The sequence below is a fragment of the Micromonospora sp. CA-240977 genome (assembly GCF_050942285.1).
GTDB lineage: Bacteria > Actinomycetota > Actinomycetes > Mycobacteriales > Micromonosporaceae > Micromonospora.
Genome location: NZ_CP192055.1, coordinates 790,216 through 1,244,882, shown reverse-complemented (window position 1 = coordinate 1,244,882; position 454,667 = coordinate 790,216). Strand labels below are relative to the sequence as shown.

Here is a 454,667-nt window from a genome sequence, read left to right as displayed (position 1 = left end):
CTTTTCGGATGCATGGCCGTCAGGGGCTGCGGGAGTTTCAGGTGTCGGGCTCGGCGAGCACCGCGAGCACCCGCCGACTGTCGTCATCGAATGGCGGCATGCCCCGCCTGCTGAAGATGTCGTTGATGCGCTTGCTCACCGCCTTCTCCGTGACGGACAGCCGTCCCGCGATCGCCGCGTTCGCCGCCGGCCACTTGACGTAGCGCCTCGATGAGCTGGCCGACGTTGGACACCCGGTCCTTGAGCAGGTAGCCGACTCCCCCGCTGCGGTCGGCGAGGAGTTCCCGGGCGTACAGCTGCTCGACGTGTTGGGACAGCAGAAGATCGGCGGCCCGGGCAACTGCATCCGGGCCGCGAGGGCGGCTTGCAGGCCTTGTGGTCACGACGGTGGGCCCGCCGGGCGGACTGGTCACGCTCATCGGTCATCGAGGGCTGCCAGACGGCGTCGTACGCCCGCCAGGCCGGTCCCCGCGTCCGGCGTGGCGCCGCCGCGACCGTCGTCGCCGACCTCCGTGCGCAGCACACCGTCCCGGTGCGCCAGGGAGACCCAGGCGCACCGGGCGTCGTGTGCTTGGCCACGTTGGTGAGCAGCTCGGCCACCGCGAAATACGCTGCAGACTCAACCGCGCTGGTCTCCTGCGCCTCGCTGAGCAGTCGCGCGGCCCGCGTACGGACGTGGCCGCTGCCGCGGCTTGTGTCAGTGGCGGTGGTCAGTTGCCGCTGCGGTACCGGCCGGCGACGTAGACGAGCGCGTCACCGACGGCCCGCTCGCTACCGCTCGGGTGGCTGACCAGTGCCCCGGCGGCGGCCATCGCCGTGGACCCACCGCCATCGAGGTTGATCGCGTCGGACATGCCGAGCGCCTGGGCGACCGCGGCCGTCTCGTCCAGGGTGGTGCCGACGCTGGTGGTCTGCCGCCCGTCGATGGTGGCGAGCACGATCTTCCCGTCCCGCGTGGTGCCGGCAATGGTGCGCGGGTTGCGGGCGAAGAAGCTGTCACCGGGGGCACCGTCCGGCACCACGATCTGACCCTCCGCCGTCAGCGGGTACCGGCCGTTGACGCCGAAGAGCCCGGGCCGCAGTTCGAGCTTCCGGCCCTGCTGGTCGGTGAGCGTCGAGTCCCGGTCCACGCACCCCTTACCGGCGACGCCGAGCAGAGCGACGGAGTCCTTGCCGGTCGCCTGCAACGAGGTCTGGCCTGCGGCAAGGGTGGCGCCCCGGGTGGTCGCGGTGCGGACCACACAGCCCAGCCGGTTGAGGATGACCTCCACGCCAGCGCCGGCCGGGGTGGCCGCGCCGAACTCGGGGGTGAACTGCGCGACGTCGCCGGGCACACCGCACTGGGTCTGGTCGACGATGGCGGCGCAGTCGACGGGGATCACCGGCGGGTGGTTGATGAACTCCAGCGGCAGGGTGGCGCTGGTCCGCCGGTTCCGTACGCTGCCCGACCAGGTCAGCTTCCCGGTGAGGGCCCGGTTGCTGTTGGCGTCGACGACGAAGTTGACCTCGGCCGGGTCGGTGGTCGGCTCACTGAGCAGCTTCCCGCCGTAGAGCCCCAGCCCCACCGGGTCACCTGGGTATTGCTGGCTGGCCGTGAAGGTGAAGAACGAGGCGTTGACGCCGGCCAGGGCGCCGGAGGCGCGTACCAGATCGGTGGTCTTCTCGACCTGGCTGAGGTTCGGGCCGTACGTCGCCTTCAGGTGCCCCCGCGCGCCGCGCGGGTCGATGGTGAGCACGTTGACCACCCACGGGCCGCGCATGGTCGTGTTGATCTGGTCGGCGGGGGCCGGCTCGGTGCCACGCACGATCCGGGTCAGGGTGACACCGGCGGCCAGGGTGCTGCTGGTACGGACCTCGGTCAGGTCGGCGTCACCGATCGGCAGGGTGCTGACGGCGGCCTCGGCTTGACCCCCCGGAACGACACCGAGAGTGACCGCGGCCAGCGCGGCGGCGGCGAGCGCCCCGGCGCGGCGGAAGCCGGCGAGGCCAGAGTGGGAAACAGTCATGCCCGTGAGCCTGGCGGCGCAACGGAACGACATACCCGACTTCGCCTGACTCCGAGTCGAACTGTGGCGTAAGGATCGGCCCACCGGCTGACGACCGCACTCGAAGGCTCTGCCGGACAACTCGGTCAGGAGAAGTGCGTCTTCGGTCGGCTGAGCCGCTCGCCGTCGACGACCAGATCGACCTTCTCGTTGTAGAAGGCGATCAGGCCGGCGATCGGCAGGAGCGCCGCGGTGGGGAAGGCGTACGACCAGGCCAGGTCCGGATGGACGGTGCCGTCGACACGGACGGACCAGTAGTCGCTGGTCCGGCCCTTGTACGGGCACGCGGTCGTCGTCGCGGACGGCACGAGGTGGCTGACGTTGACCTCGGTGCGGTTGAGGTAGTAGCGCGTCGGAAGACCGGTCTCGACAACCAGCACAGGCGACGTCGACTCGGCCAGGGCGACCCCGTCCAGTTCCACCCGAACGCTGCGGGTCGAACGCAGCGCGTCCACCCGGGCATACGGGTTGCGGGGGTGTACGAAGACCTCCTCATCCTCCTCGAACCAGCTGTCCATGGCAGCCCAGTCGAACCGGATCATGTCCGCCAGCCCAGGCAGCGCGTCGTCGCCGTACCACGACCCGCACGAACGACGGACCGTCTCGCCGACTCGCAGCCCGTGCAGCCGCGCAGTGCCGCGCCGCGACTCCTCCGTGCGCTGCTCATCAATCAGCAGGCTGCGATTCACGTCGGCGATCGGGATGTAGTACTGGGGGTAGAAGGGCCATTCCCATACGTACTGCGCCCGCGTGGTGTCCAGCACCCGCTCCCCAGCGAGGAAGGCACGGATCCGGCGCGGCACCGGCTCAATGCGGTCGACCAGGGCAATCGCCTTCGGATAATCCGACACCGCGTCCTCCTGTGCTGCCACCCAGATCGGGTACCGGTTCAACGATCAGCGCGGCCGCAGCGGAACGCGAGGCGCCAAATCGGCCTCGGCAGAGCGCACGGCGGAGCGGTGGACTAGGTCGCGCAGCTCGATCCGAAATGGGGCGTGACGGCCCGGAGTGTGCAGGTCTGCGACAGCAGGGTGTAGCCGCGGGGGAACTCCGGGGCCGGAGTGGCCCTGGCGGCCGGGGCTGGCGGCGGGGCGGCGGACGAACTGCCCTGCGCTGCCGCCGGTCGGCGCGGTCTCGGCGTGGGCGAGGCGGCCACGGACCGGTTGCTCGGCGATGGTGTCGCCGCCGCACTCGTCGTCCCCGCCGCGGCACTCGCCGTCGCCGCGGCGGTGGGCGCCGGGGTGTCCCAGACGGCGCCGGCTCCGGCCGCACCAGGTCGGGCGCAGCCGGCACGGCCGGTGGCGAGCAGCAGCAGCGTCAGCGCGCCGCGGCGGACGAGCGGACCGCGGCACCCGACCGGTGCGCTCACCGCTGCAGCACCGCCGATGCGTAGCCGTCCGGGTAGAACTGGTAGTAGTCGCGGTACCGGACCGTGAAGGTGGTGGTGCCGCGAGGCAGCGAGTAGGTGAGGGTGTATCTGCCGCTGGCGTCCAGTTTGCTGCGCCAGAACTCCCGCTCGGCCCCGCCGTTGGTCGACGCGGTGATCCACCAGTAGTTGTCGTCACCGATGGGCGAGCTCCAGGTCACGGTGAGCTGCGCGATTTGCTTGTCCTTGCCGGCTCCGACCTGGGCGGTGACAGCCAGGTCGGTGACCGGCGGCGTCGGGGGGTGCGCCGGCCCGAAGGAGTGCAGCAGTTGAGTCTCCTGGTAGGGGTCGGTCGAGGTGACCGCCCAGGCCCGGGTGCCGTCCCGGTTCACCAGCAGCGTGCCCTCCCAGAGGCTGTCGCCACTGCGGAAGTCGACGGCGTACGTCGGGACCGTGCTGCCCTTGGCGTAGAGGTAGACATCGGCGTCACCGGTGGAGGTCGAGGCACGGCCGATAGCGACGGTCGAGCCATTCCCGGACCAGGCGGCGTCCTGCGGATAGACGCCGCTCGGATAGACGTTGGCGTCGGCGAGATCCGGCAGCCGGTACGAGTGGTGCTCGTACGGGCTGCCCACCGTCTCCACCACTTCGGTGCCGTCCGGGCTCACGGCGTAGTCGATGAGGTTGCTGCCGGTGTAGTCCCGCTGGGCGACGATCGTCGGGCTGTCACCGGAGACGTCGATGACGTAGGTGGTGACGGGCGAATACCCGGTGTCGCCGGCGACGAGGAGACCGGGCGCGCCGGGGCTGGCGTCGATGATCGGGTGGTAGTTGGGGCCCGCGGTGTAGACCACCGGCGGGGTTCCGGGCGCCGACCAGACCAGCAGACCGCCGGAGCCGATGCCGGCGTCGATGAACCCGCCGACGACCTTCTCGCCGGTCGGTTCGACCGTGTACAGGTGGGCGCCGACGGGTGCGGGATAGCTGGCGATGATGGTGAGCGTGGCGGCGTCCAACGCGATGATCCGGTTGAAGCCCTGGGCCGCGTACAGGATGCGTCCGTCGTCGCTGAGGACGAGGTCGGAGATGTCAGCGACGGCAGTGACCCGGGACAGCAGGCGGCCGTCGAGGTCGGTCACCACCAGCGGCAGTGCGCCACCAACCCCCTGTGCGACGTACAGGCGGCCGCGCGCCTCGTCGAGCTCGATCGCCCGCAGGTCGTTCACCGGCAGTTGGACGCCGACGCTCTTCAGCAGGGCCACCTCGGCGGCGGCCGGCGCTGCTCTCAACAGCTCCCCGGCGCTGAGCCCGATCGCCGCGAACATCCCGGACGCCAGCAGTTGGCGACGCCGCATGACACCTCCCCGTGTCGGCCAGCCGCGTGCCGACGGCCAGGCGAGATCTTAGTGCCGGACACTCTGCCGACGCTGTACCTCAGCGCCCGGCCCGCGCTCCCGCAGTCGTTCACTGTGGGCGGTGGGGTGTACGAGCCCTATGCACGCGTCGGCCGTCCTGCCCAGATCCAGTACGTCGACGGGGTCCACGAATTCGGCGACACCTACGTGTGATGCGGTCAGCCGTCGCGCCGGTTTGAGCCACCGTGGCGTCGACGACGGCCGGCAAGGACAACAGCGGCACCGAGCACGACGCCGACAGCAAGTGCGGTCGCCTGTCCCGCCGGCCGGGCCTCTCGCGCGGGCACCGTGTCGGGACTTGTCGTTACTGGCGTCTCGACCGGCTCATTCCCGGCCGGCCCTGCGGCTACCGCTGCCAGGTAACGGCGGTCGACGGTCGCCGTGAAACGTCGGGCGCGTCGTGACGTTTCGGCTGTCATCCGCGGCGCGCGTGCCTCAGCCCAGAATCGACGACCAACGTGCCCCTTGAAGAACTGGTCCGCGAGCACCTCCAGGTGCCGCGCGGTAAGAACATCCACCTCCCACATCAGCTGCCAGTGCGACACGATGAGGTTCGCGTAAACGTGCTTGCGGAACCATTGGAGGTCGGTGGCACCTTCGATCGGCCCCCAGCATTCGAGAAGCGCGGGATCGTCGATGGCCATCTTGAGCAGGTCGGTATGCAGGGCGCGCAGCGCCTGCTCACGGGCCGCCTTGGCCTCCCGTGCCTGTAGCGCCAGCGACGACACCACGCCGATGAGCGCGAGAGCCGCGAGGATCGCCGAGGCAGCACCGTACGTCTGACCGACGTTGCCCAACAGCGGCCAGTCGTACCCGGGTCGCCTGCCGATCCAGAGCAGGACAGCGGGCGAAAGCAGGACGGCCGCCAGCATGGCCAGGACGGCAAGGAGCAGGATCGTTGGCGTGGCGGATCGACGGGCCAGATCGGAGACTGTCCGGAGTCGGGGCACACTGCCTCCACGCTCGCTGGTGGAGGCAGGCTACTACAGCTGTGGCAGTCCCGGCCTTGTCCCGTCGACCTCTCGACGGAAGAAGGATTCGAAGGGTTCGGCCTGCTCAAGCAGCGACAGCACACGACTTCGACAGCCCGCCACCACGGCCGGTTCAACTGTCTTTTCCGCACCCACAGGGACGCCGGACGCGTCGTAGAGAACCTCGTAGACAGCCTGACCACCGACCACCATCAACTCCGGAACAGGCCCGGCTGTCGCCTCCCACTCTCTGACCACTCGCGCGTCCAGCACGCGAATCTGCTCACCGGCTTCCGCCCGGTAGCGCAAGAAATTCAGCTCCCAGACCAGGTATGGCGTCAGCGGCAGTTCGACGATTCGCAGACGCCTGAGGCCGGAACCGAGCTGGTCAAGGTGCTCGAAGAAGGCCACCAGCTCCGGGTTCGGCTCGGCGGCGATCCGAAGAGCCTCCTCCCACCGACCATCGGCGTACGCCTCCCAACTGGGGCTGCCCGGCTCACGGAACGTCTGCATCCGCTCGGTTTTGAGGACGGGGCCATCGGTCGACTCGACGGTCGTGTAGAAGTCGGCGTCGTACTCGCCGAGGCTCAGCCGCTGCCGGCCGACCGCATCCAACAGATCACGCATCCGGGATGTCCGGCTTGGCGGCAACGATCATGCTTCGCGGGATGACGACGACCCTTTCGTCTGCACCGACACTCACACCCTCGGGTAGCCGGGTGGCAAGAACCTCGGTCAGATCGCGCCCGATGATCGCGACATCGCCGTTCGACAGCTCCCAGACATCGGGACAGGTTGTGGTTCCCCCGCTCTCACCCAGCTCTGCGGCCGACTTGCCGAGTCTGCGCGAGAAGCGTGCAGTGTGGTCTGCTTCCCAATGTCCGGTCATATTCATCTCCCACGATTGTGGATTGACGGTCAGGCTAACAAGACGGAGTGCGGAGCCCGGCCTGATTTTCTTCATCTTTTCGGATAGGGGTAAGCGAATCTGCCAACCTCGCAGGCGCACGTCAGATTGTGTCGACTGACGTTCGGCAGTCAGCGGGTGAAGGTGACCGGCGTGTGGATACGGGCGGCAGGGATACCGAGGGCCAGCAGCCGCGACCGGGCACCGGCCAGCATCGCGGGCGGGCCGCACACGTAGATGTCCTGGCCGGGTCGGTGGTGGTCGAGGGCGATGGTGACGGCGTCACCCTGCTCGGCCGCCTCGGCGCAGGGGCTCGTCGGAGAACGCCGGCACTATCGTCAGCCAGTCATGCCTGCATTGCAGCTTGTCGAGGGCGATCGCGTCGTACAGGTCGACGAATGCGCGGACGCCGACGACAAGGGTCACCCGCCGACCGCCCGGTGCGGCGGCGACCTGTTCGACCAGGGCGCGCAGTGGCGCGAGACCGGTGCCACCGGCGACGAGCAGCAGATCGCCGGCACCCGTCGGGTCCAACCGCAGGCCGGTGTTGCCGGGTGGGCCGAGCCAGATCAACTCACCGGGGCGTACCTCATGGACCAGGCGGTGGGAGACGGCGCCGGCGGGTACGGCGCGGACGTGCAGCTCGACGGTGCCGTCGGCGCGTGGGGCATCCGCCGGTGAGAGCCAGCGCCAGCGGCCGGGCAGACGTGGTGTGCAGACGGGGACGGCCTGGCCGGGCTGGTGGGGCAGCCGCCGCCAGTGACGTACCGTCAGGATGGCGATGCCTGGCGACGGCCGTTCGTGGCCGATCACCTGGGCGGGCTACCAGGCCGGGCCGTCGCCGACGCGGGCGGCGGCGCAACGAAGGGCGTGCGTGGCGCGGTCCACGGCCATCATCCATAGTGGATTCGTATCGTGACGAGGGATGGTGGCGAGCAGTGCGTCGCCGACGGTGGTGGCATGTGGGAGCAGGTCGTAGCCGGCGATCATCGAGGGTGCACCAGAAGTCGGAGGCCGCCCGCTCGTCGACCGACGCCCACGCTGCGGCGAGGCTCACGCGCCCACCTCGAACGCCCTGCGCATCTGAGTGACCTGCTCGTGCGGCACCCCTACGAGGTAGTCGACGATCCGGCGGTGCTGCGCCTCCGACAACCCCAGGCCGCGCCATTGGCCGGCTTCGCCGTTCATCCGGGAGACCCGGATCGCCGACCGTGACCTGGGTGCGCCGCCCTATCTGTACGCCGGCACCAGGACGTACGACTCGCACACCGGGGAGCGGCCCATGCGCATCCTGTGGCAGCTCCACCACGCCCTGCCCGCCGACGTGTACGCGACCGCCCGGGCGATCGCCGCTTGAGCCTTCCGCGGCACACCCGCGGAGAGTCGCTGAACCAGAGGCGCCGAACGCGCCCGGCCCGATGAAGCATCGAGCCGGGCGCGTCGAGTTGGCGCTATGCGACGAAGCGTGCCCGGCGTCGGCGTCCGATCACGTAGACCGCGCCGCCGAGGAGCAGCAGCGCACCGCCAATGCCGACCATGGTCGCGGTTTGGGCACCGGTCACCGGCAGTCCGCCACCGTCGCCGCCGGCCGCGCCAGCGGTGGTGGAGGAGGCAGGGGTCGGTACGACGGTCGTCGTGACGCTGGGCGTGGCGCTCGGCGTCGTGGTGGGCTGAGCCGTCGGGGTCGCCGTCGGCTGAGACGCGCAGTCCAGCGCGCGTGCGGCGTACAGGCCGTCGTTAAGGTAAGCCAGGTAGGCATCGAGGGTTTCCGCGTCGAGGGCCTTCTGCGCGGCTGCCTTCACGTTGGGACCACCGCCCGCCATCGTCTGGTTTACCGTGACCCGCAGATCCGTCGCCCAGACTTTCTGAAAATCCGGGGCGCCGTTTCCGTCCTGACCGACGAGCGTCTTGAGGTACCCGCGGAGCTCATTCGGGGTGCCCCCCCTCACCCGCTGCTGAAGGATGGCCGGCAGGACGGGCAGCTTCTCTTCGAGAGTCTCGTCCCGGAGGACGACAACCAACGCCCGCATCTCTTGATCCGTGGCGGTGTCCAAGTCGATGGTGACAAGCTCGCGAAGATCCTTGTAAACCTTGCGCTCGACCGTTTGGCAGGCCGCGTTCAGCCCGGGCGATTGGGCTTGAGCCACCGCCGGTGCCGCCGGAACCAAGAAGGCCAGTGCCACTAGGGCACCGGCCGGAATCTTCCATCGCATGCGCTTCTTCCTCCCCGTCGAGATCAAAACATGGGGATGTTACAGGTAGCGGGCAGAAAAGCAGCCACCACTTAGAGCATTTGTGGGGTTCGTACAGAAAGATGCTGACAGCAGCGGCGAACTCTGCTCGAGCATCGTGATGCACAACGTGACCTGCTGGCAGCTCGACAAGCTGCGCCTGGCCGGGACCATCTCCCGAGCATGGGCGGCCGTCAGTTCACCACTGCGTGTTTCACGGATCAGCAGGGTGGACAGGTCACCGCCGGCCAGTCCTCGCAGTGATCGTCGCTCTGCAGGTAGGGAGCCGCCGTACCCAGGGCCGAGGCCAGCGTCTCGCGGGAGGACGCCCGGCGAGGAAGGGTGGTGGTGAACGACCAGTCGCACTCCACGACTCCTCCGAGGTGGCCTGGGATGTCAGGCCAACGACGGGGCTCTCCGAGCCGCAGCTCGCACCTCCACTGTCGTGAGCCCGCCGTCACCTCACGAGCGATATACCTGTGCGGCATGGAAATGACTTACAGGTATATCGCTCGCAAGGACAGGACCCCCTCGGGCGCGACACGCGACCCGCCCCAGACTGCCAACGCGACGACGGGGCCGAGGCGTTCACGCCCTCGGGCTGGCTATGGACTTGTGCAGGTCGGTGACGCGGTGGATGGCGTACCGGAGCCGAGGAAGCCGAAGCTCGTCGTGCCGCCGGGGGCGAGCGTGCCGTTGTAGGAGACGTTGCGGACCGTCGCGGTGGAGCCGCTGGTGCTGAGAGTGCCGTTCCAGACCTGGCTGATGCTCTGGCCGTTGCCCAGGTCCCACCTGACGGTCCAGCCGTTGATGGCGGCGGTGCCGGCGGTCACTGTCACTTCCCCCTGGAAGCCGCCAGACCACGAGTTGACTGTGCGGTACGTCGCGGTGCAGGGGGCGCCGGAGGGTGGTGGGGTGGTCGGCGGCGGGGTCGTCGGCGCACCAGTAGTTGGTGGAGCGGACGTGGGCGGTGGCGTCGGCTCACCCGGTGGCACCAGGGGGCAGGTGGCGCTGTACCGGGATACGCCTGTGCTGTTGGCGAGTGGGCAGAGGAACTGGGTGTAGCGGGTGTCGTTGTCCAGGAACGTCTTGAGCCAGGGGATCAGGAGTCGCATCTCGGTGGGGTTCGACCTGGTGAACGAGAGGTGGTCGTTGCCGGCCAACTCCGCCCAGGCGTGTTCCACGCTGGCGGGCAGCGTGTTGTAGATGCCCTGCACGTACGAGGGCGTGACAGTGCCGTCGTTCTGTCCCGACAGGAGCAGGGTGGGCACCTGGGTGGTGGACATGTTCAGGTTGTTGCCGGGCGTACCGGGTGCGAGGCCGACCGCCGCCTTCAGGGTCGGCCGGCGGAGGGCGGCGAGGAGGGTTCCGGCTCCGCCCGCCGAGTGGCCCATGACGCCCAGCCGGTTGGGATCGACCCGGTCGCGGACCGGGCTGGTTCGGGTGAGGTAGTCCAGCGCGGCGAGCAGCTGGGTGGCGCGGGCGTCGGCGCCGTCGGTGCGGCTGTTGGTTTCGATGCCGATCACCACGAACCCGAAGGACGCCAGCCAGGGGCCCATCCAGGCTTCCTCGTTGGCGAACAGGGCGGAGTAGCCGGGAACGATAGCGACCGCACCCCAGGTGCCAAGGCTGGTGTCGGTCGGGTAGTAGACGTACCCACCGTTGAAGCCGTTGCCGGCGGGCACTGTCGCCTGCGTGGTGGCGAACGGGCCGCGGGTGGCGGCGACGCTGGCCGCTGTCGGATCCGGACCGCGCTGGTACGGGCTGTCCGCGACGGCCGCGTCCCGCGTCGTTATCGCCAGGGCCAGGCCGAGGACCGCCGCGAGCCCCGCCGTCAGCCATCTGGCGGTGCTTGGCCGTTTCACCGACGGCTCCACTGCTGGTTGGCCTGGCCGGTGCAGGTCCAGAGGACGAGCTTCGTGCCGTTGGCGGTGCCCTGGTTGTACGGGTCCAGGCAGAGGCCGGACTGCACTCCGGTGATGGTGCCGTTCACGTTGACGTTCCACTGCTGGTTCGTCCCGCCGTGGCAGTCGTAGATGGTGACCTGGGTGCCCGCGGCGGTGCTGTTACCGGCGGCGTCGAGGCACTTGTTGCCGTAGACGGTCAGTGCCTTGCTGGACGTGTAGGTCCACTGTTGGTTCGTGCCGCCGTGGCAGTCCCACAACTGCACCTGGGTGCTGTTGGTGGTGGAGTAGCCGGGGACGTCGACGCACCTACCGGACCGGGTGCCCACGATCGTGGCGGTCTGCCCGCCGCCGCTGCCCGGGTTGCCGATGCTGCCGGGCACCGACTGCAACGCGCTGTACCAGCGGGCGGCCATCTTGTCGTAGCCGCCGGCCGTGGGGTGGACGCCGTCGATCAGGTCGGCGGTGGTGAGCGCGCTGTGCATGTCGACGAGGTGCACCCGCTTGCCGGCGTTGACCTTGCTCTGGACGATGCCGGGGATCGCCGCGTTGAAGGTGCGGGCGGCCGCGTCCTGGCCGCTGTTGGAGATCGGGATGATCTGCGCCACGAACACCTCGGCGGTGGGCGCGGTGTTGGTGATCTTGTCGATCAGCGTGGAGAGCCGGTTCGGGGCGGTGCTCACGTTGTAGTTCTGCAGGATGTCGTTGGTGCCGATGTGCAACAGAACGGTCTGCGGCCGCTGGGTGTTCAGCCAGCCGACGATGTTCGCGTCGATCTGGTCGATGCGCCAGCCGGGATGCCCCTGGTGGTCGTGGTCGCCGAGGCTGGCCGGCCCGTTGAACTGCGATCCGACGAAGTCCACTGTGTACCGGTTGGTGGCGAGGCGCTGCCAGAGTCCGATGCGGTACCCGCCGGGCACCTGGGTGCCCTCGGTGATGGAGTCGCCGAGCGGCATCACCCGCACCCCACCGTTGGACTCCGCGTTGGCCGGACCGGTGGGTGTCACCACTCCGGCGACCACGACACCGAGCGCGGCGAGCGTCGCGAGCCATCGTGCCCTTGTTCGCATAGCTTCTCCCCTGGGTTGGTCGAGCTGGCCCAGGGCATGGCCGGCCGGTGGGGCCACCAGGGGCAGCCGGCGGGCGCCGATCGTCACATCGGCATGGCGTTACTGCCTCAGCACTGGGACGAGTGTGAGCGCTAACAGAGAAGAGTGTAGATTCCTCGGATTGATCTGGTCTACCGGCAACTCTGTCGGAGTCGTCTGCCGCGCCCCCGATTGATCGCGCGTTAGGTTACGAGGATGGAGCAGCGGATAAGTCTGATCACCCTCGGCGTCTCGGACCTGGCGCGGGCCAAGGCCTTCTACGCGCACCTCGGCTGGCGCGGCCAGGAGGTCGAGGACACTGTCTTCCTCCAGGCCGGCGGCCTGGCCCTGGTGCTGTGGAGCCGGGACAAGCTGGCCGCCGACGCGGGCGTCCCCAACCCGGACACCGGCGGCTTCGGCGGCATGGCCCTGGCCCAGAACGTCCGCTCCCGGGCGGAGGTCGACGAGGTGATGGCCACCGCGGACAAGGCCGGCGCCGAGGTGACCCAACCGGCGCGGGAGACGTTCTACGGCGGCTACGCCGGCTACTTCGCCGACCCGGACGGCCACGTCTGGGAGATCGCCTGGAACCCCGGCTTCACCCTCGGCCCGGACGGCGCCCTCACCCTCCCCGACTTCGGCGCCACGACCTGACCCGACGGCAACGGCGAAGGCACCACAGACCGAGCCAACCGCAGCAGCAGCGGAGACGACGAAGGCCGAGCCGCGGACACGAGACGGCAACGGCCCGGGATCACGGCCCGGTCGGCGGGCAGAGCAGCCGGTCCACAAGCGGCAGCAGGAGGTCCAGGCACACCGTCACCAGCGCGGGGTCGGACGTCGTGGTCGCGGTCGGCGAGGGTGACGGCAAGCCCTGCCGGGCCGCCGTGGGCGGGTCGGTCGGCGTCGGAGTGGGCGCCGGCGTCGCGCTTGCCGACGGGGCGGGAGCATCGGAGGGCACCGGCTCGGTGAACGGCACCGGAGCGGTGGTTGGCACCGGAACGGTGGCGGGGCCCGCGGCAGTCGCCACAGCGGTGGACGCGTCAGGTGCGGCGGGCAACAGCGGACCGGCCGCCGGAGGCCGTGCCGGCGCGGTCGGACGGGTGGGCGTGCTCGGGTTCGGCGGTGCCACCAGGGCGGAGGGCGCCCGCAGCGAGGCGATCGCAGCGGTGTGCCGGACGGTCGGCTCGACCGTCGCGATGGTCGCCGCCTCCGCCCGTCGCATCGGACCGGCCTGCTGGGGTCCCACCGCGCCGGGGCCCAGCGTCGCGAACACCACTGTCGCGACGGCGGCGACGGCGAGGGCCCGGCGGTCGGGGCGTACGGCCGACAGCGGCGCGTCGGCCGGCACGGCCGTCGGCAGCGGCGCCGGCGGGGTGGCCCGGTGCGCGGCCAGCAGGGCGTCGACCTGCCCGGTGACGGCGGCGCGATCCCCGGTGGCGGCCAGGGTGAGGTAGAACCGGAAGTTCACGGCGGCACCGGCCGGCACCAGCAGCCCCGCGAGTCGACAGGTGTCGTGCAGCAGGGTGACCGGCACGTCGGGGTGGTGGGCGACGCCGAGCAGGTCCGCGTACCGCCACTCGCGTCGGCGCCCACCGCCGGCGAAGGCCACGCGGTGGCTGGTCACGACGGCCATCCCGGTGCCGACGGCCCGCAGGCCCGCCGGCAGCGCCTCGTCGACAGTGTCGGCGAAGTCGCACGGACCCGGGGTGGGCAGGCCGGGAACGTGCCGCGCCTCGGCCTCGACGAGCGTGGCGACGGGGAGGACGCGGAAGACGAGTTCGTCGTCGTGGAGGTCGACAGGCAGGCCGGTGCGGGGCTGCGTACACCCGAGGAAGCTCGCCGCTTCGATGCGGAGCCGGACCAGGTGGTCGTCGCGGTGCCGCCAGGCGTCGAAGGCGTCGCGGTAGGCACGCTGCCGGCGCTCGTTCTCGCGCTCGGCCCAGGCGATCCGCCAGGGGGCGCAGGCCACATAGGTCACGGTCACACGCGGTACAACCGCTCACGTACGTGACAGGCAACGCTCGCGGGATCGATGCATCCCTTTGCACCCGAAAGGAGAGAATTGACAGGCCGCGCGGCGGCTGCCCCGGCGAGGACACCGGAACAGCCGCCGTTTAGCACAGCGACTACTGGCGCAGCGAGGTGAAGAACTGCCTCATCTCGGCGGCCAACAGGTCCGGCTCCTCCAGCGGCATGAAGTGCCCGCCCCGGCCGGGTTCACTCCAGTGCCGGATGTCGGTGCAGGCCCGCTCGGCGATCGAGCGGGGGAAGTTGGTCTGCGAGGGTTCGGTGCTCACCGTGAACGCGGCGGGCACGGTGATCATCGGTCGTGTGGTGTTGTGGTCGAAGTCGGCGTACTGCCGGAACGACGAGCCGATCGAGTCGGTCACCCAATAGAGCGTGATGATGGTGAGCAGGGTGTCCCGATCGATGCTGTTCGCCAGGTCACCGTGGTTGTCACTCCAGTCGCGGTACTTGTCGACAAGCCAGGCGGCCAACCCGGCGGGCGAGTCGGCGAGCGCCGCCGCGAGGGTGTCCGGGCGGGTGCCCATGATGGCGCTGTAGCCGCCGTCGGTCTCGTCGTACGCGGCCTCGGCGTCCAGGTACGCCTGCTCGGCCGCCGACAGTGGACGGGCGTCGAAGTTCGCCGGAAATGGTGGATGGATCATGTGGATGCCCGCCACCTGCTCCGGGTAGAGGGCACCGAGCCAGCCGGTGACCACACCTCCGACGTCACCGCCGAAGGCGCCGTAACGCTCGTAGCCGAGCACGTCGGTCATCAGTTCGTGCAGTGTCCGAGCCAGCAGAGCCCGGGTCACCGGCTCGTCCGGGACCTCCGAGAAGCCGAAGCCCGGCAGCGAGGGCACCACCACGTCGAACGCGCCGCCGGGTCGATCCGGATCGGTCAGGCGGTCGACAAGCGGCAGCATCTCGACGAAGCTGCTGGGCCAGCCGTGGCTCAGCAGCAACGGCAACGGCGTGGGCGTACCGGCCGGACGTGCGGCCCGGACGTGCAGGAAGTGCAGCTTCCGGCCGCCGACGAGGGCCAGGTGCTGGGGGTACGCGTTCAGCTCGGCTTCGCGCGCACGCCAGTCGAAGCCGTCCCGCCAGTAGGACACCAGGTCCCGCAGATAGTCGGGGTCGACGCCGCCCTGCCACGGCTGGTGGCCACTGCGGTCGGTGAAGCGGGTACGGGCCAGGCGGGCCCGCAGGTCGTCGAGGACCGCATCGGACACGTCGATGCGGAACGGGGAGTTGGACATTGGTCCTCCGAAACAGGAGGGCGCTCCCCGACGCGACAGGTCAGCTGAGGGGGACGGCCGAGAAGAGCGCCCAGGAATGACGACGGGTGGTCACCGGGCTCACCTCCTCTCATGGCTGACGAAGATCACTCTACCCTCCCGGGGGCGGGCGTGAGCGTCCGGACCGCAGACCCGGGATCGCGCCGCCGCCCGGGGTGACCCGGGCGGCGGCGCGACGAGGGTCAGCCCGGCTGGCCCGCCTCGGGAGCCTCGTAGACCCGGCGGATGTCCACCTCCACGTCACCGAACGTCTCGGTGAAGACGTCGACGAACCGCCGCCCCCACTCCACGGCCTCCTCGTGGGAGCGCACGTCCACAAGCGCGAACCCGGCGATCAGTTCCTTGGTCTCGGTGAACGGCCCGTCGGTGACGGTGGTCGTGCCGCCGCTCACGGTGATCCGGGTGGCGTCCGTGACGGTCGGGCAGAGCCCCTCGGCGGCGACCAGGATCCCGGCCTGCGCGACCTCCTTCATGAAACCTTCCATCCGGGCCACGAACTCCGGGCTCGGGTTGAACACTCCCGGCAGGTTCTCGTCGAGCTTGTGCATCATCATGTAGCGCATCGGTGCAGTCCTCTCGTGATCGTTGAGTACGGGTCAGCGGATGAACCGTCGCGTGCAGAGCGCGGTGAGCCAGCCGAAGGTGACGACACAGGCCAGCGCCATCCGGACGCTCAGACTGCCCTGGTCGGGCCAGGCCAGGATCACGACGACGGCCACGGCACTGCCCAGCGAGAAGACGGCCCAACCACGCTGCCCGGCCCGCCACCACGTGCGGGCGAAGACCAGGCAGGCGATGGGCAGCGAGCCGAAGGCCAGTCCCGCGCCGACACCGTGACCGACGGCGTGCCAGCTCAGCGTGTCGGGCGCGCCCTGCGGCGCACCGGCCGGCCAGCCCATGCTGGGGTCGGAGACCAGCACCCCGCCGATGACCAGACCGAGGCCGTGCACAGCGATCAGCGTCGGCCCCCACGTTCCACCCGGCTCACCCCGCAGCGTCCGGCGCAGCCCGACCGCGCCGGCCAGGGCCAGCAGCCCGGTCAGCACGAAGTTGGCGATCTGGATCCACCCCAGGTCGCCCAGGGCCAGCAGGCTGAGGGGCTGCCGGCTCAGGTCGAACCCGTCGCGGGTGAGCACCTGGGCGGCGGCCACCACCAGGAACAGCGGGCCGGCGGCGGCTCCGCCGGCCAACAGCGCCCTGGTCGTCGTACGCCGGGAGTCGACGCCCGCCACCGCGGACCCCGCGCTCGTCACGTTCGCCGTCGTCGTCATGCCGCTCTCCTTGTCTCTGCCGGCCGGTCGCCGGTCCCGCGTGCCGGTGCGAGCCGGCCTTCGCTGACGCGTCGAGCGGCCGGGTCGGGATACGACATGACAGTCCAAGAATTTTTCAGCGGGTTGGCGTGATCCCACGGGCGCAGTCGGCCGCACGGGCGCGCAGCAGCGCGCGTTCGCGTTCGTTGCCGGTCAGTTCGGCGGCCCGTTCGAACTCGGCGCGCGCCTCGTCGTGGCGGCCCAGTTTGGCCAGCAGGTCACCGAGCACGCTCGGCAGCAGGTGGTAGCCGGCCAGCGCCGGCTCGTCGGCGAGCGCCCGCGCCAGTTCCAGACCGGCGGCCGGGCCGTGCGCGAAGGAGACCGCGACGGCCCGGTTCAGCTCCACGACCGGCGACGGTACGACCCGGGCCAGCTCCGCGTAGCCGGCGGCGATGCGCGCCCAGTCGGTCTGCTGGGAGGTGAGCGCCCGCGCATGGCAGGCCGCGATCTCCGCCTGGAGGGTGTACGGGCCGGGCGGGCCGTCCGCCGCTCTCGCCCGATCCAGCGCGGTGAGGCCGCGGCGGATCAGCAGCCGGTCCCAGCGCCCCCGGTCCTGTTCGAGCAGCAGAATCGGCTCACCGTCGGCGTCGACCCGGGCGGCGGTACGCGACGCCTGGATCTCCAGCAACGCGGCCAGCCCGTGCACCTCCGGCTCCTCGGGCATCAACTCCTGCACGAGGCGGGCCAGTCGCAGCGCGTCCGCGCAGAGCGCCGGGCGCATCCAGTCGTCGCCGGCCGTCGCGGAGTAACCCTCGTTGAAGATCAGGTAGATGACCTCCAGCACGGAGGCGAGCCGTTCGCCGCGCTCGGCCACGCCGGGCACTTCGAACGGCACCTTCGCCTCGGCGAGCGTCTTCTTGGCCCGGGTGATGCGCTGCGCGACGGTGGTCTCCGACACCAGGAACGCCCGAGCGATCTCCTCGGTCCTCAGCCCGTCCAGCACCCGCAGGGTCAGTGCCGCCCGCGACTGCGGTGAGAGCAGCGGATGACAGGCGGTGAACACCAGCCGCAGCAGGTCGTCCTCGATAGGTTGCTCGAACACGGCATCGAAGTCGGGGGTGAACTGCTCGTCGTCGAGGTCGCGCCCGAGGTCGGCCACCCGGCGTTCCAGCAGGCTCCGCCGGCGCAGCGCGTCGATCGCCCGCCGTTTGCCGACGGTGGTCAGCCACGCGCCCGGGTTGGCCGGTACACCGTCTCGCGGCCACTGCTCCAGCGCGGCGACCAGGGCATCCTGGGCCAACTCCTCAGCCCAGCCGACGTCGCGTACCAGCCCGGCCAGGGCGGCGACGACCCGCCCGGACTCGATGCGCCACACCGCCTCGACAGTGCGGTGGACCTGCTCGACCCCCATGACCGCACATCAGAGCAGGGCGACACGCGCTCCACAAGGACCGTGCGCGCTGGACCGTTCAGCCGGCGCGGCGCGGGTGGTGCACCGACCGGGGCTCCTCGGCGGGGAACCTCGACCGGGTACGCGGCGGGTACGCCGCACAGTGCTCGGCCCACTGCTCGGCGGCGGCGGCGAGGGCGTCCGCCGAGACGGTGAGGATCAACGGGTAGATCGCGCCGGACGGGCGGCGCATCCACGGCGGCAGCGACTCGGCGGAGAACTCCACGATCAGCTCCAGCCGGCGGCGGCGGAGCACCCGGGAGCGTAGGGCCAGGTTGGGTTCGGTGAAGCTGACCATGGCCGGTTGCGCGTTCGGTTCGAGCGCCGAGGTGGCCTGCCCGTGCAGCCAACCGCCGAGCGCTCGGGCCTCCTCGACCATCAGGCTCGGGTAGTGGTGCGACCAGGTCTGACCGTCGGCGGTGCGGGCGTCCACCTCGATGAGCAGCCAGTCGTGCCAGCCGGGTGCGGCCCGGTCGGGGTCGTCGGGCGGGTCGATGCCAGGCTGGTAGCCGACGGGGCGTATCCGCACCCGCGCGCCATCGTCAGACCGGATCTCCACCCGGCCCATTGTGGTCGACCGAAGCGGACCTTAATCACCAAATCGGTCACTTTGTGATTGTTCGCCGCACGCCGCGGTGCGCGGCGCAGGCCTTGGCGCTGCCGCCGGCGAGGCTTACCGAACCGTCGCGGCACTGCACGAGGTAACCCCGTCCGGCCCAGAACTGCGGCACGCAGTCGAACCAGTCGCACACCTCGGCGGCGGGCCGACGGATCCGGGTGCCGCCGCAGAAGCCGTACCCCAGCGGGTTGTCCGGCGCCCCGCAGCGGGGGTCGCCGGTCCTGCCGGGCGCCGGGCGTGGTGACGTCGTCGGCTTCGCCGGTGGGGTGGCGCGGGTGAGCGCCGGGGCCACCGGGCGGACCAGGACGGGCTCGCCGCTGGGGGTGGCGGCGGCGGCGACCTCCGGGCCGCCGGTCGGGTCGGACGGATCCGACTCGATGAGCGCCGCCGGCACCAGCAGCGCCAGGGCGGCGGCCACCGCGATGCTCCGGCGACCACCGGGCACGAACGACGTCAGCCGGGCCTGCCCCGGGGTGGCCACGGCCGGCCGGAACGGCTTGAGCTGGGCGTGCTCGGCGATCAGCTCGTCGAGCTGGGCGAGCACCGCGGCGCGCTGTTCGATCGCGTCGGCGAAGGCCAGGGTCAGCTTGAACCGGAAGTCCGGCGCCGCGTCGGTGGGCAGCAGCAACCCGGCGGTCGGCCGCCGGTCGAGCACCTGGATCAGCGTGACCGGCGACGCGGGGTCGTGGGCCAGACCGGTCATCCGGCCGTACGCCCAGTCGCGCCGGCCGCGTCCGCCGAGCAGCACCAGGCGTCGGCTGGTGATGACGGCCATGCCGGCGTCGGTGACGCGTACCCCGTCCGGGCGGCGCGGGCGCAGCGGTCCGGTCGACGGGGCGACAGTGAGATCCGGGGCGGGCAGCACCGGGGTGTGCCGCACCTCGACCAGTTGCGCGGCGGGCAGCACCCAGAGCACCACCTCGTCGGCGGCCAACTCCAGGGGCAGGCCGTCGCCGGCGGCGGCGGAGCCCTGGAAGTCGGCGGCGAGAGCGCGCAGCCGCCGCAACTCGTCGTCGCGTCGCCGCCAGGCCGTCTCGGCGCCCCGGTACGTGCTGACCCGCCGCACGTTCTGCCGGTGCGCCCACCGGTAGCGCCATGTGGAACCCGTTGAATCAGTCTTTGCCACGCCGACTCCTTCGCCGCGTAGGCCACCAATCTGGGTGTCTCCTCGTTCAACAGGCGCGGCGTGGCACCCGGACACGCCGGAACGGGCAAAATGCCCGATCGGTGGGTGAATCCGCACGATTGGCCGATACTGCCGCGTCGACGGTTCTCCTGTGCGCGTGTCGTGCGGGGCGGTCGCTGTCTCGGTAACGTCAGCCGCAGCCGGGTGGCATTGCCGCCGCACCGCCGTCCGAAGGGGGTGAGCGTCATGCCGCAGGACACCCGGCACGGCGTGGTCATCGGCGTCGACATCGGCACCACAAGCACCAAGGCCGTCGCGTACGACACCGACGGGCGGCAGCTCGGCAGCCACTCGGTCGGCTACCCCCTGAACGACCCGCAACCCGGGTACGCCGAGCAGGACCCGCAGCTCATCCTCGACGCGGTGCTCAAGTCGGTGAGCGTGGTCGTTGCCGAGCTGGTCCAGCCGGTGGACGGCCTGTCGTTCAGCTCCGCCATGCACAGCCTGATCGGCCTCGACCCGGACGGCAACCCGCTCACCCCGTCGGTGACCTGGGCCGACTCGCGCGCCACCCAGCAGGCCGAACGGTTACGGGCGGTCCCGTCCGGGCTGGCCCTGCACCGGCGCACCGGCACGCCGATGCATCCGATGTCGCCGCTGCCCAAGCTGCTCTGGTTCGCCGAACAGGAGCCGAAGCTCTTCGAGCGCGTCGCGCACTGGGTGGGCATCAAGGACTGGGTGCTGCTGCGACTCTGCGACGCCCTGGTCACCGACCACTCGATCGCCTCGGCCACCGGCCTGCTGGACATCCACCGCCTGGAGTGGGACGGCGAGGCGCTGGGCATCGCCGGCATCACCGAGGAGCAACTGCCCCAACTGGTCGCCACCACCGCCGTGCTGCCCGGCCTCACCCCAGCGGCCGCGGCCACCACCGGCCTGCCGGAGCGCACCCCGGTGGTGGTCGGCGCCGGCGACGGGCCCCTCGCCAACCTGGGTCTCGGGGCGGTGCACCCCGGCATGGTGGCCTGCTCGATCGGCACCAGCGGCGCGATGCGCGTGATGGTGGAGCGGCCCGGCGTGGACCCGCTCGGCGGCGTGTTCTGCTACGCGCTCACCGAATACCGCTGGGTGGTCGGCGGTGCGATAAACAACGGTGGCATCGTCCTCAAGTGGGCCGGCGAGGCCCTCGCCCCGGATCTGGGCGAGCACTCCGAGGAGGACCTGGTCGCTCTGGCGGCCCGCGCGCCGGCCGGCTCGGGCGGGCTCATCATGCTGCCGTACCTGCACAGCGAGCGGGCACCACACTGGAGCGCGCTGCCGCGCGGCGCGTACGTGGGGTTGACCCACAGCCACCGCCGCGAGCACCTGATCCGTGCCGCGCTGGAGGGGGTCTGCCAGCAGCTCGCGCTGGTGCTCAGCTCGGTACGGGCGGCCGGCAACGAGGTCCGCGAGATCCGTGCCGGTGGCGGCTTCGCCCGCAGCGGCCTGTGGCGGCAGATGCTCGCCGACGTGCTCGGCCTGCCGGTGAGTTTCCCGGCCGCGCACGAGGGCTCCAGCTTCGGCGCGGCGCTGCTCGGCATGCAGGCGCTCGGGCTGATCCCCAGCATCGACGTCGCCGCCGACCTCGTTCAGATCGAGGAGACGATCCGCCCCGACCCGGCCGCTGCCGCCACGTACGCGGCGCTGCTGCCGCTCTTCGCCGAGCTGTACGACGCGCTGACGCCCACCTTCTCCTCGATCCGTCGGCTGGCGCCCGGCCTGCCCGCGGAAATCGAGCCCGCAACAGGACCCCCGATGTGACCCTTCGGCCGGCCCACCTCGGGTCGACCCCTCTCCGAAGGTCGTGATTCCCGTGCCACCACCCCCCGCCCTGGCCGACCCACTGACCGTCCTCGCCGCACCGGCCGAACCGGTGACCACCGCCGGTGACACCCAGCTCGTCATCGCCGCCCTGCTCGGCATCGCCGCCGTGGTGCTGCTTATCGCCTGGGCGAAGGTGCACCCGTTCCTGTCGCTGATCCTCGGCGCGGCGGTGCTCGGCGTGACCGCCAGCGTCGCGCCCGACAAGATGATCACCTCGTTCACCGCCGGGGTGGGCTCCACCGCCGGCGGTGTCGGGCTGTTGATCGCCCTCGGCGCGATGATCGGCGGTCTGCTCGCCGAGTCCGGCGGCGCCGACGGCATCGTCAACCGGACCGTCGGCCGGGTCTCCGGCCGCACGTTGCCGTGGGCGATGGCCGCGGTGGCGGCGCTTATCGGGTTGCCGCTCTTCTTCGAGGTCGGCGTGGTGCTGCTGGTGCCGATCGTGCTGCTCGTCTCGATGCGGACCGACGTGCCGCTGATGAAGATCGGCATTCCGGCGCTGGCCGGCCTGTCGGTGCTGCACGGCCTCGTCCCGCCGCATCCCGGGCCGCTGGTGGCGATCTCCTCGCTCAACGCCGATCTGGGATTGACGCTCGGGCTGGGCCTGTTGGTGGCGATCCCCACGGTGATCATCTCCGGGCCGGTGTTCGGCACCTTCATCGCCCGGTACGTGCCGGCGACGGCGCCCGCCGCGCTGCTGCCGACCCGCCGGGAACCGGGCCGGACCACCGAGGCGGCGGCAGAGCGCGACGTGGACGGTGATCTCCTCACCGACGACGACCTGGTCAACCCGGGCGGCGGACGACCGGGTGAGCCGGTGGACGACAGCGGCACGGAGACCTCCCGACGGACCCCGGCGTTCTGGCCGGCGGTGATCACCGTGCTGCTGCCTGTGGTGCTGATGCTGCTGCGCGCGATCGGCGAGCTGACCCTGGACGAGGGCACCGCCGGCCGCAAGACGCTCGACATCGTCGGCACGCCGATCGTGGCGCTGCTCGCCGGGGTGATCCTGGCGATGTTCACGCTGGGCTACCAGGCCGGGTTCAGCCGATCCCAGGTCTCCTCGGTGATCGGCGGTTCGCTGCCGCCGATCGCCGGCATCCTGCTGATCGTGGCGGCCGGCGGCGGGTTCAAGCAGGTGCTTGTGGACGCCGGGGTGGGCAACCTGGTCGCCGACGCGGCCAAGGACGCGAACCTCTCGCCGCTGTTGCTGGGCTGGCTCGTCGCGGTCGGCATCCGCGTCGCGACCGGCTCGGCGACAGTCGCGACCATCACGGCGGCGGGCATCGTGGCACCCCTCGCGGCGAGCCTGGACAAGCCGGAGGTGGCCCTGCTGGCGCTGGCGATCGGCTGCGGGTCGCTGTTCCTGTCGCACGTCAACGACGCCGGGTTCTGGCTCGTGAAGGAGTACTTCGGACTGACCGTCGGGCAGACCCTCAAGAGCTGGTCGTTGATGGAGACGATCATCTCCGTGGTCGGCTTCCTCGGCGTGCTCCTGCTCGACCTGCTGCTGTAGCGACCGGGTCAGGGCGCCTCGACGCCGGAGATCAGGTAGCGCCGCACGTCGGCGTCGAGGATGGCCGCCTCCTGCCCGTCACTCGGCCCGGCGCCCCGGAACGCCGCCAGTTGCTCCGCCGACTCCCAGCGTTCGTAGACGTGGATCCGGCCGGGCTCCAGCGGGTCGGCCGCGAGGAGGAAGTCGAGGCAGCCGGCGGCGGCGCGGGCCTGCGTGATGACCTCCTCGCAGCCGGACAGGTACGCCTCGCGGTCGGCCGGTTCCACCTGCAAACTGCCTGCGATGATCAACATGGGGCCTCCGGGGTCGGTGTGTTTGATGAGCCTGATGCCGGTGATTCATTTTGATACCTGTGAGTCGGCGTGCTCGCGGGGACATCCCCGCCCGGACGGGTGACGCCGGTCCCGCTTGTCTCACCGGCCCCCGGCGCTTCATATCGTGCAAACGTGAGAAAAAGCGACAAGAAGCCCTCATCTTCCCCACTGGCGATGTCTGTCCGCGTACCTCGGAAAGTGCTGGCGGCGGCGGTCGCGCTCGCCGTGCTGGCCACCAGCGGGCCGGCCACCGCCGACGGCCCCGGGCCCGGCGCGGACCCGGCGCGGCGGGCCGAGCCGACGCACGGGGTCGAACCGGGCGGCGGGCAGGGCCATGAGCCCGGTGTCGAGCCGACGCCGGAGCGGGCGCCGACCAGCGAGGTGTCCTGGTTGTCGTTTCCCGGCGGGGTCTTCGCGGTCGACTCGCTCGGGCACACGGTGCGCTACCGGGCCTGCGACGGTGACACCGGTCGGGTCGCCGACCCGGGCATGCTGGTCGCCGCCGGGGTGGCCAGCGGCGCGGTCGTCGTCGGGGGCACGGCCTACCGCTACCGGGTGCCGTTGACCGGCCGCAGCGAGGGGACGCTGGAGGTGATCCAACGGCACCGTCCGCCGGTCGAGCTGACCGGAGTGGTGGTCACCAGCCCGCAGCCGCCCACCGACCCGGTCGCGGGAGCCCGGCTGTTCCCGCTCAGCGGGCAGCTCGCCCGGGTGGTCGCCGACGCGAGCCTCAACCCGGCCGGAGTCACCGTCCGCGATCTGTCCGGCCGGTACGGCGACCAGCAGATCGCCGTCAACGGCGCGCTGCGCCCCAAGGCCGCCAGCGTGATCAAACTGTGGATCCTCGTCGAGCTGCTCCGCTGGGTCGACTGTGGACAGGTGTCGCTCGACGACGGCGTGCTGGTCACCCCGGAGGACGTGGTCGGCGGCACCGGTCAACTCCAGTTCGAGACGTTCCCGCAGGTGGTCACACTGCATCGGCTCGCCCAGTACCTGATCAAATACAGCGACAATGTCGCCGCGAACGTGCTGATCACCTACCTCGGCGGGTTCGCCCCGGTCAACGCGCTGATCGACTCGATGAACCAGCGATCCACCATCCTGGCCCGCCGGATGCTCGACAGCGCGGCGGCGCAACGCGGTGAGGAGAACTACACAAGCCCGGACGACGTGGTGTCCCTACTCGGCGCGGTCTGGGACGGCGAGATCCTCACCCCCGCATCACGCGACCTGATGATCGGCTTCATGCGGGAGCAGACCCTCAACACCAAGATCCCGGCGGCGCTGCCACCCGGGGTGCCGGTGGCCCACAAGACCGGCGACCTGCCGGACGCCTCCCACGACGTCGGCTACTACCTGATCCCCGGCACCGAGACCGCCGTCGCGTTCCTCACCGCCGGGCCGATGGCCAGCGGCGACGAGACGGTCCGCCGGATGGCCCGGACCGTCTACGACTTCCTTGTCGCCCCGGTCGCCGGCGCGGTCGAGGAGTGAGCCGGCGGTCAGGCCCCGGGGATGTTCGCCGGAGGGTCCTCGCGGACCAGGTCGGCCGCCGGCGGCTCGGCCGACACCGACAACCCGAAGTCCGAGTACGTCAGGTCGAGCTGGGCGGTCTCCGACTGCTCGCTTGCCAACTCGATGCGGTAGTGGACCAGCCGGCCCTGCTCGTCGACCGCCGCGGTGAACGGCACCGCCCCGGCCCGCTCACCGAGCACACCGCCGACCCCGTCGCCCAGCACCGCGCCGCTCTCGCGCAGGTCCAGCGTGCCGGCGTACGCCAGTGCCCCGGTCTGCCGGACGGCCGTCGCCGCGCCGAGCGTGCCGGCCAGCTTGGTGTTGTCCAGGCCCTGTTGGGCGGGCGGCGAACCCGGCGCGCCGACATGCCACCAGGTCTTGCCGTCCCAGACCGGAACACGGCGGTCCGGGGCGCTGATCCGCACGTAGACGTCCGGCCCGGTGGTGAGCCGTTCGATCTTCACCTCGCCGGTGGGCACCTTGAGCGAGGTGGTCTCCAGGCCACGCTTCGCCGTCGGGTCCCAGAGCACCACCGTGCCGTCCCCGCCCGCCGTCCCGCCGCTGCTCACCGTCAGCTTGTAGGTCTGCGTGTCGACCCTCGCGGCGGCGGCCGTCAGCACACCGGCCGGATCGGTCGGGCCGGCCGACGCCGCCGGGCGACCCGCGTCGGGTTCGTCGCCGGTGGCCACCAGTGCCCACGCCCCGGCGGCGACCGCCACCGCGAGGATGGCGCCGGCGACGATCAGTTTCGGCTTCTGCACTGTCATCTCCCCGGGGCGGTGCGGTCCGGCCAGACTAGCCGGACCGCCCGCGCCGCTGTTCCGGGTCGGCCTCCCGATCAGGCGCGGCTGATCGCGTTGGCGTGGATCGCCTCGTGCAGGTACGCGGCCAGCCCCGGGGCGATGTTCTCGTAGTACGCGGTGAACCGCTCGTCGGCCAGGTACATGTCGGCCAACCCGGTCTGCATCTCGTACGAGCACTCGTAGAACCAGCGGCTGATGAGCTGCCGGTGCTCCTCGGCCAACTCCATCGCCTCCGGGCTGTCCGCCGGCGCGCCCGAGGCCAGCACCGCGACGATCCGCCGACCCCAGTCCTCGTTCTCCGCCTTGTTCCGGAGCCAGTCGTCCTTGGTGTACCGGGCGACCCGCCGGTTCGACTCCCGGTACGCGACGGTGTCACCCCACCGCTGCTCCGCCTCGGCCTCGTGATCCTCGGGGTTGAAGTCGCCGAAGACCTCGAACCGCTCCTCCGGGGTGAGTTGGATGTTCATCTTGCTCGCCTCCATCGCGAACTCGATCGCCGCGACCATCTCCTGCAACCGCCGCACCCGTCCCGTCAGCAACTCGTGCTGGCGGCGCAGGTGTGCGGCCGGATCGGCCGCCGGGTCGTCGATGATCGCGGTGATCTCCTCAAGCGGGAAACCCAGCTCCCGGTAGTACAGGACGAGTTGCAGCCGTTGCAGGTCCGCGTCGTCGTAGCGGCGGTAACCCGCCGGGGTTCGCCCGCTGGGCGAGAGCAACCCGATCTCGTCGTAGTGGTGCAACGTCCGCACCGTCACGCCGGCGACCCTCGCCACCTGACCCACCGTGTACGCCATGGTTCCCCTCCCTTCCGGGAACCAGGCTCCCGCCTGCCGCTACGTGAGGGTCAAGCCCGATTCTGGCCCACCATTGCGGGGGCGTCCGGCCGCCCGTACAGATAGCCCTGACCGCGCGGGCAACCGATCGCGGCGACCGCCTCGTGCTGACACTCGGTCTCCACCCCCTCCGCGACGACAGTCAGGTCGAACGCGCCGGCCAGTCGGGTAACCATCTCCACCGTGGCGTACGCGCGGTCGTCCGACCCCAGCCGGGTCACGAACGACCTGTCGATCTTCAGCTCGGTCGCCGGGATGCGGTGCAGGTAGCTCAACGACGAGTACCCCGTACCGAAGTCGTCGATGGCGATCTTGATGCCCAACTCGCGCAGCTGGTGCAGCCGTTCCAGCACCGCTTCGGTGCCCTCGATCAGCGCCGACTCGGTCAACTCCAGGGTCAACGCCCGCGGCGCCAGCCCGGCGGCGCTGGTGGCAGCGGTGACAGTGGCGATCAGGTCGGGACGGCGCAGGTGCGCCGCGGCGATGTTCACCGCCACTGTCGCGTCCGGCGCCCGGTCCCGCCAGGTCGCCGCCGCCCGGCACGCCTCGTGGATCACCCACCGGTCGATCGGCAGGATCAACCCGGTCTCCTCGGCCAGCGGCAGGAACCTCGCCGGCGGCAGCAACCCGAGCCGGGGGTGCCGCCACCGCACCAACGCCTCGGCGCTGCGCACCGCGCCGCTGGCCAGGTCGACGATCGGCTGGAACTGCAGCCGCAGTTGACCCTCGTCGACCGCGCGGCGCAGGTCGGCGATCAGCTCGGCACGCGAGACGGCCGACTCGCGCAGCGCCGGGGTGCACGTCCGGTACGCGGACTTCCCCGCCGCCTTGGCCGCGTACATGGCGATGTCGGCGTCGCGCAGCAGATCGGTGTGCGAGGCGTGCTGCGGGCCGAGCTCGGCGATGCCGATGCTCGCCGACGGGTGCACCCCGACGTCATCATCACCGTCGGAGGGCCGCAGCGCGTCCAGCAGTCGCTCGGCGATCCGCTCGGGTGAGACCTGTCGGTCGCCGTCGACAAGCACCGCGAACTCGTCCCCGCCGAGCCGGGCGATGATGCCGTCGTCGGCGACGACAGCCCGCATCCGGGCCGCCAGTCCGGTCAGCAGGGTGTCGCCGGTGGCATGCCCGAAACGGTCGTTCACCTGCTTGAACCCGTCCAGGTCGAGCAGCAGCACGGCCGCCGGTCGGCCGTCGCGCAGGGCCAGCCGCAGCCGCCGGTTGAACGACAGCCGGTTGGGCAGCCCGGTGAGCTGGTCTCCGTACGCGAGCCGGCGCAACCGGACCACCAGCCGCAGGTTCTCGTTGGCGGCCAACCCCTGCCGCACGGCGAGAGCCCCGAGCAGGGCCATCATGGTCACGAAGATCAGGTGCGGGGTCTGCCCGGTGGGTTGGCGGGCCAGCACCACCGCGACGATCGCTCCGCCCACCGGCAGGTACGGCAACGCCACCCGCCACCAGGGCGGCGGCGACGACTCGGCGGTGTCGTCGGTGCCGTCGCAGTCCGGCGGCGGCGGCTTGCGGGTGGCCAGGCCGATCAGCAGGTAACTCACCGGCCAGCACAGGTCGATCGGGTGACCGGCGGCGTAGTCGGCCCGCGCGACAAGCGAGACGTAGACGACGTCGGCGGCGACGCGCAGGGTGAGGCTCGCCGCGAGCAGGCTCATCGGCCGCCACATCGGCCGGGCCGGCCCGGCCACCGCGACCAGGATGGTGAGCTGCATCAGGTCGAACATCGGGTAGAGCAGCCCCAGCGTGCGTGCCGGATCGGCCAACTCGGCGGCGGCCACCCCGCGAAACACCAGCACCCAGGCGATCGGCACCAGGGCCAGGGCGACGATCACGCCGTCCAGCAACGTGCGGGCCCGCCCCACCGCGGTCCGTGGCGCGGACGGCGAACTGAGCAGCGCGGCCGTGCCGGTGAGGATGCCGGCGGTGAAGACCACCCCGACCGCCGGCGTGTGCGGCAGGTCGCCGCCGACGAGACGCTGCACCGTCCAGATGACCCGGCCCAGCGCGGCGAGCGCCATGGTGACGGCGAGCAGCACCCAGAACCTGCGCAGCGGGGCCGGATGTCGACGGGCCACGCCCGCACACGCGCCGGTCGCCCAACCGGCCACCAGCAGCGCGCCGACGTCACTGACCAGCGCGGCGCCGGGCAGGGCGGCGACGAGCCAGCACGCCTCCACGAGGATGACCCCGGCCGCGAGGATCGCACCGGTGGGGTTGAGCTTCCCCACAGCCTGCTTCACGTCCTGACGGGACACGGTCGCTCCGGCTTCGTCGTGCGTGCACCCTCGGGAGGACCGGTCCACGGCAAACCCCGAAAGCCTAACCAGCGCCCAAGTACGCCGCCAGAGCCGAACGCCCGCGCTGGTCGAGCCACGCCGGGCCCGGCAAACCCCGGGCCTGGGCTGGGGCTGCGGCCCGGGCCTCCCTCATATGCCCCCCTGTAGACCTGCCCCACAGGTGGGGCAGGCAGGCACGCGGCCCCGAGCCGGGACGCTTCCGAGCCGACCCTCCACGCGGCGCCAGACCGGTGCCCCACACCTGGGGCAGCTCTACAGGGGCCGAGAGTGGTGGCACCACCCCGACGACGGCCACCTCGACCCGGATCAACAGCGACCGCCGGAGCGGTTCCAGGGTGAGCGGGGCAGTGCGGTGCCGGCCAGCGGGCGGCGAGCGCGTCGGCGTTTGCGTCGCCCAGGGGTGCAGGGCGGACGGGCGACGGTGTGTACCGCCACGTCGGCCGGGGGCACCGGTCGGCCGATCAACCAGAACAGGAGGCGGTCCATCCCGGGTCAGCCGACCGGGAGGCGCTCGGCGTCGGACTTGGAAATCTCGTACTGGGCCGCACAGAACGTGCACTGCTGCGCGTACCGGGTGCGGATCGGTATGAGGGGGATGAAGAAGAGGGTGAATTTCGTCGACCGGCGGGTGATCACCTGAGCGGCGTGGTTGCCGCAGTGGCGGCAGACCTGCTGCACGACCCCGGACCGGTCGACCTTGGTACGCAGACCAAAGATGAAGAACATCGCCCGCCAGTACCCACTCAACCCCGAAAAGTCACCCCGCAGCGCCGACGAACGCGCCGCGAGCGCCGGCCTCTGCTGGGTCGGCGCTCGCGGCGGGGTGTCAGTGACTCAGTTGGCGGGCTGGGGGTCCAGGCCGGGGATCTCGGCGGGGAGCCAGATCGGCTGCCAGTCCGGCACCTCGTGGAAGCGGCGCAGCTCGAACAGCCCGGCAACCGATCCGCTCCAGGCCCCGTACGGCGGGTTGGCCTCGTCGAAGCCGCTCTGCACGAAGGTGAGCGTGGTTCGGCCGTTGGACTCGGCCAGCTCCCAGTTCGTCACGCCGGTCGGTCCCCAGTCGACGGACATCCGCCGGCCGGGCTCCAGGTCGACGATCTTGGCCGCGTAGCCGTTCTCGAAGCCGCCCATGGCGTACCGGCCGCCGACCCAGGGCTCGATGCCGATCGGGTAGCCGAACCAGGCGCTGGCCTGCTCGGAGTCGGTCAGCGACTCCCACACCTTGTCGGCGGGGGCGGCGATGACCAGCTCACCCCGCAGGTCGGCGGAGGTGAAGTCGGTGCGGGGCAGCAGTGGCTTGCCCTCCAGGTGGGCGGCCAGGTTGGCGATGGACAGCGCCCAGTACGTCTGGAGCACGCCCCGGATGCTGGAGCCGCTCATCGCCTCGGCGAAGTCGAAGTGGCTCTGGATCAGCGTGAGCACTGTGCTGTCCGGGCCCTCGGCGGTGAGCTGGAACTCGGTGGTGGTCTCCACCCCGTCGAGCAGCCAGCTGAAGCGCAGCGTGTCGTCGTCGGCGTGCAGCAGCCGCTGGTGCGGGGCGTCGCCCTCGGGCGTGTAGCGACCCCAGAACTCGTACCGCTGGGGCAGCTCGACCTCGACGTGCTCGGCCAGCCAGAGACGCAGCTCGGCCGGGTCGGTCAGGGCCTGGCGGACGCGCCCGACGGGCGCGGAGAGACGGGCCTGCACCTTCATCGGTTCACTCATTGTCGTTCCCTTTCGGATAGCAGGCGACGGCCAGCTTGAAGGCATCGCCTTCGCTGCCGCCGTAGCGGGTGAACAGGTCCTGAAGTGCGGTCTGCAGGTCGTGCAGGAACTGCTGGCGCTGCTCGGCCGGCACCCGGATCTCGCCGGAGACCCCGATCGAGGGCAGCTCGGGCGCTGCCCGGTCCAGACCGGCGATGTCGGCCTGGACCTCCTCCATCAGGTCGAGCAGGTAGCCCAGGCTCAGCTCGTCGCGGGCCCGGCGCAGACCGATCCGGCCGACGAGCCGGGGGGACAGCCAGTACGACCGGGCGGCGGCCTGGTAGATCCCCTCGGTGATCCCACGAACCTTGCGTTCCTTGACCAGCTCGACGAGGCCGGCGGCGACGAGCTGCTTGACGTGGTAGTAGACGCGCTGTGGCGTCTGGTCGAGTCGAGCCGCGACCTCGGTGCAGGTACGCGGTTCGGCGAGTTGCCGCAGCACCTCGACGCGCTGCGGCTTGAGCAGGACTTCGGCCTGCTCGATCTGCTCCAGGTACAGGACATCTCTCATGGCAAAATCAGTTTGTACGTACAAAACTTGTTTGTCAATCGGTTCGCGAGAAGCCGCGCCGACTTTCTCGACGCGGCTTCAGGCAGCGCTCAGCAGGTGATCAGGGCAACCAGTCCGGTCGCAGCGGGTAGCCGTTCACCCCGTCCGGGCCGTTGTGCGTGGCAAGCACCTGGTGCAGCTGGATGCCGTTGCGCTCGAACGCCATCCGCGACCCGGCCATGTACAGCCCCCACACCCGGGCGGTGCCCGCACCCACCTCCGAGACGCAGAAGTCCCAGTGCTCCACCAGGTTGCGGCACCAGGCGGCCAGCGTCAGCGCGTAGTGCTGGCGCAGATTCTCCTCGTGGTGCACCTCCAACCCGGCGTCGTGCACCTCGCTGATCAGCCGACCCGGGCCGGCCAACTCGCCGTCCGGGAAGACGTACCTGTCGATGAACGCGCCGGAGCGGTGCGGCGCCCGATTGTCCGCGCGCGTGATGGTGTGGTTGAGGAGCCGACCCCCCGCCCGCAGCCGGGACCGCAACGCCCCGAAATAGGTCGGGTAGTTGCGCACCCCGATGTGCTCGGTCAACCCGATCGACGAGATGGCGTCGAACTGCTCCGCCGGGGCGTCCCGGTAGTCCAGGTGCCGCACCTCGGCCAGCCCGGTCAGCCCCTCCCGCTCGATCGCCGCCTGCGCCCACTGCGCCTGCGCCTTCGACAGGGTCACCCCGAGCGCCTTCACGCCGTACTCGCGGGCCGCGTGCCGGACCATGCCACCCCAGCCGCAGCCCACATCCAGCAGCCGCATGCCCTTCTTGAGCGCCAACTTGCCGGCGACCAGGTCGTACTTCGCCGCCTGGGCCTGCTCCAGCGTGTCGTCCGGAGACCGGAAGACCGCACAGGTGTACGTCATCGACGGGCCGAGCACCTTCTCGTAGAAGGCGTTGGAGACGTCGTAGTGGTGCGAGATCGCCGTGCTGTCGCGCACCCGCGAGTGCCGCAGCCCGTTCACCACCCGCTTCCACCGCGGCTGCGCCTCCTGCGGCGGAGCCGGCGGCGGCATCAGCCGCTCCCAGCCCAGCCCCCGGACCAGCGCCAGCCCCTCGGCCAGCGACGGTGGGCGCAGCCGCAACTCGTCCTTGAGCACCCGCAACGCCTCGTACGGGTCGCCCGGGTGCACCCCCTGCAACGCCAGGTCCCCACTGACGTAGGCCCGCGCCATGCCCAGGTCGCCGGGAGCGGTGAGCAGGTACGACAAACCCCGCTCGGAACGGATCGCCAGGGTGATACCGGCATCGGACGGGCCGACGGCACTGCCGTCGTACCCGGTGATCCGCACCGGAAGCGGGCCCGTGGTGACCGCGCGGATGACATCCGCCACGGTCGGACCCGTGTGCCGGCCCCCCGCCGGCGGGGTGGCGGGGACGCTCGCCGCCCCCTGATCTCTGTCGGTCAGGCTCATGCTCGTGCTACCGCCTTTTCGTACAGTCCCGTCAGCCGGTGGTCCGGGTCGTAGCGGTCTTTCACCGCCCGCCACGTGTCGCCGCCGTACAGGCGATCGAAGGCGTCCCGGTCGTAGTACGCGTCGGAGTAGAGCGACTTGTGCCCGCCCGACTCCGACACCCTGCGTTCGATCGTGCGGTTGACGTCGCCGTCGGCGGCGCCCGGCGCGATCGGCACGCTCCCCCAGAACCCAATGTTGACGTAGTCCTGCCCTGGCCGGAGTGGATACAGCGGCCACGACCGCGCCGAACCGGCGCCCGCCGGCTCGCGCAACCGCAACGGACACAGCCACACCGGGTTCATCCCCACCGCGCCGGCGAACCAGCGCAGGAAGTCGGCGGTACGGTCCAGCGGGATCTCCACGTCCTGCACGACCCGCTCCCGGGCCGGCTGGCCGCGCAGCCGGTCGATCCGGGCCGCCACCTGGTGTCGGTGTTCGAGACGGACCAGCCGGTGGTAGAAGTCGCTGCGCCGGTAGCGCGCCGGCCAGAGCCGCCGCACGACCGGGTGCTGGGCGCCGAACGCCGAAGAGCACCAGAACCAGTCGGTGTCCCAGCGCCAGAGATAGTCGTGCGCGGTGAGCACGTCCCGGGTGCGCTGGCGCAGCGACCGGTAGTAGATCGCCTGACCGGTGTAGTCGCTGGGCGGGTCGGCGGCGTCGGTGAACGTGGCGAACACCAGGTACGCCTCGCCGGGGCTGAACATCACCCCGTCCATCGCGTCGACCGGCTGCCCGGCCCACGACCGGGTCGCGGTCACCTCCGCGATCGCGTCGGTGAGCGCCTCCAGCTGGGTGAACCGGACGTTGCGCAACGCCACGTACCGGCCGACCGGTTGCAGCTCGATGCGCAGCCGGGTCGCGTACCCGAGGCTGCCCAGCGAGTTGGGGAACGCGGCGAACAGGTCGGCGTGCTCCCCGTCGGGACGGGCGGTGACGATCTCGCCGGAGCCGGTGAGCACGTCCATCTCCCGCACCGACTCGTGCGGCAGGCCGTTGCGGAACGAGGTGGACTCGATCCCGAGGCCGGTCACCGCGCCACCCAACGTGATGGTGCGCAACTGCGGCACCACAAGCGGCATCAGCCCGTGCGGCAGCGTCGCGTCGACCAGGTCCTCGTAGGTGCACATGCCCTGCACGTCGGCGGTGCGCCCGGTCGGGTCGACCGACAACACGCCGTTCAGGCCGCTCACGTCGAGGCCCGGAGTCCGAGGTGCGGACCGGGGGCGGAACAGGTTGGACGTGCGTTTGGCCAGCCGGACAGGCTCGCCCGTGGGCACCGCGGCGTACGACCGTCGCAGCGTGTCCACCGCTTGATCATGGTCAATGGGGTGATCCACACGCTCAGCGCGCATGTGATCACCTTACGCTCGTACCTGGAAAACCGTGGGATGTGGGCCGTGGCAGTTTCCCGTCCGGCGGCAGGCCAGACGGTTACCGTGGCGGGCATGCCATCGCCCGCGATCACCGCCCTGGACACCGCCGGACTGACGTATCGGCTGGTCAGCCATGGTGCGGTCGGCAGTCTCGCGGAGGCCGCCGCGGCCCGGGGCGTGGCCGTCCCCGACGTCGTCAAGACGATCGTGGTGCGCCGGAGTGCTGACGATCACCTTTTCGTGCTCACCCCCGGCGACCGGGTCATCTCCTGGCCCAAGCTGCGCGCCCTGCTCGGGGTGCACCGGCTCTCCATGCCGGACGCCGCCGGCGCCCTGGCCGCGACCGGCTACGAGCGCGGCACCATCACCCCGTTCGGCGCGAGCACGGCGTGGCCGGTGATCGCCGACGAGCGACTGCGCGGCCGGGAGATCACGTTGGGCGCCGGGGAGCGTGGCCTCGCCGTCGCGGTCGACGCCGACGCCGCGATCGCGGCCCTCGACGCCACAGTGGCCGACGTCACCGACCCGCAGCCCACCCGCTGAGCGCGGTCGCCGTCGGGCCGGGCCGTCGGCCGGGGAACCGATTGGCCGCCGCCGGCGGCGGTGGGTGAGGATGGCGCCTATGTCCGCGCCCGAGGAACGCCCCGATCCCACCGGCACCGTCTACGGCGGAGGCCGACGGGCAGCACGATCCGGTCCACTGGCCGATCCGCTGCTGCGGGTGGCGCTGGCTGTCGGCCTGGTCGGCGTACTCCTCGGGGTGGTCTTCTCCATCGGGCTGCTCGACGGTGACGACGCGCCGAGCGTGCCGGCCAGCGTTGGCACGTCGTCCACCGACGCGCAGCCCACCGGCGCGCAGCCCACCGGCGCGCCGGCCGAGCCGAGCCCGAGCCCGAGCACGGCCGCCGAGCCGGTGACCGGGCCCCGGGTGTTCAAGGCCGACTCAGGCCTGTGCCTGGGGCTCTACGGCGACGGCACGCAGGCGAAGGCGCACTTGGCGGTCTGCACCGGCGGCCCGGAGCAGGATTGGGTGATCACCCCGGTCGGTCCGGAGGCGGCGACGGTGGCCAACGCCGCGACCGGGCAGTGTCTCGACGTCGAGGGTGGCGCCCAGGACGACGGCACGCCGCTGATGCAGTTTCCCTGCCACGGTGGGGCCAACCAGCAGTGGCGGCTGAACCCCATCGGCGGCGGCCCGGTGCTGCTGGTCGCGGTGCACAGCGGCAAGTGCGCCCAGGCCGACAACGACGGCGTCGAGGCCGGCGACGACATCCGGCAGCAGCCCTGCGACGAACGGCCGGCCCAGCAGTGGACCATGGGCTGACCCCTCAACCGGGCCGGCTCAGCCCTGGAACCGCCAGGCCTTCGGCGCTGTCGCGGCGGCCAGCACGGCCTCCGGCACCGGTCGGCCCGGCCGGCGACCCAGCAGCAACGACAGCCCGGCCGCGCCGATCGACAGCGCGCCGGCCACGTACCAGGCCATCGCGTAGTCGCCGAGTCGGTCCCGCACCAGCCCCGCACCGGTCGCGGCGACCGCCGCGCCGAACTGGTGGGCGGCGAACACCCAGCCGAACACCACCGCACCAGCGCCGCCGAAGTACTCCCGGCACAGCGCCACCGTCGGCGGCACTGTCGCCACCCAGTCCAGGCCGTAGAAGATGATGAACACCAGCATGCTCGGCTTGGCGCTGCCGCTGAACAGGCTCGGCAGAACCAGCAGGGACGCCCCCCGCAGCGCGTAGTACATGCCGAGCAGCAACCGGCTGTCCACCCGGTCGGTGAGCCAGCCGGAGGCGATGGTCCCGACGATGTCGAAGAGCCCGACCAGGGCGAGCAGCCCGGCCGCGGTGGTCTGGGCCATCCCGTGGTCGTGCGCGGCCGGCACGAAGTGCGTACCGACGAGGCCGTTGGTGGTCGCACCGCAGATCGCGAACCCGCCGGCCAGCAGCCAGAACGGCCGGGTCCGGGCCGCCGTCGCCAGCGCGCCGAGCGCCCGGGCCGCCGCGCCGCCGGTGGCCGGCGGCGCCGCGACGACCTCGGTCGCCCCGTAGGCGGGCAGCCCGAGATCCGCCGGGTGCTCGCGCAGCAACCACACCACAAGGGGTACGACCGCCAGCGCGGCTCCGGCCACGACGAGCGCTGCGGTACGCCAGCCGTGATCGCGGACCAGGATGGCGATCAGTGGCAGGAACACCAGCTGTCCGGCCGCCCCACCGGCGGTCAGCACTCCGGTGACGAGACCCCTGCGGCGCACGAACCAGCGCCCGGTGATGGTGGCCACGAACGCCAGCGCCATCGAGCCGGTGCCCAGGCCGACCAGCACACCCCAGCAGAGCAGCAGTTGCCAGCTGGCGCTCATGAAGACCGTCAACCCACTGCCGGCGGCGACCAGCAGCAGCGCCACCGAGACGACCCGGCGGATGCCGAACCGGTCCATCAGGGCGGCGGCGAACGGCGCGGTGAGCCCGTAGAGCAGCAGGTTGACCGAGACGGCGGCGGAGATGGTGGCCAGTGGCCAGCCGAACTCCTCGTGCAGGGGGTGCAGCAGCACCGACGGGGTGGCGCGGAAGCCGGCCGCGCCGACCAGCGCCACGAAAGCGACGGCGGCGACCAGCCAGGCGGGATGCAGGAGGCGGTTCTTTGTCACGGGACCAGTCTGGGCGGGGCCGTGCACCGCGACGAGTGGCCGGAAAGCCATCATGCGCAATAATCGGGCCATGACTCGCCCGCACCGGATCGCCGTACTCGCCCTGGACCAGGTGGTCGGCCTGGACCTCGGCACCCCGTCGCAGGTCTTCAGCACCGCCCGCAGCGCCGACGACACGCACCTCTACGACGTACGGGTGTGCACCCCGGGCGGGCGGCCGGTGCGGAGCACCGCCGGTTTCCAGGTGCTTCCCGACCATGGTCTGGAGTTGCTCGACACCGCCGACACGGTGATCGTCCCCGGCATCCACGCCGGCAGCGCGTTGACCTCGGGCACCGTCGAGCCGGAGGCGACCGAGGCGTTACGGGCGGCGTACGAGCGGGGCGCCCGGATCATGTCGATCTGCACCGGGGCGTTCGTGCTGGCCGCCGCCGGGCTGCTCGACGGGCGTCGGGCGACCACCCACTGGGCGTACACGGAGCAGTTCCGTCGCCTGCACGGCGAGGCGGTGGACCTCGACCCGGGCGTGCTCTTCATCGTCGACGACCGGGTGCTCACCTCGGCCGGAGTCGCCGCCGGCATCGACCTCTGCCTGCACGTCATCCGCCTCGACCACGGCAGCGAGGTGGCCAACCGGGCGGCCCGCCGTTGCGTGATGCCGCCGTGGCGGGACGGCGGCCAGGCGCAGTACATCGAGCGGCCGGTGCCGAAGGCCACCGACACCAGCACCGCGGGCGTCCGGGAGTGGGCGCGGCAGCGGCTGCACGAGCCGATCGCCCTGCGGGACCTGGCCGAGCAGGCGCGGATGAGCGTGCGGACCTTCACCCGGCGCTTCCGGTCGGAGACCGGGCTGAGCCCGGCGCAGTGGCTGCTGCAACAGCGCACCGACCACGCCCGACTGCTGCTGGAGACGACCGACCTCACCGTCGACCAGATCGCTCACCGCGCGGGTTTCGGCACCACCGCCGCCCTGCGTCAGCAACTCCACCAACGCATCGGCGTGGCGCCCTCGACCTACCGCCGCACCTTCCACCCCCGCCCCGAGCTGATCGACACCTGAGCCACCCGCAGCCGCCGGGTCGACTCAGGCGCGGAGCATCTGGAGCTGGGCCTGGTGCTTGGGCAGGTGGACCCGGGTGTGCAGGTCCAGCGTGCGGGACCAGGGCAGCGGTTCGTCCACGATGAGGTCGAAGCCCTCCCGCAGGTGGGTCTCGACCGGGGTCTCCGCCGCCAGGCCCAGCTGGTCGACGAGCCCGCACAGCCGGTCGCTGGTGCCGTGCAGCAGAGCGGTAAGCCCCCGCAGACCGCCCTGCTCGGCGGCCAGCGCGTCGAGCTGTGGACGGTGGATGTCCTCCTCCAGCTCGTAGTAGGCGAACGGCGACCCGGCCAGCAGCGCCTCGGTGGCCTGGATCATCAGCTCGTCGTTGGCGACCAGGTGGGCGACGATCTGCTCGGCGCTGAGCTGCCCCGCCGGAGCGGTCCCGAACTTGCCCGCGTCAAGCTCGACGAACACCCCGTCATAGGCCCGCCGCAGCCCTCCACTCTCCATGCCCCCAGTCAACCTGCCCGGCGGGACGTTAGCGGCGGGATTGGCGGGAGCGGAGGTAGTCGCTGACCACGTACTCGCCCAGGTCGTCGGTGTCGGGCGTGAACATGCGGCCACGGCTGCGGCGGGCCACCGCGTCGACGAAGCGCCGCAGGCCCGGATCGTCGCCGAGCATGAACAGGTTGAGCGTGGCGCCGTAGCGACTCAGCCGGTCCACCTCCCGGACCGTCGCCTCGATCGTCTCCGGCAGCGGCGGCCAGTGGAACAGCGCCTCCCCGTCGTCCGGGTCCAGGTGGGCCGTGGGCTCCCCGTCGGTGACCACCAGGACCACCGGTTCGGCGTCCGGGTGTCGGCGCAGGTGCCGACCGGCCAACCGCAGCGCGTGCTGGAGGTTGGTGCCCTGCTCACCGTCCGGCTCGACGGCGGCCAACTCCTGCTGGGTGAGCGCCATCGCCTCCCGGCCGAAGCCCACGATCTGCAGGGCGTCCTGCGGGAAACGGGTCTCCATGAGGTGCGCCAGCGCCAGCGCCGTCTGCTTCATCGGCCCCCAACGACCCTGCGAGATCATCGAGTACGACAGGTCGACGCAGAGCACCACCGCCGCCGAGGCCCGCTTCTCGGTCTCCACCACCTCGAAGTCGTCCACCGTGAGCTGCACCGGAACCGTCGGCCCGGCCCGGCGGACCGCCCGGGTCAGCGTCCGGACCACGTCCAGCGGTTGCTCGTCGCCGTACTCCCAGGGTCTGGACCCACCGCTGACCTCGCCGGCGGCCCCCGCCGAGCGCAGGTCGTGCTGCCCGCGCGGGCCGGCCGTCAGGTCGGCGAAGACCCGTCGCAGCGCGGTCCCGCCGAGCCGGCGCAGCGCCTTCGGGCTCAACGTGAGCCCCTCCGCGTCCCGGCCCACCCAGCCCTGCCGGCGTAGCTCCCGCTCCAGATCCCGCAGCCGGCGCACGTCGTCGGCCGCCTCCCGGCCCAGCGTGCGGGCGACCGCGTCGACATCCACGTCGTCCAGCGTGGCTCCCGGATGTTCCTGGTCGAGCTGGTCCAGCAGGTCGTCCAGCTCGCCGATCTCACCCAGCGCGCCGGCCGCGTCGGCGTAGTCCAGCGGCTGGTCGCCCCGGACCCGCTCGCCGCGCCCCCAGCGCAGATCCGGGCGCAGCGCCCGCAGGTTGGCGTCCAGCGCGGACAACTCCCCCGCGAGACGGTCACCGAGCGACTGCTGCATCAGACCGGCCAGCTCGGCGCGCTGCCGGTCGGAGAGCGAGTTCATCAGCCGCTCGCCGGCCGCCGAGCGACGCGCGAGCACGTCGATCAGCTCGTCGACGGTCTCCGGCTGCTCCGGGAAGAAGTCGCCGTGCCGGCGCATGAACTCGGCGAACGCGTCGGTGGTGTCCTCCGCGCGGCCGTGCCGGGCCAACAGGTCGTTCAGGTCGCCCATCATCTCGGCCAGCCGCTGTTGGGCGGCCGGGTCGGCGGATGCCCGCACCGCGTCGCGCAACCCCGCGAAGCGCTGACCGAGCACGTCGTCCCGGAGCTGGTCGAGGATCTGCTGGTACGACCGGCGGGCCTCCTCGCTGGCCCACTGGTAGCCGGACAGCTCCTCCACCGCCCGCGCGGTCGAGCGGGGCAGGTTGTCCAGCACCGACTCGGCGAACCGCGCGCCGTCGTCGTCCCGGCCGCGCAATTCGTCCCGCTCGGCGGCGAGAGCCTGGTCGAGCAGGGCCCGCGCCCTGGTCACCGCGCCGTCCAGGTCGCCCCGGCGGAGCGCCTCCCGACGCAGCCGCCGAGCGCGGGCGGCCAGGTCGTCCAGCCCGCCCCGCCCCTGCGGACCACGCCGCAGCAGGTCCCGCAGCGCCTCCCGCAGGCTGCCGCCGGCCAGCACCTCGGCGCCGACCAGGTCGACCGCTTCACGTACGTCGTACGGGGGTGCCAGCGGGTCGGGCCCGCCGGTCCACTGCCCGTACCGGAACCGGTTGCCGGCCATGGTCAGCCCCGGCCGCCGTAGACGGTGCGCCCCGAGTCGGTGACGTCCTTGCCCAGCCGGCGGGTCAGATGCAGCCCCTCCAGCACGAACTCGACGGCAGCCGCCGCTTCCTCCGGGGTGGGCGCGTCGCCCAGGCCGAGCCGGTCGAGGACCTTCGCCAGCCCGGGTACGGTGCCGACCTGGCGCAGCAGCTCGGCGGCGCTGACCAGCTCGCCGGTCTCGATGGCCGCGCCGTCCTCGACAAGGGCGGTGAAGCCGGACAGGTCCAGCCCGGCCAGGTGCGCCCGGAACGTCTCGGCGGTCGCGGTCCGCAGCAGGTGGGCGAGGATCTCGATCTCCCGCCCCTCCTCGCCGGACTCGAACTCCACCTTGCCGCGCAGGGTGCTGGTCACCGACACGGCGTCGCCGACCCGGGCCACCGCCGCCTCGGGGCGGTCCTGCGGGCTGCCGGTCGCGGCGAGCAGCCCGGCGCGGCGCAGCGCGGCACCGGCGACCGTCTCGGCGGCGGCGATGGCGAACCGGGCGGAGACACCCGAACGCGGGTCCACCGAGGGCGACTCCCGGACCGCGCGGGCGAAACGGGCCAGCACCTCCAGGACGTGCTCCGGCACGGCGGCGACCAGGTCGGCCTCCTGCCGGATCAACGCCAGCTCCAACTCCAGGTCCACCGGGTAGTGGGTGCGGATCTCCGCGCCGAACCGGTCCTTGAGCGGGGTGATGATCCGGCCCCGGTTGGTGTAGTCGTCCGGGTTGGCGCTGGCCACCAGGAGCAGGTCCAGCGGCAGCCGCAGCTGGTAGCCACGGACCTGGATGTCCCGCTCCTCCAGCACGTTGAGCAGTGCCACCTGGATGCGTTCGGCCAGGTCGGGCAGCTCGTTGACGGCGAAGATGCCCCGGTTGGTGCGCGGCACCAACCCGAAGTGGATGGTCTCCGGGTCGCCGAGGGTGCGGCCCTGGGCGATCCGGATCGGGTCGACGTCACCGATCAGGTCGCCGACGCTGGTGTCCGGGGTGGCGAGCTTCTCGCCGTAGCGCATGGAGCGGTGCAACCAGCCGATCGGCAGGTCGTCGCCGGCCTCGGCGACCTGGGCACGGGACGCCGGGGTGAGCGGGTGCATCGGGTGCTCGTTGAGCACCGAGCCCACGATGACCGGCGTCCACTCGTCGAGCAGCGCGCCCAGCGAGCGGATCAGTCGGGTCTTGCCCTGGCCGCGCTCGCCGAGCAGCACCATGTCGTGGCCGGCGAGCAGGGCCCGCTCGACCTCGGGCAGCACGCTGTCGTCGTAGCCGACGATGCCGGGGAAACGGGTCTCGCCGGAGCGCATCCGGGCGAGGAGGTTGTCGCGGAGTTCCTGCTTGACGGTGCGGTACTGGTGACCGGCCGCCCGCAGCGCGCCGAGCGTGCCGGGCAGGTCGGCCGGTGGAACCGGGATTACCGGGTTAGGCGCAGTCACCCGCCCCACGCTAGCTCACATTCGCCGGGGTGCCCCGGGCATCGGGGGGCACCCCCACTCCCACCCTCAACCCCGGCCACAGCGTCGGCAGGTTCCGCGGCGGCGCAGGTGGTACGCGTACGTGGCCGCGCCGAGCGCCACGCCCCACAGCGGCCAGAGCAGCATCGGCGCCCCGGTCAGGCTGACCCCGCCGCCGGTGAGCTCCCAGAACCTGGGGTTGCTCAGCAGCCCCAGGCTGGCGGCGGTCACCGCGATGGCGACCAGGGTGGCCGGCACCACCGCCAGCTTCACCGGCACCCGGCGACCGGCGAGCCCGACCATCCAACTCGGGAAGCGCTCGCCCCAGCGCTGCACCAGGCCGAGGGTGAGGACCGCGCCGACGGTGGCGAACGCGGCCAACCCGAACCCGGCCCACACCATCCCGCTGACCTGCATCTCGGTCAGGAACTCCCGGGAGATGCCGACCGGGATGCCGGCCGCCCAGGCGAACCGGGTCAGCGCGTACGTCAGCGGGATGACGGCGGCGATGCCGGCGGCCCACCGGCCCCAGCGCGCGGCGGCGGCCGCTGTGGTCCAACCCCGGTCGGTGTCCCCGCGACCGCAGCCGACGCAGGCCGCAGCGGTGCGGCGCTGCCAGGCGAGCACCGCCCCGGCGAGCAGCAACCCGCCGGCCAGCGCGGCGAACCGGGCGAACAGCGCCCAGGTGAAGATGTCGGAGTAGTCGACCGGCGGCCAGCCGAACGGCGCTCCGACGATCAGTATCGGCAGGTAGCCGAGGACGATCAGCACCCGGACGTCCGGCACGACCACGGCCAGGACGAAGGCCACCGCCCAGCCGTAGCCGGCGAGCAGCGCCCGCAGCGGGCCGGGTGGGCGTACCGCCGGGCGGCTCATGGCCAGTACGGCCACCGCGGCGGTCAGCAGCGTGCCGGCGAAGAGCGGGACGGCCAGCTCCACCGGCACCAGGCGCAGCAGGCTGACCTCGCCGCCGTTCCCGTCGTTCGGGCCGAGCGGGTAGCCCGCGCCGGTGAGCACGCTGAGCAGGGCGAGTACGCCCCACAGGCCGAGCCAGCCGGCGGCCAGTGGGCCGAGCCGATCGGGCCAGCGGGAGTCGGTACGGGCCGGGGAGGCAGTGATCGTTGTCATGGTCTCAGCCTCGCCGGACACCCGCCTGGTTCCCTCCCGGCCGGCGGTGAAGCCGCTCCCCCGGTCGAGGGACCGATCAGCCGGACGGGGTGACGAACCCGGACTCGTAGGCGGCGATCACCGCCTGGGTGCGGTCGCGGGCACCCAGTTTGGCGAGCACGTTGCCGACGTGCGTCTTGACGGTCTCCACCCCGACCACCAGGTGGGCGGCGATCTCCGGGTTGGACCGGCCGGTGGTCATCAACCGCAGCACCTCGGCCTCCCGCTCGGTGAGTCGGGCGGCGCGCAGCTGATCGCCGCCCACCGGTCCGTACGCCCCGACGAGCTGACGGATCGCGGCCGGGAAGAGCAGCGACTCTCCCGCCGCGACCACCCGGACCGCCTCCACCACCTCGGCGGGTCGGGCCCGTTTGAGCAGGAAACCCGAGGCTCCCGCGCGCAACGCCTCGTAGACGTACTCGTCGTTGGCGAACGTGGTGACCACCAGCACCCGGGGCGGGTTGGCGGAGGTGGCGAGCAGGTGCCGGGTGGCCTGGATGCCGTCGATGCTGGGCATCCGCACATCCATCAGCACCACGTCCGGCCGGTGCCGGGCGACAAGCGGCGGCACCTCGGCGCCGTCGGCGGCTTCGGCGAGCACCCGCAGGTCGGGTTGGGCGTCGATGATGGCTCGCAGCCCCACCCGGATCAACTCGTCGTCGTCGACGATCAGCACCCCGGTGGTCATGTCTCCTCCTCGTACGGCAGACGGGCCCGGATCAGCCAGCGGTCGCCGTCGGGGCCCACGGTGATCCGGCCGCCGAGCAGCAGCACCCGTTCCCGCATCCCGTCGATTCCTCGGCCGCACCGACCCGGGTCGGCCCGTCCGGGGCGGCCCACAGCGTTGACCAGCTCCAGTTCCAGCGCTCCCGGGTGCAGGTCGAGCCGCAGCGTCACCGGCCCGTGGCCGTACCGGGCGGCGTTGGTCAGGCCCTCCTGGACGATCCGGTAGCCCTCCCGGGAGACCACCGCGGGCACCCGCGCCGGGTCGCCGCCGCGGTGTGCGTGCACCGCCAGCCCGGCCGCGCGGGCGTCGCTGACCAATCGGTCCAGGTCGGCGAGGGTACGCTGCGGCGCCACCACCGGGCGGGTGGTGCCGGTTTCCCGGAGCAGCCCGAGCACGTGGTCCAGCTCGTCCATCGCGGTTCGCCCGGTCTCCTCGATGGCGCTGAGCGCCCGTCGGACGAACTCCCGGTCGGTGTCGAGTACCTCGCGGGCCGCCCCGGCCTGGAGGGTGGCCACTGTCAACGCGTGCCCGATCGAGTCGTGCAGCTCCCGGGCCAGCCGGTTGCGTTCGGCGAGCCGGGTGGCCTGCGCCTCCAGGGCGGCGATCCGCTCCGCCTGCGCGGGACCGAGCAGCACCGGCGCCATCGAGCCGGCCAGCGCGCCGAGCCCCGCGACGGCGTAGCCGAGACCGACGAGCATCGCCACCCCGGTCACTGTCAGCCAGCCGCTGTCCCGCCCGTCCAGTGGTCCGAACCGTTCCCGGCTGGTCAGCTCGACGCCGATGCCGAACTGCTGGGCGATGAAGGCCAGCGCCATCGGCAGGGCGCTGAACAGCGTGATCATCACCAGCGCCCCGACGATGAGGTGGGTGGAGATCCAGAGCGCGCTGCGCAGTCGGGTTTCCCGGTCGCCGCGATGCCCCAGCGCCGGCTCGGGCAGGTCGACGCCGAGCAACCCCCGCACGGCGGCGATCTCCAGGGCCCGGCTGCCGTCCAGCAGCAGCGGCACCACGGCGATCAACGCCGCAATCACCAGCAGCGCGTACGTCAGGGAGCGGGGGATCTCCGAGTCGCCGAGCAGTTGGGCGAAGGTCACCGCGAGCAGCCCGTACGGCAGCGCCAGCACTCCGCCGAGCAGCAGGAACACGCCGCGTCGCCAGGTGCTGCCGGCGACCAGCGGGGCCAGCGCGGCTCGGAGGGTCACCTCGTCATTCTGCGGGCGGAATCGGGCGCCGCGAATCCCCCGTGCCGGGGAGATCTCAGCGGTGGTCGGCGACGTACTGCTGTGGGTCCTTGTCGCGGAACGGAAGGTTGCGGCCGTTCTTGTGCTCGCCGTAGAAGGTGAGCCAGCGTTGGCCCAGCTCGGCGCGGAGTTCGGTGCTGGCGTGCCGACGGAAGTCGGGCAGCGCCTCGTCCTCTTCCTCGGCGAGGTGTTCGCTGTTCTCCCGGCGGGCCGTGCCGACCGCCGCCCACCACTGTTCCGAGCCGACCGGGTGCAGCTTCGCCTCGGCGACGGCGTCGCGGATCTTGTTGTGGTCGCCGATCGCGTCGGCGGTCTCGTCCTCGCCGTCGTCGCCGTGCTTGACCAGGTGCGGGTAGAGGATCGCCTCCTCCGCCTCGGCGTGGATGTCCAGGTGCAGGGCGAGGGCGTCCCAGATGGCGAGCAGCTCCTGCTCGTCGCGGGCGTCGTCGAGGCGGGCGAAGCCGCGCCGGAAGGCGGCGTGGTCGTCCAGGATCAGTGCGGTGATGTCGTCCACTGTGCTCACTTTCCTGTCGGGCCGGCGAACCGGGCACGCAGCATGCGGGGCATCGCGGCGAGTCCGGTGACCGGTCGGAAGCGTTTCGCGGCCTCGGCCAGCGCCGCGTACTCGTCGTCGGCGAGGTCGATGTCCGCGGCTGCGGCGTTGCGTTCCATCTGCTCCACCCCGGACGCTCCGGGGATGGCGAGCACGTTCGGGTGGTGCAGCAGGTAGGCGAGCGCGATCTGGCTGGGGGTGGCGTCGTGGGCGTCGGCCACCTGGCGCAGGGTGTCGATCAGGACCGCGCCACGTGCCAGGTTCTCCGGCAGGAAGTACGGGTTGGCCCGCCGCACCGCGCCGCTCGGCGGGTGCTGCGCGTCGTACCGGCCGGAGAGGAAGCCCTGCGCCAGCGGGCTGTACGCGATGACCACCCGCCCGGCCTGCCGCGCGTACGGCAGCAGGTCCTGTTCGGGGGCGCGGTCCAGCATGCTGTAGCGGACCTGGTTGCTGAGCACCCGCCGGCCGAGCGCGGCCTCGGCGACCTGCCAGCGACGCAGCCCGTAGTTGCTCACCCCGACCTCGCCGACCAGCCCGACGTCCTGCAACACCCGCATGCCCCGCATCGTGGTGTGGTCGGCGACGAGCGGGTGGGGTTGGTGCACCTGGTAGAGGTCGATGCTGGTGACCCCGAGCCGGGCCGCCGAGGCGACCGCCCGTTGCTGCACCACCGCCGCCACCGGCAGGACCGGCAGGATCTTGCTGGCGACCACGACCTTGGCCCGGTCGTCGCCGAGCGCCGCGCCGAGGATCCGCTCGCTGCGCCCGAAGCCGTAGATCTCCGCGGTGTCGAAGACTGTCACGCCCAGCTCGACGGCCCGCCGGACGATCTGCGCCGCCCGCTGCTCGAAGCCCGGGCCGTAGCCCCACTCGCGGGAGCCGAACTGCCAGGTGCCCAACCCGATCCTGGACAACGGTTTGGGCGTGTCGAGGGCGATGAACCGCATGGCGTCGAAACTACCCCGCTGTCCTGATTCGCACGCCTGATCCGGGGTACCGCCGGCCGGAGCTAGGCTCATGATCGTGACCTACCTCGCCGCGGATGACCGCTACGACACAATGACCTACCGGCGCAGCGGACGCAGTGGCCTGCGACTGCCCGCCGTCTCCCTCGGCCTGTGGCACAACTTCGGCCCGGACCGCCCGTTCGACAGGCAGCGCGACATCGTCCGGCGCGCCTTCGACCTGGGGGTCACCCACTTCGACCTGGCCAACAACTACGGGCCGCCGCCCGGCTCCGCGGAGGAGAACTTCGGCCGGCTGCTCGCCACCGACCTGCGGGCGTACCGGGACGAGCTCGTCATCTCCAGCAAGGCCGGCTACCTGATGTGGCCCGGCCCGTACGGCGAGTGGGGCTCGCGGAAGAACCTGATCTCGTCGCTGGACCAGTCGCTGGGCCGGATGGGACTCGACTACGTCGACATCTTCTACTCGCACCGGTTCGACCCGGACACCCCGCTGGAGGAGACGATGGGCGCGCTGGACGCCGTCGTCCGCTCCGGCAAGGCGCTCTACGTGGGCATCTCGAACTACAACTCCGAGCAGACCGCACGGGCCGCCGCGATCCTGCGCGACCTGGGCACACCGCTGCTGATCAACCAGCCGTCGTACTCGATGCTCAACCGGTGGACCGAGTCCGACGGCCTGCTCGACACGCTGGAGCAGGTCGGGGCGGGTTGCATCGCGTACAGCCCGCTGGCCCAGGGCCTGCTTACCGACCGCTACCTGGGCGGCATCCCGGCCGACTCGCGGGTACGCACGAGTGTCTTCCTCAACGAGAGCGACCTCAGCGAGGAGAAGATGGCCACCATCCGCGGGCTCGGCGCGGTCGCCGAGCGGCGCGGCCAGTCCCTCGCCCAGCTCGCGCTCGCCTGGGCGCTGCGGGACCCGCGGATGACCAGCCTGATCATCGGGGCGAGCAGCGTCGCGCAGTTGGAGACGAACATCGCCGCGCTCGACAACCTCGACTTCACCGCCGACGAGCTGGCCGAGATCGACGGCCTGCTGGGCTGACCGGAACGGGCGGGCCGGGTCACCAGATCCGGCGCCGCCCGGCCCGGTGGTTGCGTACCTCGCACTGACGGCCCACCGGGGCCGCTGCCGTGCGGTGTCGCCGGCCCGCGCCGACAAGCAGCACCAGGAGCAGCACGACGGCGGCGCCGGCCAGCACCGGCCACCGCCCGCCGAGGTCGGTCACCGACGCCACCGGCACGCCCGGGTCGGCCGCCGCCGCCACTGCCGCGCCGCTTGTCGCCGGCGCACTCGCAGCGGTACGCGGCGCGCTCTTCGTCGCGGCGACCTTCGACGGGGTGGCGGTGGCCTTGGCGCCACGGAACACCACGTCCGAGCAGGAGTAGTAGGTGTCCGGGGTGCTGGAGTTCTGCCAGATCGTGTAGATCAGGTGTCGGCCCGTACGGCCCGCCGGCAGCCGGCCCGCCAACTGGTACGCCCCGGCCCGCACCGGCGGGTCGGTGAGCGTCAGAAACGGGCGTGTCTCCAGGTCCGACCAGGTCAACGGCGCTTTCGGGTCGTACCCGGGCCTGGTGACGTAGAGCCGGAAGGCGCCCCGGTGCTCGATGGTGGTCCGGTACCGGAAGGTGAACGTCGCGCCCGCCGTCAGGTCGGTGGCCGGCCAGTCGGTGCGGGGCAGGTCAAGTCCCCGGTACGCGGACAGCCCACCGCTGCACAACTCACCGTCCGGGATCCGCTCCCGGTCCCGCCCGTTGATCGCGGCGACCCGCACGTTGTCCCATTCCCGGACGGCCGCGCCCGCTTCGACGGCGGCCCGGCAGGCGGCGGTGGCCGCGTACCGGCCCTCGGGCCCGCAGGCAGCCGCCCGGCTGACGGGGTCGGTGGGGGCGCCGTGGGCGGCGGCGGGCGTGGCTGCCAACGGCACGGTCGCGGCGACGACAAGCACCAGGGCGAAGAGCCGGCGTACGGGCATGAGGATGACCTCCACCCACTGGTACGGCGGACGGGCGGCAAAGGTTCGACGTCCGCTCCGGTCATCGTTCCCGGTCGACGGCGGCCGCGGCGCGATCGGCGGGTTCACGGAGCTGTGCGAGTTGGGTCTTGTCCGGTTTGCCGCTCGGCGCGAGCGGGACCCGATCGATGACCGTGACGGTTCGCGGCACCGCGTGATCGTTCACCCGGACGGCCACCAGCGTGCGCAACACGTCCGGGTCGGGCGTTCTCCCGGCCACCGGCACCACGAAGGCGTGCACGGCCTCGCCGGTCACCTCGTCCGGACGCCCGACGACGTACGCCTCGGCGACCGCGGCATCGGCGGCGAGCGCCCGTTCCACCGGCCCGGCGTAAACCAGCTGCGCGTTGACGATGATCACGTCCCGCACGCGCCCGAGCAGCCGCAGGTATCCGTCGGCGTCGAGCTCCCCCAGGTCACGGGTACGCACCCAGCCGTCCACGAACACCTCGGCCGACTCGTCCGGGTCCTGCCAGTAAGCGGATGCCTGCGCGGGGGTGCGGACGTAGATCTCCCCGTCGCGAAGGGAGACGTCCACGGCCGGACGACCGACAGTGGCGAGCGTGGCCGCGTCGGCCACCATCTCGGCGGGGGTCACCATGGAGATCATCGACGTCTCGGTCTGCCCGTACCCGTGGAAGAGCACCGGACCCAGCACGTCGAGCGCCTCCGCCAGCCGGCCCGGCGCGAGTGGCGACCCGGAGACCATCAGCGCCCGCAGGTGACGCAGGTCCACCGGGTGGGAGCGCTGGTCCCGGATCAGCTGGTGCAGCTTGCCGACGGTGATCACGCTCGCCGTGGCCCGCTGGTCGACAAGGGCATCCGGGAAGACCGGCCGGGGCGCCACGACGAGGGTGCCGCCCGCCGCGAGGGCGAGGACGCCGTACTCCAGCATCACCTGACTGGCCAGTGAGCCGAAGACCAGGTAGCGCTGCATCCGGGTGGCCAGGTCGGTGATGGCCGGAGGCCACCGGTCCGGGTACGCGACCCAGGCCGCCGACATTGCCGCATAGGTCTGCACCACCCCCTTCGGTGTTCCCGTGCTCCCGCTGGTCCAGACGATCCGCGCGGGGTCCGCGGCCCGTCCCGCCGCGACAAGTGGCAACCCGTCGTCGGGATGCTCGACGAGCGAGGCCAACCGAGTCGAGTCGACAAGGAGGGAGCCGGCCAGCTGTGCCGGGCTCAGATCGGCACGCCACCCGGACACCCGCGCTCCGACGGCGAAGGCGGCCATCGTGGCGGCGAAGGCGGCGGCGGTGACCGGCAGTTCGAGCGTGACACCCACTCCCGGCCCCGCGCCGGACGAGCGCAGCCCGGCCGCGACGCGCCGGATCAGACCCGCCATCGCCGATGCGGTAGTGACGGTCGGTCCGTCCTCGAAGACCGGTCGGTCCCCGCCGGCGGCCAGGAGGTCGAGGACGGGCTGCGGCCAGAGGTCAGCGGGCATCGGCGAGGATGCCCTTGACGAAGACCTCCAGGGGCTGCCGGTGCACGGTCGGCAGGTCCCACTGGTTCTCCAGGTTCTCCGCGAGGTGGTGCTCGGCGACGACCTGCCCGTCGCGCAGCACCCGCACGACGGGGTGGAGATAGCTGGCGTCGTGCGCGGCGTTCGCGTCGTTCTCGGCCGGACGCGGCACCGTGATGTCGAACGGGTCGACCTGGTCGTGGTCGGGGCCGTACTCCAGGGTGATCAGGAACGCGAACACGTCCGGCTCCGCCTCCCGCAGATAGGCGACCGGCACCTCCTCGCGGTAGTGGGCGGCTTCGCCCTCGACAGTGATGACATCGCCGAGCACCGAGAACTGCTGCCACAGCGCCGAGGTCACGTTGATCCGGGCGATGATCGAGTCGGCGATCGCCTCCGGCGTCGAGGCGATCCGCCGGGACGGCCAGGGCTGCCCGTGGTGCCGCTCGCGGAGGATGTGGTGCAGCGCGCGGGTGGCATAGCGGAAGCCGTGGATGAAGCCGTTCGTGGACTTCTTGAAATCACGCTGCTGGCTGAGGGTGCCCGCGAAGTAGAGACCGGGGACGTTCACCGACTCAAAGGCCGGCGTCTGCGCCGGGAACCGATCCCGGATGGCCAGCTCCGGCCGGGCCGACTCGGCGAAGATGGACGCGTCGAAGCGGAATCCGGTGCAGAGGATGACCCTGTCGTACTCAAGCTCGCGCAGATTCTCGACCGTCCGGGCGTACCGGAAAAGCACCCGGAACCCGCCGCCCTCCCGCCGGCTGATCTGCTCCACAGTGCCGTCCAGGACGGCGTTCTGTGACTTCAGCTGATAGGTGTCCAGGAAGTTGTTGTTCACCGCGCGCAGGTGCCCGACGTAATGGGACTGCCAGGCCAGCTTGATGGAGTGCGGCCCGGCGACGTGAATCGTGGCCGCGGTCTCGATGAGCGCGTCAGCGGTCTCGAAGGCCGAATTGCCCTTGCCGATGATCAACACACGCTGATTGACGAAGTCGACGGGTTCGACGCTGACCGTGTCGTAGCGCTCGGCCAGGTCCGCGCCCTCGATCGGCGGCACGTAGAGCTGGGAGACGCCGGTGGCGACGACGACTCTCCGTGCCGCCCAGCTGTGGTCGTCGGCCTGCACGGTGAACACGTCGCCGGTCTTCGACACCGAGGTCACCCGGGTGTCGTAAACGACGTTCAGACCCCGGGCAAAGTCGGCGAGATAACGCACGAGGTCGTCCGCGACCGGGAAGTAACGCGTGCTGTAGTACTTGAAGAGCAGCGCCGGATCGTCGGTCAGCAACGAGTTCCAGTCCGACCGCAGATTGAACTCCGGATCCCCGGACCCGGTCCACACCTTGTTGATCGAGATCAGCTGGCGATGCCGCGGATAGGTCTCGAAGAATGTGCCAGCCCGTGGGCCGCTCTCCAGCACCACGTAGTCGTGACCGTCGCGCTCGAGCAGGGCCGCGAGCTGCAGGCCGGCCGGCCCGGCTCCAATGATCAGGCAATCGTGCGTCATGCGCCGCAATTTACTGAGGCGATTTCAGAGCGCTCTGAGAAAGCGCCTCTAGCATCCGCTCCCATGACGATTGAGGTGGATCTGGCAGCACCCCTGCGCCTCGCCGACCTGCGCGTCGCGGCGGGCCCGGTCACTGTCGTGATCGGCGACGAGGTGCGGAACCGGGTGGCGACCGGCCGCACGTTCCTCGGCAAGGCGCTCGGCGACGACCGGGCGATCTACGGCGCCACCACCGGCTTCGGGGCGCTGGTCGGCTACGCGGGCCGAGCCGACCAGCGCGACCAGGCCGACAACACCCTCGCCCACCTCGGGGCGGGCCAGGGCCCGGACCTCGCTCCGGATGTCGTGCGCGCGACGCTGCTGGTCCGTGCCTGGTCCCTGGCCCAGGGCGCGTCGGGGGTCTCGCCGCACGTGATCGACGCGCTCGCGGCAATGCTCGGCACGACGTTCACCCCGGCGATGCCCCGGCTCGGCTCGGTGGGAGCCAGCGGTGACCTGATCCCGCTCGGCGCCGCCGCCCAGGCGCTGCGCGGCCGCGGACACGCCTACGTGGACGGCGTCCGGATGCCCGCCGGGGATGCCCTGACGAAGGCCGGCCTGGAGCCGATGCCGCTCGACGGCCGGGATGCGCTCGCCCTGGTCAACGGCACGTCGCTCACCACGGCGGCGCTGGCCCTCGCCCTGGGCCGGGTGCGCGCCTCGCACCGCGTGGTGCAGACGCTGAGCTGCCTGCTCGCCGACCTGCTCGGCAGCGATCCGCAGTTCCTCGATCCCGCCCTCCTCGCCGCCTACGGCCACCCGGGCGCCGTCGTGGTCGGCGCCGCGATGCGGGCGGCCTCCGCCGGCCTGCGACAGTCCGGCACGAGACCCCTGCAGGAGCCCTACAGCATCCGCTGCGCGCCGCAGTTACTCGGCGCGGCCGAGGACGCCCTGCGCTACGTCGACGGCGTCGTGGCGGCGGACCTCGGCGGGGTGAGCGACAACCCGCTGTTCTTCCCGGCCGACGACAAGGTCGTGCACGGCGGCAACTTCTTCGGCCAACCCGCCGCGTTCGCCGCCGACGTCCTGTCCATGGTGATCGCCCAGGTCGGCAACCTCGCCGAGCGCCAACTCGACCTGCTCGTGGATCCCGGGCGCAACGGCGGACTGCCGCCGATGCTCGCGGCGGGACCAGGTCAGCAGCACGGGCTGCAGGGCGTACAGCTCGCGTCGACGGCGCTCATCGCCGAGATCAGGCGCGACTGCGTGCCGGCAAGCATGCAGAGCCTCCCCACCAACCTGCACAACCAGGACGTCATCCCGCTCGGCACGCAGGCCGCTCTCCGCGCCCTGGACCAGGCGGAGCTGCTGCGCCTGATCACCGGTTCGCTCGGGCTCGGGCTGCGCCAGGCAGTGCACGTGGGGGCGCGCCGGCCCACGGCGGTGGGCTGTGACCGCACCCTGCGAGCCTTGGAGGAGATCCCCCCGATCGACCCGGACCGGCCGCTCGACGGAGACGTGCGAAGGGCAGCCGCAATTCTGGAAGAGCTTGAAATCTCTCTGATTTCCGGCTCGTACGGTGAGCGCCGTGACGCTTGATTACCTGATCATCGGGGCCGGTCCGGCCGGTCTTCAACTCGCAGCCCTACTCGAGGCCGAGGGCAGGCGTGACTATCTGGTGCTGGAGGGCGCCGACGGGCCGGGGGCGTTCTTCGCCACCTATCCGCGGCACCGCCAACTCATCTCGATCAACAAACCGCACACGGGCACCGACGACCCCGAGCTGAATCTGCGGCTCGACTGGAATTCCCTGCTCACCGACGACCCGGCGCTGCTGTTCACCCAGTACACCGAGCGGTACTTCCCCGACGCCGACGTGATGGTGCGATACCTCGCGGACTTCGCGGCGAAGACCGGCGTCAGGGTCAGGTACGGCACGCGGGTGACCCGGGTGTCCACGCACGACGGCGTGTTCACCGTCGAGGCCGGCGACAAGCGCTGGGAGGCCCGCGCGGTGATCGTCGCCACCGGCGTGTCGAAGACCTACGAGCCGGACATCCCCGGATTCGAGCTGGCCGAGGGGTACGACGTGATGAGCGTCGAGCCACGTGACTATCTCGACCAGAAGGTGCTGATCATCGGCAAGGGCAACTCGGCCTTCGAGACCGCCGAGAACCTCATGGAGACCACGACACTGATCCACGTCGCGGGGCCCAGCTCGGTCCGGATGGCGTGGCGCACCCACTACGTCGGGCACCTGCGCGCGGTGAACAACAACTTCCTCGACACCTATCAGCTCAAGTCGGCGAACGCGATCCTCGACGGCACGGTCCAGAGCATCGAGCGCGACGGCACGGGCTACAAGGTCGCGTTCAGCTTCTCGCGGGCGAACGAGGTGGTGAAGGAACTGCACTACGACCGGGTGCTGGCGTGTACGGGATTCCGTTTCGACGACTCGATCTTCGACGCCTCGGCCCGGCCCCAGCTCGCCATCAGGGACCGGTTCCCGGCACAGACCGAAGCATGGGAGTCGGTGAACGTCCCGGGGCTGTTCTTCGCCGGGACGATCTCCCAGGAGCGCGACTTCAGGAAGTCCACGAGCGGTTTCGTGCACGGCTTCCGCTACTCCGTGCGCGCACTGCACCGGATCCTCTCCCGCCGCTACGACGCCACGGCCTGGCCGTCGGTCCCGCTCGCCGTCGAGCCGGCGGCCCTGACCGCTGCCGTCATCGGGCGGATCAACCGCACCTCGGCCCTGTGGCAGCAGTTCGGGTTCCTCGCCGACGTGCTCACCGTCGCCGGACCCGAGGCCCGCTACCACGAGGAGGTGCCGGTGGACTACTTCGTGTCGACCGGCCTGCGCACCGCCGAGCACGACTACGACCGGGCGTTCGTGATCACTCTGGAGTACGGCCCGGACCACGACCAGGTCGACCCGTTCGACGTCACTGTGACCCGCGTGGCCCAGGACGTCGTGGGGCAGGCGCACGACGCGGCGTACCTGCACCCGGTCGTCCGTTTCCATCGCGACGGCACGCTGATCAGCACGCACCACCTCGCCGAGAACCTGGAGAACCAGTGGGACCGGCCCGAGGTCCACGTGCGGCCGCTGGAGGAGTTCCTGGGTCGCTGCCTCTCCGGCGCCGAGGGCTGACATGGACGCGGTTCACCAGGACTTCTTCGAGGGCGGGGCCGGGCGGGAGCGCACAGTGACCGCCAACGAGCGGGCCTTCGAGCGACGGTGGATCGTGCCCCGGGTGCTGCGGGCGACCGGCGAGCGGGACCTGCGGGCCACCGTGGCCGGCACGTCGCTGGCCGCGCCGGTCCTTGTCGCTCCGACGGCCTTTCATCGGCTCGCGCACCCGGAGGGCGAGGTGGCCACCGCGCGGGGGGCCGCGGCGGCCGGGACGGCGATGGTGGTCAGCATGGCCGCCACCCAGCCGGTCGAGGAGATCGCGGTGGCGGGCGGGACGCTGTGGTTCCAGCTGTACCCGCAACCCGACCTCGACTTCACGCAGTACGTGGTCAAGCGCGCCGAGTCGGCGGGCTGCCGGGCGCTCGTGGTGACTGTGGACTCCCCGGTGTTCGGACGGCGCGAGCGGGACCTGCGCAACGGCTTCACGGACCTGCCGCCCGGCTACGCCTGCGAGAACATGCGCGACACGACCGGTCGGGTGCGCCCGATCGCGATGGACGCGACGGCCGGCTGGGATCGGATCGCCTGGCTGCGCGGTGTCACGGGACTACCGATCCTGCTCAAGGGCATCCTGCACCCCGCGGATGCCCGCCTCGCCGTCGAGCACGGCGTCGCCGGCGTGATCGTGTCCAACCACGGTGGACGACAGCTCGACGGGACGATTCCCACGCTCGACGCGCTGCCCGCGGTCGTGGCAGCAGTGGGTGGGCAGATCCCCGTGCTGCTCGACGGGGGTGTGCGCTGCGGCGCCGACGTGGTGGTCGCGCTGGCGCTCGGGGCGGGGGCGGTGCTGGTGGGGCGTCCGGTGGTGCGGGGGCTCGCGGCGGGCGGGGCGGCCGGCGTACGGGAAGCCCTGGAGCGACTCACCACGGAGCTGGACGAGGCCCTCGCCCTGGCCGGGGCGCGGCGGCCGGCCGATCTGACGCCCGACCAGGTGGCGACCCGGTGAAGGCCGTTGTCGACCTCCGCGAGTGGATCTTCGCGCGGGTGAACGGGACGGAGGGCATTCCCGTGCCCGGGCCGCTTGTGGGGCCGGAGGACTTCCTTCGGGTCTACCGCGATCCGGCCGCCGACGGGCGCAGCCGCGGGGCCGGCCTGTCGGACCTCTTCTGGTACTGGCTCGCGCCCGGTCCGCAGATGCATCAGGAGCACCTCGAGCCCGGCGAGCGGTACCGGACGGTCGCGCGGACGACCCGGCAGGTGCTCGCCATCCCGCACGCGCGCTCCGACGAGCTGGCGACGGCGGCGACCCGGCGGATCCTCGACGCGCTCCCGGCGGGCCGGACCAGCCACGTGCGGCTACGTGACCTGATGATGCCGATCTGGGCCGAGGTCTCGTACGAGCTGGTGTTCGGCGCGGCCTGCCCGCGCGACGTCCGCGATCTCATCGTGGCCAACGCGGACGACGTGGTGACCGCGCTGAAGGGAATGGGTCTGCGGCACATGTCCCGGCGGGTTCGGTTGACCCGCTACCTGCTGGACCGGATCGGTGCGGGGACGTGCCCGGTGGTGCTGCCACCGCCCTTCACGGCCCTGGAGACCGCCTGGTACCTCCAGGGCGCGTTCTTCAACACGGCTGTGGTGCAGATGTCGGAGGCCATGGCGCACATCCTGCTGTGCGCCGGGTCCGTCACCGACACGTCGGACGGGTCGCTCGACCGGATCGTCGACGAGACGCTCCGCGTGCACCCGCTCTTCGGCATCGCGCACCGGATCACCTCCGGACCCATCACCGTGGGCGATCACGTCCTCCCCACCGGATCCGTGCTGCTCTTCAACTACCGGGCCTTCCAGCGCACGGGTCCCGCCGCGGACGACGAGTTCAACCCGGACCGCTGGCTGACGTTGCGCCCGCAGGATGCCCACTTCATCCCGTACGGCGTGACCGCCAACCGGGCCTGTCCGGCGCGGGGCTCGGCTCCCGTCCAGCTACGCGCGGCGACCCGGGAGGTGCTGCGGCGCTTCTCGGTCAGCTCGTCGGCGGCGCACACCCGCTCGCTGCCGAGTCGCGGTCCCGCGTACCTGACGCCCCGGGGTCTTCCTGGTCCCGGCCGCACCCGGCTCAGCCTGATGCGGCAGCGCGACCGGATCTTCGACGTGGGGCGCTCGGTCAAGCAGCTCGTCTGCGGCACCTGGATGGTCGTCGACGCCCGACGACAGAGGTTGTGCACCCGATTCTTCGAGGAGGCCAGCGCGTGACCCCCACCGAACTCGCCCCGCGGTTCTTCATCGCGGTAGCTGTCATTCTGCTCTTCTGCAAGCTGGTCTCCTGGCTGCTCGGCAAGGCGGGTCAGCCGCCCGTGGTGAGCGAGATGCTCGCCGGGGTGCTGCTCGGCCCGTCGCTGCTCGGCCTGTTCTGGCCGGGCGCGCAGGCCGCCCTCTTTCCCGCGCCGCTGCTGCCGATCCTGTACGTGGTCGGCCAGGTCGGCCTTGTGTTGTTCATGTTCCAGGCCGGGTACGCCTTCACCTCGCACCGGGTGACCGGGCTCGCGGGCACGGCGGGCACGGTGTCGCTCGCGGGTGTCACGGTTCCGCTGGTGCTGGGGTTCCTGCTGGTCCTGGGCATGGCGGGCTTCGTCCCGATCCGCGCGGAGGGCGTGTCGCTCGGGGTGTCAGCGGCGTTCGTCGGTGTGGCGCTGGCGATCACGGCCTTCCCGATGCTTGCCCGGATCATCACCGAGCGCGGCCTCGCCGGCACCCGCTTCGGGTTGCTCGCCCTGGCCAGCGGCGCGATCGACGACGCTGTCGCGTGGATCCTGCTGGCCGTGGTGTTGGCGTTCGCCTCGGGCTCCGTCGGCCCGGCGCTGGTCTGCGCGGGTGGCGCGGTGCTGTTCGGGCTGGCGCTGTGGCTGGGTGGGCGGCGGGTGACCGGCTACGTGATGGGGCTCTCGGGTGATCGCGCACGCCTGCTGGGCGTTGTGGCGCTGCTCTTCCTGGTGGCCTGGTACACCGACGAGATCGGGCTCTACGCGGTCTTCGGTGCTTTCGCGGTCGGCGTGGTCATGCCGCACTCCGCGCAGACCGACCGGGTGGTCGACACGCTGACGCCGGTCGCGGCGACGGTGTTTCTGCCGCTGTTCTTCACCTTCTCCGGGCTGCGCACCGAGTTCGCGTTGCTGAGCAACCCGGCCGTGCTCGGTTTCGCCGTCGCGTGCGTGGCCGTGGCGATCGTCGGCAAGTTCGGCGCCTGCTGGGGTGCGGCCCGGTTGATGGGCGAGCCGAACCCGGTGGCGCTGCGCGTCGGCGCCCTGATGAACGCCCGGGGCCTGATGCAGCTGATCGCCCTGAACGTGGGGCTGGAGGCGGGCGTCGTGAATTCGTCGCTCTTCACCGTGCTGGTGCTGGTCGCGCTCGTCACGACAATCATGACGACACCCCTGCTGAGCTGGATCGAGCGGCGCGAGGCACGGGTGCCCGCTTCTACACCGTCGCTCGTACCCGCCGGAACCCCGTAGATTGATTGTTTGAGGAGACAAGTTTCACACCACATAGATGTGTTTCTATGTCACTATCTGTACATGACCCGCCTCCTGCTCGTCGAGGACGACTCGGAGCTACGCGACATGGTGGCCGAGACACTGACCGGCGAGGGATACGTCGTCGACCAGGCCCCCGACGGCCAGCGTGGCCTACACCTGGGGCTCACCCGCCCGTACGACGTGATGGTGATCGACAGGCGTCTCCCCGCCCTCGACGGGCTGGACCTGGTCGTCCGGCTGCGCTCCCGCGCGGTGGTCGCCCGGGCGCTGCTGCTGACCGCCCTCGGCACCGTCGAGGACCGGGTCGCCGGCCTCGACGCGGGCGCCGACGACTACCTGACGAAGCCCTTCGACCTGGACGAGTTGAGCGCCCGCATCCGGGCCCTGTGCCGCCGGACACATGACGCCACGGAGGTGCTGCGGCTCGGGTCGGGCCAGCTCGACCTCTCCGTGCGCGACGCCGTCCTGCCCGACGGCACCCGGATCGCCCTGTCCGCACGCGAGTTCGAGCTGCTGCGGGTCCTCGCGGCCCGGCCGCACACCGTCCACTCCCGCTCCGAGCTGCGCAGCCGGGTCTTCGACGAAGCGGCCGCGGCGTCCCTGGTCGACACCTACGTCTACTACCTGCGCCGCAAGCTCGGGCGCTCGGTGATCCGGACCGTGCACGGCCTCGGCTACCGGCTGGGAACCCTGTGAGCTTCGAGGACACCATGCTGCGCCGGGCCCGGGCGCGGGTCAGTCTGCTGGTCGGACTCACCATGACGGCGCTGCTCGCCCTGGGCGCCGCCATCTCCTATGCCGCACTGCTGCGCAACCAGCACGAACAGATCGAACGGGAGCTCGACTACGGCGCGGTCCACGGCACCATCGCGGGGCCGCCGGGCTGCAGCTGGATCATCCTGTACGACGGCAGCCGCACCGACTCGGGCCGGAACCCGCCCCCGCCGGGCTTCCCGCTGCGGTCCGCCATCGACGCGGTGGCCCTCGACCACCAGGTCCGCAGCGACAAGGTCGACCGCAACGGCACCACCTACTACGTCCGCACCCAGCCGCGCGGCACCGGTGTCGTGCAAGCGGTGTTCGACGCGCGCTTCCAGCTCTCCGACCGGCGTCACCTGCTCGCCGCCTTCTTCCTCGCCGCGATGGTCGGCCTCGCCGCTGCGGCGTTCACTGGCATCGCCGTGGGCCGCCGAGCCGTGGCGCCGCTCGCCGAGGCGCTCGGCCGGCAGCGCCGCTTCGTCGCCGACGCCAGCCACGAGTTGCGCACCCCCATCGCCCAGGTCCACACCCGCGCCCAGATCCTGGCCCGCCGCGCCGGCGCCGACCGCGCCGACTACGACCACCTGATCGAGACCACCCGCCGCCTCGGCGAGATCGTCGACGAGCTCCTGCTCTCCGCCCGCCTCGCCGCCACCCCGGCCGACCGGCACCCCTCCGAGCCCGTCAACCTGGCCCTCCTCACCGCCCAGGCCGTCGACTGCGAGGCCGACCGCGCCGCGGAGCAGGGCGTCCAACTGCACCTGACCGTCCCGGACACTCCGGTCCTCGTCCCCGGCATCGCCTCGGCCCTGCGCCGCATGGTCGGCGAACTGCTCGCCAACGCCCTCACCCACACCCCGACCGGCGGCCGCATCGACGTCGCCCTGCGCACCTCCCGCCGCGGCGCGGACCTGGTGGTCACGGACAGCGGAGCCGGCTTCGACCCCGCCGACGCCGAACACCTCTTCGACCGCTTCCACCGTGGCGCCGGGGCCAAGGACCGGCGCTTCGGTCTGGGCCTGGCCCTCCTGCGCGAGGTGGTGACAAGCCACGGCGGGACGATCTCCACCGACAGCCGCCCCGGCGCCGGGGCGACCTTCACCGTTCGGCTACCGACGATGCCGCCCCGGGCCTCCACAGGCGCGACCCCATCGGGCTGACCGCGCGTAGGCCGTCACAACCGCCCCGAACACCACTCCCGCACCTCCCCTGGCCTGGCTGCCGACCGGCCAGGGCGGCGGGAATCCCCGGGGTGGGTACGGCGTTTCGATACTCGGAACCGCTGGAACCGAGGAGGCAGACATGAAGGTACGTAGCTCGTTGCGTGCGCTGAAGCAGAAGCCGGGTTCGGTGGTGGTCCGCCGTCGTGGCCGGGTGGTCGTGGTGAACCGCGCGAACCCGCAGTGGAAGAGCCGCCAGGGCTGATAACCCCCTTATCGGACATAGTGCAGTGCACGCCCCGACCGGGTCACTCCCGGTCGGGGCGTTTTTGCGTTCACTGTCGCGCTAGGGTGCCCGGAAACCGCCCTGACGAGGAGGAATCCGTGTTCATCTTGGAGCTGTCCTTCGGCGACGAACCCGACCGGCTCGCCGCTCGGCCCGCGCACCGGGAACGTCTCCAGGCGCTGCGTCAGGAGGGGCGGCTGGCCATGGCCGGGCCGTTCGCCGACGACTCCGGCGCGCTCCTGATCTTCGACGTCCCGGACGCCGGGGCGTTCGCCGCGATCGTCGCCGAGGGCCCCTATTACCGCACCCCCGGGGTGACGATCGTCAGGCAGCGGGAGTGGTCACCGATCGTCCGCTAGGCCGTCCTGAGCAACCGCACCGACTCCGCCACCACGAGCGGGCGTGGACGACAGACAGCGGCCCGGTTGATGATCATCAACCGGGCCGCTGCCCTACATTCGCAAGGTGGAGCCGAGGGGACTCGAACCCCTGACCCCCACACTGCCAGTGTGGTGCGCTACCAGCTGCGCCACGGCCCCTTGCTGTCGTCCCGGTCCCCCGGGCACTGGGAAACTATACACAGACCGGCCGGCATGGTCATCTCGCGGGGTCCCCGGCCGGGACGGGTCAGTTGAGCGCGACGTCCGGCGGGAAGTGGGCGACCGCGGCCATCATCCCGCCCTGCCGGCGCAACACCATCGGCCACAGATCGTCGGGCCGGTCGACGAACGCGTCACCGGGCAGCCCGTCCAGCACGAACCAGGAGCCGTCGGCGATCTCCTGCTCCAGCTGGCCGCTGCCCCAGCCGGAGTAGCCGGCGAAGACACGGATGCCGCCGATGCTCTCCCGCAGCCGCTCCGGGTCGACCGAGAGGTCGATCGTGCCGACCGCTCCGGAGACCTGGTGGAAGCCCTTCAGCCGGCGCATCGGGTGCCGCATGCGGGCCAGGCAGATGGCCGAGTCAGGCTGCACCGGCCCGCCCTCGAAGAGCACCGCCGGATAGCGGGCCAGATCGCTCCAGTCGCCGAGCACCTCGGCCACCGGCACCTCGGTGGCCCGGTTCAGGACCACGCCGAGCGCGCCGCCCGGCTCGTGGGCGACGAGCAGCACCACCGTACGGTCGAAGTTCGGGTCCTTGAGCGCCGGAGTCGCGACCAGTAGCCGCCCGGTCATCGACTCCATCGCTCGTCCGCCGATCGCCTGACCCTCTCCCTGCATCCCACACACCCGTCAACCGTGAGCCCGCGCCGGGGATCGGTCATCTGCCGGATCCGCCCGGTGCATCGAGATCAGCCGTGCTGTCAACGCCATGCCTGGCACCATAGCCTGCGTCCCGGGTGCTGGCTAAGAGCTGACCGGCAGGTGATCACACAGTTAAGACAGCTCCCTGTTCGTTCCGATGCCCTGACCAGGCACGGGCGCGGCCGGCTGGATGAGCCAGCGGGAAACACCCGAAAGGTCCGTCACATCCCGATAGATTCGGCTGATCGGGAGGGACGACTACTGTCGTCCCTCCCGCGACACGAAGGCGGGTGGCGATGGCAACGGTCCGGGACGCGACGTACGACGTGCTCCGCACCCTCGGCATGACCACTGTCTTCGGTAACCCCGGCTCGACGGAGGAGCCGTTCCTCCAGGACTTCCCCTCCGACTTCCACTACGTCCACGCGCTCCAGGAAGCGACGGCGGTCGCGATGGCCGACGGCTACGCCCAGGCCAGCGGGACGGCCGCCCACGTCAACCTGCACACCGCCCCGGGCACCGGCAACGGCATGGGCAACCTGGTGACCGCCTGGCACAACAAGACCCCGCTGATCGTCACGGCCGGCCAGCAGACCCGGGAGATGCTGCTGCTCGAACCTCGACTGGCCAGCCGAAGGCCCACCGAGCTTCCGCAGCCGTACGTCAAGTGGGCCTACGAGCCGGCCCGGGCGCAGGACATCCCCGGGGCGGTGCTACGGGCGTACGCGACGGCGGTGCAGCCACCGGCCGGGCCGGTCTTCCTCTCCCTGCCGATGGACGACTGGGCCCAGCCGGCCGATCCGCTGCCCGCACCGCGAACGGTGGCCACCCGGTTCGCGCCGGACCCACAACGGCTCGACGAGTTCGCCCGGGTCCTGGCCGGCAGCGACAACCCGGTGCTGGTGTACGGGCCGGGGGTGGACCGCGCCGGCAGCTGGCCGACCGCTGTCGCGCTCGCCGAGCGGCTGGCCGCACCGGTCTGGTCGGCCCCCGCGCCCGAACGCGCCGTGTTCCCGGAGGACCACCCGCACTTCCGCGGGGTGCTGCCGTACGCGATCGGTCCGCTCGCCGAGGCGCTGCGCGGACACGACACGGTGCTTGTCGTCGGTGCTCCGGTGTTCCGCTACTACCCGTACGTGCCGGGCGGGCACCTACCGGACGGCGCCCGGCTGCTGCACGTCACCGACGACCCCGACGAGGCCGCGCGCGCCCCGGTTGGGGACAGCCTGCTCGGCGACCCGGGGCTGACGCTGACCGCGCTGCTGGACCGGGTGCCGCCGGCCGACCGGCCACCGCCCGCGCCCCGGGACGCGCCGACTCCGCCGGAGATCACCTCCCCGGTGAGCGCCGACGCCCTGTTCGCCGGGCTGGCCGCGCACTGGCCGGCGGACGGCGTGCTGGTGCAGGAGTCACCGTCCAATCTGTCCGCACTGCGTCGGCGGCTGCGGATCAGCCGCCCGGCGTCGTACTTCACGATGGCCAGCGGCGGTCTCGGCTACGGCCTGCCGGCCGCGATCGGGGTGGCACTCGCCGAGCGGGACACCGGGCGCGGCCGTCCGGTGGTGGCGGTCATCGGCGACGGCTCGTTCCACTACTCGGTGCAGGCCCTGTGGACCGCCGCACGTCTCGCCCTGCCGGTGGTGGTGGTCGTCCCGGTCAATCAGCAGTACGCGATCCTCAAGGCGTTCGCCGAGCTGAAGCACACTCCCGGGGTGCCCGGCCTGGACCTGCCGGGGTTGGACATCGTCGCGATCGCGGCCGGCTACGGCTGCGCCACCGAGGTGGTCCAGACGCCCGACCAGCTCGGCGCGGCGCTCGCCACCGGGCTGCGTGCCGACCGGCCGACAGTGCTGCCGGTGCCGATCAGCACCGACGTGCCAAGCATCCTCTGAACCAACCCGTCGGCTCCGGTGCCAGCCCCGTCATCGTGGGGCGATCGACAGGGGGGCGCCGGTGGCGACGTCCAGGACCGGCCGGGCGCCCAGCGGCGCCGCGAGGGTGACGGCGACCGGTTCCAGCTTGAGCACGGCGTCGCACATGCCGGTGGCCCGGGTGATGCTGCCACCGACCACCACGACGTCCGGCCGTTCCCACACCAACGGCGTGATGCCGGTGTCACACGCGCCGACGCCGAGCCGCACTGTCATCCGGACGCCGTCGACAGCCGTCAGATCCTGGGCGCCCACCAGGCCGTCGCCCAGCGGACGGGCCGGCGTGGAGGGTTCGGGAACGGGCCGCACCGCGGTCGGCGCGACGGCGAGCTGGGCCACCGGCGTGGCCAGCTCCTTGATGGTGAACAGCCAGGCCGGGACCTGCGCCTCGCCCCGGCTCGTGCGGACCGGCACGGCACCGAACGTGACACCGGTGACGGTGAGCGGGAGACAGGCCGTCTGCGCCGTGCTGGTGGCCCACCCGTCCGGCCCGGGTTCGACGGTGGGGCCGCCGGGGGTCGGCCGGCCGGGCCGCTTCGGCCGCCCCGGGCAGGGCAGCGGATCGCCCTGGTCCAACTGCCGGTACGCCTCGGCGGCGCTGACCAGCGGCAGCGTCAGCCGGCCGTCCGGGAACCGGATCTCGCCGCCGACCCGGGTGGGCGGTATCGCGACCTGCGCCCGGTACCACCCGGCCCGGAAGGCCGCCTCGGTGTCCGGGGTGAAGCGCGGGTCGCCGGTGAGCACCGTGGGCCCCTCCAGCGGGACGTACCCGGCACGCCAGTCGGGGCTGGGCCGCCACGCCTCGGCGACCTCGGCGGCCCGCTCGTCGAACGTCTCCGCGCGGTGTGCCGGGCTGCGGGGCCCGCCGGCCGGTTCCGCGCCGGTCGGGGCGCAGCCCGTCAGGAGCAGCAACGGGAGTACGAGCAGCAGGGCTGGTCGACGCATGTCCGGTTCGACGCCGCCGTCGACCCCCCGGTTCCCGTCGACTGCTCAGGTTTCGCCACCCAGGTCCGTCTGGTACGCCTCCCAGAGCAGATCGGCGCCGCGCCGCCGGTGCCGGGCCAACCTCCGCAGCAGGTGCCCGGCCCGGTGCCGCAGCTCGTCGGGGTCGGCCTCGGGCTGCTCGGCGATCCGCTGCACGGCAAGGATCGCCGCGATGATCCCGGCGTGCTCCCGGGTCAGCAACCGCACCCCGTGGTGCAGCCGTGGCGACTGGGTGAGCAACTCCCGATAGAGCCCGGCCGGGCCCTCGGTGGCGTGGACGTGCTCGGCGAACCCCCGCCCCACCGGGCGCAGCCGGAGCAGGACCTGTTCCCGCCAGCGCGGCTCGGTGGGGGGCGCGGTGACGGCCCGGCCGAACGCGTGGACGTCTCCGGCCAGCCCGGCCGGGCGTGGCTCACCGGGCAACCCGCTGGGATGGTGCGGTGCGGCGGACGGTCGGGCGACGAGCGACGACTGCTGGACCGGACCGGTGACCATGGCACCTCCCGCGCTGTGCTGCTACCCCATACCGCGATGGTGAGCCCGCCCGACCCGGCCTGTAAAGGCCTCAAAGGATGCTCATCCGTCCCATTCGTCCCAGGGGTCCCGCAGGTCCCACGGGAAACGGACACCGCCGCTCAGCCGAGCTGGGGGTGCTCCGCCAGGCGGCGCAGTTGGCGGGCCACGGCGTGCGCGTCGCCGTCCCGACCGTCGACGGGCCGGCCCGTCGTTATCGCGTCGGCAAGCGCGCGCAACTCGGACGGGGGCAGGGTGGCCAGCCCCATGCCGTGCAACGCGACGGTGACCCGCCGTCCGTCCGCGGGGTCGGTAGCGATGATGGCGGGCGTCCGCCGCCCACCCGGGACGTCGTCTTCCGCCTCGCGATACGACAGCGGCGCGGCGTCGATCCGGGCGGTGGCGAGGTCGACGGTGCGCGTCCGAAACGCGCCCCGGACCCGCGCGTGGCTGCCCTCCAGCCACGCGGCCGTGCGGAGCACCCGCAGCACCAGGTAGATGCTGAGCAGGACGAACGGCAGGCCGCAGAGCCCGATGAACGGGCTCAGCCCGGCCTGTGACGCGCCACCGTCGGCGTCCCGCAGCGCGGGTGGCAGCATCCCGGGCGGTACGTCGCGAGCCTCCTCATAGGAGGAGAACGGGTCACCCGGGCCGGACAGCCGGCCCAGCACCCCGCCGGCGATCACCGGCAGCACCACGAATGCCGCACCGACGGCCGCGACGAAGACGCCCACCACCACCGCCCACGTGCGCTGGGCGGCTGAGGCGCCCACCGACAGGCGCAGCCCCTGGTTCATCACAGGGGCAGCGTAGGGGCAGTCGGCCCGCACACGACGAAGCGCCCCGGCCGGTGGGCCGGGGCGCTTCGCTCGAGGTGGTGGAGGTGCCGGGAATCGAACCCGGGTCCTTCGCCGGTTTGTCAGGGCTTCTCCGAGCGCAGCTCGCTGTGCCTCTACTCGGCCCCACCGCTCACGCGAGCAAGTTGGTGTGACGGGCCCAGTCGCTGATTAATCTCGCCGCACGGACCCCGCGACCGGGTCCGGTTGGCCAGCCTCCTAGCTGATGCCGGCTACTGGGACGAAGGCGTTCCCAGACCGACAGACTTAGCTACTCGCCTCAGGCGGCGAGAGCGAAGTCAGCGCGTTGGTTATTGGCGCTTATAAGTTTCCGACGACCGATTCTCGAGACGACGTCGGCTTCCTCGGCTCGCTTCCCCTGTCGCTGCGTACGAAGTCGAAACCAGTCACCCCCTCGACAGGCCACCGATGTGGTGGCACTGACAAGCCTAACGCCTGCCGCAACGGCTTTCATCCCGAGGCCCCGGGCCGGCGTGCCGACCCGGACAAACGGGACTATCTACTCGTCCATCCCCTTGCCGCGCCGACCGGACACCCGGGCGATCTCCCGGTCCGCGTCCCGCTTGGCGAGGTCCTGACGCTTGTCGTACGACTTCTTACCCTTGGCCAGGGCGATCTCGACCTTGGCCCAGCCGTCGGAGAAGTAGACCTGCAACGGAACGATCGTCAGACCGCCCTCGCGGGTCTTGCCGACGAGCTTGTCGATCTCGCCCCGGTTGAGCAGCAGCTTGCGGGTACGTCGGGGCTCGTGGTTGGTCCACGTGCCCTGGGTGTACTCCGGGATGTGCATGGCGTGCAGAAACAGCTCGCCGTCACGTTCCTGGGCGAACGCGTCGACAAGCGACGCCCGCCCGGCCCGCAGCGACTTGACCTCGGTACCGGTCAGCGCCATGCCGGCCTCGTACGTGTCGAGGATGGCGTAGTCGTGGCGTGCCTTCTTGTTGGAGGCGACCACCTTGCGCCCCTTTTCCCGTGGCATCGGTGCCACCCCCTCTCCCGCGTCGCCCGCGGCCGGGATCACCCCGGCCGGACAACCGATCATGCTACCCGAATAACAAGGACCCTCCCGCGCCGTTTATTTCCGGCGGCGGGAGGGTCCTCGGGAGACGGGACGACCCGTCCGGTGCCTAGACCCGCAGGTAGAAGCGCAGGGTGATCCAGGCGGTGCCCGCGCTGATCAGGCCACCGACGCCGGCCATCAACGGGAAGACGACAAGGATGTCGCCCCAGGAGATCGGCGAGAGCAGGCCCTGCAACGCGCTCAACGAGCGGTCGAAGAGCAGGTACTTGGCCGCGACAAGGGCCACCAGACCGAGCAGCGAGCCGATCAGGCCGGCCACCACGGCCTCCAGCACGAACGGCGCCTGGATGAACCAGTTTGATGCGCCGACCAGCTTCATGACGGCGACCTCACGCCGCTTGCTGTACGCGGCCACCTGGATGGTGTTCGCGACAAGCAGCAGGGCGGCGATCGCCATCACGATGGCGGCGGCCAGGGCGATGTTCTGGATCGAGGTGAGGATGTTGAAGATCTTGTCGAGCAGTCGACTCTGGTCGATGATCTCGTCAACACCCGCGCTGTTCTTGTACTGCTCGTAGATGTCCTTGTACTGCTCCGGGTTGTTCAGCTTGAGCCGGAACGACTCGGGCAGCTGGTCTGGCTTGACCACGTTCACCAGGTCGGGGGCGTCCTGGTACATGACCTTGAACTTCTTGTACGCCTCGTCCTTGTTGACGTAGAAGACCTCCTTGACCAGGGGGTCGCTGTCGAGCTTGGCGTTGAGGTCGGTGCGCTCCTGCTCGCTCACCTCCTGCTTCAAGAAGATCGAGACTTCGATGTTCTTGTAGTAGGTGACCTTCATGTCGTCGACCTGGCGGTACATGAGACCGCTGGCGCCGAGCATGGTCAGCGAGACCGCCATCGTGATGATCATCGCGATGGACATGGTCACGTTGCGCCACAGTCCGACCAGTACCTCGGACAGGACGTATTTCACGCGCATCGGGATTTCCTCCGGGTCTCCGGCATGAAGTGTTCGTCGTCAGGCTGCGCAGGGGTGGAGAGCCGGCTCACCCGTAGACGCCGCGGGCCTGGTCACGCACGATACGACCGCTCTCGATCTCGACGACGCGGCGGCGCATCTGGTTGACGATGTTGGAGTCGTGGGTGACCATCACGACGGTCGTGCCGGTGCGGTTGATCCGGTCCAGCAGGCGCATGATCTCGATCGAGGTGTCCGGGTCCAGGTTTCCGGTGGGCTCGTCCGCCAGCAGGATCAGCGGACGGTTCACGAACGCCCGGGCGACGGCGACCCGCTGCTGCTCACCACCGGAGAGCTCGTGCGGGTAGCGGTGCTCCTTGCCACCGAGCCCGACCAGCTCCAGCACCTCCGGCACGACCCGGCGGGCAACCGCCTTGGTCTTGCCGATCACCTCGAGGGCGAACGCCACGTTCTCGTACGCGGTGCGGTTCGGCAGCAGCCGGAAGTCCTGGAAGACACAGCCGATCGAGCGCCGGAAGTGGGGTCGCTTCCAGGAACGCATCGACGTGACGTCCTTGCCGTTGACGACGACGCGGCCCTTGTTGGGGGCGACCTCGTGCAGCAGCATCTTGATGATTGTGGACTTGCCGGAGCCGGATGGACCGATGAAGAAGACGAACTCGCCCTTCTCGATCGAGACGGACACGTTGTCGAGCGAAGGCCGGGACGCCTTCGGGTACGTCTTCGTCACTTGCTCAAGCTGAATCACGGGTGGTGAGTCTACGCGGTGTAACAACTGAGCCAAGCCCCACGCCCCGCCGATCCGGCACGAGTCGTCGAATCAGGCCCCCACCTGGAGATCGACGACGCGTTCCGCCCGCGTGTCGTTACGCTCCGTCGCCGGCGAGTTGCCGCTGCTTACGCCAACGGATCCCCGCCTCGATGAAACCGTCCAGATCGCCGTCGAACACCGCGCTCGGATTGCCGGTCTCCTGCTCGGTTCGGAGATCCTTCACCATCTGATACGGGTGCAGGACGTAGGAGCGCATCTGGTCGCCCCACGAACCGGCGGCGTTCTCCTTGAGCCCCTCCAGCTTGGCCTGCTCCTCCTGGCGCTTGCGCTCCAGCAGTCGGGCCTGGAGCACCCGCAACGCGGAGGCCTTGTTCTGCAGTTGGGACTTCTCGTTCTGACAGGTGACAACGATGCCGGTCGGGATGTGGGTCAACCGGACCGCCGAGTCGGTGGTGTTGACGCTCTGCCCACCGGGGCCGGAGGAGCGGTAGACGTCGACGCGTACCTCGTTCTCCGGGATGTCGATGTGGTCGGTCTGCTCGGTGACCGGCAGGACCTCGACGCCCGCGAAGCTTGTCTGCCGGCGGCCCTGGTTGTCGAACGGGCTGATCCGGACCAACCGGTGGGTGCCCGACTCGACACTGAGCGTGCCGTACGCGTAGGGCACCTTGACCGCGAAGGTGGCCGACTTCAGACCCGCCTCCTCGGCGTAGGAGGTCTCGTAGACCTCGGTCGGGTAGCCGTGCCGCTCCGCCCAGCGCAGGTACATCCGCAGCAGCATCTCGGCGAAGTCCGCCGCGTCCACGCCACCGGCGCCCGCGCGGATGGCGATCAGCGCCTCCCGGGAGTCGTACTCGCCGGAGAGCAGGGTGCGGACCTCCATCTCCTGGATGGCCTTCGTCAACCCGGTGATCTCCGACTCGACCTCGGTCAGCACGCCCGGGTCGGCCTCGGCCTCGGCCAGCTCCAACAACACCTGGGCGTCGTCAAGGCTGGACCGGAGGCTGCCCAGCTTGCTGATCTCGCCGTTGACGTACGACAGCTGCGAGGTCACCTGCTGAGCCTTGGCCTGGTCGTCCCACAGGTCGGGGGCGGAAGCCTCCTGCTCAAGGCGGGCCTTGTCCTCGTGGAGTCGGTCGAGGTTGAGGACGGCCTCGATGTTTCGCAGGGTCGCGTCGAGTTCCTTGAGCTGTTCGGCGTAATCGGCAGCGGTCACGACAGGTAAGCGTACTGCGCGGGCGACGATTGAGCTTGCGAGCCCCGCGGTCCCGCGCAAAAGCGGCACCGCGCCGCCCTACGCTGAGCAGCTCGTTCCCGCCGGGCGAATCCGCCGGAGGTCACCCGACCGGTGCGGACTTCAACCAGGACAGGGCAGCCCGGTGATAGGCGACGGCGAACTCCAGCGCGCTGGCGTCGTACGTCTCCCCATCCCGTTTGGCGTTCTTCACCTGCTCCCGGACCTGGGCGAGGGCCTCGGTGTGGTACTCGTTCGCCGAGGCGTACAGGCCCTTCAACTGGCTGGCGGAGTGCAGGTTGCCGAAGGCCATCCGCAGCGCGATCGGGTTGCGGATGGTGTCCCGCCCCGGGTTCTCCGCCAGCCAGCGGGAAAATGTCCGTTTCCCGCTGGCGGTGAGCGCGTACGGCTGACTCATCCGCGGCCCCGGCTTCCCGAGCCGCACGAAACCCCGCTCGGCCAGCACCGGCAACTCGCGGTAGACCTGACTGCGCGTCATCGACCAGTACGGCGCCAGACGGCGCTCAGCAGCGGCCATCAACTGACCACCTGTCATCGGGCCCTCATGGAGGAGGCCGAGCAGGGCCGCCGCCGTAGGGTTGACTCCGGAATCCGCCATGCCGCCTACGCTGCCACTTTGCGCACCCGGCGTCCAGGATTTGCCGGTTTGCCACCCAACAGGACTTCCTAAGTGCACTGTCGGCGACAGACTGTCCGTTGAGGACCATCGATGGATCACGACCCCGGGTCGACCCGCCGGCGGCACCGCGCGCCGCCGGCGGGTCGTCGCCGCAGGTCAGCCCATGTGGGGGTACGTGTGGTCGGTCGGCGGCACGAAGGTCTCCTTGATCGTCCGCGGCGACACCCAGCGGACCAGGTTGAGCCAGGAGCCCGCCTTGTCGTTGGTGCCGCTGGCCCGCGCGCCACCGAACGGCTGCTGCCCGACCACCGCGCCGGTCGGCTTGTCGTTGATGTAGAAGTTGCCCGCCGCGTAGCGCATGCGCTCGGCGACCGCGTCGACCACCCGGCGGTCGGTGGCGAACACCGAGCCGGTCAGCGCGTACGGGGCGATCGACTCGGCCTGCGCGACCACGTCGTCGAAGCGGGCGTCGTCGAACACGTGCACGCCCAGGATCGGCCCGAAGTACTCGGTGGTGAAGGTCTCGTGGGCGGCATCGCCGCACTCGAAGAGCGTCGGCCGGACGAAGTAGCCGACCGAGTCGTCGGCGGTGCCACCGGCCAGCACCCGGCAGGAGTCGTCACCGCCGATCAGCTCCAGCGCGGCGGTGTGCCGGGCGAACGCCTTGTCGTCGATCACCGCGCCGCCGAAGTTGCCGAAGTCGGCCACGTCCCCGTAGGTCAGCGAGTCCGCGGTGGCGGCCAGCCGGTCCCGCAGCCCACCCTCCCAGATCGAGCGCGGCACGTACGCCCGCGAGGCCGCCGAGCACTTCTGCCCCTGGTACTCGTACGCGCCGCGGATCAGCGCGGTGTGCAGGGCGTCCACGTCGGCGCTTGTGTGCGCGACCACGAAGTCCTTGCCGCCGGTCTCGCCGACGAGGCGTGGGTAACCCCGGTAACGGGCGATGTTGTCGCCGACGGTCCGCCACAACTGCTGGAAGACCTTTGTCGAGCCGGTGAAGTGGATGCCGGCCAGGTCCGGGTCGGCGAGCACCACGTCCGAGACCTCCTCGCCCCGGCCGGTGACCATGTTGATCACGCCGGGCGGCAGGCCGGCGGCCTCGAACAGCCGCATCGTGAAGTGCGCGGCGAACTGCTGGGTCGGGCCCGGCTTCCAGATCACCGTGTTGCCCAGCAGGGCCGGCGCCGACGGCAGGTTGCCGGCGATGGCGGTGAAGTTGAACGGGGTGACCGCGTAGACGAAACCCTCCAGCGGGCGGTGGTCGAAGCGGTTCCAGACGCCGGGAGAGGACGCCGGCTGCTCCTCCAGCAGACGCCGCGCGAAGTGCACGTTGAACCGGAGGAAGTCGATGAACTCACACGCCGAGTCGATCTCCGCCTGGATCGCGGTCTTCGACTGGCCGAGCATGGTGGCGGCGTTGAGGGTGTCGCGCCACGGGCCGGCGAGCAGCTCGGCGGCGCGCAGGAAGATCGCGGCCCGCTCCTCGAAGGGCAGCGCCCGCCACATCGGAGCGGCGTCCTTGGCCGCCTTGATCGCGGCGCGCGCGTCATCGTGGGTGGCGTGCGCGGTCACGCCCAGCACGTGCGCGTGCCGGTGCGGCTGCACCACGTCGATCGACTCACCGGCGGCCATCCGCTGCTCACCGCCGATTGTCATCGGCAGGTCGATGCGCTCGGCGGCGAGCTCGGTCAGCCGCCGCTGGAGCCGGTCCCGGTCGGGGCTGCCCGGCTCGTAGTTGCGAACCGGCTCGTTGCGCGGCTCGGGAACGGAGAACACGGCATCCATCAAGGCTCCTGGCGATCTCGACAGCAGTGGCGAAACCGGACCCGCGGGCACCGACCGGGCGGTCGGACACCGGTCGCCGCACGGGAGGGCCGAGCAGCGGCGGGACCTCCCGTAATTCTCCCACGAAGGGCTGCACACCCTGCCTCCGCCATCGCCTTCCACCAAGGACCGGCCCACCCCTCCTCTCCTTACCGACCAGGTTCGATCCGACGATCCGACGGCGTCCCGGTCGTCTGCGGCGGCGGGGGGCCCAGCGGGCCCGCGTACCCTGAATGGTCGGTGACCTGCCGCCTCGAAGGGGAGACGATGACCAAGCAGCCCGGCCGCGTCCCGGCCGCGGAGTCGCACGAGCCGGCGGCCGACGCGGCGAGCCCCAGCAGCCGGCCGCTGCCCGCGCCCGGCGCGGCGGTGCTCGCACTGCTGGCCCTCGGCTGGCTGGCCGCCATGCTCTGGTCCACCCGGGAGGCCATCACCTCGGCGGCGGCCGGGGTGACAGCGATCAGTCTCTCCGCGTTCGCTCTGCCCGGCGTGATCTCGGCCGCGCTGGTCTGCGGGGCCGCCGTCGCGCTGGCCGGCGGCAACCTGCTGGCCCGCCGGTACGGCGACTGGGCCACCCTGCGCTTCGCCGGGGCGATCGGCGGCGGACTGCTTGTCGGGCTGGCGTCCGCGCTGGCCATCAACCTCACCTACTTCGACACCTCGACCACCAACGTGATCGCCGGCACCACCGCGGCCGCGGCGATCATCGGTGGCGCGGTGGCCGCCGCGCGGACCGCCCCGGCGGTCGGTGCGGTGGTGACCGCCGCACTGGGCACGCTGGTCTTCGTTGTCGCGTTCAGCCAGGCCCGGGACCCGCTGTTCGACCTCTTCGGCGCGGGCGACAGCCAACAGTCGGTGGTCGACGCGGCCAAGTGGGTGTCCCGCACCGAGTCGCTCGTCGCGGGGTTGCTCGCCGGGCTGCTCGCCTTCGGCTATCTGACCTGGGCGCGACGCCGGACGCTTCGTCGCGATCCCGCCGCTCCGGCGCTGCGCTGGCCCGCGTACCTGCTCGCCGGCGCCGGACCGGGGCTGCTCCTGCTGCTCGCCGAGGTGATCATCCGGGTCGGTGGCCGGTCGCTGCTCGATCTGGCCAGCGCGCTCAGCGAGGCGGACGCGGTGGCACAGACCTCACTGGGCACCTCGCGGGTGGACAACGGGATCTGGGTGCTCTTCGTGGGGGCGCTGACCGCGCTCGTCGCGTTCGGCCGCACGCTCGGCCCGGCCCACGCCGACGACGAGCCGGCCGACAGCCCGGAGGCGGTCGCGGACCGGGTCGACCCGGAGGACGACGAGCCGGACCCGGCCGAGACGTTCGACGCGGACCCGGCCAGGGCGAATCCGGCCCGCTGACAGCCGGCGTTCTGGCTGCCGGTCTCCTGGCGCCCGGTGTTCTGGCGGCCGGCGTTCTGGCGGCCGGCTCAGCTGGCCGCGTGTAGCAGCAGGTCCAGCTCCGTCACGTCGTACCACTCCAGTTCGTGGTCCTCCGCGCTGTCGACGGTGAACTGGGCGTCGGGATCGCCGGCGGCCGCCTCGGCCACCACCTCGGCCGCCGCGGCAACCTCCTCGACCGCGTCCGCGCCGTCCACGTGGAGGGCCGCGACGGCACCCACCGGGACGACCTCGGCCAACGTCACAGTGCTGGAACCCAACTCACCGTCGCCCCGCCCGAGGGCGCTGGGCGGCAGGTCGACCGAGACGACGACGCGGCGGCGGGGAGCGGTCGGGTCGGCCCGGAGCAGGTGCAGCGCCTCCTGGGCGGCCCGGGTGAACGCGACGTACTCCAACTCCTCCTCGTCACCTTCGGCGTACCACTCGCGAAGCGTCGGGGTCACCGCGTGCGCCTGGTCGGCGGTCAGCCCGTCCGCGCGCAGTCGGGCCAACATCGGTACGGTCGCCGGCACGTACACCCGGACAAGCTCCTCGTTCACCAATCGTCTCCCCCGCTTCGTCCTCCACCGGCGTCCGCCGGCACGGGCGCAGATCATGCCGCACGCCGTGACCGTCATACACCCCGACTCCGGCCGGTGGAAGCTCCTGCCCGGTGTGTCCCGTGCGGTCGACCTCCCGGCCGAGCGGCTAGGTGCTGGGCGGCCTGGGCCGTCGATGGCAAACTGAGCCAAACGACATCAACCCCGGGAGTTCCTGTGGAGCCAAGGTTCCTGTTGCTCTCCGACGTCGCCACCGAGCTGAACGTGTCGGACTCGCAGGTCTACCACATGGTGCGCAGCGGTGAACTGCCGGCGATCAAGATCGGTGGACGCGGCCAGTGGCGTGTCGAGCGCGCACGCCTGGAAGAGTACATAACCCGTAAATACCACGAAACCGCCGACTGGGTGCAGAGCAACCCGCTCGTCGACCGCGATCCGGAGTAGCCGCCGCCCCGCCCGCGCCGGCTCGCCCGACTGTGATCAACTCCGGATCGCGAAACCGGCGGTGTTGCGGCCGCTTGGACGCCACGTTATTGGCAAGCCCGAGTGGATCAGGCTGCGCGACGAACGAGTGAAGCCCCCGAGCCATTGACCGACGGCGGTCCATCGTCCAAACTCGATGGCGTCGAAGGCAAACGAAGGCAAACGCAAGATCATGGGGGCACGATGAGCGAGGCGCGACCCGGACCTTCCCGGCCAGCCGTGCGACTGCGCCCTGTTCCGCCAGTCGATCCGCCATACCTCGACGAGATCGACGGGTCGTACTGGCCGGCGCCGACCCACGGTCAGCTCGTCCTCGACCTGTTCGCCTCGACCCGCCCCGACCCGGTCCGGTCGCCACAACGCCGCGCCGACCTCCGCGCCGTGCCCGGCCGGTCAACCACCCACCCGGTCACGCCAGCGCCGCCGACGACCGCCCCGGAAGCCACCCGAGCAGCCCATCGGTTCGTCGGCAGTTGTCTCGAAGTGATAAATGGCTACCGTTCGCCGGCGCAGGTGCGGGCACTGCTCGACCCCGCCCGAGCAGGCGACCTGCTGACCGAGTTGGTCCGCGCGGGTGAGTCGCTCACCGAGTTGGTCCGTGCGTCCGGGCGGGCCGGGTCACCTCGCCGCCGCGCCGGCCGGCCAGCGGTCCGGTTGCTCCGCATGCGTGTCTGCGAACCCCGCGAGGCAGCGGTCGAGGCGGCGGCTGTCCTCGCCGGCGCGGGCGGGCGGAGTTGGGCGATGGCGCTCCGGCTGGAGCATCGCCGGGGCCGCTGGCTCTGCACCGCGTTGCACGTCCTCTGACCGCAGACGGCCAGGAGGACCGGTCAGTGGCGCCGCATACGCCGGCCGGTCCTACTCGCGGCCGCCGATCGCGTCGATCGGCGCCGGTCGGATCGCGAACCGGGTGGCCATCGTGATCGCGCCCCGGCAGAGCGCGACGGTGAGCGCCACGATCGCGATCACCCCGGTGAGGGAGATGCTGGGTGTGGGCGACCGCGTCAGCCCGAGGCTGAAGCCGATCAGCGGCGGGATCGTCGCCAGCGCACCGAACAGCAGCGACCCGAGGACCACGATCCTGGCCTCGCCGTTCATCATCGCTCGAACCTGGTTCCGGCTGGCGCCGATGAGTCGCAGCATCGCGAACTCGCGCACCCGCGCCGCCGTGGACATCACAAGGGTGTTCACCACGGCTATGGCGATGTAGCCCAGCAGCACGGTCTGGAACAGCAGGTTGAGTATCCAGTCACCCGAGCGGCCGGCCCCGGGCGCGGCCAGGAACGCCTCCCGGTCGCCCACCTGGACCGTCGGATAGGGCCGGACGGCGGCGCGCAGTGCGTTGCCGAGCGCCTCCTGATCGGTCCCGGCCGCCGACCTGATCAGCACCGCGCTGTGCACCCGCGCGGTGGTGTGGGCGACGACGAGGTCGTTGGGCAGGGTGACGTCGCCGAAGCCCAGGCCGTTCTCGTAGATCGCCACCACCCGTGGCCTGATCGTCGTACCGTCGCCGAGGTGGAGCTCGGTCGTCCCGCCGACTCTCGCGCTGACGGTCTCCGCGACGACCCGGCTCAGTGCCACCGTCTCGCCGCGCAGCTCCGCGGTGTCTCCCTGGACAACAGCGAGTTCCATGGTGTCGGCGAGCCGCTCGGGCGAAACCCCCTGGGCGGCGAAGACAGTGGTCGCGGTGCTGTCCTCGGAAGGGAACGTCAACAACACCCGCATCCGTGCCACCGGCGTCGCCACGGCGACCCCCGGCACACGGCGTACGGCGTCCACGACCTGCGGGGAGATCCCGACGCCGGACGACGCGGTCAGCGCGTGATCGGCCCGCAGTCCGTCCTCCAGCTGGTGCCGCGCCGCCGCGATCGTGGTGGAGGCGCCGAACACCTGCACGGCGGCCAACGTCACGCCCATCGCCAGCGGTGTGGTGGCCGCACTGAGCCGCCGCCAGTTGGCCCGCGCGTTGGCCTGGGCAAGAAAGCCGTCGGCAGTGGACCGCCGGTTCACAAGCCGGCCGAACAGCACCAGGGCGCCGTTGAGCAGCACGGGTCCGAGACACCCGAGCGCCACGACGAACAGGAGAACCGCGCTCGCCGCGGTGTCGGCGACCGAATCTCCCGGCGCTGCCACACTGCCCAGCGTCAGCAGCAGCCCGAGCGGGATGAGCAGGACGCCGATGACCAGTCGGACCCGGCCGAGTTTCTTGGGCTCGATCGCGGCGTCCCCGAGCGCCTCGACCGGGCTGACGTTGGCCACCCGCCGCGCCACAAGCCAGCCGGCGAACCGGGCGCTGATCATGCACAACACCAGTGCGGCGAGGATGGGCAGCACGCCCACCTGCATCGGGAAGTCCGGCGGCATCGCGCCCGCGAGGACGAACACGCCGCGCATCACGAACGCGAGCGCCACGCCGGGAATCGCGCCGACAAGCGCGCCAGTCAACGACACAAGCGTCATCTCGGCGTTGATCATCCAGTGGATCTGCTTGGGCGTCGCGCCGATGGCCCGCAGCACTGCCAGTTCGCGCCTGCGCTGCCGCACCGACAGCGCCAGGGTGCTCGCCACCACGAACACCACGATCAGCACCATGGTGCCGCCGAACGACGCTGCCGTCTCCACCACCACGCTGCGGGCGTCGCCCACATCCAGAAACTCCACGTCACCGCGTTTCGCGCCGGTGTGAACCACCACGTCCGGCACGGCGGCCCTGATCCGCCCGGCCAGTTGCTCCGGGGTGATGCCGGGTGCGGCGAGCAGGCCGATGGCGTCGACCCGGTCCGGACGGCCGGACAGCTTGGTCGCCTGGTCGTCGCTGAAGAACACCGCGGACTGCCGATTCAACCCGTCCGGTGCGGTGGCGATGCCCACCACGCGGTAGGAAGCCGGGATCGAGCCAACCGAGATCCGCACCGTCGCGTCGAGCGCCACGTCGCCGCGCGCGGCCAGCCCGGCGTCCAGCACGACGTCACCGGGCGTCGCGGGCGGCCGGCCCCTGCTCACCGTGAACGGCGTGAGCGCCGCCGCGGACCAGCCGTGTCCGAGCACCGGAAAGCCGCGCGGGCCGCTCACCACGTCGCCGTCCGGGCTCAGCATGCTGAGTTGCACGTTCACGTCGCCGACAGCGGACCGGACGCCGGGCACCGCGGCGACGGCGGCGACAGTGTCCGCAGGCAGTGTGACGCGCTCGCTGTAGCGGACCTCGGAACTCTCGTCGAGCCGGAACGACTGCGGCGCGCTCAGGACCACCGCGGCGCCCGAGTAACGCTCGGGGGTGACGCCGTTGCCCAGCCCGGACAGCAGCAGGATCCCGCAGGCGGTGATCACCGCCGAGCCCGCGACGATCGCGATGAAGGAGCCGCCGAAACCACCCCTGTTCCCCTTGATCGTGCTCCACGCCAGTTTCAGGTCGCTGGGCAACGGCACCACGAGGCGGACCAGCCGCCGAATGAGGCGGATCACCACTCGCCCAGATGGGTCATCCGCGCCGCGACCTGATCCGGGGTGGGCCGGGTCAGCTCACCCGCGAGCCGGCCGTCGGCCAGAAACAGGACCGAATCGGCGTACGAGGCGGCGACCGGGTCGTGGGTGACAAGCAGCACCGTCTGCCCCATGTCGTCGACGATCTGCCGCAGCAGTTCCAGGACCTGCTTGCCGGACCGGGTGTCCAGCGCGCCGGTCGGCTCGTCCGCGACCACCACGTCCGGGTGATTGATCAGCGCCCGGGCGATCGCGACCCGTTGCTGCTGACCGCCGGACAGTTCGCTGGGCCGCCGTTTGCGGAACTCGCCGAGGCCGACCGCGGTGAGCACCTCCAGCAGGAACCCTCTGTCGATCCTCTTGTCCGCGAGTCGCAGCGGCAGCGTGACGTTGTCCTCCACGTTCAGCGCGCTCAGCAGGTTGTAGGCCTGGAAGATGAAGCCGATCCGCTGTCGCCGCACCTCGGTGAGCGCGACCTCGTCGAGGCGCGACAACTCGACGTCGCCCAGCCAGACCGAGCCCGAGGTGGGCCGGTCCAGACCGGCCGCGCAGTTGAGAAACGTGCTCTTGCCCGAGCCGGAAGGCCCCATCACCGCGGTGAACGTGCCGCGCGGGAACCCGGCGCTCACCGCGTCAAGAGCGCGCAGCGCGGTCTTTCCCGACCGGTACTCCTTCGACACCGAATCCAAGCGCACCGCAGGAGGCGTTGTTCCGAGCGTCGGCACGACAGGGGCGTGCGGAGTGTCGGCAGCGATGAACTCGGTCTGCGCGATGCGCCGCCTCAACGGATTCCTCGTCCAGCTCATGGCGTCTGACGTTAGGTTCTGCGACAGCCTGGAGCGCTACCCCGCACTACCGGATATGAGCTACAGCTGGCTGTAGTGACGTGGGCGGCGTCCACCGGGCAGACTCGACGCCGTGTCGGAAACGCCAGCTCCCCGGGGCGCAACGGAAGGACATCCGCTGAGGTCGGGGCAACGGTGGGTACAGACGTGGCGTGGCGGCGCGTACCTCCTGGGCTCCCTGGCCTCTGGCGCCGCCACGGTGCTCGCCCTGCCACTGCTGTGCGTACCGCGGCTCGCCCGGCTCTGGGCGAGCTGGCATCGTGAACGCGCGCGACGGCTGCTCGGTACGCCGTTGGCGTCGTCTCCCGCTCAGCCTGGGCCGAGACGCCGAGCAGGGGACAACAGTGCCACCGGCCGCACGTCACGCGCCCTACTCTGGCTGCCGGTGAACGCCGTGAGCGGGGTGGCGCTCGGCCTGCTCGCCCTGTTGTGCGTGGGCAACATCGTGGTCGCCGCGATCGCCACACCACTCTGGTGGGCGTTCAGCCCGGGAACCGGCCCGCGGCTGTTCATCGACGTACCGGTGGACGGTTGGACGACTGCTCTGATCCTCGGCCCACTGCAGATCCTCCTGCTCACCGCCCTGGCGTACCTGTGCTTCGCACCGCTCGCCCAGGCACACGCCCGGATCTGTCTCGCGGTGCTGGCGTCCCAACCAACTGACGAACAGCTTGCCGAGCGGGTCGTCGAACTGACCCGCACCCGTGCGGACGTGCTCGACGCACACGGTGCGGAACTGCGGAGGATCGAACGCGACCTGCACGACGGCACCCAGGCCCGGCTGGTGGCCATCGCGATGCGGCTGGCCCTGGCTCGGCAGGCGATTGCTGACAGTCCGCGGGACGAGCAGTTTGTGGAAGGACTCCTCCGGGACGCGCACGAAGGCGCCGAAGAGGCGATGAGTGAGTTGCGGGAGGTGATCCAGTCCGTCTATCCGCCGATTCTCGCCGACCGGGGCCTGGACGGAGCGCTGACCGCCGTCACCGCCCGCTGCCCGGTGCCCACCCGGCTGCGCATCGGTGACGTCGGACGGGTGCCGGCGGCCGTGGAGACCATCGTCTACTTCGCCGTCACCGAGGCGCTCACCAACGTCGCCAAACACAGCCAGGGGACTGCGGCAGCGGTGCGGGTCGACCGCCTGGCCGACCGGCTGTCGGTGGTGATCAGCGACAACGGCATCGGCGGGGCTGATGATCGGCGGGGAACCGGCATCGCCGGGATCCGTCGCCGGGTGCTCGCGATCGACGGTACGGTCGACGTCGAGAGTCCGGCCGGTGGGCCGACGACCATCACAGTGGAGCTGCCGTGCGGGTCGTGATCGCCGAGGACAACGTGTTGCTCTCCACTGGTCTGGAACTGCTGCTGGGCCGCGCCGGATTCGATATCGCGGCCATCGCCGACGACGCGGCGGGTTTCCTGACCGCCGTCCGGGAACACCGTCCCGACGTCACCATCGTCGACGTCCGGCTGCCGCCATCGTTTCGCGACGAAGGAATCCGGGCCGCCCTTCAGGCCCGGCAGGAACAGCCGGGCCTGCCGGTCCTGGTGCTGTCGCAGTACGTCGAGCAGCAGTACGCCGCCGAACTGCTCGCCACCGCCGGTGGTGGCGTCGGCTATCTCCTCAAGGACCGGGTCAGCCGGGTGGACGCGTTCATCGACGCGCTGCGCCGCGTCGCCGCGGGTGGCACCGCCATGGACCCCGAGGTCATCGCCCAGCTCGTCCAACGCGCCGGCGACCCGATCGCCGCACTCACCGTCCGCGAGCGCGAGGTGCTCGCACTGATGGCACAGGGACTCGACAACACCGCCATCGCTCAGCACCTCACCATCACCGACAACGCCGTCCACAAGCACATCGGCAACATCTTCGCGAAACTCGGACTCGCTGTGACAGACAGCGGCCACCGCCGCGTCCTCGCCGTCCTCACCTACCTCAACAACGCGGGCTGGACGAGCGGGCCGTGACCTGATCGCGGGCCGTCGCGTCTGATGCCGAACGGGTCCCGGCCTGGTCGGCCGGGACCCGTTGGTCAGGTGCTGTCGTGTCGGTCAGTTGCCGCCGTTGGGCGCGCCGTGGCAGCGCTTGTACTTGCGGCCCGAGCCGCACGGGCACGGCGCGTTGCGGGACGGGCCGTTGCTCGCCTCCGCCTGGTTCGCTGCCGGCCGACGGGAGGCGACCGACGGAACCGCCGGGCCACGCAGACCGGCGGCCGGACGCTGCGGGGCGGACGGGGCGGTTCGACCCGGTGCCGCCGGAGCGCCCGGGGCCGGGCGGCCCACGCCGAGCGCCGGAGCCTGCTGCTCGGCCTGCTCGATGACGGGTGCGCCAGGGCTGGCCTCGCCGTCGATGGTGGGAGCCGAGTATTGCAGGCCCTGCCGCCGCGGCGCCTGGTTGAGGCCCTTGGCCCGGATCTCCACCGGCTTGTCGAGCAGCGTGACCTCTTCCGAGCCCGCCTCCGGCTCCGGTTCGGTCACCTGGACGTCGACGTTGTAGAGGAAGCCGACCGTCTCCTCCTTGATGCCATCCATCATGGTGGCGAACATGTCGAAGCCCTCGCGCTGGTATTCCACCACCGGGTCGCGCTGGGCGTACGCCCGAAGGTTGATGCCCTCCTGGAGGTAGTCCATCTCGTAGAGGTGCTCGCGCCACTTGCGGTCGATGACCTGGAGCAGCACCATCCGCTCGAGCTGGCGCACCCCCTCGGGGCCGAGTTGCTCCTCACGCCTGTCGTACGCGGCGTTGGCGTCGTCCCTGAGGCGGGCGACCAGGAAGTCGGCGTCCATGCCGGCCCGCGAGCCGCCGGCCTCCTCCTCCAACTCCTCGATCGTCACGCCGACCGGGTAGAGCTGCTTCAGGCTGGACCAGAGCTGCTCAAGGTCCCAGTCCTCGCCGTAGCCGTCGGAGGTGGCCCCCCGCACGTACGCCTCGACGGTGTCGTCGATCATGTTGCGGACCTGGTCGGAGAGGTCCTCACCGTTGAGCACGCGGAGCCGCTCGGCGTAGACGACCTGGCGCTGCTTGTTGAGCACCTCGTCGTACTTCAGCACGTTCTTGCGGATCTCGGCGTTCTGGCCCTCGATCTGAGCCTGGGCGCTCTTGATCTGCCGGGTGACCATCTTCGACTCGATGGGCACGTCCTCCGGGATGTTGAAGCGCTCCATCACCGCCTCGACCGCCCCGGCCCGGAACCGCCGCATCAGCTCGTCCTGGAGCGACAGGTAGAAACGGGACTCGCCCGGGTCACCCTGCCGGCCGGCGCGACCGCGCAGCTGGTTGTCGATCCGCCGGGACTCGTGCCGCTCGGTGCCCAGCACGTAGAGGCCGCCGGCGGCCGCGACCTCGTCCGCCTCGGCGTCGCAGGCCTGCTTCCACGTGGGCAGGACCTCCTCCATCGCCTTGGCGTACTCCTCCTCGTTTTCCAGCGGGTCGAGACCGCGCTGGCGCAGCTCGTTCGCGGCGAGGAACTCGGCGTTGCCGCCGAGCAGGATGTCGGTGCCGCGGCCGGCCATGTTGGTGGCCACGGTGACCGCGCCCTTACGCCCGGCCTGGGCGACGATCTCGGCCTCCCGGGCGTGGAACTTGGCGTTCAGCACGTTGTGCGGGATGCCCCGTCGGCGCAGCAACTGGGAGAGGATCTCCGAGTTTTCCACCGAGACGGTGCCGACCAGCACCGGCTGGCCCAGCTGGTGCCGCTCGGCGATGTCCTCGATGACGGCGTTGAACTTGGCCTTCTCGGTCTTGTAGATCACGTCCGGCCGGTCCTCGCGGACCATCGGGCGGTGGGTCGGGATCGTCACGACGCCGACCTTGTAGACCTTGTTGAACTCGCTCGCCTCGGTCTGCGCCGTACCGGTCATGCCGGACAGCTTCTCGTAGAGGCGGAAGTAGTTCTGCAGGGTGATGGTGGCAAGAGTCTGGTTCTCCTGCTTGATCTCCACCCCCTCCTTGGCCTCGATCGCCTGGTGCATGCCCTCGTTGTAGCGACGGCCGTGCAGGATGCGACCGGTGAACTCGTCGACGATCAGGACCTCACCGTCGCTGACGATGTAGTCCTTGTCGCGCTTGTAGAGCTCCTTGGCCTTGATGGCGTTGTTGAGGTAGCCGACAAGCGGGGTGTTCACCGACTCGTACAGGTTGTCGATGCCGAGCCGGTCCTCGACCTTGGCGACACCCCGCTCGGTCACCGCGATGGTGCGCTTGGAGTGGTCGACCTCGTAGTCGCCCTCGCCGTCGGTGCCGGGCTGGAGCCGGGCCACCACTCCGGCGAACTCGCCGTACCAGCGGGCCGAGTGCTCGGCCGGGCCGGAGATGATCAGCGGGGTGCGGGCCTCGTCGATCAGGATGGAGTCGACCTCGTCGACCACTGCGAAGTTGTGGCCGCGCTGCACCAGCTCGTCCTTCGACCAGGCCATGTTGTCGCGCAGGTAGTCGAAGCCGAACTCGTTGTTGGTGCCGTAGGTGATGTCGCACTCGTAGGCGGCCTTGTGCTCGGTGGCCGGCCGGTTGGGCAGCACCACGCCGACGGTCAGCCCGAGGAACTCGTGCACCCGACCCATCCACGCCGCGTCACGCTGGGCGAGGTAGTCGTTGACCGTGATCACGTGCACGCCCTTGCCGGACAGCGCGTTGAGGTAGACGGCCATGACCGAGGTCAGCGTCTTGCCTTCACCGGTCTTCATCTCGGCGATGTTGCCGAAGTGCAGCGCCGCGCCGCCCATCACCTGGACGTCGTACGGGCGCTGGCCGAGCACCCGGGCGGCCGCCTCGCGGGCCACCGCGAACGCCTCCGGCAGCAGGTCGTCGAGGGTTTCCCCATCGGCGAGCCGCTCCCGGAACTGTTCGGTCATGCCGGCCAGTTCCTCGTCGGTGAGGTTGACGTAGTCGTCCTCGATCGAGGTGACGGCGGCGGCGATGGCCTTGAGCCGGCGCACCATGCGGCCCTCGCCCGCGTTAAGGACCTTTTCCAGAATCGACACGGATCAACGCTCCCCTAGACAGTCTCGAACCATCGTAGGCGCTCCATCGGCGCAATGGTCACTGGTGGCGGGGGTCGACCCCGCCGAACCCGACATAATTCGCGTCCTGCGCACCTCTCGAACGTTATCCGGTTACGCCGTCGGCGAACGGTGCGGCACCATGCACGGATGGAGCCCGTGGAGATCATCGAGGACGGCGTGCTGCTGCGGCCCTGGCGCGACACCGACGCCGACGCCGTACACCAGGCGTGCCAGGACCCGGACATTCAGCGCTGGACCAGCGTGCCACGCCCATATCTGCCCGAACACGCCCTCGGCTTCGTGACCGAGCTGACCGGGGCGGCCTGGGCGGCGGGCACCGGAGCGCCGTTCGCGGTCTGCGATCCGGCGACCGGTGAGCTGCTCGGCTCGTGCGGGTTGATCTCCATCGACCGGGACGGCACCGGTGAGGTCGGTTACTGGACCGCCCCCTGGGCGCGCGGCCGGGGCGTGATGGTCCGGGCCACCCGGGCGGTGGCCCGCTGGTCCCTCGACACCCTCGGGCTGCGCCGGCTGATCTGGCAGGCCGAGGTGGGCAACCACGCCTCCCGACTTGTCGCCCTCCGGGCCGGTTTCCGGATCGACGGCCGGCTGCGGCGGGCCAACCCGACGACGCGGTCCGCCGCGGACGGCTGGATCGGCACCCTGCTCCCCGGCGAGGTGCCCGCGCCCGGGGAGACCGGGCCGGCCGGCCCCGGCACCCTCGCCGCCCGGCGCGCCGCGGTCTTCGGCCGCCCGCAGCCCACCCTGTTCGCCACCGCCAAGGCCGGGGAGCTGCGCCTGCGGCCGATGGAGGAGCAGGACCTGGATGCCGTGACGCAGACCTGCCGGGACCCGGAGACCATCCGCTGGACGACAGTGCCGGACCCGTACCAGCAGGCCGACGCGCAGGAGTACCAGGTCTACGGTCGGGACGCCTGGGCTCGGGGGCAGTCCGCCTGCTTCGTGGTCGCCGACCCGGACGACAGGTACGTGGGCACCATCGACCTGCGGCTCTCCCCCGCCGACGCGCTGCTTGCCGACGTGGGCTTCATGACCGCCCCGGCGGCCCGAGGTCGGGGCTACATGCCGGCCGCGCTCGTCGCGCTCAGCACCTGGGGCTGCGCCACGCTGGGCCTGGCCCGGATCGAGTGGAAGGCGAACGTGGGCAACACCGCCTCCCGCCGGGTGGCGGAGAAGGCGGGCTTCACGATCGAGGGGACCGCCCGGGGCGGGGTACAGCACCGGGGCGAGCGGGTCGACGCCTGGGTGGCCGCGCTGCTCGCCAAGGACCTGACGTGAGCCTCGATCCGGTCGTCGAGGCGTACGGGGTGCGCCTGCGGCCGTTCCGCTCCGAGGACACCGCCGACGTGGTCGACGGCTGCGCGGACCCGCTGACCCAACGGTTCGTCTCGAACCTGCCCACCCCGTACACCCGGACCGACGCCGGGTGGTGGATCGACGTCGGCGCTCCGGCGGTCTGGACCGGCGGCGGCGCGGCGTACGCCGTCGCGGACCCGGCCACCGACCGGCTGCTCGGCGCGGTGGGGCTGAGCAACCCGGTGCCCGCGCGTGGCCAGGCCGAGATCGGCTACTGGTTGCGGCCGACGGCCCGCGGACGAGGCCTGGCCACCGCGGCGACCCGCGCGCTCGCCGAGCACGCGTTCGCCGCCGGAACGGCTCGGCTCGAGCTGCTCACCGACGCGGAGAACGGCCCGAGCCAGCGGGTCGCGCTGGCCGCCGGCTTCCGCTACGAGGGTTCGCGCCGGTCCGCCGGTAGCGCCCGGGACGGGGGGCGGCACGACCTGCTGGCCTGGGTACGCCTCGCCGACGACCCGCCCGGCCCGGCCGCCCGCCTGCTGCCCGACCTGCCGGACGGGGTGCTCACCGACCGGGTGGTCACACTGCGCCGACTCGCGCCGGACGACGCCGACCTGATGTACCGGCTGCACAGTCGGCCCGAGGTGGTGGCGAACCAGGCGCCACCCGTGCCGCCGACGCGGGAGGCGATCGGGCGACGGTGCCGTCTCGCGGAGAGCGGCTGGCTGACCGGTGAGATCGCCCGACTGCTGATCACGGACGTGGCGAGCGGCGAGCCGGCGGGTAGCTGCGGGCTGTCGTACACCGACGTGGCGGCCGGCGAGGCGTCGGTCGGCTACGCGTTGCTGCCCGACTGGCGCGGCCGGGGGTACGCGACCCGGGCGGTCCGACTGCTTGCGGACTGGGCGTTCGGGACGGCGGGGATCGCCCGGCTGACCGCCGGCACGGTGCCGGACAACACCGCGTCGCACCGCGTGCTGGAGCGGGTCGGGTTCCGGCGCGAGGCCGTGCAGCGCGGCCGGCTGCCCGGGTTGGCCGGCGCCCGCCTGGACGACCTGACCTTCGCGTTGCTTCCCAGCGAACGCCGCTGACTCCGCCCCCGCCGGGGATCACGGGGTGGTGCCGGGCGCACCCGGCACCACCCCGTGATCGCGGGTCGGCTCGTGGTCAGGTGGCGAGGGAGATGATGCCGTAGTCGTACGCGTGGCGCCGGTAGACGACGCTCGGGCGGCCGGACTCCTTGTCCTGGAACAGGTAGAAGTCGTGGCCGACCAGTTCCATCTCGAACAGCGCGTCGTCGATCGTCATCGGCTCCGCCGGGTGCACCTTCTCCCGGGCGATGTGCCACGGCTGGTCGTCGTACTCCTCCTCGACCCGCTCCGCGACGGCGGTGCCGGCGCGGGCACCGTCGAGCGGCGCGTTCAGCGTGCTGGTCCCCAGATCGGCGACCGGCAGGCCCGCGGTGGCTTCGGCGACGGAGATCGGCGCGTGCCGACCCCGGTGTACGCGACGGCGGTCGGCCGCTCGGCGCAGCCGGGTGTCGAGCTTCGCGATGGCCGCGTCGAGTGCGCTGTAGAAGTCGTTCGTGCAGGCCTCGGCCCGCATCACCGGGCCCCTGGACACGCAGGTGATCTCCACCCGCTGGCAGTGCTCGGCCTGGCGCGGATTGCGCTCGTGGAACAGCTCCACATCGACACGAATCAGCTTGTGGTCGTATCGTTCGATCTTTGCGAGTTTCTCGGCTACGTGTACCCGGTAATGGTCCGGCACTTCGACGTTTCGGCCCTTGACCACGATGTCCACGTGACCTCCCTTGTTCGGACGGTCTTCGATCCGGCAACCCGGTCGCGCGCCGTGGGGGGGACCCGCTGGCGTCGACCGGTTGGTACGGCTACGCCTCCTCTCACCGCCGAGGGTGGGTGGAACGACCTCCTACCCCCGACAGCGAAACGCTAACTCCTGTTCGCTCGGCAGTCACCCCAAGTTGCCAAGACTGCCCAGGATTTTTCGCAGCTCATACACCAACGGGTGAAACGGAAACACAGTCGGTTACGAGAGGTGTCTTTTCTGGGTCGCCGCGAGTACCGCGGCGACACTCGGCACCCATCCGGTCGCACTCAGCACCCTGGCCGCGGCGGCCAGTGTCACGCCGGTGGTGACGATGTCGTCGAGCAGCACCACGACCGGCGTCGCGCCGGCGACACGACCCGGACCCGCCGTGGCGCGCGGCCGGAAGGCGGCCTCGGCCGCCGCCGCGCGCCCGGCGCTGTCCAGGCTTACCGAGTCGGGCCGGGGCAGCGCTCGCAGCGGGCGGTACACCCGCGCCGTCCAGCCGCCCTGGTGGAGCCGGGCCGCGCAGTGCCGGGCCAACCGGTCCAGGTGGTCCCCGTACCGGGACCGGGCCGCCGCCGCCGTGTCCGGCACCGGAACCAGCGCCACGGGACGAGCCACCCCGACCGCCGCCGCGACAACCTCGGCGAGCAACGCGCCGAGCGGGCGGGCCAGACCGTGCCGGCCGTGTTCCTTGTACGCCAGCAGGGCCTCGCGCAGCGGGCCGGCGTAGGGGCCGAGGGCGACGCAGGACGGCAGGCCCGGCGGCGCGGGCGTCGGACGGACCGACAGTGGGCGCAGCGCGCCCAGCGCCGCCACGCAGGCCGGGCAGACCCCGTGCCGCAGGCCGGGCCGGCGCTCCCGACAACCCGCGCAGTCGGCGGGCAACACCAGGTCGGCGAGGTCCGCCCAGAGGCCGGTCACCACGTCACCCGCTCAGTAGAGGAAGAACGGCGCCGACGGGTTGCTCGGGCGGACACCGGTCGGGACCGGGGGGATGTCCCGTACGCGGTCCGGCTCGATCCGTTCGAAGGGGCTGCTGCGGTAGGCCACCCCGTTCGCCTCGTACATGTAGGCCCCGCTGGGCACCCGCACCGTGCGATTGGTCGGGTACGCGGTCAGATGGTTGACCTTGGCACCGAGGTCGGTCCGCAGCGGCGTCTCCAGCGCGCCGTCGACGCTGATCTCGTAGATCGCCGGCTGACGGACGGACCCCGCCACCACCAGTTGGTCCTCGCTGCCCCAGTCGACAGCGGTGAGGGCGGTCAGCGAGGTGGCCACCTGCCGGGGTGGGCCGATGGAGACGCCGCCGCCGTCCGGGTTCACCGCGGCGACGTAGAGCCGGCCACCGGCGATCAACGCGACCCGCTGGCCGTCCAGCGCGGCAGCCACCGCTGTGACGTCGGCGGGCAGGTTGAGGGGCACCTGGTACATCCGCGCCGCCTCGTCGAACCGGTACAGCTGCCCGTCGGCGACGACCAGGCCACGGCCGGGGCGCGCGTCGACGGTACGCAACCAGACCGGACGGCTCATCGAGGAGTATTCGGACGTGCTGCGGTTGAGGGCGGAGACCGGTACGGCGCCCGTGCCCACCGCGAGGCGGTGCCGGCCGTCGCTGCTGCCGGTGACGACCATCGCGGCGAGGACCCGCTGTTCCTTGGCCACCGCCAGGTCGGCGGAGACGATGGCCCGGTTGACCTCGGGCGCCAGCGGAACGGTGCCGCTGAGTTCGCTGCCGAAGTCGAGCGGATGGATGGCGCCCTCGTACAGGCCGAACCGCTGCGGGCTCTCGGCGTTCGGGTAGAGCTGGTGGGAGTTCCGTCGCTCGCTCAGGTCCTCCACGGGCAGCGAGTTGTTGCGGATCTTCAACTCCAGCTCACCCGGCAGGTCCCCCAACGACCAGGCGATCTGTGTGATCAACTGGTCGATCCCGTTCTGGTCGTCGCCGGACATGTCCAGGTTGACCTCCCACCGGCCGTTGCCACCGGTGGCGTTGTTGATCAGCTCGGTGCGGTCGGGCAGCCCGACGACGCCCGGGCGCAACCAGTCGGAGGGACCACCGACCAGCCACTTCACCACCTCGTTGACCCGGCGCTCATCCGGCACGGCGAGCGGCCGGTAGCGCTGGTCGGGCACGAGGCGGGTGCGGTCCGAACTCCAGAAGTAGATCGACTCGTCCTGGTAGTAGCGACGAAGGGCGACGTCGCTGAGCAGCAGCACGTTCGGCGGATCGAAGATGTACAACCCGGCACGCTCGTCGTTGATGCCACTGTTGAACGCCGCGCTGCGGATCCCGAACTCGTACTCCGTCTCGGTCGCCACCGGCGGCGCCAGGGTGCCGTTGGCCCGCAGCACCCCGATCTGCTGCACGGTGATCTTCACGGTGGTGGTCGAGTCGCTGTTGAGCGTGTAGACCGCCTCCCGCAGCCGGACCACGTTCAGCGCGACCTCGCTGCCCTTCTTCTCCTGGAGGCGGGCCTTGTTCTCCGGGGCGATGAACGCCTTGACCCGCTCGTACGCCCGATCCGGCTCCCCGGCGGCGGCGGACAGGAAGTTGCGGACGAACGCCTCGTTGACGCTGCCGCTCGCCGTTCGCGTCGGCGGCTCACTGCCGGGACCGTTGACCACGCCGGCCCCCGTCGCGGCCCCGCCCTTGCCGTCCACCCGCACGTCGGACGCCGCCGGGATGCCGCAGCCAGCGCCCAGCAGCACCACCACGCCGAGCGCCGCGACCAGAGCCGGCCGTCTCATGAGCGCACCTCCGCCCGCTGTCCGTCCCCGGTCGGCGCCGGGTCGATCGCCAGTGCCCCGCCGGTGCCGGGCCCGATGGCCAGCGGACCACCGTCGCGGGGGCCGCCGAACGGCAGCGCGGCGTCGGCCGGCACCAGTCGCAGCGGCGAGGTGGTGAGCCGGTCACCGGCACGGGCCGGCAGCGTGAGCCGGAACTGCGCGCCCTGCCCGGGAGCACCCCACGCCTCCAGCCAGCCGCCGTGCAGCCGGGCGTCCTCCAGGCTGATCGACAGGCCGAGGCCGGTGCCGCCGGTCTGCCGGGCCCGGGACGGGTCCGCCCGCCAGAACCTGTTGAACACCAGCTTCTCCTCGCCCACCTTGAGCCCCACGCCACGGTCGCGGACGGTGATCGCCACGGCGGTCTCGTCCACCCCGAGGGTGATCAGCACCGGCTTGGCCTCGCCGTGTTCGACGGCGTTGCCGACCAGGTTGCGCAACACGCGCTCGACCCGGCGCGGGTCGACCTCGGCGATCACCGGCGTGCCCGGCAGGTCGAGTTCGATGGGTACGCCCACCCGCTCGGCCAGGCCAGCCAGCCGGTCGACCACCCGGTGCACCACCGGCACCAGGTCGGTCGGCTCGGAGTCCAGCATGGCGAAGCCAGCGTCGAAGCGGCTGATCTCCAACAGGTCGGTGAGCAACTCCTCGAAGCGGTCCAGCTCGGCCTGGAGCAGCTCGGCGCTGCGGGCCACCGCCGGGTCGAACTCGTCGCGCTCGGCGAAGATCAGGTCAGCGGCCATCCGCACCGTGGTCAGCGGGGTACGCAGCTCGTGCGAGACGTCGGAGGTGAACCGGCGTTGCAGTCGGGACATCTCCTCCAGGCGCAGGATCTGCCGTTGCAGGTTGGTGGCCATCTGGTTGAAGGAGGCGGCGAGCAGGGCGAGGTCGTCCTCGCCGTTGACCACCATCCGCTGGTCGAGCAGGCCGGCGGAGAGTCGCTGGGCGGTCCGTGCGGCGACCCGGACCGGGGTGACGACCAACCGGGTGACAAGCGCCGCCAGCAGCCCGAGCAGGATCACCAGGGCGACCCCGGTGGCCACGACGGTGGCGCGGGCGTCGGCGGCGGTGACGTCCTGCCGGGTCAACGGGACCAGGTAGTAGAGCTCGATCTGGCCGAAGCGGGTGGGCACCGGCGAGCCGTAGACCAGGTATTTGGTGGACTCGCCGGTGAGCCGCCCGGTGCGGATCTGGCTGGCCACCTTGCCGTCGGCGATCGTGGCCCGCAGCTCCGGGCTGATCAGCGACTGGACGTTCGCCGACGGCGCGGTGCGGGTCTGGATGTCGTTGCGGTACCCGTCGGCGGTGATCGCCACCACCACCCCGCTGGTCTGCTGGGGGTCACCGCCGGCCAGGTAGTTGACGGTGCCGTCGATGGTCTCCTGGAGCTGCGCCTCCTGCGGCTGACCGTAGAGGGAGACCTGCTTGGCCGTGTAGCTGGCGCCGCTGATCACCCGCTGTCGGACGTCGCTGCGGGCGTTGTCGAGCAGGATGGTCGTGATCTTGTCGGCGATCAGGAACGCGAACCCGCCGACAAGCAGGCTGGACGCGACAAGCGTGATGGTCACGACCCGGACCTGTAGTGAGCGGCGCCAGGTCTGGTGCGCCCGGGCCACCACCCGGGCGACCCGGCCGCTCACCGCGCGCCAGATCTCCCCACCGGCGCTGGGCCGGCGGGCAGACGTGCTCGGGGGGTGTGGGAGCGGCGAGGTCGACACAGTGCGACCAGGCTATCCGGTCCCCGCCTTGTATCCCACGCCCCGCACGGTGAGGATGATTTCCGGTCGCTCCGGGTCCGGCTCGATCTTGGCGCGCAACCGCTGGACGTGCACGTTGACCAGGCGGGTGTCGGCCGCGTGCCGGTAGCCCCAGACCTGCTCCAGCAGCACCTCGCGGGTGAAGACCTGACGCGGCTTGCGGGCGAGCGCGACGAGCAGGTCGAACTCCAGCGGAGTCAGCTTCACCTCCTCGTCGTTGCGGCTGACGGTATGCGCGGGCACGTCGATGGTGATCTGGTTGTCGGGTGGCCCGATGGTCAGCATCTCGGGGGCCACGTCCTCGCCTCGGCGCAGGCGGGCCCGCATCCGGGCGACCAGCTCCTTGGGCTTGAACGGCTTGACCACGTAGTCGTCGGCGCCGGACTCCAGGCCGAGCACGACGTCCACGGTGTCGCTCTTGGCGGTCAGCATGACGATCGGCACGCCGGACTCCGCCCGGATCGACCGGGCGACGTCGATACCGCTCATACCAGGCAGCATCAGGTCGAGCAGCACGATATCGGGACGGCTGTCACGAAAGGCGGCCAACGCCCGCTCGCCGTCCGCCACAAACGAGGGCTGGAAGCCCTCGCTGCGCAGCACGATGCCGAGCATCTCGGCGAGCGCGGGGTCGTCGTCGACCACCAGTACGCGGGCTCTCATGGGATTAATATTGCATCCTCATTCAGTTCGGTGGGACCGGCGTCCGCCGGTAACGCAGGGTGCCGCCGAAGAAGCGCTCGTCGCAACCCGCGGCGGCGGCGCCACGTGCTGCGGTGTCTGGCGCACGGATGACCCTCCGGCCCAGGCTGTCACCATGATCCCCCTTCGACGCCGCCCCGCGCCACCGCAGCCCGCGCCGGTGCCGCTGTCGCCAACCCGACCCGGGTCAGCCGAAGAGCGCGCGCCCCCAGTGGTCCCCGCCGTCGCGTACCCCGGGAGGGCAGGCGAACACCCCGCTGGAGACGTGCCGCAGGTATTCGTTCATCACGTCGTGCCGCGCCAGCTGGGTCTGGATCGGCACGAACTGGCGGCGCGGATCGCGCTGGTAGGCGATGAAGAAGAGGCCCGCGTCGAGCCGGCCGAGGCCGTCCGAGCCATCGACGAAGTTGTAGCCCCGGCGCAGCAGCTGGGCGCCGTTGTTCCGGCTCGGGTGGGCCAGCGTCACGTGCGCGTGCTCGGCGATCACCGGCTTGCCGTCCGCGCCGCGCGCGGCGAAGTCCGGCTCGTCGAACTCGCCGGTCCGGCCGAGGGGGGCGCCGCTGCCCTTGGTCCGGCCGACGATCTCCTCCTGCTCGGCCAGGGAGGTCCGGTCCCAGGTCTCCACCAGCATCCGGATCTTGCGGGTGACCAGGTACGAGCCGCCCGTCATCCAGTCCGGCCCGTCACCCGGCTGCACCCACAACTGGTCGCGCAGCAACTCGGTGTCCTCGGCCTTGAGGTTGGCCGTACCGTCCTTGAACCCGAACAGGTTGCGGGCGGTGGCCTGGTCACGGGAGGTCGACGAGGTACGCCCGAAGCCGAGCTGCGACCAGCGGACGCTCACCACACCCATGCCGAGCCGGGCCAGGTTGCGGATCGCGTGCACCGCTACCTGCGGATCGTTGGCGCACGCCTGCACGCAGAGATCACCGCCGGAGAGCTGCGGTTGCAGGGCGTCGCCGGGGAACTTCGGCAGCTCGGCCAGGGCGGCGGGCCGCCGGTCGGCAATGCCGAAGCGGTCCCGGCCGTCGGCGTCGCGGAACAACGTCGGCCCGAAGCCGATCGTCAGGGTGAGCTGCGACGGGGGCAGGCCGAGCGCCTCGCCGGTGTCGTCCGGTGGGGCCTCCGGCATTCCGCCCACCGCGCCGAGCACCCCGGCGTCCCGCCCCGCGGTCATCCGGGCGGCGGCGGCCGTCCACTCCTCGAGCAGCTCGACCAGCCGGGCCCGGTCCTTCGTGATCACGTCGAAGGCGACGAAGTGCAGCCGGTCCTGCGCCGGGGTGACGATGCCGGCCTGGTGCTCGCCGTGGAACGGCACCGCGCCGGCCGGGTGGTCGCTCGCCGCGGCCGGGCCACGGGAGCCGTTGACAAGCGCCGTGGCGCCGACCGACATCCCGGCGACCCCGGCCACGCCGGCGCCGGCGAGCGTGATCGCCCGCCGCCGGGTCAACCTGCTCCCGCTCATCACTCCCCCTGACGTCCGGTCACTTCGCGACGGCCGCGGCGACCTTGCTGATGGGCTCGGCGAGCGCGTTGATCCCGTCGGAGAGATCCTTGAGCTCGGCCTTGCTCAGCGCGGTGTGCAGCTTCCACCCGTCGCCGTCGCGGTGCTTGCCGAGCAACGCCTCGACGTTGGCGAACTCGGTGTCCAACTGCGTGACCAGCTCCGGCGAGCGCTGCTGGAGGGCCGGCCGCAGGGCGGACACGGCGGCCTTGGAACCTTCGAGGTTGGCGGCGAAGTCCCACAGGTCGGTGTGCGAGTAGCGGTCCTCCTCGCCGGTGATCTTGCCGCTGGCCACCTCGTCCAGCAGTTCCTTGGCACCGTTGGCGAGCTGGAGCGGGGAGAGCTTCTCGGCGTTGGCCTTGGCCACGATCTCCTTGACGTCCACCAGCAGGCGGTCGGCGATCGGGCCGTCCTTGCTGATGTCGCCCGACTGCCAGAGGTCCTTCTCGATCCGGTGGAAGCCGGTGAACTCCATCCCCTCCTCGATGACCTCCTCGCGGCCATCGATCTTGGGGTCGAGGTCGCCGAAGATCTCGGCCACCGGCTCGATCCGCTCCCAGTAGGTGCGGGCGACCGGGTAGAGCGCCTTGGACTTCGCCACGTCGCCGGCCTTGACCGCGGTGACGAACTCCTCGGTCTTGTCCAGCAGGGCGTCGGTCTGGCTCTTGACGTAGCGCTGGTAGTTCTCGGCCGCGCCGGCCAGCGCGGCGTCGGCGGTGAGCGGCTGCGCCGACCCGCTGACCTTGAGCGCGCCCCGGATGCCCTTGCCGCTCATCCCGGGCTTGCAGGCCGTCTGGTAGGTGCCGGCCGGCAACTCCACGTGCAGCTCACGGCTCAGTCCCGGGGCGATGTTCTCCACCTCGCCCATGACCCGGTCGCCGTCGGCGTACACGTAGAACTCGGTCACCTTGGCACCGGAGTTGGTGATCTTGAAGGTGGCGGTGCCGGCGCCCAGGTCCGTGGTGCCGACCTCACAGGCGGTGTCCGTCGCCTTGACCGCGATCGGGCCGCCGGCCGCGGCCGGGTCGTCCTTGTCGGCACCGGAGCAGGCGGTCACACCGGCCGTCGCCAGCACACCGACGGCGGCCAGCGCGAAAAATCGGGTGGTACGCATCTGAGCTGTCTCTCCTCGTGGGGTCAGGCACGCTGCGGCGTGGCTGCCGCCTCGGCCTCGGCGCCGGTGTCGGCTCCGCGCTCGGTGACTGTGGTTTTCGCGGCGGGTGCCGGCTTACGGCGGGCCGGCCGCAGGAAGAGCAGAAGGACCGGCACGGCGTACCCGATCCAGGCGATCGTTTCCAGCACGGAGGGCGCGGGCGTCACGTTGAACATGCCCGCGAGCAGGGCCGCGTACCAGGTGGTCGGGTCGAGCGCGCCGGTGATGTCGAAGGCCAGGTCGTTCAGGCCGGGCAGGACACCGGCCTCCTGGAAGTCGTGGACGCCGTACTTGAGGATGCCGGCGGCGACCAGGATCAGCAGCGCGCCGGTCCAGGTGAAGAACTTGCTGAGGTTGATCCGCAGGGCGCTGGCGTAGAGCAGCACGCCGAGCACCACGGCGGTGACGATGCCGCCGATCAACGCGAGCAGCGGCCCGCTGTCACCGGCCGCGCCCTGGGCGGCCGAGTAGAAGATCAGCGCGGTTTCCAGGCCCTCCCGGATCACCGCGAGAAAGGCCATGCCGGCGACCGCGAACGAGCCGACGGCGAGCGCCTCGGTCAACTTCCCCCGCAGCTCGCCGGCGATGGTCCGGGCCGCTCGACGCATCCAGAAGATCATCCAGGTGACGAAGACCACGGCGGCGACGGAGGTGATCGCCTCGAACAACTCCCGGTCCTCGTAGCGGGAGAAGAGCGAGGTCGACGTGTACTCGATCAGCCAGCCGAAGAGCACCGACAGCACCACGGCCAGGCCGACGCCCGCCCAGACCTGAGGCAGCCGGTCCCGGCGCTGCGACTTCACCAGGAAGGCGACCAGGATGCTGACGACCAGGGTGGCTTCCAGGCCTTCCCGCAGGCCGATCAGGTAGGTGGCGAACATCCGGGCTCCGAGTTCATTAGGTACGCCTCAACTAACTTAGGGCAGGCATACCTTGCTCTCTGCTCAGGAGCCTCGTCAAGTCGTTCACGACAAGCTCACTCGACCTCACGCTCACGGCTCGGCCGACCGGCGACGGGACTCCACCGTTCGGCTGTGGAAGGATCCCCGCCGTGAAGGGATTCCTGCCGTGGTTGGCGGTGCTGGCCCTGGTCGTCCTGCTCAGCGCGCTGCGCCTGCGGGCGCTGGCCACCGTCGTGTCGCTCGGTTGGCTGGTCTGGTGCGTCTGGACGTGGTTCCGCCCCACCCGCCGCGACTCCCGTTCGGGCTGACCCCGCCGGCTCCGGGCGGACACGACGAACCGGGCCGGCTGCGCACAGCCGACCCGGTCCGGAAGAGCGTCGATCAGTAGCGGTAGTGGTCCGGCTTGAACGGACCCTCGGTGGAGACACCCAGGTACGCGGCCTGCTCCTTGGTCAGCGTGCTCAGCTTGGCGCCGAGCGCTCCCAGGTGCAGCCGGGCCACCTTCTCGTCCAGGTGCTTGGGCAGCACGTAGACGCCGATCGGGTACTCCTCGGTCTTCGTGAACAGCTCGATCTGCGCGATCGTCTGGTTGGCGAACGAGTTCGACATCACGAAGCTCGGGTGCCCGGTCGCGTTGCCGAGGTTCAGCAGGCGACCCTCGGACAGCACGATGATGGCGTGCCCGTCGGCGAAGCGCCACAGGTCGACCTGCGGCTTGATGTTGACCCGCTCGACGTCGGAACGCTTGGCCAGACCGGCCATGTCGATCTCGTTGTCGAAGTGGCCGATGTTGCCGACGATGGCCTGGTGCTTCATCCGGGCCATGTGCTCGTTGGTGATGACGTCGAAGCAACCGGTGGCGGTGATGAAGATGTCCGCCTGCTCGACAACGTCGTCCAGGGTGGCGACCTGGTAGCCGTCCATCGCGGCCTGCAACGCGCAGATCGGGTCCACCTCGGTCACCACGACCCGGGCGCCCTGGCCGCGCAGCGACTCGGCGCACCCCTTGCCCACGTCGCCATAGCCCATCACCACTGCCATCTTGCCGCCGATCAGCACGTCGGTGGCCCGGTTGATGCCGTCGATGAGCGAGTGCCGACAGCCGTACTTGTTGTCGAACTTGCTCTTGGTCACCGAGTCGTTGACGTTGATGGCCGGGAAGAGCAGGGTGCCCGCGCGGTGCATCTCGTAGAGCCGGTGCACGCCGGTGGTGGTCTCCTCGGTCACGCCCTTGATGCCGGCGGAGATCCGGGTCCAGCGCTGGCCGTCCTCGGCGAGCGAACGGTGCAGCAGTTCGAGGATGACCGCGTACTCCTCGGAGTCGGCGGACTCGACCGGCGGCACCGCCCCGACCTTCTCGAACTCGGCGCCCTTGTGGACGAGCAGGGTGGCGTCGCCACCGTCGTCGAGGATCATGTTGGGGCCCTGCCCGTCCGGCCAGGCGAGCACCTGCTCGGTGCACCACCAGTATTCCGGAAGGGTCTCGCCCTTCCACGCGTACACCGGGACGCCGGCGGGAGCGTCGGCGGTGCCGTTCGGGCCGACGACGATCGCGGCGGCGGCGTGGTCCTGGGTGGAGAAGATGTTGCAGGACGCCCAGCGCACCTGTGCGCCGAGGGCGACCAGCGTCTCGATCAGGACGGCGGTCTGGATGGTCATGTGCAGCGAGCCGGTGATCCGCGCGCCGGCCAGCGGCTGCGCCTCGGCGAACTCGCGGCGGATCGCCATCAGGCCGGGCATCTCGTGCTCGGCGAGCTGGATCTCCTTGCGCCCGAACTCGGCGAGCGACAGATCCGCCACCTTGAAGTCGCCTTCGGCGAGGGTGCTTGGCCGGGCCTCGGACGGCGTACCGCTGGGGGACGCCGGGAGGGTGCTGGTCATGAAAGCTCCTGTCGAACGATGTCTGCGCCGACCTTCCACCTTACGCGCGCCGTCGACTGGTGTCGGGGACGGTCCGTAGACAGCGCACGGGGCGGTCGGTGATGAACGGCCTTCGCCGCCCACGTCCCGCCCGCCCCGTGCATCCCCCCGGTTTGGTTCCCCGCACGTTCTCGGACCGTCGTCGCGATAACGCTGCGTACTCATAGAGTCACACTCGGGCAACTCGTCGTCAAGCTATTCCGGAAAAGTCGGACTTGTGTCGTCGCTGGCGCTGACGGGTCACCGCAGTCCGGAGGTCGCCACGTACGCCTCGCCGTCACCGCTGATCCGCAGCGGCTCACCGGCCGCGGTGCCGATCGCCGCCTCACCGGACACCAGCGTCACCGCACCGACGCCGTCGTCCACGGTGACCGCGCCACCGGCGCAGAGCACCACCCGGGGACCGGGCAACGGCAGCGCCACCGAGGGCACCGCCGCGCCCACCCGCACCCGGTGCAGCGCGAAATCGTCAACCGGCACTGGCCACCAGTCCACGCCCGGCCCGACCGGCAGCGCGGCCCGCACCGGCTCGTCGAGCACCTCGAAGCGGAGGACCCGCAGCAGCTCGTCGACGTCCACCCGTTTCGGGGTCAGCCCACCCCGCAGCACGTTGTCGCTGGCCGCCATGATCTCCACACCGCAGCCGCTCAGGTAGGCGTGCAGGTTGCCGGCGGGCATCCAGATCGCCTCCCCCGGCACCAGCCGCACGTGGTGCAGCAGCAACGCCACAAGCACCCCGGGATCCGCCGGGTACGCCTCGGCCAGCCGGCGGGCCAACTCCGCGTCCGGTCCGTCGACCGGGGCCGCCAGCACGGAATTCAGCAACCCGTCGCGCTCGGCGACCGGCCAGCCGAGCAGCGTCCGCACCGCCGTACGCAGCCCCGCCGGCCCGGCCCGCAACGCGGCGACCACCGGCGTCAACTCCGGTACGCCGAACGCGGCGATCGCCTCGGCCGACTCCGCCGGATCCCGGAAACCGCACAGTGCCTCGAACGGAGTGAGCGCGACGAGCAACTCCGGTTTGTGGTGCGGGTCGGAATAGTTGCGCTGCCCCTCGGGGAGCCCCGCCTCCGCCGCGTAGCCCGCCCGCGCCTGTTCCGCGTCCGGGTGTGCCTGCAGGCTCAGCGGCGCGTCGGCAGCGAGCACCTTGAGCAGGAACGGCAGCCGGCTGCCGAACCGCTCGGACACCCGTTGGCCGAGCCACTGCCCCGGCTCGTCCCGCACCAGGTCACAGAGGCTCACCCGCTGGCCGGCACGGTCGACTCTGGCCGGAGCGCCCGGGTGGGCGCCCAACCACAGCTCCGCCTCCGGACCCGCGCTGGGCGCCACCCGGCCCTGGAGGAGAGCGAGGGCCGAGCGGGAGCCCCAGGCGTAGTCGCGGATCGGTCCGTAGAGTGGCTCCACAGGTCAGCCCCCGGGCCGCCCGGCCGCCTCGCCCGACGCGTCCTGCGGCACGGCGGTGTCGGCCGCCGCGCCGGTGCCGGCCTCGGCGGCGGCGACGCTGTAGACGTCCGGCTCCAGGTAGATCACCCGGGCGATCGGCACCGCGGCGCGGATCCGCGCCTCCACAGCGTTGATGCCACGGGCCAGGTCGTGAGCGCTCTCCCACGCCGGCACGGCGATCTTCGCGGCCACCATCAGCTCTTCCGGCCCCAGGTAGAGCGTCTTCATGTGGATGATCCGCTCCACCTCGGGGCCGTCGGTGACAGCCCGCTCGATGACGGCCAGGTCGGACGCCTCGGCGCCCTCACCGAGCAGCAGGCTCTTCGTCTCGATGGCCAGCACGATCGCGATGACCACCAGCAACACACCGATCATGGCGGTGCCGGCGGCGTCCCACTCACCGTCGCCGGTGATCAACGTCATGCTGACGCCGAACAACGCGAACACCAGACCGACGAGCGCGCCGAAGTCCTCCAGCAGCACGACCGGCAGCTCGGGCGCCTTGGCCCGGCGGATGAAGCGCACCCAGGACTGGTTGCCGCGGATGTGGTTGGACTCCTTGATGGCGGTCCGGAAGGAGAACCCCTCCATCACGATCGCGGCCAGCAGCACGACCACCGGCACCCACTGCCAGGAGTCGATGCCATGCGGGTCGTGCCACTTGTGGTACGCCTCGTAGAGCGCGAACAGGCCACCGATGCTGAACAGCACGATCGACACGATGAACGCGTAGATGTAGCGCTCCCGGCCGTACCCGAACGGGTGTTCCGGGGTGGCCGCCCGCTTCGCCCGCTTGCCGCCGAGCAGCAGCAGACCCTGGTTGCCGGAGTCGGCGACCGAGTGGATCGACTCCGCCAGCATCGACGACGAGCCGGTCAGCAGGAAGGCGACGAACTTCGTGACGGCGATGCCGACGTTGGCCAGCAGGGCCGCGACAATCGCCTTCGTCCCGCCGTTCGCGCTCATGCCACCACTCCGCTGCCGGTAGTGGTGGCGTGGGACGCCACGCTGCTGAGCCAGCCGACTGGCTCGCCGCGCCGAACGAAGCTGCTCGATCCGCGCATGCCGCGCCGCCCCCTACGGTCGTTCACTGGTTCGACAGCTCCTTCATCTCGGTGATGGCCGGCACGGCCATCGGGTCCAGCCCATGGGCCAGGGCAAGGTAGATCGAGGCGAAATCCGGGACCGCGATCAGCGAGGCCAACCGCTCCAGCGCGGAGCCACCCTCGGCGGTCACCACGTCACACCGCACGCCGCGACGCTCGGCGAGGGTCTGCACCGCGTCCGCGCGGCGCTCCTCGACGGCGAGGGGCTCGTCGGTGTCGTCCTCGGCGTTGAGCCCGCCGTCGCGCAGCAGCACGAGCCGGAGCCGGGTGCCTTCGCCGTCGTCCTCCGCCGGATCGGCGAAGATGTCCCGCTCGCCCTCGGCCAGGCCACCGAAGACGCCGTCGAGCAGCCCGACCCGACCCCGGCCGGCCTCACCGAGCGCTCCGGTGACCACCGGGTAGCGGGCGTTCGCCGACAGGGTGTCGCCGAACCGGCGGGCGGCCACGGTGGCCAGCGGGGACGAGCCCCAGACGATCGGGATCGAGCCGGCCAGGCCTAGGGCCAGTGACTTCGCCGGGTTGACGAAGGACTCCGCGGCGGAGCGGCAGCGGTCCGCGTCGGCGTCGAGCCGGGCCGCGGTCTCCGCCAGATCCGCCTCGTTGACCTTCACGAGCCCGAGCGAACGGGCCGCGAGCAGGACCGGCACGGTGAGCGCCCAGAGGCTGGCTCGGGCCGGGGCACGCCGGGGCACCGGAATGAACGGCGCCCGGGCCTGCTCGGCGATCGACTGCAACTGCGAGTCGGGGGCGCCCACGGCGACCAGCCGGGCACCCCGCCGGTGCGCCGCCTCGGCGGCACCGAGTGCCTCCGGACTACGACCGGACGCGCTCACCGCGATCACCACGTCCGCCGCGCCCACCCAACCGGGTACGCCCGCGCTGCGGTGCCCGATGATCGGGACCGGGCAGCGCGGACCGGCGACAGTGGCCAGCACATCCCCGGTACGCCCCGCGGTGCCGATGCCGGCGATCACGACGGCTCGGGGACGCCCGTCGTCGGCGAGCACCGCCAGGTTCGCCTCCGCGGCCAGGGCCGCGCTCTCGCGAACCTGCGCACCGGCCGACGCCGTGTGTCGGAGCATGCCGCCCGGGTCGTGCTCGGCCAGCGCCTCCGGGTTGTCGAGCAGGGCCTCGTCGGCGTCGCGACGACCGCTGACCCCGGCCGTACCGTCGATCATGAGGACTGCCCCGGGCCGCCGCGCGCCTCGTCGAGCAGCAGCACCGGCACGTCGTCGCGGACCTCGAAGATCCGGCCACACTCCGTGCAGGTCAGCGTCTGCGCCTCGGCGTCGTAGGTGAGCGGGGCGTGGTGCGTGTCCGGACAGGCGAGAATCTCGAGCAACTGCGGATCCAGGGCCATGGCACGGCTCCTTCCACGTGTGCGGCTTGACCGGCGGCGGTGCCGACCGGCGCAGGCGATCTTATCGGCGAACGCGGTCGAGCACGTCGTCCCGGAGCGAGACCATCCGCTCGCGGGTAGGCGCCTCGACGTTGAGCCGCAGCAGCGGCTCGGTGTTGGAGGCGCGCAGGTTGAACCAGGCGCCGTCGGGGAATCGCAGGGTGAGCCCGTCCATCTCGTCGGCCACCGCGTCGGGGTACGCGGCCCGCACCTCGGCCACCGCCGCCGCCTGGTCGGCCACCGTCGAGTTGATCTCGCCGGAGGCGATGTAGCGCTCGTACTCGCCGGCCAGCACGGACAGCGGCAGCGACTGCTCGCCCAGCGCGGCCAGGGTGTGCATCGCCGCGAGCATCCCGGTGTCGGCGAACCAGAAGTCCCGGAAGTAGTAGTGCGCGGAGTGCTCGCCGCCGAAGACAGCATTGGTCCGGGCCATCTCCGCCTTGATGAAGGAGTGCCCGACCCGGGCGACGACCGGCTTGCCACCGTGCTCACGGATGATCTCCGCGACCGCGCTGGAGGTGATCAGGCCGTGGATCACCGTGGAACCGGGGTGCTTGGCCAGCTCTCGCGCGGCGACGAGGGCGGTGATCGCCGACGGCGAGACCGGCTCGCCGCGCTCGTCCACCACGAAACACCGGTCGGCGTCGCCGTCGAAGGCCAGCCCGATGTCGGCCCCGTGCTCCACCACCGCGCGCTGGAGGTCGACAAGGTTCGCCGGGTCCAGTGGGTTGGCCTCGTGGTTGGGGAAGGTGCCGTCCAACTCGAAGTAGAGCGGCACGATCTCCAACGGCAGCGGCGACAGGGCGGCGTCGCCCAGCACGGTGGGGACGGTGAAGCCGCCCATCCCGTTGCCGGCGTCGACGACGACCTTCAACGGCCGGATGCCCGAGAGGTCGACGAGCTTGCGCAGGTAGCCGGCGTAGTCGGGAAGCAGGTCGCGCCGCTCGGCCGGACTGGTCGGCGGACCGGCCGGCCGGGCGTCGCCCGAGTCCAGCATCGCCTGGGCCCGCTCCCGGATCTCCGCCAGACCGCTCTCCTGGCCGATCGGGCGAGCGCCAGAGCGGCACATCTTGATGCCGTTGTACTGGGCGGGGTTGTGGCTGGCGGTGAACATCGCGCCGGGCAGGTCGAGCGAGCCGGAGGCGAAGTAGAGCAGGTCGGTGGAGGCGAGCCCGATCTCGATCACCGAGCGACCCTCGGCCCGTACGCCGGCCGCGAACGCGGCGGCCAACCCGGGCGAGGTGGCCCGCATGTCGTACCCGACGACCACCGCGTCGCCCGGCTCGTCGGTGGAGTTGAGCAGCTGGGTGAACGCGGCTCCCAGCGCCTCGGCGACCCGTTCGTCCCACTGGTCCGGCACCGTCCCTCGGACGTCGTACGCCTTCACAATCTGGGACAGATCAGACACGTGTTCCACTCCTTGGCCGCAGGTTAGACACCGAGCCTGAGCCTAACGGAGGGCCCGGGTCGAGCCCCGCTCAGCCGGGGAGCCGGGGCATGATCACGGTGCGACCGCCGTCGTCGGGGGGCTGATCCCCGGGCAGCGGTCGGGTTTCGGGCGCTCCCGGCATCGGCTGCGTCGCCTCCGGGGGAGCACCGGCGGCGGGCCGCGCACCGTAGACGCCGCCGGTGGCAGGGCGTGGGGGCGGCACGACGCCCGGACCGGCGACCGGAGGCGGGAACGGCGCAGCACCCGCACCGGCGGGCGGAGGCGGGAACGGCACAGCACCCGGACCGGCGGGCTGCTGCTGGCCGTACACCTGGCCGGGGCGACCGGGCGCGGCCGGTGGCCCACCGGCGGCCCGGTAGGTGGTGCCGCCGGGGTTGCCCGGCAGCGCGCCGACCGGCTCGTCGGACGGCCGGCGATCCTGACGCGAGCGGCGGAACAGCAGCACGATGAGCAGCAACCCGATCGCCACCATGACGATGCCGAAGATCATCACCGGCGAGGTGCCGCCGGACGAGGCCGCAGCCGCCGTGGTGTCCGGCGCACCTGAGACGCCGCCCAGCGCCGCCGGAGTCGCCGCGTCGTCGGCGGTCGCGACGTCGGTCGGGCTCGGGGTGGGTGTCGGCTTCTTCGACGGTGTCGGCGACGGGGTGACCCGCGCGCCGGTCACCCGCGACGTGTCGCTGCCCCGGCCGACCTCCTGACCGGCCGCGGTGACACCAGTGCCGGTCACGACGAGCCGGCCACCCGGGGCGCCCGCGCCGAAGGTCACCCGGTACCGCACCGTGATGCTCTTGCCCTTGCAGAGGGTTGGCCTCGACGGCGACGTCTGCGCGGTCCCCACGGCGCCGCCACCGCCGGTGACGGCCACCGGGAACCAGCGCCCGCCCGCGTTGACCTCGACCTTCAACTGGTGCGGCTGGAGCTCCTCGAGGTTGAGGAACAGCGCGGTACGCAGCAGGACGCAGCCGTCGGTGCGCTTGCGCACCGCCACGTTCACCCCCTGCGCGGAACCACCAGCGGCGAAGCTGCTGGCCGCACCCACCCGGACCGAGTCGTCGTCGGCCAGCGCGGGCGACGCGCCGAGCATCACCAGGCCGCCCACCAGACCGCAGACCGCCACGAGCCGTGCCGCGCGTCGACGCACCGTCATGATCACCTCGCCGTTCTCCCCGGGTGGGGTCCGCGGGTCAGGCTACTACCGCCCCATCCACCCCGCCGGTCATAGAGCGGCCCGGATGTGTGCCTCGTTACGGTTTACGACCGGCCCGTCGACCTGCGGTTCGTCAGACTAACCAGCCAATCAGTCGGCCGGATCAGTCGACCGGCCGGCCTGCTGCGCCTCGGCGAGGGCGTCGCGGCAGAGCCGGTCGGCGGTGCGGGTGCTCTCCGGCAGTCGGAACCGCGGGGCCAGCGCGAGCACCTGCGCTGTCGCGTTCTCCAGACTCATCCGATGCCCGACGCTGACGAAGACCGGCTTCACGCCGTCCTGGGTCCGGAGCACCCGGCCGACGACGTCACCGCCGTCGCGCAGCGGCGACCAGGCACCCCGCTCGGCGGCCGGCGGATCCCACGTCCCGACCAGCGGTGTCTTGCCCACCCCGATCGAGGGCAACCCGGTGACCACCCCGAGGTGGCAGGCGAGCCCGAACCGGCGCGGATGCGCCAGACCGTGCCCGTCGCACACCAGCAGATCCGGGACCGTGGCCAGGCTTTCCAACGCGGTGAGCAGCGCGGGCAACTCCCGGAAGGCGAACAGCCCCGGCACGTAGCCAAAGGCCGGCCGCCCCACCCCGACCGCCGAGTCCACCACGACCAACGTCCGGGGATCCAGCACCGTCACGGCCGCCGCCAGCAGGTCACCATCCTGGGAGTACGCGACGTCCAGGCCGGCCACCGTCTCCGGCGCGCTCGGCCCCGGCCCGACCAGGTCGACAAGAGGCCGCAACTCCTCCTGTACGGCCACCGCCTCCGCAACACTGCCCGGCCCCACCATCGCCACCGCCCCCGCCGCCGCCGTCCCCCCATGATCCACTCGGCTTCAATGAAGTCGGGCTATCCCACGGCCTCCGATGCCCCGACATCACCAAACCCGAGTCGATCACCCTGGCTGGGGGCCGGCACCGTCTCCGGCGGCACCACCGTCCGGGTCACCCTTCGCAGGGTCGCCGTCGGTCCGCCCCTTCGTCGCGCCGAAGGCGACCGCGAAGGCGACGCCCAGGGCCACACCGAAGGCGACGCCGCCGGTCGAGCCGAACAGGGGGATGCCGATCGCCAGGCCGATCAGAATGCCGACCGGCCATGCCCAAAGGTTGGACCTGCCACTCTGCGTGTCGGAACTCGCCATCCGTCGATGCTATTCGACCCGGCCAACAACTCCTGCGCCGCGTCAATCCTCATCGATCACCAGATGGATCAGCGGCCACGGGGGGCACCGGTCGGCCCACGTCATGACCGGCAGCGCCGTTGGCGAGCATCAGGTGGAAGGTCTCCTCGTCCGGCAGCGCCGGAGATCCCGTCACGACCACGGCAATCCGTTCCGCTTCCGCCCGATCGACGGTGTCGTAGCGGTCGACGTTGCGGTGGTCGTTCAGAAAGCGCATGACGAGGCCCGGATCGAAGGCCCACGATCCACACCGGTGATCCCAGAGCAGCGCCCGACCGTATCCCACCTCGAGCACAAACAGCCCCGCCGGAACCCGGCTGTCGTCACTCCGGTAGATCGCGTAGTAGGTCAACGTGCGGTCCACCTGATTGCCACCATCCCGGGTGTGCACCCGAGTCGACTGCTTCAACCTGACGTTACCGACGATGGATGATCGAAGCGAGATCTACGCCCGCCACCATAACGCGACCGGCGGCCTGCGCTCCAAAACAATGGTGCCGCAGCGCGCACGACAGCGTCAACTCATCCCCCATCGCGGTGCCCAACTCTCGAGCCCGAGTAAAGGGGGCTCAGCGGTCGCCTGATCCCGCCGAATCACCTGGTGGACAGCGCCCACCCAGAGGCCATGTGAGCCGTTTCTCCAACTCGACGAACGTCCGCTGCCGAATTGCACGAGGTGCTGCTCTCGTGGCGCCAGACCTCATGAATGCGCGGCCAATCTCAGCGATCACTTTCGCCGCCATCCCTAAACATCGCACGAATTGAACTCTCGTCAGGCAACTTCTCGCCCCCAGTGACTGCCTCGACCACTGCCTCAACTGCTGGACGGCTGACGTTTTTATAGCGGTCCATATTCCGGTAGTCATCGAGAAAACGCACAACAAGGTTTGGGTCATAGGCCCATGCGCGAGCGCGATGATCCCAAAGAACGGCCTGGCCGGTTCCCGCATCCATGACAAATATTCCAGCCGGCCTCTCCTGCTCATCAGTCCGGTAGATCACGTAGTAACTCAACAATCTCCCGCTCCAACTCTTTTGCAACATTGGGCGCTACTGGAAAGTCCCGAGACGCTAGCCCAAGATCCTGTACAACCTGCGCGAGGCTTGTCCCGTGCCGGATCAACCATGCATGATACTGGCGCCAAACGTCAATATTCTGGCTAATCCATTTGGCAAAGGTGGCGTCCTTGGCAGGGAATCGTAGATCCAGCCCGCCCGGCAGGGAGTCAGGGAGGCCACGTTCGCGGTTCTTCGCGATCATCCGCAGCAGCGCCTCAAGTCGCCGTTCGGGACGGTTCGACGGCCGCCGCAATATCTCATAATCTTCGTGAGTAGCCATCCACACGTCCCGCGATGCGGGGGTGTGCAGCTGAAGCTCGACCAGCATCCCTTCGGGTAAACGAAGGGTGCAGTTCAAGCCATAAAATCGATTGCCCTCCCGCCAAAAGTTCTTGCAATCTGACGTCGATACTGAGAACCCAGCTTCAATCAGGCCAGCAAGAACCAGATCGACCGCTTTGGTGTAGTGCTCACCGGGTGGTATCTCAAAGCAGAATCTTAGGACGTCATTGACGCTCGACACGAACTCCGTAACGTCGATCTGGGCGACGCGCCCCTCGTCGAGGTACTTCCGTGCCAACGATTTAAGCCCTTTGACGCGAAAATCGCGATCCCGTAGTCGGATCTGATCACTCAGGCCGAGCGCGTCGGTCACGTCCTGCCCAACCTGAGTCAAAGCATCCTCAACCCGGTCAGCGGCGCCCAGGGCGCGCTCGCGAAGGTCTGTCAGCGCCGCCAACTCCGAGGTCGTTAGCTGAGCGAGATCAGACTCTGGCTGACTGGGATTGCTTGGGTTCGCTGCGCCGTCGCCCACATCCGCCGAGCCCGGACCGTCCAGCAGGAGGTACATCCGGTTGATGTACGGGTCACCGTGGCCGCCGTCGTCGTCCGCCGAAGGGTGGTCCGGCAGGTCGGGCCGCTCGCTGAACCGGCCGCGGGGTAGCCCACCGAGCGGCATGGGCCGGCCGTCCCCGCTCAGCACCAGCGCGTCGATGCCGACCACGTCGGGGTACAGCGGCCGGTCCCGGACCACGCCGTTCTGCGGGTCCACGTAGAGCACCGTGCCGTTCTGGTTGAGCGCCACCCACGCGTGCGAACCGCCGTGCGGCCACTCGGTGACCAGGAACGCGTAGCTGCCGTGGCCGCCCAGCAACAGTTGGTCGTGCAGGTTCCGGTAGCCCCGGTCGGCGGCCTGCCGCGCCTGCTCGGCGTACGGGCGTTGTCCGGACGGCGGGGCGAGGAGTTGCTGGAAGCGCCCGCCGGTCACGTCCTCCACCCGGCCCGGGCCGCCCGCCTCGCCACGGATCGGGCGTCGGATGTCCCCGTCCAGGTAGCCGTCGAAGGTGCGCGGCGCCGACACTCGCGGCCGCCCGTGCACCCAGGTTTCGAACATCGACAGGGTGCAGTCCAGGCAGTTGATGCCCCGGGTGGCGTCGGCCCTGGGTCCTCCGTCGTTCAGCAGCCGGAACCAGCCGCCCTGGCGGGGATCGGCGGTGCGGGTGACGGTGCCGTCCAACTCGCGGGGCATCTGCCGTTCGACGTCCACCTGGTGCAGGGCGAGCGGTGGGCGCAGTCCTCCTGGCCGCCCGTACGGCCGGGAGTCGTCGATCGGTGGGGGTATGTCGTCGCCGGTGAGCCGGGACGGACCGGAGGTCTCCACCGCGCCGAGCGCGAGCGCGCCGACGTCGCTGTTGGCGTGCTCGAAGGCGGCAGCGCCGATGTCCACGACCGACGGCGCCGTGGTGCCGGCCAGCACCGCGTCCGCCAGGTCACGCCACTGGGCGTACGCGCGTGTCTCGTCGTTCGCGGCCCGCTGCCAGCCGTCGGCCCACTGCCGGTGGCCAGCCTGGTGCAGTTGTCGGGCGTAGCTGGCGTACTCGACGGCCCGGCGATCGTGCTCGGCGGCCCGGGCGCGCAGTCGGGTGGCCTCGGCCTGTCGGCGATTGCGCTCGAACCCGGTCCGCTGCGTTTGGTAGTGGCCCTGGTAGCGCCGCCGCTCGGCGGCTTCCGCCTCGGCTGCCCACTGCGCCGCGTACGCGTCGATGGTCTCGGTCGCGGGCGCCACCGGATCGCCGAACGCCATGACGTCGACGGGGACTGACGCCCTGCCCCGGGCCGGATGGTCGGGTACGCGCGGCTCCCGCGTCGGGGCATGCGATCGCGCCACCCTCGGGGTGGCGAAGGTGACCGGCGGTGTCGGGCCGGTGGTGGTCGCCGGCGGTGTCGTGCCGCTGGTGGTGGTGGGCACTGGCGTGCCGGTCGACGGCGACCAGGCGACCGGACCGGAGGTGGTGGGGCGCGGCGAGTCGCCGAGGTGGCCCGGCGCGGAGCCGGTGGCCGGTCCGCTGGTCGACCCGAGGGTCCCGGCCCCGGGCGCGGCCACCGGCGCGAGCCCAGGCGTGGCCACCGACGAGACCCCGGGAGCAACCATCGGAGCGAGCCCAGGCGCGACCCCCGACGGCAACCCCGGAGCGACCCCCGACGGCAGCCCCGGAGCAGCCACCGGCAAGGCTCCGGGCGCGACCGCCGACGACACCCCCGGGGCGACCGGCGGCCCGGGAGCAGCCACCGACGACACCCCGGGAGCGGCCGGCGGCAGCGTCGGATCGGCCGCGACCGGAGGTGTGGCGCTGGCCTCCCGCAGGAGAGGTCCGTCCGCGGACAGGACCGGCTCGGTCGGGTGCGGCGAGCGGCCACCGACATCCACATCGGACAGAGCGCCGACCGACGGTGGAGTCGACACGTGGGCGTCGAGGGCGGTGGAGGGCGGCGGTGCCGACGCCTGAGCCACGGCGGCGCCCGGCAGATCGGCGCGCGGCGGCGCCACGGGATCCGGTGGGGACGTGGCCACGGGCGTCGCCTGCGCCGGAACGCCCGGAGCCGGGACCAGGCCACTCGAACCCGCCGCACCGGCGGCCACCGCGGACGTACCCGATCCGACCGAAGCCGCCTCGGCGGACGAGAACGCTCCCGAGGCCGACGAGGAAACCCCGGAAGCGGAGGGATCGCCGACGACCGGTGCCACGGGAGGCAGGGAAGGGCCGGCGAACGACGCCCCGGCGAGGGCGTTGGCCTGCGCGTCGAGCCGGGCTCGCAGCGCGTGGTCGGTCTGGCCGGTCGCCGAACCGGTGGCCCCGGACGCGGCGGCGCGGGCCACGTCCTCCACGGAGGTCAGGCCCTGACCGGTGGCCAGGCTGGCGGCGCTCTCGGCGAGCACCTCACCGGTCATCTCCCGCCCCAGGTGCTCCCCGACTCGCGCCACCGGCCCGGTCGCGCGCCGGCCCAGGCCGGCCAGGGGCGCCACCGCCCCGCCGGCGAGGCCACCGACCGCCGACGCGCCGAGGTCGGTCAGGTCCAGGCCGTGCGCCCGCCCGGTGGAGTTCTGGTACGCCTGGGTGGCCAGGGTGACCCCGGCCTCCTCGGCGGCTTCCTCCAGCCCCTCCCGGGCGGCCCGCCTGGTGAGACCGCGCACGCCACCCCGGGCGACCTCCTTGGCCGCCCGCTCGCCGGCCTCCTTGAGCCCGTGTTTGAGGGTCTTGCCTGCCAGTTGACCCATCAGGCGCTTGAAGATCTGTTGGACCAGCAGCCGGGTCGCGGTGATGGCCGCGCCGGCCGCCGGGGTTGCCGCACCGGCGGTGAGCACCGCCACGACCGCCACCGAGAGCAGCTCGACGACCAGGATGCCCAGCTCGATCCAGACTTCCAGCTTGGCGCCCTCGATGTCGCAGCCGCACTCCTCGACGAGTCGGCCCAGATCGGCGGTGACCGCGAGCAGCACGGGCAGCGGGGCGTCGGCACTCTCGGCGATCCGCCGCCAGGCCGCCTCGAACGCCGCGTCGACGGCTCCGACACCGCCGTACCCGTTGTGCACCTCGGCGGCGGCCGCGGCGGCATCGGTGTACGGGCCGGAAAGGACGCCGGCAACCGCGTACCACTGGTCGGCGACGTCCCAGACGGCCCGCTCGTTGCCCTCCGGCCACTGCACACCGACCACCCAGTCGAGGGCCTCGTAGATCCAGCCCGGCACGTCCCAGGGCGCGTGGTCCAGCGGGTGCGGAATGGGGCTCGGCAGCACGCTCATCTCGGTGGCCGGCCGTCAGCGCTGGTCGGCGGCCCGACCGAGCCGGGCGGCGCTGTCCCCGTCGGTCTGCACGCTCGCATCGACGGCACGGACCACGTCGCTGCCCAACTCGGTGAGCCGGTGCCCGACGCCCGCCCAGGCCCGCAGCACGGTCTGCTCGAACCCGCGGTAGTTGCGCTCGAACGCGGCGCCGATGTCGTCGCTACCCCACGGCCGGGCACCGCTGGCGGCCTCGATCGCACCGCCGTCCGCCGTTCGGCGGGCCGTCACCGCCTCGCCGGCGAGGGCCAGGTCGGCACCGCCACGGCGGGTCCGGGACGGATCGAGCCAGAGCTGCCCGTCGGTCATGGCTGCCCCGCACCTCTGCCGAACACGGTGTCGGCCCGGCCGAGCAGCGTGGCGTAATCCCCGGTGCGCAGGAAGTCCGCCGACCCGGAGCCGGCCGGCATGACCTCGGCGACAAGGTCGCGGGTGGCGTCGGCGGCGGCGGTCGCGGCGGCCCGGATCGTTTCGGTAATTTTCCGGCCGAGCGCCCCGGCGTCCCGCTCGCGGTAGACGGCCGGCGTCAGCTCGACCTCGATCAACTGGCCTTGGGCGCCCACGGTGGCCGTCACCTGACCGTCGACCGACCGCCGGGTCACCCGCAGCTCGGCGAGGCGCGTCTGGAGGGTGTCCAAACCGGACCTGAGCTGCTGGTACTGCCCGTACACGTCATCGAATCGGGCCCGTAGCTCGCGGTTGGCGTGCCGATCCACGTGTTCGCTCACCGCCGCCCCTTCCGTCACCGTCGGTAGAGCAGCACCATACCGGCTGCCATCGATCCGCGTAATCCGGTAGTTTCACTGCGTGATCGACCGTCAACAGGCCGAGCAGCTCGCGGCCACCTGGGCCCGCCGCGACTCGCAGCGCCTCGGCCACGAGTGCACAGCGATGGTCGACGAGTTCGACCTCGGCTTCGTCATCACGTCCGTCGTGCCCACCGAGGTGCGTACGGTCCCCGGGGATCTGCCGACGACAGTCATCGACAAGCAGACCGGCACTGTCACCACCTGGCCGCGGGTGCCGAGCGAGGTGGTGGCGGATCTCTACCGACGCAGCCAGCCCACCGGGCCGACCGCTCCCCGCACCGTGGACCCGTCGAGCCTGCTGGTCCGGGAGATCCATCGGATCGCCACTCCGAACACCAGCGCGCACCTGACCCTCGAAGGCCGGATCTGGACGGCCGAGGGCACCAGGGCGGACGTCCCGCTGAACCATCATCCGCTGGTCCGCACCTACCTCGACCAGTTGCCCCCGGGTGATCTGGTCCGCGGCGGCGACGCCCACGCCGAGCTGATCGTGGTCTCCGACGTGCTGCACGAGTACGACCACCGCCGGGCCGCCGAGGGCATCGCGCCGATGGGCCGGGCCGAGGCGGCGGCGCTGCTGGCCGACGCCCGGTTCGAGATCTTCCGGATCCGGGAGCCGGGTGACCCGGCTGGCGGCCCCGCCGAGCTGCCCTGCGATTCGTGCATCACGTTCCTGGTGCGCGCCAACGTCCTGCCGGAAGCCGCTCGGGCGTACACCGAGACGTGGCGTGCGCCGGCGGAGCCCGACCCTGATCCTGGCCGCTTTCCGGCGGAGGTCGCCAACGCGCTGGTCGCGGCCGGCTGGCGTCCGCACATCGGGGACCAGATCATGGCTGCCGCCGCCGTGCGGGACGTCACCGCGGTGCGGGGGGTGAACCACCAGCACGCGGTCTTCCCCGCCGCCGTCGAGGCGCTGACCGCGTTTCCCAGCCTGGTCGGCGCCCGACGCGGTCGCGGCGAGCAGGTCTGGATCTCCCGTTTCGACATTCGCCCGCACACCATCGCGCACACCGCCGACACCCTCGCGGACTTCGGGGAGGTGCTCGGCGTACGACTCTTCCCGATCGGCACCGAGCAACAGGACAGCATCCTGGCGGTGGACGAACGCGGCCGGGTCTTCGCCCTCGATCAGGCCGGCGAGTGGTTCCTCGGCGACACCATCGACGCGGCGTTGACCACGCTGCTGCTCGGCCGCGCCCCCGCCCGGGTCGGCGACGACGGCACCTGGCAGTCCGACTGAGGCGGCCGCGTCAGCGGAGCACCTCGACGGTGTTGCGGCGGACCAGGTTCTTGCCGGGTTCGCGGATCTGGTCCATCGCGGCGGAGTTGAGCAGCACACAACTGCCCGACGGCCCGGTCACCGTGACAGTGGTCGCCCGGTTGTTGTCCAGGTTGGTCACCCGCAGCCGGGTGCCCACCGGGAACTGCCCGCTGGTCGCCGCCGGCCCGCCACCCTCGGCGAAGAAGGTGATCGACCCGGAGCAGGCCGATCGGGGAGCCGCGCCCGGCGCACCGGGGGACGCCGCACCGGGGCGGATCGTGCCGGCTGTCGACTGCCCGGCCGGCGGTGCGCCACCGTCCAACCGCTCCACCACGTTGCGGCGGATCACGTTCTTGCCCGGCTCCCGGACCAGCTCCATGGCGGCGGCGTTGAGCAGCACACAACTGCCCGACGGGCCGGTAACCGTCACGGTGGCCGCCCGGTTGTTGTCCAGATTCGTGATCCGCAGCCGGGTGCCCACCGGGAAACGGTCGCTGGACGCCGCCGGCGCGCCGCCCTCCGCCGAGAAGGTGACCGAGCCGGGGCAGACGGTCGACCGTGCCGGGGCGGTGTCGGCGAAGCCGAAGGTGGTCCCCACCGCCACACCCGCCGCGGCGAGCACCGCCACTGTCGCTGCCAGCACGTGCCTGCGCTGCACCCTCATCGACGTCACTCCCGTCCTCGGTGGTGGCTTCCCTCCCCTGGTACGGACGGGAGCGCCCTACCGTTCAGCCGGGACGGGCACCGATCGGGCGGCGGCCAGGTCCACCGGCCCGTACCGGGTGTGCGGCGCCCCGGTCATCAGCGCCCAGTAGCGGTCGCCGTACGACCAGTGCCACCACTCGGTCGGGTAGTTCACCATCCCCGCGCCGCCGAGAGCGTCCACCATGATCTGCCGGTGCCGTCGGGCGGTCGCGGAGATCGTGGGTGCGTCGGTGAAACAGGCGTCGTCGCTGTCCTCCGGGGTGGCGTCGATGGCCGTTCCGAGGTCGAGTTCCACACCGTCGTCGGTGCAGAGCGTCAGGTCCACCGCCCCGCCCGTGCTGTGGGGGGCAACCTCGACCGGCGAGACGAACTTGGTGGTCTCCCGGTGCAGACGCTGCGGGGACCAGTCCGGGTGCCGTCGGCGCAGCTCGTCCCGGTAGCCGGTGAAGATGGCCAGCTGCGCCTGGTACGGCCGGTATCCCTCGACCACCAGCAGGCGCATCCCGGCCGGCAGGGCACGCTGCGCGGCCAGCAGGCGGTCCACGACCGCGGCGCGCAGCCGGGCGTACGCCCCGGCGGGGTCGGCCGCGCGGCCGTCGAGCCGCAGTTCCGGCAGCTCACGCAGGTCCAGCAGGGGGTCGCCGTCGTCGGCGCTGGGCACCGCCGCCACCCGGGGATCGGAGAGCAGGATCATCGGACGGTCCCCCCGGTGATCGCGGTCCGTTCCGCATGCCGGGTCCGGGCCAGCTCGACGAGCCGGTCCACCACCTCGCGATAGCCGACACCGGCAGCCGCCCACACCTTCGGATACATCGAGTGCGCGGTGAACCCGGGCATGGTGTTCAGTTCGTTGACGTACAACTCGCCGCTCGTCTCGTCGTAGAAGAAGTCGACCCGGGCCAGACCCCAGCCGCCGATCGCGGCGAACGCGCGCAGCGACAGCTCGCGGACCCGCGCGGTCACCTCGTCCGGCAGCACGGCGGGGACGATCATCGGGTCGGCGTCGCCGAAGTACTTCTGTTGGTAGTCGAACCACCCGCCGGCCACCCGCACCTCGCCCACCGCCGACGCCTCGGGGCGCCAGCCGCCGAGCACCGCGCACTCCAGCTCCCGGCCGGTGACCCCCTGCTCGACAATGACGAGCTGGTCGTGGCGAAGCGCCTCCTCCACGGCGGCGGCCAGGTCGTCGCCCTCGCCGACGCGGGAGATGCCGATCGAGGAACCCATGCTCGCCGGTTTCACGAAGAGCGGCCGGCGCAGCCCGACGACCAGCTTCTCCGGGTCGTCGGCGGCCCGGTAGGTGTGCGCGTCGAAGGCGACGTCCGGGGTGACGGGAATGCCCTCGGCGCGCAGCGCCCGCTTCATCGCCACCTTGTTCATGCCCACCGCGGAGGCGAGGATGCCGCACCCGACGTACGGCACGTCGAGGGACTCCAGCAGCCCCTGCACCACACCGTCCTCGCCGAACGGGCCGTGCAGCACCGGGAAGACCACGTCCAGCTCGGCGTGCACCGCGCCGGGGGCGTTGCCCGCGGACACCTGCACGACGCCCGGACGCGGACCGGCCCGCAACTCGACGGCCGGGCCGGTCACCAGCAGCCGGTCGTCGATGGCCCGCTCGCCCGCCGGCCGGTCCCGCAACTCGGCAAGCAGCGCGTCGGGCATCAGCCGGAAGCCGCCGCTGCGGGTGACGCCGATGGCGAGCGTGCGGTAACCGCCGCCGCCGAGCGCCCGAGCCACCCCGAGCGCGGACGCGCAGGACACCTCGTGCTCCGCCGACGGTCCACCGAACAGGATTCCGATCCGCGTCGGCGCGCTCACGCCGCCACCGCTTCCCCGGTCGGCACCTCGGCGGGTGGCGGGACCAGCAACCGGGCCACCAGCGCCGGCTCCACGTTGCCGCCGGTCAGCACCACCCCGACGGTCCGTCGCCGACCGGCCTCGGGGGTGAGCCGGAGCGCGCCGGCCAGGCCGGCCGCCCCGGACGGCTCGGCGAGCACCTTCAGCTCCGTCAGGATCAGCCGGAACGCCGCCCCGATCTCGTCGTCGTCGACCCGGACGACCCCGCGCAGCGCGTTCCGCACTATCGCGAACGGCAGCTCACCCACGCAGGACGGCCGCAGCCCGTCCGCGATGGTGGGCGCCGGCGCGACCGGGACCCGCTCACCGGCCGCCAGGCTGCGGGCCAGCGAGTCACAGCCGACCGGCTCCACGCCGTACACCTCGATGCCCGTGCCGGCGGCGGCCAGGCAGGCGCCCGCGACCCCGCCACCACCACCCACCGGTACGACAAGCGTGTCCAGCGGTGTGCCGGCGCGCTCGGCCTCCTCGATCAGTTCGAGGCTGGCGGTGCCCTGCCCGGCGATGACGTCCGGGTGGTCGTACGCGTCGACGACGGGGTGGCCGCTCTCCTCGGTCAGCCCGTTGGCCACCGCCACCCGCTCCTCGACGCCGGTGCCGGCGAACACCACCCGCGCCCCCGCCGCGCGGGCCCGGTCGACCTTCGTCGGCGCCGCGTCGACGGGCAGCACCACTGTCGCCGCGATCCCGTGCTGCCGGGCTGCCAACGCCACCGCCACCGCGTGGTTTCCGGTGCTCTGCGCGACCACCCCGGTGTGGCCGGCCGCGGCGAGCCGGCCCACCGCCCGCAGCGCGCCCCGCATCTTGTACGAGCCGCCGTCCTGGAGGTTCTCCGCCTTGAGCAGGACGCGCGCCCCGGCCAGTTCGTCGATCACCGGGGACCGCAGCACTGGGGTGCGGACCACGCGGCCGGCGAGCCAGCGGGCGGCCTCCTCCACATCGACCCCGACCTGGGCAACGGTGCGTGACATCGGTTTCTCCTCTCGGGCACACCACGGGTCGGGTCCGCCGGTACGCGGACCCGGGAAACGGTGGTGAAGCGCTAGGTCACATGGGGTAGTTGGACGTCGACCCGCAGGCCCCCGTGCTCGGCTGGCCGGGCCGCGATGATCCCGTCGTGCGCCTGGGTGATCGAGCGGGCGATGGCCAGGCCGAGACCGGCGCCCCCGCCCTGCGAGGTGCGGTCCCGGGCGAGCCGGCGGAACGGCTCGAAGAGACCGGCCACCGCCTCGGCCGGCACGGGCTGACCGGTGTTGACCACGGACAGCGCGGGCACCCCGCTCACCGCGACGGTCAGCGAGCCGCCCCGCCGGTTGTACTTGATCCCGTTCTCCACCAGGTTGCTGACCAGGCGCTCCAGCAGCACCCGCTCGCCGACGACCATCCGGGGCGCGAGATGGGTGTCGATGGTGACAGCGGCCTCCCGGGCGCGGTCCTGGTATCCGGCAAGCACCGCCTCGACTATCGCGTCGAGGCGCTGCGGTATCCGCGAGCGCAGGCCCTGGTCACTCTCGCTGAGCGCGAGCAGACCCTCGATCAGCCGTTCGTTGCGCTCGTTGGTCTCCAGCAGTTGGGCGGTCAACAGCTCCAACTGCTCACCGGAGAGCGCCCGTGCCATGCCGACCTCGATGAGCGTCCGCTGCACCGCCAGCGGGGTACGCAGCTCGTGCGAGGCGTTCGCGGCGAACCGCCGTTGCCCCTCGTACCCGGCGGAGATGCGTTCCATCATCTCGTCGATCGCCCGGGACAGCCGGGCCAGTTCGTCGCCACCCCGCGGGCGGATCCGGTGACCGAGGTTCTGCGGGCCGACGTGCCCGATCGGCCCGGCCAGGTCACGGACCGGGCGCAGGCACCACACCGCGCCGAACCAGAGGGCCACCAGGGCCGCCACGGTGACGAGCAGGACGGCCACCAGGGGCAGCACGAACGCCCCCGGCCGCACCTCGGCGCAGATCGTGTTGAGCCCGGGTAGGGGGAAGTCGCAGAACTGCTGCCCCCAGGTCCAGGTCACCCCGGTCAGCCGTTTGCCCATCGTCGGCAGCACCGGCCCGGCCAGCAGTGCCAGCAGGCCCAGGAGCAGCACCCGACGTCGGGGCGTCCAGCTCACGCCGTACCGCCGATCCGGTAGCCGGCCTTGTGCACGGTGTGGATGATCGTCGGATCGCCGAGCTTCTTGCGGAGAGTCATCACGGTGACCCGGACCGCGTTGGTGAACGGGTCGGCGAACTCGTCCCAGGCCTGCTCCAGCAGCTCCTCGGCGCTGACCACCTGCCCTTCGGCCCGCAGCAGCACGTGCAGCACCGCGAACTCCTTCGGGCTCAGGGTGAGCGGCCGACCGTCCCGGGTGACCACGTGCCGGCCCACGTCCAGCGTCAGGCCGTCCTGGCTGAGCACCGGTGGCAGCGCCGGGGTGGACCGTCGACCGAGTGCCTGCACCCGGGCCACCAACTCGGCGAAGGAGAACGGCTTGGTGAGGTAGTCGTCCGCACCGAGCCCGAGCCCCTCCACCCGGTCCCGGATGCCGGCCGCCGCGGTGAGCAGCAGCACCCGGGTGCCGACCTGGGAGTCGGCGATGCTGCGGCACACCTCGTCGCCGGTGTGTCCGGGCATGTCCCGGTCCAGCACCGCGACGTCGTAGCGGTGCACCCCGATCCGCTCCAGCGCGCCGTCGCCGTCGTAGCAGACGTCGACGGCCATCGACAGGCGGCGCAGGCCTTCGGCCACCGTGTCCGCCAACAACCGCTCGTCGTCCGCCACCAACACCCGCACGTTTCCCGCTCCCCCGAGTTCGGCCTGCCCGGCATACCGTCGCAGGCCCGGGTTAAGGGTTCTGTAAGGACCCTTGAACGCCATCCTCCACGGCGTCGCCCCGGGGACAAGTCACCACGACCTGGGGGCCGTCGGGTTCATGCCGGCCGCTTACCACCTGCGCCATCTGTCCCAAAGGACCCGGCGGTCGGCAATCGAGAGTGAGCTGCGTCACCGGGCGGTGGAGTCGCTCGGCCCAACAAGCGATATACCTCTGGGTCATAGATATGACTCAGAGGTATATCGCTCGCTGCCCTGCCCTCCTCCGGGGAGGTGACGCTGCGTGAGCACGGGCCGGCGGCGGCTCAGTCGCAGCCGTAGCCGTCCTTGTCGTTGTCGAGACGGTAGATGTCCGCGCCGATGACCTTGACAGGGCCGCGAACGTAGCCGGGCCCGTCGCCGCTGCCGGGAAGGCAGTCGACGTCGCTGGCGATCGGAACACAGCCGCTGTAGTTCGGGTCGCACGTCGAAGACTGCGGCTTCTTGGTGCCGACGGCGACGACCTGGGCCACCGCCTGCTTCGTCACTGTGGATCTGACCAGCTTCCTGGACGTCCGCACCCCGTTCGTGGTGGTCACCTCGTACGTCAGGGTTCGTACTCCGTTGACGCCCTTGGTCCGGACGACCCGCTTGCCCTCGGCCAGGGACGAGTCCTTGACGGTCTTCTCGCCGTACCGGACGGTGATCTGCTCCGTCTCGGTCGTCACCTTGACGACCGGCGGGGACGCGACCTCCGACGGGGTCGGCGAGGCGGGCACCGCGGGCTCGGTCGTGTCGGCCGCAGCAGCTGGCGTGGCGGCCGGGGCGGAAGCCTCCTCGGTCGGCTCGGCGGGCGCTGCCACGATGGGCTGCTGCGCCTGCTCGGCGGCCGTGCCGGTCCTGGTCGGCTCCGGCTCGCCGGCCAGCGCGCCGATGATGGCGGTGCCGGTGCAGCAGAGCAGCAGGACCGACAGGGTCACCGAGCCGAGGATCACTGCGGTCCGCCGGGCGGGACTGGCCCGACGGAACCAGCTCGGGCGGGGCGCCGGCCCGAACGACGACGGGTACGGCGGCTCCGGATTGTGCGGTGGTTGCATCGTCACGGCGATGAGTGTCGTCGCAAACACCGTGCGCAATATCCTCCGTCGTGCTCGTCACCTGCGCCGTTCGCTGCGCACCGATGATCCATGGGCACTGCCTCGGACATCGAGACGACACCTGCGGCACACCTCCAGGCCGGCTGGCCAGGGCCGATCGTTCGGCTGCATTTGTCAACAAGAGCCGCAAACCGGCACGTAGCGCGCCCTCGCGCGGCCACTCGTCGACGGACGACAGGTGAGGTGTCGCGATGCCGTCAGCGGGCGGGCTCAGCGCGCTGCCCGCGTCGACCCGACCCGCGACGCGGACCGACGAGCCCGTCGACCGCGCAACGGACGGAGCCCGAAAGGACCCAGCAGCCGATTGATGCCGTCACCCGTCGGTGTCCACACTGGCGCCATGCCCAAACCGTCAACGCGGAGTTTGCGGACCATGGCCCTCTGGGCGTCGGCCCTCACCCTCGGCGGAGTCGCGGTCGCCTGGAAGCTCCATCGCATCGAGGTGCTGAGCTGGCTCGCCGGCATCGGAAGCTTCGTATTGGCCGCCGTGACACTCCTCAGCGCCGGCAACTCCGGTGGCAGCCCACAGCGCACCTTCCTGGCCCGGCTCGGTGGGCGGATCAGGCGGGTCTTCCTCTCCGGGGAGGACGGGAACACCACAATGCGCGCGACGACCGGCGCGACAATCGAGGACATCACGGTGAGCGGGCCGCCACCAACGGCCACCCCGACACCCAGAGAGTCACCGACGGACCAGCTCACCCCGGCCATTCCGGCAGACCGGGCGGGCGAGGGCAGGTGGGGCTCCGCACCGGCTGCCGCACCTGCCCGGCCCGTGACGCCGGAGGCAACACAACCGCACTCTGCCGTGCCGGTTCTGGTGGTGAACGGTCTCGTCAGCCGCACGGACCAACTGGATCGGGTGCTGGACGGCATCCGGCGCAACCTCAACGGCACTGTCACGGTGCTCGCGGCGAAGGGAATGGGCAAGACCTCGTTCCTCGGGCTGCTGCGGACGGCCATCCAACGTGACTTCCCGGACGTCGTGATCATGCCCATTCGCGCGAACATGACAGCGGAGCCCTACGGGCTCAGTGACGTCTATCGGGGCGAGTACGGACCGGACACCACAACCGTCGTCTCCGCCCTCCTGTTGGAGAAGTCGACACAGTTTCTCGGGGATCTGGCGCAGGCGGTGGCCCGGCAGTTTCCGGGTTTCATGATCGCGGCGGAGGCAACCCGTAGCGCGGCGAACACCGTCACCGTCAACAACACGTTCACCGCCAAGTCGTGGGGGAGGCTGTCCAACACCGCGCTGGAGATGAACGTCGCAGGCGAGAGCCCGATCGAGCGGATACGCCAGGCTCAGCGACGCGTCGACGAGGCGTTCATCGCCGACTGGCGCACCTTCATCGCGGGTCAGCGGGCGGTCCTGGTCATCGACGGCTTCGAAACCCTCATCGACGACGCGGTCGGCCAGTGGCTCGTCCGACTCGCCGCCCGGCTACCGAACACCACGGTGGTGCTGTCGCTCGTGCCACGCGAGTTCGCCGAGCACGGCCAGCAGGTGTTGGATCCGGCCCTCGTTCAGGAACTGCCCCGGTTCACCGCCGCCGAGACCCGCGCCTACCTGTCGCACCATCTCGCTGACCAGGTCGGTGCACGCCTGACCAGCCTGGTGTACGACTTCACCGGCGGCCACCCGTACGGGCTCAGCCTCGTCGTGAAGTTCATGCAGGCCCACCGCGAGGAGGCGCTGGACCCGGACCGCCTGCAGGACCTGCTGTCCCGGCTCTCGCAGGGCGACCGCCAGGTGGACGATCTGGTCCGGGCGGTGATTCGACCGGAGCGCAATCCGGACGTGTGGCGGGTGGCCGAGGTCGCCTCGCTGCTGAACAGTTTCGACGTACCGATGCTCGTCTCCATCCTTGCCGGCGAGGAGCTGGCGACCGCCCCGGAACGGGTGGGCGACGCGGTGCGGCGGATCGAGCACCTCGGTCTGATCGATCCGCTGCCGGTGGTCGGGCGGTTCCGTCTGCACGACTTCATCCGGCCGTCGATGTCCGAGGCGCTCCGGGAGTTCCAACCCGAACGGTGGGCGCACATCCATCGGCGCGCGGCCACGTACTACTACGAGCGCATCATGTCGTTGGAAGACAAGACATCGACGGTGTACGGCTCCTGGTTCAAGTACGAGAACGTGGTGTGGCAGATGTACGAGGCCGAGTGGTTGTCCCACTCCGCCCGGCTCGTCGACGAACGGGAGGTCGTCCGCGCCCAGTTCATCGTCCTCTTCCTGGAGGCGTTCTGGTGGTGGGCGCTCTACGTCGACTTCTCCTTCTGCCACCAACTGCTTGACAGTTGGCAGCGGGCGACCCGCGACGACCTGGACCGCGACCTGGTCAAGGAGCTGCGGCGCTTCCACGAGAACTATCCGACGGGGCCGGACAAGCCGGCCGGCGCGCACTGGACCGAGGTACGCCACGCGTTACGCACGATCGGCCAACTGTGCGGCGTTCACCACGGGTGGCAGGATGCGCGCTATTCGGCAGAGGTCCAAGAGATCCGCCGCAAGGCCTGGCTCTATCTCGGCATCTTCTCCGCCCACTCGTACTGGTACGACAGGCAGTTCGCTACTGCCGACGCCGCGTACCGGAAACTTGAGCCGGAGTTCATCGAGTACGACGATGAGTGGCTGCTCGCCTGGATCTACTTCGAGTGGGCCGAGGTGGCGCTCGGCGCCGGTGATCACCCGTCCGCCGCCGCGCGGTGCCGGGAGTCGAGCGCTTGGGTCCGCAAGCTCGCCGAGGCCGGGGAAACCGAGTCGGAACTGCTTGCCAATCTGCACCGGCTGCTCGGTGACCTCTTCTCCGACACGGACCGCACCATCGCCGCCGAGCAGTACGGCCAGGCGGTGAAGCGGGCCTTCGTGTTCCACCTGACGGACGACCCGCTCGGCCCGGCGGTCACCGGACCGGACGAGTACACCAGCCAGTTCTACGCCGAGATGACGTCCCGAGCGGCCGCCCGGCTCGCCGACTGGTGGCCGGATCCTCGCCGGGAAGCCATCCTGACGGCTCTGGTCGAGCCCACCGCCGGTCGGGTGCCGCTGACCGGCGAGACGGACCTCGACGCGGGCGCCGGGTCCCCGGAAACCAGGAGACAGCTTGTCGAGCGGTTGTTGCCGCGCGGGCCCCGCGACGATGAGCTGTACCGCCGTTCGGGAACCTTCATCGACCACTGGGGGGACGTCGTCGAGCACCTCGACCTGGACATCACGGCCGAGCTGGAACGCGTCGACGAGCTGGCCGCCAGGGTGATGGGCGGCTCAGCCGACTGACGTGTCCAGTTCGAGCCGGTCGACAAGCCAGCCCGTCTGCCACCGTCGCTCCGCCTCGTACCGGTCTTCGGCGGGATCCGGCCGACGGGCCTGGGCCGCCCGCGCGGCCACGTAGCCGAGGGCCGGGACCGGATAGGTCTGGGCCATCTCGACAGCATCGGCCAGGTAGCCGCAGAGTCGCGCGGCGGCTTCCCGGCCGGACTCCGCCGCCGTCCGCTGAAGTCGCACTGCCAGCTCGCCCACCCCGGCGAAGGGGTCGGCTCCGGTGCGACGGTTGCCCGACGCCAGTAGCTGCTCCGCCACCTCGGTCAACAGGTGGCCACCCGCGTCGCCGTACTCGGCAGCGGCGTGGGCGGCCGTCCGCCCCACGCACGCACGCGTGAAGGCGGCGCCAGCGTCGGCGTCCCACTGCGGGACCGGCTTCGCCAGCCGCCCCCGTTGGGCGACGACCTTGTGGCCCGCCACGGTGACCGGGCCTTCCAACTCGACCGACCACAGCTCGTCGTGCAGCCAGTAGGGCAGGTCCTCGACGCGACACGCGTGCAGCCCGCGTTCGCAGGGAACGATCGCGGTTGCCTGTAGCCACTCGGTCGTCCAGGTCTGGCCGGAGAAGGGCGCCACCTGGCCAGCGGCCAGAAACTTGTAGTAATTCACGGCGAGGTGCGTTCGGCCGGATCGATGTCGACTGTCGGCGCGGTGGCACCGGCGGCGGCGTTCCCGGTGGCCAGGGCGAGCAGATGCTCCGGCGCCGGCCGACCCGGCAGGCTGGAAAGGCTCGCCCGGAGGTCTCGCACCTTGCCCACGTGGCTCAGACAGGCGGGGCAGACCAGCAGGTGCAACTCGACCAACTCCCGCCGGTCGGCGGCGACAGCGCCGTCGGTCAGGCGCGCGGTCAACGAGACCGCGGTGTCACATCGCAGGAAGGTGTCCACCGCTCTCCTCCTTGTCGAGGTCCCGATCGATGAGGGCGACCACCTCGGTCCGGGCCGCGCCAAGAAGCTCGAGGTACGCCTGCTCGTCGGTGCCGACGAGAGCCGCCGCCTCGGCCGGCGCGACGCCGAGCACATCGGAGAGGATCACAGCAACCCTCGGCAGCGGGGGCAACCGCCGGACGGTCAGCGCGACCAACGGACGCGGTGGGACCGCCCCAGCCCAGCTCGGTGGATCCTTGCGCCACCACCCCGCCCACGGATCATCCTCGCCGAGGAACCACCACCGGAGCACGTCCGCGTCGACCGGGTCCGACGAGACGAAGAGCAACCCGGCATCTGACAGCGCGTCGAGCAGCGCGGCCACCACGACGACCCCCGGCCGGGGTAGGCGCTCCCCGGCGACCAGCCTGGCCAGCACCCCCGCCCAGACGTCATCGAGCACCGGCCCGGCACGACCATCGGTGGCCAGCAGATCCAGGGCGCTGGCTGTCGTCGGGTAGTCCCGCCGCAGCAGTTCGGCCGCCACGTCCAACGGGGGGACCGTGGAATGCTGATCGAGGGCCAGCGGGGTCAGCTCGGGCCCCTGGCGGTCGACGACGGCGACCAGGGCGTTGAACTCGGGATCATCGTGCACCTCGGGCCCTTCCGCTGACTCGAAGTACTCGATGAGGAAGGCCGTCACCAGGTCTTTCGGCACCGCCGCGTCGCAGGGCTGAACGGCCAGGAGCATGCCAGGCTCCCGCGGCGCGTCCGGCCGAAGCCGAGGCTGGGCGAAGGGGACCGGCAGCACGCCGAAACCCGCCCGTTGGTAGAAACGCAGCCGCGCGGCGGGATCACCGAACTCACCGGCCGGATGCAACCGCGGATCCTCGACCTCGGCGAGGACCACGTCGGCGCCCGAGCGCTCCCGCCACGCCGGCAACAGGCGGCCCACCAACAGACCGCCAATGCCACCACTGCGGGTCCCCGGTCGCACCGCGAGGTAGCTCAGCAGCAGAACTCCGCCGATGGGTTCGGCCACGATCACGCCGACGGGCGCGCCGTCGTGCACCGCCACACCGACGAACGTCTCGCTCGATCCCGCCAGGACGTCGAGGTCGTCCAACTGGTGCGCCGGGAAGCTGGGCACCAGGATGTCGTCGTAGGCCCGCCGCAACAGATCAGGGTCGGGCTGGTCGTGCAGATCACGAAGCTCGATGCGCCCGATGGCCGTGTCAACCGTCGATGGCGTCATCCCACCATCCTCGGTTCTGGGTGCTGGCCGCCGCAAGTGGCGTGGCACCTGGCCTCGCGCCGACCTCCCACGGCTGATCCACTCGACTTCATCGAAATCGCGGCATCAACCCGCCCCCGACACCGCGCTATCAGCAATCTGGAGTGGATCAAGCAGCCGTGACCCGACGAAGGCCGAGCCGGAGGGTCAGTGGTTGGGCGGGATGACCCGGAGGTGACCTCGACGGCCGGTCTGGTGGGGGTTCTCGTGGTGCTGGTCCGGGTCCGGCGGGCGGGGGGCGGGGCGGGCGGCCTCGCGGACCGCCTCGGCGAGCGCCACCAGGTCGTCGGTGGTGGGCGGCGGGGGCTCGAACTCGCCCTCGTGCCGGACCACGTCCCAGCCGCGCGGCGCGGTCAGGCTGCGGGCGTGCGGCTCACACAGGTCGTACGTGTGTGGCTCGGCGAACGCCGCCAGCGGCCCCACCACCGCTGTCGACTCGTTGTAGACATAGGTCAATGTGGCGACCGCTTGCCGGGGGCAGCCGTTACGGGAGCAGCGCCGTGGTGACCTCACGTGCGGCAGGGTATCTCCATTACCGGGTCCGGCGCATCGCTTCGCGTTGCGACACGCCCGTCGCGGTGATCACAGTTCGCCGTTCTGGGCGCGCCGCGCCACGGGAGCGGCGGTGCCGCTGGCCAGCGCCGCGCGGGCGCTACCCTTTGCCTCATGACGAGCCCGGAACACCGCCGCCCCGGCCCTGGCCGGCGCGTGCACCGTGACCGGCACGGTCGCGGCCTGCGCGGGCGGTTGGTGCCGGCCACCGTGCCGCTGGCGCGGACCAAGGCCGAGGTCTTCGACGACCTGGTCCTGGACACCGTGGAGACGCTGGAGCGTCGGTTCGCCAAGGAGTTGGCCGGGGTCGAGTTCGCGGTCGAGGACGTCCCACCGGACCTGAACGTGTACGACTCCGACGTGCTGGAGGACGGCGAGGTCCCGCTGGCCCGGTTGCTGCCCGGCCGTCCGGGCCGACAGGAGGTGCCGCCGCGGATCGTGCTGTACCGGCGGCCCCTGGAGTTCCGGGCGATGGACCGCGAGGACCTCGCCGACCTCGTACATGACGTGATCATCGAACAGGTGGCGAACCTGCTCGGGGTCGACCCCGACGAGCTGGCCTGAGCCAGGCCCCGCACGGGTGGGTCGGGCGGCCCCCACCGCCCCGACCTCGCACCGCTCAGGCGGCCCGCCGCTTCAACTTGCGCCGCTCCCGCTCGGAGAGCCCACCCCAGATGCCGAACCGCTCGTCGTGACCGAGAGCGTATTCGAGGCATTCCGTCTTGACCTCGCACCGCGAGCAGATCCGCTTCGCCTCGCGGGTTGAGCCGCCCTTCTCGGGGAAGAACGCTTCGGGGTCGGTCTGCGAGCACAACGCCCGCTCCTGCCACTCCGGCGCGTTTCCGAGCAGGTCGGCCACCTCAAGCTGGCCGTCCATCAAATGCCTCCTTGTCGCGCACCGGCGTCATCGCCGCTGCAACCCCCCACGCGAAAGGCGTGCTTGTCCGTCCGGTCCCGTTTTGTTGCGTTCCGTGCGAACAACCCCATTCAAATTACACGCGTGTAATGCGTGCGCCGTCAAGCCAAACTTGATAATGGAGTCGCCCTCCCGACACCCCCGGCCGGCCACTCGGGCCGTCCAGCCTCGCAACCTGCCCTATCGATTCAGACCCCGGCCGAGTAACGCCCTCTCCGGCGAGTTGCCCGACTTTTCTGCCGTGGCGCTCCCCCGACGAGTCGCCGCCGGGACACCGCCAGACACCCACACCCCCAAAGCTGATCTTGGTGGGAGACAGGTTAACGCGGCGCGGCGCAGACCGCCCGTCGAGTTGGGGACAGCACGTGCGCCCCGCCCACGATGTGGGCGGGGCGCGGCGTGAAGCCGGTGCGGTACGGTCAGCTGGCGACCCCGAAACCGCTGGTGGGCCAGACGAATTCGGCGATACCTCCACCGTGGACAGAAACCGTCCCCACGGGCGTGCTGTCGTCCCACCAGACGGTATAGATCCCGCCGGGAAGATCCGGATAGACCGCACTGTGGAACGAGCCGTCCTGCACCCGGCGCTCCCGCACGGCGGAGTGGACCCGCCGATCGTCGTCCCGGCTGATCTCGATCTCCCGGCCGTGCAGGTCCCGGCTCGTGTAGACGATCAGCGCCCCGGTGTCGCCGCCGAGATCGAGGACGACGCTCCCCGTCTCCGACGGCCCGTACGCGTGCTCGTGCATTCCTTCCCCCCGCCGGTCAGGACGCCGCCGGCGGGTTGTTGAACCCGTCGTACGGCGTACCCAGGTAGGGGAAGTTTCCGAGGAACGGCGCTGTCACGTCGGCGGCGCTGAGACCGGGGGTGACCGCGGCGGCCGCCGCGTCGGGGCGGAACGTCTTGTCCACAAGCGGCACCGTCACCCCGGCGATCGCCCGCAGCGCGATGCTGACCACGTCGTCGCCGACCCGCCGCCCGTTCGGGAAACCGGCCAGGTCACCACCGAGCACCCCGAACCGGTCCGGCTGCCGGGTCGGCGGAATCGCGGTGTTCAGCCGCAGCATGTCGGCCTGCACGTCGCCGGTGGCGTTTGTGAAACCGTCGATCAGACCGGCGGGTACGCCGGTGAGCAGGATCGCCACCAGGTCGGCGCGGGCCTTCTTCGCCTTGGTGAGCTTGTCCAGATTCGGGAAGACGTCCGGGTAGAGCGCCGGCAGCAGAGCGGCCAACTCCGGCTGCTCCACGAACTTCGCGAACCGCTTGTCCTCCGAGGGCGGCAGCGAGTTCCACAGGTCCTTCTTGGCCATCGGCACGATGACCTCGTTGAACAACGGATTGCCCAGCCGGGAGACCTGCGTGAACGGCCCGGTCGCGGTGTCCGCGCCGCCCCGGTCGCCGAGCACCCGCACCTGCCGGCGCGACGCCGACGTCCACACCCCGATCACCGACGCCGGGTCAGCGGCGCCGTAGCGGTTGGCGCGGCGGCGCACCTGCTTCAGCGGCACCTGCACGGCGATGCTGTGCACGTTCATCCGGTCCGTGGCGTTGACCGGCTCACCCTCGGCCTTGAAGATCTTCTTTCCGGCGACGTGCAGCTGCTGGAACGGCCGCAACGTGCCGAGGTCGAAGATCGCGCCCAGGTCGACGAAGAAGCCGTCCGCGCGCTGCCCGGCGAAGACCCGCTCCCCGGTGGAGAGCGAGTAGGTCGCCTGCCGCACCAGCTCGGCGTACTTCGGGGTGGACAGCGGGCCGACGTTGCACGGCGGGCACTGCAACTTGTGCGCCAACCGGTGCTCCCGGCCGTCGGCCACCCGGGTCAGGCTGTAGAACTGCCGCCGGTTCCAGTTCTTGCTGTCCAGCGACTCGATCGTGCCGGTGTTGTAGAGAAAGCTGTTCGGATTGGTGATCTCGGTGGTGAATTCGAACCGGTAGGTGACATCCGGACGGCCGTCGCCGTCGTTGTCGATATGGATCTCGTAGCGCACGTCGTCACCGAACTCGAAGAAGTTCGGGCCCCCGGAGGGCAGCTGCAACGGAACGTAGTTGGCGATCAACGTCACAGTGTCGGGCTTGTCGGGGCTGACGAACGCGTACAGGTCGGAGCTGTCGGCGACCGGATCCTTGGCTATCTCCGGGGCCTCGCGGTGGGAAGACATGGCGGACCAACCTCACTGGGCGGGGACAGGACGGCAGTGCGGGGAGTCGGGTCAGCGCCGGGCGGCGCGCCGCAGCCGGTCCGCCAGGCCGCGGTCGCGTACCTCGATCCGTGTCTCACCGACGAAGACGTCCATCGTTCCGGATCGAGCATCGCGCAGGTGCACGACGATCGGTTCGTCGGCACGTCCGGCCGCGCCGGGGGCGTTCTGCGCGGCCGACAGGCCCGGCACGGTGAGCGCGGCGGCGCCGAGAGTGGCGCTGGCCGCGGCGGTCAGTGTCTGCCGGCGGGTCAGTCGCGGCCACTGCCGCTTCCGCTGATCACTGGTCATGGGCAACCTTTCCGGCGGCGGCGCGAACGCGCCAGCGGGGACGGACGGGTCCGACGCCGTCCATCGACGCCGCCGGGCCCCCGAGGGGACACCGGCGGTGGTCGTGGCCGCGACCGCCGCCGGCATCGCGTGGTACGGCCGGCGGCGGGGAAAGGTTCGACGTCAGGGCCGGGCGTGACCGTACGCAGTCGACCGCTTGCGCGCCGGCCGGCCGGCGGCCTCGGCGATGGCCCGCAACTGCTCCTCGGTACGCGCCGACCCGTTGTCGGAGCCGGCCATCCGGGAGATGGTCTCCTCCATCAGCGTGCCGCCCAGGTCGTTGCAGCCACCCTGGAGCATCGCCACCGTGCCCTCGTCGCCGAGCTTCACCCAGGAGCACTGGATGTTGTCGATCCGGCCGTGCAGCAGCAGCCGGGACATGGCGTGCACCGCCCGGTTCTCCCGCCAGGTCGGCCCGGGGCGGGCGATGCCGGCCAGGTAGATCGGGGCGTTGGTGTGCACGAACGGCAGCGCCACGAACTCGGTGAACCCGCCGGTGCGGTCCTGCACGCCGGCCAGCACCCGGAAGTGTGCAAGCCACTGCCCGGGGTGGTCGACGTGGCCGTACATCATCGTGGAGCTGGACCGGATGCCCAGCTCGTGGGCGGTGCTGACCACGTCGACCCAGGCGGCGGCCGGGAGCTTGCCCTTTGTCAGCACCCAGCGCACGTCGTCGTCGAGGATCTCCGCGGCGGTGCCGGGGATGGTGTCCAGCCCGGCCTCGCGCAGCTGCGTCAACCACTCGCGCACCGGCACGCCCGCCTTCGCGGCGGCGGTGACGATCTCCATTGGCGAGAACGCGTGCACGTGCATCTCCGGCACCCGGGCCTTGATCGCGCGCACGATGTCGGCGTACCCGGTGACCGGCATCTTCGGGTCGATGCCGCCCTGGAGGCACACCTCGCTGGCACCGGCGGCCCACGCCTGCTCGGCCCGGTCGGCGACCTGGTCGACGGAGAGCCGGTACGCGTCGGCGTCCCGCTCACGCTGGGCGAAGGCGCAGAACCGGCAGCCCACGTAGCAGACGTTGCTGAAGTTGATGTTGCGGTTGACCACGTAGGTGACGTCGTCGCCGACGGCGTCGCGGCGGACGTCGTCGGCGAGCCGGCACAACGCGTCGAGCGCCGGCCCGTCCGCGCCGAACAGCGCCAGCGCGGCGTCGGTGTGCCGGGGATCGAGCAGCGCCGCCGGGTCGTCGGCGGCCAGCCGCAACCCGGCCGCCAGGTCACGGTCCGCGCCGCTCCCGGCCGGCGCCGCGGGTACGCCCGCCCGGCGCGCGGCCGCCTCGGGGGTGACCTTGCCGGCGACCTCGGACCAGTCGCCGTAGACGCTGTCGAAGTCACCGCGCCGGTCGTCGGTGCGGCCGGTGGTGTCGATGGTGGCGTGCAGGTCGGTGCGCCCGCCGAACACCTCCTCCGGCTCCTGCCAGGGACGACCCTGCGGTCGGGCCGACTCGACCGCCATGCCGGTCGCCGGGTCGGCGAGGGCGTTCACGTGCGGCAGCAGCCGCGGGTCCAGCCACGGGTCACCGGCGCGCACGTACTCCGGGTAGATGGTCAGCCGCTCCCGCAGCGCGAACCCGGCCAGCTCGGTGTGCCGGGCCAGCTCCTCGATCTGCGGCCACGGGCGTTCCGGGTTGACATGGTCCGGGGTGAGTGGCGAGACACCGCCCCAGTCGTCGATCCCGGCGCGCAGCAGCAGGTCGTACTCGCCCGCGATGAGGTTCGGCGGGGCCTGGATGCGCGCCTTCGGGCCGAGCAGCAGCCGGGCCACCGCCACAGTGGCGGCCAGGTCGTGCAGCTCCGCGTCGGGCATGCCGCGCATCGCCGTGTCCGGCTTGGCGCGGAAGTTCTGCACGATCACCTCCTGGAGGTGGCCGTACTCCCGGTGGGCGCGGCGGATCGCGAAGAGCGCGTCCACCCGCTCGGCCGGCGTCTCGCCGATGCCGATCAGGATGCCGGTGGTGAAGGGCACCCCGACCCGGCCGGCGTCGTCGAGCACGCGTAGCCGGACCGCCGGCTCCTTGTCCGGTGAGCCGTAGTGCGGGCCGCCCGGCTCGGACCAGAGGCGGGTCGCGGTCGTCTCCAGCATCATGCCCATGCTCGGGGCCACCGGCTTGAGCCGTTGCAGCTCCGACCAGGACAGCACGCCCGGATTGAGGTGCGGCAGCAGGCCGGTCTCCTCCAGCACGGCCACCGCGCAGGCCCGCAGGTAGTCCAGTGTGGAGTCGTAGCCCCGCTCGTCGAGCCAGCTCCGGGCCGCCGGCCAGCGCTCCTCCGGCCGGTCACCGAGCGTGAAGAGGGCCTCCTTGCAGCCCTGGGCGGCACCGGCGCGCGCGATGGCCAGCACCTCGTCGCGGTCCAGGAACGGCGCGGGCAGCCGGTGCGGCACCGTGGCGAACGTGCAGTAGTGGCAGCGGTCCCGGCAGAGCCGGGTCAACGGAATGAAGACCTTCTTCGAGTACGTGACCACACCCGGCCGCCCGGCGTCGCGCAGCCCGGCGTCGCGGATCCCACCGGCGATCCGGAGCAGTTCGTCGAGGGCGTCTCCGCGGGCGGACAGCAGCGCTGTCGCCTCGTCGACATCCAGCGCCCGCCCCGTCGCGGCCCGGCCCAGGGCCCGCCGCACGCTAGCGTCGCTCGGGCCAGATTGGATGCGATCAACCATCCGCTCAGCCTATGCGCAGCGCGAGCCCGCCCCGCCAGTCCCAGCCCGCACCGTGAGAAACGGCCCACCTGGTTCGCACCGGCGGGGCTACCGGCGATCTCGCCGCGCCAGCCACCGGCGATCCGGCAACACGGTGATCAGGTGATGAGGAGTAGGTGCCAGGAGCGCTGCCGACCTACTTCTCATCACCTGATCATGGAGTCCCTCAGCGGGGCTGGTCGGGGTGCTCGCCCGGCTTGATGTACTGGGTGCGGTCGTCGTCCGGATCGGCCGGGCGGGTGATGGCCTGCGTCGGGTCGGCGGCGGCCGGGTCGGCGGGGCGAGGGATGGCCTGCGTCGGGTCGGCGGCGGCCGATTCGGTGGGCTGACGCGGGATGGTCTGCGTGGGATCGGCCGAGGACGGCTGTCCGAACGGCGGCGCGGCCGGGGACGGCGGCGCGGAGTTGACCGGCGGGGCGGACTGCGGGAACGGCGGAGCCGACTGCGGGGCGGCCTGGAACGGCGGGGCCGACTGCGGGTGCGGCGGGGCCGACTGCGGGGCCTGGAACGGCGGCGACGGCTGGGCGTACGGGCTGGCGAACTGACCCGGCTGGTAACCGCCCGGCTGGCCGGGAGCGGGCCACCCGCCCTGCGGCTGACCACCGGGCTGCCCCGGTGTCGGCCAGCCACCCTGCTGCTGCGGCCAGCCCGGCTGCGGTTGGCCGTAGACGCCCGGCTGGGGCTTGGGCCGCGGCACGTAGTAGTGGGTCCGCCAGATGGTGTAGACCGCCCAGGCGGCGACCGCGAAGATCACCATCCAGGCGAACCGGGTGAGCACACCGAGGAGCGCGTCCAGCACCTCGGCATCGGCCAGCCGCCCCACCGTCCAGATCAGCAGGGTCAGCGTGCCGAACAGCGCGCTGACCCCGTACTCGCCGAGGGCCACCTGCGTGATCAGCTTGGCCTTCGGCACCACCGGCGAGATGTGCGTGGCCAGCAGCACGGCCAGCAACGGCAGGCCCACCGCCTCCACCCCGACGAACGTGCCGAAGGCGTCGCCCGCCTGATCGATGGAGGAGCCGTCCGGAGCGATCAGCCGGAGCAGGCCCACGAAGAGGAACACGGCGTTGGCGCCGAGCAACGCGAGCGCGGCGAGTTCGCGTAGTGGCTTGGTCAGCTGACGGGCCTGCGCCGCGTCGGCGGACGCGGGCTCGGCGGGGCTGGTCACGAACTCCCCCTCGGGGCATGAGCGGACAGGGCGCACGTGAGCCTAGTCTCCCGGGCCAGCAGCGGACCGGAGGCGTCACGTGCGCGAGGATGGTCGTCATGCACATCGTGGTACTGACCGGCGGCATCGGCGGCGCCCGGTTCCTGCTCGGCGTCCGGGCGTACGCCCGCGAGGTCGGCGCGGAGGTGACCGCCGTGGTCAACGTCGGCGACGACCTGTGGATGCACGGGTTGAAGATCTGCCCCGACCTGGACAGCGTCATGTACACGCTCGGCGGCGGCGCGGACCCCGAGCGGGGCTGGGGTCGGGTCGGCGAGAGCTGGACGGTGAAGGGCGAGTTGGCCGCGTACGGGGCACAGCCGGACTGGTTCGGCCTCGGCGACAAGGACATCGCCACCCACCTGGTACGCACCACCATGCTCAACGGCGGTTACCCGTTGAGCGCGGTCACCGAGGCGCTGTCCACCCGCTGGCAGCCGGGCGTACGCCTGCTGCCGGCGACCGACGACCGCCTGGAGACCCACGCGGTGGTGGAGGACGAGCAGGGTCAGCGGGCGATCCACTTCCAGGAGTGGTGGGTACGGCACCGGGCCGACATCCGCACCCACCGCTTCGTCTTCGTCGGTGCGGAGACGGCGAAGCCGGCAGCCGGGGTGCTTGACGCGATCGGCTCCGCCGACCTGGTGCTGATCGCCCCGAGCAACCCGGTGGTGAGCGTCGCGCCGGTGCTTGCCGTACCGGGGCTGCGGGACGCGGTGGCGGGCGGCCCGGCACCGGTGGTGGGCGTCGCGCCGATCATCGGCGGCGCTCCGGTGCGGGGGATGGCCGACCGGTGTCTCGCCGTGTTGGGTGTCGAGTGCAGCGCCGCCGGGGTGGGCCGCCTCTACGGGGGCCGGTCGGAGGGCGGCCTGCTGGACGGCTGGTTGGTGGCCGAGGAGGATGCCGGCACTGTGGTGCCGGGGGTGACGGTCCGCGCGATGCCGCTGCGGATGACCGACGAGGCGGCGACGGCGGCCATGGTCCGCGCCGCGGTGGAGTTGACGTGAGGCTGGAGATCCTGCCGGTGCTCGGCATCGGCCACGTGACCGAGGGTGACGACCTGGCGGCGATGATCGCGACCGCTGCGCCGTGGCTGCGGAACGGGGACGTGCTGGTGGTGACCAGCAAGATCGTCTCCAAGTCGGAGGGGCGGCTGGTCGACGTCCCGGCGGACGGGCCCGAGCGGCTGGTCGCACGGGACGAGATCCTGGCCGGGGAGACCGCCCGGGTGGTCGCCAGTCGGGGGCCGACCCGGATCGTGCAGACCCATCACGGTTTCGTGATGGCCTCCGCGGGCATCGACGCGTCGAACGTGGACAAGACCCAACTGGTGCTGCTGCCGGTCGACCCGGACGCGTCGGCACGGGCGCTCCGCGACGCGCTGCGGGAGCGCTACGACCTGGACGTGGCCGTGATCGTCAGCGACACCATGGGCCGCCCCTGGCGCAACGGGCTCACCGACGTGGCGCTGGGCGTGGCCGGGATGCCGGCCATCCGCGACCACCGGGGCGAGGTGGATCCGTACGGCAACGAGCTTCAGCTGACCCAGATGGCCGTGGTGGACGAGCTGGCCGCCGCCGGTGAGCTGATCAAGGGCAAGTGCGATCAGGTCCCCGTCGCGGTCGTGCGGGGCTACCTCTCCGCCACCACCCCGGACGACGCCGGTGGCGCGCGGGCGCTGATCCGCGACGCGGCACAGGACCTCTTCGCGCTCGGCACCGCCGAAGCCCGCGCCGCCGGGCTCGCCGACGCCGCCACCCTCGCCGATGGTCACGGCCCCACGCCGGCCGACCTGACAGCGGTACGACGGGCGATCGACGCGGTCGCCGGCGTGGTCGCCCCCGGCACGGTCTTCACACTTGTCGACGAGGCCGAGGTACGCGCCGGTCTGGTCGCCGAGATGCCCGGCTGGCCGGACGGGGCCACCCTGGTGCTCGGCTCGGCCCCCACCCCGGTCGACCCGATCGGCCTGGTTCGCTTCGGCGCCGACCTGCACCGACTGCGCGCCGCCCTGGCCGCCCAGGGCGTCGGGTCGACACTGTTGCCGCCACCGCCCGGCAGCCCGGCGAGCGCCGCGCTCGCGCTGTGAAGTGACGGCCGGGCCGTCCGTGCAAGCAGCCTGGCGCGCTGCGGGCGGTGAGTGACGGCCCGGTCATCCGTGCGAGCAGCCCGGCGCTGCGGGCGGTGACCGTTGCTGGGTCAGGCGTCCAGCATGGCCCGGCCGAGCGGGGTCAACGTGTGCAGCACACTGTTGCGGTCCCGGTGGCTGACCAGCAGGCCGGCGTTGCGCAGCACAGTGGCGTGTTGGCTCGCCGCCGCCGGTGAGATGTTGAGCCGGCGGGCGACCTCGCCGGTGGTGCAGCCCTCGTCGCTGGCCTGCAACACCGCCGCCCTGGTGCGGCCGAGCAGCGCGGCGAGCGAGTCGCGGGCGGCAGTGGACCGGGCCGCCCCGGTGCCGTCGACCGACGCCAGGCCGCCCAGCCGGTCCACCCGGTAGACAAGCACCGGCGGCAGGGCCGGGTCGAGCAGGGCGACCGGCGTGTCCGCGCAGAAGAAGGACGGCACCAGCAGCAGCCCCCGGCCGTCCAGGTGCAGCTCCCGGCTGTGCGGGTAGTTGCGGACCTCGAGCACCCCACCGTCCCAGCGCATGGCCGGCCGGAGGCTGGTGAGCAGGCCCTCGACACCGCCGTCGAGCAGCGCCCTGGCCCGGTGCGCCCGGTCCGCCGCGACGGCCGACTGGATCCGGCTCCAGTACGGGTTGATCGCCAACGACCGGTACTGGTTCATCGAATCGGCGAGGTGGTGCAGCACCTCCACCTCACCCCGGGCCAGCGCGGCTGCCGAGGGCGGCAACTGGTTCTCGGCGGCGAGCACGCTCAGGTCCCGCCGCAGCATTCCGGTCGGGGTGCTGCGGAGCGCGTCCAGCCCGGCCTCGAAGCCGTCGACGCTGGCGTACGGGGTGAGGAAGTCCGGGAAGTAGCCGCGCGGCGGGCTCAACGCGAAGAGCAACCGGAGCTGCTCGGAGGCGACGTCCTGACGCAGCCCTCGGGACACGGTGCGCCGCCAGTTCGCCGTCAACGGGTCGCGGTTGCGGCTCTGCAAGGCGTGCACGCTGAGGACCAGCTCCCAGACCGGGTCCGCCGCCGGCGCCACCCGGGTCCGGAGGATGTCCTCCCCGGAAAAGTGGATCTTCAGCATGGAGTGCTCCAGTGTCGCCAGCAGAGGGATGCCGGGTGACCGTTCGACTCTACCCGGCCGGCACTAATCTCCATCTTTAAGCCTGGACTGAAAAACCTCGACGTCGCCGGAGCGGTTCGACATGCTTCCAATGCCCGAACAGGGTGCCGGTGCGTCCTCGACGCCCCGGCGCCAGGGCATCGGGTCTGGGGAGGCCCCGGTGATCGGGCGGCACCACGAGGGTCTGCGGCCCTTGCTCCGCAGAGGTGCCGTCCGGTCATCCAGCCCCCACCGCATCACCCACTCGCTCAACCAACCCAGAGCGCGACCCGGTGATCCTCGTCCGTGACGTAGAACGGTCGCCCGTCCAGCTCGGCCACCCCCTCCACGTGGTGGAACGGCGCCAGGTCCCGCACCGGCTCGCCGACCAGCCGGCACACGTCGTCCGACCCGCCGGCCGGGAGTTGGAAGCGGACGTGCCGAGACGTGACGTCACCGCCGCCCGGGTGGTCGTCGAGCAGCACCGAGCCCTTGCCGAGCGCGTCGATCGAGCCGATCACGGCCGCGTACCCGCCGTCCGACGTCGGGGTGATCGCACGGAAGCCGGTCAGCTTCCCCGGCGGGGTCACCCCGGTCAACGCGTACGCGCGCAACGCCCCCGGCCACGCCGGCTCCGCCGCGAACATGCCCGGCACACCGGCCACCTCCACCAGGATCGGCTCACCGGCATCCGTCACCGGGAACCGCAGCCCGAGCAGCACCGTCCCGCCCGGCGTGAAGGCGGCCGCCTCCACGTTCAACGGCAGGTCGTCCGGGGCCAGCCGGCTCACCCAGCGCTTCTCCCGGGCGGTCCCCCGCGCCAGCGTCTCCACGATGAACCGCTCCCGCACCCGTTCCCCCGGCGGCAACACTGTCAACGGCGACCCGGCGAGGGCGTCGTTCACCGCCCGGTGCAGCCGGAACGAATTGCGCACCACGTGCACCGGTACCGGCCCGTCCGCCGCGTCGTCCTCCCGGAAACGGGCCACGAAGGCGCGCCGGGGCCGCAGCGGGCCGGCCTTCGAGCCGAAGTGGGAGCCGAAGACGTACACCCAGCCGTCGTGATGGGCGAGCGCCTCGCCGTCCTCGGTCCGCCCGTTCTCCACACCGGCGTCCGCAAGCACGTGCCGGGCCGTCCACTCGCCGTCGTCCCGCTCCAGCAGCAACGCCAGGCAGCTCTCCACCGGCCCCTCGTCCAGCACCGTCCAGAAGCCCCGCCGCGCACCGTACGCGCGCAGCAGCGCCATCGACCGCACCGGCAGCAGATCGCTGGCCTCGTTGCCGGCCACCACGAATTCGACGAGTCGCAGGGTCACCGCGCCAGCGTACGGAGCACCCGCTCGTACAGTGGCGGGGTGTCCGACACCTCGATCACCGCCCAGCCAACCGACCCCGCAGCGTACGCGCCGCTGCACGCCGACGCCGTCGCGCTGCTCGACGGCTGGCAGCCGACCAGCCCGGCCGCCTCCACCGCACGGGACCGGACCCTCGCCCTGCTCGCGGACGGGCCGATCGCGATGAGCCGGCAACACCGCCCCGGGCACGTCACCGCGAGCACACTGGTGCTGGACGCCACCGGCACACGGGTGCTGCTCTGCCTGCACGTCAAGTTCGGTCGTTGGGTGCAGCTCGGCGGGCACTGCGAGCCGGTCGACCAGACCCTGGTGGCCGCCGCGCTTCGCGAGGCTACCGAGGAGTCCGGGATCGCCGGCCTGCGCATCGACCCGGTGCCTATCGACATCGACGTGCACGAGGTGCTCTGCCAGGGCGGCTCACGCCACTACGACGTCCGGTTCGTCGTGGTCGCGCCGCCCGGTGCGATGGAGCAGGTCAGCGACGAGGCCGAGGAGTTGGGCTGGTTCCCGCCGGACCAACTGCCCGAGCCGCTGGCCGGCGGGACCGTACAACTTGTCGCGCCGGCTCTCGCGGCCGTCAGACGTAACTCTCTTCTCCGCGCGCCTTGAGCTCGTCGACCAGGGCCTTGACGCCCTGGGCCCTGTCGCGCGGGCAGACCAGCACCGCGTCCGGGGTGTCCACCACGATCAGGTCGCGCAGCCCGAGGACGGCCACCAACCGACCGGACTGCGGCACCACCACCAGGTTGGCGCTGTCCCGCAGGAGCACCCCCGGCTTGGCGTCGGTGCCGAGCACCACGTTGCCCGCCTCGTCGGCCGGCAGCACCTCACCCAGGGTGTGGAAGTCGCCGACGTCGTTCCAACCGAAGTCGCCAGGCACCGTCGCGACCCGACCCGCGGTGGCCGCGCCCTCCATCACCGCGTAGTCGACGGAGATCTTCGGCAGGGTCGGCCAGATCGCGCCGAGCACCTCGTCCTGCTCGGGGGTGCCCCAGGCGGCGGCGATCGCGGCGACGCCAGCGTGCAACGCCGGCTGCTGGCGGGCCAGCTCGGCGAGGAAGACATCCACCCGCCACACGAACATGCTCGCGTTCCACAGGTGCCGGCCGGACCGGACGTACGCCTCGGCGACTTCGGCGTCCGGCTTCTCCTTGAACTCGCTCACCGGCCGCCACGGGGCGTCGGTGGCCTCCTCGGCGGTCTCCAGGTAGCCGTAGCCGGTCTCGGCCCGGGTGGGGGTGATCCCGACGGTCATCAGCATTCCCTGCTCGGCCCCCCGGACCGCCTCCTGGACCGTGCGGACCCAGCTGTCCGGGTCACCGATCAGGTGGTCGGCCGCGAAGCTGCCCATCACCGCGTCCGGGTCGCGTACCGCGATCACCGCGGCGGCCAGGGCGATCGCCGCGCAGGAATCCCGGGGGGACGGCTCGACCAGGATGTTCTCCTCGGGCAGACCGGTCAGCTGCCGGGCCACCGCCGCGACGTGCGCGGCACCGGTGACCACCAGGGTCCGATCCGGTGTGGTCAGCGGCGCGAGCCGCTCCACTGTCGCCTGGAGCAGCGAGGAACTGGTGCCGGTCAGCGGGTGGAGGAACTTGGGGTGGCCGGCGCGGGACAACGGCCACAACCTTGTGCCGCTGCCACCTGCCGGAATAACCGCATAAAGCATCCGCACATCATGCCCGACGCACCTGCTGGCAGTGGCACGGGTCACCACCAGGGGACCCGGGGGGTCACGAACGGGCGCGACTCCAGGCGGCGATGTGCACCTCGGCGCTGGACTCCCAGGTGAACTCCTTGGCCCGGTCGAACCCCGCCTTCGCCAGCGACAGCCGCCGCTGCTCGTCGTCGAGCAGCGCGGCCAGGTCGGTGCCGATCTGCTCCGGGTCCTCCGAGGTGTACGCGACAGCGTCGCCGCCCACCTCGGGCAGCGAGAGCCGGGGCGTGGTCAGCACCGGGGCGGCGCACGCCATGGCCTCCAGGATCGGCAGCCCGAACCCCTCGCCGTAGGACGGGTAGGCGGCGACCAGTGCGCCGCCGAGGAAACCGGGCAGGTCGGCGTAGCGCAGGTAGCCGGGGCGCAGCAGGCGCAGGTGCGACGGGACCTCGGCCACCGCGCGGTCGATGTCGTCGTCGTGCCCCTGCCCACCGGCGATCACCAGGGCCGGCGGCTCGGCCCGGTCGGCCACCGCGTGCGCCCAACCACGGATCAGGTTGGGCACGTTCTTGCGCGGCTCCTTGGCGCCGAGGAAGGCGACGTAGCTGCTGTTGCCCAGCCCCAGCCGGGCCCGGACGCGGGCCTTCTCCTCCTCGGTGGGGGCGTGGAAGGCCGCCTGGTCGACACCGTGGTAGGCCACGTCGATCCGGGTCGGGTCGGCGTCGAGCAGCCGGATCAGCTCGTCCCTGGTGGCCTTGCTGGGCACGATCACCCGGTCGGCGCGGCGCAGCGAGGTCTTGATGGCGCTGCGGAAGAACGTGCGGCGGGATTTGTCGTAGTGCTCCGGCTCGGTGAAGAACGTCGCGTCGTGCACGGTGACCGTGACCGGACACCCGGCCCGCAGCGGGCAGGTGTAGAAGGGCGAGTGCAGCACGTCGGCGCTCACCTGCTGGGCGAGCAGCGGCAGGCCGGTCTGCTCCCAGGCGAGCCGGGCCGGGCGGTGCGCCACGGCGGCCGGAGCGGGGATGATCTCCGCGCCGGGCAGCATCCGGGTGTAACGCTCCAGGTCGGTGCGGAGGCTGACCACCGCCAGCTCCACCCCCGACCCGCACACCTTGCCGAGGGCACCGAGCAGACCATCGACGTATCGACCGACGCCACCACGGTCGGCGGGGACACTCGTGGCGTCGATGAGCACGCGGGGCGGGCGACCGGCGGTCACGGGGCGACTCCTTGCACTGGCGGGTCTGTGGGGAACAACACTCCGGGTGTCAAGCCTACGCCGGAGCGCGGGGCCGACGCTGACTGCGACCCGACGGTACGCCGAGTTGTCATCGTCATCGAGTACGGCCCGCAGGGGCGTATCGTTCGCGCCGATGGCCGACAACATTGCCCGGGTGTTCGCCGACGCGATCGCGAGCGACCCGACCCGACCGCTTCTCACCTGGTACGACGATGCCAGCGGTGACCGCACCGAGCTCTCCGGCGCCACACTGGCGAACTGGGTGGCGAAGACCGCCAACCTGCTCGTCGACGAGGTCGGGCTCGCCCCGGGCACCCCGGCCGGGGTGCTGCTGCCGCCGCACTGGCAGACCGCGGCGGTCCTGCTGGGCTGCTGGTCGGCCAAGTTGAGCGTCATGGACACGCCGGGCGACGTCGACGTGCTGTTCGCCGCCGCCGACCGGCTCGACGAGGCGCAGTCCTGGCCGGCCGACGAGCGGTACGCCCTCGGGTTGGCTCCGCTCGCCGCCCCGCTCCGGCAGGTGCCGCCCGGGTTCGCCGACTACGTGGTCGAGGTACGTCGGCACGGCGACCACTTCCACCCGCAGCCGGGGCCGGGCCCCACCGACGAGCACCTGCTGGCCCGGGCCGAGGCCCGCGCCACGGAGCTGGGCATCGAGGCCGGCGCCCGCGTCCTCGTCGACGCCGCCCGCTACCCGGACCCGGTCGACTGGCTGCTGGCCCCGCTCACCCGGGCCGCCACCGTCGTGCTCTGCGCCAACCAGGACCCCACCCGCGTGGCCGCCAGGCTGACCACGGAGAGAGTCACGCACCCCCTCCGGTAGTCCGGTCGCCGTGCCCCGGGGGGCGCCCGAGCCCAGCGCTGGAGGTCTCAGACCGGCCGTGCGGTCGGAGGGCGGCGTTGGGCCAGGGCGGCGAAGGCGGCCAGGGACTCGGGGTTGGCCAGGGCGCCCGTGGCGGCGGCCCGGTCGACCGGAGTGCCGGTCAGGATCTTCTTGACCGGCACCTCCAGCTTCTTCGCCGACAGGGTGCGGGGCACCGAACGCACCTGGTGGATCTCGTCGGGCACGTGCCGGGGCGACAGGGCCGTCCGCAGCTCACGGCAGATCTTCTTCCGCAGGTCGTCGTCCAGCTCCAGACCCTCGGTGAGCACCACGAAGAGCAGCAGCTCACCGGCGCCGCCCTCGTCGTCCTCCAGGTGCACGACGACCGAGTCGACCACCTCGTCCATTCCCTCGACGACCGAGTAGAACTCGGCGGTGCCCAACCGCACCCCGCCCCGGTTCAGGGTGGCGTCGGAGCGGCCGGTGATCACGCAACCGCCGCGCTCGTTGATGGTGATCCAGTCCCCGTGCCGCCAGACGCCCGGGTAGACGTCGAAGTACGCCTCGGAGTAACGGACGCCGTCCGGGTCGTTCCAGAAACCCACAGGCATGCTCGGCATCGGCTCGGTGATCACCAGCTCGCCCAGCTCGCCGAGCACCGGGGTGCCGTCGGCCGACAGTGCCTCCACCTTCGCGCCCAACGCCCGGCAGGCGATCTCACCGGCGTACACGGGCAGGAGCGGCACCCCGCCCACGAAGCCGGTGCACACGTCGGTGCCGCCGGAGAGCGACTGGAGCTGCACCCGGTCGCTGACCGTCTCGTACACCCAGTGGAAGCCCTCGGCGGGCAGCGGTGCACCGGTCGAGCCCACGCCGCGCAGCGCGGACAGGTCGGCGACCTCGCGGGGCACCAGCTGAGCCTTGCGGCAGGCCAGCAGGAACGGCGCGGAGGTGCCGAAGTACGTGGTGCCGGTCTCCGCCGCCAGCCGCCACAGCCCACCGAGGTCGGGGTGGGCCGGATTGCCGTCGAAGAGCACGATGCTCGCGCCCACCGCCGGGCCGGAGATCAGGAAGTTCCACATCATCCAGCCGGTGGTGGTGAACCAGAAGAACCGGTCGGCCGGGCCCAGGTCGTGGTGCAGGGCGAGCATCTTCAGGTGCTCCAGCAGGATGCCGCCGTGACCGTGCACGATCGGCTTGGGCAGCCCGGTGGTGCCCGAGGAGTACAGCACGTACAGCGGGTGGTCGAACGGCACCGGCGTGAACGCCAACGGCTCGTCGGTGGGCGCGGCCAGCTCGTCCCAGCCCAGCGCGTCCGGCGGCACGGGACCCGCCGGGTCCAGGTAGCCGATGCCGACGGTGTGCCGCAGCGACGGCAGGGCGGCCCGGATCGCGGCGACCTCCGCGCGTCGGTCCACCGCCTTGTCGCCGTACCGGTAGCCGTCCACGGCGACGAGCACCGTCGGTTCGATCTGCTGCCAGCGGTCGGTGACGCTGCGGGTGCCGAACTCCGGCGCGCAGGACGAGAAGATCGCGCCCAGGCTGGCGGTGGCCAGCAGGAGGACGTACGTCTCGGGGATGTTCGGGGCGTACGCCGCCACCCGGTCACCGGCGGTGACGCCGAGCCGGCGCAGCCCGGCCGACACCCGGCGGACCTGCTCGCGCAACTCCCCGGCGGTCAGCGTGACCGGCGCGCGGGTCTGCCCGTGCGCGATCACCACCGGGTCGTCGTCGGCGCGCCCCGGCATCCGCAGGACGTTCTCCGCGTAGTTGAGCGTCGCGTCGGGGAACCACCGGGCGCCGGGCATGCTCCGCTCGGCCAGGGTGGCGGTCGGCGGGGTGTGCGCGACGACCTCGAAATGATCCCAGATCGAGCGCCAGAACCCGTCCAGGTCGGTGGTCGACCAGCGCCACAGCGCGTCGTAGTCGGCGAAGTCCAACCCGCGGTGCTCCCGCAACCAGCGCAGGTAGCCGCCGATCCGGGACCGCTCGCGTACGTCCGCCGGCGGCGTCCACAGCATGTCAGCCACTGCTCCACCCTCCCCTGGCCCGGTACGACACTGTGCCGGGGCCGTGGCGCCATCTTGCCCTACCTCGAAGCGCCATTCTGCGCACCGGGTACGGCATCCGATGCGTGCCCACCCCACACTCCGGCCGGTCACTCCATGTGGAAGACCTGGCGGGGTTCCCGGCGGTGACCGGGAGCCCCGCCGCTCCTCTCAGCCGGCGCGGTGGGCCTGGATGGCGCGGCGACGGGCGAGGCGGTGCGCGCGACGGATCTCGGCCTCCTTGTACCGGCGCTCGTCCTCCGCCGTCTCCGGCAGCACCGGACGGACCGCCCGGGGGGCCCCGCCCACGTCCACGCCGACGAAGACCAGGTACGCGGTGGCCACCCGGACCGGCGCGTCCTCGGCCGAGTCCCACCGCTCGGCGACCACCCGTACGCCCACCTCCATCGAGGTCTGGCCGGTCCAGTTCACCTGCGCGTGCGCGTGCACGAGGTCGCCGACCCGGACCGCCTCGGAGAAGACGATCTCGTCGATCGCGGCGGTAACGGCCGTCCCGCCGCTGTGCCGGGCAGCAGCGGCGCCCGCCACGTCGTCGACGAACTTCATCAGAACCCCGCCGTGCACGGTGCCGTACAGGTTCACGTCCACGGCAGTCATGATCTTGCTCAGCGTGACGCGCGAGTACGACGTCGGCTTGCCGATCGGTGCGGCGGAGAGGTGCTCAGTCATGTCGAAAACGGTACGGTGCGCGGATGCGACATCTCTGGAGCTTCCTCGCCGGGCTGGTGGTGGCGCCCATCACCTGGGTGCTCGTCACACTGGGGCAGGACGGGTCGAGCCGGACGGTCGACCGCTGGGTGGAGACCGGCACGTTCAACACCGCCAACCTGATCGAGCCAGCCGTGTACCTCGGTGTCGGCGGCGTCCTGCTGGGCCTGCTCGGCACGTTGCGCTTCTCGCCGCTCGGTCCGCTGGCGGCCGGGTTACTGCTGGTCACCCCGTACATCGGGATGTTCGTGGCGCCCTTCGCGGTACGGGACGCGATCCCGCACGGGTGGAAGGTGGCAGGCGATCCGTTGCCGCTGCGACTGCCCGTGGAGAACGGCACACTCTTCCTGATCGGCCTGCTGCTGCTGATGGCGACCCTCAGCCTGCAGCGCTGGCGGCAGTGGCCGCACCCGGCCACCGAGCCGGCCGTGGCACCGGCGTCCACGCCGGGCACCGGTCCCGGCAACGACGACTTCACGCTCACCGACTGGCCGACCCCCACGCCCGCGGAGCGCGACACCGCGCCGCTCACTCTGGGTTACCCGGCCGATCCGACACCCACCGATCCGCTGCCGCGCCGGGTGGGTGGCGAGTCGCCCTGGTCCGCCCCACCGCGCGGCCAGCCGCGCCCGGAGGACACCACGGAGATTCGCTGATCGTCGGGCGGGCCGGGCAACCGGCCCGCCCTTTTCTAGTGCAGGGCGACCGCCAGGTCCGGGTCGACAGCGCCGAGGCCGGCGCGGGGCACGACGAGGAGCATGACGATCAACGCGGCGGCCATGCCGCCCGCGATGACGACCGCCATCGGTACGCTGCCGCTCCCGAACAGGCCCGCCAGCGGTGCCGAGAGCGCGCCCACCCCGAACTGCACGGCGCCGAGCAGCGCCGCGGCGGTGCCAGCGGCCTCACTGTGCCGGCTCATGGCCAGCGCCGGAGCGTTCGGCAGGGCCAGGCCCGCCGCGGCCAGGACCAGCCACAGGGACGCGAGCAGGGTGCCCAGGCCACCGAAGCCGGTGGCCGCGAACACGACAAGCAGCAGGCCGGCCGCCGTTCCCGCGACGAGCGCGCTGACCAGGATCTGCTGCGGGGTGTAGCGGCGCAGCAGCCGGACGTTGAACTGGGTGGCCCCGATCAGGCCGACGGCGCCGGCCCCGAACGCCAGGCCGAACTGCTGCTCGTCGAGGCCGTACTCCCGCTGGAGCACGAACGACGACCCCGCGACGTACGCGAACAGGGCCGCCATCGCCAGCCCGGCCACAAGCACCAGCCCGACGAACGCCCGGTCGTTGAGCAGCCCCCGGTAGTCGCGCACCGTGGCACCGACCCCGCCGTGCCGCCGACGCGCCACCGGAAGGGTCTCCGGGAGCCGGAGCGCCGCCACGACGATCAGCAACGCGCCCAACACCGCAAGCGCCGCGAAGACGCCCCGCCAGTCGGTCCAGCTCAGCAGGCCGCTGCCCAGGGTCGGCGCGAGAATCGGCGCCAGGCCCATGACGAGCATCAGGCGGGAGAAGATCCGGGCGAACGAGGCGCCGCTGAACAGGTCGCGGACGACGGCGGTCGCGACCACTGTGGCGGCCGCGACGCCCAACCCCTGGAGGACACGCAGCGCGCCGAGCACTGCGATGTTGGGCGCGAAGACGCACAGCACGGAGGCCACGATGTGCGCGGCCAGCCCGGCCAGCAGCGGCACCCGCCGGCCGACCACGTCGGAGAGCGGCCCGATCAGCAACTGGCCCAGCGCCAGGCCGACAAGCGTGCCGGTCAGTGTCAACTGCACGGCGGTCTCGGTGGTCTGCAACCCGGCCGTGATGGCGGGCAGCGCGGGCAGGTACATGTCGATTGTCAACGGCCCGATGGCGATCAGCGCACCCAGCACGAGGACGAGTTGCGCCCGCTGCCGGTTGGTCATCAGGTCACCGGGCAGCACCTCGCCGGTCGTACCCGGGTCTGCCGGGCGGGTGCCCGGTGCGGTCTTGTCCACCAACTGCCTCATCATCTCGATCTCTCTGCGGAAGCTTGTGCGTCGTCACGGGGTCGGCGGGGCGTGGTGTCCCGTGCCCGACGTTGGACGACGAGAGAGTGACGAGGCAGGGGTCGTGGTGGGGTGGCCGGACGAGGGGATCATCGGTGGTGATCCTGTCGCTCGCCAACGTCCGGAAGCCGTACGACCTTCCCGCTGTGGGCGGAGTCACGCCTTCGCGACGTCGCCCACGACGAGCGGCGGGCAGGGACAGCTGCCGGTCCCCGCCCGCCGCCCCGGCTCACCGCAGGCCGAAGGCCCGGGTGATGCTCTGCTCGACGCTGTTCCCCCGGGCGTCCCGGGCCGTGGTGCGCAGGGTGACGAAACCTGCGGTACGCGGGGCGTCGATCCGCGTACGCCAACCGTCGCCCCGGTGCTGGAGCCTGGCGTGGTGCCAGCTGACGCCGTCGTCGTAGGACACGTCGAGCGTCACCCTACGGATGGCGGACGCCTCGGTCGCCGTCGGCAGGTGTAGCGCGGTGACGGTGATGTCGGCGTTGCGCTTCGCCCTGCCGTCGACATCGATGTCGACGGCGTAGTCGAGCTGGATCAGGGACGGGTTCCACCACAGGGTTCCCGGGCTGATCCGGCCGGAGGTGAAGCCCCACTCCGTCCTGGTGGCGGTGGAGTACGGCCCGGCCCAGGCGTCCCGCCGGTTCTCCGAGACGAGCCGGTACGGCAGCGGCTCCGGGCTGAGGGTGCGGCTCGCCATCATCGGCTGGTAACGGTTGGCCTCGCCGACGAGCGTGTCGCCCTGGTAGAGCCGCAGGGTGTTGTCGACGGCCTGGCTGCCGAGGGTGTCGCCCTCGTGTGCGGTGCCGGAGTCACCCCAGCCGGGAATCAGGGCGGAGATCGCGTCGCCGTCGCCCCGGAAGACGGTGCTTGTCGTCAGCAGCCGGGGCCGTTGCACCGGGCCGAACCACCGCTCCTCCTGGACCGAGCGAGCCCGGTAGGCGGTGAGGGCCGTCCGCTGGCTCTGCTCGTCGGGCAGCGTGACGTTCGTGGTCCAGGACGTCCCGGCGCTGACCCAGTCGGTGCGTTCGCTGCGCGCCGGAACCTCGTGGAAGTCGAGGCCGCCAAGTGATCCGGACACGGTGACACCCTCCCGCCGCTCCACCGCCCGGCCGGACCATGTGGATAGACGTAGGTGTCACCGCCTTCCCGGGACGAGGTGAACCCGGTCAGCCGACCCTCGGTGTCTCGTACCTGTGGGCTGAGGCTTCCGTCGGCCGACCTGGTGGCGGTGACCTTCTCCCCGGTGACCAGGGTGACGGTGGGGGTGGTCGCGGGCGCCGGGGGTGGGGCGGACGCGAGGGCGGATGACGCCGAGGGGGCAGCGGAGCCGGGTGCGGCCAGGGCGGGCGACGGGGCGAGCACCGCGAGCGCGGTGCACAGCGCTATCGACCCTCGTCCGCGCAGACGTGGAGGTAGCAACACGATTCCTCAAGTTGATCAGCACAAGAAAGGCAGATGCTAATCTCCCGGCCGCTTGTTTCAGCAGTGGATCTTGGCTGTTTCGGGACGGGTGGACGACTGTCGTCTCCCGCGGCTCACGTGGCCGGCGAGGGGCGTACGAGTTCCGTGGTCGCTGCCGCGCTCCACCTCGCCTGGAGGACCATCGACGAGGACGTCAGCAGCATCCGCACCAGGCTCGGCTGCCCCCGTCCGATGACGACTCACCGGCGTGTCCTCGCCGTCCTGGCGCATTTCAACAACCGGTCAAGGTTGTCCCACGCATCGCACGCCCCCTCGTTCATCGACCAGTCCGCTGGTCGGCGCCGTCGTTCGGGTCTCCCACGCCGACCAACCACTCCCCCTTGCCGGTCGGAAGAAGAATCGCCGACTGCCCATGCCGAATCCTTCCCGTATTCTTCCCAACGCCGGAACGCGTCAGATCGACAGCCATGGGCATCGGGAAGGTCGTGGTGGAGCTTCGGGTCCTGGGCCCGGTCGAGGTGTGGAACCGTGGGGTTCCGCTCCAGTTCGCTCGGCGTCAGCAGCGGGTGCTCCTGGGGATCCTCGCGCTGGAGGCGAACCAACTGGTCACCGGTGACCGACTGATCGATCTCCTGTGGGGCGAGCTACCACCCAAGCGGGCACGGGCGGTGCTCCAGACCCGGGTGTCCGAGATCCGGGCGATCCTCGACCTGGCCGAGGAGCCCGATCCAGCGGTCCTGCTGGACACCACCGGTGGTGGGTACCGGCTGCGGGTGTCACCCGAGCAGGTCGATGCCCAACTGTTCCGCAACCTGGTAAGCGATCAGCGGACGCGGGGCTCCGACGACGAGGCACGGTCGATCCTGCGGTCGGCGTTGGCCCTCTGGCGCGGACCGGTCCTCGGCGGATGGCTGCCGGCGGAGGGGCAGGCGGACCTGGCCCAGGGCCTGGAAGCGTTGCGCCTGACCGCGAGCGAGGACCTCTTCGACGTCGAGCTCCGGCTCGGCAACCACCGGGACATCGTCGACGACGTCGTCGAGTTGGCCGGCAAGCACCCGACCCGGGAGCGGCTGGTCGGTCAGATGATGCGGGCCCTCGCCCGGTCCGGACGGGGCCCCGAGGCGCTGACGTCGTTCGACCGCTGGCGGCGGTGGTTGCGAAACGAACTGGGCACCGACCCGTCGGCCGAGATCCAGGCGATCCATCTCGCCGTGCTGCGGGGCGCCGACGACCAGTCGGACGCCGACGGCAACCGGACGGCGGGCGTCTCCGCCCCGCCGCCGCACCCGTCGGACGGGCAGCGACGAAGCTCCGCGGCCGGGTTCCAACTCAGCACCCCGCGTAACCTTCCCGCCGACATCGCCGACTTCTCCGGGCGGCAGACGGAGCTGGCCAGGATCGAGAAGATCCTGCTCCGTCCGGGCGCCGGCGCCCGGATCGCGGTGGTCTCCGGGCCCGCCGGGGTCGGTAAGACCGCGTTCTCCATCCACGTCGCGCATCGACTGGCCAGCTCCTTTCCGGACGGGCAGCTCTACGTCAACCTGCGCGGCGTGGACAGCGACCGGGGCCTGTCCCCGTTCGAGGTGCTGGGTCGGTTCCTGCGCGCGCTCGGCGTCGACGGGCTGCACCTGCCCGCGACCCTTGACGAGCGGATGGACCTCTACCGGGATCTGCTCGCGGACCGACGGCTGCTGCTCCTGTTGGACAATGCCGCCGCCGACGACCAACTGTCGGCCCTCATCCCCGGCAGCACGTCGTGCGGAGTCCTTGTCACCAGCCGCGCCCGGCTGGGTGCCATCCTCGGCGCCCAGACCGTGGCGCTCACCGTGATGGACGCGGCGGACTCCATGCTCCTGCTGACCCGGATCGCCGGCCCGGGCACGATGCTCGACGAGGCGTCCGCCGCCGCCCTGATCAGCCGCTGCGCCTACCTGCCGCTGGCGATCCGGATCGTCGGCGCGAAACTGGCCGCGAAGCCACACTGGACGATCGACAGGCTCGTCCAGATGCTCGACGACGAGCGCAGCCGGTTGGACCGTCTCTCACATGGTCACCTCGACGTCCGCGCCAGCCTCGCACTCAGCTACCAGGTGCTGAGCCCGGCGGCGCGGACGCTGCTGCGCCGACTCGGTGACATCGAGATCGCCGAGGTCAGCGACTGGCTCGCCGCCGCGCTGCTCGACACCACCGCCGATCGGGCGCAGGAGCTGCTGGAGCAGCTCATCGATGCCCAACTGCTCGACTTCTCCGGCCACTATCCGTCCGGTCAGCCGCGCTACCGCCTGCACGACCTCGTACGCCTCTTCGGCCGGGAGCGGGCGCTACCGGAAGCCGTCCCCGGGGAGCTGAACGCGGCACGTGGCCGGGCCTTCGGTGCCGCCCTGAGCATCATCGAGCACCTCATCCACGCGCTGTGGGGTGGGCTCAGCCTCACCATGCGGGGCGGCACTCCACGCTGGGAGGTCGACGAGCTACTCGTCGGGTCGTCGGCGACCGACCTGCTCGGATGGTTCGACGTGGAACGTCCCACCATCGTGTCAATCATCAAACGAGCGGCCCGGGACGGGCTCGGCGAAACAGCCTGGGATCTCGCCTGCACGGCGTCCCCACTGTTCCCGTTGCGCCGGCAGTACGACGACTGGCAGCACGTCCTCGACATCGCCTGGGAGAGCGCGCTGGCGGGCAACGACATCCGGGGGCAGGCGGCGATCTCCTACCGGCTGGGGATGTTGAGCCTCGACCGCCAGAAACTCGACCAGGCCGACGAACACCTCAAGCGAGCCAGCCGACTGTTCGACGACATCGGCGACCTCCACGGCGTGGCGGTGGTGGACGCGTACCTCGCCATGGTGTTGCGTTTCCGGGGCCAGCCGGCCGCGGCGCTGGAGCGGTACTCGTCGGCGCTGGCGGGTCTGCGGGACACCGACGTGGGCGGAGCCGCCTTCGTCCTGCGGGGCATGGGGCAGGCCCACCTGGATCTCGGCGACCAGGATGGCGCGAGGGCGCACCTCGACGAATCCCTCGCGCTGTACGACACGATCGGCTCCGCGCCGATGGGACGCGGGCAAGCGCTGTTCTGGCAGGGTATGCGCCTTCTGGCGGCGGGCGGCCACGATCAGGCTGCCCCACTGTTCGACCACGTCCTGCGGATCACCGCAGTCCTCGGAGACCGGCACGGGCAGGCGCAGGCGCTGCGCGGACTGGGCATCTGCCACCACCGGGCGGGTCGGATCCCGCAGGCGCGGGCGGCGCTCGACGAGGCGCTGCGGCTGGTCCAGCAACCGACGCCCTCGATCGTGGAATCGTTTGTGCAGCGGACCGTTCACGATCTCTTCGGCGACGATTGTTGACCTGGCCGGCGTCGATGGATCCCACGGCCGGAGACATAGACGCTAGGATCCAGCCATCCATCGAAACATCGACATGGGAGACAAGTCTTGAGGAAGTACATCGCTGCCGTGGCAGCTGTTCTCGCCGTGGCTCTGTCCGTCTCCGCTCCGCAATTGGCCTCACCGTCGTCGTCGGAAACGAAGTCCACCATGGTCGGCTCGGGGGCCTGCGACTGGTGCGCGCCAGAGCGCTGAGCAGCTTCACCCAGGCCCAGTGAGCCTCCGCATGTCGGCCAGTCTGAGCACGTGGTCGAGGGCCATGTCGGATGACCCGGTCGGCCGACGGTCGCGCCGCACCCGCGGGCGCGACCGTCGGCCGAGCAGGCCGGTGTCAGTCACCGAGATGCTTGACCAGAAACTCGCCCGCGTCCGCGAACGCCTTGGCCTGGTTGTCCCGGCGGAGCAGGCCGTGCCCCTCATCCTCGAAGATCTCGTACCGCACCTCCACCCCGCGCGACCGCAGCCGCTGCACGATCTGATCGCTCTCGCGCTGGGGCACCCGGGGATCGTTGGCCCCCTGGATGACAAGCAACGGGGCTCGGATCTGGTCCGCGTGGGTGACCGGTGAGCGGGCCATCAACCTGTCCGCATCCGCTTCCGGGTCACCGATCACCGCGGCCACCAGTGAACGCCACGTCGGAGGCGAGGCCTTCGCCAGGGTGACGAGGTTGCTCGGCCCGTACAGGTCGACGCCGGCGGCCCAGTCCAGCTCCGGCAGCCGACTGAGGCAGGACAGGACCGCGAAGCCGCCGTACGACGCGCCCATGATCCCGATCCGGGCCGGATCGACCCACTCCTGGCTGCGCAGGAAGGCCACCGCGTCGGCGAGGTCCGTCAGATCTCCGCCGCCCCAGTCACGGTTCACCAGGTCCGAGTAGGCGCGGCCATAGCCGAGAGAGCCGCGGATGTTCGGGGCGAAGACGCCGACCCCGTGCGCGAGCAGGTACTGGTAGAAGCCGTCGTACATGTAGACCGGCAGTTCCTGCCAGGCCGGACCACCGTGCACCGAGATCAGGACGCCGGCGGACGCCCGATGCTCGGGACGGTAGAGGTAGCCGGGAATCTGGCGGCCGTCGCCGGCCGGATAGCGGACCAGCGTCGGCTCGACGAAGGTGGCAGGGTCGGCCGCGACCGGCCGGGCGTCGCTGAGCCACCTGAGTTTGCCGGTGTCGAGTTCGATCAGGAGAATGTTCCACGGCTGGGTCGCCGTCGAGAATCGCAGCACGACAAAGCGCCCGTCGGCAGAGACGGTGAGGCCGGTCGCCGCACCGGCGGGCAGTTCCGGCATCCGGATGTCGACGCCGGTGCCGAGGTCACGACCGCGCAACTGACTGAAGCCGTCGACGTTGACCTTCCAGACCAGCACCCGCCCGTCACCGGAGAGGGCGACCTCCTCCACCTCCCAGTCCGGGATGTCCAGCCAGGTGAGGGCGCCGGTGTCCGCGTCCATCACGGCCAGACCGGTGAACTCCCGTCCGGCGTTCGACAGGACCAGGAAGCCGCTGCCGTCGGGCAGCCACGGGCCCAACCAGTAGGTCGCCACCTCGTCGCGTGGCGTCAGCGAACGCGGCTCGGCGCCGTCCCGGGACGCGACGTACACAAGGTGGTCGCTGTTTGTGGTCCGCCACTCGGCGACGGTGAGCCTCGTCCCGTCGGGGGACCAGTAGCCGGGGTAGATCCGGCCGCCGTCGGCGTACACCCGGCGCACCTCGCCGGACGTCAGGTCGAGGACCAGCACGTCCTGGTCGGCGGGTGTCCGGTCGTTGCCGCAGTACGCGACGAACCTGCCGTCGGGGGAGAACGGATCGCCTTCGGCAGCGGAGAACTGCACGTCCGGCACGTCGGTCAGCCGCACCGGGTCCCCGCCGTCGGCGGCGATCCGGTGTAGTTGCGTGTTCTCGTTCCCGTTGTCATCGGCCAGGTACAACAGCCACTCACCACCGGGGTGCCAGGCAACCCGGCGGACTGTCGAGTCGGTGCTGGCGGTCAACCGACGCGTGCCGCCATCCGACAACGACTGCGTGACCAGGTTGAACTGGCCGTTCCGGTCGTCAACGTAGGCGATCTGGCTGCCGTCGGGGGCGATGACCAGCGTCGGCAGGAATCTCAGGCCTGACTGAAAGTCGCGGTATCCGGGCATGAAGGAAATCCTAGACACTCGATGTCCTCGGGCGTTCAATCGATGGCCTGCTGTCGATCCCATCCTGAGCACTGCCTGGATAGGATGCCTTCGATGAAGATCCTCAATTGGATTTCGGCCACCCTGGACGATGCGGTGCCGCTGGCGGCCCTCTTTCGACGGGCCGAGGCGAGCGCGCCCGTCGGCCTTGATCAACGCCCCGAGAGCGTCCACCTGCGGCTGGCGACTCTCGGGCCCGACCTTGCTCGGCACACCCTCGTCGGCGTAGCTGACGACGGAGCCGTCGCCGCGTATGCGGAGGTCGCTGACATGGGGGAGGCCGATGGCGTACGCCGGCACCGGCTGACCGCCGTGGCCCACCCCGAACTGTCGGACGACGTCCGCGTGGAGCTGCACCGGTGGCTCATCGAACGGGCGGAGCAGTTGCGGCGGGCCGACGGAACGGCACCGGCGGCCGTCCTCGGCACCCGGTGCGCCGAGAACGACGAGGCCTGGCGACGGCTGCTGATCGAGGACGGCTTCTCGCTGGTCCGGCACGAACGCGACCTCGTCCTGGCGGCGCCGGAGTTGTCGCCCGCCGTGGGGTTGCCGCCCGGTCTGGTGCTGGAGCCCGTCGACGAGCGTTACGAGGAACTCGCCCGGCTGGCCCACAACGAGGCCTACGCGGAAAGCCAGGCGGCGGTCCGGCCGGACCAGCGCACGTGGCCGCAACACGCCATCGCACACCCGCGATTCCTGCCCGACCTCTCCTGCCTGCTGCTCGCCGAGGTGGACCGAGCCGACAACCCGGTCGCGGCCTTCCTCTTCGCGCTTGCCGACGAGAGCGCGGACGAGCCGACCGCGGTGTTGCACTGCCTCGGCACCCGGCCGCCCTGGCGCCGCCGTGGCCTGGCCACCGCGATGATCGTGCGGGCCCTGCACCAGGCCCGATCATCGGGCTTCCGCCGGGTACGACTCCAGGTGAGCGACACCAACCACCCGGCTCTGGCGCTGTACCGGGGGCTCGGCTTCGCCGAATCGGGACGCGGGTACGCGGTGCTGATGCGACAGCTCGCCGCCGGGTGACGACGAGGGCGTGCTCCGGTCGAGACCCCGGCCGTGGGGGCCGCTACCGGGCCTGTGCGTGCGCCTCCAGGGCCGAGTGCACCCACGAAGTGACAAACGGGTCGCCAGGTAGGTCCGTGAGGTCGGCTGCTGTCCAGCGGGCCTCGGCGATCTCGCCGTTCGGCGACACCTCCTCCGAGACGGCGTGCAGGCGGACGATCTTCAGGTGGCCCGGTTTGCCGCCGCTGGTGGTCAGGTGCTCCTCCAGCACGAGGGCGAGCGGCGTCAGCTCGACGCCCAGCTCCTCGACGCACTCCCGCCTGGCCGCCTGCTCCGGGGTCTCCCGGGCCGGTCGGTATCCGCCGCCCGGCAGGCGCCACCGGGACTGGTCGCCGTAGCTGTGCCGGACGAGAAGCACTCGGTCGGAGTCGACCGGGTGGATGATCAACGCCTGCACGCCATGGGTGGTCGGCTTGACGATCCGCCAGTACGCCCTGCGGAGGTGATAAAGCAGTCTGAACCCGAGCGGTGGAATTCTCCGCGGAATCATGGCTTCTCCCCCTCGGGCCGCACGCTGCGCGGACACCGCCGCTCAGTCCTTCAGCAGCTGCCTCGCCATGACGATCCGCTGCACCTGGTTCGTGCCCTCGTAGATCTGGGTGATCTTGGCGTCGCGCATCATCCGCTCGACGGGGTAGTCCCGCGTGTAGCCGTAACCGCCGAGCAGCTGCACCGCGTCCGTGGTGATCTCCATGGCGGCGTCCGAGGCGAAGCACTTGGCCGCCGCGCCGAAGTAGGTGAGATCGGCGTCGCCGCGCTCCGACTTTCCGGCAGCCGCGTACGTGAGCTGCCGGGCCGCCTCCAGCTTCATGCCCATGTCGGCGAGCATGAACTGGATGCCCTGGAACTCCGCGACCGCCTTGCCGAACTGGCGGCGCTCGGCCACGTACCCCTTGGCGTAGTCGAGCGCGCCCTGCGCGATCCCGACGGCCTGGGCGGCGATGGTGACCCGGGTGTGGTCCAGGGTCTTCATCGCGGTGGCGAAGCCGGTGCCCTCCGCGCCGATCATCCGGTCGGCGGGGATCCGCACGTTGTCGAGGTAGACCTCGCGGGTCGGCGAGCCCTTGATGCCGAGCTTCTTCTCCGGTGCGCCGAAGCTCACCCCGGCGTCGGCCTTCTCCACAACGAAGGCGGAGATGCCCCGGGAGCGGGCAGCCGGGTCGGTGACGGCGAAGACGGTGTAGAACTCGGAGACGCCCGCGTTGGTGATCCACCGCTTCACGCCGTTGAGCACCCAGTGATCCCCGTCACGCACGGCCCGGGTGGTCATCGACGCGGCGTCGCTGCCCGCCTCCGGCTCGGAGAGGCAGTACGAGAACATGGCGTCACCGGCCGCGACCGGCGTCAGGTAGCGGCGCTTGAGGTCCTCGGAACCGGACAACAACAGCGGCATCGTGCCGAGCTTGTTCACCGCCGGGATCAGCGAGGAGGACGCGCAGGCACGGGCCACCTCCTCGATCACGATGGCGGTGGCCAGCGCGTCCGCGCCCGCGCCGCCGTACTCCTCGGGGATGTGCGGGGCGTGGAAGTCGGCGGCCCGCAGCGCGTCGTAGGACGCCTTGGGGAACTCGCCGGTCTCGTCGGCCTCGGCGGCGTTCGGGGCGACCTTCGCCGCGCAGACCGCACGCACCGCCTCCCGGATCGCCTCGTGCTCGTCGGGCAACCGGTAGACGTCGAACAACTCGCCTGCGGCCATGTTGGGCCCCTCCCCTTCACCGCTATCATGCGCAGTCTGTGACGACTCCTGACCGCCGACCGCGCAGACTGAAGACTAGCGACTGCAGTTCAGGTGATGTTACCGGCGCGTAGGTATGGGCATGAGGGTGCACCCACGCCGCTGGGCAATGATGGAGGACAACAGTGAGCCACCCCTCCGGTGCCCCGCCAGGCGCCGCAGCAGAATGCGACGCGACGACGCGCCGCCAGTGCGAGCGGAGAAGACAGGCGTGACGATCCCCTACCCCACCATCCAGCCGACCCCCGCCATCGCCGCGGTGACCCCGCCCTCGGGCGCGCCTCGGCCGCGGGTGACGTTCCTGGGGACTGGTTACCTCGGTGCGACGTACGCCATCTGCTACGCCGAACTGGGCTACGACGTGCTCGGATTCGACGTCGACGCCGACAAGATCGCGATGCTGAACGCCGGTCAGGTGCCGATCCACGAGCCCGGCCTGGACGAGCTGCTGCGGCGCAACCTCGCCGCCGGCCGCCTCCGGTTCAGCACCGACATCGCCGAGGCCGCCGATTTCGGTGACGTGCACTTCATCTGCGTCGGCACCCCGCAGCGGGCCGACGGGATGGGCGCCGACCTGTCGTACGTCGAGGCGTCGGTCACCAGCCTCGCGCAGCACCTCACCCGCAAGGCGCTGATCGTCGGCAAGTCCACCGTGCCGGTCGGCACCGCCGACTGGGTGGAGCAGTTGGTGGGCAAGCACACCCCCCACGACCTGGGCGTCGAGGTGGCGTGGAGCCCCGAGTTCCTCCAGGAGGGCTTCGCCGTCGACGACGTCCTGCGCCCCAACCGGATCGTGGTCGGCGTGAAGAGCGAGTGGGCCAACGGCATGCTCTACGCCGCGCACAAGGGCGTGTTCGACCTGGCCGCCACCGAGGACCGCGAGGTGCCCCTGGTGGTCACCGACTTCGCCACCGCCGAGCTGGTCAAGGTCGCCGCGAACGCCTTCCTGGCCACCAAGATCTCCTTCATCAACGCGATGGCCGAGGTCTGCGAGGCCTCCGGTGGCGACGTCACCCAACTCGCCCGCGCGATCGGCTACGACCCACGGATCGGCAACCGGTTCCTCCAGGCCGGCCTCGGCTTCGGCGGCGCCTGCCTGCCGAAGGACATCCGGGCCTTCCAGGCCCGCGCCCAGGAGCTGGGCGCCGGCGAGGCGCTGCGCTTCCTGCACGAGGTCGACCTGATCAACCTGCGCCGTCGTACCCGGGTGCTGCACCTCGCCTCGGACCTGCTCGGCCGCCGCTCCGGTCCGGCCGGCCCGGACTTCTCCGGCACCCGGATCGCCGTGCTCGGCGCGACCTTCAAGCCCAACACCGACGACGTCCGCGACGCTCCGGCGCTCGCCGTCGCCGCGCTGCTGCACAAGGCCGGCGCCGAGGTGCACGTGTACGACCCGCAGGGCACCGAGAACGCCCGCCGCGCGGTGCCCGAGCTGACCTACGAGACCGGCATCAACGAGGCGGTCACCGGCGCCGACCTGGTCTGCGTCCTCACCGAGTGGGCCGACTTCCGCAACGCCGACCCGGTCGCGCTCGGCGAGTTGGTCAACGGTCGCAAGGTAGTCGACGGTCGGAACTGCCTCGACTCGGCGCTCTGGACCCAGGCCGGCTGGGAGTACCGGGGCATGGGCCGCCCCTGATCGGACCACCCCGCCGGCCGGTCATCGAGCTTCTCGATGGCCGGCCGGTGTCGTTGTTTGCCCCGGACCCGCCGACAAGAGTCGAAATCCGGGCCAGCTTTGGGCATGCTGCGACAGTGGGAGTCCACAGTGCGGGTGGAGGGGTGTCGTGGCGAACTTTCAATGCTCCTCGTGCGGCCGGGAGATCAAGCCGGCCGTCCACTGCCCACACTGCGGGGCGGACCAGCCGCAGTGGGTCGAGCACCTGGCGGACATCGAGCGTTCGATCGCGGAGATGAAGGCGCGCGACGCCGCCATCGCCCGCGAGCAGCGGCAGATCGCCGCGAAGATGCAGGCCGCGCTCTTCCAGCGGGACATCCTCGCCCACGCCGGTGAGGAGCGACTCAAGCAGGCCACCCGGCCCCGCCGGGTGCTGCGCCGCCGCCCCGGCCGGCGGCCACCGACCGCCACCGCCTCAGCGCCGCCCCAGGTCCCCCGCCAGGGCACCCCGTTCACCCCCGACGACCCGCCGCCACCCCCGCCGGGGCCAAGCTGGCTGGACGCGGACGACCCGGCGCACCCGCCGGAGGCCTCGTCGCGGGAGGTGCAGAACATCCCGCTCGGGCTGGGCGCGCTGCTGCTCGCGGTGGCCGCCGTGGTCTTCGCCGCCGTCGCCACCAGCTCGATGGACGCACTGGCCCGGCTCGGCATCCTGCTCCTGGCCACGGCGCTGATGCTGCTCGCCCCACCGGCGCTGGCCCGGCGAGGGCTCACCTCCACCGCCGAGACCATCGCCGCGGTCGGCCTGCTGCTGGTGCCGCTCGCCGGCAACGCCCTCTGGGCCGTGGACCGGATCGGCGCCGGCGGCATCTCCGGCACTGTCTTCGCCGGGGTGCTCTTCGCGGTCACCGCCGCTGTCGCATTCGGGTACGCCGGCTGGACCGGTCTGCGCGCACCCCGCTTCGCCACAGTGCTCGCCGCGCAGCCGGTGCTGCCGCTGTTGGCGTACGACCAGATCACCGGACCGGGCGGCTGGGCGCTGGTGCTGGCCCTGGTCGCCCTTCTCGACCTCTGGCTGGCCCGCTCCGGCGTGGCCCTGGAACGCCCCGTCCGGCAGGACGTGCCACCGCCGGGCACCACGTCAACGCCCCGCCAGCGCGGCGCCGAGGCCCGACCGGAGGGCGACCCGGAGGAGGCCGCCGAGCTGATCGACGCCAGCGCGGGTTCCGCCGACACCCGGCCGGCCCGTCCGGTTCCCGGGCTGGGCGAGCTGACCTGGCTGCTGCACGCGGTGGCGGTCGCGCTCGCCCTGGCGTACGCGGTCACCGCCCTGCTCCGGGCGCAGACCGTGCCGACCGCGACCGGCGCCGGGGTGGTGCTGCTGCTGGCCGCCGCGATCGGGCTGGCCGGCGCGCTGGTGCTGCGCCGCCCGCCGCTGCCCGACGTCGCGGCCGGCATCGTCACGCTGTCCGTGATCGGGGCGCTGAGTCGCATCGCCTCGGTGGCCTTCCCGGGCCGGGCGCTGCTGCTGATCGCGGCGGTCATCACTGTCACCGGGCTGGCCGTGCGCGCGGTTCCCGAGGCGGCCCGACGTGGCCCGCAGCTTGCCTCGGCGGTGGCGCTGACCGTCAGCGGGCTGGTGGTCGCCGGCGGCGCGCTGCGCGCCGGGGTGGCGCCGGTCCGGGCGGCACTGCCCGCCTGGGGCGCCGACCTCGACCGGTACCCGGCCGAACTGGCCGCCGCGGTCGGCCCGACCACCTGGCAGCTCGCGGCTGCCGCCTTCCTGCTCACCATCGCGGCGGTGCTGGCCCTGCCCACCGAGATCCGCCGGGAGTTCGCTGTCGCCGGCGCGGCGTTGACCGCGCTCGCCGTACCGGCCTCGCTCGGTCTCGGTTGGGCCGCGGCGCCCTGGCCGATGGTGATCACGGCGATCGGCATCGGGGTCATCGGGCTCTCCGCCCGCACCGACCGAGCCGCTGCGGCGCACGCCATCGGGGCGGCCGTGGTCGGCCTGCTCGGCGCCGGTGCCAGCCTGTCGCGGCCCACACTCACCGCCGCGGTCCTGCTCGCCCTGTTCACGGCCGGCACGCTTGTCGCGCTGGCGCCCCGGATCCGGATCGCCTCGGCCGCCTCCGACACGGTCACCGCCTGGGCCGCCGGAGGTGCGGCGTTCGCGCTGCCCGGGGCGGTGGCCGCGTTCGTGGCCGCCACCGTGCCCACCGACCCGACCCCCACCCCGGCCAGCCTCCGGGAGGTGACGGTTCCGGTCCTGGCGGCCAGCTTCCTGGCGGTCTGCGTGACCCTCGGCTACGCCGCCGTCGTGCAGGTCTCCCAGCGCCGCATCCCCGCACCGCTGTCGGTCGGCACCGGGCTGGGCGCGCTGCTTGTCACCGCCGCCGCGTTCGGAGCGCCCGGCGCGACAGTCGCCGACGCCTGGGTGGGCGCGTTACTGCTCGTCGCCGCGGTGCTGCTGTTCCTGGCCCCCTCCATCGACGCCGGCCGGCGCGCCGACCTCACCCTCGACGGCTCGGACCTGGCCGCCGCAGCGGTCACCACCGCCCTCATCGCCACGCTTGTGCGGATCGGGGCGGTGCTCGCCCCGGGCGGGCAGTTGGCGATGGCCGCCGCCCTGGTCCTGGTGGTCGCCGTGGGAGCACGCACCATGCCCGAGGAGTGGCGACGCGGACCGATCCTCGGCCTCGCCGCCGGCGGTCTCCTCATCGGCGTCCTCGCCGGCTGGTCGGCGGTACGCGGTGGGGTCGGCGTGCTGGCCACCCCCGGCCCGATCTGGCAGGGCGACCTGAGCGGCTGGCCGGCCTCACCCGTCGGTGGGGCCACCTGGCAGGCGCCGGTCGCGCTGGCGCTGTTGGCCCTCGCCGCCGGCATCCTGCTCCCGCCGCCCTGGCGGTGGGACGTGGCCGGCGGGGCCGTGGTGCTCGCCACGATCGGCGCGCCGGCCGCGTTCGATCTGGCCTGGTGGTCGCCGGTCCTGGTCGGCGGAATGGTCGCCACCGTGTTCGGCATGGCCGCGGTGGCCAGCGAGGAGGCGCGCGCCGGGTTGTCCCGGGCGACAGTGGCCGGGGTCGTCGCGCTGCACGCCGCCGGAGCCGGCCTGGTCCGGCCCTGGACGACGGCGCTGGCCCTGGGCAGCATCGCGCTGATCGGCGTGGTGGTGGCGGCGCTGGCACGCGTCCTGGCCGGCCCGCAGGTGACCGACATCGAGACCGAGGGGATGCCACCGCACCTGGTGCAGATCGGTGGCGCGGCGATCGGCGCCGCGCTGCTGGCCCTCCCCGGCGCGGTGGCGGCACTGGCCGCCGAATTCGAGAACTCGGCGCAGGTGGTGCTGACCGCCGCGCTGGCCGCGTCCAGCCTCGGCCTGGCCGCCGTGGCGGCGGTCCGCCGGCAGGTGCCGCAATATCTGCCCTGGGTCAGCGTCGCGGTGGTCGGCGGGGCCAGCATCAGCGCCCTCGCCGCCATCCCCACCGGCCTCCCGGCGGGCGTCTACGCGGCCGCCGCCGCCCTGCTCGGCGTGCTGGCCGAGCTGATCCGAGCGGCCACCGTTCCGCCCACCGGCTCGGCCCAGCCGGTCCGGCGCTGGGCGGTACGCCTCGACGGCGCGCTCCGACGACTCCCGGACGACCCGGAACGACGCCGGTGGCGGGTCAACCCGGCCGCGGGCGCACTGGCCGCGGCGGCCCTACCGACCGCCCTGGCCCTCGCCTCGATCGCACCGGCGCTGGTCGCGGCACTTGTCGAGCCGCACCGCACCCTGACCCGGATCTGGCAAGGCCCGCCGCCGGAGCTGCTCAACCCGCCGTCGGACGTGGTCAATCCGACGCACGTGCTGACGGCGCTGCTGCTCACCGCGACCGCCGCGCTGGCCGCCACCGGGTTCAGCGGCGGGCGGCGCTCCCGGGCCGTGCCGGTGGTGCTGCCCGGGGCGGCCGTCACCCTGCTGATCGCACCCATCGCGTTGGGCTGGGGCTGGCCCGCCAGCACCGCCGCCGCGCTCGCCGTCTTCACCATCGCGATGCTCGGGCTCGCGCTGACCCCACCGCCGCCGCTTGCCGAACGGGCCCGCTCGCTGCGGCTGGCCCGGGTGCTGGTGTTCGCCATCGGTCTGGCCGGTGGCAGCGCCGGGCTCGCCGGCAGCCTCGCCGACCGGCAGCTGACCCTGTTCACCCTGGGCAGCGGTGTCGGGGTGGGCGCGGTGGCGGCGCTGTTCGGCACCACCCAGCGGGCGCGCATCCTCGGCTGGCTCTTCGCCTCACTCATGGCGCAGCTCTTCGTTCTCACCGCCGGCCTGGTCGCCGGGCTGGCCGCGGTCTGGTCCGCGTTCGGGGTGCTCGCGGTCGGGGCGGTCCTCCAGGTGCTCGCCGCGACCCTGCCCCGTCTGCGCCGTCCCGAGGCGCAACGGGAAGCGTCCACAGTGGAATGGACCGGATACGCCGCCGCGTTGATCGCCCTCGCCCTCGCCTTCGACTCGCCCCGACACATCGCCGCCCTGCTGGCCGCCTGGGGCGCGGTCCTCGGCGTGGCGGCGACCCGGCCCGGCCGCCGGCCGGTGGAACGCCGGATCCTGTTCTGGGCCGTGGTGGTCTGCGAGATCACCGCCTGGTGGATCCTGATGCGGGTCGCCGACGTGGCGCTGCCCGAGGCGTACACGCTGCCGTTCGCCGCGCTGGCCCTACTCGTCGGGGTCCTGGAGCTGCGCCACCGACCGGACCTGAGCAGTTGGGTGGCGTACGGGCCGGCGCTTGTCACCGCCTTCGTGCCGACCCTGGCCATCGTGCTGGCCACCGAGTCCAGCACGGTGCGGCAGATGCTGCTGCTACTCGGCGCGGTCGCAGTGTTGATCTTCGGCTCGTCCAGTCGGCAGCAGGCCCCGGTGATCGTCGGCGCGTCGGTCACCGCGATCGCCGCGATCCACGCGCTGGTCAGCCTCGGCCCGTGGCTGGCGCTCATCCCGGTGGGCATCCTGCTCCTCGTGCTCGGTGCGAGCAACGAACGCCGACGCCGGGCTCAGGAACGCCTACAGACCGCACTACGCGGCATGAGATGAGACCTACCTGCTCCGCATCGCTGAACCGGCACCCTCCTGTGCCGGGATGCTGGGTAGGGTCCGCCGAGTGATCTTCGAGAAAACATCTGACCGACGAGACCTACCGTGAGATCGACGTCGCGGTGGCCTCTGCTCGCACCGGCAGCAGCGGCCGGGCTGCTGGCACTCGCCCTCACGGTCAACGCTGCGACGATCATCTATGACCTGACGAACTACGACACGGTGTACTACGTGCGCCCGGACGAGGCCGCCAACCAGAACGGCCTGGCAGACCTCGGCATCCAAGTCGTCAACCAGGTGGCCTTGACGGCGTCCGCCCTGACCGTGGCTGGCTTGCTCCTGTCCATTGTGGGGCTCCTCTGGGGCCGCACGTGGGCACATGTGACGACCTGCATCCTGGCCGCTCCGCTCGCGCTCTGCTGCGGTCTGACGTTCGTCAACGATCCGGGCCCCTTCACCGGGCCGCCGCAGCACGCATCGGCGCCGGCCTGGGTTCGCGTTGCAGACGCGCTGGGGCCACCCCTGCTCGTCGGTGCGGCGATAGTCACTCTGGTTCTGCTGTTCGTCCCGGTGGTGCACCGGCGCTTCCACCCGCCCCACAAACCGGAGCAGCGCCCCTAGACGAGTAGGCGCCGTCACCCAGGACGGGGCTGCGGACGCGGCGAACGGCGCTCGCCCATCCGATGTGGCAGTCCGCCATCTCGATCTGCTGGTGAGCGGTATACCTCAGAGGTATGAATATGACTCTCAGGTATATCGCTGACTACCGCATCCGCCCCTCGCAGAGGTGACCGACGGTCACCGCCGTGCGCCGGGCACAGCTCAAGCCAGGATGGGTAACTACCCGAACCGGTGCGTTACCGGAGGTTTGCCTGGAGGGCGGCTTCCTTCTCTGCCACAAGCTTCTCCAGGTCCCGCTGATAGGCCGCCATCCTGGCGCGCAACCCCTCGTCGGAGGCGCCGAGGATCCGCACGGCGAGCAGGCCCGCGTTGCGGGCGTTGCCGATCGACACGGTGGCGACCGGGACCCCGGCCGGCATCTGCACGATGGACAGCAACGAGTCCATGCCGTCGAGGTGCTTCAGCGGCACCGGCACACCGATCACCGGCAGCGGCGTCACCGAGGCGACCATGCCCGGCAGCGCGGCGGCGCCACCAGCCCCGGCGATGATCACCTTGAGGCCCCGGTCGGCGGCGGCGCGACCGTACTCGATCATGGCGACCGGAGTGCGGTGCGCCGAGATGACCCGCACCTCGTACGCCACGCCGAAGTCGTCAAGCGCCTCGGCGGCGGCCCGCATGGTCGGCCAGTCCGAGTCGCTGCCCATGATCAACCCGACAGTGCTCACCGGGGTCTCCTTCTCGCCCGAGGGGGTCACTCGTGCCCCTCGCGCAGCCAGCGGGCAGCCCGCGCGGCGCGCGCCCGTACGTCGTCCAGGTCGTCGCCGAGCACCGTGACGTGCCCGACCTTCCGGCCGGGCCGCACCTGCTTGCCGTAGAGGTGCACCTTGGCGCCTGGCTCGGCGGCGAAGAGGTGGTGCAGCCGCTCGTCGACCGAGATGCCGCCCGGCTCGCCGCCCAGCACGTTCGCCATGACCACCACCGGCGCGGTGAGCGAGGTGTCGCCCATCGGGTAGTCCAGCACCGCCCGCAGGTGCTGCTCGAACTGTGAGGTGCGGGAACCCTCGATGGTCCAGTGCCCGGAGTTGTGCGGGCGCATCGCCAGCTCGTTGACCACGATCGCCGGCCGGCCCGCCCCATCGCGTACCTCGAACAGCTCCACCGCCAGCAGACCGATCACCCCGAGCGCGGTGGCCAGGTCGATGGCGAGTTGCTGGGCGGAGACCGCCAGCTCCTCGTCCAGACCGGGCGCCGGGGCCAGCACCTCCACGTTGATGCCGTCGCGCTGCACCGTCTCCACCACCGGGTACGCGGCCACCTGACCGAACGGCGACCGGGCGACCTGCACGGCCAGCTCCCGGCGCAACGGCACCCGCTCCTCGACGATCAGCCGGGTGCCGCCGGCGAGCAGCGTGGCTGCCAGTTCGGTGGCCTGGGTGGCGTCGTCGACCATCCAGACGCCCCGGCCGTCGTAGCCGCCGCGCGCCGCCTTGAGCACCACCGGCCAGCCGACCTGCTCGCCGAAACCAACAAGGTCGGCGGGCTCGCCGACGGGACGCCACAGCGGATTGGGCGCGCCCAGCTCGGTCAGGCGTTCCCGCATGACCTGCTTGTCCTGGGCGTGCAGCAGCGCGTCCGCCGGCGGGTAGAGGGTCACCCCTTCCGCCGCCAGCGTGCGGATGTGCTCCGAGGGCACATGCTCGTGGTCGAAGGTGACGACGTCGCAGCCCTTGGCGAAGGTGCGCAGGGCGGCCAGGTCGGTGTGGTCGCCGTACTGGACGTCGGCGGCGACAAGCGCCGCGCCGTCGTCCGGGGCGGTCGCGAGCACACGCAGTGACTGGCCGAGGGCGATCGCGGCCTGGTGGGTCATCCGGGCCAACTGGCCACCACCCACCATGCCGACAACAGGCAGACCGGTACGGGAATCCATAGCGCGGCCAGCCTATCCGGGCCGCCGACCGGCCCACCCGGAGGGCCGGCGACCCTGCCACCGCCGGCCGGGCCACGCCCGACGCCCGCAGCGCGGGCGACTACCGGGCGTGGCCGTGCGCTCAGCCCAGCTCGGCGACCAGCTCCTCGACGGAGGTGACCGGCCGCTGGCAGACGAACCCCCGGCAGACGTACGCGGCGGACGCCCCGTCGACAAGCGGACGGTCCGCGAGCAGCGGCACCCCGGGCTGGTCCGGTTGTCCGGCGACGACCACCGCGCCGGGCGGGGCGTGCCGTCGGGCCGCGGCCACCAGGGGATCGCCCGCCGGGTCGTCGGTCACCACGGCGATCTCGTACGGCCCGGAGAGCAACGCCTCACCGACCATTGCCGCGTACCCGGTGAACCGGGGGTGCTGCCCGACGATCGGCGCGACAGTGGCGAGCGCCGCCTCGGCGGCCTCCCGGTAGCGCGTCTCCCCGGTCAGCGCCGAGTACGCCACCAGAGCGGCGACCAACGCCGACCGGCCGGACGGGGTGGCGTTGTCGGTCGGGTCAGCGGGTCGGGCCACCAGCCGTTCGGCGTCGTCGGCGGTGTCGTAGAAGGCGCCACCGGGCGCGGCGAAGCGCGCCAACGCGGTGTCCAGCAGCTCGCCGGCCAGCGTCAGCCAGCGACCCTCGCCGGTGAGCTGGTGCAGCGCGCAGAACGCCTCGGCCACACAGCCGTAGTCCTCCAGGACGCCGGCCGGCTCGCCGACCCTGCCGTCCCGGGAGACCCGGCGCAGCCGGCCGTCGACCAGGTGCACTGTGGCCAGGTGCTCGGCGGCGTCGCGCATCGCACCGTCGGCGACGATGGTCACGCCCTCCATCAGGTTGGCGTCCTCGTCCTGCGGAGCCGCGTACAACGCGGCCACCTGGAGGAACTCGACGATGGCGGTGATCGCCAGGCCGTTCCAGGCGGCCACCACCTTGTCGTCGCGGGCCGGCTGGGGGCGGGTGTCCCGGGCGGTGAGCAGTCGCCCGACCACCTGCTGCCAGCGGGCCCGGACCTCGGGGGCGGCGTCGTCGACGTCCCGGGCCAGCCTGAGCACGCTCATGCCGTGCTCAAAGGTGCCCTCGTCGGTCACCGTGAACAGGTCGGCGGCGAACCTGCCGTCCTCCTCGCCCAGCGCCTCCAGGAGCTGTGCGGGTGTCCAGGCGTAGGTGAGCCCCTCGACGCCCTCGGTGTCGGCGTCCAGCGCGGACGCGAAGCCCTCCCCCGGCCGGTGCAGCTCGTCGGCGAGGAAGCGGGCGGTGTCGCGCGCCACCCGCCGGGCCAGCGGGTCACCGGTGAGCCGCCACAGCTGGGTGTAGAGCCGCAGCAGCAACGCGTTGTCGTAGAGCATCTTCTCGAAGTGCGGCACCGTCCAGTGCGCGTCCACCGAGTAGCGGGCGAAGCCGCCGGCGAGCTGGTCGTAGATGCCACCACGGGCCATCGCCTCGGCGGTGTGCCGGGTGATCTCCAGGCTGCGCGGGTCGCCGGTGCGCTGGTGGTGGCGCAGCAGGAAGAGCAGGTTCATGTGCGGTGGGAACTTCGGGGCGCCGCCGAAGCCGCCGTTCGTCGCGTCGTACTCGCTGGCCAGCCTGCCGGCCGCGGCGTCGAGCAGCGGCACGTCCAGCGGGGCGGTGGCACCGCCCACGGCCTGCGCGCCACCGATCGCCTCGACCACCGCGGCGCCCTGGCGCATCACCTCCTCGCGCTGGTCCCGCCACGCGGTGGTGACCGACTGGAGCAGCTGGAGGAAGTTCGGTCGCGGGAAGTAGGTGCCGCAGAAGAACGGGGTGCCGTCCGGGGCGGCGAAGACGGTCATCGGCCAGCCGCCCTGGCCGGTCATCGCCTGGGTCGCCGTCATGTAGACCGCGTCCACGTCCGGGCGCTCCTCGCGATCCACCTTGATCGACACGAAGTTGTCGTTCAACAGGGCGGCGACCTGCTCGTTCTCGAACGACTCGTGGGCCATCACGTGACACCAGTGACAGGCCGCGTAGCCCACCGAGATGAGCACCGGGACGTCCCGTCGCTTCGCCTCGGCGAACGCCTCCTCGGTCCAGGGCCACCAGTCGACCGGGTTGTCGGCGTGCTGGAGCAGGTACGGGCTGGTGGCGTCGACGAGTCGGTTCACGCACACGACCATAACCAGCCCCGGCGCGGACCGCGCGGGCTCCACCGGACGGTCCGCTGCCCGGTGGCCGGCGACACGGCAGCGTCGGGGACCGCCGGGCCGGGAACGGTCAGGAGGCGCCGTCGGCGCGAAGCCGGAACACGTTCGACTCCGCCGAGTCGCGCAGCGACCCGAGCACCGCGCCGATCTTGTCGGCCGGCATCGGCTTGAAGAAGTGGTAGCCCTGCGCGGAGGTGCAACCCAACTCGGCCAGGGCCAGCCGCTGCTCGGCGGTCTCCACCCCTTCGGCGACCACGCGCAGCCCCAACTCGTGGGCGAGCCCCACTGTCGTCCGGACGATCGCGGCGGCCTCCGGCGAGTCCGCCATCCGGATCACGAAGGAGCGGTCCACCTTCAGCTCGTCCACAGCGATCCGGGTGAGGAACGTCAGCGACGAGAAGCCGGTGCCGAAGTCGTCGACGGCGAGCTGCACGCCCATCGACCGGAGGTTGGCCAGCACCTCGTCGATGATCTCCAGCTCACTCATCACCACCGTCTCGGTGATCTCCAGGACGAGCCGGCGCGGTGGCACCTGATGGCGGCGCAGCGCCTCGGCGATCTCCGCCGGCAACCGCGGGTCGAGCAGGCTGCGCGCCGACAGGTTGACCGAGATCGGGACGTCGAGCCCCTCCCGGGCCCAACCGGCGGCCACGCCGAGGGCCTTGTCCAGCACGTAGCGGGTGAAGGTGCCGAGCTGCTCGCTGTTTTCCACAGGACGGATGAAGTCGGCCGGGCTCAGCCACCCACGCCGGGGATGCTGCCAGCGGATCAGCGCCTCCACCCCGGTCGGCGCGCCGGTGGCCAGGTCGACAGCCGGTTGCAACGCCAGCACCAGCTGGTCGTCGACCTTCAGCGCCTCGCGCAGCTCGGCCAGCAGGGCCAGCTGATCGGTGCTGGCCGCGTCCCGGGTGCCGTCGTACGCGGCGACGTTGCCGCCGCCCTCCTTGGCCTGGTACATGGCGATGTCGGCCCGGCGCAGCAACTCGGTCAGGTCGGCGGTGCCGGCGTCGGCCACCACCACCCCGACGGAGACCTCGATCGACATCCGGACGCCGGCCACCTCGGTCGGCGCGGCCAGTCGTTCGGCGATCTCGCGGGCCTGACGCAGGGCGTGGGCCATCGGGGCGGCCCGGTCGCCGAGCACGGGCACCGCGGTGAGCAGCAGCGCGAACTCGTCGCCGCCGAGACGGCCGAGCAGGTCGCCGGGGCGGGCCAGCGCGCTGAGCCGGTTCGCGGTCAGTCGCAGCAGCTGGTCGCCGGCGGCGTGACCGAGGGTGTCGTTGACTTCCTTGAACTGGTTGATGTCCAGCAGCAGCAGCGCCACCGGGTGATCGTGCGCGAGTTGGCGCAGCGACTGGTCGCCCTTGTCGAGCATCGCCGCCCGGTTCGCCAGCCCCGTGAGCGGGTCGTGCACCGCCTCGTACGACGAACGGGCGGTGACCAGCCGCAGCTCCCGGTGGGTCGCGGCGTCGTGCAGCGCGGCGGCCAGAGCGTCACCGAACGCGGCCACCGCGTCGCGTTCCCGGGCGTTCGGTGGGGCGGAGCGGGGGAACCGGACCCGCAGCCGGCCGACCGGGGCGGCACCGACCGACAGTGCCCGGCTCAGCTCGTGCTCGTCCGGCTCGGACCGGTCGGGTGGGTCCGTCTCCCGGTCGATGAACTGGCCGGTGGCGTCTCCCCGGTACCGGTGCCACCGGCCGTCGGTCCGCGCCACGTCGACGTCCACAAGTTCGGCGTTGAACAGCGTCAGCGCCCCGGTGACCGCCGCGCTGGCCACACCCCGTTCGTCGAGCTGGTTGAGGGCCGCTGTGGCTTCGGCGAACGCTCGCCAGGTGCGGTGCTCCTGGTCGGAGCGCAGCCGGTAGCGGTAGGTCTGTTGCAGCAGCCACAGCAGCGGCGGGAGCAACAGCAACCACCGTGGGTCGAGTTTCAGCAGGGCGACGACCACGAGGCCGACCGCGACGTTGCCGACGAACATCAGCAGCTTGCCGCGCAGCGCGGCGAACAGCGGCGGCCCGATCGGCAGCCCGTGCCGCAGGCCCAACGTCACCCCGCCCAGCCAGGCGGTCACCAGGAGGTAGGTCACCGACCCGGCGATCACGGCCAACGCCAGCATCGGGGTGGGCGGGGCGAGCAACGGCCGCCCGAGCGCGGTGGCCACGGAGACGGCAAGTGCCGTCGCGGCGGCCAGCGACGCGGCGATCCGGACGATCTCCAGGGCGGGACGGCGGTCGGTGTGCAGTGAGAGCATCGTCCAGGCGATACCGGTGCCGAGCAGCGTGGCGGACGGCAGCCAGCCGGCTGGCGTCAGATGGAGGCAGACGATCAACGCCGCCTCGCCCCAGGTGATGCTGACCATGCCCGGGGCCGACCGGAACCGCAGCCGGGCGAGCTGGGCGAGAGCGAGGACGGCGACCGCGATGCCGAATCGGGCCGGCCCGCCGAGGGGATCGTCGGCCGGCAGCCTGGCGGGAAGGGTCAACCCGACCGCGGAGGCGACCAGGGCGGTCAGGGTGACGGCGGCGGTGAGCACGAGCAGGCGGCCCGGTGTGCCCCGCACCCCGAGCCGGTCGAACGAGTCGCCGGCCGGACCGGAGGTCATCGACCTCCCCCGTCAGCCGACCGACCGACGATACGGCGGGCGGCCGGTGCTGTGCTGGTCATCGGCGCCCCCTTCCGCACACGGCTCGGAGACTTTTGGTCCCCCGGCGGAAGGCTAAGCCAAACCGGGTGGTCGCAACAGGGGGCGACCACCCGGTTCGGCGTGATTCACGCGCTGGCTACCCGTTCCGGTGCTGCTGGTGCCCATTGGGGCCGGCAGTGGATGAATCATGCCCCCCGGTCCCGTCTGTCGGATCGACGACTGAAGCGTCGGCCCTGGTCGGGTCGGTCGGCCTCGCCTGCTGCGGGAACCGGTCCGGCAGGCGGCGCAGCCGCGCGTTCATGTTGCGGATCAGCAGGATGGTCGCGGCGGCCAGCAGCAGGATGAGGAAGAGGCCCATCGGCCCGGCCAGACCACCCGTGCGGGTGTCTCCGAAGTTGTTCTCCGCGAGCACCTGGGCAGCGGTCAGCATGGCGTTCCTCCGATGTGCGGTTGGTAACCAGGGTAGCCCCGCCCGGAATCAGCGTGCGTGCGCCGTCTCCCGCACCCCCGCGAAGAGATCGGACTCGGGCAGCGGGCTGTCGACCATCGACCGGGCCAGCTCGAAGTCCTCCGTCGGCCAGGCGCGGCGCTGCATCTCCATCGGCACGTGGAACCAGAAGCCGTCCGGGTCGACCTGGGTGGCGTGCGCGCGCAGCGCGTCGTCGCGGACGGGGAAGAACTCGGAGCACTCCACCCGGGTGGTGATCCGTGGGCCCTTGTCGGGCCGGTCCTCCCAGCGCGTGAGCCACTCCTCGTAGGGCGACTCCTTGCCCGCGGCCAGCATGCCCTCGTGCAGCGCCATGATCTTGGCCTTGGAGAAGCCGATGTCGTAGTACAGCTTCAGCGGCTGCCAGGGCGCACCCAGCTCCGGGTAGCGCTCCGGGTCACCGGCGGCCTCGAACGCGGCCACGCTCACCTTGTGGCACATGATGTGGTCGGGGTGCGGGTAGCCGCCCTCCTCGTCGTACGTGGTCACCACGTGCGGACGGAACTCGCGCATCAGCCGCACCAGTGGGCCGGCGGCCACCTCGACGTCCTGCAGGGCGAAACAGCCCTCCGGCAGCGGCGGCAGCGGGTCGCCCTCGGGCAGCCCGGAGTCGACGAAGCCGAGCCAGGCCTGCTCGACGCCGAGGATCGCCCGGGCGGCGTCCATCTCGGCGCGGCGGATCTCGCCGATGTTGGCCCAGACGTCGGGACGGTCGAGCTTGGGGTTGAGCACGCTGCCGCGCTCCCCGCCGGTGCACGTCACGACCAGGACGTCAACGCCCTCGGCGACGTACTTGGCCATGGTCGCCGCACCCTTGCTCGACTCGTCGTCCGGGTGCGCGTGCACGGCCATGAGTCGCAGCTGCTCTGCCAACTTCGGCACTCCTCGTCTGTGCCGGCCGGTGGACCCGACCGGGCTCGACCGGCAGTCCTGCCGGGATCGTTGCTCACCGCACCCTGTCGCCGGCCAGCACCGCAGAGCATGACCTGCCATTCCTGCCGCTGGACCGGGTGGGAGGATGGACTCTGTCATTCTTGCCGATGCCGCCGACAACAACGCCAGGAGATACCCGCCGGTGACCGAGACGCACGCCACAATTTCACCCGGCGCTCCGGTTTTTCCCGCCGGACGCTACGGCCGTCGGCGAACGCCGGGCGGCGAACGCCGTCGCAACCTGCTCGCGGCGCTGGTGCTGCTGGCGCTCGTGGCGACGCTGACCGTGATCTCGGTGCGGCTCTACCGCCAGTACGGCGACCCGGTCTACGACGCCCAGGTCATCACTTACACCGACATCACGGACAACCAGGTGCTTGTCGACTTTCGGGTGACAGTGCCGGCGGGCGGCTCGGCGGTCTGCGTGCTGCGTGCCCGGGACCGCGCGGGCGCCGAGGTGGCCCGGGACCAGATCACCGTCACCGCCCGGCCGGGCGACCGGCACGTCACGAGCCGGCACCGCCTGACCACCACCGCGCGGCCGTTCATCGGCGAGGTTCTGCGCTGCCGACCCCCGGCCTGAGCTGCCACAACAGCCTCACCGGCAAGCCTCGGGGGGCGCCTACCCGGGGTGTCGGATCCGGACACCCGCGGTAATGGCCGACACGCTGTGTCGTACCGCACTGGTAACTTGGTAACTCACCTGTCAGCCAGCCACGCACAACTGAGGAGAACGCCTGTGTCCACTGGCAACGAGGCGCCCGCCACCTGGCTGTCCCAGGACGCGTACGACCGCCTCCAGGCCGAGCTCGACGAGCACATCGCCAACCGTCCGGCGATCGCCGCCGAGATCAACGCTCGGCGCGAGGAGGGCGACCTGCGCGAGAACGGCGGCTACCACGCCGCCCGCGAGGAGCAGGGCAAGGCCGAGGGCCGCATCCGCTACCTGCAGGAGCTGCTGCGCACCGCGAAGGTCGGCGAGGCGCCCACCGCGGACGCGGTGTCGCCCGGCATGGTCGTGACGATCTACTTCGACGACGACACCGCCGACACCGAGACCTTCCTGCTCGGCTCGCGGGAGATCGCGGCCACCACCGACCTGACCGTCTACAGCCCCGAGTCCGCGCTCGGCAAGGCGATCCTCGGCGGCCGGCCCGGGCAGACCTGCACCTACACGGCCCCCAGCGGCGCCGACATCAAGGTGACAGTGGTCAGCTTCGAGCCCTTCTCCGGCTGACGTCGCCGACTCCACCGCAGGCCCAGACGCACCGCCCCGAGGCGTGGCACCCACCCGGTGTCACGCCTCGGCGGCGAAGACCACCTGGTAGCCGCTGGCCCGCAGTGCGCTGATCAGCGTGTCCGAGTGCTCCACGCCCCGGGTCTCCACCGACAGCGCCACCTCCACCTCGCCGAGGCTGAGGTGCGGGTTGGCGCGCTGGTGCTCCACGTCCACCACGTTGGCCCGGTGCTCGGCGATCTGACTGAGCAGCGACGCGAGTTGTCCCGGCCGGTCCGAGCAGCGCACCGTCACCCGCAGGTAGCGGCCCGCGGCGGCCAGACCGTGCTCGATCACCCGGAGCATCAGCAGCGGGTCGATGTTGCCGCCGGAGAGCACCGCGACCACCGGGGTCTCCACCTCGACCACGCCGGCCAGCAGCGCGGCGACGCCGACCGCCCCGGCCGGCTCGACCACCTGCTTGCCGCGCTCCAGCAGCATCAACAGGGCCCGGGAGATGTCCTCCTCGGAGACCGTGACGATCTCGTCGACGAGCTTGCGCACGTGGTTGAAGGTGATCTCGCCGGGCCGACCGACAGCGATGCCGTCGGCGATGGTGAAGAACGCCGGCAGACGGACCGGCTCCCCGGCCACCAGCGAGGGCGGAAACGCCGCCGCACCGGCCGCCTGGACGCCGATGATCCGGACGTCCGGTCGCAGCGCCTTCGCGGCGACCGCCATGCCCGAGATGAGGCCGCCGCCACCGACCCCGGTGATGATCGTCTTCACGTCCGGACACTGTTCGAGGATCTCCAACGCCACAGTGCCCTGGCCGGCGATCACGTCCGGGTGGTCGAACGGGTGGATCAGCACCGCTCCGGTGCGCTCGGCGTAGGTGTGCGCGGCGATCAGTGACTCGTCGACGGTGTTGCCGGCGAACTCGACCTGCGCGCCGTACCCCTTGGTGGCGGCCACCTTCGGCAGCGGCGCGTTGACCGGCATGAAGACGGTGGCGTGCGTGCCGACCAGGCCCGCGGCGAGGGCCACGCCCTGCGCGTGGTTGCCCGCGCTCGCCGCGACCACGCCCCGCTCCCGCTCCGCCGCCGACAACCGGGAGATCCGCACGTACGCGCCGCGCACCTTGTACGAGCCGGCACGCTGCACGTTCTCGCACTTGAGCCAGGTCGGCCCGCCCAGCGCCGCGCTGAGCGGACGGGAGGGCTCCAGCGGGGTCGTCCGGATGACACCGGCGAGCAGTTCCCGTGCAGCCCGCACGTCGTCGAGACCGACCAGTTCCGTCATGCCCCGATCGTGCCACCCGTCCCCGGAGCCTTCCGCGGCGACACCGGCGTGGACGACGTTGATCGACTCGACATCTCTGATACCGGGGCATCAACTGCGCCTCGACAGCGCGTCTTCAAGGAACCGGGGGTGGATCAGCCTCGGGACTGGACCTCCGGGGCCCCGAGACCGACCCGCGGGTAACCGGGGGCATGCCGCGCCCACGGTGCGGCCATCTCGAACTGGCCGGCCACACCGAGCAGCAGCAGCTCCGAGCCGGGCGGGCCGACGATCTGCACGGCGACCGGCAGACCGTCCGGACGACGGCCGACCGGCACCACGATCGCCGGCAGACCGGCGATGTTCCACGGCGCGGCGTACGGGGCGTACCGGATGTTGGCTGTCATGTTCGCCCGCCAGGACCGGTCGGACCAGCGTGCCGCCTCCGGTGGCGCGCTGGCCAGCGCCGGGGTGAGCAGCAGGTCGACCGAGTGGTCGGTGAAGAAGTCGACGGACCGTTGCCGCCACGCGGCCCGGTCCGCCTCCCGCACGTAGCCGCGACGGTGCGCCCACTCGCCCAACGCGACGTGCCGGCGGGTGCGCCGTTGCAGGCCCCGGCGGTCCAACCCGGCGGCCCGCACGTCGGTGGCGGCGGCGGCGAGCCAGGTGGCGATGCCCTGTAGGCCCAGCGCGGTGGGGTAGACCGGATCGGCCGGCACCGTGTCGTGCCCGGCGGCGGCGAGGAGCCGACCGGCGGCGGCGACCGCGTCCCGGTTGGGCGCGTCCGGCGCGACGCCCCGCACCGGCGAGCGCAGCGAGACACCCACCCGCAACCGTTGCGGCGGAACCAGCTTCTCGGGACGCCGGCCGGCGAGCACCGAGAAGCCCACCGCCGCGTCGGCGACGGTGCTCGTCAACATGCCGTGCTCGGTGAGGCCGAACCAGTCGTCCGCGCCGAGCTGGCAGGGGACCACGCCCCGACCCGGCTTGAGCCCGACCAGCCCGCAACAGGCCGCCGGGATCCGGATCGAGCCGAGGCCGTCGTTGGCGTGCGCGATCGGCACCAGCCCGGCGGCCACCGCGGCGGCCGCGCCACCGGAGGACCCGCCGGGGGTACGCGTGGTGTCCCACGGATTGCGGGTCACTGCGTTGTCGTCGTCGGTGACCGCCCACAGCCCCAACTCCGGCATCCGGGTCACACCGAGGATCACCGCGCCGGCGCCGCGTAACCGGCGCACCACCTCGTGGTCGGCCTCCGCGACGTCGCTGCGTGCCGCCGCCGACCCGTTCCAGGTGGGCAGACCGGCGACCGGAGTGTTCTCCTTGACCGCCACCGGCACCCCGGCCAGTGGCAGGTTGGCGAGGTCCTCCTGCTCATCGACCTTCTCCGCCTCGGTGATCGCCTCGCCGCCGCGGACGGCGCGGAACGCGGCCAGCTCACGGTCGGCCACGGAGATGTACTCAAGGTGGTCGGCGACGACCTGAGTGGCCGACACGTCACCCCGGCGTACGCCCCGGGCGATCTGCTTGGCGGTCGCCCCGACCCAGGTCGCCATGATGTCCTGCACGGCCATCCTCCCCAGCGGTCAGCCCAGCGCCTGCTCCAGATCGGCGAGTAGGTCGTCGACCGTCTCGATGCCGACAGACAGTCGCACGAGATCGCCGGGAACTTCAAGCGGCGAGCCGGCAGCACTTGCGTGTGTCATCCGACCCGGGTGCTCGATCAGGGATTCCACGCCACCCAGCGACTCGGCGAGCACGAAGAGCTTGGCGCGGTTGCAGATGTCCACCGCGTGCTCCTCACCACCGGCGGCCCGGAACGAGATCATGCCGCCGAACCGGCGCATCTGCTTGGCGGCGACCTCGTGACCGGGGTGCGACGGCAGCCCGGGGTAGATCACCTGGGCCACCTTGGCGTGCCCGTCGAGGTACGCGGCGAGCCGCTCGGCGTTGTCGCAGTGCCGGTCCATGCGTACCCCGAGGGTCTTGATGCCGCGCAGGGTGAGCCAGGCGTCGAAGGGGCCGTTGATCGCGCCCATCGCGTTCTGGTGGTAGCGCAACTCCTCGCCGAGCGCGGCGTCCGCTACGACAAGCGCACCACCCACCACGTCGGAGTGCCCGCCGATGTACTTGGTGGTGGAGTGCACCACCACGTCCGCGCCGAACGCGATCGGCTGTTGCAGGTACGGCGAGGCGAAGGTGTTGTCCACCACCAGCAGCGCGCCCGCGTCGTGTGCCACGGCGGCCAGGGCGGCGATGTCGGCGATGCCCAGCAGCGGGTTGGTCGGCGTCTCCAGCCAGACGATCTTCGTGCGGCCGGGTTGCACGGCCGCCCGGATCGCTGCCGGGTCGGAGACCTTGGCCGGGGTGAACTCCAGGCCCCAGCGCTGGGCGACCCGGGCGAACAGCCGGTACGTGCCCCCGTACGCGTCGTCCGGGATCACCACGTGGTCGCCCGGCTGGCAGACGGCCCGCAGCAGGGCGTCCTCCGCGGCCAGACCACTGGCGAAGGCAAGCCCGACCGGCCCACCCTCCAGCGCCGCCAGGCACTCCTGGAGCGCGTCCCGGGTCGGGTTGCCGGAGCGGCTGTACTCGTAGCCGAGCCGGGGCGCGCCGACGGCGTCCTGGGCGTACGTGCTGGTCTGGTAGATCGGTGGGATCACCGCGCCGGTCCGCGCCTCAGGGTCCTGACCGGCGTGAATGGCGAGCGTCTCGAAGCCGTGGGTCATTCTGGTGAGGCTAGTGCCCCGACGGAGTCGGCTGGAACGGAACCCGCGCTGCCGGGCGGGGCCGGACCGTCCGGCCCGGCCCCGCGCGCGCCGACGGTCCGTCGCCGGGCCGGTCAGCCGGCCGGAACGGGCAGGACGTGCAGGGTGACCGGGCGGGCGCCGGTCCAGTCGTAGGAGACCGCGTAGACCCGGGCCCCGTTGGGCGCCCAGGCCAGCGCGCCCGGGCTGAGCTCGTCACCCAGCTCGAAGTGGGCCAGCTCGGTGCCGTCGGGGCGGAAGACGAACACGTCCGGGTCGTAGGAGGCGTCCGCTCCGCCGGCGATCCGGGTGCCGTCGCGGGACACCTCGACCGCGTTCGGGTACGCACCGGTGGGATAGGTCGCCGACGGGGTGCTGATGTCGGAGAACGGGAACGCCTGCACCTCGTACGGGGCGCCGGAGGCGGTGAAGACGGTGGCGCCGGTGGGGTCGAGCGCGACGTCCCGCAGGTTGCTGCCGACCGCCATGAAGGCGTTGGCCCTGGGCGCGCCCAGTGCGCCCCCGGCGCCGATCTCGTAGGCGTACACCGACGCGGGGCTCAACCCGGGCTGCCCGGCCAGCAGCACCGCACGGTTCTGACTGGCGGCGGCCAGCAGCGGGGCGTCGTAGAAGTCCTGACCGGTGGCCACGCCCGTGGTCACCTGGGCGGGTTGGCGTCCCAGATCGATCCGGCCGATGTTGCCTCCCCACTGGTCGCAGCCGTAGCCGAACCACAGATACCGCCCGGTCAACGCGAGCGACGACGGGCACTCCCCCGCGCCGGTGTCGTACCGGGCCGACTCGGCCAGCGAGCCGGTGTTGAAGGCGGCGATGGCGTTGGCGCTGGGCAGCGCCACGTAGAGCGTCTGCCGGTCGGCGCTGAGCAGCAGATCGGTGGGGCCGGGCAGCCCGGACAGGGTGCCGACCACGGCGCCCGTCGCGCTGGTCACCACGACCTCGGTCGAGGAGCGGCCACCGCTGACGAAGACCCGGTCACCGGCCGACACCACATCGGCCGCGCCCGGCAGCGCCAGCGGGGTGGCCGTCTGCGCGGGGGCCGCCTGGGCGGGGGCGGAGATCGCGGCGGTCAGCAGCCCGACGGTCAGGGCGGCCAGCGCCAGGGTCGGGCCTCTTCTGATGAGCAAGGTGCGTCCTTTCGGAGTGTCGACGGGCGACCCCGACGGCCGGGCTCGCCAGGTCGAAGCGAGGTGTCTGGTCGTCGTGAGGGGGCCGTCCAGGCGGCAGCGCGCCTCGGCCGACCGGCCGGGCGTCGCTGGCGCGACAGCACGTTGCCCCCGTGTAGTTATCCAGACTCGTCTATGACTATCACAGTCGATGGGTACGTGGGGGGCACCGCGAACCGTCGGTCCGCCGGCATAGCCTGAGCCGATGAGCGGGTGCGTGTTCTGCGGAATCGTGGCGGGCGAGGTGCCGGCGTTCCGGGTCGCCGACACCCCGGACGGGGTGGCGTTCCTGGACACCCGGCCGGTGTTCAAGGGGCACGTGCTGGTGGTGCCCCGAGTCCACCTGGTGACCCTGGCCGAGTTGCCGGCGGACCTGCTGCCCGGCTACTTCGCGCTGGTCCAGACCCTGGCGGTGGCCGTGGAGACCGCTCTGGGCGCCGGTGGGACGTTCGTGGCGATGAACAACAAGGTGTCCCAGTCCGTCCCGCACCTGCACACCCACGTGGTTCCGCGGACCAGGGGCGACGGGCTGCGCGGCTTCTTCTGGCCACGGACCCGCTACCAGGACGACGCCGAGGCCCGGACCTACGCGGACCGCGTTGCCGCCGCACTCCCGGGCGGGGCCTGACTCACACCGGCGCGGGTAAGGAAGGTGGACCCACCGGTGTTACACGCTGGGAGAGGTACGAGAGGAGATCCCCACGTGTTTTTGCGCCGTATGAACGCTGAGATGGTTTCGCCCGATCAGGCCCTACCCGGCCGTCCGATCGCCATGCCGGTCGCCGACCGCCACGAGGTTCTGGGCACCCCGCTGAAGGGCCCGTTCCCGGAGGGTCTACAGGTCGCGGTCTTCGGCATGGGTTGCTTCTGGGGAGCCGAGCGACTGTTCTGGACGCTGCCGGGGGTCTACACCACCTCTGCCGGTTACGCGGGTGGCATCACCAAGAACCCGACGTACGAGGAGACGTGTTCCGGCCGGACCGGGCACGCCGAGGTCGTCCAGGTGGTGTACGACCCCAGCAAGATCAATTATGAGGACCTGCTGAAGGTCTTCTGGGAGAACCACGACCCGACCCAGGGCATGCGCCAGGGCAACGACGTGGGCACCCAGTACCGGTCGGCGATCTACACGACCACCGACGAGCAGCGGACCATCGCGGAGTCGTCCCGGGACGCGTTCCAGCCGATCGTGAAGCGGGCCGGCAAGGGTGAGATCACCACCGAGATCGCTCCACTCGGCAACTATTATTTCGCTGAGGACTATCACCAGCAGTACCTCGCGCCAACCAAGAACCCGAACGGGTACTGCAACCACGGCCCCAACGGGCTGAGCTGCCCGGTCGGCGTGGCCCGTGTCGCCGGCTGAATTCAGGCGTTAGCCTGATTCGGACCTAAGGAGGGCACGATGAGCGGCGACAGCGCCAGCCGTCCGCACGGTTACGCCAAGCCGATTGTCGTGCCCGAAACCCTCGACCAGCTCCGCGGGCCCACTTCCGGGGTAGTGGATCTACCACGCCATCTCAAGTGGTCCGGCAACCCTCGTTACGACCTCACGCAGCCCGGACGCATCGGCGACCTGTACCGGACGGTCCTCAACGAGGCTGCCAGTCCGGCCGACCTCTACACCTACGTCAGCCGCGATTCCCTGATCCGGCTCTGGCCGTCGATGTGGCTGCCCCAAGCCCTGCGCCGCGCATGGGAGGAACGATTCCCTGAACTGCGCTGCGCCCCCCGCCGCGCTGCCTGACACGATGCTGCCGAGTCACGTCAAGATCACCAGAGTCGCTCTCGCGGCGGCCGGACGGTTCGGCTTCGCCTTGGCAGGCGGATACGCGGTGAGCGCGCACGGCATGGGCAGTCGGCTCAGCGGCGACGTGGATCTTTTCACTTCCTGGCATCTGCGTGCCTCGTTCCCGGAAGCGGTCGACAATGTCATCAAGGCCCTGGAAGAGCACAGGTACACAGTCACCGTGCTCATTCGGAATGAGACGTTCGCCCGCCTACTCATCGCCGGCCAGGATGATCCAGGTGCGGAGCCGGACAAGCTGGAGATGTCGGCGGATTGGCGAGCGCACGCCCCGGTGATGTCCGCCGTCGGCCCCGTCTTACACCCCGACGACGCCGTCGCCAACAAGATGTGTGCGCTCTTCGGCCGCGCCGAGGCCCGAGACTTCCTCGACGTGGACGCCGCCCTCATGAGCGGCCGCTACACCAGGCAACGCCTGCTCGAACTAGCCGCGGCAGCAGATCCGGGTTTCGAGCCGCACGCCTTCGCTGACGCGCTCGGCGTGTTGACGCAGATCACCGATGCGGACTTCGACTGCTACGGGTTACCGGCCGCTGAGCTGCCCGCCGTCCGCAATCGTTTCGCTCAGTGGCGACGCGAGCTCACCGACACCCCGTAGGCGCAGCAGCTGCGACAACACCGCCAGCGGAGACGCCTCGCCCGAGCGCCAAGAAGGTGGCCGGGCATTCCCGTTCGGCCCTGTGATCGAAATCCGTTGCCGAGCCCACCGAGGACTCGATAACGTGGCCGTACACGTGAAAGGAGGTGGTCCAGACTTGTATAGCAATCGGACTCGTGAGGTGGCTGTCAGCTAGCCGCTGTCCTCGACAGTGATCGGTCCGCCGCGAGGCGGGCACCAGCACCATCGTCGAGACCGTGTGGCAGCGGTGCGGCGAATCCACGACAGCCACCCGACCCCCGGGGTGCCGGCCAAGTCCAGCCGGCCCGCGCACCAGCGCGGAGCGCCCCGGGGGTCGCTCCATCTCCGGGGGAGCGGCCATGTCCATGCGCGAGTTGGTGATCCTCGGAACGGCCAGCCAGGCGCCGACCCGTCAGCGCAACCACAACGGGTACGTGCTGCGCTGGGACGACGAGGTGATCCTCTTCGACCCGGGCGAGGGCAGTCAGCGCCAGCTCCTGCACACCACTGTCACGGCCACCGACCTGACCCGCATCTGTGTCACCCACTTCCACGGTGACCACTGCCTCGGCCTGCCCGGCACCATCCAGCGGCTCTCCCTGGACCGGGTGCCGCACCCGGTCGCCGTGCACTTCCCGGCCGGCGGCGCCGAGTACTTCGCCCGACTCCGGCACGCCACCTCCTTCTACGAGACCGCCGAGTTGCGGGTCACCCCCATCCAGGAGGACGGGCAGCGGATCGCCCTGAGCTGCGGCACGCTGGAGGCGCGCCGGCTGCGGCATCCCATCGAGACGTACGGCTACCGGCTGGTCGAGCCGGACGGTCACCGGATGCTGCCGGAGCAACTGGCCGCGTACGGAATCGGCGGGCCGGCCGTCGGCGAACTGATCCGCGTCGGGCACCTGGACCTCGACGGGCGTCGCGTCACCCGCGCCGAGGTGAGCGTCCCCCGGCCGGGTCAGCGGTTCGCGTTCGTGATGGACACCGGCCTCTGCGACGGGGTGTACGCCCTCGCCGAGCACGCCGACCTGCTGGTCATCGAGTCGACCTTCCTGGAGTCGGAGGCCGCGCTGGCCGCCGAGGTCGGCCACCTGACCGCGGCGCAGGCCGCCCGGGTGGCGACCGAGTCCGGGGTACGCCGGCTCGTGCTCACCCACTTCTCCCAGCGCTACTCCGACCCGCGCCGGTTCCACGACGAGGCCCGCGCGCACTTCGACGGTGACCTGATCATCGCCGAGGATCTGACCACCGTGCAGCTTCCACCCCGCCGGGTAGCCTCGGCCGGGTGACCGTCACGCTCCGCCCCGCGACCGCTGCCGACATGATGGCGGTGGGGGCCCTGCACCAGCGCTCCCGGGTTGCCGCCTACTCCGCCTTCCTGCCGGCCGAGGCGTTGGCCGACCCGACGCCGGAGGCGATGGGGCGGTACTGGGCGGAACGGTGGCGCTGGGAGCGGGACACTCACCGGCTGACCGTGGCCGAACGGGCCGGCGCGCTTGTCGGGTTCAGCTACCTGGGTCCGGACGACGAGGACGACCCGGAGACCGGGCTGCTGAACGCGATTCACCTCGACCCGACCGAGCAGGGCCGGGGCGTCGGCCGGACGCTCATGGTGGACACCCTGGAGGCCATGCGGGTCCGTGGCTGGCGACGCGCCGTGCTCTGGGTGCTGCGGGACAACGCGCACGCCCGCGCCTTCTACGAGCGCGGCGGCTGGACATCGACTGGCGTGGAGCGCGAGGAGCACATCGGCACGGCCCTCACCCCACAGGTCCGCTACACCCGCCCCCTCTAGGGCGCGCCATCGCTGTGGCTGGCCCGCCAGGCCCATGTGCTGTCGAGCGGTATACCTCAGGGGTATGAATATGACTCTGAGGTATACCGCTCACCACCGCATCCGCCTCCCGCGGAGGTGACCGACGGTCACCGCCGGCCGCACCCAGGGGTCCGGACGCAATCGTCTAGTGGGCGCCCAGGTGGGCCAGGAGGTCCTGCCGGGTGAGGACGCCCTTCGGCTTTCCGTCGACAAGCACCAGGGCGGCGTCGGACTTCTCCAGCAGGCCCACCGCCTCGCTCACCGGCTGACCGCCACCGATCATCGGCAGCGGGTCGCCCATGTGCCGCTCGATGGTGTCGTGCAGGTGGGCCTGGCCGGTGAAGAGCGCGTCGAGCAGGTCCCGCTCGGCGATCGAGCCGGCCACCTCACCGGTCACCACCGGCGGCTCGGCCTTGAGCACCGGCAACTGCGAGACGCCGTACTCGCGCATGTAGTCGATGGCGTCGCGGACCGTCTCGGTGGGGTGCACGTGCACCAGCTCGGGCAGGCCGCCCGGCTTGCTGGCCAGCGCGTCGGCCACCGTCGGCTCGGCGCCCGAGTTGTCGAGGAAGCCGTACCGGGCCATCCACGAGTCGTTGAAGATCTTCGAGAGGTAGCCCCGGCCGCCGTCCGGCAGCAGCACCACCACCACGTCGTCCGGGCCGGCCTTGCGGGCGACCTCCAGCGCGGCGACCACGGCCATCCCGCAGGAGCCGCCGACCAGCAGCCCCTCCTCGCGGGCCAACCGCCGGGTCATCTCGAAGGACGCCTTGTCGGAGACCTCGACGATCTCGTCGGCGACACCCTGGTCGTACGTCTCCGGCCAGAAGTCCTCGCCGACGCCCTCCACCAGGTAGGGACGGCCGGTGCCGCCGGAGTAGACCGAACCCTCGGGGTCGGCCCCGATGATGCGCACCCGCCCCTCGGAAACCTCCTTGAGGTACCGGCCGATGCCGGAGATGGTGCCGCCGGTGCCGACACCCGTCACGAAGTGGGTGAGCCCGCCCTCGGTCTGCTTCCACAGCTCCGGACCGGTGGTCTCGTAGTGCGAGCGCGGGTTGGCCGGGTTGCTGTACTGGTTGGGCTTCCACGCACCGGGGATCTCCCGGGTCAGCCGGTCGGAGACGTTGTAGTACGACCGCGGGTCCTCCGGGGCGACAGCGGTCGGGCAGACCACCACCTCGGCGCCGTACGCCCGGAGCACGTCCTGCTTGTCCTGGCTGACCTTGTCCGGGCAGACGAACACGCACTTGTAGCCCTTGAGCTGGGCAACCAGGGCCAGCCCGACACCGGTGTTGCCGCTTGTCGGCTCGACGATGGTGCCGCCGGGCCGGAGCAGGCCGGCGGCCTCCGCGTCCTCCACCATCCGCAGCGCGATCCGGTCCTTGACCGAGCCGCCCGGGTTGACGTACTCCACCTTTGCCAGCACGGTGGCCTGGATGCCCGCTGTGACGTTACGCAGACGCACCAGCGGGGTGTTGCCGATCATGTCGACGACGTTGTCGTAGAACTGCACGGTGTGCCCTTCGTTGCGGCGCCGGCGACGGCGGCCGGGCAGACGTTTCCTCGTCGCCCAGCGTACGTGCCGTCAGGGCACCAGCCCCCCGGGGATGACCGAGCTGCGCGCGGCCTCCCACTGAAGGAAGCGCTCTGTTTCGGCGAGCACGCTGCCGGCCAACCACGTGACCATGACGGCGTCGTCGGCCAGCCCGAAGATCGCCAGCGGGATCTCCGGGAGCAGGTCGATCGGCGAGACGATGTACGCCGTCGCCGCCGTCATCAGGGCCAGCCGTAGCCCGCCGTCGTACTGCCCCCTGGTGGTGGCCCGGATCATCCGGGGCAGGGCGGCCAGCCGGGTGCCCAGCGACGGCCCTCCGCGTGCCCCGGACGTCAGTGCCCGCGCCAGGGCCGCGAACGCCGCGCTGCGCTTCAGTGTCTTCCCCATCGTCGCGCTCCTCTCCGCCGGATCAGCGTGGCGGGTCGGCGCAAGTCGACCGGCCTCTGCCGTACCGATACCCCGTCGCGTCGATTTCCAGGCACTCGGGTGCCGGCACGACGACAGCGGCATGTCGGGGCGGCGCGATAATGTCGTGGTATGGGGGTGGCTGATTCCGTCGTACCCGGTGAGCGCTGGCGGCAGACCCGGCGGTTCGCCCGCCTGGCGGCGATCGGGACGGGTGCCACCGCGGCGGCCGCGGTGGCGACCGGCGGAGTGCTGCTCGGCCAGGCCCGACAGGCCCGACGCACCATCCCGATGGCCGAGGCGCCGCCACCACGCTGCGACGGGATCTACGGCGCGAAGTTCCCCGGCCCGGCGCTCACCATGGTCGTGCTCGGTGACTCGTCGGCCGCCGGCTACGGGGTGCACCGCCGTCGGGAGACGCCCGGCGCGCTGCTCGCCACCGGCCTGTCCCGTCGACTGCACCGTCCGGTGCGACTGCACCGCTTCGCGGTGGTCGGTGCCATCTCCGCGGCGCTCCGCCACCAGGTGGAGGCGGCGCTGGAGTGCCGGCCCGACATCGCGGTGATCCTCATCGGCGGCAATGACATCACCAACCGGACCCCACGTGGGCTGGCGGTGCGCTATCTCGTCGAGGCGGTGCACACGCTGCGGGACGCCGGCTGCGAGGTGGTCGTCGGCACCTGCCCCGACCTGGGCGCGATCCGCCCGATCCAGCCCCCGCTGCGGTGGCTGGCGCACCGGTGGAGCCGCCAACTCGCCGCCGCGCAGACGGTCGCGGTGGTGGAGGCCGGCGGTTGGACGGTCTCCCTCGGTGATCTCCTCGGCCCCCGGTTCGCGGCGGAGCCGACCCGGATGTTCGCGTGGGACCGGTTCCACCCCTCCGCCGAGGGGTACGCGATGGCCGCCGCCGCGCTCCTGCCGACGATGCTGTCCGCGCTCGGCACCGGGCCGGAACGACGGGTCACACCGACGTGGGCAGAGGGCGTACGGTCGCTGCCGGAGGCCGCGCAGGAGGCGGCCCGGCACGCCGGCACCGAGGTCAGCGGCGTCCAGGTCCGGGGCCGCGACCGGGGGCCGGCCGGCCGGTGGGCGCAGTTGCGTCGCCGGGCGTTCTTCGGTGTCGGCGCGGTGCCGCAGCACGGATCCGCTCCGGACGCCTCGACAGTGGAGGGACTGGCATGAACGAACGCAGCGAGCGGGGCGTGACCGCCGGCCTCGCCGGCCGACTGGGTCGGGCGGCGGCGTTCTCGCTGCTCGCCGGCACCGTGGGCGGCGCTGCCGTCCTGGCCGGTGAGGCGTTCGTCGCCCGGCACCGACGCTACGCCCAACCGGAGCTGGGGCTGGCCCTGCGGGCCACGATCGGCCGGGCGGGCGCTCCGCCGCTGCGGCTGGTGCTGCTCGGCGACTCGTCGGCGCTCGGCGTGGGTGTCGAGCGTCTCGACGACACCATCGGCGGGCAGTTGGCCAACCTCCTCGCCGAGGGCCCGACCGGCCGACGCGTGCACCTGTCCAGCGTCGGCGTCTCGGGTTCCCGCTCGACGGACCTGGCCACCCAGGTGGCCCGGGCCCTGCTCGGTGAACGGCCCGACGTGGCGCTGATCCTGATCGGCGCGAACGACGCCACCGGGCTGCGCCGCCCCTCCGACGCGGCGGCCTATCTCGCCGCCGCGGTGCACCGGCTGCGGGAGGCGCGGGTCGAGGTGGTGGTGGGCACCTGCCCCGACCTCGGCGCGGTGCGTGCCATCGCGCCGCCGCTGCGCCAGGTGGTCGGCTGGTCGGGGCGTCGGATGGCCCGCGCGCAGACCGCCGCCGTGCTGGACGCGGGCGGCTCGGTTGTCGACCTCGCCACCGAGACCGGGCCGGTGTTCCGGGCCGACGCGGGCACGCTCTGCCACGACGGCTTCCACCCCTCCGCCGACGGCTACCGGGTGTGGGCACACGCGCTGCTGCCGGCCATCGTCGCCGCCGCGGCGGCCACCACCCGGCGCTAGATCGTCCCGGCCACTGGTGACATTTCCCGCCGCGCCCGCTCCTTCCGCGCCATGTTACCGACGGGTTAACGTTGGCTCATGCCGATTGAGTCGTCCCGCGACGCCGTCATCGTCGCCACCGCCCGCTCCCCCATCGGCCGGGCGCACAAGGGGTCCCTGCGCGACGTCCGCTCCGACGACCTCGCCGCGACCATCGTCCAGGCGGCCCTGGACAAGATCCCCCAACTCGACCCGACCACGATCGACGACCTCTACCTCGGGTGCGGCCTCCCCGGGGGCGAGCAGGGCTTCAACATGGCCCGGGTGGTGTCCACCCTCCTCGGTCTGGACACTGTGCCCGGCGCGACCCTGACCCGCTACTGCGCCTCGTCGCTGCAGACCACCCGGATGGCGATGCACGCGATCCGGGCCGGCGAGGGCGACGTGTTCGTCTCCGCCGGCGTGGAGATGGTGTCCCGCTACGCCCGGGGCAGCTCCGACGGGCTACCGCCGGAGGCGCAGGCGCTGGTCGGCGGCGGTTGGGAGAACCCCCGCTTCGGGGCGGCCGGCGAGCGCTCGAAGCGCCGCGCGCAGGGCGGCGCCGAGGTCTGGACCGACCCGCGTGAGGCCGGTGAGCTGCCCGACATCTACCTGACCATGGGGCAGACCGCGGAGAACCTGGCCCAGGTGTACGACGTGACCCGCGCCGACATGGACGAGTTCGGCGTACGCAGCCAGAACCTCGCCGAGAAGGCCATCGCCGACGGCTTCTGGGCCCGGGAGATCACCCTGGTCACCACGCCGGACGGCACAGTGGTGAGCACCGACGACGGTCCCCGTGCCGGCGTCACACTGGACGCGGTCGCCGGCCTGAAGCCGGTGTTCCGTCCGGATGGTCGGATCACCGCGGGCAACTGCTGCCCGCTCAACGACGGCGCGGCCGCCGTGGTGGTGATGAGCGCCCAGCGGGCCGAGGAGTTGGGGCTGACCCCGTTGGCCCGGATCGTCTCCACCGGTGTGACCGCCCTGTCACCGGAGATCATGGGCCTCGGGCCGGTCGAGGCATCCCGGCAGGCGCTGCGCCGGGCCGGCATGACCATCGACGACGTCGACCTCGTCGAGATCAACGAGGCGTTCGCGGCGCAGGTCATCCCCTCCTACCGCCAGCTGGGCATCCCGGAGGAGAAGCTGAACGTGATGGGCGGGGCGATCGCGGTCGGTCACCCGTTCGGCATGACCGGCGCCCGGATCACCGGCACCCTGCTCAACGCGCTGGAGTGGCACGACAAGACCATCGGTCTGGAGACCATGTGTGTGGGCGGCGGCCAGGGCATGGCCATGGTGCTCGAACGGCTGAGCTGAGCTGACGCCGGCCCGCTCCCGCAGGTCGCGGAGTGGGCCTCAGAGCGCGCTGCGGGTCGCCGTCACCTCGGCGGCGGCCCGTGCCAGCACCTCGTCGGCGGCGCCGGCGGCCCGCAGGTCGGCCGTCACCACCCGCAACTGATCGGGCAGCGCCAGGTCGTTGTCCAGCCGGGGCACGGTCCGGCGCGGTTCGCCCTCGGCGTCGGCGGCCAGGTTGGCGAGCTCCTGCACCAACCGGTGCACCAGGTCGGCGCGGGGCACGTTGCCGGTGGTCGCGACCGCCGCCCAGCGCGGCTGCTCCCAGTGCCCGACCTGACGGACCAGCAACGTCACGGCCTTGTCCAACTCCGCTGCGCTCATCGACACCGAGTCTACGGCCGGCCGCCGTCACGCCGAGATCGACTCGGCCTCCGGGAAAACGGGGCATCACCGCGCCCGGACACCCCGCCTTCCACGAAACCGAGTCGATCATGCCGATGCGACAGGTCAGCGGCGCAGGTAGCTGATCAGCCGCAGCAGCTGCCAGTAGAGGAAGACCAGACCGGTGAGCAGGCCGAACGCGCTCAGCCACGCGTACCGGCGGGGTCGACCGTCGCGCACCGAGCGCTCGACGAGGTCGAAGTCCAGGATGAAACTGAACGCCCCGGCGATGATGGCCACCACCGAGAAGGCGTACGGCAGCCAGCCCACCTGCCCACTGACGCTGTAGACCGCCAGACCCGGCCGGCCGGAGATCAGGTACGACACCAGGTTGATGACGCTGAGCACGGCGATCCCGAGCAACGTCCCGATCACCAGGCGGGCCAGCCGGGGCGTCGCCCGGATCACCCGGGCCCGGTAGAGCGCCGCCATGCCGAGGAAGACGCCGAACGTGCCGGCCACCGCCTGCACCACGATGCCCGGGTAGACCTGCTCGAAGGTGCGACTCGCCACCCCGAGCAGCAGGCCCTGGAGCACGGCGTAGCCGACGATCGGCACCGGGTTGGTGATGGCCTTCAACGAGATGACCAGGACCAGCGCGATCGAGGCGAGCGCGCTGCCGGCCAGCGCGGCGGCGAGCCAGTCCGCGTCCGGGATCACCGCCCAGGACACCGCCGCCACCACACCGGTGACCAGCAACAACCCGACGGTACGGAGCACCACGTCGTCGACAGTCATCGGCTCGACGTCGCGGGCGCCGAGCACCCGGGCCTCCACCCGGCCGGTCTCGTCCAGCCGGTTGAGCACCGGATTGTTGCTGCGCACCGCCGCCTCCTTCGCCCGCGTGCCGGCGGGGCACGGGTCGAAGCCCCCGGCCGGCCTGGGCACATGCCCTCGCAGTCACTCTGCCCCGGACGGAGCGGCGACGGCGGAGAAACGGCGCTGACGACGGCGCCCGCCCCCGCCGAAGCGGGAGCGGGCGCCGGTCGGCAGTGCGGACGAGGTCAGTCGTCGCCCTGGAAGTAGCTCAGCAGGCGCAGGATCTCGATGTAGAGCCAGACCAGGCTGACCAGGATGCCGAACGCGGCCACCCAGGAGTAGCGCTGCGGCAGGCCCATCCGGACGCCGTCCTCGATCTCCTTGAAGCTGAGCACGAAGCTCAGCGAGGCGACCACGATGCAGACCAGGCTGAAGCCGATAGCCAGCGGGCTGCCGTCGCGCAGGCCCGTGTTGACGCCGAACAGCGCCAGCACCAGGTTGATCATCATGACCGCGAAGAGGCCGGTCATCACCGCGATCATGCCCTTGACGAAGGCCGGGGTGGCCCGGATGACCTTCGCCTTGTAGAGCATCGCCATCAGGAAGAAGATGCCGAAGCTGGCCGCGGCGGCCTGGAGCACGATGCCGTCGTAGGCCGTCTCGAACGCCTTGCTGACCATGCCGACGAAGACACCCTCGACGACCGCGTACGCGATCACCAGCGCCGGGTTGGCCATCCGGGAGAACGAAATGATCATGCCGAGGACCAGGCCGACCACCGCCGCACCGATCCAGGCGGTACCGACCAGCGCGTCGGGCACGAGCACCCAGGCGGCTGCGGCGGTGATGCCCAGGATGCCGAGCAGGGCGACCGTCTTGACGACCACGTCGTCGACGGTCATGGGCGCCACGGTCGGCGGCGCGGCCGGGTAGCCGGCCTGGGACGGGTACTGCTGGGGAATGCCGGGCTGTCCGTACGGCCCGGCCGGGGCGTACCCGGCGGAGCGCTCCCGCTCGGCCGCTTGGCCGAGCCGGGCGAGCACCGGGTTCGAGGTCTTCACTGTCTGGCCTCCCTCAGGGGGTCGTTTGCACGTGAACGTGCCCTTCAAGAGTAAACGGCGCGGCCAAGTACTGGTGATCACGAATGAGAATGCGTCGAGCTGGTGGGTGCCCGGGGCGGGGGTCGAACCCGCACGCCTTGCGGCAGCCGCTTTTAAGGCGGCCGTGTCTGCCTTTCCACCACCCGGGCGGGTGGCACCGGCGCGTCGACACGCGCGGTGCAGTGTCACCGTAACCGGTTAGCGGCGACCCGACGTACCCAGCAGGGCTCGCCACATTAGGGTCGGTGCCGTGAGCAGCGCAGCCCCCACGGCCCCCGACGCCGCCCCTGAGCAGGCCTTCCGCCTCGCCCTTCGGGTCGACCGCCGGCCTCGGGCCGCACGCCTGCTGACCGCCGTCCACCGGCACCGGGCGGATCTGCTCGTCGCTCTGCTCTGGGTGGTGCTCGCCGGCTGGCTCACCCACGGGCTGTGGCCCGATCCGGCCGGCCGCACCCTGGCGCTCAACCCGGAGGACCAGACCCTCTACGAGTGGTTCCTGGCGGTCGACGCCCGCGCGCTGCTCGGGGACTTCGGCCTGCTCACCGACCGGCTCAACGCGCCCGACGGCGTCAACCTGATGGCCAACACGACGGTGATCGCGCTCGGCATCGTCTTCGCGCCGGTCACCCTGCTGCTTGGCGCACCGGTCAGCTTCGCGCTGCTCGCCGCCGCCAACCTCGCCGGCACCGCTGTCGCCTGGTACCTGCTGTGGCACCGGATGCTGCGCGCCCGCCGACTCGCTGCCGCGCTCGGCGCGGGACTGTGCGGCTTCGGCCCCGGCATGGTCTCGCAGACCAACAGCCACCTGCACATGACCGCCCAGTGGCTGGTGCCGGTGATCGTCTGGCTGGTGGTCCGGTTGCTGCGGGCGTCCGACCCGGGGCCGGCGACACCCGACGGGACCGGCCGGACCCGGCCCGGCGGGCCGGATCGCCGACGGATGTTCACCTCGGCGGCCGGGCTGGCCGCCGCGGTCAGCGCGCAGGTCTTCATCGGCGAGGAGGTGCTCTTCCTCGCCGCCGTCACGCTGCTGGTGATGGCGATCGGCTACGCCGTGGCGGACCGGGACCTGGCGCGGCGGGCGCTGCCCGGCTTCGCCGGTGGGCTGGCGATCGCCGCCGGGCTCGCTCTGCTGGTGCTCGGCTATCCGCTGTGGTTCCAGTTCGCCGGCCCGCAGGGGGTCGCCGACGGCATGTTCACCCCGGCCTACTTCTCCGCCGACCTGAGCAGCTGGTGGGCGGTCTCCCCGCTGTCGGTGGCCGGCAGCGACGAGGCGGCCCGGCTGACCACCGGTCCGGCCGAGTACAACACGTTCCTCGGCTGGCCCCTCCTGCTGGTCACCGTGGCCTGCGCGATCTGGGCCGGGCGACGTCGACTGGTCTTCGCCTGCGTCGTGGCGGGCCTGGTGATGGGTGCGCTCTCGCTCGGCCCCGAGGTGGTGCTCGACGGCACCAAAACCGCGCTTCCCGGCCCGTACGCCCTGATCGGCGGGCTACCGGTGGTGGATGGCGCGTTGCCGATGCGGTTCGCGCTGGCCCTGCTGCCGATCGTCGCGACACTGCTCGTGCTGGCGGTCGACCGGGCCCTGCGCGGCACCGGTCGGGCCCGACGGCTGGTGCCGCTGGCCGTCGGCGCGGCGTTGCTGCCGATCTTTCCGACCCCCCTGCCGACCGCCGCCCGGCCCGCCGTGCCGGAGTTCGTCACCGGCGGCCACTGGCGGCAGTGCGTACCCTCCGGCGGGGTGCTGGTTCCGGTGCCGCTGCCGACCCCCAAGGAACCGGGGTCGATGCGCTGGGCCACCGCCGCCGACGCCGCCTTCAGCCTGCCCGAGGGGTTCTTCATCGGCCCGTACGGGCGGGGCGGCACCGCGGCGATGGGCACCTTCAAGCAGCCCACCTCCGCGCTGCTGGCGGACGTCGCCCGACGCGGTGACCAACCGGCCATCGGCGACGAACAGCGCCGCCAGGCCGCCCGGGACGCGGACTTCTGGGGCGCCTCGTGCGTGGCGCTGGCCGACGACGCGCCGCACGCGGAGAGCCTGCGGAGCACCCTGGAGCAGCTCTACGGCCCCGCGACCCGGGTGGCCGACGCCTGGATCTGGCGCGTCTGACGCACCCGAGCCGAGCACCGAGAAGGGCCCCTTCCCACCGGAAACGGTGGGAAGAGGCCCTTCCGTGCCTCGCTGGGTCAGACGCGCGGTGCGCCGACCGGCTGGGACGCCTCGGAGAACTCCTCGCGCGGGTCGTGCAACTGCCCCAGGGCGACCACCTCACGCTTGAGGAAGAACGCCAGCGACCAGTCCACCACCACCCGGACCTTGCGGTTGAACGACGGGATCCGGCTCATGTGGTACGTCCGGTGCATGACCCACGCCGGCCAGCCGGTCATCTTGATCCCGTACACCTGGGCGACGCCCTTGTGCAGACCAAGGCTCGCGACGCTACCGACGTGCTTGTGCTTGTAGTTGACCGGCTCGCGGCCCCGGATCACGGCAGTGATGTTGTCGGCCATCCGGGCAGCCTGGCGCACCGCGTGCTGCGCGCTCGGCGAGCAGAAGTTGCCCGGCTCCTTGGTGAGGTCCGGCACGGCGGCGCAGTCGCCGGCGCTCCACGCGCCCTCGACCACCTGGTCACCGTCGACCACCTGGAGCGTGGGCAGGCAGGTGATCCGGCGACGGTCGTCGCGCGGGAAGTCGGTCGCGTCGAGCATCGGCGACGGCTTCACGCCGGCGGTCCAGACGATCGTGTCGGACCGGAAGCTGTCCCCGTCGGAGAGCTTGACCACCCCGTCGACGCAGGACTCGAGCCGGGTGTCCAGCCGGATGTCCATGTTGCGCTTCGTCAGCTGCTGGACGGTGTAGGCGCCCATGTCCCTGTCGACCTCGGGCAGCACCCGCTGGGTCGCCTCGACAAGCACCCAGCGAACCTCGTCCTGGTTCAGCTCCGGGTAGTAGCGCAGGGCGTCGCGAGCCATGTCCTCCATCTCGGCGAGCGCCTCGATGCCGGCGTACCCACCGCCGACGAAGGTGAAGGTCAGCGCCGAACGGCGGACGTCCGGGTCGGCCGTGGCGGCCGCCACGTCGAGCCGGTCCAGGACGTGGTTGCGCAGGTAGATCGCCTCGCCGATGGTCTTGAACCCGATGCCCTGCTCGTGCAGGCCGGGGATCGGCAGGGTGCGGGAGACCGACCCCGGGGCCACGACCACGTGGTCGTACGTGATCTCCCGGGCCGGGCCGCTGATCGGCTGCACGGTGGCCACCTTGCGGTCGTGCTCGATCCGCGTGACGGTGCCGGCCACCATCTTGCACCGCTTCAACTCCCGGCGCAGCGGCACCACGGAGTGCCGGGGGGAGATGTTGCCCGCCGCGGCCTCGGGCAGGAACGGCTGATAGGTCATGTGCGGTTGGGGGTCCACCACCATGACCTCAGCCTCACGGGAGCTGAGCTTCTTCGACAGGCGCAGCGCCGCGTACAGACCGACGTGCCCGGCACCCACCACAAGGATCCGCTTCGGATTCACGTTGTCTATCTTTCCCCGGCCGGCTCAGGTAATGCCGCTCGCGGCCCCCATCTGTGACGGAGCACAACCCATGTGACCTGCGTAACCCTCAGGTCGCAGGGGTCACCGCCGTCGCAGCAGCCAGCCCAGCAACGCCGCGGTGCCCACGGCCAGCAGCAGCCCCAGCACTGTCACCCACTGGTATCCGGCCTCCCCACCCATGCCCGCGGCCTGCAACAACAGCACCCCCAACACCGCGGTGCCCAGCAGGACACCGCCCGCCCGCAGCAACCACCTGGTGATCAGCGCGGGGTCCACCACCGCGTCGTAGGGCAACAGTGCGGCAAGCGCGCAGAGGGTGTGCGCCAGGTAGAGCAGGGCGGCCACGGCGAGCAGCCGCCAGAGGGCCACCGGGCGGCCGTACCCGTCGGTGGCGAGCAACCAGCCGCCGACCGTGACCAACGCCGTGAAGACCGCCCAGACCCGGCGCGGACCGAACGCGGGAAACAGCGCGGCGACAGCCAGGAACAGGAGTGGCCGGCCGGAAAGCACCTCGGCGGGGAAGGCGAGGGCGAACCCGGCAAGCACGACGACGAAGATCCCGGCCCGGACCAGCAGCGGGGCGGCGCTGATGCGGGCCACCGCGTACTGGGCGGCCCGAACCCGCCCGGTCACCGCGTCGATCATCTGCCACCAACCCTCGGAGCCGTCGCCAACCGGGCCACGTCCCGCAGCACCTGGTCCAGACTGCCGGCACCGGCCCAGCGCACCACCGGTACGCCGTGCTCCCGGAGCTGTCCGATCATGACGTCCCGATCCAGGCGCCACAGCCGGTACGCCACCTCGGCCCAGCCCTGGTTCTTCGGCGACGACAGGTCGGTCGGCAGCGTGTCGACGGCCACCACGAACCGGCCGGCGCGGGCCAGTCGGGCGAGCATCTGCGCCGACCGTTCGTCGAGCAGCGGAGTCAACACCACCACCAGCGCGTCCGAGGAGAGCAGTTGCGGGCCGAACACCTGGTCGTACGGCTCGTGCGAGGACGGGTGGACGTGCACGTCGAGCAGCCACTCCAGCACTGTCAGGTACTGCCGACGCCCGGCGGCCGGGCGCAGTCGGCGAGCCGCCGGCCCGTACTCCAGCAGGGAGACCCGGTCGCCGCGGTGCAGGTAGTGCTCGGCGATCGCGGCCGTGGCCCGGACGGTGGTGTCCAGCACCGAGGCCGCGCCGCTCACCCCGCCGGAGCGACCGGCCTCGGCCAGCACGTCGAGCAGCACCACCACCTCCGCGTCGCGGTCGGAGAGCGTGGCTGCCACGTGCAACTGCCGGGCGCGCAACGACACCCGCCAGTCGATGCGGCGCAGCCGGTCCCCCGGGGCGAAGATCCGTACCCCGGCCAGCTCGCCGCCCTCGCCGGGCCGGCGGGAGTGGTGCGCCCCGACCAGCCCGGCGGCGCGGGGCATCGCCTCGACGGCCTCGAACGGCTCGGTACGCGGGTACACCCGCACCCGGACCGGCTCGGTGAGCACCGCCCGGGAGACCAGCAGGCCGCCCGCCGTGGCGACCCGGGCACCGGCCGGTCCCACCGGGTGCCGACCCCAGCGCAGGGCGTGCCCGGCCAGTTCCAGATCCGCCACCGTCGCGGTGGGCACCGACGTCACGAACGGCCGGTCGGCGATGGAACGGCCCCGGCCGCCGGCCGGCGCCCCACCGCCGGTCGGTGTCGTGGCGGCGGGCGGCGCGTCGTCGACGATCCCGTCCAGGGCGAAGCCGGCCCGGTCGATGCGCAGCCACGGCGACACGCGGGAACGCACCACCACGAGGTCGTAGTCCACAGTGTCCGGATTGCCGACGCTCACCGCCGCCGTCACGTCGCCGCCCTCGACAAGCGGCCCGTCCTCGCCCTGCGTGATCCACACCTGCGGCAGCGCCGTCGGCCGTCGGCGCAGCGCGTACGCGGTGCCCAGCGCGAACGGGGCGGCCAGCACGATCAGGTCGACCCGCCCCAGCAGCACCCCCGCCACCAGCAGCAGACCGGCGAGCAGCACCGCCCGGCCGAGCGCCCGGGTGGGCGCCCAGCCGGCAGCCGGTTCCGGCTCGGTGGCCATCGGCACTGTCGGTCCGGTCATCAGCGCCGAGGCCCGCCCGCGGCGTAGCTGGGCAGCGCGCCACTCGCCGGGGCGGGGGTGGCCTCCAGCACCTCGCCGACAACGAACGCCGGGTCGACCCGGCGCAACCACATCTCCGGGCGCAGGGTGATCCGGTGGGCCAGGGCGGGAGCCGCCACCTCCTTGACGTCCTCCGGCACCACGTAGTCCCGTCCGCCGAACACCGCGCGGACCCGGGCCAGCAGCAGCAGCGCCAACGAACCACGAGGCGACGCGCCGACCAGCACCGACGGGTGCTCCCGGGTCGCCGCGGTGAGGGAGACGATGTAGCGGCCGATGGAGTCCTCCACCACCACGTCCTCCAGGGCGGCCTGCATGGCCCGCAGCGTGGCGGCGTCGACCACCGGCTTGATGTCCGCCTCCTCCCGACGGCGGCTCATCCGGCGGCGGAGCACCTCCCACTCCTCCTCGTGCTCCGGGTAACCGAAGGAGACCCGCAGCAGGAACCGGTCCAGCTGGGCCTCGGGCAGCGGGTACGTGCCCTCGTACTCGATCGGGTTGGCGGTGGCCAGCACGTGGAACGGCTCGTCCAGCTTGTAGGTCACCCCCTCCACCGAGACCTGCTTCTCCTGCATCGCCTCCAGCAGCGCGGACTGGGTCTTCGGCGGCGTCCGGTTGATCTCGTCGGCGAGCAGCAGGTTGGTGAAGACCGGCCCGGCCCGGAAGGTGAAGTCGCCGTTGCGCTGGTCGTAGAGGAACGAGCCGGTGACGTCGGCGGGGAGCAGGTCGGGGGTGAACTGCAACCGGCGGAAGTCCAGGCCCAGCGCCTGGGCGAACGAGCGTGCGGTGAGCGTCTTGCCCAGCCCCGGCAGATCCTCGAGCAGCACGTGACCGCCCGCCAGGATGCCGGCGAGGACCAGCTCCAACGCGTCCCGCTTGCCGACCACGACGGTGCCGACCGCGTCCAGGACGGCCCGAGCCAGGTGGCCGACCTCGGCGGGGGCAATGCTCCGGTCCACGTCGTTCATCAGATCTTCTCCAGTTCGGCGACGATCACCGCGAGGTCGCGTGGCGACGGGGTGCGGCGAGGCGGGGTCTCCAGGAACGTCCACAGCCGGTCACCCAGCAGGACACGGGCGCGGGCCGGATCCGACTCGCGGGTGACGCCGTGCTTCAGGCGCATCCGCTCGTCGGCCAGTTCACCGATCCGGGGCAGGACCACCCCGGTGAAACGTTCGGGTCGGGTCGTGGACCAGTCCAACGGCCATTCCCAGCGGTTGATCGCGGTGCGCAACGCGTCCCGGGCACCCCAGTTGTAGTTGCCGTCCTCCTCGCCCGTCCCGCCCCGGCCACCCGTCGGCAGCGAGGGTGGCGGCGCGAGCAGGGCGGTGACCCGGCGAACCGCCAGCACGGCGAGCACCCCGGCGACGAGTACGGGCAGCGAGACCTGGAGGCCAACCGCGCGGAGGCCGACGAGCAGCACCGCGACGACCGCGGCGGCCCACGCGAGGGCGCGCAGCACCGGGCCGGTCCGGGAGCGGGGCGCCTCCGGGCCTCTCGGCGCGGCCTCCTCCTCGAACGCAAGCAGGTCGTCGATGCTGGTGCTACTCATGGGTCACCGCCGTGAGCTCTCCACGCAGCCGACGAAGTGCGGCGCGGGCCTGGTCGCGGGTGCGTTCGTCGACCGGGCGGGTCGCGTAACGGGCCTCCCGGTAGACGTGCGCGAACTCGGCGAGCACGTCGGTGCTGACGATCGCCGGAACGCCGGCCGCCGGGTCACCGCGCAGCAGCCGGCTGACCAGGTCGGTGGGGGTGTCCCCGGCGAGCCGTGGCACGCCGGCCGCCGCGGCGGCCTCCTCCAGGCGCACCCAGCAGGCGATCACCGCCACCCGGGGGTCGGTGTCCCGGTCGTCGAGCTCCAACAGGCCGGCGTCGAGGGCGGCCACCACCTCGTTGGCGGTGCCCTCGGCGGTACGCCGGGCCCGCTGCGCCGGCAGGGCCCGGGTGGTGCGTCGCAGAGCGCCCCGGATCAGAATCCAGGACAGGTAACCGATGGCGGCGAGAATGGCCAGGCCGAGCAGCACCACCGCCACGGTGGCGATCCACTGCGGGATGTGCGCCTGGGTGGCCTCACCGGCCGTACGCGGCTCGACCGGAATGGACGGCGACGGCTCGGCGGTCGGGTACTCGGGTACCCACGGGACGTTGTCCGCAGCCGGCGGGATCCGGCTGGCCCCGATCGACGAGTGCGCGGACGCCAGCGCGGCACCGGCGAGCAGTGCGGCGACCGCGGCGACCGGCCACCACCGGCGAAGCAGGCCGAGCGCCGGGCGCAACACCCCCGGCTCGGCAGCCCGCAACGGGGTGGGAGGGCGTGTTCCGTCTGTCATCGCCACCACCCCACGCGCGTCTCAGTCCACCCCGGCCAGCTGCTTAGCCTGGTCGAAGACGTCGTCCAGCATCTTTGGTGTCAGCCGCCCGGTGAAGGTGTTCTGCTGGCTGACGTGGTAGCAGCCCAGCAAGTCCGGAGCGGCTGTGCCGGACCAGTGTGCCCCATGACCGAACGCCGGTCGCGGGCTGGGCGGGCGCTGCCCGTACACCTGGCGAAGCACCGGCCACCACGAGGCCCAGGCGAACGCGCCGAGCGCGACGACGACACGCAGCGTGGGCTGGATCAGCGTGACCTCGCGGTGCAGCCAGGGCGCGCAGTTGTCCCGTTCCTGCGGGGTCGGCTTGTTGTCCGGAGGCGCACACCGGACAGCCGAGAAGATCCGCAGGTCCCGCAGGGCGAGCCCGTCGTCGGCGGCGACGCTGGTCGGCTGGTTGGCCAGCCCGGCCCGGTGCAGCGCGGCGAACAACACGTCACCGGACCGGTCACCGGTGAAGATCCGGCCCGTGCGGTTGCCGCCGTGCGCGGCGGGTGCCAGCCCGAGAATGGCGATCCGCGCGTCGCCGGTGCCGAAGCCCGGCACCGGGCGGCCCCAGTACTCCTGGTCGCGGAAGGCGGCCCGGCGGGTGCGAGCGACCTCCTCCCGCCATTGGACCAAGCGGGGGCAGGCGAAACAGTCGCTCACCGCCGCGTCCAGGTCGGCCAGGTCGGTCGCCCGCGCCGCGCGGGCGACCACCTGCTCGGGGGTACGCGACTCAGCCAAGCTTGGCCCGGAAGAGTTCCAGGGTGCGGGCCCAGGCGCTGGCGGCGGCGCGCTGGTCGAACGCCTCCGGTCGGTCGTCGTTGAAGAAGGCGTGCGAGGTGCCCGGATAGTCGTAGAGGTGGCAGTCGCCGCCGGCCTCCTCGATGGCCCGGCGGGCGGTCTGCACGCCGTCGGCGGCCGAGGTGCCGTCCTCTTCGGAGCAGTGGATGACAGCGGCCTTGCCGGCGTAGTCGGCCCAGTCGGGGCGCATCGACTCCCACGGCAGCACCGGGTAGAAACCGGCGGTCGCGACGATCCGCTCGGAGACGGTGGCCGACCAGAGGGCGAGGCTGCCACCGGCGCAGAAGCCCACGGCACCGACCTTACCGGTGACCTCGGGCCGCTCGGCGAGATAGTCGGCCGCGCCGGCGATGTCCTTCGCCGCCTCGTCCATCCGCATCGCCATCAGCAGCCGCTGCGCCTCGTCCGGCTCGCTCGTCGTCTCACCGTGGTAGAAGTCCGGAGCGAGAGCGACGAAACCGGCCTCGGCGAACCGCTCCGCGACCGACCTGATGTGCGGAACCAGGCCCCACCACTCCTGGATGACGATGACGGCGGGGCTGGCCATGCCACTGGCGGGTATCGCGAGATACCCCTCGCTCGTACCCCCGTTGCTGCGGTAGGTCACCATTTCGCCCATGGGCCGTCCTCCTAGCGGTCAGTCATCGTTGGCTGGTCGCCCAGTGGTCCTAGTGCCGAAAGCCTGCCATGCCGCGCCGCCGCCGGGAAGACGCCGGAACAGTGGCATTCACCTCCCGTTCGCCCGCCGGTGACTCCGGGTACGCCGACGGCGGCGGGGTGGACTCCCGCCGCCGTCGATGCTGATCTACCGCTGTGTTCAGGCCTTCTTGGTCAGGCAGAGCACGTAACCCGTCTTGCCGGGCATGATGCTGGAGTAGATGTAGCCCTCCTCGTCCGGCTTGAAGTACTGCTCACAGGCGGTGTCGGCCCTGGCCTGGGCCTCGGTCTGGTCTTCGACCCGACCGACCACGTTGTACGCCGCCTCGGTGGAGGAGCACTCGACGATCCGGGCGTCCGTGACCTTCTCCTGCTTGGTGCCGGTGACCTCGGGCAGCTTGGCGATGCAGTCGCCGGCCTTGGCGGAAGCCGTCTCGTCCTTATTGACGACGTTGCCGATCGCCGAGACGACACCGAACTTCAGGCCGGCGACGACGACGACCGCGAGGATCGCGCCGGCGATGCCGAGCGCCTTCTTCGCACCGGACTTCTTCGCCTCCGGCTCGGCCGACTCCAGCTCGGCCGACTCCAGCTCGGCCGACTTCGGCTCGGCCGACTCCGACCCGGCCGACTCCGACCCGGCCGGCTCCGACCCGGCCGACTGCGGCTCTGCCGGACGCGACTTGGTCGACTCCGGCCCGGTCGACTCCGGCCCGACCGACTCCGGCTCGGCCGACTTCGGCTCGGCCGGACGCGACTCGGCCGACTTCGGCTCGGCCGACTTCGGCTCGGCCGACTTCGGCTCGGCTTGCTTCGGCTCGGCTTGCTTCGGCTCGGCCAGCTCCGGCTCGGTCGGCTGCGGCCCTGCCGGACGCGACTCGGTCGACTCCGGCCCGGCCGACTCCGACTCGGCCGGACGTGACACCGCAGCCTGCGGCTCGGAAGGCTGCGGCGTCTGGACGGCCGGCTCAGCTGGTGCGGCGTCGGACGCGGGGGGCGTTGCGACCTGGTCTGGCACGGGGGTTCCTTCCGAGGGGTTGATGAGCAGACGACACCGTAACGATCATTGATTTCCGGTGTCGTCCCGCTCGCCTCGTCCGTTCAGTTATTTCCCAGCCTCGCTCGCATGATCCAATTCACACCGCGACTCAGCTCGTCGGGGTGGGGCTCGGTGTCGCGGTCGGCTCCACCGAGGGCTCGCCGGTCGTCGGTCCGCCCCCCGTCGGCGTGCTGGTCGGTCCGGCCCCCGTCGTTCTGGTCGGCCCGGCCCCCGGCGTGCTGGTCGGCTCCGCTGGCAGCGTGCTGGGCGCGGGCGGCGCCACGGTGGGGTTGGACCCGGCCGGACCGCGAGGGCCGAAGGGCGCCCGGCCCACGCAGTACGGGTACGGCCGCAGCAGCGGGTTGCCGTACTCGTCGACCCGACCTTCGCAGTCCGGGTAGCCGAGGCGGATCGGATTGCCGTCCTGGTCGAAGAGCCGGGCGTTCTCCACCAGCCGACCCTCACTGTCGTAGACGAAGACGTCCCGGATCTGGCTGTACTGGCTGTCGACCGAGGTCTGGTCGTAGTAGTAGCCGCGGTCGAGCCGGCCCTCGAGATTCACCAGGGCGGAGAGCGCGAAGATCACAAGCACCGCGCTGCCGACCTGAAGCGCCGACCGCGGCCAGCGGGTCAGCTGGGCGGAGCGGCGACCGAGCCAGATGGAGGCGAGCACGAGGCCGCCCAGCATGAGCATGCCGGCGAGCAACTCGCCACCAAACCGGGGCAGCAGACCGTAGGAGTCACCGCCGGTGGTGATCGCGGTGAGCAGCATCGCAGCCAGATAGCCACGCAGCACCCACCAGGCCGGGCGCAGCAGGCGGAGGAAGTCGCTGGCGTTCGCGTACCCCAGGGGTGGACCGAGCCGGGTGTCGACAGCGCCCAGCCGGCTGCGGAGCCGGACCATCGCGGTGGCGACCCGCTGGTCGAGGTTGCGCCCACCGCCCGGGGTGGCGCCGGCCGCGGCGCGCAGCTCCGCCGCGTACGTCTCGGGCTCGCCCAGCCGCTCGACGAGAGTGCCCTCGGCCTCGGCGGCCACCTCGCTGAGGTGGTCGGCGAGATCCTCGATCAGCTCGTCGCGTTGCGTGGTCGGTAGGTCGGCCAGAGCGGCCCGGACCCGCGCCACATAGTCGGTGATCTCCTGCTCCGCGACGGTCATGCCGCCATCCCCCGATCGTCGAGCAGACTGTCCATTGTGGTGGCGAACGAGCGCCAGAGCTTGCCGGAGCGGGTCAACTGGTCACGCCCCGCGGCGTTGAGTGAGTAGTACTTGCGGTGCGGCCCGGATTCGCTCGGCACGACGTAGGTGGTGAGCAGGCCGGCGGCGAAGAGCCGGCGCAGCGTCCCGTAGACCGAGGCGTCGCCGACCTCTTCCAGGCCGGCCTCGCGCAACCGGCGCAGGATGTCGTAACCGTAACCGTCCTCCTCCCGGAGGACGGCCAGGACGGCCATGTCGAGCACGCCCTTCAGCAACTGTGTGGTGTCCACGCAATGCACACTACTGCGCAATGCGAAGTAGCGTCAACGCTTTCCCCCCTGACACGCGCTGGGGCTGGCGCTGGCAAGATCCACTCGGATTCCCGGAAGTCGGCGCATCCAGGTGACCCGGACACCCCGACTTCCTCGAAGCCGAGTCGATCAGGTTCGTCAGCGCGTGGCTGGCTGGAGGCTCCAGGCGATGCCGTCGAGAATGTCGTGCTCCGAGGCGACCACCGACGGCATCCCGGCCCGCTCCATGATCACGCGGAGCACCAGCGCACCCGCGCCGATCACGTCGGCCCGGCCCGGATGCATCACCGGGATCGCCAACCGCTGCTCACGGGTCTGGCCCAGCAGGTCCGCTGTCACCTGGGCGACCGCCTCGTACGACACCCGGGCGTGGTGGATGCGCTCCGGGTCGTACTCCCGCAGGCCCTGCGCGATCGCGACCACTGTGGTGACCGACCCGGCGAGGCCGACCAGGGTGGCCGCCTCGCGGCCGGGCACCACGGCGAGCGCCCGGTCCACCGCGGCCGCGATGTCGGCCTCTGCCGCCGCGACCTGCTCGGGCGTCGGCGGGTCGCCGGGCAGGTGCCGCTCGGTCATCCGGACACAGCCGATGTCCACCGAGATCGCCGCGCGCACCCCAGCGGCCCGGTCACCGACCACGAACTCGGTCGAACCACCGCCGATGTCGACGACAAGGAACGGCTCCTTCGCGTCGGCCGGCAGGCCGCGCACCGCGCCGGTGAACGACAGCCGGGCCTCCTCGTCGCCGGTGACCACCTCCGGCGCGACGCCGAGGGTGCCCCGCACCATCTCGGTGAAGTCGTCGGCGTTGGCGGCATCCCGGGAGGCCGAGGTGGCGCACATGCGCACCCGCTCCGCGCCCAGCTTCTCGATGTCCGCCGCGTACGACGCCAGCGCCACCCGGGTCCGTTCGATCGCCTCCGGGGCCAACCGGCCGGTGCGGTCGACGCCCTGGCCGAGCCGGACGATCTCCATCCGCCGGGTCAGGTCGACGAGCGGCGCCGACGACCCGGTGGACCCCTCGGGCAGGTCGGCGACAAGCAGTCGGATCGAGTTGGTCCCGCAGTCGATGGCCGCCACACGCGTCGTCACGGCAGCAACCTTACGGCAGGACGGGCGGCTGACCCGCGGCTTGGCCGGGCGTCCGCCTCCCGGCCGAGTCGCCGGACGAGCCCCTCGACAACTCCGGGCCGAGCGCGGTCAGGTGATGCCGAACCGCCCCGCCCTCCCGGTCGCTGGCCACCCGACCGGCGGACCGCAGCGCGGTGGCGTGCTCCGCGGGGGGCCGGACTACAGGCGCAGCAGCATCCGGGTGTTACCCAGCGTGTTCGGCTTGACCCGCTCCAGGTCCAGGAACTCCGCGACACCCTCGTCGTACGAGCGCAGCAACTGCTCGTACACCGGTTGCGGCACCGGCGCGCCGTCGATCTCCTGGAAACCGAACGCGCCGAAGAACCGCGTCTCGAAGGTGAGCACGAAGATCCGGGCCACCCCCAACTCGCGGGCCGCGCTGATCAGCTCGTCCACCAGCCGGTGCCCGATCCGCCGGCCCCGACAGACCGGGTCCACCGCGACCGTACGGATCTCGGCCAGGTCCTCCCACATGACGTGCAGCGCGCCGCAACCCACCACTGCGCCGTCGGCGGGGCGGACCGCCACCCGGAACTCCTGCACCTGCTCGTAGAGGGTGACTGTCGCCTTGCTCAACAGCCGCCGGTCGTTGGTGTAGGTGTCGACAAGCCGCCGGATGCCGCGCACGTCACCGGTGCGGGCCCGCCGCACCAGGATCTGACTCTCGGGCGCCGACGACCCGGTCTGGACGTTCACTCGCCCGCCGGCACGTCCACGCACGGGCCGGCGGTCCACCAGGGCTCGACCAGCTGCAACGTCTCGTCACCGAACGGGTTCACCCCGGGGCCGGCGCCCAGCGCGTGCCCCAGGTGCACGTGCAGGCACTTCACCCGGCCCGGCATCCCACCCGCCGAGATGCCGGCGATCTCCGGCACCTCGCCGATCGCCTCCCGGCGGGTGAGGTAGTCCTCGTGCGCGGCACGGTAGTGGGCGGCCAACTCGGGATCCGTCGTCAACCGGTCGGCCATGTCCTTCATCAGCCCCGCCGACTCCAGTCGGCTGCACGCCGCTGTGGCACGGGGGCAGGTCAGGTAGTAGAGAGTGGGGAACGGAGTGCCGTCGGCGAGACGGGGAGTCGTCTCCACCACGTCCGGGAGGCCGCACGGGCAACGGTGCGCCACCGCCCGGGTGCCCCGGGGCGTCCGGCCGAGCTGCGCGCCCACCGCGGCCAGGTCAGCCTCGGTGGCCGGCTCACGCTGCGGCGGGGGTACGGAATCCGCCGCCGGCTCCGACGGTGGTACGACAGTCACGGTGCCATCTCTCCTGGTGTGCTGGTCGGTGGATCATTTGCCCGGCTGCTGGCTGTCCGCCGCCTGCACGCTCGACCAGAGCGTGTCGTACCAGGTCGACGGCCCGGCCGGGGCGGCCGAACCGGCCGACTTCCCGGCGTCCCGGGCAGCGCCCTCCGGGTCGTGCAGCACCACCATCATCTTCTCGCCCGGCGGGCCCATGAAGAACCGCTCCCGAGCCTGCGTCTTGATGTAGGCCGGGTCTTTCCAGTTTTCGGCCTCGGCGGCCAGCTTGGCGATCTCCGCCTCCTGCACCGCCTGGGCCGCCTCCATCCGCTCGATGTCGGCCTGCTGGTCCAGGTAGACGCGGACCGGGTAGGTGTAGGCCAGCGCGAGCGCGATCAGGACCGCGAACAGCACGGTGGCCCGACCGGTGAAGCGACGGGGGTGGGGTGCGGTGAGCCGCTTGACGGCGCCACCGGCGGCGGTACGCCGAGCGGCGGCCGGACGATTCGCGGAGCGGACGCCCTCGGCGCCCCGGGCCCCGCCCGGAGCCCGACCAGCGGTGCCGCGCGGCTCGGCGCGTACGCCGGTCTCGCGGACCGATCCCCGGGTGGCCCGGCCACCGCCCGGCCGACCGGACTGACCCGGCCGGCGGGCGGGACGCTGACCACCCGGTGTGCGGCGCTGCTGCATCGTCACACCCCTCCCCCGAGGCTTCGCGCGTCTCAGGCCGAACGGTAGCGCGGGAACGCGCCAGCGCCGGCGTAGCGCGCCGCGTCGGCCAGCTCCTCCTCGATCCGGAGCAACTGGTTGTACTTCGCGACGCGGTCCGAGCGGGCCGGCGCGCCGGTCTTGATCTGGCCGCAGCCGGTGGCCACCGCCAGGTCGGCGATTGTGGTGTCCTCGGTCTCGCCGGAACGGTGGCTCATCATGCACTTGAAACCGGCCCGGTGGGCCAGGTCCACGGCGTCCAGGGTCTCGGTCAGCGAACCGATCTGGTTGACCTTGACCAGGACCGCGTTTGCCGACTTCTCGGCGATGCCGCGGGCGATGCGCTGCGGGTTGGTGACGAACAGGTCGTCACCGACGATCTGCACCCGGTCGCCGATCGAGGCGGTCAGCGTCTGCCAGCCACTCCAGTCGTCCTCGGCCAGCGGGTCCTCGATCGACACGATCGGGTAGTCACCGGCCAGCTTCGTGTAGTAGTTGCTCATCTCCTCGGCGGACTTCGCGGCACCCTCGAAGGTGTAGGTGCCGTTGTCGAAGAACTCAGTGGCCGCCACGTCGAGCGCGAACACGATGTCGGTGCCGAGCCGGTAGCCGGCCTTCTCGACCGCCTCGGCGATCAGGTCCAGGGCCGCCGCGTTCGTCGGCAGGTTCGGCGCGAAGCCACCCTCGTCGCCGAGCCCGGTCGACAGGCCCTTCTTCTTCAGCACCGACTTCAGCGCGTGGTAGACCTCCGCGCCCGAGCGCAGCGCCTCCCGGAAGGTCGGCGCGCCGATCGGCGCGACCATGAACTCCTGGATGTCGACGTTCGAGTCGGCGTGCGCGCCACCGTTGAGGATGTTCATCATCGGCACGGGCAGGAGGTGGGCGTTCGGGCCGCCCAGGTAACGGAAGAGGCTCAGCTCGGCGCTGCCGGCAGCGGCCTTCGCCACCGCCAGGGAGACCCCGAGGATGGCGTTCGCGCCCAGCTCCGACTTGCTGTCGGTGCCGTCGATGTCGAGCATCTTCTGGTCGATCAGCCGCTGCTCGCTGGCCTCGTACCCGATGATCTGGTCGACGATCTTGTCTTCGACGTTGGAGACCGCCTTCTCCACGCCCTTGCCCTGGTAGCGGTCGGCGTCACCGTCGCGCAGCTCGATCGCCTCGAAGGCGCCGGTGGAGGCGCCGGAGGGCACGGCGGCGCGGGCGACCGTGCCGTCGTCCAGGCCGACCTCGACCTCGACCGTCGGGTTGCCCCGCGAGTCGAGAATCTCCCGGGCGACGATTCCCTCGATGGTTGCCACTAAGTCGCTCCTCGTTGTTGTGATCCGGTCCGTGGGTGGGCCGCGACGGTGCGGCTGAGGCAGGTGTTGAACGCAGCGTATCGGGCCGCGCGAACGGGCACGGCGTCGCCCGCGCACCCGAGTCGCCCCACGGTGACGGACATTCCCGGATTTCCGGGCGTCAACCGGCAACGGGTTTGCGCTGCGCGGACCAGATCCACCAGGCTTGTCGTCATGCCCGCCGCCTCGACCACCCTCCGCATGCTCGCCGTGTCGGTCATCGCGTCGCTCACGGTCACCGGCTGTCAGACATTCGAGGACGCCGGAGTCGCCATGGGTCGCTCGGAACTCGTCAACGACCTCGCCGCCCGGCTCGACCGGGCGCTGGAGCTGACCTACTCGGCCGACTACCAGCTCCCGGGCGGCCAGAGCGCCGCGATCGTGCAGGCGCAGGATCCGGCCCGGTCCGCGTACACCTACCCGGGCGGGCGACTCACCGTCACCCCGGAGGCCATCACCAGGTGCACGACGACCGGCGCCCGCCCCGAGTGCACGCTTGTCGACCCACCCACCCCGGGCAGCAAGCCCACCGTGATGCTCTTCGGCGAGGCCAACCGGCAGGGCCTCGCCACCCCACCCGTTGTGGTCGGGCTGCTGACCGCCGCCGCGCTCGACCCGCAGGTGGTCATCAAGCAGAGCGACACCACCGTCGCCGGGCACCACGCCGCCTGCGTCGAGGTGCAGGGGTCGCCGTCCGGCGACTTCACCGCCTGCGTGACCACCGAGGGCGTGCTCGGCAGCTTCACCGGGCCGGTCGACGGCAAGCCCATGGAGCTCGCGCTGAGCCGCTACACCGAAAGGGTGGACGACAGCGCGTTCGACGTGCCGGCCGGGGCCGGGGTGGTCGACCGCCGGCCGGGCGGCGCGTGACCGGGCCGGCCGTCGGGTCCGCGTCCGCCGCAGCACACGGCGGGCCCGCGTCCGCCACGCCATCCGGCGGGTTCCGGTCCGCCACGCCACCCGGCGGGTTCCTGCCGGGGGCCGACCGGAGCCGGCCGCCCGCCGCCGGTGACCTGGCCCTGCCGGTGACCGGCGCGAAGCTGCTGACCAGCTCCGCCGGCGGGCTGCTGCGGGTCGCTGACCTGCCCGCCGACACCGACTGGGTGCCGCTGGGCACCCTCGACGGGGAGCCCGTCTGGGCCACCGAGCTGCCCCCCGGCGAGCAGGTTCCCGACCGACTGCGCGGCTGGGCCTCGCTGGCGGCCGAGGTGCCCGAACCGCTCGCCACCCTGGCCGGCCGGGCGTTGGCCGTGGTCACCTGGCGGCGTACCCACCGGTGGTGCGGGGCCTGCCGGGCCGAGCTGGCCGACGTCCCCGGCGAGTCGTCCCGGCGCTGCCCCGCCTGCGGCCTGTACGTGCCGATGCAGCTCTCCGCCGCGGTGCTTGTCGCGATCACCCGGCCCGGTCCGGCCGGCCACCCCGACGAGTTGTTGCTGGTGCGGCACGCCACCGGACCGACCGGGCTGTGGGCGCTGGTCGCCGGCTTCGTCGAGACGGGCGAGACGCTGGAGGCCGCGGCGCACCGCGAGGTCCGCGAGGAGGTCGGGCTGAGCCTCGACCCACCGACCTACTTCGGCAGCCAACCGTGGGCCATCTCCGGCCCCGGCGTGCTGCTCGCCGGTTTCACCGCCACCGCCGCCGACCCGCACGCCGAGCCGGTGGTAGACGGGCGGGAGCTGACCGAGGCCCGCTGGTTCGGCCTGGACGCGCTGCCGGCGGAGCTGCCGCCCGCGTACTCCATCTCGCGCTGGCTGATCGACGCGACGGTGACCGCCTCGCGGCGTTGACGGCGTCCTGAACCCGCCGGTCCATCAGGGACAGATTGCGGCTGAACCGGATCCGGTCGGGCCCCGTGTGGATGTCGAACCGCTTCCGGACGTCCTGGAACCGGGTAGACACCGTGGAGAACCCGACATGATGCGCAAGCACCTCGCGCCCTTCGTCCTCCTGTTGGCAGCCGGCCTGACCACGCTCACCGCGTGCGGCTCGACCCCGGAGGCGCCGCAGCCGGCGCGCGCCGAGGCGACCACCAGCCCGGCCGCGCCAGCCGCAGCCGGAGCCGATGCCCTGTCGCTGCTTTCCGGCACCGCGAAGTCCAACAACTCGCCGGCCGGCACCGGTGACTGGGCCGTGCCGAACGGCGGCGTCGCGCCCGAGGCCGTACGCCAGACGGCGCAGAAATGGGTCCAGCTGACCGCGAGCCGGGCCGGTGACCTCAACCCCGTGGTGGTCAACGGGGCCGGGCTGACGCTGTACCGCTTCGACAAGGACAGCAACAACCCGCCCACCTCGAACTGCTCCGGTGACTGCGCGTCGACCTGGCCGCCGGTGACCGTCACCCCGGGCGGCAAGATCTTCATCGCGGGCATCAAGAAGGCGGCCGTCGGCACCGTCCAGCGCGCCGATGGCACCCGTCAGGTCACCATCAACGGCTGGCCCGTCTACCGCTTCGCCAAGGACGCCAAGCGCGGCGACACCCTCGGGCAGGGCGTCGGCGGCACCTGGTTCGGCGTGACCCCGACCGGCGGCAAGGCCGGCGTACCGGCCGACGACCAGACCACGCCGGACGCCGGCGGATCGACGGCTCCCCCCGCCACCAGCGCCGTCCTCTTCGACGACGCCAACTTCAGCGACAACGGCGCCTCCCAGGGTGCCGCCGGCAGCGGTTGCAAGAACCTGAGCCGTCCCGGCGTCGCCTCGTCCGTCGCGGCGCCCGGCTCGCTGAAGCTCTGGACCGGACCGGACTGCAGCGGTCGCTCGATGGTGATCAACGGTGACATCGCCGACCTGGCCACGATCGGCTTCGACGACGCCGTGGCGTCGGTGCGCTTCAACTGACCGATCGTCCCCACCACGGGTGTGCCGGTCCGGCTTCGCGCCGGGCCGGCACACCCGTCGTCGTACGCGCCGCGCCGGTGGCCCGGCCGGCGGTCACCAGGAGCGAGAGGTACGGGTGCATGACGATGCGTCGGAGGCGGACGGCGAGCCTCATCGGGTCGGCCCTCGTGGCGGCTGCCCTGCTGAGCGGCTGCGCACGGTCGGTGAACGGGACCGGTGCGGCCGAGCGGTGGAACGCCACAACGGTCGCCGGTCTGGAGATCACCGACGGCACGAGCGGGCCCCGGTCCGGGGTGCCGGACTCTCCCCTGGCGGTCGTTGGCGGTGATGGCGGCGAGCTGGACCGGCTCGCCCGCAACGCCGTCGACGACGTGCAGCGGTACTGGAGGGACGAGTTGCCGGCGACCTTCGGACGACGGTTCGAGCCCATCGTCCGACTGATCTCGTACGACTCCACGGGCCCGGACACGACCGTCTGCGGCACCGGCACCGCGGGGGTGGTCAACGCCTTCTACTGCCGCGCCGACGACTCGGTGGCCTGGGACCGGGGGCAACTGCTGCCCATCCTCGACGACTCCTTCGGGCCGATGGCGGTGGTGGCCGTGCTCGCCCACGAGGTGGGGCACGCCGTGCAGTCCCGGCTCGCCACGGCCGACGGTCGGACCAGCTCGATCGTCAGCGAGCAGCAGGCTGACTGCTACGCGGGCGCCGTCTTCCGCTGGGTCGCCGAGGGCAACGCGCCCCACTTCCAGCTCGCCACGGGACCTGGGCTCAACCAGATCCTCGCCACGCTCTTCTTCATCCGCGACACGGCCGGCACCGGCTTCGACGCGCAGGGCGCCCACGGCAACGCGTTCGACCGGGTCTCGGCGTTCCAGTTCGGCTTCGGCGAGGGCCCGGCCCGGTGCGCCCGGATGGACGAGGCGGAGGTCCGGCGGCGGATCACCCAACCTGCCAGCGGCCAGGCGTCGTCGCTGGACGCGGGCGGCGGGGACCTGCGGGTCGACGACCGGAACGCCCTGCGGGCGCTCGAGCAGACGCTGCGTGCCGCCTTCGACCGGCCCGGAGCCGCAGCGCCGACTGTCGACCCGAGCCCACCGCCGTGCGCCGAGGTGCGGGGCACCGCCCCCGCCTCGTACTGCCCGGGGACGAACACGGTGGGACTCGACGTGGCCGAGCTGGCCCGCATCGGCACTCCGCCCGAGCAGGGGACGGGCGGCGGGCTCGGGGACTTCGCGGCGTTCGCCGAGGTCGCCTCCCGGTACGCGCTGGCCGTCCAGCACGCGGCCGGCTATCCCCTCACCGGTCTGGCCACGGCGCAGCGTACGGCGTGTCTGACCGGGGCCTGGGCGGCGACGATCGTGGCGGGCCGGGGCGCCGTCCTGCAACTGTCGCCAGGTGATCTGGACGAGGCGGTGGCGGAGATGCTGCGGCCGCGGAGCCTGATCGCCGCGGACGTCAACGGCGCCGGCATCCCCTCCGGCTTCGCTCGGGTGGAGGCGTTCCGGGACGGCTTCACCGGCGACGGAACCACGCAGTGCCTCCAGAAGTACCGGTAGGGACCGGGGCGGACCCCGTCCCCGACCGGCAGGCTGCCGGGGCGCCTAGATCTTCGCGGTGGCGTACGCCTTGCCGTCGGTGGTCTCGACCCGCACGGCGTCGACCTGAGCGGGGTCGATCAGGGCGCTGCCGTCGAGCGTGGTGCCGTCGGTCGCTCCCTTCGGGGACACGATCCAGCTACCTGCCTGCACGGTGCTGCCGTCCTTGCCGATCACCATGAGTCGGCAGCGTTCCCCGGCGGGAACGCCGGAGACGGCGGCGTTGACACGTATCCAGCCGGCGGCGGGCGTGACAGCCACGGTGATCCGGGCGCCGGTGGTCGCGTCGGTGGTGCTGGCGTACCGGGTCGCCGGGTCGGCGGAGGTCGTGGTCGTCGACGGCGCGGGCTGGGCGGTGCTCTCGGGGGACGCGCCGGTCGTGCGGCCCAGCAGGACGCCGCCCGAGATGGCGGCCGCGACGACCACGGCAGCCGCGCTGCTCAGCAGCAGCCTCCGGCGCTGGCGCTGGCCGGACGATTCGCCGCGGATCTGGCGCAGGGTCCGCTGCAACATCAGGTCGCCGCCCTCGGGTGGGCCGTCAAGGAGCATGGCCTCCGGTACCGCTTCGAGTGCCGCCTTCCACCCCTGCAGCGACTCGACCTCGGCCCGGCACTCCGCGCAGCCCGCCAGGTGTTCCTCTACCTGCTGGACCTGCTCCTGGTCGAGCTCGCCCATCAGGTAGCCGCCGATGTCCACGTGGTCACTGGCCGGCGTCGAGCTGTCGGATTTCATGAGGCAGACCGTTCCACCCCGGCTGGGCGACCTGCGATGTCGCGGAGCGCCCGGAGTGCGTAGTAGGAGCGTGACTTGACCGTGCCCGGCGGGATACCCAGCGCCTTCGCGGTCTCCGCGACTGTACTCCCCAGTAGGTATACCTGTTCCAGCACCTCACGGTGCTCGCGGGACAGGCGGTTGAGCGCGTCCACCACCACCACCGAGGCCACCACCTGCTCGGCGTGGTCGCGTTGGACGGCGACGTCCGTGGGGCTCTCCGGCACCTCGGCGGGCCGTGCCCGGCGGGCGCGGACCGTGTCGGTGACGATGTTGCGCACCACGGTGAGCAGCCATCCCCGGACCGAGCCCTTGCCGTTGACCAGACTGTCCGGGTGGCGCCAGGCCCGCACCAGCGCTTCCTGGACGACGTCCTCCGCCGCCGCGCGGTCCCTGGTCAACTGCGTCGCGTACGCGAGCATCGCGCGACCGTGCTCCTCGTACAGGGATCGGACCAAGGCTTCATCCGCGACCTCTTGCCGCCGAACGGGTTTTGAACCCGCCATACCTACCACCCTCTGCTGGCCCACGATGCCGATCTTGATCGGTGCCCAGACAGGATGCGGGAGTGCTCTTCGTGCGCGGAAGATCACATACGAATGTGTATCTTCCGTCACTTGTTTGCGATGTCAACTATCTTGGCCCGCCGGCGCGGCCGCCTTGCTGCCGTCCGGTGCCACCACGAACCATGCCCCGTCGACGCCCTGCCCGGAGACCTGGCCGGGCACCTGGTCCGCGGCGAAGCGGTACACCGGCCAGCCGCCCACCGTCACCTGCTGGGTGCCGTCCGGCCGGGCCACCGCCCCGAGCTTGGCGGGGTCCAGGTTGGCGAACTTAATCTTCTCGCTGACCAGCACCGGCAGCCACTGCAGGAGACAGCCCTCGGTGCAGGTCGACCGCGACGGCGCGGAGCTGTCGCGGTCGAACCGGTAGAGGGTGAAGCCCTGCCCGTCGAGCACCACAGGTCCCAGCTCCGGGTTGTCGCCGAGCTGCAGCGACGCCGGCCAGTAGCCGCCGTCGGAGCTACGCCGCCCGAGGTCGCCCTGCGCCGCTTCCGGGTTCGGCTGCTGGACCGTCCCGCTGTCGGGCCGCGGCACGGCGACCGGATCGGTCACCGTGGTCGTGCACCCGGTCACCAGCAGCGCCACGGCGAGCGCCACGGAGCCGACCAGCGGACGAGGGATGAGTACCTTCATCGCCAAACCACTCCTTGGACAGTCGGAGACAGGAGACACGGCCTCAGTCCCGGGAGACCGAGGTGACGCCGCCGCGTGGGCCGGGGCGGTCGAGGTCGAGCCCGAGCACCCCCACGTCGAGGGAGCCGTCGGAGCCGGCCTCGAAGCGCCAGGCCGCATTCGGCGGATCGCCGACGACCAGCACGGCAGCCGAGTTGCCCGAGACCGCCGCCAGCGCACCCAGCCGTTCCAACTCGGCTGGCGGGATCGCGGCGGTGACCAGCACGAGGTGGTCGCGCAGTCCGCCCGACGGGGAAGCGTCCGCCGAGCCGCCGGCCGGCGGCACCGCGTCCGCCACGTCGAGGGTGACGCGGATCCGCCCGGGAACAGCCCAGGGCGCCGGTGGCGGGCCGACGACGGTGATCGCCACGGTCGCCGCGGCCGGGTCGCGACTGAGGTCGTCGAGGAAGGCGCCCGCGAAGCGCAGCGCTGTCGTCCGGTCCCCGCTGAGCGCCACGATCCCCGGCGCACGCCCCAGGTTGACGACGGCCAGCTCGCCGCCGACAGTGCCCACGGTGGCGAGCAGCGGCAGACCGGACCGCTCGTCGCCGCCCTGGTCGAGCTGCCAGCTCGGCGCCTCCCAGATGGCGCCCCGCTGCCGGGCCTGCCACGGGGGCGGGGCCTCCGGCAGCGCGGGCGCCAGTCGCAACGCGACCCGGTCGGGACCGATCAGTGCCGCGTACACCTGGGCGTGGTTGGACTGGGTGGCCAGCTGCCGCAACGCGCGGTCCAGGACCGCCCGGGAGCCGGGCGGCGCCGACGGCGGCGCCACGGTGGCCGGACGACGCCGGCGCAGCAGGAACGGCACCAGCGCGGCGGCGGCCAGCACCAGCAGTACGCCCACACCGAGCAGCGCGGCCGCCGCCGGGTGCAGGCCGAGGATCCGGGACGCGCCACGGTCCTCCGTCGCGGTCGGCTGAGCCGCCGGCCCCGGCTGACCGGCCACCGGGGCGCTCGCCTGCTGACCGGCCGACGGCGGAGCCGGTTGCTGGTCACCGGGCGGCGGGTCCGGCCGCTGGTTGGCCGGCGGTGCGGCCGTCGGCGGGGCGCCGATCTGGATCTCACCGGAGGCCGCGCCCTCGGGGAGGACGAAGACCCAGCCCGCCCTGATCTCCTGCGCGGGCTCGGTCAGCACCAACCCGTCCGGCTGCACTCGGTCCTTGTTGAGCTTGTAGAGCTCCGGCCAGCGGTGACTGTCGCCGAGGACGCGTTCGGCCACGCCGGGCAGGGTCAGATCGCTGGGAGTGCCCGGCTCGCCGGGGACCACCCAGTACGGCACCGCCGGCTCCACGGCTCCGGCCGCGCCCGGCGTCAGCGGCAGCAGCAGAACCACGAGTACGGCGGCGGCGAGCATCCGGCCCGGCCGGGACGGGCGCCGTAAGGCGGCACGGAGCAGCCTGCGCATCAACTACCTCACTCAGAGCGTTGTCGTGACCCGTACGGGTGGGCCGGCGATGCAGCGCGGCTCCACCCGAACACGTAGCCGGGGCCGATCGGGTTCACCGCGACATGCGCCAGGGCAGGCCCTCCCGTCAGGCGAGGTCGGCCGCGGGAAGCCGCAGCTCCAGCTCGCTGCCCGGGTTGAGCACCAGATACCGGTCGCCCATGGCCGCGACAAGTTCCGGGATCGGCCGCCGCTCCCAGTACTGCCAGTCCATCGGAGCGGGCAGGTACCGGTCCGAGGTGAACGCGTGCACCACCGGCCGGTCGAGACCCGCGTCCAGGTCGGCGATGCCGACCCCGGGCACGTGCGGCACGAAGACCGTCGCCGCGCGCAGCGCGTCGCGGACCTGGTCGTCGCCGCCCAGGCCGGTGACCGCCAACTGCAGGGCGTTCTCCACCTCGTTCGCGGGAGTGGGGAACCCGAGTGCGACAGGGCTCGGCTGGTAGTTCGGGTTCCGCTGGAACTCGTCGCTGATCTCGCCCTGCTCGTCCACCCGGAACGCGCCGACGACCGCCCAGCCGGGCACGTCCGCGGCACCCTCGAACGCCGGATCGACCGCGTAGATCCAACTGTCCGGGGCCTGCTTCGCCCGTCGGCGCAGGTCGTCGGTCACCGTCGGCGGTGGCGGCGTCGTCACCATTGATGTCATCTCCTCGCCCTGGTCCTGCTCGCTCTGCCGGTGCCCGCCGCCGGGGGCCCGCCCCGTCGGTGCGGTCTCGTCCCCCGGCGGCCTGTTGTCGTCAGCCTTCATCCGCGTCACACCTTCACGGCTTGTACTGGGGGTTCAGCACGTCCTCCTTCAGGAACGGGCCGAACTTCGGATCCTGCGGGACCTGGATCTTCACACCCTTCACCAGCTTGTTCGGATCGGTAGGGTCCTTCACCGGCAGGGCCGACGTGTTGTAGTGGCCGTCGATGCGGGTGGCCGAGATGATCCGATCCGGTGGGATGTTGTTGTAAGCCGACCATTCATCCTGGTATTTCATGTTTTCGATGTGCGGGTTCTGCGTCGGCGCGTGGAGCATCGGGTCCTTCCTCCCGTCGATGGTGTAGAGCCACCCATGTCGCTCGTGGTAGAGCACCCCGTCCTGGCCCTTCTTGCCGAGAAGCCCGAGCTTGGGGTCCGCCGGGGGGCGGATGAAGGACAGCGCCACGTCAAGGTTGCCGGTGGTGGAAACGAAGCCGCTCCCCTCGGGGTTGTGCTGATGCTTCCCCAGGTCGTAGTGCGGTGTCGTGCCGTCGAGCGTGGCGTTGGACTTCAATCCGCCCTTGAAGATGACGTCGGGCCCGATCGTCGAACCGTGATACACGTACTTGGGCGCGGGCGGGTTGGGATTCCGCGGGATTCCGTACTGGTCGACAGTGGGGGCAATGTCCTGCTGACCGATGTCGCCGAGGTCGGCGTCGTCGGCCCCCAGGTCGTCCGGGCGCTTGCCGCTGCCCCCCTTCGACGAACCGGCCGTGTCGGGCAGGCTCCGCACATCGGTGCCACCGCCCGGAGAGGCCGGGGCCTTGCCCGACGAGCCGGCGGTGCAGGCCAGGCCGAGCGGGTCGGCCGCGGCGTACGGGTTGGGTACGTAGCCAGCCGGATCCGGTGCCGGCGCGAGGCCGAGCGGGTCCTGGCTGACGTACCGGCCGCTGATCGGGTCGTAGTAGCGGTAGACGTTGTAGTGCAGGCCGGACTCCTCGTCCAGGTACTGGCCGGGGAAGCGCAGCGGGATGACGCCCTGGTCGTCGCCACCCGGGACGGCGCCCCACAGGCTCGCCTCGTTGCGCCACACCAGCGCGCCGTCGGCGTCGACGAGGTCGGTGGGTGTGCCGACCAGGTCGGTGACGATCGCGTAGAAGCGCTCCTCGACCTGGTCACTGTCGTCGCGGACGGTCTGGGCCACCGGACGCTGCTCGTCCGGGTGGTACTCCCAGGTGGTCACCCGGGTGCGGCCGTGCTCGTCGGTGTGCGCCTGCTCGACCAGCAGGGATCCGTCCCAGACGAATTCCACCTGCTCGACCGGGGTCGCGTCGCCGGCGGCGGTGTACCGCTGCTTGACGATCCGGCGGCCCAACGGGTCGTAGCGGTACCGCCAACGATCACCCTCCGGCGTCAACACCCCGACCAGCCGGTCGTGGGCGTCCCACTCGAAGTGCCACGCGCGGTCCCCGCCGGACGGGTCGGCCAGCGTCCGGCGCACCATCCGACCCTGCGCGTCGTACCGGTAACGGACCCCGCCCGCCTCGGTGACCAGGTTGCCGTCGTAGCGCAGCTCTCCGCCGTACGGCAGGCCGGACACGTGGGCCGACACCAGACTGCCTGTCGCGTCGTACCGGTAGTCCTCGGCCCGGCCGGCGCCACGGACCTCGACCACCCGGCCGGCCGGGTCCAGCGCGAAGTCGACCCGGCCGGTCACGTCGTCGTCGATGCCGGCGAGCAGGCCGTCGGCCCGGTAGTCGAACCGGCGCTGCCGCAGGCCGGGCAGCACCTGTGCGGCCAACTGCCGGTCGGTGTCGAAGATCTGCTCGAGCACCGGCCGGCCGTCGATGCTGCGTCGCAGCTCCCGCCCCCGCCAGTCGTGCCGGAAGCCGAGCGTGTGCCCCGCGGTGACGAGCGACTCCAGGTTGCCGAACGGGTCGTACGCCCAGACGCTCTCCGCCCCGGCCGGCGTCCGGCGGTGCCGGGCCCCGGTGTTGTCGTCGTAGCGGAAGGCGAGGGTACGGCCGTTCGTGGTGTGCGCCACCACCCGACCCCGCTCGTCGCGCTCGATCAGCAGCCGGGCATCGGCGTTCTCGGCAGCCACCAGCCGGCCCAGCACGTCGTAGCGGTACCGGGTGGCGCCGGACTCGGTCCGCCGCTCCACCACGTTGCCGAGCGGGTCGTGAACGTACCCGGTGGTCTCGCCGAGTCCGTTCGTGGAGCCGATCAGCTGGCCCGCCGCGTCGTAGGCGTACCGCCGGACCCGGCCGTTGAAGTCGGTCTCCTCGACCAGCCGACCAGCGGGGTCGTAGGTGTAGCGCCAGACCAGCCCGCGCGGGTCGGTGACGGCGGTGAGCCGCAGCTCGGTGTCGTACTCGTAGCTGGTCCGGGCGCCGGTGGCGTCCACAGTGGCCAGCACGAGGTCGAAGGGCCCGTACTCGGTGCGGATGCGGTGGCCCGCGGCGTCGACCCGCTCGACCGGGTTGCCTTCGTCGTCGTAGCGCACCCGTTCCGTACTGCCGAACGGGCCGGTCCGGCGCGTCCGGCTGCCGGCGAGGCTCGCGTCCCGCACCGGGTCGTCCGCCCGCAGCCGGTCGTAGTCGAACGGCTCGGCCACCCCGAGCTGGCTGACCGTGGGGTCCGGGGCGGGGTCGTAGGTGCGGCGCATCGTCCGGTCCCCGGCTCGTACGTCGACGGTCAGGACAACGCCACTGGCCGTCACCCGCGCCTCGGTGCCGTCCGGCCGGACGACAGTGTGCAGGCGGCCGTCGGCGTCGTACCCGTAGCGGGTGGTCCGGCCCAGCGGATCGGTCCGTGTCAGCAGCTGGTTGAACCGGCCCCACTCGAACCGGGTCGTGTTGCCCAGCGGATCGGTCTCGCTGACCGGGTGGTGGGCGTCGTCGAACCGGTAGACGGTGACGTTGCCCAGGGAGTCGGTGTACGTGGTGGTCCGGTTCTCGACGTCGTACGCCAGGGCGCCGTTGAGGAATCCGTCCGCGCCCTCGGTGTGCACGCAGCGGCCGTCGGCGTCGTACCCGTACCGGTAGTCCACCCCGTTGCGGTCGCGCCAACCGGTGACTCGGCCGGCGTCGTCGTAGGTGAACCGCATCGGCCGACCGGACGCGTTGTCCACCTCCACGAGCCGGCCCTGTTCGTCGTAGCGGTAGCCGGCGACCAGGGTGGTACGCCGTCCCGCCGAATCGGTCCGGTGCAGGGCGGTGACCCGGTTGTCGGAGGTGGTCACCGCGATCAACTGCCCGTCCCCGGTCCGCAGCGCGACCGGCGCGTGGCGGTCGTCCCGCGCCACCTCCAGCTGGCCACCGTCGCCCTCGGCGACCACCGCGAGCCGGCCGACCGCCCCGGAGAGCAGGAAGAGGACGCTCCGGCCGGCCACCGGGTCGGTCACGACGGCCGTGCCGTCACCGCGGACCGTGAGCGGCCAGCGCGGTCCCTCCTCGGGCAGGACCGTCGCGCCGGCCGGTGCCGGCGGGTAGACGAGGATCATGCCGTCCGGGCCGAAGTAGCAGACCCCCTGTCCGTCGAACTCCAACCGCTGGTCGAGCGTCGAGGCCCAGGACGGGCCGAACCAGCCGCCCGCGCGGTAGGTGGACAGGTGGGTCCGCTCCAGCACCGGCTGTCGGCGATCGGGCAGCTCCAGGTCGATCTGGGCGAGGACCATTTCGCCGGTGGCCACGTCGACCGGGTCGGTGACGCACTTGCGTACGTCGATCGACAGCGACGTGTCCTTCGGCACGGGTGGCCGGTTGGCGCCGGCACCCTTACCGGCCAGCCCGCCCCCGATCGTCTTCCCGCCGCCGCCCTCCAGGCCCCGGGTGGCGCCCTCGACGCCGCCCTTGACCAGCCCGGGCGCGCCCTTCGCCGCGAACTTCATCAGCCGCGCGGCGATCCGACCGCCGGGGATGAGGCCCAGGGCCATGCCGCCGGCGGCCATCCCGATCTCGGCCGGGTCTCCGCCGAGCACCGCTCCGGCGAGGTCGATCGCGCCGGAGAGCAGACCGATGGCTTCACCGAGTGGCGGGAAGATGAACGACGCGATCACCGAGAGCGCGTCCAGCACCAGGGTGATCCACTGGATCACCGTGCTCCGCAAGAACTCGATGAACGCGTGGAACGCCTCGGCGATCTTCTCCCAGAGCGAGCGCTGAGGAGCGTCCTTCGCGAGCTGCCGTAGCGTCTCGGCGGCGGATCGGGCGGCCTGGTCACGCAGCGCGGTCGCCTGCCCGAGCAGCGACTTGGCCTGGTCGAGCGCCTGCCGGGCATCGTCCGCGCGGCGCTGGGCGGCGGTGACGTCGTCGTCGGCCTTGTCCTTCGCGGTCTTGGCGGCCGCCGCGTCACCGCTGAGCGCGGTGAGCGCCGCCTGCGCCGACGACATGGCCGCCTGCGCTGCCCCCTGGTCGCCGGAGGCCTGCCGGGCCTGGTCCAGCGCGCGCAGTGACATGGTCTGCGCCTCCTCCAGGGAGGGCAGGTAGCGCAGGTACGCGTCGGCCGCAGTGGCGTACGAGTGGGCCATCGTGTCCAGCCGGGGCGGCAGCTTGCCGATCAGGTCCTTGAAGGCCTCCATCGCCTTGCCCTGCCCGACGTCGATCTGACCGCCGGTGGCGAGCAGATCGTGCGCCTCCTGGGTGGTCCTCGCCAACTCCTGGTAGGCCCGCGTGATCTCCTCGAAGGACTCCGGATCCCCTGGCACCGGGTCGGAGTCCAGTTCCAACACCGACCACTCGGCGTCCCCCGGACGCGCCATGACCAACCTCCCCTATCGCGCCATCTGGTCCCCCCACAACCACGCCGGGTGCCGGGAGCCGACTCGCACACGTAGGCGATCGAGAATCGGTTCACGCTGAACCGCAACGGCACGGCGTCCGTGTACGGCGCGGAGTTGCTGTGACGGCCCCGGAGGGAACCGGAGATGAGCGAGCGAACCGGCAGGCTCGGCGCGGCGGTGCCGGCATGAGCGTGATCGACGTACCGGGTGCGGAACTGGAGCGGGCGCACGACCTGCTGCAGCGCACCAAGGATCTGATGGACAGTGCCCCGATCAAGTCCATGGGGCACGTCGTCGACACGCTCGGCCAGCGTGACCTGCAGAAGGCTGCCCACGAGTTCGAGAAGCGGTGGGGTGACGGTCGCCACGTCGTGGCGAAGGACCTCGAAGGGGTACGCGACGCCGCGAAGGCGGTCGCCGACGCGTTCCGGGAGACGGACGAGCAGACCGTCAACGCCCTCACCAACCCGGACGACGGAGGGAAGAAGTGACAGGCGCGACAGCCTCGACCCCGACCGGCTTCCTGCTGCGCACGCCGGAGGACTGGGTGGACTACTCGGTCGCCGACGAGGCGAGCGAGAACCGGATGGCGCAGGAGGTGTGGACCCGCGCCCGCGAGGGCGGCCTTCCCGAGGAGTACGCCGGTCAGTACGCCGAGCAGCTTCGCCGGTCGGTGCGCGAGGCCCGCCGCGCCGGCGCGGTGCACGCCGCCGGCGTCTTCCAGCTGTACGAGGACGGCCCGCTCACCGCGACGGTGCTGGTCTCGGTGGTCACCCCGCCCGCGACGGGCGACATCATCGGGGCGCTCACCGCGGTCGGGCAGTCCGGTCGGGCGGACGGCACCTGGCGTCGGGTGAGCACGGCGCAGATCTCCGGGATCGGCACGGTCGGCCGGGTGCACGGCATCCAGAACGTGACCCAGGACGGCGCGACGATGCGCTGCGCCGTCATGCACACTGTCGTACCGCTGCCGGGCTCCTCGAACGTCGTGGTGGTCACCGGGTCGAGCCCGAACCTCGCCGAGGCGGAGGAACTGTTCGAGTTGTTCGCCAAGATCACCGGAACCTTGACATTCACCTGGGGGGACGGAGGCCCGGCGCTCGCGACGCCGCAGGCTTCCGTGGGGGAGTCGGCGACCATGGGGTGAGTCGCCGACGCACGTCAGGGGGACACCGGAAGGTGTCCCCCTGACGTGTTTTCCACACCCGACTCACCGCTTTCGACGCCCGGCTCACGGCGCCCGCCGTCACGCTCCCCGCGGGGCGGTCGCCGAGGGCGGCTCGGGGCGGAGCACCGCCCGCAGTGCGGCGAGATCGGCGCGGGGCACCTGCACGAGGTGCAGTCGGCCGTCGCCGAAGTGGGCCAGCGCCCGGCCGGGCCGGCCGCCGGCCAGTTGCCCCCGGGAGAGCTTGGCGCCGATCAGCTCACCGTCGCCGAGTCCCTGGGGGCTGAGCAGCGCGCCCTGCCGGTTGCGCCGGGCGTCGACGTGCCAGCCCCCGAAGCCTCCGGAGAGGCCGTCGATCGTGCCCGCCATGACCAGGCCACGACCGGTCTCCGCCCCGGTCCGCGCGATCTCGCCGAAGTCGCTGCCGGCGTCGCACTTGAGCAGCTGCTCCGCGTCGTCCAGGACGACCACGACCGGGCCGTCGCGCCCGTCGAGGGCCGCGGCGAGCCGCGCCGAGGTGAAGTCCTCGCCCGCCACGACGTCGAGCACGCCGGGCACGCCGGCCAGTTCCCGCAGCGGCGACCGGCGCGGCGCGCCGATCACCACGGGCGTCCCGTGCGCGAGCAGGCCCGTCACCATCGCCAGCAGCGCCGTGCTCCGGCCGGAACGCGGCGGCCCGCCGAGGACGAAGGTGGGAATCTCCGCCAGGTCAGGCCCGATACCGGTGAGCTCGTCGCCGCCGACGCCGAGCAGCGTCCACAGCGGACCGGATGGTCGGGCCAGGGCGTGCGACTCCGCCAGCGTCAGCTCGTCCGGCAGGACGTCGATCCGGAACGGGCGGGCGGCGCGGGGCAGGGCCTCGTCCCGCGACCGGGCCGCCGCACCGATCTCCGCGAGCGCCCGGGCCTGCCCCTGACCGGAGCTGTCCTCGGCGAGGAGCGCGATCTGCGCCTCCGCGCTGTCGGCCGCCCGGATGGCCCGGCCCGACTCGATCTCCTCGGGCAGCTGCCGGTAGTTGATCCCGACCATGCTGTAGTCGCTGCGCTCGCTGAGCCGCAACACCAGCTTGTCGTCGGTGGTCGACGAGATCCGGGTGGAGAACATGCTCCGGTCGCCGGCCAGCACCACGTGGATCCCGGCCCCGGCACCCTCGCGCAGCAGGGTGAGCAGCGCGGCCATCACCGTGCCGTTGTCGTAGTCGGCGAAGGTCTTGTCGAAGACCTCGAACCGGTCCAGCAGCACGAGGATGTGCGGCGGGCGGTCCTGGGTGGCCGCGTGGGACCGGTACTCCACGAGGCTCGCCGAGCCGCTCGACGCGAGCAGCTGCTGCCGCCGTCCCAGCTCGGCGAGGAGACGGCCGAAAAGCCGGCCGAGCCGTTCGGCCTCCGTCCGCTGCACCACCGCGCCGCAGTGCGGCAGGTCGTTGAGTGCCAGCAGGGCGCCGTTGCCGCAGTCGACGCCGTAGAGGTGGACGTCGGCCGTGGAGTGGGCGCGGGCCAGCGTGCCGGCGATCGTCCGCAGCGTCTGCGACCGGCCGCTGCGCGAGGAACCGATGACGTGCAGGTGCCCCAGCGTCGCCAGGTCCAGCTCCAGCGGTGTCTGCTCCTGCTGGGCCGGCAGGTCGACAAGCCCGTACGCGACGGCCGGCAGGTAGCCGCTGCCCCGAGCGGCGGGCAGCGCGTCGACAGTCAGGGTGGTCGGCAACGCCGGCAGCCACGGGCTGTGCTGCGGCGCGATGGCGAGCTGCTCGTTGGCGCCCCGGATCGCCTCCACCAGCACGGCGAGGTCGGTCAGCTCTGCGGCGGGCTCCACGCTGCCGCCACCGGGGCGGGTCGGCGCCGGACGGCCGAGGTCGGGCCAGGAGAGCGGCGCCAGCCACGGGGCCCGCCGGGTGGTGGTCCGGGCGCCCGGACGGAACCCGCCCACCCGGCCCGCCTGGAACGGCACCAGCGACGACTGGGCGAGGCGCACGTACGCCCGCCCGGGGGTGGACTTGGAGATCGAGGCGGCGTCCGGCGCGTTCAACACGTCCTGGCTCTCGCTGCTGTCGGTCACCCGCAGCGCGATCCGCAGGTTGGTGTTGGCGCGGATCTCCGGCGAGACCACACCACCCGGACGCTGGGTCGCGAGCACCAGGTGGATGCCGAGGGACCGGCCGCGCTGCGCGATGTTGACCAGACCGGCCACGAAGTCGGGCAGGTCCCGGATCATCGAGGCGAACTCGTCGATCACGATGAGCAGCCGGGGCATCGACGTCCGGGTCGGCTCGCGGCGCAGCAGGTCGACGTAGTCGTCGATGTCCTTGGCCCCCGCCTCGGCGAGGATGTGCTCCCGGCGCCGCAGCTCGGCCGAGAGCGAGGTGAGGGCCCGGCTCACCAGGTGGGTGTCCAGGTCGGTCACCATGCCGACGGTGTGCGGCAGCAGGACGCAGTCCTTGAACGCGCTGCCGCCCTTGTAGTCGACAAGCACGAACGTCATGGCGTCCGGCCGGTTGGCCACGGCGAGCGAGGCGACAAGGGTCTGCAACAGCTCCGACTTGCCCGAGCCGGTGGTGCCGGCCACCAGGGCGTGCGGCCCGTCCCGCTTGAGGTCCAGGGCGAACGGCCCGTCCAGGGAGACGCCGAGCACCGCCTCGGTGGTGCGACCCCCGGTGGTCCAGCGCGCCGCCACGGCGTCCGGCTCCGGCGGCTCCATGCCGAGTACGTCGAGCAGTCGGCTCGCGTCGGGCAGCGCACCACCCTCGTCCGTGCCGCCGGTGTCCCGCAGCGGCGCCAACGCCCGGGCCACCGTCCGCAGCCAGGCCGACGGGACCAGGTCCGCGTGGACGCCGGCGATCGGCTCGGTCAGCGTCCTGGTGACCAGCAGCGTCCCGTCGGTCTGCTGCGCGACGACGGCCTGGCACTCCTCCGGCAGCAGCCGCTCCTCGGCGTCCACGCAGAGCGCGTAGACGCCGACCGACGGCCCCTCCCGCAGGATCTGCGTCACCCCCGGCAGGGACCGCAGCCGGCGCGCCCCGTCGAGCACCACGAGGATGTCGCGGAACGCGCCGTCCTGCCGTTGCGCGGAGCGGGCCGAGATGACGGCGACCAGTTCGGCCACGCGACGGCCCAGCGTCTGGGTGTCGGCGCCGACGGTGGCGAGGGTGTCCTGGCCGTCGCGCGGTGCCGCGTGCGGCAGCCAGCGGGTCCACGACCAGCCCTCCTCGTCGGCCGCGCCGGCGAGCAGGTAGATCTGCAGGTCCTCGGGGCTGTGCAGGGTGGCCGCCTGCGCCACCATCCAGCGGGCGGTGGTACGGGCCACGGGGCCACCGGCGACACCGACGACGCCGTGCTTGCGGACCGGCACGACGGCCGGCACGTCGAGCGCGCTCCACCGGACCTCCCGCCGGTGCTCGTCCTGGCTCGGGTCGGTGAGCACCACCTCCGAGGGGAGGTCCGCGGTGCCCGTGCGCAGTTCCAGGAAGTCGGGGTCGGTGCGGCGCCGCTCCCAGAGCCGACGCTGCGGTCCGACCGCCATCAACCGCACCGCCGCGGGATCGGGATGGCTGTCCCGGCGGGCCAACCGCTCGGCGGTCAGCGCCTCCTGCGCCTCGGCGGCGATCCGCTCCTTCTTGGCCTCGTACTCCGCCATCCGCACGCGGTGGCTGGCCCGTCCCTGCCGCCGGGCGGCGATCTGGTTCACGATCAGCGCCACCGGCGACAGGACGGCGAAGAGCAGGGTCAGCGGGTTCCGAGTGGCGAGGTACATGCCCCCGGAGACCAGCAGCGGCGCCAGCACGGTGATCAGCGTGATCGGCCGCCGCTCGGGTGGCGACGGGCGCGCCGGGAGCGCGAACCGGGTGGCCCGGGCGGCGGGAAGCAGCCGCGGCGGGCGGTTGTAGTCCAGGCCGGTCCGGTCCTCGGACACCTGCAGCGCCGCCTCCGCACGGAACGGGTGGCGCAGTTCCAGCAGGGAGGAACCGACGGCGAGCTGCCCGCCGGGCGGCCACACCTGCTCAGCGGAGATCTCGACGCGGTCGAGCAGCAGCCCCGGCTGGAGCGGGCGTAGCCGGCACTCGCCGTCCGGGGTGATCCGCACCCGCGCCGTCACGGCGGCGAGCGCCGGGTCGGAGAGGCGGACCCGGCTGGTGCTGGCGGCCCCGATCGTGTGCTCGCCGATGTCGAGCTGGTGGACGTCGCCGGCGTCCGTGCCGCTGACCACCCGTACCTCGATCAGGCCTGGCGGTGGTGCGGGCGCCTCGGGCGCCGGGCGGTCCAGGCCGAGAAGCGTGCCCTGGCGTACCGGGGCCTCGGCGAGGGTCAGCCGCGGATCCAGGGGCGCGCCGGCGACGAAGATCGTCGGCGGCGTGTCCGCCGCGGACGGACGGCGGGCGGCCAGCGCCGCGGCGAGTTCCCCGACTGTGGTGTCGAGGTCCGCCTCCACCTGGTAGTCGGTGACTGCGGTGGAGGGATCCGCAACGGTGAGCAGCAGGCGCACGGGTTTCTCCTGGTCGGGTGGTCCGTCGGAAGCAAACGGTCAGGGCCGCGTGGTGATCTGCTCACCACGCGGCCCCCGGGCCGTTCGTTCGTCAGCGGCCGAGGCTGCTGGCGGTCTGGCTGTCGGTATCGGAGAAGGCGTCGCTGACCTGCGTGAGGTACTGGCTGATGCCCTCCATGCCGTGCAGGGTCTGGTCCACGCTGCCCTTGTACTCCTCGAAGTACGGGCCGAACTGCTGCTGAGCGCCCGGGGTGTTGTAGCCACCCTGGATCAGGGTGTCGATCTTGCTCTTGGCCTGGGTCATCCCGTCCAGCAGCGTCTGCATGTTCTGCTGCAGCCAGCTCGCCGACTCCTGGATGTCCTCGCTGACGATGTGGTAAGTGGCCACGTTCCCGCTCCCTCGTTTCGTGGGTCTTTCCGGCGGCGCGGCGGTCATCGTGTGAACCGCCTTCCGCCGTTGCCGCCATCCACACGGATGGCGCTCCGGAACGGTTCAGTGGGATGTTCCGGTTCGGGGCGGGGAAGCTTCCCGTCCTCGCGGTGAACCACATCGCGCGTCCGGCCGTGTGGGTGCCGACCGGGCGTACGGGCACGGTCGCACCGAGCACGAGGTGGAGCACTGATGTTGTTGACCAGCCGGATCGCGCGTACCGCGATCGCACTGACCAGCGTGGCGGCCCTGGCCGCGTGCGGCGACAAGGCGCCCGGCGCCGCGACGCCCGCCGCTCCCACGACCGCGGCGCCCAGCCCTGCCGTCTCCGTGGCTCCGAGCCCGGGCCAGACGCCCGAGGTGGTCGAGGCGCCGGCGACGCCGGTGGCCACGCCCACCGTGGCCAAGACCCAGCGTCGCGTGCAGATCTACAGTGGTCCGGCCGCCGGCCCGCTCTCGCCCCCACCCGACCAGGGGCGCGGCAGCACCATCGTGCAGCTGAACGGCACCGCCTCCGCCGACATCGGCACGTACGTCGCCGACGGGCAGGGCCGGACGCTCTACCGGTTCGACAAGGACAGCGCCAAGCCGCCGAGGTCCACCTGCAACGGCGACTGCGCGAAGACCTGGCCGCCGCTGCTGATCCACTCGCCTGGCCAGATCTACCCGAGCGGCATCAACCCGCAGCTCGTCGGCTACGTGGAGCGCGCCGACGGCACCTGCCAGGTGACCATCGGCGGCTGGCCGGTCTACCGGTTCGCCGGGGACAAGGCCCGAGGTGACATCAAGGGCCAGGGGGTCGGCGGCACCTGGTTCGCGATCAACCCGACCGGCGGCAGGACGAAGCCGCTGCCCGAGGTGGTCGCCGTGCCGACCGCCGCGGCTCGCTGAGGACCCGGAGCAACGACGATGACCAACCCGTACGGAAGCCTCGACGCCTCCGCCACGCCGCCGGCCGCGGCTCCCCGCTGGGCCCCTGCGCCGCCGCCGCAGTTCGGCCCGGCCGCCCCGGGTTCGGAGACCGGCCGCGCGCCGAGACGCGGCGTCTCCCCGAAGCTCGTGGCAGCGATCGGTGGGCCGGTCGTGCTCGCGGTCGCTGTCGTGTTGGTGCTCGGCCTGCTCTGGCCCGGCTTCCTCAACCGCAGGGTCTTCGACACGGCGGGGCTCCAGCGCGGGGTGCTGACCGTGCTGCGCGAGAACTACCAGCTCGACGCGGACGAGGTCGCCTGTCCGGTCGCGCCACCGGTCCAGGTGAACAGCCGGTTCTCCTGCTCGGTGCGGATCGCCGGTGAGCCGAAGACGGTCACTGTGACTGTCACGTCCTCCGCCGGCCGGTTCGAGGTCGGCCGCCCGGACTGACCCGGTTGCGGCAGTGGCGGTCCCCGCGGTCCGTCGCGGCCCTCAGCCGTCGTGGCAGGTCTGGCCGGCGTTGAGACAGGCCACCACCGTGGCCGTCACCGTCTCCGGCATGAGGTTGAGGAAGAACGCGTGATCGGTGAGGGGGCTGTTGTGCTGGCCGTCGAACGCGTCGATCTGGAACCGGACGCCGGGCGAGAGGTCGTACGCGAGCGTCATCCGCAGCCGCGGCACCGGGAACGTGTTGTGGGGGCAGGCGCCGTCCTGGTTGGGAGCGAGGAGGTGCGCGTCGTGGGTCGGGCTGTCGAGCCGCCGGCCGTCCCAGCAGCTGGGGAAGTCAAAGATCCGCAGCACACGGTCCCCGACGGGGCAGGCGGGGTAGGCGGTGGTCCGGCGATCCGGTGTGCTGGAACAGGTCCACGTCGCCGCCGCGCGGGCGCCGCCGCTCGTGACGGCCGCTGCGTCTCCCACGGTCCCCGCGAGCCCTACCGGCATGGGCACCACCTGTCCGCGCGGGTTGCCCAGGAACGTGAGGGTGACGGCGGCCGGCACCTGGATCTCGCCGTCGTGCCCCGGGTGCCCGGCGCCGCCCTCCCCGGCCGGTACGGTCCGCAGCACCGGCCAGAAGTAGGTGGAGCGGTCGCCGTTGCGACAGGTGGTCGGGGCGGTGGCGAGACTCCGGGGGGTCGAGCCGACAGCGGTGGAGACGTTGCCCACGTAGTCGTGCACGTGGTGCGCCTGCCCCGGGTAGCCGGGCGCCGTCACGATGTTGGCGGTGTTGCGGTGACCGGTCTCGTTGCGGCCACAGTCCCAGGTGTAACTGCCGGCGCCCGCCGGGGGTCGCGCCGCGGACTGGGCGGCGCCGGAGCGTACGGAACTGATGTCCACGAAGTCGGGGCCGAGCAGGCTGGCGAGCGGTCTCTGCGGGGGGTGTCCCGGGCCGGCGCCCTCGATCCCCCGTACCGTGCCGATGCCGAGCCCGATCAGCAACAGCTCCACCGCCAGCATGACGGCGAAGCTCCGCCGTCGGGCCATCGCCGACTCGCTCATGACCCGAAGGTTATGCGGGACGCCATCGCACCCGTCCCGGTGGGCATCCCCCTGTCGGGCCTGGGACCAGCGGTAACAGCCGGCCGTGAGCGTGCCGTCCGACGGCGGTGTGACGCGGATCAACGGATCGTCGGCCCTTCTCACCCGCTGGCCGGAAGCCCGGTCGCGTCGCCTCCGACGGGAACGAGATCCGGGTCACTTGAGGACGGCCGGTCGAACCGGAAGCCGTTCGCGCCACGTGGGAGCGGTGACCACGTTTCATGCGCCTTGATGACCGGAGGACGGCCGACATGCCCATCCAGATCCTGAGGACCCTCGCCACCGTTCTGACCGGCCGGGGAGCGCGCACCGCCGCCGGCGCGGCGCTGGTCACCGACGGGCTCGTCGGAATCGACGTTCCCTGGGGACGCAGGCGCCCCGGCATCGTCGGATCCCTCGTGGTGCTGGCAGTCGGCCTCCTGTTCGTCGGTCTCGGCTGGTGGTGGCATGGCCAGCATCAGCCCTACCCGGGTGGAACGTCGGCGACCGCCACCGTCACGGGGATCACGAACTCCCGGGACAGCGACGGCCGCACGATGTACTCGCGGGTCCTGACCTTCACCGCGTCGGACAACCGGCGGGTGGAGTTCACCGAGCCGGAGCAGAGCAGCAAACGGCCGGCGGTGGGTTCCACCGCCACGGTCTCCTACCTGCCGCAGGACCCCGGGTCGGCGCGCGTCATTCCGGAGACCGACTGGCTCCCGTACGGCATCATCGCCATGGGCGCGCTGGCCGCGGCCGTGGGAGGAATGATCTTCCTCATCCGTCTGGTCACCCTCATCGCTGGCATCTCTCTGCTGGCCAGCGCGGCCCGGCGCAAGGTCCACCAATGACCGTCGACACCCGTCCAGTCGAACGGGTCTAGAGGTCGAGCAGCGTGCGCAGGTGGCGTGGCGGCGGGCAGTCGTGGGCCAGCATCGCGTCGTGCCAGTCGCGGACCGACACGCCGGCCGGGCGGGCGGCGGCGATCTCGGCCATCTCGCTGTAGCCGACGAAGTAGGTGGAGAGCTGGGTGGAGGTGAGCAGCGCCCGACGCCACTTGCCGGCCGCCTCGCCCTCCTCCTGGAAGCCGCGTTCGGTCATCAACGCCATCGCCTCGGCCTCGGGCAGGCCCTCGGCGTGCACCAGCTGGTCGAGCAGCGCGTTGATGGTCATCCGGAGCTGCATCTTGAGTTGCTGCAACCGCACCGGGAGGCCGCCGAAGCCGAGCCCCGTCATCACCTCCTCGGCGTAGACCGCCCAGCCCTCGATGAACGGGCCGGACTCGGCCAGGGCCCGGACCCGGGTGTCACCGACGTAACGGCGGGCATGGGCGAGCTGGAGGAAGTGCCCCGGCATCGCCTCGTGCACCGTCAGGTTGCGGATCATGTGGTCGTTGTACTCGCGGTAGAACGACTCCACCCGCTGCGCCGACCAGTCCGAGGGGGTCGGGGCGATGCAGTAGAACGTGGGCACGGCAGCGGTCTCCAGCGGGCCGGGCGCGTCGCAGTAGGCCACCGCGACACCCCTGGCGAACTCCGGCATCTCCTGGATCACGCACCGGTCGTCGACGAGGGTGACCAGGTCGTGCGCGCGGACGAAGTCGGTCGCCTCGTCCAGCGTGACGCCGGCCAGCTCGACGATTGTCGCGTCGCCCGGGTGCTCGGCGGCGAGCAGGTCCAGTGCCCGGCGGACGGCCGCGTCGTCGGCCGGGCCGCCGACCAGCTCCACGGCCGCCTCGCGGATCTCCGCGGTGACCCGGTCCAGGTTGGCCCAGGCCCGGCGCTGGATCTCGGCGGCGCCCAACTCGGTGTCCAGGGTGTGCCAGAGGCGGGCCTCCCAGCGGCGTCGGCCCAGCCGCGGGTCACGGCCGGGGCCGGCGTCGGCGGCCAGACCGGCACGCAGCCACGCGACGAACTCCTCAAGCGCGGCGATCGCCGCGGTGGCCGCCGGCTCGACCCGGTCGAGGGTGCTCGGCGCCTGGGCGAGCAGCGCCGGCAGCTCGTCGCGGATCAGCGCGGCCGTGCCGGTGAACTGCCCGACCGCCGTCTCGGCGTGGATCCGCGGCATGTCCCGCAGCGTCGCGCGGGCGGTGGCGAGGGCGTCCGGTACGGCGGCGAGCCGGCCGGCGAGGCTGGTCAGCCGGACGTCTGCGGGAGCGAACGGGCGGGCGAGGAGGGCGTGCAGCAGCGGGCCGGGATTGTGCGTCAGCGGGTCCCATTCGTGGGCCCGCATCTCGGTCGACTCGAACAACTCCCGGTCCACAAGTGAGCTGAGCAGCGCGTGGTCGACCTGCTCCGCGAGGTCCAGAGCAGCTGGATCGATATCGGAGAGCGCGTCGGCGGCCTCCTTGAGCATCGCCCGGTCGGCGGCGACCGCGTCGGCGGAGAGGTCCGGCAGTCGGTCGTCGTAACGGTGGTCGCCCGCCGAGGTGGCGAGGCCAGGCCGGCTCTCCAACACCGCGTCGACGATCCGCTCAGCCAGTGGCACGAAGGACTCCATGCCCCGACCCTAGACGGCACCCCTGACCCGACCTGCCGCACCAACCCCTGGCACGCCGCTGCCGGTCCAGGGCAGGGAGCCCCTGCGGTCAGTCGGCCTCGGCGGCGCGGACAGCCTCGGCGTAGGCGAGGGTGGCGCGGCGAAGGGCCGCTTCCGGGTCGATCCCCGCCTCGCGGGCTGCCGCGACAGTGGCCAGGAGGCTGGCGCCCAGCCGCGCCTCCGGGTCCACCTGGGTGTCGGCAAGTGGCGGCGGGACCGCTCTGCCGGCGCGGGCGGCGCGGGCCAGGATCTGCGCGGCCAGGGCCAGCGCGGGCTGGCTCAGGGCAACCCCGTCCAGCACCGAACTCCGGGCCTTCTCCGCCCGCTTGATCCGCTCCCAGTTCTCGGTGATCTCCTCCAGCGTGCCCACCTCCGCCCCGGCGAAGACGTGCGGATTGCGCCGGATCATCTTGTCGACGAGGCCACCCGCCACGTCGTCGATGGTCCACCGCTCATCCTCGGGCAGCTCCTCGGCGAGCCGCGCGTGCAGGACCACCTGCAACAGGACGTCGCCCAACTCCTCACGCAGCGCGTCGGTGTCGTCGGCGCTTATCGCGTCGTACGCCTCGTAGCTCTCCTCCAGCAGATAACCCGCGAGGCTGCGGTGTGTCTGCGCCCTCTTCCACGGGTCGCCGCCCGGCGAGGCAAGTCGGTCCAGCACGGCCACCGCGTCGAGCAGTCGGGCGCCCGGCGGGTCCCACGAGCCGTACATCAACTCCATCTCGGCCAACCCCGGCTGCCGGGCCAGCCGCAGACCCAACTCCCGGGCCAGCGCCTCGTCGCCCGCCGGGCCGGCCAGCCACACCACGGTGCCGTGCGTCGCCACCGCGTCCAGCAACGGCTGCGTCGCCGGACCGTCCACCACCGTCACCGCGCCGCCCGCCTGGCGCACGGCCGTGGCCAGCTCGCTCTCCGCGCCGGTCAACACCGGGTGCTGGCGTACGACGTCCCAGGCCGCGGAGGTCAACAGGCCGGCCGGCAGCCGGGGCGAGGTGACCAGGAGGACGATCCGTGCCGTCATGCTCAGCTGGCCGTGCCCTGGTCCGGCGCTGGGCCCTCGGCACTCGGGGAACCGGTCGACGGCACCGCCTCCGGGGTGGAGATGTCGGTGACCGGGCCGTCCTCGTTGATGTACGGCAGCGAGTAAAGGACAGGCGTCTGGCCCTTGTTCACCAACGACGGCACCCCGACCGCCCGGAAGCGTGGGTTGACCGAGACGTCGACCTGGCTCGCCTCCTCCCCCAGCGCGGAGCCGAGGGCGGTGGCGCTGCGGACGAAACCGCCGTCGCCGAACGCCCGACGGACGTCCGCCAGCGACATTCCGGCGTCGATCGCCCCGACCTTCACCAGAGCGTCGTAGACGGCCATCAGCGAGTCGTCGCTCAGATCGGCCGGCGGAAGCTGCTGGTTGAGCACCGCGGACAGGTCGGCCCACTCACCCCAGAGCTTGGCGTACTCGGTGGTGGCCGGCACCCGCAGGTTCTGTTCGAGCTGCTGCGGGGTGATCTCGTCGGGCACCTGCATGTTCTTCGCCGCCACCACCCGCTTGCCCAGATCCAGGCTGACGAGCAGGTCGACAACATCCTGACGGGTCACCGCCGAGCGCAACTGCTCCGGCGACGGCGTGGCACCCGCCCGGGCCGCCTCCTGCCGGACCACGTCGCCGTATTTCGTCTGCACCTCGGCGTAAATCGCGTCGACCCGTTCCACCGAATAGGTGGTGTCACCCACGTACGCGGCGACGTCCGGCGCGGACCTGCCGCAGGCGGCGAGCGAAAGGACACCCAGGGCCGCGACGCTGGCGGCGGCGATCACACGGCGAGCACGCATGCCCGTCACTCTCTCATGCCCTCGTCCGCGCTGTGACGGCCCCCACCTCACCCGGGCGCCCCCACCTCACCCCGCCGCGACGGCGAGCGGGGCGGGGGCACCGAGCACATCGGAGAGCAACTGCGCGCACCACTGGAGCAGCGCCTGGTCCCGCAACGGCTCACCGCCGACCCGGCGGGTGGACGGGCGAGGCACGCTTACCTGGTCGGTGGCCAGCTTGTAGACGGCGTCCGGGTGGTAGCGCTTGAGCCGCAGCTGCTTCGAATCCGGCAGCGGCAGCGGACCGAACCGGACGTGCTTGCCCTGCATCGACACGTCGGTGAGGCCGTACCGGCGGGCCAGCAGGCGGAACCGGGCCACCTCCACCAGGTTCTGCACCGGAGCCGGCGGCTCGCCGTACCGGTCGGTCATCTCGGCGACCACCTCGCCCAGCCGCTCCTCGTCGCGTGCCTCGGCGAGCTTGCGGTACATCTCCAGGCGCAGCCGTTCCACGCTCACGTAGTCGTGCGGCAGGTGCGCGTCGATCGGCAGGTCGATCTTGACGTCGGGTTCGTCCTCCGCCCGCTCACCCTTGAACGCGGAGACCGCCTCGCCGACCATCCGCACGTACAGGTCGAAGCCGACACCCTCGATGTGCCCGGACTGCTCGCCGCCGAGCAGGTTGCCGGCGCCCCGGATCTCCAGGTCCTTCATCGCCACGTACATGCCGGCGCCCAGCTCGGTGTGCTGGGCGATCGTCGCCAACCGCTCGTGGGCGTGCTCGGTGAGCGGCTTCTCCGGCGGGTAGAGGAAGTACGCGTACGCCCGCTCGCGGCCCCGGCCCACCCGGCCCCGGATCTGGTGCAGCTGGGCCAGGCCGAGCAGGTCGGCCCGCTCCACGATCAGCGTGTTGGCGTTCGGGATGTCGATGCCCGACTCGACGATCGTGGTGCAGACCAGGACGTCGAACTCCTTCTCCCAGAAGCCGACCATGACCTTCTCCAGGGCGTCCTCGCCCATCTGGCCGTGCGCCACCGCGACCCGCGCCTCGGGCACCAGCTCCCGCAGCCGCCGCGCCGCCCGGTCGATCGACTCGACCCGGTTGTGCAGGTAGAAGACCTGCCCGTCGCGCAGCAACTCGCGGTGGATGGACGCCGCCACCTGCCTGTCGTCCTGCGCGCCCACGAAGGTGAGCACCGGGTGCCGCTCCTCCGGCGGGGTGGCGATGGTGGACATCTCCCGGATGCCGGTGATCGCCATCTCCAGGGTCCGCGGGATCGGGGTGGCCGACATGCTCAGCACGTCGACCGAGGCGCGTAGCGTCTTCAGGTGTTCCTTGTGCTCGACACCGAAGCGCTGCTCCTCGTCGACGATCACCAGCCCGAGCTGCTTGAACCGGGTGGCCGTCTGCAACAGCCGGTGGGTGCCGATGACGATGTCGACGGTGCCGTCGGCGACCATCTCCAACGTCCGCTCGGTCTCCTTCGGGGTCTGGAACCTCGACAGCTGCCGGATCTGCACCGGGAACTGGCTCATCCGCTCGGCGAAGGTGTTGTAGTGCTGCTGCACCAGCAGCGTCGTCGGCACCAGCACCGCCACCTGCTTGCCGTCCTGCACCGCCTTGAACGCCGCCCGTACCGCGATCTCGGTCTTGCCGTAGCCGACGTCGCCGCAGATCAGCCGGTCCATCGGGACGGTCTGCTCCATGTCCCGCTTGACCTCGTCGATGGCGGCGAGTTGGTCCGGCGTCTCCTGCCAGGGGAAGGCGTCCTCCAGTTCGCGCTGCCACGGCGTGTCCGGGCCGAACGAGTGGCCCTTGGACGCCTTGCGGGCGGCGTACAGCTGGATGAGCTGCGCGGCGATCTCCCGGACTGCCTTGCGGGCCCGAGCCTTGGACTTCTGCCAGTCCGAGCCGCCCATCTTGTGCAGGGTCGGCTGCTCCCCGCCGACGTAGCGGGAGAGCTGGTCGAGCTGGTCGGTGGGCACGAACAGGCGGTCGCCGGGCTGGCCCCGCTTGCTGGCCGCGTACTCGATCACCAGGTATTCGCGGCTGGCGCCGTTGACGGTGCGCTGCACCAGCTCGACGTAGCGGCCGATGCCGTGCTGCTCGTGCACCACGTGGTCGCCGGCCTTCAACTCCAGCGGGTCGATGGTGTTGCGCCGCCGGCTCGGCATCTTGCGCATGTCCCGCGTCGAGGTGCCGCGACCACCGGTGACGTCATTGCCGGTGAGCAGCACGAAACGGGACGCCTCGTCGACGAACCCGCTGCCCAGCGCGCCACAGGTGACGACCAGCTCGCCGGGGACGGGCGCGGTGGGCACCTCCTCGGTCAACCGTGCGCCGAGGCCGGCGTCGCGCAGCACCTCCACCGCGCGCTGGGCGGGGCCGTGCCCCTCGAAGACCAGCGCGATCGACCAGCCCTCGCCAGCCCAGCGCTTGAGGTCCTCGACCAGCCGCGTGGTCTCACCGTGGTAGAGCGGGGCCGGCTGGGCGGCGAGAGTCACAGCGATGGCGTCGTCCGGGGTGACGACTGCCTGCTCCGGCGCGTCCTCCCAGGGCTGCCGCGTCTCGGTAGCCGTCTCCGCCTCGACGAGACCGAACGGGGACAGCGTCCACCAGGGCTGGCCGAGCTCGCCGGCGGTGGCGCGCACCTCGCCGAGGGTGCGGAAGGCTGCGGCGCCGACGTCCACCGGGGCCTGGCCGCCGACCGCGGCGGCGGCCCAACTGGCCTGTAGGAACTCCTCAGAGGTACGCACCAGGTCGTGCGCGCGCGTGCGGATGCGCTCCGGGTCACACAGCAGGACGTGGGTGCCGGCCGGCATGGCGTCCAGCAGCAGCTCCAGCGAGTCGGGGCCGACAAGCACCGGGGCCAGCGACTCCATCCCCTCCACCGGGATGCCCTCGGCCAGCTTGTCCAGGATCTCGGCCAGCTCCGGGTGCTGCTCGGCGAGCGCGGCGGCCCGCTCGCGGACCGCCGGGGTGAGCAGCAGCTCACGGCAGGGCGGCGCCCAGAGCAGCGGAACCTGCTCGATGGTCCGCTGGTCGGCGACCGCGAAGGTGCGGATCTCCTCCACCTCGTCGCCCCAGAACTCGACCCGGGACGGGTGCTCGTCGGTCGGCGGGAAGACGTCCAGGATGCCGCCGCGTACCGCGAACTCGCCGCGCTTGGTGACCAGGTCGACGCGCGCGTACGCCATGTCGACCAGGCGGTGGGCAACCTCCTCGAGGTCCGCCTCCTCGCCCGCGGCGAGCTGCACCGGCTCCAGGTCGCCGAGCCCCTTGAGCTGCGGCTGGAGCAGCGAACGGACCGGGGCCACGACCACCCGCAGCGGCCCGGTGCCGCCGTGCGCGTCGGTCGACTCCGGGTGCGCCAACCGGCGCAGCACGGCCAGCCGCCGGCCCACCGTGTCCGAGCGTGGGGAGAGCCGTTCGTGCGGCAGCGTCTCCCAGGAGGGGAAGACCACCACCTGATCCGCCGGCAGCAACCCGCCCAACGCGGCAGCCAGGTCGTCGGCCTCGCGGGTGGTGGCGGTCACCGCGAGGACCGGCTTACCCGCGCCCTCGCCGTCGGAGGCGACCGCCGCGACAGCGAACGGGCGCAGTGCCGACGGGGCGGTCAGGTCGAGGCCGTCGACCTGCGCCGCACCGGTACGCGCCAGGTCACGGACCCGGGCGAGGGCCGGGTCGGCGAGGGCTGCGGAGAACAGGCCGGTGAGCATGCGTCATCACTTCCAGGGCGTTCGGCACACGACAGATGCCCCTCGTCCGGCCGGGACGGGGGGTGTACGCCCACCAGCCTATCCCCCGCCGGGACCCCCGTGCCCCATGCTCGCTACCCGCGCCGAGGGTGGCTCACCGCGGCGGCAGGTGACCCTCCGGCGGCGGTGGGACCTGCCCCGGCGGTGGCGCCCAACCGGGGGGCGCCGGCTGGCCCACCGCGGGATGACCGCCCGTCGCCGGTTGGTACGGCGGTGCCCATCCGGGCGGGAGCCCGGCTACCCCGGGAACGGGGCGTCGCCGACGCGACCGGGTCAGCAGGACCACCAGGAGCACGATGCCCACCAGGACGGCGACGAGCACGCCGACGACGATCGCCAGCCGGTCGTAGCGCATGTTCGAGCCGGTGGACTTCGACTTCCAGGGGTCCTGGGGCACCCCCAGCGGGTTGGCGGTGACCGGCGGCACCTCGGCGGTCAGGGCCGCCACCGGGTCGATCACGCCGAAGCCGAGCTGCGGGTCGCGGCCGGGAGCGCCGCGATCGTCGGCGGTCCGGATCAACCGGTTGATCACGCCGTTGGCGTCGAGATCCGGGTAGCGGGCACGGATCAGGGCGACCACCCCGCTGACGATGGCGGCGGCGGAGCTGGTGCCGCCGTCATCGAGCATCCCGTAGCCGCTCTTCAGGAGCGGGTCGGCCACCAGGATGTCCTGCTGCGGCGCGGCGATCACCATCTCGGGTCCCTGGACCGAACCGGTGAAGAAGTCTCCGCCTCGGCTCGTGCCGCCGACCGCGACGGCACCCGCCACGTTGGCTGGCGCCCGCACCGTGACGTGACCGTCGCGGGTGTTCCCCGCCGAGGACACCACCACCGCGTCATGGTCGAGCGCGTACTTGACGGCGCTGTAGTGCTCAAAGGTCATCTCCGCGCCGCTGGCCGAGATGTTGACCACCTTCGCGCCGTTGTCGACGGCCCACCGCACGGCGAACTGCATCGTCCCGTCGGTGAGGTCGCTACCCATCGCGGCCGGATAGATCTTCGCCCCCGGCGCGATGCCGAGATAGCCGCCGGGCGCCTTGCCGGTGCCCACGATCAGCCCCGCCATCGCGGTGCCGTGGGCCTTCTTCCGGTCGGGGTCGGTCCGGCCGTCGGCGGCGGCGTCGTTGCCGACACCGTGACCGGGCAGGATCTGCCCGCGCAGGGCGGGATGGGTGGCGTCAACGCCGGTGTCGACCAGACCGACGATGACTCCCTCGCCAGTGGTGATCCGGTGGGCCTGCGCAATCCGCAGGGTGTCCAGATACCACTGCTGTTTACGCGGCTGCGGTGCGGCGGCGGCCGGCGTCGGCACCGCGACCACGCCGAGTGCCGGCAGCAGGACGGCGCAGAGCAGCCGCGTCAGTCGGTGCGCGGCGGACGGCCGATGGTTGCCACGTTCCATGTGAATCTCCCCCGTTCGATGCGTGACGGGCAGGATGTTCCCACACAGTCACCACCTCGTAGGGCCCCGTCGGAACGCGCCGGCGACCACGAGGTGGGGGACGTTCGTCAGTAGCGGACCGCGATCCGGCGGTCGACGGCGTCGACCAGAATCTCCCCGCCGTACGGGATGATCAACTGCGGGTCGGTGTGACCGAGGTCGACGTCGAAGACCACCACCGCGTCCGGGTTGTACGGGGCCAGGGCCCGGATGATCGCCTCCCGCTGGGCCGCACCCCACGCTGACCGCTCGGGCACCGACAGCGGCGTGTCGAAGTCCCACGCCTTGGGCCGACCGACGATGACGGCCGGGAAGGCGGCGAGCAGCCCCCGCTCCCCCATGTTCCGCACGATCCGGAAGACCTCCTGCGCGCCGGGCATCTCCTGCGAGGTCTCGACGACCAGCACGGACCCGGCCAGCTCGTCGACTGTCGGCACCCGGTCGGTGGCCATCAGCCAGTGCAGGATCTCCAGGTTGCCGCCCCAGGTGCGCCCCCGCACCACCCGTTCCGGTCCCCGCCAGCGCCAGCCCTCGCCGGGCAGCATCTCCGGCTCGTACGCCAGCGTCTCGGGCTCGGTCCACGGGTTCGGCCGGTCACCCCAGGTGGGCGCGGGCGTCAGCGGGTACCAGTCGGAGCTGAACAGGGCGGCGCGCAGCGAGTCGAAGGTCAGCGGGTGTGGGGCGCCCGGCCGGCCGAGGTGCACCAGCACCGACCCGCCGTGGTAGGCGACGATGCCCAGGCGGTAGAGGTGGTTGAGCACGTTTGTGTTGTCGGAGTAGCCGAAGTAGGGCTTCGGGTTGGCCCGCACCACGTCGTCGTCGAGGTGCGGGGTGACCGTGATCAGGTCGCTGCCGCCGACGGTGGCGAGCACGGCGGTGATGCTCGGGTCGGCGAAGGCGGCGGTCAGGTCCCGGGCCCGGTCGCGCGGGTCCGCCCCCATGACCCGGGTGGTCGGATACTCCACCGGCTCCAGTGCGAACTCCTCGCGCAGCCGACGCAGCCCCAACTCGTACACGTGGGGGAAGATCGCCGGCAGGCCGGCGGACGGCGAGACGACGGCGACCCGGTCGCCCGGCCGCGGTTTGGGCGGGTAGCGCAGCGACACCATGATCAGAAGCTAGCCGACCAGCCAAGGGGTTTCCGCCCGGTGGACGGCGAACCGGACCATACGCTGACAACATGGACGAAAACCCGCAGGGCCGAGCCCGGGACTGGGCACCGCGCAGCATCGGGCTGCTCCTCGGCACCCTCGCGCTGGCCACCGCGTTCATCGCCGCCTACGTCGGCGCACTGCACCAACCCACCCCGCGCGACCTGCCGGTCGGCGTCGCCCTCGGCGACCAGCGCGCCCAGGCGACGCTCGCCGCCATCCGAGGCCAGACCACCACCATCACACCGATCCGGTACGACGACGCGCGCGCCGCCGAGGACGGCCTGCTCAGCCGGGCGGTGTACGCGGTGCTCAGCACCGGGCCCGACAACGGCCTGCTCCTCACCGTCGCCAGCGCCTCCGGCCCCTCCGCCACCAGCGCGATCCGGGACGTGCTGACAACCGCCGCCACCCGCAGCGGCACCCCGCTCCAGATCGTGGACGAGGTGCCTGTCACCTCCGCCGACCCGCGCGGGGTGGTGCCCTTCTACCTGAACGTCGGGTACGTGCTCGGCGGCTACCTCGCCTCGACGGTGCTCGGGTTGTCCGTCGGCACCACCCCACGTACGGCACGGCGGGCCGGGCTGCGCATCGCCGCCCTGGCCGTCTACAGCGTGCTGCTCGGCATCGCCGGCGCGGTAGTGGTCGGACCGGTGCTGGACATCTGGCACCACGACGTACCGACGATCGCCGCCATCGGCGCGCTGGCCGTGTTCGCCGCCGCGATGTTCGCCAGCGCCATCCAGGGCTGGCTCGGCGTCGCGGGGACCGCGCTGGTCATCCTGCTCCTGGTGGTGCTCGGCAACCCCGGCTCCGGCGGCATCTACGCGCCCGAGTTCCTGCCCGGCCTGCTGCGCGGCATGCACCGGTGGAACATTCCCGGGCTCGCCAACGACCTGACCAAGGCCGCTGTCTACTTCGGGTGGCGATCGGCGGGCTGGCCGGCGATCGCCCTCACCCTCTGGGCGGTGCTCGGCGCGCTCGGCCTGGTCAGCGCGAGCCTGGTTCGGGGTCGCCGGGCCGCCACCACCGGCCCCGGGTCGGCCCGCCCCGGTCCCGGGGCAGCCTCCGGCGGCCCCGGATCAGCCCGCGACGGTGGCTGAGATCACGCCCGAAAACACCGCCTCGGGGACAGTGGATCACCAGGGGGCCCACCAGACACCCGGTGCGCGCGGATACCATCCAGTAAGTCGGACAGCGCTGTCCTTCGTATCCACGTGAGGGAGCGCACCGTGACTGACCAGCACGACCACGACGGCCCCGACGCCGCACTGCGTGCCGACATCCGCCGGCTCGGCACCCTGCTCGGGCAGACGCTGGCCCGCCAGGAGGGTCGGCCGCTGCTCGACCTCGTCGAGGAGATCCGCGCCCAGGTCCGCACCGACGCTCCGGCGGCCGCCCAACGCCTCGGCGGGCTCGACGTGACCACCGGCACCAAGCTGGCCCGCGCCTTCTCCACCTACTTCCACCTGGCCAACATCACCGAGCAGGTGCACCGGGCACGGGATCTGCGCCGCCGTCGCGCGGTGCAGGGCGGCTGGCTGGACCAGGCCGCCAAGATGATCGCCGAGCGCGGCGTGCCGGCCGAGGAGATCGCCAACGCGGCCCGTCGGCTGGCGGTGCGCCCGGTCTTCACCGCCCACCCGACCGAGGCGGCCCGCCGCTCGATCCTGTCCAAGCTGCGGGCGATCGCCGACGAGTTGGACACCGAGACCGCCAACGCGATCCTCTACGGCGCCAGCGACGAGGGCCCGGCCAACCGCCGGCTGGCCGAGCTGCTGGATCTGATGTGGCAGACCGACGAGCTGCGCCTCGACCGGCCGGACCCGACCGACGAGGCCCGCAACGCCATCTACTACCTGCGTGACCTGTACGCCGAGGCCGCCCCGCAGGTGCTCGACGACCTGGCCGACACGCTGCGCACCCTCGGCGTGGAGACCTCGCCGACGGCCCGGCCGCTGAGCTTCGGCACCTGGATCGGCGGCGACCGCGACGGCAACCCGTTCGTCACCCCGGCGGTCACCCGCGAGGTGCTGACCATCCAGCACGAGCACGGCATCGCGGCCACCGAGAAGGCGATGGACCACCTGATCAACGAGGTCTCGGTCTCCCGCCGGCTGCGCGGGGTGTCGCTGGACCTCTCCGCCAGCCTCGCCGCCGACCTGGACGCCCTGCCCGAGGTGGCGACGCGGTTCCGCCGGGTCAACGCCGAGGAGCCGTACCGGCTCAAGGCGCGCTGCGTGAAGGCGAAGCTCGCCAACACCCGCCAGCGGTTGCGCCAGGGCACCGCGCACGTGCCCGGCCGGGACTACCGGGGCTCCGCCGAGCTGATCGCCGACCTGGACCTGCTGCGCGCCTCGCTGGCCCGCAACTCCGGGCAGCTCACCGCCGTCGGCCGGCTGGCCTCCACCATCCGTACCGTCTCCGCGTTCGGCCTGCACCTGGCCACCATGGACGTCCGGGAGCACGCCGAGGCGCACCACGCGGTGCTCGCCCAGCTCTACGAGGCCGTCGGCGAGGTCTCCGACTATCCGGCGCTGACCCGGCTGGAACGCACCAAGCTGCTTGCCGACGAGCTGACCGGCCGCCGCCCGCTGTCCACGCTCGACACCCCGCTCTCCGAGCCCACCCGCAAGACCTTCGACGTGTTCAGCACGATCCGGGAGGCCCAGGACCGGTTCGGCAACGAGGTGATCGAGTCGTACATCATCTCGATGACAATGGGTGTCGACGACGTGCTGGCCGCTGTGGTGCTGGCCCGCGAGGCCGGCCTCGTGGACGTGCACAGCGGGCGGGCCCGGATCGGGTTCGTGCCGCTGCTGGAGACCCCGGCCGAGCTGAACGCCGGCGGCGAACTCCTCGACGAACTGCTGTCGCTGCCCGCGTACCGGGCCCTGGTGAGCGCCCGAGGCGACGTGCAGGAGGTCATGCTCGGCTACTCCGACTCGAACAAGGAGGCCGGGATCACCACCAGCCAGTGGTCGATCCACCGGGCGCAGCGCGCGCTGCGCGACGTGGCCGCCCGGCACGGGGTGCACCTGCGGCTGTTCCACGGCCGGGGCGGCACGGTCGGGCGCGGCGGCGGGCCGACGCACGAGGCGATCCTGGCTCAGCCGTACGGCACGCTGGACGGCGCGATCAAGGTGACCGAGCAGGGCGAGGTGATCTCCGACAAGTACACCCTGCCGTCCCTGGCCCGGGAGAACCTCGAACTCACCCTCGCCGCGGTGCTCCAGGCCACCCTGCTGCACACCGCGCCACGGCAGCCGGCCGAGATGTTGGAACGCTGGGACGCCACGATGGATGTGGTCTCCGAGTCGGCGTACCGGTCCTACCGCTCGCTCGTCGAGGACCCGGACCTGCCGGCGTACTTCTGGGCGTCCACCCCCACCGAGCTGCTCGGCGCGCTGAACATCGGCTCCCGGCCGGCGAAGCGCCCGAACACCGGCGCGGGCCTGTCCGGCCTGCGGGCCATCCCGTGGGTGTTCGGGTGGACGCAGACGCGGCAGATCGTGCCGGGTTGGTTCGGCGTGGGCTCCGGGCTGGCCGCCGCCCGCGAGGCCGGGCTGGCGGACGTGCTCGCCGAGATGCACCGCAACTGGCACTTCTTCCGCACGTTCCTGTCGAACGTCGAGATGATGGTGACCAAGACCGACCTGAGCATCGCCCGCCGATACGTCGAGACCCTGGTCCCGAAGAAGCTGCACCCGATCTTCGAACAGATCGAGCAGGAGTACGAGCTGACGAAGCGGGAGGTGCTGGCGGTGACCGCCTCGCCCGCCCTGCTGGAAAACTCGCCGGTGCTCCAGCGCACCCTCGCCGTACGGGACACCTACCTGGAGCCGCTGCACCATCTCCAGGTGGCGCTGCTGCGGCAGTACCGGGAGTCCGGCGCGGCCGGACGGGCGGTGGCCACCGCGCCGGGCGGCCGACGCGCGCCGAGCGACGGCACCGCCCTGGAGCGGGCACTGCTCACCACTGTGAACGGCATCGCCGCCGGGATGCGCAACACCGGCTGATCAGGCGGAACGCACCAGGCCCCGGTCGCTGCGACCGGGGCCTGGTGCGTCAGAGCGCGGAACGACTGTCAGAAGTCGCCGCCACCGAAATCGCCGCCACCGAAGTCCCCACCGCCGAAATCGCCGCCGCCGAAGCCACCCCCGCCGAAATCGCCGCCGCCGAAATCGCCTCCGGCGTAGTCGCCACCGGCGTAGTCCCCGCCGCCGAAGTCCCCACCCTGGTCACCGCCACCGAAGTCCTGGTCGCCACCGTCGCCGCCCTGGTCGCCGCCGTCAGCGCCCTGGTCGACGCCGTCACCGAAGCCCTCCTGGTAGCCGGCGTCATAGCCGTACCCGGGGTCGGCGAAGGCCGGCGAGAACAGCGCGTCGGCGATCAGGATGCCGCCGAGCACACCGGCGCCGGCGCCCAGCGCCGTCTTCCACCACGGCGTCGAATACCAACCGGCCGGCACCGGCCGACCCTGATAACGCCCACCGGGGTAGTAGTAGGGCGTTTCCCGACCGGGTTGCGGGCCGGCCCGGAAGGTCTGCCCCTGCACGTCGACCTCGCGCTCCTTGGTGAGCTGCCCAACGCCGCGCGCGGCGGCGAGCGTCGGCACCTCCGGGCCCGGGTCGATGCCCAGCGCGGTACGCGCCGCCCGGATGTACGCCAGCCCCTCCAGCGCGGTCTCCCGGGCCAGCCCGAACTGGTGCGGCGTACGCGCCTGCTCCAACTGGGAGCCGGCCGCGTTGTACCGCTCACCGGCGTCGGCCAGCGCCTGGCGTACCGCTGGGTCGTCGCCGTGCAGGTTCAGCAACTGGCCGCCGAGGCGCTCGTACCACCGCTGCGCCTCGGCGCGGGCGTCGCCGAGCGCGGTGCGTTGGCGGGCACCGGCCTGGGCGCGGACGAGCGCCGCGGCGCCCAACGCGCCGACCACCACGACGGCGAGGCAGAGCACAAGTTCCATGACAACGAACGTACCCCCGGCCCGCACGTCGTACCGGTCTGGCAAGCTCCGGTGATGGACGTCTCGACGCTGCTCGTCGTGATCGTGTGCCTCGGCGCCGGCGGGGCGGTGGGGTGGCTCGCGGCCCGGTCCCGCTCGGCGGCCGACATCGCCCGCCTCGATGCCACCCTGGCCGCCACCCGGGAGGGCGAGGGCCGGCTGGAGCAGTCGATGCGGGCGTTGAGTTACGAGGCCACCGCGCAGTCCCAGGAGGCGGTGGCCCGCGCGGTCGCGCCGCTGCACGACAGCCTGCGCCGCTACGAGCAGCGGGTGGCCGAGCTGGAGCACGACCGGGTCGACGCGTACGCCGAGCTGCGCGAGCAGGTCCGGTCGATGAACGCGGTCTCCGGTGAGCTGCGCACCGAGACCAAGCAACTGGTGGCCGCGCTGCGGGCGCCGCAGGTGCGGGGCCGGTGGGGCGAGCACCAGTTGCGCCGGATCGTCGAGGCGGCCGGGATGTTGGAGCACTGCGACTTCGCCGAGCAGGTCACCGCCGCCACCGACCACCAGGTCGTCCGACCGGATCTGGTGGTCCGGCTGCACGGCGGGCGATCGGTGGTGGTGGACGCCAAGGCGCCGTTCGACGCGTACCTGACGGCCATGGAGGCCCGCGACGAACGTGGTCGCGACACCCACCTCGACGCGCACGCCCGGCACCTGCGGGGGCATGTCGACGCGCTGGCGGCCAAGTCGTACTGGTCGGCGTTCGACAACTCACCGGAGTTCGTGGTGCTGTTCGTTCCCGCCGATCCGTTCCTCGACGTCGCGCTCCAGCGTGACCCGACCCTGCTGGAGCACGCCTTCACCCGCAACGTGGTGCTGGCCACGCCGGCAACGCTCGTCGCTCTGCTCCGCACCGTCGCCTACTCGTGGCGGCAGGAGGCGCTGGCCCGCAACGCGCTGGCGGTGCACACCCTCGCCCGCGAGCTGTACGGCCGGCTCTCCACCCTGGGCGACCACGTGGGCAAGCTCGGGTCGTCGCTGGCCGGGGCGGTGACCGCGTACAACCGGGCGGTCGGCTCGTTGGAGGCCCGGGTGCTGGTCAGCGCGCGCAAGCTCGCCGAGTTGGGCGTGTCGGACGACGAGTTGGCCACGCCCCCGCAGGTCGAGTTGACGCCCCGACAGCCGCAGGCGCCCGAGCTGGCCGATCCGGCCGACGACGAGGTAGCGGCCCGCTAGCGCGGGTGGTCAGGACCGGTTGGCGTTCGACACGACGAACGGGGTGCCCTGCTGGCAGGTGGTCATCATGCCGGGCTCGGCCCGGCCGGTGACCTCCACCCGCGTACCCGGGGTCAGCACGTCCCGCGGGCCCCCGAGCAGCAGGTAACCGTCGAGCAGTACGCAGTTGGGTTCCACACCGCCCTGCACCGTGCCGGTCAGGGTGGTGGCGCGGACCCCCGGGGGCGTGCTCGGGCCGCCCGGCTTCGGGCTCGACGGCCGGGTGGTCGGTGCGGGGTCGACGATCGACGGCGAGCTGGTCGGGTCGGGTGCGGGCGGGCTGGTCGCCGGCTGCGTTTCCGTCGGCGTCGACGTGGGGGTGCCGCCCGGGGCGGCCTCGCCGCCGCAGGCGCTCAACGCCACGCAGACGGTCAGCGCGGTGACGGCGAGCCGAAAGGTCCTCATGCCGGATCTGACGTACGCCGGGTCGGGTTCGTTCCCGTGCTCAGCCGCGCGCCGCCGCGGCCTTCATGTCCCGCTTCAGCTCCTGCGGGAGGGAGAACGTGAGCCGCTCGTTCGCGGTGGTGATCTCCTCGACGTCGGCGAAGCCCCGCGCGGCGAGGTACGCCAGCACCTCCTGGACCAGGTCGTCCGGGACGCTCGCGCCGGAGGTCAGGCCGACCGTGTTGGCCCCCTCCAGCCAGGCGTCGTCGATCTCGTGGGCGAAGTCGACGAGGTGGCCGGCGCGCGCGCCCGCGTCCAGGGCGACCTCGACCAGGCGGACCGAGTTGGAGGAGTTCGTCGAGCCGACCACGATCACCACGTCGCAGTCGGCGGCGATCTCCTTGACCACGTGCTGCCGGTTGGAGGTGGCGTAGCAGATGTCGTCGCTGGGCGGGGACTGCAACAGCGGCAGTCGCTGCTTGAGCCGGGCCACCGTCTCCAGCGTCTCGTCGACCGAGAGCGTGGTCTGGGAGAGCCAGACGACCTTCTCCGGATCACGGACGGTGATCTTGTCGGCGCCGTCCGGCCCGTCGACCAGTTGGATGTGCGCGGGGGCCTCACCGGCGGTGCCGATGACCTCTTCGTGCCCCTCGTGGCCGATGAGCAGAATGTCGTAGTCCTCGGCGGCGAACCGCTTCGCCTCGTGGTGCACCTTGGTGACCAGCGGGCAGGTCGCGTCGATCGCCTTCAGCGAGCGCTGCCGGGCCTGCTCGTAGACCTCGGGAGCGACGCCGTGCGCGGAGAAGATGACGGTGGACCCCTCCGGCACCTCCTCGTTCTCCTCCACGAAGATCGCGCCCTGGGCCTCCAGGGTCTGCACGACGTGCTTGTTGTGCACGATCTGCTTGCGCACGTAGATCGGGGCGCCGTAGAGCTTCAGTGCTTCCTCGACGGTCTGCACCGCGCGGTCGACACCTGCGCAGTAGCCGCGGGGCTTCGCCAGGAGCACGCGCTTGCCGGTCCGGGGAGTCGCCTCAGCCTCAGTCACCCACCCATCGTACGTGCCTCCGGTCGGGGCGGGTGAGCACGAGGTTCGGGTCCGGAACGCGCCGGAGGCGGACGCAAACGCCGTGCGCACCGGGACGGTCCGTAGGGTGGGCGGGTGACCGAGGGGGCGCGGAGCAGCGCGGAGGAGCCCTGGCCGGTGCGGGTGGTCAGCCAGAAGGTGGGGGCATGGATCGCCAAGCTCGGCTGGGTGTGGGTGGACGGGCAGGTGGCGCAGATCAGCCGCCGCCCCGGGGCCAGCACTGTCTTCCTCACCCTGCGTGACCCGTCGGCCGACCTGAGCCTGACCGTCACCACCAACCGGGACGTGCTGGACGCCGGGGCGCCGGAGTTGCGCGAGGGCGCCCGGGTGGTGCTGCACGCCAAGCCGGAGTTCTACGCCGCCCGGGGCACGTTGAGCCTGCGGGCCGACGAGATCCGCCAGGTGGGGCTCGGCGAGCTGCTGGCCCGACTGGAGAAGCTCAAGAAACTGCTCGCCGCCGAAGGGCTCTTCGACCGCGCCCGCAAGCGCCGACTGCCGTTCCTGCCCGGCCGGATCGGGCTCATCACCGGGCGCGCGTCGGCGGCGGAGCGGGACGTGCTGACAAATGCCCGGCGACGCTGGCCGGCGGTGGAGTTCCGCACTGTGAACGTGGCGGTGCAGGGCCCGTCCGCGGTGCCGCAGATCGTCGACGCGCTCAAGGTGCTGGACGCCGACCCGAGCATCGACGTGATCATCATTGCCCGGGGTGGCGGCGGCATCGAGGACCTGCTGCCCTTCTCCGACGAGGCGCTCTGCCGCGCCGTGTTCGGCTGCCGCACCCCGGTGGTCAGCGCGATCGGTCACGAGACGGACGCGCCGCTGATCGACTACGTCGCCGACCTCCGCGCCTCCACCCCTACCGACGCGGCCAAGCGGGTCGTCCCCGACCTCACCGAGGAGGTACGCCTCATCGGTCAGGCCCGGCACCGCCTCGAACGGGCGGTGCGCAACCTGGTCGATCGGGAGACGCACCGGCTCGACGGGTTGCGGTCCCGGCCGGTGCTGGCCCGACCGCAGGTGATGGTGGAGCACCGGGCGACCGAGCTGACCGCGTTGCGCCAGCGGGCCGGCCGCTGCCTGGAACACCGGCTCGTCGCCGCCGACGACGACCTGCGCCACACCCTCGCCCGGCTGCGCGCGCTGTCCCCCGCCGCCACCCTGGACCGGGGGTACGCGATCGTGCAGCGCGCGGACGGCCACGTGGTGCGTGCGGCGGCGGAGGTCGGCAAGGGCGACCCGTTGCGGGTACGGCTGGCCGACGGTGAGCTGGCCGCCACTGTCGACGGCTGAGTGCGACGCGGTGACCTGGCGAGTGGTGTGCTGAGATGGGTGCGATGACTGACGACACGAAGGCCGGGCCGGACGAACGGCTCAGTTACGAGCAGGCCCGCGCCGAGCTGGCCTCGGTGGTCGAGCGGCTGGAGGCCGGCGGCACGTCGCTGGAGGAGTCGCTGGCGCTGTGGGAGCGCGGCGAGGCGCTGGCGGTGATCTGTCAACGCTGGCTGGACGGGGCGCGGGCGCGGATCGACGCCGCCCGGCAGGACCCCGCTTCCTGACCGACGGCCGGTGGGGCGGCCGGAGCCGCCCCACGCGGATACGTCAGTTGAACAGGCTGTACAGCTCGGCCGGCGCTTCGACGACCTGATCCGCCGGCGGCTTCTGCGCGGCGGTGGCGGCGCCGTAGTCGGAGTACGTCATCTTGATCTCCTGGGCGGCGGTCTGCCCGGCGGCCGGCAACTGCAGCACCAGCTCACTGAGCCGGCCCTGCGGGTCGACCTTCGCGGTGAAGGGGACCGTCTTCGCCTGGGTGCCCAGCGCGGCGATCGTGGCGGCGTTCAGCGAGCCCGCCTCGGCCGCCTTTGTCACGTCGATGGTGCCCGCGTAGGCGCCGGTGCCGGTGCTGCGGACCTCGGTGATGCCCTGGGTCAGCACCGCGCTGCCGGCCGGGTCGACCTTGTCGAAGTCGAAGCCGAGGTTGCGGTTGCCCTTGATCCGGGCCTGGTCCAGGTGCTGGTACTTGCCGAGGTTGAGCTGCTTGATGGCGGGCAGGCTGTCGGCGGTGGGGCCGGTCAGCTCCAGTTTCACCCAGCTGTCCGGCTTGAAGTGGATCACGTCGAGCTTCATCGCGAGGTCGGACGAGGGGCCGCCGATGGCGAACTTCATCGCCGCGCTCTGGCTCGGTTGGTGCACCTGGCCCTCGGCCGTCGAGCCGGCCCCCGCCAGGGTGAAGCGGAAGTTGCCGCCGCTGATCTCCTTGGTGGAGTCGAGCAGGGCCTGCTTGGCGTCGCCCGCCACCGGGGCGCCGGACGCGCTCGCCGTGCCGGACGCGCTCACCGTCGGGGTCGCTGTCGATCCGGCGGTGCCGGTGCCACCGTTGGCACAGGCGGCCAGCGCGGGCGTGATCAGGGCGGCGGCTACCAGGCCGGCGCCGAGTCGTCGGACAGTCATACGTGTCTCCCAAGAGGGTCACCCGACGACCGGTACGGCGTCGGAAACCGGGCGACGCGGCAGCACCGTCGGCCGCGTCGCGCGATCCGAGCCGAGCAGCGCGCCCGGATCACTCCCTCTCTGTTCCCTGTCGAAGGGTCGGACAATCGCCCTTCTGTCCGTTCAGTGCAGCGAACCGGCCAACTCGCGTAGTTCGTTGTCCCGGGCGTCGCCGACGACGATCACCGTGCGGGTCGGTTCCAGCAGGACCAGCGCCTGCTGGTTGCCCCGGGCCGCGTAGAGCTGCCAGGTCCGCCCGGCCAGCTCGGTCGGGCCCTGCGGCTGGCCCTGGTCGGTCAGCTCGGCGGGAAGCAGCCGCTCGGCCGGCACACTGCTCTGGATGAGTTGGACGCCCCGCCCCTCGGGTGTGAGATAGCCGATACGCAGGTTCGCGCCGTCCTCGACGGTCTGGTAGCGGGCGCTGACCGTCGACCAGCCGGAGCCGAGCCCCTCCGGCTGGCTCACCGGAAACACGTTCGCCGCCCGGGCCTGCTCGATGGCCGGGGCCGGATCGACAGTCGTGGCCTGGTCACCACCGAGAAAGCCCCGGTAGAACGCCAGCAGCAGCGCGATCGGGATGAGCAGCACCAGCAACGAGATCGCCATGTCCTTCGGCGACCGCTCGGATTTGGCGGGCTGCACCCTCGGCGGTGGCGTCGGGTCATCGCCGGCGGGCTCACCACCGTCTGCGACGGGGACGTCGACCGGCGGCTGACCGTCGGGGGGCGTGCGGTCGGCGGGTACGCGGTCGGCTGGCTGTGCGGGTTCCACCCCCTTATCTTCGCAGCCGCCCGACCGGCGGTATCCAGGCCATCACCGCCCCGCGCCAACGCCCGGTCGGCGATCGTGTGAGGATCAGCGACAGAGCCGGCAGTGGGGACCGCCCCGCCGCCGGTCGTCCCCGCACCGTCGCGAGGAGGAGCAGCCGTCATGACCAACACCAGGACGCGGATCCCACAGGATCTCGACCGAAACCTCGCCCTCGACCTGGTCCGGGTCACCGAGGCCGCCGCGATGGCGGCCGGTCGGTGGGTGGGCCGGGGCGACAAGGAGGGCGGCGACGGCGCGGCTGTCGACGCCATGCGCAAGCTGATCAACTCGATCCAGATGCGTGGCGTTGTGGTGATCGGCGAGGGCGAGAAGGACAACGCCCCGATGCTCTTCAACGGCGAACACGTCGGCGACGGCACCGGCCCGGAGGTGGACGTCGCCGTCGACCCGGTCGACGGCACCACCCTGATGAGCAAGGGCATGCCGAACGCCGTCGCGGTGCTCGCCGTCTCCGAGCGGGGTGCGATGTTCGACCCGAGCGCCGTCTTCTACATGGAGAAGCTCGCCGTCGGGCCGGCGTACGCCGACGTGGTGGACATCAACGCCGGGGTGGCCGAGAACCTGCGCCGGATCGCCAAGGTCAAGGGCACCGACGTCTCCGAGGTGACGGTCTGTGTGCTGGACCGGAGCCGCCACGACGACCTTGTCGCACAGATCCGCCGGACCGGGGCGGGTATCCGGTTCATCTCCGACGGCGACATCGCCGGCTCCATCGCGGCCGCGCGGGGCGAGTCGGAGGTCGACGTGCTGATGGGCATCGGGGGCACCCCGGAGGGCATCATCTCCGCGTGCGCCCTGAAGTGCATGGGCGGCGCGATGCAGGCCAAGCTCTGGCCGCGCGACGAGCAGGAACGGGAGAAGGCGCTCGCCGCCGGGCACGACCTGGACCGGGTGCTGGGCACCGATGATCTGGTCACCGGGGACAACTGCTTCTTCGTGGCGACCGGCGTCACCTCCGGAGACCTGCTGCGCGGCGTGCGGTACCGGGCCGGCGGCGCGTACACCCAGTCGATCGTGATGCGGTCGAAGAGCGGCACCATCCGGGTCATCGACTCGTACCACCGGCTGGAGAAGCTGGCGCTCTACTCCGCTGTCGACTTCGACGGTCGTCCGCTGGCCGAGCAGGAGTGACAGTCCCCATCCCGGAAACCCCGCAGGCCCTGTCGGCCGCCCGCCGGATCACCGGCGTCGCGCTGGCGTCCGTCTCCGGGGTCGCGGTGGCGCTGCAGTCCCGCATCAACGGCGAGCTGGGGGTACGCCTGGCCGACGGCTTCGCCGCCGCGGTCGTCTCGTTCGGCATCGGCCTTCTGGTGCTCCTGGTGCTGGTGCCCGCCACCGCGACCGGGCGGCGGGGCCTGGTCGGGGTGCGGCGCGCGCTGGCGACGGGCACGCTGCGACCGTGGCAGTGCCTCGGTGGCATGTGCGGGGCGTTCCTGGTGGCCTCCCAGGGCCTCACCATCGGCACGTTGGGCGTCGCCGTCTTCACCGTGGCAGTGGTCGCCGGCCAGTCCGGCAGCAGCCTCGCCGTGGACCGGGCCGGCATCGGTCCGACCGGCCGACAGCCGGTGACCCGGCAACGACTCGCCGGCGCGGTGCTCACCGTGCTCGCTGTCGGCCTGGCGGTCGGCGACCGGCTCGGTACTCCGGGCACGCTGGCGCTGGCACTGCTGCCGCTGGTCGCCGGGGTGGGCACCGCCTGGCAGCAGGCGGTCAACGGGCGGGTCCGGGCGGCGGCCGACAGCGCGTTGACCGCCACACTCGTCAACTTCGCCGTCGGCACCGTCACCCTGCTCGTCGCGTTCGCCATCGACATCGCGGTACGCGGTTGGCCGACCGGTCACCTGCCGACCGAGCCGTGGCTCTACCTGGGCGGCCCGATCGGCATCGTGTTCATCGCGATCGCCGCCGCGATCGTGCGGTTCACCGGGGTGCTGCTGCTCGGCCTGGCCACCATCGCCGGCCAGATCGTGGGGGCGGTCCTGTTGGACCTGGTGCTGCCCACGGCGGCCTCCCACCCGGGCCTGAACACCCTGCTCGGCGCCGCGCTGACCATGGTGGCGGTGCTGATCGCCGCGTTGGCGCCCCCGGCCCGCGCGCGGACCGGTCCGCGCGCCGAGCAACCCACGCGCTGACCGACCCCCCCGCGCTCACTGTGGCGGGCGTTGCGACGGGTACGGCGGGTCGGGCACCGCCCGAGGGCCCGGCGGGTAGGGACCGGGCGGATAGGGCGGATAGGGCGGGCGCGGCGGGTACCGGTTCCTGAACGCGCGGGCCGGGTCGACAAGCCCGGCGATCCGGATGGCCAACGCCACGCCCGGCAGCGTGCCCAACAGGGCGAGCGGCACCGCGAACCGGGTCTGCGGCGGGGCGCCGTACAGCCAACCGACGAGCGGCAGCGCGGCCAGGAGGGCGGTGAGCAGGAGCCCGGCCAGCGCCCGTCCGATCCACCGGGGCAGTGCCCCCTGGTAGGAGGCTCGGACGATCACTGTCACCGCCGTCGCGGCGCACGCCGGCAGGACGAGGAACAGCACTGCGTTGAACGTCGAGAAGTCGTCGCTGCGCTCCCAGGCCAAGGCCAGCACGATCCCCGCGGCCAGCATCACCCCGCCGCCGGCGACTCCCCACCCGCGTGGACCTCCGCCGCGGCGGATCGCCAGGTGGGCAGCGAGCACAGCGACAGCGACACCGAGGTAGAGCGCGAGCGCGAAGGCGAGCAACACGTCGGTCTGGCGGTCGCCGGGGTCGGCGGGGTCGCCGGGATCGCCGGGGTCGCCCCGATCCAGCACATCCGGATCGTCCCAGCGGGCGTCCGGTATGTCCCGCTGGCTGGGGAAACCGGCCCGCCGCCACACGCCGTCCGAGCCTCGGCGCAGAAAGCCGTCCCGGCCGTTGGCGACGAGCACCTCGTGGCCGCCGTCGGCCACGGGACAGACGACCAGATCCCGGGAAGCGAAGTGCCGGCGAACGTCGCCCGGACTGTCGAACCGGCGGGCGAACGCCTCGCGGCGCGCGTCCGACACCTCCCAGGCCATCCGCCACGTCGCACCGGCGTCGTCACTCTGCTCCACCCGCAGGTGACCGGGGACCACCCGGTAGCACCGCTGCGGCTGGGCCGGCACGCACGCCTGCCGCTGCCCCGCCTCCGGACGGCCCGGACGGGACAACAGCTCTTCCTCGGCCGCCTCGGCGGGTCGCCAGGTGCTCCCCCCATCCGTACTGACCGACCAGTGGCCGTCGGCTGGCTCGGCCGGCCAGGTCCGGCTGTCGTAGCCCGAGCCGATCGAGACCGCCGGCTGGCCGTCGAGCAGCGCGGTGCCCACGGCGTACGGGTAGTGCACGACGCTTGTCGCCGTCACCGCCAGCACCGCCGGCGGCAGCACCACAAGCAGTCGGACCAACCGGGCGGTCCGTTGGCGCACCGGGCGGCGGCGCGACCGGCGCCAACTCCACAGGGCCAGGCCGAGCGCCGGCAGGGTCAGCAGATCGGTCCAGTCGGCCCGGACCAGCGACGGCCCAGCCAGCACGGTCCAGGCCGACGAGGCCAGCTCGGCGGCGTACCCACTGATTTTGACGAGCGCGAACCCGGCGCCCACGGCGGCCAGACCGGCCAGCGCGGCAGCCCGGGCCGGCAGCCGCGGGATCAGGAGGGTCAGCAGCACCGCGACCAGCGGCGGGGCGAGCACCAGACCGGCGACGTCACTCAGCTTGCCGGTCAGCGGGCCGGGAAAGGCCGGCTTCAGCACGTGGTCGTTGACAAGCAGCAGGACCAGGGCGAGCAGGGTGGTCGGGTGGCAGAGCCAGGAGAGGGTCGTCGGTGCGCCGTCGTGCCGTGCCTCGGGGCCCGTCATCCTCTCAGGGTCCGACCGAGGTGTCTCGATCCGGACACGGGTCGGTTCGAGTCCGATACCGACGATCAGCCGGCGTCGGAGGAGTGCCCCGGGAAGAGGTGTGCGCTCGGGTCGATGGCCACTGCCGCGTTGTTGACCGCCGTCGCCGCCTCGCCGAAGCCGGTGGCGATCAGCCGCACCTTGCCCGGATATTCGGTGATGTCGCCCGCGGCGAAGACCCGGGGCAGGTTGGTGGCCATCGCGCTGTCCACCAGGATGTGCCGGCGGTCCAGACGCAGCCCCCACTCGGCGAGCGGGCCCAGGTCGGCGGTGAAGCCCAGCGCGGCGACCACGGTGTCCACCGGCAGCATCTCGGTGGCGCCACCGCGCACCGTCACCTCGGCGGCGGTCACCGCGCCCTCCCCGATCAGCCGGCTGACCTCGGCGTTGACAAGCACCCGCACCGGCAGGGACAGCACGCGGGCGACAGTCGAGGCGTGGGCCCGGAACTTTTCCCGGCGGTGCACCAGGGTCACCGAACGGGCAATTGGTTGCAGCGCCAACGCCCAGTCGAAGGCGGAGTCGCCACCACCGACGATCAGCACGTCGCGGTCGGCCAGCTCGGCCGGCTCGGTGACGAAGTAGACGATCCCGGTGCCGGGAGCCCCGTCGGCGCAGGGCAGCGGCCGCGGACTGAAGCTGCCGAGCCCACCGGTGACCACGACCGCCCCGCAGGCGAGCTGCTCGCCCCCGGCCAGGCCGAGCACCGGGCGGTCGTCGGCGTACGAGAGTTTCTCGGCACGGGTGTTGAGCAGGTACTGGGGTGCGAACGGAGCGGCCTGTGCCACGAGGTTGGCCACCAGGTCCCGGCCCTTGACAGCGGGGAAGCCGGCCACGTCGAGGATCAACTTTTCCGGGTACATGGCGGTGACCTGACCGCCGGGCTCGGGCAGCGCGTCGATCACCGCCACCGACAGACCCCGGAACCCGGCGTAGTACGCGGCGAAGAGACCGGCCGGACCGGCCCCGATCACGGCGACATCGACCTCACGCATGGCGTACCGTCGCTTTCCGCTTACGGATCAACGCTTGCTGATCTCGACCGTAGGCGGGTGGGGGCGGTCCGGCAAGCACGTCTCAGGGGCGCGCCGGGGAATTGGTCAGGGCAGGCTGAGCGTGGACCCGAAGTGGTCCGGCCCGTCCACCGTCGGGCGTCGGCGACGGAACAGGATCGCCGCCACCACCCCGCCGAGCAGGCCGAACAGGTGGCCCTGCCAGGAGATCCGCTCGTCGGTGGGGAGGATGCCGACCAGTTGCCAGCCGTAGAGCAGGCCGACCAACAGGAAGACGGCGAAGTTCCACCAGCTGCGCTCGACGATGCCCCGGGTGAGCAGGATGCCCAGGTAGCCGAAGATGACGCCGCTGGCGCCGACCACCACCGAGTTGGGCGAGCCGGTGAACCAGACGCCGAGCCCGCTGACCAGGATGATGACCAGGGTCGACCAGAGGAAGCGGCGGGCGCCGGCCGCCAGGACGAACGTGCCCAGCAGGATCAGCGGGATGCTGTTGCTGTAGAGGTGGTCGAAGCCGTGGTGCAGGAACGGGGAGAAGAAGACCCCGTCCAACCCTTCGATGCGCTGCGGGATGATGCCGGCGTTGGCGTCCAGGCCGAACGCGAGCCCCTGGTCGACGGCCTCGATGAGGAAGAGGAACGGGACCACCGCGCACATGGCGACGAACGCCCGGCCGAGCGCGGCGTAGAACGCCTCGGTGCCGAACCGGTAGGGGTCGCCGCTTGACGGGTGCAGGCTCACGTGACAACTGCTATCAGCAAAAGCGGCCGGCCGCCACTCGCGTCCCGTCCGAGCCGACCGGCGTACGGGCGACGGCGGGGCGGATGGTCGCCCACCCGACCCGCCGTCGACGTCGTCAGTAGTGGCCGTGGCTCTGGAAGTAACCCCAGGCGCCACAGGGCGAGTTGTACTTGCCCTTGATGTAGCCCAACCCCCAAATGATCTGGGTCGCCGGGTTCGTCCGCCAGTCGGAGGCGACACTGCCCATCTTGCTGCCGGGCAGGGCCTGCGGGATCCCGTACGCGCCGGATGACGAGTTGGCGGCCTTGTGGTTCCAGCCGCTCTCCTTGGTCCAGAGCTTCTCCAGGCAGGGGAACTCGGCGATGCCGAAGCCCTTGCCGATCATCAGGGCGCAACCGGTCTTGCGGTTGCCGCTGAACTCCTCGCAGGACGCCGGGATCGGCCCGTCGTACGGCTTGGCGGGCGCGTTGGCGGCGGCGCGCTCGCGCTTGCGGGACGCCGCTGCGGCCTCGGCCCGGCGGGCTCGTTCGGCGGCTTCCTTCGCGGCCTGCGCCGCCCGCAGCTTGGCCTGGTATTCGGCGGCCCGCTGCTTGGAGAACTGCACCTGGTGGGCGGCCTGCCGCTCGCGCTGGTACGCGAGGTCGGCCTGGTCGACCTCCCGGCTGACCTGCTCGGTCAGCCCCTGTTGCTGGGTTTCCCGGTTCTCGCCCAGGTAGAAGCCACCGGCAACGCCCACGGAGAGCAGCGCGACAGCAGCCGTACGGGCGCCCAACCGGCTCCACAGCCGACTCACGAAGTGGTCCCTTCGTCGGGGGCATGGACGCGGCGCGGCGCGGCCACAGGTGCACCGTCAACCGTGCCACGAGCGCCCCGACCGTCTGCCGGTCGCGCCGACGCACCGACCGCCGCCGATGTCGTCCGTCTCGGGACGAACGATCACCAACGATCCTCGTGGTGCGTGGACGCTCGTGGGACACGATTGCGCACAGTGAGGCTGATGGGAAACCAACCGCACTCTTTGTGATTTGGGCCACACTAAATATGCGGACAAAAGCCCGCAAAAGCACCCGTCAGATCGGGATGTCCTCCAGGAGATCGGTGACCATCGCGGCGATCGGCGACCGTTCCGACCGGCTGAGTGTGACGTGGGCGAAGAGCGGATGGCCCTTGAGCGCCTCGATGACAGCTGTCACCCCGTCGTGCCGGCCGACCCGCAGGTTGTCCCGCTGGGCCACGTCGTGCGTGAGCACCACCCGGGAGCCCTGCCCGATCCGGGACAGCACTGTCAACAGCACCCCGCGCTCCAGCGACTGGGCCTCGTCCACGATCACGTAGGCGTCGTGCAGGCTGCGCCCCCGGATGTGGGTCAGCGGCAGCACCTCCAGGATGCCCCGCGACGTGACCTCCTCCAACACGTTCTCGTGCACCACCGCGCCGAGCGTGTCGAAGACCGCCTGGGCCCACGGCGACATCTTCTCCGACTCCGACCCGGGCAGGTAGCCCAACTCCTGGCCGCCGACGGCGTACAGCGGACGGAACACGATCACCTTCTTGTGCCGGCGGCGCTCCATCACCGCCTCCAGCCCGGCGCAGAGCGCCAACGCCGACTTGCCGGTGCCGGCCCGGCCGCCCAGCGAGACGATCCCGATCGACTCGTCGAGCAGCAGGTCGAGGGCGATGCGCTGCTCGGCGGAGCGGCCGTGCAGACCGAACGCCTCGCGGTCGCCCCGCACCAGCCGAACCGACTTGTCCGGCAGCACCCGACCGAGCGCGGAGCCCCGCCCCGAGTGCAGCACCAGGCCGGTGTGGCAGGGCAGACCGGCCGCCTCATCGACGTCGAGCGTCTCGCCGCCGTACAGCCGACCGATCTGCTCGTCGCTCAGCTCCAGCTCGGACATGCCCGTCCAGGTCGGGTCGCTGGCCTGGCCGTGGCGGTACTCGTCGGCGCGCAGGCCCACCGAGGCCGCCTTGACCCGCAGCGGCATGTCCTTGCTGACCAGGGTCACCTCCCGCCCCTCGGCGGCGAGGTTGAGCGCGACGGAGAGGATCCGGGCGTCGTTGCTCTCGGTCCGGAAACCAGGTGGCAGCACGCCGTCGTCGGTGTGGTTGAGCTCCACCCGCAGGGTGCCGCCGGCGTCGTTGGCGGGCACCGGACGGTCGAGTCGGCCATGCCGGACCCGCAGGTCGTCCAACATCCGCAACGACTGCCTGGCGAACCAGCCCAGCTCCGGATGGTGCCGCTTGCCTTCCAGCTCGGTGATGACCACCAGAGGCAGCACCACCTCGTGCTCCGCGAACCGGTGGAATGCCGCCGGATCGGAGAGCAGCACGGAAGTGTCCAGGACAAAGGCCTGGCCGGCTGGTCGCGGCTCCTTCGGGTCGGCCGGCGCGGCGGCCGCCGTACGGCGGCTCCTGGTGGCGCGGCGGGTCGTGGCAGTCGCGGCCGGGGTCTGGTCGGCACCGGCGGTGGTACGGCGAGTCGTCACAGGCCTGCTCCGACGGATGGGCACCCGCCACCCGTGTTCCGCCTCCTCCGGTGCCCGGGGACACGGGGTCGGATGCGGAACCCCATGCGCGAGGTCGCAGATCCGGGCGGACCGGCTGGCTCGGGAGAACCCCGTGCCATGCCTAGACGCTAGCCCCGCCGGACCCTTCCGGCTAGAGGTCGGACGTGGATCTCCCAAGTCGGGTGTCCGCACACCCGTTCGCCGGGGCCCGCACCAGCGCGGATGCCGGCGGCGGGCGCGGCGGAACCGGCCGGGATGCATGCCCCCTGCGCGCACCCCGGCCGGTTGGGGTCACCGTCACCGGTCTGACGTGACCCCGACGGTGCGTGTCCGCCGCGGACGACGCACCGCGTCGGTGGTGCCGGTCGGCGGACCCACGCCCGCCGACCGACCTCAACCGGTACGTCGAACGAGCGTGCCGGTCGGGTGCCGCCCGGTGATCGGGGCGGCCGGCGCGCTGAACGACGAGCCGGTGTACGTGGTGCCGGGGCGGGCGACGGTGCTGGCCGAGCGGACGACGCCCGCCGGGGAGACCGACAGGGCGGAGGCGATCGCGGCCTGGGCGTCGCGGCGACGCCGGTTCCAGGCGCCCCGGTCGCCGTCGAAGTAGCCCTGCCGGTAGCCGAAGCGGTAACCGATGCGGTAGCTGAGCTGCCCGTGCAACCGGCCGGCCGCGTAGCTGGTCGCGCCGAGCACCAGGACGAGGAACACCGCGAGGAACGGGCTCATCGGGCGACCCCGCCCCGGCCCGGACGCCCGGTCATCGCTCCTCCGGCTCGATCGTCGTGGGATCCGCGACGAGCAGCCGGTCCAGGTCGTCGGTGCTGACCTCCTCGACCAGCTCGACGCTGATCCGGCAGCCGTCCAGCACGATCTCGGCCACCGAGGAGCGGCGGATCTCCCCGCCGGCGTCGTAGACCCGGACGCTCAGCTCCGGGCAGCCGAGATGGGTACGCCAGGCGTTCCACTCGGCGCGGTCGCCGACGCTCAGCGACAGGTAGCGGCAGCCTCGGGCGAGGTAGAGGCGCCAGGGGGCGGTCAGCCCCGCGGCCACCCCCTCGGCGATCAGCCCGAAGGCCTGGGCGCGGGTGGCGAGCTCGGTCACCACACCCCCTCGGAACCGGGGGCGTGACGCATGTGAGCACCAATCGTCTCATGCACGTGACACACCGTAGATTGTCCCATGGGCGTGACAGTATCAGCTTTTCGTCCGCTTACGCTCGCCACTACGGGCATCTATTCTGCCCGCGTGACACCCCTCAACAGTGGCGCTGAATCGTTTACCGGAAATCCGAAGATCCCGTCACGTATGCGTGACAGTGGCGAGCCGGGGCACGCGCTCGCCGCCGGCTGGCCGTACCGTCACGGGGTGACCGAGACGGCCAATGCGCGGAAGATCGCCTTCGCCACCTTCGTTCGCCGCGCCCTGGACGAGGCACGGGCGACCCGGGCCTGGAGTGGCACCGAGGTGTCCCGGCGCACCGGCGTCTCCCGGCAGACCATCAACCGGTGGGTCCGCGGCGACTGGGCCAGCGACCCGGAGGCCGAACGGGTGGTCGCCTTCTGCGAGGGCCTGGGGCTGAATCCCGCGGCCGCCTTCGCCGCGCTCGGCTGGGACCGCACCGCGGCCGGCCCCCGCGGCGGCCAGCCCGCCCCTCCGATGGACCCGGACGTGGAGGCTCTGCTGCGCCGTCTGGTCGATCCGAACGTCTCGGACGCGGAGAAGTTCCACATCCGCGAAACCATCAGATATCTCGCATACCGCCCAACGTTGCCGGTCGATGTCCGAAATAGAGGCAATCAAGCAGGGTAGTTCCTCAGATGGCGAAAGAACGCCCGGTCGGGTTTATTCGTTTGCCTCCGGGGCCGGAACGGGCACGCTAGCGTCCCTATTCGTACTGCTTGGGCTCGTCATCGGCGGGGGGACGGGACAAGGCCGAACCCAGCCCTGCGGGACAAAAGGAGGGGTCTGTCCATGACCCTGAAGTGGTTGGCAGTCGTGGTCGCGACGGTGTCGATAACACTGTGGGCGACCGGCAACGCGGTGACCCTCGCGGTCAACGGCGGGCAGCTTCCGCTGCTCGTCAACCTCTTTGTGCTCATCACCGCCGGCACCGCGGTCATCCTGGCCGTCGTCGCCGAGCTGCACGAGCGAATGAACGACCGGATCAGCGCGCTCACCGAGTTCCTGGTGGCACGGCTCAACGAGATCGAGAACCACACCGGCGATCGCAACACCGGGTTCGTGGAGGGCTACCTGTTGAGCCACGGCCAGGACGCCGCGGTGGTGCCGTTCGGTCGGCGTGGACGAGGAGCCGCCGAACGCTGATCGCCTACCCCGCGACGGGTCCACTCGGCCAGGAATGAGCCTCCATCGCCGGGGTACGCTGACGCGCGTGCCGCCGTTGAATCTGGGCAATCACCAGCCGAGAACCCCGTTGAACGCCGACCAGGCCTGGCGGACCACCGCCAGCCGGGCGGCCGGGACCGTGCTCTTCTTCGACTTCGACGGCACGCTAGCGCCCGTCGACGACGATCCGACCGCGGTACGCCCGGCGCCCAAGGCGTTGGCCGCGATCGAGGCGCTGGCCCCGGTCGTGCAGCGGGTCGCGATCGTCTCCGCCCGGCCCGTCGAGTTCCTTCGGGATCAGCTCGGCGGGCTCACCGGCGTGGACCTCTACGGCCTCTACGGGCTGGAGCACAGCCACTCCGGCGGGGAGACCGTCACCGAGCCGGCCGCGCTGCCCTGGGTGCCGACCATGGCGGAGCTGGCCGACCTCGCCCGAGCGGAGCTGCCGCCCGGCACGCTCGTGGAATACAAGCGGCTCTCCGTCGCACTGCACTGGCGTACCGCCCCACAGCTCGGCTCGACTGTGCAGCAGTGGGGGCAGGCGCAGGCCGACCGGCTGGGGCTGCGCGTCCAGGCCGGGCGGATGGTGCTGGAGCTCAAACCGCCTGTCGACAGGGACAAGGGCATGGTGATCGGCGAGGCGATCAAGGGCGCCACCGGCGCCTGGTACTTCGGTGACGACGTCTCGGACATCAAGGCCTTCGCCGCGCTGCGCGCCCGCGCCGCCGCCGACCCGGACTTCCTCGGCGTCTGCGTGGCCGTGGCCAACCCGGAGACCGGCCACGAGGTGGCCAACGCCGCCGACCTGACGATCGAGTCCCCGGCCGCCCTGGGCGACTTCCTCACCCAGGCGCTGACCCACCTGCCCTGACGACCGGCCGCGCGGGCGACAGACTCGTCGCCCGCCGCCGGCTCAGGCGCCGTAGCGGCGTTGCCTGGTCGCGTACGAGCGCAGTGCGCGCAGGAAGTCGATGTGCCGGAAATCCGGCCAGTTGAGCTCGCAGAAGTAGAACTCCGAGTGCGCGGACTGCCAGAGCATGAAGCCGGACAGCCGCTGCTCCCCGCTGGTGCGGATGACCAGGTCGGGATCGGGCTGGCCACGGGTGTAGAGGTGCTCGGCGATGTGCTCGACGTCCAGCACCTCGGCCAACTCCTCGATCGTGCCGCCGGAGGCGGCGTGCTCCAACAGCAGCGAGCGGACCGCGTCGGTGATCTCCCGGCGACCGCCGTAGCCCACCGCGATGTTGACCTCCGCGCCGCCGCTGCGCTCGCGGGTGCGTTCCTCGGCGCCCTTGAGCGCCGCAGCGGTCTGCGCCGGCAGCAGGTCGAGAGCCCCGACGATGCGCAACCGCCAGGGGTTGCCCTCCTCGGCCAGCTCCACCACCAGATCCTCAATGATCTGGAGGAGAGGGTCCAGCTCACTGGCCGGTCGGCGCAGGTTGTCGGTGGCCAGCAGGTAGAGGGTCACATGCCCGATGCCGGCCTGGTCACACCAGCCGAGGACATGCTTGATCTTGGCCGCGCCGACCCGGTGCCCGTCGTTCGGGTCGACGAAGCCCATCTCCCTCGCCCAGCGGCGGTTGCCGTCGCACATCACCCCGACGTGCCGGGGCACCGGCTTACCCGCGAGCTTCGCCGTGAGCCGGCGCTCGTACACGGAGTAGATAAGGTCCCGCAGCGTCATCACCTAGCAGCGTAGCGACCCTTCGACCAGATCACCGCCTCGGAGCCCCATCCCCGCCCGGCAGACCGATGCCGATCATCGCCAGCGTACGGGCGGTGAGACGTCCGTCACCCAGTCCGAGCTCCACCACGTCGTAGAACACCCGGTCGTCGCGCCGGGCAGCCCGGACCGCTGCGTCCACCACTCGACGACGCCGCGCCAACCAGGCCGCGACCGAGCTGTGCCGCAGGTGGGTGCCGAGGCGGCGGCGCAACCCGTGCGCGTACCGGCCGGCTGCCGCATCGGGGGCCTGGGCCGCCGCCGCACCGGCGAGCGCACCGGAGAGCAACGCGTAGAAGATGCCCTCCCCGGTGAACGGATTGATCAGTGACAGGGCGTCCCCGGCCAGCAACGTGCGGCCACGTCCCGGTGTCGGCCGGTGGGTGGACAGCGGCAGGTGATGGGCCCGCAACGCGGTCACCGTTCCCAGGTCGGTGCCGGGCAGCAGCGCGGCCAGCCGGTCCAGCAGGTACGCGCGGCTCAGCGGCTCACCGCGCAGCACCTCCCCGTACCCGACGTTCGCCCGTCCGTCGCCGATCGGGAACGACCAGGCGTACGCCGGCCAGCGGGCCTTCGAGGTGACGATGAGCTGCTCGGACGGGCCGGGCAGCGCCGGCGCGTACCCCCGGATGGCCAGCGCCAGATGCCGGTCGGGATTCTGCGGGTGGCCGAGCGCCCGACGCACCACCGAACCGGCGCCGTCGGCGCCCACCACCACCCGGCCGGACAACTCCCCGTCGAGCACCACCCGGTCGGCGCGCGGCTCGACCCGGCGCACGGTGTGCCGGCGCAACTGCGCGCCGGCCGCCACCGCGGCCGCCACCAGCCGCGCGTCGAAGACCTCTCGGGGCACGGTGTACGCGGGTCGGGGCAGCGCCCGGGCCACGGCCCCGCCGCCCGGCGCGATCATGCGCAACGCGGGCAGCGGCGCGTAGCCCGCCACCGCCTCGGTCACCCCCAGCTCGGACAGCACGTCCACCGAGTGCGCGGCGATCCCGTCGCCACACGCCTTGTCCCGGGGAAAGTCGGCCCGGTCCAGCAGCAGCACGCTGGCGCCCGCCCGGCGGGCCGTCAACGCGGCGGCCGCCCCGGCCGGACCCGCTCCCACCACCACCACGTCGAACTCGTCGCTCACCGCGCCTCCCTCCGACAAACGCGGCGCGGCCCTGCCGTTCCCGCACCGCCCCGACGACCCACCTGCGGCCGCCGTCCACGCCGACCGCTGTGACCGACGCCACCCGCCATCCTGCCCGTTGTCCGCCCGCGCAGGCCGCTCCCGCACGGCACCGCTTTCGGTCTTCGGCAAAGAGCACCGGCTAGCCACGGACCGGCACGCCTGTCCGCGCGCCTGTAGACCTGCCCCATATCCGGGGCGCCGACCCTCCCCGGAAGCGACCGACACCACGCCGGGACGCGCCCACCACCCGGACGCGCCCACCACCCCGGAGCGACCACCCGGGGCGGCCACTCCGGCCGGTCCTCTGGAGCGCGTCCGCATGATCGCGCTCGAACCAGGAAGTAGTGGTGTCGGCATATCGATGAGGCCACTACTTCCCGGTTCGAGCACGATCGTGGCGCGGCGCGGCGCGGCGCGGGGCAGCGCGGGACGGCGCGCGGCGCGGGGCAGCGCGGGGCGCGGCGCGGCGCGGCGCGCGGACGTGGGACGCACGGGCGTGGGACGCACGGGCGTGGGACGCACGGGCGTGGGACGCACGAACGTGGGGTGGCGCGGGCGTGGGGTGGCGCGGGCGTGGGGTGGGGTGGCGCGGATCTGGGACGCACGGGCGCTGGCGCGGCGCAGGCGTGGGACGCACGAACGTGGGATGGGGTGGCGCGGACCTGGGACGCACGGGCGCCGGCGCGGCGCGGGACGCACGGACGTGGGGCGGCGCGGACGTAGGGCGGCCAGGGACGCACGGGCGCGGGCCGCGACGTACGCCGCGGCCCATATCTGGGGCAGCTCTACAGCGTGCGGCTACCTGGTGGTGGCCCCAGGCCGCGAGACGGTCGACCGAGACGGCCGACCGGTGGGGCTGGGGGTTTGTGCCGCGGTCAGGTCGAAACGGCGTCGGGGGCGCGGGACGCGCGGCGTAGGCCGTAGAGCGTCAGCGCCGCGGCGGCGAGTAGCGGGGCGCCGTCCCGGACCAGGCCGTCCACTCCCAGCAGCCACCAGCACAGCGGCAGGTCCACGGCGAGCACGACCAGGGTGACGCCGAGCAGCAGACCCCGCGCCCAGTCCTTGCCGCGCATCAGGAACGCGGTGCAGAACAGCACCGCGTAGCTGGCCGCGATGCCGGCACCGAACCAGAACAGCACGGCCGGTAACGCGGTCAGCCGACCGTCCAGGATGGAGCCACCGGCCACCAGGGCCGGCACCAGCATCAGTGGGCTGTAGGTGAACGCCGCCACTCGACTGGTCAACAGCCAGGCGTTCGCCTCCGGCCGGCGCGGCGGGGTTTCCCGCCAGGAGAAACCAGCCCGGTCGATGACCAGCCGGGGCCGGTGCCGGACGAGATGCCCGGCCAGCGCCGACGAGCGGTACAGCAGCCAGACCACCGCCACGCAGAGCGCGGTCAGCACGGCGAAGCCGAGAAGGCCGGGCAGCGGCGGCACCCCCTGCCGGGGCACGATCAACCGGCCGACCGCGAAGACCGTGGTGACCGCGAGGATCAGCCCGAACGGGCGCGCCGCCGTCCGACCCCGGCGTACGTGCCCGATCAGCAGCAGGAAGCCGAACGAGCGCAGCATCGCCCAGCCGGTGCGCACCGCCAGACCGAAGCCCTGCTCCGGGGCGTACCACCAGTTGAGCAGCTCGACCGCGACGGTGGCCCCCGCCGTCGTCGCGAGCAGGATGGTGAGCACCCGGACGGCGGACGGCCGCCGGACCTCGGTCTCGGCGGCCGTCCTCATGGAATCCGATGTTGCCCGCGAAGGCTCTCGTTCACACCTACCGCTGCGGCTGCGCGGCGTCCAGGCGGGCGCGCAGCGCGTCCAACTCGGCCCAGAGCACGCCCGGCAGCTTGTCACCGAACTTCTCGAACCACTCGGTGATCATCGGCAGCTCGTTGCGCCACTCGTCCGGGTCGACCTTGAGCGCGATCCGGACGTCCTCCGGGGTCATGTCCAGGCCCTCGACGTCCAGGGCGTCCGGCGCGGGGACCATGCCCACCGGGGTCTCGACCGCGTCGGCGGTGCCCTCGATCCGCTCGACGACCCACTTGAGCACCCGGGAGTTCTCCCCGAAGCCCGGCCAGAGGAACGAGCCGTCCGGGTCCTTGCGGAACCAGTTGACGTAGTAGATCTTCGGCAGCTTCGCCTCGTCGCCGTCGGTGCCCTTGCCCATCTCGATCCAGTGCCGGAAGTAGTCGCCCGCGTGGTAGCCGATGAACGGCAGCATCGCCATCGGGTCCCGCCGGACCACGCCGACCGCGCCGGACGCGGCAGCCGTCGTCTCCGACGACAGCGTCGCACCCATGTAGACGCCGTGCACCCAGTCGCGGGCCTCGGTCACCAGCGGAATGGTGTCCTTGCGGCGACCACCGAAGAGGATCGCGTCGATCGGCACGCCGTTGGGGTCGAAGTACTCGTCGGCGAGGATCGGGCACTGGGTGATCGGGGTGCAGAACCGGCTGTTCGCGTGCGAGGAGAGACCCTCGCTCTCCGGCGTCCAGTCGTTGCCCTTCCAGTCGATCAGGTGCGCCGGCGGCTCACCCATGCCCTCCCACCAGATGTCACCGTCGTCGGTGAGGCCCACGTTGGTGAAGATGGAGTTGCCCCGGTCCAGCGTGCGCATGGCGTTGGCATTGGTCTTCCAGTCGGTGCCGGGCGCGACACCGAACAGGCCGTACTCCGGGTTGACCGCGTAGAGGCGGCCGTCCGGGCCGAACCGCATCCAGGCGATGTCGTCGCCGATGGTCTCGACCTTCCAACCGGGGATGGTCGGCTCCACCATGGCCAGGTTGGTCTTGCCGCAGGCCGAGGGGAACGCGCCGGCGATGTGGTGGACCTTCCCCTCCGGAGAGGTGATCTTGAGGATCAGCATGTGCTCGGCGAGCCAGCCCTCGTCGCGACCCATCACGCTGGCGATCCGCAGGGAGTAGCACTTCTTGCCGAGCAGCGAGTTGCCGCCGTAACCGGAGCCGTACGACCAGATCTCCCGGCTCTCCGGGAAGTGCGAGATGTACTTGGTGTCGTTGCACGGCCAGGAGACGTCCTGCTGGCCGGGGGCGAGCGGAGCGCCGATCGAGTGCAACGCGTGCACGAAGTCCGCGTCGTCGCCCATCGCCTCGAGAACACGGGTGCCCATCCGCGTCATGATGCGCATCGAGGCGACCACGTACGGGCTGTCCGTGATCTCGACGCCGAACATCGGGGACTCGGCCTCGACCGGGCCCATGACGAACGGGATGACGTACATGGTCCGGCCCCGCATCGAGCCGCGGTACAGCTCGGTCATCGTCCGCTTCATCTCCGCCGGCGCCATCCAGTTGTTGGTGGGGCCGGCGTCCGCCTCGTCGACGGAGCAGATGAAGGTGCGTTCCTCGACCCGGGCGACGTCCGTCGGGTCGGTACGCGCGTAGAACGAGTTGGGCTTCTTCTCCGGGTTCAGCCGGATCAGTGTGCCGGCCTCGACCAGCTCGTCGGTGAGCCGGCGCCACTCCTCGTCGGACCCGTCCACCCAGACGACCCGGTCGGGGGTGGTCAGTTCCGCGACCTCACGGACCCAGGCGAGCAGTTTCGGATGGGACGTCGGGGCTTGATCAATACCCCGCACAACAGCCGGAGCAACCATGACACATCTCCTTGTGGTCGACGCTGACCGATCTATGGGATGCACGAGACTCAGCGGCGCGATGCGTCGCCTTCGTGGAAACCTGGGATTGGCCTCAGCGTAAACCGGGCAGCCTTCCGAGTCAGTGGGACTGGTTGTGAAGAACTGCACAAGCTACGGCCACGCTGCGGCATCACGATCTGATACCCGCTTTCCTGCGCAGTTTCACGCAAATCTTGTTGTGCACCCCGGCGGACGCTTGTCGCGGTCGGGCCGTGGACCTGCCCCGCCGACCGGTGCGTGGATTCCCGTTCCGAGGCACGTCAGTCCTCCCAATTGGTTACGCTGCGTACAACGATTTCGCACACGGTGATCAGCTGCGTCGGGCGACCACGCCCGCTTGCCGTAGCTACCCCGCTGACTGGCCCCGAGCCGGTAGGCTCGCTCCGTGGCCGCCACGATGACCGGGGAGCAACCGGGTCCCCGGCAGACCCGACAGGGTCTGGTTGGCAAGCTGCTGGACCGCTTCGGTCACCTTGTCCGCGAGATGAGCAAGTTCGCCACAGTGGGTGGCGTCGCCTTCCTCGTCGACTTCGCGCTCTTCAACTATCTGACGAGCACACGCGACGTCGAGGAGTTGACGGCGAAAACGATCTCCACCATCATCGCGGCCACCGTCGCCTTCGTGGGCAACCGATTCTGGACCTGGCGGCACCGCCAGCGCAGCAATCCGGCCCGCGAGTACGCGCTGTTCTTCTTCTTCAACGTCGTCGGCCTCGGCATCGCGGTGGCCTGCCTCGCGATCAGCCGGTACGGGCTCGGCAGCGTCTGGCCGACCGTCTTCGAGACGCGCCTGGCCGACAACGTCGCCAGCTACATCGTCGGCACCGGCCTCGGCACGCTGTTCCGATTCTGGTCGTACCGGCGGTTCGTCTTCGTCGAAGCGGGAACCCCGACCCTTCCGCAGGTAAGACCCGACCCCGATCGCAGGGCGTGACCTGCCGCTCACCCCGTTTGGCCGGTGATCGCCGGCCACACCGACTGCCCTAAGGTGTTTCGCATGCGTCTTGTCCGTCTGCTGCCTGAGCGCTGGCAGAAGTTCATCCACGAGGCGCTCAAGTTCGGCATCGTCGGTGGCATCAACACCGTCATCAATTACGCGGTGTTCAATGCCCTTGCACTGACCGTTTTCGTCAATGGTCAGCTGAAGGCGACGGTGATTGCGACAGTCGTCGCCACGATCACGTCGTACCTCATGAATCGGCACTGGACGTACCGGGATCGCCCGAAGTCGGCGCTGCGCCGGGAGTACGTCCTGTTCTTCCTGTTCAACGGGGCTGGCCTGCTCATCGAGCTGGGCGCCGTGGCGGCGGCCAAGTACGGCCTCGGGGTCCACGGCCTGCTGGCGCTGAACGTGGCCAAGACCGCCGGTGTCCTGCTGGCCACGCTGTTCCGGTTCTGGTCGTACCGGACCTTCGTCTTCCAGCCCGTCACCGTCGACGACGAGACGAAGCCCGAGCCCAGCTGGCACGACATCCCGCGCGACGAGTGGGACACCATGGCGGGGATGGACCCGGTCGCCGAGCTGGCCGAATCCGTCTCGGAGCTGGAAGAGTCGGAGTCCGCGCGAAGCGCCGAAGCACCGCCCGGCGCGCCCGCCCAGGGCCGCCCCCGGTTGAGCGTCAGCCCCGCCGCCGACCTGGACGCGGAACTCGCCGCGGAGTTGCACGTCAGCACTCGCCGCGCGCCCCGCCGGTGACGACACCCGACGCCCGCTCCGGCACCGGGCAACCCGCCGAGCTGTTCTTCGAGGATCTTGTCCCAGGGCTCACCGTCGACCTCGGTGTGGTGACCGTGGATGGCGACGAGATGGTCGCCTTCGCCCGCCGCTTCGACCCGCAGTGGTACCACGTCGATGCCGACCTGGCCGGGGCCAGCCGGCACGGTGGGCTGATCGCCAGCGGCTTCTACACGGTCAGTCTGTTCATGCGCGCGTACGTCGACCACCTGCTGTCCCGGGCGGCCGCGGACGCGTCCCCCGGCCTGGAGGAGCTGCGCTGGCTCGCCCCCGTGCGCGCCGGCGACCGGCTCGCCGTTCGGGTCGACGTGATGGGCGCCCGACCGTCGACCGCCCGCCCGGGGCTCGGCACCGTCAGCCTCACCGGCACCATGCTGCGTCTCGGTCCGGACGCCCGGCCCGAGCAGGAGGTGCTGCGGACCCGCTTCCGTGGCTGGTTCGCCGTCCGCCCGGCCGAGGCCGATCCCACCGAGGCCGATCCGACCGGGACCGACCTGATCGAGGCCGCCCCGACCGGGATGGACCCGACCGGGACCGAACCCACCGAGGGCGAGCCGGCCGGGAGCGGACCGTCCGACGGCGGCCCGTCGGCGAGTGGGCCGGCCGAGGCGGGCCCGTCCGAGGTCGGCCCCGAACGGCCCAAAAACGCCCCACCGCGGGCCGAACCACCCGGCTGACCCGCCCCGACACACCGCGGCCGGGGCGGGCCTCGACCGCTGTCGACCGGATCAGGTAGTGGTGTCCCGCAGCGGCTTGCCGTCCTGCATGTCGGCGAGGATGTCGCGCATCTCCCCGTCACCGAGCGAGTGCCTGTCGTGCTGTGCCTCGACCAGCTCGTACAGGGTGGTCTGCACCTTCCCGACATTCGGCACGTCGGCGAGCACCGACTGCCCGCGTTCACCGGCCGACTCGATGGTGAGCGTGCCGCAGCCGAGCAGGCGCTCGACGAACCGCTGGTTCATCGAGTGGTCGTTGACCCGGGTGAGCGGAAGGTCCCGCCGGTCACGGGAGAAGACACCCTGCTGGATCAGCACCCGCTCGTTGGTGAACAGGTAGTGCGTGGTGCGCCAGACCAGGAACGGCCACAGCCCGAGCCAGAGGACCCCGACCAGGGCGATCACTCCGATCACGGCCAGCGCTACCGAACCGCCACCACTCTCGGGCAGCAGGAGCACACCGACCACCACCGCGGCGATGGCCAGCACCAGCACCACGATCGGCCGAATCAGCGCCTTCCAGTGCGGGTGCAGATGGAGCACGACATGCTCGTCTTCGGTGAGCACGTCTTCAGGGAACGCCACGACAACCTCCATCGCCATTTTTCCGACGCGCAGACCGTAAACCCCCAGGCCCCACCACAACATCCGCCACGCGGCCCCACCCGAGTCTTCACGATCTTGCGCTCCGGTCGCCGCTCGGTGGCCTCCACCCGTTCGACCCGGGCCCGCGCCCCCGGGACCCGGATCGGCTGGTCAGCGCAGGTGCAGGACGTCGCCGGCCGCGAGCGTACGGGCGCCCGTCGCGGTGGTGAGCTGGAGTTGGCCGTCCGGGTCCACTCCGGTGGCGGTGCCGGTCACTGTCGTGCCGTCGGGGAGCAGGACGCGTACCTCACGGCCGACCGTCGCGCACGCCGCCAGGTAGGCGTCGCGCAGGCCGCTGGCCACCGCGTCGCCACCGGCCGAGCGCCAGCGGTCGTACCAGTCGGCGACCGACCGCAGCAGTGCCCGCAGCAGCGGGTCCCGGTCGGTCGCCGCCGCGCCGGCCAACTGCAACGAGGTGGCCGGCAGCCCGGTCGGGTTCACCGGCAGCTCGTCGGCGCGCAGCGTCACGTTGAGCCCGATGCCGAGCACGATCGCCGGCGGTTGGTCCGGTGCCCGACCGGGCACCGCCTCGGCCAACACCCCCGCGCACTTCGCGCCGTCGATAAGCAGGTCGTTTGGCCACTTCAGGGTGGCGTCCAGCTCGGCCAGCAGGGCCACCGCCTCGACCAGCGCCACGCCGGCCAGCAACGGCAGCCACCCGTACCCGGTGGGTGGCACGGGCAGCCAGTCGCGGTCCGGCACGGCCGCGCCGGGCCGCAGCAGCACGCTTGTCGCGATGCCGGCCCGGGGTGGCGACTGCCAGACCCGACCGCGCCGGCCACGCCCGGCGGTCTGCCGCTCGGCCACCACGACCAGGCCCTCGGGTTCGCCGGCCCGGGCCGCCTCGGCCACGTCGGCGTTTGTGGAGCCGGTCTCGGCGCGCAGCTCCAGTCGGGCCCACGGCCCGTTGGGCGCGACAAGCGCGCGGCGCAGCCGGGCCGCCGACAGCGGAGGGCGGTCCAGATCGGTGTACGGGGAGCCCGACATTCCGCCAGCCTACGGCGGTGGTGGCGCCGACACTGAGGGGTACTGCACAGCGGCACCGACCTGAACCATCGTTATATTCCCCTGGTGACTACCGAGACCGGGACCAACATCCACAGCACCGCGGGCAAGCTGGCGGACCTGGAGCGCCGGGTCGACGAGGCGGTGCACGCCGGGTCGGCCCGCGCGGTCGAGAAGCAGCACGCGCGCGGCAAGAAGACCGCCCGCGAGCGGATCGCGATGCTGCTCGACGAGGGCTCCTTCGTCGAACTCGACGAGCTGGCCCGGCACCGGTCCACGGCCTTCGGGCTGGAGCGCAACCGCCCGTACGGCGACGGTGTGGTCACCGGCTACGGCACTGTCGACGGCCGGCAGGTGTGCGTGTTCGCGCAGGACTTCACTGTCTTCGGTGGTTCGCTCGGCGAGGTCTTCGGCGAGAAGATCGTCAAGGTGATGGACCTGGCCATGAAGATCGGTTGCCCGGTGGTCGGCATCAACGACTCCGGCGGCGCCCGCATCCAGGAGGGTGTGGTCTCGCTCGGCCTGTACGGCGAGATCTTCTTCCGTAACGTGCGGGCCTCCGGCGTCATCCCGCAGATCTCCCTGGTGGTGGGGCCCTGCGCGGGCGGCGCGGTCTACTCCCCGGCGGTCACCGACTTCACAGTGATGGTCGACCAGACGTCGCACATGTTCATCACCGGCCCGGACGTGATCAAGACGGTGACCGGCGAGGACGTCGGCATGGAGGAGCTGGGCGGGGCCCGCACGCACAACACGCGCAGCGGCAACGCGCACTACCTCGCCACCGACGAGGACGACGCTGTCGACTACGTCAAGGCGCTGCTGTCGTACCTGCCGTCGAACAACCTCGACGAGCCGGTGGTCTTCGACGCGCCGGCCGACCTGGCGATCAGCGACGAGGACCGGGAGCTGGACACGCTCATCCCGGACTCGGCCAACCAGCCGTACGACATCCACACGGTCATCGAGCACGTCCTCGACGACGGGGAGTTCCTGGAGGTCCAGCCGCTCTACGCGCAGAACATCGTGGTCGGCTACGGCCGGGTGGAGGGCCGCCCGGTGGGCGTCGTCGCCAACCAGCCGATGCACTTCGCCGGCACCCTGGACATCGCCGCCTCGGAGAAGGCCGCACGGTTCGTGCGCACCTGCGACGCGTTCAACATCCCGGTGCTGACCTTCGTGGACGTGCCCGGTTTCCTGCCCGGCACCGGCCAGGAGTGGGACGGCATCATCCGCCGGGGCGCCAAGCTCATCTACGCGTACGCCGAGGCCACCGTCCCCAAGGTCACCGTGATCACCCGCAAGGCGTACGGCGGGGCGTACGACGTGATGGGTTCCAAGCACCTCGGCGCGGACCTGAACTTCGCGTGGCCGACCGCCCAGATCGCGGTGATGGGCGCACAGGGCGCGGTGAACATCCTCTACCGCTCCGAGCTGGCCGGCGCGGAGGACCCGGCGGCGGTTCGCGCCGAGAAGGTCGCCGAGTACGAGGACACCCTGGCCAACCCGTACGTTGCGGCCGAGCGCGGCTACGTCGACTCGGTGATCGCGCCGCACGAGACGCGTACCCAGATCGTCCGGGCGCTGCGCGTGCTGCGCACCAAGCGGGAGACGTTGCCGCCCAAGAAGCACGGCAACATCCCGCTCTGACCGGCGCCGCGGCCGGGGTCAGCAGGCCGGGTTGGCGGCGACGCACATCCGGCGGGCGGCGACCTCCGCCAGTTGGCGCAGTTCCAGCTCGGTGCCGGCCTGCCCCAGACTGAGCACGGTGATCAGGTCGCCCACCCGGACCACAGCCGTGGTGGTCGGCGGGGGGGCCGCGCCGATGGGCTCGCCCGTCCTCTGATCGACGGGCGGCGACCCGGTGTGCCGCAGCAGCGCAGCCCCGTCGCCGGCGAAACCCCGCTGGACCACCGTCCAGCGGTGCGTCGCCGCTCCGGTGCCCGTCGCGCCCCCCACCTTGTACCCTCCAACGCTCGTCCACTCGGCGCACGGGGCGACCACGTCGTCCAGGGTGGCGAGAAGCTGAACTGCCGCGTCGGGGGTCAGCCGGAAGAGATCCTGCGTGACCAGACCGTCCGCCTCGGTGAGGATCGCCGAAGCTCGCTTCGGCACCAGGGTCTGCGAACGGGACAGGATTGACACCTGCCAGCCATCCGAGTGCCCCTGACTCGCCCGGCAGGCGGCGAGCAGGTGATCCAGCAGGACCGGCTCACCCAGCCCCGATTGGCTGAGCCGCACATCGACCTGCTGTGGCAGGTCGGCCGGCTGGAGCAGGGCGTCGGTGGTGATCTCGTGCCGGGTCGGCGCGGCGGAGGCGACCGGCTGAACCGGTGGCGGGGACTGCCGCGGGTTGGCGACCGCCACTGCGGAAACCCCGGCGAGGGCCAGCACCACTGTGGTCACGACGATCCTGCGCTGGCTGCGGCGGCGGGCCCGGGAGCGAATCTCCTCCGGGTCGAGCCAGCGCACGTCCCTGAGGTCCCGCTGGAGCCGTTCGACGAACGTCGGGTCGTCACGCATCGGTGGCCTCCTCCAGGTCAGAGACGGCGAGCAGGCCGGCGAGCGCGGCGCGCCCCCGGGAGAGACGGGCCTTGACGGTGCCCACCGGGGCCGCGGTCTCCCGCGCCACGTCGGCTACCGGCATGCCGACCAGGTAGTAGAGGGCGAGGGCGACGCGCTGCTCCTCGGGCAGCCGGCGCAGGGCGGCGACCACCTCGACGGTGTCCGTGCCGGGTCCGGGAACGGTTTCGGTGGCCCCGTGCCGCAGGTACGCGCGGGCACGGCTGCGCAGGCTGCGCCACCGGCTGACCGCGACCCGGCTGGCCACCACCCGCACCCACGCCTCCGGGTCGTCGTACCCACGGACCGTCGACCAGCGCTGCCACGCCCGGATGTACGCCTCCTGCACGGCGTCCTGAGCCTCGACCCGGTCACCGGTCAGGGCGTAGACGAACCCGAGCAGCCGTTGCCGGCTCCCCCGGTAGAACTCGTCGAACTCGTCGACGTCTGGCACCCGCTGCCTCCCCGTGTCGGTCGCAGGGAACACGCGCCGGGCCGGGCCGTCGGTTGCCCCGATCAGGAGATCATCTTGTCCAGTTCGGCGAGCGGGAACGCCCCGGCCGCGATCCGCTCCCGGACCGCCCGGCGGACGGCCCGCTGGACGGCGACGTTCGCCGGCGTCGGTACGCCGTGCAGCCGGCCGAGCAGCGCGATCTCACCGTTGAGGTGGTCGACCTCGGTCGAGCCGGTGCCCCGGGCCAGACTCTGCCAGGTGGAGCCGCCCGAGCGGGCCGCACCGTCGACCGGGCGCTGCTGCACCAGGTCACCGCGTTCGGCCTTCTCCTCCGCCGGCGAGGTGTGCGCGATCCCGGCGGCGGCGAGCACGGCGACTCCTTCGGCGCGTACCCGCTCGGCCAACACGTCCGGGATGTCCCGCCCGAGCAGCGCCTGGAGGCCGTTGCCGAGGTTGCTGAGCAGCTTGCCGTACTTCCAGCGCAGCACGTCCTCGCGGACCGGCGCGACGAACCCGGCGGCGCTCAGGTCGGCGGCGATCGCCCGGTCGGTGTCGTCGGCGCCCTCGGGGTAACGCCCGATGTGGAGCATCCCCGGGTGCGGGTGGCCGTTGGCCACCACCACGCCCGGATCAAGGTGGGTGGCCGGGAGCCAGACGCAGACCGGGTGCACGTCGGCGAAGAGCCGCAGCGCGGCCCGCTCGTTCGCCACCCCGTTCTGGGCGGTCACCAGGGGCAGCCGCTCACCCGCGGTGCCACCACCGACCACCGGCGCGTCCACCCAGGCGGCCAGCGCGCCGGCGGTGTCCTGCGACTTGACGGTGAGGATCAACACCGTGTCCGCCGGCAGCGGCTGGTCGCCGGGCCCGTCCAGGGCGGCGAGCCGGGCGGTGACCTCGCCGTCGGGCTGCCGCAGGGTCAACCCGCGCGCCCGGATCGCGTCCAGGTGGGCGCCACGGGCCACCACTGTCACGTCCCGGTCGGCCTGGGCCAGCCGTACGCCGATGGTCCCGCCGACCGCACCCGCCCCGATGATCACGTATCGCATTGCCTCATTCTGCCCGTCGGGTCAGACCGTCAGGCCGGCGCTGGTGAGGATGGGGCCGGCCAGCAGGAGCGCGCCGGCGACCAGGGCGAACAGGTTGACCAGGGCGAAGACGGACACCCAGAAGAGCGGCGGGAACGGGGTGAGGCCGGCGAGCTGGTCGGCGTCGGAGGCGGGCATCCGGCCGCGCGACCGTAGCCGTTGCAGCTCCACCACCGGTCGCAGCCCGCCGAGCAGCAGGAACCACACCCCGGTGTACGCGAACGCGGCCTGGACCTGCGGTGTGGCGTACCACGAGACGGCGAACACCAGCGCGCCGGTGACCAGCAGCGACACCACCCCGAAGACGTTGCGGATCATGACGAGCATGGCCAGCAGCAGCGCCACCGCCACCCAGAGCAGCAGGGTGATCCGGTTGCCGCCGAGTAGCCAGGCGCCGGCCAGCCCGACGAGCGGCGGGGCGACGTATCCGGCGAGCAGGGTGAGGATCATGCCCGGCCCGGTGGGGCGGCCGGCGGAGAGCGTCAGCCCCGACGTGTCCGAGTGCAGCCGGATGCCGCGCAGCTTGCGGCCGGTGAGCAGGGCGACGAGCGCGTGGCCGCCCTCGTGCGCGATGGTGATGGCGTTGCGGGCGATCCGCCACGGCAGCCGGGTCGACACCACCACCAGCGCGACGGCAGCGGTGATCAGCACCAGCAGCGGGGGCGGGTCCGGCTGAGCGCCGAACAGCAGGTCCCACTTCTCGCCCAGCCCGTCGATCGACATCATGGGGCGCGAGCCTACCGGCGGCGTTCCGGGTCGCTTCCGGAGCACCGGCTCGTCTTCTGGGAGACTGATCGGGTGGCGAGTGAGGCGGGAGGTGAGCGCCGGTGAGTGCGGAACCCCTGGAACATCACGTCGGGCTCTGGACCGAGGCCGACTATTTCGCCCTGGGCGAGACGCCGGACCGCAGGACGGCGACGGCCATTCGTTGCGGCTGTTCCGGCTGGACGGTGAGCACTACGTCGAGGACCAGGTGGCCAAGGCGGGCGAGACGTTGACGGTGGTCGAGCCGTTCCGTTGGCAGCTCGACCCGGCCGCCCTGCGCTGATTCGTTCCGCTCCGGTCACCGGGGCGACCGACGCCCGTCGATGAAGCTTTTTTCAGCCACCCTTGTGATCTAGGGCACTTACCTCCAAAGATGGTTGTCGATAGAGCGTCGTCCTTGGAGGCATTCATGGCCCGTACCTCGTCATCGCTGCGCCGCGCACTCGCGGCCGGCCTCACCGTCCTCGCCACCGCGGCGGCGGCTTTGGTCGCGACCGCCGGACCGGCGGCCGCCGCCACCACAGCCGGCGTCGACGTGTCCCGCTATCAGGGCACCATCAACTGGACAAGCGTCCGCAACGCGGGCATCGAGTTCGCCTTCATCAAGGCAACCGAGGGCACCACCTACAAGGACCCGAACTTCAACGCCAACTACGTCAACGCGTACAACGCCGGGGTGATCCGCGGGGCGTACCACTTCGCCCGGCCCAACATCTCCGCCGGCTCCACCCAGGCCAACTACCTGGCCTCCAACGGCGGCGCCTGGTCGGCGGACAGCCGCACCCTGCCGGCGGCGCTGGACATCGAGGCCAACCCGTACAGCGGCGGCTACTGCTACGGGCTCAGCACGACCGGAATGCGCAACTGGGTGCAGGACTTCCTGAACACCTACCGCTCCCGCACCGGCCGGTACGCCGTCATCTACACCACCACGAGCTGGTGGAACCAGTGCACCGGCAGCTGGACCGGCCCGTGGGCGAACCACCCGCTCTGGCTGGCCCGCTGGTCGAGCACGCCCGGCGCCCTGCCGGCCGGAGCGCCGGTGTGGAGCTTCTGGCAGTACACGAGCAGCGGCGTCGTCTCGGGAATCAGCGGCAACGTGGACCGCAACTACTGGAACGGTGACCGCAGCCGACTTATCGCGTTGGCCAACAACACCTGATCGGACCGTTGGCGGCAGCGGGATCGACGGTCACCACACGGTTGACAATCGGTCCGGCTGCCGCCACACCATTCGAGTACGGGTCAGGCCCGCCGTCGGCTCAACGCCGGCACCACGGCTTCCTCGCGGGCCAGCTCGCCCCGGCGGGTCAGCCGCCAGGCAGCCACCCCGGAACCAACAACCAGCACCACACTGAACAGTGCGATGAGCGCCGGAATCCCCATCGTGACAAGCAGCAGGATCGCGTCGCCGAGCGCCACGAGCATCCACAGCGCCAGCCGAGGCCGGGTGTCCCTCCGTCGGTAACCCATGTCGTGCCTCCTTCCGTCGTCGAAGGTCAATTACCCAGGACGACGGAGGGTCATGCGAATGAGTTTCAGTCCTGACGGTCGGGCACGAAACCCTTGGCGATCCGGTCGAAGTCCGGCAGCTTGGCCTGCCAGTCCCTCTCCGCGATCTCCCACCGCATGGCGTAGCCCCGGTTACTTGCCGTCACGAACCCGCGGTTACGGACGTGGATGCGCGTCCCGTCCCGGGTCTCCAGCCACTCCCAGTCGGCGCAGGTCTTCCAGAAGTTGCAGCGCTCGATGCCGAGCTTCTGGTAGTTCTTGACGATATCCTTGCGGTCCGGCTCGATGCTCAGCCAGTCCTTGTAGGCGTCTTCCTTCGGCGTTGGTGTCCACTGCACGAGCAGCTCACCCGGCCCGTTGGACTCGTCGAAGACGACAGTGTCGCTGCTTACCTGCCGGCGCACCCAACCGTCGGGGATCGGCAGGGCGAAGCCGGCCGGGTCCTTGTGCAGCTTCCAACCCGCCGGCAACGCGTTCGGGTCGACCGAGGGCGAGGCCGAAGGTGTCGGACTCGGTGCGCCACTTGTGGGTGGGGGCACCGCCGCGGCGGAGGTCGGCGCCGCTGCCGACGTCGCGCCAGCCCCGGTCGGGTCGGCCTGCGGGGTCTCGTCGTCGCCCCTGGTGAGCAGCGGCACGACCACCACGAGGCCGATCAACAGCAGCGCGACAACGGCCCCGATCAGCAGGTTGCGTCGGGTGTTGCTCGGCTTCGTACCGCCAAACGCCGGCACCGCCGCGCGCCCGGCCGGACTCACCGGCGGCATGAGGGACGTGGGCGTCGTCGGCTTGCGCTGCTCCGGAGCCACCGGCGGGCCGTCGACGACCGTCGGCTCGTCGTCGTCGTTCGTCGTGCCGTCGCCGGTGTGCGTCGTACCGTCGTCGCTCGTGTCGCCCGGGGCCGGCACCATCGCGGTCGGGTCGGCGTCGGACGGACTGTCGATCGTCGCGGTCGGCTCGGCCGGCACCGCAGCGGTCGGGTCGGCTGGTACCGGTGCGGTCGGGTCGCCGTGCGCGCCGGAGGGCACGACTGTCGTCGGCGTGGCATCGGTGGCCGAGGTCGTGGCGGCAGCAGCAGCCGCCGGCGGTGCTGGCGGGGACACCGGCCGTTCGACACTCTCGGCCGGTCGCGGTGCGGGGACCAGCGGCGGGCGCGGCTCGCGCGGGCCGTTCGGCCCCGGCCGGCGTACGCCATCCAGCAGTGAGATCCCACGCGCACGCTTGCCACCGGCGCGGCGCAGCAGGCGCTCCGCCACCTCGGCGGTGATCCGCTCGTTCGGATCCTTACGCAGCAGCCCGTTGAGCACGGCCTTCAGCGGACCGGCGTTCTTCGGCGGCGGAATCGGCTCGGTCGCCAGCGCCGCGAGCGTGCCGATCGCCGACGGCCGGGCGTAGGGCGACTTGCCCTCGACCGCCGCGTAGAGCGTCGCGCCCAACGACCACAGGTCGGCCTCCGGGCCGGCGGTGCCGTCGCGGGCCCGCTCCGGCGAGATGTACGCGGGTGAGCCGAGCACCATCCCGGTACGGGTCACGTTCGGGTCGCCCGGAATCGTGGCGAGACCGAAATCGGTGAGCACCACCCGGCCATCCTCGCCCAGCAGCACGTTGCCGGGCTTGACGTCCCGGTGCATGACGCCCGCTTTGTGCGCGGCACTGAGCGCACCCAGCACGCCGAGGCCGATCTCCACAGTGCGGGCCACCGACACGGGGCCATCTTCGGCGAGAGTGTCCTGCAACGACCTCGACGCCACGTACTCCATGACGATCCACGGATCACCATCGGTGCGCAGCACGTCAAAGATGCGGACGACGTTCGCGTGGTTGAGGCGGGCGATGGCCCGCGCCTCCCGCAACGAGCGCTCGCGCATCTCGCGGCGCTCCTCGTCGGTGAGACCCGGCGGCGGCACCAACTCCTTGATGGCGACGTCCCGGTGCAGCACCTCGTCGCGCGCCTTCCACACCCGGCCCATGCCGCCCTGGCCGAGCGGCGACAAGAGCCGGTATCGGTCAGCGACAAGTTGGGGAAGCGCGTTCGACATCGCTGAGACGGTACCCGGACCCGCCGACGCTCACACCGCCGGCACGCCACTGTCTGCTTCCCGTAACTTCGCGCCGCGTACCCTGGCGTCATGTCTGCCGAAGAGCCCCTGTTCCGGGTCGTTCGGGGCGTGCCCACCGCGGAGGAGTTGGCCGCCCTGGTGGGGGCGATCATCGTGCGATCCCGCCCAGTCGCCACGGCCACGCCGACGACCGCGTCCGCCTGGGCGCGCAGCGGTCGGCCGGCCAGCTCCGGCGGGTGGCGCAGCGCCGGCCAGCCTCGCTGACCCGACCGCCGGGCGGGGGCTGCCAGGGGTGCGCGCAGCCGTTACCCTCACTCAGGGAGACGGTGTCGTGACAGCTAGGGAGGGCCCGTGATCCCTGAAGAGGACCGGCCAGCGCCCTGGCTGCGCGGTTACGGCGGCATCGAAGCCGACATCAGCCAGCTCCGAGAGTTCGCCGACCGGCTCGCCGCCGAGGTCGAGAGCAACTACGCGCCGCACCTTCCGTACATCGCCGAAGACATGTCCGCGCGACTGCCCAACCCGTGCGACGCCTTCATCGAGTTGGTCACGTTCCTGCACGCGCACCACGAGACGCAACAGGCCACCGCCGACATGGTCTACGCCGTCCGCGGCGCCACCGGCCACCTGGCCGCCGCCGCCGACCAGGTCGCCACCCGGTACGCCGACAGCGACGCCTTCACCGCCGCGCGAGTGGTGGACGTGCGACAGGCCCTCGCCGACCCGACCAGCATGCTGCCCGGCGGCCCGACACCCATGCTGACCGACCCGACCGGCGCCGGCGCCGACACCGAAGGACCGGTGGTGCTGCCATGATCGAACGGGGCACCGGCCGCACCTCCGGCCTGACCGACTGGCACCTGATGGACGTCAACAGCATGTGGGCCTGCCTACAGGACCACGAGACCGACAACCACTGGAAGCAGGTCGCCGGCTGGCGCAAGGTCTGCGACCTGGCGCAAATCCACCTCAGCCGCCTCCAGGAATACCGGCGCGGGCTCGCCGAGGCGTGGCCACCCGAAACCAGCGCCGCCTCCCGCACCTACCTGGCCGAACTCGACGAGCTGATCGACAAGGTGCAGCGCACCCACAACGCCGCCGCCGCCAACTACACCGCGCTCTCCGCGGCCACCCAGGCCATCGGCACCACCCGGGCCGCGCTCCGCAAAATCCACGAGGAGTACGCGACCAAGTCCCAACAGAAGCAGGCGTTCGAGTCGATGGCCGCCGACCCGAAGGCGGTGATGGGCAACCGGGTCACCGAAGCGCCGGTCACCGATGCGGACCTGGAACGGCTCAACGTTCAGGCACGAGCGGCGATGTTCAACCTCAGCGGCGAACTCCAACAGGCCCAAGCAACCCTGCAAAAACCACCACCACCACCGCGCCGACCCGGCCATCAACCAAATGATCCCGACGTATATGGAACCGGCACCCAGAGCCCGATCATTCCTCCGGTTGTCGCTGTACCGATGGCACCCGCAGCACGGTTGCAAACCTCCAAACCAGCTTCCGTGGGCCCAACCCCTCTCCAGACCACTTCGGGCGTCGGGCCAATCCTGGGTGGAATAGGTTCAGGATCAACCCCGACCACGGCTAACCTAAACCTGCCTGGGTTTACTAATCCCTCCCCAGCACCCCCCGGCGCTCCGGCGGGCCTGCCGTCCAACATCCCAATTCGGCCCGTTGGTGGAATTTCACCACACCCTCAGGCAGGGTCAGTCGGCACTCCACTTGGCGGGAATGAGAAACCTCCCCAGCGACCGAGGCCACCGACTACACCTCACCCCATGCCGCCCGGAGGCCTGATTGGAGGCTCACCAGGAATTGGCCTAAATCAGCCGGGAGCAGGATCGGGCTCACCCCGCCGCGTCAATCCGATCGGTGGCGTTATTGGAGGCGGCGGAGCCGGTACTGCACCTAGCGGCGGAGCAGGTTCTCGACCTGGCGTGGGCCGCGGCTTCTCAGCAGCCCAAAGTTTCCCACCATTGGGCGGTGCTCCCGGACTGGCAGGTCCCGCTGGTGCACAGCCAAATCCTGTTCGGCCAAGCGGACGGAAGCAGCCCGAGAACAGCTCACCGTATTGGGACCCCGATAATCCATGGGAGACTGATGAGGGGGTCGCGCCAGTCGTGCGGCCGGCCGACGATGAGGGAAACATTGATCCTGGTCCGGCTATCGGCTTCACGCGGTAATGACATTTAGAGCCAAATTCGCACTAATCGCGTTGACCTTACCCGTGGCGGCCATAAGCCTGCCAGCAACCGCCGGCCCTCATACCATATACCGCACCCCACAATCCAACGAGGCCGAGCGCATTCGGGACGACCAGTGGCACCTTCGTTACCTGAATGTCGGAAGAGCGCACGCCATCAGCCAAGGCGACGGGGTCATCGTTGCGGTGCCCGATACCGGTGTAGATCCACACCCTGACCTTAGCAACAACCTACTTCAGGGAATCGACACTGTCTCGGGAGAATCGGGGAATGGCCAGACCGACCCGAACAGCCATGGCACAAGCATGGCAGGGCTTATCGCGGCGCACGGCAGAGGCGGAAATAATGGCGCGCTCGGCATTGCACCGAGAGCCAAGATCCTTCCAATAAAGGCGGCTGCGGCAGACAATCTCGGTGAAGCTGACGAACTCGCTGCTGCCGTGGAGTACGCCACGGCTAAAAGGGTTCAAGTAATCAGCATTTCAAGCGGTGGCGCATCGACTGATCGACTCATTCGAGCAGTCCAAGCTGCGCTCGCAGCGGACATTATCGTCGTGGCAGCGGTAGGTAATTTGCCCTACGGGTCGTTTGGATATCCGGCAAGCGAAGAAGGCGTAATTGCCGTTGGCGGCGTCGGTCGTGATGGACTGCACGCCGCCGTCTCCGTGACCGGCCCGAAGATCGACGTGGTCGCTCCCGCTGTCGACATTTACAGCACCAGCTACGGCGGAAAGTACTCGAAGGGCACTGGCACATCGAGTGCCACGGCGATTGTGGCGGGGGCGGCGGCGTTGATTCGGTCCAAGTACCCGTACCTGCCGGCGCGGGAGGTGGCGCATCGGCTCACGGCGACGGCGATCGACAAGGGTGCGCCTGGGCGTGACGACGAGTACGGCTATGGCGTGATCGATCTGGTGGCGGCGCTGACGGCGGACGTACCGCCGCTGGGGTTTGAATCTGTGAGCGCGTCGGCTGGTGCTGGCTCGACCACGGCGGCTGGTGCTCAGCCGGGTGACGACGAGGGTGGCGCGACGGTGCGTGGCCTGGCCACGCTTGGGGTGATCTTGGCTGCGGGGGTCGGCTGGGCGGTGGTGGCGCGGCGGCGGCGGCGCGGTGATGATCCGCCGCCCAGGATTAGTCGCTGATTTGGTCGGCGGCGTGGCGATCGACTCGGGTTCCTTGATTCTGCGGCGTCCGGGCGGTGGGATGCCGCGATATCAGCAAAGGCGAGTTGATCACGGCCTCAAGCCGGCGGCGGGTGGCTGCGTGGCGGGAGGGCGTTGTGGGGGTGGTTAGCCGGTAACGTCGGGTGGGTGTCTGAAACTCTGCCGCTCCGCCTCGTGCTCGCCTCGGCGAGCCCTGCTCGTCGCAAGCTTCTCCAGGCTGCCGGGATTGAGCCAGACGTGCTGGTCAGCGGGGTGGACGAGTCGTTGGTGGTGACCGATCGGGCTGAGGAGTTGTGCCTGGAGTTGGCTCGACTCAAGGCTCAGGCGGTGTTGACGCGGCTCAGCCCCGGTGCCGGCCAGCGGACTCTGGTGATCGGCTGCGACTCCGTGCTGGCGTTCGACGGGGAGATCCTCGGCAAGCCGGCGGACCCGGCGGACGCCACCGAGCGGTGGCTGCGGATGCGGGGGCGCAGCGGCGTTCTGCACAGCGGGCACTGCCTCATCGACGTTTCCGCCGGGCGGCGCGCGGAGGCGGTCGGCTCCACCATTGTCCACTTCGCGGATATCAGCGACGACGAGATCGCCGCGTACGTGGCCAGTGGTGAGCCGCTGGCGGTGGCCGGCGCGTTCACCATCGACGGGTTGGGCGGGCCGTTCGTGGAGCGGATCGAGGGTGACCCGGGGACCGTGGTCGGGCTGTCGATGCCGCTGCTGCGTCGACTCCTCGCGGAACTCGACCTACGGATCACGGACCTGTGGACAAAGGTCGCGCCCGGAGGCCAGTCGGTCGAGCCGCTCGGTAACGTCCGGTCATGACCACCAAGTCGATTCCGCTGACCGACGAGCTGCACTCCTACCTGGTCGCCCACGGCTCCCCGCCCGACGAGATCATTCGGGACCTGGCCGCGGAGACCCGGTCGGTGCTGCCGGAACACGCCACCATGCAGGTGGCACCGGAGCAGGCCGCCTTCCTGACGTTCCTCACCCGGCTGCTCGACGTACGGCAGGCCGTCGAGGTTGGCACGTTCACCGGGCTCTCGTCGCTGGCGATCGCCCGCGGGTTGCCCGAGGGCGGGCGGCTGACCTGCTTCGACATCTCCGAGGAGTTCACCGGCATCGCCCGGCGCTACTGGGCTCGCGCCGGCGTGCAGGACCGGATCGAGCTGCGCATCGGCCCGGCCGGGGAGACGTTGCGGGAGTTGCCGCACGAGCGCTACCTGGACTTCGCGTTCATCGACGCCGACAAGACGGGCTACCCGGTCTACTGGGCGGAGTTGGTGCCCCGGATGCGGCCCGGTGGAGTGATCGCGGTCGACAACGTCCTGCGCGGCGGACGGATCGTCGCGCCGCAGAACGAGGGTGACCGGGCGATCGCCGCCTTCAACGACGAGGTGCTGGCCGACGTACGGGTGGACCCGGTGATGCTGCCGATCGCGGACGGCCTCACCCTCGCCCGGGTGCGCTGAGCGGCGACGCCCGGCCGCTTTGATCGCCTCGAGATCCTGGAAGTCGCGGCATCCCACCCGGTAGGACACCCCGACTTCCGGGAAACCGAGTCGATCAGAGCGGCCGGGCCGCCGAGGCCGATCACGCCGCGCGGCTGGTCGGGTCAGCGGACGCTGCGGGCGAACTGGCGGGCGGCCCAGTAGACGCCCAGCGCGGCGAGCACAGCGGTGATGCCGAGGCCCTGCCACACCTTGTCGCTGGCCAGGTCACCGGCGAAGAGCGCCCGGGTGCCGTCGACCGCCCAGGAGAACGGGTTCCAGTTGGCGATGCCCTGCAACCAGCCGGGGGCGAAGGTGAGCGGCAGCAGGATGCCGGACAGCAACAGCACCGGCTGCGCCACAGTGTTCATCAGGGGAGCCAGCGCGTCCTCGCTCTTGACCTTGAGGGCGACACCGTAGGAGACGGCCGAGGTCATGAGGGCGATCAGGGCGAGCATCAGGTACGCCAGCAGCAGGTCCCCGATGAACACCCGCAGGTCGAACAGGAGCGCCAGCAGGGTGATGATGACCGCCTGCACGATGAGCGACACGACGTCGCGCAGCGAGCGACCGAGCAGCAGGGCGAGCCGGCTGATCGGGGTGACCCGGGAGCGTTCGATGACGCCGGCGCGCAGCTCGGCGATCAGGCCGAAGCCCTGGAACAGCCCGCCGAAGATCGCCAGCAGCACCAGCAGGCCGGGTACGAAGATCTTGTAGGCGGCGGCCTGGGTGGGCGCGTTCAGTGCCGGCTTGAGCAGCGGGGCGAAGAGCAGCAGGTACATGACCGGCTGGAACACCCCGACGAAGACCCAGACCGGGTTGCGCAGCAGGAGTTGGGTCTGGCGCTGGAAGATCAGCCACGTGTCACGGGCGAATTTCATGAGTTGTCTCCGGTGGTCAGGACTCGCGCAGCGAGCGGCCGGTCTTGGTGAGGAAGACGTCGTCCAGGCTGGGTCGGTGCAGCTCGATCGAGCGCAGCTCCAGCCCGGCGTGGTCAAGCCGGCGCAGCACCTGCGGGATGGCGATCGCGCCCTCGTCGACGTAGAGGCGTAGGCCGCCCTCGTCGACGGTTTCCAGCTTGTTGACGTACGGCTCGCCGTCGAGGACCTCGGCGGCCTGCGGGGTGGCGGCCAGGTCGAGACCGACAAGCACCACGTCGCCGGAGATCTCGCGCTTGAGCTCGCCCGGCGTGCCCTCGGCCACGACCTCGCCGTTGTCCATGATCGCGATCCGGTCGCACAGGGCGTCGGCCTCGTCCAGGTAGTGCGTGGTGATGAAGACGGTCATCCCGTCGCCGCGTAGCCGCCGGATCTCGTCCCACATGTGCGCGCGACTCTGCGGGTCGAGGCCGGTGGTCGGCTCGTCCAGGAAGACGATCTTCGGCTCGTGGATGATGCCCAACGCGATCTCGACCCGCCGACGTTGACCGCCGGAGTAGGTCTTGCACTTGCGGTCCGCGTACTCGGTGAGCTGGAAGGCGTCCAGGGCGCGGGCGGCGCGCCGTTGGGCGTCGGCCTTGCCGATGCCATACATGCGGGCGTGCAGCACCAGCTCCTCGCGGGCGGTGGACTCGTCCCAGGTGCTGCCGCCCTGCGGGACATAGCCGATGCGGCGACGCACCTCGGCCGGGTCCTTGCGCAGGTCGGCGCCCGCGATGGTGGCGTCGCCACCGTCCGGCTCGATAAGCGTGGCGAGCATCCGCAGCGTGGTGGTCTTGCCGGCGCCGTTGGGGCCGAGGAAGCCGAAGATCTCGCCCTCGGCGACCTTGAGGTCGACGCCCCGCACGGCGTCCACCGTCTTCGTCTCTCGACCCGCGCGGGAGCGGAACGACTTCCGCAGCCCCCTGGTCTCGATCATTTCTGCTCCTGGTCGTTCGGGCCGGTAGGGCCGGGGCCGTCGGGTGGGACGGCGCCGGTGGGGCCGGCAGTCGAGTGGGACGACGCCGGACGGCGCACTCCCCCGCTGTGCCGTCAGCAGGCTAACGCGATATAGCTTTTCTAGTCAACGTTGATTATTCCGCGTTCGAAGCGGGCGGCAGTCCGCCCTCCCTCCAGGCCGACCAGCCCTCCGCGTGCTCCAGCTCAGCAGGTAGGTACGACACACCCGACTCGATCCGTTCCGCGATCTGCTCGCACCAGCTCAGTTCCGCCTCCGCCCGCGCCGACCAGAGCTCGAACATCCAACTGACGTGCACCGGCTTGGTGTTACGGATCCAGTCGGACTCCAACGAGGCCCGCATCGAGGCGACACTGGCGCGCAGCAGGTTGGCCCGGTTCCGCAGGGCCGCCGCCGCCTCGCTGCGCGGCAGCGCCGGCAGGAAGCCGAACGCGGCGGAGAACGGGTCCAGCGGCTCGGACAGGCCCCACCAGAAGCCGCGCAGCAGCGTCTGGAACTCGTCCTCCCCCACCGACGTCACCTCGTACGTCGTACGCGCCGGGCGGGCGCCGACCTGCTCGGTGGCGACGGCCCTGAGCAGCCCCTCCTCGGTGAGCTTGCGCAGGGCGTGGTAGATCGAGCCGGGCTGCACGTTCGCCCACTTGTCGGCACCCCAGCTCAGCAGCTCCCGGCGCACGTCGTAGCCGTGCACCGGCTGCATCCACCGCACCAGACCGAGGATCATCATTCGAGTCGAAGACACCCGATAAGCGTAATAGCCAAGTTTGACTAAGTGGCACGGGCGCAGTGCGGCATTCCACACTGAGCGATCGTTAGGGTGACCGGGGCGGCCGATACACTCCCCGTCAGTAACCTGCCGGGGAGGAGCCACGAAGGTGCGCAAGGTACTCATCGCCAACCGCGGCGAGATCGCCGTCCGGGTGATCCGCGCGTGCCGCGACGCCGGCCTGGGCAGCGTCGCCGTGTACGCGGACTCCGACCGCGAGGCCCTGCACGCCACCCTCGCGGACGAGGCGTACGCGCTCGGCGGGGACAGCGCGACCGAGACGTACCTGCGCATCGACAAGCTGCTCGACGTCGCCGCGCGGGCCGGCGCCGACGCCGTGCACCCCGGCTACGGCTTCCTGTCCGAGAACGCCGACTTCGCCCAGGCGGTCATCGACGCCGGGCTCACCTGGATCGGCCCCACCCCGCAGGCGATCCGCGACCTGGGTGACAAGGTGACCGCCCGGCACATCGCCCAGCGCGCCGGCGCTCCGCTGGTCCCCGGCACTCCGGACCCGGTGGCCAACCCGGACGAGGTGATGGCGTTCGCCGTCGACCACGGCCTGCCGGTCGCCATCAAGGCCGCCTTCGGCGGTGGCGGGCGCGGCCTCAAGGTCGCCCGGACGATGGAGGAGATCCCCCAGCTCTTCGAGTCGGCCACCCGGGAGGCGGTCGCGGCGTTCGGCCGGGGCGAGTGCTTCGTGGAGCGCTACCTGGACCAGCCTCGCCACGTCGAGGCGCAGGTCCTCGCCGACCAGCACGGCAACGTGATCGTGGTGGGCACCCGGGACTGCTCGCTGCAACGTCGGCACCAGAAGCTCGTGGAGGAGGCCCCCGCGCCGTTCCTCACCGACGCCCAGCGGGCCCAGATCCACGACAGCGCCAAGGCGATCTGTCGGGAGGCCGGCTACCACGGCGCCGGCACCGTCGAATACCTGGTCGGCAGGGACGGCACCATCTCCTTCCTGGAGGTCAACACCCGGCTCCAGGTCGAGCACCCGGTCACCGAGGAGACCGCCGGCATCGACCTGGTCCGCGAGCAGTTCCGGATCGCCGACGGCGAGAAGCTGCGGAGCACCGAGGACCCGACGCCGCGCGGGCACGCCATCGAATTCCGGATCAACGGCGAGGACCCGGGCCGCAACTTCCTGCCCGCCCCGGGCACGGTCACCGCGCTGCGGCTGCCCACCGGCCCCGGCGTCCGGGTGGACACCGGCATCTCGGCCGGCGACGTGATCGGCGGCAACTTCGACTCACTGCTGGCCAAGGTGATCATCACGGGTGAGACGCGGACCGAGGCGCTGGAGCGCGCCCGCCGCGCGCTCGACGAGATGGTGGTCGACGGCATGGCCACCGCGCTGCCGTTCCACCGGCTGGTGGTGCGGGACGAGGCGTTCACCGCCGAGCCGTTCACCGTGCACACCCGGTGGATCGAGACGGAGTTCCACAACACCGTGCCGCCGTTCGCCGCCGCCGCCGGCGCCGCCGAGGCGCCGGCCGAACGCGACACCGTCGTGGTCGAGGTGGGCGGCAAGCGCCTCGAGGTCAGCCTCCCCGCCGGCTTCGGCGGGAGTACGACCACCGCGGCGCCCGCCACCCGTAAGCCGGGACGACGCGGCGGCGCGGCCAAGGCGGGCGCGCCGGTCAGCGGCGACGCGCTCACGTCCCCCATGCAGGGCACCATCGTCAAGATCGCGGTAGCGGACGGCGACACGGTGGCCGAGGGTGACCTGGTGGTGGTGCTGGAGGCGATGAAGATGGAGCAGCCGCTGCACGCCCACAAGGCGGGCACGGTCAGCGGGCTCACCGCCGAGGTCGGCGCCGTGATCACCGCCGGCGCTCCCATCTGCACCATCGCGTGACGCGACGGCACCTCGTGCGGAGGGGTCCTTCCTGACCACAGGTCGCGCGGCGGGAGTGGTTTGCGGCACCGGGACCAGCACCGGCGGCCGCGAGCGGCAATGATGGTCGGGTGCGGTTCCTTCACGGCGCGGCCCCCGCGCACGACCTGACCTATACCGACGTCTTCATGGCGCCGGCCCGCTCCGACCTGGGTTCCCGGCTCGACGTCGACCTGTCCACCGGTGACGGCACCGGCACCACCATCCCGCTCGTGGTGTCCAACATGACAGCGGTCTCCGGTCGGCGGATGGCCGAGACGGTGGCCCGCCGGGGCGCGATCGCGGTGATCCCGCAGGACATCCCGATCGAGGTGGTGGCGAATGTCGTCGCCTGGGTCAAGCGGCGGCACCTGGTCTACGACACGCCCATCACCCTGGGCCCGACGGAGACCGTTGGCGACGCCATCCACCTACTGCCCAAGCGCTCGCACGCCGCGGTGATCGTGGTCGACGACGACGGCCGGCCGCTGGGCGTGGTCACCGAGGCGGACACCACGGGAGTGGACCGGTTCGCCCAGCTACGTCACGTGATGTCCACCGAGCTGCACACCGTCCCGGCGGACGCCGACCCACGGACCGGTTTCGACCTTCTCTCCGCGGGCCGTCGCCGGCTCGCTCCGGTGGTGGACGCCGACGGTCGGCTGGTCGGGGTGCTGACCCGCCAGGGCGCGCTGCGCGCCACCCTCTACACGCCGGCCGTGGACGACCGGGGCCGGCTGCGCATCGCGGCGGCCGTCGGGATCAACGGCGACGTGACAGGCAAGGCCGCCGCGCTGCTGGAGGCGGGGGTGGACACGCTGGTGGTGGACACCGCACACGGCCACCAGGCGCGCATGATCTCCGCGCTCCAGGCGGTCCGCAAGCTGGACCCGGGGGTGCCCGTCGCGGCCGGCAACGTGGTCACCGCCGAGGGAGTACGCGACCTCGTCGAGGCGGGGGCGGACATCATCAAGGTCGGCGTCGGGCCGGGCGCGATGTGCACCACCCGGATGATGACCGGCGTCGGCCGGCCGCAGTTCTCCGCAGTCCTCGACTGCGCGACCGCGGCCCGGCAACTGGGCCGGCACGTGTGGGCCGACGGCGGGGTGCGGCACCCACGGGACGTGGCGCTCGCGCTCGCCGCCGGGGCGTCGAACGTCATGATCGGCTCGTGGTTCGCCGGCACCTACGAGTCCCCCGGTGACCTGTACGCCGACGCGGACGGCCGGCGGTACAAGGAGAGCTTCGGGATGGCCTCGGCTCGGGCGGTCAGCGCCCGTACCGCGGACGACAGCCCCTACGACCGGGCCCGCAAGGCGGTGTTCGAGGAGGGCATCTCCTCGGCGCGGATGTATCTGGACCCGGTCCGACCTGGCGTCGAGGACCTGATCGACGAGATCATCGCCGGGGTGCGCAGCGCCTTCACCTACGCCGGCGCGCGGGACCTGACGCAGTTCCACGAGCGGGCGATCGTCGGCGTGCAGAGCGCCGCCGGCTTCACCGAGGGAATGCCGCTGCCCACGAGCTGGTGACCCGCCGGGGTTGACCCGGTGCCGGCGCGCCCACCCGTCAGGTGGCCAGCCGGCGCAGGACCACGCGGGCTGCCGCACGGGGGTCGTCGCCGACCCGCTCCGGCAGCGCGCCCGCCAGCCACAGGGTCGCGAAGCCGTGCGCGATCGACCAGGCGGCGAGCGCGTCCCGGTCGGTGTCGGCGGGAGCGCCGTCGGAGGGCAGGGCCGCCACCTGGGAACGCAGCGCGGCCCTGGCGCGCTCCCGTGCGGCGATCAGCTCGGGGTCGTCGGCCCGGTACAGCTCCGGCCGGAACATCACCTCGAAGTGTGCGCGGTGTCGGACGGCGAAGTCGACGTACGCGACCCCGGCGGCCAGCAGGTCGTCGCCCGCCGCCGCCAACTCCTGGGCCAGCAGGTCGAAGCCCTGGGTGGCAAGCGCGGTGCGCAGACCGGCCTTGTCGCCGAAGTGGTGCGCGGGCGCGGCGTGCGAGACACCGGCCCGACGGGCCAGGTCACGCAGGCTCAGCGCGGCATGCCCGTCCTCCTCGATCGCGTCGAGCGCGGCGGCGAGCAGGGCGCGACGGAGGTCGCCGTGGTGGTAGCCGCGCGTCTCGGTCATGCCGGAACTCTATCTTGTCGTTGACAAGATGCCACCTCGACGGGCAATCTTGCCACTGACAAGATTTCTCAAGGAGGTTTCCGATGGCACCCCTGATCGCTCTGATCGTCGGCACCGCGCTGGCTCGGCTGGCCGGCCTCGCCGGCAGCACCGCACTCGACGGCTGGCACCCCGCACTCCGGGTCGGGTTGGCCCTGCTGTTCGTGCTGACCGGCGTCGCGCACTTCGCCGGTCAGCGCCGCGCCGACCTGATCGCGATGGTCCCGCCACGACTACCCCGCCCGGATCTGCTTGTCACCCTCACCGGCGTCCTCGAACTGGCCGGGGCCGTCGGGCTGCTGATCCCGGCGACCGCCCGCCCGGCCGCGGCCGGGCTCGCCCTGCTCATGCTCGCGATGTTCCCCGCCAACATCTCGGCGGCCCGCCGGAAGCTGACCCTCGCCGGGCGTCCGGTGACCCCGCTCCCCCAGCGCACGGTCCTGCAGATCCTGTTCGTCGCCACCGCCGTGGTAATTTCGTTTGGCTCCTGACTATCAGGGAGCTAATCTGCCCACGTGAAACTCGTGACCCTCCAGGACGTGCCGCTCGGCCGGCTGCTGATGGTGGCCGGGCACCTCGTCGAACAGCGGTGGAACCGCTACCTCGCCGAGGAGCACGGCCTCACCCACGCCGGCATGGTGACTCTGATGACACTCGCCCGACACGGCGAGCTGCCCCACCGGGAGGTCGCCGAGAAGGGCTTCGTCCGCCCCGCCACCCTGACCGGCATCGTCGACACCCTCGAACGCGACGGTCTGGTCGAGCGGCAGCGCGACGACAGCGACCGGCGCAGCGTGCGCATCGTCCTCACTCCCGCCGGGCGGGAACGGGTGGCAGCGCTCAGCACGCTGATGCAATCCGGACGCCCGATCACCTCGGTCGACGCCGACCCGGCGAAGGCACAGGTGATCCGGGAGTTCCTGCTAGAGGTCATCGGCAGCGGGGACGACCCGCGGATGACCAGCCGCCCTACCGATCCGAAGGACCCGGCGTGCTGATCCGACTGTTGCGCAACCAACTGCGCACCTACCAACGACCGTTGCTGGCGGTGGTGCTGCTCCAGTTCGTGGGCACCATGGCCTCGCTCTACCTGCCCAGCCTCAACGCCGACATCATCGACAAGGGCGTGGCGCGCGGCGACACCGACTACATCGTGCACACCGGCGGCTGGATGCTGCTGGTCAGCCTGATCCAGATCGTCTGTTCGATCGCCGCCGTCTATCTCGGCGCGCGGATCGCGATGGGCTTCGGCCGAGACGTCCGGGCCACGCTGTTCGGGCACGTCAACCGCTTCTCCGCCCGCGAGGTGGCCCGGTTCGGGGCGCCCTCGCTGATCACCCGCAACACCAACGACGTCCAACAGGTGCAGATGCTCGTGCTGATGAGCTGCACCATGCTGGTCGCCGCACCGATCATGAGCGTCGGCGGCGTGGTGATGGCGCTGCGCGAGGACGTCGGGCTCTCCTGGCTGATGCTTGTCAGCGTGCCGGTCCTGGCCGTCACGCTGGGCGCGATCATCCGTCGGATGGTGCCGGGCTTCCGGCTGATGCAGACCCGCATCGACACTGTCAACCGGGTGCTGCGCGAGCAGATCACCGGCATCCGGGTCGTCCGCGCGTTCGTGCGCGAGCCGTACGAGACGAACCGTTTCGGCGTCGCCAACGCCGACCTGACCGCCACCGCGCTGCGTACCGGCCGGTTGCTGGCGCTGATCTTCCCGGTGGTCATGCTGGTCCTGAACGTCTCCAGCGTGGCGGTGCTCTGGTTCGGCGCGCAGCGGGTGGATGCCAACGCCATCCAGATCGGCGCGCTCACCGCCTTCCTGGCGTACCTGATGCAGATCCTGATGGCCGTGATGATGGCCACCTTCATGCTGATGATGGTGCCCCGGGCCGCGGTCTGCGCCGAGCGGATCGTCGAGGTGCTGGACACCGACTCCTCGGTGGTCCCCGCCGCCGAGCCGGTCAGCGAGCTGGCCACCCGGGCCGAGTTGGAGCTGCGCGGGGTGCGCTTCCAGTACCCCGGCGCCGTCGAGCCGGTGCTGCGGGACATCTCCTTCCGGGCCACCCCGGGCACCACCACGGCGATCATCGGCAGCACCGGCGCCGGCAAGACGACCCTGCTGTCGCTGATCCCCCGCCTGGTCGACGTCACCGCCGGCGCGGTGCTCGTCGACGGGGTGGACGTGCGCGAGCTGGCGCCGGACGAGCTGTGGCGGCGGATCGGCCTGGTGCCGCAGCGGCCGTACCTGTTCACCGGGACGGTCGCCAGCAACCTGCGCTACGGCAACCCGAACGCCACCGACGAGGAGCTGTGGGCGGCACTGGAGATCGCCCAGGCCCGGGACTTCGTGGCCCAGATGCCCGGCGGCCTGGAGGCACCGATCGCCCAGGGCGGCACGACCGTCTCCGGTGGGCAGCGGCAACGCCTGGCCATCGCGCGGGCGCTGGTCCGACAACCGGAGATCTACCTCTTCGACGACTCGTTCTCGGCGCTCGACCTGGGCACCGACGCGCGGCTCAGGGCCGCCCTGCGGCCGATCACCGCGCAGTCCGCTGTGGTGATCGTGGCCCAGCGGGTCTCCACGATCATCGACGCCGACCAGATCATCGTTCTCGAGAACGGAGGGGTCGTCGGAGTGGGACGACACGCGGAACTGTTGGAGACCTGCCCGACGTACGCCGAGATCGTGGCGTCCCAGCAGACGACGGAGGTGGCGGCGTGAGCGAGCGCGACGAGCCGCGCACCGCGGCCGTACCCAGTCAGAAGCCCGGCGGCGAGACCGGGCAGCAACCCGGCGGCGGCGCGGCGACGCCGAAGCGGCTGCCGCCCGGCCGTCAGGGCGGCGGCCCACCGTGGATGAGCGCCGGAATGCCCGCCGAGAAGTCGATGAACTTCGGGCCGTCGGCCCGACGGTTGCTCGGCCGGCTGCGATCACACCGAGTGCACCTGGCCGCGATCATCACGTTGGCCGTGGTGAGCGTCGGCTTCAGCGTGGCCGGCCCGAAGATCCTGGGCCACGCCACCGATCTGATCTTCACCGGGGTGATCGGCCGGGACCTGCCCGCCGGCACCACCGCCGACCAGGCCGTCGCCGCGGCGCGGGCCAGCGGCAACGACAGCTTCGCCGACATGCTGGCCCGGATGGACGTGGTGCCCGGCGTGGGCATCGACTTCACCGCGTTGGGGCGGGTGCTGCTGCTGGCGCTCGGGCTCTACCTGGCCGCGAGCGTGCTGTCGTGGTGGCAGGGCTGGCTGCTCAACGGGGTGGTCCAGCGCACCGTGCTGCGGCTGCGCGCCGAGGTGGAGGAGAAGCTCAACCGGCTGCCACTGCCGTACTTCGACAGGCAGCCCCGCGGCGAGCTGCTCAGCCGGGTCACAAACGACATCGACAACATCTCGACAAGCCTCCAGCAGACGCTGAGCCAGCTGCTCACCTCGCTGCTGACCGTCGTCGGCGTGCTGGCCGTGATGTTCTGGATCTCACCGCTGCTGGCCCTGGTGGCCCTGGTCGCGGTGCCGCTGTCGGTGCTCGTCACCCAGCGCATCGCCAAGCGCTCCCAGAAGCAGTTCATCGCCCAGTGGACACACACCGGCGAGTTGAACGGCCAGATCGAGGAGGCGTACACCGGTCATGAGCTGGTGAAGGTCTTCGGCCGGCAGGGTGAGGTGGAGGCCGCGTTCCACGCGAAGAACGAGGAGTTGTTCCGGGCGAGCTTCGGGGCGCAGTTCATCTCTGGGATCATCATGCCGTCGATGATGTTCATCGGAAACCTGAGCTACGTGGCGATCGCCGTGGTCGGCGGGCTGCGGGTCGCCTCCGGGACGATGAGCCTGGGCGACGTGCAGGCGTTCATCCAGTACTCCCGCCAGTTCACCCAGCCGCTCACCCAGCTCGCGTCGATGGCCAACCTGCTCCAGTCCGGGGTGGCGTCGGCCGAGCGGGTCTTCGCGGTGCTCGACGCCGAGGAGCAGACCCCCGACCCGGTCGAGCCGGCCCGGGTCACCGACCCGCACGGGCGGGTCGAGTTCGAGCACGTCTCGTTCCGCTACGAGCCGGACAAGCCGCTGATCGACGACCTGTCGCTGGTCGCCGAGCCGGGGCACACGGTGGCCATCGTCGGCCCGACCGGCGCCGGCAAGACCACACTTGTCAACCTGGTCATGCGCTTCTACGAGCTGGACGCCGGCCGGATCACGCTCGACGGGGTGGATATCACCGCGTTGCGCCGCGACGACCTGCGCGGCCGGATCGGCATGGTCCTCCAGGACACCTGGCTCTTCGGCGGCACCATCCGCGACAACATCGCCTACGGGCGGCCGGACGCCACCGAGGAGGAGATCCTCGCCGCGGCGCGGGCCACCTTCGTGGACCGGTTCGTGCGCAGCCTGCCGGACGGCTACGACACTGTCATCGACGAGGAGGGCAGCAACGTCAGCGCCGGCGAGAAGCAACTCATCACCATCGCCCGCGCGTTCCTCGCCGAGCCGTCGCTGCTGATCCTGGACGAGGCCACCAGCTCGGTGGACACCCGTACCGAGGTGCTGCTGCAACGGGCGATGGCCGCGCTGCGTTCGGATCGGACCAGCTTCGTCATCGCGCACCGGCTCTCCACCATCCGCGACGCCGACCTGATCCTGATGATGGAGGACGGCCGGATCGTCGAGCAGGGCACCCATGAGCAGTTGCTCGCCGCCCACGGCGCGTACCACCGGCTCTACCGCTCCCAGTTCACGGGCGCGGTGGCCGACGAGGAACCGGCCGTCCCCGCCGCCCAGCCGGCGTCGGTCTGAGGGGCGGGTCGCCGCCGTGCGCGCCACGCGACCGACGGCGACCCACCCCGGATCGGCGGGTGGGTCAGCCCGCCGGGAGCAGCTCCCCGGCGCGGGCGGCGACCTGCCCGCCGATCAGGGCCAGCGCCGCGTCGGCGGGCATCGGGTCCAGGGCCCGGCCGCCGCGCAGGCGCAGCGCGAGACGCCCGTCGGCCGCCTCCCGGGCGCCCAACACCCCGAGGTACGGGACGCGGCGGCGGGCCGCGTCCCGGATCCGGGCACCCAGCGAGCCGGTGCCGTCCACCTCGACCCGCAGGCCGGCCTCGACGGCGCGACGGGCCAGGTCGGCCGCCGCGTCGGCCTGCCCGTCGTCGATAGGCAGCAGCACCAGTTGGACCGGCGCGTACCAGGCCGGGAAGGCGCCCTCGTGCACCTCGATCAGGTACGCGAAGAGCCGCTCCATGCTGCCGACCAGGCTGCGGTGCACCATGACCGGTCGACGCCGGCTGCCGTCCGAGTCGGTGTACGACAGGTCGAACCGCTCCGGCTTGTCGAAGTCGAGCTGGATGGTGGAGATGGTCGACTCCCGGCCGGCCGCGTCGACGATCTGAATGTCGATCTTCGGGCCGTAGAAGGCGGCCTCGCCGGGCGCCTCGACGTACTCCACCCCGGCCAGCGCCCCTCGGAGCAACTCCTCCGCGTGGGCCCACTGCGCGTCGTCGCCGACGTACTTCTCCCCCGGTCCGCGCAACGAGAGCCGGAAGCCGGCCGGGCGGACGCCGAGCGCGGCGTGCGCGGCGCGGATCAGCCGGAGGATCTCGACGACCTCCCCGCCCACCTGCTCGGGGGCGCAGAAGGTGTGCGCGTCGTTGAGCGAGATGGCCCGTACCCGGGCCAGCCCGCCGAGCACCCCCGAACGCTCCGAGCGGTACATCCCGCCCAGCTCCGCGATCCGCAACGGCAGCTCTCGATAGGAGCGGCCCCGGGCGCGGAAGACCAGGGCGTGGTGCGGGCAGAGCGCGGGCCGGAGCACGAACTCATCGTCGGCGCTCAGCCGCATCGGCGGAAACATGTCGTCGGCGAAGTAACCCAGGTGCCCGGAGAGTTCGAAGAGTTCGCGTTTGCCCAGCGGGGGCGAGTAGACGTGCTGGTGGCCGGAGCGGCGCTCCAACTCCCGGACGTACTCCTCGACGGCGTGCCGGGCAGCGGCGCCGGCGGGCAGCCAGATCGGCAGGCCGGCGCCGGCCAGTGGATCGGAGACGAAGAGGTCCAGCTCGCGGCCGAGCCTGCGGTGGTCGATCATGTCGGGCTCCTGGATCGGGTACGACCCGGAGGCGACCTGGGCTCCGAACGGCGCGCGGCCCTCGGGGGCGGATCGCCCCGGGGCCTTGTCGACGGTGGTTACGTCAGAGCGGCGCGCCGGGGATTCCCGGCGTCGTGGTCACCACTACCGCGCTGCGCATACGGCGACCGTACTCGGCGGGCAACCGGGGCCGCACCCGGATTTGCGGCGGCGAGCGAGGAGGTGGGCCGCCGGCGCGGGACCCGCCGGCGGCCCTGGCGGCCCGAAATCGTCAGGAACGGGGGACCCGACGGGCGTGGGCCGCGCCCGTCAACGGTACGCCGACGTACGCCGATCCGCCGACCGGTACCGGACGGGTGGGACGGGCAGGGAACCCGTCACCCGAGACCGGTTGGCCTCGTTGCACCTGAGTGGCCCCTGTCGTGTCGACCGTCACGACGGGCCGGGCCTGTCCTCGGTGACGCCGGACACGCAGTCAGGCTCAAGACACCCAATCGGCCGCATCCGGCGAGGTGGCAGGCGTGCCCGAACTTCTGACTGACGTCGCATCGCCGACGTGGGCGTACCTGGTGCTGCTCGCTCTGCTGATCGCGGACGCCTTCGTTCCGGTGATACCCACCCAGATCATCATGATCACCAGTGGTGCGCTCACCGTCTACGGCGGGCTCAACCTGCCGGTCACCATCGCCGTCGGCGCACTCGGTGTCTTCGCTGGTGACCTGGCCTGCTACCTGCTCGGGCGGGTCGCGCCGGACCGGCGGTCGCCCCGGCACGCCGAGCCGAGCCGGGCCCGTCGGATGGCCAGCCGGGTCACCCAGGGGCTCCGACAACCCGGACCGCTTGTCATCCTGCTCTGCCGGTTCGTTCCCGGCGGCCGGATGGCGGCCTGCTTCTCGGCCGGCCGCAGCCGTTACCCGTACCGGCTGTTCGTGCTCTACGAGGCAGTGGCCGCGCTGGGCTGGGCCACCTACGGCGCGCTGGTCGGGCACCTCGGCGGCACCGCGCTCACCGAGTCGGCGTGGCGACTGGTCATCATCGCCAGCGCCGCCGCTGCCGGCTTCGCCGCGGCGGGATGGGCGATGACGGTGGTCAGCGCCCGCCACGCCCGCGCCGCCGCCGCCGTAGTCGACATCCCCATCGACTGAGTGTCGCCGCCTCCGCGACTGGCGTACCTCTAGGGGTGGTTTTTCGGGGCGATGTCGGTGGGCTTCCCCGATTCGGCTCGGGTCCGCACGGCGACAGGCTGAGACATGTCTGGAACCCGGAACACCGGTCTGCTGGCCCTCGGCGGGATCGCCCTGGCGGCGCTGCTCACCGTTATCGGTCACCTGGAAGTCAACGACGACCTCAACCCGTGGGCGTTGACCATCAGCGACTTCGCGGTCTCCGACCGGGGCGGGGTCATCGACGTCGCGATGGTGGTGCTGGCGCTCGCCACTGTGGCGCTGCTCTACGGGCTGCGTCGCGCCGCACCGGCGCGGCCCGGCCGTGCGGCCGAGCTGCTGCTCGGCGCGTGGGCGACCGGGCTGCTGCTGGCCGCGGTGGTGCCGACGAACGAGCCGGGTACCGCCATGACCACGGCGGCCTATGTGCACCGGTACGCCTCGGTGGTCGCCTTTCTGGCACTGCCGGCGGCCGGTTGGCTGCTCGCCCGCCGGCCCGATCTGGAGCCGGCCGCCCGCATGCTCCGCACCCTCGTCCTGCTGAGCCTGAGCCTGGCGACGGCGATGGTCTGGTCCGCCTACCCCGGCGACCGGGTGCTGATCGGCCTGGCCGAACGGTTACTCATCCTCACCGAGGTGGCAGTGCTGGCAATCGTCGCGCTGACCCAGACCCGCGCCGTAGCCGATCATGGAGTGGTGGTGCCCCACGAGAAGGGCGTCACGGCGTGAGCCGCCCACCACAACTCCATGATCGACGAGGAAGGGGCGGTCACTCCAGCTCGTGCAGCATCAGCTGGCGGGCCGCTTCGGTGATCGAGCCGGAGAGGCTCGGGTAGATGGTGATGGTCTGCGCCAACTCGTTGACTGTGAGGTTGTTCTCCACCGCCATGGTGATGGGCAGGATCAGCTCGCTGGCCTTCGGCGCGACCACCACCCCGCCGATCACCTGACCGCTGGCCGGCCGGCAGAACAACTTCACGAAGCCGTCGGAGAGATCGTCCATCTTCGCCCGGGCGTTGCCGGAGAGCGGCAGCATCACCTGCCGGGCCGGCACCTTGCCCGCGTCCACCTCGTCCTGCGAGACACCCACGGTGGCCAGTTCCGGATCGGTGAAGACGTTCGCCGCCACGGTACGCAGCCGCAGCGGGCGCACCGCCTCGCCGAGCGCGTGCCACATGGCGATCCGACCCTGCATGGCGGCGACGCTGGCCAGCAGCAGCACCCCGGTGCAGTCACCGGCGGCGTAGATGCCCGGCACGTTGGTCCGGGACACCCGGTCGACAGTCACGTAGCCGCCCCGGCCCAGCTCTACGCCGTACTCGGTAAGGCCCAGGTTCGCCGTGTTCGGGATCGATCCGACAGTGATCAGCGCGTGCGAGCCGGTGACCCGGCGGCCGTCGGAAAGCTCCACCTCGACGCCGTCGGCGGTACGCCGGACCGCGTCGGCCCGGGAGTTGTTGAGGATCTCCATGCCCCGGTTGCGGAACACCCGCTCGATGGCGGACGCGGCGTCGGCGTCCTCGTGCGGCATCACCCGGTCCCGGCTGGACACCAGGGTGACCTGGACCCCCATGGCCAGGTACGCGCTGGCGAACTCCGCGCCGGTGACACCGGAGCCGACAACGATCAGGTGCTCGGGCAGCTCCGGCAGGTCGTACACCTGACGCCAGGTCAGGATGCGCTCACCGTCCGGTACGGCGGTGGGCAACTGGCGGGGTGTCGAGCCGGTGGCCACCAGCACTGTGGTCGCCGCGATGGAGTATTCCTCGCCGCCGTCCGCGGGGGTCACGACGACCCGGTGGGTGTGCCCGAGGGCGTCCTCGCCGAGCCGGGCGGTGCCGGCCACGACGGTTACCCCGGCCTTGAGCAGCTTGGCGTGGATGTCGGCGGACTGCGCCAACGCCAGCCGCTTGACCCGCTCGTGCACGGCCCGCGCGTCGACGGTGACCGCCTCCAGGCCGTCCGAGTGCACCCCGAACTCCTCGGTGTCCCGGTAACCGGTGACCACCCCGGAGCTGGCGATGAAGGTCTTCGACGGTACGCAGTCGGAGAGCACGCAGGCCCCACCGGCGCCGTCGGCCTCCACCACCGTGACATCGGCGTCCAGCTGGGCGGCGACCAGCGCCGCCTCGTACCCGGCCGGCCCCCCACCGATGATCACGATCCGGCTCACAGCGTTCGCCCTTCGTCAGTGCTCACAGTGACTTTGTTCTCCCGAGCGCATTCGACACGCACTGTCGTATTCTCCCTCACCCGTCAGCCGGGCTATCGTCATCGCCGTGCGTCATCACGCCGCCTACGGCTCAAATCTCGACCCTGCCCGGATGCGTGCCTACTGTCCGCATTCGCCGATGGTGGGCACCGGCTGGCTGGAAGGCTGGCGGCTGACCTTCGCCGGGGCCGACGTGATCGGCTGGGAGGGCGCGGTGAGCACCCTTGTCGAGTCGCCCGGCGACCGGGTCTTCGTGGCGCTCTACGACATCCACCCGTACGACGCGGGCCAGCTCGACGAGATCGAGGGAGTGACCGCCGGCACGTACCGCAAGCTGCACGTCCGGGTCTCCACCCTCGACGGCGACGTGACCGCGTGGATCTACGTCTTCAACGGGTACGAGGGCGGCCTGCCGACGTCCTGGTATCTCTCCGAGATCGCCAACGCCGCCGAGAAGGCGGGCGCCCCGGACGACTACGTCACCGAGTTGCGGGCCCGCCCCACCGGCACCGCGTCGGCGTAGCAGCGCGTATCGCACCTCCCCAGTGTGCTACCGCCGCCGACCGGACCACGGATCGGGTGCGAGCCGGGTCGTCAATCACACACCGGCGGCGAGGTCGGCCCGGGTGCGGTGCAGCAACTCGACAAGCTCGGCGCCGGCAGCCGGGCCGAGGGCCGTGAACGCCGGCGCGACGAGACGGTTGGTCACCGCCTCCGCCCAGAGTCGCCGGCGCACCAACGGCCCGATCGGCGAATAGGGCGGCGGCCAACCGCAGGCCACCGCCCCGGCCTCCCCCTCCGGCCCGGCCAGCACGGCCTCCAGCGGGGTCATTCCGGCGGCGCGTACCGCAAGCAGGTAGGCGCCGGTGAAGTGTTCCCGGAGCAGTCGCAGCCCGGCGGCGGTGCGGGCCCCCGGCGAGAGATCCGGCAGCGGCATTGCCCGCCACGCGGCGAAGAGCGGCATGGCGCTGGCGTCCGCCGCCACCACCGCCTGCTCGACGAGCACCGCCAGGCGCTCGGTGGCGGGCCGGGCGTCAAGCTGCTGCGCGCCCCAACGGCAGCACTCGGCGAGGCTCGCTGCCGCCACCTCGACCGGCGGGACGACCCGGGCGGCGGCGTCCCACCCGTCGGCGACCGCGTCCGGGGCGATGAACCCGAGCGCCGCGGCGGCCGTCTCGGCCCGCACGTCGCCGAGCGCCCCAGCCCGGCCACTGATGTAGAACGCCCAGCCGGAGATGCCGAGCAGCCGGGCACGGCGCAACGTGGCCGGGTCCCGGGCGAACGCGTCGCCGAGGTCGAGCACTACCGGCTTGCTGGCGGCAGCGACCTGCTCCGGTGTCATCCGAGCGACCCGCTCGGGCAGCCCGATCCGTCGACCACGACGAGGCCCCGATCCGGGATCACCCGCCCTGGACGGCCCGCGCACTCGTCGTCGTCCATCGATTGTCAGTCTGCCGCGCCACCGCCCGCGTCCGCATCCCCCTCTTCGGCCGCCAACGCCTCGACCGCGGCCTCCACCTCGCCCGCGCGCCGCCGTGCCACGGTGACCGCCCGCTCGGCGGCCCGCCGAGCGAGCTTGGCCCGGCTGAGATCCTGCTCGGCGACCGCCCGCCGTCGCTCCAGCTCGGCCAGTTCGGCCTCGATTCCATCGAGTACTGCGGCACCGTCGCGCTCCTGCCCGGCCGCCTCGGTCAGCTCGGCCTCCGCGCGCTGCTGATCGGTCCGGGCCTTGGCCAGCTCCCGGTCCAGGGCGCGGCGCTGCCGGGCCCGCTCGGCACGGGCGGCCCGCTGCGCGGCCTGCTCGGCGCGCTCCGCGGCCCGGTCCGGGCGGGAGGTTGCCCGGTCCGTGCGGGAGGTTGCCTCGGGACGCCCCCGCTGGGCAGCCGGTCGGCGGGCCGGGCGTGCCTCCTCCGGCTCCTCCTCGTCGCCGGTGACCAGCCTCAGCTGCGGCCGGGGCACCTCGCCGAAGCCGGCGTAGCTGGCCGCCCGGAGCAGGCGGCCCGCCCGGACCTGCTCGGCGACGTCGACGTCGGAGAACGCCGCGTTCAGTGTCGACTCCACCTCGGCCAGGGGCAGCCGACCGGCCGGTGGCGCGTCCGGCTCCGCCGCCGCGAGCTTGCGGACCTCGGCGACCAGGGCGCCGACCACCGCCCGCCGCTGCGCTGACAACTCCCGCAGCCGGGGGCCGCGCAGCTCCCGCTGGGCCGTCCGCAGCGCGTCGGCGAGCTGGACCAGGTCGGCGACCAGCTCCGGGCGTTGGATGGCGAGCAGGTTCACCAGCCAGGCCGCCACCGTCGGGCGACGGAGCCGGGCCAACTGCCGGGCGGTGGCCTGGTCGCCGGCACGGCGGGCGTCGGCCACGGCGGCGTCCCGGGCGGCCACGAACCGGTCCGGTGGGATGCGGTAGAGCTGCTGCACCAGCTCCGCTGAGGGGCCGGGCATCGGGTCAGACGTCCACCCGGCTACCGGGCTCCAGCCGCTGGTACTCGGTGCCGGACATGGCGGCGTACTGCCCGTTCAGCACGCCCAGACCGTTGTCGTTGAGCAGGCCGTCGTGCATTGCGTACGCCCGCCGGGGCGCGACCGCGCGGATGAAGTCGAGCACCTCGGAGAACTTCGACCAGGGGGCGTGGATCGGGGCGAAGAGCGTGTCGACGGGTGTCTCGTCGGGCACCACCAGGGAGTCACCCGGGTGATAGACCACGTCGTTGATCAGGTACCCGAGGTTGTCCACCACCGGGATGTCGGGGTGGATCACCGCGTGTTGCCCCCCGTACGCCCGGACGGCGACCCCGGCGGCGGTGAACGACTCACCGGGGGTGACCGGGTGCAACACCTCGGCCGCGTCGTCCAGGGTCTCGGCGAGCGAGGCGGGCCCGTGGATGGCGAACGGCTGCCGGTCGAGCTGCCGGCGCACCGCGGCCAGGTCGAGGTGATCGGGGTGCTTGTGGGTGATGAGCACCGCGTCCGCGCCGTCCAACGCCGTCGCGGAGTCGCTGAACACACCGGGATCGACGACGAGCACTCCCCCGTCGTGTTCCACCCGGAGGCAGGAGTGGGCGTACTTGGTGAGCCGCATCGTGACTCCTCGATTATCGAATCGTGATGTCCTCAGCGCAGTCTGCCGGAACCAGCCGACGTGTGCGCCGCGTCCGAGCTATCGCCACACCGGACGACAACGAGGAGCGGGGATGGACGGACAGGTGGTACGACGCCGCGGCAGACTGCTGGCGGTGACGGCACTGGCGGCGGCGCTCGCGCTGACCGGCTGCGGGGGCAGCGACAGCGGGTCGGCGGACACGGCGGCCGAAGCCCCGGCGGCGAACGGCGACGCCGCGCGGGACAACGCGAAAGGCGTACCCGAGGCGGCCAAGGCCGGGGAACCGCAGCAGGGCGGGGCCGGGGCGCCCCAGGAGGCCGGCACCGGCGCGCCGGACCTGCGCGTCGACCAGCGGGCCATCATCTACACCGGCTCGATGCGGGTGCAGGTGGGCGATGTGGACGCCGCCGCCCGCGACGTGAGCGCGCTTGCCACCCGCTCCGGTGGCTTCATCGGTGGAGATCAGCGGCGCAGTGCCGGTGCCGACGCGGTGGCCGAGTTGCAGTTGCGGGTGCCGGCCGCGAAGTTCACCGGCGTGGTGGACGAGATCGCGAAGCTCGGCGTTCAGCAGAGTCGGGAGATCAGCACCGAGGACGCCACCGAGGCGATCGTCGACCTCGACGCGCGGATCACCACTCAGCAGGCCAGGGTGGAGAGTGCCCGACGGTTGCTGGCCCGCGCCACCTCGATCACCGACCTGGTGTCGTTGGAGAACGAACTGGGGCGCCGCGAGGCCGACCTGGCGTCGTTGGAGGCCAAGAAACGGCGACTTGCCGATCTGACCGCGCTCTCCACGATCACCGTGGCTCTGGTCGGGCCGGCGGCCAAGGTCGTCGAGCCGAAGGCCGAGACCGGCTTCCTGGTCGGGCTCAGGGGCGGGTGGAAGGCGTTCGTCGCCTCGTTGACCGTCCTGCTCACCGTGCTGGGGGCGCTGCTGCCGTGGCTTGTGGCACTCGGCGTACCGGCGGCGGCGCTGCTGCTCGTGCTGCGCCGACGGAAGAGGACCCCGATCCCGACCGCTCCGGTCAGCGCGCCGCCGCCAGTGCCCGCAGCGCGGTCTGCACCATGACGCGGACGCCGGCGGGGATGGCCCGCTCGTCCACGTCGAAGCTCGCCCGGTGCAGGTCGACGTTGGGACCCGAGCGGCCCACGCCGAGCCGGGCGAGGGCGCCGGGGACGTACTCCAGGTACCAGGAGAAGTCCTCGCCGCCCATGCTCTGCGGTGTCTCGGCGATCCCCTCCGGACCGAGCGCGGCGGCGGTGGCCGCCGTCAACACCTGGATGGCCCGGGAGTCGTTGCACACCGGCGGCCGGCCGCGCAGGTATTCCAGGTCGACGGTGGCGCCGGTCGGCGCGATCACGTCCCGGACCACCTGAGCGACGATCTTGGGCGCCTGCTCCCACGTGTCGCGGTCCATCACCCGCAGGGTGCCGGAGGCGCTCGCCTCGGAGGGGATGACGTTGTAGCGGGTGCCGGCCGAGGCGTGGCCGAAGACCAGCAGCAGGCCACTGTTGGCCGGCACCCGGCGGCTGACCAGGGCGGGCACCTCGGTGACCAACCGGCCGAGCGCGTCGACCAGGTCGACGGTCAGGTGCGGTCGGGCGGTGTGCCCTCCCGGGCCGGACAGCCGGACGGTGACGTTGTCGGCGGCCGCGGTGATCGGGCCGACCCGCAGGCCGACCTGCCCCACCGGCAGGTTCGGGTCGCAGTGCAGCGCGAAGATCTGCACGACGTCGTCCAGGCCGCCGGCCTCGATGACCTCCAGCGAGCCGCAGGGCAGGATCTCCTCGGCCGGCTGGAAGATGAGCCGGACCCGCCCGTCCAGCTCACCGAGGTCGGCGAGTTGGGCCAGCAGCATGCCGACGCCGAGCAGGATCGAGGTGTGCACGTCGTGCCCGCAGGCGTGGCAGACGCCCTCCACCGTCGACCGGTAGGGCACGTCCTTGGGGTCGTCGAGGGGCAGGGCGTCGATGTCGGCCCGCAGCGCGACCACGGGGCCGTCCGGCCGGCCGTTGACGTCGCAGATCACGCCGTTGCCCTTGGGCAGCAGGCGCGGGTTGAGCCCGGCCAGCGAGAGCTCCCGGGCGATCAGGGCGGCCGTCTCGAACTCGGTGCCGGACAGCTCAGGGTGCGAGTGGAGGTGACGGCGCGTAGCGATCAGCCCCGGTACCCGGAGGGCGAGGAGGTGGTCCAGTTCGCGGGGCAGCGGCTGGGAGCCTGGCGGCGTCTCCAGCCAGGACGACGCCAGCTGGCCACCCGTGGGCAGCGTCAACGCACTCGTCACGTCGAATTCTCGATCACTAGAAGTGGATGGATCATCGGGGACAGCAGACAGCCTAGACCTCCGACGGTGACGCTGCGCAACCTCGTTACGGTAATGATCAGACCGCGCAGCGTCAGGTATGCCCTGTTCGGAGCGCTCGGAGATGTGTGGGACAGCAGGTAGATCGCTATCGAACGCCGACATCCGCCCCTCACCTCCTACAACGCGTAACCGATCGCGGCGGCTCCGAATCCCGCGGAACGCGCGCGGATCCTGGTGCAAATTGTCGCATTAGTCGGGGTGATGAACTGACACTCCGACAATTAGCCGACCACACTCCGCAACGAGCCGGATAGGGACGCTCACATGGCGCCGTCCGCCACGGGCGCACACCGTGTGCGTCCGCGCTCCTCGGATCCGGTACCCGCCCGGCGCGACGGACACCGCGTTCGCGAGCGGGACGCTCAGAAGCGATCGGTGGGCCGGTACAGCCCCCACACCTCGCGCAGCGTCCCGCAGACCTCACCCACTGTGGCCCGGGCCCGCAGCGCCTCCTTCATCGGGTAGAGCACGTTGTCCGAGCCCTCCGCGGCGGCCCGCAGATCGGCGAGGGCCCGCGTCACGGCCGCACCGTCCCGCTCGGAGCGCAACCGCGCCAGCCGCTCGGCCTGAGCCGCCTCGATCGTCGGGTCGACGCGCAGCGGCTCGTACGGCTCCTCCTCGTCCACCGTGAACCGGTTGAGCCCGACCACCACCCGCTCGCCCGAGTCGATCTCCTGCGCGATCCGGTACGCGGACTGCTCGATCTCCCGCTTCTGGAACCCGGCCTCGATCGCGTCCACCGCCGAGCCGTGATCGGCCACCCGCTCCATCAACTCGAGCGCGGCGGCCTCGATCTCGGCGGTCATCGCCTCCACCACGTACGACCCGGCGAACGGGTCGACGGTGGCGGTCAGGTCGGTCTCGTACGCCAGCACCTGCTGGGTACGCAGCGCGAGCCGGGCCGCCTTCTCGGTGGGCAGCGCGATCGCCTCGTCGAAGCTGTTGGTGTGCAGCGACTGCGTGCCGCCGAGCACCGCGCCCAGCCCCTGCACCGCCACCCGGACCAGGTTCACCTCGGGCTGCTGCGCGGTGAGCTGCACGCCCGCGGTCTGGGTGTGGAACCGCAGCATCATCGACTTCGGATCCTTCGCGCCGAAGTCGTCGTGCATCAGTCGGGCCCAGATCCGGCGGGCGGCGCGGAACTTCGCGACCTCCTCCAGCAGTGTGGTGCGGGCTACGAAGAAGAACGACAGCCGGGGCGCGAAGTCGTCCACCGCGAGCCCGGCGGCCAGTGCCGCCCGCACGTACTCGACGCCGTTGGCCAGGGTGAACGCGATCTCCTGCGCGGGCGTCGCGCCGGCCTCGGCCATGTGGTAGCCGGAGATGGAAATGGTGTTCCACTTCGGCACCTCCTTGCGGCAGTACGCGAACGTGTCGGCGACCAGTCGCAGCGACGGCTTCGGCGGGAAGATGTACGTGCCCCGGGCGATGTACTCCTTGAGGATGTCGTTCTGGATCGTGCCGTTGAGCGCCGCGCCGGGCACCCCGTTCTCCTCGGCGACGAGTTGGTAGAGCAGCAGCAGCACCGAGCCGGGCGCGTTGATGGTCATCGAGGTGGAGACCTTGTCCAGCGGGATGTCGGCGAAGAGCAGCCGCATGTCCTCGATGGAGTCGATGGCGACGCCCACCTTGCCGACCTCGCCGTGCGCGATCGGCTCGTCGGAGTCGTAGCCCATCTGGGTCGGCAGGTCGAACGCGACCGAGAGGCCCATCGTGCCAGCCCGCAACAACTGGTGGTACCGCGCGTTGGACTCGGTGGCGGTGCCGAAGCCGGCGTACTGGCGCATGGTCCACGGACGGGAGGTGTACATGGTGGGGTACACCCCCCGGGTGTACGGAAACTCGCCGGGGGCGCCCAGCCGGGAGTCCAGATCCTCCGGAAGGTCCGCGCCCGTGTAGACGCCCTTGATCGGAAAACCGGACTCGCTTGACCGCCGTTCGTTCATCCCCGGATGGTAGGACGCCTGGGCATGTCGTCGGGTGAGGGATACCGCACAGCCCGTCCCGAGCCGTCGACAGGAGGTGAACGACGGGGCACTTTCTGTCGACTTCGATAAACGTCCGTCGCGTCGGCTTTCGCATCGGGCGTCGGAACCAGCAAGATAGGGGGGTTGTGTCCCAGCCCCCCTCGATTTCCCCCGGTGGCTTTTCTGTGACTCAGATCCCGACGTGGAGCGGCGGACCCGTCAGTCCCGCCAACGGCCGCGCAGCACCCGGCACCACCATCGGTGACCGGTACTCGCTGCGGTCCTCGGTGGGCAACGGCGGCATGGGCACGGTGTGGCGTGCCACAGACACCCTGCTGCGCCGCGACGTGGCGGTGAAGGAGGTCGTCCTGCCTCCGGGGCTGGCCCCCAGCGACCGTGACGCCATGTACGAACGCACCCTGCGCGAGGCGCGGGCCGCCGCCGCCATCCAGCACCCGGCGGTGGTGCAGGTGTACGACGTGGTCACCGAGGCCGGTCGGCCGTGGATCGTGATGGAGCTGCTGGACGCCCGCAGCCTCGCCGACATGGTGATCGAGGACGGGCCGGTCGCGCCCCGCGCCGTCGCCAAGATCGGCATAGCGCTGCTCGGCGCGCTGGAGGTGGCGCACGCGATCGGCGTGCTGCACCGCGACGTCAAACCGGCAAACGTGCTGATCTGCACCGACGGGCGGTGCGTGCTCACCGACTTCGGGGTCGCCCGGATGCCCACCGACGTGCAGCTCACCACCCCCGGCATGGTGCTGGGCTCGCCGCACTTCATCTCGCCCGAGCGGGCCATGGGCCAGGAGTTCGGTCCGCCGAGCGACCTCTTCTCGCTGGGTGTGACGCTCTACACGGCGGTGGAGGGGCGACCCCCGTTCGACAAGGGTGACCCGATCGAGACCATGCACGCCGTGGTCGAGGACCCCCCGGCCCCGCCGCAGCGCAGCGGCCCGCTGACCCGCGTGCTGATGGGCCTGCTGGAGAAGGACCCGGCGCGCCGGCTGGACGTGCACACCTCCCGGGCCATGTTGCGCGAGTTGCTCGCCGGCCCGCTCGGCAGCACCGCGACCGCTGTGCACTCGGTCACCGACCCGTACGCGGTGGTGCCGGTGCAGCAACGCCCGGTGCCCGTCCTCCCGCCGCCCCCGCCGGAGCCGAAGCCGGACAACCAGATCGGTGGCAAGGCGATGCTGGCCCCGGGCGAGTCCCTGACCGACCGGCTGGCCGCGCTGCGCCGCGGCGAGCGCCCCCAGCCGGCAGCCCCGGCCAGTGCCACCGGGTTCGACGAGACCAGCGCCGACGCGTTGTCCGGCCCACTGCACACGCCCACCGGCGCGATGCCCGGCCCCGGCCAACCGCAATCCGGGCGCACCTACGGTGGCAGCGCCGACACCACTCAGCGGGTGGACGCCGGCGCGCACCCGGACGCCACCCAGCGGGTCAGCTACGGCAGCCCGGCCGATGCCACCCAGCAGGTCGGATACGGGGGCGCGCCGGAGGCCACCCAGCGCATCGGCGGCACCTACGGGGGCGGCAACCAGTGGTCGGTGCCCGGCACCGGCCAGCCCTGGGCCACCTCGCCCGCCGCCGCGGGCGGCGGCGGCGCTCTCGGCAAGGTCCGCGCCACCGGTGGTCAGCTCGTCAGCACGGTCAAGGGCTGGCCCCGCAGGATGCAGCTCGCCGCCGCCGGCGGGTTGGCGGTCGTGCTGCTGCTCACCGTGGTGGCCCTGTCCAGCGGCGACGACCCGCCGCCGAACACCCCGGCGGCGCAGCCCACCGCGTCCGCCCCGGCGGCTCCCACCGTCGAGATGCAGGAGCACGCGGCCCGCGGCATCCAGGTCATGGTGCCGAAGGGCTGGAAGAAGGCCACCGGCGGCTCGTACACCGACTACATCGACCCGGAGGACAGCGGCCGCAAGGTCCGCATCATCACCGAGAAGTGGTCAAGCGACTCCAACCGCTGGGCGGAGACGGCGGAGAACGGTCTCAAGACCAGGAGCACCTCCTGCGTCAAGCCGTACCAGCAGGTGAACGCCGCCCAGACCGAGCTGGCCAGCAAGCCGGCCGCCGAATTCGAATACACCTGCGGCGAGGGCGACGTCATGCGGCACGGCGTCTGGCGTGGCGTGGCCGAGGGCGGCAAGGCGTACTCGTTCTACCTCACCGCGACGGACGCCAAGTTCGCGGAGAGCAAGCCGATCTTCGACGAGATGGTCAGGACGTTCCAGCTCACCGGTGAAGGCTGAGCCGAGGGAACCGACAGCGGTGATCCGCCGCCGTGCTATCAAGGGGCATGGCGGCGGACACCACTGACATCGACGACATTCGCGAGCAAGCCCGGCGTTGGCTGGCCGACGACCCCGACCCGGCCAGCCGGGACGAGCTGACGGCGGTGCTCGACCAACTGCCGGCGAGCGCCCCGGAGCTTGCCGACCGGTTCGCCGGCCCGCTGACCTTCGGCACGGCGGGCCTGCGCGGCCCGCTGCGCGCCGGCCCGAACGGCATGAACCTCGCAGTGGTCACGCAGGCCGCTGCCGGCCTGGTCGGCTGGCTCGCGGCCCAGGGCGGCACCGGCCCCCTGGTGATCGGGTACGACGCTCGGCACGGCTCCCGGCAGTTCGCCGAGCGCACCGCCCAGGTGGCCACCGGCGCGGGCCGGCCGGCGCTGCTGCTGCCCCGCCCACTGCCCACCCCGGTGCTGGCGTACGCGGTGCGCCACCTCGGCGGGGTTGCCGGAGTGATGGTCACCGCCAGCCACAACCCGCCCCAGGACAACGGCTACAAGGTCTACCTCGGCGCGGAGCTGGGCGGTGAGCTGGGTGCCGGCGCGCAGATCGTCCCGCCCGCCGACGCCGGCATCGAGGCGGCCATCCGGGCGGTCGGCCCGCTGACCCAGGTGCCGCTGGGCCCACCCGGGCAGGTGCTCGGTGACGACCTGGTCGCCTCGTACGTGGAACGGGCCACCGCCGTGATCGACCCGGACGGGCCGCGGGACCTGACCGTGGCGTACACCCCGCTGCACGGGGTGGGCGCCGCGGTGCTCACCGCCGCCTTCGCCAACGCCGGTTTCCCGGTGCCCGGCGTGGTGCCCGACCAGGCCGAGCCGGACCCGGCGTTTCCGACCGTGTCGTTCCCCAACCCGGAGGAGCCGGGGGCGGTGGACCGGTTGATCGCGCTTGCCGACTCCACAGGCGCGGACCTCGCCATCGCCAACGACCCGGACGCCGACCGGTGCGCGGTGGTCGTCCGGGAACGCGCGGGCGACGGCGGGCAGACCTGGCGGATGCTGCGCGGCGACGAGGTGGGCGTCCTGCTCGCCGACCACCTGATGCGCCGTGGGGTGACCGGGCTCTACGCCACCACCATCGTCTCGTCGTCACTGCTGCGCGCGATGTGCGCGGCCCGGGGCCTGCCCTACGACGAGACGCTCACCGGCTTCAAGTGGATCGTGCGGGCCGGCGGTGGCAGCGCGCCGCTGGTCTTCGGCTACGAGGAGGCGCTCGGCTACTGCGTCGCCCCGGAGCACGTCCGGGACAAGGACGGCATCACCGCCGCGCTGACAGTGGCCGAGCTGGCCGCCGGGCTCCAGACGCAGGGTCGTACGTTGATCGACCGGCTGGACGAGTTGGCCGCCGAGTTCGGCGTGCACCACACCGACCAGCTCTCCGCCCGGGTGGACGACCTGCGGGTGATCACCGACGCGATGGCCCGGATCCGGGCGGCCACCCCGACCACCCTGCTCGGGCAGCCGGTCGACAGCGTCCGGGACCTGCTGCCCGAGGCGGACGTGGTGATCCTGCGGACCGCTGTGGCCCGGGTGGTGATCCGCCCGTCCGGGACCGAGCCGAAGCTCAAGGCGTACCTCGAGGTGGTGGAGCCGGTGGTGGACGGTGACGTCCCCACAGCCCGCGGCCGGGCGGCGCAGGCTGTCGCCGCCCTGCGCGACGAGATCGCCGTGGCTCTGGGGCTCTGACCGGCGGGCCGCTCGGGGGCGGGCCGCCGGGGAGCCCCGGCGGCCCGCCCCTCGGGGAAGAGCGCGGCGCGGGGTCAGCGACGAGGACCGAGGGCCTGGTCGACGGCCCGGCCCAGGGCGGCCACGACCAGGCCGACCGAGGGACGGACCACCGAGTCGTCGGTGCTCACCTCGCCGGAGAAGCCGGCGCCGGTGGCGATCTCCGTCAGCCGGCGACGCGCGTCGGCGGCGGTCTCACCGCTGACCCCGAGCGCGGACTCCATCCGCAGCACCGCGACCAGGGTGGCCAGCGCGGCGGTCCGCTCGTCCGGGGCCGCCGCGCCGGTCAGCGCCTCGGCCAGCCGCTGCCGGGTCTCCGCCTCCACCGAGGCGTCGACGACCGGGTAGCGGTGCACGTGGATGAAGCCCAACTCGGTCTCGTCGACGTCGCGGACCACGCCCTGGCTGCACAGGTCGCCGAGAATCCGGTCCCGCAGGCCGTGCCGCAGGCGCTGCACCCAGGAAGCCGGGCTGTGCGGGGTGTCGGCCGCGACCCGGCCCAACACCTCGTCGGCGACCGGCTCCCCGGTGGGCGTCGGGTCGATAACCGCCAACGATCCGTTGTCGTACGCGATCCGGCCGGCCAGGGCGAGCTCGACCAGCACCGCGGCGGCCATGCCCAGGTCCAGGCTGATTCGCGGCATCGTCGCCTTGCCGGTCGTGTCGTCGTAGGCGAGGAGCAGCAGCTCCTCGGCGAGCGCAACACCAGTCATGGCCGGAGACGGTAGCGGGTCCGGCACCAACGCGCACGGACCCGCCCGACCCGGCGCCGACCGGGTGCCGCCCTCAGAACCGGGGCATCCCGCCGAACTGGCGGTCGCCGGCGTCCCCGAGCCCGGGGACGATGAACATGCGGTCGTTGAGCCCCTCGTCGATCGAGGCCGTGACCAGGCGCAGCGGCAGACCGGAGCGTTCCAGCCGCTCGATGCCGACCGGCGCGGCGAGCACGCAGAGCACCGTGATGTCGGTGCAGCCACGGTCGGCCAGCAGTCGACAGGAGTGCTCCAGCGAGCCACCGGTGGCCAGCATCGGGTCCAGCACCAGCACCGGCAGCCCGGCCAGATCGCGGGGCAACGACTCCATGTACGCGCGTGGCTCGTAGGTCTCCTCGTCGCGGGCCAGGCCGACGAAGCCCATCGAGGACTCCGGCAGCAGGCCGAGCGCGGCGTTCGCCATGCCCAGGCCGGCTCGCAGCACCGGGACCAGCAGCGGCGGGTTGGCCAGCCGGGTGCCCTCGGTGCCGGTGACCGGCGTCTGCACCGGGTACCGCTCGACGGGGAAGGTGCGCGCCGCCTCGTACACCAGCATGGTGGTCAGTTCGTGCAGCGCGGCCCGGAACGTCGAGGAATCGGTGCGCGCGTCCCGCATGGCGGTCAGTCTCGACTGGGCCAGCGGGTGGTCAATGACGTGTACGTCCACGATCGCTCAACCTACCGGTCCGTACGGCGGGCCGGTGCGGGTGCGGTCGGACCAGCGACACCGCTCACGTCCGCCGGCCCGCTGTGCGCAAGATCACGTGGCCTTCCGGTGCGTAGACTTCCGGGCATGACGGCGACAACGACGTCGGCCCGGTCGGAGCTCTCCGAGCTGGGACGATCCGAGACCGCTCTGCGGACCTTCCTGCACGGCCTACCGGGCGTGGACCAGGTCGGCGCGGAGCAACGGGCGGCACAGCTCGGCACCCGATCCATCAAGACCACCGCCAAGGCCCAGGCGATCGACCTGGCGATCCGGATGGTCGACCTGACCACCCTGGAGGGGGCGGACACCCCGGGCAAGGTACGCGCGCTCGCCGCGAAGGCGCTGCGCCCCGACCCGGCCGACCCGTCCTGCCCGCACGTCGGCGCGGTCTGCGTCTACCCGGCGATGGTCCCGTACGTCGCCGAGGTGCTGCGCGGATCCTCCGTCCACCTGGCCAGCGTGGCGACCGCCTTCCCGTCGGGCCAGGCGCCGCTGGAGATCAAACTCGCCGACACCCGGGCCGCCGTGGCCGCCGGCGCCGACGAGATCGACATGGTGATCAACCGGGGCGCGTTCCTGGCCGGGCGGTACAAGGAGGTCTACGACGAGATCGTGGCCACCAAGGAAGCCTCTGGGGACGCCCACCTCAAGGTGATCCTGGAGACCGGCGAGCTGGCCACCTACGACAACGTCCGGCGGGCCTCCTGGCTGGCCATGCTGGCCGGCGGCGACTTCATCAAGACCTCCACCGGCAAGGTCCCGATCGCGGCGACGATGCCGGTGAGCCTGGTGATGCTGGAAGCGGTCCGCGACTTCCGCGAGGCGACCGGGCGGCAGGTGGGCGTGAAGCCCGCCGGTGGCATCAAGACCACCAAGGACGCCATCAAGTACCTGGTGATGGTCAACGAGACCGTCGGCCCGGACTGGCTCGACCCGGACTGGTTCCGCTTCGGCGCGTCCAGCCTGCTCAACGACCTGCTGATGCAGCGCACCAAGCTGACGACCGGCACCTACTCCGGTCCCGACTACTTCACCCTGGACTGATAGCCGATGTTCGAATACGCCCCCGCCCCCGAGTCCCGCTCGGTGGTGGACCTCAAGCCCTCGTACGGGCTGTTCATCGACGGCACGTTCGTCGACCCGACCGACGGCGGCAGCTTCAAGTCGATCAACCCCGCCTCCGAGGAGGTGCTGGCCGAGATCGCCGAGGCCGGCGCGGCCGACGTGGAGCGCGCGGTGCGCGCCGCCCGCACGGCGTACGACAAGGTCTGGGGTCCGATGTCGGGCCGGGACCGGGCCAAGTACCTGTACCGGATCGCCCGGCTCATCCAGGAACGCTCCCGCGAGCTGGCCGTCCTCGAATCCCTCGACAACGGCAAGCCGATCCGCGAGTCCCGCGACGTCGACCTGCCGCTGGTCGCCGCGCACTTCTTCTACTACGCCGGCTGGGCCGACAAGCTGGAGCACGCCGGTTTCGGTGCCAACCCGCGGCCGATCGGCGTCGCCGCGCAGGTCATCCCGTGGAACTTCCCGCTGCTCATGCTGGCATGGAAGATCGCCCCGGCGCTCGCCGCGGGCAACACGGTGGTGCTGAAGCCGGCCGAGACCACCCCGCTGACCGCGCTGCTCTTCGCCGAGATCTGCCAGCAGGCCGACCTGCCGGCCGGCGTTGTCAACATCGTCACCGGGGCCGGCGACACCGGCCGCGCCCTGGTCGAGCACCCCGGCGTCGACAAGGTCGCCTTCACCGGCTCCACCGAGGTCGGCCGGGCCATCGCCCGGTCCGTCGCCGGCACCCCCAAGAAGCTCACCCTGGAGCTAGGTGGCAAGGCTGCCAACATCGTCTTCGACGACGCCCCCATCGACCAGGCCGTCGAGGGCATCGTCAACGGCATCTTCTTCAACCAGGGGCACGTCTGCTGCGCCGGCTCCCGGCTGCTGGTCCAGGAGAACGTGGCCGACCGCGTACTGGAGTCGCTGAAGCGGCGGATGGCCCAACTCCGGGTCGGCGACCCACTGGACAAGAACACCGACGTCGGCGCGATCAACTCCGCCGCCCAGCTGGAGCGGATCCGCGAGCTGTCCGACGCCGGCTCCGCCGAAGGCGCCGAACGCTGGTCACCGCCGTGCGACCTGCCCGACCGCGGCTTCTGGTTCGCGCCGACGATCTTCACCGGCGTCACCCAGGCACACCGCATCGCCCGCGAGGAGATCTTCGGCCCGGTGCTGTCGGTGCTCACCTTCCGCACCCCGGCCGAGGCCGTGGAAAAGGCCAACAACACGCCGTACGGGCTGTCGGCGGGGATCTGGACCGACAAGGGCTCCCGGATCCTGTGGATGGCCGACCGGCTGCGCGCCGGCGTGGTGTGGGCCAACACGTTCAACAAGTTCGACCCCACCTCGCCGTTCGGTGGCTACAAGGAGTCGGGTTACGGTCGCGAGGGCGGCCGGCACGGGCTGGAGGGCTACCTCAATGTCTGAGCGGGTCGCGGTACGCAAGACGTACAAGCTCTTCATCGGCGGGAAGTTCCCGCGCAGCGAGTCGGGACGGTCGTATCTCGTGCAGTCCTCGAATGTGTCACTGGCCTCCCGCAAGGACGCCCGGGACGCGGTGGTCGCCGCCCGCGCCGCCGTGAAGGGCTGGGCCGGCGCGACAGCGTACAACCGGGGTCAGATCCTCTACCGGGCCGCCGAGATGCTGGAGGGCCGCCGCGAACAGTTCGTCGCCCTGGGCATCCCCGGCGACGAGGTGGACGCCGCGGTGGACCGCTGGGTCTGGTACGCCGGCTGGGCCGACAAACTCGCCCAGGTGTACGGCGGCGCCAACCCGGTCGCCGGCCCGTACTTCAACCTCTCCGCCCCGGAGCCGACCGGCGTGGTCGCCGTGGTCGCCCCGGAACGACCGGCGCTGCTCGGCCTGGTCAGCGTCATCGCACCGGCGATCGTCAGCGGCAACACGGTGGTGGTGGCGGCGTCGCCCTCGGAGCCACTGGCGGCGGTGACGCTGGCCGAGGTGCTGGCCACCTCCGACCTGCCCGGCGGGGTGGTCAACATCCTCACCGGCGCGATCACCGAGACGGCGCCGACGCTGGCTGCCCACATGGACGTCAACGCCATCGACCTGACCGGGGTGACCGACACCGCACTCGCCACCGACCTCGAGGTCAAGGCCGCGGAGAACCTCAAGCGGGTGCTCCGCCCCGCCCCGGCCGACCACGACTGGTCGGCCGACCCGGGTCTGGCCCGGATGACCGTCCTGCTGGAGACGAAGACGGTCTGGCACCCCAAGGGGGTGTGATCGCGTTTCTCGGCCTCTTGGTTTTCCGGGGGAGCCCGGCCACTCCGGGCGGTCAGGCTTGATCCCTGCGTGGGCGGGCTCCCCCGGAAAACCTGACGTGGGCCGGGATCGTCGGGTGGGTCAACTTGCGGGTCCTGCCCGACGCCGAGTCGCCGGTCAGCGATGCGATCGGCGGGGCCGGCGGCGCGGCCTAGATCTGCGCAACTTCTCGGATGTTGCTGCCTCCGGAGCGCCGGAGGCAGCAACATCCCTGTTCTTGTGCGGATCTTGCGTCGCCAAGGCGCCGGTGATCATGAGCTTGGCGGGAGGATCGGTCTCTTCGGGGGCGGTCAACCTCATGATCGACCTGGTGGGGTGGGGTGGGGTCTACTACCGGGGGTAGGATTGGGCGGTGACTCGGTTGGGCGATCTTGAGCGTGCGGTGATGGACGTGTTGTGGGACGTGGTTCCCGGCACGTCGGATGGTGTGACCGTGCGGGAGGTGGCCGACGCGCTCGATGGCCGCGAGCTGGCGTACACGACGGTGATGACAGTGCTGGACCGACTCGCCGGCAAGGGCATGGTGCAGCGCGAGCGCGAAGGTCGGGCCTGGCGTTACCGGCCGGCGGCCAGCCGCGAGGCGCACATCGCCCAGCTCATGCTCGACGCCCTCGACCTGGGCGGCAGCCGGGACGCCGCGCTTGTGCGCTTCGCCCGCTCGGTCACCGGCACCGAGGCCGAGGTGCTGCGCGCGGCGCTCGGCAGCGAGGCCGGCCTGACCGGGCCGGACACCACCGCCGGTGGCACGGGTGCCGCCAGGCCAGGCGGGCCGAGCCGGGCCGGGTCGGGCGCCGAACTGACCGATCAGGTGGACGGGCCGACAGGCCGGCGGCCTGCCGGCGAGGCAGCGGAGCGGTAGGGCGCGCCATGGCCTACGCCGTGCACTTCGCCGCCACCATGCTGGCCTGCTATCTGACGGCCCAGGTGCTGGCCCGCTCCACCTGGACGTGGCGCAGCCCCCGAGTGGCGATCATCTGCTGGCAGGCCGTCGGGTTGGCGCTGGGCCTCTCCGCGATGGGCCTGCCGATGGCGCTCGGGTTGAGCACGTACGCCCTGCCGACCGGAAGTGCGCTGCTCGCCCTCGCCAACGACCTCGGCCACGGCACCCTGCCGGCCGGGATGAGCACCTTCCACCTCGCCGGCGTCGGAGTGGGCTTCGGCATCGGCGCGGTGCTGGTCACCACGACCGTGCGCAGCATCCACGGCACCGTACGCGCCCAGCGCCGGCACCGGGACCTGCTCTCCCTTGTCGCCCGGGACGATCCGGCCGCGCCCGGCGCGCTGGTGCTGGATCATCCGAGCGCCGCCGCGTACTGCCTGCCGGGGGTGAAGCCGCAGGTGGTGGTCAGCGCCGGCACGCTGAGTCTGCTGGATCGGGCCGAACTGGCCGCCGTGCTCAGCCACGAGCGCGCGCATGCCCACGAGCGGCACGACCTGGTGCTGTTGCCCTTCACCGCGCTGTGCCGCGCACTGCCGTGGTTCGCCTGGGTCCGCGACGCCCACGAGCGGGTCGCCCTGCTGGTCGAGATGCGGGCCGACGACAAGGCCCGTGAGCTGCACGCCGAGGCGCCGTTGGCGGGAGCGCTACGCCGATTCGCCGCCGCTGGTCACCGCATCACCCCGGCGGGCGCGCTGGGCATGGGCGACCGCGATCTTGACGTACGGGTCCAGCGTCTCCTGGTCAGCGACCGGCCGCCGCGCGTGCTCGGCGCCACCGCCCTCGCTGTCGCCACCACGCTGCTCGCCCTCCCGGTCACCCTCTTCCTGAGCTGACCCGGACGCCCCCACCGCGGCCCGCGCAACGCCCGACTCCCGGACGCGCACCCGTGCGCGCCACGTCCGCCTCCCGATCTCAAGATCGTGCTCGATCCAGGATCAAGTGGCATCCCACCGCTGGCGAGGCCACTACATCCAGGATCGAGCGCGATCTTGCGCTGTCAGCGCGACCTGCGCGCCCAGCGCGGCCTGCGCGACCCCCGCCACACCCGCAACTACTACGCACTGTCGTAGACTTCTTTACGACAGTGCGTAGTAGTCAGACATGTAGAGAAACTACGTGTAGGGTGGCTACGACAAGGGAGCCAACACTACGGAGAGCCGGCCATGGACACGCTGCTCCTCGCCCGCCTGCAGTTCGCCACCACCACCTCGATCCACTTCTTGTTCGTGGTCGTCACGCTCGGGCTGGTCACCCTGCTGGTCGGGATGCAGACCGCCTGGGTGCTGACCGGCAATCCGAAGTGGGAGCGGCTGACCCGTTACTGGGGCCAGCTCTACGTGATCAATTACGTGCTCGGGATCGCCACCGGCATCGTGATGGAGTTCCAGTTCGGGCTGAACTGGAGTGGCCTGTCGCGCTACGTCGGCAACGTCTTCGGCGCGCCGCTGGCGATCGAGACGCTCGTGGCGTTCTTCCTGGAGTCCACGTTCCTCGGGATGTGGATCTTCGGCTGGCACCGGCTCGGCAAGGGTGTCCACCTGGCGCTGCTGTGGGGCGTGGCGATCACCGCGTACGCCTCGGCGTTCTGGATCATGGTGGCGAACTCCTGGTTGCAGAACCCGGTCGGATACGAGGTCCGCGACGGGATCGCCCACCTCACCGACTTCGGCGCGCTCCTCACCAACCCCACCCTCGGGATGGCGTTCGGGCACGTGGTGTCGGCCGCGTTGCTGATCGGCGGGATGCTGATGGCGGCGGTCAGCGCGTGGCACCTGATCCGGCGTACCCCTGACTTCGCGCTCTTCCGCACCTCGCTGCGGATCGGCCTGGTCACCTCGGCGGTGGCGATCAGCCTGGTGCAGGGCTTCGGTTTCGCCCAGTTCGGCCCGGTCGGGAGCGTGCAGCCGACCAAGTTCGGCGGCGGGGGCCCGGAGGCCCAGGCGCTGATCACCGAGTGGACGACACGGTTCGGCCCCGGCGACTACACCCCGCCGGTGCTGGCCAGCGTCGGGCTCGGCTTCATGATCCTCACCGGTCTCACTCTCGGCTGCGTCTGGTTGCTGCTGCCCCTGCTCTTCCGCGACTGGATCATCCGGTTGCGCTTCCCGCTCTGGCTGGTCCTGCTGGCCCTGCCGCTGCCGTTCGTCGCGGTGATCCTCGGCTGGATCTCCCGGGAGGTCGGCCGGCAACCCTGGGTGGCGTACGGGCTGCTCCCCACCGAGCAGGCGATCTCCCCGGTCGGTGCCCCGGTGATGCTGGCCTCGCTTGTCGGCTTCAGCCTACTGCTGGGCGCCCTCGCCGTCACCAACTGGACGCTGCTCGCGCGGCACGCGAAACGTGGCGCGCTCGACCCGGCGCTCGGCCGCCCGCCGACGCCACCCGACGAGCCGGCCCGTCCCGAACCCGCGCTCGTCTGAGGATCTGAGGAGAAGACAGTGGATCTCGCCTGGTACGCCCTGCTCGGCCTCTTCTTCGCCAGCTACCTGGTGCTCGCCGGTTACGACTACGGCGTCGGACTGCTGCTGGCGCGGGCCGGAAGCCCGGCCGGGCGGCGGGCCTCGCTCACCGCGCTCGGCCCGTTCTTCCTCGGCAACGAGGTCTGGCTGGTGGCTGCCGTGGGCATCCTGTTCGGCGCGTTTCCGCTGCTGGAGGGTGAGCTGCTCGCCGGCTGCTATCCGGCGGTCGCCGGCGCCCTGGTCGGCGTCATCCTGGTCACCGCCGGGGTGCAACTGCGCAGCCGGCACGCCGACGAGCGGATCCGCGCCCGCTGGGACCGCGTCGTGACGATCGGCAGCGCCCTCGCCGCACTGGGCTGGGGTGTGGTGCTCGCCGCCCTGCTCCAGGGCGTACCCCGTCAGGCCGACGGCCACGTCGCCGGGGTGTCGCACCTGGCCACCCCGTTCGCGGCTGCCGCCGGGCTGGCCATGGTCGCTCTGGTCGCGGTGCACGGTGCGACCTTCCTCACCCTGCGACTGCCGACCGCCGAGGCCGCCGTGGCAGGCGGCACGGCCCGCCGGCTGGTGCCGGTGGCACTCACCGCGGTCGCGCTGGCCACCGTCGTGGGCCTGCTCTCCGCCCGGGTACGCGACGCGGTCCAGCGGCCGACGGTGGCCGTACTCCTGCCGGTGTTCCTGGTGGTGGCGCTGCTGGCGGCCCGCGCGGCGCTGGCGCGGCGGCGGCCGGGGTGGGCCCTGGTCGCCACCGGCGCGGCCCTGGCGCTGCCGGTGGCGCTTGTCGGGGCCGCCCTCTGGCCCTACGTGCTGGTGTCCACGACCGACCCGGACGCCTCGCTGACGGTGGCCGACGCCGCCGCCAGCGCACCAACTCTGCGGCTGCTGGGCTGGGTGGCGCTACCGCTTCTTCCGGCCCTACTAGGCTTCCAGGCGATGTGCTGGTGGGTTTTCCGAGGACGGACCGACGGCAGGGCACCGGTGTACTGGTGAACCGCCGTCCATTCGACCCGCGTCTGCTGCGCCGGGTCCCCGCGGCCCGACGCGACCTCGCCGTGCTCGCGCTCCTCGGGGTGCTGGCCGCCGGGTTGATCGTGGCCCAGGCCACCGCGCTCGCGGCGGTGCTGGCCACCGCCGTCGACGGTCGGCTCGATCGGCCGGCGTTGGCCGGCTTCGTGATCGCGGTCGCCGCCCGCTCGGCGCTGGTCTGGGCGCAGGGCACGGTCGCCGCGCGGGTGGCCGCCACGGTCAAGGCCACGCTGCGGGCCGACCTGCTCGGCGCGGTGGGCCGGCACGGCCCCGGCTGGGTGGCCGGGCAGCGGGCCGGTGAGATCGCCACCCTGGCCGGGCGCGGGTTGGACGCGCTGGACGCCTACTTCACCGGGTACCTGCCGCAGCTGGTGCTCAGCGTGACGGTGCCGCTGGCGGTACTGGCCCGGGTCGTCTTCGCCGACTGGAGCTCGGCGGTGATCATCGCGCTGACCCTGCCGCTGATCCCGGTCTTCGGCGCACTGCTCGGGTGGCAGGCGCAGGCCGCCACCGAACGGCAGTGGCGGCGGCTGTCGCTGCTCGGCGGTCACTTCCTGGACATGGTCGCCGGGCTGCCCACACTGCGCGCGTTCGGGCGGGCCCGCGCGCAGACCGACGTGGTGCGCCGGATGGCCGACGGACACCGCGTCGCCACAATGAAGACGTTGCGCATCGCGTTCCTCTCCGCGCTCGTGCTGGAGTTGGTCGCCACCCTCTCGGTGGCCCTGGTGGCGGTGCCGGTCGGCATCCGGCTGCTCGGCGGCGGGCTGGCCCTGCAGACCGCGCTGCTGGTGCTGCTGCTCACCCCCGAGGCGTACCTGCCGCTGCGGTCCGCCGGCAGCCGCTTCCACGCCAGCATGGAGGGGCTCGCCGCGCTGGACGAGGCACTGACCATCTCGGCCGCGCCCGTCGCACCCCGCGCCGCCGAGGGCGCCACCACCCCGGACGCGCGACGCGAGATCCGGTTCGAGGGGGTGACGGTGGCGTACGAGCGGACCACCGCGCTGCGGGACGTGACACTGACCATCCGGCCCGGTGAACGGATCGCCGTCATCGGTCCCAGCGGCGCCGGCAAGAGCACCCTGCTCGGTCTGCTGCTCGGCTTCGTGACCCCGACCAGTGGCCGGGTCACCGTGGACGGGGTCGACCTCGCCACCGCCGACCCGGACGCCTGGCGCCGGCAGCTCGCCTGGGTGCCGCAGCGGGCCCACCTCTTCGCCGCCTCGCTTGCCGACAACATCCGGCTCGGCGCACCGGACACCCCGCCCGACGTCCTGGCCGCGGCGGTGCACGACGCCGCCCTGGACGACGTGGTCGCCGGCCTGCCGGACGGCCTGGACACCCTGCTCGGCGAACGGGGGCACGGGCTGTCCAGTGGGCAGCGGCAGCGGGTCGCGCTGGCGCGGGCCTTCCTGCGGGCCGCGCCGGTGGTGCTGCTCGACGAACCCACCGCCCGCCTGGACACGGCCGCCGAGGCGGTGGTGCTCGACGCCACCCGCCGCCTGGTCGCCGGCCGGACCGCGCTGCTTGTCGCACACCGACCGGCGCTGCTCGCCGACGCCGACCGGATCCTGCGGGTCGAGGACGGTCGGGTCACCGAACTGACACCCGAACCGACCGGAAGGGCGCCCCGATGAGCGCGGCACCCGGACCGGACCCGGCAGACGTGACCGCGGCAGCCGGCGCCGCGCCGCTCGGACCGGCAAGCGCCGCCACGACACCGCTCGGACCGGTTGGCACCGCCACGACACCGCCCGGGCCGGCCACCGCCCCCACCTCGCCGCTCGGGCGGGCCAGCGCCGAACGGGCCGTGTTGCGACTGGCCCGGCCCTACCTGGGCCGCCTCGTCGGTGCCGGGCTGCTCGCCGCCGGCACCGAGTTCGCCGGGCTGGCCCTGATGGCCACTGCCACCTGGCTGTTGATGAGCGCCGCCGGTCAACCCCCGCTGGACCGGCTCACCGTGGCGATCGTCGCCGTCCGGGCGCTGGCCATCGGTCGGGGCGTGCTGCGCTACACCGAACGGCTCGCCGGGCACGACGCGGTGCTCCGCATGATCACCGACGTACGGGCCCAGGTCTTCGCCACCCTCGCGGCCCGGCGCGACGCCGTACACCGCTCGGGAGATGTGCTGAGCCGGCTGGTCTCCGACGTCGAGGCGGTCCAGGACCTGCTGCTGCGGGTGCTGGTCCCGGGCTCGGCGGCGGCCCTGGTCGGTGTGCTGGCGGTCGCCGGGGCCGCGCTGATCTCCCCGCCGGCCGCCGGAGCGCTCGCCGTCGGGCTGCTGGTTGCCGGCGTGGCGCTGCCCGCGCTGGCCACCGCTGTCACCCGCCGCAGCGCGGCCGAGGTGGCCCCGCTGCGCGGTGCACTGGCCACCGACGCGATCGACCTCACCCACGGCGCTGCCGACCTGGCCGCGTTCGGGGCGACCGACGGTGCGGTGCACGCCGCCGAAGAGCGCGCCCGCCGGCTGGCCCGGCTGGAACGCCGGCTGGCCGCCACCGGGTTCGCAGTGGACGCGGCCGGGGTGCTGACCGCCGGGTTGACCGCCGCGGCGGTGGTGCTGGCCGCGCTGGCCGCCGACGTGCGCGGGGTGCTTGTGGGCGTGCTGGCCGTCGGGGCGCTGGCCGCCGTCGAGGTGACCCTGGCGCTTGTCGCGGCGGCCCGACAGTGGACCCAACTGCGACCCGGCCTGGCCCGGGTGGCCACCCTGCTCGACGCCGGCCCGCCGACCCACCCGGCCGCCGAGGACGCCGGCACGGACCTGACCGGCCCGCCCGAGCTGCGCTTCGACGACGTGACGGTGCGGTACCGGAACGGCGCGGCACCCGCCCTGGACGGCATCGACCTGGACCTGCCGGCCGGGCGGAGGATCGCGGTGGTCGGCCCGAGCGGCGCCGGCAAGAGCACGATGGCCGCCGTGCTGACCGGCACCGTCCGGCCGGTGTCCGGCCGGGTCACCCTCAACGGTCGGGACCTGTCGGCGTACGCCGAGGAGGCGCTGCCCCGCGCGGTCGGCGGGCTGCTCGCCGAGGCGTACGTCTTCCATGCCACGGTGCGGGAGAACCTGCTGCTCGGACGGGCCGGGGCCGGCGAGGAGGAGCTGACCGCGGCGACCGCGGCGGCCGGCCTGTTGGAGTGGGTACGCGCCCAGCCGGCCGGCTGGGACACGCTCGTCGGCGAGGAGGGCGGGCAGCTCTCCGGCGGCCAACGGCAGCGGCTGGCGCTCGCTCGGGCGCTGCTCTCCGCGCCGCCGGTGCTGGTGCTCGACGAGCCCACCGAGGGGCTGGACCCGACCGCCGCCGACGCGGTGCTCGCGTCCGCCCTCGCCGCCACCCCCGCCGGGCACTCGGTGCTGCTGATCACCCACCGGCTCAGCGGGCTCGCCGAGCTGGACGAGATCGTCGTCCTCGACGGTGGTCGGGTGATCCAGCGCGGTCGGCACACCGAGCTGGTCGCCACCGACGGCTGGTACCGGGACCAGTGGCTGCTCCAGGCGGCCGCCGAACGGGGTTACCTGGCGCTCGCCCCCTGACCGGGTTCGGGGACGGACCAGGGTTCTCCCCGACGTGGGTGCTCCGGAGTCCGTGGCAGGGTGGTGGCATGCCGCGCTGTGAGGATGTGTTTGTCGACGAGCACCTGCGGGACCTGGCCGCCCGGTTGCAGGGCCCGGCGCGACTCAAGTCCGAGCTGCTGACCGAGGCCCGGCACGGGCTGCTGGACGCCGTCGAGGCGTACCAGGAGAGCGGTGTGCCGCCCACGGAGGCGCAGCGCCGGGCGGTGGTCGAGTTCGGCTCACCGGCGCAGCTGCTCCCCTCCTGGCAGGCCGAGCTTGCGGTGGGCGCGCTGCGGGGCCTCTCCCTGCGGATGCTGGCCGTCGCCGGGGTGGGGATGGCCGCCGGCGACCTGACCTGGCGTGGGGCGAGCTGGAGCGAGGGGCCTCGGCCGCCGGCCGGCTACCTGCTGCTCTCCCACTCGGTCGACTGGATCTGGATGAGCACGCTGCTGCTCGCGGTGGCCGGCCTGCTGGTGGTCGCGGCGAGCGCCCGGTCGACCCGACCGGGCCTGGTGGTGGCGCAACGCGCGGTGGGCGCCGGCCTGACCGGCCTGCTGGCTCTCGCCATGCTGACCGGCTGCGCCCTCTTCACCTGGTCCGTCAACCTGTGGGACGCGGCGCTGCTCTGGCCACCGATGATCATCGGCGCGGTGTTGGTGGGCGGGGCGTACTTCTCGCTGACCCGCGCGACGCGCGGCTGGCTGCTGGCCGTCGCCCGCTGACGCGTACGCCGGACCACTGCGTCCCCGCGCCCGCTCTCGGCCGCTGGCGGGGCCGGGCCCGCTCGACGGCAGGGTCAGGCCGGGGTGGCGGGTGGGCTGCCGGGATCGAGGAACCGGCCGACTGTCAGTTGGAACTCGTGCCAACCGGCGCGCTCTCCGGCCAGCGCCCGGCGGCCGGAGTCGGTGAGCTGGTACGTCCGCCGCTCCCGACCGTTGACGGTGCTCCAGGTGCTCGCCACGTGCCCGGCGCGTTCCAGGCGACGCAGCGCCGGATAGATGGTGCCGGTGGGCAGATCCAGGCTGCCGTCACTGCGGTCGCGCAGCGCCTCGATGATGGCGTAGCCGTGCAGCTCGCCCTGCTCCAGCACGGCGAGCAGCAGGGCGTCGAGATGGCCGTGCAACGACTGGGCCTTCATGCGTAGCTACGCTACTTGTCGAGCGGCCCGTTCGCCAGCGCCGGCCACCAGCAGGTCGAACCCGTGCGCCAGCCGGCCACCGGGGTGCGGGCATCGGTCACCCGGGGCTGCCGACTAGGGTATGTGCCCAGAGTCACTCGTCGGACAGAGACCCCGGCGGGTGGGCAACCCGAAGCACACGGAGGTCAGCGTGGCCCGCCAGTCGCCCCAACGGCCCGACGCCGACGAGCCCGAGCTCGACGACACCACGAGCGCGGCCGAGCCAGATGAGGCCGAGGAGACCGACGGTCCGTCGGCTTCGGTCGACCGCTCGCTCTGGGACGAGCTGCGCATCGATCCGGTGGAGATCGCCCTGCCCGCCGGCACCGGCTTCACGCTGCGCGCGTACCGGCCGGCCAGCTCGCTGACCCCGACCGACGTGACCGAACGCGACCAGGACGACCCGTTCCTCGCCCGCCGTCAGGTCGTCGAGGAGGAGGACGACGAGACCGTCGTCATCCTCGACGAGGACCTGGCCGAGGAGTTCGCCGACAGCGACGAGGACGACTCGACGCGCCGCCGTGCCGCCAAGGCCGAGGACGAGACCGAGGACGAGACCGAGGACGACGAGGCGGACGAGGACGTCGCGGACGAGGCGGACGACGAGGAGGTGCCGGTCTTCCTCAGCAACCAGGGCAAGCTGCTGCTGTTCAAGACCCCCGAGTCGCTTGTCAGTTTTATCCGGTCCGGTGCGCCGAACGATCTGTCCCAACTGGACAGCTGGAATGAATTGGCCGAACGGGTGGAGCCGGCCGATGTCGCTCCCCTCGACGAGGACACCTACGAGCTCGACCTGGTCGTGGAGAATCTGCGCGGCGGTCACGACACCTGGGATTCGACCCTGCTGATCGAGGCCGGCGAGATCGCACGTGACATCTCGTACGCATTGCGGCTGCCTGCGGTCCTGGACATGCTCTCCGCCGGCTCCAGCCTCGACGACCTGGACGAGGCGCTGCGGGCCACCGCCAACGGTGGGATCGGCGCTTTCATGGGTCGGCGGCGGCTGAAGAAGATCGGAGCACAGACCGCGAGTTTGGGTTGGCGCACCATTGTCGGCAAGATCTCTGCGGTGGTGGACTGGCGCGACTGACCCGTACCGGGGAGCATCAGTTGCTGGCAGAGGAAAGACCTGTCCCGGGAGGAGGACGACGCCGTGGCGCTCGTGCGCGTTTACTGCGGTCTGGCCTCGGCGGATCCGGCTGACCGACCGGCCTCCGCCGGTTCGACGCTGACGTCCGCTGTGGTCGACGACGCAGGCCGTCTGCTGCATGTCTGCGAGATCAGCGACGACGCCGCTGGCTACGCCCAGCTCGTCGCGCTGCTCGTGGAGCGGTCGGGCGGGCCGAGCGGTGCGGCCATCGCCGCCGACAGCGACGACCACACCGTCACCTCGCTGCTGAGCGCGGCGGGTCGACCTTTGGCCATCGCCGACGACGACTCGGTGGACGACTTCGCCGAGCGGTTCGCCGATGACGACTCGCTGGAGGAGATGCAGTCGCCTCCGGCCGAACGACAGGCCGTCGGCCTGGCCCGCGCGTTGCAGGCGGGCGCGCTCTCCGCGGTCACCCTGCCGGCGCCCCGGGACCTCGCTGGCTACAAGCAGGTGCTCGCCGCACACGCCGCTCTGGCCAGCGGTCGACACTCCGCCGCCGTGGCGCTGCGTGAGGTGCTGCGTGAGCTCTACCCGGCGGCCCTGCGGGCGTACCCGGACCCGGCCGAGCCGGTCTCGCTGGCGGTGCTGGACGCGCTGCCCGAGCCGGGCATGCTCGGCGGCACCGTCGCCCGGGGCCGCGAGGTGTCGGTAGCGGCGGATGCCATCGCCGCGCACCTCGCCGCCGACGGGGTCGCCGACGCTGAGGAGATCAACGAGGCGGTCACCGCACTGCGGGTGGCCATCTCCGAGACGCCGCGCCGCGCCGCTGTCAACCGGGCGCTCACGTCCGCGGTGGCCGAGACGGTCCGTCAGGCCGTCGCCTCCGTGCGGGCCTGCGACGCGGGCTGTGAGGCGCTGGTCAGCGCGCTCAGCTCCCGGGTGAGCACGCCCGCCCAGGCCCCTGGGCGTCGTGCCGCTGCCCGCCGCGGCGAGTCGGTCGGCGAGTTGACCGGCCTGGCCGGCACCGGCGCCGGTCTGCGGTCGGTCCGACCCACCCCGCCCGCTGTCGACCCCGCACCCGCCGTCGGGCGGCGCAGCCGTCCCGAGCCGATTCCCGGTAACGCGCCGCTGGCGTCACCCCGCCCCCTCGGGCCGCCACCGGTCGCGCCGCCGCCGGTCATGCCGCCGCCTGTCGCGCCCGCGCCGATGGCCCCGGCAGCGATGGCTGGTCCGCCGGCGTCCACGCTGCCCGGGCGCACCGAGCAACTCCCCAACCGGATCGACGGTCCGACCAACCGACCGGTCTCGTCGCCGCCTCCGCCGCCGCCCGGGATCACCCCGATCGCACCGGCGCAGCGGGGCCAGGTGCCGCCGGCCGAGGCCGGCGAGCCGTTCCGGCCCACGCTGACCACCGCCGCGATCAACAACGCGCGCGCGGAACGGCAGCGGACGGTCATCCCGCCCCGTCCGAAGACCAACGGCGAGCCCCGGCCGAGCCACCTGCAACGCCCTGTCGACGAGCCACCGACGGGCGGGTTCAGCGCCACCGATCTGAGCATCCCGGTGCCGACCCCCCGGCCTGGTCAGGAGTCCGCACCGCCCGGCTCCCGGGCCAACTGGCCGCTCGTCAACAACCCGGAGGACCCGGCCGACAGCTCACCGAACAACCCGGCGGCCTACTCCTACGGCGGCAGCCGCGGCATCGACGCTCCGACCGACCCGGGTCGCGCCGACGGTCGGGTCACCCCGCCCTGGTTGGCGGACGACCTGCCGCAGGAACCCCCCATGCTGCGGCTGGTGGAGCCACCGCCACTCGCTGACCGGGCGCTGCGTGAGGGTCTCAACCCGCCGGCGGACCCGCACCTGGAGACGCCGCCGCTGCGGTTGGTCGACCGGGAGCAGGCCGCCCGGAACGGCCGGGCAGCCGCCCGCACCGACCGCGCCGCCGAGCACCGGCCGCCACCCCCGGTGGAGCACCGGCCACCTCCGTTGGAGCGCCGGACGCCCCCGGTCGAGCACCGGCCACCACCGGTCGCCGACGAGGGCGACGGCGACCTGCTGATCTTCGCGCAGGCCAAGTCGGCCTGGTTCGTGGGGCAGGCCGAGGAGACCGACCTGGACTGGTCGACAACGGCCGACACCGGCTGGCAGGCCGCCGAGCAGGCAGCCCGCCCCGCGGTGGGCGCCGAGACCAACGCCGGGCTACCCAAGCGCGTGCCGCAGGCCAACCTGGTCCCTGGTTCCCCGCTGCGCGAGGAGCGTCCGTTGCGGATAGTGCGTGATGCGGCGAGCCTCGCGGAGAACACCACCGGCTACTTCCGCGGTTGGCGTCGCGGGCAGGAGATCGGCGGTTTCGCGGTAGGTGGACGGCCCGGTCGCGAGGCAGCAGGCGGCTGGGACTTCAGCCGCGACCACGGCGACCGCGACGACGACCGGGAGTACGAGTACCGCTCCGCCGGTTACCAGTCCTGACCGGTCACCCCTCTGGCAGTAACGATCGCGCCCCCAGTCGACTGACTGGGGGCGCGATCGTGTCAGCGGGATGAGGTGTTGACGACACGAAAACGCCGCCTCCGGAAGACCTCGGAAGCGATCCCCCCACGGGCGGGGCGGTCAACGTCCAGGTCTCCGGAAGGCGGCGCGGAACGCCCGCCGGCCCGAGCAGCGCGACAGGCAGGGCGAAACGCCCGGTGGCGGCCGGAGCCACCACCGGGCCTGCGGTGCCCGATCAGGCCGGGGCCACCGCGCGCGTACGGCGCATGGTGAGCACGTACTCGACGAGCGAGATCAGCACGTGCTTCGTCGACTCCCGGTTACGGGCGTCGCACGCCACCACCGGCACGTCGCTCGAGATCGCCAAGGCGTCCCGAACGTCCTGCGGGTCGTGGTACTGCATCCCGTCGAAGCAGTTGATCGCCACCAGGTACGGGAGGCGTCGGTGCTCGAAGAAGTCGATCGCCGCGAAGCAGTCGGCCAGCCGGCGGGTGTCCACCAGCACGACCGCACCGATGGCGCCCCGAACCAACTCGTCCCACATGAACCAGAACCGGGTCTGACCCGGCGTACCGAACAGGTACAGAATCAGGTCACGGTCGATCGAGATCCGGCCGAAGTCCATAGCCACCGTGGTCGTCGTCTTACCCGGCACCTGCCGGGTGTCGTCGACGCCCACGCCGGCGGAGGTCATGATGGCCTCGGTGGTCAGCGGCGTGATCTCCGAGACCGAGCCGACCAGCGTCGTCTTGCCGACGCCGAATCCACCGGCGATAACGATCTTCGCCGACGTCACGCGCCCACTCGGGTTCGGTGGGCGGTGCGACATGTCAGAGCCTGCGAAGTCCACTCAGCACCCTCTCCAGCAGTTCAGTGCCCACCGCGTCGTCGGAGTCGTCCAAAATGGTCGGCTCGTGGACCGCGACCAGGCCGTCCGTCGCCATGTCGGCGATGAGCACCCGGGCCACACCGAGCGGGAGCTGCATCCGCGCCGCGATCTCTGCGAGCGATTGCACGCGTCCGTCACACAGCGCGGCGATGTACTGGTGTTCGCGGCCCTGGCCGCCATTGCCATTGGCAAGGGCGCGGCCGCGCACCGTCGTCTCGACGAGCGCCTCCAGCGCGATGTCGAGCCGGGGACGGGTACGACCACGGGTCACGGCGTATGGACGGACCAACGCTCCGGTTGGTTCGTCACGATCGGCCATCTCGCCGCTCACCTCCTTCGCACCCGCTACCGGCTCCCACCGGTGAAACCCGTCGTTGTCGTCGTTGCAGTCGTGCCGACCTCACGATCGGCGAGGCGTCAGCCCAGCATGCCCGCAGCCGCACGCGGCTGCGGGGTCAGCGCGTCGCCCACCCGGTCGACAAGCAGCGCCATCTCGTAGCCGACCTGGCCCACGTCGGAGCTGCGGGCAGCCAGCACGGCGAAGGACGAACCGTCCGAGATGGACATCAGGAACAGGAAGCCATTGTCCATCTCCACGACGGTCTGCAACACCGCCCCTCCCTCGAAGCAGCGGGCTGCACCCTGGGTCAGGCTGACCAGACCCGATGAGATCGCGGCAAGCTGATCCGCCCGGTCGCGCGGCAGATCCCGTGACGACGCGAGGAGTAGGCCGTCCGCCGAGACGGCGACCGCATGCGCGACGCCGGGCACCCGGTCGGCGAAGTTGGCAAGCAGCCAACCAAGATCCTGCGTAGTTGTCATCCTTCTTGCTCCTTCTGCCCGCTCCCGGCCACCGGGCCTGAGCCAGACTGCGAGGATTTCCCTCCCGGAGTCGCCTCCGGGCTGGTCGGGTTGTCCGAGGTGCTACGCCCTCGCTGCACGCCCCGGTGGTATGCGGAGAGCAGACCACGGACCGCCTCCGGGGAACGGCGCTGGACCGAGGTGGCGGGCTTTTCCACCGCACCCGGCACGAGCTGCGCCATCGGCTTGCGCTTCGGCAGGCCGGTGGTGGTGGTCTCGCTCACCGGTACGGCACCAGCCGCCGCAGAGGCGGCACGCCAGCCATCGTCAGCAGCGGTCTGCCAGCCGTTGCTCTGCGGTGGTTGGGGCCGGCGGTTCGGCAGGCTCTCCGCGAGGCCCGGGCGGGCGCCCTCGTTCGCTGTGGAGCCGTTGTCCCGCGGCGCTCCTCCGGCCGTCGGAGTGTCTGCCATCGGTGCGTTACCTGTCGTCCCGGGTGGTGTCTTGTGGACTGTCCGACCGGTGGCCTCGACCGTGGCAAACTGCTGGGTCGCGGTGTCGCCGTTCGTGCTCGGCTGGGCGCCAGCCGTGGACTCCTCCGAGCCCGGACGGCGGGTGCGGAACCAGGCCGACTCCAGCTCCCGGAAGATCGGCAGCTCCATCGTCTCGTCCGCGTACCGCTGCCGGTTCTGCGCCTGCGGCTGCTGTGGCGCCGACCGAGCCTGCGGAGCAGGAGCAGGAGCCGGTGCCGGTGCTGGCATCGGAGCCGGAGGCTGGGCCGCGGCGGCCGGCTGCTCGCCGGGTCGCGGCACGCGCGGCAGCTCCGTCGTCATGTCCAGGGCGGCGGCGAGCCGCTCCGGCACCGGCGGGGTCGCCGCGTCCCGGTCGCCACCCGGTACCGGCGGCCAGGCCGGCGGTGCGGGGACGCTGGGCGCCTGCGCGGGTGGCGCGGATCGGGGTGCGAACCCGCTGAACGACTGGTTGGAGGCCGGTGGCACCGAGTACGGCTGACCCGAATACGGCTGACCGGAGGCCGGCGACGCGGACACCGGCGGACCGGCGTACGGCTGACCGGAGGCCGGGGCGGCGGACACCGGCGGACCGCCGTACGGCGCACCCGAGTAGGGCTGACCGGAGTACGGCTGGCCCGAGGCCGGCGAGGCGGAGACCGGCGCGCCGGAGTAGGGCTGCGCGGAGACCGGCGGCGCCGAGTACGGATGCGTCTCGGGGCTGCTCGGCAACTGCCGGGGAATGGACGGCTGCTGACCGGTGGTCGGGGTGTCGTCCCCGGAGCGGCGCTGCGGCAGCGGATCGATCGGCTGGCCGTTGGCCGGCCGCGGGGTGAACCCGTCGCCGCCGTTGACGCCGTTCGTCCCGGCCGCACCGGTCAGGTCCGACCAGGCCGGCATCGAGCCGTACGCACCAGCGTTGGCGGGGGTGCCGGCACCGTTGCGCGAGGCGGGGTCGAACGGGCGACCGCCGAGGGTGACCTGGTTGCCGGACTCGCTGGAGCGCGGGTGGTTGCCCAGCGCGGGCAGCGCGCCGAAGGTCGGCGTGGGGCCATTCTGCTGGGGGCCGCCGGCCGCGGGCAGGGCCGGTGGCTGCTGCACCCGGCCGGAGAGCGCCCGGGGCACCAGCACCGAGGTGGGCAGGGTCACGTCGGCGACCGTGCCGCGGTCGGAGCCGGGGCGCAGTTCGACCCGGACACCGTGCCGGGACGCCAGCCGGGCGACCACGACGAGGCCCATCATCCGGGACACCGCCACGTCCACCTGCGGCGGCGTCGCGAGCCGCTCGTTGAGGTCGTGCAGCTGCTCGGCGCTGATGCCGATGCCGCGGTCCTCGACGTAGAGCGAGGAGCGGTCGCCGACCCGGCGGGCCTCGACCATCACCTGTGAGTCGGGCGGCGAGAACGCTGTGGCGTTGTCGAACAGCTCGGCGACGAGGTGCACCAGGTCGTTCACCGCGTGCGCGGCGACCTCGATGTCGCGGTCGATGACACCGAACTCGATGCGGGTGTAGTGCTCGACCTCGGACTGCGCGGCGCGCAGCACGTCGATGAGCGCGGCCGGCTCCCGCTGGACGCGGGTGGAGTCGGCGCCGGCGAGCACCAGCAGGTTTTCGTCGTTGCGGCGCATCCGGGTGGCCAGGTGGTCGAGCTGGAACAGCTCTGCCAGCCGGTCCGGGTCCTCCTCGCCGCGCTCCAGCCGGTCGAGGTGCCCGATGAGGCGGTCGACCAGGATCTGGGAACGGCGGGCCAGGTTGACGAACATTGTCGCGACGGAGGCGCGCAGTGCCGCCTGCTCGGCGGCCGTCCGGACGGCTTCCAGGTGGACGGCGTTGAACGCCTCGGTCACCTGACCGAACTCGTCCTTGCTGCGGACCGGCAACGGCTCGGCGATCTGGTTGGCCAACTGCACCGGGGAGAGTTGCCCGACGACCTGTGGGTCGCGCAGCCGGGCCACCGCCTGGGGTAGGCCGTACTGGGCGACGGAGAGGGCGCCCTGCCGCAGCTCACGGAGCGAGCGGGCCATGGATCGGGCGACCAGGTACGCGAAGAGGATGGCCAGCAGCAGCATGCTGAGCAGCAGGCCGGTTTCCAGGAACACCTGACGCTGGACGTCGGAGCGGAGGTTGTCGGCCTCGGCGACCACTTCGCTGTCGAGCTTCCGCTCGACGGTGCGGATCAGCCGGGCGTTGGCCGTCATGGCGGCTTCCCACTGGTCCGGCTTGAACGGCGCGCCGCGCATGTCGCCGGTGGTGTTGCCGTCGATCCAGCCGGTGTAGTTCTGCGCCTCCCGACGGTCGCCGCCCGCGACCGTCTGGTCGTGGAACTTCGCGTCGTCCGGGGTGGCGACTGCCTTGAAGCTCTGCAGCGCCTGCTGCTGGCCGGTGCCGCTGGCGATGTAGTCGGTGCGCAGCGCGGGGGTCAGCCGCTGGCCACCCTTCACGCCCAGCGCGCGGTGGACCACGACCCGCCGGGCGGCGAGGAACTCCTTCTCCCGGGCGACCGCCGCGGCGGCGCGCATCCGGTCGCTCAGGTCGTTGTTGCCGGCGAGCTGCGTGGCCGAGTCACGGATGGCGAGCAGGTCGCTGATCAGACCCTCGTACGCCTGGACGGTCTCGGTGAGCGCGAGCTTGCCGTTGAACACCTGGCTGCGGACGCCGGACAGGTCCTGCAGGTTCTGGTCGATGCCGTCGAGCAGCGCCTCGAGGCTGCCCGGCAGGTCCTCGAGCTCTGCCCGCTGCTGCCGGTAGGGGCCCGCGTCCTGGTCCACCCGGGCGTTCACCCGGTTGTAGGCCTCCTGGTACTGCGCCGTCGGCTGCGTCCCGTCCGCGCCCAGCAGCAGCACGGCGGAGGTCCGCTCGTCCTGCAGGCTGTCGACCAGGTCACCTGAATAGCTCGACAGGTTCGCCAGGTCGCCGGCTCGGTTGGCATTGTTGAGCGTCTCCACGTGGTCGACAAGACCACTGGTGCCCACCACGACCGTGGCGATGGTCGGCACGATCATGATGAGACCGAGCTTGGACCAGATCGGCATGTCCCGGAGCCGACTGGCCGGCCGGCGCAGCCGCGACAGGAAGGAGCCCGCCGTCTTTGGCCGTTTGCTCACGTCACCGCCCTCGCGATTACAGCTTGAAGCGTTGCCTCCGGGCAACGCCCAGCGACCGACCCGGCGGGTCGGACCCCCGAGATTCCATCACGCCGGTCGACAAGAAGAAAGCCCAGGTTGTCACCTACCGAAGGTGTGATGAGATGTTGATGCGATTTGATAGCAGTCCGTCTGGCCGGAGTAACTGAAGGTAATGGAACATCCGCACCGCGTTGTCCTGCTCGCAGGCCCTTCTGGGTCCGGAAAGTCGTACATAGCGCAGCAAACCGGCCTGCCGGTGCTCTGCTTGGACGACTTCTACAAAGACGGCGATGACCCTACGTTGCCGCGACGAAACGACCAGGTCGATTGGGAATCGCCGCAGTCCTGGGATGCTCCAAGTGCGGTGGAAATCATTGCTCGACTAGCTCGTGAGGGTCGAGCCGATGTGCCGGTTTATGCGATCGGCGCAGATCGACGGGTGGCCACCCGGTCATTTGATCTCGCCGGATCGCCACTTTTCGTGGCCGAAGGGATCTTCGCCGCCGAGATTGTGGAGGAGTGTCGGCGCCGCGGGCTGCTCGCCGGGGCGTACGCGCTGCGCCGGCCGCGCGGCGCGACCTTCCTGCGCCGGCTGGCCCGTGACCTGTCCGAGCAGCGCAAGGCACCCCGGGTGCTGGTCCGGCGCGGCGTGGCGCTGCTGCGGGCCGAGCCCGCGGTGCTGCGTCGGCAGACCGGGTTGGGCGCGGAGGCGGCCCGCGCCCGGGAGGTGCTGCGTCGGGTGGCCGGCCTGCTCGCTGGCCACCCGCACGGCTGAGCGCTGTCAGGCAAGCAGTTCGGCGTACGCCGGCTTGATCACCTCATCGATGATCCGCAGTCGCTCGTCGAACGGGATGAAGGCGCTCTTCATCGCGTTGATGGTGAACCACTGCAACTCCTTCCAGCCGTAGCCGAACGTCTCCACGAGCAGCGACATCTCCCGCGACATCGAGGTGCCGCTCATCAGCCGGTTGTCGGTGTTGACGGTGGCCCGGAACCGCAGGTCCCGCAGCAGGCCGATCGGGTGGTCGGCGATCGAGGCCACCGCGCCGGTCTGCACGTTCGACGAGGGGCACAGCTCCAGGGGGATCCGCTTGTCCCGCACGTACGCGGCCAGCCGGCCCAGCGAGCCGTCCGAGGCGATGTCGTCGACGATCCGGACGCCGTGACCGAGCCGGTCCGCCCCGCACCACTGGATCGCCTGCCAGATCGACGGCAGCCCGAACGCCTCGCCCGCGTGGATGGTGAAGTGGAAGTTCTCCCGTTGCAGGTACTCGAAGGCGTCCAGGTGCCGGGTGGGCGGGAAGCCCGCCTCGGCCCCGGCGATGTCGAAGCCGACCACCCCGGCGTCCCGGTGCCGCACGGCCAGCTCCGCGATCTCCTGTGAGCGGGCGGCGTGGCGCATCGCGGTGAGCAGGGTGCCCACCCGGATGGACAGGCCCGCCTCGACGGCCTGGGCGGTGCCCTCGGCGAACCCGGCCAGCACCGCCTCGACGACCTCGTCCAGGCTCAGATCCTGCTCCAGGTGCTGTTCCGGGGCGAAGCGCACCTCGGCGTAGACCACCCCGTCGGCGGCCAGGTCCAGTGCGCACTCGCGGGCCACCCGACGCAGCGCGGACGGGGTCTGCATGACCGCCACTGTGTGCGCGAACGTTTCCAGGTAACGCTCCAGGGAACCGGAGTTGGCCGCGTCCGCGAACCAGCGTCCGAGCGCCTCGGGATCGGTGGTGGGCAGCTCGTGGCCCACCTCCGCGGCCAGGTCGACGATCGTCGCCGGCCGCAGCCCGCCGTCGAGGTGGTCGTGCAGCAGCGCCTTCGGAACCTTGACAATGTCCTCGTACCGGATAGTTGCGACCATGCTCAGACCCTAGTCAGCGACGCACCTGAGCGGGTGTGGGAGGTCGCCCCCGGTCCCTAGTCCGGCCCGGATCGGCCCGAACTAGGCTGAACGGCATGGAAGCACCGCGGTGAGGGACCGCCCGCGACACCGCTCGGCGGTGGCCTGAGATGGACCCCCACATCCTCGACCGGCTGCGCTGCCCGGTCTGCGGCGAACCCCTGGAGCCGGCCACCGACACGAGCGCGCTGCGCTGCCCACGACGGCACAGCTTCGACATCGCGCGGCAGGGCTACGTCAACCTGCTCACCGGTCGGGCACCGCACGTCGGCGACACCGCCGACATGGTCGCGGCCCGCGCGGACTTCCAGGCCGCCGGCCACTACGACCTCATCTCGGCCGCCCTCGCCGCCGCCGCGACGGAGGCCGTCGCCCGGCTCCGCGCGTCGGCCGCGACGCCCACGGCAGGCAGGGCAGCAGACCCGACGACGGGGGTACGCGTCGACCCACCGGAGCCCGACGTCGGGGCGTACCCCCTGGTGGTGGACGCCGGCGCCGGCACGGGCCGGTACCTCGGCGCGGTGCTGGCGGCGCTGCCGGACGCCGTGGGTCTGGCCCTGGACGTGTCCAAGCCGGCGCTGCGCCGCGCGGCCCGCGCGCATCCCCGGGCCGCGGCGGCGCTCGCCGACACCTGGCAGCGGCTGCCGCTCGCGGACGCCTCGACCGCCGTGCTGCTGAACGTCTTCGCCCCGCGCAACGGCCCCGAGTTCCACCGGGTGCTCGACCCGGCGGGCACCCTGTTGGTGGTCACCCCCGACACCGACCACCTCACCGAGCTGGTGGATGCCCTGGGCCTGCTGCGGGTGGACCCGGCCAAGGCCGATCGGGTGACCGGCAGCCTGGGCGGGCACTTCGCCCCGGTCAGCTCGGCGGCGCACCGGGCGGAGCTGGCCCTGACCCGGCCGGAGGTCGCCACAGTGGTGGGGATGGGCCCGAACGCGTGGCACATTGACCCCGAAGCGCTCGCCGCCCGGTTGGCCGCGCTGCCCGAGCCGGTCCGGGTGACAGTGGCGGTCCGGGTGGACGCGTACCGACCCCGCTGAGCTCAGGTGGAGAGGTCGACCTCTTCCCAGCCGGGCGGCTCGTCGTGGTACGGCCCGCGCAGGATCACCGCCCACTCCAACGCCCAGCGGCGTTGCCCGATCGCGTTCGCGTCGATCAGGCCGGGCGCCCGCTGACCGGCGCGCTCGGTCTCCAGGTACGCCCAGTCCAGGCAGTAGTGCAGGTCGAGCAGGGCGGCCGCGTCGGCCGGGTGCTGCGGCGCCGTGAGGATCCGGGACCGCCAGTGCGGGAAGGTCTCTCCCTCGGCGATGTGCGGCAACTGCTCGACCAGCCGCTCGTCGACGGCCAGCGTCGGGTCGAGCTGCTTGCTCAGCCCGAGCACCCAGGCCAGCGCGAAGAGCGCGTCGTGGTGCAGCACGAACGAGCGGTGGTCGCCCTTGCCGCCCATCACGAACTGCCACTCCGGCGGGGTGACCATCTCGACCAGGTGCGAGCCGAGCAGCCAGCTCATCGCCGCCTCCGGGGGCATCCCGAAGCAGCGCGCCAGGATCAGGTGCAGCACGGCGATCCGCGCCTCGATCTCCACAGTGGGACGCAGGTCGATCTCGTCACCCGGCTCCCACACGAGCGGGAACTGGGCCGGCGGCAACGGCAGACCGAGCCGGGACAGCTCGTCCAGGCTCGCCTCGCGCACCTCACGTGGGTCGGGGGCAGCAACGGTCACAGCGGGTCTTCCTGTCTGCTCGCGCCGGCTCAAGGCCGGTTGTCCCCCCTTGGCCTGCGACAATAGCGCTCCCAGGTGACCGGCACCATGGCACCCCGACCCCCGCTTCGGTCAGCCGATGCGCTCGATGACAAGCGGCGTCACCGCAGCGGCGGTCGACGCGACGCGCACCGCGCCGGCGGCCTCGGCCAGCGCCGCCGGAATCCGCGCCGGATCCTCGGCGCGCAGCTCGTAGAGGGGGTCACCGGCCCGTACCGGGTCACCCGGCCGCTTGTGCAACACCACACCGGCCGGCACGCTGACCGGGTCCTCCTTCCGGGCCCGACCCGCGCCGAGCCGCCACGCCGCAACACCCATGGCGTACGCGTCGACGGCCGCGACGTACCCGTCGCGCTCGGCGCGGACCACCTCGACCTCGTTGGCGGTCGGCATCGGCGCGTCCGGGTCGCCGCCCTGCGCCCGGATCATCGCCCGCCAGGAGTCCATCGCCCGGCCGTCCCGCAGCGCCGCCGCCGGGTCGGCGTCCGGCAGGCCGGCCGCGTCGAGCATCTCCCGGGCCAGGGCCAGCGTCAGCTCCACCACGTCGGCCGGTCCACCACCGGCCAGCACCTCGACCGACTCGGTCACCTCCACCGCGTTGCCGATCGCCAGGCCGAGCGGGGTGGACATGTCGGTGAGCAGGGCGACCGTCCGGACGCCGTGCGCACCACCCAACTCGACCATGGTGCGGGCCAGCTCGCGGGCCTGGTCGACGGACTTCATGAAGGCACCCGAGCCGACCTTGACGTCGAGGACCAGCGCGCCGGTGCCCTCGGCGATCTTCTTGCTCATGATCGAGCTGGCGATCAGCGGGATCGCCTCCACGGTGCCTGTCACGTCGCGCAGCGCGTACAGCTTGCGGTCGGCGGGGGCCAGCCCGGCGCCGGCCGCGCAGATCACCGCGCCGACCTCGTCCAGTTGGGCGATGAACTCGTCGTTGCTCACCGTGGCCCGCCAGCCCGGAATGGACTCCAACTTGTCAAGTGTCCCGCCGGTGTGCCCGAGGCCACGGCCGCTCAGCTGCGGCACGGCCGCCCCGCACGCCGCCACCAGCGGGGTGAGCGGCAGCGTGATCTTGTCGCCGACGCCGCCGGTGGAGTGCTTGTCGACAGTCGGTCGGCGTGCCGCCGAGAGGTCCAGCCGCTCACCGCTGGCGATCATCGCGGCGGTCCACCGGGCGATCTCCGGCCCGGTCATGCCGTTGAGCAGGATCGCCATCGCGAGCGCCGACATCTGCTCGTCGGCGACCACCCCCCGGGTGTACGCGTCGACCACCCAGTCGATCTGCGCGTCCGACAGCACGCCCCCGTCCCGCTTCACCCGAATGACGTCAACAGCAGCAAAACTCATCAAAAGATCTTCCCTAGTCTGTCGCAGATCCCGTTCGACGGCCGGTGACCACGTCAGGGCCGGGGCCGACAGTGCCCGGCGGAGGGATCAAGCCTGACCGCCCGGAGCCGGGCACTGTCGGCCCCGGCCCCAAACCGCAACCACAATCAACCCCAGCGAACCGGGATCTCCGCAGGCGGCTCACCCTCGCCGGCCCAGAAGATGGTGCCGGTCGCGTCGACCACCACCACCCGCGGTGTCCGGGCCAGGCCCCAGGTGATCGCCTCGGCCGGGTCGTCCCAGCTCGGGGCCTCCTCCAGCACGCCGGTCTCGGCGCCGATGTCGTCTCCGGCCGACCGCTCCCAGTACGCGGTCCAGACCTGCTGACCGGCGGACATGTCCGGGTGCACGAAGACGGTGCCGCGTCCCCGCCAGGCGGCCAGCCGCTCCGGCACCACCGGCACCGGCGTCTCCCCGGTGACGGCTTCCAGGTCCTCCACCCCGAAGGCGTGCGGCAGCAGCTCGGCCATCCGCAGCGGGCGGGTCTTGCTCTCGATCAGGCACTCCGGCCCGCCGTGCTCCCAGAGCAGCTGCCGGCAGCGACCACACGGCATCAGCGGCTCACCGGTGGCGTCGACGCAGGACAGCGCGACGAGGCGGCCACCGCCGGTGGCGTGCAGGTTGGAGACCACCCCGCACTCGGCGCAGAGCGTCACCCCGTACGCGGCGTTCTCCACGTTGCAGCCGACCACCACGCGGCCGTCGTCGACCAGCGCGGCCGCGCCGACCGGGAACGTCGAGTACGGCGCGTACGCGTGCCGCATCGCGTCGGTGGCGGCGGCCCGCAGCCGCGCCCAGTCAATGTCGGTCATGTCACCCATTCTGCCGAAGTAGCCCAGGTCACGGCCCGGCGGGCACGGCTCCGGGCGTCAGCCCTTGATGTACGGCTTTCCGTCGGCGGCCGGCGCCCGGACCCGGCCGACCAGGCCGGCGACGGCCAGAATGGTCGCCAGGTAGGGCAGCATGGCCAGGAACTGGCTGGGGATCGAGCTGCTGATCGCGCCCAGGTAGGTGGCGAGCTGGTCGGCGAACCCGAAGAAGAGCGCGGCGAGCAGCGCGCCGGTCGGGTTCCACCGGCCGAAGATCAGTGCCGCCAGCGCGATGAAGCCCTTCCCGCCGATCATGTTCTTGGTGAACGAGTAGAGCGCCAGCGTGTAGGACGCGCCGCCGATGCCGGCGACGACCCCGGCCAGCAGCACGTTGCGGTAGCGCACCCGCAGCACCTTGACGCCGAGCGTGTCGGCGGCGATCGGGTGTTCGCCGACCGAGCGGGTCCGCAGCCCCCACCGGGTGCGGAACAACCCGATGTGGATCACCAGGACCAGGAGCAGGCCGAGGTAGAGGAAGATGTTGCCGCGGAACAGCGCCGGCCCGAGCACCGGAATGTCCTTCAGCAGTGGGATCTCCCAGTTGCTGAAGCGGGGCGCGCTGTTGTACTTCGGGGCGTCCGTCTGCATCAGCCGCTCGTAGAGGAAGCCGGTGACACCGACCGCCAGCAGGTTCAGCACGATGCCCATGACGACCTGGTCGACCAGGTAGCGGATGGCGAAGACGGCAAGCAGCAGCGAGATGAACGCGCCGCCGAGAGCGGCGGCGACCAGACCCACCCAGACGCTGCCGGAGATGCTGCCGAACAGCGCGCCGCTGAAGGCGCCCATCAGCAACTGACCCTCGATGGCCACGTTGACCACGCCGGATCGTTCGCAGAGGACGCCGGCGAGCGCGCCGAAGATCAGCGGCAGGGCCAGGATGAACGTGCCCCGGATGATGTTGACCAGCGGCATGAAGTTCTGCCCGGCCGGCGCGGCGGAGACCTGCCAGCACAGGAACGAGAGCACGAAGCCGGCGAGCCCGACGCCGAGCACGGGGAGGAACCACCGCTTGGGCACCCCGGCGAGCAGCGCCGCGCCGGCGGCGATCGCGATGATCCCGAACAGGATCGCCCCGATCGTGCCGTTGATCTCCAGTGCGGCGCCCGCCGCGTCGTCGCTGAGCGTGAACCGAGCCTGCTGGTTGGTGGCGAGCGCGCCGAAGAGCACCGCGGCCAGCAGGCCGAGCCCCAGCAGCGAGAGGCCGACCTTGCGGCTACGGGTCCAGAAGCCCTCGTCGACCGGGGCGACCGCGATGTCGGGGACAGCCATGGTGGACATGAGTTACCAGCCCTTCGCCAGGCTCGTCTGCAACCGGGCGGCACGTGCGGCCCGGAGCTGGAAGATCGCCTTCACCAGGGCCGGCGCGGCGATGAAGATGACGATCAGCGCCTGGAGCACTGTCACCAGCTCCAGCGAGATCCCGGAGTACGACTGCATCCGGTTGCCGCCGGCCTGCAACGCACCGAACAGCAACGCGGCAAGCAGCACTCCCCAGGGCTTCACCCGCCCGAGCAGCGCCACCAGGATGCCGTCGAAGCCGATCTGCGCGACCACCAGCGGGGTCAGGGCGCTGGCGGTCGAGCCCAGCACCATGTTCGAGCCGCCGAGGCCCGCCAGGATGCCGGCGAAGACCATGATCAGGATGTACGTCCGCGTGACGCTGATGCCGGCGGTGCGGGCGGCGTCCGGGTTGGCGCCGACCGCGCGCAGCTCGAAGCCGAGCGTCGAGCGGTTCAGCAGCCAGGCGACTGCCCAGGTCGCCAGCACGGCGAGCAGGATGCCGGCGTGCACCCGCAGGTTGTCACCGAGCAGTCGGGGCAGTTGGGCGGAGGTGTCCACCGCCTTGCTGATCGCGTCGGTACGGGTCGGGTCCTGTACGCCGTCCTGCACGATCAACCAGGTGAGCAGGTACGTGGCGACGTAGTTGAGCATGATCGTGGTGATCACCTCGTGCGCGCCGGCGCGGGCCTTGAGGATGCCGGGGATGAAACCCCAGATCGCCCCGCCCAGGGCGCCGGCCAGCACCGCCACCAGCAGGTGCAGGCCGGGCGGCAGGGGCAGCAGGAAGCCGGCCAGCGCCGCCAGGATCACGCCGATGGTGGCCTGACCCTGGGCGCCGATGTTGAACAGGCCGCCACGGAAGGCCAGCGCCACCGACAGGCCCGTGAAGACCAGCGGCGCCGCGTAGGTGAGCGTCTCGGAGATCGGCGCGAGCACGGCCTGCCAGCTACCGGTGCCGTTCACCCAGCCGGAGAACGCCTCGGGGTCGAAGACCGAGCCCTTGAACAGGTTCGCGTACGCCTCGCTGACCAGGGTCCAACTGGAGTTGATCGCGTCGGAGGGCCGGGAGGTGATGTACGAGTAGGTGGACAGCACCGTCGGATCAGAAATGATCATCAGCACCGCGCCGACCACGATCGCCAGCACCAACGACAGCAGGGTCACAGTGAAGGTGTTGGCCGCCCAGAGGTTGTCCACGAACAGCCGGCCCAGGCTGGGCTCGGGCCGCTGGTCCGGCGCTGACGTCGCCGTCGAACGGTCCGGCTCGGTCGCCGACTCGGCCCGTTCGGTGTTGCTGAGCGCGTCCTGCGCGGCCTGCGCCTCGCTCGTCGGCTCCTTGTCCGGCGAACCGGACTGCGGGGTGGGGTCGCTCATGCCTCGTCCTCGTTCGCGGGGCCGGCGTCGCGCGCCGGGCCTCCGTCGGCCGCAGCGGGCTCGTCGGCGGCGGTTGTCGCGACGGCGTCGTGGGCCTCGTCTGGGCTGATGCCGGCCATCAGCAGGCCGATCTCCTCACGCGGGGTGTCCGGGCCGACGATGCCGATGATGCGACCGCGGTACATCACCGCGATCCGGTCGGCCAGGCCGATCACCTCGTCGAGTTCGCTGGAGACCACCACGACGGCGGTGCCGATGTCCCGCTCGTGGACGATCTGGCTGTGGATGAACTCGATCGAACCGACGTCGACGCCACGGGTCGGCTGGGCGGCGATGAGGAGCTTCAGCGGCCGGGACAGCTCCCGGGCCACGATCACCTTCTGCTGGTTGCCGCCGGAGAGGGTGCCCACCGACGCCTCGGCCGATGACGTACGGACGTCGAACTGCTCGATCCGCTCCTTCGCCGAGGCCGCGATCGCGTCCGGCTTGAGCGCGAGCCCGGCACCGAACGGCGGTCGGTCGTAGATGTCCAGCACCAGGTTCTCCGCGACGCTGAACTCCTTGATCAGGCCGTCCACGCTGCGGTCCTCGGGCACGTAGCCGACGCCCGCGCGGAGCACCTTCTTGGGCTTCCAGCCGTCGATCCGGTCGCCGACCAGGCTGACCGAGCCGGCGAGCACCGGCCGCAGGCCCATGATCGCCTCGATCAGCTCGGTCTGACCGTTGCCCTGCACGCCCGCCACGCCGAGCACCTCGCCCGCGCGCACGGTCAGGTCGACCCCGTCGACCGCGCGGATCTGCCGGTCGTCGTCGACGACCAGCCCGGTCACCTCCAGCACGGGTTCACCGGGAGTGGCCGGGGCCTTGTCGACGGTGAGCCGGACGTTGCGCCCGACCATCAGGGCCGCCAACTCGTCCCGGCTGGCCTCCGGCGACGCGGTGCCCACGGTCTTCCCGCGTCGGATCACCGTGATCCGGTCCGCGATGGCCTTGACCTCGCCCAGTTTGTGGGTGATGAAGACGATCGACTTGCCGGCCGCCTTGAGCGACCGCATGACCGTCAACAGCTCCTCGGTCTCCTGCGGGGTGAGCACGGCGGTCGGCTCGTCCAGGATGAGCAGGTCGACGTCGCGGGTGAGCGCCTTGACGATCTCGACGCGCTGCTGGATGCCGACCGGCAGGTCCTCGATCACCGCGTCCGGGTCGACCCGCAGGTTGTAGCGCTCGGACACCTCGGTGACCTCACGCCGGGCGCGACGCCGGTCCAGGAAGCCGGCGATGCCGCCCCGGGTCTGCTCGGCGCCGAGCATGATGTTCTCGGCGACGGTGAAGACCGGCACCAGCATGAAGTGCTGGTGCACCATGCCGATCCCGGCGCCGATCGCGTCGGACGGGCCCTTCAGCTTCAACGGCTTGCCGTCGACCAGGATCTCGCCCTCGTCGGGCTGGTAGAGCCCGTAGAGCACGTTCATCAGTGTCGACTTGCCCGCGCCGTTCTCGCCGAGCAGGGCGTGAATCTCTCCAGGCTCCACCGTCAGGTCGATGTGGTCGTTGGCGACCAGATCACCGAACCGCTTGGTGATGCCGCGCAGTTCGAGTCTCAGCGCAACCTCCTGGAGTGCGAGCGATGGTGCAGCCTAGCTGCCGTCAACCCGACCGGAGCGGCCCGGCTGACGTGGTGCGCGATCGGCCGCTCCGACTCCACGGTCACCCGCAGGGCCGAAGCGGCCGATCGGTCGTACCTGTCCCCCGCCGGCCTCCCGATGATCTCACCGGAGGGGCCGGCCGGTTGTCACTTGGTCGGCTGGGCCTTCGAGGTGACGGTGATGGTGCCGGCGGCGATGTCCGCCTTGATCTTGTCGATATCCGCCTTCAGCTCGGCCGGAACCTTGCTGTCGAAGTCGTGGTACGGGGCGAGCGAGACACCGTTGTTGGCCAGGGTGCCGACGAAGCCCGGCTTGGCCGGCAGCTTGTCGCCGGCAGCGGCCTTGACCACTGCCTCCTTGACGGCCTCCGGGATGTTCTTGACCACGGTGGTGATGATGGCCGCGCAGTCCGGGGTGCTCTGGCAGCCGTCGACGTCCACCCAGATGGTGTTGTACTTGCCGCCCGAGGCCTTGGCCGCGGCGGTGGTGCCGAGGCCGGAGCCGCCGGCGACCGGCATGATGATGTCCGCGCCCTGGGCGACCAGCGCGTCGGAGACCTTCTTGCCCTCGTCCTGCTTGGCGAAGTCGTTGGTGAAGGAGCCCTTCTGGGTCTCCTTGTTCCAACCCAGCGCCTGGACGTTCTTCTTCTTCGTGGTGTTGTAGTACGCCACGCCGTCGACGAAGCCGTCCATGAAGATCGTCACCGGCGGGATCGGCAGGGCGCCGTAGGTGGCGACCTTGCCGCTCTTTGTCATTCCGGCGGCCAGGTAGCCGGCCTGGAACGCGGCCTGCGCCGTGTCGAACTGCATCGGGTAGACGTTGGCGTCACCCGGGTTCGCGTCGACGATGCCGAACTCCTGGTTCGGGTTCGCCTTGGCGATCTTCGAGGTGGCGTTCTGCATCAGGCCGCCGACCGCCAGGATGAAGTTGCACTTCTGGTTGACGAACTGCGTCAGGTTCGGCTCGTAGTCGGCCTCGGCCTTCGACGCGACGAACTTGATGTCGATGTTGTCGTTGGCGGCCTTGGCGTCCTTCAGACCCTGCCAGGCCGAGGCGTTGAACGACTTGTCGTCGATGCCGCCGACGTCGGTCACCATGCAGGCGCTGAACTTCTTGGCGCCACTACCGCCGTTGTTGTCATCCTTGGGGGCCTCGCCACAAGCGGCGGCGGTGAGCGCGAGCCCACCCACCGCGACGATCGAGGCGATCCGCATCCCACGCACCGAGCGCAAGACGTCTCCTTCCCATTGCTCACCGCGCCTAGTGCGGTGGCAGCCCATCAGCCGACCTGCGGTGTGCCGCCGGCTGTCCCACGTTACGGACGGGAGCGTACGCCCGCGCCCACCCACCGGCCGACAATCGTGCACGACTGTTGAGCGCCTGTTACCCGGGTGTAACCCTTGCGTGGGGCAGGTCACTCCTGGTGCTGGTAACGGCGTGTCGAGGCGTCCGTAACGTCCGTTTTCCTGGGGCTGCGGCCCCCCTCGGACGTTACCGCCAAAAGACCGCGACCGCCGCGTTGACCAGGGTCAGACCGACTATGGCGAGGAAATGACCACGGTTCACCACGTCCCGCTTCCGCGAGAAGAAGACCATGACGAAGATCAGCAACGCGATGACCAACTTCGTCACAAGTTTCGCGGGCGCCGGCTCGTCGCCGTCGCGCAGCGGAGCGGAGAGGCCGAGCCCGGTCAGCAACTGGATCACCGCCCCCCAGAGCATGGCGGGGTTGATCCGCAGCCGGCCACTGATGTATTGGGCGATCGAGCCGCCGAGCAGCAGGGCGAAGCCGATCAGATGGACATAGAGGAGAATGAGTCGCAGCGCTTCCACGTCGCTCATCCTCCCCCATCAACGACAGTTTGTAGTAGGGGGTCCGGCCGGCCGGCGCGTCGGCGGGCCGGGCACCCGGGCCGCCGCCGATGGCCGGCAAGTTCTTGCCGGCTGCGCAACGGCTTGCAGGGCACCCCGCAAGAACTTGCCGGTGGGCTAAAGTGCCGCCATGCGCGCTCGACTGTCCGACATCGCCCAGCAGGCCGAAGTCAGCGAGGCCACGGTGTCGCGGGTGCTCAACGACCGCCCCGGCGTGGCCCCGGAGACCCGGCAGGCCGTCCTCACCGCACTGGACGTGCTCGGCTACGAGCGCCCCGCCCGGCTGCGCAAGCGCAGCGCCGGGCTGGTCGGCCTCGTGGTGCCGGAGCTGGACAACCCGATCTTCCCCGCCTTCGCCCAGGTCATCGAGTCGACACTGGCGCAGAGCGGGTTCACCCCGGTGCTCTGCACCCAGACCGCCGGCGGCGTGACCGAGGACGAGTACGTGGAGATGCTGCTGGACCGGCAGGTCTCCGGAATCGTCTTCGTCTCCGGTCTGCACGCCGACACCGCCGCCAATCACGACCGCTACCGGGCGCTGCTCGCCCGCCCGCTGCCGGTCGTGATGATCAACGGGCACGTGCCGGACATCGGCGCCCCCTTCGTCTCCTGTGACGACCGGGAGGCCGCCGAGCTGGCCGTCGCCCACCTGGTCGCGCTCGGGCACCGACGGATCGGCCTGATCACCGGCCCGGACCGGTTCGTTCCGGTGCGGCGCAAGGTGTCCGGCTGGCGCTCCGCGATGACCCGACTCGCCGGTGTCGCGGAGGCCAACCTCGGCCCACTGGCCGAGCTGTCGCTGTTCGGGGTGGAGGGTGGCGAGGCGGCGGCCGGCCGGCTGCTCGACCGCGGTGTCACGGGAGTGGTCTGCGGTTCCGACCTGATGGCGCTCGGCGCGATTCGAGCGGCCCGCCAACGCGGCCTCCGCGTGCCCGACGACGTCTCCGTCGTCGGCTACGACGACTCGCCGCTGATGGCCTTCACCGACCCGCCGCTGACCACCATGCGGCAGCCGGTCACCGCGATGGCGGTGGCCGCCGTCCGGGCCCTGGTGGACGAGATCAACGGGTACGGCGCTCCGCACTCGGAATACCTGTTCCGCCCGGAGCTGGTAGTGCGCGGCTCCACCGCTGTCGTGCCGAGCGCCGCGCGGCTGCCTTACGCAAGAACTGCTTGACTCTTGCAGCTTCCGGGCGGCATATTGCTCCGATGATCAGCACCGCCACCCCGCCCCACACCGATGATGACAACTGGTGGCGCTCCGCGGTCGTCTACCAGGTGTACGTCCGCAGCTTCGCCGACAGCGACGGCGACGGCACCGGTGATCTCCAGGGCATCCGGCAACGCCTGCCGTACCTGCGTGACCTCGGGGTGGACGCGCTCTGGCTGACCCCCTTCTACACCTCCCCGATGATCGACGGCGGCTACGACGTCGCCGACTACCGGGACGTCGACCCGATGTTCGGCACCCTCGCCGACTTCGACGCGATGATCACCGACGCGCACGCCCTCGGTCTGCGGATCATCGTCGACCTGGTGCCCAACCACACCTCCCACGCACACCGGTGGTTCACCGCCGCTCTCGCCGCCGGCCCCGGCTCGCCGGAGCGGGCCCGCTACCTCTTCGCCGAGGGCCGGGGCGCACACGGTGAGCTGCCCCCGAACGACTGGGAGAGCATCTTCGGCGGCCCCGCCTGGACCCGGGTCGCGGACGGCCAGTGGTACCTACACCTGTTCGACCCCGCCCAGCCGGACCTGAACTGGCGTCACCGGGAGGTCCGCGCCGAGTTCGAGGACGTGCTGCGGTTCTGGCTGGACCGGGGCGTGGACGGATTCCGCATCGACGTGGCGCACGGCATGATCAAGGCCGAGGGGCTGCCGGACGTCGGTTTCGGCACGACGACCACCGGCCAGCGCCAGGTCGAGCTGCTCGGCAAGGGCCGGCTCCCCTACTTCGACCAGGACGAGGTGCACGAGATCTACCGGGCCTGGCGGCCCATCCTGGACAGCTACCCCGGGGGGCGGATGGCGGTCGCCGAGGCGTGGGCCGAGACGCCCCAACGCCTGGCCCGCTACATCGGCCCGGACGAGCTGCACCAGGCGTTCAGCTTCGACTTCCTCGACGCCACCTGGTCGACCGACTCGTTCCGCAAGGTGATCGACACGGCACTGGCCGAGGCGAGCATCGTCGGTGCGCCGACCACCTGGGTGCTGTCCAACCACGACAAGCAGCGGCACGTCACCCGCTACGGCGACGGCGTCGAAGGGCTGCGCCGGGCCCGCGCCGCCAGCCTGCTGATGCTCGCCCTGCCCGGCTCCGCCTACCTCTACCAGGGCGAGGAACTGGGCCTGCCGGAGGTCCTCGACCTTCCGGACGAGCTACGCCAGGACCCGGCGTTCCCGCGCACCGGCGAGAGCCGTGACGGCTGCCGGGTGCCCATCCCGTGGAGCGGCGAGCTGGCCCCGTACGGCTTCGGGCCGGCCGGCAGCGAACTGAGCTGGCTGCCGGCCCCGACAACCTGGCAGGCCCTGTCCGTCACCGCGCAGACCGGGGTGCCCGGCTCGACGTTGGAGCTGTACCGGGCCGCGCTGCGGATCCGCCACCAACACCCGGCGCTGGCCGGCGAGGCCGACGGGATCACCTGGCTGGAGAGCGAGCCGGGAGTGTTGGCCTTCGCCCGCACCGCCGGCGACACCGCACTGGTCTGCGTGGTCAACCTCGGCGGCGCACCGGTCCGGATCGACGGGTACGGCCAGCCGCTCGTCGCCAGCGACGCGCTCACCGGGCCGGACGCCGGCCACCTGCTGCCCGTCGACGCGGCTGTCTGGTTACAACGGCGCTGAACGGGTAACACGTTCTCGACCTGGTCGTTCGTCGTGCCCCGCGCCGACGGGCGACTGGGCTACCGGCCCCTTGTGGTGGGGGGTGAGGTGTCACCGGCGCCACGCGGACTTCGCTCCGCGTGGTGCCGGTGTCCGTCTGCCGCCGTTGGTGTAGCCGGCCACCGTCGCGGGTACCGCATCGGGCACCGTCGCTACGGAGGTGAACCCATTGTGGTACGGATCGCGCAGTGCACGCTCGACGTCGAGGACCTGGACCTGATGGTCGCGTTCTGGTCCGCGGCGCTCGGCTACGAGGTCGAGCAGGGCGACGACGGCAGCGCCAAGCTCTGGCCGCCGGGGCGGTCGCCGACCGCCGCGCCCACCGTGTGGTTGCAGGGCTCGGGCACCGCCAAGCGGGGCAAGAACCGGCTGCACCTCGACCTGGTCGCGGACGTCGACCCGGAGGCCGAGGTACGGCGACTGCTGAGCCTCGGTGCGCGGCACGTCGACGTCGGGCAGACCGGGACCGAAGGGTTCACGGTGCTCGCCGACCCCGAGGGCAACGAGTTCTGCGTGCTGGACGGCCCACCGACCCGCTGAGGCCCTCCGCTGTCACTTCGCGGTGAGCAGCGCCGCGATCCGGGTGAAGCCGGCGCGTACCTCGGCCTCGTCCGGCGGCTCGGCGGGCTCACCGTGACCAGCCTCGTCGGCCGCGGCGTCCAACTCCTCGTCGATCACGTCCTCGAAGTCGCCGTACAGATCGGCCCCCTCGACCTGACTCGCCTCGTCCTCGGCGGCGACCTGCGCGGCGGCGATCTCACTGCGGATCTCGTCGGCGGACAGCGCCGGCAGCAACGGCTCCACCACCGCCATCAGTTGCTCCTCGGCCACCACCGCCTCGGCCAGCGCCAACGCGTGCGGACGCTCGTACGGCCCGCAGACCACCGGCTCCCACTCGTCGAGATCACCGAGCGGGCCGAAGGTGATGATCCAAGGCAGCCCGAGCAGCGGCGAGTCGGCCGGCAGGTCCAGTGTCATGAGTGCGCCCACCGGCTCATCATGGTCCGCGAACGCGAGCGCCGACGGCTTTCGGCTCAGTTTCCGCCCGTCCGGTGGGCGGTCGGCGGCGGTCAGCCGGGGCGGACGGCATCCAGGGCGGCGCGGACCAGGGCGAGTGCGGTGGCCGGCGGCACGCCGAGCCGGGCCGCCTCGGCCGCATAGCCGGCCGCCGCCCGTTGCAGCCGGTCGACGGCGTCGTCCCGGCCGGGGGCGACGAAGGTGCCGTTGCGCCCCCGGGTCTCCAGCAGCCCGGCCGCCTCCAACTCCCGGTACGCACGGGCCACCGTGTTCGCGGCCAACCTGAGGTCGGCGGCGAGTTGCCGGACGGTGGGCAGTCGACACCCGACCGGCAGCCGACCGTCGCCGATCAGTTCGGCGATCTGCCCACGGACCTGCTCGTACGGGGGCACCGACGAGTCCGGGTCGACCGAGATCAGCATCTGCACACCTTCCGTCCTCAGCTCGCACCACCTGGCGTACCGGGATCGGTGTCCTCGTCGACCACGGCCGCCGGTGTGGCGGCCTCCGCCAGGTCCACCACCCGCCCGTTCCTGCTTGTGGCGAGCAGCGCGGCGCCGAACAGCACCAGTTGGTTGAGCAGGTAGAGATAGAGCAGCAGACCGACGGCGCCGGCCACCACCGTGTACGCCGGATTGCGCTCGGTACGCACCACGTAGTACCGCCCCACCGTGTTCAACAGGGTGATACCGACCGCCACCAACAGCACCACCGGGCGCAGCCGGGACCGGCTCATCCGCAGCCGGGGCACCGCGAGGAGCAACGCGGTGGCGAGGACGGCGTTGACCAGCACGCTGAGCACCGCGCTGATCGTGGTGAGACCGACCGACCCGGTGCTGCGCAGCAGGAAACGCAGCAACGACTCCAGCGCGTCCACCGCCGCGACCGAGACACCGAGCAGCACGAAGACACCGATCATCACACCCAGGTCGACCAGCCGCCGGATCACCAGATTGCCGGGCTGCTGGTTGAGGTGGTACATCAGCCGCTGCGAGGACCGGATGGCCTCCACCCACCCGATCCCGGTGAAGACCAGGATGACCAGGCCGACCACGCCGACCGTGCCGCTGGAGTTGGCGATCTGCTGGGCGTCCAGGAAGGGCAGGTTCTCCCGGAGGAAGTCGGCTGCCGCCGCGCTGACCTCGTCGTTGTCCTCCAGGATCGCGCCGAAGATGGAGAACGCGACAAGGGCGAGGGCGAACACCGCGAAGAAGCCGTAGTAGGCGATCGCCGCGGCCAGCCGCCCGGCCAGCACCTCGGCGTACAGGGCGCCGGCGCGCCACACGTGATCGAAGAGCCCCGACCGGTGGCGCGCGGCGCTCACCCAGCGGTCGATGCCCGCTTCGATCCAGCCGATCACGTTCACGCGATCATCCTCGCCGATCTCCCACCGCCGTAGTGGCAACCGGCTCCCGATGCTCACCTACCGGCGCGTCGCCGACGGTTCAGTCGCCGAGGCGGAAGTCCCGACGCGGCTGCCACCGAGCTTCCCCGCTGTGCGAGAAGAGGGTGAACGCGTCGACCTCGAACATCGCGGAGAAGTCGGCCAGGTCCTCGTACACCTTGTCCAGCGCCTCCGGTGCGACGTCCTGCGCCACGGTGACGTGCGGATGGTACGGGAAGCGGGCCTTGCGGTGCAGGTCCGGCGTCGCGGTGATGGCGGCGGCCAGCAACTCACACTCGCTGATGCCGGCCGCCACCGCGACGAACACCACCTGGGTGACCGGACGGAACGTGCCGGTGCCCCGCAGGTGCAGCGCGAACGGCAGGTGCGTGGCGGCGACGGTGGCCAGGTGCCGCTCGACGGCGGGCAGGCTGGCCGTCGAGATCTCGGTGGGCCCGAGCAACGTCACGTGCGCGGGCACCGCGAGCGGGTCACCGGCCTGGACCCGCCGCCGGGTCAGTTGGGCACCCCAGGGCTCGGGAATGTCCACAGCGATGCCGATCTGGATGGTGTCGCCGGTCGGCGGCACCCCGCCACTGCGATCCACGCTTCGCGCCGCCCCTCCGGCCACCGACCCGTTCACCTGTCCCGCGGAGCTACTCGCCGCGCACGGGCGGGAAGAACCCGACCCGCTCGTACGTGGACCGCAGGGTCGCCGCCGCCACCGCGCGGGCCTTCTCCGCACCGGCGGCGAGCAGCTTGTCCAACTGCGCCGGGTCGTCGAGGTAGGCGCGGGTGCGCTCCTGGACCGGGCGGACGAACTCCGCCACCACCTCGGCCAACTCCTTCTTCAGGTCGCCGTAGCCGCGGCCCGCGAACGCGGCCACCAACTCGTCGATGCCGCGCCCGCTGAGCGCCGAGTGGATGGTCAGCAGGTTGGACACGCCCGGCTTCGTCTCGGCGTCGAAGACGATCTCCCGACCGGTGTCCGTCACCGCCGACCGGATCTTCTTCGCGGACCGGGCCGGATCGTCGAGCAGGTCGATGATGCCGGCCGGCGAGGACGACGACTTGGACATCTTCGCCGTCGGGTCCTGTAGGTCGGTGATCTTCGCGGTGTCCTTGACGATGTGCGGCGCGGGCACCGTGAACGTCGGGCCGAACAGCGAGTTGAACCGCTGGGCCAGATCCCGGGACAGCTCCAGGTGCTGGCGCTGGTCCTCGCCGACCGGCACCGCGTTGGCCTGGTAGAGCAGGATGTCGGCAGCCTGCAGGACCGGGTAGGTGAACAGCCCGACGCTGGCCCGCTCGTTGCCCTGCTTCTGCGACTTGTCCTTGAACTGCGTCATCCGGCTGGCCTCGCCGAAGCCGGTGATGCAGCCGAGCACCCAGGCCAGCTGCGGGTGCTCGGGCACCTGCGACTGCACGAACAGGGTGCTGCGCTCCGGGTCGAGCCCGACCGCGAAGAGCTGGGCGGCGGCCACCCGCGTCCGCTGCCGCAACAGCGCCGGATCGTGCCCCGCGGTGATGGCGTGCAGGTCCACCACGCAGTAGAACGCGTCGTGGGTGTCCTGCAACGCCACCCAGTGCCGCACCGCGCCCAGGTAGTTGCCGAGATGGAACGAGTCGGCCGTCGGCTGGATGCCGGAGAAGACGCGGGGACGGGCGGGAGCGTCGGACATGGCGATAATTCTGTCAGCAAGCAACCCGGTCCGTCATGACGGGCCGGCGGGTCGGGTGCGGCCCGCCGCTGTGGGGGTGCTGACCTCGGGTGGCGCGCCCGGACCGACCCGGCGCGTCGGCCCGGCCGGCAACCCCCGGGGCGGCCCGGCCACCGTCTCCCGCGCCGGCCCGACACCGGGCTCACGGCGCTGCCCGGTGTCCGGCTCGCGGCGCTGCTCCGGCAGCCGGACGGCGGAGACCGCGAGCCGCGCCACCCGACGGCCGTCCAGCGCGAGGACCCGCAGCAGCCAGCCGCCGGGCGGGTCGGCCGGATCCGGCCCGCCGACGTCGGCCGGTTCACCCGGCACCGGCACCTCGTCGCCGGTCACCGGAAGTCGACCCAGCGCGGCCATCACGAACCCGCCAACCGTCTCGTACGGCCCGGCGGGCAGCGCCACCCCGGTCCGCTCGGCGAAGTCGGCGAGGTTGAGGCGGCCGTCCACCACGGCCGGCAGGCCGGCGTGCACCGGGTCCGGGGTGGTGTCGTACTCGTCGCGGATCTCGCCGATCAACTCCTCGATGAGGTCCTCCAGCGTGACGATGCCGGCCGTGCCGCCGTACTCGTCGACCACCACCGCCAGGTGCTGGCCTTCCCGGCGCATCTCGGTCAGCGCGGGTAGCACCCGTTTGCTGCCGGGGAGTCGCTTGACCTCCCGGGCCAGTTCGCCGACCGTCGCACACGGGTCCGCGTCCGGACGCAGCAGCACGTCGCGCAGGTGCACGAAGCCGACCACGTCGTCGTGGGTGCCGTCGGTGACCGGGTAGCGGCTGTGCGTCTCGGCGCGGACCAGCCGGGCGGCCTCGGTGATGGTGAGCCGCGCCGGGAGGAAGACGACCTCGGTGCGCGGCATCATCACCTCGCGGATCAGGCTGGCACCAGCCACCAGGACCTCGTCGATGATCCGCCGTTCGTCCGGGTCGAGCACCGTGTTCGCCGCGACCAGATCCCGCAACTCGGCCTCGGTGATGTGCTCCCGGCCGGCCGCCGGCCCGGCCCCGAGCAGGTCGGTGACGAGTCGGGAGGCGCCGTCGGCGGTGCGGACCAGCACGCGGGCGACGGCTCGGGCGAGCGGCCCGGGGTCGCGGCGGGGTCGCGCCCGCGCGCGTCGCCGGAGCCCGTTACGGGCCGCTTCCCGCATGACAGAGATGGTAGACACCGTTCGCTCACCGCACCGGGGATCGGGGCAGCGGACCGCACATGTTCGGGTCTGTTTAATCATGAGAGTTTATGATGGAATGAGGATGGCGGTGCTGTCGGTCAGGGCACCGGCCGTCACCCTAGGGTGATCAGCGAAGGCCACGTCCCGGGCGGGCCAGGCAGGAGGCAAACGACGTGAAACTGCTCGTCACCGGGGGTGCCGGCTTCATCGGCAGCGTAGTGACCCGGATGCTGCTCGACGCGGGTCACCAGGTGGTCGTCCTGGACGACCTGCGCACCGGGCACCGCGAGGCGCTCGCCCCGGACGCGACCCACGTCGAGGCGTCCATCCACGACGCCGCCCGCGTCCTCACCGCCGACGCCGGCTTCGACGGGGTGCTGCACTTCGCGGCCCTGATCGCCGCCGGCGAGTCGATGGTCAAGCCCGAGCTGTACTGGCAGACCAACACCGTCGGCACACTCGCCCTGATCGACGCGGTCCGGGCCGCCGGGGTGCCGCGCATGGTCTTCTCCTCCACCGCCGCCGTCTACGGCAACCCCACCCGGTTGCCGATCCCGGAGACCGCGGTCAAGGCGCCCACCAACACGTACGGCGCCACCAAGCTCGCCGTCGACATGGCGCTCACCTCCGAGACGATCGCGCACGGGCTGGCCGCCGTGTCGCTGCGCTACTTCAACGTGGCGGGCGCCCACCTCGACGGCGACGTCGCGCTCGGCGAACGGCACGACCCGGAGACGCACCTGATCCCGATCGCGCTGGAGGTCGCCGCCGGCCGGCGGGAGAAGCTCCAACTCTTCGGCGACGACTACCCCACGGTGGACGGCACCTGCGTCCGCGACTACATCCACGTCGCCGACCTGGCCCGCGCGCACCTGCTGGCGCTGGACGCGGCCACCGGCGGCCAACACCGGATCTACAACCTGGGCAACGGCAACGGCTTCACCAACCGCCAGGTCGTCGACGTGGTCCGCGAGGTCACCGGGCACCAACTGCCCGTCGAGGTGGCCCCGCGCCGCGAGGGTGACCCCGCCGAGCTGGTCGCCTCCTCCGCGTTGGCCCGTGACGAGCTGGGCTGGGTGCCGCAGAAGCCGACCCTGCACGACATGGTCGGCGACGCCTGGGCCTTCTACCGCACGCACATCCTGGAGCGGCAGTCGTGACCGACTCCGCAGGTGCCGTGGCCGACCGGGCCGCCGCTGGCTTCACCGCGCGGTACGGCGGCCGGGCCGCCGGCCGCTGGGTGGCGCCCGGCCGGGTCAACCTGATCGGCGAGCACACCGACTACAACGAGGGGTTCGTGCTGCCCTTCGCGCTGCCGCTGCACACCGTCGTCGCCGCCGACCGGCAGGACGCGGAGCAGTGGACGGTCTGGTCCGAGCTCTCCGACGAGACGATCACCTTCGGGGCGGACGACGTCGCCGAGGCGGGTCGGGTGACCGGCTGGGGCGCGTACGTCGCCGGAGTGGTCTGGGCTCTGCGCGAGGCCGGCCATCCGGTTCCGGGCGCGCGGATGGCGATCGCCTCCGACGTGCCGCTGGGCTCCGGGCTCTCCTCCTCGGCCGCGTTGGAGTCGGCAGTGCTGGCCGCCCTGCTCGACCTGGGTGGGCTGGAGCTGCCCGCGGAGCTGCAGCCCCGGCTGGCGCAGCGGGCGGAGAACGTCTACGTGGGAGCGCCGACCGGGATCATGGACCAGTCCGCGGTGATCCGCTGCCGCGCCGGGCACGCGCTCTTCCTGGACTGCCGGGACGAGTCGGTCGAGCAGATCCCGTTCGACCTGGACGCCGCAGGTCTGACGGTGCTCGTCATCGACAGCCGGGCCCCGCACCGGCACGCCGACGGTGAGTACGCCGCCCGCCGCCGCTCCTGCGAGGCCGGGGCCGCCGCGCTCGGTGTCGCCGCGCTGCGGGACGTGGGCGTCGACCAGCTCGACACCGCGCTGGCCCAGCTCGACGACGAGGAGACCCGGCGACGGGTCCGGCACGTGGTCACCGAGGACCAACGCGTACTGGACACTGTGGCGCTGCTGCGCGCGGCCCGGGTCCGCGACATCGGGCCGCTGCTCACCGCGTCGCACGTCTCCATGCGCGACGACTTCGAGATCACCGTGCCGGAGATCGACACCGCGGTCGAGGCGGCGTTGGCGGCCGGCGCGCTGGGCGCCCGGATGACCGGCGGCGGGTTCGGCGGCTGCGTCCTGGCCCTGGTGGAGGCCGACCGCGCCGACGCGGTCGCCGCCGCCGTCACCGCTGCGTACGCCGAACGGGGTTTCGCCGCCCCCGGCACCGTCCCGGTCCTGCCCGGTCCCGGCGCCACCCGCCTCGACTGAGGCCCGCACGGCCAGCCTCGGCGGCGGCCGCCCGCCGGATCGTGCTATCCGGCGGGCGGGGCCTGCCGGAGTCCCCGCAGGAGCAGCTCGATCAGTCGGCGCGGGTCGTAGCGCGGGTCGCTGTCGCGCCCGATGCACAGGTTGCCGATGCCGCGCATCAGCTCGTAGGGCTGCGTACCGGGGCTGATGTCGCCGGCGTCCACGGCGGCGGCGAGCAGCTGCGCGCACGCGGGTTCCAGGCGTTCGAGGAAGTAGGTGTGCAGCGCGGCGAATCGACTGGTGTCCGACTGAAGGGCGTCGGCGAGGCCGTGCTTGGTGACCAGGAAGTCCACGAAGAGGTCGATCCACTGGCGGAGCGCGTCGAACGGTGAGTTGGCGCTGGCCAGCAGGCTCGGAGCCGCCTCCGCGCAGGCCTCGATCTGGTGTCGGTAGACAGCGGTGACGAGATCCGCCCGGGTCGGGAAGTGGCGGTAGATCGTCCCCATCCCGACGCCCGCCCTGGCCGCGATCTGGCGGATCGGCGCGTCGACCCCCGCGGTGACGAACACCTCGGCGGCGGCGGCGAGCAGCGTCTCCTGGTTGCGGACCGCGTCGGCCCGCCTGGTGCGGGTCGACGCCTTCCCGGTCGGGCCCTCGGTGGACACGAACCCCTCCTCTCCGACCCGGTTGACAAAACGGAGCACTGTTCCGAATAATAAGAGGAACAGTGTTCCGCATCAGCCTAGCCGAGGTCGGACACGCCTCACCACCCGCCCGCTATCGCCGGTCGCCACCGGCGACGACGCGGGCTCCGGAAGGGAACTCCGCACCATGACCACATCCACCCACACCGTCCCCGCCGTCGGCTCGCCCGCTCCCGTCCTGTCGTACAGCCCGGTTGTGCTCTCCGTGCCCGGACGGCCGGTGGACCTGCAGGCCCGGGTCTCCGCTCCCGCCACCGGGACCGACCTGCCCGTCCTTCTCTTCTCCCACGGCCACGGCGGCTCCAACAACCTCTCCTCGCTGAACGGGTACGCGCCCATCGTCAACCTCTGGGCGGCAGCCGGGTTCGTCGTCATCCAGCCCACCCACCTCAGCTCCCGCACCCTGAGCCGCCAGCTCGCCGGCGCCCCCGGCGCCCCCTTCTTCTGGCGCTCCCGCGCCGAGGACATCAGCCACCTCCTCGACCGGCTCGACGAGATCGAGCAGAGCGTTCCGCAGCTCGCCGGGCGCATCGACCACGACAGGATCGCGGTCGCCGGGCACTCCCTCGGCGGTCACACCGCAGCCCTCCTGCTGGGCGCCCGCAGCGTCGACCCCGACAGCGGGACGGAGGTGGACCTGACCGAGCGCCGGATCAGGGCCGGTGTGCTGCTGGCCGCGCCGGGCCGGGGCGGCGACATCCTCAACGGCCCGATGGCCGACCGGACGCCGTTCTTCCACACCACCGACTTCTCCACGATGACCACACCCACCCTTGTCGTCGCGGGCGAGCAGGACGACTCCCGGCACTTCACCGACGTCGGCCCCGACTGGCACGCCGACCCGTATCACCTCGCCCCCGCACCCAAGACCCTGCTCACCCTGCTGGGCGCCGAACACCTCCTCGGCGGCATCTCCGGGTACGACGCCGGTGAGACCACCGACGAGAACCCCGACCGGGTCGCCGCCCTCGGCCGCCTCACCTCGGCCTTCCTGCGCACCCAACTCCAGCCCGGCGACAACGCCTGGCAGGCGGCGTGCGAGGCGCTGACGAGCGGGGTCAGCCCGGCGGGACGGGTCGAGTCGAAGTAGGCCGCCGCGGCGCACGAGCCGCGGCGGCCGGGCCGCGCCTGGTCAGGCGGCTTCGACGATCATGGCGGCGCCGACAGTGCGGTTGGTGGCCTCGTCGATGATGACGAAGCCTCCGGTGGTGCGGTTGCGGCGGTACTCGTCGGCGAGCAGCGGCACCGTCGTGCGCAGCCGCACCCGGCCGATCTCGTTGAGCCGCAGCTCGTCGGCCGACTCGTCGCGGTGCAGCGAGTTGATGTCCAACCGGTAGTGCAGCCCCCGCACGATCGCCCGCGCCGACCGGGTGGTGTGCTTGATCGCGTACCGACCGCCGACCCGCAGCGGGGCCGTCTCGTCCATCCAGCAGACCATCGCCTCGATGTCCTGGGCCACCGCCGGCGCGTTGTTCGGCCGGCAGATCAGGTCACCGCGGGAGATGTCGATCTCGTCAGCCAGCCGTACCGTCACCGACATCGGCGGGAACGCCTCCGGCACCGGCCCGTCGGCGGTCTCCACGGCGGAGATCCGACTGGTGAAGCCGGACGGCAGCACCATCACCTCGTCACCCGGCTTGAGCACCCCGGAGGCCACCTGACCGGCGTAGCCGCGGTAGTCGGTGACGGTGGTGGACTGCGGGCGGATCACGTACTGCACCGGGAACCGGACGTCGACCAGGTTGCGGTCGCTCGCGATGTGCACCCGCTCCAGGTGGTGCAGCAGCGACGGGCCTTCGTACCAGGGCATGTTCTCCGAGCGGGCGACGATGTTGTCGCCGCGCAACGCGGAGATCGGCACCACTGTCAGGTCCGGTGCGTCGAGCTTCGCGGCGAACGCGGTGAACTCGTCGGCGATCCGCTCGTAGACCTCCTGCGACCAGTCCACCAGGTCCATCTTGTTGACACAGAGGACCAGGTGCGGCACCCGCAGCAGCGAGCACAGGAACGCGTGCCGGCGGGACTGCTCGACCAGGCCCTTGCGGGCGTCCACCAGGATCAACGCCAGGTCGGCGGTGGACGCCCCGGTGACCATGTTGCGGGTGTACTGGATGTGCCCGGGGGTGTCGGCGATGATGAACTTGCGGCGCGGGGTGGCGAAGTACCGGTACGCCACGTCGATGGTGATGCCCTGCTCCCGCTCGGCCCGCAGACCGTCGGTGAGCAACGCCAGGTTGGTGTATTCGTCACCGCGGGCCGCGCTGACCGCCTCCACCGCGGCCAACTGGTCGGTGAAGAGCGACTTGGTGTCGTAGAGCAGCCGGCCGATCAGTGTCGACTTGCCGTCGTCCACGCTGCCGGCGGTGGCGAACCGCAGCAGATCCATCGCCCGCGCCTCGGCGGCCGGGGCCATCATCTCGGTGCTCATCAGAAGTAGCCCTCCCGCTTGCGGTCCTCCATGGCGGCCTCGCTGACCCGGTCGTCACCACGGGTGGCGCCGCGCTCGGTGATCCGGGTGGCTGCCACCTCCTCGATGACCTTCTCCACGGTGTCCGCGTCGGAGCGGACCGCCGCGGTGCAGGAGGCGTCGCCAACGGTGCGGTAGCGCACCTGCGCCTTGAACCGCTCCTCGCCCGCCCGGGGGCGGAAGAACTCGTTCACCGCGTAGACCATGCCGTCCCGCTCGATCACCTCGCGCTCGTGCGCGTAGTAGATCGAGGGCAGCGGGATGCGTTCCCGGGCGATGTAGTGCCAGACGTCCAGCTCGGTCCAGTTGGACAGCGGGAAGATCCGGATCGACTCGCCGGGGTGGTGGCGACCGTTGTACAGCGACCACAGCTCCGGCCGCTGGTTCTTCGGGTCCCACTGGCCGAACTCGTCGCGGAAGCTGAACACCCGCTCCTTGGCCCGCGCCTTCTCCTCGTCGCGGCGGGCGCCGCCGAACAGCGCGTCGAAGCGGTGTTTCTCCACCGCGTCCAGCAACACCGGCGTCTGGATCCGGTTGCGCATCCCGTCGCCGGACTCCCGGACCATGCCGCTGGCCAGGGCCTCCGGCACGCTGGCCACCACGAGCTGCAACCCCAGCTCGGCGACCCGCTGGTCGCGGTATTCCAGGACCTCGGGGAAGTTGTGCCCGGTGTCGACGTGCATGACGGGGAAGGGGATGCTGGCCGGGGCGAACGCCTTCTGCGCCAGCCGCAGCATCACGATCGAATCCTTGCCGCCGGAGAAGAGCAGCACCGGGCGTTCCATCTCGGCGACCACCTCGCGCATCACGAAGATGCTCTCCGCCTCCAGGGCGTCCAGGTGGGAGACCCGGTAGGCGGCGGGGGTGGTCATGACACCGGCTCGATTCGCTCGCTCATCCGATTTCCAGACCTTTCCGGTCGGACATGTCAAGAAAGTGCGCTCAGGCTACCCGGAATGTCTTTGCAGCGCTGCAAGCAACCGGCTGGCGAGATCCTTGCGACAGACCAGCAGGTCCGGCAGGCGCGGATCCGCCTCGTTGTATTTCAGCGCAGAACCATCGATCCGGGAAGCGTGCAGTCCGGTGGCCGTCGCCACAGCCACCGGGGCCGCCGAATCCCACTCGTACTGCCCGCCGGCGTGAATGTAGGCGTCCACCTCGCCGGTGACCACGGCGGCGATCTTCGCGCCGGCCGAGCCCATCGGCACCAGATGCGCACCGACGTCCTCGGCCAGGTCGGTCAGGAAGACGGGCGGCCGGCTCCGGCTGGCGGCCAGCCGGATCTTCCGCTCACCGGCCGTCGCGGCCTCCACCGTCATCGGCGGGTACGCGGGCGGGTAGTCGGTGCCCAGCACCCGGTGCTGCGCCGGCAGCCCCACCGCCCCGGCGACCAGCCCGTGCGGGCTCGGCGCGCTGCGCGCCCAGAGCGCCACGTGCACCGCCCAGTCCGAGCGGCCCTCCTCGGAGAACTCGCGGGTGCCGTCCAACGGGTCGATGATCCACACTCGGTCCGCTGTCAACCGCGACACCGCCCCGGCGTTCACCTCCGCCGCCCAGGCCAGCCGCGACCCCTCGTCCTCCTCGGAGAGCACCGCGTCGCCCGGCCGCCACTTCGCCAACTCCGTGCGGATCAGGTCGTGCGACACCTTGTCCCCGGCCGACTTCAGCGCGCCGGTGTCCGCGAAGCCCATCTCGGCGCGCAGGTCGAGCAGCGCCTGCCCGGCCCGGGACGCCAACCATCGGGCGAACGCGCCGTCGATCATCGGAGGACTGGTCATCTGCCCGCTCCTGTCGCCTCGCCGCGACCCGTGCCCGCACGGACCGATTCACCGCGACCCGCGTCGCCGGTCGCGGCACGCCGAAAGGCGCAGACTACCGGCCAACCGTTTCCGATCCGGTACGCCCCGCCCGGCTCAGCCCCCGTGGTAGAGGTTCTGCGTCGGCTCCACGCCCTTGACGATCACCGACTCCACCACGTCGGCAGCCCTGTCGACCAGGAAATCGAGTTCCTTACGCTCTGCCGTGCCGAAATCCGACAGCACGTAATCCGCCGGATCCTGCCGCCCCGGCGGTCGGCCGACGCCGAACCGGACCCGCGCGTAGTCCTTCGTACCCAACGACTTCGACATCGAGCGCAGGCCGTTGTGTCCGCCCTCGCCGCCGCCGAACTTGATCCGCACCTGACCGAAGTCGATGTCCAACTCGTCGTGCACAGCGATCACCTGCGCCGTCGGCACCTTGTAGAACTGGGCCAGGGAGGCCACCGGCCCGCCGGAGAGGTTCATGTACGTCAGTGGCTTCGCCAGCACCAGCTTCGGCCCACCGAATCCCAGCCGCGCCTCGGCCACCTCGGCAACCGCCCGCTTGTGCCGGCCGAAGCGCGCACCCAACCGCCCGGCCAGCAGGTCGGCCACCATGAACCCGACGTTGTGCCGGTTCCCGGCGTACTCCCGACCCGGGTTGCCCAGGCCGACCACCAGCCACGGCCCCGCCGCCTCGTCCGTCACGACCCGTCCCTCCCGACGTCCATCCCACCGACTCCCGATACGCCGACAGGCGCGCCCGAACGTCCGGGAGCGCCTGTCGCAGAGTACGAACCGATCAGGCCTCGGTGCGCGCCTCGGTGGTCTCCCCAGCCTCGGCGGTGTCCGCGCCCTCGGAGCCCTCGGTGGTCTCGCCAACCTCGGCCTCAGCCTCGTCGGTGGCCACCTCGACCTCGGGCAGCGTCGCCTCGAGCTGCTCGGCGGTGGGGGCGGCGGTCACCGATGCGACGGTCAGCTCCGAATCGGCGGCCAGCTCGACGCCGGACGGCAGCTTGACGTCGCCGGCGGTCACCTGGCTGCCCGCCTCCAGGCCCTCGATCGACGCCTCGAGGTGGTCCGGAACCTTTGTGGCGTCGGCGGTCACCGAGAGGGTGTCGTGGTCGTGCACGATCAGGGTGTCCCGGGCGGCCTCGCCGGTCAGCTGCACCGGCACCTCGACGGTGACCTTCTCGCCCCGGCGGACCAGGATCAGGTCGACGTGCTCGAAGGTGTCCCGGATCGGGTCCCGCTGGATCGCCTTCGGCAGCGCCAGCACCTGGGTGCCGTCGGTGATGTCGATCGCGAAGAGCTGGTTGGCGCCGCCCTTACGGATCGCCGCGGCGAACTCCCGCGACGGCAGCGCGATGTGCTTGGGCTTCTCGCCGTGGCCGTACAGCACGGCGGGCACCTTGCCGGCCCGGCGGGTACGGCGGGCACCACCCTTGCCGAACTCGGTGCGGGGCTCGGCGCTGATCTTTACCTCGGACACGGGGAAACTCCTGATGCTTTTCGCTGCGGCGGCTTGTCGTCTGGCGGTGCTGGGGCGAGGGGCTCGCTGGGGCTCATGCGTCATGAACGACTGCCCGGAGCACCGCGTCGATGACGGTGCCTCCGTGCGGCGCTTTTCAGCGGCCCGCCGGGCACCCTCGCCGTGGCAACCGCACCAGTCTACCCGAGCTGTTTCCAGGGTTTCCGGCAGTCCCCGTACACGGCTCCAAGCCGGCGCGCCGACAGTGTTCCCGCCAGCGCGCCAGCCCCGTTTCCCCAGTTTGTCAGCCCGGCGGCCGACCGGCGTGTCGACTGGCGGAAACGGGGCTCACGCCTCGCTCAGCTCAGGCCGCCGAAGAGGGTGGTCACCGAGCCGTCGTCGAAGACCTCCCGGATCGCCCGCGCCAACAGCGGCGCGATCGACAGCACCGTCAGCTTGTCCAACTGCTTTTCCGGCGGCAGCGGCAACGTGTTCGTCACCACGATCTCGCTGATCGAGCTGTTCTTCAGGCGCTCCGTCGCCGGGTCCGACAGCAGCGCGTGGGTGGAGGCGACCACGATCTCCGCCGCCCCGGACTCCTTGAGGATGTCGGCGGCCTTGGCGATCGTGCCACCGGTGTCGATCATGTCGTCGACGATCAGACAGACCCGGCCCTCCACCTCGCCGACCACCCGGTTCGCCACTACCTGGTTCGGCTTCATCGGGTCACGGGTCTTGTGGATGAACGCCAGCGGGCAACCGCCCAGCCGGTCGGTCCACCGCTCGGCCACCCGCACCCGGCCCGAATCCGGTGCCACCACTGTCATCGGCCGGCCCGCGTACTTGTGTTCCACGTACTCGGCCAGGATGTCCATGGCGAAGAGGTGGTCCACCGGGCCGTCGAAGAAGCCCTGGATCTGCGCGGTGTGCAGGTCGACGGTGAGGATGCGGTTGGCGCCGGCGGTCTTCAACAGGTCCGCCACCAGCCGGGCCGAGATCGGCTCCCGACCGCGGTGCTTCTTGTCCTGCCGCGCGTACGGGTAGAACGGCAGCACCACGGTGATCCGCTTGGCCGACCCCCGCTTCAGCGCGTCCACCATGATCAGGGTCTCCATGACCCAGGTGTTCACCCCGTGCGTGACGGACTGCACCACGAAGGCGTCCGATCCACGCACCGAGTCCTTGAACCGTACGAAGATCTCGCCGTTGGCGAACTCGTACGCGTCGGCCGGGGTCGGCGCGACGCCGAGCACCTCACCGATCTCCTTGGCCAACTCCGGAAAGCCACGTCCGGAAAAGAGCATCAGGCTTTTGCGGTTTTCGGCGACGATGCTGCCCATGGGCCCGTCTGCTCCCGTTTTGTCGGCGGTACCCGACCCGGTGGTGGTGGGTCGGGGACTATTCGGTTGCAGTATCTCCCGCGCCGGATGTGCCGCCCACCGTCTCGGCCACCCCGTGCATTGCCTCACTGTCGCTTGCGGCGCCGGCCCCTTCCGACGCACCCTTCGCGTCGCCGGCACGCTGTGCGGCCTCGGCCGCCGGCGTACCGGCGCGCCGCTTCACCACCCAGCCCTCGATGTTGCGCTGACGCGCCCGGGCGACACCCATCGCGCCCGCCGGCACGTCGTCGACGATCACCGAGCCGGCCGCCGTGTACGCGCCGTCGCCCACCTCGACCGGCGCCACGAACATGTTGTCCGCGCCCGTCCGGGCGTGGCTGCCGATCACCGTGCGGTGCTTGTTGACCCCGTCGTAGTTGACGAAGACCGACGCCGCGCCGATATTCGTCTGCTCGCCGATCGTCGCGTCACCCACGTACGTCAGGTGCGGCACCTTCGAGCCGGCGCCGATCTCGGAGTTCTTCACCTCGACGAACGTGCCGACCTTCGCCTTGTCGGCGAGCCGCGCGGCGGGCCGCAGGTACGCGTACGGCCCGACGCTCGCGCCCGCGCCGACCTCCGCGCCGACCGCATGGCTGCGGACCACCGACGCGCCGGGGCCGACGATCGTGTCGATCAGCGTGACGTCCGGCCCGACCGACGCTCCCGCGCCGACCACCGTCGCGCCGCGCAACTGGGTGTTCTGGTCGACCACCGCGTCGCGGTCCAGCGCCACCGTCACGTCGATCCAGGTGGTCACCGGGTCGAGCAGGCTCACCCCGGTACGCATCCACGCCTCGTTGACCCGGTCGCGCAGCAGCCGGCGCAGCGTCGCCAGCTCCACCCGGTCGTTGCAGCCCAGCGTCTCGACGTGGTCGACGGCCCGGTGCACCGCGACCGGCTCACCGGTGGAGCGGAGCAGGCCGAAGACATCGGTCAGGTACTCCTCGCCCTGGTCGTTGTCGGTGGAGAGCTTGCTCAGCGCCTCCCGCAGCCGTACCGCGTCGAACGCGTAGATGCCGGCGTTGATCTCACGGATCGCGCGCTGCGTCGCGTCGGCGTCGCGCTCCTCGACGATCTGCTCCAACCGGCCGTCGGCGTCCCGGACGATCCGCCCGAGCCCGGTCGGGTCGGGCACCTCGGCGGCCAGCACGGTGGCCGCCGCGGCGGCCTCCTCGTGCGCGGTCACCAGCGCGCCAACGGTCTCGGGACGCAGCAGCGGCACGTCACCGTTGATCACCACAACCGTGCCGGCGCCGTCCGGGACGGCGTCCAGCGCGATCCGCACGGCGTGTCCGGTGCCGAGCTGTTCGGCCTGGAGCACGGGTGTGGCGTCCGGGGCGACCTCGGTCAGGTGTCCCCGAACCTGGTCGGCGCCGTGCCCGACCACGACGACGGTCCGGTCCGCGGCCAGCGGCGCGGCGGCGCTCAGCACGTGACCGAGCAGCGTCCGACCGAGCAGGGGGTGCAGCACCTTGGGCAGTGTCGACTTCATCCGCTTGCCCTCACCGGCGGCGAGCACGACGACGGTACGAAGGTGGGGCTGGGGCACGACGTGGCTCCCGTCGGGACGGCGGACACTTCCGCGGCCATGCTAACCGCGAGGCCCGGCACCTTTCCCTCTTACCCCCACCCGGCCCCAAAAGGGACGTAGGTGAGCAGCTCGGCCGCCAGGGTTCGAACCTGAAATACGGGTACCAAAGACCCGGGTGTTGCCAATTACACCACGGCCGATCAGCGACGTGAGGACGTCGCGCGGGGGATGGATGCCCCGCCGCTACACCTTAGCGCCCCGGCTGTCGGGCGCCATCGCTCATCCCTCCGCAGCCGAAGGCCCGGAGCCGGCCGGGCCGGTCGGCGACCCTCAACCCGACGTTCCCGGACGCTGGGCGAGCCGCCCACCCGACCCGTCAGCACGCCACCTGACCTGCATTTTTGATGATGCTTGCGAGAACTCTTCGAAACTTCCCCGTGCGATCTACGGTGCCGTAAGTTACGGTGACGTAGGCGTAGCTTCGTGATCGTTCCCGTCCCCCTGCGAGGTCTCATGTCCACCACCCTGCTCGATCCCAACCCGCCCGCCAGCGGTCCCAAACCACTCACCGACGGCAGCCAGGCCCCCGGCATCCTGGCCGCCCTCTGGGCCTTCGTGGTGATCCCCTTCGTCGCCCTGCTGGTCGCCGTGCCGGTGGCCTGGGGCGGCTGGCTGGGCTGGACCGACGTGGTCATCGGCCTGGTCTGGTACGTCGTCTCCGGGCTCGGCATCACCGTCGGCTTCCACCGCTACTTCACGCACGGCTCGTTCAAGGCCAAGCGCTGGCTGCGCGTGACGCTGGCGGTGGCCGGTTCGCTGGCGGTGCAGGGCGAGATCATCCAGTGGGTCGCCGACCACCGGCGGCACCACGCGTTCTCCGACCTCGAGGGCGACCCGCACTCCCCCTGGCGCTTCGGCACCAGCTTCTGGGCGTTGACCCGGGGTCTGTTCCACGCCCACGTGGGCTGGTTGTTCCGCCGGGAGCTGTCCAACCGGGAGCGTTTCGCCCCGGACCTCATCGCCGACCGTGACATCAGCCGGGTCGACCGGCTCTTCCCGGTGCTGGTGGCCGTCTCGCTGCTCGGCCCGGCGCTGATCGGCGGCCTGGCGACCTGGTCCTGGCAGGGCGCGCTCACCGCGTTCTTCTGGGCCGGCCTGGTCCGGATCGGCCTGCTGCACCACGTCACCTGGGCGATCAACTCGGTCTGCCACGTCTACGGCGAGCGTCCGTTCGCGATGCGTCAGGGCGACCGCGCGTCGAACTTCTGGCCGCTGGCGATCCTGTCCTTCGGCGAGAGCTGGCACAACCTGCACCACGCCGACCCCACCAGCGCCCGGCACGGCGTGCTGCGTGGCCAGGTGGACATCTCCGCCCGGGTGATCTGGTTGTTCGAGAAGGTCGGCGCGGCAACACAGGTGCGCTGGCCAAATCCGGAGCGCCTCGCGGCCAAGCTGGTGAAGCCCGTCGCACCCCGGTAAACCGGGCGGTACGCCGGGTTGCCGCCTGGCAGGATGGCCGGATGACCGAGCCACGCGGGGGACCGGACGGCTCGGCAGACGGGGGCCAGGCCCGATCCGGGTACGGTCGGACGGGCGGCAGGGCGGTCGGACCGCCGGCCAGTGAGGCGACGACGTGAACGGGCACAGCGGAGGCACCATCCCACGGCAGGGCGTCACCGAGCGCCAGCGAGGCGGCGACATGCCTGAGGTCACTGACGGTGACGGTGTCGGCGGCCGACGGGTCACTCCGTCGGTGCCGGCGCCCAAACCCAAACCCACCTCCCGGGTCCGCATGTCGGCGGCGCAGCGACGCGAGCAGTTGATCGCGACCGGTCGGCAGCTCTTCGCCGAGCGCGGTTTCGACGCCACCTCCATCGAGGAGGTGGCGTCCCGCGCCAAGGTCTCCAAACCGGTGGTGTACGAGCACTTCGGTGGCAAGGAAGGGCTCTACGCGGTGGTGGTGGACCGGGAGGTCCGGGCCCTGCTGGACCGGATCACCACGGCCTTGACCGCCGGGCATCCGCGGGAGCTGCTGGAGCAGGCGGCGCTGGCCCTGCTTACCTACATCGAGGAGGAGACAAGCGGTTTCCGCGTGCTGGTCCGCGAGTCGCCGCTGATGTCCGGCACTGCCAACTTCAGCAGCGTGATGAACGACGTCGCGCACCAGGTCGAGCACATCCTGGGCGCCGAGTTCAAGAGCCGGGGGTACGACCCGAAGCTTGCCGAGCTGTACTCGCAGGCGCTTGTCGGCATGGTGGCACTGACCGGCCGCTGGTGGCTGGAGGTGCGCAAGCCGCGCAAGGAGACGGTGGCGGCCCACCTCGTCAACCTGGCCTGGAACGGGTTGTCGCACCTGGAGGCGAAGCCGACACTGATCACCGCCCGGCGGCACTGACCGTTCGTCAGCGGCGGTGCGCCTCGGCCACCGGGTGTTTGCGGTTCGCCAGCTCCGCCTCGGCGTGTTCCGGTGGGCCGACCTTGTCGTACAGACCGGTGCCGAGCAGGATCAGGCCGAACAGCATCGACACGACCACCGTCGACATCGAGAAGTTGAGGAAGTTCGCCTCGGTCTGCAGCACCGACATCATCAGGATGCTGGTCACCAGGAACACCACGCCGGCCGTGAGGTTCATGTAGTGGCCGAGGTTGGTGCGCCGGGACGCGCCGATGATCAGGACGATGCCGAAGACCACCGAGGCGAGTGAGAAGGCCAGGTTGGTCCGCAGCCCGAGGGCCCAGGTGCTGCTTCGGGCGAACAGCGGGTCGCCGATCGTCTCGGCGACGCCCCAGACGCCGAAGACCAGGATGTAGACGCCGATCAGACCGGACAGGACCCGGTAGAGCGGCCGTGCCGGATGGTTCACCGGAAAGTGCGGCATAGCGCCAACCCCCTGAATCGACCGTTTCAGGAGGATTGTCGCCCGACGTAGACGTCGCTGTCCGAAGAACCACAAAGCCGGAATGGTCCGCCGAACGGCAGGACCAGGTCAGGTTTTCGCCGGAGCCCGAGCTGCGCAGGGATCAAGCCTGACCGCCCGGAGCAGCTCGGGCTCCGGCGAAAACCCACGCCGCAACCAGAGTGGGCTCCGGCGAAAACCCACGGCCGCAACCAGAGTGGGCTCCGGCGAAAACCCACTGCCGCAACCAGAGAAATCAGAGAACCAGCCGAGCCTTGTGGAACGCCTCCGCCTCCTCCTCCGACCCGACCTTGCCGTACATCCCGACCATGAGCAGCACCAGGGCGACGGCCATCACGACGACGACGGTGACGATGCTGAAGTTGAGGATGTTGGCGTCGGTCCGGATGAAGGCGAGGCTGGCCAGGCTGATCACCATCAGGGCGTACGCCAGCCACTGGTTGATCGCCACGTCGATGTTGCGGCCGAGCGCGGTGCCGACCAGCACGACGATCCCGAGCAGCACGCTGAGCAGCGAGAAGCCGAGGTTGGTGCCCTGACCGAGGACCCGGGTGTCGTCCTGGGCGAGGATCTCGTTGCCGGTGCTCGTGATGATGCCGAGCACACCGAAGACCACCAGGTACAGACCGGTCAGCCCGCCGATCGCCCGGTAGATCGGCCGCGCGGGGTGGTTGACGGGGGTGTGGGCCATGTCTGAGTCTCCAACGCCGTGGGGTAGGTGTCGCCGACGATTGTCCCGCATGTGGCGGTGTGACGCCGCACACGGCCCCCGCACCGGTGCGTCCGGCCCGGTCAGCTCTCCGGAAGCTCCTCGGCGAGCGTCATCCACGTCTCCTCGATCCGCTCCCGCTCGGCGCGCAGATCCTTGAGCTGAGTGTCCAGGTCGGCGACCCGGGCGTAGTCGGTGGCGTCCGCCGCGAGCTGGTCGAGCAGGGTGGTCTCGCGCTGGTCGAGTTTGCCGAGCTGCCGTTCCAGTCGGGTCAACTCCTTGCGGGCCTGCCGGACCTCGGCGGCAGACATGCCGCCTCCCGAGGGAGCAGCGGGCGCGGAGGAGGAGGTGACGCCCGCCCGGGAGAAGCCGGCCCGCTCCGCGGTCCGGGCGAGGTACTCGTCGACACCGCCCGGCAGGTGCACCAGCCGGCCGTCGCCGAACATCCCGTACGCGGTGTCGGTGACCCGCTCGATGAGGTAGCGGTCGTGGCTCGCCACGATGATCGTGCCGGGCCACGAGTCGAGCAGGTCCTCCAGCGCGGCGAGGGTGTCGGTGTCCAGGTCGTTCGTGGGCTCGTCGAAGAGCAGCACGTTGGGTTCGCCGGCGAGCAACCGCAGCATCTGCAACCGGCGGCGTTCCCCTCCGGAGAGGTCACTGACCGGGGTCCAGAGCCGCCGGTCGTCGAAGCCGAACACCTCGGCGAGCTGTGCGGCGGAGACCTCCCGGTCGCCGAGCTGCACCCGACGGGCGACCTCCTCGACTGCTTCGAGCACCCGCAGGTGCCCGGGCAGCTCGGTGAGCTCCTGCGACAGGAACGCGGGCCGCACCGTGGAGCCGGTGCCGAGGCGACCACCGTCGGGGCGGGTGATGCCGGCGAGCATCCGCAGCAGCGTGGTCTTGCCGGCGCCGTTGGCGCCGAGGATGGCGATCCGGTCACCCGGGCCGACCAGCCAGGTGACGTCGCGCAGGATCTCCTTCGGGCCGGCGTGCAGCTCGACGTTCTCCAGCTCGTACACCTGCTTGCCGAGCCGGGAGACGGCCATGCGCTGGAGGGACATGGTGTCGCGCGCCGGCGGCACGTCGGCGATCAGCGCGTTCGCGGCGTCGATGCGGAACTGGGGCTTGGAGGTCCGGGCCGGCGGCCCACGGCGCAGCCAGGCGATCTCCTTGCGGAGCAGGTTCTGCCGGCGGGCCTCGGTCGCGGCGGCGACGCGTTCGCGCTCGACGCGGGCGAGGGTCCAGGCGGCGAAACCGCCCTCGTAGGCGCGGACGGTCTGGTCGGCGACCTCCCAGGTGTTGGTGCAGACCGCGTCCAGGAACCACCGGTCGTGGGTGACCACCACCAGGGAGCCCTTGCGTCCCACCAGGTGCCGGGCCAGCCAGTCGACGCCGCCGACGTCGAGATGGTTGGTGGGCTCGTCGAGGATGAGCAGGTCGGAGTCGCGAACGAGCAGCGCGGCGAGCGCCACCCGTCGCCGTTCGCCACCGGACATCGGGCCGACCGGCTGGTCGAGGCCGAGGTGCGGCATGCCGAGGCCGTCGAGGATGCCCCGCACCCCGGCGTCGCCGGCCCACTCGTGCTCGGCGCCCATGCCCTCGGTCAGCCAGGCGGTGCCGAGCACGACGTCCCGGACGGTGGCGTCGGGGGCGAGCGTGAGCTGCTGCGGCAGCCACAGCACGCGGAGATCACGGCGGTGGGTCACCCGGCCGTCGTCGGGGTCCTCCTGCTTGGTGAGAAGCCGCAGCAGGGTGGACTTGCCGGCGCCGTTGAGGCCGACCACGCCGATCCGGTCGGCGTCGTCCAGGCCGAGCGAGACGTCCGTGAGGAGTCGCCCTGCCGCGCCGTACCCCTTGGACACCCGGTCCAGATTGACGATGTTCGCCACGTTCCACCCTTCATGATCAAGGCGTCCGGGTGCCGGCGGGCACCTGGACGCCTGACCCAAGGGTACGCGGACGCCCTCGCTGCCCGCGCCGCGCGCCCGCGGGCCCGCCGGGACGCGCCGTCAGCCGACGCGGGCGCCGGCGACCGGACCGTGCGCGACCCGCGCCTCCCGGCACACGCCGGCGGCGGTCAGCTCGGCGGCGATCCGCTCCGCGTCGGCCGCGTCGGCGGCGAGGAACACACAGGTCGGCCCGGAACCGGAGACGATGCCGGTGAGCGCGCCGGCCGACTCACCCGCCTTGAGCGTGTCGGCGAGCGCCGGGCGCATGGCCAGCGCGGCGTCTTGGAGGTCGTTGCCGAGCGTCCGGGCCAGCACCCGGGGGTCGCGCTGACGCAACGCGCCAAGCAGCCCGTCGGTGCTGCCCAACGGGGCACCGGCGGCGCCGGCGTCGCGCAGCCGATCCAACTCCCGGTACGCGGCCGGGGTGGACAGGCCGACGTCGGCGATCGCCACCACCCAGTGCCAGGAGGTGGGGCGGACCAGCACCGGGCTGATCGCCTCGCCCCGGCCGGTGCCCAGCGCGGTGCCGCCGTAGATCAGGAACGGCACGTCGGAGCCCAGGTCGGCGGCGATCCCGGCCAGCTCGTCGCGGGACAGCCCGGTGCCCCAGAGCGCGTCGCAGGCCACCAGGGCGGCGGCCGCGTCGGCGCTGCCACCGGCCAGCCCACCGGCGAGCGGGATCTGCTTGCGCAGGTGCAGTCGGGCGTGCGGCAGCACCCCCGCGTACCCGGCGAGAGCGTGCGCGGCACGGATCACCAGGTTGCTGTCGTCAAGCGCCAGCTCGCCGGTGCCCTCACCCTCCATGGTCAGGGCGAGCGTGTCGCCCCGGCGGGCCGTCAACTCGTCGTAGATCGAGATGGCGTGGTAGACGGTGTTCAGCTCGTGGTAGCCGTCGCGGCGCAGCGGACCCACCCCGAGGTGCAGATTGACCTTCGCGGGCACCCGGACCCGCACCGGCCCGATGGCCCCCCGCCGCTCGTCCTCGCCGTCCGGTCGCCAGGCCTCGGTCACGGGGTGACGTCCCGCACGTGCAGGCGGATGTCGAACGGCTTGGCCACGATCAGCTCCTCGGCAGAGTCGTCGGCAAGCTCGATCGGCTGCGCGGTCACTCGTACACCTCCTCGGCAGGCACGGCGTCAGCCTACTTCGCGGCCCGCGTACCGGCCGGAGCCGACGCGGCGATGGCGGCGAACTGCTCGACGGTCAGGGACTCCCCCCGGGCGCCGGGGTCGACGCCGGCCGCGGTGAGGGCGGCGGCGGCCCGGTCCGGGCCGCCGGCCCACCCGGCCAGGGCGGCGCGCAGCGTCTTGCGGCGCTGCGCGAACGCCGCGTCGACAACGGCGAAGACCTGCTCCCGGGGTACGTCGGTCCGGGGTGGTTCGTGGCAGCTGAAGGCGACCAGACCGGAGTCGACGTTGGGCACCGGCCAGAACACGTTCGGGGGCACCCGCCCGGCGCCCCGGGCCTGGGCGTACCAGGCGAGCTTGACCGACGGGATGCCGTACACCTTGGAGCCGGGGCCGGCGACCAGCCGGTCGGCGACCTCCTTCTGCACCATCACCAGACCGTGCCGCAGGGTGGGCAGCACCGCGAGCAGGTGCAGCACCACCGGCACTGCCACGTTGTAGGGCAGGTTCGCCACCAGCGCGGTCGGCGGTGGGTCGGCCAGCTCGGCGGCGTCGACGCGCAGCGCGTCGGCGCGGTGCACGGTGAGCCGGCCGGCGTCCGCGCCGGCGTGCCGGGCGACGGTCTCCGGCAGCGCCCCGGCGAGCACCGGGTCGATCTCCACGGCGTGCACGTGCCCGGCGACCGGCAGCAGCCCCAGGGTCAGCGAACCGAGCCCGGGGCCGACCTCCAGGGCCACGTCGTCGGGGGTCAGCCCGGCGGCGGTGACGATCCGGCGGACGGTGTTCGGGTCGTGCACGAAGTTCTGGCCCAGCTTCTTGGTGGGCGCGACGCCCAGCCGGGCGGCGAGTTCCCGGATCTCCGCCGGGCCGAGGAGACCGGTCATGGCAGGCAGCGTAGCGGCGGCGTCGGAGCCGGCCGTCGGGCCGGGCTCACCACGGACCGAAGGCCCGGTCGCCGGTGGCGGAGATGGCCGCGCACAGCTCGTCCAGGTCGCTGCCGGTGGTCGCGGCGAGCGCGCGGACGGTGAGCGGGATCAGGTACGAGGCGTTCGGCCGGCCCCGGTGCGGCGTCGGAGTGAGGTACGGGGCGTCGGTCTCCACGAGCAACTGGTCCACCGGGGTGAGCGCGGCGGCCTCGCGCAGCGCTGTGGCGCTGCCGAAGGTGACGGTGCCGGCGAAGCTGAGCAGGTAGCCGCGGCGGACGCACTCGCTGGCGAACTCGGCGTCACCGGAGAAGCAGTGCAGCACCACCGTGTCCGGAGCACCCTCGTCGTCGAGGATCCGCAACACGTCGGCGTGGGCGTCCCGGTCGTGGATGACCAGGGCCTTGTCGTACCGCTTGGCGATGGCGATGTGCGCCCGGAAGCTGGCCTCCTGCGCGGCACGCCCCTCGTCGCCGGTCCGGAAGAAGTCCATGCCGGTCTCGCCGATCCCCCGCACCCGGTCCCGGGCGGCGAGGGCCTCGATCTCCCGCAGCGCCTCGTCGAGGTCGGGCAGGCGGGGCGCCTCGTTGGGGTGCAGCGCCACGGTGGCCAGCACGGCCGGATACCGGTCGGCGGTGTCCGCGCCCCACCGCGAGGAGGTGACGTCGACCCCCACCTGGACCAGCCGGTCCACGCCGACAGTGGCGGCCAACGCGACAGCGACGGCAACCGGGTCGTCGGCCGGTCCGCCGCCGGGCACACCGGCTTCGCTGACCGTGATGTCCAGGTGGGTGTGGCTGTCCAGCACCGGCCGGGGCAGCGGCTCGGGGGCGGGCGGAAACTCTCCGGCCCGCCGGGCGGCACGCTCTCGACGGGATTCAGTGGGCTCGCTCATCAGCGACAGCATCACACACCGGGCCTGTCCATCTGTCCGCCACCCGACGTTCACCCCGACTACGCCGCGCGACTCTACCGTCGCCGGGTGAGCGAGCGCAGCGAGCGAACAAGGAGCCACAGCAGCGTGGCGCCTCGCGCCGCTGCCGAGCGGAGCGAGGCGGCAGCGTGAGCGTCACACCCCAGGCGAGTGGCGCGGCCGGAGAGCGCGCCGGGCTGCACGTGGCTTTCGGCGGAGGCGTCTACCCGGCCGAGGAGATCTCCCGCGGCGCCGCGTACGAGCTGTTCAGCGCCGACGAGGTGGCCGGCTTCGAGTGGGCACCCCGACCGGGCAGCGCCCTGCCGTGGCACCGGTTCGTGCACGTCACCGAGGTGACAGCGGTGCACGGCGGCACGGAGCCGGCCGACGAGCCGGAGACGCCGCTGATGATGCCCGCGCACCGCGAGCGGGGTTGGGCGTACCTGCACCAGCTCAGCCAGCAGCCGGCCGCGGCGGGGGACCCGACGCTGGTCGCGGCCCGCGCGTCGGCGGTGGTCCGGCGGGGCACCCGGATGGTGAAGATGCTCTCCGCCCGACAGCTCGCCGGGTACGTCCGGGGCTGGTTGCCGCACGGCTTCTGCTACCGCGAGCATGACGTGGCGCACCTGCGTACGCCGGCGACGACGACGGTGCTGCGTGCCGACGGGGAGGTCGGCAGGGACGGTCCGGAGGTGGCGTACGCGTTGCGCTGGCGGGCGTCCGACCCGGGCGACTACGACGTGCCGGTGGGTGAGGCCCACCGCGGCCTGACCGCGCTGGGCGCCCGGGACCGGCTCGGCGCGCCGGTGCTGGGCACGGGCTTCGTGCCGAGCAACGCTCAGCTCATCCCGGAGTTCATCACCCGCGACTTCGCCGACCTGCCGATGCCGGCGAACGCCGCCCTGATCGCCTATCCGGCGGAGGGGGTGGAGGTGGTGCTCTACACCTTCCAGGCCGAGCAGCGCGGTTGGCTGCGGATGGTGGGCCCGCAGTGGCGGCACCTGCTGGCTGCGGTGCCGGGCCTCTCCCCGGACCAGGAGTACGTGCCGAACGCCGACGCGCCGCGCTCCACCCAACTTGTCGGTTGGTACGGCGACACCGAGTACGAGGCGGTGGCCGACCTGCCCGGCGGGTTCCGGGTGCTGGCGAAGACCCGGGCGGCCCGCTACCCGGTGAGCGCGGTGGCCCGCCGGGTCCGGTTCGCCACGTGGCGGGGCGTGCCGTGCCTGGTGCTGCGGGAGGAGGCCGGTTGGTTGCGGGTGCGGCTGCGCTACCCGAACCCGGACGCGGTGGTCGCCACCGGCGCGCAGTGCCACGAACGGGGGGTCTACGAGGCCTGGGCGCCGGGCGCCGAGGTGACCGACGACCAGGTGATGGACACCCGGTACGCGATGTGACGGCCCCGGGCGGCAGGATGCCCTGCCGCCCGGGGCGTCGTGCGTCTCAGTCGGCCAGCCGGGCCAACTCCTCGTCGACGATCGACGGGTCGAGCTTGCGGAACACCGGCTTCGGCGCGGCCAGCGGCCGGCCCGCCTCCAACGACACCGACTCCCAGCGCGCGCCGACTGTGTAGTCCCCGGTCAGCACCGGGTACGCCGGACCGCCGTCCAGGTCGTCGACCTGCTCGATGACGGGCATCGGCGCGTGCACGCCGGTGCCGCCGAGCAGCTCGTGCACCTGCTGGGCGGAGTGCGGCAGGAACGGGGTGAGCAGCGTGTTGGCGTCGCTGATCACCTGGAGGGCGACGTGCAGGATGGTGCCCATCCGGGGCTTGTCCGCCTCGGCCTTGAGCTTCCAGGGCGCCTGCTCGGAGAGGTACCTGTTGGCCTCGGCGACCACCTTCATGGCCTCGCCGATGGCCTGCTTCTGCCGGTGCCGGCCGATCAGGTCGCCGACCGTGGTGAAGCCGGCGCGGGCCGTAGCGAGCAGCGCCTCGTCGGCCTCGGTGAGCCCGGCCGGGTCGACCGGCGGGATCATCCCGAAGTTCTTCGCCGCCATCGAGACCGACCGGTTGACCAGGTTGCCCCAGCCGGCGACCAGCTCGTCGTTGTTGCGGCGGAGGAACTCGGCCCAGGTGAAGTCGGTGTCGTTGCTCTCCGGGCCGGCGGCGGCGATGAAGTACCGCAGCGCGTCGGCGTCGTAGCGCTCCAGGAAGTCGCGAACGTAGATGACCACCTTGCGGGACGAGGAGAACTTGCGCCCCTCCATGGTCAGGTACTCGCTGGAGACCACCTCGGTGGGCAGGTTGAGCCGGCCCAGCTGGCCCGGCTCACCGTCGCGGGAGCCCTCGCCGGAGTATCCGGAGAGCAGCGCCGGCCAGATCACCGAGTGGAAGACGATGTTGTCCTTGCCCATGAAGTAGTAGGAGCGGGAGTCCTTGCCCTCCCCGTCGGTCGACCACCACTTCCGCCACGCCTCCGGGTCGCCGGAGCGGCGGGCCCACTCGATGGAGGCGGACAGGTAGCCGATCACCGCGTCGAACCAGACGTAGATCCGCTTGTCGGGCCGGTCCCGCCAGCCGTCCAGCGGGATCGGCACGCCCCACTCCAGGTCCCGGGTGATCGCCCGGGGCTGGAGGTCGTCGAGCAGGTTGCGGGAGAAGCGCAGCACGTTGGGCCGCCACCCGTCCCGGGTGTCCAGCCACTGCCGCAGCACCTCGGCCAGGGCCGGCAGGTCCAGGAAGAAGTGCTCGGTCTCGACGAACTTCGGGGTTTCCCCGTTGATCCGCGACTTCGGGTCGATCAGGTCGATCGGGTCGAGCTGGTTGCCGCAGTTGTCGCACTGGTCGCCGCGCGCGCTGTCGTAGCCGCAGATCGGGCAGGTGCCCTCGATGTAGCGGTCGGGCAGGGTGCGCCCGGTCGACGGCGAGATCGCGCCCATCGTGGTCTTCGGCACGATGTAGCCGTTGCGGTACATCCCCTCGAACAGCTCCTGCACCACCGCGTAGTGGTTGCGGGTGGTGGTGCGGGTGAACAGGTCGTAGGAGAGGCCGAGGCCGTGCAGGTCCTCGACGATCACCCTGTTGTACCGGTCGGCCAGCTCGCGCGGGGTCACCCCGTCGGCGTCGGCCTGCACCTGGATCGGGGTGCCGTGCTCGTCCGTGCCGGAGACCATGAGCACGTCGTGGCCGGCCATCCGCATGTACCGGGCGAAGACGTCGGAGGGAACGCCGAAACCGGAGACGTGGCCGATGTGGCGGGGGCCGTTGGCGTACGGCCAGGCCACTGCCGCGAGAACGTGACTCATGAGCAGCAAGCCTAGTGACCCGTACGGGGCGACCGCGAACCAATGGGGGGTGCCGGGCCGGCGGACGGACCGACCACCCCGCCCAATGGTCCGATTTGTCGCCGACACGCGGCTCAACTGCCCGGTACGCCCTCCCGGCCGGTGTGCAATGAACCTCGTGACTGGCAGACGAGCGGCGCGGGACCACGAGGACCCTCCCACCGGCCCGACGGTCGGCGGCGACCCCGAACCGGCCGCGCCCCGTGGCGCGGGGGTCGCGCCCCAGCCCCGGCCGGTGCCCGGCGTCGACCCGACTTCCGCACCGCGACCGAGCCCTGCCCCACGGGTGGGCCCGGCCGCCGACCGGCCGGCGGAACAACAGCCCACGCCGTCCGGACGGGCGGCAGCGCCGAGGCGCGAGGAGCCCACGAACCTCGCCGCCACCCCGGCCCGGCCCACGCCGGCCGCGCCGACGCCCACCCCGGTCCGTCCCACCCCGGCGGCACCCGTACCCAGCCCAGCCCGACCTGGCCCGCCGGTCCCGCCGGTCGGGGCGGAGGCCGTCGAGGTGGAGCCGACCACCGGGGCGCCGGTGGACGCGGTGCCGAGCCGGGTGCCCGTCCGGCAGCAGAGCGGCCGGCAGCGGGGCCGCCGGCCCGACGGTGACCAACCGGACGACGACGCCGTCTTCTGGGCGCCGATCGAGCAGGTGCACTGGGACGGCACGCCGGTCCGGGAGGACCTGTCGCCGGAGCGCGACCGCGGCTCACGCCCGGCGCGGCGTCGCACGCCGGGCCGGCGTGTCCCACCGCCGGATCCACTGCCCGGGCTCGCCGCGCTGGTGGCGCTGTCCCTTGTCACGGCCTTCTTCGCCTGGGTCAGCGCCGGCCCGTTCTGGCTGGCGGTCGGGCACGCCCGCACGGGCACTGTGGTGATCGCCGAGTGCACCGGCGGCGGGCTCACCCAGCGGTGCCGGGGCATCTTCACGGCGCAGGACGGGCAGTTCGTCGCGCACGGCGTACGGGTCAGCGGCGTACCCGCCGGAGCGGACGCGACAGGCACACCGCTACCGGCGCGGATGACCGGCCGGGACGGTGGCACCGCGTACGCGGACACCGGAGTGGTCCGGCACCTGCGCTGGCTGCCCGGCCTGCTTGTGGTGCTGGGCTGCACCGCCGGCATCGTGCGGTGGACCGGGTCGGCCCGGCTGCCCGGCCGCCGGCACCGCCGCTGGGCCATGGCGGTCGCCGTCACCGGCCCGGTGTTGATCACCGTCGGCTTCCTGGCCGCCGCCTGGTGAACCCGCCGCCCGGTGCGCGCCCAGCCCGGCCGGGAGTCTCGGTCAGCTGTGCACGATCGTGTAGACGTCCCGGCGGCGCAGCGCGTACTCGGTGGCGACGTCGGTGATGGCGTCGCGACGGGAGCGGCCGCCGGCCTCCCGCTCGGCGACCGCCGCGCGCAGGGTGTCGTCGTCGGGCCGCTCCGCGGCGGTCACCGGGGCCCCGGCCACCACCAGGGTGATCTCACCGCGCGGGTCTCCCTCGGTGGCCCACCGGGCCAACTCGCCAAGGGGACGGCGGACCACCTCCTCGTAGGTCTTGGTGAGCTCGCGACAGAGCGCCGCCGGCCGATCCGCGCCGAACGTGTCGGCCAGGTCGGTGAGCGCCGCGCCGATCCGGTGCGGGGCTTCGAAGAAGACGAGCGTGCGCTCCTCGGCGGCGAGGGCACGCAGCCGGGTTCGGCGGGCACCGGGGGTGCGGGGTAGGAAGCCCTCGAAGCAGAACCGGTCGCAGGGCAGGCCGGACACCGCCAGCGCGGTGGTGACGGCGCTCGGCCCGGGAGCGACGGTGACCGGCGCCCCGACGTCCAACGCGGCCCGGACCAGCCGGTAGCCGGGGTCGGAGACGCTCGGCATCCCCCCGTCGGTGACCAGGGCGACCACGTATCCGCCGAGGATGACCTCGACCAGCTCGGGCGTACGCCGCTCCTCGTTGCCCTCGAAGTAGGAGACGATGCGACCGCCGACGGTGAGGTCGAGATCGCGGGCCAGCCGGGTGAGCCGGCGGGTGTCCTCGGCCGCGACCACGTCGGCGCTGATCAACACCTCCCGAAATCGGGCCGAGGCGTCGGCGGGGTTGCCGAGTGGGGCACCGAGCAGGATCAGGCGCCCAACTTCGGACATTTCACCCACGAATTCGTCTCCTTCATCGACAGCGAGTACCGGTATCGGGGACGACGGGCGCCACCGAGCACCTTGGCAGCCTACGATCGCCGGGTGACGAGTGCGTCGACAGCGCAGAGCCCGAGCGCCGATCCTCCCAAGATGGTCGAGGTGACGGGCGAGCCCAGCCCCGACCAGGAGCCCACGGCACCGCCCACCGGTGACGGCGGCGTGCCCGCCCAGATCCGACGACGGTTCGCCACCGTCGACACCCAGGTGGACAGGTTCTCCTGGCTGGCCACGGCGGTGGTGGTGGTCATCGCGGCGATCCTGCGCTTCGTCGGGCTGTCCAGCCCGAAGGGCAAGATCTTCGACGAGACGTACTACGCCAAGGACGGCTACGGGCTGATCTCCCGTGGTGTGGAGTGGAACTACAAGGACAACGGCCCGTCGTACGTCGTGCACCCACCGCTGGGCAAGTGGCTGATCGGCCTCGGCGAGTGGGCCTTCGGCTACCAGGACGCCGACTCGAAGGTCTCGGTCCCCGGGCACCTGATGACCACCGCGCCGGAGTTCGGCTGGCGGTTCTCGGCGGCCGTGATCGGCACCCTGTCGGTGCTGCTGCTGGTCCGCATCGGTCGGCGGATGTTCCGCTCGACGGTGCTCGGCTGCGCCGCCGGCCTGCTGCTCGCCCTGGACGGCTTCCACCTGGTGCTGTCCCGGGCGGCGCTGCTCGACATCTTCCTGCTCTTCTTCGTGCTTGCCGCGTTCGGCGCGTTGGTGCTCGACCGGGACGCCCGCCGTCGCCGCTGGGCGCGGGCGCTGGACGACGGGCTCGACCCGAGCCGGCCGGGCCGCGCCGGCCGACCGCCGACCGGTTGGCGCACCTGGCCGTGGTGGCGGTTGGCGGCCGGCGTGTTGATCGGCTGCGCCTGCGCGGTGAAGTGGAGCGCACTGTACTTCGTGCCGGCCTTCGCCCTGCTTGTTCTCCTCTGGGAGGTCGGCGTCCGCCGCTCGGCGGGGGTCCGCCGACCCTGGCGGGACGCCCTGCTCGACGAGCTGCCCTGGTTGGTGCTGGCCGGCGTGCTGATGGTGGGCACCTATCTCGCCACCTGGTCGGGCTGGCTGATCACCGACGACGGCTACTACCGACTCGCGTCGGCCTACCCGAGCGCCCCGCTCAGCGACCGCCCGGTGATCGGCCCGCTGATCAACCTCTTCGAGTACCACCGCGCGGCGTACGGCTTCCACGCCCAGCTCGACGATGCGCACAAGTACCAGTCCTGGCCGTGGCAGTGGTTGCTGTTGGGCCGGCCGGTGGCGTTCCACTGGGCCGGTGACGGCACGAGCTGGGCCTCCGAGATCCTGCTGCTGGGCACCCCGCTGCTCTGGTGGTCGTTCCTGCCCGCCCTGGTGGCGCTGGCCTGGCTGGGCGTGGCCCGTCGGGACTGGCGAGCCGGCGCGATCCTGCTCACCGTGGCCGCCGGGCTGCTGCCGTGGTTCTGGTTCGCCCTCGACGGCCGGACGATGTTCTCGTTCTACGCCGCGCCGGCGCTGCCGTTCCTGGTGTTGGCCGTGGTGTACGTGCTGGGCGTGCTGATCGCTCCCGCCGGTGGCGAGGTGGGCACCGTGGCGCCACTGGTGCCCGGCGACCCGAGTTACGAGCGCCGACTGGTGGGCAGTGTCGCGGCCGGGGCGTACGTGCTGCTGGTGGCAATCTGCTTCGCGTACTTCTATCCGATCTTCGTCGGCAAGAGCATCCCGTATTCGGACTGGTTGTCCCGAATGTGGCTTGACGGCCGGTGGATATAAGCACCGACAGGCGACGCGCCGCACAGCGCGACGGAGAAGGGCCCGCACGCCGAAGCGTGCGGGCCCTTCTGACATAGACGCGCGCCCCGATCGCCTGCCACGGGGGAAGCGGGCGATTGGGGCGCGCATGAAGAGCTTAACCACCGCACACCACCGGCACAACGGGTCAACTTAAGTCAGATTTCCGACCGATGGCGCCCGGGCCGACTCTTGCCCTCGGGCAGTTGACCGAGGGTGACCCGGCGTGGACGTAGCGCGCGACGGCGGCCCGCCAGCGGCGCTCGTCGGCTCCGCCGGGAACGGTGGGACCGGAACCCACGCCAACCCGAGTGATCATCCAAAGTGGATCTCACTACACTGCGGGCCGTGATCAACTTCAAACGATCGGCGGCTGTCCTTCTCGGACTGTTGGCGACCACCGCACTGGCCGGGCCGGTCCCGGCGCAGGCCGACGAGGAGCCGGTGCCCGAGCCTCCCCGGGTTGAGCTCGTCCTCGACGTCAGCGGCTCGATGCGCGCCGCCGACATCGACGGACGCAGCCGGATCTCGGTCGCCCAGCAGGCCTTCAACGAGGTGGTGGACGCGCTGCCGGCGGAGACCCAACTCGGCATCCGGGTGCTCGGCGCGACCTACCGCGGCAAGGACAAGAAGGTCGGCTGCCAGGACACCCAGCAGATCGTGCCGGTCGGTCCGGTGGACCGCGCCGCGGCCAAGGCCGCGGTGGCGACGCTACGACCGACCGGGTTCACACCGGTCGGCCTCGCGCTGCGCACTGCCGCACAGGACCTGGGCACCGGGGCCACCACCCGACGGATCGTGCTGATCACCGACGGCGAGGACACCTGCGCCCCGCCGGACCCGTGCGAGGTGGCCCGGGAACTGGCCGCGCAGGGCACCAGCCTGGTCGTCGACACCCTCGGCCTGGCCCCGGACGAGAAGGTCCGGCGACAACTGCTCTGCATCGCCAGCGCGACCGGCGGCACCTACACCGCCGCCCAGAGCGCCGAGGAGCTGACCGGCCGGATCAAGCAGCTCGTCGAGCGGGCCGGCGACACCAACACCCGGGCGCCGACCGTCGTCGGCGGCGCGAACGCCTGCGACTCCGCGCCACTGCTCGCCCCCGGCGTCTACGCCGACCGGGAGGCGTTCTCCGAGCACCGCTACTACCGGGTGCCGGTACGCCCCGGGCAGGAGCTTCGGGCGTCGGTGAGCATGGCGCTGGACCGGCCCGTCAACCGGGACTACGGGGTGCTGCTGCGGGCCACCGCGGCGGACGGCCGGGAACTGGTCCGGGGCGCGGACGCCGGCAGCGGGCGAGCCGACGTGCTCTCCGCCGGACTGCGCTGGTCCGCCACCGCCGACGACGAGGACGCGCGAACCGAGGAGACCGCCACGCCGGTCGTCGAACCCACCACCGTCTGCCTGGTGGTGAGCAACTCGTTCGCCCCACGCCCCGGCACCGCGGCGACTCCGGGCCTGCCTGTGGAGTTGACCATCGACGTGGTCGCCGCCGCGCCCGCGCCGGACGGACCGGACCTCGGCCGGGGTTGGGTGCTGCTCGCCCTGCTCACCATCGCCGGGCTACTCACCGGCCTGCTCGCCGGCCTGCTCACCCGCTGGTGGGTCGCCACCTGGAGGGAGAACTGATGCGTACCGCACTGTTGCGTCCGCTGGCGGCGCTGCTCGCCGCCGGCGGGGCCGCGCTGGTCCCCGCCACCGCCGTCGCCGCACCGACCCCCTCCCCCGGAGCCACGCCGGTGAACCGGGCCGGCACGTCGTTCCTCAGCGCCACCCCGATCTCCGCCGGACAACCGGTGCGGGTGGACGCCTCCATCGGCGACCACCTCTACTGGTCGTTCCCGGCGACCGCCGGCCAGGTGCAGGAGATCAGCGCCACCGTCACCTTCCCGAAGGGGCGCAGCGGCGCATCCACCTGGACGGTCGACGTCTTCGACGGGCTGCGTCGGCGTCAGGCGTGCACCGCCGGGGCGCAGACCCCGACCGTGGACGCGACAGCGACGAGCGTCGCGCTGGGCTGCACGCTGCGCGAGGTGCGGCCGTGGGCCGAGCCCTGGTCGGCCGACCCGCTGCCCGGCTCGTACGTCGTCCGGCTCTCCGTGATCGACCTGCCGGAGCCGGATCTGGGCGCGCCGATCGACGTGGACCTGCTGGTCGGCACCATCGCCGATCGGGGCGCCTCGGCCGACGACGGTGAGTTGGCCGCGCCGCTGGTGCCGAACACCAAGGCGGGCACCGTGCTCAACGCCGTACCCCCGGTGGACCCGGAGGCCGACGACGAGGGCGACCCGCTCGCGGACTGGTTGCCCGATCTCGGCTCGCGTTGGGTCTGGACCGGCATCGGCGGCGTGCTCGCCGCGGTGGCCGGGGTGGTGGGCTTCGCGCTGACCCGGCGGCCCCGGCGTCGCTGACCGGCCCCGCTGGTGGCCCCGCCCGACGGCGGGGCCACCAGCGGTTCAGCCGCGCCGAGGGCCGCGTGGGAGCCAGCCGATGAACCGGTCCTGGAGCGACATCACCGGGGCGGTGCGCAGGTCCTCCGTGGCGGCGGCGAGGCAGGAGCCGAGATAGACGCTGAGCATCGCCCGATCACTTCCGTACTCGGCCAACAACCTGCCGCGTTTCGTCTCGCACGGCCACTCGTCACCGCAGGAGCCGCAGCTCCAGCAGGGGGTCTTCGGGGCGTGATCATCGGCCCGCACCCCCGGCCGTTCGGCGCCATCGGTCATCGCACGTCCTTCCAGATGTCCACGGGACTGGCCAGCAGCGGTGCCCGGCCAGGGTTCGATGGTGGTCCCCCCGGAGCCATCAGAGAGGGCGATGCGCGGCCCTCCGGTGTTACATCCTTGCGGTACCTTCTCCGGTTGTGGGAGTCGGAAATTTGACGGTTGACCCGATGCTCCATTCCTACCGACGGGTAAGCCATCGCCATGCGTGATCTGTTGCCGTCGACGGTCGCGGTGGCCGTCGCCGGGCCGGCCGACTGGGGCGGCGAACTTCTCGCCGCCGAGCGGGCGTGCCTCAGCGACCAGGCAGTGCAGTCCCGGCGGAGGGACTTCACCGCCGGTCGGGTCTGCGCCCGTCGGGCGCTGACCGAGCTTGGCCTGCCACCGACCGCCGTGCCGGCCGCCGCCGACCGGGCGCCGGTCTGGCCGGCCGGGGTGGTCGGCACCATCACCCACACGGCCGGCTACTGCGCCGCCGCGGCGGCGCGCACCGCCGACATCAGGTCCGTCGGCATGGACGCCGAGCAACACCGCGAGATCAGCCCGGGAGTACGCCGACTCGTGCTGCTGCCCGAGGAGGATGCCGCCTGCGCGCGGCTGCCCGGCGACATCTTCTGGCCGGTCGTGCTGTTCAGTGCCAAGGAGACCGTCTACAAGGTCTGGCATCCGGTGGTCGGGAGCTGGTTGGACTTCCAGGACGCCCGGCTCGACATCGATCCGGACGCTGGCATGTTCACGGCCCGGATCGCGCCGGGCCGGGTCAACGAGGCCGAGGTCGACGACCCGCCTGCGGTGATCACCGGTCGGTTCGTGGTCGCCGACGGGTTGGTCCGCACCGCCGCCGTGCTCTCCCTCCGCTGATCTCCCCCAGTCACCCGACGCGACGGGTGGGCGACGAGATCCACAGTGGTCAGTGAGCCAGACGCGTTCCGTCCAGGCTGGTCGGGCGGGCGCACCGCTGCCACCGGTCGGGAGCGATCCGGCGCGGCGACCGGGCCATCAGCCACGCACGGTAGCGTCGATGGAGTTCTCGAACCGCACGTACCGAGGCGTCAAGGAGTACGGTGACCCACCCCCAGCCCCCCGTCGGGCCGCACCACCGCCAGCAGCCGAACGCCGCATCGCCGACCCCTCCGTTCGCGGCGACACCGCAGCCACCGTTCTCGGGGGCCGCGTACCCGACAGCTGGCGGCGGGCACCCGGGCGCTGGCAACGGATTCCCTCTGACGGGCCTGCCGGGTTATCCGCTCGTCGCTCCGGCGACGGCCCAGACGAACGCCGCCAAGACGACAGCGGTGGTCGTGGCGGTCACCGCGGCGGTGCTCACCCTGCTCTGCTGCGCGGGCGGCATCGTGGCGGTCGTCATCGGCACCAACCGGCCCGAGCACACCAGCGCCAACGCGATCGGAACCACCGGCTCCTGGAAGTCGTGACGCCCAGCGGCCACGCGCGAGGCGGGCGAGCATCCCTCCGGATGCTCGCCCGCCTCAGTTTTGCGCAGGTGCCGATGCCGGCCGGGTCAGCAGCCCGTCCAGCGCACCGGGGTGAGACGCTCCCCGTTGCGGAACCCGACGATGGTGCCCGTGTCGGAGATGGACTCGGCACCGATGCCCACCCCCTCGCTGGCACCCGGCAGAACCCGGGAGGTGGCACCGCGCGCGACCCGGTCACCGCCCACGACGACGCCCTTGACGTTGACGTCCTCCATCAACAGCAACTGCTGGTCGAGCGCGGTGTACGAGCCGTTGCGGAGGTCCCACCGCACCTTGAGCGGGTTGAGGTCGCCCAGGTCGACCCGACCGACCGCCCAGTGCCCGGCCGCCGGCCCGACGACGCTCGTCTGGGCGCCGGGGGCCGTCAGTGCGTCGAATCGGCCGTTCGGCCGCCGGACCCAGCTCGTCCAGCTACCGAAGTCACCGGCGACACCGACGATGGTCCCGTTCGCCGTGATCCCGGTCGGCATGGCGTTCGCCGGCGCGTCGAGCACCTCGACAGTGCCCGGCCGGGCCGCCGGCCAGCGCAGCGCGAAGAACTCCCCGGTGGCGAGGTCAGTGCCGTGGCCGACGATGTCGCCCGCCTCGTTGATGGCGGTGACGCCGATGCCCGCTGACGGCACCACCGGCAACTGCTCGATCCGGCCGTCGCGGTACCGCCACGGCTCGGCGATGCCCCCGGCCACCGTGCCGTTGCCGATGATGACGCCGTCGGCGTTGGCGTCGACCGCCTCGACCAGGCGCGGTGTCGCGACCTCGGTGAGCCGCTGCCCGTCCCAGACCAGCAGCAGGTACTGGTTGCCGTCCTCCGTTTTGCGCAGTGCGTCGCCGGCGATGAAGCGGCCGGACGGGTCGATGACGTTCGCGCCGGCCCGGTAGGTGTCGGCCGGGTACGGCAGCGTGCTGATCCGGCAGGCGCCGAGGGCCGATCCGCTGGGCGCGGCGGTCGCCGGTGCGGCGACAGCGACGCCGAGAGCGGTGGCCAGCAGTCCGGCGGCGGTGACGCCGGCCAGGGTCCGTCGAGCGGTGTGAGTCATCTGCACTCCCCGTGTAGGCCCGGGTGATCCCGGGCGCCGATTACTACCTGTCTCACCCCACAGCGGGCCGCACGGTTGCGGTGTGTCAAGGAGACGACAGCAGCGGAATCGGCCCGGCCTACGGTGCCCACGGTTGAGCTGCGGCGACGACCGGCCCGCCGGTGCGTACCGATTCTTCGATGGCGAGACTGATCAGGTGGTCCTGACACGCCTCGGCCAGCGGGTAGGGCGCCGGGCCCTCCTCGCGCGCCCAGGCGCCGGTGCGGACGACGATGTCCGCCACCGCGATGTCGTCGTCGGACATTCCGCTGCCGACGAACGGATTGCGATAGACGACGTCACCGTCGAAGCTGATGTGCTTCAGGTCCAGCCCTTCCAGGTTCAGGTCGAGCCCGGTCTGGCGGCGCACCAGTGACGACTCCACAGGTGTCTCCGGGTCGACAAGGCGGACGACCCGGTCGTCCACCAGCTCGCCGAGCGACCCCCGGACCACCAGCCGGCGAGCGCGCAGCGGATTCCACCACTGGTTGTCGGTGAAGTCGTACAGGCCCATCCGCCCGCCGAAATCGATCGTCGCGAGGGTGGTGGTGAGCTGCTGCGGGGTGCTGTCGCCCCGCCAGCCGGCCGGTGACAGCGGGTCGGCCAGCGGTGCGACGAAGGCGCGCGCGCTGACCTCGGCGGCGTCGAAGCCGACGCCGAGCAGGCCACGGATCAGCGAGACGGCGTGGTAGAGGTGCGTCGAGGAGAGCTGGACCGAGGTCGGCTCGCCGAGCACCCCGGCGCGGACCAGTCCCAGCCGGGCCGCGTGCCCGGGCATCAGCAGGTACTGCTCGGCGACCTGCACCAGACCGCTGCCGCCGACGTCGGTCCAGAGCGACCGCAACCCCGCCAGGTCCGGGGCGGGCGGCGTTTCGGCGAGCACCGGCACGCCAGCCGCGACCAGCTCGCGGGTCGCGTCGGGCGTCACGGGCCAGGGCACCGACACGATGACGAAGTCCGGTCGCTCGTGGGCGAGCAGGTCGGTCGTCGTGCGGAAGGTCGGCACGCCCCATTCGGCCGCCACCTCGGCACCACGCGATTCGGTACGCGTGACCACCCCGGTCACCCGGAGCCGCTCCGGCAGGAGCCGAGCCAGTCGGAGGAAGAACTCACCCCGCCAGCCGCTGCCGACGATGCCGAACCGGGTCTGGGCCGCCGTTGTCATCTGAGCTCCTCACGTCGAGACCCGGATGCTAACCGCCCGGTCCTCGAGTGGCCCGCCGGCTTCGGGCCGTACGGGCGGCTGGTGCGGCACGCTCCCCTTTGTACGATCTGTCGCCCCGGCCGATCACGACAATCGATTCGTGCGGTAATTGGCGGACAGCAACCATCGGGCACCGGCCCGCGTGGCTGTCTCGCTTCAGAGAGGAACGGGGATGCAGGGATCCTGGCGTAGGGCGGCACTCGCAGCCGCCCTGTCGATCGTAGGTGTGTCGGGTGGGTTGGTCCTGGCGGCGCCCGCACAGGCGCAGACAGTGGAGTCCGGATCGGTCTCCTTCAGCGGCGACCCCGGTGACTACATCACCGGTGGCGACTCCTACTCGTACTCCACCGACAACGGCGACGAACTCACGACGAATGGCGCTGTCGACAACAGCCGTGTGTCGGTCAGCATCAACGGTTACAACGGCGACTGGTGGTCTCTCACCTTCGAAGCGCCGGGCACCGCGGCACTGGCTCCGGGCACCTACACGGCAGCGACCCGATACCCGTTCAACGGGGCCGGCCCCGGCCTCGACCTGTCCGGCAACGGGCGGGGCTGCAACGAGCTGACCGGCACCTTCACGATCACCAACGCGGTGTTCGGCCCCAACGGCTACGTGCAGACCTTCGACGCCACCTTCGAGCAGCACTGCGAGGGCGGGACGGCGGCTGCTCGCGGTGAGGTGCACATCGCCAACCCGGCGCCGCCCGAGCCGCTGGATCTCGAACTCGCCGTGGCGACCGACGGCATCGCCAACCGGGTGAACGGCAACGCGGTCCTGCACGGCACGGTGAGCTGCAACCTGCCCAGCGCGGTGACGCTTGACGGCAATGTCACCCAGATCGTCCGGAAGGTGCTGGTCCGTGGCAGTTTCTCCACCCAGGTGACCTGCACCCCGGGCAGCCCGACCCCGTGGACCGCCGCAGCCGTCCCGGGCGGCACCACCCCGTTCGCCAAGGGTCTGGCCGAGGCCGTCACCCAGGCCCGCGGCTACGACGCCGAATACGACGAGTACGTCAGGGTGGACAACACCACGACGGTGAAGCTCACCCGGTCCTGACCCGTCGACGCCTGGCGGCCGGTCACAGCCCGGCCGCCAGGCGCTACGGTTGCCGGGTCCGCGACGGAAGCACGACGAAAGATGTCACAGATGGCCGCCGACCCCGTGCCCTGCGCGCCCAACCCAGCGACCCAGCTTCCGTCCACACTTGACTACTACCTGGTCCTGCCCCGACCGGATGACCCCGACCCGACCACCGCGGCCGGCGGGCTCGTCGTCGAGGAGTTCACCCGCGCGCACGACCACGTCACCACGGGCCTTCGCAGCGCGGGCTGGACGCCCACCGCCGGCTGGTGGAGTTCCGCCGCACTCAGCCGGGGCATCCGCACCGATCCGGAGACGCTGGCGCGGGTGGTTCCCACCTCTCGCGCCGAAGCCGAGCGCCACTACCGCACGCTCGGCGGCGGGCACCTGCCGGACGACACGGTGCTGCGCTCGTACCTCCTCGCCCACCAACCGATCGCGACCGCCGCGCCACTGCGGCTCGGCCCCGCCCAGCCGCCAGCGGGCTGCCACGAACGGCGCGTCTACCGCGTCCTGTTCGCCAAGGACCTGAGCGCGGACCAGGTGACGAGCCTCCGGGCGAGCTGGCGTACGCCGGTCGACGGCACGAGCGCGTCAGCCGCCAGCGGCCACCTGGCGAAGGGCGGCGACCGGTTCAGCTGGGAGCTACGACGGGTCGCCCACACCCGCACCTGGGCCCTCGACGTGACAGTCCTGCTGGGCGCCGCCGCCGACGACGGGGTGGGTCCGACGCTGTCCGACCTGACGGCCGTCCTGCGACAGCACGGTCTGATCCCCGTGACGACCGAACGGTTCTGCTAGACGAGCGGGCAGCCACTGCGGACCCGTCAGTTGCTGCGGAATCTCGCGAGGGCCAGTCGTTGGACGGGCTCGCTCTCGTTGCACAGTCTGTCCTCGGCGATCCAGGACAGGCGGTAGGCGACGACAGGCACACCGACTGTCGTGGCGGACAGTGGGGGCAACCGGTGGGCCGGGCCGGCCGACACGGCGATCGCGGCCGGCCCGGGCTCAGCTCAGCTCGACCGTACCCACGATCCGCGTGGGAGCGGCGGAGCCGCCCGCGGGCTCGTTGGACACGCCGAACGTGCCCGCCTCGGCGACCGGACCGATCACAGTGGTCGACGCCCGGACACCCTCGGCGAGCTGTCCCACCTTGCGCGGTTGGCTGCCCCGGATGAGCCAGAGCTCGTAGATCCGCCCGGGGCCGGCCTCGGGCAGGTCACGCAGCAGCACCACACCGCGGTCCCGGTCGCGGGAGACCACCACGGTGGCGGCGCCGCCGGGCTGCAACGACCGCTCGAACACCCGGGCGTCCGGTGCGTCCAGAACGGCGGCGATCTGCCGGGCCTCCGAGCTGCTGGCCTGCTCATCGCTGATCCGGTCGTTGCTCACGGTCCAGGTCACCGCGCTCGCGCCGCCGGCCACGACAATCGTTGCGGCGGCGGCCACAGCGATCTGCCGCCACCTGCCCCCGTGCCGTCTGGCGCTGGTGCCGGCATCGGCCCTCAGCTGCGGAGTCCGGGCCACCTGGGCCAGGGTCCGCTCCCGCAGCGCCGGGGGTGTGGCCTCGACGACGGTCTCGTCGGCGAGCCGCGCCGCAGTCTCCCGCAGCTCGGCCACCTCCACGCGGCACGGCTCGCAGTCGGCCATGTGCCGCTCGAACGCCGCGCCCTCCAACTCGTCGACCGCGTTCAGGGCGTACGCGCCGGCCAGGGTGTGAATGTCCGCGCTCATGCCCGCCCCTCCATCTCGATGCCCAGGCAGTCGCGCATCCGGATCAGTCCGTCGCGCATCCGTGTCTTCACCGTCGGCAGCGGCGTCTCCAGCTTCTCGGCGACCTCACGGTAGGTGTGGCCGCCGTAGTAGGCCAGGGTCACCGCCTCCCGCTGGACCGGCGTCAACCGGCCCAGGCACCGGCGCACCTGCTCCCGCTCCAGGCGGGCGGTGACACCCTCGACCACCTCGTCGTACGGGACCTGCGACTCACCGGCGGCGACCTGCCGCGCACGGTTGTGGTGCGCCTGCTCGGAGCGCACCCGGTCCACGGCCCGGCGGTGCGCCATCGTCAGGATCCACGCCGAGGCCGATCCGCGACCGGCGTCGAAGCGGCCGGCGGTGCGCCACACCTCGACCATCACCTCCTGCGTCACCTCCTCCGCCTGCGCCGGGTCGCGCACGACCCGGCGGGTCAGACCGAGGACCCGGCCCGCCATGGTGTCGTACAGCGTCGCGAACGCCGCCTCGTCACCGCGCGCCACCCGCGAGAGCAACTCGTCGGCGGTCGGCGGGCTCGCGACGTCCTGCGGCACCGACCGCAAGCGTCGCGCCTGTTCCGGTTCACCGCTCATGCTCGGCAGGTCCTTCCCTGTGCGGGCGGCGCATCGACGCGCCACCGGAGGCGGACGGTGCGCATCACGCGGGATGAGCGTGGGCGAGGCGCGCGTACACGATGAGGTTGTCGCGGTAGTGCTGCGTGGTGTCATCGAACTCCCCGCCGCAGGTGATCAGACGCAGCGCGGCGTGGTCGGTCGCCCCGTAGACCTCGGCGGTGGGAAAGCGGTCCTTCGGATACTGCTCGACCTTGGTGACGGTGAACATCGCGGTGCTGCCGTCCTGCCTGTCGACAGTGATCGCGGCCCCGACCTTCACCCTAGCGAGGTCGAAGAACGTTCCCCGGTGACCCTTCCAGTTGACGTGGCCGGCCAGCACCGCCGGGCCGAGCGCACCGGGCGTCGGCGCCTTGGTGAACCAGCCGACCTCGGCGGCGCCGTCCGGTACCTGCATCGCCCCGTCCGCCCCCAGGCCCAGGGCGACCGTCGCCGCGGCGGCCTTCAGCGACGGGATCGACACCCGCACCGGCGGAGAGCCGACCATCAGCGGTCCCGAGGTCAACCCACCCGGCCGGGTCGCGGGAACGGGCGACGCGTTCGCGGCCGGCGCCGCGGCGGACGCGTCGGGTCGGGGTGGTTCCTCGCCGCCGCGACCGGCGACCGCGAGACCGATCGTCACGGCCGCCGTCAGGGTGAGGACGCCGGCCACCGCCGGGAGCGCGTAGCGCCCTCGACGGTGGCCGGCAGGCACAGGTACGTCGCCGTTGTCCATCGGATGATCCGACTCAGCGCTCACCGGCGAGCCGGCGGCGCGCGACGACCGCACCGGCGGCGCCGAGCAGCGCGAGGCCACCCACTGCGTACATCACCATCGGCGATCCACCGGAGGTGCTGCCGTCACCTGTGGCGACACCCCCCGCGGGTACGGAGCCGGCGGCCGCGCCGCTGACCATGCCGCACGTCGCGGGGTCGGTGGCCTCGGCGGGGATGCCGTTGACACCGATCGACTTGGCGAACGTCGACTCCCCCAGCGCCTCCATGTCGTACTTGCCGTTCTTGTTCGCGTCGATGCCGTGCTGCACGAGGTGCAGGTCCTTCAGGTGCTCGATCGTGCCCTTGGGCAGGTCGGCGGCAGCGATGGTGCGCTCGTAGCTGAGGTTGCCCTTCGCGTCGGCCATCGGCATCCGGTCCACCGCCAGGCCACTGGCCTTCGTCGTGTCGCCGGTCGTGGTCAACGAGATGAAGATGTCCCCGTACATCTTCAGGCCCTCTTCGGTGCTGACGTAACCGTTGCCGTTGGTGTCGGCGGACTTGTCCGGGCAGTGGAAGTCCATACCGTTGGCCGCGCCGTGTACGTGCTGCGCGTGCGGCGAGTTCGGCGTCATGCCCTTCGAGCGGATCATGACCTTCAGGTCACCGCCGCTCGTCGCGGTCAACGTCGCGACGCCGGTCGCGCCGGTCTCGTTCAGGTCCTGCAACTGAACCTGCACGCTCTCGTCGGCGTGCGCGACGCCGGGAAACGCGAGGATCAGCGCAGCCGCTGGCACGGTGAGCAGGGCTCGGGACAATCTCACAACAGGTCTCCGTCTCCGCCGGTACGGCGTTTTGCCCTCAGGTGCGGTCGGGAGGAATTCGTGGCTCAGCAGCGGCCGGATTGGTGCCGGCCCAAGATTCTTTCCAGCCGGGGATCAGCTGGGGCTTGCCCGCAGCTCTCTCGCTGGAGGACGTTGTCGTGATCAGGTAGAGCATCGACCGACATCGCAGTGTCAACCATCACGCGAGACCGGGCATCTGTTCCGGAGTCGACGACGGAGTGAGTCGGCGGAGATGATGCCGGCATGGACGCATGGGTAGACGGCGACCTGGCTGGCGAGTTCGAGCGGCAGCTTGATGACCTCCTGGCTGAGCTGCACTCGGACTGGGTAGAGCCCGAACTGCCGCCGAGGTACGCGAGTAACGAGTCGTTCCGTCGCTACCACCGCAGGAATGGCAAGCGCTGGCAGCTTGCCTGCGTTCTTCGGGAACGTCCTGACCTGGCCGCCGCGCTGGCCGGCCGAGTCCTGGCCGCTGTGGTCTGCGACGAGCACGTGGCCGCCAATCGCCAACTCATCGAGCCGATGGTGACGGCGGTGGGCCGTCGCCGGGTCCAGGAGTACCTCATCTCGGTCGTCACCTCTGGATCGCTACCGCAACGCGTCTGCGCGGTCCGCGCCTGGTACTGGTCGCAGGCCGTGCTCGTGTACGAGTCGCCCGAGGCACTGGCCAGGAGACAGCCCACGACGGTCAGCCAAGGCCACAATGATGACGTTGTCGACCTGCGCGCGTGGTATCGCGCGTGTCACAGCCTAGGACGCCCCGAACCTGGGCTGACCAGCGTCAGGTGGGTCGAATCTGTCAGACCGGTGGCAGGCCGGATCGAGTCACCGCCGTCGTCTTCCGCATCGGCGCTGCCGAGAGCTACGAGGTGAGCTGCACGGTGCACGAGGAACGGGGGTTGATCCTCGGCCGCACAAGATCGAAAAGGCCGTCTCCCAGAACGGGAAACGGCCTTTGAAATGGGTGGAGCTGAGGGGATTTGAACCCCTGACCCCCTCGATGCGAACGAGGTGCGCTACCAGTCTGCGCCACAGCCCCCCGCCGGCGAACCGGCTTCGGTCCCACCCGGCTTACACCGGGCGGGCCGGCAGCAAGGCTAACAGGTCGCTGGCCCCCACCGCGAATCCGCCCCCGGCCCGGCGCCCCACCGGCCCCGGAGATCCACTCGGGCTCCGGGAAAACGGGGCATCCGGGGCGCCGCGACACCCCACCTTCCTGCAAACCGAGTCGATCAACCCGACCGCCGCCCGCGCGGCCAGGAGGCACGCGGCCAGGAGGCACGCGGCCAGGAGGCACGCGGCCAGGAGGCACGCGGCCGGGAGGGGTCAGGCGCCTCGGCCGGCCTCGTAGGGGCGCCCGCGCAACCCGCCCGACCGTCGGTACGAGACCGACCCGCCGTTGACCGCCGCCGGCAGGTCGCCCGGTCGGTCCAGGCCCATGGCGGCTCGGCGTACCCCCTCACGCTGGGCGGCCAGGCGGCGCTGCGCCTCCCGGCGGGCCGCGGCGCGGCGGGCCTGTTCCCGGCGCACCTCGGCCTGCCGGGCGGCCAGCCAGGCGGCCTCCCGGGCCCGGGCGCGGCGGCGGCGACCACCCGCGAGGGCGCGACCGCGGAGGTGGACGACGTACACGGCCAGGAGCAGGAAGGTGACAGCGAAGCCGATCCAGAACCCGGGGCTGGCGAACAGCACGCCGATCAGCTCGACGACGTTGAGCAGCAGCAGGGCGGCGAGCACCCGGCGTCGCCGGTACACGGCTGGGGTGTGCTGACGGCGGGCCGGCGGGCGACGGCGGGACCGTTTCGGTGCGGGTGGCACGGCGCGTAGGCGGCCGGAGCGGCGGCCCGCCGGAGGCGCGGAGACCGGCGCGGTCAACGCACCGGTAGTCGAATCCTCGCTCAGGGTGACGACAAGTGAGCGCGGAGGGTGGACCGGACGCCGCCCCGGGACAGTACGGCGCCGCCGGCGGCGCTGGAGCACCCGCGCCGTCGACTGCGCCCGCTCCGCCACCAGCCGCTCGGTGGCGTCGTACCGGCGAACCAACGCCGGGGCCAGGGCGAGCAGGCCGGCGGCGGCGAGGACGGCGAGGAGCACCGAGGTCGGCACCCTCACCCCTCCCGTCACCGAATTCGGAGCAACCGCCACCCAACCGCAGGATCTTCCACTGATCGCGCCTGAGTGCGTGGATCGTCCGGCCGGAGAGCGCTCGCCGCAACTTGCAGTTACTTGAGGTTACGGCGCACCGACCAGGAAGCCGGCGCGCCGCGCCGATCCCGTCCGTGGGACACCTTCTCAGCGGGCGGAGGCGCGTATCCGATGCCAGCGGGCCAGCAGGCCGCCCTCGGCGGCGATCTCCTCACTCGTCATCGCGTATCCGATGTGGTCGCGCCAGGCGCCGTCGATGTGCATGTAGCGCACGTGGTACGACTCCTCGCGGAAGCCCAACTTCTCCACCACCCGCCGCGACGGCCGATTCTCCGGACGGATGTTGACCTCCACCCGGTGCAGCCCGCCGGGGCCGAACGCGTGGTCCACGGCGAGGGCGAGCGCCGTCGGGATCACGCCCTGGCCGGCGACCCGGGCGTCCACCCAGTAGCCGACATAGCCGGAGCAGAGTGCCCGTCGCACGATGCTGCCCACGTTGATGTGCCCGACCAGCCGGTCCCGGTCGGCTTCGCGCAGGCAGACCGCGAACGGCATGCCGTCACCCTCACGGGCCGAGCGCCGCTGGTCACGGAGCACCCAGCGGAACGCGGCAGGTGAGTTCAGCTCGTCCCAACCGCCGGGCAGCGACGACTCCCAGGGCGCCAACCAGGCCCGGTTGGCCCGCCGGATCTCCGACCACGGCACCGCGTCGGAGCGCCGGTAGGGCCGCAGCAACACCGGGCCGTCCGCCAACTCCACCGGCCAGCCCGGTGCCCGCGGGGGTCCGAAGAGACTCACCCGTACAGTCTCCCGCGCGGGACCGTGGCGCGCGCAAGTGGACCCACCGCGATGACCCGACGACCGTGCGACGTCCGAGCAGCCGACCGGCGGTTCGGCCGGAGAGCCGTCACCGGCGACGGTCCAGCAGCAGGACGTCCACTGTGGAGCCGGCTGCGGCGGTGGTGACCCGTTCACCGAGCACCAGCAGCCCGTTCGCCTCGGCCAGCCCGGAGAGGGTGAACGGCCCACCCCTGAGCGGCTGCACCGTGTACCCGCCCCCACGCCGCTCGGCGACGTGCGCCGGCCGGAACTCGCGCAACCCCGCCGGGGACGACACGGTCTCCAGCAGGTGCGCCCGCACGCTGGGGCGGAACACCGGCTCGGCGCCGGCGAGCAGTTGGATGGCGGGACGGGCCAGCACCTCGAACCCGATCAGCGCGGCACCCGGGTCGCCGGGAAGGCAGACCACCGGCACCTCCTCGGCGCCGACAGTGCCGAACCCGAGCGCGGTGCCGGGATAGAGCGCCACGTCGGTGAACGTGACAGGCCCGGCCCGGCCGCCCTCGCGGCGGGACAGGATCCGGCGCACCATGTCTCCGGGGCCGGTGCCGGTGCCCCCGGTGGTGATGATGAGGTCGGCGCGCAGGGTCTGGTCCTCCAGCAGCCCGCGCAGCCCCTCCGGGTCGTCGTCGCAGATCCCCACCCGGTACGCCAGTGCGCCCACCTCGGCGGCGGCGGCGGTCAGCGCGTGCGAGTTCGCGTCCACCACCTGCCCCGGCTGGCTGCCCCGACCCACGTCGACAAGTTCGTCGCCGGTGGCCACGATGACCACCCGTGGGCTGGGCCGGACCACCACGTGCCCGATGCCGGTGGCCGCGAAGACCGCGACCAGGGCCGGGGAGACGTACGTGCCGGCGCGGGCGAGCAGGGTGCCGGCGGGCAGTTCGGTGCCGGCGCGGCGGACCCCGTACCCCCGTTTGGGGGTGCGGAAGATCTCCACCGCGGCCATGCCCTGGTCGGTCCACTCCACCGGGACCACCACGTCGGCGGCGACCGGCAGCGGCGCCCCGGCCGCCACCGAGAAGCACGAGCCCGGGGTGAGTCGCACCGGCCGCCAGCTCGCCGCCCCCAGATCGCCGACGACGTTGAGCCGGATGGTCCGCCCGCCGGGCGTGCCGGAGGGGGCCGGGACGTAGCTCGGGCCCCGGCCCCCTCCGGAAATGTCCTCCCAGCGGGCCGCATACCCGTCCACGGCCGCCTGGTCGAAGGCCGGGAAGGAGTGCGGCGCGACGACGTCCTCGGCGAGGACGTTGCCGTGCGCCTGGGTGAGATCGAGGTCGAGTGGCGGCAGCGCGCGCAACCTGCGCAGCACGCTGCCCAGGTAGTCGGCGAGCGGCGTCAACTCGTTCGCGGCCGCCTCGGCGTCGGCCGTCGCTGTCATGTACCAGATCCGCCTGCCGCGTCGGCCTTGACGAAGTCGGCAAGCCAGGACCGGAACTCGGTGCCCAGATCCTCGCGCTCGGCGGCGATCTGCACGACCGTCTGGAGGTAGCCCAGCGGCATGCCGGTGTCGTAACGGGTGCCCCGGTAGACGATCGCGTGCACCGGTGTGCCCTCGGTGCGCAGCAACTCCATGGCGTCGGTCAGCTGGATCTCGCCGCCGCTGCCCGGCTTGGTCCGGCGGATCGCGTCGAAAATCTTGCCGGGCAGCACGTACCGACCCAGCACCGCGAGGTTGCTCGGCGCGTCCTCGGGCTGCGGCTTCTCCACCATCCCGGTCACCTTGACGACCTCACCGATGTCGGTCAGCTCCGCCTCGGCGGGCTCGACGGAGGCGATGCCGTACCGCTTGGTCTCGGCCGGGTCGACCTCGAAGAAGGCGAGCACCACACCGCCGGTGCGGGCCTGCAACTCCAGCATCGCCGGCAGCAGCGGCTCCGACGGCTTGACGAACTCGTCGCCGAGCAGCACCGCGAAGGGCTGGTCGCCGACGTGCGACTCGGCGTACCCGACGGCGTGGCCCAGCCCGAGTTGCTCGGGCTGCCGCACTGTGTAGATCTCGGCCAGCTCGCTGGGCCGACGCACGGCGGCCAGCCGCTCGGTGTCGCCCTTCTCCTCCAGCCTGGTCTCCAGGTCCGGACGACGATCGAAGTGGTCCACCATCGATGTCTTACCCCGACCGGTGATCAGCAACACGTCACCGATGCCAGCCTGGGTGGCCTCCTCGACGATGTACTGCAACACCGGCCGGTCCACCACCGGCAGCAACTCCTTGGGCACCGCCTTGGTGGCCGGCAGGAACCGGGTGGCAAGTCCGGCGGCCGGGATGACGGCCTTGACCGCCAGGGGACGGCCGGTTGCGGCGGCCGCCGATGAGGGGTTCGCTGAGTGCTCCGACATGCCGCGAGACTATCGGCCACGGCTCTGCCGCGGCGGGTGTGGCCCAGAAGACGCGCCGCCACCCGACCCCGGCCGCGCCGCGTCCGGGCCCGCCCGGGCCGCATCGGCGTCGATGTCCGCCGGGTCGTCGGCCGGCTCGGGCCACGCGTGCGCCGGCGACCCTTCCGGTACGCCCACTGCCGGCTCCGACCGGGCGGGCCCGCCCGGCTCCCGGTTGACCTGCGCCGGCTGGCCGGCGCGCGGCAGCCCGTCGGGTGGGCTCACGACGCCCGCGAGCACCGGTATCTCCCGCGTGGCCACGTCCGGGCGTACCTCGGCGACCCGGTAGGTGTCGCGGCCGGCCGCCTTGGCCGCGTAGAGCGCGTCGTCGGCGGCTTCCAGCACCTCCCGCCCGGTGGTGCCGTTGTCCGGGTAGACGGCGATGCCCACCGACACCGTCACCACCACCGGCCCGGCGTACGCCTCCACGGCAATCGGCGTCTCGCGGACCGCCGCGCCGAGCCGCTCGGCCACTATCGCCGCGCCCCGCGCGTCGGTCTCCGGCAGCAGCAGCACGAACTCCTCACCGCCCTGCCGGAAGGCCAGGTCGACCTCGCGGATCTCGCCGCGCACCCGCCGGGCGAACTCGGCAAGCACGGTGTCCCCCGCGGCGTGCCCGTACGTGTCGTTGACGTCCTTGAACCGGTCGAGGTCCAGGGCGAGGACGCTGAGCATCCGCCCGAAGCGACTGGCGCGTTCCACCTCCCGCCGGATCGACTCGCGCAGGTAGCGGTAGTTCCACAGCCCGGTGAGCGGGTCGGTGAGGGAGAGCCGTTGGGCCTCCTCGTGCACCCGGACGTTGTCGACCGCGACCGCCGCGTGTCCGGCGAAGGTTCGCAGGGTGACCAGGTCGTCGTCGTCGAACTCGTCGGCGCCCAGACGGTCGTAGAGAGCCAGCACGCCGAGCGCCGCGGCCACGCCGGCCTCATCGGAGGATCCGCTGAGGGTGGCCGCGGCCGAGCCGGGGGTGGCGAACGGGACCGCCACGTACGTGCGGCAGCGTGGCTCGATGGACGGGGCGTCGGTCGGTTCCGCCCTCCCCCGCTGCGGTTCCCCGGTGGCGGCGACGGCGCCGACCACACCGACCCCGACCGGCACCCGAAGCGTCGGCGACCCGTCCCCGCCCACCTCCGGCCAGCGCCCGTCCAGCCCCTCGGTGCACTGTGCGACGAGCATCCCGCCGGTCTCCACGAGCAGCACGGCGCCGGCCCGCGCGCCGGTGGCGCCGATGGCGCTGTGCAGGATCACCCGCAGGATGCGTTGCAGGTCGTGCGTGCTGGCCAGGGTGTCGCCGAGCACCGCGAGGTGACCGCGGAGCTGGTCGCGGTTGCTGGTCAGCGCCGCCACGTAGGCCCCCGTCTCCCGGGTCATCCGGTTGAACGCGGCGGCCAGCCGGCCCAGCTCGTCGCGGCTGCGGACCGGCACCCGGGCGGTCAGGTCGCCGTGGGCCACCCGGTCGACCGCGCCGGCCAACTCCATGAGCGGTCGGGTGGTCATCCGGGCCAGCCGCCAGGCGGTCAGTACGGCGAGCAACGCGGCCACCACGACCACCCCGATCAGCGTGGCGTGCAGCCCCGCCGGGCGCTCGCTGGGCACGGAGACGACAAGCGGCAGCGGCTGCGCGTCGGACGGCCCGATCCTTCGCACGTACCGGCCCTGGCTGGTCTCGGTCACCCGCTCACCGTCGGCGGCGCTCGCGGCGGCCAGCACCGCGTCGCGTACCTCGCGGGACTCGGTCGTGTGGGCGACCCGGGCGGCGCTGGCCCCGCTGTCCAGCAGGGTGACCGCCACCCCGGTCACCGCCGCCAGCCGGGCCACGAAGTCCGGGTCGACACGTTGCGCGGCGGTCACCGTGCCCAGCAGCGCGCCGCCGCGGTCGCGGAGGTCGACGTGGGCGGCCAGCGCGCGGACCGGACCTGTCGTGTCCGTGCTCGGGCCGGAGCAGTCCCGCCACGGTGTCGACGGCGCCCCGGGCGAAACGTAGGTGACCTCGCCCCGCACGTCGGTGATCAGCACCGCGGCGACCAGGCCCCGGCCGATCAGTTGGGCGGCGGCGACGGCCGGATCGGCGGTGAGGGCCACCACGTCGGCGGTGGCGCGTAGCTGCTGGCAGAGCGCGTCGACCGAGGTACGCACCGTGGACGCCGCCACCGCCAGGCGCTCGGTGGAGCGGCTGCGGTCGACGGCGCTGACGGTGGAGGCGACGAAGAGCGTGCCGAGCAGGACCGGCCCGAGCACCACCACGAGGAAGGCTGTCGTCAACCGCCCGCGTAGCGTCACTCGGTCCCCCCGGAAGTTCCGCCTCCGTTGCTTGCGATGCTGACACAGTGCAACCGTGAGAGAGGCGTTGCGTCAGGAGTGTTGCGTGGCGGAATTTTCTGATGAAGCGGAAGTGACCCGGTTGGCGAAGCGCGACGCCCGCGTCGAGCTGCTCGCCCGCCGCCGGTCGCTGAGCGGCCCCACCCGGGCCGTCGCCGCCGGGCGCGTGCAGGCCGAGCTGGTCACGCTGGTACGCCGGCTGCGCCCGCGCCGGATGACGGCGTACGTCCCGGTCGGCTCCGAACCGGGCGGCGCGGACCTGCCGGAGGTGCTGCGCGCGGCCTTACCGGCGGACGCCGAGTTGCTGCTGCCGGTCCTCCTCAGCGACCTGGATCTGGACTGGGCGGCGTATACCGGGGCGGAAGCCTTGATCGCCGCGGGTCGGGGTATCCGAGAGCCGGCCGGCGCCCGGCTGGGGGTGGCCGCCGTGGCGGAGGCGGACCTGGTGCTCGTACCGGCTCTCGCCGTCGACCGCGTCGGCCGGCGGCTCGGACGCGGCGGCGGCTCGTACGACCGGGCACTCGCCCGGGTGCCCGAGGCGACGCTGACGGTGGTGCCGCTGCACGACGGTGAGCTGGTCGAGGCGCTGCCGGCCGAACCGCACGACCGTCGTGTCCGCGCGGTCGTCACCCCCGCCGACGGGATGCGTACCCTTGACGCCGGCCCGGGTGCGCCGCACGGTGTCGCGCCCCACACGTCCGCTGGACGAACCCGGGGCGAATGACGCACCATTGGCACTCGTATACGTCGAGTGCCAACTGGCTGAGCCCAGATCCGGAGGAGAACGTGCCCACGTACCAGTACGCCTGCACCACGTGCGGTCACCAGCTCGAGGCGGTGCAGTCCTTCTCTGACGAGCCGCTGACCGAGTGCCCGGCGTGTCAGGGGCGGCTGCGCAAGGTCTTCAACTCGGTCGGCATCGTCTTCAAGGGTTCGGGCTTCTACCGCACCGACTCGCGGGCGTCCGGCTCCGAGGCGACGGCCGGCGGCACGACCAGCAAGCCCGGTAAGTCCGAGTCATCGTCCTCGGGTGGAGACTCCGGGTCGTCCGGGTCGTCCTCGTCCGGCGCGTCCTCGTCGGGTTCGTCCTCGTCGTCGGGTTCGTCCGGGTCGTCCGGGTCGTCGGGCTCGTCGTCGGGCTCGTCCTCGTCCGGCGGGTCGAGCGGCGGCAAGGCCCCGGCGGCCAGCTCCGCGTCCTGATCCGCCAGCGCCGACTCGCTCGGTCTTGATCCACTCGGGTTCACGGAATCGGCCCGTTCCCGCTGGCGGGATACCCCGGCTTCCGTGACCCCGAGTCGATCAGCGGGCTGCGGGGCTTCGGCAGGTCCGTCCGCTAGCAGATCAGGCCGGCAGGCGGGGGTTGTCCACAGGCCGTCCGGTTATCCACAGGCGCCGACGAACGGCCGGCTGACCAGGTCTTGAGCCGCCTAGTCTGCCGCCCACGGGATGTCACTGCGACACCCCAGGGGCGGGAGGCGACAGAGGCGATGCGCGATCCGGACTCCGCGCGGGCGTTACGTCCGCTGCGCCGACCCACCCTGCCCGGCGGGCCCACCCTGCTCCGGGCCGGTCTGGTCGCCGCTCTCCTCGGCCTGGCCGCCGCCGTCCTGCACACCCCGACCGGCTGCCCGCCACCCCCCGCGCCCTCCCCGGGGCCGACGGGAGCTACCGCCACGTCCCGGCCGGCCACCGACGGCACTCCGAGCACCCCCGGCGGACCGGACGACAACGGCAAGGCAGGCCCCACCGACGCGAGTGACGAGGCAGTCCCCACCGACGACAGCGGCGGAGCAGCCCGCACCGACGGCAGCGGAACCATCGGTCCACCACCGACCGGCACCAGCACCGAACCCGGCACGCCCACCGGCGGCGGCACAACCGCCGGACCCGGCACGCCCACCGGCAGCGGCACAACCGCCGGACCCGGCACGCCCACCGGCAGCGGCACGGCGAGGCCACCGGCGCTGCCGAGCGGCGCTGTCGGGGTCCCGGAGGGCACCCGCCTCGCCATTGTCGTCGGCGACTGAACCGCGACGGGAGCCGGCTGCGTTCGGCGTCAGTCCCAGTGCGGAGGACGTTCGGCGAGCAGCCAGTCGTCGTTGCCGCTCGCCCGCTCGCCCCAGCCCCGGTCGGTGTCGTCCGAGGTCTGCTCGGGCAGCACCACGAAGTCTTCGCTCAGGTCGACGGTGCGGTCGTCGTCGGGCGCGGCCTGGATGCCGGGGTCCATGGTGCTCACGAACGGCAAGACTAGCGCAGCGGAGGGGCAGCGGACCGGCCGCCGACGGTGGCGCGTCGTGCAGAAGCGGACGGGCCGCCGGCCGCGTTGGTAGCGTCGGACGGCGTGACGACCCCCAGCGGTGGCAGCACCCCGGACGACTACTGGCGACGGCCCGGCCCCGGCGACGAATCGGTGACGCATCAGCCTCCCGCCACGTCCACGAACACCCCCGCGAGCGGCTATGCCGGCCCACCGCCGAGCGTGCCGCCGCCGACCGGTTGGCGTCCCCCCGTACACCTGCAGCCGGCACCACCACGACGGCTGCCGCCGCAGGACATGGCCGCGCTGGACGTGGCTGAGCAGCGTTCGCAGCGGGTCACCTACGGCTTCGGTGTGGCGGCCGCCGTGGTGCTGGTGGTCGTGGTCTGCCTGCTCTGCTCGCGAATCATCTTCTGAGCGGCGAGCGGAGCGGTCAGAGGGTGGTGCCCCAGACGGCCTCGGCGCCGCTGTGGCCGGTCAGGTAGACGTAGATGAGGGCGGCGATGGACAGCGCCACGACCGCCACCGCCAGCACGGGGACGACAAGCGCCGGCAGCCGCGGCACCCGGGGGTGCCCACTGGTCGCCACCAGCAGCAGGATGGCCACGATCCCGAGCGGCACCACGATGCGGAACAGGATGTCGCCGTAGCGGGAGTGATCGAAGATCTGGTCGAGGATCGGCCCCTGGAAGCCCCGGGCGACGAGCGCGTCGGTGAACACCTCACCCGATTTGACGGCCACGAACGCGGTCACCGGCGCCACCACGGCGAGGAGGCCCAGGGCCCAGTCCAGCCGGTGCCGCCATCGCGGCAGCCCCACGTAGGCGATGGCCAGCACCGCCAGCAGCGGCACGAACACGACGACCGCGTGGACCACCAGGACGTGTCCCGGTAGACCCAGGATCTGCTCGAACATCGAACCCTCCAGGTGGATCACGGTCAGGGGAGGGCCAGCGTACGGTCCACCGACCGTCCCCTGGCTCTCGACCGGTCACACGCGCGCCGCGCCGATCGGGTTCACCGTCGCGGGCCGTGGACCCGATCTTCCCGGTCTGTGTCGGTGACCACCCGGGCCGGGCGACGGTTGTCGATGCTGGTCGCGCGTGCTGTCATTGGCGCATGTCCACCGCCGAGGAGCTGCTGCGATCGAAGGGCCTGCGTGTCACGCGGCCCCGCCTCGCGGTGCTCGACGTGCTGGCCGGCGGCGGCCACCTGGAGGTCGACGAGATCAGCCGGCGCGTCCGGGAACGCCTCGACTCGGTCTCCACCCAGGCGGTGTACGACGTGCTGGGCGCGCTGTCCCGGGCCGGGTTGTCCCGCCGGATCGAACCGGCCGGCGGTCCCGCCCGCTACGAGGCACGCGTCGGCGACAACCACCATCACGTGGTCTGCCGGGGCTGCGGCGAGATCGCCGACATCGACTGCGCGGTGGGCAGCGCACCGTGTCTGGAGCCGAACGTGTCGCACGGGTTCGAGGTGGACGAGGCGGAAGTGACCTTCTGGGGCCTCTGCCCGGCCTGCCGGGCGCGCCGCTCCGCCGACGTGTGACCCGACGGCACCGCCGGGACGTGCCCGACGGGGTCGGCCCGAGCGTGGCACTCTTGGGCGGTGGACTCCGATGACCTCGGCCTCTTCGGTCCGGGTTCGGTCACGTGGAAGGTGCACGAGGAGCCGATCCTGATCGTCGCCGGCCTGCGCTCGCTCTACCTCCAGGCGTTGCACCCCCGGGCGATGGCCGGGGTCGCGCAGAACAGCAACTACCGCACCGACGCCTGGGGCCGCCTGGTCCGCACCGCCACCTATGTCGCGACCACCGTCTACGGGACCACCGCCGAGGCGGAGGCGGCCGGCGCCCGGCTCCGCCGGCTGCACGACCGGCTGCGGGCCACCGACCCGCGCACCGGAGAGGAGTTCCGGATCGACGAGCCGGACCTGCTGCGCTGGGTGCACGTCACCGAGGTCGAGTCGTTCCTCGACACGGCCCGGCGGGCCGGGCTGCCGCTCACCGACGACGAGGTGGACGGCTACTACACCGAGCAGCGCCGCTCGGCCGCTCTGGTCGGCCTGGACCCGGCCACCGTGCCGGGCACCGCCGCCGAGGTCACGGAGTATTACCGCGCCGTACGGCCGCAGTTGCGGATGACCAGGGAGGCCGCCGAGACGGCGCTCTTCCTCACCGCCCCGCCGCTGCCCTGGAAGCTCAGCCTGCCGGCCCGGTTGGGGCTCACCCTCGGCCCGCCGCGCTGGGCGTACCTGGGAATCGCCGGCACCGCCTTCGCACTGCTGCCGGCCTGGGCGCACCGGATGTACGGCGGGCTCGGTCTGCCCACCACGGCGGTGTCGGCGGACCTGACAGTGCGCGCGCTGCGGCTCGCGTTCGCCACCGTGCCCCGTCGCTATCTGGAGGGGCCGTTGATCCAGGCCGCCAAGGAGCGGGCCGCGCGTCACGCGGCCACCCCGCTGGTCGGCTGACCCGGCCGCCGATCGAGGTCAGCCGTCGGTGTGCCGGTCCATGGCGGCCCACGGCTCCTTGCCCGGCATCTGCGCTCCGGTCGGGCAGTGCCGCCGGAAGTCGCACCAGCCACAGCGCGGGCCGGGTGCCACCGGGAACGCCTCGTCCGCGTCGGCGCCGTCCGCGACCGCCCGTTCGGCGGCCATGATGTCGCGGGCCGTCTCCTCCGCGCGGGTCAACTGTCGGGCCAGTGATTCGGCTGTGTGGTCGTGGCCGGCGACAGTGCCGGTCGGCAGGTGGTGCAGCTCGACCCGACGGCACGGCCGGCGGAACACCCGCTCGGCCGCGTACGCGTAGAGCGCCAACGCCTGCGAACCCCGGGCGTCGTCGGCGTCCAGCCCGGTGCGACCGGTCTTGTAGTCGACGATGACCAGCTCGGGCCCGTCCGGCCCGGTACGCGAGTCGATCCGGTCGGTGCGACCGTTGAACGCCAGCACTGCGGTCTTGACCGCCACCACCCGCTCCACGCCGAGCGGGTCGGAGTCGACCTCCAGCGTCTCGACGTACGCCTCCAACCAGCCCAGCGCCCGCCGGTAGGCGGCCCGCTCCTGCTCGTCGTCGCGGTAGCCCTCGCGGACCCAGGTGCCCTTGAGCAGGGTGGCCAGGGCTTCGGGGCGACGCCGGTCGGCGGGCAGCGCATACCAGTTTTTCAGTGCGGTGTGCACGCTGGCGCCGAGCGAGTTGTGCGCCCACGGCGGGCCCTTGGGCGGGGCCGGTCGGTCGACGTAGGAGTAGCGGTAGCGGCGTGGGCAGTCCGCGTACGCGCCGAGTTTGCTCGGTGTGCAGACGAACAGGCGCTCCGGCATGCCCTCGAAGCCGAGCTGCTCGGCATCGCCGGCGCGCTGTCGGGGAGCTCGGCCACCGGCCGCGGGCCGTCCCGCTGAGGAGGATCGTCGCACGCCTGCGATCCTGCCACCCACCCCCGACACCGCGCGTACGCCGGTCAGGTCATGTTGACGTACTGGGTGACGAAGGCGAACACCGCGTCGGCGATGAGCTGGACGGCGATCGCGGCCAGCAGGAGGCCGGCGATCCTGGTCAGCACCTCGATCCCGCCCGGTCGGAGGATCTTCACGATGCCGCCGGAGAAGCGGAGGACGATCCACACCGCGAGCATCACGGCGAGGATGGCCACGGCGATGGCGGTGAAGTCGCCCCACCCGTGGGCCTGCTGGACGAAGAGCATCGTCGCCACGATGGCCCCCGGACCGGCCAGCAGCGGGGTGCCCAGCGGCACCAGGGCGATGTTCGAGGTGGCTTCCGAGCTCGGCCCGTCGGTCTTGCCGGTGAGCAGCTCCAGGGCGACGAGCACGAGCAGCAGCCCACCGGCCGCCTGCAACGCCGGTAGGTCGACGTGCAGGTAGTCCAGCAGGGTCTGCCCCGCCACCGCGAAGACCACGATCACGCCCAACGCCAGCGTGACGGCCTGCCAGGCGGCCCGGTTTCGGTCGCGGGCGGGCAGCGGGCCGGTCAACGCCAGGAAGATCGGCATCATGCCCGGCGGGTCAGTGATCACCAGCAGGGTCACGAAAACCTCGCCGAACAGCTTCAGATCCACGTGATCAACCTAGCCGCGCCGCAGTGGACGAAATACTCGGATCAGCCCGAAGCGACCTCGGTCACCCCGGCGGCGACGATCCGTTCGTACGCCTCGGCGCTTGTGGAGAAGGCCCCGAGTTGGACCGTCTTGTGGGTGCCGTGGAAGTCCGAGGAGCCGGTGACGAACAGGCCCAACTCGGCGGCGAGCGCCCGCACGTGCTCCCGCTCGGCCGGGCTGTGGTCCTCGTGGTCGGCCTCAAGCCCGGCCAGCCCCGCGAGGGCCAGCTCGGCGATCAGCTCGTCGGGCACCACCCGACCGCGCCGGGTGGCCCGGGGGTGGGCGAAGACCGGCACGCCGCCGGCCGACCGGACCAGGTGGATCGCCCGGAACACGTCGATGTCGTCCTTGGGCAGCCGGTAGCGTTCGCCCAGCCAGTCCGGGCCGAACGCCTCCCGGGTGCTGCCCACCAGCCCGGCCTGGATCAACGCCTGCGCGATGTGCGGACGGCCCACTGTGCCGCCGCCGGCACCGGCCAGGATGTCCGGCCAGCTCACCTCGATGCCGTCGGCGCGCAGCAGCCCGACGATGCGTTCGCCGCGCTCTTCCCGGGCGGCCCGCACCCGGCCCAGCTCGGCCACCAGTTCCGGGTGGTCCGGGTCGAACAGGTACGCGAGCAGGTGCAGCGGCACCGCCGGCCGGGTCCCGGACCACCGACAGGACAGCTCCGCCCCCCGGATCAGGCGTAGTCCCGGCGGCAGCGCCCGCACGGCCGGCGCCCAGCCGGCGGTGGTGTCGTGGTCGGTGATCGCCAGCACGTCCAGCCCCGCCTCGGCGGCGGCGCGAACCAGCTCAGCCGGGGGCAGCGTGCCGTCGCTGGCCGTCGAGTGGGTGTGCAGGTCGATGCGCGGGGCGGAGCCGGTACGCGAGGTCACCGTCCGACGCTACCGAGGAACAACCGAGCCCGACTCACGAAGGTCACCTCGACCGCGTGGGTCAGAAGGGGGCGACCAGGACTGGCCGGTCCCCGGCCGGCACGTCGGACACCGCGGCGGGGCTGGCGGGTTCCCCTGCCCGCACCCGGCCGACGTCGACCCGGACCAGCTCGCCGGCGGCGTCGAGGTAGGAGGCGTGGGACTCGTCGATCCAGACGATCGCGCCGGTCATCGGCGGCCCGGCCGCGACGGCGGTCGGGTTCGGCCCGAGCCGCCGCAGGTCGACAAGCAGCGCCTGACTCGCCTTGCCGATCCGCCCGTTCACCAGCAGCCACCTCCCGTCCGGGGAGATCCCGCCGACTCCGTCCCGGCTGAGGTCCGGCCCGCAGCCGGTCTCGACCGGGTTCAGGTGACGGGTCGGATCGAGCACGGCCAGGCAGGTCCGACCCGGGTCGGTGAGGATCTGCCCGACGAGCCGCCCATCGGGCAGCCCCCCGTAGACGTTGACGGTCATCTGGTCGACGGCCTCGGTCAACGGCCCCGAGCCGGGACGCCACAGGATGTGGCCGGCGCCCGCCGGGTCGGGTCGGACCAGCACGCTGTCGCCGACGAACCGGATCGGCACCGCGCCGGCGGGCACCGCGGTACGCGCCGCACCGATGAGCTGACCGCCGACCACCCCGGCCACCAGCAGATCGCCGCCGTCCCGCCAGGCCACCTGGCGGCTGTCCGGCGCCAGGACGATCGTCCCCGCTCCGGCAAGCAGCACCTGCGCCAGACCGTCGTTCTGCAGCACCCGCAGGGAACGGCCCGCGGTGGTCTGCGTACTGACCACCAACCAACCGCCGCCGTCGGGGAGGAGTTGGGCATGTTCGGCCGGCCCGATGTCGGGCAGCACCAGCCGTCGTCCGTCGGCGCTGACAAGTGTCTCGCTCCCGAGCAAAGCCGCCGACGGTCCGGGCGAGGGTTTGGTGCCGGGAACGCTGGCCGTCGGGATCGGCCGGCCGGACGGGTCCGGGTCACCGATCACCACGATGGGTGCCCCATCGCGCCCGGTCTCGGCGCCGAGCTGTGCCATGCCAGCGCTGAGCAGGACGGTGGCGACCGCCGCGATGGCGAGACCGGCCGCGGTACGCCGACGCCGGATCCGGTTCGCGCGACGGATGGCCTGGCCCGCCGGGTCGATGCCCAGTGGGCGGGCAACGGCGACCTGGTGCGAGAGGGTCTCCCGCACCGCACCTTCCAGTTCATCAGGCGGCACCTGGTAAGAACGCCGCGGGCCGTCCGTCAGGTTGTCGGGCTGGCCTGGGGAAACGCTCACTGCTGCTCTCCGGGGCCCGTGCCGACGGGCACGGCCGCCGGAGCGGAGGGGAGCACTACCTGCGGGCCGACCGGCCGCGGAGCGGCCGGACGGGGCACGGGTCGGCCGGCCGACTGCCGGCCTCGGGGAGTAGCGGCGGCACCGACGGCCGGGACCGGACCGGTCGGGGCACCCGAGCCGCCCGGCCGCGCGACGCCGGCACCGGCCGACCGACCAGCAGTGCCAGCAGCAGCCGACCGACCAGCAGCACCGGCACCGGCCGCCCGACCAGCCGCAGCCGACCGACCGGCAGTGCCGGCCGCGGCTGTCAGGTCCGGTGCGTCGGCGCCCATCCGACGGCGCAGCGTGGCCAGCGCTCGGGACGACTGGCTCTTCACAGTGCCCGGTGAGATGTCCAGCATCGCGGCGGTCTGCGCCTCCGACATGTCCTCGTAGTAGCGGAGCACCAGCACCGCCCGCTGCCGGTTGGGCAACTCGCGGAGGTGCCGCCAGAGCAGGTCCCTGTCGAGTTGCTGCGAGATCTCGTCGACGCCGGCGCGTTCGGGCAGCACCTCGGTGGGCCGTTCACCGTGCCAGCGTCGCCGCCACCAACTTGTCGACGTGTTGACAAGCACACGCCGGGCGTACGACTCGACGGCCTCGATCCCCCCGAGCCGCTTCCAGGCGAGGTAGGTCTTGGTCAGCGCGGTCTGGAGCAGATCCTCGGCCGTGGCCCAGTCTCCGGAGAGCAGATAGGCGGTGCGGAGAAGCGCGGCGGAGCGGGCCGCGACGAACTCGCGGAACTGCTCCTCCAACGGGTCCCTGCTCGCCACCGCCCACCTCCACGCCCCCGGCCGTCCTGGCAGAGTGCCACGTCAGAGGCATTCGGGTCCATGACGAAAGGTGCGCACTTGCTCCGATGTTCGGTCGGAAACCTTCACGCCCCGTCGTCGGCCTTGGCCTCGTCGGCCTCCTTGCCGAGCCGTGCCTCGACCGCCTGCGGCTCGTACATCTCCTCGACCACACGCAGGTAGAGCTCGTTCGGGTTGGGCAGATTCTTGACCTCGCGGAGCGCCTGCTCCTGGCCGGCGGACTCCAGCACGAAGGTGCCGTAGTTGAGGGCGCGACCTGTCGGCGTCTGCTCGTACTTCATGTCGGTGACCCGGACCAGCGGCATCATCGCCACCTTGCGGGTGACGATGCCGTTGACCACCATGACCCGCTTGTTGGTCAGGATGAAACGGTCATACCACCAGTCGGCGACCTTCCACGCCACCCACCCCATCACCGCGAACCAGAGCAGCACGGCGATGGTGGTCAACGCGCCCACGTCGTTGCCGGCGAGGAAGCCGGAGAGATAGCCGAGCACGAAGGTCGCCGCGACGCCGATGAGAAGCGGGTTGGTGAGGTGGATCCAGTGCCGCTTCCACTCACCCCGGTAGCGCTCGGTGGGGAAGAGGTAGCGGGCGACAAGCGAGCTGGGCTCGTCCTCCAGTGGCAGCACCCGCCGAGGAGTCGCACCTGTCGCGTCGGCCCGCAACCCGGCCAGCTCGTCCTCGGAGATCTGCGGCTGCTGGTAGCCGGCCTCCGGGTCACGAATCCACGCTCGACCCGAACGGCCCTGGCCGGCGTAGCCGGGCCCGTCGCCGTAGCCGACGTCGTCCGAAAGGGACGGACCGTCGGACAGGCCGGGGCCGGCCCCGTAGTCCGGGCCGTCATCAGGCCCGATCCGCGGGATCGGCTCGGTGTCTCGCTCGCGACGTTCCCGGTCGGGGTCGTCCGGGTCGAAGGGTGGACCGGAGGGGCTGCCCATCGGCGGTTAAGCGACGAGGCTGGTGAAGAAGTCGCCGAAACCCTGGGCGATATCCATGATCCCGCCGCCGAGCGACTTGAACACGTCCGCCGCAGAGTTTGGCCGGTAGGCGACGAAGAAGATCAAGAATGCGATTCCGGCCCAGGTGAGGACCTTCTTGACCATGGCGGGCCATCCTCTCGCGCGGCGCCGGGTCCCATTACCGCAGCGGCACCCAGAGTATCAGTGTGGTGTCGTACAGTGAATATCTGCGTCCGTTCTCCGTCAATCCGGAAGGCTTGTCAAGCCCTCCCGGACAGATACGGAGACGGTGCGCCGTACACGAGCTCGGGTGGAGTCCACTCGGTAAGGTCGTGCAACACGACGTCCTCCGCGAGCAGATGTCCCGCACTCGCCGGCCAGGCTATCGCATGGAGCCACATTCCCCGAGCCTCGCCGGCGTACGCGCTTCGATCCGTCGGAGAATTCACCAACCACAGTGGAGTTGGATGCCCACCGACCCGGATCTTGGCCTGGCCCACATGGTCGGGGTGACCTGGCCCCGGGTCGGTCAGCGCGCCGGCCAACTGCGGTCCCGGATCCGGGCCGGCCAGTCCGGCGAGCCGGGTACCCAGACCGACGCCCGGCTCCTCGGCCACGAAGACCAGATCCGCCGGGCCACCGCCGAGCGGCGCCGGGCCCGCGCAGGCCACCGCTGTCGCCCGGACTCCCGTCCGCTCGTCCCCGGCGTACGCCACGCCGGTGAGCGTCCAGCCGGCCGGCAGCGGCCACGGGCACCACAGCGGCGTCACCGGTGGATCCGCGGCCGTGGTGATCCGCTCCACCACGCTCGCGACGATCTCCGCTCCGATGTGCTCGGGCACGTGCAGCGGCGGCACCGGGCCGCACCGCAGACACCTCGAGTCGGTGTGCATCAGATCCGGCGCCCGTACCGGGCCCCCGCATCTCGGACAACTCACCGCGACACTCACATCTCCACCGTCGCCCCCCACCGGCGGTACGTCAAGCCGGAACGTCCGATTCGGCACCGGGGCGCGACTCAGTCCGGCGGCGCGCCGGCGTGGGCACGAATCCAGGCGTGCATCGCGATCCCGCTGGCCACGCCCGCGTTGATCGACCTCGTCGAGCCGTACTGGGCGATGGAGTAGAGCGTGTCGCACGCGGCGCGGGCCGGTTCGGAAAGACCGGGCCCCTCCTGGCCGAACAGCAGCACACAGTCCCGGGGCAGGGCGCCGGTCTCCAGCGGGAGCGACCCGGGCAGATTGTCGATGCCGAACACCGGCAGCCGTCGACCGGCCGCCCAGGCGACGAACTCCTCGATTGTCTCGTGGTGCCGTACGTGCTGGTAGCGGTCGGTCACCATGGCACCGCGCCGGTTCCACCGACGCCGCCCGACGATGTGCACCTCGGCGGCGTTGAACGCGTTGGCGTTGCGGACCACCGTGCCGATGTTGAAGTCGTGCTGCCAGTTCTCGATCGCGACGTGGAAGCCGTGCCGGTGCCGGTCCAGGTCGGCGACGATCGCCTCGTGCCGCCAGTAGCGGTAGCGGTCGACGACGTTGCGCCGGTCCCCCTCCGCCAGCAACCGCGGGTCGTAACGACTGTCGTCCGGCGGGTCCCCCGGCCAGGGGCCCACGCCCACCTCAAGCTGGTCGTCGGTCACGGTCATCAGAGGGTACGGACCCGTGCCGGCGCTCGACGCGACGGCCCGCCGGTCAGCCCAACCCGAGAGCGGCACCGAGGCGGTCCAGGAAGCGCCGGTCCGCCGGGGCGGCGGGTTGGTCCACCCGGCGTTCGCCGGGGCCGGGCACCGCGCGACAGACCCGGGCCGCGACCGACTGCACCCACTGGCGGTACGCGGCCGAATCGGCGGGGTCGGCGCGCCGCCCGAGGACGCGGCTCGCCGCCCGACAGGCGGCCAGCAGGTCCACCAGGTCGGTGAGCCGTTCGGGCGGGGAGGCGCCGTCGTGACGGGCGTAGATGGCGGCGACCACCGCACGGACCAGGTCGCTGTCGGAGGCTCGGCCCGCCGCCACGGCATCCAGGCCGGCCAGACCCGCCATGACCCCCCGTTCCGGGCGACCAGGGGCGGGAGCCGCGGCGGCCACGAGAACCCGACCGGGCAGGCTGCTGAGCAGATCCCACTCGACGGCGGAGTAGACGGCGGTGGTCAGGGGTGCGGCTCGACGGCCGGCAGAGGGCGGCTCTCCGGCGACGGAGTGGCTCATCGGAACCTCCGGCGTCAGCATATGTCCCCCACGACCCGGGCAACGCCCCTTCCCCACAGAACCGGCTGTCGGGAGAGGTGGCCGGGAAGTGCGCCGGCCGCGCCGCTCAGCGCGGCTCGGGGAAGCTGGGCCGTTCCGGATCCACTCCCTCGGGGACGGCGGTGGCCGCGTACTCCCGCTTGGGGACCATGACCTTGCGCCGGAAGACGCAGACCATCGTGCCGTCCTGGTTGTAGCCGCGGGTCTCCACCGACACCACGCCCCGGTCGGGCTTGGAGCCGGACTCACGCTTGTCCAGCACCGTGGTCTCGCCGTAGATGGTGTCGCCGTGGAAGGTCGGCGCGACGTGCCGCAGCGACTCGACCTCGAGGTTGGCGATCGCCTTCCCGCTCACGTCCGGCACCGACATGCCGAGCAGCAGGGAGTAGATGTAGTTGCCGACCACGACGTTGCGCTTGAACTGGCTGGCTGTCGCGGCGTAGTGCGCGTCCATGTGCAGCGGGTGGTGGTTCATCGTGAGCAGGCAGAAGAGGTGGTCGTCGTACTCGGTGACGGTCTTGCCCGGCCAGTGCCGGTAGACCGCGCCGACCTCGAACTCCTCGTAGTAGCGGCCGAACTGCATCCTGGTCCCCTTCGACGGGCGGCGATGGAGTTCGGCACAGCATGCCTTACCGCTGGTTAAGGAAACCGGCCGGGAGCGACCGCGGCGGAAATGTCACACCGGTCACTCATCCGGGGGGAGACGCAATGAGCGGCGGGGCCCTCCCCGGCACCCGCCGCCCACGCTCTGATGCGGTGAATTCTGCCCTACGGAAGCGTAGGTCCAACAGAGATCGAGGTCACATTTATCTTTTTGTAACAATACTCTCCGTGACGAAGCGAGGGTTGATCGGCGATCTCCGCAGGCCGGATACCTCCTTGTCAGGCACCAAGTTACCGATTCGTAGAGCTCGATTGGGTGGATCTCCCTGGAAACGCTCCCATTACCGCAGGTCACGCAAGTGCGGGGTGCATTTGCGTTCCGCAGGTCGAGATGAACAGACGTGGGTCGATGACCCTCGGCACCCCCCGGCAGGCCGAGCGCGTTTCGGGCCCGACCGCCTGGGAATTCGATACGGTCAGCCCTGGTTCTACGGGACGTAGACAAACCGCGGTGATCGGAGAGTGCAATGGCAACCGTTGAGCTGACCTCGACGAACTTCGACGAGGTGACCGGCAACGACGGCATCGTCCTGGTCGACTTCTGGGCCGACTGGTGTGGTCCGTGCAAGCGGTTCGCCCCGGTCTACGAGCGCTCCTCGGAGAAGCACCAGAACATCGTCTTCGGCAAGGTCGACACCGAGGCTCAGCAGGAGCTGGGTGCGAAGTTCGACATCCGGTCGATCCCGACGATCATGGCGATCCGCGACGGCGTGATCGTCTTCGCCCAGCCGGGCGCCCTTCCGGAGTCCGCCCTGGAGAACCTGATCGAGCAGGTCGAGGCGCTGGACATGGACGACGTCCGCAAGCAGCTGGCCGAGCACAAGCACTGAGTCGTACATCCGTTGGCCGGGCCCGATGCGGGCCCGGCCTTCGTCGTCTCTCGTGATCACCTGCCTGGGCAGGCCCAACTGACCGTCGGAGGGACCCGGCGCGGCCGGTACATCCCGTATCGTCACGACCTGATGGAGACCCTGACCACCCGCGGGCGAGTGACCCGGTTGGGCGCGACCGCACTCGGTCTCGTCCTGCTGCTGGTAGGCACCTTCTGGGGCAGCGACGACGACTTCCCGTTCGGCCCGTTCCGGATGTACTCCACGTCCAACCCGCCGAACGCACCCGCCCCGGACACCCGCGTCGAGGGGGTGCGGAGCACCGGCGAGGTGGTCGACCTCGACCAGGACGCGACAGGCATCCGCCGAGCCGAGATCGAGGGGCAGCAAAGCCGGTACGCCGCCGACCCGGCGCTGCTCGCCGAGATCGCCGACGCGTACGCCGAACGCCACCCGGACGCCGCCGCGCTCGTCGAGATCCGCATCGTCATCCGCTGGCACGGCATCCGGGCCGGCCGACCGACCGGCAGGCACACCGACGAGACAGTGGTCCGCTGGCAGGCCCCGCGATGAGCCGCTGGTTGACCGAGGCCGTGCCGCGCGGTCGCATCGCCGCGTTCCGGACCGTGATCTACCTCTTCGTCGCCGCCGACCTGGTGATCTTCACCCCCTGGGTACGCACCCGGGTCAGCGTGCCCGGCGAGCTGTACCAGCCGCTGCTGGTCGGCCGCCTGCTCCCCCTACCGACGCCCACCCCGGCACTGGTGGCGGTCATCTTCTGGTCGCTGCTGCTGCTCGCGCTCCTCGCCGCGACCGGGCGCGCGCCCCGGCTGCTCGGCTGGGCGGTCTGCGCGCTGTACCTGGAGTGGATGATCATCGCGATGAGCTACGGAAAGGTCGACCACGACCGGTTCGGGCTGCTCGTCGCACTGGCCGTCCTGCCCACCGCCGGTCGAGCCCGACACGGCGACCCCACCCGCACCGAGGCCGGCGGGTGGGCGCTGCGCGTCACCCAACTCGCTGTCATCTGCACGTACTTCCTGGCCGCCTGGGCCAAGCTGCGCTTCGGCGGGCTGGACTGGCTGACCGGCTCGGTGCTGGCCCGCGCGATCATCCGGCGCGGCACCGACCTGGCGGACCTCATCGCCCAGGTGCCCTACCTGCTGATCGTCGCCCAGTTCGGCATCGTCGCCTTCGAACTGTTCAGCCCGCTGGTCTTCCTGCTGCCGGCCCGCTGGCGGCTGGCCATGGTCGGCTTCTTCTACTCGTTCCACGTGGTCACCATCGCGACAATCACCATCTCGTTCGCGCCGCACCTGGCCGCGATGACCAGCTTCCTGCCACTGGAGCAGGTCCGCCCGGTGCTCTGGGCCCGCCGGCTCGCCGGCCGGGACCCTGCCGGGTCAGCGCCGACGGATGCTCCGCAACCGAGCCCAGCGGACGTCGACACCGGGCCGGTGCCGGCAGGCCAGGGCACTGTGGGAGCCCGCGTGGAGCAGGCGCTCGACGATCAGGCTCCGGCGCTCGGCCGACCGGCCGGCCCGTAGAGCCGCTCCCGGGCCTCCTGCGGCAGGGAGCAGGCCGCGGTGCCACCGGGGAGTCGGTGCCGGTTGCGCGCCACCCACCGGTACACGGGCCAGGAAGCGGCGCGGACCGGCGGAAACCGCAGGCCGGCACCGGCGACCCGCCAGAGCGGCCCGCTCGCGGCGAGCAGCTTCGCGATGGCATCCGGGCCGGCGGCACGTGCGCCGTCCGCCCCGACCCACTGCACGGCCTCCTCGCACTCGGCCTCGGTGAGGCCGAGCGCGTCCAGGTCGGCGAACTGCCAGGGCACCACCCCTGCGGCGGTGGGGATGCGGCGCTCGATGAACTCCGCACAGCTCGTGCAGAACGCGCAGTCCCCGTCGTAGACGAAGGTCGACGTCTCCATGGTGTCCATCCTCCCCTCTCCGACCACCCGAACGACCACCGGTGTACGGCGGGTCACTTGCACTCCACTCGTACGCGTGTTCGAATAGTGGCCATGCGCTGGGACAACCTCACCGCTCCCCCGGTCGAGGGAGACCCCGAGCGGGCAGCGCCAGCGACGCCACCCCTGCCGCTGGCGCTGCCCGGCGCGATCGCCCGCACCTTCGACACTCCCGAGTTCGCCGGGATGACCTTCTACGAGGTGCAGGCCAAGTCCATCCTCAACCGCGTGCCCGGGCAGTCCCGCGTCCCGTTCGAGTGGACGATCAATCCTTACCGGGGCTGCTCCCATGCATGTGTCTACTGTGTGGGCGCGGACACCCCGATCCTGATGGCGGACGGTCGCACGAAGCCGATCAGCGAACTGGAGCCGGGCGACCGCATCTACGGGACCGAGCGACAGGGCGCCTACCGCCGATACGTGATCACCACCGTCCTCGACAAGTGGTCCACGGTGAAGCCGGCCTACCGGGTCAGCCTGGAGGACGGCACGACCCTCATCGCCAGCGGGGACCACCGGTTCCTCTCGGAACGTGGCTGGAAGTACGTCACCGGGGCCATGCACGGCAGCGCTCGACGCCCCTACCTGACCACCAACAACCGCCTGATCGGCACCGGTCGTTTCGCCGTCGGGCCCAAGGAGTCACCGAACTACCGCCGGGGCTACCTCTGCGGGATGATCCGCGGAGATGCGCACCTGGGAACGTTCTCGTACTCGTACGGGACGGTGCACCGGTTCCGGCTGGCATTGGCCGATGACGAGGCATTGAGCCGCAGCGAACGCTACCTCGCGCTGGAAGGGATCGAGACGCAGCGTTTCACCTTCACGCGGGCCAGCACCACGCGGCGTGCGATGACCGCCATCCGCACCTCGAAGCAGCGCGACATCGAGACGATCGCTGACCTCATCCGCTGGCCGGTCGAGCCCAGCGACGACTGGCGGCTCGGCTTCCTGGCGGGCATCTTCGACGCCGAGGGCAGTTGCAGCAGAGGCGTCCTGCGCATCAGCAACAGCGACGACGCCATCCTCGACCAGACGACGGCAGCACTGCGCCATTTCGAGTTTGCCTGCGTGCGCGAAGACCGCGGCCTACCCAACCGTGTGCGGGAGATCAGGCTGACCGGGGGCCTCGCCGCCCGGCTCCGGCTCTTTCACCTGACCGACCCTGCCATCACTCGGAAGCGGTCGATCGAGGGTGGTGCGCTGAAGCATCAGGGCGCCCTCCGGGTCGTCGGCATCGAAGCACTCGGTCTGGAGCTACCGCTCTGGGACATCACCACCGGCACCGGCGACTTCATCGCCAACGGAGTGGTCAGCCACAACTGCTTCGCCCGCAACACGCACACCTACCTCGATCTCGATGCCGGTGCGGACTTCGACCGGAAGGTGATCGTCAAGGTCAACGCCGGTGAGGTGGTCCGACGCGAGTTGGCCGCGCCGAGGTGGCGGGGCGCGCACGTGGCGATGGGCAGCAACGTCGACTGCTACCAGCGGGCCGAGGGCCGCTACCGGCTGATGCCGCAGATCATCACGGCCCTGCGGGACTTCGCCAACCCGTTCTCGATCCTCACCAAGGGCACGCTGATCCTGCGTGACCTGCCGCTGCTGCGTCAGGCAGCCGAGGTCACCACGGTGGGCATCTCCTTCTCGGTGGGGTTCGTCGACGAGCAGCTCTGGCGATCCGTCGAGCCGGGCACGCCGCATCCACGTCGCCGGCTGGACGCCGTCCGGGCGCTCGCCGACGCCGGCTTCTCCGTCGGGGTGCTGATGGCCCCGATCCTGCCTGGCCTCAGTGACAGCGACGAGTCGATCGACGCCACCGTGTCGGCGATCGCCGCAGCCGGCGCGACAAGCGTGACCGCCCTGCCTCTGCACCTGCGCTCCGGCGCTCGGGAGTGGTACGCGCACTGGCTCGCCCGGGAGCACCCGCACCTCGTGCCCCGCTATCGCGAGCTCTACCGGGCCGGTGCGTACGCGCCGCAGGCGTACCAGCGGGAGTTGACCGCCCGGGTGCGGATCGCGGCCCGCCGGCACGGGCTGCACCGCGGCGAGCGGGGCGACAACCGCAACCTGCCCGAGCCGCCCGCACCGCCCGCCAGCGAACAGCTCACCCTGCTCTAGGGCCTGGTTCACAAGGGCGGTCGAGCCGGGCGGAGCTACAGTCGGCGGGTGCGTACCGCTTCGCAGATCCTTGCCGACTCCGCCGTGATCGCCGTCGTGGGCGCGTCCCGCGACCCGTTGAAGGCCGCGCACGCCGTGCCGTTGCAGATGCAGCAGCACGGCTGGCGCATCATCCCGGTCAACCCGACAGTCGACGAACTGTTCGGGGAACCGGCGTACAGGTCGCTGGCCGACATCCCGCACCCGGTCGACCTGGTGGACGTGTTCCGGCCGGCGGCCGACGCCGTGCAGGTGGTCCGGGACGCGGCGGCGATCGGCGCCCCGGCGGTCTGGCTGCAACTGGGCATCGTCTCGGACGAGGCGCGGCGCATCGCCGAGGAGGCGGGCATGGACTACGTCGAAGACCGGTGTCTCATCGTCGAACGCGCCGCCGCCGGCCTCACCCGCGTCCCCTGACCACACCACTCCATCCCACGCCCTGCGGCAGCTCCGGGAACGAGCTGGTATCACCTCTGCTGGTCTCGCGCGGCGCCATCTCCGCCAACGCTCGATCCGGAGAGCCACCACCCTCTCGACCGACGCGGCCAGGTCAGAGCTTGTACTCCTTGAGCAGGCCGCGGGAGATGATGGTCTTCTGGATCTCCGAGGTGCCCTCGCCGATGAGCAGGAACGGGGCCTCCCGCATCAGCCGCTCGATCTCGTACTCCTTGGAGTAGCCGTAGCCGCCGTGGATGCGGAACGCCTCCTGGACGACCTCGGCGCAGTATTCGGAGGCGAGCAGCTTGGCCATCCCGGCCTCGACGTCGTTGCGTTGGCCGGCGTCCTTGAGGCGGGCGGCGTTGACCATGAGGGCGTGCGCGGCCTCGATCTTCGTGCCCATCTCGGCGAGCTTGAAGGCGATCGCCTGGTGCTTGGCGAGCGGCTGACCGAACGTCTTGCGCTGCTGGGCGTAGCTGACCGCCAGCTCGAAGGCGCGGATGGAGATGCCGCAGGCGCGGGCGGCCACGTTGACCCGGCCCACCTCGATGCCGTCCATCATCTGGTAGAAGCCCCGGCCCACCTGGTCGGCGCCGCCGAGGATGGTCGAGTCGGGCACTGTCACCCCGTCGAGCACCATCTCGGTGGTCTCGACGCCCTTGTAGCCCATCTTTTCGATCTTGCCGGGGATGGTGAGGCCGGGGGCGGTCTCGCCGAAGCCCGGCTCCTTCTCCAGCAGGAAGGTGCTCATGTTGCCGTACACCGACTCGGCGCCGGTGTCGGTCTTGACCAGGGTGGCCACCACCGAGGAGTACGCCCCGTTGGTCAGCCACATCTTCTGCCCGTTGAGCACGTAGTTGTCGCCGTCGCGGACGGCCCGGGACGTGATCGCGGAGACGTCGGAGCCGGTCTCGGGCTCGGACATGGAGAACGCGCCGCGCACCTCGCCGGTGGCCATCTTCGGCAACAGACGGGCCTTCTGCTCGGCGGAGCCGTGCTGGGAGATCAGGTACGCCACGATGAAGTGGGTGTTGACGATGCCGGAGATCGACATCCAGCCCCGGGACAGCTGCTCCACCACCAGCGCGTAGGTGAGCAGGGACTCGCCGAGCCCACCGAATTCCTCATCGATGGTGAGGCCGAACAGCCCCATCTCGCGCATGCCGTCGAGGATGTCCGTGGGGTACTCGTCGGCGTGCTCGAGCCGCTGCGCGTGCGGGATGATCTCCTTGTCGGCGAACTCCCGGACGGTCTCCAGGATCGACGTCTGCACGTCGGTCAGGCCGGGCGTCTGGGCGAGTCGGGCCATCTCAGCCTCCGGGGATCCGCGCACTACTCGTGGGTAACTGAACGCTGGGTCAGTATCGGCCTCCCGGGCCGACGAGGCCAAGGTGACCAGTCCACACAACCGCTGTGAAAAGGTTCACCGCTACGGGTAGCGTCCGGCAAGAGGGACTTTTCCGGCACCGGCAGGAGGAGGACAGCGCGTGAGCCACCCGCCGCCGTCGGGACCACCAGCAGACGAGCAACCGCCGTCACCGTACGAGCCGCCCCGGGACCAGTCGCCGTACGCGCCGCCGCCGGCCGGCCAGTCGCCGTACGCGCCACAGCCGGACCAGCCCGCGTACGAACTGCCGGCGGAACGCTCACCGTACGGACCGCCAGCGGACGAACCATCGTCGTACGGGCAGCAGGGGCCGCACCAGTCGGGGCACTGGAGTCAGCAGCCGCCGTACCCCCCGCAGGGTCCCTACGCCCAGTACGGCCCGCCGCCGTCCGGGCCAGGTCGGGGCACCAACGTGCTGGCGATCCTGTCGCTGGTCTTCGCCTTCGTCTTCCCGCCGGCCGGCGTCGTGCTCGGTCACGTGGCGAAGCGGCAGATCCGCACCAGCGGCGAGGAAGGCGACCAGCTCGCCACGTGGGGGCTGATCCTCGGGTACGTGTTCACCGGGCTCACCGTGCTGGCCTGCTGTGGCTGGCTGGCGCTCGTGGCCTTCGCCAACAACGGCGACAGCGGCGGCTACTGACCCGCCGCGGTCAGCGGAACCGGGCCTCGCGGACGCTGTTGCCGCCGTCCACCACAAGCATCTGACCCGTGATGTACGAGGCGGCCGGCGAACAGAGGAAGCTGATCGCGGCGGCGACCTCGTCCGGAGTGCCAGGTCGCCCGACCGGCGTGCCCAGCCCCAGCTTGATCTCGGCCACCGTGGACGCCGCGGTGTAGATGGTGCCGGGCGCCACCGCGTTGACGGTCACCCCGTCCGCGATCATCTCCATGGCCAGCGCCCGGGTCAGCCCGACGACCCCGGCCTTCGCCGCGGCGTACGCGGCCTCGGTGGGCAGGGCGTTGACCGGACCGGCGGTGGCCGCCAGGTTGACGATCCGGCCCCAGCCCCGCTCGGCCATCCCACCGATGAACGCCCGACTGCACAGGAACGCGGTGGACAGGTTGCGGTCGATCTCACCGCGCCACTCGTCGTAGGTCAGCTGCGCGACCGGCCGCAGCACCCCCTGGCTGGCCCGACTGGCGAGGCCGGCGTTGTTGACAAGCACCTCGACATCGCCCAACTGCTCGGCGACCGCGTCGGCCAGCGCGCCGACCTCGGACTCGTCGGTCAGGTCCGCGACGAAGCCGGTCACCCCCAGCTCACCGGCCCGCTCGTGGATGCGCCGGGTGGTGGACACGATTGCCACCCGCGCGCCCAGGTCGGTGAGCCGCCGGGCGGTGGCGTACCCGATGCCGTCCGGGCTGCCCGCCCCGGTCACCAGAGCGACCCGCCCGTCGAGGCGCATGGTCACCGGGTCGGCGAGCGCGACCGGCTCGTCCGGGCCGGGGCTGCCCGCCGGCGTGGCCGCGCGGGCACGCCGGGCCCCACCCGGGCGGCTGACGTCCCGTCTCGGTCGGCTGCCGGAACGGTCCGCGGCGCGCGCGTCGAATGCCATGCCAGGATCCTGCCCGTTGGGACCGGTCCGGGCAACGCGGCACCCGGTAGTGGGGGCGTCGGGTTTGGGCTGTGCTGGCTACCCTGACAGCCCACCCGACCTGACGGAGAGAGTTCGCATGACCAATCCCCCGCCGCCCGGCAACTGGTCCGATCCGACGTGGCCGGCCCAGCCGTCGAGCCCCGCGCCGGACCCGACCCTCGTGGCCGGCCATCCGGTGCCCGCCCAGCCCGGCCCCGCCGACCCGTACGCGCCGGTCGACCCGTACGCCGGGGGGCAACCGCCGGTGGGCCAGCCGATGCCCGGTTACGCCGCGCCCGGCTACCCGCCGCCCGGCTACCCGCCGCAGTACCCCGGCTATGGCTACCAGCCACCGCAGAAGACCAACGGGATGGCGATCGCGGCGCTGGTGCTCGCGCTTGTCGGCTTCGCGTCCTGCATCACCGCGCCGGTCGGCGCGATCCTCGGGCACGTGGCGCAGAAGCAGATCCTGCGTACCGGCGAGGGCGGGGCGGGGATGGCGAAGGCCGCCATCATCATCGGCTGGATCCTCACCGGTCTGCTCGGGCTGCTTGTCGCCTTCTACGCCGTCGCGATCATCTACGCGGTCACCACGGGCGGGAACAGCGGCAGCAGCTACTGACCAGCGGGCGGGATCGGCGTACCGCCGGTCGTCGGGCCGGAACGACAGCTGGCGGCGGTCGTTGCGGCCCGACCGGTCACCCGGCCGGTGGGGTGAACGACGAGGTACGGCTCATCCCGGCGGCCCGGCCCTTTGCGGCGATCACGAGCGCCATCTTGCGGGACGCCTCGTCGATCATCTCGTCGCCGAGCATCACCGCGCCGAGCTTGCCGCCGGCCTCCGAGGTGTAGTGCTCGTACGCGTCCAGGATCAACTCGGCGTGGTCGTAGTCGGTCTGCGCCGGCTGGTAGACCTCGTTGGCGGCGTCGATCTGACCCGGGTGCAGCACCCACTTGCCGTCGAAGCCCAGCGCCGCCGAGCGCTTGGCCACCGCGCGGAACCCGTCGACGTCCCGGATCTGCAGGAAGGGGCCGTCGATGGCCTGCTTGTCGTGCATCCGGGCGGCCATCAGGATCCGCATCAGGATGTAGTGGTACGGGTCGCCCGGATAGTCCGGGATCAGGCCGCCGACCACCATCGACCTCATGTTGATCGACGCCATGAAGTCGGCCGGGCCGAAAATGATGGTCTCCACGCGCGGCGAGGCGCCGGCGATCGCGTCCACGTTGACCAGACCGGCGGCGTTCTCGATCTGCGCCTCGATGCCGATCCGGCCGACCTCCAGGCCGAGCGTCTTCTCGATCTGGGTGAGCAGCAGGTCCAGCCAGTGCACCTGTTCGGCGGTCTGCACCTTCGGCAGCATGACGCAGTCCAGGTTCGCGCCGGTGCCCTCGACGACCTCGATGACGTCCCGGTAGGTCCACGGGGTGGTCAGGTCGTTGACCCGCACGACCCGGGTCTTGCCGGCCCAGTCGCCCTCGTTGAGCGCGGCCACGATGTTCTTGCGCGCGTCCGGCTTGGCCAGTGGGGCGACGGCGTCCTCCAGGTCCAGGAAGACCTGGTCGGCCGGCAGTCCCTGCGCCTTGCCGAGCATCTTGACACTGGAACCCGGCACGGCGAGGCACGACCGGCGGGGACGACCGACTGCGGCCATGGATGCGCTCCTTCCAGCGTCCGGCGGGCATGCCGACGCCACCTGACTCCGCGGGAAAACTTAACGATCCCAAAGGGCGTTGTGACGCCACGGTAACCTCGCGCCATGACCGGGGTGAATGGACCTGTGGAAGATCTCACTGGGCGTCGACTGGTGGTGGTGACCGGGGCCAGCTCCGGCATCGGCCTGGCCGCCGCCGTGCAGCTGGCCTGCCGGGGTGACCGGGTGGCGCTTGTCGGACGGGACCCGGCCCGCCTCCAGGCAGCAGCCGAACGGGTCCGGGAGACCTCCGGCGAGCGTCCGGAGTTGTTCCGGGCCGACTTCGCGATCCTCGACGACGTGCGCCGACTGGCCGAGCAGCTCCGGGCCGCGTACGACCGGATCGACGTGCTCGCCAACAACGCCGGCGCTATCGCGTTGCAACCCCTGAGCACCGTCGACGGCTTCGAGATGTCGATCCAGGCCAACCACCTGGCCCCGTTCCTGCTGACCAACCTGCTCGCCGACCGGCTGGGCCGGATCGTGGTGACCGCCTCCGGCGCACACCGCTTCGGCGCGCTCGACCCGGACGACCTGAACGCCCCGCTGCGCGGCTACCGCCCGTTGGGCGCGTACGGCACCAGCAAGCAGGCGAACATCCTGTTCACCGCCGAGGCGGCGCGGCGCTGGCCGGACATTCCCGCGTACAGCTTCCACCCCGGGGTGGTGCGCACCCGGTTCGGCAACGACAGCAGGCTCGTCGCGTTCGGCATGCGCTTCTTGCCGTTCCGCGGTCCGGAGAAGGCCGCCGAGGCCCTGGTGTGGCTGGCGAACCAGGAGCGCTCCCGGCTGATAAACGGCGGCTACTACGTTGACCGTCGGCCGCGCCGGCCCCTCCGGAAGGCGGCCGATCCGCAGCTCGCCGCCCGGCTCTGGGCGGCGAGCGCCAAGGCCGTCGGGCTCGACGGCTAGCGCGGCCGACGTGTTGACACTTGTCGCGATAGTCGAGTTCGCCGTGGGGGCCGACGCGGCCGGACAGCGCTACGAGGACGCGGTACTGACCCTGCTCGGGCGACACGGCGGCCACCTGGACCGGCGGCTGCGTGGCACCGACGGGCGGACCGAGGTGCACGTGATCCGGTTCGACACCCGCGCCGGGTACGAGTCGTTCCTCGTCGACCCGGACCGGGCGGCTCTGCGGAGCGCGCTCGGCGGGTCCGCCCCGACCACCCGGGTCATCGAGGTGAACGAGGCCTGACCTTCGGCAGTGGTCGCCCAGCGGCAGACCCCTACCAGGGCGAGCTGCGGATTCCCCCGCAATCTTGGACAGTTTCCGTTAGCTGTTAACGGAAACTGTCCAAGATTGCTTCAGCAGCACGCGCCGCTAAGGTGCAGACCTGCGTCTCCCCTCACTTCATCACGGGGCGGCGGGCGAGAACAAGACTTGATCTTGGGGTGGTCGGCAACCACCATCTAGGCATGGATTTCGATGCGACCGCCACCGCGCGCCGGGCCCTCTGGATCGGCGGCGGGCAATGGGCCGGCAAGTCGACAGTCGCCGTGAACCTGGCTCTGCGACACGGGCTGACCGCGTACCTCTATGACCGGCACGATGCCCGCGGCCACGACGATCGACGGATCGCCGATCGGGTCCGGCGGGGAAAGCACCCCTCCGGGCCCGATGCGGAGACCATCTGGCTCGGCAGCGAGCCGGCGCGGATGGCGGCCGACACGCTGGCCGCCTTCCCTCGCCGCTTCGCTTGGGTGTTGGACGACCTGAGTGCGCTGGTGCCCGGCCGCCGAGTCGTGGCCGAAGGGTGGGGGCTGCGGGCGGAGTTGGTCGCACCGGTCGTCGACTCGTTGGAACAGATGGCGGTGCTGGTGCCCACCGCCGAGTTCCGCACCCACCAGATCGCCCGACTGCCACGGGCGCGCGCTGTCGCCGCCGGGGTCAGCGACCCGGAACGGGCACTGCGCAACCGGTGGGCGCGGGACGAACTGGTGGCCGCGGACGCAGTGGCGCAGGCCGAGCGACTGGGCGTACGGGTGATTCGGGTCGACGGCAGCCTCGACGGCGACCGGTTGACCGATCTGGTGGCGGAGCACTTCGCGCCGTACCTGTGAGAGCCGTCAGCCGTCCAGCGGAGCGGCGTCGGCCGGCAACGCGGTGGGCGGCGGCGTACGGCGAGCGGCCCGACCACCGCCCAGCACCACCACCGCCACCCCGACCAACAGCAGCGCCATCCCGACCAGCGCGTACGGGCGGGGCAGCTGACCCAGCCAGGCCCAGCCGAGCAGGGCCGCGCCGGGGGCCTCCAGCAGGATCAGCACGCTCACCGTGGTCGCCGAGATCTTCTGCAGGGCGTAGTTGAACATCGAGTGCCCGAGCAACTGGGCGCCGGCCACCAGGGCCAGGATGGCCAGCCAGGTGCGCCCGTCGAACCCGGTCAGCCGTACGCCGCCGACCAGGCACAGGGCCAGCAGGATCAGCGCGCAGATCCCGTAGCAGATGGTGGTGTAGGTGGTGGTGCTGATGCTGGTCCGGGCCCGTTCGCCGAAGGCGGTGTAGACGGCGGCGAACATGGCCCCGACCAACGCCAGCACATCGCCGAGGACGGCCCGACCGGAGACTCCCACGTCCACCCCGGTGGCGACCGCCGCGCCGCCGACCGCCACCGCGATGCCGATCCACACCACCCGGGGCAGCCGACGCCCCTGGGCACGCGCGATCAGCCCCTGCCAGACCGGCTGCGTGGCGACCAGGGCGGTGGACGTGGCGACGGAGGTGAGCTGGGCGCTCGGCACCCAGGTGGCGAAGTGCCCGGCGAGCGCGACCCCGGACAGGACGCAGAACAGGCCCTCCCGCCGCCCCGCCCCCACTGTCAGCCGGCGGAACTCGGCCCGGCGCCGGGCCAGCGCGAAGGGGCTCAGCACCGCCACCGCGAGCAGGTTGCGCCAGAACGCGATGGCCAGCGCGGGGGCGGCCGCGTACGCGATCAGCGGCGCGGACGACGACACGGCGACCACGGCCAGCCCGACCGCGCCGGTGGTCAGTAAATCCGGTGTCGGCCGGGATAAAGGTGGGGGCACGGGACGTAATCCTCACACGTATGACGGTCAGCACGGAGGGTCATCACTCCGTTACGATCACGCGGTTCCGCGCCGGCGACCCTCGACCGCCCGGAGGCGTTCCCCCCATGCCCAGCTACCAGGCGGTGCTGTTCGACTTCTTCGGCACCCTGACCCGTCCGGTGCAGCGCGGTGTCGCGCACCTCGGCACCGCCGAGCTGCTCGGCTGCCACACCGATGCGCTGACCGAGGTGCTGAACCGCACCTACTACGAGCGGGCGACCGGCCGGCTCGGCAACGCGGAGGCGACCCTGCGCTGGGTGTGCGCCCAGGTCGGCGTACACCCCAGTGACCAGGCGGTGCGGGCGGCGGTGGCGTCCCGGCACCGGGCGGTCCGCGCGGACACCTGGCTGCGGGCCGACGCGGTGCCGGTGCTGGCGGCCCTGCGCCAGCGCGGCCTGCGCACCGGCGTGATCAGCGACTGTACGCACGAACTGCCGGCCTTCCTGCCGCAGCTCGCGGTCGCCCCGCTGCTCGACGTGCGGGTCTTCTCGGTGCAGGTCGGGCGGTGCAAGCCGGATCCGGCGCTCTACCTGACCGCCTGCCAACGGCTCGGGCTCGCGCCGAGCGACTGCCTCTACGTCGGTGACGGCGGCAGCCAGGAGTTGACCGGCGCCGAGCGGGCCGGGATGACAGCCGTCCGACTGGCCGCGCCGGACCTGGCCACCCACATGGTGTTCAACGCCGACCTGGACTGGCGGGGCCCCACGCTCGGCGCGCTGGGTGAGGTGCTCACCCTCGTCGACGTCGAGATCGCGGGCGTCGGCGGGCGGGCCGGCTAAACAACTGATCAGCGGCGGCGGACCCGGTGCAGGCGGAACGGTTTGCGGGTGGCCCGGACCGCCGGGGTGGCCCGGGGTGGCTCGGCCTGCGCGTCGGCGGGCAGGTCCGCGCCGGCCAGCGGCGTACCGGCCGGGGCCAGCCGGTTCACCGCGCACCCGTCGGCGGCCCAGCGGGCCACCAGGTCGGCGGTCGGACCCGGCGCGTTGAGACGCTTCGCCGCCACCAGCGGGGCTGCGGTGTCCCACGCCTCGGTGCCCGGCCGCACCCGGCTCACCCGGGCCGGCCAGGTGACGATCCGACCACCGTGATCGCCGCGCAGGCTGACCTGCGCCTCGGTCGCGTCGGCCAGACCCGGCGCGGCCTGCTCGCCCGGCCCGGAGACCACAAGCAGCGCGCCCTCCAGCGGGGCGCACCAGAGCGCGAGCGCCGGTCCGCCGGACACGCTGACCCAGGCCACGGCGGCCTTCTTCATCGCCTCGTCGACAAGCGGTGTGCCCCCGGGGGCGTCCTCGTCCGTCACACCCGCATCCTCCCGCATCGACGCCTCCGCTCAACCCACGAACGGCGGGACGGTGATCTCGCCCCGGGCCACCGGCATCACCTGACCGGCGACCGTCGCCCCGACCGCCACCCCGTTCGCCGCGGTGACCGTGCAGGCCAGGGCGGACGGGCGGTTCATCTCCACACCCTGACGCACCGCGTACCGGGACAGCCCCGCGCCGGGCAGCAGCCCGGTCGCCACCAGCCAGACACCGAGGCCGAGCGCCGCCGAGCCGGTCGCCGGGTCCTCCGGGACGCCCATCCCCGGCACGAACACCCGGGCGTGCGCGGTTTGCGCGGCGGCGTCCCAGGAGAAGACGCTGACGTGCGACACCCCGTACCGCTGCGCCGCCGCCGCGTTCACCCGCGCACGGGCCACCGACTCCGGCCGCACCGGCAGGTACGGGAACTCCAGCCCGCAGCCCGCGACGCGGGGAGCCGGCCCGACGTGGTCGTCCGCGGTCAACCCGGCGATCTCCAGCAACGGCTCCGGGTCCAACTCCGGCCCGAGGGTCGGCGTGCCACCGGTCAGCGTCGCCCCGGTCGCGGTCACCTCGATCGGCAGCACCCCGGCCTCACACTCCTGGGTGACCTGCCCCACACCGAACATTCCCCGCCGGCTCGCGGTGACCGCCGCGCCGACGCTCGGGTGTCCGGCGAACGGCAACTCCTCGACCGGGGTGAAGATCCTGGCCCGGTAGGTGGCGCCGACCTGGGTCGGCGGCAGCACGAACACCGTCTCGGAGAGGTTGAACTCCAACGCGAGCGCCTGCATCTGCTCGGTGGCCAGCGCCTCCGCGCCGAACACCACGGCCAGCGGGTTGCCGGCGAAGGGGCGGTCGGTGAAGACGTCCACGATCTCGTAGGCCACTGTCGACATGTTGATAAACACTAGGCGCTTAGGCTGGTGCCCGTGAGCACGCCGACCCGGGTCTACATCGCCCGCCTCGCCGGAGTCGCCGTCTTCGACCCGAACGGCGATCAGGTGGGCCGGGTTCGCGACGCCGTGGCCCGGCTGCGGGCGACCAAGCGACCCCCGGAGGTGGTGGGCCTCGTCGCCGAGATGCCGATGCGCCGCCGGATCTTCCTGTCCATCAACCGGATCACCTCCATCGACGCGGACGCCGTCGTGCTCGGCTCCGGCACCCTCAACCTGCGCCGCTTCGAGAAGCGCCCGAACGAGCTGCTGGTCCTCCAGGAGCTCCTCGACCGGCGGGTGCAACTCGACCCGGGCGGCCAGCCCGGCGCGGTCGTGGACGTCGCGATGGAGTGCGCCCGGGGCGGCGAGTGGTCGCTGACCCGCGTCGCCGTCCGCGAGCAGACCGGGCGGCTCTCCCGCCGCGGCCACCTGCACCAGGTCGAGTGGGACCGGGTGCGCGGGCTCAGCGGCATCGCCGACAACCGGGGTACGGCGAACCTGCTCGCCGTCCTGGAGGACATGCGCCCCGCCGACCTGGCCAACGCGCTCCAGGACCTGCCCGACGCACGGCGCAACGAGGTCGCTGCCGCGCTTGACGACGAGCGGCTGGCCGACGTGCTCAGCGAGCTGCCGGAGCACGACCAGGTGGAGATCCTCGCCGCGCTGGACCGGGAACGGGCCGCGGACGTGCTGGAGGAGATGGACCCGGACGACGCCGCCGACCTGCTCAACGAGCTGCCCCCACCGGAGCAGGACGTGCTGCTGGACCTGATGGAGCCGGACGAGGCCGACCCGGTGCGTCAGCTCCTGAAGTACACGCCCGGAACGGCGGGCAGTGTGATGACCTCGGAGCCGGTCATCCTCCCGCCGGACGCCACAGTCGCCGAGGCGCTGGCCCGGATCCGGGAGCCGCAGCTCTCCCCCGCCGTCGCCGCGCAGGTCTTCGTGACCCGGGCGCCGCAGAACACCCCGACCGGCCGGTACCTGGGCATGGTGCACTTCCAGGCGCTGCTCCGCGAACCCCCTGCCGACCTGCTGGGCAAGGTGGTGGTCAACGACATCGACCCGCTGCGCCCGACCACCCCGCTGCCGGAGATCACCCGTCGGATGGCCACCTACGACCTGGTCGCCATGCCGGTGATCGACCGGAACAACCGGCTGGTCGGCGCCGTGACGGTGGACGACGTGCTGGACCACTCGCTACCCCGGGACTGGCGGGACCGCGACGCCCTGGCCGCCCCGGGCACCACCGACGCGGCGATGGACGGCGCGGATGGCTGAGCAGCGGCGGACCGAACGGCTCGACCAGCCGCGCGAGCCCCGAGGCGTCAAGCTGCCCCGGTTCGACGCGGAGGCGTTCGGCCGTTGGTCGGAGGGCATCGCCCGGGGCATGGGCACCGCGAACTTCATCGTCGTGATGACGGTGGTGATCACGATCTGGTTCGTCTGGAACACGTTGGCCCCGGCGGACCTGCGCTTCGACCCGTACACCTTCACGTTCCTGACCCTGGTGCTGTCGTTGCAGGCCAGCTACGCGGCGCCGCTGATCCTGCTGGCCCAGAACCGGCAGGCCGACCGGGACCGGGTGGCCCTGGAGGAGGACCGGCGGCGCGCCACCGCGCAGAAGGCGGACACCGAGTACCTGGCCCGGGAGATCGCGGCACTGCGGATCGCGCTGGGTGAGGTGGCCACCCGCGACTTCCTCCGCTCCGAACTGGCCCGGCTGGCCGAGGAGTTGGACGAGGCGGGGCAGCGCCGGCAACGGTTGGAGCGCCGCCAGCAGGACAAGGAGAACCGGCAGGAGAAGCGGGGCCAGCGGCCGACCGACGGTGTCGGCCTGGACGAGCCCCGCGACGACCTGGACGGCGACTTCACCCGGGACGCCCGGCCGGACGGCACCGGGCCGCGCCTGCCGGACAGCTGATCCGTGAGTCATCGATTGGCTCACACCGCCCCGGGCAGCAGCGGCAGCGGATGCCCCGCGACGTAGCATTGCGGGCATGTCAGCACCCGTGAGCACCGTCGAGGACGCGATCCAGGCCGCCCTGGCCACCGTCAACGACCCGGAGATCCGCCGGCCCATCACCGAGCTGGGCATGGTCCGCTCCGCCACGATCGCTGAAAACGGCGTCGTACGCGTCGAGCTGCTGCTCACCGTCGCCGGCTGCCCGCTCAAGGACAAGCTGCGCACGGACATCACCACAGCGGTCGCCGCGGTGCCCGGCGTGACCGGTGTGGAGATCGACTTCGGTGTGATGACCCCCGATCAGCGGCAGTCGTTGCAGTCGCAGCTGCGTGGCGGAGGCGCCACCGAGGAGCCCGTCATCCCGTTCGCCCAGCCCGGCTCACGCACCCGGGTGTACGCGGTGGCCAGCGGCAAGGGTGGCGTCGGCAAGTCCAGCGTGACTGTCAACCTGGCGGCGGCGCTCGCCGCCCGCGGGCTCTCCGTCGGCGTGGTCGACGCGGACATCTACGGCCACTCGGTGCCCCGGATGCTCGGCACGGAGGCCCGGCCCACCCGCGTCGAGGACATGATCATGCCGCCGCAGTCGCACGGCGTGAAGGTGATCTCCATCGGCATGTTCACCTCCGGCAACGCCGCAGTGGTGTGGCGCGGCCCGATGCTGCACCGGGCGTTGCAGCAGTTCCTGGCCGACGTCTACTGGGGCGACCTGGACGTGCTCCTGCTCGACCTTCCGCCGGGCACGGGTGACGTGGCCATCTCGCTGGCCCAGTTGCTCCCCAACTCGGAGATCCTGATCGTCACCACCCCGCAGACCGCCGCCGCCGAGGTGGCCGAGCGGGCCGGCGCGATCGCGCTGCAGACCCACCAGCGGGTGGTCGGCGTCATCGAGAACATGTCCTGGCTGGAGCTGCCGGACGGCTCCCGGATGGAGATCTTCGGGGCCGGGGGTGGCACTGCCGTCGCCGAGTCGCTGAGCCGGACCATCGGCGCCCAGGTGCCGCTGCTCGGTCAGATCCCGCTGGACACCCGGGTCCGCGAGGCCGGTGACGCGGGCAACCCGATCGTGCTGGCCGAGCCGGAGTCCCCGGCCGCGCAGGCCCTCGGCGCGGTCGCCGACCGGCTCGCGCTGCGCCGTGAGTCGCTGCTCGGCAAGCCGCTCGGCCTCAAGCCCGCCGGCCGCTGACCCCCACCGGGCCACCGCTGGACGGGCTGGGCGCGGCCACCGCTGGACGGGCTGGGCGCGACCGCCGCTGGACGGGCTGGGCCACCGCAGGGGGCGCAGGCACGCCGCACGATCACCGCATGGCGGGCTCGATCGCCTGCTCGCCGTGGCTGGCCGGCAAAATCAACTCGATTTTCAGGAAGTCGGGGCAATCATCGCCGGCTAACCGGCCGACTTCCTGAAAACCGAGTTGATCAAAAGTGCGCGGCGCTCAGGTGGCGTCGTCGTAGCTGGCGCGGGGCGCCGGGGTGACGGTGCTGCTGGTGGCCGTGCCGGGCCGGGTCCCGTTCGACCGCAGGTCCGCGGCACTGGCCACGTCCTTCAGGTCGTCGTGTACGCCGCCGACGTCCGCGCGCAGGTTGTCGTAGACGCCCTGCAACGGCTTGCGGATCGCCGCCTCGTCCTCCTCGCTGAGGAGGTGCTTGCGGATGAAGGCCTTCGGGTGCAGGTCCTCCAGCTGGATGTCGGTGCCCAGCTCGCGGCTCAGGTCGCCGGTGGCGTTGCGGGCCATGTTGCGCAGGTTGCGCACCAGCCGCAGACCGTCGTTGATGACTGCGGGCAGCCGATCACCGAAGATCAGCAGCGCCAGGAGCAGCAGCGCCCCGATCTCCCACCAGTTCAGGTTCTCGAACATCCCCGCTGGCCTCCTCTCCGCGTCAGCAGCAAGACTACGCACGTCGGACGGCGTTCGGGCAAGGGGTGAGCCGTGTTCACTTCGCGTCCGCGGCGAGAGTTACCGAGGTGTTCTGCCGGGCGGAGCCCCGTCGAAACTCGACCGACACCACCGAGCCCGGCGCGAACTTGCGGACCAACGCGGTCAGGTCGGTCGGTTCGGTCATCGGCCGCCCGTTGATCTTGAGGATGACGTCGCCGGCCTTCAGCCCGGCGCTGTCCGCCGGCCCGGACGGCTCCACCTCCGCCAGCCGCAGGCCACCCCCGACGACCCCGGTCGGGCCGTCCGCCCGGGCGCCGATCACCGTACGGCGGGCCTTGCCGGTGCCGATGATGTCCTGGGTCACCCGCTTGGCCTGGTTGATCGGGATGGCGAAGGCGAGCCCGATGTTGCCCGCCTCCTGCCCCTCGGCGACAAGTGACTTGATTGTCGAGTTCACCCCGACCACCCGTCCGGCGCCGTCGACCAACGGCCCGCCCGAGTTGCCGTGGTTGACGGCCGCGTCGGTCTGGATGGCCGCGTAGTAGCGGATCGGGCCACCCGGCTCGCCGGCCTGCATCGTCCGGTCCAGGGCGCTCACGATGCCGGCGGTGACAGTGTTGGCAAGCGACAGTGGCGAGCCGATGGCGAGCACCGGGTCACCGACGGCCAGGGCGTCGGAGTCACCGAACTCCACGGGCCGCAGCCCGCTCCGACTCACCTTGATCACCGCGATGTCCGACTCCGGATCCTGACCGACGATCGTCGCGGGCGCGGTGCTGCCGTCGTTGAAGACCACCGAGGCCTTGCCGCTGCCACCGGCCACCACGTGGTCGTTGGTGATCACATGGCCGTCGGCGGTGGCGATGAAGCCGGAGCCCTCACTGGTCCCACCGAGGCTGCTCACCCGGACGGTGACCACGCTGGGCAGGACACGTTCGGCGACACCGGCAAGCGACTCCGGCTTGCGCTGGGCCAGCGCCGGCGCCTCCGCCGGCGCACCGCCGAGCACCACCCCGCCAGCCCCACCACGGACCGCGAACGCGTAGCCGAGCGCCCCACCGAGGGTGCCGGCCAGCAGCGCGGTGATCACGGGAATGAGCAACAGCTGGCGTAGCGTCGGCCGCCCCGGCGCGTCCGGATCGGTGACCGGCTCGGGCTCGGAGCCGGCCGCCACCACCCCCGGCACCACCACCGCGGTCGGCGCCGCCGGGTCCCGCCAGGGATCGGCGAGCGCGTCCGACCACCAGGGCGACGCACCGGCCGGGCCGGGCCCGCCCGCGACCGGTGCCGGCCAGCTCGGCGACGGCCCCACGGGCGGCACGCCGGCCACGGGCGGCACCGGCGGGTACCCGGATGTCGGTACGCCGGCCGGCGGCACGACGGGCGTGCTGCCCGGCGGCACGACAGCAGGCGTGCTGCCGGCCCCCGGCGTGGTTGGCGATGCCACCGGCGGGGCCTCTGCCCCGGGCGGTCGCGCCGGAGCCGGAGTCTCACCGCCCCGGCGCCAGTCCCAGCCGTCGGTCACGTCGGTGCCTCCCAGTCGGTCCCCGGATCCCGCGCCGCGTCGCCCGGCCACTGGCCGGTCTGGTCGCGGCTGACGGGATACCGCTTCCAGGATTGCACGGATGCACGCGGTGGAGTCAGCGGTTGCCCCGGTGATCGCGTCAGGCGGAGGCGCGGCTGCGCCCCCTGGCGGTCGCCTCTACGCTCACAGTGCCAACCCGCCCCCGCACCACGCACCGCCCCCGGAGGTGCCCCATCGCCACGGTCGCCGGTACCGGCAGTTCGACTGCTCAGGCTCAGCAGTTCGCCGAGTCCTACGTCACCGAGGATCTCGTCCTGCGCACCGCCCGCAGCCTGGCCCGGGAGGTGGGCCTCGACGCTGTCACCCCCGGCGCGGGAGCGGCGTTGCGGCTGCTGGCCGCCGCCGGCAACGCCCGCGCGGTGGTGGAGATCGGCACCGGCACCGGGGTGAGCGGGGTCTGGCTGCTGCGCGGCATGCGCGCCGACGGTGTGCTCACCACCATCGACGTGGAGGTGGAGCATCAGCGGATCGCGCGGCGGATCTTCGCCGAGGCGGGCTTCGCGGCCGGCCGTACGCGGATCATCACCGGCCGGGCGCTCGACGTGCTGCCCCGGCTCGCCGACGGCGCGTACGACCTGGTCTTCGTGGACGCGGAGGCGACCGGCTTCCACGCCTGCGTGGAAGCCGCACTGCGGTTGTTGCGCCCGGGCGGCGTGCTCGCGCTGAACGGCGTGTTGGCCAGCGGCCGGATCGGTGACCCGGCCGCCCGGGACGCGGAGACGGTGACGGTCCGCGAGACGATCAAAGCGGTCCGGGAGTCGGAGCACTGGATCCCCGCGCTGCTTCCGGTCGGGCACGGGGTGCTCGCCGCGGTGAAGTGCTGACCCGGGCTCAGTCGACGCTGGCCAGCCAGCGCAGCAACCACCGGACGCCCCAGCCGGTGGCGCCGCGGCTGACCTCGTCCTGGTCGCCGTCCGCCCAGGACGGGGCCGACATGTCCAGGTGCAGCCAGCGGTCCCGTAGCTCGCCGGTGAACTCGCGCAGGTAGAGCGCGGCCAGCACCGAGCCGGCGCCCTGTGTCGGCGCGCTGTAGAGATCGGCGATGTCGCTGCCCAGGTATTCGGCGTAGTCGTTGTGCAGCGGCAGCCGCCAGGCCGACTCACCGGCGGCCTCGGTCGCGGCCAGCACGTCAGCGGCCAGTTGGTCGTTCTCGCTGTAGAGGGCGGCGGTGCGCTTGCCCAGCGCCACGGCGTTGGCGCCGGTGAGGGTGGCCAGGTCGAGCAGCAGGTCCGGGTTGAGGTGCCGCACCGCGTACGCCAGGGCGTCGGCGAGGACCAGTCGGCCCTCGGCGTCGGAGTTGGTGGTCTCGCTTGTCGTGCCGCCGTAGTGCCGGATGACGTCGCCGGGACGGAACGCCGAGCCGCTGACCATGTTCTCGGCGAGCGGGGCGAGCGCGGTGATCCGGACCGGCAGCCGCAGGGTGGCGGCGCCGAGGGTGGCGGCGACGACCGCGGCAGCGCCGGCCATGTCCTTGCGCATCAGTTTCATCGCCGGCACCGGCTTGATCGAGATGCCGCCGGTATCGAAGGTGATGCCCTTGCCGACAAGTACCACGTGGGTACGCGCGTCGGCGGGGTGCCAGTCCAGCTCGACCAGCCGGGGGCCACTGGCCGAGCCACCGCCCACGGCGAGGATCCCGCCGAAGCCCTCGGCGGCCAACTCGGCCGGGCCGCGCACCCGCAGTCGCAGGTCCGGCAGGTCGGCTGCGGCGGACGCCACCTGGTCGACGAACCACTGCGGGGTCTTCACCGAGGACGGGGTGTTGGTCAGGTCACGGGCGAGATGGGTCATCGCCGCGGTGGTCCGGGCCGTGGTGAGGGTGGCCTCGTACGTGGCCGGGTCGGCGAGCAGCAGGTCGACGCCGTCGAGCGTCGGCGCGTCGCCGGCCTCGGTCAGCCGGTACCGGTACGAGGCGAGCAGCAGCCCCTCGGTCAGCCCGCGCACCGCCGCCGGAGTCAGCTCGGCCGGCAACGCGATGGTGATATGCGTCTCACCCGTGGTGGAGCGGGCCAGGGCCGCGCCGGCCGTCCGCCAGGCCGCCTCGCCACCGTCGCCGATGCCGAGCAGCAGGAGCCGGCCAGGGGTGCGTCCGGGGCGCAACTGGGTGTGGATCTCGCCGGCTCGGCCGTTCAGTCGGGCCGCCGACACCAGCGCGGCTGCCTCGTCGGCCGTGTCGTCCGGCGGGGCCACGGCGGTCGACACGGGCTCGGCCGAGGCGGCACCGCCCGTCGCCGGATCAGCGGGACGGACAGGCAGGACGAGGACGTCGAGCCGGTCGGGCTCGGCGATCAGACGGATGGCGAGCACGCGGAACCGTACCTCCAGGAAAGTGTCGCGGAGCGGACCTCAGCCGGCCTGCCCGCAGTGATGAAGACCCTGAGCCACCGGTGGTACCGGTGGCTCAGGGTCGAAGAACGCTCCGGGCGGTGGAAGCCGCCCGGACCACTCCTTACTCAGCCGGCCGCCGCCTTCAACGCGTCACCGAGCGCGTTGGCCTCGTCGGGAGTCATCTCGACGACGAGCCGGCCACCACCCTCCAGCGGGACCCGCATGACGATGCCCCGCCCCTCCTTGGTGACTTCCAGCGGACCGTCGCCCGTCCGCGGCTTCATCGCCGCCATGTTGTCTCCCCTCAGACCTACACCAGGGTCGGTGGGTTGCCCCACAGCCACTTCGTCACGACCACCCGCACTGGTCGCGGGGGTGTCGACAAACGATTTTCCCTGATGAACACCGCCGGACCCAAACCGGAGCAGCATTGATGTAACAGCATCTAGCTTATCTTGAGAAGGCCTGTCACAATGTGCGGTCATGCAGGCACGGTCGGCACTCTTCGACCTGTACGGCGACCACCTCCGACCGAGGGGTGGCCGCGCGCCGGTTGCTGCCCTGGTCAAGCTGCTGGCGCCGCTGGGAATCGCACCGCCAGCAGTTCGCACCGCCGTGTCCCGGATGGTGCGTCAGGGCTGGCTCGAACCGCTCCGGTTGATCTCCGGACCGGGATATTCGATCACACCGAAAGCCGCCCGGCGACTCGACGAGGCGGCGTCCCGGATCTACCGGACCGGCCGGGTCACCTGGGACGGCCGGTTCGATCTGCTGGTGTTGGAGGCCCCGGGCTCCCGACGCGACCGGCAGCGGCTCGCCGCCAACCTGAGCTTCCTCGGCTACGGCACGCTCGACGAGCAGACCTGGGTCGCCACCCGTCCCGCCGAGGACGTCGACCTGATCCTGGCCGAGGCCGGCATCCGGTTCGAACGGTTCACCGCCGCACACTTCTCGGGCACCCCCGGCGCGATGGGTGTGGTGCGGCGAGCATGGAACCTGACCGAGATCGGCCGCGCCTACGAGCAGTTCGTCGCGGACCAACGCCCACTGCTCTCCGCTGTCACAGTGCGCAGCAGCGACGAGGAGGCGTACGCGACCCGGTTCCGGCTGGTGCACGCGTGGCGTACGTTCCTCTTCCGGGATCCGCAGCTGCCCCCGGCGCTGCTTCCCGAACGCTGGCCCGGCACCGCCGCGGCCAGTTTCTTCGACCGGCACGCGGCCCGGCTGCGTCCGGCCGCGGACCGGTACGTCGAACAGTGCCTCGACGCCGGCAACCGTCTCGTCCGACAGAAGGGTCGTTAGACACGTGACCGAGCCGCTGCTTGTCGACCGGACCGACGCCGTCGTCACCCTCACGCTGAACCGGGCGAACGCGATGAACGCGCTCGACGTGGCGCTGAAGGAGGCGCTGCGGGACACCCTGGCGGAGCTGGAGACCGACCGGTCCTGCCGGGCGGTCGTGCTGGCCGGGGCGGGCGGGTCGTTCAGCGCCGGTCAGGACCTGCGCGAGCACGTGTCGACGCTGGAGAACTCCGCGAGCGATCCCCTGGGTACGGTGCGGGCGCACTACAACCCGATCGCCGCCCGGCTCGCCAACCTGCCCAAGCCGGTGATCGCCGCGGTCCGGGGGATGGCCGCCGGCGCTGGCGCGTCGTTGGCCTTCCTCGCCGACATCCGCATCGGTGGCCCGTCCACCAGTTTCCTGATGGCCTTCGCCAAGGTGGGCCTCGCCGCCGACACCGGCGCCTCCTGGACCCTGCCCCGGCTGGTCGGCCACGCCAAGGCGGTGGAGCTGCTGATGCTCGCCGAACCCGTCCGCGCCGAGGAGGCCTGCCGGATCGGCCTGCTCAACCGCCTCATGGACGACGACGAGCTGGTGTTGCCGACCGCCCAGGAGCTGGCCGCCCGCCTCGCCGCCGGCCCGACGGTCGCCTACGGGGCGATCAAGCGGCAGCTCTCCATCGCCGACGCCGGCACCCTGGCCGACGCACTCGCTGCCGAGGCGCAGGCCCAGTCGATCTGCGGCGCCACCGCCGACCACCGGGCGGCCACGTTCGCCTTCGTCGGCAAGCAGAAACCGGTCTTCGAGGGACGCTGAACGCAATTCGCACGCCGCCCTTACCGTCCTCGAACACGGGCCGCCTAGCGTCGGCGGGTATGAGCGATCGTGAAGCGGTGGCGCACCTGCTGCGCCGGGCCACCTTCGGGCCGACCGCAGACGAGGTGGACGCCGCCGAGCGGGCCGGGCCGGCGGCCACCCTGGACAACCTGCTCACCCCCACTGACGCCGACCGTGGCGCGGCAGCCACTCCGCCGCCGGCGTTGGCCCCCGACCCGTACGCCGGGCTGACCGGCGAATCCACCCGCGAGCAGCGGCAGCAGGCCAACGCGGAGCGGCGCAAGCAGCTCCAGCAGGTCACCGGCTGGTGGCTGGACCGGATGGTGGCCGCCGAGGACGGGCTGACCGAGAAGCTGCTCTTCTTCTGGCACGGGCACTGGGCGACCAGCGCCCAGAAGGTCAAGTCGGCCCGGGTGATGCAGGGCCAACTGGACACGCTGCGCCGGTACGGACGGGGGCCACTGGCCCCCCTGGTCGCCGCGATGGTGCGCGACCCCGCCCTGATCATCTGGCTGGACGGGCAGAAGAACACCCGCAAGGCGCCGAACGAGAACCTGGCCCGCGAGCTGATGGAGCTGTTCACCCTCGGCATCGGCACCTACTCCGAGGCGGACGTGAAGGCCGGCGCACGCGCCCTGACGGGCTGGGTGGTCGACCGGCGGACCGGGGTGGCCCGCTTCGAGGCCAAGAGGCACGACCCCGGCGAGAAGACAATCCTCGGGCAGAGCGGCCGCTTCGACGCCGAGGCGTACGCCGGGCTGCTGGCCGCCCAACCCGCGGCGGCGACGTTCGTCGCCAAGCGGCTCTGGTTCCGCTACGCCGGCGCCGACATCCCCGCACCGGAGGGCCTGTCCGGCGCGGACACCGTCGCGACCCTGCGGGCGATCTTCTCGGCGCCGGCCTTCGCCCAGACCCGCGGCACGCTCGTCAAGCAGCCGGTGGAGTGGCTGGTCGGCGCGCTGCGACAGCTCGGCATCCGACCCTCCGCCCTGCCCGAGCAGCAACACAAACAACTACTTGCCGGCCTGAACGCGCTGGACCAGGTGCCGCTACGGCCGCCCAGCGTGGGCGGCTGGCCGGCCGGGGCCGCCTGGCTGACCACCTCGTCGTTGCAGGCGCGGCTGCGGACGGCCGAAATGCTCGCCACCGCTGTCAATCCCGCGGTGCTGGCCCGGCTGACCGCAGCGCCCACCGCCGGCCGGCCGGACGCGCTGGCGCGACTGCTTGTGGTGGACGCCTGGAGCGCGCGTACCCGGGCCGCGCTCACCCCGCTGGCCGGCGAGCCCCGCAAGCTGCTGGCCGCCGGCCTGGTCAGCCCCGAATACACAGTCAGCTGAGCGGAGGAGTCGACATGGACACCCAGACCCGACGCAGGTTCCTGCTGACCAGCGGGGTGGTCGGCGCGGGCGCGCTGGCCGCCGGCGCCGGCGCGTACCGCCTGCGGGACCTGCTGGACACCAGCGGCGAGCGTGATCCACAGGCGCGCACGCTGGTGCTGGTGACCCTCTACGGCGGCAACGACGGGCTCAACACCGTCATCCCGTACACCGATCCGGCGTACCGGGCGGCCCGTCCCGAGCTGGCCTACCCGGACGGGGAGGTGCTGCGGTTGGACGACGGCTTCGGCCTCAACCCGGCCCTGGCCGGCCTGCACAAACGCTGGTCCAGCGGTGGGCTGGCGATCGTCCGCGGGGTCGGCTACCCGAAACCGGACCGCAGCCACTTCCGGTCGATGGACATCTGGCACACCGCGCAACCGGACCGGCCGGGCAACACCGGCTGGCTGGGTCGGTGGCTGGACCAGGCCGGCGGCGACCCCCGCTTGGCGGTCTCCTTCGAGCCGGCGCTACCGCCGCTGCTGGCCGGGGCGAAGAGCGCTGGCGCCGCCGTACCGGTGACCGACCGGAAGGCCGCCAAGGGGCTGCCCGCGGAGACACTGACCGCGCTCGCCGCCGCCGAGGCGGGCGAGTCGGCGGCCCGGGGCCGGGCCGCCGCCTGCTTCGCCGACCTGCGGTCGGTGGACGAGATGATCCGCCAGGTACGCGACTCCGCCGACCCGGACACGGCCGACCCGGACGGCGAGCAGACGCCCGCGACGGCGACCGGCGGGGCCCGCACGCCACTGGACGCGCAGCTGGACCTGGTCGCGCAGTGCGTCGAGGCGGGAGTGTCCACCCGGGCCTTCTCGGTGTCGCTCGGCGGCTTCGACACGCACGCCGACGAGAAGCAGTTGCAGGCCGTCCTGCTGGGTCAGCTGGACCGGGCGCTGACCGGGTTCGCCGACCGGATGAGTCGCACCGAGGCGGGCCGGAAGGTGGTGGTGGCTGTCTACTCCGAGTTCGGCCGCCGCGTCCGGGCCAACGCCTCGGACGGCACCGACCACGGCACCGCCTCGGACGTGCTGCTGCTGGGTGCCGGCGTACGCGGCGGCTGGCACGGCGCGCCGCCGAGCCTCACCGATCTCGACGATGGCGACCTGAAATACACAACCGACTTCCGGGACGTCTACGCCACGCTGCTGGAGCGGGTGCTGGACACCGACCCGGGCGCGGTCCTCGCCGACTGGCGAGGACGCCTGAACGGCCTCTTCTAGTCGTCCTCTTCCGGGTCCTGGTTGGCCTCCGCGCCGAGCACGAACGCCTGCATGGCCAGCTCGTCGTCGGCCGGCGACACGAAGGCGGGCAGCTCACGCGGGCCCAACTCCTGCACGTACGACCAGAACAGCCGGACCGCCTCGGCCCGCGTGCCGGCCTCGATCGGCAGGTCGAGGCTGACCAGCCAGGTGCGCCGCGCCGGGGGCGGGCCGAGCTGGTCGGCCAGCGCCCGGAAGGCCGCCGGCTCCAGCGCGGTGACCGGTCCGTCGAGCGTCAGCAGGTCGGCCGGGACCGGCTCGTCGAAGGCCCGCCGGGTGTACGCCACGACGACCGTCCCCGGCTCGACCGGGGACTGCGGGTCGTCCGGGTCCTCGCGGTGGCGCGGACCCGACCCGGTGACCCGGCCGATCGCGACCAGCCGCGGCGGCGCGTCGACAAGCACCGCCACCTGGTCTCCCGGACCCGGCCGGGTGCTGTCGGCCAGCCCGGTCAGCTCCAGCGTGTCGTGTTGCACGAGCCGCTCGGCCTCGTACCGCTCGGCGGGCAGCAGCACGGCCCAGGCGCCCACGCCGTCGGCACGGCCGGATCCGCCGGCCCGGTACGCGGTCTCGGTCGTCATGTCCGCCATCCCATCATGCCGCCGAGGGGAGGGTGACGTGACAGCCGACGATGTGATCGTCGACCATGCCGGTGGCCTGCATCAGCGCGTAGGCGGTGGTCGGGCCGACGAACCGGAAGCCGCGCTTCTTGAGCGTCTTGGCCATCGCCGTCGACTCCGGGGTGATCGGCGGCACCTCGGCGAACGAGGCGGGGCGGGTCGGCCGGGGCTCCGGCGCGAGGGACCAGAGCAGCGCGGACAACCCCTCCGGCACCTCCAGAGCGGCACGGGCGTTGGCGATCGCCGCCTCGATCTTGGCCCGGTTACGGACGATGCCGGCGTCGGCGAGCAGCCGGGTCACGTCGGCGTCGGAGTATCCGGCGACCGTCGGGATGTGGAACTCGTCGAAGGCCAGCCGGAACGCCGGGCGTTTGCGCAGGATGGTCAGCCAGGACAACCCGGACTGGAACGCCTCAAGCGTCATCCGCTCGTAGAGCGCGTCGTCGCCGCGCAGCGGCCGCCCCCACTCGGTGTCGTGGTAGACGGCGTAGTCGGGGGTGCTCGACCCCCAGGCGCACCGCGGCAGCCCGTCGGCACCAATCACCAGGTCAGTCACGCCGTACACGCTAGGGCATCGTTCCGACACCCCATGGCCGCCGGCGCCAGGCTGGCGGCCGGCGCCGGAGCGTTCAGGGCAGCCGGCCCTGCTCGACCAGCCGGGCGAACCTCTTCAGCGCCTGGGTGAGGCCGAGCTTGGAGCCGGGCCAGAGCACCGGCCACGCCAGTCGACCGGCCCGGCCGCCCGGCAGGTGGAACCACTCGTGCCAGACGACCTGGGTGCGGTCCCGACCCAGTTGGGTGCAGCGCAGCACACCCGGGCCACGCAGCAACTGGCCGTAGTGCACCACGCCGATCTCGTACGGCTCGTCGACCCGGATCACCCGCATCTCGTCGCGGAGCACGGCCCGCCCGAGCGCGGTCACCGCCTCGACGCGGCTGCCCTCGCGCCCGTCGCCCTCGACGACGCGCACGCGGGTGAACGGGATCCAGTCGGACTGACGGTCCCAGGCGAGCAGGGCGGCGAACACCCGCTCGGCGGGAGCGTCGACGATCACTGTGGCGGTTACCTCACCAGCGCCGGGTTGGGCGGCCTCACGAAGATCGTCGGCGCCCCCCGGGCCGGTCACGCCGGCTCCGACCGAACCGCCGCGCCGTGCTGCCCGGTGTCGTCGGCGGGTACGCCGTCGGTCTGCTCAGGATCGACCGCCGCACCGCTGGCCGGCACGACGGCCGGCGCCACGCCGTCGGAATCCGCCGATGACGAGGTGGCGGCGGGTTCGGGGGCCGCGCTGGTCGAGCCGACCGGGGCAGCCCCGGAGCCCACCTCGTCGGCCGGCGACTCGGCCACGTCGGGCTCGGCCACGTCGGACGTCGCCGCGTCGGCCGCGTCCGGGTTCGCCGCCTTGCTGGCGGACTGTTCGCGGGCGTCGCGCAGCACGTCCGCGTCCTCGGTGCGGCCCTCACGCAACGCGGCGACCTCCGCCTCCAGCACGCCGATCAGCTCCGACTTGTAGCCGATGTCGTAGGCGGCCCGGCGCATCGCCTGATCGACCTGGGCCATCCGGTACCCGCGCAGAGCGGTGTCGAACCGGACCGCGCCCACGTCGGACTCGCGCAGTGGCCGGGTGCCTGGCAACGCCACGGCCTGCGAATCCGGCTCGGCGGGCACCAGACCGGGATCGCGGCCGCTGACCAGCACCGTCACGCCGAAAATCACCGCCGCGACCGTCAACGCCACGACCAGGAGGAGCAGAAGCTGACCCATGTACTGATCGTGGCACGGCAGCCGGCCCGGAGCGACCCCGCCACCCGTCCCGATCGCGATCCGTACCGACGCCGCCCGGACTCGCGGTCGGGACACCGACTAGCGTCGGGGTCGGCCGACGCGGCGGCGACGGCGGACTCTCGGGAGGCGGGCATGGCCGGGGCGCTTCGGCTGGGCGGGCGCACGTTCGCCCCCGACGAGCTGGTGGTGATGGCGATCGTCAACCGCACCCCGGACTCGTTCTTCGACCGAGGGGCCACCTACGCCGCTGACAGCGCGCTGCGCGCGGTGGAGCGGGCCGTGGCCGAGGGTGCGGCGATCATCGACATCGGCGGGGTCAAGGCCGGCCCCGGCGCGGAGGTGGACGTCGTCGAGGAGATCCGCCGCACGGTGGACACCATCGCCGCCGTCCGGGCCGCGTTCCCAGCGGTGGTGATCTCCATCGACACGTGGCGTGCCGAGGTGGCGACGGAGGCCGTGGCTGCCGGCGCCGACCTGCTCAACGACACCTGGTCGGGCGCCGACCCGGCCCTGGCCCGGGTGGCCGCCCAGACCGGCGCGGGCCTGGTCTGCTCGCACGCCGGCGGCCTGGTCCCCCGGACCCGTCCGCACCGGGCCGCCTTCACCGACGTGGTCGCCGACGTGGTCGCGACGGTGACCGGGCTCGCCGAGCGAGCGGTGGCGGCCGGGGTACGCCCCGACGGCATCCTCATCGACCCGGCCCACGACTTCGGCAAGAACACCAGGCACTCCCTGGAGATCACCCGCCGACTGGGCGAGCTGACCGACACCGGCTGGCCGGTGCTCGTGGCGCTCTCCAACAAGGACTTCATCGGTGAGTCACTGGACCTGCCGGTACCCGACCGGCTGGAGGGGACGCTCGCCGCGACGGCGGTCTCGGCCTGGCTGGGCGCCCGGGTGTTCCGGGCCCACCAGGTCGGCCCGACCCGCCGGGTGCTGGACATGGTGGCCTCGATCCGGGGCGACCGCCCACCGTCGGCGACCCGCCGCGGCCTGGCCTGACCGTCGTCGCCAGGACCGACCGTCGACGGCCGGGCTGACCGGCCCGATCGCCGGAGGTCGTGACGCTCAGGTCCAGCGGAGGATGTTCCTACGCCAGGCGTAGAGGATGCCGAGCGCGAGCACCGCCACGAACACCGCCATCTCCACCACCGTCACCAGACCGAAGCCCGGCCGGTCGAAGACCACCGCCCAGGGGAACAGGAACACCGCCTCGACCGCGAACAGCACGTACAGGTACGCGTAGACGTAGTAGCGAATCTGCATCTGCGCCCAGTCCGCGCCCACCGGGTCGAGCCCGCACTCGTAGCTGGCGCGCTTGCCCGGCGGGTCGGCCGGACGCGCGGGGCGTAACACCCGGTTGGCCGAGAACGCCGTAACAAAGAACAGAACGCTGGCGAGCAGTAAGAGCCCGAGCGTCGCGTACGAGCCCAGGTATCCGGTCACAGTCGGGAGCCTACCGTCCGCCCGGGAGGGGTCGTCCCAAACACGTTACGGATTTGTTTCCGGTTGGGACTAGTGCGCCGGGGCAACTGTTACCGAACATTGGACACCCACCCATGCACCGGAGGACAGATGGCCCGCCTGAAGGCATCGCCCGGTAAGCGGGCGGAGGGGCGGCACCCCGTATCCCTGCTGGGGGCCTCGCTCGTGCTCGGTCTGCTCGCGGCGCTCGCCGTGGGGCCGGCCTGGGCAAGCGCGGCAATGCCGGGCGCGGAGCCGGTCGTGACGCTGACCGACCCGGCCAGCGAGCCCGGGGGTGAACCGGGGACCAGCCCGACGGAGGACCCGACCCCGACCGAGGAGCCGGGCGGGTCTCCGCAGCCGACCAACCCGGCGCCGGAGACCACCGCGCCGCCGGAGACGCCGCCGCCGGCACCGGAGACCACCGCCCCGGAGGTGCCGCCGCCGCCGAGCAACACCGCGCCCGCGCCGGGCGGACCCCCCACACCGGCGCTTCCGCTGCCGCCGGCACCTCCGGCCCCGCCGGTCCCTCCGCCCGCCCCGGGCGCGGAGGCGCCGCCGCCGAATCCGCTCGGTGTGCAGGTCACCACCCAGGACGTCGTCCTCTCCAAGGCGTACTGGAACACGGCCAGCACGGCCACCACCCTGCAGCTCACCGTCACCAACACCGGCACTACCGAGCAACGGATCCGGCTCTCGTACACGCTGCCGGCCGGGCTGACCGATGCCGGGACGAAGGGCTGCGCCGCCGCCGGCGGGGGCGCGTACCACTGTGGGGCCTGGACGGCCGGAGCCGGCGTCCGGTTCAGCGCTCTGCTCCGGCTGCGGGTCGACGGCGCCGCGTGGCGGAAGATGCCCCTCGCCGGCTCCGTCCAGGTCGTCGCCGACGCGCCGGGAGTTCCCGGGCAAGCGGTCGACGACCAGGGTTTCGCTGTGCTCTTCCCGCCCGGTCCCCCGGTGCCCGGGATAACCCTCGATGCCGACGAGGTCGGCTTCGACATCAGCGGCACCGCCAGCACCCTCACGCTCCGACTGGGCAACACCGGCACGGTGGACGCCGACGGCCGGGTGGAGGTCGTCCTGCCGGCCGGGGTGACAGTCCCGACCCCGCCGCCCGGCTGCGTGGCGGTCGACCCGACCCGGACCCGCTGCGACGCGGGCACTGTGGCGGCGGGCCGGACCGCCGAGTTGCGGCTGCCGGTGGAGGCGACGCCGCAGGCCCAGCGGGAAGCGCCGTTGTCCGGTGCCGTGATCGGCCAACTCGACCCACGCAGCGGCCCGAGCCGGCAGGTGCAGATGAGTTTCCGGATCACCGCGGCGGCCGCGCTGGCCACGCCGGTGGTGTCCCCGCCCGCGCCGACCGGCTCCCAGGGCGTACTCCCCGGCGGTGCTGCCGCCGCCGACAACGACGGAACGACCTCGGTGCGGCGCACCGCGATCATCCTGATCGCGGTCTCCGCGCTGCTTGTGGTGCTGGCCCTCACGCTGGCCACCATCTCGCTGCGTCGCCGGCTCTCCGGACCGACGCCCGAGCCGGCGCCCCGCGCCGCCGACTGATCGACGAGCGACAGCGGACCGCGTCCGTTCGGGCTCGTCGCGGTGGACCCGTGGTGATCTGAATTACGGCGGCCGGGGCATAACGGCGCAAGGGCGGGCAATTCTCTGCCCAGTACGGTCCCAGTCGGCGGACCTCCGGCGCTGGTTAGGGCTCCCTTAGACGTAGGCTCTCAGATGAGGTACGACAGCGGCCGGACCAGCCTGGGGCGGTGCGGTGAAACGTCGCGTCAAGGAGGTTCCGTGACCGGGCAAGGCGAGGTCACCATCATGTTCAGCCGCGCGCGTCAGCGCGCAGCGGAGCGAGGTGCAGACGTGAGCGCGAGGAGTGAGCCGGTTTTGCGAGCCCCGCAATCGCGAACGAAGGTGGCACAGTGACCAAGCAGATCCGTCAACTCGACAGGGTGGTCATCCGGTTCGCCGGTGACTCCGGCGACGGCATGCAGTTGACCGGCGACCGGTTCACCTCGGAGACGGCGCAGCTCGGCAACGACATCTCCACGCTGCCAAACTTCCCCGCCGAGATCCGGGCTCCCGCCGGCACCCTGCCCGGCGTGTCGAGCTTCCAGGTGCACTTCGCCGACTACGACATCCTCACCCCGGGCGACGCGCCAAACGTGCTGGTGGCCATGAACCCGGCGGCCCTCAAGGCCAACCTGGCCGACCTGCCGCGCGGCGCGGACATCATCGTCAACACCGACGAGTTCACCAAGCGCAACCTCGCCAAGGTCGGCTACCAGGCCAGCCCGCTGGACGACGACTCGCTGGCCGGCTACGTCGTGCACCCGGTGGCGCTGACCTCGATGACGGTCGGCGCGCTCGCCGATTACCAGGTGTCCAAGAAGGACGCCGAGCGGTCGAAGAACATGTTCGCCCTCGGTCTGCTCTCCTGGATGTACTCGCGGCCCTACGAGTCGACGCTGCGCTTCCTGGAGCGCAAGTTCGCCTCCCGTCCGGAGCTGGTCGCGGCGAACGTCGCCGCCTTCCGGGCCGGCTGGAACTTCGGCGAGACGACCGAGGACTTCGCGGTCCGCTACGAGGTCAAGCCTGCGAAGATGAAGCCGGGCACCTACCGCAACATCACCGGCAACGCGGCGCTCTCGTTGGGGCTGGTCGCCGCCGGGGTCCGCTCCGGGCTACCGGTCTTCCTCGGCGCGTACCCGATCACGCCCGCGTCGGACATCCTGCACGAGCTGAGCAAGCACAAGCGCTTCGGCGTCACCACGGTGCAGGCCGAGGACGAGATCGCCGCGGTCGGCGCGGCCCTGGGCGCGTCGTACGGCGGGGCGCTCGGCGTGACCACCACCAGCGGCCCCGGTGTGGCGCTCAAGAGCGAGACGATCTCCCTCGCGGTGGCGCTGGAGCTGCCGCTGGTGATCGTGGACGTGCAGCGCGCCGGCCCGTCGACAGGCATGCCGACCAAGACCGAGCAGGCCGACCTCAACATGGCGCTCTACGGTCGGCACGGCGAGGCCCCGGTCGCGGTGATCGCGCCCCGGTCGCCGTCGGACTGCTTCTTCGCGGCGCTGGAGGCGGCCCGGATCGCGCTGACCTACCGCACCCCGGTGATCCTGCTCTCCGACAACTACGTCGCCAACGGTTCGGAGCCGTGGCTGCTGCCCGACGTGGAGTCGCTGCCCGACCTGCGGGTCGAGTTCGCCACCGAGCCCAACGGCGAGGACGGCACCACCTTCCTGCCCTACCTGCGTGATCCGGAGACCCTGGCCCGGCCGTGGGCGATCCCCGGCACGGCCGGGCTGGAGCACCGGATCGGTGGCCTGGAGAAGGCCGACAAGACCGGTGACATCTCCTACGACCCGGCCAACCACGACTTCATGGTGCGCACCCGGGCCGCCCGGATCGAGGCGATCCCGGTGCCGGACATCGAGGTGGAGGACCCGGACGGCGACGCCCGGGTGCTGGTCCTCGGCTGGGGCTCGACGTACGGGCCGATCGGCGCGGCGTGCCGCGGCGTGCGCCAGCGAGGGCTGTCCATCGCCCAGGCGCACCTGCGGCACCTGGCGCCGATGCCGGCCAACCTCGGTGGGGTGCTGCGCAAGTACGACAAGGTGGTCATCCCGGAGATGAACCTGGGCCAGCTCGCCCACGTCATCCGGGCCCGCTACCTGGTCGACGCGATCAGCTACAACCAGGTCCGCGGCCTGCCGTTCACGGCCTCCGAGCTGGAGACGACGCTGGAAGAGGTTCTGAAGAATGTCTGAGCCCATCGCCCTCAAGCTCACCGCGAAGGACTTCAAGTCCGACCAGGAGGTGCGCTGGTGCCCCGGCTGCGGTGACTACGCGATCCTCGCGGCCATCCAGCAGTTCATGCCGGAGTTGAACATCCCCCGCGAGCGGACCGTCTTCGTCTCCGGGATCGGCTGCTCGTCGCGCTTCCCGTACTACATGAACACGTACGGGATGCACTCGATCCACGGCCGCGCCCCGGCGATCGCGACAGGCCTGTCGGTGTCCCGCCCGGACCTGTCGGTCTGGGTGGTCACCGGCGACGGCGACGCGCTCTCCATCGGTGGCAACCACCTGATCCACGCGCTGCGACGCAACGTCAACCTCAAGATCCTGCTGTTCAACAACCGGATCTACGGTCTGACCAAGGGTCAGTATTCTCCGACGTCCGAGGTTGGCAAGGTCACCAAGTCGACGCCGGCCGGCTCGGCGGACGCCCCGTTCAACCCGCTCTCGCTCGCCCTCGGGGCGGAGGCCAGCTTCGTCGGCCGGACCATCGACTCCGACCGCAAGCACCTCCAGTCGGTGCTGCGGGCCGCCGCCGAGCACGAGGGTTCGGCGTTCGTGGAGATCTACCAGAACTGCAACATCTTCAACGATGGGGCGTTCGAGCAGCTCAAGGACCCGTCCACGCGGGACAACTACCTGATCCGCCTGGAGCACGGGCAGCCGATCACCTTCGGCGCCGACGGGCAGTTCTGCGTGGTGCACCCGCCGGGCGGCTTCGGCCTGGAGGTCCGGGAGACCAGCTCGGTCCGCCCGGAGGAGATCGTCGTGCACGACGCGACGGTGACCGACCCGGCGTACGCCTTCGCGCTGTCCCGGCTGCCCGGCCTGGACCTGCGGAACACCCCGATCGGGGTGTTCCGTTCGGTGGACCGACCGTCCTACGACAGCGTGGTGCAGGGTCAACTGGCGGCCGCCAAGGCGACTGTCACCGAGACTCCCGAGCAGCAGCTCGCCGGTCTGCTGGCCAGTGGCGACACCTGGACGATCCTCTGATCCGACCGCGTTGACGAGAGCGGCCGTCCCCGATCCGGGGGCCGCCGCTCTCTCGTCGTACCGGCACTGCCTCAGCGCTGGGCGGAGGCCGGCGTCCAGAGGTTGTCGATCTCCTTCTCGGTCGCCGCGAGGCTCGCCTCGTGCAGCGGGACCAGCTCGGCCATCGCCGGCACCGTGGGCGCCAGGGTCAACTCGGTGCTGATGAAGCGCGGCTCCAGCCCGGTCATCGACAGGCCGTGGGGAAGCCACTGCTCGGCGTGGTCCCAGCCATGGCGTGGGGTGCCCTCGCCATAGCCACCGCCCCGGGTGGCCAGCACCACGAACTCGCGGCCGGTGAGCAGGCCCTCCTGCGTCGTCGGGTCGTAGGTGAGGCCGGCGACGATCAGGTGGTCGACCCAGGACTTGACGCTGCTGGGCGCGCCGTAGTTGTAGAGCGGCAGGCCGAGCAGCACGACGTCGGCCTGCTTCACCTCGTCCACCAGGCGCTCGCTGAGTTCCCAGGATTCGCGCTGGGCGGGGGTGTGCTGGTCCGGCGGCGTCATCCGAGCCAGGCCGCCCGCCGCGTCGAGGTGCGGCAGCGGTTCGGCACCGAGGTCCCGGTAGGTCACAGTGCCGTTCGGGTGGGCCGCACGCCACGTGGCGACCGCGCGGGCGGTGAGCCGACGGCTGACCGACCAGTCACCCCGAATGCTCGAATCGATATGCAGCAGGTTCATTATTCCTCCTCCAAGGATCGTCTGTGGGGCACCAACTATTTATAGCAGGTTGATGTTCCATCTCCTCGGTAGACTGGGTCACATGTCCGCCCTGCCGCCTGACCCCTCGGAGCACCGCTCGGGCGCACTCCTTGACCATCTGGCCCGGCGGATGCGGCTGCGGTCGGAGTCGGTGCTGGCGCCGCTGGGCCTACGGCCGCGACATCTGGTCGCGCTCACCGTGCTGCGCGCCGGCGGCGGCACCAGCCAACAGGCGCTCGCCACCATCCTGGAGATGGACAGCACGAACATCGTCGGGCTGCTCAACGACCTGGAAGCGGAGCAGCTGGTCGAGCGTCGCCGCTCACCGGAGGACCGCCGCCGGCACGTCGTCGAACTCACCGAAGATGGTGCGAGACGCCTCAGCCAGGCCGAATGCGCCCTCGCCGGAGCCGAGGACGAGGTGCTGGGGGCGCTGGCTCCCAGCGAGCGGGAGACGCTCTACGAGCTGCTCCGACGGGCCTCCAGCACGACGCCGGTCAGCTGCACCGAGACGATCTGCACGGCCGACGAGACCTGCTGAGCCACCCCGACGACCTGGACGACCAGGCCGTGCGGGGTGGTGGAACGGTCAGTCAGGCGGTCGTCGCCGACTGCGGACGGTCGTCGCGGACGTGCACCAGCATGTCGCCGGTCTCGATCACCGCGCCGGCCCGGTCGGCCAGAGTGACCACCTTGCCCCGCCGCACCAGAGCGATCACCAACGAGTCCAGCTCGCGTGGCGACCGACCCACCTCGTCCCGCTCCGCCGAGCGCATCGCCAGCGCCATGCCCTGGCCCGGAGTGAGCAGATCCTCCACCACGTCGATCAGCGGCGGGGCCGAGGTGGACAGGCCGAGCAGCCGGCCCGCGGTGGCCGACGAGACGATCACGTGATGGGCGCCGCTCTGCTTGAGCAGCGGCGCGTTCTCCGCCTCGCGGGCCGCCGCGATGATCCGGACCTGCCCGGCGGTGAGCTGCCGTACGGTCAGCGCGACAAGCACCGACGCGTCGTCGCTGTCGGTCGCGATGATCACGGCCTTGGCGTTCTTGACGTGCGCCTCGTTCAGCACCGACGAGCGGGTCGCCGAGCCCTCGATCGCCACCAGACCGGCGGAGGTGGCCTGCCGTAGCGCGGCGGCGCTGCGCTCCACCACAACGATCCGCGACCGATCCAGCCCGTTCTCCAGCAGGGCGGAGACCGCGCTCCGCCCCTTGGTGCCGTAGCCGCAGATGATGACGTGGTCCTTCACGCTTCTCCTCCACCGCGACAGGCGACGGCCGGTCCGGTACTGCTCGGTCAGGACTTCCAGGGTGGTGCCGACCAGGATGATCAGGAAGATCACTCGGGCCGGAGTGATGAAGAGGACGTTGACCAGCCGGGCCGACGGCGCGGAGGGCGTGATGTCGCCGTAGCCGGTCGTCGAGAGCGACACGACCGCGTAGTAGAAGCAGTCGAGCAGGGTGAGGCCGTCCTCGTTGACATCACGGTAGCCCTCCCGGCCCAGATAGACCGCGGCGACCACGGCGAAGACCAGGCCCAGGGCGGCGGCGAGCCGCAGGCTCAGCGCGCTCAGCGGGCCCCGACGCTGCGCGGGAAAATGGATCACCGTCGAACCTGCCCCGTCACCGTCGCCTGCACGAGCACAACATAGCGGGTACGCCATCCCCGGCACGTGCGGGTTGCGCGGAGCGGACAACCGGCACGCCTGCCGCACCCGACTACCTGATGACAACGACGAACCGGTGCAGGCCGGCAGACGGAGGGGGCGCGACCCTCGTGACGACCAGCGGCGGACGGCGAGCCGAGGCCGACGACGACTACACCGAGTACGTCCGATCCCGGATGGTCCAGTGGCGACGGACCGCCTACCTGATGTGCGGGGACTGGGACCGGGGCGACGACATCCTGCAACGCGTGCTCACCGAGCTGTACCGCTCCTGGGCGCGACTGCGGCAGGCCGACCATCTGGACGCGGTGGTGCGCACGATGCTGCTGCGGCGGCTGATCGACGAACGGCGGTTGCGCTGGGCGCGGGTCCGGCTCGGCACCGCGCTGCCCGACGTGTCGACGGCCGCCGCCGACCCGACCGACCGGATCACCCTGGTCGGCGCGCTGCGGCAGGTGCCGCCGCGCCAGCGGGCGGCACTGGTCCTGCGGTACTTCCAGGATCTCAGCGTCGAGGAGACCGCCCGGGCCATGGGCTGCTCGGCGGGGACCGTCAAGAGCCAGACGGCCAAGGGGCTGGCCACCCTGCGCACCCTGCTCACCCCCAGCCTGACCGGCAACTGAGAGGAGCGACGATGCTAGACGAACACCAGATAGGCGACCTGATGCTGGCCGAGATCGAGTCGGCCGAGCGGCCCTCCGCGGTGTTGGACGTGGACCGGGCGATGACCACCGCGCGGCGACAACGCCGCCTCGCCCAGGGAGCGGGTGGCGCGCTGCTGGCGGTGGCACTGACCGTCGGCGGGCTCACCATCCCCGACCTGATCAGTCCGGACCGCCCGGCCGACAAGGCCCCGATCGGCGCCGCGGCCAGCGAGGGCCAGACCGGGCTGCCGGCCGCGCTCACCACCGTCGACCCCCAGCGGGTGTACGTCCGCTTCGGCTGGCTGCCGGAGGGGTTGCGCAACCTCAACTACCAGGCGGGTCTGCTCCTTTCCGGCACCGGGGTGTACCTCGGCGCCCACAACGGTGGCGCCGACGACAAGCGGCAGTTCGTCGCGGTCTCGCTGCTGCCGAAGGGCGTACAGCCGTCGGCACCCCAGCGGGACAGCGCTGAACCCGCAGTGGCCGGTGACACAGTTGCCGGCCCCGAACTGAACGGCGGGCCCAGCGTCTTCGCCAGCTACTCCGGCGCCGAGCAGCCGGAGGCGATCCTGCGCTGGCGGTACGCCCCGGACGGCTGGGCGCAACTCCGGGTGGTCGGGGCCGGACCGGACGTACGCGAAACGGCGACCCGGGTCGCCCGGTCGCTGCGCTTCGGCGCGGACCCCGTCCCGACGCCGGCGACAGTCACCGGCGTGCCGACCAACCTGCGGCTGATCACCGCCAG

At 71.9% G+C, this 454,667-nt stretch carries 423 protein-coding genes, 4 tRNA genes, 1 other RNA gene and 3 pseudogenes (1 of these 431 running past the window's edge); 158 read left to right on the top strand and 273 right to left on the bottom strand.

The features are described from left to right. Positions 1–37 precede the first annotated feature (37 nt). The 4 genes and pseudogenes from ACQPWW_RS05925 to ACQPWW_RS05910 all read right to left on the bottom strand — a co-directional run. Positions 38–376, bottom strand: a pseudogene (locus ACQPWW_RS05925) (DNA-binding response regulator); the annotation flags it as partial. A 334-nt stretch (positions 377–710) separates the two neighbouring features. Continuing rightward, a complete protein-coding gene (locus ACQPWW_RS05920) occupies positions 711–2,006 on the bottom strand; it encodes a phosphodiester glycosidase family protein (RefSeq protein ID WP_433129904.1) in 1,296 nt (431 codons plus the stop codon). Between the two features lie 125 nt (positions 2,007–2,131). Next, complete coding sequence (locus ACQPWW_RS05915) at positions 2,132–2,896, bottom strand: DUF427 domain-containing protein (protein WP_433129902.1); 765 nt, start codon at positions 2,894–2,896, stop codon at positions 2,132–2,134. A gap of 514 nt (positions 2,897–3,410) precedes the next feature. Further along, on the bottom strand, positions 3,411–4,766 hold the full coding sequence (locus ACQPWW_RS05910) for a hypothetical protein (protein WP_433129900.1): 1,356 nt from the start codon (positions 4,764–4,766) through the stop codon (positions 3,411–3,413). Positions 4,767–4,817: 51 nt separating this feature from the next. Here ACQPWW_RS05910 and ACQPWW_RS05905 point away from each other — a divergent pair, with 51 nt between their 5' ends. Beyond that, positions 4,818–4,979 (top strand): hypothetical protein, encoded by a 162-nt coding sequence (locus ACQPWW_RS05905; RefSeq protein WP_433129898.1) that lies wholly within the window; start codon positions 4,818–4,820, stop codon positions 4,977–4,979. Positions 4,980–4,984: 5 nt separating this feature from the next. Here the strand turns inward: ACQPWW_RS05905 and ACQPWW_RS05900 are convergent, their stop codons facing one another. The 9 genes from ACQPWW_RS05900 to ACQPWW_RS05860 form a co-directional block, all read right to left on the bottom strand. Then, entirely contained in the window at positions 4,985–5,776 is a 792-nt protein-coding gene (locus ACQPWW_RS05900; protein ID WP_433129896.1) for a DUF6082 family protein, read from the bottom strand. Between the two features lie 33 nt (positions 5,777–5,809). Further along, entirely contained in the window at positions 5,810–6,424 is a 615-nt protein-coding gene (locus ACQPWW_RS05895) for a DUF6879 family protein (protein ID WP_433129894.1), read from the bottom strand. Beyond that, a complete protein-coding gene (locus tag ACQPWW_RS05890) occupies positions 6,417–6,692 on the bottom strand; it encodes a hypothetical protein (protein WP_433129892.1) in 276 nt (91 codons plus the stop codon). The genes ACQPWW_RS05895 and ACQPWW_RS05890 overlap by 8 nt, the downstream gene beginning before the upstream one ends. A gap of 294 nt (positions 6,693–6,986) precedes the next feature. Continuing rightward, on the bottom strand, positions 6,987–7,517 hold the full coding sequence (locus tag ACQPWW_RS05885) for an FAD-binding oxidoreductase (RefSeq protein ID WP_433129890.1): 531 nt from the start codon (positions 7,515–7,517) through the stop codon (positions 6,987–6,989). A 9-nt stretch (positions 7,518–7,526) separates the two neighbouring features. Beyond that, a complete protein-coding gene (locus tag ACQPWW_RS05880) occupies positions 7,527–7,694 on the bottom strand; it encodes a hypothetical protein (RefSeq protein ID WP_433129888.1) in 168 nt (55 codons plus the stop codon). Positions 7,695–7,757: 63 nt separating this feature from the next. Then, the gene (locus ACQPWW_RS05875; RefSeq protein ID WP_433129886.1) at positions 7,758–7,892 is read right to left on the bottom strand and encodes a hypothetical protein; all 135 of its coding nucleotides are present in this window, start codon (positions 7,890–7,892) and stop codon (positions 7,758–7,760) included. A gap of 263 nt (positions 7,893–8,155) precedes the next feature. Beyond that, positions 8,156–8,917 (bottom strand): ALF repeat-containing protein, encoded by a 762-nt coding sequence (locus ACQPWW_RS05870; protein WP_433129884.1) that lies wholly within the window; start codon positions 8,915–8,917, stop codon positions 8,156–8,158. 623 nt (positions 8,918–9,540) lie between these two features. Then, the gene (locus ACQPWW_RS05865) at positions 9,541–10,800 is read right to left on the bottom strand and encodes a cellulose binding domain-containing protein (protein WP_433129882.1); all 1,260 of its coding nucleotides are present in this window, start codon (positions 10,798–10,800) and stop codon (positions 9,541–9,543) included. Next, positions 10,797–11,909: a ricin-type beta-trefoil lectin domain protein gene (locus tag ACQPWW_RS05860; RefSeq protein ID WP_433129880.1), complete on the bottom strand. Its 1,113-nt coding sequence runs from the start codon at positions 11,907–11,909 to the stop codon at positions 10,797–10,799. The genes ACQPWW_RS05865 and ACQPWW_RS05860 overlap by 4 nt, the downstream gene beginning before the upstream one ends. 234 nt (positions 11,910–12,143) lie before the next feature. Between ACQPWW_RS05860 and ACQPWW_RS05855 the strand changes: the two genes are divergently transcribed. Next, positions 12,144–12,581, top strand: a complete 438-nt coding sequence (locus tag ACQPWW_RS05855) for a VOC family protein (RefSeq protein ID WP_433129878.1) — start codon at positions 12,144–12,146, stop codon at positions 12,579–12,581. Positions 12,582–12,681: 100 nt separating this feature from the next. Here ACQPWW_RS05855 and ACQPWW_RS05850 read toward each other — a convergent pair whose 3' ends face one another. The 7 genes from ACQPWW_RS05850 to ACQPWW_RS05820 all read right to left on the bottom strand — a co-directional run bounded on the left by ACQPWW_RS05850 (position 12,682) and on the right by ACQPWW_RS05820 (position 19,677). After that, positions 12,682–13,914 carry a hypothetical protein gene (locus tag ACQPWW_RS05850; RefSeq protein ID WP_433129876.1) on the bottom strand — a complete coding sequence of 411 codons (1,233 nt, stop codon included), beginning with the start codon at positions 13,912–13,914 and terminating at the stop codon, positions 12,682–12,684. 142 nt (positions 13,915–14,056) lie between these two features. Further along, on the bottom strand, positions 14,057–15,193 hold the full coding sequence (locus ACQPWW_RS05845) for an epoxide hydrolase family protein (RefSeq protein WP_433129874.1): 1,137 nt from the start codon (positions 15,191–15,193) through the stop codon (positions 14,057–14,059). 221 nt (positions 15,194–15,414) lie between these two features. Then, on the bottom strand, positions 15,415–15,795 hold the full coding sequence (locus tag ACQPWW_RS05840) for a YciI family protein (RefSeq protein ID WP_357420149.1): 381 nt from the start codon (positions 15,793–15,795) through the stop codon (positions 15,415–15,417). Between the two features lie 33 nt (positions 15,796–15,828). Beyond that, entirely contained in the window at positions 15,829–16,503 is a 675-nt protein-coding gene (locus tag ACQPWW_RS05835) for a DUF998 domain-containing protein (protein WP_433129871.1), read from the bottom strand. A 115-nt stretch (positions 16,504–16,618) separates the two neighbouring features. Then, positions 16,619–17,893 carry an RNA polymerase sigma factor gene (locus ACQPWW_RS05830; RefSeq protein WP_433129869.1) on the bottom strand — a complete coding sequence of 425 codons (1,275 nt, stop codon included), beginning with the start codon at positions 17,891–17,893 and terminating at the stop codon, positions 16,619–16,621. A gap of 58 nt (positions 17,894–17,951) precedes the next feature. Continuing rightward, positions 17,952–18,491 (bottom strand): WapI family immunity protein, encoded by a 540-nt coding sequence (locus ACQPWW_RS05825; RefSeq protein WP_433129867.1) that lies wholly within the window; start codon positions 18,489–18,491, stop codon positions 17,952–17,954. Between the two features lie 46 nt (positions 18,492–18,537). Then, a complete protein-coding gene (locus ACQPWW_RS05820) occupies positions 18,538–19,677 on the bottom strand; it encodes a hypothetical protein (protein WP_433129865.1) in 1,140 nt (379 codons plus the stop codon). 246 nt (positions 19,678–19,923) lie between these two features. On the opposite strand from ACQPWW_RS05820, the gene ACQPWW_RS05815 reads away from it, so the two are divergent. Continuing rightward, positions 19,924–21,477, top strand: coding sequence for a gluconokinase (locus tag ACQPWW_RS05815; RefSeq protein ID WP_433129863.1), 1,554 nt, complete (start codon positions 19,924–19,926; stop codon positions 21,475–21,477). A gap of 52 nt (positions 21,478–21,529) precedes the next feature. Further along, positions 21,530–23,056, top strand: coding sequence for an SLC13 family permease (locus ACQPWW_RS05810; RefSeq protein ID WP_433129861.1), 1,527 nt, complete (start codon positions 21,530–21,532; stop codon positions 23,054–23,056). An 8-nt stretch (positions 23,057–23,064) separates the two neighbouring features. Here ACQPWW_RS05810 and ACQPWW_RS05805 read toward each other — a convergent pair whose 3' ends face one another. Further along, positions 23,065–23,349 carry a putative quinol monooxygenase gene (locus ACQPWW_RS05805; RefSeq protein ID WP_433129858.1) on the bottom strand — a complete coding sequence of 95 codons (285 nt, stop codon included), beginning with the start codon at positions 23,347–23,349 and terminating at the stop codon, positions 23,065–23,067. Between the two features lie 153 nt (positions 23,350–23,502). On the opposite strand from ACQPWW_RS05805, the gene ACQPWW_RS05800 reads away from it, so the two are divergent. After that, the gene (locus ACQPWW_RS05800) at positions 23,503–24,864 is read left to right on the top strand and encodes a serine hydrolase (RefSeq protein WP_433129856.1); all 1,362 of its coding nucleotides are present in this window, start codon (positions 23,503–23,505) and stop codon (positions 24,862–24,864) included. Positions 24,865–24,872: 8 nt separating this feature from the next. On the opposite strand, the gene ACQPWW_RS05795 is transcribed toward ACQPWW_RS05800, so the two are convergent. The 8 genes from ACQPWW_RS05795 to ACQPWW_RS05760 all read right to left on the bottom strand — a co-directional run bounded on the left by ACQPWW_RS05795 (position 24,873) and on the right by ACQPWW_RS05760 (position 33,922). Next, on the bottom strand, positions 24,873–25,646 hold the full coding sequence (locus ACQPWW_RS05795) for a hypothetical protein (protein ID WP_433129854.1): 774 nt from the start codon (positions 25,644–25,646) through the stop codon (positions 24,873–24,875). A gap of 77 nt (positions 25,647–25,723) precedes the next feature. Further along, positions 25,724–26,482, bottom strand: a complete 759-nt coding sequence (locus ACQPWW_RS05790) for a MerR family transcriptional regulator (RefSeq protein WP_433129852.1) — start codon at positions 26,480–26,482, stop codon at positions 25,724–25,726. Positions 26,483–26,532: 50 nt separating this feature from the next. Further along, positions 26,533–28,773, bottom strand: a complete 2,241-nt coding sequence (locus tag ACQPWW_RS05785; RefSeq protein WP_433129850.1) for a putative bifunctional diguanylate cyclase/phosphodiesterase — start codon at positions 28,771–28,773, stop codon at positions 26,533–26,535. A 549-nt stretch (positions 28,774–29,322) separates the two neighbouring features. Further along, positions 29,323–29,556 carry a zinc-ribbon domain-containing protein gene (locus ACQPWW_RS05780; protein WP_357557744.1) on the bottom strand — a complete coding sequence of 78 codons (234 nt, stop codon included), beginning with the start codon at positions 29,554–29,556 and terminating at the stop codon, positions 29,323–29,325. 108 nt (positions 29,557–29,664) lie between these two features. After that, complete coding sequence (locus ACQPWW_RS05775) at positions 29,665–30,534, bottom strand: SRPBCC family protein (RefSeq protein WP_433129848.1); 870 nt, start codon at positions 30,532–30,534, stop codon at positions 29,665–29,667. Then, positions 30,527–31,084 (bottom strand): ArsR/SmtB family transcription factor, encoded by a 558-nt coding sequence (locus tag ACQPWW_RS05770; RefSeq protein WP_433129846.1) that lies wholly within the window; start codon positions 31,082–31,084, stop codon positions 30,527–30,529. The genes ACQPWW_RS05775 and ACQPWW_RS05770 overlap by 8 nt, the downstream gene beginning before the upstream one ends. 100 nt (positions 31,085–31,184) lie before the next feature. Further along, on the bottom strand, positions 31,185–32,528 hold the full coding sequence (locus tag ACQPWW_RS05765) for a class I SAM-dependent methyltransferase (RefSeq protein WP_433129844.1): 1,344 nt from the start codon (positions 32,526–32,528) through the stop codon (positions 31,185–31,187). Next, positions 32,525–33,922: an FAD-binding oxidoreductase gene (locus ACQPWW_RS05760; protein ID WP_433129842.1), complete on the bottom strand. Its 1,398-nt coding sequence runs from the start codon at positions 33,920–33,922 to the stop codon at positions 32,525–32,527. The genes ACQPWW_RS05765 and ACQPWW_RS05760 overlap by 4 nt, the downstream gene beginning before the upstream one ends. Before the next feature lie 93 nt (positions 33,923–34,015). Here ACQPWW_RS05760 and ACQPWW_RS05755 point away from each other — a divergent pair, with 93 nt between their 5' ends. Continuing rightward, a complete protein-coding gene (locus tag ACQPWW_RS05755) occupies positions 34,016–34,486 on the top strand; it encodes an aminoacyl-tRNA deacylase (RefSeq protein ID WP_433129840.1) in 471 nt (156 codons plus the stop codon). Between the two features lie 79 nt (positions 34,487–34,565). Next, entirely contained in the window at positions 34,566–35,267 is a 702-nt protein-coding gene (locus ACQPWW_RS05750) for an RICIN domain-containing protein (RefSeq protein ID WP_433129838.1), read from the top strand. Positions 35,268–35,285: 18 nt separating this feature from the next. Here the strand turns inward: ACQPWW_RS05750 and ACQPWW_RS05745 are convergent, their stop codons facing one another. Further along, positions 35,286–36,590, bottom strand: a complete 1,305-nt coding sequence (locus tag ACQPWW_RS05745) for an MFS transporter (protein ID WP_433129836.1) — start codon at positions 36,588–36,590, stop codon at positions 35,286–35,288. 52 nt (positions 36,591–36,642) lie between these two features. On the opposite strand from ACQPWW_RS05745, the gene ACQPWW_RS05740 reads away from it, so the two are divergent. Beyond that, positions 36,643–37,650: a GlxA family transcriptional regulator gene (locus tag ACQPWW_RS05740; RefSeq protein ID WP_433129834.1), complete on the top strand. Its 1,008-nt coding sequence runs from the start codon at positions 36,643–36,645 to the stop codon at positions 37,648–37,650. A 24-nt stretch (positions 37,651–37,674) separates the two neighbouring features. Here the strand turns inward: ACQPWW_RS05740 and ACQPWW_RS05735 are convergent, their stop codons facing one another. The 8 genes from ACQPWW_RS05735 to ACQPWW_RS05700 form a co-directional block, all read right to left on the bottom strand. Then, positions 37,675–38,139: a hypothetical protein gene (locus ACQPWW_RS05735; protein WP_433129832.1), complete on the bottom strand. Its 465-nt coding sequence runs from the start codon at positions 38,137–38,139 to the stop codon at positions 37,675–37,677. A gap of 28 nt (positions 38,140–38,167) precedes the next feature. Next, positions 38,168–40,120, bottom strand: coding sequence for a VWA domain-containing protein (locus ACQPWW_RS05730; RefSeq protein ID WP_433129830.1), 1,953 nt, complete (start codon positions 40,118–40,120; stop codon positions 38,168–38,170). A gap of 2 nt (positions 40,121–40,122) precedes the next feature. Next, positions 40,123–41,583 carry a sigma 54-interacting transcriptional regulator gene (locus ACQPWW_RS05725; RefSeq protein ID WP_433129828.1) on the bottom strand — a complete coding sequence of 487 codons (1,461 nt, stop codon included), beginning with the start codon at positions 41,581–41,583 and terminating at the stop codon, positions 40,123–40,125. Between the two features lie 57 nt (positions 41,584–41,640). After that, a complete protein-coding gene (locus tag ACQPWW_RS05720; protein WP_433129826.1) occupies positions 41,641–42,720 on the bottom strand; it encodes a hypothetical protein in 1,080 nt (359 codons plus the stop codon). A gap of 76 nt (positions 42,721–42,796) precedes the next feature. Next, the gene (locus tag ACQPWW_RS05715) at positions 42,797–43,447 is read right to left on the bottom strand and encodes a response regulator transcription factor (RefSeq protein WP_433129824.1); all 651 of its coding nucleotides are present in this window, start codon (positions 43,445–43,447) and stop codon (positions 42,797–42,799) included. After that, entirely contained in the window at positions 43,444–44,688 is a 1,245-nt protein-coding gene (locus ACQPWW_RS05710) for a sensor histidine kinase (protein ID WP_433129822.1), read from the bottom strand. The genes ACQPWW_RS05715 and ACQPWW_RS05710 overlap by 4 nt, the downstream gene beginning before the upstream one ends. A gap of 55 nt (positions 44,689–44,743) precedes the next feature. Beyond that, positions 44,744–45,241 carry a hemerythrin domain-containing protein gene (locus ACQPWW_RS05705; RefSeq protein WP_433129820.1) on the bottom strand — a complete coding sequence of 166 codons (498 nt, stop codon included), beginning with the start codon at positions 45,239–45,241 and terminating at the stop codon, positions 44,744–44,746. 5 nt (positions 45,242–45,246) lie between these two features. Further along, positions 45,247–46,227 carry an aldo/keto reductase gene (locus ACQPWW_RS05700; RefSeq protein WP_433129818.1) on the bottom strand — a complete coding sequence of 327 codons (981 nt, stop codon included), beginning with the start codon at positions 46,225–46,227 and terminating at the stop codon, positions 45,247–45,249. Positions 46,228–46,297: 70 nt separating this feature from the next. Here ACQPWW_RS05700 and mgrA point away from each other — a divergent pair, with 70 nt between their 5' ends. Next, positions 46,298–47,293, top strand: a complete 996-nt coding sequence (gene mgrA, locus ACQPWW_RS05695) for an L-glyceraldehyde 3-phosphate reductase (RefSeq protein ID WP_433129816.1) — start codon at positions 46,298–46,300, stop codon at positions 47,291–47,293. 19 nt (positions 47,294–47,312) lie between these two features. On the opposite strand, the gene ACQPWW_RS05690 is transcribed toward mgrA, so the two are convergent. The 3 genes from ACQPWW_RS05690 to ACQPWW_RS05680 form a co-directional block, all read right to left on the bottom strand. Then, positions 47,313–48,224 (bottom strand): lytic polysaccharide monooxygenase auxiliary activity family 9 protein, encoded by a 912-nt coding sequence (locus tag ACQPWW_RS05690; protein ID WP_433129814.1) that lies wholly within the window; start codon positions 48,222–48,224, stop codon positions 47,313–47,315. A gap of 61 nt (positions 48,225–48,285) precedes the next feature. Continuing rightward, positions 48,286–49,710: a class I adenylate-forming enzyme family protein gene (locus ACQPWW_RS05685; RefSeq protein ID WP_433129812.1), complete on the bottom strand. Its 1,425-nt coding sequence runs from the start codon at positions 49,708–49,710 to the stop codon at positions 48,286–48,288. Next, positions 49,700–51,238, bottom strand: a complete 1,539-nt coding sequence (locus ACQPWW_RS05680; RefSeq protein WP_433129810.1) for an NAD(P)-binding domain-containing protein — start codon at positions 51,236–51,238, stop codon at positions 49,700–49,702. Before ACQPWW_RS05680 ends, ACQPWW_RS05685 begins: the two co-directional genes overlap by 11 nt. 63 nt (positions 51,239–51,301) lie before the next feature. Between ACQPWW_RS05680 and ACQPWW_RS05675 the strand changes: the two genes are divergently transcribed. The 9 genes from ACQPWW_RS05675 to ACQPWW_RS05635 all read left to right on the top strand — a co-directional run bounded on the left by ACQPWW_RS05675 (position 51,302) and on the right by ACQPWW_RS05635 (position 60,456). Beyond that, positions 51,302–52,816, top strand: coding sequence for an aromatic amino acid ammonia-lyase (locus tag ACQPWW_RS05675; RefSeq protein WP_433129808.1), 1,515 nt, complete (start codon positions 51,302–51,304; stop codon positions 52,814–52,816). Next, on the top strand, positions 52,806–54,371 hold the full coding sequence (locus ACQPWW_RS05670) for an FAD-dependent oxidoreductase (protein ID WP_433129806.1): 1,566 nt from the start codon (positions 52,806–52,808) through the stop codon (positions 54,369–54,371). The genes ACQPWW_RS05675 and ACQPWW_RS05670 overlap by 11 nt, the downstream gene beginning before the upstream one ends. Position 54,372: 1 nt before the next feature. After that, positions 54,373–55,362 carry an alpha-hydroxy acid oxidase gene (locus ACQPWW_RS05665; RefSeq protein ID WP_433129804.1) on the top strand — a complete coding sequence of 330 codons (990 nt, stop codon included), beginning with the start codon at positions 54,373–54,375 and terminating at the stop codon, positions 55,360–55,362. Next, positions 55,359–56,612 carry a cytochrome P450 gene (locus ACQPWW_RS05660; RefSeq protein ID WP_433129802.1) on the top strand — a complete coding sequence of 418 codons (1,254 nt, stop codon included), beginning with the start codon at positions 55,359–55,361 and terminating at the stop codon, positions 56,610–56,612. The genes ACQPWW_RS05665 and ACQPWW_RS05660 overlap by 4 nt, the downstream gene beginning before the upstream one ends. Further along, a complete protein-coding gene (locus tag ACQPWW_RS05655; RefSeq protein ID WP_433129800.1) occupies positions 56,609–57,868 on the top strand; it encodes a cation:proton antiporter in 1,260 nt (419 codons plus the stop codon). Before ACQPWW_RS05660 ends, ACQPWW_RS05655 begins: the two co-directional genes overlap by 4 nt. A gap of 63 nt (positions 57,869–57,931) precedes the next feature. Then, the gene (locus ACQPWW_RS05650) at positions 57,932–58,588 is read left to right on the top strand and encodes a response regulator transcription factor (protein ID WP_433129798.1); all 657 of its coding nucleotides are present in this window, start codon (positions 57,932–57,934) and stop codon (positions 58,586–58,588) included. After that, on the top strand, positions 58,585–59,811 hold the full coding sequence (locus tag ACQPWW_RS05645; protein ID WP_433129796.1) for a sensor histidine kinase: 1,227 nt from the start codon (positions 58,585–58,587) through the stop codon (positions 59,809–59,811). Before ACQPWW_RS05650 ends, ACQPWW_RS05645 begins: the two co-directional genes overlap by 4 nt. Positions 59,812–59,953: 142 nt before the next feature. Further along, positions 59,954–60,076, top strand: coding sequence for a 50S ribosomal protein L36 (locus ACQPWW_RS05640; protein ID WP_030490864.1), 123 nt, complete (start codon positions 59,954–59,956; stop codon positions 60,074–60,076). A gap of 119 nt (positions 60,077–60,195) precedes the next feature. Further along, positions 60,196–60,456, top strand: a complete 261-nt coding sequence (locus ACQPWW_RS05635) for a YciI family protein (protein WP_433129794.1) — start codon at positions 60,196–60,198, stop codon at positions 60,454–60,456. A 107-nt stretch (positions 60,457–60,563) separates the two neighbouring features. On the opposite strand, the gene ACQPWW_RS05630 is transcribed toward ACQPWW_RS05635, so the two are convergent. Both ACQPWW_RS05630 and ACQPWW_RS05625 read right to left on the bottom strand, forming a co-directional pair. Then, a tRNA-Ala gene (locus ACQPWW_RS05630) sits at positions 60,564–60,636 on the bottom strand. A gap of 88 nt (positions 60,637–60,724) precedes the next feature. Then, entirely contained in the window at positions 60,725–61,315 is a 591-nt protein-coding gene (locus tag ACQPWW_RS05625) for a YqgE/AlgH family protein (RefSeq protein ID WP_357098712.1), read from the bottom strand. A gap of 320 nt (positions 61,316–61,635) precedes the next feature. Here ACQPWW_RS05625 and mdlC point away from each other — a divergent pair, with 320 nt between their 5' ends. Then, positions 61,636–63,231, top strand: a complete 1,596-nt coding sequence (gene mdlC / locus ACQPWW_RS05620; protein WP_433129792.1) for a benzoylformate decarboxylase — start codon at positions 61,636–61,638, stop codon at positions 63,229–63,231. 30 nt (positions 63,232–63,261) lie between these two features. Here mdlC and ACQPWW_RS05615 read toward each other — a convergent pair whose 3' ends face one another. The 10 genes from ACQPWW_RS05615 to pruA all read right to left on the bottom strand — a co-directional run bounded on the left by ACQPWW_RS05615 (position 63,262) and on the right by pruA (position 72,058). Continuing rightward, a complete protein-coding gene (locus tag ACQPWW_RS05615; RefSeq protein ID WP_433129790.1) occupies positions 63,262–64,215 on the bottom strand; it encodes a hypothetical protein in 954 nt (317 codons plus the stop codon). Between the two features lie 45 nt (positions 64,216–64,260). Continuing rightward, positions 64,261–64,749: a hypothetical protein gene (locus ACQPWW_RS05610; RefSeq protein WP_433129788.1), complete on the bottom strand. Its 489-nt coding sequence runs from the start codon at positions 64,747–64,749 to the stop codon at positions 64,261–64,263. A gap of 140 nt (positions 64,750–64,889) precedes the next feature. Beyond that, entirely contained in the window at positions 64,890–65,567 is a 678-nt protein-coding gene (locus ACQPWW_RS05605) for a hypothetical protein (protein ID WP_433129786.1), read from the bottom strand. A 75-nt stretch (positions 65,568–65,642) separates the two neighbouring features. Then, positions 65,643–66,018, bottom strand: a transfer-messenger RNA (tmRNA) gene (gene ssrA, locus ACQPWW_RS05600). 105 nt (positions 66,019–66,123) lie between these two features. Beyond that, positions 66,124–66,603, bottom strand: a complete 480-nt coding sequence (smpB, locus tag ACQPWW_RS05595; protein WP_355028000.1) for an SsrA-binding protein SmpB — start codon at positions 66,601–66,603, stop codon at positions 66,124–66,126. 148 nt (positions 66,604–66,751) lie between these two features. Beyond that, positions 66,752–67,627, bottom strand: coding sequence for a permease-like cell division protein FtsX (gene ftsX / locus ACQPWW_RS05590; RefSeq protein ID WP_433129783.1), 876 nt, complete (start codon positions 67,625–67,627; stop codon positions 66,752–66,754). A 67-nt stretch (positions 67,628–67,694) separates the two neighbouring features. After that, positions 67,695–68,375: a cell division ATP-binding protein FtsE gene (gene ftsE / locus ACQPWW_RS05585; RefSeq protein WP_030331491.1), complete on the bottom strand. Its 681-nt coding sequence runs from the start codon at positions 68,373–68,375 to the stop codon at positions 67,695–67,697. Between the two features lie 118 nt (positions 68,376–68,493). Then, entirely contained in the window at positions 68,494–69,615 is a 1,122-nt protein-coding gene (gene prfB, locus ACQPWW_RS05580; protein WP_433129781.1) for a peptide chain release factor 2, read from the bottom strand. A gap of 121 nt (positions 69,616–69,736) precedes the next feature. After that, entirely contained in the window at positions 69,737–70,252 is a 516-nt protein-coding gene (locus ACQPWW_RS05575) for a PadR family transcriptional regulator (protein WP_091393967.1), read from the bottom strand. A 177-nt stretch (positions 70,253–70,429) separates the two neighbouring features. After that, positions 70,430–72,058: an L-glutamate gamma-semialdehyde dehydrogenase gene (gene pruA / locus ACQPWW_RS05570; RefSeq protein ID WP_433129779.1), complete on the bottom strand. Its 1,629-nt coding sequence runs from the start codon at positions 72,056–72,058 to the stop codon at positions 70,430–70,432. A 306-nt stretch (positions 72,059–72,364) separates the two neighbouring features. Between pruA and ACQPWW_RS05565 the strand changes: the two genes are divergently transcribed. After that, positions 72,365–73,447: a hypothetical protein gene (locus ACQPWW_RS05565; RefSeq protein ID WP_433129777.1), complete on the top strand. Its 1,083-nt coding sequence runs from the start codon at positions 72,365–72,367 to the stop codon at positions 73,445–73,447. Positions 73,448–73,515: 68 nt separating this feature from the next. Here ACQPWW_RS05565 and ACQPWW_RS05560 read toward each other — a convergent pair whose 3' ends face one another. Then, complete coding sequence (locus ACQPWW_RS05560) at positions 73,516–74,025, bottom strand: DUF6912 family protein (protein ID WP_433129775.1); 510 nt, start codon at positions 74,023–74,025, stop codon at positions 73,516–73,518. 216 nt (positions 74,026–74,241) lie between these two features. On the opposite strand from ACQPWW_RS05560, the gene ACQPWW_RS05555 reads away from it, so the two are divergent. Then, entirely contained in the window at positions 74,242–74,469 is a 228-nt protein-coding gene (locus tag ACQPWW_RS05555; protein ID WP_354817911.1) for a helix-turn-helix domain-containing protein, read from the top strand. A 222-nt stretch (positions 74,470–74,691) separates the two neighbouring features. Beyond that, positions 74,692–75,312, top strand: a complete 621-nt coding sequence (locus ACQPWW_RS05550; RefSeq protein ID WP_433129772.1) for an Rv3235 family protein — start codon at positions 74,692–74,694, stop codon at positions 75,310–75,312. A gap of 51 nt (positions 75,313–75,363) precedes the next feature. Here ACQPWW_RS05550 and ACQPWW_RS05545 read toward each other — a convergent pair whose 3' ends face one another. Both ACQPWW_RS05545 and ACQPWW_RS05540 read right to left on the bottom strand, forming a co-directional pair. Beyond that, entirely contained in the window at positions 75,364–77,967 is a 2,604-nt protein-coding gene (locus ACQPWW_RS05545; protein WP_433129770.1) for an ABC transporter permease, read from the bottom strand. After that, the gene (locus ACQPWW_RS05540; protein WP_433129768.1) at positions 77,964–78,791 is read right to left on the bottom strand and encodes an ABC transporter ATP-binding protein; all 828 of its coding nucleotides are present in this window, start codon (positions 78,789–78,791) and stop codon (positions 77,964–77,966) included. Before ACQPWW_RS05540 ends, ACQPWW_RS05545 begins: the two co-directional genes overlap by 4 nt. Before the next feature lie 112 nt (positions 78,792–78,903). Between ACQPWW_RS05540 and ACQPWW_RS05535 the strand changes: the two genes are divergently transcribed. Together ACQPWW_RS05535 and ACQPWW_RS05530 are read left to right on the top strand one after the other, a co-directional pair. After that, positions 78,904–80,148, top strand: coding sequence for a histidine kinase (locus ACQPWW_RS05535; protein WP_433129766.1), 1,245 nt, complete (start codon positions 78,904–78,906; stop codon positions 80,146–80,148). After that, the gene (locus ACQPWW_RS05530; protein WP_433129764.1) at positions 80,136–80,795 is read left to right on the top strand and encodes a response regulator; all 660 of its coding nucleotides are present in this window, start codon (positions 80,136–80,138) and stop codon (positions 80,793–80,795) included. Before ACQPWW_RS05535 ends, ACQPWW_RS05530 begins: the two co-directional genes overlap by 13 nt. Before the next feature lie 84 nt (positions 80,796–80,879). Here the strand turns inward: ACQPWW_RS05530 and secA are convergent, their stop codons facing one another. Then, positions 80,880–83,807 (bottom strand): preprotein translocase subunit SecA, encoded by a 2,928-nt coding sequence (secA, locus tag ACQPWW_RS05525; protein WP_433129762.1) that lies wholly within the window; start codon positions 83,805–83,807, stop codon positions 80,880–80,882. Between the two features lie 168 nt (positions 83,808–83,975). Here secA and ACQPWW_RS05520 point away from each other — a divergent pair, with 168 nt between their 5' ends. Both ACQPWW_RS05520 and ACQPWW_RS05515 read left to right on the top strand, forming a co-directional pair. Beyond that, entirely contained in the window at positions 83,976–85,127 is a 1,152-nt protein-coding gene (locus tag ACQPWW_RS05520) for a GNAT family N-acetyltransferase (protein WP_433129760.1), read from the top strand. Next, a complete protein-coding gene (locus ACQPWW_RS05515; RefSeq protein ID WP_433129758.1) occupies positions 85,124–86,236 on the top strand; it encodes a GNAT family N-acetyltransferase in 1,113 nt (370 codons plus the stop codon). The genes ACQPWW_RS05520 and ACQPWW_RS05515 overlap by 4 nt, the downstream gene beginning before the upstream one ends. Positions 86,237–86,312: 76 nt before the next feature. Here ACQPWW_RS05515 and hpf read toward each other — a convergent pair whose 3' ends face one another. The 8 genes from hpf to efeU all read right to left on the bottom strand — a co-directional run bounded on the left by hpf (position 86,313) and on the right by efeU (position 95,759). Then, entirely contained in the window at positions 86,313–86,948 is a 636-nt protein-coding gene (gene hpf / locus ACQPWW_RS05510; RefSeq protein WP_433129756.1) for a ribosome hibernation-promoting factor, HPF/YfiA family, read from the bottom strand. A 246-nt stretch (positions 86,949–87,194) separates the two neighbouring features. Next, entirely contained in the window at positions 87,195–87,902 is a 708-nt protein-coding gene (locus ACQPWW_RS05505) for a ComF family protein (RefSeq protein ID WP_433129754.1), read from the bottom strand. Between the two features lie 9 nt (positions 87,903–87,911). After that, complete coding sequence (locus tag ACQPWW_RS05500) at positions 87,912–89,726, bottom strand: LpqB family beta-propeller domain-containing protein (RefSeq protein ID WP_433129752.1); 1,815 nt, start codon at positions 89,724–89,726, stop codon at positions 87,912–87,914. After that, positions 89,723–91,480, bottom strand: a complete 1,758-nt coding sequence (gene mtrB, locus ACQPWW_RS05495; RefSeq protein ID WP_433129750.1) for an MtrAB system histidine kinase MtrB — start codon at positions 91,478–91,480, stop codon at positions 89,723–89,725. Before mtrB ends, ACQPWW_RS05500 begins: the two co-directional genes overlap by 4 nt. 12 nt (positions 91,481–91,492) lie before the next feature. Further along, the gene (gene mtrA / locus ACQPWW_RS05490) at positions 91,493–92,182 is read right to left on the bottom strand and encodes an MtrAB system response regulator MtrA (protein WP_110564421.1); all 690 of its coding nucleotides are present in this window, start codon (positions 92,180–92,182) and stop codon (positions 91,493–91,495) included. A gap of 226 nt (positions 92,183–92,408) precedes the next feature. Next, positions 92,409–93,686, bottom strand: coding sequence for an iron uptake transporter deferrochelatase/peroxidase subunit (gene efeB, locus ACQPWW_RS05485; protein ID WP_433129746.1), 1,278 nt, complete (start codon positions 93,684–93,686; stop codon positions 92,409–92,411). Between the two features lie 19 nt (positions 93,687–93,705). After that, positions 93,706–94,839 (bottom strand): iron uptake system protein EfeO, encoded by a 1,134-nt coding sequence (gene efeO / locus ACQPWW_RS05480; protein ID WP_433129744.1) that lies wholly within the window; start codon positions 94,837–94,839, stop codon positions 93,706–93,708. A 23-nt stretch (positions 94,840–94,862) separates the two neighbouring features. After that, positions 94,863–95,759: an iron uptake transporter permease EfeU gene (gene efeU / locus ACQPWW_RS05475; protein WP_433129742.1), complete on the bottom strand. Its 897-nt coding sequence runs from the start codon at positions 95,757–95,759 to the stop codon at positions 94,863–94,865. Between the two features lie 170 nt (positions 95,760–95,929). Here efeU and ACQPWW_RS05470 point away from each other — a divergent pair, with 170 nt between their 5' ends. Beyond that, on the top strand, positions 95,930–96,088 hold the full coding sequence (locus ACQPWW_RS05470) for a hypothetical protein (RefSeq protein WP_433129740.1): 159 nt from the start codon (positions 95,930–95,932) through the stop codon (positions 96,086–96,088). 73 nt (positions 96,089–96,161) lie between these two features. On the opposite strand, the gene ahcY is transcribed toward ACQPWW_RS05470, so the two are convergent. From ahcY to ACQPWW_RS05400, 14 genes are all read right to left on the bottom strand, one after another. Further along, positions 96,162–97,661: an adenosylhomocysteinase gene (gene ahcY / locus ACQPWW_RS05465; protein ID WP_433129738.1), complete on the bottom strand. Its 1,500-nt coding sequence runs from the start codon at positions 97,659–97,661 to the stop codon at positions 96,162–96,164. Between the two features lie 279 nt (positions 97,662–97,940). Further along, positions 97,941–99,104 (bottom strand): mannose-6-phosphate isomerase, class I, encoded by a 1,164-nt coding sequence (gene manA, locus ACQPWW_RS05460; protein ID WP_433129736.1) that lies wholly within the window; start codon positions 99,102–99,104, stop codon positions 97,941–97,943. 3 nt (positions 99,105–99,107) lie between these two features. Beyond that, positions 99,108–100,109, bottom strand: a complete 1,002-nt coding sequence (locus ACQPWW_RS05455) for a cation diffusion facilitator family transporter (RefSeq protein ID WP_433129734.1) — start codon at positions 100,107–100,109, stop codon at positions 99,108–99,110. Positions 100,110–100,230: 121 nt separating this feature from the next. Then, positions 100,231–101,427, bottom strand: a complete 1,197-nt coding sequence (locus ACQPWW_RS05450) for an SIS domain-containing protein (protein ID WP_357802437.1) — start codon at positions 101,425–101,427, stop codon at positions 100,231–100,233. Continuing rightward, on the bottom strand, positions 101,424–101,609 hold the full coding sequence (locus tag ACQPWW_RS05445) for a Trm112 family protein (protein WP_091394023.1): 186 nt from the start codon (positions 101,607–101,609) through the stop codon (positions 101,424–101,426). The genes ACQPWW_RS05450 and ACQPWW_RS05445 overlap by 4 nt, the downstream gene beginning before the upstream one ends. A 61-nt stretch (positions 101,610–101,670) precedes the next feature. Next, positions 101,671–103,056: a phosphomannomutase/phosphoglucomutase gene (locus ACQPWW_RS05440; protein ID WP_433129731.1), complete on the bottom strand. Its 1,386-nt coding sequence runs from the start codon at positions 103,054–103,056 to the stop codon at positions 101,671–101,673. Positions 103,057–103,126: 70 nt separating this feature from the next. Continuing rightward, entirely contained in the window at positions 103,127–104,248 is a 1,122-nt protein-coding gene (locus ACQPWW_RS05435; RefSeq protein WP_433129729.1) for a hypothetical protein, read from the bottom strand. Positions 104,249–104,398: 150 nt separating this feature from the next. Then, positions 104,399–105,091 carry an endonuclease V gene (locus ACQPWW_RS05430; protein WP_433134162.1) on the bottom strand — a complete coding sequence of 231 codons (693 nt, stop codon included), beginning with the start codon at positions 105,089–105,091 and terminating at the stop codon, positions 104,399–104,401. 105 nt (positions 105,092–105,196) lie between these two features. Beyond that, positions 105,197–105,442 carry a hypothetical protein gene (locus ACQPWW_RS05425; protein ID WP_433129727.1) on the bottom strand — a complete coding sequence of 82 codons (246 nt, stop codon included), beginning with the start codon at positions 105,440–105,442 and terminating at the stop codon, positions 105,197–105,199. A 49-nt stretch (positions 105,443–105,491) separates the two neighbouring features. Beyond that, the gene (locus tag ACQPWW_RS05420) at positions 105,492–105,845 is read right to left on the bottom strand and encodes a hypothetical protein (RefSeq protein WP_433129725.1); all 354 of its coding nucleotides are present in this window, start codon (positions 105,843–105,845) and stop codon (positions 105,492–105,494) included. A 356-nt stretch (positions 105,846–106,201) separates the two neighbouring features. Continuing rightward, a complete protein-coding gene (locus ACQPWW_RS05415; protein ID WP_433129723.1) occupies positions 106,202–106,483 on the bottom strand; it encodes a hypothetical protein in 282 nt (93 codons plus the stop codon). After that, entirely contained in the window at positions 106,467–110,621 is a 4,155-nt protein-coding gene (locus ACQPWW_RS05410; RefSeq protein WP_433129721.1) for a toxin glutamine deamidase domain-containing protein, read from the bottom strand. Before ACQPWW_RS05410 ends, ACQPWW_RS05415 begins: the two co-directional genes overlap by 17 nt. Before the next feature lie 15 nt (positions 110,622–110,636). Next, positions 110,637–110,969, bottom strand: a complete 333-nt coding sequence (locus ACQPWW_RS05405) for a hypothetical protein (protein WP_433129719.1) — start codon at positions 110,967–110,969, stop codon at positions 110,637–110,639. Next, the gene (locus tag ACQPWW_RS05400) at positions 110,966–111,388 is read right to left on the bottom strand and encodes a YbaB/EbfC family nucleoid-associated protein (protein WP_433129717.1); all 423 of its coding nucleotides are present in this window, start codon (positions 111,386–111,388) and stop codon (positions 110,966–110,968) included. Before ACQPWW_RS05400 ends, ACQPWW_RS05405 begins: the two co-directional genes overlap by 4 nt. Before the next feature lie 79 nt (positions 111,389–111,467). Here ACQPWW_RS05400 and ACQPWW_RS05395 point away from each other — a divergent pair, with 79 nt between their 5' ends. Then, positions 111,468–112,709: an SUKH-3 domain-containing protein gene (locus ACQPWW_RS05395; protein ID WP_433129715.1), complete on the top strand. Its 1,242-nt coding sequence runs from the start codon at positions 111,468–111,470 to the stop codon at positions 112,707–112,709. Between the two features lie 10 nt (positions 112,710–112,719). Here the strand turns inward: ACQPWW_RS05395 and ACQPWW_RS05390 are convergent, their stop codons facing one another. The 7 genes from ACQPWW_RS05390 to ACQPWW_RS05360 form a co-directional block, all read right to left on the bottom strand. Next, entirely contained in the window at positions 112,720–113,394 is a 675-nt protein-coding gene (locus ACQPWW_RS05390; RefSeq protein WP_433129713.1) for a hypothetical protein, read from the bottom strand. 57 nt (positions 113,395–113,451) lie between these two features. Next, complete coding sequence (locus ACQPWW_RS05385) at positions 113,452–114,129, bottom strand: M15 family metallopeptidase (RefSeq protein WP_357802405.1); 678 nt, start codon at positions 114,127–114,129, stop codon at positions 113,452–113,454. After that, positions 114,126–115,256, bottom strand: a complete 1,131-nt coding sequence (locus ACQPWW_RS05380) for a D-alanine--D-alanine ligase family protein (RefSeq protein ID WP_433129711.1) — start codon at positions 115,254–115,256, stop codon at positions 114,126–114,128. Before ACQPWW_RS05380 ends, ACQPWW_RS05385 begins: the two co-directional genes overlap by 4 nt. Then, positions 115,253–116,266, bottom strand: a complete 1,014-nt coding sequence (locus tag ACQPWW_RS05375; RefSeq protein ID WP_433129708.1) for a threonine ammonia-lyase — start codon at positions 116,264–116,266, stop codon at positions 115,253–115,255. Before ACQPWW_RS05375 ends, ACQPWW_RS05380 begins: the two co-directional genes overlap by 4 nt. 71 nt (positions 116,267–116,337) lie before the next feature. Then, positions 116,338–117,402, bottom strand: coding sequence for a sensor histidine kinase (locus tag ACQPWW_RS05370; protein ID WP_433129706.1), 1,065 nt, complete (start codon positions 117,400–117,402; stop codon positions 116,338–116,340). Beyond that, entirely contained in the window at positions 117,399–118,064 is a 666-nt protein-coding gene (locus tag ACQPWW_RS05365) for a response regulator transcription factor (protein ID WP_433129704.1), read from the bottom strand. Before ACQPWW_RS05365 ends, ACQPWW_RS05370 begins: the two co-directional genes overlap by 4 nt. Before the next feature lie 344 nt (positions 118,065–118,408). Next, complete coding sequence (locus tag ACQPWW_RS05360; protein WP_433134160.1) at positions 118,409–119,179, bottom strand: G5 domain-containing protein; 771 nt, start codon at positions 119,177–119,179, stop codon at positions 118,409–118,411. 400 nt (positions 119,180–119,579) lie between these two features. Here ACQPWW_RS05360 and ACQPWW_RS05355 point away from each other — a divergent pair, with 400 nt between their 5' ends. Beyond that, positions 119,580–122,519, top strand: a complete 2,940-nt coding sequence (locus ACQPWW_RS05355) for a hypothetical protein (protein ID WP_433129702.1) — start codon at positions 119,580–119,582, stop codon at positions 122,517–122,519. Here the strand turns inward: ACQPWW_RS05355 and ACQPWW_RS05350 are convergent. The 4 genes from ACQPWW_RS05350 to ACQPWW_RS05335 all read right to left on the bottom strand — a co-directional run bounded on the left by ACQPWW_RS05350 (position 122,508) and on the right by ACQPWW_RS05335 (position 125,237). Next, complete coding sequence (locus tag ACQPWW_RS05350) at positions 122,508–123,173, bottom strand: hypothetical protein (RefSeq protein ID WP_433129700.1); 666 nt, start codon at positions 123,171–123,173, stop codon at positions 122,508–122,510. The genes ACQPWW_RS05355 and ACQPWW_RS05350 overlap by 12 nt on opposite strands. Further along, the gene (locus tag ACQPWW_RS05345) at positions 123,170–123,451 is read right to left on the bottom strand and encodes a hypothetical protein (RefSeq protein WP_433129698.1); all 282 of its coding nucleotides are present in this window, start codon (positions 123,449–123,451) and stop codon (positions 123,170–123,172) included. The genes ACQPWW_RS05350 and ACQPWW_RS05345 overlap by 4 nt, the downstream gene beginning before the upstream one ends. Further along, positions 123,429–124,685 (bottom strand): GNAT family N-acetyltransferase, encoded by a 1,257-nt coding sequence (locus ACQPWW_RS05340; RefSeq protein ID WP_433129696.1) that lies wholly within the window; start codon positions 124,683–124,685, stop codon positions 123,429–123,431. The genes ACQPWW_RS05345 and ACQPWW_RS05340 overlap by 23 nt, the downstream gene beginning before the upstream one ends. 186 nt (positions 124,686–124,871) lie before the next feature. After that, positions 124,872–125,237, bottom strand: a complete 366-nt coding sequence (locus ACQPWW_RS05335; protein WP_355027869.1) for a DUF3499 domain-containing protein — start codon at positions 125,235–125,237, stop codon at positions 124,872–124,874. A 153-nt stretch (positions 125,238–125,390) separates the two neighbouring features. Between ACQPWW_RS05335 and ACQPWW_RS05330 the strand changes: the two genes are divergently transcribed. Further along, entirely contained in the window at positions 125,391–125,840 is a 450-nt protein-coding gene (locus ACQPWW_RS05330) for a metallopeptidase family protein (RefSeq protein WP_110562108.1), read from the top strand. Between the two features lie 55 nt (positions 125,841–125,895). On the opposite strand, the gene ACQPWW_RS05325 is transcribed toward ACQPWW_RS05330, so the two are convergent. The 6 genes from ACQPWW_RS05325 to ACQPWW_RS05300 all read right to left on the bottom strand — a co-directional run bounded on the left by ACQPWW_RS05325 (position 125,896) and on the right by ACQPWW_RS05300 (position 132,595). Beyond that, complete coding sequence (locus tag ACQPWW_RS05325; protein WP_007455784.1) at positions 125,896–126,153, bottom strand: WhiB family transcriptional regulator; 258 nt, start codon at positions 126,151–126,153, stop codon at positions 125,896–125,898. Positions 126,154–126,611: 458 nt separating this feature from the next. Further along, positions 126,612–126,941: a phospholipase gene (locus tag ACQPWW_RS05320; RefSeq protein WP_433129693.1), complete on the bottom strand. Its 330-nt coding sequence runs from the start codon at positions 126,939–126,941 to the stop codon at positions 126,612–126,614. 16 nt (positions 126,942–126,957) lie between these two features. Further along, entirely contained in the window at positions 126,958–128,352 is a 1,395-nt protein-coding gene (locus ACQPWW_RS05315; protein ID WP_433129691.1) for a DUF4331 domain-containing protein, read from the bottom strand. Between the two features lie 51 nt (positions 128,353–128,403). Next, positions 128,404–128,682: a hypothetical protein gene (locus ACQPWW_RS05310; RefSeq protein ID WP_355027866.1), complete on the bottom strand. Its 279-nt coding sequence runs from the start codon at positions 128,680–128,682 to the stop codon at positions 128,404–128,406. Between the two features lie 162 nt (positions 128,683–128,844). Then, positions 128,845–131,388 carry a bifunctional FO biosynthesis protein CofGH gene (locus tag ACQPWW_RS05305; RefSeq protein ID WP_433129689.1) on the bottom strand — a complete coding sequence of 848 codons (2,544 nt, stop codon included), beginning with the start codon at positions 131,386–131,388 and terminating at the stop codon, positions 128,845–128,847. A gap of 205 nt (positions 131,389–131,593) precedes the next feature. Then, complete coding sequence (locus ACQPWW_RS05300) at positions 131,594–132,595, bottom strand: hypothetical protein (RefSeq protein WP_433129687.1); 1,002 nt, start codon at positions 132,593–132,595, stop codon at positions 131,594–131,596. A gap of 98 nt (positions 132,596–132,693) precedes the next feature. Here ACQPWW_RS05300 and cofD point away from each other — a divergent pair, with 98 nt between their 5' ends. Further along, a complete protein-coding gene (gene cofD, locus ACQPWW_RS05295; protein WP_433129685.1) occupies positions 132,694–133,641 on the top strand; it encodes a 2-phospho-L-lactate transferase in 948 nt (315 codons plus the stop codon). After that, complete coding sequence (locus ACQPWW_RS05290) at positions 133,638–134,723, top strand: coenzyme F420-0:L-glutamate ligase (RefSeq protein ID WP_433129683.1); 1,086 nt, start codon at positions 133,638–133,640, stop codon at positions 134,721–134,723. Before cofD ends, ACQPWW_RS05290 begins: the two co-directional genes overlap by 4 nt. A 110-nt stretch (positions 134,724–134,833) precedes the next feature. On the opposite strand, the gene ACQPWW_RS05285 is transcribed toward ACQPWW_RS05290, so the two are convergent. Together ACQPWW_RS05285 and ACQPWW_RS05280 are read right to left on the bottom strand one after the other, a co-directional pair. After that, positions 134,834–135,832 carry a winged helix-turn-helix domain-containing protein gene (locus tag ACQPWW_RS05285; protein WP_433129681.1) on the bottom strand — a complete coding sequence of 333 codons (999 nt, stop codon included), beginning with the start codon at positions 135,830–135,832 and terminating at the stop codon, positions 134,834–134,836. 287 nt (positions 135,833–136,119) lie between these two features. Then, positions 136,120–137,166, bottom strand: a complete 1,047-nt coding sequence (locus ACQPWW_RS05280; RefSeq protein ID WP_433129679.1) for a hypothetical protein — start codon at positions 137,164–137,166, stop codon at positions 136,120–136,122. Between the two features lie 54 nt (positions 137,167–137,220). On the opposite strand from ACQPWW_RS05280, the gene ACQPWW_RS05275 reads away from it, so the two are divergent. Continuing rightward, entirely contained in the window at positions 137,221–137,814 is a 594-nt protein-coding gene (locus ACQPWW_RS05275) for an NUDIX hydrolase (RefSeq protein ID WP_433134158.1), read from the top strand. On the opposite strand, the gene ACQPWW_RS05270 is transcribed toward ACQPWW_RS05275, so the two are convergent. Beyond that, entirely contained in the window at positions 137,783–138,874 is a 1,092-nt protein-coding gene (locus ACQPWW_RS05270) for a mannose-1-phosphate guanylyltransferase (protein ID WP_433129677.1), read from the bottom strand. The two genes, ACQPWW_RS05275 and ACQPWW_RS05270, sit on opposite strands and share 32 nt — an antisense overlap. A 64-nt stretch (positions 138,875–138,938) precedes the next feature. Further along, on the bottom strand, positions 138,939–140,084 hold the full coding sequence (locus ACQPWW_RS05265) for a glycosyltransferase family 4 protein (RefSeq protein ID WP_433129675.1): 1,146 nt from the start codon (positions 140,082–140,084) through the stop codon (positions 138,939–138,941). Between the two features lie 154 nt (positions 140,085–140,238). On the opposite strand from ACQPWW_RS05265, the gene ACQPWW_RS05260 reads away from it, so the two are divergent. Beyond that, positions 140,239–140,928, top strand: coding sequence for a TIGR03089 family protein (locus ACQPWW_RS05260; RefSeq protein WP_433129673.1), 690 nt, complete (start codon positions 140,239–140,241; stop codon positions 140,926–140,928). A gap of 47 nt (positions 140,929–140,975) precedes the next feature. Here ACQPWW_RS05260 and ACQPWW_RS05255 read toward each other — a convergent pair whose 3' ends face one another. Both ACQPWW_RS05255 and ACQPWW_RS05250 read right to left on the bottom strand, forming a co-directional pair. Then, on the bottom strand, positions 140,976–142,958 hold the full coding sequence (locus tag ACQPWW_RS05255) for an acetoacetate--CoA ligase (protein WP_433129671.1): 1,983 nt from the start codon (positions 142,956–142,958) through the stop codon (positions 140,976–140,978). A 189-nt stretch (positions 142,959–143,147) separates the two neighbouring features. Beyond that, on the bottom strand, positions 143,148–143,666 hold the full coding sequence (locus ACQPWW_RS05250) for an acyl-CoA thioesterase (protein WP_238657289.1): 519 nt from the start codon (positions 143,664–143,666) through the stop codon (positions 143,148–143,150). 23 nt (positions 143,667–143,689) lie between these two features. Here ACQPWW_RS05250 and ACQPWW_RS05245 point away from each other — a divergent pair, with 23 nt between their 5' ends. Next, the gene (locus ACQPWW_RS05245; protein WP_433129668.1) at positions 143,690–144,361 is read left to right on the top strand and encodes a hypothetical protein; all 672 of its coding nucleotides are present in this window, start codon (positions 143,690–143,692) and stop codon (positions 144,359–144,361) included. 35 nt (positions 144,362–144,396) lie between these two features. Here the strand turns inward: ACQPWW_RS05245 and ACQPWW_RS05240 are convergent, their stop codons facing one another. After that, positions 144,397–145,701: a multidrug effflux MFS transporter gene (locus ACQPWW_RS05240; RefSeq protein WP_433134156.1), complete on the bottom strand. Its 1,305-nt coding sequence runs from the start codon at positions 145,699–145,701 to the stop codon at positions 144,397–144,399. Between the two features lie 268 nt (positions 145,702–145,969). After that, the gene (locus tag ACQPWW_RS05235; protein WP_433129666.1) at positions 145,970–146,821 is read right to left on the bottom strand and encodes a hypothetical protein; all 852 of its coding nucleotides are present in this window, start codon (positions 146,819–146,821) and stop codon (positions 145,970–145,972) included. 811 nt (positions 146,822–147,632) lie between these two features. Here ACQPWW_RS05235 and ACQPWW_RS05230 point away from each other — a divergent pair. After that, complete coding sequence (locus tag ACQPWW_RS05230; protein ID WP_433129664.1) at positions 147,633–150,515, top strand: AfsR/SARP family transcriptional regulator; 2,883 nt, start codon at positions 147,633–147,635, stop codon at positions 150,513–150,515. Between the two features lie 370 nt (positions 150,516–150,885). Here ACQPWW_RS05230 and ACQPWW_RS05225 read toward each other — a convergent pair whose 3' ends face one another. Beyond that, complete coding sequence (locus ACQPWW_RS05225) at positions 150,886–152,694, bottom strand: S9 family peptidase (RefSeq protein WP_433129662.1); 1,809 nt, start codon at positions 152,692–152,694, stop codon at positions 150,886–150,888. A 93-nt stretch (positions 152,695–152,787) separates the two neighbouring features. Here ACQPWW_RS05225 and ACQPWW_RS05220 point away from each other — a divergent pair, with 93 nt between their 5' ends. Then, positions 152,788–153,759 (top strand): GNAT family N-acetyltransferase, encoded by a 972-nt coding sequence (locus tag ACQPWW_RS05220; protein WP_433129660.1) that lies wholly within the window; start codon positions 152,788–152,790, stop codon positions 153,757–153,759. Positions 153,760–153,802: 43 nt separating this feature from the next. Here the strand turns inward: ACQPWW_RS05220 and ACQPWW_RS05215 are convergent, their stop codons facing one another. Next, positions 153,803–154,288, bottom strand: coding sequence for an NUDIX domain-containing protein (locus ACQPWW_RS05215; protein WP_433129658.1), 486 nt, complete (start codon positions 154,286–154,288; stop codon positions 153,803–153,805). Between the two features lie 42 nt (positions 154,289–154,330). Next, positions 154,331–155,494 (bottom strand): acyl-CoA dehydrogenase family protein, encoded by a 1,164-nt coding sequence (locus ACQPWW_RS05210; protein WP_433129656.1) that lies wholly within the window; start codon positions 155,492–155,494, stop codon positions 154,331–154,333. A gap of 250 nt (positions 155,495–155,744) precedes the next feature. Here ACQPWW_RS05210 and ACQPWW_RS05205 point away from each other — a divergent pair, with 250 nt between their 5' ends. The 3 genes from ACQPWW_RS05205 (at position 155,745) to ACQPWW_RS05195 (ending at position 162,837) form a co-directional block, all read left to right on the top strand. After that, positions 155,745–157,172, top strand: a complete 1,428-nt coding sequence (locus ACQPWW_RS05205; RefSeq protein ID WP_433129654.1) for a UDP-glucose dehydrogenase family protein — start codon at positions 155,745–155,747, stop codon at positions 157,170–157,172. A gap of 148 nt (positions 157,173–157,320) precedes the next feature. Then, positions 157,321–162,216, top strand: coding sequence for an SCO7613 C-terminal domain-containing membrane protein (locus ACQPWW_RS05200; protein WP_433129652.1), 4,896 nt, complete (start codon positions 157,321–157,323; stop codon positions 162,214–162,216). Positions 162,217–162,321: 105 nt separating this feature from the next. Beyond that, entirely contained in the window at positions 162,322–162,837 is a 516-nt protein-coding gene (locus ACQPWW_RS05195; RefSeq protein ID WP_433129650.1) for a hypothetical protein, read from the top strand. A gap of 236 nt (positions 162,838–163,073) precedes the next feature. On the opposite strand, the gene purE is transcribed toward ACQPWW_RS05195, so the two are convergent. The 6 genes from purE to mca form a co-directional block, all read right to left on the bottom strand. Beyond that, complete coding sequence (gene purE, locus ACQPWW_RS05190; RefSeq protein WP_433129648.1) at positions 163,074–163,565, bottom strand: 5-(carboxyamino)imidazole ribonucleotide mutase; 492 nt, start codon at positions 163,563–163,565, stop codon at positions 163,074–163,076. 26 nt (positions 163,566–163,591) lie between these two features. Next, positions 163,592–164,767, bottom strand: a complete 1,176-nt coding sequence (locus ACQPWW_RS05185) for a 5-(carboxyamino)imidazole ribonucleotide synthase (protein WP_433129646.1) — start codon at positions 164,765–164,767, stop codon at positions 163,592–163,594. Positions 164,768–164,888: 121 nt separating this feature from the next. Next, positions 164,889–166,925 carry a thioredoxin domain-containing protein gene (locus ACQPWW_RS05180; protein WP_433129644.1) on the bottom strand — a complete coding sequence of 679 codons (2,037 nt, stop codon included), beginning with the start codon at positions 166,923–166,925 and terminating at the stop codon, positions 164,889–164,891. 109 nt (positions 166,926–167,034) lie between these two features. Continuing rightward, positions 167,035–169,566, bottom strand: coding sequence for a putative bifunctional diguanylate cyclase/phosphodiesterase (locus ACQPWW_RS05175; RefSeq protein ID WP_433129642.1), 2,532 nt, complete (start codon positions 169,564–169,566; stop codon positions 167,035–167,037). Positions 169,567–169,744: 178 nt separating this feature from the next. Further along, positions 169,745–170,038, bottom strand: coding sequence for a hypothetical protein (locus ACQPWW_RS05170; RefSeq protein WP_433129639.1), 294 nt, complete (start codon positions 170,036–170,038; stop codon positions 169,745–169,747). Positions 170,039–170,086: 48 nt separating this feature from the next. After that, entirely contained in the window at positions 170,087–170,968 is an 882-nt protein-coding gene (gene mca, locus ACQPWW_RS05165; RefSeq protein WP_433129637.1) for a mycothiol conjugate amidase Mca, read from the bottom strand. A 202-nt stretch (positions 170,969–171,170) separates the two neighbouring features. On the opposite strand from mca, the gene ACQPWW_RS05160 reads away from it, so the two are divergent. Together ACQPWW_RS05160 and greA are read left to right on the top strand one after the other, a co-directional pair. After that, the gene (locus ACQPWW_RS05160) at positions 171,171–171,611 is read left to right on the top strand and encodes a DUF4307 domain-containing protein (protein ID WP_433134154.1); all 441 of its coding nucleotides are present in this window, start codon (positions 171,171–171,173) and stop codon (positions 171,609–171,611) included. Between the two features lie 156 nt (positions 171,612–171,767). Then, complete coding sequence (gene greA / locus ACQPWW_RS05155; RefSeq protein ID WP_433129635.1) at positions 171,768–172,265, top strand: transcription elongation factor GreA; 498 nt, start codon at positions 171,768–171,770, stop codon at positions 172,263–172,265. A gap of 60 nt (positions 172,266–172,325) precedes the next feature. Here greA and ilvA read toward each other — a convergent pair whose 3' ends face one another. The 4 genes from ilvA to ACQPWW_RS05135 form a co-directional block, all read right to left on the bottom strand. Further along, positions 172,326–173,546, bottom strand: a complete 1,221-nt coding sequence (gene ilvA, locus ACQPWW_RS05150; RefSeq protein WP_433129633.1) for a threonine ammonia-lyase — start codon at positions 173,544–173,546, stop codon at positions 172,326–172,328. Positions 173,547–173,680: 134 nt separating this feature from the next. Beyond that, the gene (locus ACQPWW_RS05145; protein ID WP_433129631.1) at positions 173,681–175,099 is read right to left on the bottom strand and encodes an amidase; all 1,419 of its coding nucleotides are present in this window, start codon (positions 175,097–175,099) and stop codon (positions 173,681–173,683) included. A 12-nt stretch (positions 175,100–175,111) separates the two neighbouring features. Then, positions 175,112–176,254: a cystathionine gamma-synthase gene (locus tag ACQPWW_RS05140; protein ID WP_433129629.1), complete on the bottom strand. Its 1,143-nt coding sequence runs from the start codon at positions 176,252–176,254 to the stop codon at positions 175,112–175,114. A 113-nt stretch (positions 176,255–176,367) separates the two neighbouring features. Further along, entirely contained in the window at positions 176,368–177,417 is a 1,050-nt protein-coding gene (locus ACQPWW_RS05135) for a YncE family protein (protein ID WP_433129627.1), read from the bottom strand. A gap of 244 nt (positions 177,418–177,661) precedes the next feature. Here ACQPWW_RS05135 and ACQPWW_RS05130 point away from each other — a divergent pair, with 244 nt between their 5' ends. From ACQPWW_RS05130 to ACQPWW_RS05105, 6 genes are all read left to right on the top strand, one after another. Beyond that, positions 177,662–178,084, top strand: coding sequence for an HIT family protein (locus ACQPWW_RS05130; RefSeq protein WP_433129625.1), 423 nt, complete (start codon positions 177,662–177,664; stop codon positions 178,082–178,084). Between the two features lie 75 nt (positions 178,085–178,159). Next, entirely contained in the window at positions 178,160–178,822 is a 663-nt protein-coding gene (msrA, locus tag ACQPWW_RS05125) for a peptide-methionine (S)-S-oxide reductase MsrA (RefSeq protein ID WP_433129623.1), read from the top strand. Between the two features lie 39 nt (positions 178,823–178,861). Continuing rightward, positions 178,862–179,203: a hypothetical protein gene (locus ACQPWW_RS05120; RefSeq protein WP_433129621.1), complete on the top strand. Its 342-nt coding sequence runs from the start codon at positions 178,862–178,864 to the stop codon at positions 179,201–179,203. A 4-nt stretch (positions 179,204–179,207) separates the two neighbouring features. After that, positions 179,208–179,861, top strand: coding sequence for a nucleotidyl transferase AbiEii/AbiGii toxin family protein (locus tag ACQPWW_RS05115; RefSeq protein ID WP_433129619.1), 654 nt, complete (start codon positions 179,208–179,210; stop codon positions 179,859–179,861). Between the two features lie 380 nt (positions 179,862–180,241). Further along, positions 180,242–181,171, top strand: coding sequence for a ribonuclease Z (locus ACQPWW_RS05110; RefSeq protein WP_433129617.1), 930 nt, complete (start codon positions 180,242–180,244; stop codon positions 181,169–181,171). Then, positions 181,168–181,677: an N-acetyltransferase family protein gene (locus ACQPWW_RS05105; protein ID WP_433129615.1), complete on the top strand. Its 510-nt coding sequence runs from the start codon at positions 181,168–181,170 to the stop codon at positions 181,675–181,677. The genes ACQPWW_RS05110 and ACQPWW_RS05105 overlap by 4 nt, the downstream gene beginning before the upstream one ends. Positions 181,678–181,843: 166 nt before the next feature. Here the strand turns inward: ACQPWW_RS05105 and ACQPWW_RS05100 are convergent, their stop codons facing one another. Both ACQPWW_RS05100 and ACQPWW_RS05095 read right to left on the bottom strand, forming a co-directional pair. Beyond that, the gene (locus ACQPWW_RS05100) at positions 181,844–183,214 is read right to left on the bottom strand and encodes a cystathionine beta-synthase (RefSeq protein ID WP_433129613.1); all 1,371 of its coding nucleotides are present in this window, start codon (positions 183,212–183,214) and stop codon (positions 181,844–181,846) included. Between the two features lie 72 nt (positions 183,215–183,286). After that, a complete protein-coding gene (locus ACQPWW_RS05095) occupies positions 183,287–183,643 on the bottom strand; it encodes a YkvA family protein (RefSeq protein WP_433129611.1) in 357 nt (118 codons plus the stop codon). Positions 183,644–183,793: 150 nt separating this feature from the next. Between ACQPWW_RS05095 and ACQPWW_RS05090 the strand changes: the two genes are divergently transcribed. From ACQPWW_RS05090 to ACQPWW_RS05080, 3 genes are all read left to right on the top strand, one after another. Next, entirely contained in the window at positions 183,794–184,843 is a 1,050-nt protein-coding gene (locus ACQPWW_RS05090; RefSeq protein ID WP_433129609.1) for an SGNH/GDSL hydrolase family protein, read from the top strand. Beyond that, positions 184,840–185,652, top strand: a complete 813-nt coding sequence (locus ACQPWW_RS05085; RefSeq protein WP_433129607.1) for an SGNH/GDSL hydrolase family protein — start codon at positions 184,840–184,842, stop codon at positions 185,650–185,652. The genes ACQPWW_RS05090 and ACQPWW_RS05085 overlap by 4 nt, the downstream gene beginning before the upstream one ends. A gap of 78 nt (positions 185,653–185,730) precedes the next feature. Further along, positions 185,731–186,993, top strand: a complete 1,263-nt coding sequence (locus tag ACQPWW_RS05080) for an acetyl-CoA C-acetyltransferase (RefSeq protein ID WP_433129605.1) — start codon at positions 185,731–185,733, stop codon at positions 186,991–186,993. A 39-nt stretch (positions 186,994–187,032) separates the two neighbouring features. On the opposite strand, the gene ACQPWW_RS05075 is transcribed toward ACQPWW_RS05080, so the two are convergent. The 4 genes from ACQPWW_RS05075 to ACQPWW_RS05060 form a co-directional block, all read right to left on the bottom strand. Further along, positions 187,033–187,353: a hypothetical protein gene (locus ACQPWW_RS05075; protein WP_433129602.1), complete on the bottom strand. Its 321-nt coding sequence runs from the start codon at positions 187,351–187,353 to the stop codon at positions 187,033–187,035. Between the two features lie 126 nt (positions 187,354–187,479). Beyond that, entirely contained in the window at positions 187,480–188,238 is a 759-nt protein-coding gene (locus ACQPWW_RS05070) for a Bax inhibitor-1/YccA family protein (protein WP_433129600.1), read from the bottom strand. Positions 188,239–188,417: 179 nt separating this feature from the next. Further along, positions 188,418–189,233 (bottom strand): Bax inhibitor-1/YccA family protein, encoded by an 816-nt coding sequence (locus tag ACQPWW_RS05065; protein WP_433129598.1) that lies wholly within the window; start codon positions 189,231–189,233, stop codon positions 188,418–188,420. A gap of 107 nt (positions 189,234–189,340) precedes the next feature. Next, a tRNA-Leu gene (locus tag ACQPWW_RS05060) sits at positions 189,341–189,421 on the bottom strand. A 101-nt stretch (positions 189,422–189,522) separates the two neighbouring features. Between ACQPWW_RS05060 and ACQPWW_RS05055 the strand changes: the two genes are divergently transcribed. Continuing rightward, a complete protein-coding gene (locus tag ACQPWW_RS05055; RefSeq protein ID WP_433129596.1) occupies positions 189,523–191,382 on the top strand; it encodes a hypothetical protein in 1,860 nt (619 codons plus the stop codon). A gap of 77 nt (positions 191,383–191,459) precedes the next feature. On the opposite strand, the gene ACQPWW_RS05050 is transcribed toward ACQPWW_RS05055, so the two are convergent. The 16 genes from ACQPWW_RS05050 to eno all read right to left on the bottom strand — a co-directional run bounded on the left by ACQPWW_RS05050 (position 191,460) and on the right by eno (position 205,661). After that, on the bottom strand, positions 191,460–192,791 hold the full coding sequence (locus ACQPWW_RS05050; protein ID WP_433129594.1) for an NAD(P)/FAD-dependent oxidoreductase: 1,332 nt from the start codon (positions 192,789–192,791) through the stop codon (positions 191,460–191,462). Positions 192,792–192,893: 102 nt separating this feature from the next. Next, positions 192,894–193,454, bottom strand: a complete 561-nt coding sequence (locus tag ACQPWW_RS05045) for a hypothetical protein (RefSeq protein WP_433134152.1) — start codon at positions 193,452–193,454, stop codon at positions 192,894–192,896. Next, positions 193,454–194,896, bottom strand: coding sequence for a DUF58 domain-containing protein (locus ACQPWW_RS05040; RefSeq protein ID WP_433129592.1), 1,443 nt, complete (start codon positions 194,894–194,896; stop codon positions 193,454–193,456). The genes ACQPWW_RS05045 and ACQPWW_RS05040 overlap by 1 nt, the downstream gene beginning before the upstream one ends. Next, the gene (locus tag ACQPWW_RS05035) at positions 194,896–195,903 is read right to left on the bottom strand and encodes an AAA family ATPase (protein WP_433129590.1); all 1,008 of its coding nucleotides are present in this window, start codon (positions 195,901–195,903) and stop codon (positions 194,896–194,898) included. The genes ACQPWW_RS05040 and ACQPWW_RS05035 overlap by 1 nt, the downstream gene beginning before the upstream one ends. After that, positions 195,903–196,487 (bottom strand): hypothetical protein, encoded by a 585-nt coding sequence (locus ACQPWW_RS05030; protein WP_433129588.1) that lies wholly within the window; start codon positions 196,485–196,487, stop codon positions 195,903–195,905. The genes ACQPWW_RS05035 and ACQPWW_RS05030 overlap by 1 nt, the downstream gene beginning before the upstream one ends. Beyond that, complete coding sequence (locus ACQPWW_RS05025; protein ID WP_433129586.1) at positions 196,480–197,265, bottom strand: DUF4129 domain-containing protein; 786 nt, start codon at positions 197,263–197,265, stop codon at positions 196,480–196,482. Before ACQPWW_RS05025 ends, ACQPWW_RS05030 begins: the two co-directional genes overlap by 8 nt. Before the next feature lie 21 nt (positions 197,266–197,286). Next, on the bottom strand, positions 197,287–198,027 hold the full coding sequence (locus ACQPWW_RS05020; RefSeq protein WP_433129584.1) for a uracil-DNA glycosylase: 741 nt from the start codon (positions 198,025–198,027) through the stop codon (positions 197,287–197,289). After that, on the bottom strand, positions 198,020–198,706 hold the full coding sequence (locus ACQPWW_RS05015; protein WP_433129582.1) for a dienelactone hydrolase family protein: 687 nt from the start codon (positions 198,704–198,706) through the stop codon (positions 198,020–198,022). The genes ACQPWW_RS05020 and ACQPWW_RS05015 overlap by 8 nt, the downstream gene beginning before the upstream one ends. A gap of 198 nt (positions 198,707–198,904) precedes the next feature. Then, a complete protein-coding gene (locus ACQPWW_RS05010; RefSeq protein WP_433129580.1) occupies positions 198,905–199,669 on the bottom strand; it encodes an LppU/SCO3897 family protein in 765 nt (254 codons plus the stop codon). Positions 199,670–199,892: 223 nt separating this feature from the next. Next, complete coding sequence (locus tag ACQPWW_RS05005) at positions 199,893–200,939, bottom strand: HAAS signaling domain-containing protein (protein WP_433129578.1); 1,047 nt, start codon at positions 200,937–200,939, stop codon at positions 199,893–199,895. Further along, positions 200,936–201,268 carry a PadR family transcriptional regulator gene (locus ACQPWW_RS05000; RefSeq protein ID WP_030328782.1) on the bottom strand — a complete coding sequence of 111 codons (333 nt, stop codon included), beginning with the start codon at positions 201,266–201,268 and terminating at the stop codon, positions 200,936–200,938. Before ACQPWW_RS05000 ends, ACQPWW_RS05005 begins: the two co-directional genes overlap by 4 nt. Before the next feature lie 159 nt (positions 201,269–201,427). Beyond that, a complete protein-coding gene (locus ACQPWW_RS04995) occupies positions 201,428–202,369 on the bottom strand; it encodes an exopolyphosphatase (protein ID WP_433134150.1) in 942 nt (313 codons plus the stop codon). 210 nt (positions 202,370–202,579) lie between these two features. After that, a complete protein-coding gene (locus ACQPWW_RS04990) occupies positions 202,580–203,116 on the bottom strand; it encodes an amino-acid N-acetyltransferase (protein ID WP_433129576.1) in 537 nt (178 codons plus the stop codon). After that, positions 203,113–203,670, bottom strand: a complete 558-nt coding sequence (locus ACQPWW_RS04985; RefSeq protein ID WP_433129574.1) for a DUF501 domain-containing protein — start codon at positions 203,668–203,670, stop codon at positions 203,113–203,115. The genes ACQPWW_RS04990 and ACQPWW_RS04985 overlap by 4 nt, the downstream gene beginning before the upstream one ends. Before the next feature lie 33 nt (positions 203,671–203,703). Further along, positions 203,704–204,345 (bottom strand): FtsB family cell division protein, encoded by a 642-nt coding sequence (locus ACQPWW_RS04980; RefSeq protein ID WP_433129572.1) that lies wholly within the window; start codon positions 204,343–204,345, stop codon positions 203,704–203,706. Positions 204,346–204,377: 32 nt separating this feature from the next. After that, a complete protein-coding gene (eno, locus tag ACQPWW_RS04975; RefSeq protein ID WP_184181511.1) occupies positions 204,378–205,661 on the bottom strand; it encodes a phosphopyruvate hydratase in 1,284 nt (427 codons plus the stop codon). 213 nt (positions 205,662–205,874) lie between these two features. Here eno and ACQPWW_RS04970 point away from each other — a divergent pair, with 213 nt between their 5' ends. The 4 genes from ACQPWW_RS04970 (at position 205,875) to ACQPWW_RS04955 (ending at position 210,097) form a co-directional block, all read left to right on the top strand. Next, positions 205,875–206,570, top strand: a complete 696-nt coding sequence (locus ACQPWW_RS04970) for a hypothetical protein (RefSeq protein ID WP_433129570.1) — start codon at positions 205,875–205,877, stop codon at positions 206,568–206,570. Then, entirely contained in the window at positions 206,567–207,487 is a 921-nt protein-coding gene (locus ACQPWW_RS04965) for an NAD(+) diphosphatase (protein ID WP_433129568.1), read from the top strand. The genes ACQPWW_RS04970 and ACQPWW_RS04965 overlap by 4 nt, the downstream gene beginning before the upstream one ends. A 127-nt stretch (positions 207,488–207,614) precedes the next feature. Continuing rightward, positions 207,615–208,538, top strand: coding sequence for a hypothetical protein (locus ACQPWW_RS04960; RefSeq protein ID WP_433129566.1), 924 nt, complete (start codon positions 207,615–207,617; stop codon positions 208,536–208,538). A 119-nt stretch (positions 208,539–208,657) separates the two neighbouring features. Beyond that, positions 208,658–210,097 (top strand): neutral zinc metallopeptidase, encoded by a 1,440-nt coding sequence (locus ACQPWW_RS04955; protein ID WP_433129564.1) that lies wholly within the window; start codon positions 208,658–208,660, stop codon positions 210,095–210,097. 45 nt (positions 210,098–210,142) lie between these two features. Here ACQPWW_RS04955 and ACQPWW_RS04950 read toward each other — a convergent pair whose 3' ends face one another. The 6 genes from ACQPWW_RS04950 to ACQPWW_RS04925 all read right to left on the bottom strand — a co-directional run bounded on the left by ACQPWW_RS04950 (position 210,143) and on the right by ACQPWW_RS04925 (position 219,036). After that, a complete protein-coding gene (locus ACQPWW_RS04950) occupies positions 210,143–210,868 on the bottom strand; it encodes an anti-sigma factor family protein (RefSeq protein ID WP_433129562.1) in 726 nt (241 codons plus the stop codon). After that, complete coding sequence (locus ACQPWW_RS04945; RefSeq protein ID WP_433129560.1) at positions 210,865–211,365, bottom strand: sigma-70 family RNA polymerase sigma factor; 501 nt, start codon at positions 211,363–211,365, stop codon at positions 210,865–210,867. Before ACQPWW_RS04945 ends, ACQPWW_RS04950 begins: the two co-directional genes overlap by 4 nt. 171 nt (positions 211,366–211,536) lie before the next feature. After that, the gene (locus ACQPWW_RS04940) at positions 211,537–212,103 is read right to left on the bottom strand and encodes a hypothetical protein (RefSeq protein WP_433129558.1); all 567 of its coding nucleotides are present in this window, start codon (positions 212,101–212,103) and stop codon (positions 211,537–211,539) included. Positions 212,104–212,146: 43 nt separating this feature from the next. Then, positions 212,147–213,547: a hypothetical protein gene (locus tag ACQPWW_RS04935; RefSeq protein WP_433129556.1), complete on the bottom strand. Its 1,401-nt coding sequence runs from the start codon at positions 213,545–213,547 to the stop codon at positions 212,147–212,149. Between the two features lie 127 nt (positions 213,548–213,674). Then, the gene (locus ACQPWW_RS04930) at positions 213,675–214,337 is read right to left on the bottom strand and encodes a type VII secretion system-associated protein (protein ID WP_433129554.1); all 663 of its coding nucleotides are present in this window, start codon (positions 214,335–214,337) and stop codon (positions 213,675–213,677) included. Between the two features lie 13 nt (positions 214,338–214,350). Continuing rightward, positions 214,351–219,036 carry a DUF6531 domain-containing protein gene (locus ACQPWW_RS04925; RefSeq protein ID WP_433129552.1) on the bottom strand — a complete coding sequence of 1,562 codons (4,686 nt, stop codon included), beginning with the start codon at positions 219,034–219,036 and terminating at the stop codon, positions 214,351–214,353. A gap of 206 nt (positions 219,037–219,242) precedes the next feature. Here ACQPWW_RS04925 and ACQPWW_RS04920 point away from each other — a divergent pair, with 206 nt between their 5' ends. Both ACQPWW_RS04920 and ACQPWW_RS04915 read left to right on the top strand, forming a co-directional pair. Beyond that, a complete protein-coding gene (locus ACQPWW_RS04920; protein WP_433129550.1) occupies positions 219,243–219,548 on the top strand; it encodes a hypothetical protein in 306 nt (101 codons plus the stop codon). Then, positions 219,545–220,204, top strand: a complete 660-nt coding sequence (locus tag ACQPWW_RS04915; protein WP_433129548.1) for a hypothetical protein — start codon at positions 219,545–219,547, stop codon at positions 220,202–220,204. Before ACQPWW_RS04920 ends, ACQPWW_RS04915 begins: the two co-directional genes overlap by 4 nt. Positions 220,205–220,303: 99 nt before the next feature. On the opposite strand, the gene ACQPWW_RS04910 is transcribed toward ACQPWW_RS04915, so the two are convergent. Together ACQPWW_RS04910 and ACQPWW_RS04905 are read right to left on the bottom strand one after the other, a co-directional pair. Continuing rightward, on the bottom strand, positions 220,304–224,698 hold the full coding sequence (locus tag ACQPWW_RS04910) for an FtsK/SpoIIIE domain-containing protein (protein WP_433129546.1): 4,395 nt from the start codon (positions 224,696–224,698) through the stop codon (positions 220,304–220,306). Between the two features lie 91 nt (positions 224,699–224,789). Continuing rightward, a complete protein-coding gene (locus tag ACQPWW_RS04905; protein WP_433129544.1) occupies positions 224,790–225,086 on the bottom strand; it encodes a WXG100 family type VII secretion target in 297 nt (98 codons plus the stop codon). Positions 225,087–225,320: 234 nt separating this feature from the next. Between ACQPWW_RS04905 and ACQPWW_RS04900 the strand changes: the two genes are divergently transcribed. Continuing rightward, positions 225,321–226,019: a hypothetical protein gene (locus ACQPWW_RS04900; RefSeq protein ID WP_433129542.1), complete on the top strand. Its 699-nt coding sequence runs from the start codon at positions 225,321–225,323 to the stop codon at positions 226,017–226,019. An 18-nt stretch (positions 226,020–226,037) separates the two neighbouring features. Further along, positions 226,038–226,487: a DUF4333 domain-containing protein gene (locus ACQPWW_RS04895; protein ID WP_433129540.1), complete on the top strand. Its 450-nt coding sequence runs from the start codon at positions 226,038–226,040 to the stop codon at positions 226,485–226,487. A gap of 42 nt (positions 226,488–226,529) precedes the next feature. On the opposite strand, the gene ACQPWW_RS04890 is transcribed toward ACQPWW_RS04895, so the two are convergent. Beyond that, the gene (locus ACQPWW_RS04890) at positions 226,530–227,534 is read right to left on the bottom strand and encodes a DUF1996 domain-containing protein (RefSeq protein ID WP_433129538.1); all 1,005 of its coding nucleotides are present in this window, start codon (positions 227,532–227,534) and stop codon (positions 226,530–226,532) included. A gap of 290 nt (positions 227,535–227,824) precedes the next feature. Here ACQPWW_RS04890 and ACQPWW_RS04885 point away from each other — a divergent pair, with 290 nt between their 5' ends. Continuing rightward, entirely contained in the window at positions 227,825–228,406 is a 582-nt protein-coding gene (locus ACQPWW_RS04885; RefSeq protein ID WP_433129536.1) for a DUF3592 domain-containing protein, read from the top strand. Between the two features lie 28 nt (positions 228,407–228,434). Here ACQPWW_RS04885 and ACQPWW_RS04880 read toward each other — a convergent pair whose 3' ends face one another. From ACQPWW_RS04880 to ACQPWW_RS04855, 6 genes are all read right to left on the bottom strand, one after another. After that, positions 228,435–230,054, bottom strand: a complete 1,620-nt coding sequence (locus ACQPWW_RS04880; protein ID WP_433129534.1) for a DUF885 domain-containing protein — start codon at positions 230,052–230,054, stop codon at positions 228,435–228,437. Positions 230,055–230,142: 88 nt separating this feature from the next. Continuing rightward, positions 230,143–231,114, bottom strand: coding sequence for a nucleoside triphosphate pyrophosphohydrolase (locus ACQPWW_RS04875; protein WP_433129532.1), 972 nt, complete (start codon positions 231,112–231,114; stop codon positions 230,143–230,145). Between the two features lie 2 nt (positions 231,115–231,116). Continuing rightward, positions 231,117–231,923: a hypothetical protein gene (locus tag ACQPWW_RS04870; protein WP_433129530.1), complete on the bottom strand. Its 807-nt coding sequence runs from the start codon at positions 231,921–231,923 to the stop codon at positions 231,117–231,119. 66 nt (positions 231,924–231,989) lie between these two features. Further along, on the bottom strand, positions 231,990–235,622 hold the full coding sequence (gene mfd, locus ACQPWW_RS04865) for a transcription-repair coupling factor (RefSeq protein ID WP_433129528.1): 3,633 nt from the start codon (positions 235,620–235,622) through the stop codon (positions 231,990–231,992). A 133-nt stretch (positions 235,623–235,755) separates the two neighbouring features. Beyond that, the gene (locus ACQPWW_RS04860; protein ID WP_433129526.1) at positions 235,756–237,063 is read right to left on the bottom strand and encodes a S8 family serine peptidase; all 1,308 of its coding nucleotides are present in this window, start codon (positions 237,061–237,063) and stop codon (positions 235,756–235,758) included. Between the two features lie 107 nt (positions 237,064–237,170). Continuing rightward, the gene (locus tag ACQPWW_RS04855) at positions 237,171–238,211 is read right to left on the bottom strand and encodes a S66 family peptidase (RefSeq protein WP_433129524.1); all 1,041 of its coding nucleotides are present in this window, start codon (positions 238,209–238,211) and stop codon (positions 237,171–237,173) included. Between the two features lie 71 nt (positions 238,212–238,282). Between ACQPWW_RS04855 and ACQPWW_RS04850 the strand changes: the two genes are divergently transcribed. Both ACQPWW_RS04850 and ppc read left to right on the top strand, forming a co-directional pair. Next, positions 238,283–239,356 carry a hypothetical protein gene (locus ACQPWW_RS04850; RefSeq protein WP_433129522.1) on the top strand — a complete coding sequence of 358 codons (1,074 nt, stop codon included), beginning with the start codon at positions 238,283–238,285 and terminating at the stop codon, positions 239,354–239,356. A 129-nt stretch (positions 239,357–239,485) separates the two neighbouring features. Further along, positions 239,486–242,272 (top strand): phosphoenolpyruvate carboxylase, encoded by a 2,787-nt coding sequence (ppc, locus tag ACQPWW_RS04845; protein ID WP_433129520.1) that lies wholly within the window; start codon positions 239,486–239,488, stop codon positions 242,270–242,272. A 68-nt stretch (positions 242,273–242,340) separates the two neighbouring features. Here ppc and ACQPWW_RS04840 read toward each other — a convergent pair whose 3' ends face one another. Beyond that, on the bottom strand, positions 242,341–243,219 hold the full coding sequence (locus ACQPWW_RS04840; protein ID WP_433129518.1) for a hypothetical protein: 879 nt from the start codon (positions 243,217–243,219) through the stop codon (positions 242,341–242,343). 54 nt (positions 243,220–243,273) lie between these two features. Here ACQPWW_RS04840 and ACQPWW_RS04835 point away from each other — a divergent pair, with 54 nt between their 5' ends. Beyond that, entirely contained in the window at positions 243,274–244,437 is a 1,164-nt protein-coding gene (locus tag ACQPWW_RS04835; RefSeq protein ID WP_433129516.1) for a DNA recombination protein RmuC, read from the top strand. A gap of 9 nt (positions 244,438–244,446) precedes the next feature. Here the strand turns inward: ACQPWW_RS04835 and ACQPWW_RS04830 are convergent, their stop codons facing one another. Then, a complete protein-coding gene (locus ACQPWW_RS04830; RefSeq protein WP_433129514.1) occupies positions 244,447–244,881 on the bottom strand; it encodes a hypothetical protein in 435 nt (144 codons plus the stop codon). A 40-nt stretch (positions 244,882–244,921) separates the two neighbouring features. After that, complete coding sequence (locus ACQPWW_RS04825) at positions 244,922–245,908, bottom strand: 4-hydroxy-3-methylbut-2-enyl diphosphate reductase (RefSeq protein WP_433129512.1); 987 nt, start codon at positions 245,906–245,908, stop codon at positions 244,922–244,924. A 114-nt stretch (positions 245,909–246,022) separates the two neighbouring features. Between ACQPWW_RS04825 and xseA the strand changes: the two genes are divergently transcribed. After that, entirely contained in the window at positions 246,023–247,237 is a 1,215-nt protein-coding gene (xseA, locus tag ACQPWW_RS04820) for an exodeoxyribonuclease VII large subunit (RefSeq protein WP_433129510.1), read from the top strand. 44 nt (positions 247,238–247,281) lie between these two features. Next, entirely contained in the window at positions 247,282–247,503 is a 222-nt protein-coding gene (locus tag ACQPWW_RS04815; protein WP_234584122.1) for an exodeoxyribonuclease VII small subunit, read from the top strand. 43 nt (positions 247,504–247,546) lie between these two features. Here ACQPWW_RS04815 and ACQPWW_RS04810 read toward each other — a convergent pair whose 3' ends face one another. Together ACQPWW_RS04810 and ACQPWW_RS04805 are read right to left on the bottom strand one after the other, a co-directional pair. Then, complete coding sequence (locus tag ACQPWW_RS04810; protein WP_433129508.1) at positions 247,547–248,395, bottom strand: hypothetical protein; 849 nt, start codon at positions 248,393–248,395, stop codon at positions 247,547–247,549. 162 nt (positions 248,396–248,557) lie between these two features. After that, entirely contained in the window at positions 248,558–249,205 is a 648-nt protein-coding gene (locus ACQPWW_RS04805; RefSeq protein ID WP_433129506.1) for a DUF4245 domain-containing protein, read from the bottom strand. Positions 249,206–249,364: 159 nt separating this feature from the next. Here ACQPWW_RS04805 and glpX point away from each other — a divergent pair, with 159 nt between their 5' ends. Both glpX and ACQPWW_RS04795 read left to right on the top strand, forming a co-directional pair. Beyond that, positions 249,365–250,396 carry a class II fructose-bisphosphatase gene (glpX, locus tag ACQPWW_RS04800; RefSeq protein WP_357802137.1) on the top strand — a complete coding sequence of 344 codons (1,032 nt, stop codon included), beginning with the start codon at positions 249,365–249,367 and terminating at the stop codon, positions 250,394–250,396. A gap of 8 nt (positions 250,397–250,404) precedes the next feature. Next, positions 250,405–251,397: a DMT family transporter gene (locus ACQPWW_RS04795; protein ID WP_433134148.1), complete on the top strand. Its 993-nt coding sequence runs from the start codon at positions 250,405–250,407 to the stop codon at positions 251,395–251,397. A gap of 15 nt (positions 251,398–251,412) precedes the next feature. On the opposite strand, the gene ACQPWW_RS04790 is transcribed toward ACQPWW_RS04795, so the two are convergent. The 7 genes from ACQPWW_RS04790 to ACQPWW_RS04760 form a co-directional block, all read right to left on the bottom strand. Further along, a complete protein-coding gene (locus ACQPWW_RS04790) occupies positions 251,413–253,113 on the bottom strand; it encodes a hypothetical protein (RefSeq protein ID WP_433129504.1) in 1,701 nt (566 codons plus the stop codon). Between the two features lie 65 nt (positions 253,114–253,178). After that, positions 253,179–254,147, bottom strand: coding sequence for an NAD(P)/FAD-dependent oxidoreductase (locus tag ACQPWW_RS04785; RefSeq protein WP_433129502.1), 969 nt, complete (start codon positions 254,145–254,147; stop codon positions 253,179–253,181). A gap of 105 nt (positions 254,148–254,252) precedes the next feature. Further along, positions 254,253–254,906, bottom strand: coding sequence for a rhomboid family intramembrane serine protease (locus ACQPWW_RS04780; RefSeq protein WP_433129500.1), 654 nt, complete (start codon positions 254,904–254,906; stop codon positions 254,253–254,255). Positions 254,907–255,021: 115 nt separating this feature from the next. Beyond that, positions 255,022–255,699, bottom strand: coding sequence for a lytic transglycosylase domain-containing protein (locus ACQPWW_RS04775; RefSeq protein WP_433129498.1), 678 nt, complete (start codon positions 255,697–255,699; stop codon positions 255,022–255,024). 277 nt (positions 255,700–255,976) lie between these two features. Next, positions 255,977–257,392 (bottom strand): PhoH family protein, encoded by a 1,416-nt coding sequence (locus ACQPWW_RS04770; protein ID WP_433129496.1) that lies wholly within the window; start codon positions 257,390–257,392, stop codon positions 255,977–255,979. Positions 257,393–257,806: 414 nt separating this feature from the next. Then, the gene (locus tag ACQPWW_RS04765) at positions 257,807–258,142 is read right to left on the bottom strand and encodes a hypothetical protein (protein WP_357076516.1); all 336 of its coding nucleotides are present in this window, start codon (positions 258,140–258,142) and stop codon (positions 257,807–257,809) included. A 31-nt stretch (positions 258,143–258,173) separates the two neighbouring features. After that, positions 258,174–258,518 carry a hypothetical protein gene (locus ACQPWW_RS04760; RefSeq protein WP_354995764.1) on the bottom strand — a complete coding sequence of 115 codons (345 nt, stop codon included), beginning with the start codon at positions 258,516–258,518 and terminating at the stop codon, positions 258,174–258,176. Between the two features lie 264 nt (positions 258,519–258,782). Between ACQPWW_RS04760 and ACQPWW_RS04755 the strand changes: the two genes are divergently transcribed. The 3 genes from ACQPWW_RS04755 (at position 258,783) to otsB (ending at position 260,634) form a co-directional block, all read left to right on the top strand. Beyond that, complete coding sequence (locus ACQPWW_RS04755; RefSeq protein ID WP_357241648.1) at positions 258,783–259,226, top strand: XRE family transcriptional regulator; 444 nt, start codon at positions 258,783–258,785, stop codon at positions 259,224–259,226. Positions 259,227–259,388: 162 nt separating this feature from the next. Beyond that, on the top strand, positions 259,389–259,742 hold the full coding sequence (locus ACQPWW_RS04750) for a hypothetical protein (RefSeq protein WP_433129492.1): 354 nt from the start codon (positions 259,389–259,391) through the stop codon (positions 259,740–259,742). A gap of 67 nt (positions 259,743–259,809) precedes the next feature. Beyond that, positions 259,810–260,634 carry a trehalose-phosphatase gene (otsB, locus tag ACQPWW_RS04745; RefSeq protein WP_433129490.1) on the top strand — a complete coding sequence of 275 codons (825 nt, stop codon included), beginning with the start codon at positions 259,810–259,812 and terminating at the stop codon, positions 260,632–260,634. A 42-nt stretch (positions 260,635–260,676) separates the two neighbouring features. Here the strand turns inward: otsB and ACQPWW_RS04740 are convergent, their stop codons facing one another. The 4 genes from ACQPWW_RS04740 to ACQPWW_RS04725 all read right to left on the bottom strand — a co-directional run bounded on the left by ACQPWW_RS04740 (position 260,677) and on the right by ACQPWW_RS04725 (position 266,278). Beyond that, on the bottom strand, positions 260,677–261,447 hold the full coding sequence (locus ACQPWW_RS04740; RefSeq protein WP_433129488.1) for an isoprenyl transferase: 771 nt from the start codon (positions 261,445–261,447) through the stop codon (positions 260,677–260,679). Positions 261,448–261,478: 31 nt separating this feature from the next. After that, a complete protein-coding gene (locus ACQPWW_RS04735; protein WP_433129486.1) occupies positions 261,479–262,639 on the bottom strand; it encodes an NAD(P)/FAD-dependent oxidoreductase in 1,161 nt (386 codons plus the stop codon). Positions 262,640–263,538: 899 nt separating this feature from the next. After that, positions 263,539–264,396: a hypothetical protein gene (locus ACQPWW_RS04730; protein ID WP_433129484.1), complete on the bottom strand. Its 858-nt coding sequence runs from the start codon at positions 264,394–264,396 to the stop codon at positions 263,539–263,541. A 37-nt stretch (positions 264,397–264,433) separates the two neighbouring features. Next, a complete protein-coding gene (locus tag ACQPWW_RS04725; protein ID WP_433129482.1) occupies positions 264,434–266,278 on the bottom strand; it encodes a phosphoenolpyruvate carboxykinase (GTP) in 1,845 nt (614 codons plus the stop codon). 439 nt (positions 266,279–266,717) lie between these two features. On the opposite strand from ACQPWW_RS04725, the gene ACQPWW_RS04720 reads away from it, so the two are divergent. From ACQPWW_RS04720 to ACQPWW_RS04710, 3 genes are all read left to right on the top strand, one after another. Next, the gene (locus ACQPWW_RS04720; protein WP_433134146.1) at positions 266,718–267,254 is read left to right on the top strand and encodes a GtrA family protein; all 537 of its coding nucleotides are present in this window, start codon (positions 266,718–266,720) and stop codon (positions 267,252–267,254) included. A 63-nt stretch (positions 267,255–267,317) separates the two neighbouring features. Then, entirely contained in the window at positions 267,318–268,016 is a 699-nt protein-coding gene (locus ACQPWW_RS04715) for a GtrA family protein (RefSeq protein ID WP_433129480.1), read from the top strand. Beyond that, a complete protein-coding gene (locus tag ACQPWW_RS04710; RefSeq protein WP_433129477.1) occupies positions 268,013–268,732 on the top strand; it encodes a MaoC/PaaZ C-terminal domain-containing protein in 720 nt (239 codons plus the stop codon). The genes ACQPWW_RS04715 and ACQPWW_RS04710 overlap by 4 nt, the downstream gene beginning before the upstream one ends. 51 nt (positions 268,733–268,783) lie before the next feature. Here the strand turns inward: ACQPWW_RS04710 and ACQPWW_RS04705 are convergent, their stop codons facing one another. After that, complete coding sequence (locus ACQPWW_RS04705) at positions 268,784–269,356, bottom strand: PH domain-containing protein (RefSeq protein WP_433129475.1); 573 nt, start codon at positions 269,354–269,356, stop codon at positions 268,784–268,786. Between the two features lie 171 nt (positions 269,357–269,527). Continuing rightward, a complete protein-coding gene (locus tag ACQPWW_RS04700) occupies positions 269,528–270,403 on the bottom strand; it encodes a biotin--[acetyl-CoA-carboxylase] ligase (RefSeq protein WP_433129473.1) in 876 nt (291 codons plus the stop codon). A gap of 84 nt (positions 270,404–270,487) precedes the next feature. Between ACQPWW_RS04700 and ACQPWW_RS04695 the strand changes: the two genes are divergently transcribed. Then, entirely contained in the window at positions 270,488–272,071 is a 1,584-nt protein-coding gene (locus ACQPWW_RS04695; RefSeq protein WP_433129471.1) for an acyl-CoA carboxylase subunit beta, read from the top strand. 18 nt (positions 272,072–272,089) lie between these two features. On the opposite strand, the gene ACQPWW_RS04690 is transcribed toward ACQPWW_RS04695, so the two are convergent. The 4 genes from ACQPWW_RS04690 to ACQPWW_RS04675 form a co-directional block, all read right to left on the bottom strand. Continuing rightward, positions 272,090–272,944 carry a hypothetical protein gene (locus tag ACQPWW_RS04690; RefSeq protein WP_433129469.1) on the bottom strand — a complete coding sequence of 285 codons (855 nt, stop codon included), beginning with the start codon at positions 272,942–272,944 and terminating at the stop codon, positions 272,090–272,092. Continuing rightward, entirely contained in the window at positions 272,937–273,437 is a 501-nt protein-coding gene (locus tag ACQPWW_RS04685; RefSeq protein WP_433129467.1) for a sigma factor-like helix-turn-helix DNA-binding protein, read from the bottom strand. The genes ACQPWW_RS04690 and ACQPWW_RS04685 overlap by 8 nt, the downstream gene beginning before the upstream one ends. A gap of 62 nt (positions 273,438–273,499) precedes the next feature. After that, positions 273,500–274,483 carry a ketopantoate reductase family protein gene (locus ACQPWW_RS04680; RefSeq protein ID WP_433129465.1) on the bottom strand — a complete coding sequence of 328 codons (984 nt, stop codon included), beginning with the start codon at positions 274,481–274,483 and terminating at the stop codon, positions 273,500–273,502. A gap of 21 nt (positions 274,484–274,504) precedes the next feature. After that, the gene (locus ACQPWW_RS04675) at positions 274,505–275,248 is read right to left on the bottom strand and encodes a M50 family metallopeptidase (protein WP_433129463.1); all 744 of its coding nucleotides are present in this window, start codon (positions 275,246–275,248) and stop codon (positions 274,505–274,507) included. Positions 275,249–275,696: 448 nt separating this feature from the next. Here ACQPWW_RS04675 and ACQPWW_RS04670 point away from each other — a divergent pair, with 448 nt between their 5' ends. Beyond that, positions 275,697–276,449, top strand: coding sequence for a GH25 family lysozyme (locus ACQPWW_RS04670; RefSeq protein ID WP_433129461.1), 753 nt, complete (start codon positions 275,697–275,699; stop codon positions 276,447–276,449). Positions 276,450–276,532: 83 nt separating this feature from the next. Here the strand turns inward: ACQPWW_RS04670 and ACQPWW_RS04665 are convergent, their stop codons facing one another. Together ACQPWW_RS04665 and ACQPWW_RS04660 are read right to left on the bottom strand one after the other, a co-directional pair. Continuing rightward, the gene (locus ACQPWW_RS04665; protein ID WP_433129459.1) at positions 276,533–276,760 is read right to left on the bottom strand and encodes a hypothetical protein; all 228 of its coding nucleotides are present in this window, start codon (positions 276,758–276,760) and stop codon (positions 276,533–276,535) included. A 65-nt stretch (positions 276,761–276,825) separates the two neighbouring features. Then, a complete protein-coding gene (locus ACQPWW_RS04660) occupies positions 276,826–278,835 on the bottom strand; it encodes a protein kinase domain-containing protein (RefSeq protein WP_433129457.1) in 2,010 nt (669 codons plus the stop codon). 90 nt (positions 278,836–278,925) lie between these two features. On the opposite strand from ACQPWW_RS04660, the gene ACQPWW_RS04655 reads away from it, so the two are divergent. From ACQPWW_RS04655 to ACQPWW_RS04630, 6 genes are all read left to right on the top strand, one after another. Then, positions 278,926–279,120: an acyl-CoA carboxylase epsilon subunit gene (locus ACQPWW_RS04655; RefSeq protein WP_433129455.1), complete on the top strand. Its 195-nt coding sequence runs from the start codon at positions 278,926–278,928 to the stop codon at positions 279,118–279,120. A gap of 87 nt (positions 279,121–279,207) precedes the next feature. Then, the gene (locus tag ACQPWW_RS04650; protein WP_433129453.1) at positions 279,208–279,672 is read left to right on the top strand and encodes a hypothetical protein; all 465 of its coding nucleotides are present in this window, start codon (positions 279,208–279,210) and stop codon (positions 279,670–279,672) included. Beyond that, positions 279,669–281,051 (top strand): hypothetical protein, encoded by a 1,383-nt coding sequence (locus tag ACQPWW_RS04645; RefSeq protein WP_433129451.1) that lies wholly within the window; start codon positions 279,669–279,671, stop codon positions 281,049–281,051. Before ACQPWW_RS04650 ends, ACQPWW_RS04645 begins: the two co-directional genes overlap by 4 nt. Next, positions 281,051–282,217, top strand: a complete 1,167-nt coding sequence (locus ACQPWW_RS04640; protein WP_433129449.1) for a S8 family serine peptidase — start codon at positions 281,051–281,053, stop codon at positions 282,215–282,217. The genes ACQPWW_RS04645 and ACQPWW_RS04640 overlap by 1 nt, the downstream gene beginning before the upstream one ends. 168 nt (positions 282,218–282,385) lie before the next feature. Further along, a complete protein-coding gene (locus ACQPWW_RS04635; protein ID WP_433129447.1) occupies positions 282,386–283,054 on the top strand; it encodes a Maf family protein in 669 nt (222 codons plus the stop codon). After that, positions 283,051–283,704 (top strand): O-methyltransferase, encoded by a 654-nt coding sequence (locus ACQPWW_RS04630; RefSeq protein ID WP_433129445.1) that lies wholly within the window; start codon positions 283,051–283,053, stop codon positions 283,702–283,704. The genes ACQPWW_RS04635 and ACQPWW_RS04630 overlap by 4 nt, the downstream gene beginning before the upstream one ends. A 143-nt stretch (positions 283,705–283,847) precedes the next feature. Here ACQPWW_RS04630 and ACQPWW_RS04625 read toward each other — a convergent pair whose 3' ends face one another. The 3 genes from ACQPWW_RS04625 to ACQPWW_RS04615 form a co-directional block, all read right to left on the bottom strand. After that, positions 283,848–284,603, bottom strand: a complete 756-nt coding sequence (locus ACQPWW_RS04625; protein ID WP_355027760.1) for an ABC transporter permease — start codon at positions 284,601–284,603, stop codon at positions 283,848–283,850. A gap of 16 nt (positions 284,604–284,619) precedes the next feature. Then, positions 284,620–285,579, bottom strand: a complete 960-nt coding sequence (locus ACQPWW_RS04620) for an ATP-binding cassette domain-containing protein (RefSeq protein ID WP_433129442.1) — start codon at positions 285,577–285,579, stop codon at positions 284,620–284,622. A gap of 154 nt (positions 285,580–285,733) precedes the next feature. Then, the gene (locus tag ACQPWW_RS04615; protein WP_433134144.1) at positions 285,734–286,345 is read right to left on the bottom strand and encodes a PadR family transcriptional regulator; all 612 of its coding nucleotides are present in this window, start codon (positions 286,343–286,345) and stop codon (positions 285,734–285,736) included. 148 nt (positions 286,346–286,493) lie between these two features. Here ACQPWW_RS04615 and ACQPWW_RS04610 point away from each other — a divergent pair, with 148 nt between their 5' ends. Both ACQPWW_RS04610 and ACQPWW_RS04605 read left to right on the top strand, forming a co-directional pair. Beyond that, positions 286,494–288,245: an acetyl/propionyl/methylcrotonyl-CoA carboxylase subunit alpha gene (locus ACQPWW_RS04610; RefSeq protein ID WP_433129440.1), complete on the top strand. Its 1,752-nt coding sequence runs from the start codon at positions 286,494–286,496 to the stop codon at positions 288,243–288,245. Between the two features lie 110 nt (positions 288,246–288,355). Continuing rightward, positions 288,356–289,795 carry a GuaB1 family IMP dehydrogenase-related protein gene (locus tag ACQPWW_RS04605; RefSeq protein ID WP_433129438.1) on the top strand — a complete coding sequence of 480 codons (1,440 nt, stop codon included), beginning with the start codon at positions 288,356–288,358 and terminating at the stop codon, positions 289,793–289,795. A gap of 37 nt (positions 289,796–289,832) precedes the next feature. Here ACQPWW_RS04605 and ACQPWW_RS04600 read toward each other — a convergent pair whose 3' ends face one another. Next, positions 289,833–290,393, bottom strand: a complete 561-nt coding sequence (locus ACQPWW_RS04600) for a TetR/AcrR family transcriptional regulator (RefSeq protein ID WP_433129436.1) — start codon at positions 290,391–290,393, stop codon at positions 289,833–289,835. An 83-nt stretch (positions 290,394–290,476) separates the two neighbouring features. Here ACQPWW_RS04600 and ACQPWW_RS04595 point away from each other — a divergent pair, with 83 nt between their 5' ends. The 4 genes from ACQPWW_RS04595 to ACQPWW_RS04580 all read left to right on the top strand — a co-directional run bounded on the left by ACQPWW_RS04595 (position 290,477) and on the right by ACQPWW_RS04580 (position 295,226). Next, the gene (locus ACQPWW_RS04595; RefSeq protein WP_433129434.1) at positions 290,477–290,923 is read left to right on the top strand and encodes a DoxX family protein; all 447 of its coding nucleotides are present in this window, start codon (positions 290,477–290,479) and stop codon (positions 290,921–290,923) included. 24 nt (positions 290,924–290,947) lie between these two features. After that, on the top strand, positions 290,948–291,430 hold the full coding sequence (locus ACQPWW_RS04590) for a MarR family winged helix-turn-helix transcriptional regulator (protein WP_433129432.1): 483 nt from the start codon (positions 290,948–290,950) through the stop codon (positions 291,428–291,430). Next, positions 291,424–293,157, top strand: a complete 1,734-nt coding sequence (locus tag ACQPWW_RS04585) for an ABC transporter ATP-binding protein (RefSeq protein WP_433129430.1) — start codon at positions 291,424–291,426, stop codon at positions 293,155–293,157. The genes ACQPWW_RS04590 and ACQPWW_RS04585 overlap by 7 nt, the downstream gene beginning before the upstream one ends. Before the next feature lie 146 nt (positions 293,158–293,303). Beyond that, entirely contained in the window at positions 293,304–295,226 is a 1,923-nt protein-coding gene (locus ACQPWW_RS04580; RefSeq protein WP_433134142.1) for an ABC transporter ATP-binding protein, read from the top strand. A gap of 64 nt (positions 295,227–295,290) precedes the next feature. On the opposite strand, the gene thrS is transcribed toward ACQPWW_RS04580, so the two are convergent. Next, a complete protein-coding gene (gene thrS / locus ACQPWW_RS04575; RefSeq protein WP_433129428.1) occupies positions 295,291–296,508 on the bottom strand; it encodes a threonine--tRNA ligase in 1,218 nt (405 codons plus the stop codon). 521 nt (positions 296,509–297,029) lie between these two features. Between thrS and ACQPWW_RS04570 the strand changes: the two genes are divergently transcribed. Together ACQPWW_RS04570 and ACQPWW_RS04565 are read left to right on the top strand one after the other, a co-directional pair. Continuing rightward, positions 297,030–297,653, top strand: coding sequence for a DedA family protein (locus ACQPWW_RS04570; RefSeq protein ID WP_433129426.1), 624 nt, complete (start codon positions 297,030–297,032; stop codon positions 297,651–297,653). A gap of 105 nt (positions 297,654–297,758) precedes the next feature. Then, the gene (locus tag ACQPWW_RS04565; protein WP_433129424.1) at positions 297,759–298,400 is read left to right on the top strand and encodes a DUF998 domain-containing protein; all 642 of its coding nucleotides are present in this window, start codon (positions 297,759–297,761) and stop codon (positions 298,398–298,400) included. A gap of 40 nt (positions 298,401–298,440) precedes the next feature. On the opposite strand, the gene ACQPWW_RS04560 is transcribed toward ACQPWW_RS04565, so the two are convergent. After that, on the bottom strand, positions 298,441–299,844 hold the full coding sequence (locus ACQPWW_RS04560; RefSeq protein WP_433129422.1) for an NAD(P)H-quinone dehydrogenase: 1,404 nt from the start codon (positions 299,842–299,844) through the stop codon (positions 298,441–298,443). 106 nt (positions 299,845–299,950) lie between these two features. On the opposite strand from ACQPWW_RS04560, the gene ACQPWW_RS04555 reads away from it, so the two are divergent. Beyond that, complete coding sequence (locus tag ACQPWW_RS04555) at positions 299,951–300,406, top strand: gamma-glutamylcyclotransferase (protein ID WP_112588201.1); 456 nt, start codon at positions 299,951–299,953, stop codon at positions 300,404–300,406. Positions 300,407–300,481: 75 nt separating this feature from the next. Here the strand turns inward: ACQPWW_RS04555 and ACQPWW_RS04550 are convergent, their stop codons facing one another. From ACQPWW_RS04550 to ACQPWW_RS04540, 3 genes are all read right to left on the bottom strand, one after another. Continuing rightward, entirely contained in the window at positions 300,482–301,225 is a 744-nt protein-coding gene (locus ACQPWW_RS04550; RefSeq protein ID WP_433129420.1) for an SCO6745 family protein, read from the bottom strand. Between the two features lie 104 nt (positions 301,226–301,329). After that, positions 301,330–302,325, bottom strand: coding sequence for a hypothetical protein (locus ACQPWW_RS04545; protein ID WP_433129418.1), 996 nt, complete (start codon positions 302,323–302,325; stop codon positions 301,330–301,332). Between the two features lie 4 nt (positions 302,326–302,329). Then, complete coding sequence (locus tag ACQPWW_RS04540; protein WP_433129416.1) at positions 302,330–302,962, bottom strand: MBL fold metallo-hydrolase; 633 nt, start codon at positions 302,960–302,962, stop codon at positions 302,330–302,332. Between the two features lie 112 nt (positions 302,963–303,074). Here ACQPWW_RS04540 and ACQPWW_RS04535 point away from each other — a divergent pair, with 112 nt between their 5' ends. Next, positions 303,075–304,052 carry a DUF4349 domain-containing protein gene (locus ACQPWW_RS04535; protein WP_433129414.1) on the top strand — a complete coding sequence of 326 codons (978 nt, stop codon included), beginning with the start codon at positions 303,075–303,077 and terminating at the stop codon, positions 304,050–304,052. Here ACQPWW_RS04535 and ACQPWW_RS04530 read toward each other — a convergent pair. Together ACQPWW_RS04530 and ACQPWW_RS04525 are read right to left on the bottom strand one after the other, a co-directional pair. Beyond that, positions 304,009–305,268, bottom strand: a complete 1,260-nt coding sequence (locus ACQPWW_RS04530) for an amidohydrolase (RefSeq protein ID WP_433129412.1) — start codon at positions 305,266–305,268, stop codon at positions 304,009–304,011. The genes ACQPWW_RS04535 and ACQPWW_RS04530 overlap by 44 nt on opposite strands. Positions 305,269–305,711: 443 nt before the next feature. Then, positions 305,712–307,295 carry an acyl-CoA mutase large subunit family protein gene (locus ACQPWW_RS04525; protein ID WP_433129410.1) on the bottom strand — a complete coding sequence of 528 codons (1,584 nt, stop codon included), beginning with the start codon at positions 307,293–307,295 and terminating at the stop codon, positions 305,712–305,714. Between the two features lie 206 nt (positions 307,296–307,501). Here ACQPWW_RS04525 and ACQPWW_RS04520 point away from each other — a divergent pair, with 206 nt between their 5' ends. Both ACQPWW_RS04520 and ACQPWW_RS04515 read left to right on the top strand, forming a co-directional pair. Further along, entirely contained in the window at positions 307,502–309,565 is a 2,064-nt protein-coding gene (locus ACQPWW_RS04520; RefSeq protein ID WP_433129409.1) for a serine/threonine-protein kinase, read from the top strand. 47 nt (positions 309,566–309,612) lie between these two features. Next, on the top strand, positions 309,613–311,292 hold the full coding sequence (locus tag ACQPWW_RS04515) for a phospho-sugar mutase (protein WP_433129407.1): 1,680 nt from the start codon (positions 309,613–309,615) through the stop codon (positions 311,290–311,292). A 74-nt stretch (positions 311,293–311,366) separates the two neighbouring features. On the opposite strand, the gene ACQPWW_RS04510 is transcribed toward ACQPWW_RS04515, so the two are convergent. Then, the gene (locus ACQPWW_RS04510) at positions 311,367–312,044 is read right to left on the bottom strand and encodes a GOLPH3/VPS74 family protein (protein WP_433129405.1); all 678 of its coding nucleotides are present in this window, start codon (positions 312,042–312,044) and stop codon (positions 311,367–311,369) included. A gap of 73 nt (positions 312,045–312,117) precedes the next feature. Then, positions 312,118–312,750 carry a uracil phosphoribosyltransferase gene (upp, locus tag ACQPWW_RS04505; protein WP_433129403.1) on the bottom strand — a complete coding sequence of 211 codons (633 nt, stop codon included), beginning with the start codon at positions 312,748–312,750 and terminating at the stop codon, positions 312,118–312,120. A gap of 126 nt (positions 312,751–312,876) precedes the next feature. On the opposite strand from upp, the gene deoC reads away from it, so the two are divergent. From deoC to ACQPWW_RS04455, 10 genes are all read left to right on the top strand, one after another. Then, entirely contained in the window at positions 312,877–313,836 is a 960-nt protein-coding gene (deoC, locus tag ACQPWW_RS04500) for a deoxyribose-phosphate aldolase (protein WP_433129401.1), read from the top strand. 6 nt (positions 313,837–313,842) lie between these two features. Continuing rightward, entirely contained in the window at positions 313,843–315,273 is a 1,431-nt protein-coding gene (locus ACQPWW_RS04495; RefSeq protein ID WP_433129399.1) for an aldehyde dehydrogenase family protein, read from the top strand. Next, the gene (locus ACQPWW_RS04490) at positions 315,266–316,090 is read left to right on the top strand and encodes an aldehyde dehydrogenase family protein (protein ID WP_433129397.1); all 825 of its coding nucleotides are present in this window, start codon (positions 315,266–315,268) and stop codon (positions 316,088–316,090) included. Before ACQPWW_RS04495 ends, ACQPWW_RS04490 begins: the two co-directional genes overlap by 8 nt. A gap of 391 nt (positions 316,091–316,481) precedes the next feature. Then, a complete protein-coding gene (locus ACQPWW_RS04485; RefSeq protein ID WP_433129395.1) occupies positions 316,482–316,988 on the top strand; it encodes a BlaI/MecI/CopY family transcriptional regulator in 507 nt (168 codons plus the stop codon). 8 nt (positions 316,989–316,996) lie between these two features. Continuing rightward, positions 316,997–317,902 carry a M56 family metallopeptidase gene (locus ACQPWW_RS04480; protein ID WP_433129393.1) on the top strand — a complete coding sequence of 302 codons (906 nt, stop codon included), beginning with the start codon at positions 316,997–316,999 and terminating at the stop codon, positions 317,900–317,902. Positions 317,903–318,232: 330 nt separating this feature from the next. After that, positions 318,233–319,486 carry a cytochrome ubiquinol oxidase subunit I gene (locus ACQPWW_RS04475; protein ID WP_433129392.1) on the top strand — a complete coding sequence of 418 codons (1,254 nt, stop codon included), beginning with the start codon at positions 318,233–318,235 and terminating at the stop codon, positions 319,484–319,486. Positions 319,487–319,504: 18 nt separating this feature from the next. Then, the gene (locus ACQPWW_RS04470) at positions 319,505–320,512 is read left to right on the top strand and encodes a cytochrome d ubiquinol oxidase subunit II (RefSeq protein ID WP_433129390.1); all 1,008 of its coding nucleotides are present in this window, start codon (positions 319,505–319,507) and stop codon (positions 320,510–320,512) included. Further along, a complete protein-coding gene (gene cydD, locus ACQPWW_RS04465; protein WP_433129388.1) occupies positions 320,509–322,185 on the top strand; it encodes a thiol reductant ABC exporter subunit CydD in 1,677 nt (558 codons plus the stop codon). Before ACQPWW_RS04470 ends, cydD begins: the two co-directional genes overlap by 4 nt. After that, positions 322,182–324,080 (top strand): thiol reductant ABC exporter subunit CydC, encoded by a 1,899-nt coding sequence (cydC, locus tag ACQPWW_RS04460; RefSeq protein ID WP_433129386.1) that lies wholly within the window; start codon positions 322,182–322,184, stop codon positions 324,078–324,080. Before cydD ends, cydC begins: the two co-directional genes overlap by 4 nt. Before the next feature lie 68 nt (positions 324,081–324,148). Beyond that, positions 324,149–324,823, top strand: coding sequence for a permease prefix domain 1-containing protein (locus ACQPWW_RS04455; RefSeq protein WP_433129384.1), 675 nt, complete (start codon positions 324,149–324,151; stop codon positions 324,821–324,823). A gap of 74 nt (positions 324,824–324,897) precedes the next feature. Here the strand turns inward: ACQPWW_RS04455 and ACQPWW_RS04450 are convergent, their stop codons facing one another. After that, complete coding sequence (locus ACQPWW_RS04450) at positions 324,898–325,239, bottom strand: PadR family transcriptional regulator (protein WP_433129382.1); 342 nt, start codon at positions 325,237–325,239, stop codon at positions 324,898–324,900. A gap of 160 nt (positions 325,240–325,399) precedes the next feature. Here ACQPWW_RS04450 and ACQPWW_RS04445 point away from each other — a divergent pair, with 160 nt between their 5' ends. Both ACQPWW_RS04445 and ACQPWW_RS04440 read left to right on the top strand, forming a co-directional pair. Then, positions 325,400–326,368 (top strand): DNA primase, encoded by a 969-nt coding sequence (locus tag ACQPWW_RS04445; protein WP_433129380.1) that lies wholly within the window; start codon positions 325,400–325,402, stop codon positions 326,366–326,368. Positions 326,369–326,407: 39 nt separating this feature from the next. Then, a complete protein-coding gene (locus ACQPWW_RS04440; protein WP_433134140.1) occupies positions 326,408–328,843 on the top strand; it encodes a transposase in 2,436 nt (811 codons plus the stop codon). A 256-nt stretch (positions 328,844–329,099) separates the two neighbouring features. Here the strand turns inward: ACQPWW_RS04440 and ACQPWW_RS04435 are convergent, their stop codons facing one another. The 4 genes from ACQPWW_RS04435 to ACQPWW_RS04420 all read right to left on the bottom strand — a co-directional run bounded on the left by ACQPWW_RS04435 (position 329,100) and on the right by ACQPWW_RS04420 (position 334,165). Then, positions 329,100–329,693, bottom strand: a complete 594-nt coding sequence (locus tag ACQPWW_RS04435; RefSeq protein ID WP_007455465.1) for a GTP-binding protein — start codon at positions 329,691–329,693, stop codon at positions 329,100–329,102. Position 329,694: 1 nt separating this feature from the next. Beyond that, a complete protein-coding gene (locus ACQPWW_RS04430; protein ID WP_091397239.1) occupies positions 329,695–330,072 on the bottom strand; it encodes a DUF742 domain-containing protein in 378 nt (125 codons plus the stop codon). Between the two features lie 98 nt (positions 330,073–330,170). After that, the gene (locus tag ACQPWW_RS04425; protein WP_030329023.1) at positions 330,171–330,575 is read right to left on the bottom strand and encodes a roadblock/LC7 domain-containing protein; all 405 of its coding nucleotides are present in this window, start codon (positions 330,573–330,575) and stop codon (positions 330,171–330,173) included. After that, positions 330,572–334,165, bottom strand: coding sequence for a nitrate- and nitrite sensing domain-containing protein (locus ACQPWW_RS04420; protein WP_433129378.1), 3,594 nt, complete (start codon positions 334,163–334,165; stop codon positions 330,572–330,574). The genes ACQPWW_RS04425 and ACQPWW_RS04420 overlap by 4 nt, the downstream gene beginning before the upstream one ends. Before the next feature lie 502 nt (positions 334,166–334,667). Here ACQPWW_RS04420 and ACQPWW_RS04415 point away from each other — a divergent pair. Next, positions 334,668–334,961 carry a hypothetical protein gene (locus ACQPWW_RS04415; RefSeq protein ID WP_231924438.1) on the top strand — a complete coding sequence of 98 codons (294 nt, stop codon included), beginning with the start codon at positions 334,668–334,670 and terminating at the stop codon, positions 334,959–334,961. 6 nt (positions 334,962–334,967) lie between these two features. Here ACQPWW_RS04415 and ACQPWW_RS04410 read toward each other — a convergent pair whose 3' ends face one another. After that, positions 334,968–336,041 (bottom strand): adenosine deaminase, encoded by a 1,074-nt coding sequence (locus ACQPWW_RS04410; protein WP_433129375.1) that lies wholly within the window; start codon positions 336,039–336,041, stop codon positions 334,968–334,970. A 149-nt stretch (positions 336,042–336,190) separates the two neighbouring features. Here ACQPWW_RS04410 and ACQPWW_RS04405 point away from each other — a divergent pair, with 149 nt between their 5' ends. Continuing rightward, complete coding sequence (locus tag ACQPWW_RS04405) at positions 336,191–337,123, top strand: putative RNA methyltransferase (protein ID WP_433129372.1); 933 nt, start codon at positions 336,191–336,193, stop codon at positions 337,121–337,123. A 2-nt stretch (positions 337,124–337,125) separates the two neighbouring features. On the opposite strand, the gene ACQPWW_RS04400 is transcribed toward ACQPWW_RS04405, so the two are convergent. The 8 genes from ACQPWW_RS04400 to ACQPWW_RS04365 form a co-directional block, all read right to left on the bottom strand. Then, positions 337,126–337,806: a DUF4272 domain-containing protein gene (locus ACQPWW_RS04400; RefSeq protein WP_433129370.1), complete on the bottom strand. Its 681-nt coding sequence runs from the start codon at positions 337,804–337,806 to the stop codon at positions 337,126–337,128. 111 nt (positions 337,807–337,917) lie between these two features. Beyond that, positions 337,918–339,198, bottom strand: coding sequence for a thymidine phosphorylase (locus ACQPWW_RS04395; RefSeq protein WP_433129368.1), 1,281 nt, complete (start codon positions 339,196–339,198; stop codon positions 337,918–337,920). 143 nt (positions 339,199–339,341) lie between these two features. Further along, positions 339,342–340,055: a cytidine deaminase gene (locus tag ACQPWW_RS04390; protein WP_433129366.1), complete on the bottom strand. Its 714-nt coding sequence runs from the start codon at positions 340,053–340,055 to the stop codon at positions 339,342–339,344. A gap of 48 nt (positions 340,056–340,103) precedes the next feature. Further along, on the bottom strand, positions 340,104–341,384 hold the full coding sequence (locus tag ACQPWW_RS04385; protein ID WP_433129364.1) for an ABC transporter permease: 1,281 nt from the start codon (positions 341,382–341,384) through the stop codon (positions 340,104–340,106). 3 nt (positions 341,385–341,387) lie between these two features. Beyond that, complete coding sequence (locus tag ACQPWW_RS04380; protein WP_433129362.1) at positions 341,388–342,761, bottom strand: ABC transporter permease; 1,374 nt, start codon at positions 342,759–342,761, stop codon at positions 341,388–341,390. Next, on the bottom strand, positions 342,758–344,293 hold the full coding sequence (locus ACQPWW_RS04375) for an ABC transporter ATP-binding protein (RefSeq protein WP_433129360.1): 1,536 nt from the start codon (positions 344,291–344,293) through the stop codon (positions 342,758–342,760). The genes ACQPWW_RS04380 and ACQPWW_RS04375 overlap by 4 nt, the downstream gene beginning before the upstream one ends. A gap of 260 nt (positions 344,294–344,553) precedes the next feature. Then, positions 344,554–345,621: a BMP family lipoprotein gene (locus tag ACQPWW_RS04370; RefSeq protein ID WP_433134137.1), complete on the bottom strand. Its 1,068-nt coding sequence runs from the start codon at positions 345,619–345,621 to the stop codon at positions 344,554–344,556. A gap of 277 nt (positions 345,622–345,898) precedes the next feature. Then, positions 345,899–346,240, bottom strand: a complete 342-nt coding sequence (locus ACQPWW_RS04365) for a hypothetical protein (protein WP_355031947.1) — start codon at positions 346,238–346,240, stop codon at positions 345,899–345,901. 169 nt (positions 346,241–346,409) lie between these two features. Between ACQPWW_RS04365 and ACQPWW_RS04360 the strand changes: the two genes are divergently transcribed. The 3 genes from ACQPWW_RS04360 (at position 346,410) to ACQPWW_RS04350 (ending at position 349,702) form a co-directional block, all read left to right on the top strand. Beyond that, on the top strand, positions 346,410–347,456 hold the full coding sequence (locus ACQPWW_RS04360; RefSeq protein ID WP_433129358.1) for a LacI family DNA-binding transcriptional regulator: 1,047 nt from the start codon (positions 346,410–346,412) through the stop codon (positions 347,454–347,456). Between the two features lie 32 nt (positions 347,457–347,488). Then, positions 347,489–349,123, top strand: coding sequence for a glycoside hydrolase family 13 protein (locus ACQPWW_RS04355; protein ID WP_433129356.1), 1,635 nt, complete (start codon positions 347,489–347,491; stop codon positions 349,121–349,123). 210 nt (positions 349,124–349,333) lie between these two features. Beyond that, on the top strand, positions 349,334–349,702 hold the full coding sequence (locus tag ACQPWW_RS04350; protein ID WP_433129354.1) for a VOC family protein: 369 nt from the start codon (positions 349,334–349,336) through the stop codon (positions 349,700–349,702). Positions 349,703–349,714: 12 nt separating this feature from the next. On the opposite strand, the gene ACQPWW_RS04345 is transcribed toward ACQPWW_RS04350, so the two are convergent. From ACQPWW_RS04345 to ACQPWW_RS04320, 6 genes and pseudogenes are all read right to left on the bottom strand, one after another. After that, positions 349,715–350,152 (bottom strand): hypothetical protein, encoded by a 438-nt coding sequence (locus ACQPWW_RS04345; RefSeq protein WP_433129352.1) that lies wholly within the window; start codon positions 350,150–350,152, stop codon positions 349,715–349,717. 80 nt (positions 350,153–350,232) lie between these two features. Continuing rightward, on the bottom strand, positions 350,233–350,601 hold the full coding sequence (locus ACQPWW_RS04340; protein WP_433129350.1) for a GntR family transcriptional regulator: 369 nt from the start codon (positions 350,599–350,601) through the stop codon (positions 350,233–350,235). A 17-nt stretch (positions 350,602–350,618) separates the two neighbouring features. Then, positions 350,619–351,545, bottom strand: coding sequence for a YihY/virulence factor BrkB family protein (locus tag ACQPWW_RS04335; protein WP_433129348.1), 927 nt, complete (start codon positions 351,543–351,545; stop codon positions 350,619–350,621). A gap of 79 nt (positions 351,546–351,624) precedes the next feature. Further along, positions 351,625–352,206, bottom strand: coding sequence for a 2'-5' RNA ligase family protein (locus ACQPWW_RS04330; protein WP_433129346.1), 582 nt, complete (start codon positions 352,204–352,206; stop codon positions 351,625–351,627). A gap of 13 nt (positions 352,207–352,219) precedes the next feature. Continuing rightward, positions 352,220–353,245 (bottom strand): tryptophan--tRNA ligase, encoded by a 1,026-nt coding sequence (gene trpS, locus ACQPWW_RS04325; RefSeq protein WP_433129344.1) that lies wholly within the window; start codon positions 353,243–353,245, stop codon positions 352,220–352,222. 114 nt (positions 353,246–353,359) lie between these two features. After that, positions 353,360–354,424, bottom strand: a pseudogene (locus ACQPWW_RS04320) (hemolysin family protein); the annotation flags it as partial. A gap of 194 nt (positions 354,425–354,618) precedes the next feature. Between ACQPWW_RS04320 and galE the strand changes: the two are divergent. Together galE and galK are read left to right on the top strand one after the other, a co-directional pair. Further along, positions 354,619–355,605 (top strand): UDP-glucose 4-epimerase GalE, encoded by a 987-nt coding sequence (galE, locus tag ACQPWW_RS04315; protein ID WP_433129342.1) that lies wholly within the window; start codon positions 354,619–354,621, stop codon positions 355,603–355,605. After that, the gene (gene galK, locus ACQPWW_RS04310; RefSeq protein WP_433129340.1) at positions 355,602–356,771 is read left to right on the top strand and encodes a galactokinase; all 1,170 of its coding nucleotides are present in this window, start codon (positions 355,602–355,604) and stop codon (positions 356,769–356,771) included. Before galE ends, galK begins: the two co-directional genes overlap by 4 nt. Positions 356,772–356,815: 44 nt before the next feature. Here galK and ACQPWW_RS04305 read toward each other — a convergent pair whose 3' ends face one another. Then, a complete protein-coding gene (locus ACQPWW_RS04305; RefSeq protein ID WP_433129338.1) occupies positions 356,816–357,415 on the bottom strand; it encodes a TetR/AcrR family transcriptional regulator in 600 nt (199 codons plus the stop codon). A gap of 166 nt (positions 357,416–357,581) precedes the next feature. On the opposite strand from ACQPWW_RS04305, the gene ACQPWW_RS04300 reads away from it, so the two are divergent. Beyond that, a complete protein-coding gene (locus tag ACQPWW_RS04300) occupies positions 357,582–358,544 on the top strand; it encodes an alpha/beta hydrolase family protein (RefSeq protein ID WP_433129336.1) in 963 nt (320 codons plus the stop codon). A 42-nt stretch (positions 358,545–358,586) separates the two neighbouring features. Here ACQPWW_RS04300 and ACQPWW_RS04295 read toward each other — a convergent pair whose 3' ends face one another. The 8 genes from ACQPWW_RS04295 to ACQPWW_RS04260 all read right to left on the bottom strand — a co-directional run bounded on the left by ACQPWW_RS04295 (position 358,587) and on the right by ACQPWW_RS04260 (position 366,304). Then, positions 358,587–359,882: a sulfate adenylyltransferase subunit 1 gene (locus ACQPWW_RS04295; protein ID WP_433129334.1), complete on the bottom strand. Its 1,296-nt coding sequence runs from the start codon at positions 359,880–359,882 to the stop codon at positions 358,587–358,589. Next, positions 359,882–360,793: a sulfate adenylyltransferase subunit CysD gene (gene cysD / locus ACQPWW_RS04290; RefSeq protein ID WP_357241383.1), complete on the bottom strand. Its 912-nt coding sequence runs from the start codon at positions 360,791–360,793 to the stop codon at positions 359,882–359,884. The genes ACQPWW_RS04295 and cysD overlap by 1 nt, the downstream gene beginning before the upstream one ends. A gap of 75 nt (positions 360,794–360,868) precedes the next feature. Then, positions 360,869–361,699: an inositol monophosphatase family protein gene (locus tag ACQPWW_RS04285; protein WP_355031936.1), complete on the bottom strand. Its 831-nt coding sequence runs from the start codon at positions 361,697–361,699 to the stop codon at positions 360,869–360,871. Positions 361,700–361,834: 135 nt separating this feature from the next. After that, positions 361,835–362,428 carry an aminoacyl-tRNA hydrolase gene (pth, locus tag ACQPWW_RS04280; RefSeq protein ID WP_433129331.1) on the bottom strand — a complete coding sequence of 198 codons (594 nt, stop codon included), beginning with the start codon at positions 362,426–362,428 and terminating at the stop codon, positions 361,835–361,837. 94 nt (positions 362,429–362,522) lie between these two features. Continuing rightward, on the bottom strand, positions 362,523–363,212 hold the full coding sequence (locus ACQPWW_RS04275) for a 50S ribosomal protein L25/general stress protein Ctc (protein WP_433129329.1): 690 nt from the start codon (positions 363,210–363,212) through the stop codon (positions 362,523–362,525). 338 nt (positions 363,213–363,550) lie between these two features. Then, the gene (locus ACQPWW_RS04270) at positions 363,551–364,531 is read right to left on the bottom strand and encodes a ribose-phosphate diphosphokinase (RefSeq protein WP_030329105.1); all 981 of its coding nucleotides are present in this window, start codon (positions 364,529–364,531) and stop codon (positions 363,551–363,553) included. A gap of 58 nt (positions 364,532–364,589) precedes the next feature. Continuing rightward, positions 364,590–366,065 (bottom strand): bifunctional UDP-N-acetylglucosamine diphosphorylase/glucosamine-1-phosphate N-acetyltransferase GlmU, encoded by a 1,476-nt coding sequence (glmU, locus tag ACQPWW_RS04265; RefSeq protein WP_433134134.1) that lies wholly within the window; start codon positions 366,063–366,065, stop codon positions 364,590–364,592. A gap of 167 nt (positions 366,066–366,232) precedes the next feature. Next, positions 366,233–366,304: transfer RNA gene (locus tag ACQPWW_RS04260), tRNA-Gln, on the bottom strand. Positions 366,305–366,617: 313 nt separating this feature from the next. Here ACQPWW_RS04260 and ACQPWW_RS04255 point away from each other — a divergent pair. Both ACQPWW_RS04255 and ACQPWW_RS04250 read left to right on the top strand, forming a co-directional pair. After that, positions 366,618–367,583 (top strand): acyl-CoA desaturase, encoded by a 966-nt coding sequence (locus ACQPWW_RS04255; RefSeq protein WP_433129327.1) that lies wholly within the window; start codon positions 366,618–366,620, stop codon positions 367,581–367,583. Positions 367,584–367,803: 220 nt separating this feature from the next. Then, positions 367,804–368,499: a TetR family transcriptional regulator gene (locus ACQPWW_RS04250; RefSeq protein ID WP_433129325.1), complete on the top strand. Its 696-nt coding sequence runs from the start codon at positions 367,804–367,806 to the stop codon at positions 368,497–368,499. 7 nt (positions 368,500–368,506) lie between these two features. Here the strand turns inward: ACQPWW_RS04250 and ACQPWW_RS04245 are convergent, their stop codons facing one another. The 6 genes from ACQPWW_RS04245 to ACQPWW_RS04220 form a co-directional block, all read right to left on the bottom strand. Continuing rightward, on the bottom strand, positions 368,507–368,983 hold the full coding sequence (locus ACQPWW_RS04245) for a DUF4383 domain-containing protein (protein WP_433129323.1): 477 nt from the start codon (positions 368,981–368,983) through the stop codon (positions 368,507–368,509). Positions 368,984–369,257: 274 nt separating this feature from the next. Next, positions 369,258–369,713: a DUF4383 domain-containing protein gene (locus ACQPWW_RS04240; RefSeq protein ID WP_433129321.1), complete on the bottom strand. Its 456-nt coding sequence runs from the start codon at positions 369,711–369,713 to the stop codon at positions 369,258–369,260. A gap of 101 nt (positions 369,714–369,814) precedes the next feature. Continuing rightward, positions 369,815–371,620, bottom strand: a complete 1,806-nt coding sequence (locus ACQPWW_RS04235; RefSeq protein WP_433129319.1) for an ABC-F family ATP-binding cassette domain-containing protein — start codon at positions 371,618–371,620, stop codon at positions 369,815–369,817. A 120-nt stretch (positions 371,621–371,740) separates the two neighbouring features. Then, a complete protein-coding gene (locus ACQPWW_RS04230; protein ID WP_433129317.1) occupies positions 371,741–372,691 on the bottom strand; it encodes a 4-(cytidine 5'-diphospho)-2-C-methyl-D-erythritol kinase in 951 nt (316 codons plus the stop codon). Positions 372,692–372,821: 130 nt separating this feature from the next. After that, positions 372,822–373,691, bottom strand: coding sequence for a 16S rRNA (adenine(1518)-N(6)/adenine(1519)-N(6))-dimethyltransferase RsmA (gene rsmA / locus ACQPWW_RS04225; RefSeq protein WP_433129315.1), 870 nt, complete (start codon positions 373,689–373,691; stop codon positions 372,822–372,824). Positions 373,692–373,737: 46 nt separating this feature from the next. Next, complete coding sequence (locus ACQPWW_RS04220; protein WP_433134131.1) at positions 373,738–374,637, bottom strand: TatD family hydrolase; 900 nt, start codon at positions 374,635–374,637, stop codon at positions 373,738–373,740. Positions 374,638–374,792: 155 nt separating this feature from the next. Between ACQPWW_RS04220 and ACQPWW_RS04215 the strand changes: the two genes are divergently transcribed. Then, positions 374,793–376,040, top strand: coding sequence for a hypothetical protein (locus tag ACQPWW_RS04215; protein ID WP_433129313.1), 1,248 nt, complete (start codon positions 374,793–374,795; stop codon positions 376,038–376,040). A 46-nt stretch (positions 376,041–376,086) separates the two neighbouring features. Here ACQPWW_RS04215 and metG read toward each other — a convergent pair whose 3' ends face one another. Next, positions 376,087–377,889, bottom strand: a complete 1,803-nt coding sequence (gene metG / locus ACQPWW_RS04210) for a methionine--tRNA ligase (protein WP_433129311.1) — start codon at positions 377,887–377,889, stop codon at positions 376,087–376,089. 148 nt (positions 377,890–378,037) lie between these two features. Here metG and ACQPWW_RS04205 point away from each other — a divergent pair, with 148 nt between their 5' ends. Next, on the top strand, positions 378,038–379,168 hold the full coding sequence (locus tag ACQPWW_RS04205) for a hypothetical protein (RefSeq protein ID WP_433129309.1): 1,131 nt from the start codon (positions 378,038–378,040) through the stop codon (positions 379,166–379,168). A 42-nt stretch (positions 379,169–379,210) separates the two neighbouring features. Here ACQPWW_RS04205 and rsmI read toward each other — a convergent pair whose 3' ends face one another. Further along, positions 379,211–380,050 carry a 16S rRNA (cytidine(1402)-2'-O)-methyltransferase gene (rsmI, locus tag ACQPWW_RS04200; protein WP_433134129.1) on the bottom strand — a complete coding sequence of 280 codons (840 nt, stop codon included), beginning with the start codon at positions 380,048–380,050 and terminating at the stop codon, positions 379,211–379,213. Between the two features lie 93 nt (positions 380,051–380,143). Here rsmI and ACQPWW_RS04195 point away from each other — a divergent pair, with 93 nt between their 5' ends. The 3 genes from ACQPWW_RS04195 (at position 380,144) to ACQPWW_RS04185 (ending at position 384,270) form a co-directional block, all read left to right on the top strand. Further along, positions 380,144–381,841 carry a dolichyl-phosphate-mannose--protein mannosyltransferase gene (locus ACQPWW_RS04195; RefSeq protein WP_433129307.1) on the top strand — a complete coding sequence of 566 codons (1,698 nt, stop codon included), beginning with the start codon at positions 380,144–380,146 and terminating at the stop codon, positions 381,839–381,841. Positions 381,842–382,207: 366 nt separating this feature from the next. Continuing rightward, a complete protein-coding gene (locus ACQPWW_RS04190) occupies positions 382,208–383,488 on the top strand; it encodes a VWA domain-containing protein (RefSeq protein ID WP_433129305.1) in 1,281 nt (426 codons plus the stop codon). Next, the gene (locus ACQPWW_RS04185; RefSeq protein ID WP_433129303.1) at positions 383,488–384,270 is read left to right on the top strand and encodes a peptidase; all 783 of its coding nucleotides are present in this window, start codon (positions 383,488–383,490) and stop codon (positions 384,268–384,270) included. The genes ACQPWW_RS04190 and ACQPWW_RS04185 overlap by 1 nt, the downstream gene beginning before the upstream one ends. Positions 384,271–384,315: 45 nt before the next feature. Here the strand turns inward: ACQPWW_RS04185 and ACQPWW_RS04180 are convergent, their stop codons facing one another. Further along, positions 384,316–384,585, bottom strand: a complete 270-nt coding sequence (locus ACQPWW_RS04180) for a hypothetical protein (protein ID WP_433129301.1) — start codon at positions 384,583–384,585, stop codon at positions 384,316–384,318. A 201-nt stretch (positions 384,586–384,786) separates the two neighbouring features. On the opposite strand from ACQPWW_RS04180, the gene ACQPWW_RS04175 reads away from it, so the two are divergent. Together ACQPWW_RS04175 and ACQPWW_RS04170 are read left to right on the top strand one after the other, a co-directional pair. Further along, positions 384,787–385,443 carry a 4'-phosphopantetheinyl transferase family protein gene (locus ACQPWW_RS04175; protein ID WP_433129299.1) on the top strand — a complete coding sequence of 219 codons (657 nt, stop codon included), beginning with the start codon at positions 384,787–384,789 and terminating at the stop codon, positions 385,441–385,443. A gap of 203 nt (positions 385,444–385,646) precedes the next feature. Then, positions 385,647–386,015: a hypothetical protein gene (locus tag ACQPWW_RS04170; RefSeq protein WP_433129297.1), complete on the top strand. Its 369-nt coding sequence runs from the start codon at positions 385,647–385,649 to the stop codon at positions 386,013–386,015. An 86-nt stretch (positions 386,016–386,101) separates the two neighbouring features. On the opposite strand, the gene ACQPWW_RS04165 is transcribed toward ACQPWW_RS04170, so the two are convergent. After that, positions 386,102–387,112, bottom strand: coding sequence for a hypothetical protein (locus ACQPWW_RS04165; protein ID WP_433129295.1), 1,011 nt, complete (start codon positions 387,110–387,112; stop codon positions 386,102–386,104). Between the two features lie 118 nt (positions 387,113–387,230). Further along, a complete protein-coding gene (locus ACQPWW_RS04160; RefSeq protein WP_433129293.1) occupies positions 387,231–388,316 on the bottom strand; it encodes a Gfo/Idh/MocA family protein in 1,086 nt (361 codons plus the stop codon). Positions 388,317–388,626: 310 nt separating this feature from the next. Here ACQPWW_RS04160 and ACQPWW_RS04155 point away from each other — a divergent pair, with 310 nt between their 5' ends. Both ACQPWW_RS04155 and ACQPWW_RS04150 read left to right on the top strand, forming a co-directional pair. Continuing rightward, positions 388,627–389,415, top strand: coding sequence for a hypothetical protein (locus ACQPWW_RS04155; RefSeq protein ID WP_433129291.1), 789 nt, complete (start codon positions 388,627–388,629; stop codon positions 389,413–389,415). Between the two features lie 90 nt (positions 389,416–389,505). After that, positions 389,506–390,240: a hypothetical protein gene (locus ACQPWW_RS04150; protein WP_433129289.1), complete on the top strand. Its 735-nt coding sequence runs from the start codon at positions 389,506–389,508 to the stop codon at positions 390,238–390,240. 207 nt (positions 390,241–390,447) lie between these two features. Here the strand turns inward: ACQPWW_RS04150 and ACQPWW_RS04145 are convergent, their stop codons facing one another. The 4 genes from ACQPWW_RS04145 to ACQPWW_RS04130 form a co-directional block, all read right to left on the bottom strand. Then, positions 390,448–391,173 carry an anti-sigma factor gene (locus ACQPWW_RS04145; RefSeq protein ID WP_433129287.1) on the bottom strand — a complete coding sequence of 242 codons (726 nt, stop codon included), beginning with the start codon at positions 391,171–391,173 and terminating at the stop codon, positions 390,448–390,450. After that, the gene (sigK, locus tag ACQPWW_RS04140; RefSeq protein ID WP_433129285.1) at positions 391,170–391,787 is read right to left on the bottom strand and encodes an ECF RNA polymerase sigma factor SigK; all 618 of its coding nucleotides are present in this window, start codon (positions 391,785–391,787) and stop codon (positions 391,170–391,172) included. Before sigK ends, ACQPWW_RS04145 begins: the two co-directional genes overlap by 4 nt. Positions 391,788–391,851: 64 nt before the next feature. Next, positions 391,852–392,541, bottom strand: a complete 690-nt coding sequence (locus ACQPWW_RS04135) for a class F sortase (RefSeq protein WP_433129283.1) — start codon at positions 392,539–392,541, stop codon at positions 391,852–391,854. Positions 392,542–392,554: 13 nt separating this feature from the next. Then, entirely contained in the window at positions 392,555–393,343 is a 789-nt protein-coding gene (locus ACQPWW_RS04130) for a hypothetical protein (protein ID WP_433129281.1), read from the bottom strand. Between the two features lie 264 nt (positions 393,344–393,607). Between ACQPWW_RS04130 and ACQPWW_RS04125 the strand changes: the two genes are divergently transcribed. Continuing rightward, positions 393,608–394,237 (top strand): hypothetical protein, encoded by a 630-nt coding sequence (locus ACQPWW_RS04125; protein WP_433129279.1) that lies wholly within the window; start codon positions 393,608–393,610, stop codon positions 394,235–394,237. Between the two features lie 92 nt (positions 394,238–394,329). On the opposite strand, the gene ACQPWW_RS04120 is transcribed toward ACQPWW_RS04125, so the two are convergent. The 6 genes from ACQPWW_RS04120 to ACQPWW_RS04095 form a co-directional block, all read right to left on the bottom strand. Continuing rightward, a tRNA-Ala gene (locus tag ACQPWW_RS04120) sits at positions 394,330–394,403 on the bottom strand. Between the two features lie 287 nt (positions 394,404–394,690). Then, entirely contained in the window at positions 394,691–395,473 is a 783-nt protein-coding gene (sepX, locus tag ACQPWW_RS04115) for a divisome protein SepX/GlpR (protein WP_433129277.1), read from the bottom strand. A 180-nt stretch (positions 395,474–395,653) separates the two neighbouring features. Continuing rightward, positions 395,654–396,304 carry a GNAT family N-acetyltransferase gene (locus ACQPWW_RS04110; RefSeq protein ID WP_433129275.1) on the bottom strand — a complete coding sequence of 217 codons (651 nt, stop codon included), beginning with the start codon at positions 396,302–396,304 and terminating at the stop codon, positions 395,654–395,656. 109 nt (positions 396,305–396,413) lie between these two features. Then, positions 396,414–397,727 (bottom strand): molybdopterin molybdotransferase MoeA, encoded by a 1,314-nt coding sequence (locus ACQPWW_RS04105; RefSeq protein WP_433129273.1) that lies wholly within the window; start codon positions 397,725–397,727, stop codon positions 396,414–396,416. Further along, entirely contained in the window at positions 397,724–398,686 is a 963-nt protein-coding gene (locus tag ACQPWW_RS04100; RefSeq protein WP_433129271.1) for a UTP--glucose-1-phosphate uridylyltransferase, read from the bottom strand. The genes ACQPWW_RS04105 and ACQPWW_RS04100 overlap by 4 nt, the downstream gene beginning before the upstream one ends. 9 nt (positions 398,687–398,695) lie before the next feature. Next, the gene (locus tag ACQPWW_RS04095; protein ID WP_433129269.1) at positions 398,696–401,005 is read right to left on the bottom strand and encodes a diguanylate cyclase; all 2,310 of its coding nucleotides are present in this window, start codon (positions 401,003–401,005) and stop codon (positions 398,696–398,698) included. An 85-nt stretch (positions 401,006–401,090) separates the two neighbouring features. On the opposite strand from ACQPWW_RS04095, the gene ACQPWW_RS04090 reads away from it, so the two are divergent. Together ACQPWW_RS04090 and ACQPWW_RS04085 are read left to right on the top strand one after the other, a co-directional pair. Then, entirely contained in the window at positions 401,091–401,768 is a 678-nt protein-coding gene (locus tag ACQPWW_RS04090; RefSeq protein ID WP_433129267.1) for a 5-formyltetrahydrofolate cyclo-ligase, read from the top strand. Further along, positions 401,765–401,923: pseudogene (locus ACQPWW_RS04085) on the top strand (FmdB family zinc ribbon protein); the annotation flags it as partial. The gene ACQPWW_RS04090 and the pseudogene ACQPWW_RS04085, both read left to right, overlap by 4 nt. A 62-nt stretch (positions 401,924–401,985) precedes the next feature. Here ACQPWW_RS04085 and ACQPWW_RS04080 read toward each other — a convergent pair. Further along, positions 401,986–402,288 (bottom strand): hypothetical protein, encoded by a 303-nt coding sequence (locus tag ACQPWW_RS04080; protein WP_433134782.1) that lies wholly within the window; start codon positions 402,286–402,288, stop codon positions 401,986–401,988. 243 nt (positions 402,289–402,531) lie between these two features. On the opposite strand from ACQPWW_RS04080, the gene ACQPWW_RS04075 reads away from it, so the two are divergent. Further along, positions 402,532–403,071: a flagellar biosynthesis protein FlgA gene (locus tag ACQPWW_RS04075; protein WP_433129264.1), complete on the top strand. Its 540-nt coding sequence runs from the start codon at positions 402,532–402,534 to the stop codon at positions 403,069–403,071. A 29-nt stretch (positions 403,072–403,100) separates the two neighbouring features. Here the strand turns inward: ACQPWW_RS04075 and ACQPWW_RS04070 are convergent, their stop codons facing one another. After that, on the bottom strand, positions 403,101–403,280 hold the full coding sequence (locus ACQPWW_RS04070; RefSeq protein ID WP_433129262.1) for a hypothetical protein: 180 nt from the start codon (positions 403,278–403,280) through the stop codon (positions 403,101–403,103). A gap of 105 nt (positions 403,281–403,385) precedes the next feature. On the opposite strand from ACQPWW_RS04070, the gene ACQPWW_RS04065 reads away from it, so the two are divergent. Next, positions 403,386–403,718, top strand: a complete 333-nt coding sequence (locus ACQPWW_RS04065; RefSeq protein ID WP_433129260.1) for a hypothetical protein — start codon at positions 403,386–403,388, stop codon at positions 403,716–403,718. A gap of 16 nt (positions 403,719–403,734) precedes the next feature. On the opposite strand, the gene ACQPWW_RS04060 is transcribed toward ACQPWW_RS04065, so the two are convergent. Then, positions 403,735–404,217: a DUF2231 domain-containing protein gene (locus ACQPWW_RS04060; RefSeq protein ID WP_433129259.1), complete on the bottom strand. Its 483-nt coding sequence runs from the start codon at positions 404,215–404,217 to the stop codon at positions 403,735–403,737. A gap of 203 nt (positions 404,218–404,420) precedes the next feature. Here ACQPWW_RS04060 and ACQPWW_RS04055 point away from each other — a divergent pair, with 203 nt between their 5' ends. Together ACQPWW_RS04055 and ACQPWW_RS04050 are read left to right on the top strand one after the other, a co-directional pair. After that, a complete protein-coding gene (locus tag ACQPWW_RS04055; RefSeq protein ID WP_433129257.1) occupies positions 404,421–404,849 on the top strand; it encodes a Fur family transcriptional regulator in 429 nt (142 codons plus the stop codon). A 60-nt stretch (positions 404,850–404,909) separates the two neighbouring features. Beyond that, positions 404,910–405,773 (top strand): oxygenase MpaB family protein, encoded by an 864-nt coding sequence (locus ACQPWW_RS04050; protein ID WP_433129255.1) that lies wholly within the window; start codon positions 404,910–404,912, stop codon positions 405,771–405,773. 18 nt (positions 405,774–405,791) lie between these two features. Here the strand turns inward: ACQPWW_RS04050 and ACQPWW_RS04045 are convergent, their stop codons facing one another. The 11 genes from ACQPWW_RS04045 to ACQPWW_RS03995 all read right to left on the bottom strand — a co-directional run bounded on the left by ACQPWW_RS04045 (position 405,792) and on the right by ACQPWW_RS03995 (position 414,248). Then, complete coding sequence (locus tag ACQPWW_RS04045; protein WP_433129253.1) at positions 405,792–406,712, bottom strand: RecB family exonuclease; 921 nt, start codon at positions 406,710–406,712, stop codon at positions 405,792–405,794. 44 nt (positions 406,713–406,756) lie between these two features. After that, on the bottom strand, positions 406,757–407,371 hold the full coding sequence (locus tag ACQPWW_RS04040; RefSeq protein WP_433129251.1) for a MarC family protein: 615 nt from the start codon (positions 407,369–407,371) through the stop codon (positions 406,757–406,759). 41 nt (positions 407,372–407,412) lie between these two features. Beyond that, on the bottom strand, positions 407,413–408,285 hold the full coding sequence (locus ACQPWW_RS04035; protein ID WP_433129249.1) for a PHP domain-containing protein: 873 nt from the start codon (positions 408,283–408,285) through the stop codon (positions 407,413–407,415). A gap of 61 nt (positions 408,286–408,346) precedes the next feature. Further along, positions 408,347–409,519 (bottom strand): hypothetical protein, encoded by a 1,173-nt coding sequence (locus tag ACQPWW_RS04030; protein ID WP_433129247.1) that lies wholly within the window; start codon positions 409,517–409,519, stop codon positions 408,347–408,349. A gap of 83 nt (positions 409,520–409,602) precedes the next feature. Then, the gene (locus ACQPWW_RS04025; RefSeq protein WP_433129245.1) at positions 409,603–410,418 is read right to left on the bottom strand and encodes a SigE family RNA polymerase sigma factor; all 816 of its coding nucleotides are present in this window, start codon (positions 410,416–410,418) and stop codon (positions 409,603–409,605) included. Positions 410,419–410,522: 104 nt separating this feature from the next. Next, a complete protein-coding gene (locus tag ACQPWW_RS04020; protein WP_357241182.1) occupies positions 410,523–411,398 on the bottom strand; it encodes a PH domain-containing protein in 876 nt (291 codons plus the stop codon). 6 nt (positions 411,399–411,404) lie between these two features. Beyond that, on the bottom strand, positions 411,405–411,563 hold the full coding sequence (locus ACQPWW_RS04015; protein ID WP_007455302.1) for a hypothetical protein: 159 nt from the start codon (positions 411,561–411,563) through the stop codon (positions 411,405–411,407). Positions 411,564–411,679: 116 nt separating this feature from the next. Continuing rightward, positions 411,680–412,312, bottom strand: a complete 633-nt coding sequence (locus ACQPWW_RS04010; RefSeq protein WP_433129241.1) for a DUF6758 family protein — start codon at positions 412,310–412,312, stop codon at positions 411,680–411,682. Between the two features lie 125 nt (positions 412,313–412,437). Then, positions 412,438–413,061 (bottom strand): TrmH family RNA methyltransferase, encoded by a 624-nt coding sequence (locus ACQPWW_RS04005; RefSeq protein WP_433129239.1) that lies wholly within the window; start codon positions 413,059–413,061, stop codon positions 412,438–412,440. Between the two features lie 52 nt (positions 413,062–413,113). After that, positions 413,114–413,647 carry a hypothetical protein gene (locus ACQPWW_RS04000; RefSeq protein WP_433129237.1) on the bottom strand — a complete coding sequence of 178 codons (534 nt, stop codon included), beginning with the start codon at positions 413,645–413,647 and terminating at the stop codon, positions 413,114–413,116. 85 nt (positions 413,648–413,732) lie between these two features. Next, on the bottom strand, positions 413,733–414,248 hold the full coding sequence (locus ACQPWW_RS03995) for a MaoC family dehydratase (protein ID WP_433129235.1): 516 nt from the start codon (positions 414,246–414,248) through the stop codon (positions 413,733–413,735). A 547-nt stretch (positions 414,249–414,795) separates the two neighbouring features. On the opposite strand from ACQPWW_RS03995, the gene trxA reads away from it, so the two are divergent. From trxA to ACQPWW_RS03980, 3 genes are all read left to right on the top strand, one after another. Next, positions 414,796–415,158 (top strand): thioredoxin, encoded by a 363-nt coding sequence (trxA, locus tag ACQPWW_RS03990; protein WP_124771302.1) that lies wholly within the window; start codon positions 414,796–414,798, stop codon positions 415,156–415,158. Positions 415,159–415,290: 132 nt separating this feature from the next. Beyond that, positions 415,291–415,731 (top strand): hypothetical protein, encoded by a 441-nt coding sequence (locus tag ACQPWW_RS03985; RefSeq protein WP_433129233.1) that lies wholly within the window; start codon positions 415,291–415,293, stop codon positions 415,729–415,731. Further along, positions 415,728–416,705, top strand: coding sequence for an MFS transporter permease (locus tag ACQPWW_RS03980; protein WP_433129231.1), 978 nt, complete (start codon positions 415,728–415,730; stop codon positions 416,703–416,705). Before ACQPWW_RS03985 ends, ACQPWW_RS03980 begins: the two co-directional genes overlap by 4 nt. Here ACQPWW_RS03980 and ACQPWW_RS03975 read toward each other — a convergent pair. Further along, the gene (locus ACQPWW_RS03975; protein WP_433129229.1) at positions 416,669–417,088 is read right to left on the bottom strand and encodes a thiol-disulfide oxidoreductase DCC family protein; all 420 of its coding nucleotides are present in this window, start codon (positions 417,086–417,088) and stop codon (positions 416,669–416,671) included. The two genes, ACQPWW_RS03980 and ACQPWW_RS03975, sit on opposite strands and share 37 nt — an antisense overlap. 93 nt (positions 417,089–417,181) lie before the next feature. Between ACQPWW_RS03975 and ACQPWW_RS03970 the strand changes: the two genes are divergently transcribed. Next, on the top strand, positions 417,182–419,248 hold the full coding sequence (locus ACQPWW_RS03970; protein WP_433129227.1) for an intein-containing Rv2578c family radical SAM protein: 2,067 nt from the start codon (positions 417,182–417,184) through the stop codon (positions 419,246–419,248). 48 nt (positions 419,249–419,296) lie between these two features. After that, the gene (locus ACQPWW_RS03965) at positions 419,297–419,704 is read left to right on the top strand and encodes a CoA-binding protein (protein ID WP_433129225.1); all 408 of its coding nucleotides are present in this window, start codon (positions 419,297–419,299) and stop codon (positions 419,702–419,704) included. A gap of 133 nt (positions 419,705–419,837) precedes the next feature. Here the strand turns inward: ACQPWW_RS03965 and ACQPWW_RS03960 are convergent, their stop codons facing one another. After that, positions 419,838–421,034: an acyl-CoA dehydrogenase family protein gene (locus tag ACQPWW_RS03960; protein ID WP_433129223.1), complete on the bottom strand. Its 1,197-nt coding sequence runs from the start codon at positions 421,032–421,034 to the stop codon at positions 419,838–419,840. A gap of 178 nt (positions 421,035–421,212) precedes the next feature. Here ACQPWW_RS03960 and ACQPWW_RS03955 point away from each other — a divergent pair, with 178 nt between their 5' ends. After that, positions 421,213–421,752, top strand: coding sequence for a DUF4190 domain-containing protein (locus ACQPWW_RS03955; protein WP_433129220.1), 540 nt, complete (start codon positions 421,213–421,215; stop codon positions 421,750–421,752). A 10-nt stretch (positions 421,753–421,762) separates the two neighbouring features. Here ACQPWW_RS03955 and ACQPWW_RS03950 read toward each other — a convergent pair whose 3' ends face one another. Next, on the bottom strand, positions 421,763–422,668 hold the full coding sequence (locus tag ACQPWW_RS03950) for an SDR family NAD(P)-dependent oxidoreductase (protein WP_433129217.1): 906 nt from the start codon (positions 422,666–422,668) through the stop codon (positions 421,763–421,765). Positions 422,669–422,786: 118 nt separating this feature from the next. Between ACQPWW_RS03950 and ACQPWW_RS03945 the strand changes: the two genes are divergently transcribed. Then, positions 422,787–423,311 (top strand): DUF4190 domain-containing protein, encoded by a 525-nt coding sequence (locus ACQPWW_RS03945; RefSeq protein ID WP_433129215.1) that lies wholly within the window; start codon positions 422,787–422,789, stop codon positions 423,309–423,311. A 76-nt stretch (positions 423,312–423,387) separates the two neighbouring features. Here ACQPWW_RS03945 and ACQPWW_RS03940 read toward each other — a convergent pair whose 3' ends face one another. Next, on the bottom strand, positions 423,388–424,344 hold the full coding sequence (locus ACQPWW_RS03940; protein ID WP_433129214.1) for an HpcH/HpaI aldolase/citrate lyase family protein: 957 nt from the start codon (positions 424,342–424,344) through the stop codon (positions 423,388–423,390). A 126-nt stretch (positions 424,345–424,470) separates the two neighbouring features. Here ACQPWW_RS03940 and ACQPWW_RS03935 point away from each other — a divergent pair, with 126 nt between their 5' ends. The 3 genes from ACQPWW_RS03935 to ACQPWW_RS03925 all read left to right on the top strand — a co-directional run bounded on the left by ACQPWW_RS03935 (position 424,471) and on the right by ACQPWW_RS03925 (position 426,447). Then, on the top strand, positions 424,471–425,295 hold the full coding sequence (locus ACQPWW_RS03935; protein ID WP_433134126.1) for an SDR family NAD(P)-dependent oxidoreductase: 825 nt from the start codon (positions 424,471–424,473) through the stop codon (positions 425,293–425,295). A 10-nt stretch (positions 425,296–425,305) separates the two neighbouring features. After that, positions 425,306–425,581: a hypothetical protein gene (locus ACQPWW_RS03930; RefSeq protein WP_433129213.1), complete on the top strand. Its 276-nt coding sequence runs from the start codon at positions 425,306–425,308 to the stop codon at positions 425,579–425,581. Positions 425,582–425,802: 221 nt separating this feature from the next. Then, a complete protein-coding gene (locus ACQPWW_RS03925) occupies positions 425,803–426,447 on the top strand; it encodes a hypothetical protein (RefSeq protein WP_433129212.1) in 645 nt (214 codons plus the stop codon). A 6-nt stretch (positions 426,448–426,453) separates the two neighbouring features. Here the strand turns inward: ACQPWW_RS03925 and ACQPWW_RS03920 are convergent, their stop codons facing one another. Continuing rightward, positions 426,454–427,413, bottom strand: coding sequence for a DMT family transporter (locus ACQPWW_RS03920; protein WP_433129210.1), 960 nt, complete (start codon positions 427,411–427,413; stop codon positions 426,454–426,456). A 107-nt stretch (positions 427,414–427,520) separates the two neighbouring features. On the opposite strand from ACQPWW_RS03920, the gene ACQPWW_RS03915 reads away from it, so the two are divergent. Beyond that, entirely contained in the window at positions 427,521–428,234 is a 714-nt protein-coding gene (locus ACQPWW_RS03915; protein WP_433129208.1) for an HAD family hydrolase, read from the top strand. 8 nt (positions 428,235–428,242) lie between these two features. Here ACQPWW_RS03915 and ACQPWW_RS03910 read toward each other — a convergent pair whose 3' ends face one another. Both ACQPWW_RS03910 and ACQPWW_RS03905 read right to left on the bottom strand, forming a co-directional pair. Continuing rightward, complete coding sequence (locus ACQPWW_RS03910) at positions 428,243–428,773, bottom strand: hypothetical protein (protein WP_433129206.1); 531 nt, start codon at positions 428,771–428,773, stop codon at positions 428,243–428,245. 12 nt (positions 428,774–428,785) lie between these two features. After that, positions 428,786–429,655, bottom strand: a complete 870-nt coding sequence (locus ACQPWW_RS03905; protein ID WP_433129204.1) for a PhzF family phenazine biosynthesis protein — start codon at positions 429,653–429,655, stop codon at positions 428,786–428,788. A 33-nt stretch (positions 429,656–429,688) separates the two neighbouring features. On the opposite strand from ACQPWW_RS03905, the gene ACQPWW_RS03900 reads away from it, so the two are divergent. The 3 genes from ACQPWW_RS03900 to ACQPWW_RS03890 all read left to right on the top strand — a co-directional run bounded on the left by ACQPWW_RS03900 (position 429,689) and on the right by ACQPWW_RS03890 (position 432,843). After that, positions 429,689–430,975: a magnesium transporter MgtE N-terminal domain-containing protein gene (locus tag ACQPWW_RS03900; protein ID WP_433129202.1), complete on the top strand. Its 1,287-nt coding sequence runs from the start codon at positions 429,689–429,691 to the stop codon at positions 430,973–430,975. Next, positions 430,968–431,618 (top strand): DUF1003 domain-containing protein, encoded by a 651-nt coding sequence (locus ACQPWW_RS03895; protein ID WP_433129200.1) that lies wholly within the window; start codon positions 430,968–430,970, stop codon positions 431,616–431,618. The genes ACQPWW_RS03900 and ACQPWW_RS03895 overlap by 8 nt, the downstream gene beginning before the upstream one ends. Positions 431,619–431,694: 76 nt before the next feature. Next, a complete protein-coding gene (locus ACQPWW_RS03890) occupies positions 431,695–432,843 on the top strand; it encodes an Mrp/NBP35 family ATP-binding protein (RefSeq protein ID WP_433129198.1) in 1,149 nt (382 codons plus the stop codon). Positions 432,844–433,093: 250 nt separating this feature from the next. Here the strand turns inward: ACQPWW_RS03890 and ACQPWW_RS03885 are convergent, their stop codons facing one another. Then, positions 433,094–433,516 (bottom strand): preprotein translocase subunit TatB, encoded by a 423-nt coding sequence (locus ACQPWW_RS03885; RefSeq protein ID WP_355027134.1) that lies wholly within the window; start codon positions 433,514–433,516, stop codon positions 433,094–433,096. Between the two features lie 76 nt (positions 433,517–433,592). Continuing rightward, a complete protein-coding gene (locus ACQPWW_RS03880) occupies positions 433,593–435,077 on the bottom strand; it encodes a trypsin-like peptidase domain-containing protein (protein WP_433134123.1) in 1,485 nt (494 codons plus the stop codon). Between the two features lie 299 nt (positions 435,078–435,376). Between ACQPWW_RS03880 and ACQPWW_RS03875 the strand changes: the two genes are divergently transcribed. After that, positions 435,377–435,946, top strand: a complete 570-nt coding sequence (locus ACQPWW_RS03875; protein WP_433134121.1) for an O-methyltransferase — start codon at positions 435,377–435,379, stop codon at positions 435,944–435,946. A 7-nt stretch (positions 435,947–435,953) separates the two neighbouring features. On the opposite strand, the gene ACQPWW_RS03870 is transcribed toward ACQPWW_RS03875, so the two are convergent. Then, positions 435,954–437,429, bottom strand: a complete 1,476-nt coding sequence (locus tag ACQPWW_RS03870; protein ID WP_433129196.1) for a leucyl aminopeptidase family protein — start codon at positions 437,427–437,429, stop codon at positions 435,954–435,956. A gap of 146 nt (positions 437,430–437,575) precedes the next feature. Further along, entirely contained in the window at positions 437,576–437,743 is a 168-nt protein-coding gene (locus ACQPWW_RS03865) for a DUF3117 domain-containing protein (protein WP_007455245.1), read from the bottom strand. Positions 437,744–437,933: 190 nt separating this feature from the next. On the opposite strand from ACQPWW_RS03865, the gene ACQPWW_RS03860 reads away from it, so the two are divergent. From ACQPWW_RS03860 to ACQPWW_RS03845, 4 genes are read left to right on the top strand one after another with little or no spacing between them, the layout of a single operon-like run. Beyond that, positions 437,934–438,752 carry a PaaX family transcriptional regulator gene (locus ACQPWW_RS03860; RefSeq protein WP_433129194.1) on the top strand — a complete coding sequence of 273 codons (819 nt, stop codon included), beginning with the start codon at positions 437,934–437,936 and terminating at the stop codon, positions 438,750–438,752. 4 nt (positions 438,753–438,756) lie between these two features. Next, the gene (locus ACQPWW_RS03855; RefSeq protein ID WP_433129192.1) at positions 438,757–439,548 is read left to right on the top strand and encodes an enoyl-CoA hydratase-related protein; all 792 of its coding nucleotides are present in this window, start codon (positions 438,757–438,759) and stop codon (positions 439,546–439,548) included. A gap of 59 nt (positions 439,549–439,607) precedes the next feature. After that, a complete protein-coding gene (locus ACQPWW_RS03850; protein WP_433129190.1) occupies positions 439,608–440,906 on the top strand; it encodes a DUF1800 domain-containing protein in 1,299 nt (432 codons plus the stop codon). 14 nt (positions 440,907–440,920) lie between these two features. Further along, complete coding sequence (locus ACQPWW_RS03845) at positions 440,921–442,162, top strand: DUF1501 domain-containing protein (RefSeq protein WP_433129188.1); 1,242 nt, start codon at positions 440,921–440,923, stop codon at positions 442,160–442,162. On the opposite strand, the gene ACQPWW_RS03840 is transcribed toward ACQPWW_RS03845, so the two are convergent. The 4 genes from ACQPWW_RS03840 to ACQPWW_RS03825 form a co-directional block, all read right to left on the bottom strand. Further along, a complete protein-coding gene (locus tag ACQPWW_RS03840) occupies positions 442,159–442,782 on the bottom strand; it encodes a hypothetical protein (protein WP_433129186.1) in 624 nt (207 codons plus the stop codon). The two genes, ACQPWW_RS03845 and ACQPWW_RS03840, sit on opposite strands and share 4 nt — an antisense overlap. A 13-nt stretch (positions 442,783–442,795) precedes the next feature. Beyond that, the gene (locus ACQPWW_RS03835) at positions 442,796–443,377 is read right to left on the bottom strand and encodes a DNA-3-methyladenine glycosylase I (protein ID WP_433129183.1); all 582 of its coding nucleotides are present in this window, start codon (positions 443,375–443,377) and stop codon (positions 442,796–442,798) included. Between the two features lie 73 nt (positions 443,378–443,450). Continuing rightward, complete coding sequence (locus ACQPWW_RS03830) at positions 443,451–443,948, bottom strand: SRPBCC family protein (RefSeq protein WP_433129181.1); 498 nt, start codon at positions 443,946–443,948, stop codon at positions 443,451–443,453. Beyond that, positions 443,945–444,586 (bottom strand): DivIVA domain-containing protein, encoded by a 642-nt coding sequence (locus ACQPWW_RS03825; RefSeq protein ID WP_433129179.1) that lies wholly within the window; start codon positions 444,584–444,586, stop codon positions 443,945–443,947. The genes ACQPWW_RS03830 and ACQPWW_RS03825 overlap by 4 nt, the downstream gene beginning before the upstream one ends. Before the next feature lie 153 nt (positions 444,587–444,739). Here ACQPWW_RS03825 and folP point away from each other — a divergent pair, with 153 nt between their 5' ends. Then, complete coding sequence (gene folP / locus ACQPWW_RS03820) at positions 444,740–445,609, top strand: dihydropteroate synthase (protein ID WP_433129177.1); 870 nt, start codon at positions 444,740–444,742, stop codon at positions 445,607–445,609. Positions 445,610–445,675: 66 nt separating this feature from the next. Here the strand turns inward: folP and ndhC are convergent, their stop codons facing one another. After that, a complete protein-coding gene (gene ndhC / locus ACQPWW_RS03815; protein ID WP_088986508.1) occupies positions 445,676–446,053 on the bottom strand; it encodes an NADH-quinone oxidoreductase subunit A in 378 nt (125 codons plus the stop codon). Between the two features lie 129 nt (positions 446,054–446,182). Here ndhC and ACQPWW_RS03810 point away from each other — a divergent pair, with 129 nt between their 5' ends. The 3 genes from ACQPWW_RS03810 to ACQPWW_RS03800 all read left to right on the top strand — a co-directional run bounded on the left by ACQPWW_RS03810 (position 446,183) and on the right by ACQPWW_RS03800 (position 450,874). Next, the gene (locus ACQPWW_RS03810) at positions 446,183–447,628 is read left to right on the top strand and encodes a hypothetical protein (protein WP_433129174.1); all 1,446 of its coding nucleotides are present in this window, start codon (positions 446,183–446,185) and stop codon (positions 447,626–447,628) included. Positions 447,629–447,999: 371 nt separating this feature from the next. Next, positions 448,000–449,847: a 2-oxoacid:acceptor oxidoreductase subunit alpha gene (locus tag ACQPWW_RS03805; protein ID WP_433129172.1), complete on the top strand. Its 1,848-nt coding sequence runs from the start codon at positions 448,000–448,002 to the stop codon at positions 449,845–449,847. Then, the gene (locus ACQPWW_RS03800) at positions 449,840–450,874 is read left to right on the top strand and encodes a 2-oxoacid:ferredoxin oxidoreductase subunit beta (RefSeq protein ID WP_433129170.1); all 1,035 of its coding nucleotides are present in this window, start codon (positions 449,840–449,842) and stop codon (positions 450,872–450,874) included. The genes ACQPWW_RS03805 and ACQPWW_RS03800 overlap by 8 nt, the downstream gene beginning before the upstream one ends. Positions 450,875–450,945: 71 nt before the next feature. On the opposite strand, the gene ACQPWW_RS03795 is transcribed toward ACQPWW_RS03800, so the two are convergent. Next, entirely contained in the window at positions 450,946–451,590 is a 645-nt protein-coding gene (locus tag ACQPWW_RS03795) for an FMN-dependent NADH-azoreductase (protein ID WP_433129168.1), read from the bottom strand. Positions 451,591–451,672: 82 nt separating this feature from the next. Between ACQPWW_RS03795 and ACQPWW_RS03790 the strand changes: the two genes are divergently transcribed. After that, positions 451,673–452,152, top strand: coding sequence for a MarR family winged helix-turn-helix transcriptional regulator (locus tag ACQPWW_RS03790; protein ID WP_433129166.1), 480 nt, complete (start codon positions 451,673–451,675; stop codon positions 452,150–452,152). Positions 452,153–452,204: 52 nt separating this feature from the next. Here the strand turns inward: ACQPWW_RS03790 and ACQPWW_RS03785 are convergent, their stop codons facing one another. Next, positions 452,205–453,218, bottom strand: a complete 1,014-nt coding sequence (locus ACQPWW_RS03785; protein ID WP_433129164.1) for a potassium channel family protein — start codon at positions 453,216–453,218, stop codon at positions 452,205–452,207. A gap of 170 nt (positions 453,219–453,388) precedes the next feature. On the opposite strand from ACQPWW_RS03785, the gene ACQPWW_RS03780 reads away from it, so the two are divergent. After that, positions 453,389–453,901 (top strand): SigE family RNA polymerase sigma factor, encoded by a 513-nt coding sequence (locus ACQPWW_RS03780; protein ID WP_433129162.1) that lies wholly within the window; start codon positions 453,389–453,391, stop codon positions 453,899–453,901. An 11-nt stretch (positions 453,902–453,912) separates the two neighbouring features. Next, positions 453,913–454,667, top strand: the 5' portion of a protein-coding gene (locus ACQPWW_RS03775; RefSeq protein ID WP_433129160.1) for a hypothetical protein. Its footprint extends 364 nt past the window's final position; 755 of the gene's 1,119 nt are visible here — the first part of the coding sequence; the start codon lies at positions 453,913–453,915; its stop codon lies beyond the right edge, outside the window.

Excerpts from the sequence above, each read along its gene's own strand:
- ACQPWW_RS05185 (WP_433129646.1), bottom strand. The coding sequence starts at position 164,767 with ATGGATTCCCGTACCGGTCTGCCTGTTGTCGGCATGGTGGGTGGTGGC.
- ACQPWW_RS04525 (WP_433129410.1), bottom strand. The coding sequence starts at position 307,295 with ATGAACGAACGGCGGTCAAGCGAGTCCGGTTTTCCGATCAAGGGCGTC.
- ACQPWW_RS04835 (WP_433129516.1), top strand. The coding sequence starts at position 243,274 with ATGGACGTCTCGACGCTGCTCGTCGTGATCGTGTGCCTCGGCGCCGGC.
- ACQPWW_RS05305 (WP_433129689.1), bottom strand. The coding sequence starts at position 131,388 with ATGGTTGATCGCATCCAATCTGGCCCGAGCGACGCTAGCGTGCGGCGG.
- ACQPWW_RS04405 (WP_433129372.1), top strand. The coding sequence starts at position 336,191 with ATGGACCCCCACATCCTCGACCGGCTGCGCTGCCCGGTCTGCGGCGAA.
- ACQPWW_RS05550 (WP_433129772.1), top strand. The coding sequence starts at position 74,692 with ATGAGCGAGGCGCGACCCGGACCTTCCCGGCCAGCCGTGCGACTGCGC.
- ACQPWW_RS04900 (WP_433129542.1), top strand. The coding sequence starts at position 225,321 with ATGTTGTTGACCAGCCGGATCGCGCGTACCGCGATCGCACTGACCAGC.
- ACQPWW_RS03850 (WP_433129190.1), top strand. The coding sequence starts at position 439,608 with ATGAGCGATCGTGAAGCGGTGGCGCACCTGCTGCGCCGGGCCACCTTC.
- ACQPWW_RS04620 (WP_433129442.1), bottom strand. The coding sequence starts at position 285,579 with ATGATCGAGACCAGGGGGCTGCGGAAGTCGTTCCGCTCCCGCGCGGGT.
- ACQPWW_RS05840 (WP_357420149.1), bottom strand. The coding sequence starts at position 15,795 with ATGCGCTACATGATGATGCACAAGCTCGACGAGAACCTGCCGGGAGTG.
- ACQPWW_RS05375 (WP_433129708.1), bottom strand. The coding sequence starts at position 116,266 with ATGTCACGCACCGTTGCCCAGGTCGGGGTCGATGTGGAGGAGGCCGCC.
- ACQPWW_RS04270 (WP_030329105.1), bottom strand. The coding sequence starts at position 364,531 with ATGGGCAGCATCGTCGCCGAAAACCGCAAAAGCCTGATGCTCTTTTCC.
- ACQPWW_RS04895 (WP_433129540.1), top strand. The coding sequence starts at position 226,038 with ATGACCAACCCGTACGGAAGCCTCGACGCCTCCGCCACGCCGCCGGCC.
- ACQPWW_RS03865 (WP_007455245.1), bottom strand. The coding sequence starts at position 437,743 with ATGGCGGCGATGAAGCCGCGGACGGGCGACGGTCCGCTGGAAGTCACC.
- ACQPWW_RS05310 (WP_355027866.1), bottom strand. The coding sequence starts at position 128,682 with ATGACCAGTGATCAGCGGAAGCGGCAGTGGCCGCGACTGACCCGCCGG.
- ACQPWW_RS03810 (WP_433129174.1), top strand. The coding sequence starts at position 446,183 with ATGGCCCGCCTGAAGGCATCGCCCGGTAAGCGGGCGGAGGGGCGGCAC.
- ACQPWW_RS04220 (WP_433134131.1), bottom strand. The coding sequence starts at position 374,637 with ATGCTGTCGCTGATGAGCGAGCCCACTGAATCCCGTCGAGAGCGTGCC.
- ACQPWW_RS05090 (WP_433129609.1), top strand. The coding sequence starts at position 183,794 with ATGGGGGTGGCTGATTCCGTCGTACCCGGTGAGCGCTGGCGGCAGACC.
- ACQPWW_RS05225 (WP_433129662.1), bottom strand. The coding sequence starts at position 152,694 with ATGCCCGGATACCGCGACTTTCAGTCAGGCCTGAGATTCCTGCCGACG.
- ACQPWW_RS05435 (WP_433129729.1), bottom strand. The coding sequence starts at position 104,248 with ATGACGGTGCGTCGACGCGCGGCACGGCTCGTGGCGGTCTGCGGTCTG.
- ACQPWW_RS04730 (WP_433129484.1), bottom strand. The coding sequence starts at position 264,396 with ATGAGGACGGCCGCCGAGACCGAGGTCCGGCGGCCGTCCGCCGTCCGG.
- ACQPWW_RS04000 (WP_433129237.1), bottom strand. The coding sequence starts at position 413,647 with ATGCTGACGCCGGAGGTTCCGATGAGCCACTCCGTCGCCGGAGAGCCG.
- ACQPWW_RS04930 (WP_433129554.1), bottom strand. The coding sequence starts at position 214,337 with ATGAAGGCTGACGACAACAGGCCGCCGGGGGACGAGACCGCACCGACG.
- ACQPWW_RS03885 (WP_355027134.1), bottom strand. The coding sequence starts at position 433,516 with ATGTTCGAGAACCTGAACTGGTGGGAGATCGGGGCGCTGCTGCTCCTG.
- ACQPWW_RS03890 (WP_433129198.1), top strand. The coding sequence starts at position 431,695 with ATGTCAGCACCCGTGAGCACCGTCGAGGACGCGATCCAGGCCGCCCTG.
- ACQPWW_RS04725 (WP_433129482.1), bottom strand. The coding sequence starts at position 266,278 with ATGGTTGCTCCGGCTGTTGTGCGGGGTATTGATCAAGCCCCGACGTCC.
- ACQPWW_RS04565 (WP_433129424.1), top strand. The coding sequence starts at position 297,759 with ATGTCTGGAACCCGGAACACCGGTCTGCTGGCCCTCGGCGGGATCGCC.
- ACQPWW_RS04355 (WP_433129356.1), top strand. The coding sequence starts at position 347,489 with ATGATCAGCACCGCCACCCCGCCCCACACCGATGATGACAACTGGTGG.
- ACQPWW_RS05625 (WP_357098712.1), bottom strand. The coding sequence starts at position 61,315 with ATGCAGGGAGAGGGTCAGGCGATCGGCGGACGAGCGATGGAGTCGATG.
- ACQPWW_RS04550 (WP_433129420.1), bottom strand. The coding sequence starts at position 301,225 with ATGACACCGGAGCAGGTCGCTGCCGCCAGCAAGCCGGTAGTGCTCGAC.
- ACQPWW_RS04850 (WP_433129522.1), top strand. The coding sequence starts at position 238,283 with ATGGACGAAAACCCGCAGGGCCGAGCCCGGGACTGGGCACCGCGCAGC.
- ACQPWW_RS05500 (WP_433129752.1), bottom strand. The coding sequence starts at position 89,726 with ATGAGACGGCCGGCTCTGGTCGCGGCGCTCGGCGTGGTGGTGCTGCTG.
- ACQPWW_RS04925 (WP_433129552.1), bottom strand. The coding sequence starts at position 219,036 with ATGGCGCGTCCGGGGGACGCCGAGTGGTCGGTGTTGGAACTGGACTCC.
- ACQPWW_RS04675 (WP_433129463.1), bottom strand. The coding sequence starts at position 275,248 with ATGATGTCGATCGACGGGCTGGGCGAGAAGTGGGACCTGCTGTTCGGC.
- ACQPWW_RS04690 (WP_433129469.1), bottom strand. The coding sequence starts at position 272,944 with ATGCGTGACGACCCGACGTTCGTCGAACGGCTCCAGCGGGACCTCAGG.
- ACQPWW_RS05805 (WP_433129858.1), bottom strand. The coding sequence starts at position 23,349 with ATGTTGATCATCGCAGGCAGTTTGCAGGTGGAACCGGCCGACCGCGAG.
- ACQPWW_RS05860 (WP_433129880.1), bottom strand. The coding sequence starts at position 11,909 with ATGCGAACAAGGGCACGATGGCTCGCGACGCTCGCCGCGCTCGGTGTC.
- ACQPWW_RS05720 (WP_433129826.1), bottom strand. The coding sequence starts at position 42,720 with ATGACAACGATCACTGCCTCCCCGGCCCGTACCGACTCCCGCTGGCCC.
- ACQPWW_RS05880 (WP_433129888.1), bottom strand. The coding sequence starts at position 7,694 with ATGATCGCCGGCTACGACCTGCTCCCACATGCCACCACCGTCGGCGAC.
- ACQPWW_RS04680 (WP_433129465.1), bottom strand. The coding sequence starts at position 274,483 with ATGCGATACGTGATCATCGGGGCGGGTGCGGTCGGCGGGACCATCGGC.
- ACQPWW_RS05025 (WP_433129586.1), bottom strand. The coding sequence starts at position 197,265 with ATGACAGACGGAACACGCCCTCCCACCCCGTTGCGGGCTGCCGAGCCG.
- ACQPWW_RS04175 (WP_433129299.1), top strand. The coding sequence starts at position 384,787 with ATGCGTGATCTGTTGCCGTCGACGGTCGCGGTGGCCGTCGCCGGGCCG.
- ACQPWW_RS05315 (WP_433129691.1), bottom strand. The coding sequence starts at position 128,352 with ATGTCTTCCCACCGCGAGGCCCCGGAGATAGCCAAGGATCCGGTCGCC.
- rsmI (WP_433134129.1), bottom strand. The coding sequence starts at position 380,050 with ATGTCCGAAGTTGGGCGCCTGATCCTGCTCGGTGCCCCACTCGGCAAC.
- ACQPWW_RS04480 (WP_433129393.1), top strand. The coding sequence starts at position 316,997 with ATGGCCTACGCCGTGCACTTCGCCGCCACCATGCTGGCCTGCTATCTG.
- ACQPWW_RS04740 (WP_433129488.1), bottom strand. The coding sequence starts at position 261,447 with ATGACGCTGCGGGACCTTATCTACTCCGTGTACGAGCGCCGGCTCACG.
- ACQPWW_RS05830 (WP_433129869.1), bottom strand. The coding sequence starts at position 17,893 with ATGGGGGTCGAGCAGGTCCACCGCACTGTCGAGGCGGTGTGGCGCATC.
- ACQPWW_RS04385 (WP_433129364.1), bottom strand. The coding sequence starts at position 341,384 with ATGTCCACCATGGCTGTCCCCGACATCGCGGTCGCCCCGGTCGACGAG.
- ACQPWW_RS04135 (WP_433129283.1), bottom strand. The coding sequence starts at position 392,541 with ATGGACAACGGCGACGTACCTGTGCCTGCCGGCCACCGTCGAGGGCGC.
- ACQPWW_RS05875 (WP_433129886.1), bottom strand. The coding sequence starts at position 7,892 with ATGAACGGCGAAGCCGGCCAATGGCGCGGCCTGGGGTTGTCGGAGGCG.
- ACQPWW_RS03970 (WP_433129227.1), top strand. The coding sequence starts at position 417,182 with ATGCGCTGGGACAACCTCACCGCTCCCCCGGTCGAGGGAGACCCCGAG.
- ACQPWW_RS05445 (WP_091394023.1), bottom strand. The coding sequence starts at position 101,609 with ATGGCCCTGGATCCGCAGTTGCTCGAGATTCTCGCCTGTCCGGACACG.
- ilvA (WP_433129633.1), bottom strand. The coding sequence starts at position 173,546 with ATGACGGAACTGGTCGGTCTCGACGACGTGCGGGCTGCACGGGAACTG.
- ACQPWW_RS05330 (WP_110562108.1), top strand. The coding sequence starts at position 125,391 with ATGACGAGCCCGGAACACCGCCGCCCCGGCCCTGGCCGGCGCGTGCAC.
- ACQPWW_RS04450 (WP_433129382.1), bottom strand. The coding sequence starts at position 325,239 with ATGAAGGCCCAGTCGTTGCACGGCCATCTCGACGCCCTGCTGCTCGCC.
- ACQPWW_RS05325 (WP_007455784.1), bottom strand. The coding sequence starts at position 126,153 with ATGGACGGCCAGCTTGAGGTGGCCGACCTGCTCGGAAACGCGCCGGAG.
- ACQPWW_RS04830 (WP_433129514.1), bottom strand. The coding sequence starts at position 244,881 with ATGAGGACCTTTCGGCTCGCCGTCACCGCGCTGACCGTCTGCGTGGCG.
- ACQPWW_RS05750 (WP_433129838.1), top strand. The coding sequence starts at position 34,566 with ATGTCCGCGCCCGAGGAACGCCCCGATCCCACCGGCACCGTCTACGGC.
- thrS (WP_433129428.1), bottom strand. The coding sequence starts at position 296,508 with ATGATCGACCACCGCAGGCTCGGCCGCGAGCTGGACCTCTTCGTCTCC.
- ACQPWW_RS05390 (WP_433129713.1), bottom strand. The coding sequence starts at position 113,394 with ATGAGGGTGCAGCGCAGGCACGTGCTGGCAGCGACAGTGGCGGTGCTC.
- ahcY (WP_433129738.1), bottom strand. The coding sequence starts at position 97,661 with ATGACCAGCACCCTCCCGGCGTCCCCCAGCGGTACGCCGTCCGAGGCC.
- ACQPWW_RS03915 (WP_433129208.1), top strand. The coding sequence starts at position 427,521 with ATGCCCAGCTACCAGGCGGTGCTGTTCGACTTCTTCGGCACCCTGACC.
- ACQPWW_RS05565 (WP_433129777.1), top strand. The coding sequence starts at position 72,365 with ATGACCAAGCAGCCCGGCCGCGTCCCGGCCGCGGAGTCGCACGAGCCG.
- ACQPWW_RS05260 (WP_433129673.1), top strand. The coding sequence starts at position 140,239 with ATGGCCGACAACATTGCCCGGGTGTTCGCCGACGCGATCGCGAGCGAC.
- ACQPWW_RS04475 (WP_433129392.1), top strand. The coding sequence starts at position 318,233 with ATGGACACGCTGCTCCTCGCCCGCCTGCAGTTCGCCACCACCACCTCG.
- ACQPWW_RS05685 (WP_433129812.1), bottom strand. The coding sequence starts at position 49,710 with ATGCCCGCTGACCTCTGGCCGCAGCCCGTCCTCGACCTCCTGGCCGCC.
- ACQPWW_RS04015 (WP_007455302.1), bottom strand. The coding sequence starts at position 411,563 with ATGGTCAAGAAGGTCCTCACCTGGGCCGGAATCGCATTCTTGATCTTC.
- ACQPWW_RS04055 (WP_433129257.1), top strand. The coding sequence starts at position 404,421 with ATGTCCACCGCCGAGGAGCTGCTGCGATCGAAGGGCCTGCGTGTCACG.
- ACQPWW_RS04855 (WP_433129524.1), bottom strand. The coding sequence starts at position 238,211 with ATGGTGTCGCTGCGCTACCCGCCCAAACCGCGGCCGGGCGACCGGGTC.
- ACQPWW_RS05215 (WP_433129658.1), bottom strand. The coding sequence starts at position 154,288 with ATGATTCCGCGGAGAATTCCACCGCTCGGGTTCAGACTGCTTTATCAC.
- ACQPWW_RS05430 (WP_433134162.1), bottom strand. The coding sequence starts at position 105,091 with ATGGTGGGGCCGGGCAGTGTTGCGGAGGCGGTGGCCGTACAGGAGGAG.
- ACQPWW_RS04255 (WP_433129327.1), top strand. The coding sequence starts at position 366,618 with ATGTCCACCACCCTGCTCGATCCCAACCCGCCCGCCAGCGGTCCCAAA.
- ACQPWW_RS04075 (WP_433129264.1), top strand. The coding sequence starts at position 402,532 with ATGCGCGATCCGGACTCCGCGCGGGCGTTACGTCCGCTGCGCCGACCC.
- ACQPWW_RS04390 (WP_433129366.1), bottom strand. The coding sequence starts at position 340,055 with ATGGGTGACATGACCGACATTGACTGGGCGCGGCTGCGGGCCGCCGCC.
- ACQPWW_RS04545 (WP_433129418.1), bottom strand. The coding sequence starts at position 302,325 with ATGCCCGGCCCCTCAGCGGAGCTGGTGCAGCAGCTCTACCGCATCCCA.
- ACQPWW_RS03795 (WP_433129168.1), bottom strand. The coding sequence starts at position 451,590 with ATGAACCTGCTGCATATCGATTCGAGCATTCGGGGTGACTGGTCGGTC.
- ACQPWW_RS05410 (WP_433129721.1), bottom strand. The coding sequence starts at position 110,621 with ATGAGCGTGCTGCCGAGCCCCATTCCGCACCCGCTGGACCACGCGCCC.
- ACQPWW_RS04285 (WP_355031936.1), bottom strand. The coding sequence starts at position 361,699 with ATGACCAGTCCTCCGATGATCGACGGCGCGTTCGCCCGATGGTTGGCG.
- ACQPWW_RS04880 (WP_433129534.1), bottom strand. The coding sequence starts at position 230,054 with ATGGAGTCCTTCGTGCCACTGGCTGAGCGGATCGTCGACGCGGTGTTG.
- ACQPWW_RS05245 (WP_433129668.1), top strand. The coding sequence starts at position 143,690 with ATGCGACATCTCTGGAGCTTCCTCGCCGGGCTGGTGGTGGCGCCCATC.
- ACQPWW_RS05220 (WP_433129660.1), top strand. The coding sequence starts at position 152,788 with ATGAAGATCCTCAATTGGATTTCGGCCACCCTGGACGATGCGGTGCCG.
- deoC (WP_433129401.1), top strand. The coding sequence starts at position 312,877 with ATGACGGCGACAACGACGTCGGCCCGGTCGGAGCTCTCCGAGCTGGGA.
- ACQPWW_RS04410 (WP_433129375.1), bottom strand. The coding sequence starts at position 336,041 with ATGGTCGCAACTATCCGGTACGAGGACATTGTCAAGGTTCCGAAGGCG.
- ACQPWW_RS05845 (WP_433129874.1), bottom strand. The coding sequence starts at position 15,193 with ATGTCCAACTCCCCGTTCCGCATCGACGTGTCCGATGCGGTCCTCGAC.
- ACQPWW_RS03905 (WP_433129204.1), bottom strand. The coding sequence starts at position 429,655 with ATGTCGACAGTGGCCTACGAGATCGTGGACGTCTTCACCGACCGCCCC.
- ACQPWW_RS05240 (WP_433134156.1), bottom strand. The coding sequence starts at position 145,701 with ATGAGGCAGTTGGTGGACAAGACCGCACCGGGCACCCGCCCGGCAGAC.
- ACQPWW_RS04060 (WP_433129259.1), bottom strand. The coding sequence starts at position 404,217 with ATGTTCGAGCAGATCCTGGGTCTACCGGGACACGTCCTGGTGGTCCAC.
- pruA (WP_433129779.1), bottom strand. The coding sequence starts at position 72,058 with ATGGATGCCGTGTTCTCCGTTCCCGAGCCGCGCAACGAGCCGGTTCGC.
- ACQPWW_RS03860 (WP_433129194.1), top strand. The coding sequence starts at position 437,934 with ATGCAGGCACGGTCGGCACTCTTCGACCTGTACGGCGACCACCTCCGA.
- ACQPWW_RS04495 (WP_433129399.1), top strand. The coding sequence starts at position 313,843 with ATGTTCGAATACGCCCCCGCCCCCGAGTCCCGCTCGGTGGTGGACCTC.
- ACQPWW_RS05520 (WP_433129760.1), top strand. The coding sequence starts at position 83,976 with ATGGAGCCCGTGGAGATCATCGAGGACGGCGTGCTGCTGCGGCCCTGG.
- ACQPWW_RS04870 (WP_433129530.1), bottom strand. The coding sequence starts at position 231,923 with ATGCGTGCTCGCCGTGTGATCGCCGCCGCCAGCGTCGCGGCCCTGGGT.
- ACQPWW_RS04625 (WP_355027760.1), bottom strand. The coding sequence starts at position 284,603 with ATGAAATTCGCCCGTGACACGTGGCTGATCTTCCAGCGCCAGACCCAA.
- ACQPWW_RS03960 (WP_433129223.1), bottom strand. The coding sequence starts at position 421,034 with ATGGCCCGACTCGCCCAGACGCCCGGCCTGACCGACGTGCAGACGTCG.
- ACQPWW_RS05855 (WP_433129878.1), top strand. The coding sequence starts at position 12,144 with ATGGAGCAGCGGATAAGTCTGATCACCCTCGGCGTCTCGGACCTGGCG.
- ACQPWW_RS03895 (WP_433129200.1), top strand. The coding sequence starts at position 430,968 with ATGGCTGAGCAGCGGCGGACCGAACGGCTCGACCAGCCGCGCGAGCCC.
- ACQPWW_RS04785 (WP_433129502.1), bottom strand. The coding sequence starts at position 254,147 with ATGCGTGAGGTCGATGTCGCCGTGATCGGGGCCGGTCCGGCCGGTCTC.
- ACQPWW_RS04245 (WP_433129323.1), bottom strand. The coding sequence starts at position 368,983 with ATGCCGCACTTTCCGGTGAACCATCCGGCACGGCCGCTCTACCGGGTC.
- efeO (WP_433129744.1), bottom strand. The coding sequence starts at position 94,839 with ATGCGTACCACCCGATTTTTCGCGCTGGCCGCCGTCGGTGTGCTGGCG.
- ACQPWW_RS05910 (WP_433129900.1), bottom strand. The coding sequence starts at position 4,766 with ATGCGGCGTCGCCAACTGCTGGCGTCCGGGATGTTCGCGGCGATCGGG.
- ACQPWW_RS04890 (WP_433129538.1), bottom strand. The coding sequence starts at position 227,534 with ATGAGCGAGTCGGCGATGGCCCGACGGCGGAGCTTCGCCGTCATGCTG.
- ACQPWW_RS05210 (WP_433129656.1), bottom strand. The coding sequence starts at position 155,494 with ATGGCCGCAGGCGAGTTGTTCGACGTCTACCGGTTGCCCGACGAGCAC.
- ACQPWW_RS04455 (WP_433129384.1), top strand. The coding sequence starts at position 324,149 with ATGCCGCGCTGTGAGGATGTGTTTGTCGACGAGCACCTGCGGGACCTG.
- ACQPWW_RS05780 (WP_357557744.1), bottom strand. The coding sequence starts at position 29,556 with ATGTTCTTCATCTTTGGTCTGCGTACCAAGGTCGACCGGTCCGGGGTC.
- ACQPWW_RS04660 (WP_433129457.1), bottom strand. The coding sequence starts at position 278,835 with ATGTCGAACGCGCTTCCCCAACTTGTCGCTGACCGATACCGGCTCTTG.
- ACQPWW_RS03800 (WP_433129170.1), top strand. The coding sequence starts at position 449,840 with ATGTCTGAGCCCATCGCCCTCAAGCTCACCGCGAAGGACTTCAAGTCC.
- glpX (WP_357802137.1), top strand. The coding sequence starts at position 249,365 with ATGACCAACACCAGGACGCGGATCCCACAGGATCTCGACCGAAACCTC.
- ACQPWW_RS04940 (WP_433129558.1), bottom strand. The coding sequence starts at position 212,103 with ATGAAGGTACTCATCCCTCGTCCGCTGGTCGGCTCCGTGGCGCTCGCC.
- ACQPWW_RS05575 (WP_091393967.1), bottom strand. The coding sequence starts at position 70,252 with ATGGCGGATTCCGGAGTCAACCCTACGGCGGCGGCCCTGCTCGGCCTC.
- ACQPWW_RS03910 (WP_433129206.1), bottom strand. The coding sequence starts at position 428,773 with ATGCGGGAGGATGCGGGTGTGACGGACGAGGACGCCCCCGGGGGCACA.
- mfd (WP_433129528.1), bottom strand. The coding sequence starts at position 235,622 with ATGCTCACCGGCCTGTTCTCCGCAGCCCTCGCCGACCCGGCCCTCGCC.
- ACQPWW_RS04670 (WP_433129461.1), top strand. The coding sequence starts at position 275,697 with ATGGCCCGTACCTCGTCATCGCTGCGCCGCGCACTCGCGGCCGGCCTC.
- ACQPWW_RS05690 (WP_433129814.1), bottom strand. The coding sequence starts at position 48,224 with ATGCCCGTACGCCGGCTCTTCGCCCTGGTGCTTGTCGTCGCCGCGACC.
- ACQPWW_RS03945 (WP_433129215.1), top strand. The coding sequence starts at position 422,787 with ATGACCAATCCCCCGCCGCCCGGCAACTGGTCCGATCCGACGTGGCCG.
- ACQPWW_RS04105 (WP_433129273.1), bottom strand. The coding sequence starts at position 397,727 with ATGACAGCGACGGCCGACGCCGAGGCGGCCGCGAACGAGTTGACGCCG.
- trxA (WP_124771302.1), top strand. The coding sequence starts at position 414,796 with ATGGCAACCGTTGAGCTGACCTCGACGAACTTCGACGAGGTGACCGGC.
- ACQPWW_RS05835 (WP_433129871.1), bottom strand. The coding sequence starts at position 16,503 with ATGACGACGACGGCGAACGTGACGAGCGCGGGGTCCGCGGTGGCGGGC.
- ACQPWW_RS04100 (WP_433129271.1), bottom strand. The coding sequence starts at position 398,686 with ATGTCGGAGCACTCAGCGAACCCCTCATCGGCGGCCGCCGCAACCGGC.
- ACQPWW_RS05650 (WP_433129798.1), top strand. The coding sequence starts at position 57,932 with ATGACCCGCCTCCTGCTCGTCGAGGACGACTCGGAGCTACGCGACATG.
- ACQPWW_RS04815 (WP_234584122.1), top strand. The coding sequence starts at position 247,282 with ATGACTGACGACACGAAGGCCGGGCCGGACGAACGGCTCAGTTACGAG.
- ACQPWW_RS04790 (WP_433129504.1), bottom strand. The coding sequence starts at position 253,113 with ATGACGGGCCCCGAGGCACGGCACGACGGCGCACCGACGACCCTCTCC.
- ACQPWW_RS04435 (WP_007455465.1), bottom strand. The coding sequence starts at position 329,693 with ATGTCGCACCGCCCACCGAACCCGAGTGGGCGCGTGACGTCGGCGAAG.
- ACQPWW_RS04490 (WP_433129397.1), top strand. The coding sequence starts at position 315,266 with ATGTCTGAGCGGGTCGCGGTACGCAAGACGTACAAGCTCTTCATCGGC.
- ACQPWW_RS04970 (WP_433129570.1), top strand. The coding sequence starts at position 205,875 with ATGCCCGCCGCCTCGACCACCCTCCGCATGCTCGCCGTGTCGGTCATC.
- ACQPWW_RS04380 (WP_433129362.1), bottom strand. The coding sequence starts at position 342,761 with ATGAGCGACCCCACCCCGCAGTCCGGTTCGCCGGACAAGGAGCCGACG.
- ACQPWW_RS05040 (WP_433129592.1), bottom strand. The coding sequence starts at position 194,896 with ATGACCGGACCGACAGTGCCGATGGCCACCGAGCCGGAACCGGCTGCC.
- ACQPWW_RS05285 (WP_433129681.1), bottom strand. The coding sequence starts at position 135,832 with ATGCTGAAGATCCACTTTTCCGGGGAGGACATCCTCCGGACCCGGGTG.
- ACQPWW_RS04250 (WP_433129325.1), top strand. The coding sequence starts at position 367,804 with ATGCCTGAGGTCACTGACGGTGACGGTGTCGGCGGCCGACGGGTCACT.
- ACQPWW_RS05735 (WP_433129832.1), bottom strand. The coding sequence starts at position 38,139 with ATGGAGAGTGGAGGGCTGCGGCGGGCCTATGACGGGGTGTTCGTCGAG.
- ACQPWW_RS05450 (WP_357802437.1), bottom strand. The coding sequence starts at position 101,427 with ATGATCGACGGTACGGCCGGGGTCAGCGGTCGTCGCGACGCCGACGAG.
- ACQPWW_RS05085 (WP_433129607.1), top strand. The coding sequence starts at position 184,840 with ATGAACGAACGCAGCGAGCGGGGCGTGACCGCCGGCCTCGCCGGCCGA.
- ACQPWW_RS05080 (WP_433129605.1), top strand. The coding sequence starts at position 185,731 with ATGCCGATTGAGTCGTCCCGCGACGCCGTCATCGTCGCCACCGCCCGC.
- ACQPWW_RS03980 (WP_433129231.1), top strand. The coding sequence starts at position 415,728 with ATGAGCCGCTGGTTGACCGAGGCCGTGCCGCGCGGTCGCATCGCCGCG.
- ACQPWW_RS04125 (WP_433129279.1), top strand. The coding sequence starts at position 393,608 with ATGGACGCATGGGTAGACGGCGACCTGGCTGGCGAGTTCGAGCGGCAG.
- ACQPWW_RS05120 (WP_433129621.1), top strand. The coding sequence starts at position 178,862 with ATGAGCGGCGACAGCGCCAGCCGTCCGCACGGTTACGCCAAGCCGATT.
- ACQPWW_RS04630 (WP_433129445.1), top strand. The coding sequence starts at position 283,051 with ATGACCACCAAGTCGATTCCGCTGACCGACGAGCTGCACTCCTACCTG.
- ACQPWW_RS04665 (WP_433129459.1), bottom strand. The coding sequence starts at position 276,760 with ATGGGTTACCGACGGAGGGACACCCGGCCTCGGCTGGCGCTGTGGATG.
- ACQPWW_RS04960 (WP_433129566.1), top strand. The coding sequence starts at position 207,615 with ATGATGCGCAAGCACCTCGCGCCCTTCGTCCTCCTGTTGGCAGCCGGC.
- ftsX (WP_433129783.1), bottom strand. The coding sequence starts at position 67,627 with ATGCGCGTGAAATACGTCCTGTCCGAGGTACTGGTCGGACTGTGGCGC.
- sigK (WP_433129285.1), bottom strand. The coding sequence starts at position 391,787 with ATGAGCGGTGAACCGGAACAGGCGCGACGCTTGCGGTCGGTGCCGCAG.
- ACQPWW_RS05320 (WP_433129693.1), bottom strand. The coding sequence starts at position 126,941 with ATGCACGAGCACGCGTACGGGCCGTCGGAGACGGGGAGCGTCGTCCTC.
- ACQPWW_RS04430 (WP_091397239.1), bottom strand. The coding sequence starts at position 330,072 with ATGGCCGATCGTGACGAACCAACCGGAGCGTTGGTCCGTCCATACGCC.
- ACQPWW_RS04185 (WP_433129303.1), top strand. The coding sequence starts at position 383,488 with ATGCGTACCGCACTGTTGCGTCCGCTGGCGGCGCTGCTCGCCGCCGGC.
- ACQPWW_RS04595 (WP_433129434.1), top strand. The coding sequence starts at position 290,477 with ATGGCACCCCTGATCGCTCTGATCGTCGGCACCGCGCTGGCTCGGCTG.
- ACQPWW_RS04425 (WP_030329023.1), bottom strand. The coding sequence starts at position 330,575 with ATGACAACTACGCAGGATCTTGGTTGGCTGCTTGCCAACTTCGCCGAC.
- ACQPWW_RS05770 (WP_433129846.1), bottom strand. The coding sequence starts at position 31,084 with ATGAGAGATGTCCTGTACCTGGAGCAGATCGAGCAGGCCGAAGTCCTG.
- ACQPWW_RS03975 (WP_433129229.1), bottom strand. The coding sequence starts at position 417,088 with ATGGAGACGTCGACCTTCGTCTACGACGGGGACTGCGCGTTCTGCACG.
- ACQPWW_RS05095 (WP_433129611.1), bottom strand. The coding sequence starts at position 183,643 with ATGGGGAAGACACTGAAGCGCAGCGCGGCGTTCGCGGCCCTGGCGCGG.
- cofD (WP_433129685.1), top strand. The coding sequence starts at position 132,694 with ATGCACATCGTGGTACTGACCGGCGGCATCGGCGGCGCCCGGTTCCTG.
- ACQPWW_RS04160 (WP_433129293.1), bottom strand. The coding sequence starts at position 388,316 with ATGACAACGGCGGCCCAGACCCGGTTCGGCATCGTCGGCAGCGGCTGG.
- ACQPWW_RS05890 (WP_433129892.1), bottom strand. The coding sequence starts at position 6,692 with ATGAATATGACCGGACATTGGGAAGCAGACCACACTGCACGCTTCTCG.
- ACQPWW_RS04370 (WP_433134137.1), bottom strand. The coding sequence starts at position 345,621 with ATGCGGATCGCCTCGATCGTCGCGGTGGGTGGGCTCGCGCTCACCGCC.
- ACQPWW_RS04300 (WP_433129336.1), top strand. The coding sequence starts at position 357,582 with ATGACCACATCCACCCACACCGTCCCCGCCGTCGGCTCGCCCGCTCCC.
- ACQPWW_RS05115 (WP_433129619.1), top strand. The coding sequence starts at position 179,208 with ATGCTGCCGAGTCACGTCAAGATCACCAGAGTCGCTCTCGCGGCGGCC.
- ACQPWW_RS05700 (WP_433129818.1), bottom strand. The coding sequence starts at position 46,227 with ATGCGGTTCATCGCCCTCGACACGCCCAAACCGTTGTCCAGGATCGGG.
- smpB (WP_355028000.1), bottom strand. The coding sequence starts at position 66,603 with ATGCCACGGGAAAAGGGGCGCAAGGTGGTCGCCTCCAACAAGAAGGCA.
- ACQPWW_RS04645 (WP_433129451.1), top strand. The coding sequence starts at position 279,669 with ATGATCGAACGGGGCACCGGCCGCACCTCCGGCCTGACCGACTGGCAC.
- ACQPWW_RS04860 (WP_433129526.1), bottom strand. The coding sequence starts at position 237,063 with ATGGAACGTGGCAACCATCGGCCGTCCGCCGCGCACCGACTGACGCGG.
- ACQPWW_RS05385 (WP_357802405.1), bottom strand. The coding sequence starts at position 114,129 with ATGATCCTGCTCTCCGATCCCCGGGTGGCGGCGGTGCCCAGCGCCGAC.
- ACQPWW_RS04955 (WP_433129564.1), top strand. The coding sequence starts at position 208,658 with ATGACGATGCGTCGGAGGCGGACGGCGAGCCTCATCGGGTCGGCCCTC.
- ACQPWW_RS04205 (WP_433129309.1), top strand. The coding sequence starts at position 378,038 with ATGAACCTCGTGACTGGCAGACGAGCGGCGCGGGACCACGAGGACCCT.
- ACQPWW_RS04655 (WP_433129455.1), top strand. The coding sequence starts at position 278,926 with ATGTCTGCCGAAGAGCCCCTGTTCCGGGTCGTTCGGGGCGTGCCCACC.
- ACQPWW_RS04765 (WP_357076516.1), bottom strand. The coding sequence starts at position 258,142 with ATGAGCCCGTTCCTCGCGGTGTTCCTCGTCCTGGTGCTCGGCGCGACC.
- ACQPWW_RS05675 (WP_433129808.1), top strand. The coding sequence starts at position 51,302 with ATGACGATTGAGGTGGATCTGGCAGCACCCCTGCGCCTCGCCGACCTG.
- ACQPWW_RS04165 (WP_433129295.1), bottom strand. The coding sequence starts at position 387,112 with ATGACTCACACCGCTCGACGGACCCTGGCCGGCGTCACCGCCGCCGGA.
- ACQPWW_RS04640 (WP_433129449.1), top strand. The coding sequence starts at position 281,051 with ATGACATTTAGAGCCAAATTCGCACTAATCGCGTTGACCTTACCCGTG.
- ACQPWW_RS04240 (WP_433129321.1), bottom strand. The coding sequence starts at position 369,713 with ATGGCCCACACCCCCGTCAACCACCCCGCGCGGCCGATCTACCGGGCG.
- efeU (WP_433129742.1), bottom strand. The coding sequence starts at position 95,759 with ATGTTCGCCACCTACCTGATCGGCCTGCGGGAAGGCCTGGAAGCCACC.
- cysD (WP_357241383.1), bottom strand. The coding sequence starts at position 360,793 with ATGACCACCCCCGCCGCCTACCGGGTCTCCCACCTGGACGCCCTGGAG.
- ACQPWW_RS04720 (WP_433134146.1), top strand. The coding sequence starts at position 266,718 with ATGACCGGGGAGCAACCGGGTCCCCGGCAGACCCGACAGGGTCTGGTT.
- ACQPWW_RS05250 (WP_238657289.1), bottom strand. The coding sequence starts at position 143,666 with ATGACTGAGCACCTCTCCGCCGCACCGATCGGCAAGCCGACGTCGTAC.
- ACQPWW_RS05170 (WP_433129639.1), bottom strand. The coding sequence starts at position 170,038 with ATGCTGACCGCTGCCCAGGTGCTCGCGGAGAACAACTTCGGAGACACC.
- ACQPWW_RS05870 (WP_433129884.1), bottom strand. The coding sequence starts at position 8,917 with ATGCGATGGAAGATTCCGGCCGGTGCCCTAGTGGCACTGGCCTTCTTG.
- ACQPWW_RS04615 (WP_433134144.1), bottom strand. The coding sequence starts at position 286,345 with ATGATGATCCTCGGTCTGGTGCGGTGGATGCAGCCGGTGCACGGCTAC.
- ACQPWW_RS03925 (WP_433129212.1), top strand. The coding sequence starts at position 425,803 with ATGGATTTCGATGCGACCGCCACCGCGCGCCGGGCCCTCTGGATCGGC.
- ACQPWW_RS04885 (WP_433129536.1), top strand. The coding sequence starts at position 227,825 with ATGCCCATCCAGATCCTGAGGACCCTCGCCACCGTTCTGACCGGCCGG.
- ACQPWW_RS05715 (WP_433129824.1), bottom strand. The coding sequence starts at position 43,447 with ATGACCACCGGGGTGCTGATCGTCGACGACGACGAGTTGATCCGGGTG.
- ACQPWW_RS04715 (WP_433129480.1), top strand. The coding sequence starts at position 267,318 with ATGCGTCTTGTCCGTCTGCTGCCTGAGCGCTGGCAGAAGTTCATCCAC.
- ACQPWW_RS04360 (WP_433129358.1), top strand. The coding sequence starts at position 346,410 with ATGCGCGCTCGACTGTCCGACATCGCCCAGCAGGCCGAAGTCAGCGAG.
- mdlC (WP_433129792.1), top strand. The coding sequence starts at position 61,636 with ATGGCAACGGTCCGGGACGCGACGTACGACGTGCTCCGCACCCTCGGC.
- ACQPWW_RS05815 (WP_433129863.1), top strand. The coding sequence starts at position 19,924 with ATGCCGCAGGACACCCGGCACGGCGTGGTCATCGGCGTCGACATCGGC.
- ACQPWW_RS04980 (WP_433129572.1), bottom strand. The coding sequence starts at position 204,345 with ATGCAGCAGCGCCGCACACCGGGTGGTCAGCGTCCCGCCCGCCGGCCG.
- ACQPWW_RS05730 (WP_433129830.1), bottom strand. The coding sequence starts at position 40,120 with ATGGCCGGCAACCGGTTCCGGTACGGGCAGTGGACCGGCGGGCCCGAC.
- ACQPWW_RS04010 (WP_433129241.1), bottom strand. The coding sequence starts at position 412,312 with ATGCACACCGACTCGAGGTGTCTGCGGTGCGGCCCGGTGCCGCCGCTG.
- ACQPWW_RS04950 (WP_433129562.1), bottom strand. The coding sequence starts at position 210,868 with ATGAAATCCGACAGCTCGACGCCGGCCAGTGACCACGTGGACATCGGC.
- cydC (WP_433129386.1), top strand. The coding sequence starts at position 322,182 with ATGAGCGCGGCACCCGGACCGGACCCGGCAGACGTGACCGCGGCAGCC.
- ACQPWW_RS05615 (WP_433129790.1), bottom strand. The coding sequence starts at position 64,215 with ATGCGTCGACCAGCCCTGCTGCTCGTACTCCCGTTGCTGCTCCTGACG.
- ACQPWW_RS05775 (WP_433129848.1), bottom strand. The coding sequence starts at position 30,534 with ATGAGTGAACCGATGAAGGTGCAGGCCCGTCTCTCCGCGCCCGTCGGG.
- ACQPWW_RS03950 (WP_433129217.1), bottom strand. The coding sequence starts at position 422,668 with ATGGCATTCGACGCGCGCGCCGCGGACCGTTCCGGCAGCCGACCGAGA.
- ACQPWW_RS05035 (WP_433129590.1), bottom strand. The coding sequence starts at position 195,903 with ATGAACGACGTGGACCGGAGCATTGCCCCCGCCGAGGTCGGCCACCTG.
- ACQPWW_RS05360 (WP_433134160.1), bottom strand. The coding sequence starts at position 119,179 with ATGCAACCACCGCACAATCCGGAGCCGCCGTACCCGTCGTCGTTCGGG.
- ACQPWW_RS04750 (WP_433129492.1), top strand. The coding sequence starts at position 259,389 with ATGACCCTGAAGTGGTTGGCAGTCGTGGTCGCGACGGTGTCGATAACA.
- ACQPWW_RS04540 (WP_433129416.1), bottom strand. The coding sequence starts at position 302,962 with ATGCGGCTCACCAAGTACGCCCACTCCTGCCTCCGGGTGGAACACGAC.
- ACQPWW_RS05455 (WP_433129734.1), bottom strand. The coding sequence starts at position 100,109 with ATGAGCGCGAACGGCGGGACGAAGGCGATTGTCGCGGCCCTGCTGGCC.
- ACQPWW_RS05740 (WP_433129834.1), top strand. The coding sequence starts at position 36,643 with ATGCGCAATAATCGGGCCATGACTCGCCCGCACCGGATCGCCGTACTC.
- ACQPWW_RS05760 (WP_433129842.1), bottom strand. The coding sequence starts at position 33,922 with ATGCGCGCTGAGCGTGTGGATCACCCCATTGACCATGATCAAGCGGTG.
- ACQPWW_RS05145 (WP_433129631.1), bottom strand. The coding sequence starts at position 175,099 with ATGGCCGTGCAGGACATCATGGCGACCTGGGTCGGGGCGACCGCCAAG.
- ACQPWW_RS03985 (WP_433129233.1), top strand. The coding sequence starts at position 415,291 with ATGGAGACCCTGACCACCCGCGGGCGAGTGACCCGGTTGGGCGCGACC.
- ACQPWW_RS03840 (WP_433129186.1), bottom strand. The coding sequence starts at position 442,782 with ATGACGACCGAGACCGCGTACCGGGCCGGCGGATCCGGCCGTGCCGAC.
- ACQPWW_RS03995 (WP_433129235.1), bottom strand. The coding sequence starts at position 414,248 with ATGCAGTTCGGCCGCTACTACGAGGAGTTCGAGGTCGGCGCGGTCTAC.
- ACQPWW_RS03940 (WP_433129214.1), bottom strand. The coding sequence starts at position 424,344 with ATGGCCGCAGTCGGTCGTCCCCGCCGGTCGTGCCTCGCCGTGCCGGGT.
- ACQPWW_RS04515 (WP_433129407.1), top strand. The coding sequence starts at position 309,613 with ATGGCGGCGGACACCACTGACATCGACGACATTCGCGAGCAAGCCCGG.
- ACQPWW_RS05230 (WP_433129664.1), top strand. The coding sequence starts at position 147,633 with ATGGGCATCGGGAAGGTCGTGGTGGAGCTTCGGGTCCTGGGCCCGGTC.
- ACQPWW_RS05665 (WP_433129804.1), top strand. The coding sequence starts at position 54,373 with ATGGACGCGGTTCACCAGGACTTCTTCGAGGGCGGGGCCGGGCGGGAG.
- ACQPWW_RS05540 (WP_433129768.1), bottom strand. The coding sequence starts at position 78,791 with ATGAGCTGGACGAGGAATCCGTTGAGGCGGCGCATCGCGCAGACCGAG.
- ACQPWW_RS04150 (WP_433129289.1), top strand. The coding sequence starts at position 389,506 with ATGGCCGCCGACCCCGTGCCCTGCGCGCCCAACCCAGCGACCCAGCTT.
- ACQPWW_RS04510 (WP_433129405.1), bottom strand. The coding sequence starts at position 312,044 with ATGACTGGTGTTGCGCTCGCCGAGGAGCTGCTGCTCCTCGCCTACGAC.
- ACQPWW_RS05110 (WP_433129617.1), top strand. The coding sequence starts at position 180,242 with ATGTCCATGCGCGAGTTGGTGATCCTCGGAACGGCCAGCCAGGCGCCG.
- ACQPWW_RS05075 (WP_433129602.1), bottom strand. The coding sequence starts at position 187,353 with ATGAGCGCAGCGGAGTTGGACAAGGCCGTGACGTTGCTGGTCCGTCAG.
- ACQPWW_RS04920 (WP_433129550.1), top strand. The coding sequence starts at position 219,243 with ATGAGCGTGATCGACGTACCGGGTGCGGAACTGGAGCGGGCGCACGAC.
- glmU (WP_433134134.1), bottom strand. The coding sequence starts at position 366,065 with ATGAAGTCGACACTGCCCAAGGTGCTGCACCCCCTGCTCGGTCGGACG.
- ACQPWW_RS04935 (WP_433129556.1), bottom strand. The coding sequence starts at position 213,547 with ATGCGCAGGCTGCTCCGTGCCGCCTTACGGCGCCCGTCCCGGCCGGGC.
- ACQPWW_RS05015 (WP_433129582.1), bottom strand. The coding sequence starts at position 198,706 with ATGGGCGAAATGGTGACCTACCGCAGCAACGGGGGTACGAGCGAGGGG.
- ACQPWW_RS05790 (WP_433129852.1), bottom strand. The coding sequence starts at position 26,482 with ATGGCGTACACGGTGGGTCAGGTGGCGAGGGTCGCCGGCGTGACGGTG.
- ACQPWW_RS04810 (WP_433129508.1), bottom strand. The coding sequence starts at position 248,395 with ATGACTGTCCGACGACTCGGCGCCGGCCTGGTAGCCGCCGCCCTGATC.
- efeB (WP_433129746.1), bottom strand. The coding sequence starts at position 93,686 with ATGAGCGGGAGCAGGTTGACCCGGCGGCGGGCGATCACGCTCGCCGGC.
- ACQPWW_RS05920 (WP_433129904.1), bottom strand. The coding sequence starts at position 2,006 with ATGACTGTTTCCCACTCTGGCCTCGCCGGCTTCCGCCGCGCCGGGGCG.
- ACQPWW_RS05355 (WP_433129702.1), top strand. The coding sequence starts at position 119,580 with ATGCCCAAACCGTCAACGCGGAGTTTGCGGACCATGGCCCTCTGGGCG.
- ACQPWW_RS04535 (WP_433129414.1), top strand. The coding sequence starts at position 303,075 with ATGGACGGACAGGTGGTACGACGCCGCGGCAGACTGCTGGCGGTGACG.
- ACQPWW_RS05640 (WP_030490864.1), top strand. The coding sequence starts at position 59,954 with ATGAAGGTACGTAGCTCGTTGCGTGCGCTGAAGCAGAAGCCGGGTTCG.
- rsmA (WP_433129315.1), bottom strand. The coding sequence starts at position 373,691 with ATGACCGGTCTCCTCGGCCCGGCGGAGATCCGGGAACTCGCCGCCCGG.
- ACQPWW_RS04145 (WP_433129287.1), bottom strand. The coding sequence starts at position 391,173 with ATGAGCGCGGACATTCACACCCTGGCCGGCGCGTACGCCCTGAACGCG.
- ACQPWW_RS04840 (WP_433129518.1), bottom strand. The coding sequence starts at position 243,219 with ATGGAACTTGTGCTCTGCCTCGCCGTCGTGGTGGTCGGCGCGTTGGGC.
- ACQPWW_RS04600 (WP_433129436.1), bottom strand. The coding sequence starts at position 290,393 with ATGACCGAGACGCGCGGCTACCACCACGGCGACCTCCGTCGCGCCCTG.
- ACQPWW_RS05340 (WP_433129696.1), bottom strand. The coding sequence starts at position 124,685 with ATGACGCCATCGACGGTTGACACGGCCATCGGGCGCATCGAGCTTCGT.
- ACQPWW_RS04700 (WP_433129473.1), bottom strand. The coding sequence starts at position 270,403 with ATGTCGGGCTCCCCGTACACCGATCTGGACCGCCCTCCGCTGTCGGCG.
- ACQPWW_RS03845 (WP_433129188.1), top strand. The coding sequence starts at position 440,921 with ATGGACACCCAGACCCGACGCAGGTTCCTGCTGACCAGCGGGGTGGTC.
- ACQPWW_RS05175 (WP_433129642.1), bottom strand. The coding sequence starts at position 169,566 with ATGACCTCCGGTCCGGCCGGCGACTCGTTCGACCGGCTCGGGGTGCGG.
- folP (WP_433129177.1), top strand. The coding sequence starts at position 444,740 with ATGGCCGGGGCGCTTCGGCTGGGCGGGCGCACGTTCGCCCCCGACGAG.
- ACQPWW_RS05130 (WP_433129625.1), top strand. The coding sequence starts at position 177,662 with ATGAGCGGGTGCGTGTTCTGCGGAATCGTGGCGGGCGAGGTGCCGGCG.
- ACQPWW_RS04340 (WP_433129350.1), bottom strand. The coding sequence starts at position 350,601 with ATGCTGATCTCGGTCGACCCGGACTCGTCGGTGCCCCCGTACGAGCAG.
- ACQPWW_RS05425 (WP_433129727.1), bottom strand. The coding sequence starts at position 105,442 with ATGGCGAGTTCCGACACGCAGAGTGGCAGGTCCAACCTTTGGGCATGG.
- mtrA (WP_110564421.1), bottom strand. The coding sequence starts at position 92,182 with ATGAGAGCCCGCGTACTGGTGGTCGACGACGACCCCGCGCTCGCCGAG.
- trpS (WP_433129344.1), bottom strand. The coding sequence starts at position 353,245 with ATGTCCGACGCTCCCGCCCGTCCCCGCGTCTTCTCCGGCATCCAGCCG.
- ACQPWW_RS05405 (WP_433129719.1), bottom strand. The coding sequence starts at position 110,969 with ATGACCGACGGGCAGCTCTGGCTCGATCCGTCCCGGACCCGCCGTGGC.
- mgrA (WP_433129816.1), top strand. The coding sequence starts at position 46,298 with ATGATCGTGACCTACCTCGCCGCGGATGACCGCTACGACACAATGACC.
- ACQPWW_RS05765 (WP_433129844.1), bottom strand. The coding sequence starts at position 32,528 with ATGAGCCTGACCGACAGAGATCAGGGGGCGGCGAGCGTCCCCGCCACC.
- ACQPWW_RS05140 (WP_433129629.1), bottom strand. The coding sequence starts at position 176,254 with ATGACCCACGGCTTCGAGACGCTCGCCATTCACGCCGGTCAGGACCCT.
- ACQPWW_RS03790 (WP_433129166.1), top strand. The coding sequence starts at position 451,673 with ATGTCCGCCCTGCCGCCTGACCCCTCGGAGCACCGCTCGGGCGCACTC.
- ACQPWW_RS04875 (WP_433129532.1), bottom strand. The coding sequence starts at position 231,114 with ATGACGGCACGGATCGTCCTCCTGGTCACCTCGCCCCGGCTGCCGGCC.
- ACQPWW_RS03825 (WP_433129179.1), bottom strand. The coding sequence starts at position 444,586 with ATGGGTCAGCTTCTGCTCCTCCTGGTCGTGGCGTTGACGGTCGCGGCG.
- ACQPWW_RS04020 (WP_357241182.1), bottom strand. The coding sequence starts at position 411,398 with ATGGGCAGCCCCTCCGGTCCACCCTTCGACCCGGACGACCCCGACCGG.
- ACQPWW_RS04580 (WP_433134142.1), top strand. The coding sequence starts at position 293,304 with ATGCCCGCCGAGAAGTCGATGAACTTCGGGCCGTCGGCCCGACGGTTG.
- ACQPWW_RS04295 (WP_433129334.1), bottom strand. The coding sequence starts at position 359,882 with ATGAGCACCGAGATGATGGCCCCGGCCGCCGAGGCGCGGGCGATGGAT.
- ACQPWW_RS05755 (WP_433129840.1), top strand. The coding sequence starts at position 34,016 with ATGCCATCGCCCGCGATCACCGCCCTGGACACCGCCGGACTGACGTAT.
- ACQPWW_RS05030 (WP_433129588.1), bottom strand. The coding sequence starts at position 196,487 with ATGAGTAGCACCAGCATCGACGACCTGCTTGCGTTCGAGGAGGAGGCC.
- metG (WP_433129311.1), bottom strand. The coding sequence starts at position 377,889 with ATGAGTCACGTTCTCGCGGCAGTGGCCTGGCCGTACGCCAACGGCCCC.
- ACQPWW_RS05610 (WP_433129788.1), bottom strand. The coding sequence starts at position 64,749 with ATGGTCACCGGTCCGGTCCAGCAGTCGTCGCTCGTCGCCCGACCGTCC.
- ACQPWW_RS05680 (WP_433129810.1), bottom strand. The coding sequence starts at position 51,238 with ATGACGCACGATTGCCTGATCATTGGAGCCGGGCCGGCCGGCCTGCAG.
- ACQPWW_RS05895 (WP_433129894.1), bottom strand. The coding sequence starts at position 6,424 with ATGCGTGATCTGTTGGATGCGGTCGGCCGGCAGCGGCTGAGCCTCGGC.
- ACQPWW_RS04180 (WP_433129301.1), bottom strand. The coding sequence starts at position 384,585 with ATGACCGATGGCGCCGAACGGCCGGGGGTGCGGGCCGATGATCACGCC.
- ACQPWW_RS05005 (WP_433129578.1), bottom strand. The coding sequence starts at position 200,939 with ATGACCGTCGCGGAGCAGGAGATCACCGACTATGTGGCGCGGGTCCGG.
- ACQPWW_RS05270 (WP_433129677.1), bottom strand. The coding sequence starts at position 138,874 with ATGCTTTATGCGGTTATTCCGGCAGGTGGCAGCGGCACAAGGTTGTGG.